Annotated in this window: 412 protein-coding genes, 1 tRNA gene, 3 rRNA genes and 1 other RNA gene (2 of these 417 cut by a window edge); 261 read left to right on the forward strand and 156 right to left on the reverse strand. The window is 73.9% G+C overall.

What is annotated here, in order from left to right:
- From GXP71_RS01015 to GXP71_RS01025, 3 genes are all read left to right on the forward strand, one after another.
- Positions 1-47, forward strand: partial view of a cystathionine beta-synthase gene (locus GXP71_RS01015; RefSeq protein WP_162351134.1) — the 3' portion only. The gene continues 1,360 nt to the left of window position 1, outside the view; 47 of the gene's 1,407 nt are visible here — the last part of the coding sequence; its start codon lies off the left edge, out of view; it ends in the stop codon at positions 45-47.
- A gap of 206 nt (positions 48-253) precedes the next feature.
- Positions 254-1,288: an acetylxylan esterase gene (locus GXP71_RS01020; protein ID WP_162351135.1), complete on the forward strand. Its 1,035-nt coding sequence runs from the start codon at positions 254-256 to the stop codon at positions 1,286-1,288.
- A gap of 146 nt (positions 1,289-1,434) precedes the next feature.
- On the forward strand, positions 1,435-3,126 hold the full coding sequence (locus GXP71_RS01025) for an AMP-binding protein (protein ID WP_162351136.1): 1,692 nt from the start codon (positions 1,435-1,437) through the stop codon (positions 3,124-3,126).
- A gap of 124 nt (positions 3,127-3,250) precedes the next feature.
- Here GXP71_RS01025 and GXP71_RS01030 read toward each other — a convergent pair whose 3' ends face one another.
- Positions 3,251-3,847, reverse strand: a complete 597-nt coding sequence (locus GXP71_RS01030; protein WP_162351137.1) for a TetR/AcrR family transcriptional regulator — start codon at positions 3,845-3,847, stop codon at positions 3,251-3,253.
- Positions 3,840-4,682, reverse strand: a complete 843-nt coding sequence (locus GXP71_RS01035; protein WP_238402544.1) for an alpha/beta fold hydrolase — start codon at positions 4,680-4,682, stop codon at positions 3,840-3,842. The genes GXP71_RS01030 and GXP71_RS01035 overlap by 8 nt, the downstream gene beginning before the upstream one ends.
- Before the next feature lie 114 nt (positions 4,683-4,796).
- Here GXP71_RS01035 and GXP71_RS01040 point away from each other — a divergent pair, with 114 nt between their 5' ends.
- Positions 4,797-5,204 (forward strand): FKBP-type peptidyl-prolyl cis-trans isomerase, encoded by a 408-nt coding sequence (locus GXP71_RS01040; RefSeq protein ID WP_124341877.1) that lies wholly within the window; start codon positions 4,797-4,799, stop codon positions 5,202-5,204.
- Between the two features lie 127 nt (positions 5,205-5,331).
- On the opposite strand, the gene GXP71_RS01045 is transcribed toward GXP71_RS01040, so the two are convergent.
- Both GXP71_RS01045 and GXP71_RS01050 read right to left on the reverse strand, forming a co-directional pair.
- The gene (locus GXP71_RS01045) at positions 5,332-6,585 is read right to left on the reverse strand and encodes a D-arabinono-1,4-lactone oxidase (RefSeq protein WP_162351139.1); all 1,254 of its coding nucleotides are present in this window, start codon (positions 6,583-6,585) and stop codon (positions 5,332-5,334) included.
- A gap of 49 nt (positions 6,586-6,634) precedes the next feature.
- On the reverse strand, positions 6,635-7,507 hold the full coding sequence (locus tag GXP71_RS01050) for a type II CAAX prenyl endopeptidase Rce1 family protein (RefSeq protein WP_370520962.1): 873 nt from the start codon (positions 7,505-7,507) through the stop codon (positions 6,635-6,637).
- Positions 7,508-7,570: 63 nt separating this feature from the next.
- Between GXP71_RS01050 and GXP71_RS01055 the strand changes: the two genes are divergently transcribed.
- Together GXP71_RS01055 and GXP71_RS01060 are read left to right on the forward strand one after the other, a co-directional pair.
- On the forward strand, positions 7,571-8,008 hold the full coding sequence (locus GXP71_RS01055) for a SelT/SelW/SelH family protein (protein ID WP_162351140.1): 438 nt from the start codon (positions 7,571-7,573) through the stop codon (positions 8,006-8,008).
- Positions 8,009-8,334: 326 nt separating this feature from the next.
- Positions 8,335-8,982 (forward strand): hypothetical protein, encoded by a 648-nt coding sequence (locus GXP71_RS01060; RefSeq protein WP_162351141.1) that lies wholly within the window; start codon positions 8,335-8,337, stop codon positions 8,980-8,982.
- Between the two features lie 12 nt (positions 8,983-8,994).
- On the opposite strand, the gene msrA is transcribed toward GXP71_RS01060, so the two are convergent.
- The gene (gene msrA, locus GXP71_RS01065) at positions 8,995-9,663 is read right to left on the reverse strand and encodes a peptide-methionine (S)-S-oxide reductase MsrA (protein WP_162351142.1); all 669 of its coding nucleotides are present in this window, start codon (positions 9,661-9,663) and stop codon (positions 8,995-8,997) included.
- A 184-nt stretch (positions 9,664-9,847) separates the two neighbouring features.
- Here msrA and GXP71_RS01070 point away from each other — a divergent pair, with 184 nt between their 5' ends.
- The 3 genes from GXP71_RS01070 to ilvA are packed head-to-tail and all read left to right on the forward strand — an operon-like array spanning position 9,848 to position 13,658.
- Positions 9,848-11,080, forward strand: coding sequence for a cystathionine gamma-synthase (locus tag GXP71_RS01070; protein WP_162351143.1), 1,233 nt, complete (start codon positions 9,848-9,850; stop codon positions 11,078-11,080).
- Positions 11,077-12,465 carry an AI-2E family transporter gene (locus tag GXP71_RS01075; protein ID WP_370520963.1) on the forward strand — a complete coding sequence of 463 codons (1,389 nt, stop codon included), beginning with the start codon at positions 11,077-11,079 and terminating at the stop codon, positions 12,463-12,465. Before GXP71_RS01070 ends, GXP71_RS01075 begins: the two co-directional genes overlap by 4 nt.
- Positions 12,462-13,658 (forward strand): threonine ammonia-lyase, encoded by a 1,197-nt coding sequence (gene ilvA / locus GXP71_RS01080; protein WP_162351144.1) that lies wholly within the window; start codon positions 12,462-12,464, stop codon positions 13,656-13,658. Before GXP71_RS01075 ends, ilvA begins: the two co-directional genes overlap by 4 nt.
- 137 nt (positions 13,659-13,795) lie before the next feature.
- Here ilvA and greA read toward each other — a convergent pair whose 3' ends face one another.
- Positions 13,796-14,281 carry a transcription elongation factor GreA gene (greA, locus tag GXP71_RS01085; protein ID WP_162351145.1) on the reverse strand — a complete coding sequence of 162 codons (486 nt, stop codon included), beginning with the start codon at positions 14,279-14,281 and terminating at the stop codon, positions 13,796-13,798.
- 258 nt (positions 14,282-14,539) lie between these two features.
- Positions 14,540-14,947: a DUF4307 domain-containing protein gene (locus tag GXP71_RS01090; RefSeq protein WP_162351146.1), complete on the reverse strand. Its 408-nt coding sequence runs from the start codon at positions 14,945-14,947 to the stop codon at positions 14,540-14,542.
- A 95-nt stretch (positions 14,948-15,042) separates the two neighbouring features.
- On the opposite strand from GXP71_RS01090, the gene mca reads away from it, so the two are divergent.
- From mca to GXP71_RS01105, 3 genes are read left to right on the forward strand one after another with little or no spacing between them, the layout of a single operon-like run.
- Complete coding sequence (gene mca / locus GXP71_RS01095; RefSeq protein ID WP_162351147.1) at positions 15,043-15,927, forward strand: mycothiol conjugate amidase Mca; 885 nt, start codon at positions 15,043-15,045, stop codon at positions 15,925-15,927.
- Positions 15,924-16,238, forward strand: a complete 315-nt coding sequence (locus tag GXP71_RS01100) for a hypothetical protein (protein ID WP_162351148.1) — start codon at positions 15,924-15,926, stop codon at positions 16,236-16,238. Before mca ends, GXP71_RS01100 begins: the two co-directional genes overlap by 4 nt.
- Positions 16,235-17,062 carry a nitrilase-related carbon-nitrogen hydrolase gene (locus tag GXP71_RS01105; protein WP_162351149.1) on the forward strand — a complete coding sequence of 276 codons (828 nt, stop codon included), beginning with the start codon at positions 16,235-16,237 and terminating at the stop codon, positions 17,060-17,062. The genes GXP71_RS01100 and GXP71_RS01105 overlap by 4 nt, the downstream gene beginning before the upstream one ends.
- A gap of 62 nt (positions 17,063-17,124) precedes the next feature.
- Here GXP71_RS01105 and GXP71_RS01110 read toward each other — a convergent pair whose 3' ends face one another.
- Entirely contained in the window at positions 17,125-17,820 is a 696-nt protein-coding gene (locus tag GXP71_RS01110) for a hemolysin III family protein (protein WP_162351150.1), read from the reverse strand.
- 176 nt (positions 17,821-17,996) lie between these two features.
- Between GXP71_RS01110 and GXP71_RS01115 the strand changes: the two genes are divergently transcribed.
- From GXP71_RS01115 to GXP71_RS01130, 4 genes are all read left to right on the forward strand, one after another.
- Entirely contained in the window at positions 17,997-18,758 is a 762-nt protein-coding gene (locus tag GXP71_RS01115) for an isoprenyl transferase (RefSeq protein WP_162351151.1), read from the forward strand.
- A 127-nt stretch (positions 18,759-18,885) separates the two neighbouring features.
- Complete coding sequence (locus GXP71_RS01120; RefSeq protein WP_162351152.1) at positions 18,886-19,848, forward strand: AraC family transcriptional regulator; 963 nt, start codon at positions 18,886-18,888, stop codon at positions 19,846-19,848.
- Positions 19,849-20,246: 398 nt separating this feature from the next.
- Complete coding sequence (locus GXP71_RS01125; RefSeq protein ID WP_162351153.1) at positions 20,247-21,635, forward strand: PhoH family protein; 1,389 nt, start codon at positions 20,247-20,249, stop codon at positions 21,633-21,635.
- A 224-nt stretch (positions 21,636-21,859) separates the two neighbouring features.
- Positions 21,860-22,096, forward strand: coding sequence for a TM2 domain-containing protein (locus GXP71_RS01130; RefSeq protein ID WP_124343078.1), 237 nt, complete (start codon positions 21,860-21,862; stop codon positions 22,094-22,096).
- A gap of 92 nt (positions 22,097-22,188) precedes the next feature.
- On the opposite strand, the gene GXP71_RS01135 is transcribed toward GXP71_RS01130, so the two are convergent.
- The 4 genes from GXP71_RS01135 to GXP71_RS01150 form a co-directional block, all read right to left on the reverse strand.
- On the reverse strand, positions 22,189-22,911 hold the full coding sequence (locus tag GXP71_RS01135) for an ABC transporter ATP-binding protein (RefSeq protein ID WP_162351154.1): 723 nt from the start codon (positions 22,909-22,911) through the stop codon (positions 22,189-22,191).
- On the reverse strand, positions 22,908-23,897 hold the full coding sequence (locus tag GXP71_RS01140; RefSeq protein WP_238402777.1) for an ABC transporter ATP-binding protein: 990 nt from the start codon (positions 23,895-23,897) through the stop codon (positions 22,908-22,910). Before GXP71_RS01140 ends, GXP71_RS01135 begins: the two co-directional genes overlap by 4 nt.
- Before the next feature lie 100 nt (positions 23,898-23,997).
- Positions 23,998-26,856, reverse strand: a complete 2,859-nt coding sequence (locus GXP71_RS01145; RefSeq protein ID WP_162351155.1) for an FtsX-like permease family protein — start codon at positions 26,854-26,856, stop codon at positions 23,998-24,000.
- Positions 26,853-30,194 carry an FtsX-like permease family protein gene (locus GXP71_RS01150; protein WP_162351156.1) on the reverse strand — a complete coding sequence of 1,114 codons (3,342 nt, stop codon included), beginning with the start codon at positions 30,192-30,194 and terminating at the stop codon, positions 26,853-26,855. The genes GXP71_RS01145 and GXP71_RS01150 overlap by 4 nt, the downstream gene beginning before the upstream one ends.
- 207 nt (positions 30,195-30,401) lie before the next feature.
- Here GXP71_RS01150 and GXP71_RS01155 point away from each other — a divergent pair, with 207 nt between their 5' ends.
- Together GXP71_RS01155 and GXP71_RS01160 are read left to right on the forward strand one after the other, a co-directional pair.
- The gene (locus GXP71_RS01155) at positions 30,402-31,025 is read left to right on the forward strand and encodes a PadR family transcriptional regulator (protein ID WP_162351157.1); all 624 of its coding nucleotides are present in this window, start codon (positions 30,402-30,404) and stop codon (positions 31,023-31,025) included.
- An 81-nt stretch (positions 31,026-31,106) separates the two neighbouring features.
- On the forward strand, positions 31,107-32,759 hold the full coding sequence (locus GXP71_RS01160) for a DHA2 family efflux MFS transporter permease subunit (protein ID WP_162351158.1): 1,653 nt from the start codon (positions 31,107-31,109) through the stop codon (positions 32,757-32,759).
- Positions 32,760-32,882: 123 nt separating this feature from the next.
- Here GXP71_RS01160 and GXP71_RS01165 read toward each other — a convergent pair whose 3' ends face one another.
- Both GXP71_RS01165 and GXP71_RS01170 read right to left on the reverse strand, forming a co-directional pair.
- Positions 32,883-33,383: a hypothetical protein gene (locus tag GXP71_RS01165; RefSeq protein ID WP_162351159.1), complete on the reverse strand. Its 501-nt coding sequence runs from the start codon at positions 33,381-33,383 to the stop codon at positions 32,883-32,885.
- Between the two features lie 155 nt (positions 33,384-33,538).
- Entirely contained in the window at positions 33,539-34,966 is a 1,428-nt protein-coding gene (locus tag GXP71_RS01170) for a class II fumarate hydratase (RefSeq protein WP_162351160.1), read from the reverse strand.
- A gap of 53 nt (positions 34,967-35,019) precedes the next feature.
- Here GXP71_RS01170 and GXP71_RS01175 point away from each other — a divergent pair, with 53 nt between their 5' ends.
- Complete coding sequence (locus tag GXP71_RS01175) at positions 35,020-35,346, forward strand: DUF2087 domain-containing protein (protein ID WP_162351161.1); 327 nt, start codon at positions 35,020-35,022, stop codon at positions 35,344-35,346.
- A gap of 31 nt (positions 35,347-35,377) precedes the next feature.
- Here the strand turns inward: GXP71_RS01175 and GXP71_RS01180 are convergent, their stop codons facing one another.
- Positions 35,378-36,010, reverse strand: coding sequence for a carbonic anhydrase (locus tag GXP71_RS01180; protein WP_124341480.1), 633 nt, complete (start codon positions 36,008-36,010; stop codon positions 35,378-35,380).
- Positions 36,011-36,183: 173 nt separating this feature from the next.
- Between GXP71_RS01180 and GXP71_RS01185 the strand changes: the two genes are divergently transcribed.
- From GXP71_RS01185 to GXP71_RS01200, 4 genes are read left to right on the forward strand one after another with little or no spacing between them, the layout of a single operon-like run.
- Positions 36,184-37,449 (forward strand): extracellular solute-binding protein, encoded by a 1,266-nt coding sequence (locus tag GXP71_RS01185; RefSeq protein ID WP_162354137.1) that lies wholly within the window; start codon positions 36,184-36,186, stop codon positions 37,447-37,449.
- A 13-nt stretch (positions 37,450-37,462) separates the two neighbouring features.
- Entirely contained in the window at positions 37,463-38,434 is a 972-nt protein-coding gene (locus GXP71_RS01190) for a carbohydrate ABC transporter permease (RefSeq protein ID WP_162351163.1), read from the forward strand.
- A complete protein-coding gene (locus tag GXP71_RS01195) occupies positions 38,434-39,282 on the forward strand; it encodes a carbohydrate ABC transporter permease (protein WP_162351164.1) in 849 nt (282 codons plus the stop codon). The genes GXP71_RS01190 and GXP71_RS01195 overlap by 1 nt, the downstream gene beginning before the upstream one ends.
- 16 nt (positions 39,283-39,298) lie before the next feature.
- Positions 39,299-40,573, forward strand: coding sequence for an ABC transporter ATP-binding protein (locus GXP71_RS01200; protein WP_162351165.1), 1,275 nt, complete (start codon positions 39,299-39,301; stop codon positions 40,571-40,573).
- A 130-nt stretch (positions 40,574-40,703) separates the two neighbouring features.
- Here the strand turns inward: GXP71_RS01200 and GXP71_RS01205 are convergent, their stop codons facing one another.
- The 3 genes from GXP71_RS01205 to xseA all read right to left on the reverse strand — a co-directional run bounded on the left by GXP71_RS01205 (position 40,704) and on the right by xseA (position 43,244).
- Positions 40,704-41,627 (reverse strand): carbohydrate kinase, encoded by a 924-nt coding sequence (locus GXP71_RS01205; RefSeq protein ID WP_162351166.1) that lies wholly within the window; start codon positions 41,625-41,627, stop codon positions 40,704-40,706.
- Positions 41,624-41,923: an exodeoxyribonuclease VII small subunit gene (locus tag GXP71_RS01210; protein WP_162351167.1), complete on the reverse strand. Its 300-nt coding sequence runs from the start codon at positions 41,921-41,923 to the stop codon at positions 41,624-41,626. The genes GXP71_RS01205 and GXP71_RS01210 overlap by 4 nt, the downstream gene beginning before the upstream one ends.
- 67 nt (positions 41,924-41,990) lie before the next feature.
- The gene (gene xseA / locus GXP71_RS01215; protein ID WP_162351168.1) at positions 41,991-43,244 is read right to left on the reverse strand and encodes an exodeoxyribonuclease VII large subunit; all 1,254 of its coding nucleotides are present in this window, start codon (positions 43,242-43,244) and stop codon (positions 41,991-41,993) included.
- Positions 43,245-43,465: 221 nt separating this feature from the next.
- On the opposite strand from xseA, the gene GXP71_RS01220 reads away from it, so the two are divergent.
- Entirely contained in the window at positions 43,466-44,509 is a 1,044-nt protein-coding gene (locus GXP71_RS01220) for a 4-hydroxy-3-methylbut-2-enyl diphosphate reductase (protein ID WP_162351169.1), read from the forward strand.
- A gap of 160 nt (positions 44,510-44,669) precedes the next feature.
- On the opposite strand, the gene GXP71_RS01225 is transcribed toward GXP71_RS01220, so the two are convergent.
- Positions 44,670-46,088, reverse strand: a complete 1,419-nt coding sequence (locus GXP71_RS01225; RefSeq protein ID WP_162351170.1) for a DNA recombination protein RmuC — start codon at positions 46,086-46,088, stop codon at positions 44,670-44,672.
- A 99-nt stretch (positions 46,089-46,187) separates the two neighbouring features.
- Here GXP71_RS01225 and GXP71_RS01230 point away from each other — a divergent pair, with 99 nt between their 5' ends.
- The 8 genes from GXP71_RS01230 (at position 46,188) to GXP71_RS01265 (ending at position 52,805) form a co-directional block, all read left to right on the forward strand.
- On the forward strand, positions 46,188-47,051 hold the full coding sequence (locus GXP71_RS01230; protein WP_202924306.1) for an ABC transporter ATP-binding protein: 864 nt from the start codon (positions 46,188-46,190) through the stop codon (positions 47,049-47,051).
- Entirely contained in the window at positions 47,027-48,580 is a 1,554-nt protein-coding gene (locus tag GXP71_RS01235) for a hypothetical protein (protein ID WP_162351171.1), read from the forward strand. Before GXP71_RS01230 ends, GXP71_RS01235 begins: the two co-directional genes overlap by 25 nt.
- 145 nt (positions 48,581-48,725) lie before the next feature.
- Positions 48,726-49,370, forward strand: a complete 645-nt coding sequence (locus GXP71_RS01240) for a hypothetical protein (protein ID WP_162351172.1) — start codon at positions 48,726-48,728, stop codon at positions 49,368-49,370.
- Between the two features lie 104 nt (positions 49,371-49,474).
- A complete protein-coding gene (gene ychF / locus GXP71_RS01245) occupies positions 49,475-50,551 on the forward strand; it encodes a redox-regulated ATPase YchF (protein WP_162351173.1) in 1,077 nt (358 codons plus the stop codon).
- A gap of 15 nt (positions 50,552-50,566) precedes the next feature.
- Entirely contained in the window at positions 50,567-50,791 is a 225-nt protein-coding gene (locus GXP71_RS01250; protein ID WP_162351174.1) for a hypothetical protein, read from the forward strand.
- A gap of 93 nt (positions 50,792-50,884) precedes the next feature.
- Entirely contained in the window at positions 50,885-51,208 is a 324-nt protein-coding gene (locus GXP71_RS01255) for a CPCC family cysteine-rich protein (protein WP_238402778.1), read from the forward strand.
- Between the two features lie 95 nt (positions 51,209-51,303).
- The gene (locus tag GXP71_RS01260; RefSeq protein WP_162351176.1) at positions 51,304-51,846 is read left to right on the forward strand and encodes a hypothetical protein; all 543 of its coding nucleotides are present in this window, start codon (positions 51,304-51,306) and stop codon (positions 51,844-51,846) included.
- 104 nt (positions 51,847-51,950) lie between these two features.
- A complete protein-coding gene (locus GXP71_RS01265) occupies positions 51,951-52,805 on the forward strand; it encodes an ATP-grasp domain-containing protein (protein WP_202924307.1) in 855 nt (284 codons plus the stop codon).
- 30 nt (positions 52,806-52,835) lie between these two features.
- Here the strand turns inward: GXP71_RS01265 and GXP71_RS01270 are convergent, their stop codons facing one another.
- A complete protein-coding gene (locus GXP71_RS01270) occupies positions 52,836-53,174 on the reverse strand; it encodes a hypothetical protein (RefSeq protein ID WP_162351178.1) in 339 nt (112 codons plus the stop codon).
- Positions 53,175-53,205: 31 nt separating this feature from the next.
- Complete coding sequence (locus tag GXP71_RS01275) at positions 53,206-54,150, reverse strand: SDR family oxidoreductase (RefSeq protein WP_162351179.1); 945 nt, start codon at positions 54,148-54,150, stop codon at positions 53,206-53,208.
- A gap of 151 nt (positions 54,151-54,301) precedes the next feature.
- On the opposite strand from GXP71_RS01275, the gene GXP71_RS01280 reads away from it, so the two are divergent.
- The gene (locus tag GXP71_RS01280) at positions 54,302-55,123 is read left to right on the forward strand and encodes a helix-turn-helix transcriptional regulator (RefSeq protein ID WP_162354139.1); all 822 of its coding nucleotides are present in this window, start codon (positions 54,302-54,304) and stop codon (positions 55,121-55,123) included.
- A 13-nt stretch (positions 55,124-55,136) separates the two neighbouring features.
- Here the strand turns inward: GXP71_RS01280 and GXP71_RS01285 are convergent, their stop codons facing one another.
- The gene (locus GXP71_RS01285; protein WP_162351180.1) at positions 55,137-55,535 is read right to left on the reverse strand and encodes a hypothetical protein; all 399 of its coding nucleotides are present in this window, start codon (positions 55,533-55,535) and stop codon (positions 55,137-55,139) included.
- A gap of 166 nt (positions 55,536-55,701) precedes the next feature.
- Here GXP71_RS01285 and GXP71_RS01290 point away from each other — a divergent pair, with 166 nt between their 5' ends.
- The gene (locus tag GXP71_RS01290) at positions 55,702-56,166 is read left to right on the forward strand and encodes a phage tail protein (protein WP_162351181.1); all 465 of its coding nucleotides are present in this window, start codon (positions 55,702-55,704) and stop codon (positions 56,164-56,166) included.
- 25 nt (positions 56,167-56,191) lie between these two features.
- On the opposite strand, the gene GXP71_RS01295 is transcribed toward GXP71_RS01290, so the two are convergent.
- Complete coding sequence (locus GXP71_RS01295) at positions 56,192-56,572, reverse strand: iron chaperone (RefSeq protein ID WP_162354140.1); 381 nt, start codon at positions 56,570-56,572, stop codon at positions 56,192-56,194.
- A gap of 190 nt (positions 56,573-56,762) precedes the next feature.
- Between GXP71_RS01295 and GXP71_RS01300 the strand changes: the two genes are divergently transcribed.
- A complete protein-coding gene (locus tag GXP71_RS01300; RefSeq protein ID WP_162351182.1) occupies positions 56,763-57,557 on the forward strand; it encodes an SDR family oxidoreductase in 795 nt (264 codons plus the stop codon).
- Between the two features lie 37 nt (positions 57,558-57,594).
- Here the strand turns inward: GXP71_RS01300 and GXP71_RS01305 are convergent, their stop codons facing one another.
- Complete coding sequence (locus tag GXP71_RS01305; RefSeq protein ID WP_238402545.1) at positions 57,595-58,059, reverse strand: nitroreductase/quinone reductase family protein; 465 nt, start codon at positions 58,057-58,059, stop codon at positions 57,595-57,597.
- 378 nt (positions 58,060-58,437) lie between these two features.
- Between GXP71_RS01305 and GXP71_RS01310 the strand changes: the two genes are divergently transcribed.
- From GXP71_RS01310 to GXP71_RS01320, 3 genes are all read left to right on the forward strand, one after another.
- Positions 58,438-60,279 (forward strand): ABC transporter family substrate-binding protein, encoded by a 1,842-nt coding sequence (locus GXP71_RS01310; RefSeq protein WP_238402546.1) that lies wholly within the window; start codon positions 58,438-58,440, stop codon positions 60,277-60,279.
- 200 nt (positions 60,280-60,479) lie between these two features.
- On the forward strand, positions 60,480-62,123 hold the full coding sequence (locus GXP71_RS01315; protein ID WP_202924308.1) for an ABC transporter permease: 1,644 nt from the start codon (positions 60,480-60,482) through the stop codon (positions 62,121-62,123).
- The gene (locus GXP71_RS01320) at positions 62,120-63,184 is read left to right on the forward strand and encodes an ABC transporter permease (RefSeq protein ID WP_162351186.1); all 1,065 of its coding nucleotides are present in this window, start codon (positions 62,120-62,122) and stop codon (positions 63,182-63,184) included. Before GXP71_RS01315 ends, GXP71_RS01320 begins: the two co-directional genes overlap by 4 nt.
- A 16-nt stretch (positions 63,185-63,200) precedes the next feature.
- Here GXP71_RS01320 and GXP71_RS01325 read toward each other — a convergent pair whose 3' ends face one another.
- Positions 63,201-63,812: a PH domain-containing protein gene (locus GXP71_RS01325; protein WP_162351187.1), complete on the reverse strand. Its 612-nt coding sequence runs from the start codon at positions 63,810-63,812 to the stop codon at positions 63,201-63,203.
- Positions 63,813-63,898: 86 nt separating this feature from the next.
- Here GXP71_RS01325 and GXP71_RS01330 point away from each other — a divergent pair, with 86 nt between their 5' ends.
- The 7 genes from GXP71_RS01330 (at position 63,899) to GXP71_RS20530 (ending at position 76,081) form a co-directional block, all read left to right on the forward strand.
- Complete coding sequence (locus GXP71_RS01330; protein WP_238402547.1) at positions 63,899-65,797, forward strand: ABC transporter ATP-binding protein; 1,899 nt, start codon at positions 63,899-63,901, stop codon at positions 65,795-65,797.
- 232 nt (positions 65,798-66,029) lie between these two features.
- On the forward strand, positions 66,030-67,835 hold the full coding sequence (locus GXP71_RS01335; protein ID WP_162351188.1) for an ABC transporter substrate-binding protein: 1,806 nt from the start codon (positions 66,030-66,032) through the stop codon (positions 67,833-67,835).
- 105 nt (positions 67,836-67,940) lie between these two features.
- Positions 67,941-69,872: a translational GTPase TypA gene (typA, locus tag GXP71_RS01340; protein WP_162351189.1), complete on the forward strand. Its 1,932-nt coding sequence runs from the start codon at positions 67,941-67,943 to the stop codon at positions 69,870-69,872.
- Between the two features lie 5 nt (positions 69,873-69,877).
- Entirely contained in the window at positions 69,878-70,801 is a 924-nt protein-coding gene (locus GXP71_RS01345; RefSeq protein ID WP_162351190.1) for a PIG-L family deacetylase, read from the forward strand.
- 5 nt (positions 70,802-70,806) lie between these two features.
- Entirely contained in the window at positions 70,807-71,388 is a 582-nt protein-coding gene (locus GXP71_RS01350; RefSeq protein WP_162351191.1) for a hypothetical protein, read from the forward strand.
- Positions 71,385-71,885, forward strand: a complete 501-nt coding sequence (locus GXP71_RS01355) for a flavin reductase family protein (protein ID WP_162351192.1) — start codon at positions 71,385-71,387, stop codon at positions 71,883-71,885. The genes GXP71_RS01350 and GXP71_RS01355 overlap by 4 nt, the downstream gene beginning before the upstream one ends.
- Positions 71,886-72,082: 197 nt before the next feature.
- Positions 72,083-76,081 carry a VanW family protein gene (locus GXP71_RS20530; RefSeq protein ID WP_202924309.1) on the forward strand — a complete coding sequence of 1,333 codons (3,999 nt, stop codon included), beginning with the start codon at positions 72,083-72,085 and terminating at the stop codon, positions 76,079-76,081.
- A 144-nt stretch (positions 76,082-76,225) separates the two neighbouring features.
- On the opposite strand, the gene GXP71_RS01365 is transcribed toward GXP71_RS20530, so the two are convergent.
- Positions 76,226-76,459 (reverse strand): hypothetical protein, encoded by a 234-nt coding sequence (locus GXP71_RS01365; RefSeq protein WP_162351194.1) that lies wholly within the window; start codon positions 76,457-76,459, stop codon positions 76,226-76,228.
- A 151-nt stretch (positions 76,460-76,610) separates the two neighbouring features.
- On the opposite strand from GXP71_RS01365, the gene fdxA reads away from it, so the two are divergent.
- From fdxA to GXP71_RS01380, 3 genes are all read left to right on the forward strand, one after another.
- Complete coding sequence (fdxA, locus tag GXP71_RS01370; RefSeq protein WP_013772042.1) at positions 76,611-76,937, forward strand: ferredoxin; 327 nt, start codon at positions 76,611-76,613, stop codon at positions 76,935-76,937.
- A gap of 10 nt (positions 76,938-76,947) precedes the next feature.
- On the forward strand, positions 76,948-78,105 hold the full coding sequence (gene dapC / locus GXP71_RS01375; RefSeq protein ID WP_162351195.1) for a succinyldiaminopimelate transaminase: 1,158 nt from the start codon (positions 76,948-76,950) through the stop codon (positions 78,103-78,105).
- A 197-nt stretch (positions 78,106-78,302) separates the two neighbouring features.
- On the forward strand, positions 78,303-79,601 hold the full coding sequence (locus GXP71_RS01380; RefSeq protein ID WP_162351196.1) for a citrate synthase: 1,299 nt from the start codon (positions 78,303-78,305) through the stop codon (positions 79,599-79,601).
- 139 nt (positions 79,602-79,740) lie between these two features.
- On the opposite strand, the gene GXP71_RS01385 is transcribed toward GXP71_RS01380, so the two are convergent.
- Positions 79,741-80,652, reverse strand: coding sequence for a hypothetical protein (locus GXP71_RS01385; protein ID WP_162351197.1), 912 nt, complete (start codon positions 80,650-80,652; stop codon positions 79,741-79,743).
- 4 nt (positions 80,653-80,656) lie between these two features.
- Positions 80,657-81,625, reverse strand: a complete 969-nt coding sequence (gene dapD / locus GXP71_RS01390; RefSeq protein ID WP_162351198.1) for a 2,3,4,5-tetrahydropyridine-2,6-dicarboxylate N-succinyltransferase — start codon at positions 81,623-81,625, stop codon at positions 80,657-80,659.
- A gap of 101 nt (positions 81,626-81,726) precedes the next feature.
- Here dapD and dapE point away from each other — a divergent pair, with 101 nt between their 5' ends.
- The 6 genes from dapE to GXP71_RS01420 all read left to right on the forward strand — a co-directional run bounded on the left by dapE (position 81,727) and on the right by GXP71_RS01420 (position 87,979).
- Complete coding sequence (gene dapE / locus GXP71_RS01395; protein ID WP_162351199.1) at positions 81,727-82,827, forward strand: succinyl-diaminopimelate desuccinylase; 1,101 nt, start codon at positions 81,727-81,729, stop codon at positions 82,825-82,827.
- A 124-nt stretch (positions 82,828-82,951) separates the two neighbouring features.
- Positions 82,952-83,770, forward strand: coding sequence for a TIGR00730 family Rossman fold protein (locus GXP71_RS01400; protein ID WP_162351200.1), 819 nt, complete (start codon positions 82,952-82,954; stop codon positions 83,768-83,770).
- Between the two features lie 41 nt (positions 83,771-83,811).
- On the forward strand, positions 83,812-84,720 hold the full coding sequence (gene folP / locus GXP71_RS01405) for a dihydropteroate synthase (protein WP_202924310.1): 909 nt from the start codon (positions 83,812-83,814) through the stop codon (positions 84,718-84,720).
- Complete coding sequence (locus GXP71_RS01410; protein WP_162351201.1) at positions 84,717-86,009, forward strand: hypothetical protein; 1,293 nt, start codon at positions 84,717-84,719, stop codon at positions 86,007-86,009. The genes folP and GXP71_RS01410 overlap by 4 nt, the downstream gene beginning before the upstream one ends.
- Positions 86,010-86,193: 184 nt before the next feature.
- Positions 86,194-86,361: a DUF3117 domain-containing protein gene (locus tag GXP71_RS01415; protein ID WP_013772033.1), complete on the forward strand. Its 168-nt coding sequence runs from the start codon at positions 86,194-86,196 to the stop codon at positions 86,359-86,361.
- 16 nt (positions 86,362-86,377) lie between these two features.
- The gene (locus GXP71_RS01420; RefSeq protein WP_162351202.1) at positions 86,378-87,979 is read left to right on the forward strand and encodes a M17 family metallopeptidase; all 1,602 of its coding nucleotides are present in this window, start codon (positions 86,378-86,380) and stop codon (positions 87,977-87,979) included.
- 4 nt (positions 87,980-87,983) lie between these two features.
- On the opposite strand, the gene GXP71_RS01425 is transcribed toward GXP71_RS01420, so the two are convergent.
- On the reverse strand, positions 87,984-88,616 hold the full coding sequence (locus tag GXP71_RS01425) for an O-methyltransferase (RefSeq protein ID WP_124344264.1): 633 nt from the start codon (positions 88,614-88,616) through the stop codon (positions 87,984-87,986).
- A 206-nt stretch (positions 88,617-88,822) separates the two neighbouring features.
- Between GXP71_RS01425 and sigE the strand changes: the two genes are divergently transcribed.
- The 7 genes from sigE (at position 88,823) to GXP71_RS01460 (ending at position 95,716) form a co-directional block, all read left to right on the forward strand.
- Positions 88,823-89,452 carry an RNA polymerase sigma factor SigE gene (sigE, locus tag GXP71_RS01430; protein WP_238402549.1) on the forward strand — a complete coding sequence of 210 codons (630 nt, stop codon included), beginning with the start codon at positions 88,823-88,825 and terminating at the stop codon, positions 89,450-89,452.
- Entirely contained in the window at positions 89,449-90,435 is a 987-nt protein-coding gene (locus tag GXP71_RS01435) for a zf-HC2 domain-containing protein (RefSeq protein WP_162351203.1), read from the forward strand. Before sigE ends, GXP71_RS01435 begins: the two co-directional genes overlap by 4 nt.
- A complete protein-coding gene (locus GXP71_RS20225; RefSeq protein WP_238402551.1) occupies positions 90,432-92,396 on the forward strand; it encodes a trypsin-like peptidase domain-containing protein in 1,965 nt (654 codons plus the stop codon). Before GXP71_RS01435 ends, GXP71_RS20225 begins: the two co-directional genes overlap by 4 nt.
- A 63-nt stretch (positions 92,397-92,459) precedes the next feature.
- Positions 92,460-92,885, forward strand: a complete 426-nt coding sequence (locus tag GXP71_RS01445; protein WP_162351204.1) for a Sec-independent protein translocase TatB — start codon at positions 92,460-92,462, stop codon at positions 92,883-92,885.
- A gap of 150 nt (positions 92,886-93,035) precedes the next feature.
- Entirely contained in the window at positions 93,036-94,103 is a 1,068-nt protein-coding gene (trpS, locus tag GXP71_RS01450) for a tryptophan--tRNA ligase (protein ID WP_124343718.1), read from the forward strand.
- Positions 94,100-94,711, forward strand: coding sequence for a 2'-5' RNA ligase family protein (locus GXP71_RS01455; protein WP_162351205.1), 612 nt, complete (start codon positions 94,100-94,102; stop codon positions 94,709-94,711). Before trpS ends, GXP71_RS01455 begins: the two co-directional genes overlap by 4 nt.
- A 9-nt stretch (positions 94,712-94,720) precedes the next feature.
- Entirely contained in the window at positions 94,721-95,716 is a 996-nt protein-coding gene (locus GXP71_RS01460; RefSeq protein ID WP_162351206.1) for a YihY/virulence factor BrkB family protein, read from the forward strand.
- A gap of 122 nt (positions 95,717-95,838) precedes the next feature.
- On the opposite strand, the gene GXP71_RS01465 is transcribed toward GXP71_RS01460, so the two are convergent.
- The 6 genes from GXP71_RS01465 to sdhC all read right to left on the reverse strand — a co-directional run bounded on the left by GXP71_RS01465 (position 95,839) and on the right by sdhC (position 100,529).
- Positions 95,839-96,621 carry a phosphotransferase gene (locus GXP71_RS01465; protein WP_238402553.1) on the reverse strand — a complete coding sequence of 261 codons (783 nt, stop codon included), beginning with the start codon at positions 96,619-96,621 and terminating at the stop codon, positions 95,839-95,841.
- 26 nt (positions 96,622-96,647) lie between these two features.
- Positions 96,648-96,821, reverse strand: a complete 174-nt coding sequence (locus GXP71_RS20075; protein ID WP_202924311.1) for a hypothetical protein — start codon at positions 96,819-96,821, stop codon at positions 96,648-96,650.
- Positions 96,822-97,067: 246 nt separating this feature from the next.
- Positions 97,068-97,829, reverse strand: coding sequence for a succinate dehydrogenase iron-sulfur subunit (locus GXP71_RS01470; RefSeq protein ID WP_124343722.1), 762 nt, complete (start codon positions 97,827-97,829; stop codon positions 97,068-97,070).
- On the reverse strand, positions 97,829-99,679 hold the full coding sequence (sdhA, locus tag GXP71_RS01475; RefSeq protein ID WP_124343723.1) for a succinate dehydrogenase flavoprotein subunit: 1,851 nt from the start codon (positions 99,677-99,679) through the stop codon (positions 97,829-97,831). The genes GXP71_RS01470 and sdhA overlap by 1 nt, the downstream gene beginning before the upstream one ends.
- Positions 99,680-99,735: 56 nt before the next feature.
- Positions 99,736-100,194, reverse strand: coding sequence for a succinate dehydrogenase, hydrophobic membrane anchor protein (gene sdhD, locus GXP71_RS01480; protein ID WP_124343724.1), 459 nt, complete (start codon positions 100,192-100,194; stop codon positions 99,736-99,738).
- Positions 100,194-100,529 carry a succinate dehydrogenase, cytochrome b556 subunit gene (gene sdhC / locus GXP71_RS01485; protein ID WP_225916297.1) on the reverse strand — a complete coding sequence of 112 codons (336 nt, stop codon included), beginning with the start codon at positions 100,527-100,529 and terminating at the stop codon, positions 100,194-100,196. The genes sdhD and sdhC overlap by 1 nt, the downstream gene beginning before the upstream one ends.
- A 252-nt stretch (positions 100,530-100,781) precedes the next feature.
- On the opposite strand from sdhC, the gene GXP71_RS01490 reads away from it, so the two are divergent.
- The 8 genes from GXP71_RS01490 to GXP71_RS01525 all read left to right on the forward strand — a co-directional run bounded on the left by GXP71_RS01490 (position 100,782) and on the right by GXP71_RS01525 (position 110,630).
- Complete coding sequence (locus tag GXP71_RS01490) at positions 100,782-101,927, forward strand: mannose-1-phosphate guanylyltransferase (protein ID WP_162351207.1); 1,146 nt, start codon at positions 100,782-100,784, stop codon at positions 101,925-101,927.
- Positions 101,928-101,992: 65 nt separating this feature from the next.
- Positions 101,993-103,249: an amidohydrolase gene (locus tag GXP71_RS01495; protein ID WP_162351208.1), complete on the forward strand. Its 1,257-nt coding sequence runs from the start codon at positions 101,993-101,995 to the stop codon at positions 103,247-103,249.
- 239 nt (positions 103,250-103,488) lie between these two features.
- Positions 103,489-104,574 (forward strand): BMP family protein, encoded by a 1,086-nt coding sequence (locus GXP71_RS01500; RefSeq protein WP_124343728.1) that lies wholly within the window; start codon positions 103,489-103,491, stop codon positions 104,572-104,574.
- A gap of 134 nt (positions 104,575-104,708) precedes the next feature.
- Positions 104,709-106,292, forward strand: a complete 1,584-nt coding sequence (locus GXP71_RS01505; protein WP_124341287.1) for an ABC transporter ATP-binding protein — start codon at positions 104,709-104,711, stop codon at positions 106,290-106,292.
- Positions 106,292-107,536: an ABC transporter permease gene (locus tag GXP71_RS01510; protein ID WP_124341286.1), complete on the forward strand. Its 1,245-nt coding sequence runs from the start codon at positions 106,292-106,294 to the stop codon at positions 107,534-107,536. Before GXP71_RS01505 ends, GXP71_RS01510 begins: the two co-directional genes overlap by 1 nt.
- Before the next feature lie 98 nt (positions 107,537-107,634).
- A complete protein-coding gene (locus GXP71_RS01515) occupies positions 107,635-108,831 on the forward strand; it encodes an ABC transporter permease (RefSeq protein ID WP_162351209.1) in 1,197 nt (398 codons plus the stop codon).
- 112 nt (positions 108,832-108,943) lie between these two features.
- A complete protein-coding gene (locus GXP71_RS01520) occupies positions 108,944-109,294 on the forward strand; it encodes a cytidine deaminase (RefSeq protein WP_235843120.1) in 351 nt (116 codons plus the stop codon).
- Between the two features lie 34 nt (positions 109,295-109,328).
- A complete protein-coding gene (locus GXP71_RS01525) occupies positions 109,329-110,630 on the forward strand; it encodes a thymidine phosphorylase (RefSeq protein ID WP_162351211.1) in 1,302 nt (433 codons plus the stop codon).
- A gap of 74 nt (positions 110,631-110,704) precedes the next feature.
- Here the strand turns inward: GXP71_RS01525 and GXP71_RS01530 are convergent, their stop codons facing one another.
- The gene (locus tag GXP71_RS01530) at positions 110,705-111,409 is read right to left on the reverse strand and encodes a hypothetical protein (RefSeq protein ID WP_124341282.1); all 705 of its coding nucleotides are present in this window, start codon (positions 111,407-111,409) and stop codon (positions 110,705-110,707) included.
- The gene (locus tag GXP71_RS01535; RefSeq protein WP_124341281.1) at positions 111,406-112,098 is read right to left on the reverse strand and encodes a DUF5626 family protein; all 693 of its coding nucleotides are present in this window, start codon (positions 112,096-112,098) and stop codon (positions 111,406-111,408) included. The genes GXP71_RS01530 and GXP71_RS01535 overlap by 4 nt, the downstream gene beginning before the upstream one ends.
- 156 nt (positions 112,099-112,254) lie before the next feature.
- On the opposite strand from GXP71_RS01535, the gene GXP71_RS01540 reads away from it, so the two are divergent.
- The 5 genes from GXP71_RS01540 (at position 112,255) to GXP71_RS01560 (ending at position 117,504) form a co-directional block, all read left to right on the forward strand.
- Positions 112,255-112,740: a hypothetical protein gene (locus GXP71_RS01540; RefSeq protein ID WP_162351212.1), complete on the forward strand. Its 486-nt coding sequence runs from the start codon at positions 112,255-112,257 to the stop codon at positions 112,738-112,740.
- Between the two features lie 78 nt (positions 112,741-112,818).
- Complete coding sequence (locus tag GXP71_RS01545; RefSeq protein ID WP_124341279.1) at positions 112,819-113,049, forward strand: hypothetical protein; 231 nt, start codon at positions 112,819-112,821, stop codon at positions 113,047-113,049.
- Positions 113,050-113,104: 55 nt separating this feature from the next.
- Complete coding sequence (locus GXP71_RS01550) at positions 113,105-114,283, forward strand: adenosine deaminase (protein WP_162351213.1); 1,179 nt, start codon at positions 113,105-113,107, stop codon at positions 114,281-114,283.
- Positions 114,280-114,963 (forward strand): deoxyribose-phosphate aldolase, encoded by a 684-nt coding sequence (deoC, locus tag GXP71_RS01555; protein ID WP_162351214.1) that lies wholly within the window; start codon positions 114,280-114,282, stop codon positions 114,961-114,963. The genes GXP71_RS01550 and deoC overlap by 4 nt, the downstream gene beginning before the upstream one ends.
- Before the next feature lie 228 nt (positions 114,964-115,191).
- Positions 115,192-117,504, forward strand: a complete 2,313-nt coding sequence (locus GXP71_RS01560) for a DUF6055 domain-containing protein (protein WP_162351215.1) — start codon at positions 115,192-115,194, stop codon at positions 117,502-117,504.
- 118 nt (positions 117,505-117,622) lie between these two features.
- On the opposite strand, the gene GXP71_RS01565 is transcribed toward GXP71_RS01560, so the two are convergent.
- Positions 117,623-119,473, reverse strand: coding sequence for a phospho-sugar mutase (locus GXP71_RS01565; RefSeq protein WP_162351216.1), 1,851 nt, complete (start codon positions 119,471-119,473; stop codon positions 117,623-117,625).
- 146 nt (positions 119,474-119,619) lie between these two features.
- Positions 119,620-120,471: a purine-nucleoside phosphorylase gene (locus tag GXP71_RS01570; RefSeq protein WP_162351217.1), complete on the reverse strand. Its 852-nt coding sequence runs from the start codon at positions 120,469-120,471 to the stop codon at positions 119,620-119,622.
- Between the two features lie 131 nt (positions 120,472-120,602).
- On the opposite strand from GXP71_RS01570, the gene GXP71_RS01575 reads away from it, so the two are divergent.
- A complete protein-coding gene (locus GXP71_RS01575) occupies positions 120,603-122,063 on the forward strand; it encodes an NAD(P)H-quinone dehydrogenase (RefSeq protein ID WP_162351218.1) in 1,461 nt (486 codons plus the stop codon).
- Positions 122,064-122,127: 64 nt separating this feature from the next.
- Here the strand turns inward: GXP71_RS01575 and GXP71_RS01580 are convergent, their stop codons facing one another.
- The 7 genes from GXP71_RS01580 to GXP71_RS01610 form a co-directional block, all read right to left on the reverse strand.
- Positions 122,128-124,131 (reverse strand): endonuclease/exonuclease/phosphatase family protein, encoded by a 2,004-nt coding sequence (locus GXP71_RS01580; RefSeq protein ID WP_238402554.1) that lies wholly within the window; start codon positions 124,129-124,131, stop codon positions 122,128-122,130.
- Between the two features lie 193 nt (positions 124,132-124,324).
- Complete coding sequence (efeB, locus tag GXP71_RS01585; RefSeq protein ID WP_162351219.1) at positions 124,325-125,731, reverse strand: iron uptake transporter deferrochelatase/peroxidase subunit; 1,407 nt, start codon at positions 125,729-125,731, stop codon at positions 124,325-124,327.
- A 7-nt stretch (positions 125,732-125,738) separates the two neighbouring features.
- Positions 125,739-126,938, reverse strand: a complete 1,200-nt coding sequence (gene efeO / locus GXP71_RS01590) for an iron uptake system protein EfeO (RefSeq protein ID WP_162351220.1) — start codon at positions 126,936-126,938, stop codon at positions 125,739-125,741.
- 66 nt (positions 126,939-127,004) lie between these two features.
- Entirely contained in the window at positions 127,005-127,907 is a 903-nt protein-coding gene (gene efeU / locus GXP71_RS01595; protein WP_162351221.1) for an iron uptake transporter permease EfeU, read from the reverse strand.
- A 113-nt stretch (positions 127,908-128,020) separates the two neighbouring features.
- Positions 128,021-128,641, reverse strand: coding sequence for an NUDIX hydrolase (locus tag GXP71_RS01600; protein WP_162351222.1), 621 nt, complete (start codon positions 128,639-128,641; stop codon positions 128,021-128,023).
- 3 nt (positions 128,642-128,644) lie between these two features.
- Positions 128,645-130,459 (reverse strand): biotin carboxylase N-terminal domain-containing protein, encoded by a 1,815-nt coding sequence (locus GXP71_RS01605; RefSeq protein ID WP_162351223.1) that lies wholly within the window; start codon positions 130,457-130,459, stop codon positions 128,645-128,647.
- Between the two features lie 189 nt (positions 130,460-130,648).
- Positions 130,649-131,326: a nucleoside triphosphate pyrophosphatase gene (locus tag GXP71_RS01610; protein WP_162351224.1), complete on the reverse strand. Its 678-nt coding sequence runs from the start codon at positions 131,324-131,326 to the stop codon at positions 130,649-130,651.
- 220 nt (positions 131,327-131,546) lie between these two features.
- Between GXP71_RS01610 and GXP71_RS01615 the strand changes: the two genes are divergently transcribed.
- Entirely contained in the window at positions 131,547-132,245 is a 699-nt protein-coding gene (locus tag GXP71_RS01615) for a vitamin K epoxide reductase family protein (RefSeq protein WP_200829832.1), read from the forward strand.
- 98 nt (positions 132,246-132,343) lie between these two features.
- Here GXP71_RS01615 and GXP71_RS01620 read toward each other — a convergent pair whose 3' ends face one another.
- From GXP71_RS01620 to GXP71_RS01635, 4 genes are all read right to left on the reverse strand, one after another.
- Positions 132,344-134,068 carry a DUF885 domain-containing protein gene (locus GXP71_RS01620; protein WP_162351225.1) on the reverse strand — a complete coding sequence of 575 codons (1,725 nt, stop codon included), beginning with the start codon at positions 134,066-134,068 and terminating at the stop codon, positions 132,344-132,346.
- A 73-nt stretch (positions 134,069-134,141) separates the two neighbouring features.
- Positions 134,142-134,369, reverse strand: coding sequence for an acyl-CoA carboxylase epsilon subunit (locus tag GXP71_RS01625; protein WP_162351226.1), 228 nt, complete (start codon positions 134,367-134,369; stop codon positions 134,142-134,144).
- Positions 134,366-134,902, reverse strand: a complete 537-nt coding sequence (locus tag GXP71_RS01630; RefSeq protein ID WP_162351227.1) for a hypothetical protein — start codon at positions 134,900-134,902, stop codon at positions 134,366-134,368. Before GXP71_RS01630 ends, GXP71_RS01625 begins: the two co-directional genes overlap by 4 nt.
- Positions 134,903-134,915: 13 nt before the next feature.
- A complete protein-coding gene (locus GXP71_RS01635) occupies positions 134,916-136,529 on the reverse strand; it encodes an acyl-CoA carboxylase subunit beta (protein WP_162351228.1) in 1,614 nt (537 codons plus the stop codon).
- A 178-nt stretch (positions 136,530-136,707) separates the two neighbouring features.
- Between GXP71_RS01635 and GXP71_RS01640 the strand changes: the two genes are divergently transcribed.
- Together GXP71_RS01640 and GXP71_RS01645 are read left to right on the forward strand one after the other, a co-directional pair.
- Complete coding sequence (locus GXP71_RS01640) at positions 136,708-137,583, forward strand: biotin--[acetyl-CoA-carboxylase] ligase (protein WP_202924312.1); 876 nt, start codon at positions 136,708-136,710, stop codon at positions 137,581-137,583.
- A 14-nt stretch (positions 137,584-137,597) separates the two neighbouring features.
- On the forward strand, positions 137,598-138,704 hold the full coding sequence (locus GXP71_RS01645; RefSeq protein WP_238402555.1) for an adenylate/guanylate cyclase domain-containing protein: 1,107 nt from the start codon (positions 137,598-137,600) through the stop codon (positions 138,702-138,704).
- A gap of 31 nt (positions 138,705-138,735) precedes the next feature.
- On the opposite strand, the gene GXP71_RS01650 is transcribed toward GXP71_RS01645, so the two are convergent.
- Positions 138,736-139,476 (reverse strand): SOS response-associated peptidase, encoded by a 741-nt coding sequence (locus GXP71_RS01650; protein ID WP_162351230.1) that lies wholly within the window; start codon positions 139,474-139,476, stop codon positions 138,736-138,738.
- Between the two features lie 145 nt (positions 139,477-139,621).
- Here GXP71_RS01650 and GXP71_RS01655 point away from each other — a divergent pair, with 145 nt between their 5' ends.
- Positions 139,622-141,031 (forward strand): multidrug effflux MFS transporter, encoded by a 1,410-nt coding sequence (locus tag GXP71_RS01655; protein WP_162351231.1) that lies wholly within the window; start codon positions 139,622-139,624, stop codon positions 141,029-141,031.
- A 52-nt stretch (positions 141,032-141,083) separates the two neighbouring features.
- On the opposite strand, the gene GXP71_RS01660 is transcribed toward GXP71_RS01655, so the two are convergent.
- From GXP71_RS01660 to aceA, 7 genes are all read right to left on the reverse strand, one after another.
- Positions 141,084-142,334 carry a pyridoxal phosphate-dependent aminotransferase gene (locus GXP71_RS01660; protein WP_162351232.1) on the reverse strand — a complete coding sequence of 417 codons (1,251 nt, stop codon included), beginning with the start codon at positions 142,332-142,334 and terminating at the stop codon, positions 141,084-141,086.
- A gap of 74 nt (positions 142,335-142,408) precedes the next feature.
- Positions 142,409-142,531 carry a molybdopterin oxidoreductase gene (locus GXP71_RS01665; protein ID WP_124343805.1) on the reverse strand — a complete coding sequence of 41 codons (123 nt, stop codon included), beginning with the start codon at positions 142,529-142,531 and terminating at the stop codon, positions 142,409-142,411.
- Positions 142,532-142,642: 111 nt separating this feature from the next.
- Entirely contained in the window at positions 142,643-143,167 is a 525-nt protein-coding gene (locus GXP71_RS01670; RefSeq protein WP_238402556.1) for a hypothetical protein, read from the reverse strand.
- Positions 143,168-143,474: 307 nt separating this feature from the next.
- A complete protein-coding gene (gene adhE, locus GXP71_RS01675; RefSeq protein ID WP_202924313.1) occupies positions 143,475-146,225 on the reverse strand; it encodes a bifunctional acetaldehyde-CoA/alcohol dehydrogenase in 2,751 nt (916 codons plus the stop codon).
- A 213-nt stretch (positions 146,226-146,438) separates the two neighbouring features.
- Positions 146,439-147,827 carry a chromate efflux transporter gene (gene chrA, locus GXP71_RS01680; RefSeq protein WP_162351233.1) on the reverse strand — a complete coding sequence of 463 codons (1,389 nt, stop codon included), beginning with the start codon at positions 147,825-147,827 and terminating at the stop codon, positions 146,439-146,441.
- Between the two features lie 99 nt (positions 147,828-147,926).
- Positions 147,927-149,588 (reverse strand): malate synthase A, encoded by a 1,662-nt coding sequence (gene aceB / locus GXP71_RS01685; protein ID WP_162351234.1) that lies wholly within the window; start codon positions 149,586-149,588, stop codon positions 147,927-147,929.
- Between the two features lie 61 nt (positions 149,589-149,649).
- The gene (gene aceA / locus GXP71_RS01690) at positions 149,650-150,975 is read right to left on the reverse strand and encodes an isocitrate lyase (RefSeq protein ID WP_162351235.1); all 1,326 of its coding nucleotides are present in this window, start codon (positions 150,973-150,975) and stop codon (positions 149,650-149,652) included.
- 337 nt (positions 150,976-151,312) lie between these two features.
- On the opposite strand from aceA, the gene GXP71_RS01695 reads away from it, so the two are divergent.
- Entirely contained in the window at positions 151,313-152,791 is a 1,479-nt protein-coding gene (locus GXP71_RS01695) for a helix-turn-helix transcriptional regulator (protein ID WP_162351236.1), read from the forward strand.
- Positions 152,792-152,819: 28 nt separating this feature from the next.
- Here GXP71_RS01695 and GXP71_RS01700 read toward each other — a convergent pair whose 3' ends face one another.
- Together GXP71_RS01700 and GXP71_RS01705 are read right to left on the reverse strand one after the other, a co-directional pair.
- Complete coding sequence (locus GXP71_RS01700) at positions 152,820-153,635, reverse strand: hypothetical protein (RefSeq protein ID WP_162351237.1); 816 nt, start codon at positions 153,633-153,635, stop codon at positions 152,820-152,822.
- A gap of 64 nt (positions 153,636-153,699) precedes the next feature.
- Complete coding sequence (locus GXP71_RS01705; RefSeq protein WP_162351238.1) at positions 153,700-155,412, reverse strand: sodium:proton antiporter; 1,713 nt, start codon at positions 155,410-155,412, stop codon at positions 153,700-153,702.
- A 208-nt stretch (positions 155,413-155,620) separates the two neighbouring features.
- Between GXP71_RS01705 and GXP71_RS01710 the strand changes: the two genes are divergently transcribed.
- Positions 155,621-156,898 carry a pectate lyase gene (locus GXP71_RS01710; protein WP_238402557.1) on the forward strand — a complete coding sequence of 426 codons (1,278 nt, stop codon included), beginning with the start codon at positions 155,621-155,623 and terminating at the stop codon, positions 156,896-156,898.
- Between the two features lie 126 nt (positions 156,899-157,024).
- On the opposite strand, the gene GXP71_RS01715 is transcribed toward GXP71_RS01710, so the two are convergent.
- The 4 genes from GXP71_RS01715 to GXP71_RS01730 all read right to left on the reverse strand — a co-directional run bounded on the left by GXP71_RS01715 (position 157,025) and on the right by GXP71_RS01730 (position 159,918).
- Positions 157,025-158,143 carry a hypothetical protein gene (locus GXP71_RS01715; protein WP_162351239.1) on the reverse strand — a complete coding sequence of 373 codons (1,119 nt, stop codon included), beginning with the start codon at positions 158,141-158,143 and terminating at the stop codon, positions 157,025-157,027.
- The gene (locus tag GXP71_RS01720; protein WP_162351240.1) at positions 158,140-158,673 is read right to left on the reverse strand and encodes a SigE family RNA polymerase sigma factor; all 534 of its coding nucleotides are present in this window, start codon (positions 158,671-158,673) and stop codon (positions 158,140-158,142) included. The genes GXP71_RS01715 and GXP71_RS01720 overlap by 4 nt, the downstream gene beginning before the upstream one ends.
- Positions 158,674-158,806: 133 nt before the next feature.
- Positions 158,807-159,250, reverse strand: a complete 444-nt coding sequence (locus GXP71_RS01725; RefSeq protein WP_238402559.1) for a hypothetical protein — start codon at positions 159,248-159,250, stop codon at positions 158,807-158,809.
- Positions 159,251-159,297: 47 nt separating this feature from the next.
- The gene (locus tag GXP71_RS01730) at positions 159,298-159,918 is read right to left on the reverse strand and encodes a DUF305 domain-containing protein (protein ID WP_162351241.1); all 621 of its coding nucleotides are present in this window, start codon (positions 159,916-159,918) and stop codon (positions 159,298-159,300) included.
- 152 nt (positions 159,919-160,070) lie between these two features.
- Here GXP71_RS01730 and GXP71_RS01735 point away from each other — a divergent pair, with 152 nt between their 5' ends.
- Complete coding sequence (locus tag GXP71_RS01735) at positions 160,071-160,802, forward strand: response regulator transcription factor (RefSeq protein ID WP_162351242.1); 732 nt, start codon at positions 160,071-160,073, stop codon at positions 160,800-160,802.
- Positions 160,799-161,920 (forward strand): HAMP domain-containing sensor histidine kinase, encoded by a 1,122-nt coding sequence (locus tag GXP71_RS01740; protein ID WP_162351243.1) that lies wholly within the window; start codon positions 160,799-160,801, stop codon positions 161,918-161,920. The genes GXP71_RS01735 and GXP71_RS01740 overlap by 4 nt, the downstream gene beginning before the upstream one ends.
- Positions 161,921-161,949: 29 nt before the next feature.
- Here GXP71_RS01740 and GXP71_RS01745 read toward each other — a convergent pair whose 3' ends face one another.
- Entirely contained in the window at positions 161,950-162,621 is a 672-nt protein-coding gene (locus tag GXP71_RS01745; protein ID WP_202924314.1) for a DUF6803 family protein, read from the reverse strand.
- 264 nt (positions 162,622-162,885) lie between these two features.
- On the opposite strand from GXP71_RS01745, the gene GXP71_RS01750 reads away from it, so the two are divergent.
- Both GXP71_RS01750 and GXP71_RS01755 read left to right on the forward strand, forming a co-directional pair.
- Positions 162,886-163,890 carry a LacI family DNA-binding transcriptional regulator gene (locus GXP71_RS01750; RefSeq protein ID WP_202924315.1) on the forward strand — a complete coding sequence of 335 codons (1,005 nt, stop codon included), beginning with the start codon at positions 162,886-162,888 and terminating at the stop codon, positions 163,888-163,890.
- 477 nt (positions 163,891-164,367) lie between these two features.
- Complete coding sequence (locus tag GXP71_RS01755) at positions 164,368-165,009, forward strand: NADPH-dependent F420 reductase (RefSeq protein WP_162351244.1); 642 nt, start codon at positions 164,368-164,370, stop codon at positions 165,007-165,009.
- Positions 165,010-165,080: 71 nt separating this feature from the next.
- Here GXP71_RS01755 and GXP71_RS01760 read toward each other — a convergent pair whose 3' ends face one another.
- The 3 genes from GXP71_RS01760 to GXP71_RS01770 form a co-directional block, all read right to left on the reverse strand.
- Positions 165,081-169,730 carry a multicopper oxidase domain-containing protein gene (locus tag GXP71_RS01760; protein ID WP_162351245.1) on the reverse strand — a complete coding sequence of 1,550 codons (4,650 nt, stop codon included), beginning with the start codon at positions 169,728-169,730 and terminating at the stop codon, positions 165,081-165,083.
- A gap of 275 nt (positions 169,731-170,005) precedes the next feature.
- Positions 170,006-170,078: transfer RNA gene (locus GXP71_RS01765), tRNA-Arg, on the reverse strand.
- A 53-nt stretch (positions 170,079-170,131) separates the two neighbouring features.
- Positions 170,132-170,785 (reverse strand): FadR/GntR family transcriptional regulator, encoded by a 654-nt coding sequence (locus GXP71_RS01770; RefSeq protein WP_162351246.1) that lies wholly within the window; start codon positions 170,783-170,785, stop codon positions 170,132-170,134.
- 173 nt (positions 170,786-170,958) lie between these two features.
- Between GXP71_RS01770 and argS the strand changes: the two genes are divergently transcribed.
- From argS to GXP71_RS01810, 8 genes are all read left to right on the forward strand, one after another.
- A complete protein-coding gene (gene argS, locus GXP71_RS01775; RefSeq protein ID WP_162351247.1) occupies positions 170,959-172,638 on the forward strand; it encodes an arginine--tRNA ligase in 1,680 nt (559 codons plus the stop codon).
- Entirely contained in the window at positions 172,635-174,071 is a 1,437-nt protein-coding gene (lysA, locus tag GXP71_RS01780; RefSeq protein WP_238402561.1) for a diaminopimelate decarboxylase, read from the forward strand. Before argS ends, lysA begins: the two co-directional genes overlap by 4 nt.
- A 286-nt stretch (positions 174,072-174,357) precedes the next feature.
- Complete coding sequence (locus GXP71_RS01785; protein ID WP_162351248.1) at positions 174,358-175,686, forward strand: homoserine dehydrogenase; 1,329 nt, start codon at positions 174,358-174,360, stop codon at positions 175,684-175,686.
- Positions 175,686-176,777, forward strand: a complete 1,092-nt coding sequence (gene thrC, locus GXP71_RS01790; protein WP_162351249.1) for a threonine synthase — start codon at positions 175,686-175,688, stop codon at positions 176,775-176,777. The genes GXP71_RS01785 and thrC overlap by 1 nt, the downstream gene beginning before the upstream one ends.
- A gap of 7 nt (positions 176,778-176,784) precedes the next feature.
- On the forward strand, positions 176,785-177,768 hold the full coding sequence (gene thrB / locus GXP71_RS01795; RefSeq protein WP_162351250.1) for a homoserine kinase: 984 nt from the start codon (positions 176,785-176,787) through the stop codon (positions 177,766-177,768).
- A gap of 276 nt (positions 177,769-178,044) precedes the next feature.
- Positions 178,045-180,105, forward strand: a complete 2,061-nt coding sequence (gene rho / locus GXP71_RS01800) for a transcription termination factor Rho (RefSeq protein ID WP_162351251.1) — start codon at positions 178,045-178,047, stop codon at positions 180,103-180,105.
- A 196-nt stretch (positions 180,106-180,301) separates the two neighbouring features.
- Positions 180,302-180,805 carry a DUF6325 family protein gene (locus GXP71_RS01805; RefSeq protein WP_202924316.1) on the forward strand — a complete coding sequence of 168 codons (504 nt, stop codon included), beginning with the start codon at positions 180,302-180,304 and terminating at the stop codon, positions 180,803-180,805.
- A 159-nt stretch (positions 180,806-180,964) separates the two neighbouring features.
- Positions 180,965-181,312, forward strand: a complete 348-nt coding sequence (locus GXP71_RS01810) for a TfoX/Sxy family protein (protein ID WP_162351252.1) — start codon at positions 180,965-180,967, stop codon at positions 181,310-181,312.
- Positions 181,313-181,390: 78 nt separating this feature from the next.
- On the opposite strand, the gene GXP71_RS01815 is transcribed toward GXP71_RS01810, so the two are convergent.
- On the reverse strand, positions 181,391-181,573 hold the full coding sequence (locus GXP71_RS01815) for a hypothetical protein (RefSeq protein ID WP_124342289.1): 183 nt from the start codon (positions 181,571-181,573) through the stop codon (positions 181,391-181,393).
- 219 nt (positions 181,574-181,792) lie between these two features.
- Between GXP71_RS01815 and GXP71_RS01820 the strand changes: the two genes are divergently transcribed.
- From GXP71_RS01820 to GXP71_RS01925, 22 genes are all read left to right on the forward strand, one after another.
- Positions 181,793-182,176: an META domain-containing protein gene (locus GXP71_RS01820; RefSeq protein WP_162351253.1), complete on the forward strand. Its 384-nt coding sequence runs from the start codon at positions 181,793-181,795 to the stop codon at positions 182,174-182,176.
- A gap of 151 nt (positions 182,177-182,327) precedes the next feature.
- On the forward strand, positions 182,328-182,543 hold the full coding sequence (rpmE, locus tag GXP71_RS01825; protein WP_124342288.1) for a 50S ribosomal protein L31: 216 nt from the start codon (positions 182,328-182,330) through the stop codon (positions 182,541-182,543).
- 132 nt (positions 182,544-182,675) lie between these two features.
- Positions 182,676-183,773 (forward strand): peptide chain release factor 1, encoded by a 1,098-nt coding sequence (gene prfA / locus GXP71_RS01830; RefSeq protein ID WP_162351254.1) that lies wholly within the window; start codon positions 182,676-182,678, stop codon positions 183,771-183,773.
- Entirely contained in the window at positions 183,770-184,735 is a 966-nt protein-coding gene (gene prmC, locus GXP71_RS01835) for a peptide chain release factor N(5)-glutamine methyltransferase (protein WP_238402562.1), read from the forward strand. The genes prfA and prmC overlap by 4 nt, the downstream gene beginning before the upstream one ends.
- Positions 184,732-185,400: an L-threonylcarbamoyladenylate synthase gene (locus GXP71_RS01840; RefSeq protein ID WP_124342286.1), complete on the forward strand. Its 669-nt coding sequence runs from the start codon at positions 184,732-184,734 to the stop codon at positions 185,398-185,400. Before prmC ends, GXP71_RS01840 begins: the two co-directional genes overlap by 4 nt.
- Positions 185,397-186,509, forward strand: coding sequence for an MraY family glycosyltransferase (locus GXP71_RS01845; RefSeq protein WP_124342285.1), 1,113 nt, complete (start codon positions 185,397-185,399; stop codon positions 186,507-186,509). Before GXP71_RS01840 ends, GXP71_RS01845 begins: the two co-directional genes overlap by 4 nt.
- Positions 186,506-186,991, forward strand: coding sequence for a hypothetical protein (locus tag GXP71_RS01850; protein ID WP_370520966.1), 486 nt, complete (start codon positions 186,506-186,508; stop codon positions 186,989-186,991). Before GXP71_RS01845 ends, GXP71_RS01850 begins: the two co-directional genes overlap by 4 nt.
- A gap of 260 nt (positions 186,992-187,251) precedes the next feature.
- Positions 187,252-188,055 (forward strand): F0F1 ATP synthase subunit A, encoded by an 804-nt coding sequence (atpB, locus tag GXP71_RS01855; RefSeq protein WP_124342296.1) that lies wholly within the window; start codon positions 187,252-187,254, stop codon positions 188,053-188,055.
- Between the two features lie 95 nt (positions 188,056-188,150).
- A complete protein-coding gene (atpE, locus tag GXP71_RS01860) occupies positions 188,151-188,402 on the forward strand; it encodes an ATP synthase F0 subunit C (protein ID WP_013771954.1) in 252 nt (83 codons plus the stop codon).
- Positions 188,399-188,992, forward strand: coding sequence for a F0F1 ATP synthase subunit B (locus GXP71_RS01865; RefSeq protein WP_162351255.1), 594 nt, complete (start codon positions 188,399-188,401; stop codon positions 188,990-188,992). Before atpE ends, GXP71_RS01865 begins: the two co-directional genes overlap by 4 nt.
- Complete coding sequence (locus GXP71_RS01870; protein WP_162351256.1) at positions 188,992-189,804, forward strand: F0F1 ATP synthase subunit delta; 813 nt, start codon at positions 188,992-188,994, stop codon at positions 189,802-189,804. Before GXP71_RS01865 ends, GXP71_RS01870 begins: the two co-directional genes overlap by 1 nt.
- Positions 189,805-189,882: 78 nt before the next feature.
- Positions 189,883-191,511 (forward strand): F0F1 ATP synthase subunit alpha, encoded by a 1,629-nt coding sequence (gene atpA, locus GXP71_RS01875; RefSeq protein WP_162351257.1) that lies wholly within the window; start codon positions 189,883-189,885, stop codon positions 191,509-191,511.
- A gap of 1 nt (position 191,512) precedes the next feature.
- Positions 191,513-192,412, forward strand: coding sequence for a F0F1 ATP synthase subunit gamma (locus tag GXP71_RS01880; RefSeq protein ID WP_162351258.1), 900 nt, complete (start codon positions 191,513-191,515; stop codon positions 192,410-192,412).
- A 64-nt stretch (positions 192,413-192,476) separates the two neighbouring features.
- Positions 192,477-193,958 carry a F0F1 ATP synthase subunit beta gene (gene atpD, locus GXP71_RS01885; RefSeq protein WP_162351259.1) on the forward strand — a complete coding sequence of 494 codons (1,482 nt, stop codon included), beginning with the start codon at positions 192,477-192,479 and terminating at the stop codon, positions 193,956-193,958.
- 111 nt (positions 193,959-194,069) lie between these two features.
- Entirely contained in the window at positions 194,070-194,363 is a 294-nt protein-coding gene (locus GXP71_RS01890) for a F0F1 ATP synthase subunit epsilon (RefSeq protein WP_162351260.1), read from the forward strand.
- Positions 194,364-194,376: 13 nt separating this feature from the next.
- A complete protein-coding gene (locus GXP71_RS01895; RefSeq protein ID WP_162351261.1) occupies positions 194,377-194,790 on the forward strand; it encodes a DUF2550 domain-containing protein in 414 nt (137 codons plus the stop codon).
- A 51-nt stretch (positions 194,791-194,841) separates the two neighbouring features.
- Positions 194,842-195,537, forward strand: a complete 696-nt coding sequence (nucS, locus tag GXP71_RS01900; protein ID WP_162351262.1) for an endonuclease NucS — start codon at positions 194,842-194,844, stop codon at positions 195,535-195,537.
- A gap of 135 nt (positions 195,538-195,672) precedes the next feature.
- Complete coding sequence (locus tag GXP71_RS01905) at positions 195,673-196,482, forward strand: TetR/AcrR family transcriptional regulator (protein WP_162351263.1); 810 nt, start codon at positions 195,673-195,675, stop codon at positions 196,480-196,482.
- On the forward strand, positions 196,479-198,146 hold the full coding sequence (locus GXP71_RS20080) for a YndJ family transporter (protein ID WP_202924317.1): 1,668 nt from the start codon (positions 196,479-196,481) through the stop codon (positions 198,144-198,146). Before GXP71_RS01905 ends, GXP71_RS20080 begins: the two co-directional genes overlap by 4 nt.
- The gene (locus GXP71_RS01915; protein WP_162351264.1) at positions 198,143-198,757 is read left to right on the forward strand and encodes a hypothetical protein; all 615 of its coding nucleotides are present in this window, start codon (positions 198,143-198,145) and stop codon (positions 198,755-198,757) included. The genes GXP71_RS20080 and GXP71_RS01915 overlap by 4 nt, the downstream gene beginning before the upstream one ends.
- Before the next feature lie 62 nt (positions 198,758-198,819).
- Positions 198,820-200,100, forward strand: a complete 1,281-nt coding sequence (locus tag GXP71_RS01920) for an N-acetylglucosamine-6-phosphate deacetylase (protein WP_202924318.1) — start codon at positions 198,820-198,822, stop codon at positions 200,098-200,100.
- Between the two features lie 25 nt (positions 200,101-200,125).
- On the forward strand, positions 200,126-200,467 hold the full coding sequence (locus GXP71_RS01925) for a VOC family protein (protein ID WP_162351265.1): 342 nt from the start codon (positions 200,126-200,128) through the stop codon (positions 200,465-200,467).
- A gap of 90 nt (positions 200,468-200,557) precedes the next feature.
- Here the strand turns inward: GXP71_RS01925 and GXP71_RS01930 are convergent, their stop codons facing one another.
- The gene (locus GXP71_RS01930; RefSeq protein WP_238402563.1) at positions 200,558-203,416 is read right to left on the reverse strand and encodes a glycoside hydrolase family 3 protein; all 2,859 of its coding nucleotides are present in this window, start codon (positions 203,414-203,416) and stop codon (positions 200,558-200,560) included.
- Between the two features lie 301 nt (positions 203,417-203,717).
- Here GXP71_RS01930 and GXP71_RS01935 point away from each other — a divergent pair, with 301 nt between their 5' ends.
- From GXP71_RS01935 to GXP71_RS01950, 4 genes are read left to right on the forward strand one after another with little or no spacing between them, the layout of a single operon-like run.
- The gene (locus GXP71_RS01935) at positions 203,718-205,376 is read left to right on the forward strand and encodes a twin-arginine translocation signal domain-containing protein (protein ID WP_162351267.1); all 1,659 of its coding nucleotides are present in this window, start codon (positions 203,718-203,720) and stop codon (positions 205,374-205,376) included.
- Between the two features lie 7 nt (positions 205,377-205,383).
- Positions 205,384-206,400 (forward strand): sugar ABC transporter permease, encoded by a 1,017-nt coding sequence (locus tag GXP71_RS01940; RefSeq protein WP_162351268.1) that lies wholly within the window; start codon positions 205,384-205,386, stop codon positions 206,398-206,400.
- Complete coding sequence (locus GXP71_RS01945; protein ID WP_162351269.1) at positions 206,397-207,404, forward strand: carbohydrate ABC transporter permease; 1,008 nt, start codon at positions 206,397-206,399, stop codon at positions 207,402-207,404. Before GXP71_RS01940 ends, GXP71_RS01945 begins: the two co-directional genes overlap by 4 nt.
- 1 nt (position 207,405) lies before the next feature.
- Complete coding sequence (locus tag GXP71_RS01950; RefSeq protein ID WP_162351270.1) at positions 207,406-209,892, forward strand: glycoside hydrolase N-terminal domain-containing protein; 2,487 nt, start codon at positions 207,406-207,408, stop codon at positions 209,890-209,892.
- A 50-nt stretch (positions 209,893-209,942) separates the two neighbouring features.
- Here the strand turns inward: GXP71_RS01950 and GXP71_RS01955 are convergent, their stop codons facing one another.
- Complete coding sequence (locus tag GXP71_RS01955) at positions 209,943-210,947, reverse strand: LacI family DNA-binding transcriptional regulator (protein ID WP_162351271.1); 1,005 nt, start codon at positions 210,945-210,947, stop codon at positions 209,943-209,945.
- 230 nt (positions 210,948-211,177) lie between these two features.
- On the opposite strand from GXP71_RS01955, the gene GXP71_RS01960 reads away from it, so the two are divergent.
- The 7 genes from GXP71_RS01960 (at position 211,178) to GXP71_RS01990 (ending at position 220,193) form a co-directional block, all read left to right on the forward strand.
- Positions 211,178-213,199, forward strand: coding sequence for a beta-galactosidase (locus GXP71_RS01960; RefSeq protein WP_162351272.1), 2,022 nt, complete (start codon positions 211,178-211,180; stop codon positions 213,197-213,199).
- Positions 213,196-215,478 (forward strand): alpha-xylosidase, encoded by a 2,283-nt coding sequence (gene yicI / locus GXP71_RS01965; protein ID WP_162351273.1) that lies wholly within the window; start codon positions 213,196-213,198, stop codon positions 215,476-215,478. Before GXP71_RS01960 ends, yicI begins: the two co-directional genes overlap by 4 nt.
- 225 nt (positions 215,479-215,703) lie before the next feature.
- Entirely contained in the window at positions 215,704-217,158 is a 1,455-nt protein-coding gene (locus GXP71_RS01970) for a glycoside hydrolase family 1 protein (protein WP_162351274.1), read from the forward strand.
- Positions 217,159-217,320: 162 nt separating this feature from the next.
- On the forward strand, positions 217,321-217,626 hold the full coding sequence (locus GXP71_RS01975; RefSeq protein ID WP_162351275.1) for a hypothetical protein: 306 nt from the start codon (positions 217,321-217,323) through the stop codon (positions 217,624-217,626).
- A gap of 10 nt (positions 217,627-217,636) precedes the next feature.
- Complete coding sequence (locus tag GXP71_RS01980; RefSeq protein WP_162351276.1) at positions 217,637-218,584, forward strand: HAD family hydrolase; 948 nt, start codon at positions 217,637-217,639, stop codon at positions 218,582-218,584.
- 11 nt (positions 218,585-218,595) lie between these two features.
- Positions 218,596-219,399, forward strand: coding sequence for an alpha/beta hydrolase (locus tag GXP71_RS01985; RefSeq protein ID WP_162351277.1), 804 nt, complete (start codon positions 218,596-218,598; stop codon positions 219,397-219,399).
- The gene (locus tag GXP71_RS01990) at positions 219,396-220,193 is read left to right on the forward strand and encodes an alpha/beta fold hydrolase (RefSeq protein ID WP_162351278.1); all 798 of its coding nucleotides are present in this window, start codon (positions 219,396-219,398) and stop codon (positions 220,191-220,193) included. Before GXP71_RS01985 ends, GXP71_RS01990 begins: the two co-directional genes overlap by 4 nt.
- Before the next feature lie 304 nt (positions 220,194-220,497).
- On the opposite strand, the gene GXP71_RS01995 is transcribed toward GXP71_RS01990, so the two are convergent.
- A complete protein-coding gene (locus GXP71_RS01995; protein ID WP_162351279.1) occupies positions 220,498-220,920 on the reverse strand; it encodes a hypothetical protein in 423 nt (140 codons plus the stop codon).
- Between the two features lie 85 nt (positions 220,921-221,005).
- Positions 221,006-223,675: a hypothetical protein gene (locus GXP71_RS02000; protein ID WP_238402565.1), complete on the reverse strand. Its 2,670-nt coding sequence runs from the start codon at positions 223,673-223,675 to the stop codon at positions 221,006-221,008.
- A gap of 263 nt (positions 223,676-223,938) precedes the next feature.
- On the opposite strand from GXP71_RS02000, the gene GXP71_RS02005 reads away from it, so the two are divergent.
- The 7 genes from GXP71_RS02005 to GXP71_RS02035 all read left to right on the forward strand — a co-directional run bounded on the left by GXP71_RS02005 (position 223,939) and on the right by GXP71_RS02035 (position 235,463).
- On the forward strand, positions 223,939-226,500 hold the full coding sequence (locus tag GXP71_RS02005; RefSeq protein WP_162351280.1) for a hypothetical protein: 2,562 nt from the start codon (positions 223,939-223,941) through the stop codon (positions 226,498-226,500).
- The gene (locus GXP71_RS02010; RefSeq protein ID WP_238402566.1) at positions 226,497-227,993 is read left to right on the forward strand and encodes a hypothetical protein; all 1,497 of its coding nucleotides are present in this window, start codon (positions 226,497-226,499) and stop codon (positions 227,991-227,993) included. The genes GXP71_RS02005 and GXP71_RS02010 overlap by 4 nt, the downstream gene beginning before the upstream one ends.
- Before the next feature lie 71 nt (positions 227,994-228,064).
- A complete protein-coding gene (locus GXP71_RS02015; protein ID WP_162351281.1) occupies positions 228,065-228,994 on the forward strand; it encodes a tetratricopeptide repeat protein in 930 nt (309 codons plus the stop codon).
- A 602-nt stretch (positions 228,995-229,596) separates the two neighbouring features.
- Positions 229,597-231,116, forward strand: a 16S ribosomal RNA gene (locus tag GXP71_RS02020).
- Between the two features lie 423 nt (positions 231,117-231,539).
- Positions 231,540-234,644: ribosomal RNA gene (locus GXP71_RS02025) — 23S ribosomal RNA — on the forward strand.
- 74 nt (positions 234,645-234,718) lie between these two features.
- A 5S ribosomal RNA gene (gene rrf / locus GXP71_RS02030) occupies positions 234,719-234,835 on the forward strand.
- The 16S, 23S and 5S rRNA genes sit together here, the layout of an rRNA operon.
- 307 nt (positions 234,836-235,142) lie before the next feature.
- Positions 235,143-235,463, forward strand: coding sequence for an HIT family protein (locus GXP71_RS02035; RefSeq protein ID WP_202924319.1), 321 nt, complete (start codon positions 235,143-235,145; stop codon positions 235,461-235,463).
- Positions 235,464-235,641: 178 nt separating this feature from the next.
- Here GXP71_RS02035 and glgB read toward each other — a convergent pair whose 3' ends face one another.
- The 3 genes from glgB to GXP71_RS02050 form a co-directional block, all read right to left on the reverse strand.
- Positions 235,642-237,834, reverse strand: a complete 2,193-nt coding sequence (glgB, locus tag GXP71_RS02040; protein WP_162351282.1) for a 1,4-alpha-glucan branching protein GlgB — start codon at positions 237,832-237,834, stop codon at positions 235,642-235,644.
- Between the two features lie 69 nt (positions 237,835-237,903).
- Positions 237,904-238,755 carry a LacI family DNA-binding transcriptional regulator gene (locus tag GXP71_RS02045; RefSeq protein WP_235843346.1) on the reverse strand — a complete coding sequence of 284 codons (852 nt, stop codon included), beginning with the start codon at positions 238,753-238,755 and terminating at the stop codon, positions 237,904-237,906.
- A gap of 31 nt (positions 238,756-238,786) precedes the next feature.
- Positions 238,787-241,318: a glycoside hydrolase family 2 protein gene (locus tag GXP71_RS02050; protein WP_162351283.1), complete on the reverse strand. Its 2,532-nt coding sequence runs from the start codon at positions 241,316-241,318 to the stop codon at positions 238,787-238,789.
- A gap of 156 nt (positions 241,319-241,474) precedes the next feature.
- Between GXP71_RS02050 and GXP71_RS02055 the strand changes: the two genes are divergently transcribed.
- Complete coding sequence (locus GXP71_RS02055) at positions 241,475-243,658, forward strand: alpha-galactosidase (protein WP_162351284.1); 2,184 nt, start codon at positions 241,475-241,477, stop codon at positions 243,656-243,658.
- Positions 243,659-243,670: 12 nt separating this feature from the next.
- Here the strand turns inward: GXP71_RS02055 and GXP71_RS02060 are convergent, their stop codons facing one another.
- The 4 genes from GXP71_RS02060 to GXP71_RS02075 form a co-directional block, all read right to left on the reverse strand.
- Positions 243,671-244,279: a hypothetical protein gene (locus GXP71_RS02060; protein ID WP_162351285.1), complete on the reverse strand. Its 609-nt coding sequence runs from the start codon at positions 244,277-244,279 to the stop codon at positions 243,671-243,673.
- Positions 244,280-244,368: 89 nt separating this feature from the next.
- Positions 244,369-245,193 (reverse strand): carbohydrate ABC transporter permease, encoded by an 825-nt coding sequence (locus GXP71_RS02065; protein WP_162351286.1) that lies wholly within the window; start codon positions 245,191-245,193, stop codon positions 244,369-244,371.
- On the reverse strand, positions 245,190-246,164 hold the full coding sequence (locus tag GXP71_RS02070; RefSeq protein ID WP_162351287.1) for a carbohydrate ABC transporter permease: 975 nt from the start codon (positions 246,162-246,164) through the stop codon (positions 245,190-245,192). The genes GXP71_RS02065 and GXP71_RS02070 overlap by 4 nt, the downstream gene beginning before the upstream one ends.
- 11 nt (positions 246,165-246,175) lie before the next feature.
- Positions 246,176-247,501, reverse strand: a complete 1,326-nt coding sequence (locus GXP71_RS02075; RefSeq protein WP_162351288.1) for an ABC transporter substrate-binding protein — start codon at positions 247,499-247,501, stop codon at positions 246,176-246,178.
- A 207-nt stretch (positions 247,502-247,708) separates the two neighbouring features.
- Between GXP71_RS02075 and GXP71_RS02080 the strand changes: the two genes are divergently transcribed.
- Positions 247,709-248,947, forward strand: a complete 1,239-nt coding sequence (locus GXP71_RS02080) for an ROK family transcriptional regulator (RefSeq protein WP_162351289.1) — start codon at positions 247,709-247,711, stop codon at positions 248,945-248,947.
- Between the two features lie 46 nt (positions 248,948-248,993).
- Here the strand turns inward: GXP71_RS02080 and GXP71_RS02085 are convergent, their stop codons facing one another.
- From GXP71_RS02085 to glgX, 5 genes are all read right to left on the reverse strand, one after another.
- Positions 248,994-250,346 carry an aminoglycoside phosphotransferase gene (locus GXP71_RS02085; protein ID WP_162351290.1) on the reverse strand — a complete coding sequence of 451 codons (1,353 nt, stop codon included), beginning with the start codon at positions 250,344-250,346 and terminating at the stop codon, positions 248,994-248,996.
- Positions 250,343-252,109, reverse strand: a complete 1,767-nt coding sequence (gene treS, locus GXP71_RS02090; RefSeq protein WP_202924365.1) for a maltose alpha-D-glucosyltransferase — start codon at positions 252,107-252,109, stop codon at positions 250,343-250,345. The genes GXP71_RS02085 and treS overlap by 4 nt, the downstream gene beginning before the upstream one ends.
- A 62-nt stretch (positions 252,110-252,171) precedes the next feature.
- On the reverse strand, positions 252,172-254,157 hold the full coding sequence (locus GXP71_RS02095; protein WP_162354155.1) for an alpha-1,4-glucan--maltose-1-phosphate maltosyltransferase: 1,986 nt from the start codon (positions 254,155-254,157) through the stop codon (positions 252,172-252,174).
- A 572-nt stretch (positions 254,158-254,729) separates the two neighbouring features.
- Positions 254,730-256,388: an FAD-binding dehydrogenase gene (locus GXP71_RS02100; RefSeq protein WP_162351292.1), complete on the reverse strand. Its 1,659-nt coding sequence runs from the start codon at positions 256,386-256,388 to the stop codon at positions 254,730-254,732.
- Positions 256,389-256,428: 40 nt separating this feature from the next.
- Positions 256,429-258,645: a glycogen debranching protein GlgX gene (glgX, locus tag GXP71_RS02105; protein ID WP_162351293.1), complete on the reverse strand. Its 2,217-nt coding sequence runs from the start codon at positions 258,643-258,645 to the stop codon at positions 256,429-256,431.
- Between the two features lie 141 nt (positions 258,646-258,786).
- Here glgX and GXP71_RS02110 point away from each other — a divergent pair, with 141 nt between their 5' ends.
- Both GXP71_RS02110 and GXP71_RS02115 read left to right on the forward strand, forming a co-directional pair.
- Entirely contained in the window at positions 258,787-259,584 is a 798-nt protein-coding gene (locus tag GXP71_RS02110; RefSeq protein ID WP_162351294.1) for an electron transfer flavoprotein subunit beta/FixA family protein, read from the forward strand.
- A 61-nt stretch (positions 259,585-259,645) separates the two neighbouring features.
- A complete protein-coding gene (locus GXP71_RS02115; RefSeq protein WP_162351295.1) occupies positions 259,646-260,641 on the forward strand; it encodes an electron transfer flavoprotein subunit alpha/FixB family protein in 996 nt (331 codons plus the stop codon).
- A 117-nt stretch (positions 260,642-260,758) separates the two neighbouring features.
- On the opposite strand, the gene GXP71_RS02120 is transcribed toward GXP71_RS02115, so the two are convergent.
- Positions 260,759-261,745, reverse strand: coding sequence for a phosphotransferase family protein (locus GXP71_RS02120; protein WP_162351296.1), 987 nt, complete (start codon positions 261,743-261,745; stop codon positions 260,759-260,761).
- A 119-nt stretch (positions 261,746-261,864) separates the two neighbouring features.
- Between GXP71_RS02120 and GXP71_RS02125 the strand changes: the two genes are divergently transcribed.
- Genes GXP71_RS02125 through GXP71_RS02150 form a run of 6 tightly spaced genes read left to right on the forward strand, consistent with a single transcriptional unit; the run spans position 261,865 to position 269,499 of the window.
- Positions 261,865-263,067 (forward strand): cysteine desulfurase family protein, encoded by a 1,203-nt coding sequence (locus GXP71_RS02125; protein ID WP_162351297.1) that lies wholly within the window; start codon positions 261,865-261,867, stop codon positions 263,065-263,067.
- Positions 263,067-264,233: a tRNA 2-thiouridine(34) synthase MnmA gene (gene mnmA, locus GXP71_RS02130; protein ID WP_162351298.1), complete on the forward strand. Its 1,167-nt coding sequence runs from the start codon at positions 263,067-263,069 to the stop codon at positions 264,231-264,233. Before GXP71_RS02125 ends, mnmA begins: the two co-directional genes overlap by 1 nt.
- Positions 264,230-265,258, forward strand: coding sequence for a hypothetical protein (locus GXP71_RS02135; protein ID WP_162351299.1), 1,029 nt, complete (start codon positions 264,230-264,232; stop codon positions 265,256-265,258). Before mnmA ends, GXP71_RS02135 begins: the two co-directional genes overlap by 4 nt.
- The gene (locus GXP71_RS02140; RefSeq protein WP_162351300.1) at positions 265,255-265,680 is read left to right on the forward strand and encodes a hypothetical protein; all 426 of its coding nucleotides are present in this window, start codon (positions 265,255-265,257) and stop codon (positions 265,678-265,680) included. Before GXP71_RS02135 ends, GXP71_RS02140 begins: the two co-directional genes overlap by 4 nt.
- Positions 265,681-265,726: 46 nt before the next feature.
- Complete coding sequence (gene ligA / locus GXP71_RS02145) at positions 265,727-268,153, forward strand: NAD-dependent DNA ligase LigA (RefSeq protein WP_202924321.1); 2,427 nt, start codon at positions 265,727-265,729, stop codon at positions 268,151-268,153.
- A complete protein-coding gene (locus GXP71_RS02150; protein ID WP_162351301.1) occupies positions 268,150-269,499 on the forward strand; it encodes a GNAT family N-acetyltransferase in 1,350 nt (449 codons plus the stop codon). The genes ligA and GXP71_RS02150 overlap by 4 nt, the downstream gene beginning before the upstream one ends.
- A 151-nt stretch (positions 269,500-269,650) precedes the next feature.
- Here GXP71_RS02150 and GXP71_RS02155 read toward each other — a convergent pair whose 3' ends face one another.
- Positions 269,651-270,832, reverse strand: a complete 1,182-nt coding sequence (locus GXP71_RS02155) for an ROK family protein (RefSeq protein ID WP_162351302.1) — start codon at positions 270,830-270,832, stop codon at positions 269,651-269,653.
- 106 nt (positions 270,833-270,938) lie between these two features.
- Between GXP71_RS02155 and GXP71_RS02160 the strand changes: the two genes are divergently transcribed.
- The 11 genes from GXP71_RS02160 (at position 270,939) to GXP71_RS02210 (ending at position 283,277) form a co-directional block, all read left to right on the forward strand.
- The gene (locus GXP71_RS02160) at positions 270,939-272,489 is read left to right on the forward strand and encodes a sugar ABC transporter ATP-binding protein (protein WP_238402568.1); all 1,551 of its coding nucleotides are present in this window, start codon (positions 270,939-270,941) and stop codon (positions 272,487-272,489) included.
- On the forward strand, positions 272,486-273,553 hold the full coding sequence (locus GXP71_RS02165) for an ABC transporter permease (protein WP_162351303.1): 1,068 nt from the start codon (positions 272,486-272,488) through the stop codon (positions 273,551-273,553). Before GXP71_RS02160 ends, GXP71_RS02165 begins: the two co-directional genes overlap by 4 nt.
- 66 nt (positions 273,554-273,619) lie before the next feature.
- A complete protein-coding gene (locus GXP71_RS02170) occupies positions 273,620-274,669 on the forward strand; it encodes a substrate-binding domain-containing protein (protein ID WP_162351304.1) in 1,050 nt (349 codons plus the stop codon).
- A 104-nt stretch (positions 274,670-274,773) separates the two neighbouring features.
- Positions 274,774-275,955: a Gfo/Idh/MocA family protein gene (locus GXP71_RS02175; protein WP_162354157.1), complete on the forward strand. Its 1,182-nt coding sequence runs from the start codon at positions 274,774-274,776 to the stop codon at positions 275,953-275,955.
- Positions 275,956-275,957: 2 nt separating this feature from the next.
- A complete protein-coding gene (locus GXP71_RS02180; protein WP_162351305.1) occupies positions 275,958-276,959 on the forward strand; it encodes a sugar phosphate isomerase/epimerase in 1,002 nt (333 codons plus the stop codon).
- A gap of 131 nt (positions 276,960-277,090) precedes the next feature.
- Positions 277,091-278,623 (forward strand): hypothetical protein, encoded by a 1,533-nt coding sequence (locus GXP71_RS02185; RefSeq protein ID WP_162351306.1) that lies wholly within the window; start codon positions 277,091-277,093, stop codon positions 278,621-278,623.
- A gap of 61 nt (positions 278,624-278,684) precedes the next feature.
- Positions 278,685-279,107 (forward strand): pilus assembly protein CpaE, encoded by a 423-nt coding sequence (locus tag GXP71_RS02190; RefSeq protein WP_162351307.1) that lies wholly within the window; start codon positions 278,685-278,687, stop codon positions 279,105-279,107.
- A gap of 116 nt (positions 279,108-279,223) precedes the next feature.
- On the forward strand, positions 279,224-279,523 hold the full coding sequence (gatC, locus tag GXP71_RS02195) for an Asp-tRNA(Asn)/Glu-tRNA(Gln) amidotransferase subunit GatC (protein WP_124343015.1): 300 nt from the start codon (positions 279,224-279,226) through the stop codon (positions 279,521-279,523).
- The gene (gene gatA, locus GXP71_RS02200; protein ID WP_162351308.1) at positions 279,520-281,028 is read left to right on the forward strand and encodes an Asp-tRNA(Asn)/Glu-tRNA(Gln) amidotransferase subunit GatA; all 1,509 of its coding nucleotides are present in this window, start codon (positions 279,520-279,522) and stop codon (positions 281,026-281,028) included. The genes gatC and gatA overlap by 4 nt, the downstream gene beginning before the upstream one ends.
- Positions 281,025-282,521 (forward strand): Asp-tRNA(Asn)/Glu-tRNA(Gln) amidotransferase subunit GatB, encoded by a 1,497-nt coding sequence (gene gatB / locus GXP71_RS02205; RefSeq protein WP_162351309.1) that lies wholly within the window; start codon positions 281,025-281,027, stop codon positions 282,519-282,521. The genes gatA and gatB overlap by 4 nt, the downstream gene beginning before the upstream one ends.
- A gap of 207 nt (positions 282,522-282,728) precedes the next feature.
- On the forward strand, positions 282,729-283,277 hold the full coding sequence (locus tag GXP71_RS02210; protein WP_162351310.1) for a GNAT family N-acetyltransferase: 549 nt from the start codon (positions 282,729-282,731) through the stop codon (positions 283,275-283,277).
- Positions 283,278-283,329: 52 nt separating this feature from the next.
- Here GXP71_RS02210 and GXP71_RS02215 read toward each other — a convergent pair whose 3' ends face one another.
- Complete coding sequence (locus GXP71_RS02215) at positions 283,330-283,923, reverse strand: TetR/AcrR family transcriptional regulator (protein WP_162351311.1); 594 nt, start codon at positions 283,921-283,923, stop codon at positions 283,330-283,332.
- Between the two features lie 95 nt (positions 283,924-284,018).
- Here GXP71_RS02215 and GXP71_RS02220 point away from each other — a divergent pair, with 95 nt between their 5' ends.
- The 3 genes from GXP71_RS02220 (at position 284,019) to GXP71_RS02230 (ending at position 286,942) form a co-directional block, all read left to right on the forward strand.
- Positions 284,019-285,083, forward strand: a complete 1,065-nt coding sequence (locus GXP71_RS02220) for a hypothetical protein (RefSeq protein ID WP_162351312.1) — start codon at positions 284,019-284,021, stop codon at positions 285,081-285,083.
- Positions 285,084-285,151: 68 nt separating this feature from the next.
- Complete coding sequence (locus GXP71_RS02225) at positions 285,152-286,024, forward strand: aminoglycoside phosphotransferase family protein (protein WP_162351313.1); 873 nt, start codon at positions 285,152-285,154, stop codon at positions 286,022-286,024.
- 75 nt (positions 286,025-286,099) lie between these two features.
- Positions 286,100-286,942, forward strand: coding sequence for an endonuclease/exonuclease/phosphatase family protein (locus GXP71_RS02230; protein ID WP_162351314.1), 843 nt, complete (start codon positions 286,100-286,102; stop codon positions 286,940-286,942).
- Positions 286,943-286,991: 49 nt separating this feature from the next.
- Here the strand turns inward: GXP71_RS02230 and GXP71_RS02235 are convergent, their stop codons facing one another.
- Positions 286,992-288,341 carry a deoxyribodipyrimidine photo-lyase gene (locus tag GXP71_RS02235; RefSeq protein ID WP_202924322.1) on the reverse strand — a complete coding sequence of 450 codons (1,350 nt, stop codon included), beginning with the start codon at positions 288,339-288,341 and terminating at the stop codon, positions 286,992-286,994.
- Between the two features lie 73 nt (positions 288,342-288,414).
- Here GXP71_RS02235 and GXP71_RS02240 point away from each other — a divergent pair, with 73 nt between their 5' ends.
- Together GXP71_RS02240 and GXP71_RS02245 are read left to right on the forward strand one after the other, a co-directional pair.
- Positions 288,415-289,968 carry a peptide MFS transporter gene (locus GXP71_RS02240; RefSeq protein WP_162351316.1) on the forward strand — a complete coding sequence of 518 codons (1,554 nt, stop codon included), beginning with the start codon at positions 288,415-288,417 and terminating at the stop codon, positions 289,966-289,968.
- 97 nt (positions 289,969-290,065) lie between these two features.
- Positions 290,066-290,737: a VOC family protein gene (locus tag GXP71_RS02245; protein WP_162351317.1), complete on the forward strand. Its 672-nt coding sequence runs from the start codon at positions 290,066-290,068 to the stop codon at positions 290,735-290,737.
- Between the two features lie 88 nt (positions 290,738-290,825).
- On the opposite strand, the gene GXP71_RS02250 is transcribed toward GXP71_RS02245, so the two are convergent.
- Positions 290,826-291,332, reverse strand: coding sequence for a sel1 repeat family protein (locus GXP71_RS02250; protein WP_162351318.1), 507 nt, complete (start codon positions 291,330-291,332; stop codon positions 290,826-290,828).
- Between the two features lie 303 nt (positions 291,333-291,635).
- On the opposite strand from GXP71_RS02250, the gene GXP71_RS02255 reads away from it, so the two are divergent.
- Positions 291,636-292,361 carry a copper homeostasis protein CutC gene (locus tag GXP71_RS02255; protein ID WP_162351319.1) on the forward strand — a complete coding sequence of 242 codons (726 nt, stop codon included), beginning with the start codon at positions 291,636-291,638 and terminating at the stop codon, positions 292,359-292,361.
- Positions 292,362-292,484: 123 nt separating this feature from the next.
- Here GXP71_RS02255 and GXP71_RS02260 read toward each other — a convergent pair whose 3' ends face one another.
- The gene (locus GXP71_RS02260; protein ID WP_370520968.1) at positions 292,485-293,492 is read right to left on the reverse strand and encodes a LacI family DNA-binding transcriptional regulator; all 1,008 of its coding nucleotides are present in this window, start codon (positions 293,490-293,492) and stop codon (positions 292,485-292,487) included.
- Between the two features lie 119 nt (positions 293,493-293,611).
- On the opposite strand from GXP71_RS02260, the gene GXP71_RS02265 reads away from it, so the two are divergent.
- From GXP71_RS02265 to ilvD (GXP71_RS02285), 5 genes are all read left to right on the forward strand, one after another.
- On the forward strand, positions 293,612-294,910 hold the full coding sequence (locus GXP71_RS02265) for an extracellular solute-binding protein (protein ID WP_162351320.1): 1,299 nt from the start codon (positions 293,612-293,614) through the stop codon (positions 294,908-294,910).
- A gap of 5 nt (positions 294,911-294,915) precedes the next feature.
- A complete protein-coding gene (locus tag GXP71_RS02270) occupies positions 294,916-295,953 on the forward strand; it encodes a carbohydrate ABC transporter permease (protein ID WP_370520969.1) in 1,038 nt (345 codons plus the stop codon).
- Positions 295,950-296,846 carry a carbohydrate ABC transporter permease gene (locus GXP71_RS02275; RefSeq protein ID WP_162351321.1) on the forward strand — a complete coding sequence of 299 codons (897 nt, stop codon included), beginning with the start codon at positions 295,950-295,952 and terminating at the stop codon, positions 296,844-296,846. The genes GXP71_RS02270 and GXP71_RS02275 overlap by 4 nt, the downstream gene beginning before the upstream one ends.
- Before the next feature lie 138 nt (positions 296,847-296,984).
- Positions 296,985-299,201: a glycoside hydrolase family 3 N-terminal domain-containing protein gene (locus GXP71_RS02280; RefSeq protein ID WP_162354160.1), complete on the forward strand. Its 2,217-nt coding sequence runs from the start codon at positions 296,985-296,987 to the stop codon at positions 299,199-299,201.
- Positions 299,202-299,409: 208 nt separating this feature from the next.
- Positions 299,410-301,272, forward strand: a complete 1,863-nt coding sequence (ilvD, locus tag GXP71_RS02285) for a dihydroxy-acid dehydratase (protein ID WP_162351322.1) — start codon at positions 299,410-299,412, stop codon at positions 301,270-301,272.
- Between the two features lie 50 nt (positions 301,273-301,322).
- Here the strand turns inward: ilvD (GXP71_RS02285) and GXP71_RS02290 are convergent, their stop codons facing one another.
- From GXP71_RS02290 to GXP71_RS02300, 3 genes are all read right to left on the reverse strand, one after another.
- Positions 301,323-302,033: a GNAT family N-acetyltransferase gene (locus GXP71_RS02290; protein WP_162351323.1), complete on the reverse strand. Its 711-nt coding sequence runs from the start codon at positions 302,031-302,033 to the stop codon at positions 301,323-301,325.
- A 1-nt stretch (position 302,034) separates the two neighbouring features.
- Positions 302,035-302,583: a hypothetical protein gene (locus tag GXP71_RS02295; protein WP_162351324.1), complete on the reverse strand. Its 549-nt coding sequence runs from the start codon at positions 302,581-302,583 to the stop codon at positions 302,035-302,037.
- 117 nt (positions 302,584-302,700) lie between these two features.
- Positions 302,701-305,136, reverse strand: coding sequence for a bifunctional diguanylate cyclase/phosphodiesterase (locus GXP71_RS02300; protein WP_162351325.1), 2,436 nt, complete (start codon positions 305,134-305,136; stop codon positions 302,701-302,703).
- A gap of 245 nt (positions 305,137-305,381) precedes the next feature.
- Between GXP71_RS02300 and GXP71_RS02305 the strand changes: the two genes are divergently transcribed.
- The 3 genes from GXP71_RS02305 to ilvD (GXP71_RS02315) all read left to right on the forward strand — a co-directional run bounded on the left by GXP71_RS02305 (position 305,382) and on the right by ilvD (GXP71_RS02315) (position 307,818).
- The gene (locus tag GXP71_RS02305) at positions 305,382-305,630 is read left to right on the forward strand and encodes a type II toxin-antitoxin system prevent-host-death family antitoxin (protein WP_124341996.1); all 249 of its coding nucleotides are present in this window, start codon (positions 305,382-305,384) and stop codon (positions 305,628-305,630) included.
- Positions 305,627-306,046 carry a type II toxin-antitoxin system VapC family toxin gene (locus GXP71_RS02310; RefSeq protein WP_162351326.1) on the forward strand — a complete coding sequence of 140 codons (420 nt, stop codon included), beginning with the start codon at positions 305,627-305,629 and terminating at the stop codon, positions 306,044-306,046. Before GXP71_RS02305 ends, GXP71_RS02310 begins: the two co-directional genes overlap by 4 nt.
- Positions 306,047-306,108: 62 nt before the next feature.
- Positions 306,109-307,818 (forward strand): dihydroxy-acid dehydratase, encoded by a 1,710-nt coding sequence (ilvD, locus tag GXP71_RS02315; protein WP_162351327.1) that lies wholly within the window; start codon positions 306,109-306,111, stop codon positions 307,816-307,818.
- A gap of 40 nt (positions 307,819-307,858) precedes the next feature.
- On the opposite strand, the gene GXP71_RS02320 is transcribed toward ilvD (GXP71_RS02315), so the two are convergent.
- The 3 genes from GXP71_RS02320 to GXP71_RS02330 all read right to left on the reverse strand — a co-directional run bounded on the left by GXP71_RS02320 (position 307,859) and on the right by GXP71_RS02330 (position 309,934).
- Positions 307,859-308,185 carry a transcriptional regulator gene (locus GXP71_RS02320; RefSeq protein ID WP_162351328.1) on the reverse strand — a complete coding sequence of 109 codons (327 nt, stop codon included), beginning with the start codon at positions 308,183-308,185 and terminating at the stop codon, positions 307,859-307,861.
- Positions 308,182-308,625, reverse strand: coding sequence for a hypothetical protein (locus GXP71_RS02325; RefSeq protein WP_162351329.1), 444 nt, complete (start codon positions 308,623-308,625; stop codon positions 308,182-308,184). Before GXP71_RS02325 ends, GXP71_RS02320 begins: the two co-directional genes overlap by 4 nt.
- A gap of 148 nt (positions 308,626-308,773) precedes the next feature.
- A complete protein-coding gene (locus GXP71_RS02330) occupies positions 308,774-309,934 on the reverse strand; it encodes an ROK family transcriptional regulator (protein ID WP_162351330.1) in 1,161 nt (386 codons plus the stop codon).
- A 163-nt stretch (positions 309,935-310,097) separates the two neighbouring features.
- Between GXP71_RS02330 and GXP71_RS02335 the strand changes: the two genes are divergently transcribed.
- The 5 genes from GXP71_RS02335 to GXP71_RS02355 all read left to right on the forward strand — a co-directional run bounded on the left by GXP71_RS02335 (position 310,098) and on the right by GXP71_RS02355 (position 317,238).
- Positions 310,098-312,320, forward strand: a complete 2,223-nt coding sequence (locus tag GXP71_RS02335) for an alpha-galactosidase (protein WP_162351331.1) — start codon at positions 310,098-310,100, stop codon at positions 312,318-312,320.
- Positions 312,317-313,585 carry an ABC transporter substrate-binding protein gene (locus tag GXP71_RS02340; protein WP_162351332.1) on the forward strand — a complete coding sequence of 423 codons (1,269 nt, stop codon included), beginning with the start codon at positions 312,317-312,319 and terminating at the stop codon, positions 313,583-313,585. The genes GXP71_RS02335 and GXP71_RS02340 overlap by 4 nt, the downstream gene beginning before the upstream one ends.
- Positions 313,582-314,517 carry a carbohydrate ABC transporter permease gene (locus tag GXP71_RS02345; RefSeq protein WP_124342004.1) on the forward strand — a complete coding sequence of 312 codons (936 nt, stop codon included), beginning with the start codon at positions 313,582-313,584 and terminating at the stop codon, positions 314,515-314,517. The genes GXP71_RS02340 and GXP71_RS02345 overlap by 4 nt, the downstream gene beginning before the upstream one ends.
- Complete coding sequence (locus tag GXP71_RS02350; RefSeq protein ID WP_124342005.1) at positions 314,514-315,455, forward strand: carbohydrate ABC transporter permease; 942 nt, start codon at positions 314,514-314,516, stop codon at positions 315,453-315,455. Before GXP71_RS02345 ends, GXP71_RS02350 begins: the two co-directional genes overlap by 4 nt.
- Before the next feature lie 64 nt (positions 315,456-315,519).
- On the forward strand, positions 315,520-317,238 hold the full coding sequence (locus tag GXP71_RS02355; protein ID WP_162351333.1) for an alpha-glucosidase: 1,719 nt from the start codon (positions 315,520-315,522) through the stop codon (positions 317,236-317,238).
- Between the two features lie 60 nt (positions 317,239-317,298).
- On the opposite strand, the gene GXP71_RS02360 is transcribed toward GXP71_RS02355, so the two are convergent.
- On the reverse strand, positions 317,299-317,943 hold the full coding sequence (locus tag GXP71_RS02360; RefSeq protein WP_162351334.1) for a hypothetical protein: 645 nt from the start codon (positions 317,941-317,943) through the stop codon (positions 317,299-317,301).
- A gap of 167 nt (positions 317,944-318,110) precedes the next feature.
- Between GXP71_RS02360 and GXP71_RS02365 the strand changes: the two genes are divergently transcribed.
- From GXP71_RS02365 to GXP71_RS02380, 4 genes are all read left to right on the forward strand, one after another.
- Complete coding sequence (locus GXP71_RS02365) at positions 318,111-319,025, forward strand: ABC transporter ATP-binding protein (protein ID WP_162351335.1); 915 nt, start codon at positions 318,111-318,113, stop codon at positions 319,023-319,025.
- Positions 319,022-320,011, forward strand: a complete 990-nt coding sequence (locus tag GXP71_RS02370) for a hypothetical protein (protein ID WP_162351336.1) — start codon at positions 319,022-319,024, stop codon at positions 320,009-320,011. The genes GXP71_RS02365 and GXP71_RS02370 overlap by 4 nt, the downstream gene beginning before the upstream one ends.
- A 231-nt stretch (positions 320,012-320,242) precedes the next feature.
- The gene (locus tag GXP71_RS02375; RefSeq protein ID WP_162351337.1) at positions 320,243-321,130 is read left to right on the forward strand and encodes an ABC transporter ATP-binding protein; all 888 of its coding nucleotides are present in this window, start codon (positions 320,243-320,245) and stop codon (positions 321,128-321,130) included.
- Positions 321,127-321,963 (forward strand): ABC transporter permease, encoded by an 837-nt coding sequence (locus GXP71_RS02380; protein ID WP_162351338.1) that lies wholly within the window; start codon positions 321,127-321,129, stop codon positions 321,961-321,963. The genes GXP71_RS02375 and GXP71_RS02380 overlap by 4 nt, the downstream gene beginning before the upstream one ends.
- A gap of 9 nt (positions 321,964-321,972) precedes the next feature.
- Here the strand turns inward: GXP71_RS02380 and GXP71_RS02385 are convergent, their stop codons facing one another.
- The gene (locus GXP71_RS02385) at positions 321,973-322,422 is read right to left on the reverse strand and encodes a nitroreductase family deazaflavin-dependent oxidoreductase (protein WP_162351339.1); all 450 of its coding nucleotides are present in this window, start codon (positions 322,420-322,422) and stop codon (positions 321,973-321,975) included.
- Between the two features lie 63 nt (positions 322,423-322,485).
- On the opposite strand from GXP71_RS02385, the gene GXP71_RS02390 reads away from it, so the two are divergent.
- From GXP71_RS02390 to GXP71_RS02440, 11 genes are all read left to right on the forward strand, one after another.
- Positions 322,486-323,766 carry a sensor histidine kinase gene (locus GXP71_RS02390; RefSeq protein WP_162351340.1) on the forward strand — a complete coding sequence of 427 codons (1,281 nt, stop codon included), beginning with the start codon at positions 322,486-322,488 and terminating at the stop codon, positions 323,764-323,766.
- A gap of 56 nt (positions 323,767-323,822) precedes the next feature.
- Positions 323,823-324,389, forward strand: coding sequence for a response regulator transcription factor (locus tag GXP71_RS02395; protein WP_238402710.1), 567 nt, complete (start codon positions 323,823-323,825; stop codon positions 324,387-324,389).
- A gap of 124 nt (positions 324,390-324,513) precedes the next feature.
- Positions 324,514-325,080 carry a pyridoxamine 5'-phosphate oxidase family protein gene (locus tag GXP71_RS02400; protein ID WP_162351342.1) on the forward strand — a complete coding sequence of 189 codons (567 nt, stop codon included), beginning with the start codon at positions 324,514-324,516 and terminating at the stop codon, positions 325,078-325,080.
- A 178-nt stretch (positions 325,081-325,258) separates the two neighbouring features.
- Complete coding sequence (locus tag GXP71_RS02405) at positions 325,259-325,813, forward strand: hypothetical protein (RefSeq protein ID WP_162351343.1); 555 nt, start codon at positions 325,259-325,261, stop codon at positions 325,811-325,813.
- A gap of 253 nt (positions 325,814-326,066) precedes the next feature.
- Positions 326,067-326,648, forward strand: a complete 582-nt coding sequence (locus tag GXP71_RS02410; protein ID WP_162351344.1) for a hypothetical protein — start codon at positions 326,067-326,069, stop codon at positions 326,646-326,648.
- A 295-nt stretch (positions 326,649-326,943) separates the two neighbouring features.
- A complete protein-coding gene (locus GXP71_RS02415) occupies positions 326,944-328,818 on the forward strand; it encodes an acetolactate synthase large subunit (RefSeq protein WP_162351345.1) in 1,875 nt (624 codons plus the stop codon).
- 3 nt (positions 328,819-328,821) lie between these two features.
- The gene (ilvN, locus tag GXP71_RS02420) at positions 328,822-329,346 is read left to right on the forward strand and encodes an acetolactate synthase small subunit (protein ID WP_124342018.1); all 525 of its coding nucleotides are present in this window, start codon (positions 328,822-328,824) and stop codon (positions 329,344-329,346) included.
- A gap of 45 nt (positions 329,347-329,391) precedes the next feature.
- A complete protein-coding gene (gene ilvC / locus GXP71_RS02425) occupies positions 329,392-330,420 on the forward strand; it encodes a ketol-acid reductoisomerase (RefSeq protein WP_162351346.1) in 1,029 nt (342 codons plus the stop codon).
- Between the two features lie 103 nt (positions 330,421-330,523).
- Positions 330,524-331,066 (forward strand): ASCH domain-containing protein, encoded by a 543-nt coding sequence (locus GXP71_RS02430; RefSeq protein ID WP_162351347.1) that lies wholly within the window; start codon positions 330,524-330,526, stop codon positions 331,064-331,066.
- Between the two features lie 151 nt (positions 331,067-331,217).
- On the forward strand, positions 331,218-332,282 hold the full coding sequence (locus tag GXP71_RS02435; RefSeq protein ID WP_162351348.1) for a 3-isopropylmalate dehydrogenase: 1,065 nt from the start codon (positions 331,218-331,220) through the stop codon (positions 332,280-332,282).
- A gap of 126 nt (positions 332,283-332,408) precedes the next feature.
- A complete protein-coding gene (locus GXP71_RS02440) occupies positions 332,409-333,518 on the forward strand; it encodes a branched-chain amino acid aminotransferase (RefSeq protein WP_162351349.1) in 1,110 nt (369 codons plus the stop codon).
- Positions 333,519-333,591: 73 nt separating this feature from the next.
- Here the strand turns inward: GXP71_RS02440 and GXP71_RS02445 are convergent, their stop codons facing one another.
- Positions 333,592-334,278, reverse strand: coding sequence for a DUF6069 family protein (locus tag GXP71_RS02445; RefSeq protein ID WP_202924323.1), 687 nt, complete (start codon positions 334,276-334,278; stop codon positions 333,592-333,594).
- Positions 334,279-334,775: 497 nt separating this feature from the next.
- Between GXP71_RS02445 and cimA the strand changes: the two genes are divergently transcribed.
- The 3 genes from cimA to GXP71_RS02460 all read left to right on the forward strand — a co-directional run bounded on the left by cimA (position 334,776) and on the right by GXP71_RS02460 (position 338,392).
- Positions 334,776-336,326, forward strand: a complete 1,551-nt coding sequence (gene cimA / locus GXP71_RS02450; protein WP_238402711.1) for a citramalate synthase — start codon at positions 334,776-334,778, stop codon at positions 336,324-336,326.
- 90 nt (positions 336,327-336,416) lie between these two features.
- Complete coding sequence (locus GXP71_RS02455) at positions 336,417-337,289, forward strand: sensor domain-containing protein (protein ID WP_162351350.1); 873 nt, start codon at positions 336,417-336,419, stop codon at positions 337,287-337,289.
- 26 nt (positions 337,290-337,315) lie between these two features.
- Complete coding sequence (locus tag GXP71_RS02460; protein ID WP_162351351.1) at positions 337,316-338,392, forward strand: biotin/lipoate A/B protein ligase family protein; 1,077 nt, start codon at positions 337,316-337,318, stop codon at positions 338,390-338,392.
- 80 nt (positions 338,393-338,472) lie between these two features.
- Here the strand turns inward: GXP71_RS02460 and GXP71_RS02465 are convergent, their stop codons facing one another.
- Genes GXP71_RS02465 through GXP71_RS02480 form a run of 4 tightly spaced genes read right to left on the reverse strand, consistent with a single transcriptional unit; the run spans position 338,473 to position 339,807 of the window.
- Positions 338,473-338,793 (reverse strand): DUF202 domain-containing protein, encoded by a 321-nt coding sequence (locus tag GXP71_RS02465; RefSeq protein WP_162351352.1) that lies wholly within the window; start codon positions 338,791-338,793, stop codon positions 338,473-338,475.
- Entirely contained in the window at positions 338,790-339,155 is a 366-nt protein-coding gene (locus GXP71_RS02470) for a YidH family protein (protein ID WP_162351353.1), read from the reverse strand. Before GXP71_RS02470 ends, GXP71_RS02465 begins: the two co-directional genes overlap by 4 nt.
- Positions 339,156-339,170: 15 nt before the next feature.
- Positions 339,171-339,626 carry a hypothetical protein gene (locus tag GXP71_RS02475; protein ID WP_162351354.1) on the reverse strand — a complete coding sequence of 152 codons (456 nt, stop codon included), beginning with the start codon at positions 339,624-339,626 and terminating at the stop codon, positions 339,171-339,173.
- Positions 339,613-339,807 carry a helix-turn-helix transcriptional regulator gene (locus GXP71_RS02480; protein WP_162351355.1) on the reverse strand — a complete coding sequence of 65 codons (195 nt, stop codon included), beginning with the start codon at positions 339,805-339,807 and terminating at the stop codon, positions 339,613-339,615. The genes GXP71_RS02475 and GXP71_RS02480 overlap by 14 nt, the downstream gene beginning before the upstream one ends.
- A gap of 187 nt (positions 339,808-339,994) precedes the next feature.
- On the opposite strand from GXP71_RS02480, the gene GXP71_RS02485 reads away from it, so the two are divergent.
- A complete protein-coding gene (locus GXP71_RS02485; RefSeq protein ID WP_162351356.1) occupies positions 339,995-340,180 on the forward strand; it encodes a hypothetical protein in 186 nt (61 codons plus the stop codon).
- A gap of 80 nt (positions 340,181-340,260) precedes the next feature.
- On the opposite strand, the gene GXP71_RS02490 is transcribed toward GXP71_RS02485, so the two are convergent.
- Complete coding sequence (locus GXP71_RS02490; RefSeq protein WP_162351357.1) at positions 340,261-341,022, reverse strand: YggS family pyridoxal phosphate-dependent enzyme; 762 nt, start codon at positions 341,020-341,022, stop codon at positions 340,261-340,263.
- A 29-nt stretch (positions 341,023-341,051) separates the two neighbouring features.
- Positions 341,052-341,555 (reverse strand): Cys-tRNA(Pro) deacylase, encoded by a 504-nt coding sequence (gene ybaK, locus GXP71_RS02495; protein ID WP_162351358.1) that lies wholly within the window; start codon positions 341,553-341,555, stop codon positions 341,052-341,054.
- A gap of 85 nt (positions 341,556-341,640) precedes the next feature.
- On the opposite strand from ybaK, the gene GXP71_RS02500 reads away from it, so the two are divergent.
- A complete protein-coding gene (locus GXP71_RS02500; protein ID WP_162351359.1) occupies positions 341,641-342,039 on the forward strand; it encodes a YccF domain-containing protein in 399 nt (132 codons plus the stop codon).
- Positions 342,040-342,067: 28 nt separating this feature from the next.
- On the opposite strand, the gene GXP71_RS02505 is transcribed toward GXP71_RS02500, so the two are convergent.
- The 4 genes from GXP71_RS02505 to GXP71_RS02520 all read right to left on the reverse strand — a co-directional run bounded on the left by GXP71_RS02505 (position 342,068) and on the right by GXP71_RS02520 (position 347,682).
- Complete coding sequence (locus tag GXP71_RS02505; RefSeq protein ID WP_162351360.1) at positions 342,068-342,682, reverse strand: VIT1/CCC1 transporter family protein; 615 nt, start codon at positions 342,680-342,682, stop codon at positions 342,068-342,070.
- A gap of 141 nt (positions 342,683-342,823) precedes the next feature.
- Entirely contained in the window at positions 342,824-345,376 is a 2,553-nt protein-coding gene (locus GXP71_RS02510; RefSeq protein WP_162351361.1) for an RNA helicase, read from the reverse strand.
- Positions 345,377-345,442: 66 nt separating this feature from the next.
- The gene (locus GXP71_RS02515) at positions 345,443-346,555 is read right to left on the reverse strand and encodes a right-handed parallel beta-helix repeat-containing protein (protein WP_162351362.1); all 1,113 of its coding nucleotides are present in this window, start codon (positions 346,553-346,555) and stop codon (positions 345,443-345,445) included.
- A gap of 32 nt (positions 346,556-346,587) precedes the next feature.
- Complete coding sequence (locus GXP71_RS02520; protein WP_162351363.1) at positions 346,588-347,682, reverse strand: right-handed parallel beta-helix repeat-containing protein; 1,095 nt, start codon at positions 347,680-347,682, stop codon at positions 346,588-346,590.
- 156 nt (positions 347,683-347,838) lie between these two features.
- Between GXP71_RS02520 and GXP71_RS02525 the strand changes: the two genes are divergently transcribed.
- The gene (locus GXP71_RS02525) at positions 347,839-348,573 is read left to right on the forward strand and encodes a glutamine amidotransferase (RefSeq protein WP_162351364.1); all 735 of its coding nucleotides are present in this window, start codon (positions 347,839-347,841) and stop codon (positions 348,571-348,573) included.
- Positions 348,574-348,664: 91 nt separating this feature from the next.
- Here GXP71_RS02525 and GXP71_RS02530 read toward each other — a convergent pair whose 3' ends face one another.
- A complete protein-coding gene (locus tag GXP71_RS02530) occupies positions 348,665-349,774 on the reverse strand; it encodes a right-handed parallel beta-helix repeat-containing protein (protein ID WP_162351365.1) in 1,110 nt (369 codons plus the stop codon).
- Between the two features lie 155 nt (positions 349,775-349,929).
- Here GXP71_RS02530 and GXP71_RS02535 point away from each other — a divergent pair, with 155 nt between their 5' ends.
- Together GXP71_RS02535 and GXP71_RS02540 are read left to right on the forward strand one after the other, a co-directional pair.
- Positions 349,930-350,892 (forward strand): oxygenase MpaB family protein, encoded by a 963-nt coding sequence (locus GXP71_RS02535; protein WP_162351366.1) that lies wholly within the window; start codon positions 349,930-349,932, stop codon positions 350,890-350,892.
- Between the two features lie 236 nt (positions 350,893-351,128).
- Positions 351,129-351,827 (forward strand): hypothetical protein, encoded by a 699-nt coding sequence (locus GXP71_RS02540; RefSeq protein WP_162351367.1) that lies wholly within the window; start codon positions 351,129-351,131, stop codon positions 351,825-351,827.
- Between the two features lies 1 nt (position 351,828).
- On the opposite strand, the gene GXP71_RS02545 is transcribed toward GXP71_RS02540, so the two are convergent.
- Positions 351,829-353,061 (reverse strand): acyltransferase, encoded by a 1,233-nt coding sequence (locus GXP71_RS02545; RefSeq protein WP_162351368.1) that lies wholly within the window; start codon positions 353,059-353,061, stop codon positions 351,829-351,831.
- Between the two features lie 52 nt (positions 353,062-353,113).
- On the reverse strand, positions 353,114-354,016 hold the full coding sequence (locus GXP71_RS02550; protein WP_162351369.1) for a 3-methyladenine DNA glycosylase: 903 nt from the start codon (positions 354,014-354,016) through the stop codon (positions 353,114-353,116).
- 116 nt (positions 354,017-354,132) lie between these two features.
- Between GXP71_RS02550 and GXP71_RS02555 the strand changes: the two genes are divergently transcribed.
- On the forward strand, positions 354,133-354,519 hold the full coding sequence (locus GXP71_RS02555) for a DUF1304 domain-containing protein (protein ID WP_162351370.1): 387 nt from the start codon (positions 354,133-354,135) through the stop codon (positions 354,517-354,519).
- Between the two features lie 20 nt (positions 354,520-354,539).
- Here the strand turns inward: GXP71_RS02555 and GXP71_RS02560 are convergent, their stop codons facing one another.
- On the reverse strand, positions 354,540-355,262 hold the full coding sequence (locus GXP71_RS02560; protein ID WP_162351371.1) for a bifunctional 2-polyprenyl-6-hydroxyphenol methylase/3-demethylubiquinol 3-O-methyltransferase UbiG: 723 nt from the start codon (positions 355,260-355,262) through the stop codon (positions 354,540-354,542).
- Between the two features lie 172 nt (positions 355,263-355,434).
- On the opposite strand from GXP71_RS02560, the gene GXP71_RS02565 reads away from it, so the two are divergent.
- Positions 355,435-356,919, forward strand: coding sequence for a glycosyltransferase family 2 protein (locus GXP71_RS02565; protein ID WP_162351372.1), 1,485 nt, complete (start codon positions 355,435-355,437; stop codon positions 356,917-356,919).
- The gene (locus GXP71_RS02570) at positions 356,916-357,098 is read left to right on the forward strand and encodes a hypothetical protein (protein WP_162351373.1); all 183 of its coding nucleotides are present in this window, start codon (positions 356,916-356,918) and stop codon (positions 357,096-357,098) included. Before GXP71_RS02565 ends, GXP71_RS02570 begins: the two co-directional genes overlap by 4 nt.
- Here GXP71_RS02570 and GXP71_RS02575 read toward each other — a convergent pair.
- Positions 357,078-358,166 carry a heparan-alpha-glucosaminide N-acetyltransferase domain-containing protein gene (locus GXP71_RS02575; RefSeq protein ID WP_162351374.1) on the reverse strand — a complete coding sequence of 363 codons (1,089 nt, stop codon included), beginning with the start codon at positions 358,164-358,166 and terminating at the stop codon, positions 357,078-357,080. The genes GXP71_RS02570 and GXP71_RS02575 overlap by 21 nt on opposite strands.
- Before the next feature lie 159 nt (positions 358,167-358,325).
- Here GXP71_RS02575 and GXP71_RS02580 point away from each other — a divergent pair, with 159 nt between their 5' ends.
- The 7 genes from GXP71_RS02580 to GXP71_RS02610 all read left to right on the forward strand — a co-directional run bounded on the left by GXP71_RS02580 (position 358,326) and on the right by GXP71_RS02610 (position 364,425).
- Complete coding sequence (locus GXP71_RS02580; protein WP_124342610.1) at positions 358,326-359,144, forward strand: methyltransferase domain-containing protein; 819 nt, start codon at positions 358,326-358,328, stop codon at positions 359,142-359,144.
- A gap of 16 nt (positions 359,145-359,160) precedes the next feature.
- Entirely contained in the window at positions 359,161-359,946 is a 786-nt protein-coding gene (locus tag GXP71_RS02585) for a fumarylacetoacetate hydrolase family protein (RefSeq protein WP_162351375.1), read from the forward strand.
- Between the two features lie 135 nt (positions 359,947-360,081).
- Positions 360,082-360,666 (forward strand): type IV toxin-antitoxin system AbiEi family antitoxin domain-containing protein, encoded by a 585-nt coding sequence (locus GXP71_RS02590; protein ID WP_162351376.1) that lies wholly within the window; start codon positions 360,082-360,084, stop codon positions 360,664-360,666.
- A 103-nt stretch (positions 360,667-360,769) separates the two neighbouring features.
- Positions 360,770-361,168, forward strand: a complete 399-nt coding sequence (locus GXP71_RS02595; protein ID WP_162354162.1) for a nucleotidyl transferase AbiEii/AbiGii toxin family protein — start codon at positions 360,770-360,772, stop codon at positions 361,166-361,168.
- Positions 361,165-362,679 carry a glutamate--tRNA ligase gene (gltX, locus tag GXP71_RS02600; RefSeq protein ID WP_162351377.1) on the forward strand — a complete coding sequence of 505 codons (1,515 nt, stop codon included), beginning with the start codon at positions 361,165-361,167 and terminating at the stop codon, positions 362,677-362,679. The genes GXP71_RS02595 and gltX overlap by 4 nt, the downstream gene beginning before the upstream one ends.
- Complete coding sequence (locus GXP71_RS02605) at positions 362,676-363,422, forward strand: HAD family hydrolase (protein WP_162351378.1); 747 nt, start codon at positions 362,676-362,678, stop codon at positions 363,420-363,422. Before gltX ends, GXP71_RS02605 begins: the two co-directional genes overlap by 4 nt.
- Positions 363,423-363,498: 76 nt before the next feature.
- Complete coding sequence (locus GXP71_RS02610; RefSeq protein ID WP_162351379.1) at positions 363,499-364,425, forward strand: hypothetical protein; 927 nt, start codon at positions 363,499-363,501, stop codon at positions 364,423-364,425.
- A gap of 16 nt (positions 364,426-364,441) precedes the next feature.
- Here the strand turns inward: GXP71_RS02610 and GXP71_RS02615 are convergent, their stop codons facing one another.
- The 6 genes from GXP71_RS02615 to GXP71_RS02640 all read right to left on the reverse strand — a co-directional run bounded on the left by GXP71_RS02615 (position 364,442) and on the right by GXP71_RS02640 (position 369,680).
- Positions 364,442-365,176: a class I SAM-dependent methyltransferase gene (locus tag GXP71_RS02615; protein WP_162351380.1), complete on the reverse strand. Its 735-nt coding sequence runs from the start codon at positions 365,174-365,176 to the stop codon at positions 364,442-364,444.
- A gap of 127 nt (positions 365,177-365,303) precedes the next feature.
- A complete protein-coding gene (locus tag GXP71_RS02620) occupies positions 365,304-366,101 on the reverse strand; it encodes an inositol monophosphatase family protein (RefSeq protein ID WP_162351381.1) in 798 nt (265 codons plus the stop codon).
- A gap of 28 nt (positions 366,102-366,129) precedes the next feature.
- Positions 366,130-367,215 carry a ribosome small subunit-dependent GTPase A gene (gene rsgA / locus GXP71_RS02625; RefSeq protein ID WP_162351382.1) on the reverse strand — a complete coding sequence of 362 codons (1,086 nt, stop codon included), beginning with the start codon at positions 367,213-367,215 and terminating at the stop codon, positions 366,130-366,132.
- On the reverse strand, positions 367,215-368,537 hold the full coding sequence (gene aroA, locus GXP71_RS02630; RefSeq protein WP_162351383.1) for a 3-phosphoshikimate 1-carboxyvinyltransferase: 1,323 nt from the start codon (positions 368,535-368,537) through the stop codon (positions 367,215-367,217). The genes rsgA and aroA overlap by 1 nt, the downstream gene beginning before the upstream one ends.
- A gap of 81 nt (positions 368,538-368,618) precedes the next feature.
- Positions 368,619-369,122, reverse strand: coding sequence for a DoxX family protein (locus tag GXP71_RS02635; RefSeq protein WP_162351384.1), 504 nt, complete (start codon positions 369,120-369,122; stop codon positions 368,619-368,621).
- Between the two features lie 12 nt (positions 369,123-369,134).
- On the reverse strand, positions 369,135-369,680 hold the full coding sequence (locus tag GXP71_RS02640) for a ferritin (RefSeq protein ID WP_162351385.1): 546 nt from the start codon (positions 369,678-369,680) through the stop codon (positions 369,135-369,137).
- Positions 369,681-369,782: 102 nt separating this feature from the next.
- Between GXP71_RS02640 and GXP71_RS02645 the strand changes: the two genes are divergently transcribed.
- Both GXP71_RS02645 and rsrA read left to right on the forward strand, forming a co-directional pair.
- Entirely contained in the window at positions 369,783-370,547 is a 765-nt protein-coding gene (locus tag GXP71_RS02645) for a sigma-70 family RNA polymerase sigma factor (protein WP_162351386.1), read from the forward strand.
- Positions 370,544-370,831 (forward strand): mycothiol system anti-sigma-R factor, encoded by a 288-nt coding sequence (rsrA, locus tag GXP71_RS02650; protein ID WP_162351387.1) that lies wholly within the window; start codon positions 370,544-370,546, stop codon positions 370,829-370,831. Before GXP71_RS02645 ends, rsrA begins: the two co-directional genes overlap by 4 nt.
- A 69-nt stretch (positions 370,832-370,900) precedes the next feature.
- On the opposite strand, the gene GXP71_RS20620 is transcribed toward rsrA, so the two are convergent.
- Complete coding sequence (locus GXP71_RS20620; RefSeq protein ID WP_370521008.1) at positions 370,901-370,975, reverse strand: 50S ribosomal protein bL37; 75 nt, start codon at positions 370,973-370,975, stop codon at positions 370,901-370,903.
- Positions 370,976-371,082: 107 nt separating this feature from the next.
- On the opposite strand from GXP71_RS20620, the gene GXP71_RS02655 reads away from it, so the two are divergent.
- From GXP71_RS02655 to GXP71_RS02665, 3 genes are all read left to right on the forward strand, one after another.
- A complete protein-coding gene (locus tag GXP71_RS02655; protein ID WP_162351388.1) occupies positions 371,083-372,171 on the forward strand; it encodes a type IV pilus twitching motility protein PilT in 1,089 nt (362 codons plus the stop codon).
- 149 nt (positions 372,172-372,320) lie between these two features.
- Positions 372,321-373,127, forward strand: coding sequence for a DUF4097 family beta strand repeat-containing protein (locus GXP71_RS02660; RefSeq protein WP_162351389.1), 807 nt, complete (start codon positions 372,321-372,323; stop codon positions 373,125-373,127).
- Positions 373,127-373,735: a PadR family transcriptional regulator gene (locus GXP71_RS02665; protein ID WP_162354163.1), complete on the forward strand. Its 609-nt coding sequence runs from the start codon at positions 373,127-373,129 to the stop codon at positions 373,733-373,735. Before GXP71_RS02660 ends, GXP71_RS02665 begins: the two co-directional genes overlap by 1 nt.
- A gap of 85 nt (positions 373,736-373,820) precedes the next feature.
- Here GXP71_RS02665 and GXP71_RS02670 read toward each other — a convergent pair whose 3' ends face one another.
- Entirely contained in the window at positions 373,821-374,414 is a 594-nt protein-coding gene (locus tag GXP71_RS02670) for a GDSL-type esterase/lipase family protein (RefSeq protein ID WP_162351390.1), read from the reverse strand.
- Between the two features lie 195 nt (positions 374,415-374,609).
- Entirely contained in the window at positions 374,610-374,783 is a 174-nt protein-coding gene (locus tag GXP71_RS02675) for a hypothetical protein (RefSeq protein ID WP_162351391.1), read from the reverse strand.
- 94 nt (positions 374,784-374,877) lie between these two features.
- On the opposite strand from GXP71_RS02675, the gene GXP71_RS02680 reads away from it, so the two are divergent.
- Positions 374,878-375,834, forward strand: coding sequence for a GlxA family transcriptional regulator (locus tag GXP71_RS02680; RefSeq protein WP_162351392.1), 957 nt, complete (start codon positions 374,878-374,880; stop codon positions 375,832-375,834).
- 162 nt (positions 375,835-375,996) lie between these two features.
- Here the strand turns inward: GXP71_RS02680 and GXP71_RS02685 are convergent, their stop codons facing one another.
- From GXP71_RS02685 to GXP71_RS02705, 5 genes are all read right to left on the reverse strand, one after another.
- Positions 375,997-379,767, reverse strand: a complete 3,771-nt coding sequence (locus tag GXP71_RS02685) for a multifunctional oxoglutarate decarboxylase/oxoglutarate dehydrogenase thiamine pyrophosphate-binding subunit/dihydrolipoyllysine-residue succinyltransferase subunit (RefSeq protein WP_162351393.1) — start codon at positions 379,765-379,767, stop codon at positions 375,997-375,999.
- Positions 379,768-380,030: 263 nt separating this feature from the next.
- Positions 380,031-380,843: an ABC transporter permease gene (locus GXP71_RS02690; protein ID WP_162351394.1), complete on the reverse strand. Its 813-nt coding sequence runs from the start codon at positions 380,841-380,843 to the stop codon at positions 380,031-380,033.
- Positions 380,843-381,799 carry an ABC transporter ATP-binding protein gene (locus GXP71_RS02695; protein WP_162351395.1) on the reverse strand — a complete coding sequence of 319 codons (957 nt, stop codon included), beginning with the start codon at positions 381,797-381,799 and terminating at the stop codon, positions 380,843-380,845. Before GXP71_RS02695 ends, GXP71_RS02690 begins: the two co-directional genes overlap by 1 nt.
- 40 nt (positions 381,800-381,839) lie before the next feature.
- Entirely contained in the window at positions 381,840-382,886 is a 1,047-nt protein-coding gene (locus GXP71_RS02700) for a HAMP domain-containing sensor histidine kinase (RefSeq protein WP_238402572.1), read from the reverse strand.
- Between the two features lie 38 nt (positions 382,887-382,924).
- Positions 382,925-383,695, reverse strand: coding sequence for a response regulator transcription factor (locus GXP71_RS02705; protein WP_162354164.1), 771 nt, complete (start codon positions 383,693-383,695; stop codon positions 382,925-382,927).
- A gap of 272 nt (positions 383,696-383,967) precedes the next feature.
- Between GXP71_RS02705 and GXP71_RS02710 the strand changes: the two genes are divergently transcribed.
- Both GXP71_RS02710 and GXP71_RS02715 read left to right on the forward strand, forming a co-directional pair.
- Positions 383,968-385,293, forward strand: a complete 1,326-nt coding sequence (locus GXP71_RS02710; RefSeq protein WP_162351397.1) for a hemolysin family protein — start codon at positions 383,968-383,970, stop codon at positions 385,291-385,293.
- A complete protein-coding gene (locus GXP71_RS02715) occupies positions 385,290-386,333 on the forward strand; it encodes a hemolysin family protein (protein ID WP_124343711.1) in 1,044 nt (347 codons plus the stop codon). The genes GXP71_RS02710 and GXP71_RS02715 overlap by 4 nt, the downstream gene beginning before the upstream one ends.
- Before the next feature lie 459 nt (positions 386,334-386,792).
- On the opposite strand, the gene GXP71_RS02720 is transcribed toward GXP71_RS02715, so the two are convergent.
- Entirely contained in the window at positions 386,793-387,338 is a 546-nt protein-coding gene (locus GXP71_RS02720; RefSeq protein WP_162351398.1) for a hypothetical protein, read from the reverse strand.
- Between GXP71_RS02720 and GXP71_RS02725 the strand changes: the two genes are divergently transcribed.
- A complete protein-coding gene (locus GXP71_RS02725) occupies positions 387,337-388,212 on the forward strand; it encodes a M15 family metallopeptidase (protein ID WP_162351399.1) in 876 nt (291 codons plus the stop codon). The two genes, GXP71_RS02720 and GXP71_RS02725, sit on opposite strands and share 2 nt — an antisense overlap.
- 175 nt (positions 388,213-388,387) lie before the next feature.
- Here the strand turns inward: GXP71_RS02725 and GXP71_RS02730 are convergent, their stop codons facing one another.
- Positions 388,388-389,323: an aldose 1-epimerase family protein gene (locus GXP71_RS02730; protein ID WP_162351400.1), complete on the reverse strand. Its 936-nt coding sequence runs from the start codon at positions 389,321-389,323 to the stop codon at positions 388,388-388,390.
- 182 nt (positions 389,324-389,505) lie between these two features.
- Between GXP71_RS02730 and GXP71_RS02735 the strand changes: the two genes are divergently transcribed.
- From GXP71_RS02735 to GXP71_RS02775, 9 genes are all read left to right on the forward strand, one after another.
- Positions 389,506-390,264 carry an SDR family oxidoreductase gene (locus GXP71_RS02735; protein ID WP_162351401.1) on the forward strand — a complete coding sequence of 253 codons (759 nt, stop codon included), beginning with the start codon at positions 389,506-389,508 and terminating at the stop codon, positions 390,262-390,264.
- A 4-nt stretch (positions 390,265-390,268) separates the two neighbouring features.
- The gene (locus tag GXP71_RS02740) at positions 390,269-390,856 is read left to right on the forward strand and encodes a TetR/AcrR family transcriptional regulator (RefSeq protein WP_162351402.1); all 588 of its coding nucleotides are present in this window, start codon (positions 390,269-390,271) and stop codon (positions 390,854-390,856) included.
- A 3-nt stretch (positions 390,857-390,859) separates the two neighbouring features.
- Positions 390,860-391,837 carry an NADPH:quinone oxidoreductase family protein gene (locus GXP71_RS02745; protein ID WP_162351403.1) on the forward strand — a complete coding sequence of 326 codons (978 nt, stop codon included), beginning with the start codon at positions 390,860-390,862 and terminating at the stop codon, positions 391,835-391,837.
- Positions 391,838-391,908: 71 nt separating this feature from the next.
- Positions 391,909-392,640, forward strand: a complete 732-nt coding sequence (locus tag GXP71_RS02750; RefSeq protein ID WP_162351404.1) for an SDR family NAD(P)-dependent oxidoreductase — start codon at positions 391,909-391,911, stop codon at positions 392,638-392,640.
- Between the two features lie 115 nt (positions 392,641-392,755).
- Positions 392,756-393,625 carry an ABC transporter ATP-binding protein gene (locus GXP71_RS02755; RefSeq protein ID WP_238402573.1) on the forward strand — a complete coding sequence of 290 codons (870 nt, stop codon included), beginning with the start codon at positions 392,756-392,758 and terminating at the stop codon, positions 393,623-393,625.
- The gene (locus tag GXP71_RS02760; protein WP_162351405.1) at positions 393,622-394,338 is read left to right on the forward strand and encodes an ABC transporter ATP-binding protein; all 717 of its coding nucleotides are present in this window, start codon (positions 393,622-393,624) and stop codon (positions 394,336-394,338) included. Before GXP71_RS02755 ends, GXP71_RS02760 begins: the two co-directional genes overlap by 4 nt.
- Positions 394,339-395,211: a branched-chain amino acid ABC transporter permease gene (locus GXP71_RS02765; protein ID WP_162351406.1), complete on the forward strand. Its 873-nt coding sequence runs from the start codon at positions 394,339-394,341 to the stop codon at positions 395,209-395,211.
- Entirely contained in the window at positions 395,208-396,353 is a 1,146-nt protein-coding gene (locus GXP71_RS02770) for a branched-chain amino acid ABC transporter permease (RefSeq protein WP_162351407.1), read from the forward strand. The genes GXP71_RS02765 and GXP71_RS02770 overlap by 4 nt, the downstream gene beginning before the upstream one ends.
- A 1-nt stretch (position 396,354) precedes the next feature.
- Complete coding sequence (locus GXP71_RS02775; protein ID WP_162351408.1) at positions 396,355-397,623, forward strand: ABC transporter substrate-binding protein; 1,269 nt, start codon at positions 396,355-396,357, stop codon at positions 397,621-397,623.
- Positions 397,624-397,630: 7 nt separating this feature from the next.
- Here the strand turns inward: GXP71_RS02775 and GXP71_RS02780 are convergent, their stop codons facing one another.
- The 3 genes from GXP71_RS02780 to GXP71_RS02790 are packed head-to-tail and all read right to left on the reverse strand — an operon-like array spanning position 397,631 to position 401,609.
- Positions 397,631-399,217, reverse strand: coding sequence for a long-chain fatty acid--CoA ligase (locus GXP71_RS02780; protein ID WP_162351409.1), 1,587 nt, complete (start codon positions 399,215-399,217; stop codon positions 397,631-397,633).
- Positions 399,214-400,479 carry an acyl-CoA dehydrogenase family protein gene (locus tag GXP71_RS02785; protein ID WP_162351410.1) on the reverse strand — a complete coding sequence of 422 codons (1,266 nt, stop codon included), beginning with the start codon at positions 400,477-400,479 and terminating at the stop codon, positions 399,214-399,216. Before GXP71_RS02785 ends, GXP71_RS02780 begins: the two co-directional genes overlap by 4 nt.
- The gene (locus GXP71_RS02790) at positions 400,479-401,609 is read right to left on the reverse strand and encodes a phosphotransferase family protein (RefSeq protein WP_238402575.1); all 1,131 of its coding nucleotides are present in this window, start codon (positions 401,607-401,609) and stop codon (positions 400,479-400,481) included. The genes GXP71_RS02785 and GXP71_RS02790 overlap by 1 nt, the downstream gene beginning before the upstream one ends.
- A 114-nt stretch (positions 401,610-401,723) precedes the next feature.
- Here GXP71_RS02790 and GXP71_RS02795 point away from each other — a divergent pair, with 114 nt between their 5' ends.
- The gene (locus GXP71_RS02795; protein ID WP_162351412.1) at positions 401,724-402,323 is read left to right on the forward strand and encodes a YdeI family protein; all 600 of its coding nucleotides are present in this window, start codon (positions 401,724-401,726) and stop codon (positions 402,321-402,323) included.
- Here GXP71_RS02795 and GXP71_RS02800 read toward each other — a convergent pair.
- Together GXP71_RS02800 and GXP71_RS02805 are read right to left on the reverse strand one after the other, a co-directional pair.
- Positions 402,320-402,748 carry a thioesterase family protein gene (locus GXP71_RS02800; RefSeq protein WP_162351413.1) on the reverse strand — a complete coding sequence of 143 codons (429 nt, stop codon included), beginning with the start codon at positions 402,746-402,748 and terminating at the stop codon, positions 402,320-402,322. The two genes, GXP71_RS02795 and GXP71_RS02800, sit on opposite strands and share 4 nt — an antisense overlap.
- Positions 402,745-403,449, reverse strand: a complete 705-nt coding sequence (locus tag GXP71_RS02805; RefSeq protein ID WP_124343387.1) for a QsdR family transcriptional regulator — start codon at positions 403,447-403,449, stop codon at positions 402,745-402,747. The genes GXP71_RS02800 and GXP71_RS02805 overlap by 4 nt, the downstream gene beginning before the upstream one ends.
- 89 nt (positions 403,450-403,538) lie before the next feature.
- Here GXP71_RS02805 and GXP71_RS02810 point away from each other — a divergent pair, with 89 nt between their 5' ends.
- Together GXP71_RS02810 and GXP71_RS02815 are read left to right on the forward strand one after the other, a co-directional pair.
- Positions 403,539-404,735 (forward strand): acyl-CoA dehydrogenase family protein, encoded by a 1,197-nt coding sequence (locus GXP71_RS02810; RefSeq protein ID WP_162351414.1) that lies wholly within the window; start codon positions 403,539-403,541, stop codon positions 404,733-404,735.
- 81 nt (positions 404,736-404,816) lie between these two features.
- Positions 404,817-406,040 carry an acetyl-CoA C-acetyltransferase gene (locus tag GXP71_RS02815; protein ID WP_162351415.1) on the forward strand — a complete coding sequence of 408 codons (1,224 nt, stop codon included), beginning with the start codon at positions 404,817-404,819 and terminating at the stop codon, positions 406,038-406,040.
- 127 nt (positions 406,041-406,167) lie between these two features.
- On the opposite strand, the gene GXP71_RS02820 is transcribed toward GXP71_RS02815, so the two are convergent.
- From GXP71_RS02820 to GXP71_RS02830, 3 genes are read right to left on the reverse strand one after another with little or no spacing between them, the layout of a single operon-like run.
- On the reverse strand, positions 406,168-406,623 hold the full coding sequence (locus tag GXP71_RS02820; RefSeq protein WP_162351416.1) for a MaoC family dehydratase: 456 nt from the start codon (positions 406,621-406,623) through the stop codon (positions 406,168-406,170).
- Positions 406,620-407,375: a 3-oxoacyl-ACP reductase FabG gene (gene fabG / locus GXP71_RS02825; RefSeq protein WP_162351417.1), complete on the reverse strand. Its 756-nt coding sequence runs from the start codon at positions 407,373-407,375 to the stop codon at positions 406,620-406,622. The genes GXP71_RS02820 and fabG overlap by 4 nt, the downstream gene beginning before the upstream one ends.
- Positions 407,372-408,490 carry an alcohol dehydrogenase catalytic domain-containing protein gene (locus tag GXP71_RS02830; RefSeq protein ID WP_162351418.1) on the reverse strand — a complete coding sequence of 373 codons (1,119 nt, stop codon included), beginning with the start codon at positions 408,488-408,490 and terminating at the stop codon, positions 407,372-407,374. The genes fabG and GXP71_RS02830 overlap by 4 nt, the downstream gene beginning before the upstream one ends.
- Before the next feature lie 186 nt (positions 408,491-408,676).
- On the opposite strand from GXP71_RS02830, the gene GXP71_RS02835 reads away from it, so the two are divergent.
- Positions 408,677-409,501, forward strand: a complete 825-nt coding sequence (locus tag GXP71_RS02835) for an alpha/beta fold hydrolase (RefSeq protein WP_162351419.1) — start codon at positions 408,677-408,679, stop codon at positions 409,499-409,501.
- A gap of 24 nt (positions 409,502-409,525) precedes the next feature.
- On the opposite strand, the gene GXP71_RS02840 is transcribed toward GXP71_RS02835, so the two are convergent.
- Positions 409,526-410,293, reverse strand: a complete 768-nt coding sequence (locus GXP71_RS02840) for a glycoside hydrolase family 16 protein (protein WP_162351420.1) — start codon at positions 410,291-410,293, stop codon at positions 409,526-409,528.
- A gap of 119 nt (positions 410,294-410,412) precedes the next feature.
- On the opposite strand from GXP71_RS02840, the gene GXP71_RS02845 reads away from it, so the two are divergent.
- The 8 genes from GXP71_RS02845 (at position 410,413) to GXP71_RS02880 (ending at position 416,218) form a co-directional block, all read left to right on the forward strand.
- Positions 410,413-411,639 carry a CpaF family protein gene (locus GXP71_RS02845; RefSeq protein ID WP_162351421.1) on the forward strand — a complete coding sequence of 409 codons (1,227 nt, stop codon included), beginning with the start codon at positions 410,413-410,415 and terminating at the stop codon, positions 411,637-411,639.
- 168 nt (positions 411,640-411,807) lie between these two features.
- Positions 411,808-412,668, forward strand: a complete 861-nt coding sequence (locus GXP71_RS02850; protein ID WP_162351422.1) for a type II secretion system F family protein — start codon at positions 411,808-411,810, stop codon at positions 412,666-412,668.
- On the forward strand, positions 412,665-413,600 hold the full coding sequence (locus GXP71_RS02855) for a type II secretion system F family protein (RefSeq protein WP_162351423.1): 936 nt from the start codon (positions 412,665-412,667) through the stop codon (positions 413,598-413,600). Before GXP71_RS02850 ends, GXP71_RS02855 begins: the two co-directional genes overlap by 4 nt.
- Before the next feature lie 75 nt (positions 413,601-413,675).
- Positions 413,676-413,936 carry a hypothetical protein gene (locus GXP71_RS02860; RefSeq protein WP_202924425.1) on the forward strand — a complete coding sequence of 87 codons (261 nt, stop codon included), beginning with the start codon at positions 413,676-413,678 and terminating at the stop codon, positions 413,934-413,936.
- A gap of 83 nt (positions 413,937-414,019) precedes the next feature.
- The gene (locus tag GXP71_RS02865) at positions 414,020-414,358 is read left to right on the forward strand and encodes a TadE/TadG family type IV pilus assembly protein (RefSeq protein ID WP_238402577.1); all 339 of its coding nucleotides are present in this window, start codon (positions 414,020-414,022) and stop codon (positions 414,356-414,358) included.
- 290 nt (positions 414,359-414,648) lie between these two features.
- Positions 414,649-415,056 (forward strand): pilus assembly protein, encoded by a 408-nt coding sequence (locus GXP71_RS02870; RefSeq protein WP_370520972.1) that lies wholly within the window; start codon positions 414,649-414,651, stop codon positions 415,054-415,056.
- A 107-nt stretch (positions 415,057-415,163) separates the two neighbouring features.
- Positions 415,164-415,643 carry a hypothetical protein gene (locus GXP71_RS02875; protein WP_238402578.1) on the forward strand — a complete coding sequence of 160 codons (480 nt, stop codon included), beginning with the start codon at positions 415,164-415,166 and terminating at the stop codon, positions 415,641-415,643.
- Positions 415,644-415,723: 80 nt separating this feature from the next.
- The gene (locus GXP71_RS02880) at positions 415,724-416,218 is read left to right on the forward strand and encodes a hypothetical protein (protein ID WP_162351425.1); all 495 of its coding nucleotides are present in this window, start codon (positions 415,724-415,726) and stop codon (positions 416,216-416,218) included.
- Positions 416,219-416,435: 217 nt separating this feature from the next.
- Here GXP71_RS02880 and dinB read toward each other — a convergent pair whose 3' ends face one another.
- Together dinB and GXP71_RS02890 are read right to left on the reverse strand one after the other, a co-directional pair.
- Positions 416,436-417,638: a DNA polymerase IV gene (gene dinB, locus GXP71_RS02885; RefSeq protein WP_238402579.1), complete on the reverse strand. Its 1,203-nt coding sequence runs from the start codon at positions 417,636-417,638 to the stop codon at positions 416,436-416,438.
- A gap of 309 nt (positions 417,639-417,947) precedes the next feature.
- Positions 417,948-418,385 carry an NUDIX hydrolase gene (locus GXP71_RS02890; RefSeq protein ID WP_162351427.1) on the reverse strand — a complete coding sequence of 146 codons (438 nt, stop codon included), beginning with the start codon at positions 418,383-418,385 and terminating at the stop codon, positions 417,948-417,950.
- 41 nt (positions 418,386-418,426) lie between these two features.
- Between GXP71_RS02890 and prfB the strand changes: the two genes are divergently transcribed.
- From prfB to GXP71_RS02955, 13 genes are all read left to right on the forward strand, one after another.
- The gene (gene prfB, locus GXP71_RS02895; protein WP_162351428.1) at positions 418,427-419,539 is read left to right on the forward strand and encodes a peptide chain release factor 2; all 1,113 of its coding nucleotides are present in this window, start codon (positions 418,427-418,429) and stop codon (positions 419,537-419,539) included.
- 386 nt (positions 419,540-419,925) lie between these two features.
- Positions 419,926-421,053, forward strand: coding sequence for a multiple monosaccharide ABC transporter substrate-binding protein (gene chvE, locus GXP71_RS02900; RefSeq protein WP_124344511.1), 1,128 nt, complete (start codon positions 419,926-419,928; stop codon positions 421,051-421,053).
- Positions 421,054-421,131: 78 nt separating this feature from the next.
- A complete protein-coding gene (mmsA, locus tag GXP71_RS02905; RefSeq protein WP_162351429.1) occupies positions 421,132-422,679 on the forward strand; it encodes a multiple monosaccharide ABC transporter ATP-binding protein in 1,548 nt (515 codons plus the stop codon).
- A complete protein-coding gene (mmsB, locus tag GXP71_RS02910; protein WP_162351430.1) occupies positions 422,676-423,908 on the forward strand; it encodes a multiple monosaccharide ABC transporter permease in 1,233 nt (410 codons plus the stop codon). The genes mmsA and mmsB overlap by 4 nt, the downstream gene beginning before the upstream one ends.
- Before the next feature lie 39 nt (positions 423,909-423,947).
- The gene (locus GXP71_RS02915) at positions 423,948-425,192 is read left to right on the forward strand and encodes an ROK family protein (RefSeq protein WP_162351431.1); all 1,245 of its coding nucleotides are present in this window, start codon (positions 423,948-423,950) and stop codon (positions 425,190-425,192) included.
- A gap of 77 nt (positions 425,193-425,269) precedes the next feature.
- Positions 425,270-426,049 carry an ATP-binding cassette domain-containing protein gene (locus tag GXP71_RS02920; RefSeq protein WP_162351432.1) on the forward strand — a complete coding sequence of 260 codons (780 nt, stop codon included), beginning with the start codon at positions 425,270-425,272 and terminating at the stop codon, positions 426,047-426,049.
- A gap of 178 nt (positions 426,050-426,227) precedes the next feature.
- Positions 426,228-426,917: a cell division ATP-binding protein FtsE gene (gene ftsE, locus GXP71_RS02925; protein WP_124342256.1), complete on the forward strand. Its 690-nt coding sequence runs from the start codon at positions 426,228-426,230 to the stop codon at positions 426,915-426,917.
- Between the two features lie 9 nt (positions 426,918-426,926).
- Positions 426,927-427,841 (forward strand): permease-like cell division protein FtsX, encoded by a 915-nt coding sequence (ftsX, locus tag GXP71_RS02930; RefSeq protein WP_162351433.1) that lies wholly within the window; start codon positions 426,927-426,929, stop codon positions 427,839-427,841.
- Between the two features lie 2 nt (positions 427,842-427,843).
- Positions 427,844-429,139 carry a M23 family metallopeptidase gene (locus GXP71_RS02935; protein WP_162351434.1) on the forward strand — a complete coding sequence of 432 codons (1,296 nt, stop codon included), beginning with the start codon at positions 427,844-427,846 and terminating at the stop codon, positions 429,137-429,139.
- A gap of 142 nt (positions 429,140-429,281) precedes the next feature.
- Positions 429,282-429,752 carry an SsrA-binding protein SmpB gene (gene smpB / locus GXP71_RS02940; RefSeq protein WP_124342253.1) on the forward strand — a complete coding sequence of 157 codons (471 nt, stop codon included), beginning with the start codon at positions 429,282-429,284 and terminating at the stop codon, positions 429,750-429,752.
- A gap of 74 nt (positions 429,753-429,826) precedes the next feature.
- Positions 429,827-430,588, forward strand: a complete 762-nt coding sequence (locus tag GXP71_RS02945; RefSeq protein ID WP_162351435.1) for an alpha/beta fold hydrolase — start codon at positions 429,827-429,829, stop codon at positions 430,586-430,588.
- Positions 430,585-431,334, forward strand: coding sequence for a triacylglycerol lipase (locus GXP71_RS02950; protein ID WP_238402580.1), 750 nt, complete (start codon positions 430,585-430,587; stop codon positions 431,332-431,334). Before GXP71_RS02945 ends, GXP71_RS02950 begins: the two co-directional genes overlap by 4 nt.
- A 117-nt stretch (positions 431,335-431,451) precedes the next feature.
- On the forward strand, positions 431,452-431,775 hold the full coding sequence (locus tag GXP71_RS02955) for a contact-dependent growth inhibition system immunity protein (RefSeq protein ID WP_162351436.1): 324 nt from the start codon (positions 431,452-431,454) through the stop codon (positions 431,773-431,775).
- Positions 431,776-431,815: 40 nt separating this feature from the next.
- Here GXP71_RS02955 and GXP71_RS02960 read toward each other — a convergent pair whose 3' ends face one another.
- Positions 431,816-432,877 carry an ATP-dependent DNA ligase gene (locus tag GXP71_RS02960; RefSeq protein WP_162351437.1) on the reverse strand — a complete coding sequence of 354 codons (1,062 nt, stop codon included), beginning with the start codon at positions 432,875-432,877 and terminating at the stop codon, positions 431,816-431,818.
- Positions 432,878-433,288: 411 nt separating this feature from the next.
- Between GXP71_RS02960 and GXP71_RS02965 the strand changes: the two genes are divergently transcribed.
- The 5 genes from GXP71_RS02965 (at position 433,289) to GXP71_RS20230 (ending at position 440,990) form a co-directional block, all read left to right on the forward strand.
- Positions 433,289-436,984, forward strand: a complete 3,696-nt coding sequence (locus GXP71_RS02965) for an ALF repeat-containing protein (protein WP_162351438.1) — start codon at positions 433,289-433,291, stop codon at positions 436,982-436,984.
- 3 nt (positions 436,985-436,987) lie between these two features.
- The gene (locus tag GXP71_RS02970; protein ID WP_124342825.1) at positions 436,988-437,392 is read left to right on the forward strand and encodes a hypothetical protein; all 405 of its coding nucleotides are present in this window, start codon (positions 436,988-436,990) and stop codon (positions 437,390-437,392) included.
- A 78-nt stretch (positions 437,393-437,470) separates the two neighbouring features.
- Positions 437,471-437,986, forward strand: coding sequence for a hypothetical protein (locus tag GXP71_RS02975; protein ID WP_124342826.1), 516 nt, complete (start codon positions 437,471-437,473; stop codon positions 437,984-437,986).
- Between the two features lie 53 nt (positions 437,987-438,039).
- Positions 438,040-439,506, forward strand: a complete 1,467-nt coding sequence (locus GXP71_RS02980) for a trypsin-like serine protease (protein WP_162351439.1) — start codon at positions 438,040-438,042, stop codon at positions 439,504-439,506.
- Positions 439,503-440,990 carry an FG-GAP-like repeat-containing protein gene (locus tag GXP71_RS20230; RefSeq protein WP_238402582.1) on the forward strand — a complete coding sequence of 496 codons (1,488 nt, stop codon included), beginning with the start codon at positions 439,503-439,505 and terminating at the stop codon, positions 440,988-440,990. Before GXP71_RS02980 ends, GXP71_RS20230 begins: the two co-directional genes overlap by 4 nt.
- Positions 440,991-441,052: 62 nt before the next feature.
- Here GXP71_RS20230 and GXP71_RS02990 read toward each other — a convergent pair whose 3' ends face one another.
- From GXP71_RS02990 to GXP71_RS03005, 4 genes are all read right to left on the reverse strand, one after another.
- Positions 441,053-441,841, reverse strand: a complete 789-nt coding sequence (locus tag GXP71_RS02990; RefSeq protein ID WP_162351440.1) for a hypothetical protein — start codon at positions 441,839-441,841, stop codon at positions 441,053-441,055.
- Positions 441,842-442,110: 269 nt separating this feature from the next.
- Positions 442,111-442,383, reverse strand: a complete 273-nt coding sequence (locus GXP71_RS02995) for a hypothetical protein (RefSeq protein WP_202924325.1) — start codon at positions 442,381-442,383, stop codon at positions 442,111-442,113.
- Positions 442,380-443,867, reverse strand: coding sequence for a hypothetical protein (locus GXP71_RS03000; RefSeq protein ID WP_162351441.1), 1,488 nt, complete (start codon positions 443,865-443,867; stop codon positions 442,380-442,382). The genes GXP71_RS02995 and GXP71_RS03000 overlap by 4 nt, the downstream gene beginning before the upstream one ends.
- Positions 443,849-444,172 carry a DUF6507 family protein gene (locus tag GXP71_RS03005; RefSeq protein ID WP_162351442.1) on the reverse strand — a complete coding sequence of 108 codons (324 nt, stop codon included), beginning with the start codon at positions 444,170-444,172 and terminating at the stop codon, positions 443,849-443,851. Before GXP71_RS03005 ends, GXP71_RS03000 begins: the two co-directional genes overlap by 19 nt.
- Before the next feature lie 492 nt (positions 444,173-444,664).
- Between GXP71_RS03005 and GXP71_RS03010 the strand changes: the two genes are divergently transcribed.
- Together GXP71_RS03010 and GXP71_RS03015 are read left to right on the forward strand one after the other, a co-directional pair.
- Positions 444,665-446,068, forward strand: coding sequence for a S1C family serine protease (locus tag GXP71_RS03010; RefSeq protein WP_238402584.1), 1,404 nt, complete (start codon positions 444,665-444,667; stop codon positions 446,066-446,068).
- Between the two features lie 109 nt (positions 446,069-446,177).
- Entirely contained in the window at positions 446,178-446,738 is a 561-nt protein-coding gene (locus GXP71_RS03015) for a GNAT family N-acetyltransferase (RefSeq protein ID WP_162351443.1), read from the forward strand.
- A gap of 11 nt (positions 446,739-446,749) precedes the next feature.
- On the opposite strand, the gene GXP71_RS03020 is transcribed toward GXP71_RS03015, so the two are convergent.
- Positions 446,750-449,476, reverse strand: a complete 2,727-nt coding sequence (locus GXP71_RS03020; RefSeq protein ID WP_162351444.1) for a LuxR family transcriptional regulator — start codon at positions 449,474-449,476, stop codon at positions 446,750-446,752.
- A gap of 113 nt (positions 449,477-449,589) precedes the next feature.
- Between GXP71_RS03020 and GXP71_RS03025 the strand changes: the two genes are divergently transcribed.
- Both GXP71_RS03025 and GXP71_RS20235 read left to right on the forward strand, forming a co-directional pair.
- Positions 449,590-450,678 carry a class I SAM-dependent methyltransferase gene (locus GXP71_RS03025; protein WP_238402586.1) on the forward strand — a complete coding sequence of 363 codons (1,089 nt, stop codon included), beginning with the start codon at positions 449,590-449,592 and terminating at the stop codon, positions 450,676-450,678.
- Between the two features lie 104 nt (positions 450,679-450,782).
- Positions 450,783-453,104, forward strand: coding sequence for an alpha/beta fold hydrolase (locus GXP71_RS20235; RefSeq protein WP_238402588.1), 2,322 nt, complete (start codon positions 450,783-450,785; stop codon positions 453,102-453,104).
- Positions 453,105-453,144: 40 nt separating this feature from the next.
- Here the strand turns inward: GXP71_RS20235 and GXP71_RS03035 are convergent, their stop codons facing one another.
- Positions 453,145-454,062 (reverse strand): hypothetical protein, encoded by a 918-nt coding sequence (locus GXP71_RS03035; protein WP_162351446.1) that lies wholly within the window; start codon positions 454,060-454,062, stop codon positions 453,145-453,147.
- The gene (locus GXP71_RS20240; RefSeq protein ID WP_370521009.1) at positions 454,059-454,766 is read right to left on the reverse strand and encodes a DUF6318 family protein; all 708 of its coding nucleotides are present in this window, start codon (positions 454,764-454,766) and stop codon (positions 454,059-454,061) included. The genes GXP71_RS03035 and GXP71_RS20240 overlap by 4 nt, the downstream gene beginning before the upstream one ends.
- A 160-nt stretch (positions 454,767-454,926) precedes the next feature.
- Here GXP71_RS20240 and ssrA point away from each other — a divergent pair.
- Positions 454,927-455,295: a transfer-messenger RNA gene (gene ssrA / locus GXP71_RS03045) on the forward strand.
- Positions 455,296-455,358: 63 nt separating this feature from the next.
- On the opposite strand, the gene GXP71_RS03050 is transcribed toward ssrA, so the two are convergent.
- From GXP71_RS03050 to GXP71_RS03065, 4 genes are all read right to left on the reverse strand, one after another.
- Positions 455,359-456,156 carry a nucleotidyl transferase AbiEii/AbiGii toxin family protein gene (locus tag GXP71_RS03050; protein WP_162351448.1) on the reverse strand — a complete coding sequence of 266 codons (798 nt, stop codon included), beginning with the start codon at positions 456,154-456,156 and terminating at the stop codon, positions 455,359-455,361.
- Positions 456,125-457,132 carry a type IV toxin-antitoxin system AbiEi family antitoxin gene (locus GXP71_RS03055; RefSeq protein ID WP_162351449.1) on the reverse strand — a complete coding sequence of 336 codons (1,008 nt, stop codon included), beginning with the start codon at positions 457,130-457,132 and terminating at the stop codon, positions 456,125-456,127. The genes GXP71_RS03050 and GXP71_RS03055 overlap by 32 nt, the downstream gene beginning before the upstream one ends.
- Before the next feature lie 110 nt (positions 457,133-457,242).
- Positions 457,243-458,961, reverse strand: a complete 1,719-nt coding sequence (poxB, locus tag GXP71_RS03060; RefSeq protein WP_162351450.1) for a ubiquinone-dependent pyruvate dehydrogenase — start codon at positions 458,959-458,961, stop codon at positions 457,243-457,245.
- Between the two features lie 34 nt (positions 458,962-458,995).
- On the reverse strand, positions 458,996-459,613 hold the full coding sequence (locus GXP71_RS03065) for a TetR/AcrR family transcriptional regulator (RefSeq protein ID WP_238402590.1): 618 nt from the start codon (positions 459,611-459,613) through the stop codon (positions 458,996-458,998).
- A 172-nt stretch (positions 459,614-459,785) separates the two neighbouring features.
- On the opposite strand from GXP71_RS03065, the gene arr reads away from it, so the two are divergent.
- Together arr and GXP71_RS03075 are read left to right on the forward strand one after the other, a co-directional pair.
- Positions 459,786-460,214, forward strand: a complete 429-nt coding sequence (arr, locus tag GXP71_RS03070; protein WP_124343467.1) for an NAD(+)--rifampin ADP-ribosyltransferase — start codon at positions 459,786-459,788, stop codon at positions 460,212-460,214.
- A gap of 119 nt (positions 460,215-460,333) precedes the next feature.
- Entirely contained in the window at positions 460,334-460,810 is a 477-nt protein-coding gene (locus GXP71_RS03075) for a CoA-binding protein (protein WP_162351451.1), read from the forward strand.
- A 7-nt stretch (positions 460,811-460,817) separates the two neighbouring features.
- On the opposite strand, the gene GXP71_RS03080 is transcribed toward GXP71_RS03075, so the two are convergent.
- Complete coding sequence (locus GXP71_RS03080) at positions 460,818-461,228, reverse strand: hypothetical protein (RefSeq protein ID WP_162351452.1); 411 nt, start codon at positions 461,226-461,228, stop codon at positions 460,818-460,820.
- A protein-coding gene (locus GXP71_RS03085; RefSeq protein WP_162351453.1) for a GDSL-type esterase/lipase family protein crosses the window boundary here: on the reverse strand, positions 461,229-461,373 show its final stretch. The gene runs 2,624 nt beyond the window's last position; 145 of the gene's 2,769 nt are visible here — the last part of the coding sequence; its start codon lies off the right edge, out of view; it ends in the stop codon at positions 461,229-461,231.

Here is a 461,373-nt window from a genome sequence, read left to right on the forward strand (position 1 = left end):
TCGGCGTCCTCACGCGGCACGACCTCCTGGGCTTCCTGGCCCGCTGACGCGCCACCCGGCCCCCGCCCTCCCCCGACGACGGGGCGACCCGGGTCTGGGTACCGCTCAGGGGCGTGTCCCGGTCGCCAGGCCCGGGTCGGCGGCCGGTCTCGGCGGGAGGCGGTTTCCTGAGGCCGGCGCGGGCGGGGTAGCGTCCCGACGTGCGCCGTCCGCGGCGCGCCGCGCGTCCGCACGTCATCGCCGAAGGAGCACGATGGCCCTGTTCGACCTGCCCCTGCCCGAGCTCGAGCGGTACCTCCCGGAGCTCGACGAGCCCGCGGACCTCGACGACTTCTGGACCACCACGCTCGCCGAGGCGCGCCGCCACGAGGTGCTGGTCGACGTGACGCGGACCGACGCGGGCCTGCGCCTGGTCGACGTCGACGACCTGACGTTCGCGGGCTTCGACGGCCAGCCGGTGCGCGCCTGGGTGACCCGCCCGGCGGGCAGCGCGGACTCCGGCGAGCTGCTGCCCGCGGTGGTCGAGTACATCGGCTACGGAGGCGGTCGCGGGCTCGCGCACGAGCGGCTCGCGTGGGCGACGGCGGGCTTCGTGCACGTCGTCATGGACACGCGCGGCCAGGGCTCGACGTGGGGCAACGGCGGTCACACGCCCGACCCGGCGGGCTCCGGACCGGCGTCGCCGGGCGTCATGACCCGCGGCATCCACGACCCCGAGCAGCACTACTACCGCCGGCTCATGACGGACGCGGTGCGGGCGGTCGACGCGGTGCGCGCACTGCCGGGCGTCGACCCGCGGCGCGTCACAGTGGCGGGCATCAGCCAGGGCGGCGGCGTCGCGCTCGCGGCGGCAGGGCTGTCCGACGGGCTCGCGGCGGCCATGCCGGACGTGCCGTTCCTGTGCCACTACCGCCGGGCGGTCGACATCACCGACGCGTTCCCGTACGGCGAGCTCGTCCAGTACCTGGCGGTGCACCGCGGCGCCGAGGAGCGCGTGTTCCGCACCATGGCGTACTTCGACGGCGTGCACCTGGCCCGACGGGCGACCGCCCCGGCGCTGTTCTCGGTCGCGCTGCGGGACATGACGTGCCCGCCGTCGACGGTGTTCGCGGCGTACAACCACTACGCGGGACTGACGGGCGGGCGGCCGCGCACGGACATCGAGGTCTACACGTTCAACCAGCACGAGGGCGGCCAGGCGCACCAGCTCGAGCGCCAGCTCCGCTGGCTGCCGTCGGTGCTCGCCCCGGTGGCGGACGAGGTCGACGCGAGCCCCGCGGCGCGCTGATCCCGACATCCGGGCGGCGGCTCCGGGGTGCTCGACGTGCGGCGGCGCCCGCGCGGCGGGGCCCGGCGGTCGTCGCGGGACGACTCCGGGGGTGAGGTCGAAGTTACGGACTAGTAACTTACGGTTCCGTAGGTTACGGTCGTGCGATGGACAGCGCGCTGCCTCTCTCGTTCGACCTCCCGCCCGGGGTCCCGCGGGACGTCGACGTCCCGGACGAGCCGCTCACCGCCGCCCTCGACCGCGCGGCAGCGACGTGGCCCGACCGCGTCGCGCTCGACTTCCTCGGCGCCACCACGACGTACCGCGAGCTCGCGGACCGTGTCGCGCGGGCCGCCCAGGTCCTCCTCGACCTCGGTGTCCGGCCCGGCGACCGCGTCGCGCTCGCGCTGCCCAACTGCCCCGCGCACGTCGTGGCGTTCCAGGCCGTGCTGCGGGTCGGGGCGGTCGTCGTCGAGCACAACCCGACCTACACGGCCGACGAGCTCGCGCACCAGCTCGCCGACTCCGGCGCGGTCGTCGCGGTCGTCTGGCAGAAGGCGGTCCCGGCGGTGCTCAACGCGCGCGACCGCACCGACGTGCGCACCGTCGTCGCCGTCGACCTCGCGGCCGACCTGCCGTGGCGCTCGCGCCTGGCCCTGCGGCTGCCCGTCGCGAAGGCTCGCCGCACGCGCGCCGCCATGCAGGGCCCCGTCCCCGCCGACGTCCCCACCTGGCACCGCCTCGTCGCCGACGCGCGACCGCTCGACCCCGCGACCCCGCAGCCCGAGGCGCACGACGTCGCGCTCCTGCAGTACACCGGCGGCACCACGGGGACGCCCAAGGCCGCGGTGCTCAGCCACCGCAACCTCGTCGCCAACGCGCTCCAGGGTCACGCCTGGACGGGCGTCGAGCCGGGCACCGAGGTCGTCTACGGTGTCCTGCCGTTCTTCCACGCGTTCGGCCTCACGCTGTGCCTCACCTACGCCGTGCGCGTGGGCGCCACGCTGGTCGTCTTCCCGTCGTTCGACCCCGCCCTGGTGATCGCGGCGCAGCGCCGGCGCCCCGGCACGTTCCTCCCCGCCGTCCCGCCGATGCTCGACCGGCTCGTCACGGCCGCCGAGTCCGCGGGTGCGGACCTCACGTCGTTCACGCACGCGATCTCCGGCGCCATGGCGCTCCCGGCCGAGACCGCGCGTCGCTGGGAGGCCGCGACCGGCGGGCTCGTCGTCGAGGGGTACGGCATGACGGAGACGTCGCCCGTCGCGCTCGGCAACCCGCTCACGCCCGAGCGTCGCCCCGGCACGCTCGGCCTGCCGTTCCCCAGCACCGAGGTGCGGATCGTCGACCAGGAGGACCCGACACGCGACGTCGACCCGGCCGGCGGCGGCGAGCTGCTGATCCGCGGGCCGCAGGTGTTCCAGGGCTACTGGCAGCGCCCCGACGAGACCGCCGCGCAGCTGCTGCCCGGCGGCTGGCTGCGCACCGGCGACGTCGTGCAGGTCGTCGACGGCAGCGTCGTCCTCGTCGACCGGATGAAGGAGATGATCGTCACCGGCGGCTTCAAGGTGTACCCGTCGCAGGTCGAGGACCACCTGCGCGGCATGCCGGGGATCGCCGACGTCGCCGTGGTCGGCGTGCCGGGCGGTGCGATGGGCGAGTCCGTCGTGGCCGCGGTCGTCCTGGCCGACGACGCCTCCGGGGTGGACCTCGCGGCCGTCCGCGCGTGGTGCGAGCAGCGGCTCGCCCGGTACGCGCTGCCGCGCCGGCTCGTCGTGCTCACCGAGCTCCCGCGCTCGCAGGTCGGCAAGGTCCTGCGCCGGGTCGTGCGCGAGCAGGTGCTCGCGGGCGGGGCCGCCTGACCCCTCGCACCGCGACGGACGGTCGTCCGCGGGTCGTGCGGCCGCGCCGACGACCACCACGGCGACCGCGTCGAGTGCCGGCGACGTCCGGCCGCCGTGACGTGCGCCGGACCTCGCGAGCGCGTCAGGCGACGGGCGTGCCCGCCGTCGCGTGCAGGCCGCGGACCAGGCCGTCGACGAGGTAGCGGTAGCTGACGTCGACGTCGTCGGGCATCCCGAACCCGCCGTCGAGCTCGAGCACGACGAACCCGTGCAGCGCGGCGCGCACCGCCCGGACGGCGTCGACGTGCCGCGCGGCCGGGACGCCGAGCCCGGCCACCGTCTCCGCCATGAGCGCCACCGTCCGGGCCGCGGCGACCTGCACGCCGGTCGCGTCGGCGTCCTGCGGCCAGCCGCCCACCTGCACGGCCCGGTACCGGCCGGGGTGACGACGCGCGTAGTCGCGCAGGGCGTCGGCCATCGCGCGCAGGCGCTGCTCCGGCTCGGCATCCGCCGGAGCCGCCTCGTCGAGGGTCTCCGTGAAGTCCTCGACGCACGCGCGCGCGACGTCGCGCCGCAGGCCGGGCAGGCCGTCCACGTGCTTGTAGAGGCTCGGCACGGCGACGCCGGCGCGCGCGGCGACGGCGGCGAGCGTGAGGTCGGCGAGCCCGCCGGGGGACTCGTCGAGGACCGCGAGCGCGAGCCCGACGACCGCCGACCGGTCGAGGCCGGCCCTAGGCACGCCGGTCCGCCCCACCCGCGACGCGGTCGACGAGCGCGACGAGGTGCTCGGCGACGGCGGCGGGTGCCTCGTGCTGCGGGTAGTGCCCGACACCGTCGAGCAGGACGGGGGTCACGTGGGGTGCGGTCTGGGCCACGCCGCGCAGCGTAGCCGCGGGGTCGGGCGACTCGGGGTCCGCGCTCCCGGTGATCGCGACGACCGGCACGGTGACGTCGGCGAGCCGCGTGTCCTCGGCGCCCTCGACGAGCCGCAGCGCGAGCGCACGGAGCTGCTCGAGGTGACCGGGACGTGCGAGGTCGCGACGCAGGTCCGCGAGGTGCGCGCGCACGTCGACCGGTGCCTTGACGAGCGTCCCGTAGAACCACGCCCACGCCCGCGGGCCCCAGGGGCGGCGGAGGAGCAGGTTGATCTGCGCACGCACGGCGCCCGAGGCCCGTCCGTCGTTGGCGGCGTAGGCGAGCAGCGCGACGCCGGCGACGAGGTCGGGGCGGTCGGCGGCGGCGCGGGCCACGCCCCCCGCGCCGACGGAGCTGCCGACCAGGACCGCCGGCCGCTGCGGCGTGGCGCCGAGGTGCTCGGCGAGCGCGAGGGCGTCGGCGGCGATCCCCTCCACGCCGTGGCCGCGCGGGCCGACGGGGTCGGTCTCGCCGTGGCCGCGCAGGTCGAGCGCCGCGGTGCGGTAGCCGTGCGCGTGGAGCTCCGGGAGGACGGGGGCCCACGTGGTGCGCAGGTCGCCCATGCCCGGGACGAGCACCACGAGGGGGCCGTCGGCGGGGCCGTCGACGGTGAAGGCGAGCCGTCCGAACGGGCGCTGGAGGTGCTGTGTCGTCGTCATGGCAGCAAAGCTAATGCCATTAGCCAACGCGCCGCAAGGGTGTGCGCGCACGGCGTGACCCCGCGAGGTGCGGCACGATGGACCGGCACTGTCACCCACCGAAGGAGTTCCGTCATGTCCGCAGCGCTGCCCGAGGTCTCGGGGTCGTTCGGCGACAAGCCCACGCTGACGTTCCCCGACGCGCAGCCGTCCGGCGAGCTCGAGGTGGTCGTGCTGTCGCGCGGCGACGGCGAGCTGGTCGAGGCCGGCGACGACATCGAGGTGCACTACCTCGGCCAGTCGTGGCAGGGAGGCGTCTTCGACAACTCGTACGACCGACGCTCGACGATCTCGTTCGGGATCGGCGTCGGCCAGGTCATCGCCGGCTGGGACGAGGGCCTCGTCGGCCAGCAGGTCGGCTCGCGCGTGCTGCTGTCGATCCCGTCGCACCTCGGCTACGGCGACCGTGGCGTGCCGCAGGCCGGCATCAAGGGCGGCGACACGCTCGTCTTCGTCGTCGACATCGTCGGCACCAGCCGCTGACGCGCATCTGCTGACGCGCATCCGCTGACGCGCCCGGCCCGGCCGCGTCCGGGGCGTGTCCCGCGCTCAGCACGCACCGGCCCCCGTCGCGCGAGAGCGACGGGGGCCGTGTCGTGCCCGGAGCGTGTCAGCCGCGCAGCACGTGCCGCTCGACGAAGTCGTTGCGGAACTTGCCGTCGGGGTCGGTCCGCTCGACGAGGGCCGTGAAGTCGCCCCACCGCGGGTACAGGCGCGCCAGGTCCCGGCCGGGGTCGGCGAACAGCTTTCCCCAGTGCGGGCGCGCGTCGAACGGCAGCAGCGCCTCCTCCAGCGTCGGCAGGACCGCCTCGACCTGCGGCTGGAGCGGCTTCCACGTGAAGTGCAGCCCGACCCGGTCGTCGCCGTAGGCCGTGGACAACCACAGGTCGTCGGCGGCGATCGTGCGGACCTCGCTCACCTGGAGCAACGGCGACACGACGTCGGCGAGGCCGCGCACGGCTGCGAGCGCGTCGACCGCGTGCGCGCGCGGCACGAGGTACTCGGACTGCAGCTCGTCACCGTTGCTCGGCGTGAACTCGAGGCGGAAGTGCGGCAGCCGCTCGTGCCACGGGCCGGGGACGCCGAGCTGCTGCGTGCAGTTCACGGGGTCGATGCCCGGCAGGGGGTGGCGCGGACCGTCGGCGGGCGTCGCGCCGAACAGCTCGGTCGGGCGCTCGTACCCGTCCGCACCGACGCGCGTCTTGCGCCACACCTGCTGCACGGCGTCGCCGGTCCAGTCGGTGAAGAGGCTCACGGAGTCGGCGCTCGACGTGATCGCGTCGAGGTCGGTCAGCACCGCGTCCCACGGCAGGTCGACGTGCACCTCCTGCGCGACGAGGAACGTCGGCTCGACGTCGAGCGTCACGCGGGCCGCCACCCCGAGGGCACCGAGCGCGACGACGGACCCGGCGAAGTCGTCGTCGCCACGGGCGACGTGCCGCAGCGACCCGTCGGGCCCGACGAGGTCGAGCGCCGCGACCGCGGTCGACAGGTTGCGCGACCGGTCGCCCGATCCGTGCGTCGCGGTCGCGACCGCGCCGGCCACCGAGATGTGGGGGAGCGACGCCAGGTTGTGCACCGCCCAGCCCGCGTCGTGCAGGAACCGCGCGAGCGTCCCGTACCGGGTCCCGCCCGTCACCGTGACCGTGCGCGCGCCCTCGTCGAGCGTGATCTCCGGGTCGAGGCCCTCGAGCGACACGAGCGCGGCCGGTCCGTCGGCGAGGTCGTTGAAGCAGTGCCGGGTGCCGAGAGCGCGGACCCGCGACTCCGTGGCCACCCGCTCCTGCAGCTCCTCGACCGTGGTCGGTGCGAGCACCCGCGGCGCGCGGTAGGTGTAGTTGCCGGCCCAGTTCGTCAGGCTCACGGGGCGGGGTCCTCTCGTCGTGCGGCTGGGGGATCACCCCAACCTACGGTCACCAGGACGAGGGCGCCGTGACGAAGACGTCGAACAGCGCCGGCTCGTGCGCGTGCACGAGCACCATGAACACGACGAGGTCGAACAGCAGGTGCACGGAGACCACGTAGGTCAGCGACGCGGTCTTCCGGAAGATCCAGCCCTGCACCAGCGCGAACGGGATCGTCAGCAGCGGACCCCACTCGCGGTACCCGAGCTCCCACAGGAACGACACGAACACCGCGGCCTGCAGGACGTTCGCGACCGGGAAGGGGAAGTGCACGCGCAGCAGCGCGAGGACCGTGCAGACGAAGAACAGCTCGTCCCAGATGCCCACCGCGTTGACGCCGACGAACAGCCGCGCGACCTCCTGCCCCGTGTCCACCACGGGCCAGTTGAGGTACGCGCCCGAGCCCAGGAAGTACCAGGGCAGGAGCAGGTACGCGAGCAGCACGACGACCAGCAGGTAGACGACCTGCGTCCGGCTCCAGCGGCGGCCCGTGCGCACCGGGAAGCGGATCGCGTCCTGCTTCAGGAGGTAGCGGTGCACGACGTAGGGGACCAGCACCGCCGCCGACAGCACGACCCCGAAGCGGGCGATGCCCGCGTCGGACAGGTCGGCCTCGAGCGAGATCGTCGTGATGATCGCCATGCCCAGCCCGACGACGGCCAGGTCGCGCCCGAGCGCACGGTCGACGAGGAACGCCAGCGCGATACCGGCGACCAGGGGCACGTAGCCCAGCGGCCGCACGTGCACCGCGAACAGCAGGACGGCGGACCCGCAGACGAGCGCGGCGGCGAGCACGCGCAGCACGTCGCGCGGCGCCCACGTCAGGCGCGGAGCGGTCGGCGTCGTCGGGGCGGCAGGGGCGTCGGTCGGGGCGGCGTCCACCCGTGCAGTGTGCGGGGCCGGACGTGGTCCCCGCGACCGCTCACATGGTGTAACGCTGTGCGGATGCCCGACGACCAGCCCTCCGGCGCACCCGCCGACCAGCCCACCGACCGCGCCGCCGACCAGCCCGCGGCCGCGCGCGCCGACCGTCCGACCGTGGAGCCCGGCGCGACGACCGTCGCGCGCGGCGCGGACGCCGCCGTCCCGGCCGGGGCGTCGCCCGAGGCGTGCCCGCGCGTCGTCATCACCTACTGCACGCAGTGCCGCTGGCTGCTGCGCGCCGCCTGGTACACCCAGGAGCTGCTCACGACGTTCCACCGCGAGCTCGGCGAGGTCGCGCTGCGCCCCGGCAACGGCGGCGTCTTCACGGTCGAGGCCGACGGGCAGGTCGTCTGGGACCGCAAGGTCGAGGGCGGCTTCCCGGAGATCACGGTGCTCAAGCGCCGGGTCCGCGACGTCGTCGCCCCGGACAAGCCGCTGGGGCACTCGGACGGCCTCTGACGGGTCGCCGACGCCCCCGGGGCGAGGTTGCTGACCGCCCTGTCAGCCCGTCCGACCTGCGCAGACGTCCTGGACCCCGGTCCGGTCCCACGTGGACAGGCGTGGACCGGCGTCACCCGCCCGGACTACCTTCGCGGCGAACGCAGGCCTTCACCGGAGGCGGCGGGTCAAGCGGTCACGGGGGCCCGCGACCCGCCGCAGGGTGGGCGGACGGCAACGGGAGAGGGGCGCTCCTCGCCGTCCGCCCACCCGAGACGTCCCCCGACGTCGGACCGCCGAGGACGAATGAGGTTCGCGGCCGGGCTCGAGCGGTCGACAATCCCCGCATGAGTGCGCACCCCACCACCCCCGACGACGAGCTGGTGATCGCGGGGTACGTCGTCGCCGTCCCGGCAGCGGCGCCGCCTGGCGTCGAGACGTCCGCCCCGGACCGCATCCTCACGATCAGCAGCTGCCTGAGGGACGCGCCCACGCCCGAGTTCTGGGACTGGTTCACGGACGTGGAGGAGGCCGAGCAGCGGCGCCGGTCGGAGGCACCCGAGGCCACCACGGTGACGGTGGCACTGCCTCGCCTCGAGGCTGTCCGCCTCATGAGCGAGTGCGGCGGCCCGACGCAGCCGTACTTCGGGCTGCTGCGCGAGATGGTCCCCTGGTCGGGGAGCGCGCTGCTCGGCTTCGAGGTGGTGGGCGTCGAGGCCACGCTGTCGTTCCACTCGTGGCACTGCCACGGCTACGCGCGGGACGTCCGCGACGCCCTGGGCATCCCGCTCAACGACCTGGGGCTCGTGCACCGCCAGGAGGACGCCGTCCGCGTGCGGGACTGGATGCTCGACCGGCCACCCGCGGAGCAGCCCGCGCCTGTCCCGTGGGTCGTCGTCGCCCTCGCGGACGACGACGCCGCCGCGGGCGCGCGCGAGGCACGCACCGCGACGGCGGGTCATGACGTGCGGCTCAGCGACCGGAGGGTCCGCTGAGCCGCCGCGTGGTCAGGCGCCCGTCGGGCGGGGGCAGGATACGCCCGTGCCGCCCAGACCGCAGTAGCCGTTCGGGTTCTTGTCGAGGTACTGCTGGTGGTAGCCCTCGGCGTAGAAGAACGGCCCGGCCTCGTCGGCCGTGCGGATCTCCGTCGTGATGTCGCCGAAGCCCGACCGCGTGAGGCGCGGCTGGTACTCGTCGCGCGTGCGGACCGCCGCCTCCGCCTGCTCGGGCGTCGTCGTGTAGATCGCGGACCGGTACTGGGTGCCGACGTCGTTGCCCTGGCGGTAGCCCTGGGTCGGGTCGTGCGACTCCCAGAAGGTGCGCAGCACGTCGTCGTCGGACAGCACGGTCGGGTCGTACGCGACGAGGACCATCTCGGTGTGCCCGGTCATCCCGGTGCACGTCTCCTCGTAGGTCGGGAAGGGCGTGTAGCCACCCTGGTAGCCGACGGCGGTCGTGACGACCCCGGGCAGCTGCCAGAAGGCGCGCTCGGCGCCCCAGAAGCAGCCCATCGCGACGTACAGCACGCGCGTGCCCTCGGGCCACGGGCCCGCGAGCGGGGTGCCCAGCACGGTGTGCGTCTCCGGGACCGTGTACGCGTAGCCGTCGCGGCCCGCGAGGGCCCGGTCCGGGGCCACCATCGTCGAGCGGAGCGCTGAGCCGAAAAGCCAGTTCATGGTCGCTGGTCCTCTCCGGGAGACCGGCGGTTCGCCTGGTCCATCCCGGCCAGCACAACCGTGCGCGCACGTCCGGTGTTCCCGGTGCCCGTGGACCGCGGGGGAGGCGCTGCGGACCGACGCGGCGACCGCCTGGGCGCGCGTCCGGGGGCAGTCCCGGGGCGCCACGGCCTAGCCTGGGGCGGTGACCACCCCACACAGCACCGACGGCGACGACCGACCCACCGCCGGCTTCGCGACCCGCGCCATCCACGCAGGTCAGGACCCCGATCCGACGACGGGTGCCGTCGTCCCGCCGATCTACCAGGTGTCGACGTACAAGCAGGACGGCGTCGGCGGCCTGCGCGGCGGCTACGAGTACTCGCGCTCGGCCAACCCGACGCGGGCGGCGCTCGAGGCCGCGCTCGCCGACCTCGAGCTCGGCGCCGCCGGGTTCGCCTTCGCGTCCGGCCTGGCCGCCGAGGACACGCTGCTGCGCGCCGCGCTGCGACCGGGTGACCACGTGGTCGTCCCCGACGACGCGTACGGCGGCACGTACCGCCTGATCGCGCGCGTGTTCGGGCCCTGGGGGATCGAGCACACACCCGTCGACCTCACCGACGCGGGCGCGGTGTCGGCGGCGATCCAGCCGGGCCGCACCAAGCTCGTGTGGGTCGAGACGCCGACGAACCCGCTGCTCAACGTCGCCGACATCGCCGCGATCTCGGCGCTGGCGCGCGGCGTCGGCGCGCTCCTCGCGGTCGACAACACGTTCGCGACGCCGTACCTGCAGCAGCCGCTCGCGCTCGGTGCCGACGTCGTCGTGCACTCGACGACCAAGTACATCGGCGGGCACTCCGACGTCGTGGGCGGCGCGCTCGTCGTCGCGGACGGTGCACAGCTCCCGGTCGGGCTCGATGGCCCGACCGGCACGACGCACCTCGCCGACGCCGTGGGCTTCCACCAGAACGCGTCCGGCGCGATCGCCGGTCCGTTCGACGCGTGGCTCACGCTGCGCGGCCTGCGCACGCTCGCGGTCCGGATGGACCGGCACGTCGCCAACGCGCAGCGCGTCGCCGAGTTCCTCGCCGCGCACGACGCGGTCACGTCCGTCATCTACCCGGGGCTCGAGTCGCACCCGGGCCACGAGCTCGCCGCGCGCCAGATGCGCGGCGCGGGCGGCATGGTCTCGTTCCGCACCGGCAGCGAGGCGTCGGCGCTCGCGGTGTGCGCGGCGACCGAGGTGTTCACGCTCGCCGAGTCGCTCGGCGGTGTCGAGTCGCTCGTCGAGCACCCCGGGCGCATGACCCACGGGTCCGTCGCGGGCACCGCCCTGGAGGTCCCCGACGACCTCGTCCGGCTGTCCGTGGGCATCGAGGACGCCGACGACCTGATCGCCGACCTCGACCGCGCCCTCGCCGCGGGGCGTGGCGCGTGACGCTCGACAAGCCGGCCGCCGCGCAGGAGCCCTCGGTGCTCGGTGCGGCGCCCGCCGCGCTCGCGGCCACCTCCGCGACGCGCCCCGACGCGGACCGCCGTGCGCGCGCCGGCAACGAGTCGGTGCCGCCGTCCGTGCGGGCCGCCGCGTCGTGGTCGTGGCGCCTCCTGCTGATCGGCGCGGCGCTCGCCGTGCTGCTGTGGCTGATCGCGCAGCTCAAGGTCGTCGTCGTCCCCGTCGCGATCGCGCTGCTGCTGACCGTCCTGCTGACGCCGCTCGTCGGCTGGCTGCACCGCCGCCTGCGGCTGCCGCGCGGGGCGGCCGCGGGGCTCGCCGTCGTCGCGCTCGTCGCGGTCGTCGGGACGCTGCTCGGGCTCGCCGGGCGGTCCGTCGTGCGGGGCATCGGCGACCTGTGGTCGCAGGCGTCGCAGGGCGTCGACAAGATCCTCGACTGGCTCGCGACCGGCCCGCTCGAGCTGTCGACGCAGGACATGCAGACGTGGGTCGACCGCATCCAGGAGTCCGCGTCGGGTGCGTCGTCGAGCGTGCTGTCCGGCGTGGTGACCGGTGCGACGACCGTCGGGCACGTCCTCGCCGGCGCGATCATCGCGCTGTTCTGCACCTTCTTCTTCCTGCTCGACGGTCGCACGATCTGGGCGTGGGTCGTCGGGCTCCTGCCGCGCGGCTCGCGCGAGCACGTGCACCAGGCCGCCCGACGCGGCGTCGTCACGCTCGGCGCCTACACGCGCACCCAGATCCTCGTGGCCGCGGTCGACGCGATCGGCATCGGCGTCGGCGCGGCGATCCTCGGCGTCCCGCTCGCGCTGCCGCTCGCGATCCTCGTGTTCCTCGGGTCGTTCGTGCCGATCGTCGGCGCCGTCGTCACCGGGTCCATCGCGGTGCTCGTCGCGCTCGTCGCGCAGGGGCCCGGGGCCGCGCTGATCATGCTCGCGATCGTCCTCGGCGTGCAGCAGCTCGAGGGGCACGTGCTGCAGCCGTTCCTCATGGGTCACGCCGTGTCGCTGCACCCCGTCGCGGTGCTGCTGTCGGTCGCGGCCGGCTCGTTCGTCGCGGGCATCATCGGCGCGCTGTTCGCGGTGCCGATCGCGGCCGTCCTCAACACCGTCGTGCTCTACCTGCACGGGCACGACAAGTTCCCGCAGCTCGGCACGCACGACCACGTCCCGGTCCGCGGACGCGGGCACCCCGTGCTCGACCGGGCCGTCGCGCAGGTCGCCGAGCGCGAGTCGGAGCGCGACGCGACCGCGCGGACCGACGAGGAGCTCGGTGCGGGCGAGGCGACCGGCGAGGACGAGGCCGCGACCGTCCAGGGAGCCGACGACCGGCCCGGCCGTGGTGCGACCGCCGACGGCGGGACGCGGTGAGCCTCGACGTCGCCGCGGCCGCACGCCTGCTCGACGGCGTCGCCGAGCGCACGCCCGTGCAGCGCAGCCGCGCCGTCAGCCAGGTCGCCGGTGCCGAGGTCTGGCTCAAGTGCGAGAACCTCCAGCGCGCCGGGTCGTTCAAGATCCGCGGCGCCTACACGCGCATGGCGCGCCTGACCGACGAGGAGCGCGCACGGGGCGTCGTCGCGGCCTCGGCCGGCAACCACGCGCAGGGCGTCGCGCTCGCGGCCCGCATCCTCGGCATCGAGGCGTACGTCTACATGCCCGTCGACGCGGCGCTGCCGAAGATCGCGGCGACGCGCGACTACGGCGCGCACGTCGAGCTCTGCGGGACGTCCGTCGACGAGGCCCTCGTGCACGCGCGCGAGCACGCCGAGCGCACCGGCGCCGTCCTGGTGCACCCGTTCGACCACCCCGACGTCGTCGCCGGGCAGGGGACCATCGCGCTCGAGATCGCGGAGCAGGTGCCCGACGTCGCGACCGTCGTCGTGCCCGTCGGGGGCGGCGGGCTCGCGGCGGGCGTCGTCGAGGCCCTCGCGCAGGTCCGCCCCGACGTGCGGGTCGTCGGCGTGCAGGCCGCCCGCGCCGCCGCGTACCCCGCGTCGCTCGCGGTGCACCACCCGGTGCCGGCCCCCGAGCTGCGGACCATGGCGGACGGCATCGCGGTCGGGCTTCCGGGCAGCGTGCCGTTCGAGGTGCTCGACCGGCACCACCTCGAGGTCCGCACGGTCTCCGAGGAGGACATCTCCCGGGCCGTGCTGCTCGTCGCGGAGCGCGCCAAGCTGCTCGTCGAGCCGTCGGGGGCCGTCGCCGTGGCGGCGCTCATGGCGGCACCCGGCACGTTCGAGGGGCCCGTCGTCGCGATCCTGTCGGGCGGCAACATCGACCCGCAGGTGCTCCTGCACGTCGTGCGGCACGGCCTCGCGTCGGCGGGGCGGTTCCTCGCGCTGCGCGTCCGGATCGACGACCGGCCGGGTGCGCTCGCCTCCCTGCTCCAGGACATCGCGGAGGCCGGCGGGAACGTCATGCACCTCACGCACGCACGCACGGGGTCCGACCTCGCGTTCGACCAGGTCACGGTCTCGGCGCAGGTCGAGACGAAGGGTCCCGAGCACTGCGCGCAGGTCATGGCGCACCTGCGCGCGACGGGCTACCAGGTCCAGGGGGACTGAGCCGCCGCGCACGGACCGAGCCGCCGCGCACGGACCGAGCCGCCGAGCGTCGCCGGCCCGTGTCGGCCGGCGCCGCTCCCCGAACGCCGACGCGGCGCCCCCTCAGCAGGGGAGCGCCGCGTCGAGGACCGTCGAGGTCAGGCGTCGAAGGGCTTCGCGCCGAGGATCTTGACCGGGATCTCGTTCCCGTTCGGGGCGGCGTACGACGTCTTGTCGCCCACCTTCGTGCCGTTGATCGCGGCGCCCAGCGGCGACGTCGGCGAGAACACGTCGATGTCCGCGGTCCCGGCGATCTCGCGCGAGCCCAGCAGGAACACCATCTCGTCGCCCGCGACCTCGGCGGTCACGACCATGCCGGGCTCGACGACTCCGTCGTCGGGCGGCGTGCCGATCTGGACGTTGCGGAGCTTGGCCTCGAGCTCGCGGATGCGGGCCTCCTGCTTCGCCTGCTCCTCGCGTGCGGCGTGGTAGCCGCCGTTCTCCTTGAGGTCGCCCTCGTCGCGGGCCGCGGCGATGCGCGCGGTGATCTCGTTCCGACCCTCGCCCTTGAGGCGGTCGAGCTCGGCCGAGAGCCGGTCGTAGGCCTCCTGCGTCAGCCACGTGGCCGCAGTCGTGTCGGTCACGATCGCTCCTTCCATGCATGCGTGCCGGTCGGTCACCGGCGGTTCGCCCCGGGGTGCCGCGCCGAGGTCGGCACGCACGTGGTGAGGCACGGTGATGAGGTGCACGCCGTTCCCACTCGGTCGCGTCGACCAGCGGTCACGCCGGACCGGGGCGGCGTGTGAAACGACCAGGATAGCGCACGGGGTGGGGCGGACCCGTGCGGACCAGCGCCGCGACGCTCGGCCGAGCCGCTCGGTCGGCCCGCGCGGGCGACCGGCTCAGTCGACCGGCGTGCAGCCCGCGACGACGCCCGACACAGCCAGCTCGGCGGTCTGCACCGTGACCGTGACGCGCTGCGTCGCGGTGTCCGCGGGCCCGACCTCGACCGACCGGACGCCGACCTGCGCGTACGACTCCGACAGCGCCTGGACCTGGCACGTGGCCGTCGCGTCCGGGTCCTTCGTGACGTCGAACGTGACCTGCGTGGACGTCGGCCCGTCGACGCGGAACCCGACGTCCTTCCACTGCACCGGCTCGCGCACCACGCCGATGCCCACCCATGCGAGCACCACGACCGCGACCAGCACGAGCGCACCGAGCCCGACGCGCCGGAGCGTGGTCGACCGGGACGTAGGCTCGGGTCCGTAGCGCCCGGCGGGCGGGCGCACGGCGGGGGACTGGCTCACTGGGCTCCTCGGCGACGGGACGGGCGGGGGCAGCGCGCGTCGTGTGCGCGATCATTGTCCCTCGTCCCCCCGCACGTCCCGAACGGAGGCCTCGCGTGACCGGAGAGCGGCTGCGCCTGATGGCGGTGCACGCCCACCCCGACGACGAGTCGAGCAAGGGTGCTGCCACGACCGCGATGTACGCCGCGCACGGCGTCGACGTGCTCGTCGTGACGTGCACGGGCGGGGAGCGCGGCGACGTGCTCAACCCGTCGTACGGCGAGGTCGAGGGCGGCATCGAGGGCATGCGGGCGGTGCGGACGGCCGAGATGGCCGCGGCCGCGCAGGCGCTCGGCGTCCGGCAGCACTGGCTGGGCTTCGTCGACTCGGGGCTGCCCGAGGGCGACCCGCTGCCGCCGCTCCCGGAGGGCTGCTTCGCGCTGCAGCCGCTCGAGGTCGCGTCCGCGCCGCTCGTCGAGCTGGTCCGCGAGTTCCGGCCGCACGTCATCACGACGTACGACCCGTCGGGCGGCTACCCGCACCCCGACCACATCATGTGCCACCGCGTCGCGTACGAGGCGTACCACGCGGCCGGCGACCCCGAGCGCTACCGCGACCGGGGGGAGCCCTGGACGCCGCTCAAGCTGTACTACAACCACGGCTTCTCGCTGCGGCGCATGCGCGCGATGCACGACGCGCTCGTCGCCGCCGGACGGGAGTCGCCGTTCGGCGACTGGATCGACTCACGGCAGGCGCGCGAGATCCCCGAGCGCACCGCGACGACGTTCGTGCCGGTCGCGGACTTCTTCCCGCAGCGCGACGCGGCGCTGCGCGCGCACGCCACGCAGATCGACCCCGACGGCTTCTTCTTCGCGATCCCGCGCGAGATCGAGCTCGCGCAGTGGCCGACCGAGGAGTACGAGCTCGCGCACTCGCACGTGCCGACGACGACGCCCGAGAACGACCTGTTCGCGGGCATCCAGCGGGTGGTGGGCGCGTGAGCGCGGTCGTGGCCCTGCTCGCGGCGGCGCCGAGCCCGTCGCCGAGCGACGTCGAGCTCACCGCACCCGGCGGCGGGTCGCCGGGGTTCATCGGCTTCGTCGTGACGTTCCTGCTCGCCGTGGCGGCGATCGGCCTGTTCCTGTCGCTCACCAAGCAGCTGCGCGTCGTCGACCGGCGCGCCAAGCAGCTCGGGCTCGACGACGACGGCACCGGCGGCGACCCGGCAGGCGGAGGTGCCGGCGACGCGGCCGACGCGCCGGACGCGTCCGACCGCCCGGACGGGCCGGGCGCCGCGGGCGGCGGCCGGTGAGCAACCGGCCCGACCCGCCGGTCCGGCCGGCGGTGCGGGTGACCGTCGCGCAGGTCGCCGTCAGCGACGACCACGCGGCGAACCGCGAGATGGTCCGCGACGCCTTCACGACGGCGGAGCGGGCGCGCGCCGACCTGCTGGTGCTGCCCGAGTACGCGTCGGGCTTCCAGCGGCACGGCGTCGGGCCGGAGCACGCCGAACCGCTCGACGGGCCCTTCGTGCGGCTGCTGCGCGAGCGGGCCGCGGCGTCGGGCGTGGCCGTGGTCGCGGGCACGACGCTGCCCGGGACGGACGCGCGCGCGGTCAACGCGGTCGTGGCCGTCGACGGCACGGGCGGGCTCGTCGGCGTCTACCGCAAGGTGCACCTGTACGACGCCTTCGGCCACCGCGAGTCCGAGCGGCTCGAGGCAGGGCCGGCCGGCGCGCCGCCGCTCGTGCTCGACGTGGCGGGCCTCCGGTTCGGGGTGCTGACCTGCTACGACCTGCGGTTCCCCGAGTCGTCGCGGCGTCTGGTCGACGCGGGCGCGCAGGTGCTGGTCTACCCGGCCGCGTGGGCGGCGGGCGAGCTCAAGGCCTGGCACTGGCGGTCGCTCGCGGTCGCGCGCGCGATCGAGAACACCGCGGCCGTGGTCGCGGTCGGGCAGGCGGGCAAGGGCGTCACGGGGCGGTCGCTCGTGGTGGGTCCCGACGGCGTCGTCGGGCTCGAGCTGGACGAGGCACCGGACGTGCGCACGGTCGACGTCGACGGCGCTCTGCTCGCGCAGGTGCGGGAGACGAACCCGTCGCTGGCCAACCGTCGCTACACGGTGGTCCCGCGCGACTGACCCGACGGCCGGTGCCGTCGGCGGCCGCGTCGGCGGTCAGGCCGCGCGCGCGGCGTCAGGGGTCAGACGGACCCGTACGACGCGATCGACACCGCGACGTAGTGGCACGTGTACCCGACGACGGTCAGCGTGTGGAACACCTCGTGGAACCCGAACCAGCGCGGGCTCGGGTTCGGGCGCTTGAGGCCGTAGACGACGGCGCCCGCGGTGTACGCGAGCCCGCCCGCGGCCACGAGCCAGACGATCGCCGGGCCGCCGGACCGCCAGAACTGCGGCAGGAACGCGACCGCGACCCAGCCGAGCGCGACGTAGACGGGCACGTAGACCCAGCGCGGCGCGTTGAGCCACAGGACGCGCGCGAGCAGCCCGAGGAGCGCGCCGGACCACACGATGATCAGCAGGGCGCGCGCGGTGGACTCGGGCAGCAGGAGCACCGCGAGGGGCGTGTAGGTGCCCGCGATGATGAGGAAGATGTTCGTGTGGTCGAGGCGGCGGAGGACGCCCTGCACGCGCGGCGACCAGCGTCCGCGGTGGTAGACGGCGCTGGTGCCGAAGAGCATGACCGCGGTGAGCCCGAAGACGGCCGTCGACCACTTCGCGGCGGGCGTGGGGGACAGGACGACGAGGACGATCGACGCCACGAGGACGAGCGGTGCGACGCCCGCGTGGATCCACCCGCGCAGCCGGGGCTTGATCGCGGCGGCCACCTGGTCGACCGCGTCCGGCAGCCCGGACCCGTGCGCGGAGGTGGAGCTCATCGGCGGTCTCGCTTCCGTCGTCGTACACAACCTACGAGCCCGTAGGTTACGACACCGTAGGTAGCGCTGTCGACGCGCGTGGCATCGAGGCCGATCAACGGTGATCCGGCCCCTGCGGACACGACGGACGGGTACCGTGAGCGGGTTCCCGCCGTCGCCGCCAAGGAGAGGTCCGCGTGCGCCTGCCCCACCCGGTGTACTCGCTGTACGAGAAGCGACTCGCCGCCTCGCTGCCGCGCGACCGGGCTCCCCGCCACGTCGGTGTCATCCTCGACGGCAACCGCCGCTGGGCGCGCAGCATGGGCGAGTCCACGCGGCACGGCCACCAGGCGGGCGCCGCCAAGATCGCCGACCTGCTGGGGTGGAGCGAGGACGTCGGCGTCGAGGTCGTCACGCTCTGGATGCTGTCGACCGACAACCTCAACCGCCCGGCCGACGAGCTCGAGCCGCTGCTCGACATCATCGAGCACGCCGTCCGGGACCTCGCCGCCGCCGGACGCTGGCGCCTTCAGGCCGTCGGGTCGCTGGACCTGCTGCCCCCCAGCACCGCCGCCGCGCTGCGCGAGGCCGAGGCTGCGACCGCGCACGTCGCCGGCCTGCACGTCAACGTCGCCGTCGGCTACGGCGGCCGGCACGAGATCGCCGACGCCGTCCGCTCGTTCCTGCGGGAGCACGCGGAGGCCGGCACGAGCGTCGACGAGCTCGCCGAGCAGTTCGACGTCGAGCACATCGCCGAGCGCCTCTACACCAAGGGCCAGCCCGACCCCGACCTCGTGATCCGCACGTCGGGCGAGCAGCGGCTCGGCGGCTTCCTGCTGTGGCAGTCGGTGCACTCGGAGTTCTACTTCTGCGAGGCGTACTGGCCGGACTTCCGACGCGTCGACTTCCTGCGCGCGGTCCGGTCCTACGCCGCCCGGGAGCGCCGGCTCGGCCGCTGAGCCGATCCGCGCAGGCTGATGCCCCGGACAACTGTCCGGATGCAGGTTCCGGGCGCCTCGACGAGGATGAGGGGAGGTCCGGAGCAGGGGGCTGCGGGCCGCGGGCACGCAGCGGGGGGTGCCGTCCATGTCGGTCCATGTCTTGTCCGTCTCCACTCGTCAGCCGGACGTCGCGTACTCGGTCCTCAAGGACCTGTACTGCCCCCACCAGCGTCTGACGCTCGCCACGGCCTCGCCGACCTTCCTGTGCGACCTCCGGGCGACGAACGCCGGTGACCTCGGCGCGGACACCGTGCGCCTGTCGACCGGGGTGCAGTGCACGGTCGCGCCCGTCGACTACCTGCTCGTCACGACCGGCGTCGTGGGCACCGGGCGCTACGACGTGGGCGGCGACGAGGTCCGCATCGGCGCAGGGTCCGTGTTCCGGTTCCCCGACGACGCCCCGCTGACTGCCACGTGGGACGGCGTCGAGCTGCTGGTGATGCGGCTGTCGCGGTCGACGGTGGAGCGCGTCGCATCGGAGCGGCTGCCTCTCGACGCGCGCCCCGTGCGCTTCGGCGGTCTCGAACCCGTGTCCGGGCCCGCGGGCCGGGCGTGGGTCCGGCTCGCGCACTTCGTCGCCGCCCAGCTCGCCGACGACGCACCGAGCGCCGCGCACCCGATCGCCGCTGCCGCGCTCGCGGACCTGGTCGCCGCGGGCGCCCTCGCCACCTTCCCGAACACCACCCTCGACAGCGCTCTCGTGCGCGGGCCCGGGTACGCCGCGCCGTCGACCGTGCGCCGTGCGGTCGCGTTCATCGACGACCACGCCTCGCTGCCGATCACCGTCACGGACGTCGCGCACGCCGCCGGCGTCAGCGCACGCGCGATCCAGAGCGCGTTCCAGCGGCACCTCGGTGTGACGCCCATGGCGTACCTCCGTCGCGCGCGCCTCGAGGGCGCGCACCGCGACCTCCAGGCGGCCGACCCGACGGCCGGCGACACCGTCGCCGACGTGGCGCTGCGGTGGGGGTTCGTCAAGACCGACCGGTTCGCGGCGGCGTACCGGCAGGCCTTCGGCGTCCCGCCCAGCCGCACGCTGCGCGGCTGAGCGGCGTGCGGTTCGCGGGGGAGCGACTTCGTTATGCGGGTGGACGCGTGCGCCCGCCGGGGGCATCCGGACGTCGTGACGACACGCACGGCGGAGGCCACGCGCGGCACCGACCCGACCGCGCGGTGGCGCCCCGGTGAACGATGCGTGACACCGTCGCGTGTCGTGCGTCGCATGTCGGTGGGCGGGGTTAGTTTCCGCGTAGAGGACGGCGCCCGCCGTCCCCGGGAGGCCAGCCCATGGAGCATCCGCTCCGGGAGGAGGGTCGGTCCCGGCCCTCACGCACCGGGCCGGCCGCCCCCGTCCCGCCGCCGATCGTCGGCCCCCTCCGCCCGCGCGAGCGGGCTGCCGTCGTGAAGCGTCCGTCTCGGCGCACCTAGCGCCGGAGGGAGCCTGCCGTGGTCAGCAACGCACAGCACACCCCGGGCACGTCGCACGGAACCGAGGCCCCGGACACGTCCGGCCGCATCACCTACGTGCTCGACACCTCGGTGCTCCTGTCCGACCCGCGGGCGATCCTGCGCTTCGCCGAGCACGACGTCGTCCTCCCGGTGGTCGTCATCACCGAGCTCGAGGCCAAGCGGCACCACGCCGAGCTCGGCTACTTCGCCCGCAGCGCGCTGCGCATGCTCGACGACCTGCGCGTCAAGCACGGCCGGCTCGACCGCCCGCTGCCCATGACCGACCAGGGCGGCACGCTCTGCGTCGAGCTCAACCACACCGACCCGAGCGCCCTGCCCGCGGGCTTCCGGCTCGGCGACAACGACACCCGCATCCTGGCCGTCGCGGCGAACCTGGCGGCCGAGGGGCGCGACGTCACCGTCGTCTCGAAGGACCTGCCCATGCGGGTCAAGGCGTCCGCGGTCGGCCTGCGCGCCGAGGAGTACCGGGCCGAGCTCGCGGTCGACTCCGGCTGGACCGGGATGGACGCGCTCGACCTCACCGAGCAGCAGATGGCCGACCTCTGGGAGCACGAGTCGCTCGCGCTCGCGGACGTCGCCGACTACGACTCGTCGGGCCTCGTCACGGCGCCCCGCGACCTGCCCTGCCACACCGGGCTCGTCCTGCACAGCCCGCGCGGGTCGGCGCTCGGACGCGTCACCGCCGACAAGCACGTGCAGCTGGTCCGGGGCGACCAGGACGTCTTCGGGGTGCACGGCCGCAGCGCCGAGCAGCGCGTCGCGATCGACCTGCTGCTCGACGAGGAGGTCGGCATCGTCTCGCTCGGCGGCCGCGCCGGCACGGGCAAGTCTGCGCTCGCGCTGTGCGCCGGCCTGGAGGCCGTGCTCGAGCGACGCCAGCACCGCAAGGTCATGGTGTTCCGCCCTCTGTACGCCGTCGGCGGCCAGGAGCTCGGCTACCTGCCCGGCAGCGAGGCCGAGAAGATGAGCCCCTGGGCGCAGGCGGTCTTCGACACGCTCGGCGCGCTCGTGTCGAAGGAGGTCGTCGAGGAGGTCCTGGACCGCGACATCCTCGAGGTGCTGCCGCTCACGCACATCCGCGGGCGCTCGCTGCACGACGCGTTCGTCATCGTCGACGAGGCCCAGTCCCTCGAGCGCAACGTGCTGCTCACCGTGCTGTCGCGCATCGGCCAGTCGTCGCGCGTCGTCCTCACCCACGACGTCGCGCAGCGCGACAACCTGCGCGTCGGCCGGCACGACGGCATCGCCGCCGTGATCGAGGCGCTCAAGGGGCACCCGCTGTTCGCGCACGTCACGCTGACCCGGTCCGAGCGCTCGCCCGTCGCCGCGCTCGTCACGGAGCTGCTGGAGGGCATCGAGGTCTGAGCGAGATCCGAGCGAGGTCCGAGCGAGGTCCGCACGGGACGACGGCCGGCCGCAGCGGGTCCGCGGCCGGCCGTCGCGTGCACGCCGCTCCGCCGGACGGGCGACCTCGCGCGAAGTCACCTGGCGAAACGGCCACGCGTGGTGTCGGGACTCACTACTGTGCGCTCGACCGATGCGGCGCCGACAGCGTCGCCGGCGCCGTCCACCCCTCCAGGAGGCCCTCCATGACCGCTCCCGTCGCGACCGGCACCAGCCCGAAGCTGCTGCTCCCCACGGTCCTGCTCTGCTTCTTCCTCGGCACGCTCGGTGTGCACCGCTTCTTCGTCGGGAAGATCGGCACCGGCGTCCTCATGCTCGTGACCCTCGGCGGCCTCGGCATCTGGACGCTCATCGACCTCGTGATCCTCATCATCGGCAAGTTCACCGACAAGGAGGGCCGCGTCCTCACGCAGTGGACGTGACCCCCTGACGACGGACGACGGCCCCCGACCGCGCTGGTCGGGGGCCGTCGTGCTGCCCGGGCCTGCCGCGGGCCGGGTGCAGGCTGGCGGGGTCAGCCCTCGACGAGGCGCCCGTCGGCGATCCGCAGCACGCGGTCGGCCAGCGACATCATGAGCGGGTCGTGGGTCGAGACGATCGCCGTCATGCCCTCGGCCTCGACGACGGCCCGCAGCAGCGCCATCACGGCCGTGCCGGTCTCGGTGTCGAGCTGTCCCGTCGGCTCGTCGGCGACCAGCAGACGCGGCGAGTTCGCGAGCGCGCGTGCGATCGCGACGCGCTGCTGCTGACCGCCCGACATCTCGCCGGGCCGCTGCTGCGCGTGCGAGCCCAGCCCGACGAGGTCGAGCAGCAGCTCGACGCGCGCCTCGCGGTCCGCGGTCGGCAGCTTGCGCAGCCGCAGCGGCACGCCGACGTTCTCCGCCGCCGACAGCACGGGTACGAGCCCGAACGTCTGGAAGACGAACGACACGACGTCGCGCCGCAGCTCGACGAGGCCCCGCTCGTCGAGCGACGACACCTCGCGCCCGTCGACGACCACGCGGCCCTCGTCGGGCTTGTCGAGGCCGCCGATGATGTTGAGCAGCGTGGTCTTGCCCGAGCCGGAGCGTCCGACGAGCGCGACGAGCTCGCCCGGCGCGATCGTGAACGACACGTCCTGGAGCGCGTGCACCGCGGCGCTCCCCGTGCCGTACGTGCGGCCGACGTGCTCGACGCTGACGAGCGGGACACCGGCCGGCGCGGCCCCGCCCCGGAGGGCCTCGGTCGTGGTGGTCACTGCTGCTCCTCGTGGGCGGGGACGGCGCGGTGGCGACCGGTGCGCGTCGGGGGCTCCTGCGGGCGGTCCTGCGGCAGGCGGTCGGGCCACACGCTCACGTGCGACGACTCCAGCGCGAGCCGGACCTTGCCGACCAGGTCGAGCGCCTCGCGGTACTCGCGCGGGAGCTGGACGCGGCCCGCGCGGTCGAGGACCGCGAACTCCTCGGCGACGACGTGCTCGGTGCCGTCGTCGGCGGTGTGCGTACGCCGCACGACCTCGGAGCTGGTCCGGCCGTCGCGGATCGCGACCGTGCGCTGCACGTGCTCGCTGACGCTCGAGTCGTGCGTGACGACGACGACCGTCGTGCCGAGCTCGCGGTTCACGGTCCGCAGCCCTTCGAGGACGTCGTGCGACGTGGCCGTGTCGAGCTCGCCGGTCGGCTCGTCGGCGAACAGCACCTGAGGGCTGTTGGCGAGCGCGACCGCGATCGCGACGCGCTGCTGCTCGCCGCCCGACATCTGCGACGGGCGGCGGTCGGCGCAGTAGCCGACGCCGAGCACGTCGAGGAGCTCCGCCGCCCGCGCGCGCCGCACCCGGCGCGCCGCACCCGCCAGGGCGAGGGGGAACTCGACGTTCTCCGCCGCGGTGAGGTACGGGACGATGTTGCGTGCCGTCTGCTGCCAGACGAACCCGACCATCGACCGCCGGTACGCGACGCGCTGCTTCGTCGACATCGACATGAGGTCCCACGGGCCGACGCGTACCCGGCCGGCCGTCGGGACGTCGAGGCCCGACAGGACGGACAGCAGCGTCGACTTGCCCGAGCCCGAGGCGCCGACGATCGCGACGAGCTCACCCTGCTCGACGAGCAGGTCGAGCCCTTGGAGCGCCTGCACCTCGACACCCTCGGACTGGTAGATGCGGACCAGGGAGTCGCACACGATGAGCGCGTCCTCCCCGAACGCGCCGGTCCGCTGCCGGGCGCGCTCCTCCAGCGTGCCCAGCGTCGGCGCGAGTGCCGTCGGCGTGGCGTTCACGAGGACCTCCGAGGGGGACGGGGCAGGAGCGGGACGGGCGGGGCGGCCGGGGGCCGCGGTGGGGCGGTCATCGTTCACCGACCCGCAGCACCTCGCCGAGCCGGTCGCGACGGCGCACGGCCGACTCGACGAGCACGGCGGCGACCAGGCTCACGCCGATGACGGCGGCGGCACCCGCGACGGGCACCCACGTGAGCCGGAGCTCGGCGGTGCCGGGCGCGCCGGTCAGCAGGTCGAGCCCGAGCGCGTCGGTCAGCGCCCACGGCACGACGACACCGATCGCGGTGCCGGCGACGACCGCGACCACGGCCAGCGGGGCGAGCTCGCCGAGCGTGAGGGCGCGGGCCGTGCGGGCGTCGAGACCCTGCGTGCGCAGCGCCGAGAGCGTGCGACCCCGCTCGCGGGACGTCGCGACGACGGTGAGCGCGAGGGCCACCGCGGCGTACATCGCGAGGACGGCCGCGGACCCGAGCAGCAGGATCGTGAGTCCGGCACCGACCGGCGACGAGCGGGCCGACTCCAGCCACTCCTCGCGCACGGTCACCTTGACGCCGGCCTTGTCCTCCAGCCCGGCGTCCCGGACGGCGGCGGCCGCTCCTGGTCCCTGCACCCACACGGTCTGGAGCGGGACGGCGGAGCCGACGACCTGCTGGTAGCGCGCGCGGTCGACCACGAACGCGGGGTCCGTGCCACCTGCCTGCAGCTCCGCGAGGGCCTCGTCGTCGAGCGGCATGACACGCGGCACGTCGTCGACGGTGCCCTGGACGTCGATCGGCACGAAGCCGTCGGCCGCCATGAACTCGGGCTCGAGGATCTGCGCGGTCCGGAGCAGGTCCGGCGTCAGCAGCGCCGGGAGGCCCGCGGTGGAGGGGTCGGCGAGCCGCGCCCATCCGTCGGACGGCTCACCGCGCGCCTCGAGCACGCGGGCCATGTCGACCGCGTCGACCATGAGCACGCGCGCCTTGACGCCGCTCGACTGCCCGAAGGACCGTCCGATCCGCTCGGACGCCGACGCGACGGCATCGACGCCGGGGGCCGTGCGCAGCAGGTCGACCTCCTCGGTCGAGACGGAGCCGTCGAGCCGGACGGTCGCGCCGACGACGACGTCGGCGGCGGTCAGCTGTCCCGCACGGACCGTGACGGCGGTCGTCCCGCTGAACACGACGAGGGCGACGGCCGTCGTGAGCGTGAGGATCGGCACGAGCGTGCCGGTCGCGCGCGCGGCGCGGGCGGTCGCGACGACGCCGACCAGCCCGCGCCGCCGGGTCGCGGCGCGCGACAGCCCGCGGAGCACGGGCGGCAGGACGCGTGCGGCCAGCACGGTCGCGGCGGCTGCGAGCAGGGCCGGGGCCGCGGCGAGCAGCAGGTCGACGTCACCCGTGCTGGACGGGACGAGCCCGCGACCGCGCACCGAGACGACCGCGGCGGCGGCGATCGCCGCGAGCGCGAGCTCCGCGGTCACGCGCCGGGCGCCCCGCCGGCGGGCGATCCGCTCGCGGTCGCTGCGGTTGGCGGGCTGGCGTGCGCCGGTCCACGCACGCCGGACGACGAGCGCCGACGCCACGGCCGGGGCCACCATCGCGACGACCGCGACCAAGCCGGCCACGAGCCAGCCGCCCTCGGTGCCCGGCACCAGGAGCACGGCCACGAGGGCGCCGGTCGCGGCGGCGACCAGGCCGACCGGGACGCTCTCGGCGAGCGCGCGCACGACGACCGACGCGACGGACGCACCGCGGGCGCGCTCGGCGAGCAGCAGACCCTCGCGCCGCCCGACGAGGAGCCGCGCGGCGAGCACGAGCGCGAGCGCGCCGACGGTCGCGAGACCCACGAGCAGCACCGAGGCCTGCGCGCGGGCGGCGGTGAGCCGGTCGACGGCGTCGTCGAGCACGGCCGGCAGGTCGGTCTCGATGCCGGGCTGCCCGTCGGGCGTCGCATACGTGCCGGGCGTGGCGAGCAGGACCGAGAGGTCGCGCGCGACGGTCGCGGCGCCCCGCTCGGAGAACGCCTCGGGCTCGGCGGGCAGCCGCACGAGCCGCGAGATCGCGGTGACCTGCAGCGCCGCCATCGCGTCGGCCAGCGACTCGTCGGACAGGAGGTAGGCGACGCGGTTCTCGGCCTTGCTGCCCGTCGCGGCCGGGAACGGTGCGAGCAGGTCGTCGTAGGTCTGCCACTGCGCCGCCGTCGGGTCGATCGGCTCGAAGAACCCGGTGACGTGCGCGACGACGCGGCCCGGGGCAGGCAGCGTCAGGGGGAAGCGGGTGCCGACGTCGATGCCGAGCTCCTCGGCCGTCCGCGCGGCGAGGCCGACCTGGATCTCGCGCTCGGGCGCCGGCTTGTCGGTGATCGCGGGTCCCGCGGTGCCGGTGTCCTCGGCCGGAGCGGCCCAGACCGACGCCGCCGGCGCGGCGCCCTCGACCCAGCGGACGAGCGGGGCACCCACCTCGTTGCTGCCGACGTGCACGAGCCGCATGACCTGGCCGACGCCCGCGACGCGCGCCGTCCGCGTGATCGTCTCGACGCCGGTGACGGGCGCCGCCGTGACCGCGCGGATCGTCCGGGGCGTCTCCCCCCAGACCACCGACGCGGAGTTGGCGAGGAGCGTCGCCTCGTCCGGGTCGGGTTCGCGCGCGCCGATGTCGTCCCGGTTCGGCAGCCGGATCGCGACGTCGGCATCCGCGCCGGCCTCGGCGACGACGCCCCGCACGGTCGCGTCGGCGGTGCGCGCCTGCAGGCGGGGGAGCGCGACGGACAGCAGCACGGTGACGGCGAGCAGCACCGCCGCGAGCGTGAGCAGCCCGGCGTCGTCCCGGCTGCGCCGCCGGCTGACGAGCGGTGCGAGCGCGGTCGCGGCGCGCAGGGCACCGCCCCGCTGCTCGGGAGCGGGTGCCGCGGCGGGCGTGCCGGGCCGCGTGGTGGTGGTCGTCATCGTTCGTCCCCCAGCCGGAGCAGCGTGCCGGAGGCCCGGCGCACCAGGGCGTTCGTCGTGGTGGCGACCGCGAGCGCGACCAGCGCGACGAGGACCGCCACGAGCACGGCCTGCGCGGGCCACTCCCACTGGACGAGCGGGCGCGGCACCGGCCGGCGGCCCTGGCCGGACACGGTGAGCAGCGGCCCGACGACGCCCGCGAGCAGCCCGCCGATCGCGAGCCCGGCGGTCACGCCGAGGACGCCGATGATCCCGTGCTCGACGAGCACGGCGCGGACGATGCCGCCGCGCGGCGCGCCCAGCGCCTGCAGCCGCGCGAGCTCGAGCCGTCGGGTGCGGACGGACACGGTGGCGCTCATCGCGAACCCGGCGAACGCGAGCGCGAGCGCCGCGACCGTCACGACCCACAGCGCCGCCTGGACGCCCACCCGCAGCGGGCCGCCGGTCGCGACCGCGCGTGCCTCGACGCGCGTGGTGGGCTCGCCGAGCTCGGTCCGCACGATCTCGCCGGCGACGCCGGCGACGCGGTCGTCCGGGACGCCGAGCCACCACTCGTCGAGCATCGGGTCGGCCCACCCCCACAGGAGCGTGGCCCGCGAGAGGACGTCACGGTCGACCAGCAGCGCGGACCCGCGCGGGTGCCCGGGGAGGTACGGCACGATCCGTTCGACCTCGACCGCCAGTGCGCGGCCGTCCCCGAGGTCGAGCGCGACCTCGTCGCCGACCTCGGCCGTCGTGGCGGTCGCGAGCGTGTCCGTGATGACCGCCGGCACGGCCTCGGGCGCCTCGAAGGTCGCGCCCGCGAAGGTCAGACCGCCCGCGCGCAGGAGCTCGGGGATCATGCTGACGCCGAGGCGCAGACTCCCGTCGACGACCGCGACGCCGGGCGGCTCCGGGAAGCCGAGCACGGGGGGCCGGGCGCTCCACGCGGCGCCGTCGAGCGCGACGGCCGTGACGGCGCCGGTCGCGCTGCCGTCCGCGCCGGGCGCGACGACGCGGAGGTCGGAGAGCGAGACCGACATCGCGGACGCCTCGCCGCGGACCCGGCTCGCGCGGTCCTCGGGTGCGTCCTCGTCCTGCCCGGACTCGAGGTCGACGACGAGACCGACGAGCGACAGCCCGTCGACGGCCTCGGGCAGCTCGACACGGAGGTCGTCGACGTCCTCGCCGAGGTGCGGTGCGACGGGCACGACGAGCGGGGTGCGGACCCCGAGGGCGTCCTGCACGACGAGCGTGACGGAGGCGACGACGTCGGCCGACGGCTTGGCGTCGGTGCCGAGGTCGACGAGGATCGCGCGGACCTGGCCGGGCAGCTCGACCCCGGTGGCCGGCTCGTCGGGGACCAGCCGCGCGGTGACCTCCGCCCAGCCGCCGTCGATGCGACCGTGCAGGAGCGCGTCCGCGTGCGTCGTGTCGACCGCGAGCAGCTGAGCCCAGGGCCGGCGCGCGTCGCTGAGCGTGTCGATCGAACCGCCGACGGCGACCTGGCGGTCGGTGACGGCGCTGACGGCGGTCGTGCCCTCGAGCGCGGAGACCCGCGTCGTCTGCTCGAGCGGAGCACCGGGCAGCCGGTCGAGGCGCAGGTCGGTCCCGGTCGCGAGGTCCGCCTGCTCCTGCTGCGAGGTCCGCCACGTGCCGAGGAAGGCCTGCGCGAACGAGGCGACCGCGACGGCGAGCGTGAGCAGCAGCACGGCACCGGACGCGCGTGCGGGACGCCGGCCGACCTCCCACGCGCCGAGCGGTACGACCAGCGAGCGGCTGCGCGACGCGACGCGCTCGCCGAGACCGGCGACGAGCGGCAGCAGCCGCAGCGTGAGCACGGCGCCGGCGAGCAGCAGCAGCGCGGGCGCGGTGACGAGCACGGGGTCGATCCGGGCGGGGCCGGTGCCGGCGAGCACCGGGGACCGGTAGCCCTGGAGCTGCCAGATCCCGAGGCCGGCCAGCACGAGGATCGCGAGGTCCGCGCCCGAGCGCGCGAGGGCACCGCGACGGTCCTGCCGGACGAGCTGCTGCTCGGCCTCGACGACGCTGCCGCGCCGCCGCAGCAGCGGCAGGAGGAGCACGCCGGCGAGCAGGAGCGCGGCGACCGCGCAGGTCAGCCACAGGGAGACGGGCGTTCCGGGGTCCTGGTGCAGGCCGGCGGCGCGCAGCACGTCGAGGCGCGTGATCGCGTCGTACGTGAGGCGCGCGAGCCACGGCGCGGCGAGCGCGGTGACGGCGGCGACGCCCGCGGCCTCGATCGTGGCGAGGCGCAGGATCTGGCCGGCGGTGGCGCCGCGCGAGGCCATGAGCGTCTGCTCGGCCGCCCGACGCTCGGCGAGCAGGCGTGCCGCGAGCAGCAGGACGGTCACCGCGAGGACGACGAGGAGCAGGCCGACGACGACGAGCGTGATCCGTGTGACCGCGAGCCCGGCGACGGCCTCGTCGATCGTCATGGGCAGGAAGGTCGCGAGCCGTGCACCGGTGGAGACGGGCGAGGCGGCCGCGCTGAGGGTGGCCTGCCCGTCGGTGAGCGCGGTGCGCAGCGCGTCGACGTCGGCCGTCGGGGCGTCGGCGAGGTGCGGCGCGGCGACGACGCGCACGCTCGCGACCTGCACCGGCCCGGCGGCGAGCGCCTCGGGGACCGTGACGAGCGGCCCGTAGAGCGGGGCCGTGTTGAAGCCGAAGGTGCCCGGGATCGGCCACGCCGGGTGGAACTGCGCGCCGTCGAGCAGGTCGCGCGTCCACAGCGCACCGGGTCCGTCGAGCTCGTGCACGCCGACGACGACCATCGGCAGGTCCTGACGCGTCTCGGAGCTGCGCCCCGGCAGGACCGTGCCGACGGTCCAGCCGAGCGCGTCGGCCGCGGTGCGCGGGACGGCGACGGGCACGCGTCCTTCGGCGTCGACGGCGACGTCGGGCCACGTGCCGGCGAGCAGCGTCGCGTGCTCGGGGATCGTCGGCTCGGAGGCGAGGTACGCCATCGGCAGGCCGATCCGGTTGCCCGTGCCGACGTGGTAGAGCGCGGACGTGAGCCACCGCTCCCGGTCGGCGTCGACGCCGCCCAGCAGGTCGTCGAGGTAGTCCTCGGCGACGGGGAGCGCCTCGGCCGGGGTCTCGCGGCCGAGCGTGAGCACGACGTCGACGTCGGTGTCCGTCGTCGACGCCCTGCCGAGCGCCTCGCCGAGCGCCCGCGTCTCGCTCGTGTGCAGCAGCAGCGCGAACGTGCCGAGCAGCGTCGCACCCACGAGCGCGACGGCGAGCACGGCGGCGAGCAGCGTGCTCTGCGCGGCGGCGCGGTGCCGCAGCACGCGCAGCGTCCAGCCCAATCGAGCCTCCGGGGACCTCGTCGTCAGCACGCGCCGACGGGGCGACGGGCGCGGGATGCGTCGATGCTAGGCAGGCGGTCGAACGGTGTGGGAGCGATTCCGCAAGTCCGAGACCGACCTGTGACCTTGCGCAACCGAGCGGGTGAAGAGTCGGCCGTCCCTGTCGGGGGATCGCGACGAGGGGTCGTCGCTTGTATATTCCGCCTGGAATAGTTCGACCGGAGGAAGGAGAGGCGCGTGCCCGAGCTGTCCGCCGTCGCCGTCCTCGTCCTCGGCCTCCTGCGCGAGCATCCGCGTCACCCCTACGACGTGTTCCAGACGCTCGTCGAGCGCCGCGACACCCGGCACGTGCGCGTCAACCCCGGCGCCGTCTACCACGCGGTCGAGCGGCTGGCCCGCGACGGCCTGGTCGAGGCGCTCGGCACCGAGCGCAGCGGCAACCGTCCCGAGCGCACCACCTACCGGCTCACCGACGCCGGCCGCACCGCGTACGAGCGGCGGCTCGCGAGCTTCCTCGGGGACGACCACCCGGTCCACCCCGTCTTCTCCGTCGGCCTCGCCGAGGCCGTCGACCTGCCGCGCGACGTCGTCCGCGACGCGCTCGTCCGGCGCCGCGAGCGCGAGGCCGAGCGCCTCGCCGAGCTCGAGTCCGCCTACACCCGCGTGCGTGCGCAGGGCCTGCCGCGCCGCCACCTGCTCGACGTCGAGCACGACGTCGCGCACCTGCGCCACGAGGTCGAGTGGCTCGACCGCACCGTCGCCGAGCTCGACGACGACACCCTGGGCTGGGACGACCCGTTCCCCGCCGCCTTCCTCGAGGCCCGGCACGGCCGCCCCGCGGCGACCGCCACCAGCCACTGATCCCGCGGGTCGCACCCGGCACGCCACGCCCGCGACCCGCGCCGCACCCGCACCCCGCACCGACCGTCCCCCGGAGGACCCATGACCACCGAGCAGCCCCGCGCGCTCGTCGACCTGCACGGGCGCAGCCCGTGGAGCGTGCTCCCGCCGCTGTGCCTCGGCTTCTTCATGATCATGATCGACACCACGATCGTGAACATCGCCGTCCCCACCCTCGTCACCGAGCTCGACGCGTCGTTCACCGAGGTCGGCTGGGTCAACAGCGCGTACCTGCTGACGTTCGCGGTCCTGCTGCTCGTCACGGGACGCCTGGGTGACCGGTTCGGCCCCAAGCCCGTCTTCGTCGTCGGTCTCGTCGTGTTCACGCTCGCGTCGCTGTGGTGCGGCCTGTCCGGCTCGATCGGGATGCTCATCGCCGCCCGGGCCGTGCAGGGCGTCGGCGGTGCGCTCATGACCCCGCAGACGATGTCGATGATCACGCGCGTCTTCCCGCCCGCGCGTCGCGGTGCCGCGATGGGTGTCTGGGGCGCCGTCGCGGGTGTCGCGACGATCACCGGCCCGGTGCTCGGCGGCCTGCTCGTCGAGACCGTCGGCTGGGAGTGGATCTTCTACGTCAACGTGCCCGTCGGTGTCGTCGCGCTGTGGCTTGCGCTGCGGCGCCTGCCCGCGCTGCCCACGCACGCGCGCACGTTCGACGGGCTCGGCGTCGTGCTGTCCGTGCTCGGCATGTTCCTCGTCGTCTTCGGCCTGCAGGAGGGCGACACCTACGACTGGGGGACCGTCGTCGGGCCCGTCACGATCTGGGAGATCGTCGGCCTGGGCGTGATCGTCCTCGTCGCGTTCGTGCTGTGGCAGCGGCACCTGGGCGACGACGCGCTCATGCCGCTGCGCCTGTTCCACGTGCGCAACTTCTCGCTGTCCAACGTCGCCGGGTTCGCCGTGACGTTCGCGATGACCGGCATCTTCTTCCCGTTCACGATCTTCGCCCAGCTGGTCCTCGGCCTGTCGCCGCTCCACGCGGCGCTCATCGGCCTCGGCGGTTCGTTGCTGTCGGGCGTCGTCGCGCCCGTCGCCGGCCGGATGTCGGACCGCGTCCCGGCGAAGTGGATCGTCGCGACGGGCTTCGCGATCCTCGTGGTCGTCGTCGCGTGGCTCGCGGCCGTCATCCGCCCCGAGGTGCCCGTCTGGCAGCTCGTCCTGCCCATGACGGTGTTCGGCATCGGCACCGGCATGCTCTTCTCGCCGCTGGCCGCGACCGCGACGGCGGGCCTCGACCAGCGCAACGCGGGCGCCGGCGCGGGCGCGTTCAACACGAACCGCCAGATCGGCGGCGTCATCGGGTCGGCGGCCGTCGTCGCGATGCTGTCGTCGCGGCTCGGCATCGCGATCCCCGCGGCCGCGCAGGACGAGGCTGCGGCGCTGCCCGAGCAGGCGCGGCAGGCGTTCCTCGACGGCTTCTCGCGCGTCGACCCGGACCAGTTCTCGACGGGCGCGGGCGCCGCAGCCGCTCCGCAGCTGCCGGACTCGGTCCCGGCGGACCTCGCGCGGCAGATCACCGACGCGGCGACGCAGGCCGTGCACGCAGGCTTCTCGACGGCCGTCGCGCAGACGCTCCTGCTCACGGTCGGCGTCCTCGCGCTCGGCCTCGTCGCGTGCCTCGCGATGCACGCCGTCCGCCCCGCGCAGCACGGCGCGCCGCAGCCCGCCGCCGAGCCGGCGCGCGCAGAGGCCTGACGGACCGGCGCCCCGGCGCGCCGACGGCTGACGGGTCGGCGCACCGGCGCGCCGACGGCCGACGGGTCGGCGCACCGGCGCGACACCCGCTGACGGGTCGCCGCCCCGCGCGACGACGGCGGTTCAGCGGTCCGCGGTGGACCACCGGTGGCACGGCATGCCGCCGTGCCCGCCGCCGCGGACCGCGACCGTCCGCTCGTCCTGGGCGTACGTCGTGAGCGTGTCCTCGTCCTGCAGCACCGCCGTCACCGTGGCGTGCCCGCGCGTGAACGCCGCCGTCCCCTCGGGCGCGCTCACCGGGAGGACGGCGCTCTCGACGTGAGGGCGTCCGTCGCACCGCACCGGCAGGCCGGCCCACGCGAACGCGTCGCCCTGCGTGGCGCTGACGAACCCCTCCCACCGGACGGCGTCCCCGCTCGCGGGGCTGCACACGACGCGCACGCGCACGGCGAGGCTGGCCCCGCCGTCGACGAGGTGCGCCATCGGCATGACCTGGACGTCGGCGACCGGGCCGGGCGGGCCGGGTGGGGCGGTGGGTGCGGCGGCGCTCGCCGCGGGTGCCGCGAGGCCGCCGGCGGCGGCGAGGAGCAGGATCGTGATCGGGGCCTTCGCGGTGCGGAGCATCGTCGTCTCCTCTCGTGCCCTTCTCGTCACGGTAGGACCGTGGGGAGGGCGTGCACGAGGGACGTTCGACCCCACCACCACCGCCGCGTCGCCGCGGTGGACGCCGGCCGCCGGACGTCGGCGCGGCCGGCTGCGTGGACCGGCCGCGCGCGGGGTCAGGCCTGCGGCGGGCGCGTCATGCTCAGGACGTCGAGGGCCGCGTCGAGCTGCTCCTCGGTGACCTCGCCGCGCTCGACGTAGCCGAGGTCGACGACGGCCTGCCGGACGGTGATGCCCTGCTTCACGGCGTGCTTCGCGATCTTCGCGGCGGCCTCGTACCCGATGACGCGGTTGAGGGGCGTGACGATCGACGGCGACGACTCGGCGAACGCGCGGGCGCGCTCCTCGTTCGCCTCGAGGCCGGCGATCGTCTTGTCGGCCAGCACGCGGCTCGCGTTGGCGAGCAGGCGGATCGACTCGAGCACCGCGGACGCGATGACGGGGATCTGCACGTTGAGCTCGAACGAGCCGGACGCGCCGGCCCACGCGACGGTCGCGTCGTTGCCGACGACGCGCGCGGCGACCATGAGCACGGCCTCCGGGACCACCGGGTTGACCTTGCCGGGCATGATCGACGACCCGGGCTGCAGGTCGGGGACGAACAGCTCGCCCAGGCCCGTGTTCGGGCCCGAGCCCATCCAGCGCAGGTCGTTGCAGATCTTGGTGAGGCTCACGGCGATCGTGCGCAGCGCGCCCGACAGCTCGACGAGGCCGTCGCGCGACGACTGCGCCTCGAAGTGGTCGCGCGCCTCGGTCAGCGGCAGCCCGGTGTCCTCGCGCAGCAGCGCGATGACGCGCTGCGGGAAGCCGGCCGGGGTGTTGATGCCCGTGCCGACGGCCGTGCCGCCGAGCGGGACCTCCGCGGCGCGGGGGAGGGCGGCCTGCAGCCGCTCGACGCCGTACCGGACGGCGGCGGCATACCCGCCGAACTCCTGGCCCAGCGTCACCGGGGTCGCGTCCATGAGGTGCGTGCGCCCCGACTTCACGACGGTGGCCCACGCGTCGGCCTTGTCCTGCAGCGCCGAGGCGAGGTGCTCCAGCGCGGGGACCAGGTCGCGCACGACGCCCGCGGTCGCCGCGACGTGGACCGACGTCGGGAAGACGTCGTTCGACGACTGCGACGCGTTGACGTGGTCGTTCGGGTGCACGTCCGCGCCGAGGCCGCGCGTGGCGAGGGTCGCGAGGACCTCGTTCGTGTTCATGTTCGACGAGGTGCCGGAGCCCGTCTGGTAGACGTCCACCGGGAAGTGCGCGTCGTGCGCACCCGACGCGACCTCGTCGGCGGCGGCGACGATCGCGTCGGCCACGTCCTGGGGCAGCACGCCGAGCTCGGCGTTCGCCCGCGCGGCGGCCTTCTTGATCCGGGCGAGCGCCTCGATGTGGCCGCGCTCCAGGGTGCTGCCGGAGATCGGGAAGTTCTCCACGGCCCGCTGCGTCTGCGCGCGGTAGAGCGCGGCCGCGGGGACCCGGACCTCGCCCATCGTGTCGTGCTCGATCCGGAACTCGGGCGACGACGTCGTGCCCGTGACAGGTGCGGAAGTCATGCGGTCCATCCTGCCGCACGGCGCCGGGGCGTCGGACGCGTGACGATGGCCACATGACGTCGCCGACACCCGCCTGCGGGGCGGAGAGGTTCCTCGAGCACGGCCGTCTGGTGCGCACGCCGCGGCGCCTCGACGACCGCATGCTCGTCCTCGAGCACCTGGCCGCATCGCTGCTGGCACCGGGCGAGGCCGCCCCCGAGGCGGCCCTGACCGCGCGGCTCGCCGAGGTGTCCGACGATCCCGTCCGCCTGCGTCGCGACCTCGTCGAGGCCGGTCTGGTGGGTCAGCGGGAGGACGGCGGGCTCTACTGGCGCGAACGCCTCACGGTCCACGACGAGGAGCCGGGCGCGCGCCCCGGCCCGGAGGACTCCTGGCTCTGACGGGCGGCTCCGCGGCGCGGCCGCGCGCCGGTCAGCCGATATCGCCGACGGACTCCGTCAGGTGCACCTGGCCGTCGGCGAGCGTGTACTCGAGGCCCACGATCGCGCAGCGCCCCTCGGCGATGGCCTCCGCGAGCGACACCGAGTAGCCCTGCAGCATCTGCACGGTGTGCCGGACGTGCTCGTGGCCGAGCGTCGCGGCGTCGACGTTCCCGATGCCGCCCTCGCCCGCGAGGTTGACGATCGACGGGATGACGCGGTCGACGACCGCACGCACGAAGCCGCGGGGGAGCGACCCGTCCTGCAGCGCGGCGGTCGCGGCGGCGACGGCCCCGCACGAGTCGTGACCGAGGACGACGACGAGCGACGCGCCCAGCACCTCGACGCCGTACTCGATCGACCCGATGACGGTCGTGTCGAGCACGTGCCCCGCGGTACGGACCACGAACACGTCACCCAGTCCCTGGTCGAAGATGATCTCCGCCGCGACCCGCGAGTCCGAGCAGCCGAAGATCACGGCGAACGGGTGCTGGGCGGTGGAGAGCTCGGCGCGGCGGTCGATGCCCTGCGACGGGTGCTCCATCTCGCCGCGCACGAAGCGGGCGTTCCCCTCACGCAGTGCGGACCAGGCTTCGGCGGGAGTCACGTTCGGCACGACCGACATCGTGGCAGCAACACGACGGGGCGGCAGCGGATGACCGCCAGGCGGTCGCAGGACACGCACGCGAGGCGGCGTTCCCGTGGCGGACCTGCGACGACAGGAGTAGGCAAGGTCATGGCGCGGGGGAGCGCCGACGGGGGAGGTGGCTCGTGCGACGCCGGACGAGAGCGCTCGTGATGGTGGCGACGGTCGGTCTGCTCGCGCCGCTCGCGGCGTGCGCGGCCGAGTCGGGTCCGCCCGTGCTCACGTGGTACATCAACCCGGACGACGGCGGCCAGGCGGAGATCGCCCGCCGCTGCACCGACCAGGCGGGCGGTGAGTACCGCCTCGAGGTGTCGGTCCTGCCCCGCGACGCCGCCTCGCAGCGCGAGCAGCTCGCCCGACGGCTCGCCGCGAAGGACACGTCGATCGACCTCATGAGCCTCGACCCGCCGTTCATCCCGGAGCTCGCCGAGCCCGGGTTCCTCGCGCCGATCCCCGACGACGTCGCGCAGCGCGTCTCGCAGGACGTCGTGCAGGGCGCGCTCGACGGCGCGACCTGGGGCGACAAGCTCGTCACGGTCCCGTTCTGGGCGAACACGCAGCTGCTCTGGTACCGCAAGTCGGTCGCGCAGGCCGCAGGGCTCGACCCGGCGACGGCACCCGTGACGTGGCAGCAGGTCATGGAGGCCTCCAAGTCCCAGGACAAGTACCTCAGCGTGCAGGGCGCCAAGGCCGAGTCGCTCACCGTCTGGATCAACGCGCTGGTCGAGTCGGCCGGCGGGCAGATCCTCGAGAACCCCGAGGCCCCGGCCGACGAGCTCACGCTCGGCCTCGACTCCGACGCGGGGCGCGCGGCGGCCGAGATCATCGGCACCATCGGCAAGGACGACCTCGCCGGTCCGGCGCTGCCGACCGAGGACGAGAACGCGTCGATGTCGATCTTCCAGGGGGACCGCGGCTCGTTCATGGTCAACTGGCCGTTCGTCTGGCCCGCGACGAAGGCGGGCGTCGAGGACGGCGCGATCGAGCAGTCCGTGCTCGACGACATCGGCTGGGCCCTGTACCCGCAGGTCGACGAGGCGCAGGAGTCCCGGCCGCCGTACGGCGGGATCAACCTCGGCGTCGGGGCGTTCAGCCGGTACGTCGACCAGGCGTTCGCCGCGGCCGAGTGCATCGTGCAGCCCGAGAACCAGGTCTACTACTTCGTCGAGAACGGCAACCCGCCGTCGAACACGACCGCCTTCGACGACCCGCAGGTGATCGAGGCGTTCCCGATGGCCCCCGTCATCCGCCAGTCGCTCGAGCAGGCCGCGCCGCGACCGCAGACGCCCTACTACAACGAGGTGTCCTCCGGTCTGCAGGAGACGTGGCACCCGCCGTCGTCGGTGAACCCCGACACGACGCCGCAGAAGTCCACCGACTTCATCACCGCGGTCCTCCGCGGCGACCAGCTGCTGTGAGAGGGGAGGGGTCATGACGAGCCAGGCGACAGCCCCCGCAGCGGCGGAGATCCGCGGCACGGCCGGGCGATCCGCGAAGGCGCTGCGGTCCGACCGTGCACGAGCCGAGGCGCGGCTCGGCTGGTACCTCGCAGGTCCGGCGTTCGTCGTCATGCTGGCGGTCACGCTGTACCCGATCCTGCAGGCGATGTACGACTCGCTGTTCCGGTACCGGCTCACCGCACCGGACGACCGCTCGTTCGTCGGTCTCGCGAACTACGGCGTCGTGCTCTCCGACGCGGTCTGGTGGCAGGCGTTCGGCGTGACCGTGCTCATCACCGTGATCACGGTGGCGGTCGAGCTCGTCCTCGGGTTCGCGCTCGCGCTCGTCATGCACCGGGCGATCAAGCGGCTGCGCGGGCTGCTGCGCACGGCGATCCTCGTGCCCTACGGGATCATCACCGTCGTCTCCGCGTTCGCGTGGTTCTACGCGTTCGACATCAACTCCGGCTACGTGAACACCTGGTTCGACTGGGTGCCGGGGATCGACGAGAACCTCAACTGGTTCGCCGAGTTCGGCACCGCGATCTTCGTCATCATCGCCTCGGAGATCTGGAAGACCACGCCGTTCATCTCACTGCTGCTCCTGGCCGGTCTGGCACAGGTGCCCGGCGAGCTCGACGAGGCCGCCGAGGTCGACGGCGCCACGTGGTGGCAGCGCCTGCGACGCGTGACGCTGCCGAACATGAAGGCCGCGATCATGGTGGCCGTCCTCTTCCGGGCGCTCGACGCGTTCCGCATCTTCGACAACGTCTTCATCATGACGAACGGCTCCGCGGGCACGACCGTGCTGTCGCTGCTGGCCTACCGGACGTCCATCGGGAGACTCGAGATCGGCCTCGGTTCCGCGATCTCGGTGCTGCTGTTCCTCGCCGTCATCGGGATCTGCTGGGTCGCGATCAAGCTGTTCAAGGTCGACCTCGCCGGCGCGAGGGGGGAGGGGTGATGAGCGCGCTGACCACCCGCATGAAGGTCGTGTGGGCCGTCATCACGGTCCTGGTGCTGACCTACGCGCTGTTCCCCGTGCTGTCGATCATGGCGACGTCGTTCAAGCTGCCCAGCGAGCTGAACACGGGGACGTTCCTCCCGTCGCAGTGGACGTGGACGAACTACAACGAGATCCTCGGGCCCGACGGGTCCGCGCGGGACCTGTTCCTGCCGGCGCTGCGCAACTCGATCGGCATCTCGCTCATCGCCACGGCGATCGCCGTCGTGCTGGCCACGCTCGCCGCCTACGCGATCGCGCGGCTCGACTTCCCCGGCAAGCGGCTCATCCTCACGACCGCGCTGGGCGTCTCGATCTTCCCCGTCATCTCGATCGTGACTCCGCTGTTCAACCTGTGGCGCAACATCGGCCTGTACGACACGTGGGCGGGCCTCATCATCCCGTACCTGTCCCTCACGCTCCCGATCTCCATCTGGACGCTCGCCGCGTTCTTCCGGCAGATCCCGTGGGAGCTCGAGCAGGCGGCGCAGGTCGACGGTGCGACCAGCTGGCAGGCGTTCCGCAAGGCGATCGTGCCGCTCGCCGCACCCGGCGTGTTCACGACCGCGCTCATCGCGTTCTTCATCGCGTGGAACGACTTCGTCTACGGCATCTCGCTCACCTCGACGAGCCGCGCCCGCCCCGTGCCCGCGGCCCTCGCGTTCTTCACCGGCGCCTCCCAGTTCGAGGAGCCGACCGGTGCCATCTCCGCCGCGGCGGTGATCGTCACGATCCCCGTCGTCATCCTCGTGCTGCTGTTCCAGCGCCAGATCGTCGCGGGCCTGACCCAGGGCGCGGTCAAGGGCTGACCCGAAGGAGACCTCCATGGCTGCGATCACGCTCACCGACATCCAGAAGCGCTACCCCGACGGCTTCCACGCCGTGAAGGGGGTCAGCCTCGACATCGCCGACGGCGAGTTCGTCATCCTCGTCGGCCCGTCCGGCTGCGGGAAGTCGACGCTGCTGCGGATGATCGTCGGGCTCGAGGACATCACCGACGGCGAGCTGAAGATCGGTGGTGAGCGCGTCAACGAGAAGGCGCCGCGCGACCGCCAGCTCGCGATGGTGTTCCAGAACTACGCGCTCTACCCGCACCTCACGGTGGCCGAGAACATCGCGTTCCCGCTGCGGCTCACCAAGGGCCAGTTCACCGAGGCGCAGATCCGCGAGAAGGTCAGGTTCGCCGCCGAGACCCTCGAGCTGCAGGACCACCTCGAGCGCAAGCCCGCGAACCTGTCCGGCGGGCAGCGGCAGCGCGTCGCGATGGGCCGTGCGATCGTCCGCGACGCGCGCGCGTTCCTGTTCGACGAGCCGCTGTCCAACCTCGACGCCAAGCTCCGCGGCCAGATGCGCACCGAGATCGCCCGCATGCAGCGCCGCATGGGCACGACCACCGTGTACGTCACGCACGACCAGACCGAGGCCATGACCCTCGGCGACCGCGTCGCCGTCCTCCGCAAGGGCGAGCTGCAGCAGGTCGCGTCGCCGCGCGCCCTCTACGAGCACCCCGTCAACCTGTTCGTCGCCGGGTTCATCGGCTCGCCGCCCATGAACTTCGTGCCCGGTGAGCTCTCCGGCGACACGCTGAGCCTGCCGTTCGCCGAGGTCCCGCTCACCGACGACCTGCGGCGCCGGATCGGGTCGCGGCAGCTGGTGATCGTCGGCATCCGGCCCGAGCACTTCGAGGACGGCACGGTCGCGCAGCGGCAGGGCCGCACCGGCGGTGTCACCTTCGAGGCGGACGTCGACGTCACCGAGTGGCTCGGCTCCGACCTGTTCGCCTACATCCCCTTCGAGACGCACGAGTCGGTGCGCGGCAAGCTCGAGGAGCTCGACCGGGACCTCGACGGCGAGGGGCTGCGCACCCAGCTCGTCGTGGCGCTCGCGTCGGACTCCCGCGTCCGCGACGGCGACCGGGCCACGCTCTGGTTCGACGCGTCGAAGATCCTCGTCTTCGACCCCGAGACGGGCGAGAACCTCACCTTCGACGAGCGTGAGGCGAGGGCGATCGACGAGCAGAACGAGCAGGACCGCAAGGCGTCGCTCGAGCGTGCGCACGCGCGCGAGCAGCGCGACCGGGAGCGGACCAAGACGGCCTGAGCGTCAGGCGCGACGGCGACACCTCGGCGTCACGCGTCACCGCGTCAGCGGTACGCGCGGTGGCGCCGGCGCGGCGCGCGGCCCGTCGACCGCCATCGAGGCCGCCGTCGAGGGGGGGGCCGGACATCCGTCAGGCGTCGAGCTCGGCCGACGTCGGGGGGTTCGCGCCCGGGCGGGACACGGTGATCGCGGCGATGCGCGCGCAGCGCTCGAGCACGCGCTCGACCGTTGCCGCGTCGACGTCACGCAGGGCCTCCCGACGGTCCGCCCCCAGCAGGCCCGCGGACCACAGCCCGTCGATGAGCCCGCCCATGAACGAGTCGCCCGCACCGACCGTGTCCGCGACCTGCACCGACGGCGCCGGCACCGTGATCCGGGCACCCGCCGCCGTGCTCGCGAACGCACCCTCACCGCCGTGCGTCACGACGACCAGCGCGGGTCCCGACCGGCTCCACTCCTCGGCGATCTCCGCGGGCGCGACACCCGGGTGCAGCCACCCGAGGTCCTCGTCGCTGACCTTGACCACGTCGGCCAGCCGCACGAGCGCGTCGACGAACGGCTGCGCGTGCGCGGGCGACCCCATGAGCGCGGGCCGCAGGTTCGGGTCGTAGGTGATGGTCGACGTCCCCTGACGCCGCGACACCTCGTGCGCGACGCGCGTGCCGCCGGGCTGCAGCACCGCCGCGATCGACCCGGTGTGCACGACGACCGGGTCGCCGGCGGGCTCGTCCCAGGACGTCGGCAGGTCCCACTCGAGGTCGAACTCGTACGTCGCGACGCCCTGCGCGTCCAGGTGCGCCGTCGCGACGGGGGTCCGCGCGGGCGACCGGTCGCCCCGCAGCACGCGCACGTGCGACGCCTCCAGGTGGCGACGCACCGCGTCACCCTCGGCGTCCAGCCCGAGCCAGGTGAGCAGGTCGACCTCGCGGCCCAGCCGACCGAGGCCCAGCGCCACGTTCGCCGGGCTGCCGCCGGGGTGCTCCGCGCGCGAGCCGTCCGGTCGACGCACCGCGTCGATGAGCGCCTCGCCGATCACCAGGGCCCGCTCGCTCACCGGTCGTCCTCCTGCTCGTTCGTGGGGTCGGTGGCCGACCCGGCTGGGGGTTCGTCGGCCGCGCGCACCGCGGCCAGGCGCTCGCGGGCGCCGTCGAGCCACTGCTGGCAGCGCGCGGCGAGCGCCTCGCCGCGCTCCCAGAGCCGCAGCGACTCCTCGAGCGACGCCCCGCCGGCCTCGAGCCGGGCGACCACCGCGACGAGCTCGTCGCGCGCCTCCTCGTAGGTCAGCGCCGACACGTCGGCGTCCTGCTCGGGAGGGCTGTCGGGGGTGCTGCGGGAGGGCGTCGTCGGCACGACGCACAGTCAACCACCCGCGGCCGACGGCGCCCTGCGCCCACCACCGACCGGACGCCCGACGTCGTCAGGGGGCGACGACCTCCGCGGCGATCTCGCCCTGCGCGACGCGGACGCGGAGCCGGTCGCCGGGGTCGACGTCGACCGGGTCACGAACGACCCGACCGTCGGCGCGCTGCACCACGGCGTACCCGCGCTCGAGCGTCGCCGCGGGGGAGAGCGCCCGGACCTGCGCCGCGAGTCCCGCGACCTCCGCCCGACCGTGCACGAGCTCGGTGTGCAGCGCACGCCGGGCCGCGTCGCGCAGCACGTGCACGCGCGCCTCGTGGCCGTCGACGAGCGCGGTCGGGTTCGCGAGCACCGGACGGCTGCGCCAGTGGTCGAGGCCCGCCTGCTCGCGCGTCAGCCGGTGCACGAGCGCACCGCGCGACCGGTGCCGCAGCTGCAGCACGCGCGCGCGTTCCTCGCTCACGTCGGGCACGACGCGCTTGGCCGCGTCGGTCGGCGTCGACGCGCGGAAGTCCGCGACCAGGTCCAGGAGCGGCGAGTCCATGTGGTGCCCGATCGCCGAGACGAGCGGTGTACGGCACGCGGCCGCCGCGCGGACCAGGGTCTCGTTGCTGAACGGCAGCAGGTCCTCGAACGACCCGCCGCCACGCGCCACGACGACCACCTCGACGCGCGGGTCCGCGTCGAGGTCCGCGATCGCGGCCGACACCTCGGGCACCGCGCGCGGCCCCTGGACGGTGACGCGCCGGATCTCGAACCGGACCCCGGGCCAGCGCGCCCGCGCGTTCGACACGACGTCGTGCTCCGCGTCGCCCTGCTGCGCGCACACCAGCCCGACGACGGCCGGCAGGAACGGCAGCGGCCGCTTGCGGGCCGCGTCGAACAGCCCCTCGGCGGCCAGCACGCCCTTGAGGTGCTCGATGCGCGCGAGCAGCTCACCGAGCCCGACCAGGCGCACGTCGTCTGCCTGGAACGTCAGGTCGCCCTTCTTGGCGTGGAAACGCGGGCTCGCGTGCACCACGACGTGCGCGCCGTCGGCCGCAGCGTCGCCCAGCCGCCGGATCGCGCCGGCGGGCGCGGTGACGGACAGCGACATGTCGAGGTCCGTGTCCCGCAGCGTGAGGAAGTACATCGTGTTCCACCGCTTGAGGTTGAGCACCTGCCCCTCGACCCACACGGGCGGCATCCGCGCGATGTAGTCCGCGATCTTCGGCGCGAGGTGCCGGACGGGCCACGGGCGCTCCGGCGTCGTCTCCGCGGCACGCAGCGGCAGCGGCAGCCGCGCGGCCGGCTCCTGGGGTTCGGTGCTCACCCGCACAGCCTGCCCCACACCGCGGACAACCCCAGTCGTCGGCCGAGACCTGCCCCGCGCCGTCGACCCCGTCATGACGCCCGCTCACGTCCCCGACGCGGGCGTCATGACGGGGTCGCGGTCCGGTCGACGCGTGCGAGGCCCGTGGACGTCGCGTGGAGGTGCGCGAACGCACACCCGCGCGGGGTCGTCCGCGCGCGGTGCGAACGTAGACTCGCGACGTGACCTCTGCGACCGACCAGGCCCCCGGCGTGCCCCCGACCAAGCGCGTGCTGCTCGCCGCGCCCCGCGGGTACTGCGCCGGCGTCGACCGGGCCGTCGTCGCCGTCGAGAAGGCCCTCGAGCACTACGGCGCCCCCGTGTACGTCCGCAAGGAGATCGTGCACAACAAGTACGTCGTCGAGACGCTCGCCGCCCGCGGCGCCGTGTTCGTCGACGAGACCGACGAGGTGCCCGAGGGCGCGCGCGTCGTGTTCTCCGCGCACGGCGTCTCCCCGGCCGTCCACGCCGCCGCCGCGGCCCGCTCGCTCCAGACGATCGACGCGACGTGCCCCCTGGTGACGAAGGTCCACAAGGAGGCGGTCCGGTTCGCGGCCGAGGACTACGACATCCTGCTCATCGGCCACGAGGGCCACGAGGAGGTCGAGGGCACGCAGGGCGAGGCGCCCGAGCACATCCAGGTCGTCAACTCCCCGGAGGCCGTGGACGACGTCGTCGTGCGCGACCCCGAGCGCCTCGTGTGGATCTCCCAGACCACGCTCTCGGTCGACGAGACGATGGAGACGGTCCGCCGCCTGCGCGAGAGGTTCCCGCACCTGCAGGACCCGCCGAGCGACGACATCTGCTACGCCACGCAGAACCGTCAGGTCGCCGTCAAGAAGCTGGCGCCGCACTGCGACGTCGTCATCACCGTGGGCTCGGCGAACTCGTCGAACTCGGTCCGCCTCGTCGAGGTCGCGCTCGACGCCGGGGCGCGCTCGTCCTACCGCGTCGACAAGGCGTCCGAGATCGACCCGGCCTGGTTCGACGGTGCGACGACCGTCGGCGTCACGTCCGGCGCGTCCGTGCCGGAGATCCTGGTGCGCGACGTCCTCGAGCTGCTGGCCGGCCTCGGCTACGGCGAGGTCGAGGAGGTCCGCACGGCGACCGAGGACCTCATGTTCTCGCTCCCGCGCGAGCTCCGCGCCGACCTCAAGGCCTCCGGGGTGACCCCGGAGCGGCCGCGCCGCGAGGGTCGCCGCTCGCTCGACGTCCAGCCTGCCTGACACCAGCGACGGTCAGGACGTCGGCGTCGAGCGGGCCGTCCTGAGACGGGCCCCGACCGGAGCCGGCCTGACGACCGAGCCCACGACGAGCCTGACGTCCACGATGGGCCACGCCATGGGCTGACGCACCGTCCCGAGGAACCAGCCGGTGGCGCGACCGTCAGGCGGTCGTCGCCCCCTCGCCCCCGGCCCGGCGGCCCTCCGGACGCGGGAGCTCGGCGTCGAGGGCCCGGGCGTCGCGCCGCTCGACGCCGTCCCCGAGCACGCGGTCGTCGAGGGCCACGAACTGCTCCTCGGCCGACGCGACCAGCTCGGGTGCGCTGACGACGGAGAGCTGCGGGTTGACGGGCGTCGGCGTCGGCAGGTCCCCGTCGACGACGTGCAGGTCGGCGAACCTGCGCGCGCTCACGAGCACGCGCGTCTCGAGCGAGCCGACCGCCTGGTTGTAGGCGCCCGCGGCGGAGTCGATGGCCCGCCCGAGGCGGGTCAGGTGGGCGCCCATCGTGGCCAGGCGGCCATGCAGCTCCTTGCCGAGCGACAGGACGGCCTGCGCGTTGCTGGCGAGCGCGTCCTGCCGCCACGCGTACGCGACCGTCCGCAGCAGCGTGAGCAGCGTGACGGGGGTCGCGAGCACGACGTTCCGCTCGAACGCGTACTCGACGAGCGTCGGGTCCTGGTCGGCGGCGGCGTGCAGGAACGACTCGGCGGGGACGAACATGACGACGAACTCGGGTGCCGGCGCGAACTGGTCCCAGTACCGCTTCGAGGCGAGGTCGTCGACGTGCTTGCGGACGTGCCGGGCGTGCGCGGCGAGCCGGTCGGCCCGCACCGCCGGGTCGTCCGTCTGGGACGCCTCGAGGAAGCCGAGGAACGCGACCTTCGCGTCGACGACGACGTGCTTGCCGCCCGCGAGCCGCACGACCATGTCGGGGCGCAGCAGCCCGTCGTCGGTGCGCACCTGCTCCTGCTCGACGAAGTCGACGTGCGCGAGCATCCCGGCGGCCTCGACGACCCGGCGCAGCTGCACCTCGCCCCAACGGCCACGGACCTGCGACGACCGCAGCGCGGTGACGAGCTGAGCCGTCTCCCCGCGGAGCTGCTCGGAGGCCACCCGCATGGCGCGGACCTGCTCGCCGAGCGCCGCGTGACCCTCGACGCGCGCCTTCTCGGCCTCGGCGAGCTCGGCGCGGACCTGGTCGAGCGTGCGGGACAGCGGCTCGACGAGCGCGCGCACGGCCTGCTCCCGCTGGGCGAGCTCGCCGACCTGCGTCTGGTGGTCGGCCGCGAACCGCTGGTGCGCGAGCGCGAGGAACTGGTCGGAGCTCGTCGCGAGCGCGTCGGCGGCGAGCGCACGGAACTGGTCGGCGACGCGCTCGGAGTCGGCCTGCGCGGCGGCGAGCCGGTCGGCGGTCGCGGCGCGCTCCGCGTCGAGCACCGCACGGACGCGCGCGGCGTCGACCTCGGCGGCGTGCAGGCGTGCGGCCGTGCGACGACCCGACGACGACGCGAGCAGCCACGCGACGGCCGCACCCGCGACGAGGCCGACGAGGAGGCCGACGAGCAGCGCGGTCGTGTCCATGCCCGCACCCTCTCAGCCGCCACCGACACACGTCCCGGTGCGCGCCGGTGTGGCGCCGACGGGCGCCGCACGGCCCGACATGCTGCCTATGCTGGGCCGATGCCGCCCGAGGACGTCGCCCCGACCCCGTCCCCTGCGTCGGTCCCGGCCCCCGGCTCCGTGCCGGTGCCCGCGCCCGACGCCGTCCACCCCGCCCCGTCCGCCGCGCCCGCGCTCGCGCTGCGCGGTCTGTGGCGACGCTTCGGCGAGAAGATCGCCGTCGCCGGCGTGGACCTCGACGTCCCGGCGGGCTCGTTCTACGGGCTCGTCGGCCCGAACGGCGCGGGAAAGACGACGACGCTGTCGATGGCGACCGGCCTGCTGCAGCCCGACGCGGGCACGGTGCTCGTCCACGGGCAGGACCTGTGGGCGTCGCCGCTGCAGGTCAAGGCCATGCTCGGCGTGCTGCCCGACGGCGTGAAGCTCTTCGACCGTCTGACGGGCGAGCAGCTCATCACCTACGCGGGCCTGCTGCACGGCCTCGACCGGGACACCACCGCGGAGCGCACGCGCGACCTGCTCGCCGCGATGGACCTCACGAAGGACGCGGGCACGCTCGTCGTCGACTACTCGGCGGGCATGACGAAGAAGGTCGCGCTGGCCTGCGCGCTCGTGCACGTGCCGCGCCTCCTGGTGCTCGACGAGCCGTTCGAGGCCGTCGACCCGGTGTCCGCGGCGAACATCCGCGACATCCTCGCGTCGTACGTCCGCTCGGGCGGCACCGTCATCGTGTCGTCGCACGTCATGGACCTGGTCCAGCGCATGTGCGACCACGTCGCGATCATCGCCGGTGGGCACGTGCTCGCCGCGGGCACCGTCGACGACGTGCGCGGCGACGCCAGCCTGGAGGACCGGTTCGTCGACCTCGTCGGCGGGCGCGTCAGCGGGGAGGGGCTCGCGTGGTTGCGCACCTCGTCCGACTGAAGCTCACGCTGCTGCGCAACGGGCTGAAGCGCAGCGTCTGGCAGGTGGTCGGCCTGGCCCTCGGCCTGCTCTACGGGCTGTTCGTCACCGTGATCGCGGTCGCGGGCGTCGTCACGGTGTCGGTCGCGTCGCCCGACCTGCTGCCCACCGTCGTCGTCCTCGCCGGCTCGGCCGTGATGCTCGGCTGGTGGGTCGTCCCGCTCGTCGCGTTCGGGGTCGACTCGACCGTCGACCCGGCGCGTTTCGTGACGTTCGCCATCCCGCGCCGCCAGCTCGTCGCGGGGCTCGCGATCGGCGGGCTCATCGGCGTCCCCGGCGCGATGACGACGCTCGTCTCGCTGGGCACCGTCGCCGCGTGGTGGCGCGACCCCGCCGCGCTCGTCGCCGCCATCCCGGCGGCGGTGCTGTTCCTCGTCACGGCCGTGGTCGGCAGCCGCGCGACGACGACCCTCGTCGCGCCGCTGGTCGCCCGTCGGCGCGTCCGCGAGGTGCTCGCGATCATCGCCATCCTGCCGATCTTCCTCATCGGGCCGATCCTGTCGAGCCTCGACGGCGCGTTCGACGGTGCCCAGCTCGACGGCCTGGTGAACGGTCTGGCGTGGTCGCCGCTGGGCGCCACGTGGGGTGTGCCCGCGGCCGTCGTCGACGGTGACTGGCTCGTCGCGCTCGGCCGGCTCGCGGTCGCCGTCGTCACGCTCCTGGTGCTCGCCGTCGCGTGGGACCGCAGCCTCGCGCACAGCCTGGTCAACCCGATCCAGGAGCGCGTCGGCGGCAAGGGGCGCGACCTCGGCTGGTTCACGCGGCTGCCCGCGACGCCGCTCGGCGCCGTGACGGCGCGCTGCCTCACCTACTGGGTGCGCGACCCGCGGTACGCGGCGTCGCTCGTGTTCATCCCGATCGTGCCGATCTTCCTGTGGTTCTCCTCGCCCGGCGGTGAGCTGCTGCTCATCCTCGGTCCGGTCGCGGCCTACTTCATGGGGTGGGGGATCTCCGCCGACGTCGCCTACGACGGGTCCGCGTTCTGGACGCACGTCGCCGCGCCCCTGCGCGGCTCGGTCGACCGGCTCGGCCGCGTGCTGTCCGCCGCGCTGCTCGGCGTGCCGCTCGTGCTGGTCTGCGTCGTCGCGCCCGCACTCGTCGTCGGCCGTGCCGACGCGCTGCCCGCGCTGCTCGGCGTCTCGTTCGGCGTGCTCCTCACGGCGTGGGGCGCGTCGAGCATCGCGTCGGCCCTCGTCGTCTACCCGGTCCAGAAGGCGGGGGAGAACCCGTTCCAGACGAAGTCGAACGGCGGGACGACGGCCGTGGTGTCGCAGTTCGTCGGGTCGCTCGCCGTCGCCGCCGCATCCCTGCCCGAGGGCGTGCTCGCGCTGATCGCCGTGCGGCAGGGGATCGCGTGGCTCGGCGTGGTCACGCTCGTCGTCGGCCTCGTGCTCGGCACGGTCGCGCTCGTCGTGGGCGTTCGCGTCGGCGGGCGGATCCTCGAGCGACGCCAGACCGACCTCCTCAAGCAGCTCGTCGCGTTCGCCTGACGGAGCCACGCTCGGCCCCCCGCGAAGCCGCCTGGCAGGCAACCGCATGGGGACGAATCGGGACCAAGGGGCCTGGCGCCTTCGTCCCCGGCTGAGTTGCGTGGGGCGTAGGCGCATCGCCGCGCCGCTGTGAAAGGGGGATCTGATGACCATCGCACTGGCTCCCACCGACCTGTTGACCACCGGCGTCGCTCCGCCTCACGGGGTCGTCGCGGCGGTCGCCCGACCGCGCGGGACGCCTCGCCTCGTCGTGCTCGTGCTCGCGCTCGCCGGTCTGGCCCTCACCTGCTGGCTGAGCGTCTCCGTCCTCTCCGACCCCGACTTCGTGGTCGGGTCGACCACGCCCGTCGTGGACGGGCTGACGATCTTCGCCGTCTTCTTCGTCGCCGCACTGATGATCGAGCGTCTGCTCGAGCCGTTCACGTCGTGGCTGGTCCCCGCGGACGACGCCAAGGCCGCGGCGGCGTCGGACAGGGACGCTGCGACCACCGCCCTCGTGTCCGGCGGCTCGAGTGCCACGGTCAACACCGCCGTCGAGAAGGCCGCGCAGAGCGCGGCTAACCTGGCCGAGAAGAAGTGGCAGCGGTCCGTCACGATGTGGGCCATCGCGTCCGCGGTCGGGATGTGGGTGGCGTCGTCGATGCACCTCTACTTCCTCTCCACGGTCGGGATCGCGTCGGCGGCGCGTTGGCAGGAGGTGCTGGCGACGGGGCTGATCATCGGAGCCGGCACGAAGCCCCTCCATGACCTGACCGAGCTCATCGCGGCCAAGAAGGACGCGGCGGCATAGGTGCCGCACGACTCGCTCAGCCGCCCGGCGCCGGCCGCGCGGTTGGGCGGGTGCGCGCGTGACGGCGACGCCGCGTTCCGCCGTCGCCCGTAGACTTGCCGCCCGTGGCACTCACCATCGGCATCGTCGGCCTGCCCAACGTCGGCAAGTCCACCCTCTTCAACGCGCTGACCCGGGCGCAGGTCCTCGCGGCGAACTACCCGTTCGCGACGATCGAGCCGAACGTCGGCGTCGTGCCGCTGCCCGACCCGCGTCTCCAGGTGCTCGCCGACCTGTTCGGCTCCGAGCGCATCCTGCCCGCGACGGTGTCGTTCGTGGACATCGCCGGGATCGTCAAGGGCGCGAGCGAGGGCGAGGGCCTGGGCAACAAGTTCCTCGCCAACATCCGCGAGGCCGACGCGATCTGCCAGGTCACGCGGGCGTTCGCCGACCCCGACGTCGTGCACGTGTCCGGCGCGGTGAACCCGAAGGACGACATCGAGATCATCAGCACCGAGCTGATCCTCGCCGACCTCCAGACCCTCGAGAAGGCGATCCCGCGCCTCGAGAAGGAGGTCAAGGGCAAGAAGGCCGACCCCGCGCTCCTGGCGGCGGCCGTCGCCGCGAACGAGGTCCTCGAGAAGGGCCAGACGCTGTTCGCCGCGGGCCTCGCCGACGACGAGCACGTCGCGCAGCTCCAGCTCATGACGGCCAAGCCGTTCATCTACGTCTTCAACACCGACGACGAGGGCCTCGCCGACACCGCGATGCAGGACGAGCTGCGCGCGCTCGTCGCCCCCGCCGACGCGATCTTCCTCGACGCGAAGTTCGAGTCCGAGCTCGTCGAGCTCGAGCCCGACGAGGCCGCCGAGATGCTGTCCGAGAACGGCCAGGACGAGGCCGGCCTCGACCAGCTCGCCCGCGTCGGCTTCCACACCCTCGGCCTGCAGACGTACCTCACCGCCGGCCCGAAGGAGGCCCGCGCCTGGACGATCCGGCAGGGCTGGACCGCGCCGCAGGCCGCCGGTGTCATCCACACGGACTTCCAGAAGGGCTTCATCAAGGCCGAGGTCATCTCGTTCGACGACCTCGTCGCCGCCGGCTCCGTCGCCGCCGCACGCGCCGCCGGCAAGGCCCGCGTCGAGGGCAAGGACTACGTCATGGCCGACGGCGACGTGGTGGAGTTCCGCTTCAACGTCTGACTCCCAGGAGAAGCGATGGACGAAGCCGCGCTCCCCGAGCGGCTCACGCTCGACCAGGCGTTCCGTGCGGCGTACTTCATGGTCGATCAGTACGTCGCACTCGAGAAGAATCCCGACGACGGTCTCGTCCTGCTGTGGGCGTACATGAAGACGGACCCCGCCAGGTGGGACGACTGGATCGACTCGGTCAGGCGAGCGCTCTCTGACGAGGACGCGGATCAGGCATGGCTGCATGACTGAGCGTGAGCAGGGCCTTGAGCGCGTCATGGCGGTCCGTCACAGGTGAGCACGAGTGGCGACGAGGAGTATCCGTGCCCGTGCTGCGGCCACCTCGTGTTCGGAGAGGCGCCGGGGTCGTACGAGATCTGCCCGATCTGCTTCTGGGAGGACGACGCTGTCCAGCTGCGTTGGCCGGACCTCGACGGGGGCGCGAACTCCGTCTCGTTGCGCAGGGCACAGCGCAACTTCGAGGCGCTCGGGGCGTGCGACGAGTCCTCACGTGCGCACGTCCGGCCTCCGCGAGTCGACGAGGTCGTCGACGCGGGTTGGCGCGTACTGACAGACGCCGATCCGGTCGAGCAACCGCCGGGGCTCTTCAGGCGCTCGGCGGCCTGGCCATCCGACCTCACGACGCTCTACTGGTGGCGTGCCCGTTGACGAGCAGCCGCTGACCGACGGCATCGCGGCGTGAACGCTGTCCGAGCGGGTGACCCGGAGTGACCCCGGTGCTGCGCGCGGCTAGGGTCCCCGCCATGTCGAAGCGCGGCCGCCGCGAGCTCGAGTCGGCGCTCGTGGAGCGCGCCCTCGTCCGAATCCACCGACGGCCGAAGCACTCGTACCGGGTCGACGGATTCGTCGTCGGGGTGGGGTCCAAGTGGGTTCTTGTGGCCCGGACGATGGACGGCGGGTACTTCGACGGCCACGTGACGTTCCGCCTGCGCGATGTCACGAGTGTCACTCGTGACCGCTCGTTTGAGAGCAGGTTCGCAGCCACGCAACCGGAGTGGCCGCCGTCGCCGCCTGGCGTGGTCGACCTGACATCGACGAAACGGATGCTCCGAACCCTCGCGCCGACCGGGCCGTTGATCGGCATCGAGAAGGAGAACGAGCGATCCGCGGTCTGGATCGGTCAGGTCGTCGACGTACGACGAGGTTGGGTGGCGCTGCACGAGGTGCGCCCGGACGCGCGGTGGCGCAAGAAGCCGCTCTGGTATCGAGTCCGAGCGGTGACGAGCGCATCGGTCGGAACCCACTACCTGCGAGGTCTGGCTCAGATCGCCGGCACCAGAGAGTGATGCCTCGACAGTCGGCGGGGCTCCGGAGGTGGCACGTGCGCATCCGGGTGAGCCGGTCGGCAATCCTGTGCCGGGTGCAGCGCAGGGGCGGCCATCATGACCGCGTGCCTCCGCAGATCCTGACGGTCGCGCCCGGTGAGTCGTCGCGAGCCGGGTGGGTCGTCGACGCCGCCCGTCGCCGTGGCCTCGTCCTGGGTGGCCTCGAGGTCGTGGGCGACCGGCACTACTGGGGTGGTCCGCTCTGGGCCGCTGCGCATGCGTACGAGCTGCGCGTCGGGCTCCTCGAACCGCACGACGACTGGCTGAGCGGTCTTCCGGGTCGCCGGCTGGGCCGGTCGGTGCGGCTCATGACGCTCGACGCGGCGCGTCATGCGGGTCGCCGGTTCGTGAAGCCTCCGAGCAGCAAGGACTTCCCCGCACGCGTCTACAGCGATGGGGCGGATCTCGCGTCGGCCACCGCCGGGCTGGCCCTCGACATGCCTGTGCTCGTGTCCGACGTCGTCGAGTTCGCCGCCGAGTACCGGCTGTTCGTGCTGGACGGCCGCGTGCACACCGGGTCCCGGTACGCGACGTGGGGCCACCTGGACCTGGGAACGCTGCTCACCGCGGAGGGTTCCCGGGTCGTCGCGTATGCCGAGGAGCTGCTGGGGGAGATGGGCGACACCCTGCCGAGCGCGGTGGTGCTCGATGTCGGACTCGTGGGGCCGCCCGGCGAACCCCGCCGCGACGCGGTCGTCGTCGAGGCGAACATGGCGTGGTTCGCGCAGCCCTACCGGGCGGACACGGATCGGGTGCTCGACGTCGTGATGCGGGCAGCCGGGCCTCTCGACCGGGTGAGCGACAGCGATCGGCCGTTCGTGCGTCGGCACCCGCACGTGCTCGACGCGGCCGGCGTCATCGCCCCGGCGGCGGCTGACAGCCTGCAGAGAGCTGACGTGCGGGAGGGCGCGCGTGAGTGACGGCGGTCTCGGACGGCCTGCGGCCCGCCGTCACACCGTCGTCGGATCGTCGCGATCCGGCAGCAGGTAGGGACCCGACTCGTAGAAGACGATGAGGGGACCCTCGTCGGGGCTCTCCCATCGCTCGGCCATCACGACCGTCGACGTACGGCCCTTGCGCTGGGCCTTCCTGAACAGACGTTCCCGCTCGGCCGGCTCGACGAGGTGGCCTCGCACGTACGAGACGCCCGCATGGTCGGGCGGGTCGTCGGTCGACCGCGACAGCCCGCCTTCGCACCACAGGATCACCCAGGGCATTCCTCGGTCGACGGCGCCGAGCGCGTCGCGGGCACCGAAGGCCTCGTGCGTCCGAACCCATCGCGCCGACATGCGACCGAGGGTACGGCGAGCGGGGCGCCGATCAGGCGACCGGGAACGTCTCGCGGACCAGCTCCTGCGACGTCTGCCAGACGCGGCGGGCCTCGCCCTCGTCGCGCAGCGACGGGTAGAGCGCCTGCTCGCCGGGACCGCCACCGACGTTGCCCGGGCCCTGGGGGCCGTACAGCCGCCCGGGCTGCGCGTCGGGTGACGTCGCGGCGTAGAGGGCGGGGAGTGCGGCGGTCTCAGGGGTGCCGACGAGGATGCCGCGCGCGGACAGCCATCGGATGACGCGGACGGCACGCGTGTCGTCGCCGCGTCCGAGCTCCGCGCGGGCGGACAGCAGGCTGGTGGGTGCGACGCCCGGGTGGGACAGGTTGCTCGTGATGCCCCAGCCGGCGGCGGCGCTGCGGCGCTGCAGCTCGAGCGCGAACAGCCCCAACGCGATCTTCGACTGCCGGTACGCGGCCATCCCGTCGTACGACCGCTCCCAGTTGAGGTCGTCCCAGTGGATGCCGCCGCGTCGTGCGGCGATGCTGACCTGCGACGTCACGTGCGCACGACCGGCGCGCAGCAGGGGCAGGAGGTGCGAGACGAGCGCGACGTGCCCGAGGTGGTTGACGCCGAGCTGGAGCTCGAACCCGTCGGCGGTGGTCTGCCGGTCGGGCGGGGTCATGACGCCGGCGTTGTTGACGAGCAGGTGGACGGGGTCGCCCTCGCTGCGCATCGCGTCGCCGAACGCGGCGACGGACTCCAGGCTGTCGAGGTCCATCGCATGCAGCGACACCGTCGCGTCCGGCACCGTCGCGCGGATCGTCACGACCGCGGCCTCGCCCTTGCGGACGTTGCGGACCGGCAGCACGAGGTGCGCGCCGGCGGCGGCGAGGCGGGTCGCGATGCGCAGGCCGATGCCGTCGCTCCCGCCGGTGAGGACCGCGCGGGTGCCGGTGAGGTCGGGGACGGTGACGTCGTGGGGTGCGCGTGCCATGGGTGGGCTCCTTCGTGGATGGGGATGTCACGACCTTCGCCCGGACCGCGGCCGCTATCCAGGACCTGCCAGTCAGTGGTTCCGCAGATCACCGCCGGGTAGAACGGTCACGACGACCAGAGGAGGACGCGTGGCGATCGACCGGTCCGGCATGGCGCAGTTCCTGCGGCACCGACGCGAGGTGCTGCAGCCCGAGGACGTGGGCATGCCACGCGGCCAGCGCCGACGGACGGACGGCCTGCGCCGCGAGGAGGTCGCCACGTTGTGCCACATGTCGACGGACTACTACGCGCGGCTCGAACGGGGGACGGGCCCGCAGCCGTCGGAGCAGATGATCGCGTCGATCGCGCAGGGCCTGCACCTGACGGTCGCCGAGCGCGACCACCTCTACCGCCTCGCGGGCCACCGCCCGCCGCCCAGCGGGACCCCGAGCGAGCACGTCAGCCCCGGACTGCTGCGCATCTTCGACCGGCTCGAGGACACCCCGGCCGAGATCGTCACGGAGCTCGGCGAGACGCTGCGCCAGACGCCGCTGGGCGTCGCGCTCACCGGCGACCTCATGCGCTACACCGGGCCCGCGCGCAGCATCGGCTACCGCTGGTTCACCGACCCGACGAGCCGCCTCCTCTACGCGCCCGAGGACCACGCGCACCTGTCGCGGCTGTGGGTGTCCGGGCTCCGGGAGGTCTCGGCCGTGCGCGGGCGTGGCTCGCGTGCCGCGGCGCTCGCCGACGACCTGCTCGCGCGCAGCGACGAGTTCCGCACCCTCTGGGACCGGCAGGAGGTCGGCGTCCGCCCACCGGAGGTGAAGCACTTCGTGCACCCCGAGCTCGGGACCCTCGAGCTCACGTGCCAGACGCTGATCGACCCTGGCCAGTCGCACTCGCTGCTCGTCTACACGGCCGTCCCGGGCTCGGAGACGTACGAGAAGCTCCAGCTCCTGTCCGTCATCGGCGCGACGGCGCTGCGCTGACGGCGGCGCGCGCTCAGCCGAGGAGGTCCGTCGGGTCCGCGAGCGGGACCAGGCCGTCCGCGGCGGCGCGCAGGTCGGGGTCGCTCGCGACGAGGGCGTCGGCCTGGAGCTGCGCGACGGCGACGTACTCGCCGGTGCGGACGCCGGACCAGCCGTGCTGCAGCGCGAGGTCCCACGCGCGCCGACGGGAGACGCGGTCGCCGAGGAGCCGGATCTTGGTCTCCGTCATGCGCGTGTGGGCGTCCAGGGCGTCGCTCCGCTCGCGCCGCCCGGCGCGCACGGCCGCGAGCAGCATGTCGAGGCCGTCGACGAGCACCGACTTGGGTGCGACGAGCTGGACGTCGCGTGCGAGAGGGCGGTGCTCGTCGACGAGCCACAGCAGGGTGGGGGCGTCGATCGCGTAGCGCGGCATAGGGAGATCGTGGCGCGGGACGGGAGCGCCGACCAGGGGACGCGCAGCCACCGGACGGTCGGCGGGCGCCCGGCGACAGCGACGGGCGCGTCCGCTTCAATGGCGGGAGCACGCCTCGACGGGCGACGGACGCCCGCCGGGACAGGGACGAGACGAGGGAGCGCACGTGTCGTACGTCGTCGATTTCCAGGACGTCTCGACGGTCGGGCTGGAGTCGTCGCCCGTCGCGGACGCGCTCGCCGGCCTGCGCGCCAACGAGGCCCGGTACTTCCGGACGAAGTACGACCACGTGTTCACGACCGAGCCGGCGTCGGACGCCGCCGGAACGGTCGCGTACGTGCATCGCATCCTGAAGGAGGAGCGCGACCTCGTCATCGGCTCGCGGCCGCTCGAGGCGACGTCCTTCGAGGTCGACGGCGTCCGGTGGACGTACGTCTTCTACGAGTCGGGCCTCTCGGTCAACGTCCTGTACACGCTCGCCGAGGGCGGCAAGCGTGCGGTCGGCTTCAAGCTGTCCGACGGCATGGACGTGCCGGACGAGCTCGCCGACCGCTTCAAGTTCGCGCGGCAGCGGTCCAAGCTCGCCGGCACGATCCGCGGCTCGTTCTTCGTCCTCAAGAACGCGTACTGAGCCGGGACCGCACCCGCGCGCCCGGTCAGCCCGCCGCGCGCGCCACGAGGTCGCGGATCGTCGACTCGACCGCCGACGTGACGGCGGTGATCGCGAACGCCGTCGGCCACAGCTCGCCGTCGTCGAGCGCGGCGTCCTCGTTGAACCCGAGCGTCGCGTAGCGGGTCTTGAACTTCGACGACGCCTGGAAGAACAGCACGACCTTGCCGTTCTTGGCGTAGGCCGGCTGGCCGTACCAGGTCTTCGGCTGCAGGTCCGGCGCGACCTCCGCGACGATCGCGTGGATCCTCTCGGCGATCTCGCGGTCGGCATCGGGCATCTCGGCGATCTTCTCGAGCACGTCCGCGAGCCCGGCGTCCGAGCCCGTGCGCTTGGCGGTCCGCACCTCCTTGGCGCGCTCCTTCATCGCGGCGCGCTCCTCGGCGGTGAAGTTCTGGCCCTGCTCGTCGGTGCTGGCGGCGTTCACGTCGTCCTCCGGGTCGTGGTGCGTCGTTCCGTGAGACCGATGCTAGGAACGCCCTGGTGGCGACCGCTTCTTCGATCCTGACCGGTGCACGGCCACGTGGACCTGCGCGCCCGCTCCTAGGCTGGCGCGCGTGAGCAGCAGCCTCCAGGGTCGGGTCGCCGTCGTGACGGGCGTCAGCAGACGACGCGGCATCGGGTTCGCGGTCGCGTCGCGGCTGGCGCGGATGGGCGCGAGCCTCTTCGTCCACCACTGGTCCCCGCACGACGCCGCGCAGCCCTGGGGTGCGGACAGCACCGCCGACGTCCTCGACGCGCTGCGCGCCGACCTCGTCCCCGGCGCCTCGCTCGCGGACGCGAGCATCGACCTCGGCTCCGACGACGGCCCCGACGCGCTGGTCGCCCAGGCGTGCGCCGCCTTCGGCCACCTCGACGTGCTGGTCTGCAACCAGGCCCGCAGCGGGGGAGACGGCGCGCTCGCCGACGTGGACGCCGCGATGCTGGACGCGCACTGGCGGGTCAACGCCCGCGCGACGCTGCTGGCGACGCGGGCGTTCGCGGAGCAGCACGACGGGCGGGTCGGCGGGCGCGTCGTCTGGATGACCTCCGGCCAGCAGCTCGGGCCGATGCGCACCGAGATCGCGTACGCGGCGTCGAAGGCCGCCCTCGCGGGTGTGACGGCGTCCGTGGCGGCGGACCTGGCCGACCGCGGCATCCTGCTCAACACGGTGAACCCGGGCCCGGTGAACACGGGCTACCTCGACGACCTGGTCGCGTCGGACCCGGCGGCGGCGGGCTCGGCGTTCCCCGGCGGACGCTTCGGCGAGCCGGACGACCCGGCGCGGCTCATCGCGTGGCTCGTCAGCGACGAGGGCCGCTGGATGGTGGGGCAGGTCCTCAGCACCGAGGGCGGCTTCCGCCGCGGATGACGCGCGGCGGGGTCGCGCGTGGCCGCCCTGCTCCTCGTCAGCCGGCGACGGGGGCGAGGACGAAGACGCGCAGGTCGCGGCCCGAGCGGGCGGCGTACTCGTCGTAGCCGGGCCAGACGGCGCGCAGCGCGTCGAGCAGGCGCTCCCGCTCGGCGTCCGACGCGAGGTGCGCGACCACGTCGACGGTCCGCCCGTCGACGGCGACGCGCGCGCGGGGGTCGGCGAGGAGGTTGAGCGACCAGGCGGGGTGGTGCTGCTGGCCCCAGTTGGACCCGATGACGACGAACCGCTCGCCGTCGCGCGCGTAGAGGAGGACGGCGTCGCGCGGCTCACCGCTGCGCCGGCCCGTCGTGGTGAGGACGAGCTGGGGGAGGGTGGGCCGGCCGAGGACGCTCCAGCGCCCGTCGGTGGCCTGCTGGATGCGGCGGTCGAGGCCGGAGACGGTGCGCCCGACGCGGGCGAACGCGCGCGTGCGGCCGAGGCGTCGCAGGAGGGAGGTCACGGGTGAATCTTGGGGCATGCCGGTCAGACGTCTGACCTGGCGACGTGAGACACCTCGCCGTAGCACACTTCCGGAGCCCGCGGGAACGAATTGCCCGTTCAGGGGCCTGGGATCACCGGATCGGACATGTTTCCCCGATGTTTCCCCAGGCCACGTGTCTCGTATCGTGGACGGTACCAGCCAGTATCAATCAGGTAACGATCGGGCCGCGAGTCACAACGTGCCCGATATGTCCGACGCTGCTTGACTAGCGTGTGCCCAACTCACGGCGGACGTGTACCCATCCGTCGTCCGGCGCACGGTCACCCCGGGCGCACGGCGGCGCCGCACGTCCTCCCCTTCCCAGGAGGAACATTGAAGATCAGGCGAATCAGCGCCATGGCGGCCCCGGTCGCCGTCGGCGCCCTGGTGCTCGGAGCGTGCTCCGGACCTGAGACGGGCTCGGAGATCGAGGAGGACACCTCGGTCAGCGTCGGTTGGAACCAGCCGTTCTACTCGCAGAACAACCTCACGTCGGTCGGCAACGCGACCACCAACGCGAACGTTCTGTACCTCACGAACGCGCAGTTCAACTACTACGACGGCGACCTCAACCTCGTGAAGAACGAGGACGTCGGCACGTACGAGAAGGTCTCCGACGACCCGCTGACGATCAAGTACACGATCAACGAGGGCGTGAAGTGGTCCGACGGCACCCCCGTCGACGCGGCCGACCTCCTCCTGTACTGGGGCCCGCAGGACGACGACTTCGACAACGTCCAGCCGGAGTACGACGAAGAGGGCAACGTCACCAACCAGGACGCCATCGACGCGGGCGTCTACTTCGACGGTTCCTCCGTCGCCATGACCCTGATCAACGACGCGCCCGAGATCTCGGACGACGGCCGCTCGGTCACGCTCGTCTACTCGGAGCCCCGCTCCGACTGGGAGGTCTCCTTCCAGCCCTCGCCCGTCGCCGCGCACGCCGTCGCCAAGCTCGCGCTCGGCATCGACGACGCCGAGGAGGGCAAGCAGGCCATCATCGACGCGTTCACGGAGAACAAGACCGAGGACCTGTCGAAGATCGCCAAGGTCTGGAACTCCTCGTTCGACTTCACCTCGCTGCCCGACGACAAGTCGCTGTACCTGTCGTCCGGCGCGTACGTCATGTCGGAGTACGTCGAGAACCAGTACATGACGCTCCAGGCGCGTGACGACTACGAGTGGGGCCCCAAGCCCAAGGTCTCGTCGATCACGATCCGCTACACCGAGGACCCGCTGGCGTCCGTCACGGCCCTGCAGAACGGTGAGGTCGACCTCATCCAGCCGCAGTCGTCCGTCGACGTCATCAAGACCCTCGAGGGCCTCGACAACATCGACTACACGACCGCGCCCGAGGGCACGTTCGAGCACGTCGACACGATCATGAACAACGGTGGTCCGTTCGACCCGGCGACCTACGGCGGCGACGCCGAGAAGGCCCGCAAGGTCCGCGAGGCGTTCCTCAAGACGATCCCGCGCCAGGAGATCATCGAGAAGCTCATCAAGCCGCTGCAGGAGGACGCCGAGACGCGTGACTCCTTCACGGTGGTCCCGGGCTCGCCGACCTACGACGACGTCATCGCCAACAACGGCTCCGACGCCTTCGCCGAGGTCGACATCGCCGGCGCCCAGGCGCTGCTCGCCGAGGCCGGCGTGGCCACCCCGGTCAGCGTCCGCTTCCTCTACGGCAAGTCGAACGTCCGCCGCGCGAACGAGTACCAGCTGATCGCTGCCTCCGCCGCCCAGGCCGGCTTCACCGTCGTGGACGAGGGTGACGACCAGTGGGGCTCGCGCCTGTCCGACACGGCGTCCTACGACGCGTCGCTGTTCGGCTGGCAGTCGACGAACACGTTCGCGCTCAACTCCGAGGGCAACTACGTCACCGGCGGTCTGAACAACTTCGGTGGCTACTCCAACGCCGACGTCGACCAGTGGTACGTCGACATGGCCACGGCCTCGGGCGACGAGGAGAAGGAGCTGACGACCAACATCGAGAAGCAGCTCTTCGCCGACGCGTTCGGTGTCCCGATCTTCCAGTTCCCCGGCGTGGTGGCGAACCGCTCCGTGCTGAAGGGCGTCTCGACGATCCCGCTGTCGCCGACGATCTTCTGGAACTACTGGGAGTGGGAGATCAGCGCCGACGACTCGCTCGACGCGCCGACGGCGACGCCGGCCGCGACCGAGGAGACCGAGGGCTGACCCTCAGCTCGCTGTGACACGCACGACAGGGGGTGCCGCGGCCACCAGGCCGCGGCACCCTCGTCGTTCGCCCGGGCACCGACCGCATGGTCGCTGACCTGGGCAGACACAGACGTGGGACCTGCGGCACCACCGAGACCGCCGAGCCCTCGTAGAATCGTCCTTCGCCACCATCCCCACGCGAACGAGGTCAGGACCCCATGGTCACCTCTGAGAAGAGCCTCGCGCCGGCTCCGGCAGCGGCCACAGCCGCACCGGCCGCGCAGGCCCCCCGGCGCCGAAGCCTCAGCGCCTCCGCGCCGACGTTGACCTTCATCGGTCGCCGTCTGCTGTCCTCGGCGATCGTCCTTCTCGGGGCGACGTTCATCGTCTACATGCTCCTCGCGTACGCGCTGGACCCCCTCGAGGACCTGTACGCCAGCAGCGCTCCCAACAAGGAGCAGCTGATCGAGGCCCGCATCCGGGCGCTCGACCTCGACACCCCGCCGGTCATCCGCTACTTCAAGTGGCTCGCCGGCGTGCTCGGCTACCTGATCGGGCGCGGGACGCTCGGCCAGAGCTGGGTCACCAACCAGGAGGTCACGGACCTCCTCGCGAGCGCGATCCCCTCGACGGTCCAGCTCGTCGGCGGCGCCACGGTGCTCGCCGTCGTCCTCGGCATCACCGTCGGCATCGCCTCGGCGCTGCGGCAGTACACCGGGTTCGACTACTCGGTGACGTTCATGTCGTTCGTGCTGTACTCGCTGCCGTCCTTCTGGGTCGCGGTGCTCCTCAAGCTGTGGGGCGCCATCGGCTTCAACGACTTCCTCGCGGACCCGACGCTGAGCACCGCGATGATCGTGTTCCTCTCCGTGGTCGCGGGGCTGCTCTGGCAGGTGCTGATCGGCGGGGACTTGCGACGGCGGCTCGTCACGTTCGTCACGTCCGCACTGTCGACCGGCCTCGTGATCTTCGCGGTGCTCGAGAGCGGCTGGCTGCTCGACCCGAGCCTCGGCATGGTCGGCATCGCCGTGCTCGGCGCGGGTGCGGCCGTCGGCCTCACCGCGATGACCACCGGCCTGCACAACCGGCGGGCGCTGCTGTCGTCGCTGACGGTCGTCGCGATCGGTGTCGCGCTGTGGTTCCCGCTGCAGTACCTGTTCGTCGTCCCGGGCTTCAACGGCCTGTGGGTCCTCGGCCTCGGCGTGCTGTCGGTCGTCGTCGGCCTCGTCGTCGGTCGCCTGTACGGCGGCCCGGACTACGGCCAGTCGATGCGCAACGCCGCGATCACCGCGTTCGTGGTCGCCGGCCTGATCTTCGTCGACCGGATCATGCAGGTCTGGAAGCCCTACAGCGACTCGAGCTACATCAACGGCCGCCCGATCGCGACCATCGGCTCGCAGACGCCCGGCCTCAACGGCGACTACTGGGTCGAGTCGCTCGACCGGTTCACGCACCTGATCCTGCCGACCATCGCGCTGATCCTCATCTCGTTCGCGTCGTACACCCGGTACTCGCGCGCGAGCCTGCTCGAGGTCATGAACCAGGACTACATCCGCACCGCGCGGGCCAAGGGCCTGCCGGAGCGGGTCGTCACCGTGCGGCACGCGTTCCGCAACGCGCTGATCCCGCTCGCGACGATCATCCCGCTCGACATCGCGGCCCTGTTCGGCGGCGCGATCATCACCGAGCGGATCTTCTCGTGGAGCGGCATGGGCTCGCTCTTCATCCACTCGCTGGGGGCGAGAGACGCCGACCCGATCATGGGGTACTTCCTCGTCGTCGGGACGCTGCTCGTCCTCGCCAACATCGTCGTGGACTTCGTCTACGCCGCCCTCGACCCCAGGATCCGGGTGAACGCATGACCACCCCCACCCCCATCACGCCCCAGCAGCTGGACGGCCCGGAGCACCACGACGTGGTCGAGAACGCGATCGAGCTCAAGGAGGTCGAGGGGCTCTCGCAGGGCCGCATCGTCCTGCGCCGGTTCCTCCGCCACCGCGGCGCCATGGCGTCGGCGTTCGTCCTGCTGTGCGTCGTCGTGCTGGCGACGACGTCGATCGGCTGGGGACCCATCCCCGGCTGGTGGAAGTACACGCCGACGGACCTGTCGCCGATCGTCAACTCGGGCGGCGCCCCGACGCTGTCGTTCTCGGGCGGCATCACGATCGGCGAGCACCCGTTCGGTCAGGACAACATCGGCAAGGACGTGTTCGCGCTCGTCATGCGCGGCACGCAGCAGTCGCTGACCGTCATGGTGATCATCGGTCTGCTCGCGTCGGCGATCGGCATCGCGATCGGCGCCTCGGCAGGCTTCTTCCGCGGCCGCCTGGACAACCTGCTCATGCGGTTCACGGACATGGTCATCACGATCCCCGTGATCATGGTCGGCGCGATCCTCGGTGCGTGGGTCGGCGGCGCCAACCCGGTCACCCTGGCGCTCGCCCTCGCGGCGGTCAGCTGGACGTCCATGGCCCGTCTGGTCCGCGGCGAGTTCCTGTCGCTGCGCGAGCGGGAGTTCGTCGACGCGGCGCGCGTGGCCGGTGCGAGCAACGGCCGGATCATGTTCAAGCACATCCTGCCGAACGCGGTCGGCGTCATCATCGTCAACGCGACGCTGCTCATGGCCGCCGCGATCCTGCTCGAGACGGCGCTCAGCTACCTCGGCTTCGGCATCGCGTTCCCCGACGTCTCGCTGGGCAACCTCATCAACGAGTACCAGACGGCGTTCGCGACGCGGCCGTGGCTGTTCTGGTGGCCCGGTCTGTTCATCGTGACGATCGCGCTCTGCATCAACTTCATCGGTGACGGCCTGCGCGACGCGTTCGACCCGCGTCAGCGGCGCATCCCGACGCGTCGGGCGCTCGCGCGTGCGACGCGTCGCGCCGAGCGCAAGTCCGGCGTCCCGGCGACCGCCGGAGCCTGATCCCGTGACCCGCCGTTCAGAGCGCGAGCGCCAGCACGCTGGCCACCAGCAGGATCGCCAGCGCGGCGATCGTGCCGGTGTGCCAGCGCACGCGCGGGCGCTCGCGCTCGAACCGCGGGTCGTCCAGGAGCCCGGCGTCACGGGCCTCCTCCCAGCGCTGCCGCACGATGGCGGCGGCGTCGCCGGAGTCGGTGCCGGCCAGGTCGCCGGGGCGGACGCCGCCGCCGGGACCGTAGGTGCTGCTCGGCAGGTTCTTGTCGGCGCCGGCCTGCGTGCGGCCGGTCCGCACGGCGCTCGGTGCGGGCGCGGCCCAGGCGGAGTAGGAGCCGTACACGGTGCGCAGCGTCAGCGCGTACTGGGTGCCGATCTCCTGGACCGCCGGCCACGGGATCTCGACGGTCCGCAGCACGTTGCGGATCTCGACGCCCGCGGGCGTCACGAGCACCGCGGGGCGCCAGTAGGCGGCCCAGGCGCCGACGGCGACGAGCGCCAGCAGCGGCAGGTAGGGGAGCGTCGTCGACGCGTCGTCCACCAGGCCCGTCACCGCGCCCACGAGGCACAGCACCACGACACCACCGGCAACCCATCGGCCGAACCCCGGCCGGAACTCCACGACGTCCGCCACCATGCGGTCATCGTCCCAGACGGCTCCGGGCCGGCTGCGCGCCACCGCGCGACCGCCCCGGCCCCCGCACGGAAGGAACTGCTCGACCAGTGAGCACCGAGACCCTCGCGAACGCCCCGGCCCCGACGCCGGACGGCAAGGCGCCCATCCTCGAGGTCCGTGACCTGACCGTCGAGTTCTTCGTCGACGGCGAGTGGTACCCCGCCGCCACGGAGGTCACCTACGACGTCCGGCCCGGCGAGGTCCTCGCCATCGTCGGCGAGTCCGGGTCGGGCAAGACGCAGTCGTCGATGTCCCTCATCGGGCTGCTGCCGCCGAACGGCCGCGCGACCGGCTCCGCGAAGCTCGCGGGCCGCGAGCTCCTCGGCCTCACGCACAAGCAGCTGAGCAACGTGCGCGGCAGGGAGGTCGCGGTCATCTTCCAGGAGCCGATGACCGCCCTGAACCCCGTCTACACCGTCGGGTTCCAGATCATCGAGACCCTGCGCGTGCACTTCGACCTGGGCCCGAAGGCCGCACGGCAGCGCGCGATCGAGCTGCTCAAGCTCGTCGACATCCCGGACCCCGAGCGCGCGGTCGACAAGTACCCGCACCAGCTGTCGGGCGGCCAGCGCCAGCGCGGCATGATCGCGCAGGCCCTCGCGTGCGACCCCAAGCTGCTCATCGCGGACGAGCCGACGACGGCGCTCGACGTCACCGTCCAGGCCGAGATCCTCAAGCTCATGCGCGACCTGCGCAGCCGCATCGACTCCGGCATCGTGCTCATCACGCACGACATGGGTGTCGTGGCCGACCTGTCGGACCGCGTGCTCGTCATGAAGAACGGCCGCATCGTCGAGTCGGGCCTGTCGGACACGATCTTCAACCAGCCGACCCACCCGTACACGATCCAGCTGCTCGAGTCGGTGCCGCACCTGGGCTCGGCGACGTTCCAGGCGCCGGGCGCCGAGCACGACGTGACCTCGACCTCCGCCACGACCGCGACGCCCGTCCAGGCGCCCGCACCGGCGGCGACGCCCACGGGCTACGCGCTCGAGGCGAAGGACCTCATCATCGAGTACCCGTCGCGCGGCCGGATCCCCGCGTTCCGGGCGATCAACGGCGTCGACCTGTCGATCGCGCGCGGCGAGGTCCTCGGCCTCGTCGGCGAGTCCGGCTCGGGCAAGACGACCGTCGGCCGTGCCGCCGTCGGCCTGCTCCCCGTCGCGGGCGGGTCGCTCAAGGTCAACGGCGTCGAGCTCGCGGGCGTGAAGCCGAAGACGCTGCGCGAGGTGCGCCAGGACGTCTCGATCGTCTTCCAGGACCCGGGCTCGTCGCTCAACCCGCGTCTGCCGATCGGCGAGTCCATCGGCGAGCCGCTCAAGCTGCACGGCATCGCCAAGGGCGCCGAGCTCGGCAAGCGGGTCGAGGACCTCCTGGACCGCGTGCACCTGCAGCGCTCGATGCGCAACCGGTACCCGCACGAGCTCTCCGGCGGTCAGCGCCAGCGCGTCGGCATCGCCCGCGCCCTCGCCCTGAGCCCCAAGCTGCTCATCGCCGACGAGCCGACGTCGGCGCTCGACGTGTCCGTCCAGGCCCGCGTCCTCGAGCTCTTCCAGGAGCTGCAGCGCGAGTACGGCTTCGCGTGCCTGTTCATCAGCCACGACCTCGCGGTCGTCGAGATCCTGTCGCGCCGCATCGCGGTCATGAACAAGGGCCTGCTCGTCGAGGTCGGCGACCGCGACGCGATCCTGCGCAACCCGCAGCAGGACTACACCAAGCGCCTGCTCGCCGCTGTGCCCGTGCCCAACCCCGCCGAGCAGAAGGTGCGCCGTGAGGAGCGCGACCGGCTCATCGAGGAGGCGGAGGCGGCGCTGCGCCAGGCCGACGCCGAGGCCGAGGCGTACGCGCACGGCACGGGTGCGGACGCCGCCGAGCTGCGCAAGCAGCAGTCGAAGGGCCAGGGCCAGGCGTCCGACCCGCGCGGTGGTGCCGACGGCGGCTTCTGACGCTCCTGCTCCGACAGAAGGCCGTGCCCGGGTGCTCCTCGGGCACGGCCTTCGTCGTGTCAGCGACGCCGCGGCGCCGCGTGGCGGAAGTCCTCCGTACCCGACTTGTCCGGCAGAGTTCAGTTCCGGGTGGTGACGACCGATATCCGCAGGTGGCGGCGGTGTGAGACCGTCCAGGCGAGACGTCCGGCGGGGGAGTCCCGTGCGGCACACGATCCGGGAGGTCGCAGGCGTGCGCAGGTCGACGGTGGGGGGTGCCGCGCTCGTCGTGGTCCTCGGGCTGGTGCTCGGCGGCTGCACGCAGCCGGAGCCCGACCCGGAGCGGGCGGGGACGGTCGTCGTCGCGGTCGGCAGCACGTTCGGGTCGCTCAACGCGGGGACCACGCTCGGCCGGACGCCCGGCAGCACGCTCGTCCGCTCGCTCGCGCAGTCGGGCTTCGTCTCGGTCGACGAGGACGGCGCGGCGGTGTTCGACGAGTCCTTCGGCACGGTCGAGAAGGTCGCGGACTCGCCGCTCACGGTCCGCTACACGATCTCCCCGACGGCCCTGTGGTCGGACGGCGTCCCCGTGACCCCCGACGACCTGGTCCTCGAGTGGGCGGCCCGCAGCGGCCTCTACGACGACGTGACGCCCGAGATCGACGCGTCGGGCGAGGTGACGAACGGCGACGCGCTCGACGCGGGTGTCGCGTTCGCCGCGACGTCGCCCGCGCTGGTGCACGTGCCCGCGGTGCCGATCGTCGAGGGCACGAGCGTCACGCTCGTGTACGACGTCCCGGTCGCGGACTGGCAGGTCGCGCTCGACGTCAACGTCCCGGCGCACGTGCTCGGCGCCACGGTGCTGGGGATCGACGACCCCGCGGAGGCCGCGGCGGCGGTCAGCGCCGCGATCCTGGGCGAGGACAAGGGCGCCCTGCGGTCGCTGTCGCTCGCGTGGCGGACCGGTCTCACCGCGGAGCTGCTGGCGGAGGACGCGACCGCGGCCGTCACGACGGGGCCGTACGTCGTCGACCGTGTCGTCGGCGAGGAGCGCGTGGACCTGGTCCGGAACGAGTCGTACGAGGGTGCGCGGCCGGCTGCGTTCGACCGCGTCGTGCTCCGCACCGCGCTGCACCCGCTCGACCAGGTGACCGCGCTGCGCGACGACGAGGTCGACGTGATCGCGCCGACGGACACCGCCGACGTGCTGGACGCGCTCGAGGACGTCGAGGACGTGACGACGCGCTCGGGCGGCGACGCGACGCTCCAGCTGCAGCTCCAGGTGGCCGGCGGCGGCCCGTTCGACCCCGCGACCTACGACGGGGACGCCGCGAAGGCGGCCGCGGTCCGGAAGGCGTTCCTCGCGACGGTGCCGCGCGACGCGGTGGTGTCGTCGGTCGCGGAGCCGCTGTGGGCGGACGCCGCACCGGCCGACGCACTCCTGCCCGCGGCGGGCGCGAGCGTCGGGGAGGTCGAGGTCGCGGAGGCCGACGTCGCGGACGCCGAGCGTGCGCTCGCCGACGCGGGGGTCCCGACACCCGTGGTGGTGCGCGTCCTCACCGACACCGCCGACCCGGTGCGGCTCGGTGTGCTCGACCTCGTGACCGAGCAGGCCGCCGAGGCCGGGTTCGCGGTGCGCCGCTACGAGCAGGCCGACGGCATGGTCGCCGACCTGCGCGGCGCCCCGTCCGCGTGGGACGTCGCGCTGCTGCCCGTGCCGCAGTCGGACCTGGGCGCGGCGGCGACCGCGGCCCGCTGGCGCACCCAGGGGTCGACGAACGTCACGGGGTGGACGTCGCCCGAGACGGACGCGGCGGTCGACGCGCTGACCGCGATGGTCGACCCCGAGGCCCGGACGGACGCGTTCGACGCCGTGGCCGCCACGCTCGCGGGCGGGGCCGCCGTGCTGTCGCTCGTGCGCCAGCCCGTCGTCGTCGCGACGCGCGACGCGGACCCGGACGACGAGGGCCGGCTCCCGCAGCTCGAGCCCGTGCCGCCGCTGGCGCTGAGCCGCGCGGACCTCACGTCGTGGTGGGACTGGGCGCGCACGGACGCCTGAGCGGACGGGGTGACGGGCGCCACGGCGGACTCGGGGGTCGGGCGGGTAGAATCGTCCGGCGCCACGTCCCGGCGCGCTCCCCACCTGCGAAAGCCGAGTACACCCATGCCTGAGTCCACGACCGTCACCGGCGTGCGCGCCGACCTGCGCAACGTCGCGATCGTGGCCCACGTCGACCACGGGAAGACCACCCTGGTCGACGCGATGCTGTGGCAGTCCGGCGCGTTCGGCGAGCACGCCCACGTCGACGAGCGCGCGATGGACTCCGGCGACCTGGAGCGCGAGAAGGGCATCACGATCCTCGCGAAGAACACCGCGGTCCGGTACGCCGGCCCCGCGGCGGCCGCGGTGGGTCAGCCCGACGGCATCACGATCAACGTCATCGACACCCCCGGCCACGCCGACTTCGGTGGTGAGGTCGAGCGCGGCCTGTCGATGGTCGACGGCGTCGTCCTGCTCGTCGACGCGTCCGAGGGCCCGCTGCCGCAGACCCGCTTCGTGCTCCGCAAGGCGCTCGCCGCGAAGCTGCCCGTCATCCTCGTGGTCAACAAGGTCGACCGCCCGGACGCCCGCATCGAGGAGGTCGTGCACGAGGCGACCGACCTGCTGCTGGGCCTCGCGTCCGACCTGCACGAGGAGGTCCCCGACCTCGACCTCGACGCGATCCTCGACGTGCCCGTCGTGTACGCCGCCGCGAAGGCCGGCCGCGCGTCGCTGAACCAGCCCGCCGACGGCGGCCTGCCGGACTCGGAGAACCTCGAGCCGCTGTTCGCGACGATCCTCGAGAAGATCCCCGCCCCGACGTTCGACGAGGGCGCACCGCTGCAGGCGCACGTGACCAACCTCGACGCCTCGCCTTTCCTCGGCCGGCTCGCGCTGCTCCGCATCTTCAACGGCACGCTGCGCAAGGGCCAGACGGTCGCGTGGGCGCGGTCCGACGGCTCGCTCCAGAACGTGCGCATCACCGAGCTCCTGGAGACCAAGGCCCTCGAGCGCGTCCCCACGGACTCCGCGGGTCCGGGCGACATCGTCGCCGTCGCCGGCATCGAGGACATCACGATCGGCGAGACGCTGACGGACCCGGACGACCCGCGCCCGCTGCCGCTGATCACGGTCGACGACCCGGCCATCTCGATGACCATCGGCATCAACACGAGCCCGCTCGCGGGCAAGGGCGGCAAGGGCCACAAGGTCACGGCCCGCCAGGTCAAGGACCGCCTCGACAAGGAGCTCATCGGCAACGTGTCGCTCCGGGTCGTCCCGACGGACCGGCCCGACGCGTGGGAGGTCCAGGGCCGTGGCGAGCTCGCGCTCGCGATCCTCGTCGAGCAGATGCGCCGCGAGGGCTTCGAGCTCACCGTCGGCAAGCCGCAGGTCGTCACGAAGAAGGTCGACGGCCAGGTGCACGAGCCCGTCGAGCGCATGACGATCGACGTCCCCGAGGAGTACCTCGGTGCGGTCACGCAGCTCCTCGCGCAGCGCAAGGGCCGCATGGAGACCATGTCGAACCACGGCACGGGCTGGGTCCGCATGGAGTTCCTGGTGCCCGCGCGCGGCCTCATCGGCTTCCGCACGCGGTTCCTCACCGACACGCGCGGCACCGGCATCGCGTCGTCCATCTCCGAGGGGTACGAGCCGTGGGCCGGGCCGATCGAGACGCGCCAGTCGGGCTCGCTCGTCGCCGACCGCGCGGGCGCCGTGACGCCGTTCGCGATGATCAACCTGCAGGAGCGCGGCTCGTTCTTCGTCGAGCCGACGTCCGAGGTCTACGAGGGCCAGATCGTCGGCGAGAACTCCCGCAACGAGGACATGGACGTCAACATCACGAAGGAGAAGAAGCTCACCAACATGCGCTCCTCGACGGCGGACAACTTCGAGAACCTCGTGCCGCCGCGCAAGCTCACGCTCGAGGAGTCGCTGGAGTTCGCGCGCGAGGACGAGTGCGTCGAGGTGACGCCGGAGATCGTGCGCATCCGCAAGGTGGTGCTCGACCAGACGGAGCGCGCCCGCATCACCGCGCGCAACAAGAAGTCCTGACGCCGGTGGCGCCGGTCGGCGGGCTCGTCGCGGTGCACGCGCACCCCGACGACGAGACGCTGTCGACCGGCGCCCTGCTCGCCACCTGTGCACGCGCCGGGCGGCCCGTCACGGTCGTCACGTGCACGCGCGGTGAGCGCGGCGAGGTGATCGGTGACGCGCTCGCGCACCTCGAGGGCGACGGGCCCGCGCTCGCCGCGCACCGCGAGACCGAGCTCGCCGCCGCGCTGTCGTCGCTCGGCGTCGCCGACCACGTCTTCCTCGACGCTGGCGGTCCCGCGGGGGAGCGCTTCGAGGACTCCGGCATGGCGTGGCTCGGCACCGGACGCGCCGGCGCGGCCGCCGACCTGCCCGGCCGCGCCTTCGTCGGCGTGCCCGTCGACGAGGCCGCCGCGCGGCTGGCCGACGTCCTGCGCGCGCGGCAGCCCGACGTCGTCGTCACCTACGAGCCCGGCGGCGGCTACGGGCACCCCGACCACGTCCACGCGCACCGCGTGACCATGCGCGCCGTCGAGCTCGTCGCGGCCGAGGACCAGCGCCCGACGGTGCTGTGGGCGGCGCAGCGACGCGCCCACCTGCGGGCCGCGTACCGCGCGCTGGCCGGCGGTTCCGTCACGCTCGCGCTGGGGGCCGAGCGGGCGTGCCTCTCGCTGCCGGACCCCGAGGGCCCGCTTCCGTCCGTCGCGGCCGATGCGCTCGACCTCGAGGTCGACGTCCTGCCCGTCCGGACGGCCGTGCTCGGCGCGATGCGCGCCCACGCGACGCAGGTCCGCGCCGTGCGCGCGCTCGACGGGACGCCGGGGCTCGTCGGCTGCTACGCCCTCAGCAACGACGTCCTCGCACCCGTCCTCCCCGTCGAGGGCTACCGGGTCGCCGCGGGCCGCGTCGACGTGCTCGCCGGGGTGCCCGGCGTCCGGCCGGTAGCCTGACCGCCGTGCAGCCACTGAGCACCGACGTCCTCACGAAGGCCGCGTCCACGTTCGTCCTCGGCCTCGTCGTCGGCGCCGTCGGCACCGCGATGCACCGCAGCGTGCCGCCGTGGGGCGTCGTCCTGTGCCTCCTGCTCGTCGCGTGCGCCGGGCTCCTCTCCCGCTCGTGGAGCGGGGGCGTCGCCCTGGCGGGCCTCGCGGGTGGCATGTTCCTCAGCGTCACGACCCTGGCCCGCTCCGGACCGGGCGGTGACGTGCTCGTGCCCGCCCGGCAGGGCATCGGGTGGGTGTGGGTCGTCGGAGCCGCCGGGGTCCTGGTCCTGGTCGCACTGGCGCCGCGTGCGCTCTTCCGCGACGAGCCGCGCGGCGAACGTCCCCGGACGGTCGCGCCCGCCGCGGGCGTCGAGCCCGTCGACGGCGGTGCGGTCGGGGGCGAGCTCCGGCCGGTCGACGGCCGCCTCGTGGGCGGCGAGCCCCGGCCCTTCGACGGCGGTCCGTCCGAGGGTGCCCCGACGCCTGCGGACGGCGACCGAGTCAGTGGTGAGCCCGACGACGGGTCGGGCGCACGGCGCGGCACCGCGCGATGACCGACACCCCGACCGTCGCGCCCGACGACTTCCGAGCAGCGGTCGGCCGGCTGCCCGCGGGCGTCGCCGTCGTGACCCTGCGCTGGCGCGGCACCGACCACGCCGCGACCGTCGGCTCGGTCGTCTCCGTGTCGCTCGAGCCCTCGCTGCTGCTGTTCTGCGTGCACGTCGACGCCCGGCTGCGCGACGCGCTCGACGAGGTCGACACGTGGGCGGTCTCCGTCCTCGCCGACGACCAGGCCCCCACCGCCGACTGGCTCGCGTCGGCCGGCCGGCCCGCGTTCGACCAGCTCGCACGGGTGCCGCACCGGGCCGCCCCCGTGTCCGGAGCCGCGTGGCTCGACGGAGCGGCCGCATGGTTCGACTGCCGCACCACGGACGTGCACCGCGCCGGTGACCACGACGTCGTCGTGGGCACCGTGCTCGCCGCCGAGCAGGGACACGCAGGTGCGGGGGGCCTCGTCCACCTGCGCGGACGCGTCCGACCCGTCCGCTGACGCCGCGCCGCGACGACCGACCCGCGGGCCTCGGCCGCCGATCCGTGGGGGAGGTGCGCGAGAGTCGTGCGCGCCGGGTGAGAACCCCCGACGCGCGGCGCCGAACACGTCGTCGCCTCAGGCGCGCACCGTAGAATCGCGGGCGCGCGTCAGCGCGCAGCCACGCGCCGAACCGTGCGCACCAGCAGGGGAGCAGGATGACCGAGCGGACCGACCGCGACCACTCCGAGCGGCCGGGGACCCCCGCCGCCGACGCCGACGCGACCACCGCGGACGACGCCACGCGTCGTGCCGGCGAGGACGCGGTCGAGGCTCCGACGGAGGCTGACGCCGACGCCGTCGCCGACGCCGACGCCGAGGGCGAGCAGGCCGCGGAGCCCGGGTCCGCCGAGCCCGACGGGTCCGCGTCCGAGGTGACCGCCGCCGGCGACGAGGGTGCTGCGGACGCATCGGCGGACACCGCGCCGGACGAGGACGACGTCGTCGTCCCGGCTGACGCTCCCGCAGACGGCGCGACCGGCACGGTGGCCGACGCCGAGACCGGCACTCCCGCCGCCGAGACCGGCACCCCCGCCGCCGAGGACGGCCCTGCTGCCGACACGGTGAGCGGCGCTCCCGCCGACGCCCAGGCTGGCGCGCCTGCCGACACCGAGCCCGGTGCTCCGCTCGACACCGAGCCTGGTGCTCCGCTCGACACCGAGCCTGGTGCTCCGGTCGGCACGGAGTCTGGTGCTCCGGTCGGCACCGAGCCTGGTGCTCCCGCCGACATCGAGCCTCGCGTTGCGGCCGACGTCGTGCCCGTCGAGTCCGCCTCGCCCCCCTCGCCGACGGGCGGCGCGACCCCGACCGCTCCTGCCGACGACGTCTCGTCGGACGACGTGCCGGGGGAGGCGGCCTCGGCCGCCGCGCCGACGGCCGGCGGTACCGGCGACGCCCCCCTCGACTCCGCCACGTCGACGGACGCTCCCGTCGAGGTGACCTCGACGTCCGAGCCGCCGGCCGACGCCGACGCGCCGTCCGCCGGTGCCCGGACGCTGCCCGACGCCGACGCGAGCGCGTCAGGGCCCTCCGACGAGGTGTCAGCTCCGGCGTCGGAGGACGCCGACGCGAGCGTGTCCGTGCCCTCCGACGATGTGTCGGCGCCGCGATCGGACGAGGCGTCGGCGACGGGCGAGACCCCGGCGTCCGAGGACCCGTCGACGGCTGATGCGGCGGACACGGCGCCCACCGTCTGGCCCGTGTGGGGTGCCCAGGCGGCCACGGCGCGCGCCACGTCGCCCGCCGAGCCTCTCCGGCCGAGCGAGGCCCTCGCCGCGGCCAGGACCCCGGCGGCCGGTGGCGCCGCTCCCGGCGACGCGACCGCACCCGCGCAGCCGACGCCCGAGGCGATGCCCGGTTCGGCAGGCGACGCGACGACGAGCGAGGCCGCCGCGGGCGTCGACGTCTCGACCCGTGCCGTGCCGCGCGTGACGGGTTCCGACGACACGGCGGTCCTCCCGGCAGCCGGAGACGCGAGCGTCGAGGCGCAGGTCGCGGCGACCACCCCCGCCGGGCCCGTGACCGCGGACGAGACGTCCGGTCCGACCGCGACGCAGCCGACGGCTTCCGCCGCGACGCAGCCGACGGCTTCCGCCGCGACGTCGTCGACGGGTTCCGCCGAGACGCAGCCGACGGGTCCCGCCGCGACGCCGCCGACGGGTCCCGCCGCGACGCAGCCGACGGGTCCCGCCGAGACGCAGCCGCCGGGTCCCGCCGCGACGCAGCCGACGGGTCCCGCCGAGACGCAGCCGACGGGTCCCGCCGCGACGCAGCCGACGGGTCCCGCCGCGACGCAGCCGACGGGTCCCGCCGCGACGGAGCCGACACGTCCGTCGACGACGCAGCCGTCCGGCTCGACCGAGACCCCGGCGTCCGGTGACGCTGCAGCACAGCCGCCCGTCCCGCCCGCGCGCGACACGGCCACCGCGCCGTCAGCCACCCCGACGGCGCCGTCGGCCGCCGAGGGTTCGGCGGCGCCGACCCCGACGCGGGTGCCGGTCGCGGACGCGGCCGCAGGGCCGACCACCCCGGCGGGGGCCGGCCAGCAGGCTCCGACGCGTGTCTCCGCGGCAGGTGCCGCCGCGGCACCGTCCGACGCGACGACGCCGACGCAGGCGCGGCCGTCCGCGGACGGTACGCCGACGGCACGGCTCGCCCCGACGGACGCGGCGCCGACCGCGGTGCGCCCCGCCGCGGCGTCCCCGACGTCCCCGCCGGTGCCGACGGACCGGACGCGTGAGGCGCCGGCAGGAGCGGGCGCCTCAGCTCCTGCGGCTGCGGCCGCCGGTGCGGCGACGGTCGGTTCCGGTCCCGCGGCTGCCGCCGCGCCCGGCGGGGCGTTCGCCCCGATCGGTTCGCGTGGTCCGGACCCGCTCGCACCGCGCATCGCGTCGGGGCCCGTCCCGCACGACGGGGACGACCGGGCGGAGTCGCCGCTCGACGTGTTCCAGCCGGACGACGGGCGTCGCCGCTGGGTGCGGCCCGTGCTGGTGATCGCCGGCATCCTGGTCGTGCTGGGCGGGCTGTACGTGGGTGCGTCGTTCGCGCTCGCGGACCGCGTGCCGCGTGGCGCGACGGTCGCGGGCGTCGACGTGGGCGGTCTGTCGTCGCAGGAGGCGGTGGACCGGCTGCAGGAGTCCCTCGCGGACGCGGCCACGCAGCCGGTCCCGGTGGAGGCGCAGGACGTCCAGGCGACGGTGGACCCGGCGACCGCCGGGCTCGTGTTCGACCCGCAGGCGACCGTGGACCGCATGACCGGCGTGGACCTGGCGGACCCCCTGCGGCTGTGGGACCAGATCGTCGGCGTGGGCGCCCGGCAGCCGGTGACGCAGGTCGACGACGCGGCGCTGGGCGCGGCGCTCGAGAACCTGGGCTCGTCGCTCGTGCTCGCACCGGTCGACGGGACGATCGTGTTCGCGGACGGCACGGCGAACGCGACGCAGGCGGCGGACGGCTGGGAGCTGGACGTCGAGGGTGCGACGACGGTGCTGCACGAGGGCTGGCTCGACGCGGCCCGCCCGCTCGCGCTGCCGACCACGACGGTCGAGCCGGCGATCACGCAGGAGAAGACGGACGCGGCGCTGGCGGTCGCGAAGAAGGTCGCGTCGGGACCGGTGTCGGTCACCGTGGGTGACCGCTCGACGACGCTCGAGCCGGCGGTCGTGACGGCGAACGCGTCGTTCGTGCCGGTGGACGGCGAGCTGGTCCTGCAGATGAACGGCGAGGCGCTGAGCGCCGCGGTCCTCGAGGGCCTGCCGGACCTGCTGACGGCGTCGGAGGACGCGCACTTCGACCTGTCGTCGGGCGCGCCGGTGATCGTGCCGGGCACGCCGGGCACGACGCTGGACCCGGCGGCGCTCGCGACGGCGGTGGCGGACGCGGCCGTGGCGAGCACGCGCTCGGCGACGGTGGAGCTGGTGCAGGCCGACCCGGCCGAGTCGACGGCGGAGCTCGAGGCGCTCGGCATCAAGGAGATCGTCTCGGAGTTCTCGACGCCGCTGACGTCGGAGCCGCGCCGGACGCAGAACATCGCGAACGGCGCGTCGAAGATCAGCGGCACGCTGATCCGCCCGGACGAGACGTTCAGCCTGACGGACGCGCTCGGCCCGGTGGACGCGGCGCACGGGTTCGTGCAGGCGGGCGCGATCGTCAGCGGCGAGCACGTCGACGCGTGGGGTGGCGGTCTGTCGCAGATCTCGACGACGACGTACAACGCGGCGCACTTCGCGGGGTTCGAGGACATCGAGCACAAGCCGCACAGCGAGTGGTTCGCGCGCTACCCGGAGGGCCGCGAGGCGACGATCTTCACGGGCACGCTGGACATGCGCTGGAAGAACAACACGCCGTACGGCGCGCTGGTGCAGTCGTGGGTCGAGGGCGGCCGGGTGTACGTGCGGATCTGGGGCACGAAGTACTGGACGGTCGAGTCGACGACGAGCCCGCGCTCGGGCGTCGTCTCGCCGACGACGGTCTACTCGCAGTCCGCGACGTGCGAGCCGCAGTCGGCGGGCAACCCGGGCTTCTCGGTGACGGTGACCCGCAAGCTGTACCTGAACGGCGAGCTCAAGGACACGGACACGAACTCGTGGCGGTACAAGCCGCAGAACAAGATCGTGTGCGGTCCGCCGCCGTCGGCGACCCCGCCGGCCAGCCCGTGACCTGACCGGAACGCGCGCGCGGAACCCGTCGAGGCCCCGGCCCGGCGGGTTCCGCGCGTCTGCGGCTGCGCGAACATCCGGGTCGAGGCGGAGGACGCGGTCCTGCGCCGTGCTCGCGAGCGGCGTCCGGCGTGGCGTCCGACGTCAGCGCGGGCGTCGCGGCGGCGGGGGAGGGACGCGCTTGGCGAGCACGACGTCGGCGCCGGGCACGTCGACGTCGCCGCCGCGCGTGCGGACGGTGAGGCCGTCGTCGTCGCAGCGCACGACGTCGCCGAGGACGTCGGTGAGCCGCGGCTCGCCGGGCGCCGGGTCGTCGTCGCGCCGACGCCGGACGACGACGCGTTCCCCGGGGTGCAGCGCGCGCCAGTCGACGCTCACGCGCCGTCCTCCCGCGTGCGCCACGCGGGCGTCACGACGTCCCGCGAGGTCGGCGACGGCGACCGCTCGTCTCGCTGCCGTGGACACGACCTCACGCGTGCTCGCATGTGGGGGATACTAGGCAGACCCCCTGCGCGTTGGAGGACGCACCGTGACCTATGTCATCGCCGAGCCTTGTGTGGACGTCAAGGACAAGGCGTGCATCGAGGAATGTCCCGTGGACTGCATCTACGAGGGCAAGCGGTCGCTGTACATCCATCCCGACGAGTGCGTGGACTGCGGGGCCTGCGAGCCCGTCTGCCCGGTCGAGGCCATCTACTACGAGGACGACGTGCCCGAGCAGTGGAGCGAGTACTACAAGGCGAACGTCGAGTTCTTCGACGACCTGGGCTCGCCGGGCGGTGCCGCGAAGATGGGTGAGATCGACAAGGACCACCCGATCATCGCGACGCTCCCGCTGCGCGTGCACGGCGACTGACGCCACCTGCGTGGGCTTCCTCACCGGCGCGCTGCCGGACTTCCCCTGGGACACGCTCACCCCGTTCGCCGAGCGCGCGCGCGCGTACCCGGGCGGCATCGTCGACCTGTCGGTCGGCACCCCGGTGGACCCGACGCCCGCGGTGGTGCGTGACGCGCTCGCCGCGGCCGCGGACTCGCCGGGCTACCCGCTGACGCACGGCACGCCCGAGCTGCGCGACGCGGTGGTGCGCTGGTTCGCGCGGCGCCGCGGCGTCCCCGGCCTGGACCCGGCGGCGGTGCTCCCGACGGTCGGCTCGAAGGAGCTCGTCGCGCTGCTGCCGTCGCTGCTGGGCCTGGGCGAGGGTGACGTGGTGCTGCACCCCGCGACGGCGTACCCGACGTACGACGTGGGTGCGCGGCTCGCGGGCGCGACGCCGGTGCCGACGGACGACCCGGCGGCCGTGCTCGCGGACGCGTCGAGCGGTGGTGCGGTGCGGCTCGTCTGGCTGAACTCGCCCGGCAACCCGGACGGCTCGGTGCTCGGTGTCGAGGAACTGCGTCGCGTGGTGGACGCCGCGCGTGCGGCGGCGGAGCGCGACGGCCGGCCGGTCGTGGTGGCGTCGGACGAGTGCTACGCCGAGCTCGCGTGGGAGGAGCCGTGGGCGTCGTCGGGCGTCCCGAGCGTGCTCGACCCGCGTGTGACGGGCGGCGACCTCACAGGGCTGCTCGCGGTCTACTCGTTGTCGAAGCAGTCGAACCTGGCGGGCTACCGGGCGGCGTTCGTCGCGGGTGACCCGGCGCTGGTGGCCCGCCTGCTCGAGCTCCGCAAGCACGCGGGCGTGATCGTCCCGGGTCCCGTGCAGGCGGCGACCACGGCAGCCCTGGCGGACGACGGGCACGTCGCGGAGCAGCGCGAGCGGTACCGGCGGCGACGCCGGCTGCTGCGCGGCGCGTTCGAGGAGGCCGGCTACGTCGTCGACCGGTCCTTCGCCGGCCTGTACCTGTGGGTGCGTCCCGACGGTGGCGGCCAGGACTGCTGGTCGACCGTGGGCGACCTCGCCGCACAGGGGATCCTCGTCGCGCCGGGCGCGTTCTACGGCGCGGCGGCGGCCGGCCACGTGCGGGTCGCGCTGACCGCGTCGGACGAGAAGATCGCGGAGGCGGCCGCCCGGCTCACCGGTGCGTGACGGCGCCGTGCGAGACGTTGTGAGGACCGTCACACCGGGACCCTGGTCCCGTCACGGATTGGTCACGGCAGGCTAGCCGCAGGTACCGTCAAGGCTGGCCAACGAGGGCCGGAGCAGCTGGCCGAGCAGGCCGCACGAACCGACCGCCGGACGCCCAGCGCATCCCCTGGGCCAGGGTCGTCGCAGGAAGGAACCACATGTCGGACGTCGTCACCGCGCCGGTCCAGCTGATCGTCGACGGCCAGTCCCGCGACCTGCCCGTCGTGACCGCGTCCGAGGGGAACGACGGGATCGTCGTCTCCTCGCTCCTGCGCGACACCGGCCTGGTCACGGTGGACCCGGGCTTCATGAACACCGCCTCGTGCGAGTCGAAGATCACGTACATCGACGGCGACGAGGGCATCCTGCGCTACCGCGGCTACCCGATCGAGCAGCTCGCGGAGCAGTCGTCGTTCCTCGAGGTCGCCTACCTGCTCATCCACGGCGAGCTGCCGACGCCGTCGGAGCTCGAGGCGTTCGAGGAGCGCGTCAACCGGCACACGCTGGTGCACGAGGACTTCCGCACGTTCATGGGGACGTTCCCGCGCAACGCGCACCCCATGGCCGTCATGTCGTCGGCGCTCAACGCGCTGTCGACGTTCTACCCGGAGTCGCTCGACCCGCACGACCCCGAGGCCGTCGAGCTCGCGACCGTCCTCATCCTCGCCAAGACGCGCACCATCACGTCGTACGTGCACCGCACGTCGAAGGGCGAGCCGCTGCTGTACCCCGACTACTCGCGCGGGTACGTCGAGGACTTCCTCCGCATGACGTTCGCGGTGCCGTACCAGCAGTACGAGCCGGACCCGGTGGTCGTGCAGGCGCTCGACAAGCTCCTCATCCTGCACGCCGACCACGAGCAGAACTGCTCGACGTCGACGGTGCGCATCGTCGGCTCGTCGAACGCGAACCTGTACGCGTCGGTCGCCGCGGGCATCAACGCGCTGTCGGGCCCGCTGCACGGCGGCGCGAACGAGGCCGTGCTCAAGATGCTCGACGAGATCAAGGCGAACGGCGGCGACGCGACCGCGTTCATGAAGCGCGTGAAGGACAAGGAGCCCGGCGTCCGCCTCATGGGCTTCGGCCACCGCGTCTACAAGAACTACGACCCGCGCGCCGCGATCGTGAAGGAGAGCGCCGACGCGGTCCTCTCGGCGCTCGGCAAGAACGACGAGCTGCTCGACCTGGCCCGCGGCCTCGAGGAGATCGCGCTCAACGACGACTACTTCGTGTCGCGCAAGCTCTACCCGAACGTCGACTTCTACACGGGCCTGATCTACAAGGCGATGGGCTTCTCGGAGTCGATGTTCACGCCGCTGTTCGCGCTGGGCCGCATGCCCGGCTGGATCGCCCAGTGGCGCGAGATGATCAACGACCCGCAGACGAAGATCGGCCGCCCGCGGCAGGTCTACACCGGCGCGACCGAGCGCGACTACACGCCCGTCGCGGACCGCTGACACCTCGCCTCGACGCGACGGCCCGGCACGCACGACGTGCCGGGCCGTCGGCGTCCCCACCGGGCACCGGTCGCGGCCGGCCGTCGCGGCACGGTCGGCGGGTCGCCGCACGGGTCGCCGCGTCCGGCGGCGTCGTGCCTCAGGGCGCGAGCGTCAGCCTGACCTGACCCGTGGTCGGCGCGTCGGCGGCCGTCGCGGCGGTCCAGGACGCCTCCGTGCGGTCCCACACCTGTCCCGCAGTCGCCACCTGCGTCAGCCCGAGCGGCTCGGCGACGGCGACGGCCCACTGGGCGACGGACCACCCGCGCCGTTCGACGGCCGCCTCGTCGGGTGCGGAGAGCGGGACGAGGTCGATCACGACGTCGACACCGCCGTCCTCCCGCGGGGCCGACGTCACGGGCAGCTCGCCGAGGTCGCGATGCAGCCGGGCGGTGACGGCCTCGACCGTCCCCATCCCGGGGGCGGGGTCCCGCAGCGTGCACGAGAGCGCCGCCGGCGACCAGCCGGTCAGCGCGGAGGCGTAGGCGCGGGCGCGGACCTCGTGCTGCGCGTACGCGTCGGGGTAGCCGGACCGCTGCACGGCCTGGGCGGCCTCGGTGATCGGCAGCTCCTCGTAGCCGGGCACCTGCACGAGCCGGTCGTAGAAGATCCCGGTCGCGTAGACGGGGTCCTGCACCTGCTCGGGCGTGCCCCAGCCCTGCGACGGCCGCTGCTGGAACAGGCCGAGCGAGTCGCGGTCGCCGTAGTCGACGTTGACGAGCTTCGACTCCTGCAGCGCGGTGGCGAGCCCGATCGTCACCGCGCGTGCAGGCAGGCCGCGCCGGACCGCGGTCGCGGCGATGAGCGCGGCGTTGTCCGCCTGCTCGGGCGAGAGGAACCACGTGGTGCCGTCGACGGTCGCGGCGCACCGCTGCACGACGGGCGGGGCCTCGTCCTGCAGGCGCAGCACGGTGACGACCGCGGCGACGCCGCCGCCGAGGGCGACGACGAGCGCGACGGCCAGGCAGCCGGCACGTCGTCCGCGGTGCCGCCGGGGGCGTCGGCGGGCCACGGCGTCAGTTCGCGTGCAGGGCGGCGTTGAGCTCGACGCCTGCGCCTGCGCGTGCGACCGCCTCGACCCCGCCCGTGAGCGAGTTGCGGCGGAACAGCACGCCGTGCGCACCCGCGAGCTCGCGGGCCTTGACCACGCGCGGCTCGGCGCCCGGGTCGGGGGCGCCGTCGGCGCTCCAGCCCAGCAGCGTGACCTTGGTGCCCGCGGTGACGTACAGCCCGGCCTCGACCACGCAGTCGTCGCCGAGCGGGATGCCGAGACCGGAGTTGGCGCCGAGCAGGCTGCGCCGGCCCAGCGACACCACGACGCGGCCGCCGCCCGACAGCGTGCCCATGATCGACGCGCCACCGCCGACGTCGGAGCCGTCGCCCACGACGACGCCCGCGGAGATGCGGCCCTCGACCATCGACGTGCCGAGCGTCCCGGCGTTGTAGTTGACGAACCCCTCGTGCATGACGGTCGTGCCGCTCGCGAGGTGCGCGCCGAGGCGCACGCGGTCGGCGTCGGCGATGCGTACGCCGGACGGCACGACGTAGTCGACCATGCGCGGGAACTTGTCGACGCCCAGCACCGTCACGGGCACGCCGGTCGCGGCGCGCAGCCGCGCGCGCGTCGTCTCGAAGCCGTCGACGGCGCACGGGCCGCGGTCCGTCCACACGACGTTCGGCAGGACGCCGAAGATGCCGTCGAGGTTCTGACCGTGCGGCGCGACGATCCGGTGCGACAGCAGGTGCAGGCGCAGGTAGGCGTCGGCGGTGTCGGCGGGCGGGGCGTCGAGGTCGACGACGGTCCTGACGACCTGCACGCGCACGCCGCGCGCGTCGTCGACGCGCTCGCCCGCGACGAGCTCTGCGGGGGCCGTCGCGTCGGCCGGCGGCTCGCCGAGCGCGGGCGCGGGGTACCAGGTGTCGAGCGTCGTGCCGTCGCCGGCGACCGTGGCCAGGCCGAAGCCCCAGGCCGTGCGTGCTGTCATGCGGACAACCCTAGACAACGTGCAGGCGCTTACCGTCCGGTAGCCCGCGCGACGGGCCGGGACGGACCGAGCGCGCCGCGCCCGGCGGCTAGGGTCGCGGTGTGACCGCCACGACGCCTCCCGCCCTCGACCTGCGCGCCGACCTGCTGACGCTGACGCGCGCTGTGTGCGACGTCCCGTCCGTGAGCGGCGACGAAGGTCCGCTGGCGGACGCGGTCGAGGCGGCGCTGCGTGCCTGCCCGCACCTCGAGGTGCTGCGCGACGGGGACGCGATCGTGGCGCGGACCGACCTCGGACGGCCGACGCGCGTCGTCGTCGCGGGCCACATCGACACCGTCCCGATCGTCGACAACGTGCCGACGCGCGTCGAGGGGGAGGGCGCCGAGCGGGTCGTGTGGGGCCGCGGGACCGTCGACATGAAGGCGGGTGTCGCGGTGCAGCTCGCGCTCGCGGCCGAGCTCGACGCTCCGACGCACGACGTCACGTGGGTGTTCTACGACCACGAGGAGGTCGACGCCGACCTCAACGGCCTCGGGCGGCTCGTCCGGACCCACCCGGAGTGGCTCGCGTGCGACTTCGCGGTGCTGTGCGAGCCGACCGCGGGCGGTCTCGAGGGTGGTTGCAACGGCACGCTGCGCGCCGAGGTCCGGCTGACCGGCGTCGCCGCGCACTCGGCGCGCTCGTGGACGGGCCGCAACGCGATCCACGCCGCGGGCGAGGTGCTGCGGCGGCTCGAGGCGTACGAGGCCGCGTCGGTCGAGGTCGACGGGCTCGTGTACCGCGAGGGCCTCAACGCGGTGCTCGTCACGGGTGGCACGGCGGCCAACGTCATCCCCGACGCGTGCGTCGTCACCGTGAACTACCGGTTCGCGCCGTCGCGCACCGTGGAGGAGGCCGCGCAGCACGTGCGCGACCTGTTCGACGGCTACGACGTGGTCGTCACGGACGCCGCGCCCGGTGCGCGTCCCGGCCTCGACCACCCGGCCGCCGCCGCCTTCGCCGAGGTCGTGCTGGCGGTGACGGGGGGCGCGCCCGCGGCGAAGCTCGGCTGGACGGACGTCGCGCGCTTCTCCGCGCTCGGCGTGCCGGCCGTCAACTTCGGCCCTGGCGACCCGCTGCTCGCGCACAAGGTCGACGAGCACTGCCCCGTGGACCAGATCGAGGTCTCGCACGCCGCGCTGCGGGCCTGGCTCACCGCCTGACGGTGGCGTCGTCGGCCGGCCCGGCCGAGGACCGAGCGACGGACCGGCAGCGTTCCGACGACGGACCGCCTGCGGTGGTCCGTCCGGGCCGCGAACCCCCAGGGCCCACGCCTAGAGTCACCCCATGAGCGACGACGGTCAGCCCGCACCCGGCCAGGGATACCGCAAGGGACCGGTGATCCTGCGCGGCCGGCAGATCCCCTCCAGCACGTCCGACCAGCGCCTGCTGAGCCGCGGCGACAGCGCGTCCTGGCTGCACGGCGACCCGTGGCGCGTCATGCGCATCCAGAGCGAGTTCGTCGAGGGGTTCGGCGCGCTCGCCGAGGTCGGGCCCGCGGTGAGCGTGTTCGGGTCGGCCCGGACTCCCGTCGGCAGCGCCGAGTACCGGCTGGGCGTGGAGGTGGGGCGCCTGCTCGCGGCCGCCGGGTACGCGGTCATCACCGGCGGCGGCCCGGGGATCATGGAGGCCGCGAACCGCGGCGCGTTCGAGGAGGGCGGCCTGTCCGTCGGGCTCGGCATCGAGCTGCCGTTCGAGCAGGGCATGAACCCCTACGTCGACCTCGGCGTGAACTTCCGCTACTTCTTCGCCCGCAAGACGATGTTCGTCAAGTACTCCGAGGGCTTCGTCGTGCTGCCCGGAGGCTTCGGCACGTTCGACGAGCTGTTCGAGGCGCTCACGCTCGTGCAGACGCACAAGGTCACGAGCTTCCCGATCGTCCTCGTCGGCCGCTCCTACTGGCAGGGCCTCCTGGACTGGGTGAGCGGGCCGGTCCTCGAACGCGGCATGATCTCCGCCGTGGACCTCGAGCTGCTCAAGGTCGTCGACGACGCCGAGGAGGCCGTCGACATCGTCCGGGAACGCGGTGCGGAGCTGCGCGCGCAGGAGGAGGCCGCCGCGCGGGCGACCGCGGAGGCGGAGTCGTCGCCCGAGGCCGCGGGGTGACCGGCGGGACGGCGCCACCCACGGGGCAGACCGCCCGACCGGTGCCCGCGGCCGGGGCCGTACCGCCGGCGGGAGCGCCGCTGCGGCTGCGGGGTCGTGTCGTCGGCGCGGACCGGCCCGTCGTCATGGCCGTCGTCAACCGCACGCCCGACTCGTTCTACGCCGCCGCGCGCCACGACGACGCGACCGCGGACGCCGCCGTCGCGCGCGCGGCCGAAGAAGGCGCCGACATCGTCGACCTGGGCGGTGTCCGCGCCGGGCGCGGGCCGTACGTCGACGCGGACGAGGAGGTCGCCCGCGTCGTGCCGCTCGTCGCACGCGTGCGCGCCCGCCACCCCGACCTGCTCGTGAGCATCGACACCTGGCGCGCGGACGTCGCGCGCGCCGCAGCCGACGAGGGCGTCGACCTCGTGAACGACACGTGGGCGGGCCACGACCCGCACCTCGTCGAGGTCGCCGCCGAGCGCGGGCTGGGCGTCGTCTGCTCGCACACGGGCGGCGCGCGACCGCGGACCGACCCGTTCCGCGTCGCGTACCCCGGCGACGGGCTCGACGGTGTGCTCGACGACGTGCTGGCGACCGTGACCGCCGGCGCCCGCCGGGCGGTGGCCCTCGGCGTCGACCCGGCGTCGGTGCTCGTCGACCCGACGCACGACTTCGGCAAGAACACCTGGCACTCGGTGCACCTGCTGCGCCGCACGGCCGCGCTCGTCGCGACCGGGTTCCCCGTCCTGATGGCGCTCTCCCGCAAGGACTTCGTCGGCGAGAGCCTGGACCTGCCCGTCGACGACCGGCTCGAGGGCACGCTCGCGGCGACGTCGGTCGCGGCGTGGCTCGGGGCACGCGTCTTCCGGGCGCACGACGTGGCCGCGACGCGGCGGACCGTGGACATGGTGGCCGTCCTGCGCGGCGACGCGGCGCCCGCGCGGGCCGTGCGAGGGCTCGCATGAGCGGTGACCGCACGGCCCCGGGGTCGACGGACGCGCCGGTCGCCACGGACGCCGCCGACGTGCGCGCGTCCACGGCCCCGCGCGCGTGGACCGACCCGCGCGGCTGGCCGTGGTGGGTGCAGGCGCTCGCCGTGTACCTCGCCGGGCGGGCGTTCAGCGCGGTCGCGCTCGTCGTCACCGCGCAGGCGCAGGTCGAGAACTACTGGACGCCCGCGCAGCCGTCGTACCTGCAGTTCACGGGCCTGATGTGGGACGCGAGCTGGTACCGGCAGGCCGCCGAGCAGGGTTACCCGGACACGCTTCCCGTGGGCGAGGACGGGCTGGTCCAGCAGAACGTCTGGGCGTTCTTCCCGCTCTTCCCGATGCTCGTCCGCGGGCTCATGGTGCTGACCACGGGTCCCTGGTACGTGGTCGCCCCGCTCACGGCGCTCGTCCTCGGTGCCGCTGCCGCCGTCGTGATCCACCGGCTCGTCGAGCGCGGGGCGCCGCGCGCCGTCGCCGCACGTCCCGGCCTGCCGCTGGCGACGGTCGCGCTCGTCACGGCGTTCCCGACGGCGGTCGTGCTCCAGGTCGCGTACACCGAGTCGCTCGCGCTGCTGCTCATCGCCGCCGCGCTGCTGCTGCTCGTCGAGCGGCGCTACCTCGCGATGTCCGTCGTCGTGCTCGCGCTCGGCTTCACGCGCGCGGTCGCGCTGCCGATGGCCGCGGTGATCGTGGTGCACGCGGCGGTGCGCTGGTGGCACAGCCGCCGTGGCGAGGACCACCTCGGAGGCCGGGACCTCGGCGGGCTCGCGGCGCTCGCGGTCGCGGCCGGTGTCTCGGGCGTCGCCTGGCCGCTCATCTGCGGCTGGGTCACGGGCGTGCCCGACGGCTACCTGCAGACGCAGGAGTCGTGGCGCGGGCTGCGCGAGGTCCAGCCCTTCGGTGCGTGGGGCTACGTGTCGCAGTTCTGGTTCCAGGAACGTGCGCCGTGGGTGCTCGCCGCGGGGTTCGCGCTCGTGATCGCCGTGCTCGTGGTCCCTGCCGCGTGGCGGCTCGGCAACGAGCTGCACGCCTGGCCCGCCGCGTACCTGCTCTACATCGCGGCGGTGATCGAGCCCGGCAGCAGCCTCGCACGGTTCCTCGTCCTCGCCTTCCCGCTGGGCGCCGTGACGGCCGGCGTCGTGACCCGGCCGGCCGCTGCGCGCCGGCTCTGGTTCACCGGCGTGCTCGTGCTCATGCTCGCGCTCCAGCTCGTCTGGGTCTGGAACATGTGGCGGCTGACCCCGCCGCAGGGCTGGCCGCCGTGACCGGTGCACCTGGACCGGCGTCCGACGTGGAGCCGATCGGGCGGTCCGGGTCGCATCGGTCGAGGTGGGGGACCCTCGGGTGAACTAAGATGGTCGGCGGACCACCGGCCAAGCGGGCCTCTCGTCGCGCGCTCCGCGCACGAGCACCCGGCCGGGACGCACGAGCGAAGGAGAGGCCCCCCGTATGGCCGCGATGAAGCCGAGGACCGGCGACGGACCGCTCGAGGTGACGAAGGAGGGGCGCGGCATCGTGATGCGCGTCCCGCTCGAGGGCGGTGGACGGCTGGTGGTCGAGCTCAACGCGACCGAGGCCGCCGAGCTGGGCGAGGCCCTCACGTCCGTCGTCTCCTGACGACGGACCGCACGACATGGCGAGGTCGACGACAGGTTTCACCGCTTCCATCGGCCGGACGCCGCCCGAGGTGACGTCGGTCGGTGGCGGGCTCGCGACGAGCCCGCTGCTGACCGACGGCTCGGTCGACGCCGTCGCCGTCCCGGTCGCCCCACCGGGACCCGGCGACGAGGGCGTCGAGGCCCGCGAGGGGACCGCCGACGCCGCGGCACGCTACGGCGTCGACCTCGCGGAGATCGCCGAGCGTGTGCGCCTCACGGGCGCCGCCGGCGAGGCGTACGTCCTGCAGCTGCCGCGACCCGTCGGGTCCGCGGTCACGCTGCCCTGGGCCGGGCTGCCCCCGCGCCTGGTCGTCGTGGGAGTCGGCGACGGCTCGCCGCGCGACGTCCGTCGGGCCGGGGCCGCTCTCGCGCGGGCCACCCGCGGCCTGCGCCGCGTCGTCACGACGGTCGGCGCCTACGCCGGTCAGTCGTCGTCCGACGAGGCCGCCGCGGCCCGCGCGCTCACCGAGGGCTACCTGCTCGCCGCGTACCGCACGCCGACGCTCGCGACCGGCAAGCCCGACCCCGCCCCGGCGCCGCTCGTGCTGCTCGGCCGGGACGGCACGCGCGTCGCCGCGGCGATCGACGCGGGTCGGACCTCAGCGCGTGCGACGTGGCTCGTGCGCGACCTGGCCGCGACCCCGTCGAGCATCAAGAACCCCGCGTGGTTCGCCGACCAGGCGCGCCGGCTCGCCCGCGCCGCCGGGCTCGAGGCCACCGTGCGGACGCCGCGCGAGCTCGCCGCCGACGGCTTCGGCGGGATCCTCGCGGTGGGCGCCGGCTCGGCCTCGCCACCGCGGCTGGTCACCGTGTCCTACCGGCCCGCCACCGCGGGTCCCGACGCGCAGCACGTCGTGGTCGTCGGCAAGGGCATCACCTACGACACGGGTGGCCTGTCGATCAAGCCGCGCGAGGCCATGGTCCCGATGAAGACCGACATGACGGGCGCCGCCGTCGCGCTGGCGACCGTGCTCGGCGCTGCCGAGGCCGGCGTCGCGCACCGTGTCACCGCGGTGCTGCCGCTCGCGGAGAACCACGTCGGCGCCGCGTCCTACCGGCCCGGTGACGTCCTCACGCTGTTCGGCGGCACGACCGTCGAGATCGCGAACACCGACGCGGAAGGGCGGCTGGTCCTCGCGGACGCCCTCGCCTGGGCGGACGCGCGCCTCGACCCCGACGTGCTCGTCGACGTCGCCACCCTCACGGGCGCCGCGACGCTCGGTCTCGGCAAGCAGCACGCCGCGCTCTACGGCACCGACGACGCGCTCGTCGCGGCCCTGGCCGCTGCGGGGGAGACCTCGGGCGAGCTCGCGTGGCCCATGCCCCTGGTCGCGGAGTACGAGGAGGCGGTCGCGTCCGACGTGGCCGACCTGCGGCACGTGCCGGTCGACCGCCGGATCGGCGGCGGGTCCATCACGGCCGCGCTGTTCCTGCAGCACTTCGTCGGCGAGCGACGCTGGGCACACCTCGACATCGCCGGGCCGGCCCGCGCGACGGCGGACAAGCACGAGGTCACCGAGGGTGCGACCGGCTACGGCGCGCGCCTGCTGCTGGAGTTCCTCGCCGAGCTGCGCTGACTCCTCAGCGGCGGACGGCTACCAGGAGGCCGTCGCCCGTCGGCAGGAGCGCGGGCAGCAGCCGGTCGTCGGCGCGCACGACGCGGCCGACCTCGCGGATGGTCGTCGTGGTCTCGTCGCGCCGGGCAGGGTCCGCCACGCGGTCGTGCCACAGCGCGTTGTCGACGGCGAGCACGCCACCGGGCCGGAGCAGGCGCACGGCCTGCTCGACGTAGCCCGGGTAGGACTCCTTGTCGGCGTCGACGAACACCAGGTCGTAGCCGCCGTCGGTGAGGCGCGGCAGCACGTCGAGCGCCCGGCCGGAGATCGTGCGCGTCCGCGTGCCCCGCACACCCTCCTCCGCGAAGGCCTCCTTGGCGGCCCGCTGGTGCTCGACCTCGAGGTCGATCGTCGTGAGCACGCCGTCCGCAGGCATGCCGCGCAGCAGGTACAGCGACCCCACACCGGCCCCCGTGCCCACCTCGACGACCGCGCGGGCCTGAGCCGCCGCCGCGAGCACCGACAGCGCGGCCCCCGACCCCGGCAGCACGGGCGTGCAGCCGAGCTGCGCCGCTCGCTCGCGGGCGCGCAGGAGCACGTCGTCCTCGGGGAGGAACTCCTCGCAGTAGACCCAGCTCTGGGCCTTGTCGGTGGAGATGGCAGCCTCCCGGGGCGGTGCAGTGGGGCGTGGGATGCGGCCAGCCTATCGGTGCACCCGTGGCGCCCGAGGGAGGCGGGCGGGGCCGTGGCGGAACTTTCCGCGCGGTCGACGCGTTCCACCAGGACGCACGTCACGATTCGAAGACCGCCGCGCGACCTGGGAGACTGGTGCCCCGTCCGCAGACCCCGAAGGAGCCCGACCCGATGACCACGCCCCCGACCGTCTGGCAGCCGCCGACGTGGGAGCAGATCGTCCGGGACCACTCGGCGCGCGTCTACCGCCTCGCGTACCGCCTCACCGGCAACCGGCACGACGCGGAGGACCTCACGCAGGAGACCTTCGTGCGGGTCTTCCGGTCGCTCAACACCTACACGCCCGGCACGTTCGAGGGCTGGCTGCACCGCATCACGACGAACCTGTTCCTCGACCAGGCGCGTCGCAAGCAGCGGGTCCGCATGGACGCGATGGGCGACGACTCCGACCGCTACGCGTCCGTCGACAGCCTCGGCAGCCCCGAGCGCGCGTACGAGCACGGCAACCTCGACCACGACGTGCAGCGCGCGCTCGACGAGCTCCCGCCCGAGTACCGCGCCGCCGTCGTGCTGTGCGACATCGAGGGCCTGTCGTACGAGGAGATCGCGGTCACGCTCGGGATCAAGCTGGGCACGGTCCGTTCACGCATCCACCGCGCCCGCGCGCGCCTGCGCGACTCGCTGGGCCACCGTGCGCCGGAGGTGCAGGGCACGCACGCCGCCGCGCCCGTCACCGCGTCGGACGCGGCCGCGGATCCCACGCTGCACGTGGTCGGCACCGGCCGGGGGAGCGTGGGGTGAGCCACCTCGGGTCCCGGATCAGCGCGCTCGTCGACGGCCAGCTCTCGGTCGCCCAGACGGAGCGGGCGCTCGCGCACGTCGCGCTGTGCGCGCAGTGCGCGACCGAGCTCGCCGCGGCCCGCGCCGCGCGCCGGGCCCTCGCGTCCGCGGCGGACGACGTCGCGCCCGCCCCTGACCTGACCGCCCGCCTCCTGTCGCTCGCGCCCGAGCCCGACGCCGCGGACGCGCGCCGGCCCCAGCCGCCGCGGGACCCGTTCGCCGCGCCGCCCGACCGGTTCGCGCTCGCGTCGGCCGGCCTCGTGCCGCGCTCGTGGACGGGCCGCTCGACCGCGGGCCTGCGCCCCGACCTCACGTCCCGCCGCCACCCGACCCGCCTCGCGGTCGGGTCCGTCGCCGGGCTCGGTGCCGTCGCCGCGATGCTGTTCGTGCTCGGCGAGCGCCCCGAGATCGTGCCCGTGAGCCACCCCGGAGCCGACCTCGCGCTGCTCGCGCAGCCCGCCTCCGGGCCGGGCACGGCTGACGGGCGTCCCGTGCTCGACGACGCCGTCCGCGCCGGTCAGGTCGACCCCGCGACGACGTCGTGGCTGCGCGCGCACGCCTGGTCGTTCCCGACCGACCTGCCCGACGGCTGGTCCGTCACGGGCCTGCGCTGGGCGCAGGGCGGGTCCGTGCTCGAGGTCGACGTGACCGGTCCGGCCGGGACGCTCGTCGTGACCGAGCAGCAGGGCCGGCTCGACACCGACGCGATCGCCGGTGCGCGCGTGCACGACCTCGGTGGGCGTGCCGTGTACGTGCTCGCGTCCGAGCCGTCGCACCTCGCGTGGCAGGCCGACGCGACCGTCGTGCAGGTCGTCGGCGCCGACGGGCACGACGTCCTGGCGCCGCTCGTGGCAGCCTTTCCCGGAGGCGCCTACGACGACGGGGTGCCCGCGCGCATCACGCGCGGCTGGCAGACGGTGACGGGAGCCCTGCAGACCCCATGACGACCCCCGACGAGGCGAGCCGACCGACCGAGCCGGCAGCCGCCCCGGGTGCGACGCCTCGACCCGCCGACGCCACGGCCGAGCCGCAGGCGTCCGCGCAGACTCCCGCGCCCTCGGCCGCACCTGAGACGTTCGAGAACCCGTTCGCGAGCCCGTCGGGGCGGCGCGTCCTGCCGCCCGACCCTGCGCCGCGCGTGGCGCCGACCGCGGCGCCGGCACCGCCCGCCTCGTCGACGGGGACGCCCGACGGCGCGGCGGCCGGGACGTCGCACGCCGGCCAGGGCGTCGACCCGCGCCACAGCCAGCCCGGCGTCGACCCGCGCCCCGGCCAGCCAGGCGCCGACCCGCGCTACGGCCAGCCGGGCCCCACCTCGCGCTACGGGCAGGCCGGTGCCGACCCGCGCTACGGCCAGGCCGGTGCTGACCCGCGCTACGGGCAGGCCGGTGCTGACCCGCGCTACGGGCAGGCCGGGGCTGACCCGCGCTACGGCCAGGCCGGTGCTGACCCGCGCCTCGGGCAGGCAGCCGCCGGCGGCGACCCGCGTGTCGCGCCGGCGGGTCACGGCGGGGGGCCGAGCGGCGCCGCGACCGGGTTCCCGGACCGCGCACCCTTCCCGCAGCCCGACCCCCGCACCGACCCGCGGTTCGTGCGCGTCAGCCGCCGCGCGGCCCGCAAGGCCGCGGGGGCGACGGGTGTCGACCTCGGGACGGCAGGCGCGGCGCACGTGAGCGCCGCCCCCGCCCTTGCCTTCCGTCCCGACGCGCCGGGCTACGGCACCGAGGGCCGCGTCCCGCTCAGCGCGCCGGGCGACGGCGCGGGGCACGCGGGGACGCCGCACGTCCTGGCCGGCCCGCGGCGTCGTCGGCGGACGCTCTCGGTCGTGTGGGTGGTGCCGCTCGTGGTGCTCGCGCTCGTGGCGGGCGTCCTGGGCGGCCTGCTCGGTGCGCGGTTCGGCGAGGACGACCACCTCGCGGACGCGGGCCTGCCGACGACCGTCCCGGGTGCGGCGGACGTCGCGCGCGCACCCGAGTCGGTCGCGGGCATCGCGGCGACGGTCCTGCCCAGCGTCGTGTCGATCGAGGTCGACGGGCCGCAGGGCACCGCGACGGGCTCGGGCTTCGTGCTGCGCGCGGACGGCTACCTCGTGACCAACAACCACGTGGTCGCCGAGGCCGCGGACGCGGCGACCTCGATGACGGTGACGTTCGCGGACGGCAGCGAGGAGAGCGCGACGGTCGTCGGGCGGACGTCGGAGTACGACCTCGCGGTGCTCAAGGTCGCCGTGACCGGGCTGACGCCGCTGCTCCTGGGCGACTCGGACGCGGTCGTCGTGGGCGACCCGGTGGTCGCGATCGGCGCGCCCCTGGGCCTGGCCGGCACGGTCACGACGGGCATCGTCAGCGCGCTCAACCGGCCGGTGTCGGCGGGTGACGAGGAGGACACCGCGTTCATCAACGCGATCCAGACCGACGCGGCGATCAACCCGGGGAACTCGGGAGGCCCGCTCGTCAACGCCAAGGGCGAGGTGATCGGCGTCAACTCGGCGATCGCGCAGCCGCCGGGCACGCCGTCGACGTCGGGCGGCAGCATCGGCCTGGGCTTCGCGATCCCGTCGAAGCAGGTGCGCCGCACGGCCGAGCAGCTCATCGAGACGGGCCGCGCGACATACCCGATCATCGGCGTGCTGCTGGACCAGCGGTACGTGGGCGAGGGCGTGCAGGTGTCGACCGAGGACCGCGACGGGACGCCCGCCGTCTCGCCGGACGGCCCCGCGGAGCGCTCGGGCATCCGTCGCGGCGACGTGATCCTCGCGATCGACGGCCGTCCCGTGACGGACCCCGACGAGCTGATCGTCGCGATCCGCGCGCGGACCCCGGGGGAGACGGTCGTCCTGCGCGTGCGCACGGGCTCCGACGAGCGCGACGTGCGGGTCCGGCTCGACGAGGCCGACGCCCGCTGAGACGCCTCCGGGCGGGCCGCCGACCGGGGCCTGCCGGCGGTCCGCGCGGGGTACCCTGACCCGGTGTTCGGAATCAACGGCGGGGAGCTGCTCGTGCTCTTCCTCGTCGCGGCCTTCGTGATCGGCCCCGAGCGCCTGCCGAGGTACGCGGAGCAGCTGGGCCACTGGGTCCGGCGCGCACGCCAGTTCGCCGCCGACGCCAAGGCGCGCGTCGACGAGGAGCTCGGCGAGGAGGCCCGCGACGTCGACTGGGCGGCGCTCGACCCGCGCAAGTACGACCCGCGCCGGATCGTGCGCGAGGCCCTGCTCGACGACCTGCCGCCGACCTCCGGACGCGCCCCCGCGCGACCCTCGCCGTCCGCCCGTGCCGCCGCCGCGACGGGCGGCGCTGCCGCTGCCGCGGCTGCCACGAAGGGCGGAGGGGTCGGGGTCGCGGGTGACCCGGGCGACCGATGGCGGAGCGCACCGTTCGACGACGAAGCCACCTGACGTAGCGCGTCGGCGCGCGGTCGCCGACGTGGCCGGTCGAGGTCCCGCCTCACCGGTCCCGCCGCCCGCGCAGACGCACCCCCCGCACGCACCCCGTCGTCCCGCTCCTGGGCGGGCACGGCGCACCGACAGAATGGACTGAGGGTCCGCATGGCCACGCACCGCTCGCGCATCTTCTCCGGGATGCAGCCGACGTCCGACTCGCTCCAGCTCGGCAACTACCTGGGCGCGCTCACGCAGTGGGTCGCGCTGCAGGACGACCACGACGCGATCTACTGCGTCGTCGACCTGCACGCGCTGACCGTCAACCCGGACCCGGCGGTCCTGCGGGACCGGACGCGGCGCACGGCGGCGCAGTTCCTCGCCGCGGGCGTCGACCCGGCCCGGTCGATCCTCTTCGTGCAGTCGCACGTCCCCGAGCACGCGGAGCTCGCCTGGCTGCTGTCGTGCCAGACGGGCTTCGGCGAGGCCGGGCGGATGACGCAGTTCAAGGACAAGTCGAGCAAGCAGGGGACCGAGGGCACGACGGTCGGGCTCTTCACGTACCCGGTGCTCATGGCGGCGGACATCCTGCTGTACGACACCAACCTCGTGCCTGTCGGCGAGGACCAGCGCCAGCACCTCGAGCTGTCCCGCGACCTCGCGCAGCGCCTCAACCACCGGTTCGGCAAGGACACGGTCGTCGTGCCGGAGCCCCACATCGTCAAGGCGACCGCGAAGATCTACGACCTGCAGGACCCGACGTCGAAGATGAGCAAGTCGGCCGAGAGCCCGAACGGCCTCATCGAGCTGCTCGACGACCCGAAGGTCATCGCGAAGCGCATCAAGTCGGCGGTGACGGACACCGAGCGCGAGATCCGCTTCGACCCGGCGGCCAAGCCCGGCATCTCCAACCTCCTGACGATCTACTCGGCGCTCGCGGGCCGGCCCGTGGACGCGCTCGTCGCGGAGTACGAGGGCAAGGGCTACGGCGACCTGAAGAAGGACGTCGCCGAGGTCGTGCTGGCCTTCCTCACGCCGTTCCAGGAGCGCGTGCACGGCTACCTCGCAGACCCCGCGTCGCTCGACGCGGTGCTCGCCGACGGTGCCGACCGGGCGCAGGAGATCGCGGCGCCGACGCTCGAGCGCCTCTACGACCGGTTCGGCCTGCTGCGCCGTCGCGGGTCGCGCCGGGTGGTCCGCGACGAGGTCGACGCCGGGGTGGGGATCGGGGCATGAGGCTGCCGGAACGCACCGGCGACCAGCTCCGCATCGGGGTCGCCGTCACGGTCCCCGAGCCGTGGGGCAGCGAGCTGCGCGCCGCGCGGTCCCGCTACGGCGACCCGCTCGCCGACTTCATCCCGCCCCACATCACGCTGCTGGGTCCGACGGTCGTCGAGCCCGAGGAGATGGCGGAGGTCGACGCGCACCTGTCGAAGGCCGCGGCCCGGCACACGCCGTTCGTCGTGCGGCTGCGGGGGACGGCGACGTTCCGGCCGGTGTCGCCGGTGGTGTTCGTCGAGCTCGCCGACGGCGCCGAGGGCTGCGCGGCGCTCGAGCGCTCGGTCCGGACCGGCGTGCTCGACCAGGAGCTCCGGTTCGACTACCACCCGCACGTCACCGTCGCGCACGAGGTGCCCGACGACCGGCTCGACGCGGCCGCGGCCGGGCTGGCGGACTTCGAGGCCGCGTTCGTGGTCACGGAGTTCCACAGCTACCTGCACGGCGACGACGGCGTCTGGCGTCCCGTGCGGGACTTCGCCCTCGACCTCGGGTCCGCACCCGTGGGCCTGCTGACGTCGGACGACGCGTCCGACGCGGATGCCGGAGCGGTGCGCCCGACCTAGGGTCGAGGCATGACGAGCGAGCCGACGGACGTGACCAGCCCGGCGGCCGGCTCGGGGGCCGCCCAGGCGCGTGCGCAGCGGACCGAGGACGCGTCGCTGCCGCGCAAGCGCCCGTCGCTCGTCGAGCGTGCCAAGGCCGTCCTCGCGTGGTGGCAGCAGACGCGTCCCGCGCGCGCGAACGCCCGCTTCGGCGCTGCCGGGGGCGGGCTGCTCACCGGCGGGATCGCGTACGCCGCGCTGTTCTCGGTGTTCGCCGGGCTCACCATCGGCTACACGATCTTCATGGCGGTGCTCGGCGACAACGCCGACCTGCGTCAGCAGGTGCTCGCGGCGATCGACGACACGCTGCCGGGTCTCATCGACACCGGGGAGAACACAGGGCTCATCGACCCCGACTCGCTCGTGCTGAACCCCGCGCTCACCGTCGCGGGTGTCGTCGCCCTCGTCGTCCTCGTCCTGAGCGCCATCTCCGCGACCGCTGCGCTGCGCACCGGCGTGCGCGCGATGTTCGGGCGGGTGACCGGCGACAACGCCGTGTTCTCGAAGCTGCGCGAGCTCGGCGGGTTCGTCGGGATCGCGCTGGCGGTGCTCGTGTCCGCCGTCCTCACGACGGCGGCGACCGCGGCGTCCGACTGGTTGACGACGCTCGTCGGCTGGCCCGACACGTCGGGCACCGTGGCGGCGGCGCTCGTGTCGTTCGTCGTCGACGCCGCGATGTTCATGCTGATCGTGTGGTTCTTGGCGGGGCAGCGACCGGCCTTCAAGGACCTCTGGTGGGGAGCCGTCATCGCGGCTGTGGGCATCGGCGTGCTCCGGCTGCTCGGGACGTCCGTCGTCGCCGGCAGCGCGACGCGCAACCCGGTGCTCGCGTCGTTCGCGGTCATCGTCACGCTGCTGATCTGGATCAACCTGCTGGCGCGCATCGTCCTGCTGGCCGCCGCGTGGACCGCGGACCCGCCGCAGGAGAAGCCCGAGGACGTCGAGAGCCCCGTCGGCGCCGACTGACGCCTCGGGCACGACGACAGGCGACCGGGAGCCGCAGGCCTGCCCCGACGGTGCCGGCCCCCTCGGGTGCTGCCGAACCCCCGAGCCTCCGGTGTGCTGACCCCTCCCGCGTCTCCGGCCGCTCAGAGCAGCGCGCGGATCGCCGGTGCGTGCGCGCGCAGGGTGGCGATCCGGGCGCGGGTCGAGGCAGGCTCGCCGATCTCCCCGAGGCGCAGCATCCCGGGGTCGCCGCGGCGCTGCCCCTCCTCGATCCGGTCCGACGCGTCGGTCATGCGGACGGTCACGTGGTCGAGGATCACGGCGGGGTCGACGTCGCCGTACGCCTCGGCCATGACGCGCAGGCCGTGCGCGGCGGTGGCGTGGTCACCGTCCGGGAACAGGAGCGGCGCGTTCCACGCGAAGATCGCGAGGTCGTCGATCGGGCGCCCGGGGCCGGCGACGTCCCAGTCGAAGACGCCCGCGAGCTCGTCGCCGTCGAAGGCCATGTTGTACATCGCGGTGTCGTGGTGGCAGACGATCTCGTCCGGCTCCAGCGCGCGCTCGAGGAACCGCCAGCGACGGCTGTCCCGCGGGAAGCCCGCCACGACGTCGTGGAAGTGCCGCAGCCACCGCATCGCCGCCCGCACCTGGCCGTCGGTGAGCGTCTCGACGCCGATCGGCACGACCCGGCCGGGCAGGTACGTGAGGACCTCGCGGCCCTGGTCGTCGGTGCCGAGGACGCGCGGGACGTGCGGCAGGTCCGTCGTCGCGAGGAAGTCGAGCAGCTCGTGCACGGCGGGGGTCCACGGGCCGGTCGGGCGGCGGACGGTGTCGCCGACGCGCACCGCGCCGCCCACGTTGCCGCCCTCGAGCGGGATCTCGACCTCGTCGGAGGCGGGCGAGTCGACGGCGTCAGGTGGCAGCACGACCGACACCGTACGGGACGGGCCTGTCAGCGCGCCGCCCGTTCCGGCACCGCGACGCCGCGCCGCTCGAGCTCCTCGCGCACCGTGCGCGGGATGTCGCGGCAGCCGCACTCCTGCGCGTGCGCGAGGTGCCACGCGACGCGGTCGTCCATCGGTGCACCCTGACCCAGCACGTGCGCGTCGTGCCACTCGGCGTTCATCCGCCCAGCCAAGCACCGCGGCCCGACCCGGTCGAGTGGCCGGAGGTCCCGAGAACGCCGCGAGGCCGCCCCGACGACGGGACGGCCTCGCGAGCGAGCAGGTGTGGTGCGCCGGGTCAGAAGGCGCGCGTGATCATCGCGCGCTTCACTCGCCTCCCCGCGGCCTCGGTGGTGCGCCGGGTCAGAAGGGGCGCGTGATCATTGCGCGCTTCTCTCGCCTCCCCGCGGCCTCGGTGGTGCGCCGGGTCAGAAGGCGCGCGTGATCATCGCGCGCTTCACTTCCTGGATCGCCTTCGTGATCTCGATCCCGCGCGGGCACGCCTCGGTGCAGTTGAAGGTCGTGCGGCAGCGCCACACGCCCTCCTTGTCGTTGAGGATCTCGAGGCGCTGCGCCCCGCCCTCGTCACGGCTGTCGAAGATGAAGCGGTGCGCGTTGACGATCGCGGCGGGGCCGAAGTACTGGCCGTCGGTCCAGAACACCGGGCAGGACGACGTGCACGCGGCGCAGAGGATGCACTTGGTGGTGTCGTCGAACCGCTCGCGCTGCTCGGCGGACTGGCGACGCTCCTTGGTGGGCTCGGTGCCGGTCGTGATGAGGAACGGCATGATCTCGCGGTAGGACGCGAAGAACGGCTCCATGTCGACGACGAGGTCCTTGACGACCGGCAGGCCCTTGATGGGCTCGACGGTGATCGGCTTGGACGGGTCGAGGTCCTTCAGCAGCGTCTTGCAGGCGAGGCGGTTGCGGCCGTTGATGCGCATCGCGTCGGAGCCGCACACGCCGTGCGCGCACGAGCGGCGGAACGTGAGCGAGCCGTCCTGCTCCCACTTGACCTTGTGCAGGGCGTCGAGCACGCGGTCGGTGCCGTGCGCCTGCACGCGGAACTCGTCCCAGTGGGGGACCGGCGTGGCGCCGTCGTCGGACGGCAGGTAGCGCATGACCTTGAGCGTGACCTCGAACGAGGGCACGGCCCCGACCTCGGGGGTGGCGTCGAGCGTGGCAGTCATCAGTACTTGCGCTCCATCGGCTGGTAGCGGGTGACGGTGACGGGCTTGGACCCGAGCACCACCTGGTAGTCGTCGAAGACCGTCGTGTGCGCGAACGACCCCTTGTGGTCGCCGTCCGAGTCGCTGCCCCACAGGCGGTGTCCCTTGGCGGCCAGCGGCCGGCGGTAGGCCATCGTGTGCTGCATGTAGCCCTTGTCGTCGCGGTCCGGGTAGTCCTCCCGGAAGTGCCCGCCCCGCGACTCCTTGCGGTTGAGCGCGCCGACGACGACGGTCTCGGCGATGTCGAGGAGGAAGCCGAGCTCGACGGCCTCGAGGAGGTCGGTGTTGAACGTGCGGCTCTTGTCCTGGACGCTCACGGACGCGAACCGCTTGCGCAGCGCCCGGAGGTCGGACAGCGCCTGCTCGAGCGACTCCTCGGTGCGGAACACCTGCGCGTTGGCGTCCATCGTCTCCTGCAGCGCGCGGCGGATGTCGGCCACCCGCTCGCCGTCGCCGCGGGTGCGGATGGTCTCGAGCTCGGCCTCGACGGTGGCCGCCGGGTCCTCGGGGATCTCGACCCACTGCGCGCCGACGGCGTACTGCGCCGCGCTGATGCCGGCACGCTTGCCGAAGACGTTGATGTCGAGCAGGGAGTTGGTGCCGAGACGGTTCGACCCGTGCACCGAGACGCACGCGACCTCGCCCGCGGCGTACAGGCCCCGGATGACGTCGGTCGCGTTGCGCAGGACCTCGCCCTCGATGTTCGTCGGGACGCCGCCCATCGCGTAGTGCGCGGTCGGGTAGACGGGCACGGGCTCGGTGTACGGCTCGACGCCCAGGTAGGTCCGCGCGAACTCGGTGATGTCGGGGAGCTTCGCGTCGATGTGCGCGGGCTCGAGGTGCGTGAGGTCGAGCAGCACGTAGTCCTTGTTCGGACCGGCGCCGCGGCCCTCGCGGACCTCGTTCGCCATGGACCGGGCGACGATGTCGCGCGGCGCGAGGTCCTTGATGGTGGGCGCGTAGCGCTCCATGAACCGCTCGCCCTGCGCGTTGCGCAGGATGCCGCCCTCGCCGCGCGCGGCCTCCGACAGCAGGATGCCGAGGCCCGCGAGGCCCGTCGGGTGGAACTGGAAGAACTCCATGTCCTCGAGCGGGATGCCGCGGCGGTACGCGAGCGCCATGCCGTCGCCGGTCAGCGTGTGCGCGTTCGACGTGGTCTTGAAGATCTTGCCGGCGCCGCCGGTCGCCAGGACGACGGACTTGGCGCGGAACACGTGGATCTCGCCGGTCGCGAGCTCGTACGCGACGACGCCCGAGACGTTGACCTCCTCGCCGTCGGGCACGTGGCCCGCCGCGAGGTCGTGGTCGACGAGCAGGTCGAGCACGTAGAACTCGTTGAAGAACTCGACGTCGTTCTTCACGCACTGCTGGTAGAGCGTCTGCAGGATCATGTGCCCGGTGCGGTCCGCGGCGTAGCAGGACCGGCGGACGGCCGCCTCGCCGTGGTTGCGGGTGTGACCGCCGAACCGGCGCTGGTCGATCTTGCCCTCGGGCGTCCGGTTGAACGGCAGGCCCATCTTCTCCAGGTCGAGGACCGCGTCGATGGCCTCCTTGGCCATGACCTCGGCGGCGTCCTGGTCGACGAGGTAGTCACCGCCCTTGACGGTGTCGAACGTGTGCCACTCCCAGTTGTCCTCCTCGACGTTCGCGAGCGCGGCGCACATGCCGCCCTGCGCGGCACCCGTGTGGGAGCGCGTCGGGTAGAGCTTGGAGATGACGGCGGTCCGCACGCGCGTCGACGACTCGAGGGCCGCGCGCATGCCCGCGCCGCCCGCGCCGACGATGACGACGTCGTACTGGTGGGTCTGCATCGGTGGCGATGCCTTCCTGCTGGCGAGCTGGGGGTGGGGGTGGTCCGACGTCGGCGTCAGGCCGTGCAGAACGAGGGGAGCAGGTCCGCCGGGCTGCCCGTCGGGCAGGGGTCGAACGTGAAGATGACCAGCGTCCCGAGCACGACGACGAGGACGAACGCGAAGTACAGGAGGCCCTTGAGGACCAGGCGCGTCGTGTCCTTCTCGGCGTAGTCGTTGACGATCGTCCGCATGCCGTTGGTGCCGTGGATCATCGCGAGCCACAGCATGAGCAGGTCCCAGACCTGCCAGAACGGCGACGCCCACTTGCCGGCGACGAACCCGAAGTCGATCGCCGTGACGCCCTCACCGGCGACCAGGTTGACGAACAGGTGCCCGAAGATCAGCACGACGAGCAGGACGCCCGACGCGCGCATGAAGACCCAGCCGTAGAGCTCGGTGTTGCCGCGCGTGGTGCGACGGCCGGGGCCCGCCTTGGGCGGACGCGGGGCCTTGGGGTCGGCGACGAGGCTCATCACTCACCTCCGAAGACGTGCATGAGGTGACGCGGCAGGAAGCCGGCCATCGTCACGACGAACAGGCCGAGCACGACCCAGAGCATCACGCGCTGGTACTTCGTGCCCTTGGACCAGAAGTCGACCAGGATGATCCGGATGCCGTTGAAGGCGTGGAACACGATCGCGGCGACGAGCCCCGCCTCACCCAGACCCATGATCGGGTTCTTGTAGGTGGCGATGACCTCGTTGTACGCCTCGGGCGACACCCGCACGAGCGACGTGTCGAGCACGTGCACGAGCAGGAAGAAGAAGATGGCGACGCCGGTCACGCGGTGCGCGACCCACGACCACATGCCTTCGCGCCCTCGGTAGAGCGTTCCAGCCGGCGCTTTGGCAGGCGCTGCGGGCACTGGGGGGCCTCCTGGCGAGTCAGGGGTGAGCCACGGCGGGAACGTCCCTGACCCCGCCGTGCCTGTCGGTCTCACTGTATAGACACGTCCCCCTCGCTCCCCGCCGGGCTGGGCCCTTGGTCCCGCGCGGACGGCCGTTTGTGAGCAACTCCACACGCGGCGGGCCCGGTGACCGGCGCCGCTAGCCTGGGCGCCATGTCGACCGCGTCCACGTCCTCGCCCGTGCCCGCGCAGGGTCCGATCCCGGGCTTCCACGCGGTCGTCCCCGCCGGCGGCGCCGGCACGCGGCTGTGGCCGCTCTCGCGCGCCGGGCACCCCAAGTTCCTGCACGACCTCACGGGGTCGGGCCGCACGCTGCTGCAGGCGACGGTCGACCGTCTCGTCCCGCTCGTCGGCGACGACGGCGTGCTGGTCGTGACCGGCCACCGGCACGCGGACGCCGTGGCCGCCCAGGTGCCGACGCTCGTCGGCGGCGTCGACGGCGACCGGCTGCTCGCCGAGCCGTCGCCGCGCGACTCGATGGCCGCGATCGGGCTCGCGGCGGCCGTCCTGCTCGAGCGGCACGGCGAGGACGTCGTGCTCGGGTCGTTCGCGGCCGACCACGTCATCAGCGGCACCGAGGCGTTCGAGCGCGCGGTGCGCGAGGGCGTCGTCGCGGCGCGCGCGGGCTACGTCGTGACGGTCGGCATCCGCGCGACCGGGCCGTCGACGGCGTTCGGGTACGTCCGGTCGGGCGACCCGCTGGGCCTCGCCGGCGCGCCGACCGTGCACCACGTGCGCGGCTTCACCGAGAAGCCCGACGAGGAGACCGCGACGGCCTACCTGGCGACGGGGGAGTACCGCTGGAACGCGGGCATGTTCGTCGTGCGGGCGCGCGTGCTGCTCGACCACCTCGCGACGCAGCTGCCCGCGCTGGCCGACGGGCTCGTCGAGATCGCCCGCGCCTGGGACGGGCCGAACCGTGACGAGGTGCTCGGTCGCGTGTGGCCGACCCTGACGAAGATCGCGATCGACCACGCGATCGCCGAGCCCGTGGCCGCCGCGGGCGGCGTCGCCGTCGTGCCGGGCGACTTCACGTGGGACGACATCGGCGACTTCGCGTCCCTCGGCGGCCTCCTCGCGGACCCCACGCTCGGTGACGCCGCGGCCGTGCTGCGCGTCGACGCCGCCGACGCGCTCGTCGTCGCGGCCGGGGGGCGCACCGTGACGGTCGTCGGCGTGCCGGACGCGGTCGTCGTCGACACCCCCGACGCGGTGCTCGTCACCACGCGCGCGCACGCGCAGTCCGTGAAGTCGGCCGTCGACGGCTGGCGCGAGCGCGGCCGGGACGACCTGCTCTGACGCCCGCCCCGGCCGGGCCGTGGACGTCGGGGCCGGGCCGGGCCCTGCGGGCTAAGGTCGAGAGCGTGCCCGACACGTCCACCTCCGTCCCCACGCTCGTCCCGGCGCTCGACGTCCCCACGCGGTCGACCGACCCGCAGGTGGTGCGGCTCGCGGCCCTGCTCGACACGCTGCGTGACGAGCTCGTCGAGGTCCGCCGCGATCTGCACGCGCACCCCGAGCTCGGGCGCACGGAGGAGCGGACGACGCGCGTGGTCGCGGAGCGCCTGCGCCTGGCGGGGCTGTCCCCGCACCTGCTGCCGGGGTCCGGCCTCGTGTGCGACATCGGTCCGTCGCCCGCCGTCTCGGGGCGTCGGCGGATCGCGCTGCGTGCCGACCTGGACGCGCTGCCCGTCGCCGACGCGTGCGGCCTGCCCTGGGCGTCGACGAACCGCGGGGTCGCGCACGCGTGCGGCCACGACGTGCACACCGCCGCGGTGCTGGGCGCGGGGCTCGCGCTCGCGGAGCTCGCGGCGTCGGGCGAGCTCGCCACCGGGGTGCGGCTGGTGTTCCAGCCCGCCGAGGAGGTGCAGCCGGGCGGCGCGATCGACGTGATCAACGCGGGCGGGCTCGACGGCGTGGCGCAGATCTTCGGGATCCACTGCGACCCGAAGGTCGACGTCGGCCAGGTCGGGACGCGCATCGGGCCGATCACGTCGGCGAGCGACGAGGTGCAGGTCGTGCTGACGGGCTCGGGCGGGCACACGTCGCGCCCGCACCTGACGGGTGACCTGGTCTTCGGGCTGGGGCAGGTCATCACGCAGGTGCCCGCGATCCTGGGCCGTCGGCTGGACCCGCGCTCGGGCGTCAACCTCACGTGGGGCGAGGTGCACTCGGGCACGGCGCACAACGCGATCCCGGCGTCCGGGACGGTGCGCGGCACGCTGCGCTGCCTCGACGTCCGCGCGTGGGAGAAGGCGTCGGACGTGTTCCACCAGGCGGTCGAGCAGGTCGTCGCGCCGCTCGGGCTCGAGGCGGAGGTCCGTCACCACCGCGGCGTGCCGCCGGTCGAGAACGAGGAGCGCTCGACGGGCGTGCTCGAGGCCGCGGCGCGCGACGTGCTGGGCCCGGACGCGGTGCTCCTCACGGAGCAGTCGCTCGGCGGCGAGGACTTCGCGTGGTACCTGACGAAGGTGCCGGGCGCGATGGCGCGGCTCGGCACGCGCACGCCGGGCGGCCGGACGCACGACATCCACCAGGGCGACCTCCGCGTCGACGAGCGCGCGGTCGAGGCTGGCGCGCTGCTGCTGGCCAGGGCGGCGCTGCTCGCGGGACGGCACTGACGCCGCAGGTCGCCGGACAGGCGTCCGATGTCCGGGTCGTCCGTCTCTCCTGACGAGATGGCGCGTCCGTCACCTGGTCGGACATTCCAACTAGGTAACGGATCCTCGGCGGATACCGCCTGGTAACAAGCGCGACACGCGACGCTCACTACTGTCCGAAGCATCGACGCCGGGCGCGACCGTCCCGGCGACGGCCCACCTGCCGTCCGGCGGTCGGCTGACGAGACCAGGAGAATCGCGTGAAGAAGATCATCCGTGTGGCTGCGCTCGGCGGCGCCGTCGCCCTCGCCCTCGCGGCCTGTGGCAGCGCACCCGAGGACACGAACGAGACCGCCGGCGGAGGTGACACCGCCGCGGCGACCGACTTCAAGGGCTGCATGGTCTCCGACTTCGGTGGGTTCGACGACAACTCCTTCAACCAGTCCGGCATCGAGGGCCTCGAGCGGGCCGTCGACGAGCTCGGCATCGAGCAGGCGACGGCCGAGTCGACGGACGCCGGCCAGTACAAGACGAACGTCGACTCGATGATCCAGGCCTCCTGCGACCTGATCATCACCGTGGGGTTCAACCTGGCCGACACCACAGCCGAGGCCGCGGACGCGAACCCCGACCAGCACTTCGCGCTGATCGACTCCGGTGTCGACCCGGCGCGCGACAACGTCAAGCCCCTCCTGTTCAACACCCAGGAGGCGGCCTACCTCGCCGGGTACGTCGCGGCCGCGATGTCCAAGACCGGTGCCGTCGGCACGTTCGGCGGCGAGCCGTACCCGTCCGTCACGATCTTCATGGACGGCTTCTACGACGGCGTCCAGAAGTACAACGAGGACAACGGCACGGCGGTGAAGGTCCTCGGGTGGGACAAGACCGCGCAGAACGGCACGTTCACGAACACGTTCGAGATCACCGCGAAGGGCGAGGAGGCAACCAATGCCCTCATCGCGCAGGGCGCTGACGTGATCCTTCCCGTGGCCGGCCCCGTCGGGGAGGGCGCGCTGACCGCTGCCCGTGCCGCGGGGGGCGTCCTGGTCATCGGGGTCGACTCCGACTTCTGGGAGCAGCCCAAGTACGCGCAGTACAAGGACATCATCCTGACGTCGGTCCTCAAGCAGATCGGCCAGTCGGTCTTTGACACCATCTCGGCCACGGCCGAGGGCGAGTTCGACGCCGAGCCCTACGTGGGCACCCTCGCCAACGAGGGGGTGGGTCTCGCCCCGTTCCACGACCTGGAGAGCAGCGTCCCGGCGGACGTGGTCACGAAGATCGACGAGCTGAAGCAGCAGATCGTCGACGGTGACCTCACAGTCGAGTCTCCCTCGCAGAACTGATCCACCGCTGTCCGGCCCAGGCGCGTCGTCGAGCGCCTGGGCCGGACAGCGCCGCGCCGTCTCATCGGTCCGTGCGCGACGGATGTCGCGGTGCCACAGTGAGGCCAGGACGGCCCGTCGAAGGAGGACCACGCATGAAGCTCGAGCTCCGGGGCATCACCAAGAGGTTCGGGTCGCTCGTCGCGAACGACAGCATCGACCTGACCGTCAACCCTGGTGAGATCCACGCGCTCCTCGGCGAGAACGGTGCCGGGAAGAGCACTCTCATGAACGTGCTCTACGGCCTCTACGAGCCCGACGGCGGGCAGATCCTGCTCGACGACCAGCCGGTGGCCTTCACGGGACCAGGTGACGCGATGGCCGCGGGCATCGGCATGGTCCACCAGCACTTCATGCTCGTCGACGTGTTCACGGTGGCGGAGAACGTCGTCCTCGGCCACGAGCCGATGCGTGGCGGCCGGCTGATCGACGCTGGACGTGCACGCGAGCTGGTGCGTGAGATCTCCGACCGCTTCGGCTTCCAGGTCGACCCCGATGCTCTCGTCGAGGACCTGCCGGTCGGCGTCCAGCAGCGCGTCGAGATCATCAAGGCGCTCTCCCGCGACGCGCGCGTCCTCATCCTCGACGAGCCGACGGCGGTCCTCACACCGCAGGAGACCGACGAGCTGATCGCAATCATGCGTCAGCTCAAGGAAGCGGGAACCTCCATCGTCTTCATCACGCACAAGCTGCGTGAGGTGCGGGCGATCGCCGACCGCATCACGGTGATCCGTCGGGGCGCGGTCGTCGGGGCGGCCAGCCCGACGTCGACCGAGCAGGAGCTCGCGTCGATGATGGTGGGTCGGTCTGTCACCCTGGGCGTCCACAAGGAGCCGGCGCAGACCTCGGGTCGCCGTCTGGTCGTCCGGGAGCTCACTGTGCTCGACCCGAACGACGTGCCGGTCCTCGACCGGGTCGACCTGACGGTGGACGGCGGTGAGATCCTCGCGGTCGCCGGTGTGCAGGGGAACGGTCAGACGGAGCTCGCCGAGGTGCTGCTCGGGATGCTGAAGCCCACGGGCGGCACGGTCGAGCTCGACGGCAGGCCGCTCGCCGGGCGCAGCATCAAGGAGGTCCTCGACCTGGGCGTGGGGTTCGTCCCCGAGGACCGCACCACCGACGGCGTCGTCGGCGACTTCTCGATCGCGGAGAACCTGATCCTCGACCTGCACGACAGGTCGCCCTTCGCCCGACGTGGCGCCGTCGACGCGAAGGTGGTCCGCGACAACGCCGAGCGGCAGGTGCGCGAGTTCGACGTGCGCACGTCGTCCGTCGAGGCGCCCGTCCGGACCTTGTCGGGCGGCAACCAGCAGAAGGTCGTCCTGGCGCGTGAGCTGTCCCGCCCGCTACGGCTTCTCGTCGCCTCGCAGCCGACCCGTGGTCTCGACGTCGGGTCAATCGAGTTCGTGCACAAGCGCATCGTCGCGGAGCGGGACGTCGGCACCGCAGTCGTCATCGTGTCGTCCGAGCTCGACGAGGTGCTGGCGCTCGCCGACCGCATCGCTGTCATGTACCGCGGACGGGTCGTCGGCGTCGTCGACGGGAAGACCGACCGGGACGTGCTCGGCCTCATGATGGCCGGCGTCCCGCTGGAAGAAGCGCGTGAGCAGGTGACCGAGCACCACACGGCGCTCGGAGGTGCCGACCTCGAGGCCGGCGGCGAAGGAGTGGTGTCCTGATGACCGAGGCCTCCGTGGGCACCGACCGTGCCGAGCACGTCGAGGAGTCCCGGGCGACGAGGATCACTCGCGACATCCTCTCGAGCGATGCGACGGTCGTCGTCCTCGCCATCGTCGTTGCGCTCGTGCTCGCCGCGGTGCTCATCGCGGCGGCTGACCCCGACGTGCAGAAGGCTGCCGGCTACTTCTTCGCCCGGCCCGCCGACTTCTTCACGGCGGTGTGGGACGCCGTCTACGGCGCGTACTCCTCGCTCTTCCGCGGCGCGGTCTTCGACCCGCAGGCCAGCACGCCGGAGCGGCAGGTGCGCCCGTTCACGGAGACGCTGACCGCATCGGTGCCCCTCATCTTCGCCGGCCTCGGCCTCGGGATCGGCTTCCGGGCCGGGCTGTTCAACATCGGTGCTCAAGGGCAGGTCATCCTCGGTGCGACCTTCGCTGCGTTCGCCGGGTTCACCTTCCACCTGCCCGCAGGCCTGCACCTGGTGGTGGCGATCGCGTTCGGTGTCGCCGCCGGCGCCGCCTGGGCCGGCATCGCGGGCGTCCTGAAGGCGCGCACGGGTGCGAACGAGGTCATCGTCACGATCATGCTCAACTCGATCGCGGTCTTCCTCATGGCGTACCTGCTCACCACGGACGCCTTCAAGCGACCGGGCACCAACCCGATCAGCCCCAAGATCGAGCCCACCGCGATGTTCCCGTCGATCTTCGGGCCTCCGTTCCGGCTCCACTGGGGCTTCGTGCTCGCACTGGTCACCGCGGTCGGCGTCTGGTGGTTCATGGAGCGCTCGACGGCGGGGTTCCGGTACCGCGCGGTAGGCCTCAACCCGCATGCCGCCCGGACCGCGGGCATCAGGATCAACTCCGTGTACGTCTCGGTGATGCTGATCGCCGGGGCCCTCGCCGGGATGGGCGGCGTCACGCAGGTTCTCGGTACTGAGGGCGTGCTGCAGGACGGCGTCGCGGGGACGATCGGGTTCGACGCCATCACGGTCGCCCTGCTCGGTCGCTCCAAGCCGGTGGGTACCGTGCTCGCGGCACTCCTGTTCGGGGCGCTGCGGGCGGGGTCGCCGCTGATGCAGACGGTCAGCGGGACGCCCATCGACATCGTGATGGTCGTCCAGGCGGTGATCGTGCTGCTCATCGCGGCCCCGCCGCTCGTACGGGCGATCTTCCGGCTGCCCAGCCCTGACGAACGGCGCGCCCGTCGGACCGCCGTCCTCGCTCCGAAGGAGGTGGCCGCGTGAGCGTCCTGACCGCTCCGGAACCCGGCGGACTCGTCGGCGACGTCGCTCCGGCAGTCCGTTCGCGGGTCAGCTGGAAGGCACCGATCACCTATGCCGTGATGGGGCTCGCTTCCCTGCTCGCGTTCGGGGTCTTCACGTCGGGCAGCGCCGAGTCGACGTTCGTGATCTCCACGCCGTCCGACGCCTGGCAGATCGCTCCGGTCACGGTGCCGTCGCGTCTCACGGCGGTCGTCCTCTCGCTGGTGGCGCTCGGCCTGGCGGCGTTCGTGGCCGTCCGCACGCGTGCGCGCCGTCGCGTCGGCGTGTGGGTCCCGGTCGTGTTCGGCCTGTGCGTCGTCCTCTCGTTCCTCACCTGGGCGGACGCCGGCAAGGTCGCGCCGATCACCTTGACGAGCCTGCTCGTCGGCGGGCTCGTCCTGTCGATCCCGCTCGTGTTCGGGTCGCTCGCCGGGCTCCTGTGCGAACGATCGGGCATCATCAACATCGCGATCGAGGGTCAGCTCCTCGCGGGCGCGTTCCTCGCTGCGGTCGTGGCGTCGATGACGTCCAACGCGTACGCGGGACTGGTCGCGGCACCCGTCGCCGGGGCGCTGGTCTCCGTCCTGCTCGCGTTCTTCTCGATCCGCTACCGCGTCAACCAGATCATCGTCGGGGTGGTCCTCAACGGCCTGGTGATCGGACTGACGGGCTTCCTGTTCTCCGCCGTGCTGTCGGACAACATCCCGTTGCTCAACTCGCCGCCGCGCCTTCCCGTGCTCCCGATACCGCTCCTCAGCGAGATCCCTGTGGTGGGCCCGGTCCTCTTCCGCCAGAGCGCCCTCGTCTACCTGATGTTCGTCATCGTCGTCCTGCTGCAGGTCATGCTCTTCCGCAGCCGTTGGGGTCTGCGCATGCGATCAGTAGGCGAGCACCCGAAGGCGGCCGACACGGTCGGCATCGACGTGAACCGGACGCGCTGGCGCAACACCGTGCTGGGCGGCGCCGTCGCCGGACTCGGCGGTGCGGCGTTCACCGTCGCGCTCGGCCTCGCCTTCACCAAGGAGATGACCGGCGGGAAGGGATACATCGCGCTTGCCGCGATGATCCTCGGCCGGTGGAACCCGCGCGGAGCGCTCGTCGCAGCTCTCCTCTTCGGCTTCGCAGACGCGCTCGGCACCAACCTCTCGCTCGTCGGGACTCCGGTGCCGCCGCAGCTCCTGGCGATGCTGCCCTACGTCGCGACGATCTTCGCGGTCGCTGGACTCGTCGGCCGGGTACGTGCCCCGGCCGCCGAGGGCATCCCTTACGGCAAGTGACGATCGAGGGCCCTGCCGCGGTGCAGCCCTGCTGGACGGAGGAACCGACGTGACGGAGCAGCCTGCGGGGGGAGTCGACTGGGCGGCACTGCGCGGGGCCGCGACCGAGGCGATGGGGCGCGCCTACGTCCCTTACTCGGCGTTTCCCGTGGGCGCTGCCGCGCTCGTCGAGGACGGCCGGGTCGTCGTCGGCTGCAACGTGGAGAATGCGTCGTACGGCCTGACGCTCTGTGCCGAGTGCGCCCTCGTGTCCAGCCTGCACCTGTCCGGCGGCGGGCGGCTCGTCGCCTTCACCTGCGTCGACGGGCACGGGAACGTGCTCATGCCGTGCGGGCGCTGCCGGCAACTGCTGTGGGAGCACGGCGGGGCGCGGCTGCTGGTCGAGACGGTGTCGGGCATCAAGCCGATGACCGAGGTCCTGCCGGACGCGTTCGGTCCGGAGGACCTGGAGGAGCGGGCGTGACGCGCGCCGCGCGAGACGCAGGAAAGGCCTACGCATGAGCAGCACCACCGAGGCGTTCGACGCCGTCGACGTCATCGTCGCCAAGCGCGACGGGCGTCGGCTGACCGGCGCGCAGATCGACTGGGTCGTGGACGCATACACACGCGGCGTCGTGGCGGACGAGCAGATGTCGTCGCTCGCCATGGCGATCCTGCTCAACGGCATGGACCGGGTGGAGATCGCGCGCTGGACGGCCGCGATGATCGCGAGCGGCGAGCGGCTCGACTTCTCGTCGCTGTCCCGTCCGACGTCCGACAAGCACTCGACGGGCGGCGTGGGCGACAAGATCACGCTGCCCCTCGCCCCGCTGGTCGCGGTGTTCGACGTCGCCGTCCCGCAACTGTCGGGCCGTGGCCTCGGCCACACGGGCGGCACGCTCGACAAGCTCGAGTCGATCCCCGGGTGGCGCGCGGCGCTGTCCAACGACGAGATGATGCGACAGCTCGAGGAGGTCGGCGCGGTCATCTGCCAGGCTGGTTCCGGCCTCGCGCCCGCCGACCGCAAGCTCTACGCGCTGCGCGACGTGACGGGCACGGTCGAGGCGATCCCGCTCATCGCGTCGTCGATCATGAGCAAGAAGATCGCCGAGGGCACGGGTTCGCTGGTACTCGACGTCAAGGTCGGGTCGGGCGCGTTCATGAAGGACGAGACCCGGGCGCGCGAGCTTGCGCAGACGATGGTCGAGCTCGGCTCGGACGCCGGTGTCACGACGGTGGCGCTGCTCACCGACATGTCGACGCCCTTGGGGCTGACCGCGGGCAACGCTCTCGAGGTCCGCGAGTCGCTCGAGGTGCTGGCGGGTGGGGGCCCGGCCGACGTCGTCGAGCTGACGCTCTCCCTCGCGCGAGAGATGCTCGATGCCGCGGGACGTCGCGACGCCGACCCTGCGGCGGCCCTGGCCGACGGGCGCGCGATGGACGTGTGGCGCCGCATGATCCGCGCGCAGGGGGGCGACGCGGACGCGCCGCTGCCGGTCGCGCGCGAGACCGAGCAGGTCGTCGCGGCGACCGACGGGATAGTCACGACCGTGGACGCGTACGCGGTCGGGATCGCGGCGTGGCGGCTCGGCGCGGGGCGCGCCCGTAAGGAGGACCCGGTGCAGGCGGGCGCGGGCGTCGAGCTGCACGTCCGGCAGGGGGACGCGGTGCGAGCGGGCCAGCCGCTCGTCACCATGCACACCGACACGCCCGATCGGTTCGACCGGGCGCGCGCTGCACTCGACACCGCCCTCGTCGTCGAGCCGGAAGGTCGGCGGGCTCCCGATCGGAGGATCGTCCTCGGCCGCATCACCGGTTGACGATCTGCCACCTGCACGGACACGACGGTGCCCCGGAGGCTCGCGCCACGGGGCACCGTCGTGCGCGGCGACGGTCAGGACGTACCGACGGACGCCTGGCCGGACTTCGTGAGCCACAGGGACGTGTAGCACGTCTCGGACGAGGCACCGTTGTAGCTCGTCCACTCGGACACGTACTTCGCCACGGCGTCCTGCGTCGCCGTCGAGTTGGGGCGGTACAGCGACCGCGTCGGATATGTCATCGTGCCGTAATTGGACGACGTACTCGGCGATCCCGTCGAAAGAATCTTTGCGTAGGCGCCGGAGTATTTCTCGTACGTGGCTCGGAACGACATGTAGCGGAACCCGTCGCCCGACGACACGAGGCAGTTCTTGTAGGTCACGAAGCCGGATCCGCTCGTCACGGAGCAACCGCTGAGATTCGTCGCGGCGAGCGGCTTGACACCGGTCGTCCGTCCGAGCGAGCTCGGCTTCTCGAAGGAAGAGACGCGGATGGAGCCGTCGTTGAACGTCTCGACCCGCTCGGTCGCGCCCGACCGCGTGATCGTCGACGTCGCCACCGGCGCGGCAGCCCCGTCCAGAGCGTCGACCTTCCCCGTGCGGACGAACTTCTCGATCAGCTCGTCCTGCACCTCCTGCGTGACGCCGTACGTGCTCCAGTACGCCCGGACGTCGGTGAAGTCGCCCGTCGTGCCCTCGGCCGCCTGCGCGGGCGAGATCACTCCGAGCCCGATCGCGACGAGCAGCGCGACGCGGGCGGCCCTGCGCCGCGCGGTCACGGCTTCGCCTCCCACCGGGTCCACGCCGTGTCGTTGCCGACGAGCGCTCGGAAGTCCACCGACTTGGACCCGCCGGAGCCGTAGCCCGTGAACTGCGTGGTGGCGTTCGCCCACGCCGAGCCGGACGAGTTCTGCAGCTTCTTGCGGATGGCCAGGGTCGGCGGGTTCGGGGAGGCGGTGCCTCCCGTGGTCGCGAGGTACGGGCTGTGCACCTCGATGATCTGGTCGGGCCCGCCCTGCGCGAGGGTGTAGGAGATGTAGAAGCCCATCGCGATGACGCCCGTGTCGGCGTGCGCCTGGCAGTCGTAGTAGTTGCGGTAGCCCGAACCGCCGACGGTCGTCCGGCAACCGTCGACGGCGACGGTCCGGATCGACGCTGCTGGTGTGCGGTCGGGCTTCTGCACCTCGGTGACCGTGATCGAGCCGTCCGCGAAGGTCAGCACCGTCGTCGTCGACCGCTTGCCCTGGAGGACCTCGCGGGAGGTCGGTGCGGCACCCGCGAGCGAGTCCCACGTCTCCCCGGCGCTCAGCGCCGCGAGCAGGTGGCCCTGCACGTCGGCCGGCACGTCATAGGTCGTCCACCACGCGCGCAGGTGGGCGTCGACTTCCTCGGGGACCGCGGCCGCCGCGCCGGCGGGTGTCGAGATCGTGGCAAGTCCTACGGTCGCGGCGCACGCGGCAGCGAGCACGCCTCGTCGGAATCTAGATTGTGGCACTTTTCACCCCAAGTCCGTGTCAATACCAATGACCAATGTCATTGTGCGTGCCGACCGTAGCGACGTGAAACGCCGGGCGCAATACCCTGGAAGTTGCGTGACGGGGAGATCGACGGGCAGGATCCGAGCATGCCCACCCAGCAGCGGGACGGTGCGGTGACGGCCGCACGGTTGGCCGCCACCGGAGCACTTCTCGGCGTCGCCCTCGTCCAGGCACTGCCGCTCGACGACCGTCTCCTGCCGCTTCTCCTCCTCGCGCCCGTGACGTCGGCCCTCCTCTGGGTCGCCACCTGGCGGTCGGACCGACCCGTCGCCGTGCTCGGCGCGGCGGCCGTGGTCGTCTCGCTCGTCACCGTCTTCCTCGCTCCGGTGGCGTGGGCGCTCGGGCCCCTGGCGCTCGTGGGCGCCGTCGTCGCGGTCGTCGGCGCGCGGTCCCGCGACGTTCTCACGACTCTCGTCGGGGCGGCGCTCGGCGTGTCCCCGGCTGTGACGGGCGGCGTGGTCGACCTCCGCCACCTGGGGCTCCTGGGTGGGCTCACTCTCGTCACCGCCGGCCTCGCGGTCGCCGTCTCCGCGGTCGCACCGCGTCGGCAGGCGCAGACGGGCACCGCCTGACGCGTGATGGCGCGTGCGCCGGGAGCATCGGCGGAGGACGATGACCGAGAGCACTTCCGACCGCCGAGGAGGAACGCGATGAGTGCCGTCCCAGGACAAGACGCGTGGCGCGACGCCGGTCTGGAGCCAGTGACCGGGGACGGCCCGCGACGCCTGACCGATGACGTGGCCGAGGCCGACGACGGCCCGGAGGAGTACAGGCCCGGCTTCGCACGGGCGGACCGAGAGGGACGCGCCGACGAGGCCGACGTCGTCGAACAGGACACCGAGGTCGCGCTCGACGACGACCAGGACCCGGAAGCAGGGTGACGGGCTGTACCGAGCGACGCGGTCCGGCACCGGGTGGCGCCGGTACGGTGGAACCATGACGTCCCCCGCCGCACCCCCTCCTGACGGGGGCGTCGTCCCGGCACCGCCCGTCGTCGACGATCGGCCCGCTGGTCCTGACGCCGCGGACCCGGCCGTCGCCCTGATCGCCGCGCTCCCCAAGGTCCTGCTGCACGACCACCTCGACGGCGGCCTGCGGCCGGCGACGATCGTCGAGCTTGCGGCGGAGGTGGGCCACGAGCTGCCGACGACCGACCCCGAGGCGCTCGGGCGGTGGTTCGTCGAGTCGGCCGACTCGGGCAGCCTCGAGCGGTACCTCGAGACGTTCGAGCACACCGTCGCCGTCATGCAGACCGTCGACGGGCTGCGGCGCGTCGCGCGCGAGGCCGCGCTCGACCTGGCCGCCGACGGCGTCGTGTACGCCGAGTCGCGGTACGCGCCCGAGCAGCACCAGCGCGCCGGGCTGACGCTCGAGCAGGTCGTCGACGCGGTCCAGCAGGGCTTCGCGGAGGGTGTCGCCGAGGCCGCCGCGCAGGGCCGGACCATCCGCGTCGGCACGATCCTGTCCGCGATGCGCCAGGCGGACCGCGCGGACGAGATCGCCGCGCTCGCGATCGCCCGTCGCGGCGACGGCGTCGTCGGCTTCGACATCGCCGGGCCCGAGGAGGGCTTCCCTCCGTCGCAGCACGCGTCCGCGTTCCGCGCGCTCGCCGAGGCGCACGTCCCCACGACCGTGCACGCGGGGGAGGGGTCCGGCCTCGAGTCGGTGGCGCAGGCGCTGCACGTCGCGCAGGCCTGCCGCCTCGGGCACGGCGCGCGCCTCGTCGAGGACATCGCGACCGACGACCTCGGCGACCGCCTCGGGCCGCTCGCGCAGTGGGTGCGCGACCGTCGCGTACCGCTCGAGCTGTGCCCGTCGTCGAACCTCCAGACCGGCATCGCCGCGACGGTCGCCGAGCACCCCGTGACGCGCCTCAAGCGCCTCGGCTTCAAGGTCACCGTCAACACCGACAACCGTCTGCAGTCCGGCACCACCCTCTCCCGCGAGCTCACGCTGCTCGTGCAGCAGGCCGGCTGGACCCTCGACGACCTCCAGGACGTGGCCGTGACCGCGGCCGCCTACGCGTTCGCCCACCACGACGACCGCGACGCACTCATCGACACCGTGATCCGGCCGGCCTACGCGGCTGCCCGGGGAGGAAGGCACCGCGCATGACCACCACGCACGACGCCGCCGGGCTGGCCCGGCTCGTCGACCACACGCTCCTCAAGCCGGAGGCGACCGTCGCCGACGTGGACGCCCTGGTCGAGGAGGCCGCCCGGCTGGGCGTCTACTCGATCTGCATCTCGCCGTCGTTCCTGCCGGTCGACACCTCCGCGGCGCCCGGGCTGCACGTCGCGACCGTCTGCGGGTTCCCGTCGGGCAAGCACCACAGCGACGTCAAGGCCGCCGAGGCGGCGCGCTCGGTGCGCGACGGCGCCGACGAGGTCGACATGGTCATCGACGTCGGCGCGGCCCGCGAGGGCCGCTACGACGCCGTCGAGGCCGACATCGCGGCGGTCCGTGCCGCGACGCCCGGCGACGTCGTGCTCAAGGTCATCATCGAGTCCGCCGCGCTGACCGACGACCAGATCGTCGCCGTCTGCCAGGCCGCCGAGCGCGCGGGCGCCGACTTCGTGAAGACGTCGACGGGCTTCCACCCGGCGGGCGGCGCGACCGTGCACGCGGTCACCCTCATGGCGCAGACCGTCGGCGGGCGCCTCGGCGTCAAGGCGTCGGGAGGCATCCGCACGGCCGCCGACGCCGTCGCGATGGTCGACGCGGGTGCGACGCGCCTCGGCCTGTCGGGTACGGCCGCGGTGCTCGCCGGTCTCGAGGCCGACGCCGGCTACTGACGTCGTCCCGGACCGTCCGGCTGACCCCTGACCTGCCCGGACGGTCCGGGCCCTTCCCCTGCTGCACGGTCCGGACGGTGTCCGGAGCGGCCGATTCACCCGGATGCGGGACGTCGGTCGATTGACTCCTGCCGCGCCGCCCCGGGACAGTGGGGCGGGCCGCGCGATCCGGCGCGGTCTTGTCGCGCTGCCCGCGCGGCGGGGCGACGGACGGGAGGACGCGCCGGGATGGCACGGATCCGACGCGCCGCGGTCGTCGCCGCCCTCGTCGTGCCGGTCCTCGCGGCAGGGGGAGTCGTCGCCGTCGCGCTCTCGCACGCCGACGACGCACCGCCGGTCGTCGTCCCGGACGGCTGGGACCAGGCCTGGGAGGACGGCCACGTCCGGCAGGGCGAGTCCGTCGTCCTGGCGTGGGGCGACCTGCCCGGCGCCGACCCCACGCACGCCACGCTCGACCTGCGCTTCGACCCCGCACGGACCGTCGCGGCGCTCGACGCGCTCTACGACACGACCGTCGACGAGCTCGCGGTCGCCGCGCCCGACGGGGCGATCGCGGAGTCGAAGGTCGTGGTCGTCGTCGACGGCACCTGGACCCAGGGGCCGGGGTCAGGCCGCGAGCAGCCCGTGCCCGCCGCGCACGGCGGGCTGTCGGCGCAGACCCGGACCGTGAGCGGTGCGGTCGAGAGCGGCGTCGGCCTGGTCCGGGCGAGCGTGCCCGCGCTCGCGGGCGGCGGCGGGTCGGACGCGCCCGCCCCCTCGTGGGACCTGGCGCGCGGCTTCGCCGAGATGGTCCTCGACTTCGCGCGCAGCGAGTCGCCCGACGGCGGCGTCGCGGGCGACTCCGCGGGGACGTTCGCGGCCGCGAGCGCCGCCTACCTCGCGACCGTGAGCGCGGCCGACGGGATCGGCGACCCCGCCGACCTGGTCCGCAGCCCGTCGCTGCCGTGGTCGAGCGCGCGGCTCGGCGACGGCGGGTGGCTGCTGCTGCAGTACCTCGCGGAGCGCGACGACGACCGGGTCGTGTCCCGCATCTGGCGGGGCGGCGACGGCACGCGGACGGCGCTCGAGGCGTACCGCGGGGTCGCCGGGCTCACCCAGTCGGCGCTCAACCGCCGCGTCGCCGAGTACGCGATGCGGACGGTCGCGTGGGACCTCGGGCCGTCCCGTGAGCTCGCCGACGCGGTCGCGGCGCTCGACCCCGTGCTGCTCGCGGGTCGCACCACGCCCGTCGAGCCGGTCGCGGACGACCCGGGCCACTACCGCGTGCCCGACGCGTTCGCGCCCTCCGACTACGGGTACAACGTCGTCCGCCTGCAGCCCGAGCCGGGAGCACGCACCGTCCACGTGCGCCTGCGGGGCAACAGTGCCGCCCCCGACGCCGGCTGGTCGGTCGGGTTCGTCGCGCTCGGCGGCGAGTCGCCGCGCTACAGCCCCGTCACCGAGGGCGACGACGCCGAGCTCCAGTTCTCGCTGCGTGACGGCGAGGGCGAGGTGTACCTGGTCGTGACGGGCACGCCCGCGCAGCCGCACGTGGTGGACTCCGCGAGCGGGTTCGGCGACGTCCCGCGGTACCCGTACGAGCTCCGGCTCGCCGGTGCGACGGTCGTCGACGAGGCCGCGCAGCCCGCGGCTGCCGGCGGGCACCGGCACCCCAACGGCGGCGGCTGGGTCGACGACGCCGCACGCGTCGACGCGACCGCGTGGGTCGGTCCGCACGCCGTGGTCCGCGGTGACGCGCGTGTCACGGGTGCCGCGCGCATCGAGGGGCGCGCCTGGGTCGAGAGCGGGGCCGTCGTCGGCGGGGACGCCGTCGTGAAGGACATGGCCGTCGTGCGCTCGTCCGCACGGCTCAGCGGGTCGGTCGTCGTCGGCGGGGACGCCGTCGTGGGCTTCACGTGCGACGCGGGCGGCTACGTGGCGTACGAGCCCGCGCGCGTGTGCGACGGGCAGCAGCCGCGCGCCGACGTCAACGCGGTGCCGGCGCCCCTGCCGGCGGACGCGCTCAGGTTCTCCGACCCGCAGCTCGCTCCCGCGCAGCCGCCGGTCACGGCGTCGCCCGAGCCCGGGACGTCACCGTCGCCGCAGCCGACGCCGCAGGCGACGCGGCCGCCGACCGCACCGCCGGCCGGCGCGGGTGGTGCGGGGACCCCGTCGACACCGCCCGCGAACGGCGGGGGCACGAACGGCGGCGTCGCCCCGCCCGAGCCGGTCACGGCCGGCGGGTGCACCGCGACCTACCGTGTGACGACGACGTGGGAGAGCGAAGGGCGCGCCTGGTACCAGGCCGAGCTCGTCGTGACCGCCGGGTCGGCGGGCGTGAGCGGCTGGGCCGTGTCGTGGACCCTGCCGGCGGGCAAGAACGTGACCGCCGTCTGGAACGCGCAGCTCGGCACGTCCGGCTCGAGCGTGACCGCCGAGAACATGTCGTACAACGGCACGCTGCGCGCGGGGGAGACCGCGACGTTCGGGCTGCAGGGGACCGCACCGACGCCCGACGTGGCGCGCGCGGTGCACGACGTCGGGTGCGCGCAGACCCGCTGACCGGCTCGCGACCGGCTGAGCCCTGACCGGACGGCGGCGACGCACGGACGTGCCGACCCCCGCGCCACCGGCCCGGCCCGGCCGGATGGCGGCCGCCCGACGCCCCGGGGCCGGGGCGCTACAGCCCGAGCGCCGAGCGCACGTCGGCCGCGACCGCGTCGAGCCGCGTGCGCGCCGCGCGCCGCGCGTGGCCCACGGCCTCGTGGTCGGCGTCCGCCGGGACGGGCTCGACCACCTCGAGGTAGCACTTCACCTTGGGCTCGGTGCCGCTGGGGCGCACCACGACACGCGTCCCGTCGGCCGTGAAGAGCCGCAGGCCCTCGGTGGGGGGCAGACCGTCGCGGTCGTCGTCGGTGCCGGCGGCGAGATCGACGACCGACGTGACGTGCACCCCGGCGATGCGCTGCGGCGGTGCCTCGCGCAGCCGCTGCACGGTCGCGGCGATGTCCGCGAGGTCGGCGAACCGCGCCGACACCTGGTCGGTGAGGTGCAGGCCGTGCGTGCGCGCGAGGTCGTCGAGCGCGTCGACGAGCGTGCGGCCCTGCGCCTTGAGCGACGCCGCGAGCCCGGCGACGGTGAGCGCGGCGGAGATGCCGTCCTTGTCGCGCACGTGCGCCGGGTCGACGCAGTAGCCCAGCGCCTCCTCGTAGCCGAACACGAGCCCGTCGACGCGGGAGATCCACTTGAACCCCGTGAGCGTCTGCGCGTGCCGGAGCCCGGCGCTCGTGGCGATCTCGCCGAGCAGGCGCGACGAGACGATCGAGCTCGCGAGGACGGCGTGGTCGGTGCCCGCGGCGGCGGCGCGACGTGCGGCGAGGTCGCCCAGCAGCGCGCCGGTCTCGTCGCCGTGCAGCATGCGCCAGCCCTCGGCGCCCGCGGTGTCGGGGCCGCGGTAGGAGCGGGTGCGCAGGTCCTGGACGGCCACGGCGCACCGGTCGGCGTCGGGGTCGAGCGCGAGCACCAGGTCCGCGTTCTCGTCGCCCGCCATGCCGATCGCGAGGTCGATCGCGCCGGGCTCCTCGGGGTTCGGGAACGCGACGGACGGGAAGTCCGGGTCGGGGAACTCCTGCTCGGGCACGAGCAGCACGTCGGTGAAGCCGGCCGCGGCGAGCACGCGCTGCGCGACCTTCCCCCCGACGCCGTGCAGCGGCGTGAGGACGACGCGCAGCTTCTTGGCGGCGGCGCGCGCCTCGGGGGACCGGTCGGCGAGCCCCACGACCGCGCCGACGTAGGCGTCGAGCACCTCGGGCCCGAGCACGGTCCAGCCGTGGTCGGCCCGCGGCACCGACGCGACGGACGGGACGCGCGCGATCTCGGCGGCGATCGCGGTGTCCGTGGGCGGGACGATCTGCGCGCCCTGGCCACCGTCGATGACGACGCGACCGCCCAGGTAGACCTTGTAGCCGTTGTCCTGCGGCGGGTTGTGCGACGCGGTGACCATGATCCCGGCGTCGGCGTCGAGGTGGCGCACCGCGAACGCGAGCACGGGGGTCGGGAGCTCCTCGGGCAGCAGCAGCACCTCGATGCCCACCGCGGTGAGCACGCCCGCGGTGTCGAGCGCGAACTGCCGCGAGTTGTGGCGCGCGTCGTAGCCGACGACCACGCGCGGCGGCGGGGTCACGCCGTCGAGCTCGCCCAGCAGGAAGTCCGCGATGCCCGACGCGGCGCGGATGACGACCGCGCGGTTCATCCGGTGCGGACCGCCCGCAAGGCGTCCGCGGAGCCCGGCCGTGCCGAACTGCAGCAGGCCCTGGAAGCGGTCGGCGAGCTCGTTGCGCGCCACGCGTCGGGCATCGAGCGCCTGCCGCTGCGTCGGGTCGGGCTCCTGCCCCGGGGCGAGCCCGACGGGCCCGGTGCGGGCCGTCGTCAGCAGGTCGCGCAGCTCCTGCGCCGTCCGCGGGTCAGGGTCGTCGTCGATCCACGCCTGCACCTGCGCCTCGAGGTCCGCCCACACCACGTCGCCGGTCATGGGGCCAACGTACTGAAAGCGCCGCGGAAGGTCCCGCCGAAGGTCCCGGTGGCGTGGCGCGCCCGCGTGCCGACGCCCCTGACGTGCGCGGACGCCCACGGCCGGGATCCGGTGGCCGCGGGCGTCCGTCGTCGTCGGGGCCGGCGTCAGACGCGCCGGACGACCTCCGCGAGCAGCGCGCTGATCCGCGGGCCCGCGGCCGCGCCGGCCTCGAGGACCTCGGCGTGCGACAGCGGCTGGTCGCTGATGCCGGCGCCGAAGTTCGTCACGAGGGACACGCCCAGGATCTCGAGCCCGGCCTGCCGGGCGGCGATCGCCTCGAGCGTCGTCGACATGCCGACCAGGTCGCCGCCGATCCGGCCCGCCATCGCGACCTCGGCGGGCGTCTCGTAGTGCGGGCCGCGGAACTGCACGTACACGCCCTCGTCGAGCGAGGGGTCGACCGTGCGAGCCACGTCGCGCAGCCGTGCCGAGTACAGGTCGGTGAGGTCGACGAACGTCGCGCCCTCGAGCGGCGACGTCGCCGTGAGGTTGATGTGGTCCTTGATGAGGACCGGCGTGCCGGGCGCCCACGCGGTGTTGAGCCCGCCGCACCCGTTCGTCAGCACCAGCACCGACGCGCCCGCGGCCGCGGCGGTGCGCACGCCGTGCACGACCCGTCGCACGCCCCGGCCCTCGTACAGGTGCGTGCGCGAGCCGAGCACGAGCGCGTGCTTCGGGGCGTCGTCGGGGGTGCCCGCGATGCGGATCGAGCGGATCGTCCCCACGTGACCGACGACCGCCGCCGCGCTGAACCCCGGGACCTCGGTGCTCGGCAGCTCGGCGACCGTCTCGCCCAGCAGGTCCGCCGCGCCGCCCCAGCCGGAGCCGAGGACCAGCGCCACGTCGTGCTTCGCGACGCCGGTCGCGCTGGCCAGGTGCGCGGCGGCCGCGCGGGCCACCTCGAACGGGTCGGTCGCCGGGTCGTCGAGGTCGGGCACGTCGGTGAGGTCGCTCATGCTCGAAGGCTAGCCCGCACCGACGGGTCCGACGCAGGACGCCTCGGCCGCGCGCTCCGACGGCGTGCGCGGTGCCCGGGCGGCGGCGTGCGGACGGCCGCGGACCGGCCGGGCAGGCAGAATGGGCACCCGTGAGCACACCGACGCAGGACACCGACCGTTCCCGAGCGCCCCGCGTCGTCGTCGTCGGCGGCGGGCCCGGCGGCTACGAGGCCGCGCTCGTCGCGCGCCGTCTGGGCGCCGACGTCACCGTGGTCGAGCGGGCGGGGCTCGGTGGTGCCGCGGTGCTGACCGACGTCGTGCCGTCGAAGACCCTCATCGCCACCGCCGAGTGGATGACGATCGCCGACCGCGCGCCCGAGCTCGGCATCCGCCTCGACGGGATCACCGCGCCGGGGTCGATCGCCGAGTCCGGCGTCGGCTCGCTCGTGCGGCACAGCATCGACCTCGCCGCGGTCAACGCCCGCGTCAAGGCGCTCGCCGCCGCGCAGTCCGCCGACATCCGCGCCCGCCTCGACCGCGAGGGCGTGCGCACGGTCCTCGGCCACGGCCGGCTCGACGGCCCGTCGCGCGTCGTCGTGACCACGGCCGACGGCGACGAGCAGGTGCTCGACGCCGACGTCGTGCTGGTCTCCACGGGTGCCACGCCGCGCGTCCTGCCCGAGGCCGTCCCCGACGGTGAGCGCATCCTCACGTGGACGCAGCTCTACGACCTGCAGGAGCTGCCCGAGAAGCTCGTCGTCGTCGGGTCGGGCGTGACCGGCGCCGAGTTCGCGGGCGCCTACACGTCGCTCGGCGCGGACGTCACGCTCGTGTCGTCGCGCGACCGCGTCCTGCCGGGTGAGGACGCCGACGCCGCCCAGCTGCTCGAGGACGTCTTCAAGGCGCGCGGCATGACCGTGCTGTCGCGCTCGCGCGCCGCGGGTGCGCGCCGCGTCGGCGACCGGGTCGAGGTGTCGCTCGCCGACGGGCGCGTCATCGAGGCGTCGCACGTGCTGTTCGCCGTCGGCTCGATCCCGACCACCGCGGGCCTCGGGCTCGAGGAGGCGGGCGTGCGTCTCACGCCGTCGGGCCACGTCGAGGTCGACAAGGTCTCCCGGACGTCCGTGCGCGGCGTCTACGCGGCGGGCGACGTGACCGGCGTCTTCCCGCTCGCGTCCGTCGCCGCGACGCAGGGGCGCATCGCCATGTCGCACGCGCTCGGCGACGCCGTGAAGCCGCTGTCGGTGCGCGGGGTGTCGGCGAACATCTTCACCGCGCCCGAGATCGCGACCGTCGGTTCCACCGAGGCGCGGCTCACCGAGCTCGGCGTGCACTACACCGTCAGCACGCTGCCGCTGGCCCGCAACCCGCGCGCGAAGATGCTCGGCGTGCGCGACGGGTTCGTGAAGATCTTCGCCGCCGAGGGGACGGGCACGATCCTGGGTGCCGTCGTGGTCGGGCCGCGCGCGAGCGAGTCGATCTTCCCCCTCACGCTCGCGGTGACGCACCGCCTCACGGCCGACCAGGTCGCCGACGCCTCGACGGTCTACCCGTCCATGTCGGGCACGATCGGCGAGGTCGCGCGCATGCTCCACCGTTCCGCGGACTGAGCGCAGTGCTCGGGCCGAGGTGGGTACGGACTGAGCGCGGAGCGGGCGGTGGGCGGCCGGGCCGTCAGGGCGTGAACGTCGCGGTCACCGGCAGGTGGTCGGAGAGCGGCGACGTGCCCACGGTCGCGGCGGTGAACGCGACGCCCTGACCGAGCACCCAGTCGATGCGGTGCGTGGGGTCGGTGCTCGGCTCGGTGAGCGTGTCCGGGTCGCCTGCCTCGTCGACGGCGCTGACCCACCCGGCGTCCGTGAGGAGGTCGAGCTCGGGCGAGCCGGGCTCGGCGTTGAGGTCGCCCGCGAGGATCGCGGCCCCGGTCACGGGCTCGGCGGCGAGCAGGGCGTCGAGCTGGTCGAGCCGTGTCGGGGTGTTGGACGCGCGGTGCTGCAGGTGGACCGACGTGACGCGGACCGGGGTCCCGGACGCGGTCGTGAGGGTCGCGGCGAGCGCCGACCGCTGCTGCGGCCCGTCGCCGTACGGCAGCGGGTGCACCACGACGTCGGTCAGGCCGGAACGCGCCAGGACGGCGTTGCCGAACTGCCGGTCGGCCGCCGGGGCGAACCGGATCGTCATGTCGAGGCGGTGCGCGAGCCACGTCGCCATGTCGGCGCCGCCGCCGAAGATCCAGCCGCGCTCGACCTCCTGGAGCGTGACGACGTCGGGGTCGGCGGCCTCGATCGTGCGCGCGACGCCCTCGAGGTCGACCGCGGTCAGCGGGGACACCCCGTAGTGCAGGTTCCAGTCGACGACGGTCAGCGGACCGTCGGCGGCGTGCACCGGGACCGTCGCGCCGGTCGTGCTCCAGCCGCGATGGCCGGCGAGGACGCCGACGAGGGCCAGGACGACGCCGGGGATGAGGAGCAGGCGCGCGGCGTTGACGCGGGCGGGGACCTTCTCGTCGTCGAGCGGCGGGTCGTCGACCCGGGCGGCGACCTCGGGGGTGCGGCGGCGCAGCCCGGCGAGCCCGACGACCGCGGCCGCGAGGACCACGACCCAGGCGTTGTCGACCGGCAGCGGCACGTCGTAGTCGAGCATGTAGAGCAGGAGCGGCAGCACGACGCCCAGCCCCGCGGCGCCCGTGCTGATCGCGGTGCGCGGGATCCCGGGCGGGGCCGGGCGGCGCGTGCTCAGGACGGTCGCGACCACGAGCCCGGCCACGACCTGGGTGACCGCGAGCGCGACGAGCGCGACGGGTCCCGACGTCCACAGGCTCACGCCCGTGCCGACCGCGAGCAGCACGGCGGCGCTCACCCGCACGACCGCGGGCCACACGTCGGGCCGCAGGAGCGGCCACGCGCCGAGTGCCGAGGCGCCGAGCAGCACGAGCCCTGCCACGTCGAGCGGCACGTCGGCCTGCGACGCCGCGAACGCCGGGTTGGCCAGCAGCATCACGGTGACGGCGAGGAACGGCCCGAGCGCCCACAGGCGGCGGGGTCGGCCGGTCGGCTCGGGGGACGCGTCCGGGCCGACGAGCCCGCGCGTGACGAGGAACGGCGCGACCGCGACGGCCGCGGCGACCGCCCAGCCGACGGCGCCGGACCGCCAGACGGCGTCCCACGTGCCGAGCATCAGCTGGAGGCCCACGGACAGCCCGGACCCGACGAGGAGGCCGGTCGCGGCCTGGCGGGCACCCCCGCTGCGACCCGCGACGTGCGCGACGCCGAGCGTCAGCACCGCGACCGCGACGGCCACCCAGACGAGCCCGGTGACGTCGAGCGCGAGGCCGTCGAGCCCCTGCACGACGAGCCGCAGGACGGCCAGGACACCCGCACCGGCCAGGACCGTGCGCGCGTCCGGGGTGCCCGAGGGGCGGCGGCGGGCGAGCAGCAGCACGGCTGCCACGAGTCCCGCTCCCGCGTACGTCGCGACGGCCGCGCCACCCGCCGCGGCCGTGCCGACCGCGAACCACCGGTCGAGCATCGGCCCGCTGGCCCTCACGGCCTCGAGCGTGGCGACCGTGAGCGCGGCGACGAGCCACACGCGCGTGGGCGTGCCGGCGTCCGGCGGGGTCGCGCTCGGGCCGCCTCCGGCCGGGGTCGAGGTGCGGGTGCCGGCGGGAGGGGTGGTCACGCGCCGCACGGTACCGCTCCGCGGCGCCGGAGGCCGTCGACGGGTGACGTGGCGAGCCCGTGCCGTCCACGCACGACGGTGCGCGGGACGGTGCGAGGCGGCCGCGTGGTCGGGCGGTCGGCGCCGTGCGGGGCCGCGCGTCGCGCCGCGAGGACCCGCGTCGGGTCGCCGCGCGAGGGCGCGCGGGAGGTCGTCAGGCGAAGAGCGCCGAGCCGACGAACGGGCTGTCGTCCGTCGTCACGGGCGTGCCGTCGGCCCCGAGCACCAGCGAGCCGTCCGGGACGCCCGGCGGCACGGCGAACAGGCCCGACCCGGTGTGCTGGAGGTACTCCATGAGCCTGTCCTGCGCGGACAGCCGGTTCTGCATCGGCACGTAGTGCGTGCGGGGGTCGCGGACGAACGCGAGGAAGAACAGCCCGGCGTCGAGGCGGCCGAGCGCGTCGTTCCCGTCGGTGAAGTTGTAGCCGCGGCGCAGCATGCGCACGCCGTCGTTCTGGTCGGGGTGCGCGAGGCGGACGTGGCTGTGCGTGGCGATGAGCGGCGCGTCACCGCGGCCCGTCGCCGCGAAGTCCGGCTCGGTGAACTCGGTGCCGCCGGACAGCGGCGCACCCTCGCCCTTGGTGCGGCCGACGAGCGTCTCCTGCTCGCGCAGCGACGTGCGGTCCCACGTCTCGATGACCATGCGGATGCGCCGCGCGACGAGGTACGTGCCGCCCGTCAGCCACGCCGAGTCGACGCCGTCGCCCGCGTCGTCCTGCGCGGCGGACGCGGGCACCCAGACGTGCGCGTCGAGCGCGTCGTGCTCCTCGGCCTTGACGTTCGCGGTGCCGTCCTTGAAGCCGAACAGGTTGCGCGGGGTGCGCTGCGCGGTGCTCGTCGACGACGTGCGCCCGTAGCCGAGCTGCGTCCACCGGATCGCGGCCGCCCCGAACGCGGCACGGGACAGGTTGCGGATCGCGTGCACCGCGACCTGCGGGTCGTCGGCGCAGGCCTGCACGACCAGGTCACCGTCGCTGCGGGCCGGGTCGAGCGCGTCGCCCGGGAAGTGGGGGAGCTCCAGGAGGCCGCCGGGCAGCCGGTCGGCGAGCCCGAACCGGTCGGTGCCGGGCGTGCCGTCGGGCGCCGGGGTGCCGACGAACAGCGACCGGCCGAAGCCGAACGTGAGCGTGAGCCCCGCGGGCGGCAGGTCGGCGGCTTCGCCCGTGTCGTCGGGCGGCGCGTCGTACGGGCCGGAGGCCGGGCCGAACGGTCCCGCCGACAGGCCCTGGGTGAGCCGGGCGGCGATCGTCGTCCAGCGGCGCAGCAGCGCGACGAGCTCCTCGCGCGAGTCCGTCGTGACGTCGAAGGCCGCGAGGTACAACCGGTCCTGCGCGGGCGTGGCGATGCCCGCCTGACGCGCGCCCGTGAAGGGGAACGTGCCCGGTGCGGCGCTCGCGGTCGGGGCCGACGCGGTCGCCGTCGTCGCGCGCGCCGCGCCGAACCCCGCGGCCGCGGCGACTGCCGCGACACCCCCGCCGAGGCCCAGCAGCGCGCGCCGGGACAGCCCGGCGGCGGGCGGCTGCGCGTCGTCCGGGGTGGTGGGCGAGTCGACGTCGGTCATCGCGGCGTCAGGCGCCCGTGACGGTGGTGGTGAGGCGCGACAACGGCTCCGACAGCGCGTCCACGGCCGCGGCGAGGTCCTTGACCTGGTCCTCGGTCAGCTGGTCGTACGACGTGAAGCCCGACTCGACGCTGCCCTGCGCGGTCAGCAGGTCCTGGAGCTCGGCGAACCGCTCGTCGAGCGCGTCCGCCAGGTCGGCGTCTCGCTCCTGCACGACGTCCGAGAGCACCTCGTAGGCGACGCGCGCGCCGTCGACGTTGGCCTGGAAGTCCCACAGGTCGGTGTGCGACCAGATCTCCTCCTCGCCCGTGACCTTGCCGGTCGCGACCTCGTCGAGCAGCTCCTTCGCACCGTTGGCGATCTGGAACGCCTCGAACGTGAACGCCGGGTCGGTGACCTGCTCCTGGAGCTTCGCGGTGTTCGCGACGATGTCGTCGGCCGCGGCCTGCCGCTGCTCGGGCGTGAGCGGCGTGTACGCGACCCCGCCGTTCGCCTCGGGGGTCGGCTGCCACAGGTCCTTCTCGACGAGGTGCCAGCCGGTCCACGTCGCGCCGTCCTCGAGGTCGGCCTCGCGCAGGTCGAGCAGCGGGTCCAGGTCGCCGAACGACTCGGCCACGGGCTCGACGCGCTCCCAGTGCACACGCGTCGCGGCGTACAGGTCTTGGGCGGTCGCGTCGTCGCCCGCGGCGTACGCGTCGGCGAACTCCTGCGTCCCGGCGACGAGCGCCCCGACCTGGTCCTTGACGTACGCGACGTACGACGCCTCGGCCGCGGCGAGCTGCTCGGCGGTGTCACCCGTCGGGCCCGTGTCGGCCCCCGAGTCCGTCACGGTGAACTTCGCGCGGATGCCGTCGCCGACCATGCCCGGCTTGCAGGCCGTCCAGTAGGTGCCCGGGCGGGCCTGCACGACGAGGTCGCGGCTCAGGCCGGGTCCGATGTTCTCGACCTCGGACACGACGCGCAGCCCGTCCTCGCCGAGCAGGTAGAACTCGGTCACGTCCTGACCGTCGTTCGTCACCGTGAACGTCAGCGCGCCCGACGCGGCCTCCGTGGTGGACACGTCGCACGCGTCGGCCGTCGACGAGACCGTGATCACGCCCGCGGCGGTGGCGTCGTCGGCGGGGGCGTCGTTCGGGACGCACGCGGCCGCGAGCGGCAGCACGAGCGCCGCGGCCAGGGTGAGCGCGGCGGTGGGCCGGTGGGACATCGGGCTCCTCGAGCAGGCGGGGACCGCGCGGGGCGCGGACCGGGGAGGTGGCGGGTGCGCGGGCCGTCAGCCCGCGGCGGGCGACGCGACGGGTGCGGGGGACGCGGCGGACGGGACCGGCGCGGACGCGGCCGGCGCGGACGGGGCCGGCCGCGCCGGGCCGCCCCACGTCGTGCGGACGAAGAACCACATCGTCGGGACGACGAAAGCGACCCACGCGATCGCCTCGATCTTGGTGGTCGCGGGGGAGAAGTTGAGGACGCCCTTGAGGAGCGTGCCGTACCAGCTGGTCGGCGGGATCGTCGCGGAGACGTCGAACGCGAGGTCGTGGAGGCCGGGCAGGATGCCGGCCTCCTGGAGGTCGTGGACGCCGTAGGACAGCACGCCGGCGGCGACGAGCACGAGGAACGCTCCCGTCCAGGCGAAGAACCGACGGAGGTCGACGCGCACCGCACCGCGGTACAGCAGCCACCCGACCAGCACGGCGGTCGCGAGGCCGAGCGCCGCGCCGAGCAGCGGCGTGACGTCGCCGTCGGAGCCGCTGGTGGCCTGCGCGCCGGCCCAGAGGAACAGCGCGGTCTCGAGGCCCTCGCGGCCCACGGCGAGCAGCGCCATGACGACGACCGCACGCTTCCCGGCCTCGACCGCGTCGTCGAGCTTGTGCTGCAGGTCCGCCTTGAGGTGACGCGCGGTGCGCGCCATCCAGAAGATCATCCAGGTGATGAGCCCGACGGCGACGATCGACAGGGTGCCGCCGATGGCCTCCTGCGCCTCGAACGACAGTCCCGACGGGCCGAACGTGAGGAGCGCACCGAACCCGAGCGACACGGCGACGGCGACGCCGACCCCGGTCCACAGCGCGGGCAGCAGGTGCCGGCGGTCGGTGCGGACGAGGTAGGCGACGAGGATGCTGACGACGAGGGCGGCCTCGAGGCCCTCGCGCAGGCCGATCAGGTAGTTCGCGACCATGACGCTTCCCGGGAGAGGGGCAGTGAGGCGAGGCTTACCTCACCGGGGCGCGACGATACTCCCGTCCGGATCGTCCCCGCGACGTCTGTCCGCGACGCGTGCTGTGACCCCGCTCACGCGGTCGGGGCGCCGCCCGCCACCTCGTCGGCCGCGTCGGGGCCGGCCTCCAGACGTCGCCGCAGGTCGGGCCAGGCGTCGCCGAACGCGGCCAGCAGCGGCAGGTCGGCGACCTCGTCCACGGGGACCCAGCGGACCTCGACGCTCTCCGCGTCGGTCGCGGTCGGCTCCGCCGGGTGGATCTCGTCGGCGAGCACCGTCGTGTAGGACCAGTCCGGGTGCCGGAGCATCGACGAGCCGGTCGGGCGCACGTGCGACGGGTCGATCCCGGCCTCCTCGGCGGCCTCCCGCAGCGCCCCCGTGACCGCGTCCTCGTCGGGCGCGAGCGCACCGCCCGGCAGGCCCCACGTGCCGCCCTGGTCGCTCCACGGCGCGCGGTGCTGCAGCACGACCGCGGTGGGCGACCCCGACGCGTCGCGGCGCACGAGCAGCAGCCCGGCCGCGCCGAACCGGCCCCAGTGCCGTCGTCCGCACGCGCACTCGACCCAGCCGTCGCCGGCGGTGCGATGGTGCGGGACGTCGGACGGGACGACGGGCGACGACGCCCCCGGCGGCCCGCCCGTGCTGTCACCGGGCGCGCGCGGGGCGGACGTCGCCCCGGGTGCCGCGTCGGTCACGCGTCAGCCGACGATCTCGCAGATGGCGGTGCCCGCGCTCACGCTCGAGCCGACGTCGGCGGACAGGCCGGTCACGGTGCCGGCGCGGTGGGCGACGAGCGGCTGCTCCATCTTCATGGCCTCGAGCACGACGACCAGGTCACCCTCGGCGACCTCCGCGCCCTCCGCGACGGCGACCTTGACGATGGTGCCCTGCATCGGGGACGCGAGCGTCGTGCCGTTGCTGCCGGCCTTCGCGGCGGCGCGTCGCACGGGGCGACGAGGGCCCGACGGTCCGGCCGCACCGACCCGCCCACCGGGGCGCGACGCCCCCGGACCGCGGCCGAGCGCGAGCGCGGCGGGCAGGACGACCTCGAGGCGCTTGCCGCCGACCTCGACGACGACGCGCTCGAGCGCGGGCGCCTCCTCCTCGTCCTCGGCGGCAGGCGCGGCGGCACCGGTGCCGAGCGCGGTGAGCCGCTCGGCGAACTCGGTCTCGATCCAGCGCGTGTGGACGGTGAAGGCCTCGTCCGGGTCCGCGGGAGCGAACTCGGGGGCGTCGAGCACGGCGCGGTGGAACGGGACGACCGTCGGGATGCCGACGACGTCGAGCTCGGCCAGCGCCCGGCGTGCGCGCGCGATCGCCTGCGGGCGGTCGGCACCCGTCACGACGAGCTTGGCGATCATCGAGTCGTACAGGCCCGAGACGCTGTCGCCCTCGACGACGCCGGAGTCGACGCGCACGCCCGGGCCCGCGGGGAAGCGCAGCGTCGCGATGCGGCCGGGCGCGGGCAGGAAGCCGCGCGCGGGGTCCTCGCCGTTGATGCGGAACTCGATCGAGTGGCCGCGCGTCTCGACGTGGTGGTAGCCGAGCGGCTCGCCCGCGGCGACGCGCAGCTGCTCGCGCACGAGGTCGATCCCGCTGATCTCCTCCGTGACCGGGTGCTCGACCTGCAGGCGCGTGTTGACCTCGAGGAACGACACCGTGCCGTCGGCGCCGACGAGGAACTCGCACGTTCCGGCGCCGACGTACCCGGCCTCGCGCAGGATCGCCTGGCTCGACTGGACCAGCTGCGCGCGCTGCGCGTCGGTGAGGAACGGCGCGGGTGCCTCCTCGACGAGCTTCTGGTGGCGGCGCTGCAGCGAGCAGTCGCGCGTCGACACGACGACGACCGTGCCGTGCTGGTCGGCGAGGCACTGCGTCTCCACGTGCCGGGGCTTGTCGAGGTAGCGCTCGACGAAGCACTCGCCGCGACCGAACGCGGCGACGGCCTCGCGGACCGCCGACTCGTACAGCTCGTCGATCTCGTCCGCCGACCGCACGACCTTGAGGCCGCGGCCGCCGCCGCCGAAGGCCGCCTTGATGGCGACAGGCAGCCCGTGCTCCGCGACGAACGCGTGGATCTCGTCGACCCCCGAGACGGGGTCGGGCGTGCCCGCGACGAGCGGGGCACCGGCGCGCTGCGCGATGTGCCGCGCGCTGACCTTGTCGCCGAGCGCCTCGATCGCGGCCGGCGGCGGGCCGATCCACGTGAGGCCGGCGTCGATGACGGCCTGCGCGAACTCGGCGTTCTCGGACAGGAAGCCGTAGCCGGGGTGCACCGCGTCGGCGCCGGACCGGCGTGCGACGTCGAGCAGCTTGTCGACGACCAGGTACGTCTCGGCCGCGCGGGCGCCGTTCAGCGCGTACGCCTCGTCGGCGACCCGGACGTGCAGGGCCTCGCGGTCGGGGTCGGAGTAGACGGCGACGGAGGCGATCCGGGCGTCACGGCAGGCGCGGGCGATGCGGACGGCGATCTCACCGCGGTTCGCGATGAGGACCTTGGAGATCACGGGCACGGTCCACCGTAACGTGCGGGACCCGGCGCTCCGCGGCTCCCTCGGGGTCGACCGTCCAAGATTGGGGATCCGCCCAAGCCGTGCGGGCGTGCTTGTGTAGGGATCCGACAAGGACAGGCGCCCGTCGTCCTCCGTGCCCGGTGTGCGTTGTCCGGTGGGCACAACACGCGCGCGTGCGCGGGTGGTGGGTCAGACCGTGCGCCACAGGCTCGGGACGGTCACGCCGATCTCCCCGAGCAGGCCGCGCAGCAGCGGGAGCGACACCCCGACGACACCGTGGTGGTCGCCCTCGATGCGGTCCACGAACGGGCCACCGAGGCCGTCGACCGTGAACGCGCCCGCGACGGCGAGCGGCTCGCCCGTCGCGACGTACGCGGCGACCTCGTCGTCCGACAGGTCCGCGAAGTGCACGACCGTCGACGACGTCGCGCCGAGCGTGCCGCGCGTGCCCTCGCCGCCCTCGTCGGGCGTCGCGCGCTCGTCGATCACCCAGTGCCCCGTGTGCAGCACGCCCGTCCGGCCCCGCATCGCCCGCCAGCGGCGCACCGCGTCGTCGGCGTCGTCCGGCTTGCCCAGGATCTCGCCGTCGAGCTCGAGCATCGAGTCGCAGCCCAGCAGGACCAGGTCGTCCGCGTCGGCCAGCTCGGCCGGCGTGCCGTCCGCGACCGCGCGCGCCACGTCCTCGACCTTCGCCTGCGCGAGCACCAGCACCGCGTCGGCCGGGTCGAGCGTCCCGAACCGCTCGGCGGCGGCCGCGAGGACCGCGGGCTCGTCGACCGAGGACACGACCACGAGCGGGTCGATGCCCGCCGACTGGAGCGTGGCGCGGCGGGCGGGGGACGCGGAGGCGAGCAGCAGGCGGGTCACGTCGCGCGAGCCTAGTTCGTCGGGCCGTCGCGGGCCCGTGCGCGTCGCGGGGCGCGTGCGGGCCGTGTGCGGGCCGGTGCCGACCGAGCGCCGCAGCCGGGGGAGGGAGACGCCGCAGACCGGGACCCAGGTCGGGCCGATCGCACAGGTCGGGCGGGCACAATGGGCCCCGAGCGGGTGCGGCGGGTCGACCGTGCGCACCGACACCCGAGGAGGCCCGGTGAACGACGCGACCAGCGCGGCCGCACACGACGCGGCGGTGGACGAGCACGACGAGGACTGGGACGACGACGAGCTCGTCGACGACGACCCGGACCTGCTGAAGCCGGCTCCCGTCGCCTGGCGGCGGCGCACCGCGATCGAGATGGCGATCTCCGGTGCGATCGGCCTCTACACGTCGTTCGTGCTGTCGATCGAGGCGATCGTCCTGGCGCGTGAACCGGACGCGGTGTTCGGGTGCAGCATCAACAGCGTCATCAACTGCGTGCGGGTCGCGGAGAGCTGGCAGGCGTCCCTGTTCGGCTTCCCGAACGCGTTCCTCGGCATCGCCGCCGAGGCCGTGGTCCTCACGATGGCCGTCGCGATGATCGGCGGGGTGCTGTTCCCGCGCTGGTTCATGCTCGCCGCCGAGGTCGTCTACACCGCGGGCCTCGTGTTCGCGTGGTGGCTGTTCTACGAGGCGTACACCGACATCAAGGCGCTGTGCCCGTGGTGCCTGCTCATCACCGTGACGACCACGTTGGTCTGGGCCGGGTTGACGCGCATCAACATCAGGGACGGGCATCTGAACCTGCCCGGCCGGTTCGGTCCGGGCGCCCGACGCTTCGTCGCGGCCGGCAACGACTGGTTCGTGACGATCGCGGTGCTCGTCGTCCTCGCCGCGCTCGTGTTCTTCGGCTACGGCTGGTCGCTGCTCTGACGGGTCCCCACCACGCCTGACGCGCCCGCGGCGGACGCACGCGAGGGGCGGCACCCGGTTCCCCCGGGTGCCGCCCCTCGCGTCGTGCGCCGACGCCGTCAGGACGTCGCGAAGACCTGCTTGAGCACGTCGAGCGGCAGCGCGCCCTGCTCGAGCGCCGTCGCGTGGAACGACCGCAGGTCGAACGCGTCGCCACGCGTGCGCGCCGCACCCGCCGCCGCGTCACGCGTCTGCTCCCAGAGGCGCTGGCCGATCTTGTAGGACGGCGCCTGCCCGGGCCAGCCCAGGTAGCGGGTCCACTCGAACCGCACGAACGACTCGGGCATGTTGACGTTGGCCCGCAGGAACGTCCAGCCCTTGTCGGCGTCCCACGTGCCGCCGCCCCACTCGGCGGGAGCCGGGAGGCCGAGGTGCACGCCGATGTCGAACACGACGCGCGCGGCGCGCAGGCGCTGGCTGTCGAGCATGCCGAGCCGGTCGCCCGGGTCGTCGAGGAAGCCGAGGTCGGCCATGAGCCGCTCGGCGTACAGCGCCCAGCCCTCGCCGAAGCCGGACGTCCAGCACGCGAGGCGGCGCCAGCGGTTGAGGGTGTCGCGCGCGTGCACAGCCTGGCCGATCTGGAGGTGATGGCCGGGGACGCCCTCGTGGTAGACGGTCGTCTTCTCGCGCCACGTGCTGAACGTCGTGACGTCGGCGGGGACCGACCACCACATGCGGCCGGGGCGCGTGAAGTCGTCGCTCGGGCCGGTGTAGTAGATGCCGCCGGTCTGCGTGGGGGCGATGCGGCACTCGAGCGTCCTGAGCGCGTCGGGGATGGCGAAGTGCACGCCGTCGAGCGCGTCGATCGCGGCGTCGGACGTCTCCTGCATCCACGCACGCAGCGCGTCGGTGCCGTGCAGCGTGCGCGACGGGTCGGCGTCGAGGACCGCGACGGCCTGCTCGATCGTCGCGCCCGGGCCGGCGACCTGCGCGGCGACGGCCTCCTGCTCGGCGACGACGCGAGCGAGCTCCTCGAGGCCCCACCGGTACGTCTCCTCGAGGTCGACGGTCGCGCCGAGGAACGCGCGCGAGAACAGCGCGTACCGGTCGCGGCCGACCGCGTCCTGCTGCGGCGCCTGCGGCGCGAGCTCGTCGCGCAGGAACGTCGCGAGCGTGCCGTAGGCCTGCCGGGCCGCGGCCGCGCCGCGCTCGAGCTCGCCGCGCACGAGCGCGCACGCCGCGGACTCGTCGAGCGCGGCGTCGACGTCCGCGCCCGTCACGAACGTCGTGAAGAACGACGACGCCGGGTCCGCGAGCTCGGTCGCCTGGCGCGCGGCCTCCTCGACCTGCCGGACCGCCGCGACGCCGCCGCGCGACGCCGCGAGGCGCAGCGACTCGACGTACCCGTCGACCGCGCCGGGCAGCGCGTTCAGGCGGGCCGCGACGTTCTCCCAGTCCTCGATCGAGCCGGTCGCCATGATGTCGAAGACGTCGCGCAGCTCCTGGACCGGCGACGCGATGTTGTTGAGGTCGCGCAGCGGCTCGCCGGCCTCGTGCAGCTCGAGCTCGAGGCCGAGGCGCTCGCGCATCGCCGCGAGGGTCAGCTCGTCGACCGCGTCGACCGGCGCGAGGCCGTCGAGGGCCGTGAGCGTGGAACGGGTCTGGTCCGCCCGGGCGTCGTGGCCCGCGGGCGAGAAGTCGGTCATCTCGTGCTCGTGGCCCGGCAGGCCGATCGCCGTCGCGGCGAGCGGGTGCAGGGCGGCGGCGGCCGTGATGTGGGCCTCGGCGACCGCGTCGATCGGGGTGGGCTGGCGGGCTCCGCTGGGGGTGGGCGTCGTCGTCACCCGGACGACCCTACTCGCGGGTACGACGGCGTCGGCGTCAGCCGCGCACGCTCCGGCGACCCGCGGGGTGACGTCAGCCGCGCAGGCTCCAGCGCCACGCGTCGGGGCCCGGCTGCGGCGCCGACGCACCGCGCAGGACGCGCCGCCGGTCGGACCAGGCTGAGGTGGCCGCGGCCTGCTCGTCGGCGCCGTGCGCCTCCTGCGACGACGCCGCCACGAGGCCCGCGACCAGCGCCGCGAGCTCGACCTCGTCGGGTGCGCCGCGCACGACGTGCACGTGCGCGCCGGACTGCTCGCTCACCCGTCGACCTCCCCGTCCTCGTCCTCGTCGAACGCCACCGGCGCGCCGCGGGAGGCACCCCACTCGGTGACCTCGAAGCCCGCGTCGACCAGGCGCTGCGCGACGTCCGCCCCGCCCGCGTCGACCAGGTCGAGCACCGAGTCGAGCGACAGGTCGGAGGTCGCCAGGGGCTGCCCGACGACGAACCCGAGGTGGAACGTGTCGACGTCCGTGCGCTCGGGCGCCGCGTCCGCGTCGCCGTGGTCGTCGTCGGACCACGACATGCCCGTGAGGTCGGCGTGCAGGCCGAGCCGGCTGTGCAGCAGGTCGTAGAGCTGCGCGTTGAGCCCGCCGATCTCCGACTCCAGCGACAGCACCCGCGGGTCCTCGTCGGCCTCGTGCGCACCGAACTCCGCGCGCACCCCCACGGCCGTCTCGACGTACGCGTGCAGCGCCGTCGCCAGCCGGTCGACGGCCGCGTGCAGCTCCAGGGCGTCGACGCCCGTCAGCGGCTCCAGGCCGTGGGTGTGCTCGTCGTGGTCGTGCTCGCTCACGCGTCCTCCGTGCTCACAGGGGGATGTTCCCGTGCTTCTTGGGCGGCAGGCTCGCGCGCTTGGTGCGCAGCAGGCGCAGCGCCCGGGTGATCTCCGACCGGGTCTGCGAGGGGGCGATGACGGCGTCCACGTAGCCGCGGTCCGCCGCGTCCCACGGGTTGACGATCGCCTCCTCGTACTCCGCCGTGAGGCGTCGGCGCTCGGCCTCGACGTCCCCGCCGGCCTCCGCGACGCCCTTGAGCGCACCGCGCTGCAGGATGTTCACGGCGCCGCCGGCACCCATGACCGCGATCTGCGCGGTCGGCCAGGCGAGGTTGACGTCGGCGCCCAGCTGCTTGGACCCCATGACGATGTACGCGCCACCGTACGCCTTGCGGGTGATGACCGTGACCAGGGGGACCGTCGCCTCCGCGTACGCGTAGATGAGCTTCGCGCCGCGCCGGATGATGCCGTTCCACTCCTGGTCCGTGCCGGGCAGGAAGCCCGGCACGTCGACGAAGGTCAGCACCGGGATGTTGAACGCGTCGCACGTCCGCACGAACCGCGCGGCCTTCTCGGCCGCGTTGATGTCGAGCGTGCCCGCCATCGCCATCGGCTGGTTCGCGACGATCCCGACGGGCTGGCCCTCGACGTGCCCGAAGCCGATGAGCACGTTCTGCGCGTACAGCGGCTGGATCTCGAGCAGCACGCCGTCGTCCAGCACGTGCTCGACCACCGCGCGCATGTCGTACGGCTGGTTGTCCGAGTCGGGGACGATCGCGTCGAGCTCCTCGTCCTCCTCGGTCACCTCGAGCGGCGCCTCGTGCGGGAACGACGGCGCGTCCGTGAGGTTGTTCTGCGGAAGGTACGACAGCAGCGAGCGCACGTAGTCGATCGCGTCGTCCTCGTCGGACGCCATGTAGTGCGCGACGCCCGAGCGCGTGCTGTGCGTCGTCGCGCCGCCGAGCTCCTCGAAGCCGACGTCCTCGCCCGTGACCGCGCGGATCACGTCCGGCCCCGTGATGAACATGTTCGACGTGCCGTCGGCCATGACGATGAAGTCCGTGAGCGCGGGGGAGTACACCGCACCGCCCGCCGACGGGCCGAGGATGAGGCTGATCTGCGGGATCACGCCCGACGCCGCGACGTTGCGGCGGAAGATCTCCGCGAACTGCGTGAGGCCCGCGACGCCCTCCTGGATGCGCGCGCCACCGCCGTCGCTGATGCCCACGAGCGGCACGCCCGTGCGCAGCGCGAGGTCCATGACCTTGGTGATCTTCTGGCCGTGCACCTCGCCGAGGCTGCCGCCGAAGACCGTGAAGTCCTGCGAGTACACGCACACCGGCCGGCCGTCGACCGTGCCGTACCCGGTGACGACGCCGTCGCCCGGGATGCGCTTCTTGTCGAGCCCGAAGTTCGTCGAGCGGTGCCGCACGAGCGCGTCCAGCTCGGTGAACGAGCCCGGGTCGAGCAGCGCCTCGACGCGCTCGCGCGCCGTCTTCTTGCCGCGTGCGTGCTGCTTGTCCGCCGCACCCTGCTCGGCGACCTCGGCCGCCCGGGTCCGCTCGGCGAGGTCGGCGAGGCGGGCCGCGGTGCCGCGCGGGGCGGTGCCGGGGGCGGGGACGCCTGTCTGGTCCGTCTGGGTCACCCGACCGAGGCTAGTTGTGGAACCCCACCAGGCACCTGCAGGGCGATGACCGTGTTCGGGGCGTCGCGTCGTCGGAACCCCACAACCGGGCACCCTCGGCGTTGTGCGCGCCCGCCCTCGTCCGCCTCGGCGGCGGACCACCTGACGCGCCGCACGTCGCGGGGTCATCATGGGCGGCATGACGTCGTCCTCGTCGCCCGACCGTCCCGCGCTCGACGCGGACGCGCTCCGCTCGCTCCTCCTGCTGCCGGCGGGGCCGCTCGCGCGGATCGACGTCGTCGCGCGCACGGGCTCGACCAACGCGGACCTCGTCGCCGCCGTCGCGGCCGACCCCGACGCCTGGCCGCACGCGAGCGTGCTCGTCGCCGACCAGCAGGACGCGGGCCGCGGCCGCGCCGGTCGCGGCTGGGAGACCGCACCGGGGACGTCGCTGACCTGCTCGTTCGTGGCGCGACCGGCTCTCCCGCCCCGGACGTTCGGGTGGCTGCCCCTGCTCGCCGGGCTCGGCGCGGTCAACGCCGTGCGAGCGACCGCGGGCGTGCCGGCGATCCTCAAGTGGCCCAACGACCTCCTGGTCCCCGCGGAGACCGAGGTCGCCGGCTGGGGCGCCGCGCGCAAGGTCGGCGGAATCCTCGCCGAGGTCGTCCCGACGCCCGCGGGCGTCACGCCGGCCGTCGTCATCGGCATCGGCATCAACGTCGCGCAGGGCCCTGACGAGCTGCCCGTCGAGCACGCGACGTCCCTCGCGCTCGCGGGCGCGCAGCACGTCACGCGCGAGGCGCTGCTCGTCGCGCTCGTCACCGCGCTCGACGACGTCGCCACCCGCTGGCGCGACGCCGGCGGTGACGCCGTCGCCTCCGGGCTCGCCGACGAGGTCGCCGCGGTGTGCGCGACGCTCGGCACGCCCGTGCGCGTCGAGCTGCCCGGCGGTGCCGAGCTCGCGGGCGTCGCGGAGCGGCTCGACGACGACGGGGGGCTCGTGGTCGTCGACGCCACCGGGGTCGCGCACCACGTCCTCGCGGGTGACGTCCGTCACGTGCGGTCCGGGGCGTGAACTAGGCTCGGCACGTGCCCGACGACGGTTCCCCGCCCGCCAGCGGTGCCGGGCGACCCGTCGACGAGACCGCGGTCGCCGAGTCGACGGTCGGCGAGCTCGAGACCCAGCTCCTGGGCGGCGTGCGCCTCTACAGCGCCCACGACCTGGCCCGACGCGCACAGATCGACGTCGACCTCGTCCGTGGGTTCTGGACCACCGTCGGCCTGCCGCACGCCGACCCCGACGACACCGTCTACACCGAGCGCGACGCCGAGGCCGTCGACCGGGCCGTCGCCCTGGTCCGCGAGCACGGGCTCGACCTCCGCACCGTCCTCACCGTCACGCGCGCGCTCGGCCACACCGCCGACCGCCTCGCGCTGTGGCAGGTCGAGGCGCTCGTCGAGGACATGCAGACGCGCTACGAGCTCGACGACACCACCGCGCGCCTCCTGACCCTCGACCGGCTCGCGGACCTCGCGCCCCTGCTCGAGGCGCAGCTCGTGCACGCCTACCGCCGGCAGCTCGCCGCGATCGCCGGCCGGTACGCCGCCGAGTTCGGCGCGCAGCGCTCGCCCGGGGTCGACGCGTCCGCGCTGCCGCTCGCCCGCGCCGTCGGGTTCGCCGACATGGTGTCCTTCACGCGCCGCACCGCCGGGCTCGGGTCGACCGACCTGTCGCAGTTCGTGCAGCGCTTCGAGGCGGCCGCGCGCGACGTCGTCACCGGCGCCGGTGGTCGCGTCGTCAAGACGATCGGCGACGCCGTGCTCTTCGTCGCCGACACCCCCGCGACCGGTGCGCGCGTCGCGCTCGGGCTCGCCGAGGCCCTCGGGGGTGCGCTCGACGTCGACCGCGAGCAGGCCGTCGGCGGGCTCGCCGAGGGTGCCCGCGGCGTCACGCCCGTGCGCGTCGGGTTCGTCTGGGGGCGCGTGCTGTCCCGGTTCGGCGACGTGTTCGGCCCTGACGTGAACCTTGCCGCGCGGCTCACCGACATCGCCGAGCCGAGCACCGTCCTCACCGACCCCGAGACCGCCCAGGTGCTCGGCGGCGACCCGCGCTTCGTCCTCGACGAGCGCCCCGCCCTCGACCTCCAGGGCATCGGCACGGTCACCCCCTACCGCCTCACCGCCGCGACGACCTGACGGCCGGCTGCGTGCGACGGCTGGGCCGCCGTCAGAGCAGGGCCTCCTCCGGGTCGACCGGCTCGAGCAGCTGGGGGCCGTTGTTGCGGACCGAGCTGACGAGCGTCGAGACGGGCGTGGCGATGAGGCGCGGGGACGGGGCCTCGAGCAGGCGGCGGGCCTCCTCGGCGCCCGCCGACGGGTCGAGCCAGGCGTCCCAGACGTCGCGGCGCAGCATGAGCGGCTGCCGGTCGTGGATGTGGGCGTGCTCCTGCGACGCCGGGCGCGTGATGACGGTCGCGCTGACGAGCCAGCGGTCGGGGTCGTCGTCGGACTTCGTCGGGTCCTTCCAGAACTCGTACAGCCCGGCGAGCGCGACGAGGTCGTCGTCGGCCGGGTGCAGGTAGAACGGCTGCTTCGTCCGGGTCAGCGCGCCCGGGTCGGGCTTCTTCCACTCGTAGTAGCCGTCGGCGGGCAGGAGGGCGCGGCGGGCCGCGAACGGCCGCGAGAACGCAGACTTCTCGGCGACGGACTCGACGCGCGCGTTGATCATGCGGGCGCCGACGGACGGGTCCTTGGCCCACGACGGCACGAGGCCCCAGCGGGCGACGCGGAGCTGGCGCGTGATCTCGCCCGTCTCCTTGTCGGCGCGCTCGACGACCATCCGCACGCCGTCGGTCGGGGCGACGTTCCACGACGGGGGGAGCAGCCGGACGTCGTCGGCGACGGTCGCGATCGCGAACTCGTCGGCCAGGGCCTGGTCCTCGCGGAAGGAGGCGTAGCGACCGCACATGCGGGCCAGCCTGCCAGGTCCCACCGACATGCGTGGGCGCTCTGCCCGGTGCCCTCGGAGCGACGCGGGCGGGTCCGGCGGACGTGACGGGACACATATCGAATCGATTCGCGTCGGCACGGATCGGGTGCGACCATGGAACGCGATGACCGCGCGCCCCGCCCCCAGCACCCCTGCGGCGCCGCCCACCCCACGGACCGCCGCACACGTCACCGCCCCCACCGCGTCCGCACCCACGGACGTCACCGCCCCCACCGCGTCCGCACCCACGGACGTCACCGCCCCCATCGCGTCCGCACCCACGGACGTCACCGCCCCGACCCCGCCGTCGGGCGCCGTCGACACCGCCGCACCCGCCTACCGGCCGAACGCGAAGTACGTCCTGCTGCTCGGCCTCATGTGCGCGCTGCCGGCGATCTCGACCGACATCTACCTGCCGTCGCTGCCCGACGTCGCCCGCGACCTCAACACGTCCGCGACCGCCGCGCAGCTCACCATGACGGCGATGCTGATCGGCGGCGCCGTCGGCCAGCTCGTCATCGGGCCCCTGTCCGACCGGTTCGGCCGCCGCAAGCCCGTGATGGTCGGCGTCGCGCTGCACGTCGTGACGTCGCTGCTGTGCGCGGTCGCCCCGGCGATCATCCCGCTCATCGCGCTGCGCTCGATGCAGGGCTTCTTCAACGCGTCGGCGACGGTCGTCGCCATGGCCGTCATCCGCGACCGCTTCGTCGGCTCGGACGCGTCGCGCCTGATGTCCCGGCTCATGCTCGTCATCGGCGTCGCGCCGCTGTTCGCGCCGTCGATCGGCGGCGTCATCGCCGGTCAGGCGGGCTGGCGCGCGGTGTTCGTCGCGCTCGCGGTGTTCGGCGTGGTGCTGTGGCTGGTCGTGTGGCGTCGCCTGCCCGAGACGCTGCCGCCCGCGCGGCGCCGCGACGGCGGTCTGCGCACCGCGCTGTCCGGCTATCGCGCCCTGCTGCGCGACCGGCACTTCGTCGCGCTCGCCGTGATGCCGGGCCTCGGCGTCGCCGTCCTCATGAGCTACGTCGTCGCGTCGCCGTTCGTCCTGCGCGAGGGCTTCGGGCTGTCCGAGCACGAGTTCTCGCTGCTGTTCGCGATCAACGGCATCGGGCTGGTCGCGGGTGCGCAGGTCAACGCGGCGCTCGTGCGCCGGGTCGCGCCGATCCGCATCGTCCGCGTCGTGCTGCCGCTGTCGCTCGCGCTCACGACGGTCCTGCTCGGCCTCGCCCTCACCGGCCTCGGCGGGCTGTGGGCGCTGCTCGTCGTCCAGTGGCTTGTGCTCGCGATGGTCAACTTCGTGCCGCCCAACGCCTCCGCGCTCGCGCTCAGCCGGCACGGCGAGGTCGCGGGGACCGCGGCCGCGTTCATCGGCGCGTGCCAGGCCGGGGTCTCCGGCGTCGTCAGCCCGCTGTCCGGTCTGCTCGGCGGTGACGCGGTCGCGATGGCGGTCGTCATGGTCGGCGCATCGGTCGCCGCACTGCTCGTGCTCGCGCTCGCGACGCCCGCCTACCGCCGCGGCGGCGCCTGGACGGGCTGATCACCCGACCGTCCGGCCGCCCGCCGATCACGCACCGGGCCGCCACGACGGGTCACGGCGTGCGCAGCCGTGACAGTCGCGCGACGGCCTCGTCGAGGACCTCGTCGCGCTTGACGAACGTGAACCGCACCCACGACCGCAGCGCACGGTCGACGTCGGACCCGTCGTGCGTGAACGCGGTGACGGGGACGCCCACGACGCCGGCCAGCCCGGGGAGCGCGCGGCACAGCGCGGCGCCGTCGTCGAAGCCCAGCGGTGCCGAGTCGGCGAGCACGAAGTAGGTGCCCTGCGGGCGGACGACGGTGAACCCCGCGGCCTCGAGCCCCGCGCACAGCCGGTCGCGCCGCGACGCGAGCGACGCCGCGAGGTCCCGCACCCACGCGGCGACGTCGGGGTCGCGGAGCGCGAACGCGACGGCCGGCTGGAAGGGTGCGCCGGACACGTAGGTGAGGAACTGCTTGACGGTCCGCACCGCCGTCACGAGGTGCTCGGGGCCCGTGACCCAGCCGACCTTCCACCCGGTGAACGAGAACGTCTTGCCCGCGGACGAGATCGTCAGGGTGCGCTCGGCCATGCCGGGCAGCGTCGCGATCGGCACGTGGCGCAGACCGGGGTCGAGCACGAGGTGCTCGTACACCTCGTCGGTGACGACGAGCGCGTCGTGCGCGGTCGCGAGCCGCGCGACGGCGGCGAGCTCGTCGGGCGTGAGCACGGTGCCGGTCGGGTTGTGCGGGGTGTTGAGCAGGACGAGCCGCGTGCGGTCGGTGAAGGCGGCGGCGAGCGCGTCCAGGTCGATGCGGAACCCGTCGGGTGTCGCGCGCAGGGGTGCGGTCGTGTGCGTCGCGCCGGACAGGGCGATCACGGCGGCGTACGCGTCGTAGAAGGGCTCGAGCGTCAGGACCTCGTCGCCGGGGCCGGCGAGCGCGAGGACCGCGGCGGCGAGCGCCTCGGTCGCGCCGGTCGTGACGAGGACCTCGCGGTCCGGGTCCGGGTCGAGGCCGTAGTGCGCCTTCTGGTGCTCGGCGACCGCGTGCCGCAGCGCGGGGATCCCCGGCCCGGGCGGGTACTGGTTGCGCCCGTCGGCGATGGCCTGCGCGGCGGCCCGGGCGACCGACTCGGGGCCGTCGACGTCGGGGAAGCCCTGGCCGAGGTTGACCGACCCGGTCGACTCGGCGAGCGCGGACATCTCCGCGAAGATCGTCGCCCGCACGTGACCGTCGGGGGCGAGCAGCCCCGACGCGCGGGCGACCTCACGCCACCGTCCGTGCCCGATGCCGTGCTGTGCGTCGTCGCGCTCGCCCATCCGGCGAGGATAGGTCCCGTGGGCGCGTGACGAGGAGCCGCCCGCGTCCCGCGTCCCGGGGTGCGGCGTGCCGGTCAGAGACCGACCGCGCCGACCAGCCCGACGACGAGCAGGACCGCGAGCGACGCCCATGCGCACACCACCCACCACTCCACGTGGTGCTGGCGTCCCACTCGGGACGGCTGCCGGTCGCTCATACCTCCACCATCGGCAGGTGTGGCGCAGGTCTCAACGTGCCGCGCGGGCGAACCCGGAAATCACCCCAACGGCCGTGCAGGGCGCGGGACCGCCACGACAAGGGCGACGGGTCAGCTGCCCGTGGCCGCACGGAGGTCGTCACCGAGGCTGCCGAGCTCGGCGGCCAGGGAGTCGAGGGCGTCGGCCGCCTCGCCGCCCGCGTCGGCCTTGGCGGCCTCGAGGTCGGCGCGCGCGTCCGCGACCTGCTGCTCCGCGTCCGCGACGCGCTGCTGCGCCTCCGCCGACGCGTCCTGCTGCGCGGCCTCGAGCGCGGACTGGGCCTCGGTCACGGCGGCCTCGGCCTGGTCGACGGCGGACTCCGCCTGCGTGCGCGCCTGCTCGTCGAGGCCGTCGAGCTTCGTGCGCGTCTCCTCGACCTGGGCGCCCACCTCCTCGGCGTGGGCGCGCGCCTCGTCGACCGCGGCGCGCAGGTCGCCGACCGCGTTCTCGGCCGCGGTCCGGGCGTCCTTCGCGGACTGCGCGGCCTGGTCGATGTCGGCGTCGGAGCACCCGGCGAGGCCGAGCGCGAGGCCCACGGCGAGGGCCGGGGCGGCGGCACGGGCGAGCAGCGGGCGGGCGTGCGGGCGTGCGGTCACGGGGTCCTCCTACAGGACGGGCGGGGGCGGGTCCGGCGGATCGGTGCCACAGTCTGCCCGCGTCGGCGCCGCGCGGCACCCCGAGCGGCGGCGGCACCGGCGTGGCGGGGCCGGCGCGCCGTGGCCCGGACCTGCGCCGACGTCGGCGCGCCCGGTGTCCCCACCGGCTCGACCGTGATGCCGACGCCGGGCGGGACGGGCGACGCCCCGTCCGGCTGAGCAGCGGCCGGACGGGGCGTCGGGGTCGAGCAGGGCGGCGGTCCGCCCACCAGGGGGAGGAGGGCTGGACGGACCGCCGCGCTGGAGGTCAGGCCTCCTGCTGCTCGGTGCGGCGGGAACGGACGTCCTCCAGCGACGTGCCGTAGTAGGCCGCGGTCATGAGGTCCTTCATGTCGTCGATCATCGGCATCCGCGGGTTGGCGGGAGCGCACTGGTCCTCGTAGGCGCCCATGGCGACCTCGTCGAGGCGCGACATGAACTCCTGCTCGGCGACGCCCTGCGCCTGGAAGGACGACGGGATGCCGACCTTGGAGCGCAGCGCCTCGACGGCCAGCGCGTAGGACTCGACGCCCTCGGCCGGGGTGGCCGCCGGCAGGCCGAGCATCTGCGCGATCTGCTGGAACCGCTCCGGGGCGACGTAGTGCTCGTACTTCGGCCAGCTCGTGAGCTTGGTCGGGACGGTGCCGTTGTAGCGGATGACGTGCGGCAGGAGCGTGGCGTTCGTGCGGCCGTGCACCAGGTGGTACGTGGAGCCGACGACGTGCGCCATGGCGTGCACGATCCCGAGGAACGCGTTGCCGAAGCTCATGCCGGCGATCGTGCCCGCGTTGTGCATCTTCTCCCGCGCGTCCCGCGTGGCCGGGTCGGCCGGGTCGCCGTTCACCGACATCGCGAGGTTGTCGAAGATGAGGCGGATCGCCTGCAGCGCCATGCCGTCCGTGAAGTCGTTCGCGTAGACGGACACGTACGCCTCGGTCGCGTGGGTCAGGGCGTCGAAGCCCGAGTCCGCCGCGAGCGACGGGGGCATCTTGGCCGTGAGCACGGGGTCGATGATCGCGACCGAGGGGGTCAGCGCGTAGTCGGCCAGCGGGTACTTCTTGCCCGCGTCGGGGTCCGAGATGACGGCGAACGGCGTGACCTCGGCGCCCGTGCCCGACGTCGTCGGGATGCAGACGAGCTGCGCGAGCTCGCCGAGCGTCGGGAACTTGAAGGCGCGCTTGCGGACGTCGAAGAACTTCTGCTTGAGGTCGGAGAAGTTGATCTCGGGGTGCTCGTACAGCAGCCACATGACCTTCGCCGCGTCCATGGGCGAGCCGCCGCCGAGCGCGATGATCGTGTCCGGGCGGAAGTGGCGCATCTGCGCCGCGCCGTTCTGCACGGTGCGGACCGACGGCTCGGGCTCGACCTGGTCGATGATCTGCAGCGCGACCTTGCTGTGCCGGCGGTTGAGGACGTCGATGATCTTGTCGACGAAGCCGAGGGTGGTCATGGTCGCGTCGGTGACGATCGTGACGCGCTCGACGTCGGGCATGTCCTGCAGGTAGCGGATCGCGTTCGGCTCGAAGTACGTCTTCGCCGGGACCTTGAACCACTGCAGGTTGTTGTTGCGCCGGCCGACGCGCTTGACGTTGATGAGGTTCACCGCCGAGACGTTGTTCGAGACCGAGTTGTGGCCGTAGGAGCCGCAGCCCAGCGTGAGCGAGGGGATGAACGCGTTGTAGATGTCGCCGATGCCGCCGAGCGACGAGGGCGCGTTGGCGATGACGCGGACGGCCTTGACGCGGCTGCCGAACTCCTCGGTGAGCGCGTCGTCGCGGGTGTGGATCGCGGCGGAGTGGCCGAGCCCGTCGAACTCGACCATCTGCTCGGCGAGCGCGATGCCCTGCTCGGTCGTGGTCGCGCGCAGCACCGCGAGGACGGGCGCGAGCTTCTCGCGCGTCAGCGGCTCCTGCGGGCCGACCGACCCCACCTCGGCCAGGATGATCGAGGTGTCCGCGGGGACGGTGAACCCGGCCTGCTCGGCGATCCACTGCGGGCTCTTGCCGACGACCGTCGGGTTGAGCTTCGCGTCGCCGCAGTTCGTGCCCTGCGCGTCGACCCCGAAGATGAACTGCTCGAGCTTCGTCTTCTCCGCGGGCGTCGCCAGGTACGCGTGCAGGACGGCGAACTCCGCCATCGCGGCGTCGTAGATCTCGTCGTCCAGGATGACGGCCTGCTCGGACGCGCAGATCATGCCGTTGTCGAACGCCTTGGAGAGCACGACGTCGTTCACGGCGCGCTTCAGCTTGGCGGTCTTCTCGATGTAGGCGGGGACGTTGCCCGCGCCGACGCCGAGGGCCGGCTTGCCGCACGAGTACGCGGCGCGGACCATCGCGTTGCCGCCGGTCGCGAGGATCAGGCTCACGCCCGGGTGGTTCATGAGCATGTTCGTGGCCGCGATCGACGGCGTCTCGACCCACTGGATGCAGTGCTCGGGGGCACCGGCCGCCACGGCCGCGTCGCGGACGATCCTGGCCGCCTCGACCGAGGAGCGCTGCGCGCCCGGGTGGAACGCGAAGATGATCGGGTTGCGGGTCTTGAGCGAGATCAGCGACTTGAAGATCGCCGTCGACGTCGGGTTGGTCACGGGCGTGACGCCGCAGACGACGCCGACCGGCTCCGCGATCTCGGTGATGCCGCGCAGCTCGTCACGGGCGATGACGCCGACCGTCTTGAGGTCCGCCATGGAGTTCGTGACGTGCTCGCACGCGAAGATGTTCTTCACGGCCTTGTCCTCGAACACGCCGCGCCCGGTCTCCTCGACCGCGAGCTTCGCGAGCTGCCCGTGCTGGTCGAGCGCCGCGACGGAGCCCTTCTTGACGAAGCGGTCCACGTCCTCCTGCGTGAAGCGGGCGTACTCGGCGAGCGCCTTCGTCGCGTTGGCGACGAGCGCGTCGATCGCGGTCGCGACCTGGTCCTCGGAGAGCGCAGGTGCGGCGGGGGCGGCCGCGGCGGGTGCGGTCGCGACGGCCTTCTTGGCCTTGGTCGTGCGGGTCGTGCCGGACTCGGTGACAGTCACCGTGTGCTCCCCTGGTCGGTGCCCGGGGATGTGTCTCCGGGCGGTTGCTGGAGTCGTCGCCGTTGACGTCTTCGACGCTAGGGGGACCAGTCATCGGATGACTGAGCCGAAGGTCCTGAGGTGGCGGGACGAGTCGGGAGGGTGTGAAACCGCAGGTGAGGGACCTGGGACCTGGGTCCCGGGTCACGGGGCGTCGCAGGGCCCGCGGGCTGGTCAGAGCAGGCCGGCGAGCCCCAGCGCGAGCCCCAGGGCGGCGCACACGGCGAGCGTGCGCAGCACCGACCACCGCAGGGCGAAGACGAGCACCCCGCCGACGACGGCGATCGCGAGCGACCACGGCTGGAGCGTGCCGACGTCGGGGACGTCGAGCCGCAGCGGCCCCCAGGTGGTCGGCGTCGACTCGGCGAACAGCGTGTGCGTCGTGAAGTACAGCGCGAGGTTCGCGATGACGCCGACGACGGCGGCGGTCACGGCCGTGAGGGCGGCGCTGAGCGACCGGTTGCTCCGCAGCCGCTCGACGTAGGGCGCGCCGAGGAAGATGAAGAGGAACGACGGCACGAACGTCACCCACGTCACGAGCAACGCACCGACGACTGCCGCGGCCCACGGGTCGAGCCCGCCCGGGGCCTGGTACGCGGCGAGGAACGCGACGAACTGCACGACCATGATGAGCGGGCCCGGCGTCGTCTCGGCGAGCGCGAGGCCGCGGGTCATCTCACCCGGCGTGACCCAGCCGTACGTCTCGACCGCGCGCTGCGCGACGTACGCGAGCACCGCGTACGCCCCTCCGAAGGTGACGACCGCGGTGCCGGAGAAGAACGTGCCGAGGTGCGTGAGCGTGCTGTCCCGGCCGGTGAGGGCGAGCACGGCCAGCACCGGCAGCGCCCATACGGCGAGGCCGATCCCCAGGACGCGTGCGGTGCGCCGCCCGGACGGGCGCTCGGCGTGCAGGGCGTCGTCGGGGATGAGCGGGGTGCGGCTCTCGGGGTCGGCCTCGGCCCGGGGCGTCGATGGGTCGACCTGGTGCGGCGCGACGCGGTGGAGCAGCCAACCGGTCAGCCCAGCGGCCAGCACGACCAGCGGGAACGGCACGGCGAACAGCGCGAGCGCGACGAACGAGCCGACCGCGAGCGCGACGAGCGCGGGGCTCGTGAGCGCGCGCCGCCCGACGCGGACCACCGCCTGCGCGACGATCGCGAGCACGGCGGGGGCGAGGCCCGCGAACACCGCGCTGACGACCGTGGTGTCGCCGAACGCGACGTAGATCGCGGCGAGCGCGAGGAGCGCGAGCATCCCGGGCAGCACGAACAGCCCGCCCGCGACGATCCCGCCGCGCGTCCCGTTGAGCAGCCACCCCGTGTACACGGCGAGCTGCTGCGCCTCGGGACCGGGCAGGAGCATGCAGTAGTTGAGGGCGTGCAGGAACCGCCGCTGCCCGATCCAGCCCGTCTCGTCGACGAGCGTGCGCTGCATGACGGCGATCTGACCCGCGGGACCGCCGAACGTCTGCCACGAGATCGCGAACCAGGCGCACACGGCGGTCCGGAACGGGATGACGTCCCGGGGTGTCGCGACCGGCGTCGGGGTCGTGGCGTCGTCCACCCGACGAGTATCGCCGCCCCGCAGGGCGCGCCGGGACGCGTCTCGGCGTGGCACCACCGGGGTGGGGTGGTGCCACGCCGAGCGGGCGTCCGTCGCAGGTCAGCGACGCACGACGAGGTGCTGCGCGTACGCCGGGACCGTGAGGAACGTCGGGAAGTCGTCGCCCAGCGCGACCTCCTCGACGAGGGCCGCGGCGTCGTCGTAGCGGTCGTCCGCGGTGCGGGGGAGCCCGGCCAGGACGTCGGCGAGGACGGAGCGCACGTGGTCCGCGGTGATCGTCGTCCCGGAGTCGGTGACGACGCCGTGGTGCACCCACTGCCACACCTGCGAGCGGGAGATCTCGGCGGTGGCCGCGTCCTCCATGAGCCCGTCGATCGCGACCGCGCCCGTCCCGCGCAGCCACGCCTCGAGGTAGCGGACGGCGACGGACAGGTTGGTCCGCAGGCCCGCGTCGGTGACCGCGCCCGGCTCGGTGCCGCCCGCCGAGGCCACGTCCAGCAGTGCGGCGGCGTCGGGGGTGACGTCGGGGCGCTGCACGTCGCGCTGGTCCGGGCGGTCGCCGAGCGTCGCGTCGAAGACCTCCTGCGCGACGGGCACGAGGTCGGGGTGCGCGACCCAGGTGCCGTCGAACCCTTGCCCGGCCTCGCGCTGCTTGTCGGCGCGGACCTGCGCGAACGCGCGCTCGTTGGCCTCGGGGTCGCGCCGGTTCGGGACGAACGCGCTCATGCCGCCGATCGCCTGCGCCCCGCGCCGGTGGCACGTCGCGACGAGCAGGTCCGCGTACGCCTGCATGAACGGCACCGTCATCGTCACGCGCGACCGGTCCGGCAGCACCCAGCGGCGGCCGCGCGACCGGAACGTCTTGACGATGCTGAAGATGTAGTCCCAGCGGCCCGCGTTCAGCCCCGCGCAGTGGTCGCGCAGCTCGTAGAGGATCTCCTCCATCTCGAACGCGGCCGTGATCGTCTCGATGAGGACGGTCGCGCGGATCGTGCCGTGCCGCAGACTGAGGTACGCCTCGGTGAAGCGGAACACGTCGTCCCACAGCCGCGCCTCGAGGTGGCTCTCGATCTTCGGCAGGTACAGGTACGGACCGCGGCCGGAGTCGATGAGCGCGTGCGCGTTGTGGAACAGGTACAGCCCGGCGTCGACCAGCGACGCGGACGCCCCGTACCGCTGACCCGCGCGGTCGACGTGCTCGACGTGCTTCTCGGCGAGGTGCCACCCGCGCGGGCGGAACACGATCGTCGGTGTCTGCTCGCCGACCCGGTACTCCTTGCCCTCCGGCGACGTGAAGTCGGCGTCCCCGCGGATCGCGTCGAACAGGCTGTGCTGCGCGCCCACGACGTTCTCCCACGTCGGGCTCGTCGCGTCCTCCAGGTCGGCCAGCCAGACGCGCGCGCCCGAGTTGAGCGCGTTGACGGTCGTCTTGCGGTCGCACGGGCCGGTGATCTCGACGCGCCGGTCCTCCAGGCCCGGGCCGGGACCGGCGACGCGCCACGACCGGTCGGCGCGGATGCCCGCGGTCAGCGGCAGGAAGCCCGGGTCGGCGCCGTTCGCGATGCGGTCGCGGCGGAGCTGGCGCTCGCGGAGCAGCAGCGTGCGGCGGGTGCCGAACACGGTGTGCAGGTCGGCGACGAAGTCGAGCGCCTCGGGCGTGAGGATCTCGGCCGAGCCGGGCACCGTGGGCCCGACGACGTCGAGGTGCGGCTGGATCACGGGGCCCGTCAGCGGCGCGCGGGCGGGGGTCAGGACGGTCATGGTGCACCTCCGGGTGCAGGCTCGACGCGGCGTGAGCGGCGGCGTCGAGCGGGTCGTGCGGTCAGTGGGTGAACTGGGCCGTCTCGGTGGAGCCGGCGAGCGCGAGCGTCGAGGCGTCGGGCGAGATCGCGGTGGCGACCCGGTCGAAGTACCCCGTGCCGACCTCGCGCTGGTGGCGGGTCGCGGTGTAGCCGTCGGCCTCGGCGGCGATCTCGGCCTGCTGCAGGTCGACGTAGGCGGACATGCCCCGCTGCGCGTAGCCGCGAGCCAGGTCGAACATCGAGTGGTTGAGCGCGTGGAAGCCGGCCAGCGTGACGAACTGGAAGGCGTACCCGTACCCGGCGAGCTCGCGCTGGAACCGCGCGATCTGCGCGTCGTCGAGGTGGCGGCGCCAGTGGAACGACGGCGAGCAGTTGTACGCGAGGAGCTTGCCGGGGTGCCGCTCGTGGATGCGCTCGGCGAACTCGATCGCGAGCGCCAGGTCGGGCGTCGACGTCTCGACCCAGAGCAGGTCCGCGAACGGCGCGTAGGCGTCGGCCCGCGCGACCACCGCGTCGAGACCCGGCTCGACCCGGTGGTAGCCCTCGGCGGTGCGCTCGCCCGTGAGGAACGCGTGGTCGCGCTCGTCGGCGTCGCTGGTCAGCAGGTCCGCGCCGAGCGCGTCGGTGCGGGCGACGATCACGGTCGGGACGTCGGCGACGTCCGCGGCGAGCCGGGCCGCCGACAGCGTCCGCACGTGCTGCGCGGTCGGCACGAGCACCTTGCCGCCCAGGTGGCCGCACTTCTTCTCCGCGGCGAGCTGGTCCTCCCAGTGCACGCCCGCGGCACCGGCCGCGATCATCGCGTGCATGAGCTCGTAGGCGTTGAGCGGCCCGCCGAAACCGGCCTCCGCGTCCGCGACGACGGGCACGAGCCAGTCCCGCGACGCCCGCCCGTGCTCGGCGACCTCGACCTGGTCGGCCCGCAGCAGCGCGTTGTTGATGCGCCGCACGACGGCCGGCACCGAGTTCGCGGGGTAGAGGCTCTGGTCGGGGTACGTCTGGCCGGAGAGGTTCGCGTCGGCCGCCACCTGCCAGCCCGACAGGTAGATCGCCTCGAGGCCAGCGCGGACCTGCTGCACCGCCTGGTTGCCCGTGAGCGCGCCGAGCGCGGGCACGTGCGTGCGCTGGTGCAGGAGCTGCCACAGCCGCTGCGCGCCGCGTCGGGCGAGCGTGTGCTCCTCACCGACCGACCCGCGCAGCGCGACGACGTCCTGCGCCGAGTGGGTCCGGCGGACCCCCGCCCAGCGCGGGTCGGTCGCCCAGACGTGCGCGAGCTCGGCCGCGTCCTGGGTGCGGTCGCCCGGCAGCGTCGTGGTGGTGGGGGCGGGGTCGGTGGCGGTGCTCATCGGGTGACCTCCCGGTCCGATCGTGACGGCCGCGCCGGTGCGGGCCGTCTGGTGCGGGCGGTCGACCGGAGGGGTCCGGTTCCGCCCGCACCTCCACCGTGGTCGTCCGGAGGCCGCACAGGCCTGTCCGTCGACGGTGAAGTTCCGGCGTTCTTCCCGACGACGGAAGGACCGGCAGCCGGGTCCGTCCGCGCGGGTCGCGCGCTGCGGGGACGGAAGAAGCGCGCTCCACCTGCGAAGGTGCCGTCATGGTTGCCCCATGAGACCGCTTCCAGGCGCGGAAGGATCGCACTCCTTCTCATGGACGGAATGCCTGACGGGCTGGCACCGTGGGGTCATGACGACGACGTCGCCCCGTCCCGCGGCACCCCCGCCCCCGTCGTCCGGCGCGCTCGACACGCTCGTCCTGGGCCGCCGGATCCGGCACCTGCGCACCGCGCGCGGCATGACCCTCGACGACCTGGGCCGCGCGATCGGCCGCGCGCCGTCGCAGGTGTCGATGCTCGAGAACGGCCACCGCGAGCCGCGCGTCGGCGTCCTGTCGGCCGTCGCCGACGCCCTGGGCGTCCCGGTCGCGGAGCTGCTGCGGCCCGAGCCGCCCACGCGCCGCGCCGCCCTGGAGGTCGAGCTCGAGCGCACGCAGCGCGGCCCGCTGTTCGCGTCGCTGCAGATCCCCGAGGTCAAGGTCGGCAAGTCGCTGCCGACCGACGCGCTCGACGCCCTGGTCCGGCTGGCCGGCGAGGTGCAGCGCCTGCTCACCGAGAACGCCGCCACCCCCGAGGAGGCGCGTCGCGCGAACGCCGAGCTGCGCGCCCGGATGCGCGCGCAGGACAACTACTTCGCCGAGCTCGAGGCCCACGCGCGCGAGCTGCTCACAGCAGTCGGGCACGCGGGTGGCCCGCTGTCGCAGCGCGCGACGGCCGACATCGCCGCCCACCTCGGCTTCTCGCTGCACCACGTGCCCGACCTGCCGCACTCGACCCGCACCGTGACCGACCTCGCGCACGGCCGGATCTACCTGCCGCAGGGCGGGGCCGGCGTGAGCGACAGCCGGTCCCCGCTGCTGCAGGCGCTCGCGTCGCACGTGCTCGGCCACGCCGAGCCGACGAGCTACGGCGACTTCCTGCGCCAGCGCGTCGAGGCCAACTACATGGCGGCCGCCCTCATGCTCCCCGAGGACGGTGCCGTCGCGTACCTGCAGGCCGCCAAGGCGGAGCGACGGCTGTCGGTCGAGGACCTGCGCGACCAGTTCGCCGTGCCCTACGAGACCGCCGCGCACCGGTTCACCAACCTCGCGACGCGCCACCTCGGCATCCCGGTGCACTTCATGAAGGTCCACGAGGGCGGCACGCTGCACAAGGCGTACGAGAACGACGGCGTCGTCTTCCCGTCCGACCCGCTCGGCGCGATCGAGGGGCAGCCCGTCTGCCGGCACTGGACCGCTCGGGTCGTGTTCACGCTCGCCGACCGGTTCACGCCGTACTACCAGTACACCGACACGTCGTCGGGCACGTACTGGTGCACCTCGCGGGTCCAGACGTCGTCGCAGGGCGCGTTCTCGGTGAGCGTCGGCGTGCCGTTCGCGCACGTCCGCTGGTTCCAGGGGCGCGAGACGACCGAGCGCGCGACGAGCCGCTGCCCCGACCCCACCTGCTGCCGGCGGCCCCCGTCGACGCTCGCCGAGCGGTGGGGCGACCAGGCCCGCCCCTCGGCCCGCCCGCACGCCTCGCTGCTGGCCGCGCTGCCCGTCGGCGCCTACCCGGGCGTCGACACGACCGAGGTGTACGAGTTCCTCGACCGGCACGCGCCGGACTGAGCAGGCCGGAGGCCGCACCGGCCTGCTGTCAGTGCGGCGCGTCGAGACCGGCGAGCGCCGTCCACGCCGTGCACCCCGCCTCGCCCGGCTGGAGCTGCACCGGGGCGACGTGGACGTCCGCGACGGTGCCGTCGACGCGGGCGACGAGCACGCAGTCGTCGGGGCCGCCCGTCGCGACGCCGACGTCGGTGCCGTCCACGACGGCGGTGACCTCCGCGAGCGGTCGGCCGTCGGAGGGCGGGGTCAGCCGCGCGGTGACCTGCCGGGCGACGTCGTCGGGGTCCGGCGTGCCCGTCGGGTCGAGGTCCTCCAGGACCTGCCACGCGGCGTCGCGGGCGTCGACGGCCACCACCGGGTCGTCGGACGGGGGAGGCGTCATCGGGGTCGTGTCGTCGGGGCAGCCGGTCGGCCGGACGCCCTCGGGCGTGCCCCACTCGCCGGCCTTGCCGTACGGGGTGAACGTCACGCGGAAGCAGTGCGGCCCGGGGTCGACCTCGCGCTGGTCGAACGAGAACATGGGCGGGTCTGCGAGCTCGGGCAGGGTGACGGCGAAGGTCAGGGTGCCGATCAGGTCGCCGCCCTCCACGGCCGGGGTGGACGCGACCAGCACCGCGCTCGACGGCGCGCCCGTCGCGGCGCGGACGAACCCGTCGATGTCCGGGTGGTACGACGACATGCGCGTCGTCTTCAGGAGGTCGAGCAGGGTCTCGCGTGCCGCGAGCTGGTCCGGCGTCAGCGGTCTGGTCGCCCGGAGCGTCGCGACCGCCAGCGCCCCGAGGGCGGCGATGCCCACGAGGACGGCCGTGACGGTGATCGCGCCGCGTCGCCGCCCCCTGGTCTGCACGCGGAGCACCGTAGCGGCCGAGATCCGCGCCGGGCCAGGTCCGTCGGGGCGATCGGCGTGGTCGTCAGTCGCGCACGCGTTCCAGCCAGGACGACGACAGGCTCTCGTCCTCGAGGTCCAGCTCGCGCATCATCCGCCGCATGACGGTCTCGTCGAGCTCGCCGGAGTCGCGCCGCCGCATGAGCACCTCGCGCTGCGCGGCGATGATCTCGCGGCGGAACTGCTGGGTGCGGCGGCCCTCGGCGGCGCCGGGGAGCCGGCCGTCGCGCGCCTTGCCGACGGGTCCGAGCCCGCGGGTGCTCTCGCGTGCGTCGACGTCGTCGGGCAGCAGGTCGGGCGCGTTCTCGGGGTCGAGCATGACGGCCGCGGCGGCGGCGCGCCCCCGCCAGCGCGCGGACAGCGCGTCGATCGCCTCGTCCGCCGCCGGCTGCCCGACCACCTTCGCGAGGTCGCCGCGCTTCGACTCGAGCACCTGCTGCACCGCGTCGGCGGTCGCGATCCGCGTCGCGGCCTCCTGCGTCGCGTCCGCCGCCGCCTCGTCGTCGGACCCGACCCCGAGCCGACGGATCACCCACGGGAGCGTGAGGCTCTGCCCGAGCAGCGTGCCGATCGCGACCGTGTAGGCGGCGAGCTGGATCGTCGCGCGGTCGGGGAAGGGTCCGCCGTCGATCGTCGCGGGGATGCCCGCGGCGGCGGCGAGCGTGACGACGCCGCGCATCCCGGCCCAGGACACGACGGCGGACTCGCGGACGGTGAGCGCGTCGCGTTCCGGGCGGTGGCTGCCGCGCAGGCGCAGGTTGTCGAACCACGCGGTGCCGAACACGTAGAGCGGCCGAACGAGCACCGCGACGGCGAGCACCGCCAGCGAGACGGTGACCGCGTGGCCGAGGCCCTGGTCGGACGCGACGAGGTCGCGGATGATCCACGGGAGCTGGATGCCGATGAGGGCGAACGTGAACGACTCGAGCAGGATGTCGAGCGTCGACCAGATCGGCTCCTCGTACAGCCGCGTCGCATAGCCGGCCCGCGGTGAGGTGTGCCCGAGGTACAGACCTGCGGCGACGACGGCGAGGACCCCCGACCCGTGCACCGCCTCCGACGCCCAGTACGCGCCGAACGGCGTGAGCAGCCCGATCGCCGACGCGACGACGGGGTCGTCGAGGCGCACGCGGATCGCGTGCACGAGCCAGCCGATCGCGAGTCCGACGCCCACGCCGGCGACGACCGCCACGGCGAACGTGCCGAGCGCGCCGCCGAAGGCCCACGCGCCCGTGGCTGCGCCGATGAGGGCGACCTTGTACAGCGTCAGCGACGTCGCGTCGTTGATGAGGCTCTCGCCGGACAGCACCGTCATGACGCGCCGCGGGAGGCCGAGCCGGCGGCCGACCGCGGCGGCGGCCACCGCGTCGGGTGGTGCGACGACCGCGCCGAGGACCAACGCGACCGCGAACGACACCGCGGGTTCGAGCGCCCAGAAGACGAGCGCGACCGCGAGCGCGCTGAGCAGCACGAGCCCGACGCCGAGCCGCGTGATCGAGTTGAGCTGCGCGCGGAAGTCGCGGTACGAGCTCGCGAGCGCGGCCGAGTAGAGCAGCGGGGGGAGCACGAACTCGAGCAGGATCTCCGAGTTGATCTCGTACCGCGGTACACCGGGGACCAGCGACACGACGAGCGAGATCGCGACGATGACGAGCGGGGACGGGAGGCCGCGTCGGCGGCACGCGGCGGCGACGAGGACAGCGCCCGCGACCAGCAGGAACACCTCGACGTGGTGCATCCGCCGTCCTCCCCGTGACCGACCTTTGCGCCCGACGCTAACGAAGCGCCGCGGCCGGCGCGCCCGGTCGCGGGCGCGGTCCTGACCGGGGCGGTGGTGCGCGGTCGTGGCCGGCGGGGGCGGAGACGTAAACGCTTCGACGGTTTACGCGGACGCGCGCGCGTGGGTCACTGGCTTGGAAAGCCCTTACCAGAAGGAGGGATCAGCAGTGAGTCGTACAACGATCCAGGGGCGACGGCGCCCCTGGCGGACGTTCCTCGCGGGACTCGCCGCGACGGCCGTCGCCGCGACCGTCGGCCTCACCGCCGCGACGACGGCGTCGGCCGCGAGCGTCGACACCGGCGCGTACTACGTGCTGCTCAACCGGCAGAGCGGCAAGGCGATGGAGGTCGCCAACTGGTCCACGGCCGACGGCGGCGTCGTGCAGCAGTGGACGCGCAACGACGGGAACTGGCAGCAGTGGAGGTTCGTCGACGCCGGGTCCGGCTGGTACAAGCTCCAGAACCGGCACTCCGGCAAGGTCCTCGACCTGTGGGGCTGGAGCACCGCCGACGGCGGCGAGTTCCGGCAGTACAGCGACCTCAACGGCACCAACCAGCAGTTCAAGCTCGGCGACTCCGAGGGCAGCCGCATCCGGCTGATCAACCGGCACAGCGGCAAGGCCGTCACCGTCACCGACCGGTCCACGGCTGACGGCGCGACGATCACGCAGCTGACCGACAACAACCAGTACAACCAGCAGTTCGACCTCGTGAAGGTCGGCTTGGGCGGCGGCACCACCACCCCGCCCCCGTCGAACGGCGGGTCGTTCCCGGCCTGGCCGTCGGCCACCAGCGCCACGAAGGTCTCGTCGACCATCAACGTCTCCGGCACGTTCGACGGCGGGTACGTGCGGTACTACGGCATCTCCTCCGGCGACCAGGACGAGTCGCAGCCGCCGATCTTCCAGCTCTCCGACGGCGCCGTCCTCAAGAACGTCATCATCGGCACCGGAGCCGGCGACGGCGTGCACTGCACCGGCACCTGCACGCTGCAGAACGTGTGGTGGGAGGACGTCGGCGAGGACGCCGCGACGCTCAAGGGCTCGTCGTCGTCGCAGGTCATGACGGTCGACGGCGGCGGTGCGCGGTCGGCGTCGGACAAGGTGTTCCAGCACAACGGCCCCGGGAAGTTCGTCATCAAGAACTTCCAGGTCTCGGACTTCGGCAAGCTCTACCGCTCGTGCGGCAACTGCTCCAAGCAGTACGCGCGGACCGTCGTCGTCGACAACGTCAAGGTGACCGCGCCGGGCAAGTCGCTGGTCGGCATCAACTCGAACCTCGGCGACAAGGCCACGATCACGAACGTGCAGATCCACGGCGACTCCTCGAAGAAGATCGCGATCTGCGAGGAGTACAAGGGCGTGACCTCCGGCGAGCCGTCGAAGATCGGCTCCGGACCGTCCGCGGCCTGCGGCTACTCGACGTCGTCGATCACCTACCGGTGACGCCGCACGTCTGAGCACCCGCTCCCGGCCGACGGCCCTCGTCCCGCGCTCGCGGACGGGGCCGTCGGTCGCGGGCGGCGTCGCCGCGCCGGTCACCGCCAGCGGCTCGCGCCGGACGGCCCCGGGTCAGGGGACGACGACCTCGCCGCCGAGGCGGCCGACGCCGAGCACGTTCGACGTGACGCCCTCGGCACCCGTCGGCGCCAGCGTGACGAGCGCATACGCGGTGTAGGAGCCGGCGGGCAGGGCGTCCCCGGAGCAGGACGCCGTCGTCCACTGCACCGAGATCGAGGTCGTCCGGCCGGCGGCGAGCGTCCCGGCCACCGACGACGTCTCCTCGGACCAGGTGCGCGAGTCCCCGACGATGCGCCCGGCCGCGTCGACGAGGACGACGCGCTCGTCGAGCAGCAGCGCCTCCTCGTCGCCCTCCCACCCGCGCTCGCCGGCCCCCCAGGTCAGGGTCAGGTCGGCGGAGCGCCCGTCGGCGCCGACCGTGCCGCCGACCTCGAGCGTGCCGTCCCCTTCCGGGACCACGCCGACGCCCGCCCCGCACCAGGGCGCGCGCGCGTTCCCGGCCACGACGAGCGGCTCGCCCGGGCTGAGGGCCAGCACCTCACCGGTGCTCGGGTCGGCGAGGACCGCGTGCAGCGTGTACGAGCCGTCGGGCAGCGCGAGGTGGTCGTCCGGGCCGCCGCACGTGACGAGCGCGAGGTGATGGCCGCCGCTGGTCGTGCCCGGCACCATCGACGAGCCGGTGTCGAAGGCGTCGCTCGACGCGGCGACGACGACGCCGTCCCGCTCCGCGACGACGCGCACGGGAGCGGGCATCCGCTGCGAGGTCGTGCTCTCGACCGTCACCCCGACCGGGAGGGACGAGCGCGGGTGCTGCGGGTAGTGGCCGAGGTTCACGCCGAGGTGCCACGGGGACGCGTGCTCGGGCGCGCGCACCTGCCAGCCGCACGTGCCCGGTTCGGCCGCGTCGTCCGCGGCCGGCAGCGTCGACGCGACCTCGTCGGCGGGGAGCGGCGCGGGAGCGGCCGGGTAGGTGGGGCCGCCGAGCAGGTCGACGCCGTGGGTCGCCGTGACGGCGATCGCCCCCGCGAGGCCCAGCCCGGCGGTGCCCTGAGCCGCGGCCCGGGCGGCGCGGCGTCGCCGGACCCGCCGGTGCAGAGCCGCCGCCTCGAGCGTGCCGAGCGGCGCGCGCGCCGCGACGTCGTGCAGGGCGGTGCGGAGGTCGGTGCTCATCGGGCGCTCCTCGGGGTCACGAGCTGGATCTCGGTCGGGTCGGTCGCGACGGGTCCGAGCACGTGCTCGAGCGCACGCACGCCGTCGCTGAGGTACCGCTTGACGGTGCCGGTCGCGAGGTCGAGCCGGTCGGCGATCTCCGGCACGGTGAGGTCCTCGAAGTAGCGGAGCACGACGCACGCGCGGACCCGCGGCGCGAGCCCTGCCAGGGCCGCGACGACGTCCTGCCGGGCGTCGACGCCGTCGGCAGGACCGGCGGACGTGTCGGGTGTCGCGACGAGGTGCCGCACCCTCAGCCACTGGCGCCGCCGGCGGTACCCGTCGACGTAGGTCCGCAGCACCGTCTGGCGCACGTACCCCTCGACCGCCGCGGGCTCGCGCAGCCGGGCGCGGCGGGACAGCACGGAGACGAGCGCGTCCTGCACGAGCTCCTGCGCGTCGGCCGCGTCGCCCGTCAGCAGGTAGGCGTACCGCAGGAGCGCCGGACCGCGCTCGCGGACCAGCTCGTCCAGCACCTCGTCCCAGTGCACGTCGCTCCTCGCCTCGGCCGTCCCGGCGTCCCCCGGCACCCCGTCATGACGGATGGCGAGCCGGTTCCGTTGGGGTCGACGTCGGCGCGACCGCCGACGCGAGCGTGACAGCCGCCGCGCGCCGTCCGCGCCGCTACGCGGTGTGCACGTGCGCCGGCGTGTCGCCGTCGTGCGCCGGGGCGTCGTCGTCGGCCGTCCCGCGGTCGATCACGAGGTCGCGGAGCGCTGCCGGGGGAGGGCCCCCGCCAGGACCCCCCTGGCGCAACCACTCGGCGAGGGCCGCGGTCGGCCCGTCGCCGGCCAGTCGTTCGAACCACACGGGTGCCACCCCGGCCCGCCGGCAGTGCGCGGTCGGGCGTGCCACGACGACGTCACCGCGCTCGCACTCGTCGAGGCAGTCGACGAAGGTCAGCCGCGCGACGCCGCCCTCCGCGAGCCGCCGCAGACGCTCCGCCTGGCCGCCGGGCAGGTCGTCGACGCCGTCGAGCGTCTCCCCGGCGCACAGCGCGCACGCGGTCAGCCCGGGCAGGCCGGCCTCCGCGGGGCTGCGGTCGGCGGGGAAGTCGTCGTGCGGCACCGGAAGACGGTACGTGATCGCGCCGGTCGCCTCCTCGTCACCGCTGCTCACAGCGTGGCGAGCAGGTTCTGCATCTCGGTGATCTCGGCCGTCTGGTCGTCGACGATCGTGCGCGCGAGTCGCATCGCGTCGGGGTGCGTCCCCTCGGCGAGCTCGGTCTCCGCCATCGCCACGGCACCGCGGTGGTGGGCGATCATGAGGTCGAGGAACGCGCGGTCGAACGCGACCCCGTCGAGCCCGTCGAGCGACCCCATGGCCTCGTCCTGGCCCATGCCGTGCATGTCCATCCCGCCGTGGTCCATCCCGCCATGGTCCGTCCCGCCGGGCGCGTCCTCGCCCCAGGCCGCCAGCCACCCGCTCATCAGCGCGATCTCCGGCCCCTGCGCGTCGGCGATGCGCTGCGCGAGGTCGCGCACCTCCGGCGTGGCGGCGCGGTCGACGGCCAGCCCGGCCATCTCGATCGCCCCCTCGTGGTGGACGACCATCATCTGCGCGAACCACGTGTCGGTCTCGTCGTGCCGGGCGTCGAGGGGCTGCGTGGTGCTCGTCGTCGCGCGGTCGGGTCGGGGGGCGGTCCCCGCCGGGGCGCCGCCGCCGCACGCGGCGAGGGTGGCGGCGAGGGTCAGGGCGGCTGTCGCGCAGGCGGCGCGACGGACGGTGGTGCTCACGGGACGGGTCCTTCCGGGTGCGGTGCGTGCCTCCGAGGGCCTCGGTCGACCGCCCGGAGACGGCCACTGTCGCTCGCGCGCCCCGCAGGGCGGCTCGTCGTCGGATCAAGGTTCGATGAAGGTCGCGGGTCCGGCGGGTCGCGCCGGACAAGATGGTGACCGTGACCACCGCGCCGCCCGCCCCCGCCCGCCGGGCCGTCGTCGTCGACGACGAGGAGCCGCTCGCGCGCCTCGTCGCGGGCTACCTCGAGCGCGACGGCTACGCGACGACGGTCTGCCACGACGGTGCGCTCGCGGTCGACGTGCTCCGTGAGGTCGACCCCGACCTCGTCGTGCTCGACCTCGGCCTGCCGGGGCTCGACGGCGTCGAGGTGTGCCGTCGGCTGCGCACGTTCTCCGACTGCTACGTCGTCATGCTGACCGCGCGCGCCGAGGAGGTCGACACCGTCGTCGGCCTGTCCGTCGGCGCCGACGACTACATGACCAAGCCGTTCAGCCCGCGCGAGCTCATGGCGCGCGTCGCCGCGCTGATGCGCCGCCCGCGGCGAGCCGCACCGGTGGCGGCCGTCCCGGCCGGGCGGGTGCTCGTGGTCGGGGACCTGCGGGTCGACGTCGACGCGCGCGAGGTCGACCGCGGTGGCGAGCCGGTGCCGCTGACCCGCACCGAGTTCGACGTGCTCGCGGCGCTCGCGGAGCGCCCGGGACGGGTCCTCAGCCGGCGCGCGCTCATCGACCTCGTGTGGGGTCCGGGCTGGGTCGGCGACGAGCACCTCGTGGACGTCCACGTCCTGCACGTGCGGCAGAAGCTCGGCGACACCGCGGAGGCGCAGCGCTACGTCCGGACGGTCCGCGGCGTCGGGTACCGGATCGGGGCGGGCGCGTGACGGGCGACGCGCGGCGCGGCGCGGCGGCGTGGGGGCTGGGCGCGCTGCTCGTGGGTGCGCTCGTCGTGGTGCTCGCGACCGCCGCCGTGACGGCGTGGCTGGTGGCGGCCGCCGTCGGGCCGGGCCTCTTCCACGAGCACATGACGAGCGCGGGCATGGCCGACCACGACGCGGCCGTCGTGCACGCCGAGCAGGCCTTCCAGGACGCCGGCACGGTCTCGCTCGCGCTCGCTCTCGGCGCCGCGGCGCTGGTCTCCGCGGTCGTGGGCGTGGTCCTCAACCGCCGCATCGGCCGGTCGCTGGCCACGGTCTCGACCGCCGCCGCGCGCGTCGGTGCGGGCGCCTACGACTCGCGCGTCCCCGAGCCGGGTCTCGGCACGGAGTTCGACGACCTCGCCCGGTCGTTCAACGCGATGGCGGCCCGCCTGCACGAGTCCGACCGGCTGCGCGCCCGGTTGCTCGCGGACGTCGCGCACGAGGTGCGCACGCCCGTCGCGACGATCGCCGGCTACCTCGAGGCGATCGAGGACGGCGTGCAGCCGCTCGACGAGGACACCCTGGCCGTGCTGCGCGAGCAGAGCGCGCGCCTGACGCGCCTCGCGGACGACCTCGCCGCCGTGACGCGCGCCGAGTCGGGCGACCTCACGCTGCACCGCGAGCCCGTCGCCCCCGCCGACCTCCTGCACGCGGCCGCCGGCGCGGTCCGCGAGCGCGCCGCCGTCGCGGACGTCGAGGTCGGGCTCGACGTGACCGACGGCCTGCCGCCGGTCGCCGTCGACCGGACGCGCCTCGCACAGGTCTTCGACAACCTGCTGGACAACGCCCTCCGGCACACCCCGCCCGGCGGCCGCGTCGTGCTCGCCGCCACCCACGAGCCCGACGGGCAGGTCGCGCTGCGCGTCGCCGACACCGGCGAGGGCATCGCGCCCGAGCACCTGCCGCACGTGCTCGAGCGCTTCTACCGCGTCGACACCGCACGCGACCGCGGCCACGGCGGGTCGGGCATCGGGCTCGCGATCAGCAGGGCGCTGGTCCAGGCGCACGGCGGGACGCTGACGGCCGCGAGCGACGGGCCCGGCGCGGGCGCGACGTTCACCGTGACCCTGCCGCCCGCCTGACGCCGAGCCCGCCGCCCGGGCGCGGGCGCTCAGTGCGTCATCCCGGCCATGCTCGAGCCGTCGTCCATGACGTGGGTCGGCTGCCAGCCGAGCACGCCGGGGTCGAGCATCCCCGCGATCATCGCGACGTGCGCGACGACGAGGAACAGCCCGACCAGCGTCGCGTGGACCTTGAGGCGGTGCTCGTCGTCCCAGCCCGCGCCGACGGCCCGCGTCTCGAGCAGCGTCATGCCGGCCAGCGGCACGATCCCGAGCAGGTAGAAGCCGACGGCGATCACGTCCGCCGGCCCGCGCCAGCCACCGGACGCGGTGAGCGGGACGACGGCGTGCTTGGTGAGGTAGACGACGACGCCGAGGAAGTAGAACCCGGCGACCAGGCCCGCGTACCGGTTGAGCGCGGCGACGACGGGCGAGACCGGCCGGCGGAACAGGATGGCGATCTCGGAGACCGCGATGGTCTCGGCGAGGATCACGGGGACCGCCATGAACAGCAGCAGGTTCCACGGCTGGTTCGCCGCGAGCAGCCCCATGTAGTGCGTCGACCCCATGTCCTCGCCCGCGGGCCACGGCGGCAGGGTGAGCGCCACGGCGGCGACGGCCAGGCTGACGAGCGCGACGACGCCGGTGCGGAGTGCACGTCCGCGCGCGACGTCGGGTGCCGGACGCGTCGGCCCGGCGGTGGTGGGTGCGGTGGCGACCATCGAGGTGTCCTCCCGTGCGAGCGCCGGGCTCTCCGGCGCGGGACCACCGTCTCGGCCCTCCCCGCACGTCCCGCTCACGATCGGTCAAGAACCGATGAAGGCCGCGCCCGCCGCCCTGGCCGCCGGACGGCGCCGGGACCTCGGACCCACGCCCCGACGTCGTGGCGCGCGCCGCGCCGACGTTGCCGGACGTGGCCGCGACCGCCCGCTAGCGTGGAGGTAGCCGCCGGGAGGAAGCCCGGGCGCCGTCGACGAGGAGGGGTCGTGGGCCGCCGTCCGACTCTCGACGACCTGGCGCGGCGCGCCGGCGTCTCCCGCACAGTGGCGTCGCGGGCGGTCAACGGCGAGCCGAACGTCTCGCCCGCGAAGCGGGCCGCGGTCGCGCGCGCGGTCGAGGAGCTCGGGTTCGTACCGAACGCGACGGCCCGCGCGCTCGCGACCAACCGCGCCGGTGCCGTCGTCCTCGCGGTGTCGGGGGACGACCCGGCGCTCGTCGCCGACCCGTTCTACGTCGAGGTCATCGTGGGCGTCGCGGGCGTGCTGGAGGAGGCGGACCTCGACCTCACGCTCCTGCTCGCGGCCTCCGACCGCGGGCGGGCCCGGCTCGAGCGTGCGCTGCGGTCGCGGCGCACCGACGGCCTGATGCTCATGGCGACGCGCGGCGACGACCCGCTGCTCGCGGTCGCGCGCGCGACCGACAGCCCCGTGGTGCTCGGCGGCCGGCCGCTGCACGGGGACCCCGGCCTGTGGGTCGACGTGGACAACGAGGACGGCGGCCGCCGCGCGGCCGAGCACCTGCTGGCGACGGGTCGCCGGCGGGTCGGCATCATCACGGGCGGCGACCAGCTGCGCGCACCCGTCGACCGCCGCCGCGGTGCGGAGGCCGCGCTCCGGGCGGCGGGTGCCGACGTCTGGGTCGAGGACGGCGACTTCAGCGCCGACTCCGGTGAGCGGGCGACCGAGCGGCTCCTCGAGCGGCACCCCGACCTCGACGGCGTGGTCGCCGGCTCGGACAACATGGCGGCGGGCGCGCTGCGCACCCTGCGGGCGCGCGGCCGGTCGGTGCCGGACGACGTGGCCGTCGTCGGGTACGACGACCTCCCCGTCGCGCAGCAGACGGACCCGCCCCTGACGACGGTGCGCCAGCCGATCCGACGCTTCGGCGCCGAGCTCGCGGCTGCGCTCGTGCAGGCGACCGAGGGGCACCCGGTGGAGCCCGTCCTGCTCCCGACGACGCTCGTCGTGCGGGGATCCGCTCCTGCGTCGTGAGGGCTTGACGGCTCTGACATGCGCGCAGCACCATGAGGACGCGCCGCACTGGAACCGCTTCCAGTCCGGCCGCTCAGCACCGGCCCGACCGCGCCCTCCGTCCGGTCCTGCGCCCTCGTCCGTCGTGGGCGCGCTCCGGTGCCGAGTCCGACGGGCGCGTGCCGGCGCCCGAGGGGAGGAAGGGTCGGGCGGCGGGGGCACCCGTCGCCCGACCGCCCCGCGACGACCGTCAGTAGCGCGTGTACCGCACCCAGTCGTAGGTCGCCGTGCGCTGACCCTTGTACCGGAACGGGCCGAGCCAGTCGTCGACCCCGACGCCGGGCCCGCCTCGGGTCCATCGACCGGTCGCGGCGGGAGCCCGTCAACGGTCCGACCGGCCGGGCGACCGTGAGTCCCGGCGCGGCGCCCCCCGAGTCCGACGGGTGGACGCCTCCGCGGCCCGGGAATGGCGACCCCCGCGGTCGGATTGCACCGGACATGACCACCTACGGAATCATCGGCGCCGGTCACATCGGCAGCCAGGTCGCCCGCGCCGTCATCGGGCTGGGCCACGACGTCGTCATCGCCAACTCCCGCGGGCCCGAGACGCTCGACGCGCTCGTCGCGGACCTCGGCCCGCAGGCGCGCGCCGCCACCGCCGCGGAGGCGGCCGCAGCCGCAGAGGTCGCCGTCGTGACCGTGCCGCTGCGCGCGATCGCCGACATCCCCGTCGAGCCGCTGGCCGGCAAGGTCGTGCTCGACACCAACAACTACTACTGGGAGCGCGACGGCCACGTCGAGGCCCTCGACCGTGGCGAGAAGACCACGTCCGGCCTCCTGCAGGAGCACCTGCCGACGTCCAAGGTCGTCAAGGCGTTCAACCACATCGGCGCCCCGGACATCACGACGGACGGGCACCCCGCGGGCAGCGCCCGGCGCCGCGCCCTCGCCACGTCGAGCGACCACCCCGAGGCCGTGGAGCACGTGACGGCCCTCTACGACGCGCTCGGGTTCGACACGGTCGACGTCTCGCCGCTCAGCGAGTCGTGGCGCGTCGAGCGCGACCGCCCGGCCTACGTCGTCCGCCAGAACCGCGCGGAGCTGGTCGAGAACCTCGCCCGGGCGCCGCGCACGATCTGACGCCGTACGCGCCACGACGGGCCGGGAGCATGCCCCCGGCCCGTCGTGCGTCGCGCGGGCCTACGCCGGCGTCACGGGGCCGCCGGGACTGGCTGCCACGCCGACCACGACGTGCCGAGCGCGTTGGTCGCGCCCACGCGGACGTGCCACACCTGCCGGGCGAGGTTGCCCGTCGTGTAGGTGGTGCTGCCCGCGGGCCGTGCCGACGAGCCCGTGACCGTCGTGCCGTCCGCGCTCCACTGGACGGTGTAGCCGGTCTCGCCGGCGACGTCGGCCCAGGTCACGGTGATCCGTTCGTTCCCTCCCTGCCGGGCGGCGGTCGCCGCCGGTGCAGGGGCGGGCGGCGCCGCGACGGTCACGGCGACGGGGTTGCCGAACGCCGTGCCGGCGACGTTCGTCGAGGCCACCCGGTACGAGTACGTGCTGCCGAGCGCGGCGGTGGTGTCCGTGGACGTGCGCACGTTCGCCGCGGTCGTGCCGGCCTGCGTCCACGTCGTGCCGTCGGTGGACCGCTGGACGACGAACCCGGACTCGTTGCCCGAGGTGTCGGTCCAGGCGAGCCGCACGCCCGGTCCGGCCTGGAGCGACGCGGTGAGGCCGGTCGGTGCGGTGGGCGCGTTGACGCCGACCGCGGCCGACACCGACTGCACGGTGCGGGACGGGAACGCCCCGCCGTAGCCGACGGTGTTGCGGGCGACGACCCGGTAGAGCGCGGCGGCCGACGCGCTCGACGTCGGGTCCGTGAACGTCCGGGTGCCGTGCGTGTTGCCGGTGAGCGGCTGGGCGACCGTCCCGACGGCGGCCCACGTCGTCCCGTCCGTGGAGCGCTGGACCTGGAAGTCCGTCTCGGTGATCGAGGCGTCGGGCCACGTCACGACGATGCGCGCCCGGTTCCCCTGCCCGGTCCTCGTCAGCGTGGGCGCCCCTGGTGCGGACGGCGGCAGGGCGAGGCTGACCGGCCGCATCATGTCCATCTCCTCGTGGGACAGGATGTGGCAGTGGTAGACGTACTCCCACCCGAAGTTCACGAGCCTGTTCGTGACGGCCGCGGTGGGGTTGCCCTGCACGTCGACGTTGTTGAACATCGCCGTCGAGCCCGTCGGCATCATCGGGTTGAGGTTCCGGACCGAGTTCGGCACCTCGAACGGCACCTTCGGCACGACCGGCCGCAGCGCGACGATCGTGTCCTCCAGGGGCGCGATGCGCACCGTGTCCTTCCACCCCAGCTCGTTGGCGTCGGCCGGGATGACGATGTTGTCCCACGTCACGCGGTTGACCAGCTGCACGTCGTACAGGTGGAAGTGGATCGGGTGCGTGTCGACGCCGTTGTGGGTGACGCGCCACACCTGCGTGCCGTCCGCGGTGCTGGAGATCGGGGTGACCTTGACGTCCCCCGTCGGCAGGCTGGTGCCGTCGATGATCTCCGTGGCCGGGTTGACGTACGGGTAGAGCGTGACGTTCTGCGCACCCGGTGACGGCGGCTGCGCCTCGACGCCGAGGTTGGCCTGCATGCGGCCGAACTCGTCGAACGTCGTCGCGTTCATCTCGTCGTGGATCGCCTTGGGCTCGAGCCCGATGGTCGACTTCGTCGACTGCGCCCGCAACGTGTTGAAGCCGAACGTCGTGGTGTCGTTGACGCGGACCAGGCCGTCGCAGCGCTGCAGCGCCGACCCCTTGGCGTTGCAGTTGCTGGCCGTCGGGAAGCCGCTGCCGTACGCGGTGTTGTAGGCGGCCTGCCCGACGATGATCGGGTGCTGGCCGGACTCGAACACCCCGGTGCCCTGCGCGTTGTGCTTGAACGCGTTCTGCAGGCGGGTCAGGTTGAGCGCGGGTGCCGGAGCCGTGGCCGAGACGGTCACCTGCATGACCGTGCGGGTGTTCGGGCCGTACCCGGGCAGGATCGTCGGCGCCCCGATCGGGCTGAGGTCCGGGCCACCCGTGTAGTAGTCGTACGACGGCACGCGTGCCGGGAACGCCGCGGGTGCGTCGTTGTAGAGGATCAGCGTCCGGCCGGCGAACGCCGAGAAGTCGACGAGGACGTCGGCCCGCTCGGCGGGCGCGAGCAGCAGCGAGTGCTGGTCGACGTTGCCCACGTCGAACCGGGTCGGGTCGGTGATCCACGTCGTGGGCTGCTGGCCGTCGATCACGGCGGGTGCGGGCAGGAACCCGCCCTCGCTGGCGATCTGCACCCAGTCGGGGCCGTACGTGCTGTTCTTCGCCCCGACCGGGGTGGGGAACACGGTCGGGTCGGTCTGCGCGGCCTCGAGCTCGGCGGGCTTGAGCGCGACCTCGGTCGTGCCGTCGCCCTGCGACGGGTCGGCCACGCACCACTGGAAGTTGAAGAACCGGTCGTTCGCGGCGTTGAGCACCCGCAGCCGGTACGTCTTCGGGTCCAGCGTGACCTTCGGGTAGGCGACGCCGTTGACGATCGGGGTGTCGTTGAACTGCTCCATCCCGACCGACACGTTCGGCGTACCGGGGATCTCCCGGGGCTCGCAGAACGGGTCCGTGTCGTACTGCCAGGTGGCCGGGTCGTCGAGGTCGCACGTCGCGTCGTAGTACGGGTTGTCGATCGGGCCGTACGTGGTCGCGGTGGCCGGTGGCCAGAACCACGGACCGTACATCCAGCGCCCGAACGCGCTCATGCCGGACGGGTCGCCCGGGTTCTGGGCGGGCATGTAGACGTGGTGGTACCAGAAGCTGCCCTTGGTGCCCCACCGCGCGGTGTCCCAGGTCGGGTCCTGCGCGGCGAGCTGCGCGGCGCCCGGCACGAACGTGCGGTCCTGGACGATGAGCGGCAGCGTGTCGCCCGCCCCGGGGATCGTGCCGCTGTCGACCAGCGCCTGCTCGGTCGGGTCGGTGATCGCGTAGCCCGCGGCCTCGCCCGCGTACACGTTGAGGCGCGTGATGCCCCACGAGTGGTCGTGGTAGAACATCAGCCGCGCGCTCTGCTGGTTGGTGTAGTAGAAGGTCTGGCACCCGTCGTCCGCCGCGGCGCAGACGTCCCCCATGTCGGGTACCTCGCTCACCGAGACGCCCTGCGGCCACCCGGTCGACTCGCCGGCCGGGGTGATCCACTGGTGCGGCGTGCCGTCGCTGATCCACGGCGTGATGCCACCGTGCAGGTGCAGCGTCGCCCGGTTGTCGGCGAAGCAGCCGTCGGGCTTGGGGTACTGGGTGCAGTCGGGGTTGCGCACCTCGTCCGTCACGGTGCCGAGGTCGGCCGGCGCGGCCGTCTCCATCGGTCCCGTGCCGGAGCCCATGAGGCTGGAGTCGGTCGGCAGGAACAGGTCGCCGTCCGCCCCGGTGGGCAGGAGGTTGCGGAAGACGATCCGCACGGGGCGGTCCTTCGTGGCGCCGATGATCGGGCCCAGGAACTGCGGCCGGGTCACCGCCAGGTACGGGTTCCCGGCGGGGTCGACGACCGGAGCGGCCGTGCCGTCGAGCAGCTCGTTGACCAGCGGGACGTGCTGGGACACGTCGGCGTTGTCGGCCGTCTCGAGCTGGACGTACCCGCGTGTGAGCGTGGGCGGCAGGTCGGACGAGAAGGTCGTGCGGTACTGGACGAGACCGAAGACGTACTCGTCGGCCTCGACGCCGGCATAGGTCTTCGCCTCCGGGACGGCGAGAGGCAGGAACTTCGCGGCGGGGTCGGTCGGGCAGCCCGCGCCGGCGGGGTCGCAGGGCAGCGGCAGCGCGTCCTGGAACTTGCGCATCCCGACGGTCAGGTAGCCGGTCCCGGGGTCCGTGACGTCGATGCCGGTGACCGCGCCGACGTCGGTGCGGGCCGTGGCCGTCGCGCCGTCGCCGGTCCCGACGGGGTCGGTCACCGTCACCGTGGGCGTCCCCGTGTAGCCCGCGCCGAGGTCCTGCGCGGTCACGCCGGAGAGCTGCAGCGTCGTCGTCGCGACCGCGGGGGTGGCGCCGGCGATGGGGTCGAACAGGGTGCCGTCGTGGATCGCGACGCCCGGTGCCTCGGTGTAGCCGGCCCCCGGGTCGTCAACCACGATCGCGGTGATCGTGCCGTTCGAGTCCATGCCGTCGACCGCGTCACCCGCGGCGACGGACGGCACGTGCGCCTTCGCCTGCCGCCCGTCGGGCAGCGCGGGCAGGTCGAAGTCGACGGTCGGCATGGTGTACCCGGCGCCGCCCTCGGTGATCGTCACGGCGTCGACGCCGCCGGACGCGAGCGCGGTCGCACCCGTCCCGCCGCCGCCGGCCACCGCCACGGCGAAGCCGGAGTAGCCGGCGCCGGCCGCGGTCACGGTGTAGCCGGTGACGACGCCGCTGGTCGAGACCGTGGCTGTCGCGACCGCGTTGCCGTCGCCACCGGCGATCGTGACGGTCGCCCCGGTGTAGCCGGAGCCCGCGTCGGTGACCGTGATCGCGGCGATCCCGCCCGTGGTCGGGTCGACCGTGGCGGAGGCTGTCGCGCCCTCGCCGTCGCCCGTGACGGTGACGGCGGCGTCGGGCAGCGTGAACGGGCTGTTGGCCCAGTTCGGGTACGGGCCGAAGTAGTGCGGGACGACCGACTCGTCCGTCGGGCCGGCGGGAAGGGCGGTGACCGGGGAGCCGGCGCCCGCGGCCGCGTCGGCGGCCGGCCCGAGACCTCCGAGGGCGACGACCAGCGCGGCCGGCGCCGTGAGTGCCGCGACGCGTCTCCATCGACGGCTGCCGACGGTGGTCCTGGCGCGGGCCGACGGGGCGCGGTGCGGTGACATGGGGCCCTCCTGTCGAGCGGGCACCCGGGGCCGGGTCGCGACCCAGGGGCGGCCGGCCGCCCGTCGGGGTCGCGGCATCCAGGTCGACGACGCACCCGTCGTCGGTGACGGGTGCCCCTTTCGGGACGGTTCCACCACGTTTGCACCGACGACTCACAGGCTTCAGGGACTTACGTCCCTGTCCTGGTCGCGCGTCCTGCTCGGACGGCCGGCGGTCCGCGACGCGGCGGGACGACGAAGGCCGCCCCGCGCGATGCGGAGCGGCCCTCAAGGGGTGCGCCCGATAGGATTCGAACCTACGACCTTCTGCTCCGGAGGCAGACGCTCTATCCACTGAGCTACGGGCGCATGGCTCGCACGCAGACGTGCGGGCCGGAAGCGAGCGCCAGCGTATCAGCCCGTCAGGCCTCGCCGAGAAACGCGGACAGGTACCCCGACGTCTCCGCGACGGCCCGGCTGTCGTCCCCGGCGACGATCGCCTCGACCAGCCCGTCGTGCGCGTCGCCCCCGTGCGTGTCGCTCACGAAGTTGAACCGGATGTTCTCGCCGATCGCGTCGAGCAGGTTCTCGTACAGCGAGACCAGGACCGGGTTCGCGGCGGTCCGCACGATCGTGCGGTGCAGGTCGAGGTCGGTCACGACCATCTTGTCGAGGTCGCCGGCCTGGTAGGCGGCGGCGCGGGCGTCGCGTGCGTCGAGCAGCGCGGACGCGTCGGTCGCGGTGCGGCGACGTGCGGCGAGCCGGGCGGCCTCGACCTCGAGCGCGCGGCGCACCTCGACGACGTCGCGCTGCCGGGCGTCGGCGATGTGCCGGCCCATCGTGACCGCGAGCTCCGAGCTGGACAGCACGTACGTGCCGGATCCCTGCCGGCGCTCCAGCAGCCCGGCGTGCACGAGCGACTGCACGGCTTCCCGGACCGTGTTGCGGCCGACGCCGAGCAGGTCGACGAGGGCGGGTTCGGGAGGGATGCGCGAGCCGACGGGCCACTCGCCCGAGGTGATGCGGCTGCGGAGCGCGTCGACGGCGGTGTCGATGAGTCCGGGACGTCGCGCCATGCGTCAGGTCGCCTGTCCGTGCATGGGCGAAGTCAACACCGACGGGTGCCCCCACGCCACCGTTTCGGCTGGTCGGCGCGCCGCGTCGTGCGGCCCACGAGCGGCGCGCGCCGGACGGGTGCAGGACCCGGACGCGCGTCCGGCCGTCGGCGGCGTTCCCCTACCCTTGACGGGTGACTCCCGCCCAGCTCTCCGAGGCCCTCCGGGCCGCTCTCGTGCACGCCGTCGACGACGGCACGTTCGCCCTCGACGCGGCCGCGATCCCCGCGACCGTGCACCTGGAGCGACCGCGGCAGCGCGAGCACGGCGACTGGGCGACGAACGTCGCGATGCAGCTCGCGAAGAAGGCGGGCACGAACCCGCGCGCGTTCGCGGAGGAGCTCGCGCGCCGGCTCGGTGACACCCCGGGTGTCGCGTCCGTCGACGTCGCGGGGCCCGGCTTCCTCAACATCCGTCTCGACGCGGCCGCGGCGGGCGAGCTCGCGCGCTCGATCGTCGAGCAGGGCGTGGACTACGGGCACGGCGACGCGCTCGCGGGCGTGCGCCTCAACCTGGAGTTCGTGTCGGCCAACCCGACGGGTCCGCTGCACATCGGCGGCGTCCGCTGGGCGGCCGTCGGCGACAGCCTCGCGCGCGTGCTCGAGGCGGCGGGTGCGGACGTGACCCGCGAGTACTACTTCAACGACCACGGCGCGCAGATCGACCGGTTCGCGCGCTCGCTCGTCGCCCGCGCGCTCGGCCAGGCCGCGCCGGAGGACGGGTACGGCGGCTCGTACATCACCGACATCGCCGAGCAGGTCGTCGCGGACGCGCTCGCCGCGGGCGAGCCGGACCCGCGCTCGCTGCCGCTCGACGAGGCGACGGAGGCGTTCCGTGCACGCGGCGTCGACCTGATGTTCGCCGAGATCAAGCAGTCGCTGCACGACTTCGGGGTCGACTTCGACGTGTACTTCCACGAGGACACGCTGCACGAGTCCGGCGCCGTGGAGCGGGCCGTCGAGCGGCTCCGCCAGGGCGGGCACGTCTTCGAGCAGGACGGCGCCGTGTGGCTGCGCACGACCGACTTCGGCGACGACAAGGACCGCGTCGTCATCAAGTCCGACGGCGAGGGCGCCTACATCTCGGGCGACATCGCCTACTACCTGGACAAGCGCGAGCGCGGCTTCGACCGCGTCGTCATCATGCTCGGCGCCGACCACCACGGGTACATCGGCCGGATGATGGCGGTGTGCGCGGCGTTCGGCGACACCCCGCACGTCAACCTCGAGATCCTCATCGGGCAGCTCGTCAACCTGGTCAAGGACGGCGAGCCGGTCCGCATGTCGAAGCGTGCGGGCACCGTCCTCACGATCGAGGACCTCGTCGACGCGGTCGGCGTGGACGCCGCGCGGTACTCGCTCGCGCGGTCGTCGGCGGACTCGTCGATCGACCTCGACCTCGACCTGCTGGCGTCGGCGAAGAACGAGAACCCCGTCTACTACGTGCAGTACGCGCACGCGCGGACGGTCAACGTGGGCCGGAACGCCGCCGACGCGGGCGTCCGCAAGGAGGACGGCTTCGACGCGTCGCTGCTCGACCACGAGTCGGAGTCGGTGCTGCTCGGGCGCCTCGCCGAGCTGCCGCGCGTGATCAACCAGGCCGCCGAGCTGCGCGAGCCGCACCGCGTCGCGCGCTACCTGGAGGAGCTCGCGGGGTCGTACCACAAGTGGTACGACCAGCGCCGGGTCACGCCGTGGGGCGACGAGGAGGTCACGGACGTGCACCGCACGCGCCTGTGGCTCAACGACGCGACGCGTCAGGTGCTCGCCAACGGGCTGGGTCTGCTCGGCGTGAGCGCGCCGGAGCGGATGTGACCGGCGCGGCCCCGCAGCCGTCCGCGCACCTGCACGACGCCGCGACGGTCGTCCCCGGCGAGCCGTGGTCGACGGGTGTCGCGCGCGGCGACGACGGTGCCGTGCGCGTCGCCGGCGTCGACCTCCGGGACCTCGCGGCGGAGCACGGGACCCCGGCCTACGTCCTCGACGAGCAGGACCTGCGCACGCGGGCCCGCTCGTACCGGCGTGCCTTCGCCGAGGCGTTCGCGCAGGTCGGCGCGGAGGTCGACGTCTACTACGCCGGCAAGGCGTTCCTGTCGGTCGCGGTGGCCCGCTGGGTGCACGAGGAAGGCCTGCGCGTCGACACCGCGTCGGGCGGCGAGCTCGCGGTCGCGCTGCGGGCGGGCGTACCGGGCGCGGACATCGGGCTGCACGGCAACAACAAGTCCGACGACGAGCTCACGGCGGCGCTCGACGCGGGCGTCGGCCGCATCATCGTCGACTCGCTCGTCGAGATCGAGCGGCTGGCCGACCTGGTCGCGACCCGCGGCGGTGAGCCCGCACCCGTGATGGTGCGCGTGACCACGGGTGTGCACGCGGGCGGCCACGAGTACATCTCGACCGCGCACGAGGACCAGAAGTTCGGGCTGTCGCTCGCGCCGACGCGGGGGACATCGGACACGGTCGCGGACGCCGACGACGACAGCCCGGCGATGACCGCGCTGCTCGCGGTGCTGGCGCGTCCCGAGCTGCGCCTGCTGGGCATCCACTCGCACATCGGCTCGCAGATCCTCGACCCGTCCGGCTTCGCCGTGGCCGCGAGGTCGGTGCTCGCACTGCGGGCGCGGCTCGCGCGGCGGACGGGCGTGCTCGTCGAGGAGGTCGACCTCGGCGGCGGGTACGGCATCGCCTACCTGCCGGGCGAGGTCGCGCTCGACCCCGACCGCATCGCCAAGGAGATCGCCGCGTCGGTCGCCGACAGCGCCGCCGAGGTCGGCACGGACGTGCCGCGGTTCTCGATCGAGCCGGGCCGCGCGATCGTCGGACCGGCAGGGCTCACGCTCTACACGGTCGGCACTGTCAAGCCCGTGCGCGTCGACGAGGGCCTGACCCGGCTGTACGTGTCCGTCGACGGGGGCATGAGCGACAACATCCGCCCCGCGCTGTACGGCGCGCGGTACCACGCGGAGGTCGTCGGGCGGCTGTCGACGGCGGACCGCGTGCTGGCCCGCGTCGTGGGGAAGCACTGCGAGAGCGGCGACATCGTCGTGCACGAGGTGCTGCTCCCGGGCGACGTCCGCGCGGGCGACCTCCTCGCGGTCGCGGCGACGGGGGCCTACGGGCGCTCGATGGCCTCGAACTACAACCTGCTGACCCGCCCGCCGGTCGTGGCGGTGTCCGACGGTGCGTCGCGCGTCCTGGTCCGCCGCGAGACGGTCACGGACCTCCTCGCGCTCGACGCCGACGCCTGACAGGCGCTCCGCCGCGCTCCCGCCAGGCCGGGCCGGCCCGCGCCCGACCCGGGGCTGGTGACCGCAAGGACGCTGTCACCGGTACTCAGGACCGGGTGGATTGCTCGCGCGCGGTGAGCCGATGCGCGCGCCACCCGAGCAGACGGCCCGCAGGTCGGCCGCTGGACGGCGTCCCGCCCGGTGCGCGCCCGGCTCTATCCTGGGCCGCGTCACCGCCCGACCCCGGTGCCGGTCACGGCCCGCGGACGCGGCGTGGGGTGACACCCACCGACCGAGAGGCCGTCCCGTGGTCCTGCCGTCCGACCCCCGTCCGTCTCTGCGCGTCGCCGTCCTCGGCTGCGGCGTCGTCGGCACGGAGGTCGTCCGGCTCCTCACGACGCAGGCCGACGACCTCGCGGCGCGCGTCGGCGCCCGCCTGGAGCTCGTCGGCGTCGCGGTGCGGGACGTCGACGCCGAGCGCGACCCGGTCGTCGACCGCGCGCTCCTCACCGCCGACGGCACGGCGCTCGTCGAGAAGGCCGACGTCGTCGTCGAGGTCATGGGCGGCATCGAGCCCGCGCGCGGTCTGCTGCTGCACGCGATCGAGCACGGCGCGTCCGTCGTGACCGCCAACAAGGCGCTCCTCGCGCAGGACGGCCCCACGCTCTACGCGGCGGCCGACGCCGCAGGCACCGACCTGTACTTCGAGGCCGCCGTCGCGGGCGCGATCCCGATCGTCCGCCCGGTGCGCGAGTCGCTCGCGGGCGACCACGTGCGCCGCGTGCTCGGCATCGTCAACGGCACGACCAACTACGTGCTCGACCGCATGACGACCGAGGGCCTCGACCTCGACCAGGCGGTCAAGGAGGCACAGGCGCTCGGCTACGCGGAGGCCGACCCGACGGCCGACGTCGAGGGCTACGACGCCGCCGCCAAGGCCGCGATCCTCGCGTCGCTCGCGTTCCACACGCGCGTCGCGCTCGACGACGTGCACCGTGAGGGCATCACCGCGGTGACCGCGCAGGACGTCGAGTGGGCGGCCCGCACGGGCCACGTCATCAAGCTCCTCGCGATCGCCGAGCGGGGCGAGACCGCCGACGGGACGGCGGGCGTCCAGGTCCGCGTCCACCCCGCGCTGCTGCCCGCCGACCACCCGCTCGCGGGCGTGCGGGGCGCGTTCAACGCGGTGTTCGTCGAGGCCGAGGCCGCGGGCGAGCTCATGTTCTACGGCCGCGGCGCGGGCGGCGTCCCCACCGCGTCGGCCGTGCTCGGCGACGTCGTGTCGGTCGCGCGGCACCGCGTGCTCGGCGGCAAGGGCCCGGTCGAGTCGTCGTACGCGGCGTTCCCGGTGCTGCCCGCGGCCGCGGCGCGCACGCGCTACCAGGTGCGGCTCGAGGTCGCCGACCGGCCCGGCGTGCTCGCGCAGGTCGCCGCGGTCCTCGCGTCGCACGACGTGTCGATCGAGGCGGTCCGCCAGACCCCGGCCCGCGACGGCGACCCGACGAGCGCGGTCGCGCACCTCGTCATCACGACGCACACCGCCCCCGACGCTGCCCTGCAGGCCACCGTCGACGCCGTCGCCGGCCTCGACGTGGTCCGCAGCATCGTGTCCGTCCTGCGAGTCGAAGGAGCCTGATGGCCCACCAGTGGCGCGGCGTGATCGCCGAGTACGCCGACCGCCTGCCCGCGCACGTCCAGGAGACCGTCGTCACGCTGGGGGAGGGCGGCACGCCGCTGATCCCGGCGCCCGCGCTGTCGGAGCGCTCGGGCGCGGACGTGTACGTGAAGTTCGAGGGCATGAACCCGACGGGCTCGTTCAAGGACCGCGGCATGACGACCGCGATCTCCGCGTCGGCGGCCCGCGGCGCCAAGGCGGTCGTGTGCGCGTCGACGGGCAACACGTCCGCGTCCGCCGCGGCGTACGCGACGCGTGCGGGCATGGTCTGCGCGGTGCTCGTGCCGGACGGCAAGATCGCGATGGGCAAGCTGTCGCAGGCGATCGCGCACGGTGCGCGGCTGCTCCAGGTCGACGGCAACTTCGACGACTGCCTGGTCGCGGCCCGCAAGCTCGCCGAGGCGTACCCGGTGGACCTGGTCAACTCGGTCAACCCGGACCGCATCGAGGGCCAGAAGACGGGTGCGTTCGAGATCGTCGACGCGCTGGGCGACGCCCCGGACATCCACGTCCTGCCCGTCGGCAACGCGGGCAACATCACCGCGTACTGGAAGGGCTACCGCGAGTACGCGGGCCTCGACGCCGGTGAGCGGCACGGCGCGGTCGCGACGCGGACGCCCGTCATGTGGGGCTTCCAGGCCGCGGGCGCCGCGCCGATCGTCAAGGGCTTCCCGATCGACCAGCCCGAGACCATCGCGACCGCGATCCGCATCGGCAACCCCGCGTCGTGGCAGCAGGCCGAGGACGCGCGCGACGTGTCGGGCGGCCTCATCGAGTCCGTCACGGACCAGCAGATCCTCGCCGCGCACCGCGTGCTCTCGGCCGAGGTCGGCGTGTTCGTCGAACCCGCGTCGGCCGCCGGGGTCGCCGGGCTGCTCATGCTCGCGGAGCAGGGCCGCGTCCCCGCGGGCGCGCGCATCGCGATCACGGTGACGGGGCACGGGCTCAAGGACCCGCAGTGGGCGCTCAAGACCCCCGAGGGTCACGACGTCGAGCCCGTGCGCGTCTCCGCGGACGTGGTGTCGATCGCCGCCGCGCTCGGCCTGGACTGAGGCCGCGATGCGCCTGGGTGCGGACCACGTCCGCGTCCGCGTCCCCGCGACGAGCGCCAACCTCGGTCCGGGGTTCGACGCGCTCGGCGTCGCGCTCACGCTGCACGACGAGCTCGAGGTCCGCGCGCTCGGCACGCCGGGCGTCACGGTCGAGGTGACCGGCGAGGGTGCGGGCGAGGTGCCCGACGACGAGCGGCACCTCGTCGTGCGTGCGCTGCGCACCGCGCTCGACCACGTCGGCGCCCCGCTGACCGGCCTGCACCTGACGTGCCGCAACGCGATCCCGCACGGGCGCGGCCTGGGGTCGTCCGCCGCGGCGGTCGTCGCCGGGATCGTCGCGGCGCGTGCGCTCGTCGCGGACCCCGACGCGCTCGACGACGACACCGCGCTCGCGCTGGCCACCGCGATGGAGGGCCACCCGGACAACGCGGCGCCCGCCCTGCTCGGCGGCGCGACCGTCGCGTGGAGCGACACCGGGACGGGGGCCGTGCGCGCGGCCCGGATCGCGGTGCACGACGACGTCGTGCCGGTGGCCGTCGTCCCCGGGACCCACCTGTCGACCAAGGCGGCCCGCGGTGTCCTGCCCGCGACCGTGCCGCACGCCGACGCCGCGTTCCAGGCCGGCCGTGCGGCGCTGCTCGTCGAGGCCCTCGGACGCCGCCCCGACCTGCTGCTCCCCGCGACCGAGGACCGTCTCCACCAGGAGCAGCGGCGCGCGGTCATGCGCGACTCGCTCGCGCTGGTCGACGTCCTGCGGGCCGCGGGCGTCGCGGCCGTCGTCTCGGGCGCCGGACCCACGGTCCTGGCCCTCGCGCGTCGCACCGGGAAGACGACGGGCCCCGACGGCGTTGAGACAGTCAGCACGGACGCCGACGACGCCCTGGCCGCCGCGTTCGGCGGTGTCATGGGCGGCTGGCGGATCCTCCCGCTCGCGGTCGACGCCGAGGGGGGCCGCGCCGAGCGGGTGCCCTCGAGCCGCCCGATCGGGTGAACCGCGACGCCAGCGGTGCGGCGGGCTCCGGGCCGGACCGACAGTGATAACATCGACGCGTTCCCCGGACCTCGTCCTCCGGGCCGCCCGCGCCGTTCGTCGCCCGGGCGATTCCCTCGAGTCGACCCCCCGGGAGCGCTCCAGCCCACGCGCGCAGATGTCGCAGACGTCGTCGTACGCGCCGTGCCGCTCCATCACCGTCCCCGGTCGTCTGACCGGGGCCCGGCCGCACCCCGTCCCCGTGGGGTGGGCCACCGACGAGGGGAAGGGTCCTTCGTGACAGACACCATCGATCCCGCCGTGACGACCTCCGGCGGGTCCGCCCGCGCCGGCTCGATCACCGCGCTGCGCCTGCCTGAGCTGCAGGCGCTCGCGTCCGAGCTCGGCGTCAAGGGCACCTCGAAGATGCGCAAGGGCGACCTGGTCGACGCGATCAACGCCGCCCGCGGGGGCAACCGCTCCCGTGCGCTCGACGAGCCGCGCCGCACCGAGTCGGTCGCCGTGGCCGACGCCCCGCCCGCGCGGGAGCGTCGCCGCCGTGCGCCGCAGGCCGCCGCGGCGGAGGAGACCGCCGCCGCACCTGCCGCCGAGCGCGAGCAGCCCCGCGAGCAGGGCGACGACCAGCCGCGCGCCGAGCGCGCACCGCGTGCCGAGCGCGAGCCCCGCACGGAGCGCGAGCCCCGCGCCGAGCGCGAGCCGCGTGCCGAGCGGGAGCCCCGTGGCGACCGCGAGCAGCAGGAGCGTCCGCGCCAGGACGCGCTCGCGGGCCTGGAGGCCGCGCTCGACGCGCGCCTCGCCCCGGCCGAGTCGCGTGACGACCGGGCCGCTCGCGGGACCGACGCCGTGCAGGGCGACCGCCGCTCGCGCCGCTCCGGCCGGGGCCAGGGCGCCCCGGAGGACCAGCGCCGCGACGACGAGAACCGTCAGCAGGGCGGCCAGCAGCAGGCCCCGCAGGGTCAGGGCCAGCAGGGCGGCAACCGCCAGGTCAACCAGAACCAGAACCAGAACCAGAACCAGTTCGGTCCGGACGACGACGAGCGCGGCGGTCGCCGGCGTCGCTCGCGCGACCGCTACCGCGACCGGGACCGCAAGGGCCGCCGCGGCCGCGGCGGCCAGCCCGACGTGTCGGGTCTCGACGACATCGAGGTCACCGAGGACGACGTGCTGCTTCCCGTCGCGGGGATCCTCGACGTGCTGGACTCGTACGCGTTCGTGCGCACGACCGGCTACCTGCCCGGCGCGAGCGACGTGTACGTGTCGCTCAACCAGGTGAAGAAGTCCGGCCTGCGCCGCGGCGACGCGATCACCGGCGCGGTCCGTCAGCCCCGTGAAGGCGAGCAGCCGCCGCAGGGCAACCGGCCGAGCAAGTTCAACGCGCTCGTGCGTCTGGACACCGTCAACGGCATGGCGCCCGAGGAGGCGCGCGACCGGCCCGAGTTCACGAAGCTCACGCCCCTGTACCCGCAGGAGCGCCTGCGGCTCGAGACCGAGCCGACGCGCCTCACGCCCCGCGTCATCGACATCGTCGCGCCCATCGGCAAGGGCCAGCGCGGCCTCATCGTCGCGCCGCCCAAGGCGGGCAAGACGATCGTCATGCAGCAGATCGCGAACGCGATCACCGCGAACAACCCCGAGGTCCACCTCATGGTCGTGCTCGTCGACGAGCGCCCCGAGGAGGTCACGGACATGGAGCGGACGGTCAAGGGCGAGGTCATCGCCTCGACGTTCGACCGCCCCGCGTCGGACCACACGATCGTCGCGGAGCTCGCCATCGAGCGTGCGAAGCGTCTGGTCGAGCTCGGCCAGGACGTCGTGGTGCTGCTCGACTCGCTGACCCGTCTGTCGCGCGCGTACAACCTGGCCGCGCCGGCGTCTGGCCGCATCCTGTCGGGTGGTGTCGACGCGTCGGCGCTCTACCCGCCGAAGCGCTTCTTCGGTGCCGCGCGCAACATCGAGAACGGCGGCTCGCTCACGATCCTCGCGTCCGCGCTGGTCGAGACCGGCTCCAAGATGGACGAGGTCATCTTCGAGGAGTTCAAGGGCACCGGGAACATGGAGCTGCGGCTCTCCCGGTCGCTCGCGGACAAGCGGATCTTCCCGGCCGTCGACGTCAACGCGTCGGGCACGCGCCGCGAGGAGATCCTCATGTCGCAGGACGAGCTGAAGATCATCTACAAGCTCCGCCGTGTCATGGGTGCGCTCGACCAGCAGCAGGCGATCGAGCTGCTCATCGGCAAGCTGCGCGACACCAAGTCGAACGTCGAGTTCCTGCTCCAGGTGCAGAAGACGACGCCGGGCGGTCCGATCGGCGACGGCGAGGTCGGCCGCACGGTCTGACGCCGGCACCGGTCACGACGGCCCCGCGCTCCCCACGAGGGAGGTGGGGCCGTCGTCGTCCGCGCGCCCGGACCGGCGCCGCGCGCCGTGCCGGACGGTCGAGGCGGACGATTGTCCTGGACGCGGCACGCTCCTACGATCGATCGCGGAAGGCCCGCCGCCCGCTCGGGGCGACGCGGATCGAGGTGCGAGACCCATGGTTGACCTCGAGCAGTCCGGACCGATCGACTACGTCGTCGTCGAGTTCCCGCCCGGTGGTCTGCGGGGTGACGCCTTCCCCCTCCTCACGGACCTCGTCGACCGCGGCATCATCCGTGCTCTCGACTTCACGGTGGTCGGCCGCGACGCGGACGGCGCGTTCGCGGTGGTCGACTTCGACGAGGTCACGGCGAACAGCGTCGACATGACGCTGTTCCACGGGGTCACGCACGACGTGCTCGACGACGACGACCTGCGGGACGTCGCGCGTCGCGTCCGGCCGGGGTACTCGGTGGCGATCCTGCTGTACGAGAACCTGTGGGCGGCGCCGCTCGCGACGGCGCTGCGGCACAGCGGGGCCCAGCTGCTGGAGAGCCGCCGGTTCCCGGTGCAGGCGATCCTCGCGAAGCTCGACTCGATGGCCGGCGCGGCTCCGGGCACGCTGGGTGACGCACCGGCCCGACGCGCCGACCTGACGCGCCGGCCTGACGCGCCGGCCTGACGCGCCGGCCTGACGAGCCGACCTGACGCGCCGGACGACGCGACGGCTCCGGGCACGGGACTGCGAGGTGCTCGTCGCGGCAGACTGAGCCGTCGGGGGCAGCAGGGCGCCGTCGTCGGTCCGCCCGTGCGCGCGACGCCTCACCGGAAGGGGAGTGCGATGGTCGACGAGGTGCTGGCCGGGCGCGTGCGCGCGCTCGTCGGGGCGCGGGTGCCCGTGCTGGAGCGACGGATGTTCGGCGGGGTCGCGTTCCTCGTCGGCGGTCACCTGGCCGTCGGCGTGAGCGGCCGCCAGGGCGCGGTCATGGTCCGCGTCCCGGCCGAGGAGACCGCTCGCCTGCTCACCGAGCCCGGGACCAGGCCGTTCGTGATGAACGGTCGGCACGCCGCCGGCTGGCTGCTCGTCGAGCCCTCCGCCGTCGAGGACGACGACGACCTCGCGCAGTGGGTCGACGCGGGCGTCGACCACGCGCGCTCGCTCCCCCCGAAGCCGGGTGCGGAGGGCTGACGGGCATCCCCGCCCCGTCGGCACGGCGCTGCCGGCACCGCCGCGACGGGCCGCCCAGGAGAGGGCGGCGCGACGGCGTCAGGTCCGCGGCGTGAACGCGTCGGGCGCGGCGTTCGGGACGCGGTCGCGCCCCGGCCAGCGCTGCTGGTAGGTACGGCGTCGACCGCAGCGGACGCACGTCGCCGTGCGCAGCGTGGACGTACCGGGGACAGGGGTCTTGCCGTCGGGGTCGCCGCGGAAGACGTGCAGGCACACCGTCATTGGTGCTCAGCTCCTCGTGAGAGTGCTCGTGCGGTCCATCGTCCTCGGGCCGCCAGGGCTCCGCGCGCGTCCCACGACGCACGACCGGGTCAAATCCACGATGTGAGACTGGTGTGTCGAAACGTCGCTGACCTGCGACGACGCCATTGCTCCGAACGGGTCTCCGGCGGCGTACCGGCCGTCGGGCGTACCCCGCGCGCCGCTGCTAGCGTGCCCGGTATGAACCGGTACGCGTGGGGACGTCCGGCAGCGGGCGTGATCGGGCTGGTGGTGGCGGCGACAGCGCTCGTCGCGTGCGCGGCGGGCGAGGAGCCCGCCGACGCGGTCGGCACGTGGGGCGAGGACGCCGAGGGCGAGCCGCAGCTGGTCCTCGACGAAGACGGCACGGTCTCCGGGACCGACGGGTGCAACCGCATGACGGGCACCTGGTCCGAGGGCGAGGACCAGGACGTGACGTTCAACGACATGGCGGTCACGCAGATGGCGTGCGACGGCGTCGACGACTGGTTGCGGTCGGCGGCGACCGGTGAGGTCGAGGGGGACGAGCTGGTCGTCTACGACGAGTCGGGCGAGCAGATCGGCACCCTCGCACGCGCGACCTGACGCCCGCCGCGAGGACCTCGCCGGCCCGGGCTGGCCGGGCGGGAAGATTTCGACGCCCGTCCGCGTTCTGGCACAATCGTCTGTTGGTCTGCGGTTCACCCGTGCGCGCAGCGCGCCGGGACCCGGGGACACCCCAACAAGGAGAAGCCCTGTGAAGTCTGACATCCACCCGGAGTACGTGGTCACCGAGGTCACCTGCACCTGCGGCAACACGTTCACCACGCGCTCGACCGTGACGAGCGGCAAGATCCACGCCGACGTCTGCAGCGCCTGCCACCCGTTCTACACGGGCAAGCAGAAGATCCTCGACACCGGTGGCCGCGTGGCCCGGTTCGAGGCGCGCTACGGCAAGAAGTCGGCCAACTAGCACCTCCGCAGCGCCGGTGCCCGGCCGCGGACGACTGCCCTCCATGGCAGTGTCCGCCCGGGTACCGGCGCTGCTGCGTTGTGCGCCCGGCCCGACGCCGGGACCCCTGACCGGCCGCCGGAGGAGCCACCCATGAGCGAGGCGTACGCCGCCGCCCAGCCCCTGCTCGACGAGCACGCCCAGATCGAGGCGCAGCTCGCCGACCCGGCCGTGCACGCGGACGCCGCGCTCGCGCGCCGCCTCGGCCGGCGGTACGCCGAGCTCGGCCGCGTCGCGCAGGCCTACCGCGCGTGGCGGACCGCGGCCGACGACGCCGAGGCCGCCGCCGAGCTCGCCGAGGTCGACGAGGCGTTCGCCGCCGAGCTGCCCGGGCTGCAGGAGGCCGCCCGCAGCGCCGAGACCCGGCTGCGCGACGTGCTCGTCCCGCGCGACCCCGACGACGCGCGCGACGTCATCCTCGAGATCAAGGCCGGGGAGGGCGGCGAGGAGTCGGCGCTGTTCGCGGGCGACCTGCTGCGCATGTACACGCGGTACGCCGAGCGCATGGGCTGGCAGACGCAGGTGCTGGAGTCCACCGAGTCCGACCTCGGCGGGTTCAAGGACGTGCACCTGTCCGTCAAGGCGCGCGGCGCCGTCGCCCCCGAGGACGGCGTCTGGGCGCACCTGAAGTACGAGGGCGGTGTGCACCGCGTGCAGCGCGTCCCGGTCACCGAGTCGCAGGGCCGCATCCACACCTCGGCGGCGGGCGTCCTCGTGCTGCCCGAGGCGGAGGACGAGGGCGAGGTCGAGATCGACCCGAACGACCTGCGCATCGACGTCTACCGCTCGTCCGGCCCGGGCGGGCAGTCGGTCAACACGACCGACTCCGCGGTCCGCATCACGCACCTGCCCAGCGGCATCGTCGTCTCGATGCAGAACGAGAAGTCGCAGCTGCAGAACCGCGAGCAGGCGATGCGCGTGCTGCGCGCCCGGCTCCTCGCCGCGCGGCAGGAGGAGGCCGCGGCCGCCGCGTCGCAGGCCCGCCGCTCGCAGGTGCGCACCGTCGACCGCTCCGAGCGCATCCGGACCTACAACTTCCCGGAGAACCGGATCGCCGACCACCGCACCGGTTACAAGGCGTACAACCTCGACGCCGTGCTCGGCGGCGACCTCGGCGCGGTCGTGCAGTCCGCGGTCGACGCCGACGAGGCCGCGCGGCTCGCGTCCGCCGGCGACGCGGGGGAGTCGTGACGACCGCACCGCCCACGCCGGGGCTGCGCGCGCTCGTCGACGGCGCCACGCGTGTGCTCGCCGAGGCGGGCGTCGGGTCGCCGCGCGTCGACGCGACCGCGCTCGCCGCGCACGCGCTCGGCCTGGACCGCCTCGACCTGGTCCTCGCGCCCCCGGTCCCCGACGGCTTCGCCGAGCGGTACGCGGTGCTCGTCGACCGGCGGCGGCGGCGCGAGCCGCTCCAGCACATCGTCGGCAGCACGACGTTCCGCTGGCTCACGCTGCACGTCGAGCCCGGCGTGTTCGTGCCGCGGCCCGAGACCGAGGTCGTCGGGCAGGTCGCCGTCGACGAGGCCGCGCGCCTCGTCGCGACCGGTGCCGCTCCCGTCGTCGTCGACCTGTGCTGCGGCGCGGGCGGTCTCGGGCTCGCCGTGGCGACCGAGGTGCCGGGCAGCCGCGTCGCTGCCGTCGACGCGTCACCTGCGGCCGTCGCGCTGACCCGGCGGAACGCGACCGATGCCGGTGCCGACGTGCGCGTCGAGCTCGGGGACGTCCGTGACCCCGCGCTGCTCGCCGACCTCGCCGGGAGCGTCGACGTGCTCGTGTCGAACCCGCCCTACATCCCGCCTGACGCCGAGCCGGTCGACCCCGAGGTGCGCGACCACGACCCCGACCTCGCGCTCTACGGGGGCGGCGCCGACGGCCTCGACGTGCCCCGCGCGGTCGTCGCCGCCGCGCTGCGGCTGCTGCGCCCGGGCGGCCTGCTCGTGATGGAGCACGCCGAGGTCCAGGACGCCGCGGCCCGCGACGTCGCGCACGCGACCGGCGGCTTCGTCGACGTGTCGAGCCGCCCGGACCTGACCGGCCGTCCCCGCATGCTCGTGGCGCGCCGAGGCGTCGCCGGGGGAGCCGCGGACGTCCCCACGTGCACGTCCGGGACCGTCCTGGACGGACAGCCGGACGTGGGAGACTCCCCCTCGTGAGCGAGCGCATCCTGCCGGCGTCCGATCCGTCCACCTGGGGTCCCGCGATCGACGAGGCGGTCGCTGCGGTCTCCCGCGGCGCCCTCGTCGTCCTGCCGACGGACACCGTCTACGGCATCGGCGCCGATGCCTTCACCCCGCCCGCGGTGCAGGCCCTGCTCGACGCGAAGGGCCGCGGTCGGCAGATGCCGCCGCCCGTGCTCATGCCCGACGTCCGCACGCTCGACGGCCTCGCCACCGAGGTCTCCGCGGAGGCGCGCGCCCTCGCGGAGGCGTTCTGGCCCGGCGGGCTCACGCTCATCGTGCGCGCGCAGCCGTCGCTCGCGTGGGACCTCGGCGAGACGCACGGCACGGTCGCGCTGCGCGTGCCCGACCACCCGAGCGCGCTCGCGCTGCTGCGCCGCACCGGCCCGATGGCCGTGTCGAGCGCCAACCGGACCGGCTCGCCGGCCGCCGTCACCGCGCAGGACGCGTTCGACCAGCTCGGCGACGCCGTCGCCGTCTACCTCGACGCGGGTGACGCGCCCGGTCAGGTGGCCTCCACGATCGTCGACGCGACCGGCCCGACCCTGCGGCTCGTGCGCGCCGGGGCACTCACGCTCGAGCAGCTCGCGGAGGTCGCCGCCGTCGAGCCGCCTGCCCCGCCCGCGGAGCCCGGCCCGTGAGGGTCTACCTCCTGGCGCTGTTCGTCGCGGCCTCGGTCACGTTCCTCATGACGCCGCTCGCACGCTGGTGCGCGCTGCGGTGGGGCGCGATCACCGCGGTCCGCACGCGTGACGTGCACGCGATCCCGACGCCGCGCCTCGGCGGGATGGCGATGTTCGCCGGCATCCTCGTCGCGCTGCTCGTCTCGAGCCGGATGCCGTTCCTCGCGGGCGTGTACGACAACCCCCACCCGATCGTGGGCATCGTCGGGGGAGCGGCGCTCGTGGTCGCGCTCGGCGTCGCCGACGACATCTGGGACCTCGACTGGCTCACGAAGCTCATCGGCCAGGTGCTCGCCGCCGGGTTCCTGACCTGGCAGGGCGTGATCCTCTACCAGCTGCCCATCGCCGGCACGACGCTGCTGTCGAACCGCACCTGGGTCGTCATCACGATCCTCACCGTCGTCGTCGCGATGAACGCCGTGAACTTCGTCGACGGGCTCGACGGCCTCGCCGCGGGCGTGCTCGCGATCGGCGGCGCCGCCTTCTTCCTCTACTCGTACCAGCTCATCGTCGACGTCCGCCGCGACGACTACGCGAGCCTCGCGACGCTCGTGCTCGCCGTCCTCGTCGGCGCGTGTCTGGGCTTCCTGCCGCACAACCTGTACCCCGCGCGCATCTTCATGGGCGACTCCGGGTCGATGCTGCTGGGCTTCGTGATGTCCGCCGCCGCGATCGTCATCACGGGCCAGATCGAGCTCGAGAGCGTCATGGACCGGCAGAAGTTCCCCGCGTACCTGCCGATGCTGCTGCCGTTCGCCGTGCTCGTGCTGCCGCTGCTCGACATGGCCCTCGCCGTCCTGCGACGCGTGGGTCAGGGGAAGTCGCCGTTCCACCCCGACCGCATGCACCTGCACCACCGACTCCTCGCGCTGGGCCACTCGCACCGGCGCTCGGTCGCGATCATGTACGTCTGGACGGGCGTCTTCGCGTTCGGCGTCGCCGCGCTCGTCGTGTGGTCGACGACGGCCGTGCTCGTCGCGTTCGGCGTCGGCGTGCTGGCCGCGACCCTGCTCACCCTCGGTCCCCTGCGGGACCGGTCCACCGCCCCACCCCTGGAGACACCGTGACGACCGACCCGGCCGACCGCCCCGACGTCCCCGAGCCCGCCACGACCGCCCCCGCGCGGCAGCCCGGCACCACGGGAGCCGCGGCGGACGCCGTCTTCCGCACCGCGCTGCGCGACACGCTCCTGCTCCTCGGTGCGCTCACCGTCCTCGGCGTCGGCATCGGCTGGCTCTTCGCGGGTCTGCCCGGGGTGTGGGGCGCGCTCATCGGTGTCGGGCTCGCGCTCGTGTTCTCGGGCACGACCGTCGTGTCGATGCTCGCCACGTCGCACTCGTCGCCGCAGAAGATGGCGGCCGTCGTCATGGGTGCGTGGCTCGGCAAGGTGATCGTCGTGATCGTCGTCCTCGCGCTCCTCCGCGACCTCGACTTCTACTCCAAGCCGGTCCTCGCCGCGGTGCTCGCGGCGGGCGTCCTCGGGTCGGCGTACCTGGACTACCGCGCGGTGTCGCGCGGGCGCGTCCCGTACGTCGAGCCCTCCGCCTGACACCCCGCCCTCGGCCCCGCCCGCGCCCCGTGCGCTGTGGTGGTCGCCCGCCGCCGCCGCCCGTCCGGACCTGCCACCCGGGCGGGCTCCGCCGGATGGGTCGAAGGTCCCCGCAGGAGGGCGGACGGCGGTGCAGGAGCGGCGGATTCATAGGTTAGGCTTCCTGCCATCCATGACGGCCAGGTGCCGCTCGCATGCCCACGACGACGCGGGCCGCGGTGCATCACGACCACCAGGAGCTCGCTCTGTCCAGCCTCGCGATGATCGCGCCGTTCGCCACGCACGAGGGCGAGAGCGGTGGATTCCATGCGCCGTCGATCACGGACTTCTTCCCGCCGCCGATCCTGTTCGAAGGCACGATCTTCGAGTTCAACCGGATCCAGATGGTGCGGGTCATCGCGGCCGTCGCGCTCGTCGTGATCATGGTCATCGCGGCGAAGCGCGCGAAGCTTGTCCCGGACCGGTTCCAGAACGGCATCGAGCTCCTGCTCGACTTCGTCCGCGTCAACGTCGCGGAGGAGATCCTCGGCAAGGACCGTGCGCGCAAGTATGTGCCGCTGCTGACGACGCTGTTCTTCGCGATCCTCGCGTTCAACATCACGGGCATCATCCCGGGCCTCAACATCGCCGGGACGTCGCTGATCGGCCTGCCGGTCGTGCTCGCGCTGTGGGTCTACGTCATGTACCTCGGTGCCGGCGTCAAGGCGCACGGCGTGGGCGGCTTCCTCAAGGCCAGCCTGTTCCCCCCGGGCGTCCCGTGGTTCATGTACGTGCTGCTGACGCCGATCGAGTTCCTCACGGTCTTCATCATCCGGCCCGCCACGCTGGCGATCCGACTCATGGCCAACATGGTCGCCGGGCACCTCATGCTCGTGCTCTGCTTCTCGGCCACCCAGTACTTCATCTTCGAGGCCGCGCCCGCCATGAAGGCGTTCGGCGCCCTGACCTTCGTCTCGGGCTTCGCGATGACGCTGTTCGAGGCGTTCGTCGCAGCGCTCCAGGCGTACATCTTCGTCGTCCTGACGGCCGTCTACATCAGCCTGTCGGTCGAAGAGGAACACTGACCGTCGTCCCCACCCTCGAGGGCCCCCGCGGTCCTCACCCCACGATCGAGTAGCCGGCCGACCGGTCGGGTACCCAACGGAAGGAACGAGCAACCGTGGCTCTTGCGGACACCAGCACCATCCTCGCGGCGGCGGACGCCGTCTCGGGCAACATCGCGACCGTCGGCTACGGCCTCGCCGTCATCGGCCCCGGTATCGGTCTGGGCATCCTCATCGGCAAGACGATCGAGGGCATCGCCCGCCAGCCCGAGGTCGCCGGCCAGCTGCGCACGACGATGTTCATCGGTATCGGCTTCGTCGAGGTCCTCGGCCTCCTCGGCCTGATCACGGGCTTCCTCTTCCCGTGAGCCTCGCCGCGCTCCCCGCGGCCTTCGTGACGGCCGCGGAAGGGAGCGAGGAAGTCCAGGGCATCGACCTGATCATCCCCGCTCCGTACGACATCTTCTGGTCGTCGGTCGTCCTGCTGATCATCGCGATCGCGTTCTACAAGTACGCGCTCCCGAAGTTCCAGGCGATCCTCGACGAGCGCACCGCCAAGATCGAGGGCGGTCTGGCCAAGGCCGAGCTGGCCCAGGCCGAGGCCGCTGCCGCTCGCGACGAGTACCAGGCACAGCTCCAGGAGGCCCGCACCGAGGCCGCGCGCATCCGCGAGGAGGCACGCGGCGAGGGCAGCCAGATCGTCGCCGAGGCGCGGACGAAGGCCTCCGAGGAGGCCGCGCGCCTCACGGAGACCGCGCACCGTCAGATCGAGGCCGAGCGTCAGCAGGCCGCCGTCCAGCTCAAGCAGGACGTCGGGACCCTCGCGACCGAGCTCGCGTCGAAGATCGTCGGCGAGGCCCTGGAGGACGAGGTGCGCCAGTCGCGCGTCGTCGACCGGTTCCTCGACGAGCTCGCCGCCAACACCGCCAGCACGGCGGACGCAGGTAAGGGGAACTGATGCGCGGGACGAGTCGGGCGTCGCTGGCGGCGGCGGAGGAGCGGTGGGAGCCGGTCCTCGGTGCTGCCGGTGCGCAGTCGTCGGAGCTCGGCGAGCAGCTGTTCGCCCTGGTCGACGCGCTGGACTCCTCCGGCTCGCTGCGCCGGACGCTGGCCGACCCGTCGATCGACGGTGACGCCAAGGCCGGGCTCGTCGGGCGCCTGCTCGCCGCCGCCGACCCCCGGGTCGTCGAGGCGGCCCAGGGGCTCGTGCGGTCGCGCTGGTCGGCCGACGAGGACCTCACCGAGGCGACCGAGCACCTCGCGTTCCACGCGGTGCTCGCCACGGCCGAGGCCGACGGCTCCCTGGCGCGCGTCGAGGAGGAGCTCTTCCGCTTCTCCCGCGCGCTCGCCGGGCAGCGCGAGGTGCGTCGGACGCTGTTCGACACGACCGTCCCGGCCGCGGCTCGCGCGAAGCTCGTCGAGGACATCCTCGCCGGGCGCACGTCGCCGGTGACCGCGACGCTCGCGGAGCGGCTCGCCGCCGCACCGCGCGGCCGGCGCTACGTGCCGGCGCTCGGCCACCTCTCGGACCTCATCGCGGCCCGCCGGAAGCGGCAGGTCGCGACGGTCTCGACCGCGACGCCGCTGAGCGACGCGCAGCGTGACCGGCTCGTCGAGATCCTCGAGCGTGCCTACGGGCGCATCGTGCAGCTCAACGTGGTGCTCGACCCGCACGTGCTCGGTGGCCTGCGCGTGCAGGTCGGCCCTCAGGTCGTGGACGCGACCGTGCTGGCGCGTCTCGCCGACGCCCGACGACGACTTGCCAGCTGACCGGTGCCCGCCCCCGCGAGTGCACCCATGACCTGTGAGACCGCACGCACCGCGTGCGTCCGATGAGGAGAAGGAACAATGGCTGAGCTGACGATCCGGCCGGAGGAGATCCGGGCCGCGCTGGACAGCTTCGTGAAGAGCTACGAGCCGAGCGGTGCGGTGTCCGAAGAGGTCGGCCGCGTCACGCTCGCCGGTGACGGCATCGCGCAGGTCGAGGGCCTGCCGGGCGCCATGGCGAACGAGCTGCTGCGCTTCGAGGACGGGACGCTCGGCCTCGCGCTGAACCTCGACGTCCGCGAGATCGGTGTCGTCGTCCTCGGCGAGTTCACCGGCATCGAGGAGGGCCAGGAGGTCCGCCGGACCGGCGAGGTGCTCTCGGTGCCCGTCGGCGACGGCTACCTCGGCCGCGTCGTGGACCCGCTCGGCCAGCCGATCGACGGTCTCGGCGAGATCGCCACCGAGGGCCGCCGCGCGCTCGAGCTGCAGGCCCCCGGCGTCATGGCCCGCAAGTCGGTCCACGAGCCGCTGCAGACCGGTATCAAGGCCATCGACTCGATGATCCCGATCGGCCGCGGCCAGCGTCAGCTGATCATCGGCGACCGCCAGACCGGCAAGACGGCGATCGCGATCGACACGATCATCAACCAGAAGGCGAACTGGGAGTCGGGCGACCCGACCAAGCAGGTCCGCTGCATCTACGTCGCCATCGGCCAGAAGGGCTCGACCATCGCGTCCGTGCGTGGTGCCCTCGAGGAGGCCGGCGCGCTCGAGTACACGACGATCGTCGCGGCTCCCGCGTCCGACCCGGCCGGCTTCAAGTACCTCGCGCCCTACACCGGCTCGGCCATCGGCCAGCACTGGATGTACGGCGGCAAGCACGTCCTCATCGTGTTCGACGACCTGTCGAAGCAGGCCGAGGCGTACCGCGCCGTGTCGCTCCTGCTGCGCCGCCCGCCGGGCCGCGAGGCGTACCCCGGTGACGTGTTCTACCTGCACTCCCGCCTGCTGGAGCGTTGCGCGAAGCTCTCGGACGAGCTCGGTGCGGGCTCGATGACCGGCCTGCCGATCATCGAGACCAAGGCGAACGACGTGTCGGCGTACATCCCGACCAACGTCATCTCGATCACCGACGGCCAGATCTTCCTCCAGTCCGACCTGTTCAACGCCGACCAGCGCCCCGCGGTCGACGTCGGCATCTCGGTCTCCCGCGTCGGCGGTGCCGCGCAGGTCAAGGCGATGAAGTCGGTCTCCGGCACGCTCAAGCTCGACCTGGCGCAGTTCCGCTCGCTCGAGGCGTTCGCGATGTTCGCGTCCGACCTCGACGCGACGTCGCGTGCCCAGCTCGCCCGTGGCGCCCGCCTGACCGAGCTGCTCAAGCAGGGTCAGTACTCGCCGTTCGCGGTCGAGGACCAGGTCGCGTCGATCTGGGCCGGCACCAAGGGCAAGCTGGACGACGTCCCGGTCGAGGACGTGCGTCGCTTCGAGTCCGAGCTGCTCGACCACCTGCGCCGCAACACCGAGGTGCTCACCACGATCGCGTCGACGGGCAAGCTCGACGACGAGACGACGGACGCCCTCGCGAAGGCGGTCGACGACTTCCGCAACGGCTTCCTCAAGGCAGACGGGACCCCGCTCGTCGGCCAGGGGGACGAGGCGTCGGACGTCGAGGTCGAGCAGGAGCAGATCGTCCGGCAGAAGAAGGCCTGACGTGGCCGGATCGCAGCGCGTCTACAAGCAGCGGATCAAGTCCACCCAGTCGCTCAAGAAGATGTTCCGGGCGCAGGAGCTGATCGCTGCGTCCCGCATCGGCAAGGCGCGGGACCGCGTGAGCATGGCGTCGCCGTACTCGCGGGCGATCACGCGCGCCGTCTCGGCGGTCGCGACGCACTCCAACGTCTCGCACCCGTTCCTCGTGGAGCGGTCCGACACGAAGCGCGTCGCGGTCCTGCTCGTCGCGTCCGACCGCGGCATGGCGGGCGCCTACTCGGCGTCCGTCATCCGCGAGACGGAGCGGCTCATCGCGCGGCTCGAGGGCGAGGGCAAGCAGGTCGCCCTCTACGTCTCGGGTCGTCGTGCGGTGACCTACTACACGTTCCGCGGGCGCGAGCTCGTGGGGCAGTGGTCGGGTCACTCGGACGCGCCGTCCCCCGAGGTCGCCCGGGAGATCGCGGACACGCTGCTCGACGCGTTCCGCGCCCCGGCCGAGGAGGGCGGCATCGCCGAGGTGCACGTCGTCTACACGCAGTTCGTCAACATGGTGACGCAGCGGCCGCGCGTCGTCCGGATGCTGCCGCTCGAGGTCGTCGAGGGCGTCGCGCCCGCCGACGACAAGGGCGCGCTGCCGCTGTACGACTTCGAGCCGAACCCCGAGGTCGTGCTCGACGCGCTGCTGCCGCGCTACGTGCGGTCGCGGATCTTCGCGGCGCTGCTCCAGGCGGCGGCCTCGGAGCTCGCGGCCCGTCAGCGCGCGATGCACACCGCGACGGACAACGCCGAGGACCTCATCCGCACGTACACCCGCCTGGCGAACCAGGCCCGCCAGGGCGAGATCACCCAGGAGATCAGCGAGATCGTGTCGGGCGCCGACGCGCTCGCCTCAGCCTCCTGACCCCGACCGCACGACCCCAGACCATGCCGGAGCGCCGCTCCGGACGAGCGAAGCGAGGCCAGACATGACCGCCACCACCGTCGACGAGACGGCCGCCACCGCCGGCACGCCCGGCGTGGGTCGGGTCGCCCGCGTCATCGGTCCGATCGTGGACATCGAGTTCCCCGCGGACCAGATCCCCGAGCTCTACAACGCGCTGCAGGTCGACATCGACCTCTCCAGCCAGGGCGAGGGCGAGGGCGCGTTCACGATGACCCTCGAGGTCGCCCAGCACCTCGGCGACTCGCTCGTCCGTGCCATCGCGCTCAAGCCGACCGACGGCCTCGTCCGCGGTGCGCAGGTGCGCGACACCGGCGCGCCGATCTCGGTGCCCGTCGGCGACGTCACCAAGGGCAAGGTCTTCAACGTCACGGGCGACGTGCTCAACCTCGCCGAGGGCGAGACGCTCGAGATCACGGAGCGCTGGCCGATCCACCGCAAGCCTCCGGCCTTCGACCAGCTCGAGTCGAAGACCACGATGTTCGAGACCGGCATCAAGGTCATCGACCTGCTCACGCCGTACGTGCAGGGCGGGAAGATCGGTCTGTTCGGTGGTGCGGGCGTCGGCAAGACGGTCCTCATCCAGGAGATGATCCAGCGCGTCGCCCAGAACCACGGTGGTGTGTCGGTGTTCGCCGGTGTCGGCGAGCGCACCCGTGAGGGCAACGACCTCATCGTCGAGATGGAGGAGGCGGGCGTCTTCGACAAGACGGCCCTCGTCTTCGGCCAGATGGACGAGCCGCCGGGCACGCGTCTGCGTGTCGCCCTGTCCGCGCTGACGATGGCGGAGTACTTCCGCGACGTGCAGAAGCAGGACGTGCTGCTCTTCATCGACAACATCTTCCGGTTCACGCAGGCCGGCTCCGAGGTGTCGACGCTGCTCGGCCGCATGCCGTCCGCGGTGGGCTACCAGCCGAACCTCGCCGACGAGATGGGTCTGCTGCAGGAGCGCATCACCTCGACGCGTGGTCACTCGATCACGTCGCTCCAGGCGATCTACGTCCCCGCGGACGACTACACCGACCCGGCCCCGGCGACGACGTTCGCGCACCTCGACGCGACGACGGAGCTCTCGCGTGAGATCGCGTCGCGCGGTCTGTACCCCGCCGTGGACCCGCTGGCCTCGACGTCGCGCATCCTCGACCCGCGCTACGTGGGCCAGGACCACTACGACGTGGCGACGCGCGTGAAGTCGATCCTCCAGCGCAACAAGGAGCTGCAGGACATCATCGCGATCCTCGGTGTCGACGAGCTGTCCGAGGAGGACAAGACCGTCGTCGCGCGGGCGCGCCGCATCCAGCAGTTCCTCTCGCAGAACACCTACATGGCCGAGAAGTTCACCGGCGTCGAGGGCTCGACGGTCCCGGTGTCCGAGACGGTGGAGGCGTTCAAGAAGATCGCGGACGGCGAGTTCGACCACATCGCCGAGCAGGCGTTCTTCAACATCGGCGGGCTCGAGGACCTCGAGCGCAACTGGGCCCGCATCCAGAAGGAGTACGGCGTCTGAGACCCTTCCGTCCCGCGCCCGGCCGCAATGCCGGGCGCGGGACGGCGGTTCTCCGCCGACGGCGCGTCGCAGGGCGCGCCGCCACCGCATCGAACGTGAAGGAGGAGGTCCGTGGCTGACCTCGAGGTCGACCTCGTCGCGACCGACGGCAAGGTCTGGTCGGGCACCGCTCGTCAGGTGTCGGCGCCGGCTGCCGACGGTGAGATCGGCATCCTCGCCGGCCACACCCCGATCCTGTCGGTGCTCCGCCCCGGCGAGGTCCGGGTCCAGCCGGTCGGCGGCGGCGAGCCGCTGCGCTGGCACGTGGACGGCGGCTTCCTGTCCGTCGACTCCGACACCGTGACCGTCGTCGTCGACACGGTCGCGTCCGGCACCCGACCGGCCTCCGCCGGCGACGCGCGCTGAGGTCGATGCGACGGTGAGCCCCGTGGTCGTCGGCCTGCTGATCGGCGCTGCTGCGCTGCTCCTGGCCGTCGTGCTCATGTGGGTCTCGCGCGTGCACACGCTCGAGCGGCGGGTCGGCTCGTTCCGGTGCGCCGTGGGCCGGACGGAGTCCGGACCGTGGTCGCTGGGTATCGCCCAGTACGGCTCGCAGCGGCTCTACTGGTGGCGGCGCTGGTCGCTGTCGCCCCGTCCGTCGATGCGGTGGGACCGCTCCGGTCTGGCCGTCGTCGCACGCGTCCCGGGGACGCACCCGAGCGGCGCGGACGTCGTCGTGGTCACGTGCCGGGTGAGCGGTCGCACGGTCCACCTCATGATGGCGCCCGACGCGTACGCGGGGCTCACGTCCTGGATCGAGGCCACGCCGTCCCACGTCGGCTCGGTGATCTGAGGGGCACCGTCCCCGTCGCCGCACGCCCGTCCTCACAGAAGGTCGTCGTCCATGCGTCTCGTCGTCGCCTCGTGCGCCGCCCGGTACAGCGGCCGGCTCAACGCCCACCTGCCGCGGGCGACGCGTCTGCTCGTCGTCAAGGCTGACGGCAGCGTGCTGCTGCACTCCGACGGTGGCTCGTACAAGCCGCTCAACTGGATGAGCCCGCCGTGCACGATGGTGGTGGGCGAGCCCGACGACGAGTCCCGCGCGGCGGGCGTCACGGCGGTGTGGACCGTGCAGCACACGAAGTCCGACGACCGCCTCGAGATCGACCTGTACGACGTGCTGCACGACTCGGCGCACGACCTGGGCGTGGATCCCGGTCTCGTGAAGGACGGAGTCGAGGCGCACCTGCAGGAGCTGCTGGCGGCGCAGATCCTGCTGCTCGGCGACGGGCACACGCTCGTGCGCCGCGAGTACCCGACGGCGATCGGCCCGGTCGACATCCTCGCGAAGGACCCGCTGGGCGGCACCGTCGCCGTCGAGATCAAGCGCCGCGGCGACATCGACGGCGTCGAGCAGCTCACCCGCTACCTCGAGCTGCTCAACCGCGACCCGCTGCTCGCGCCCGTGCGCGGCGTGTTCGCGGCGCAGGAGATCAAGCCGCAGGCCCGTGTCCTCGCGACGGACCGCGGCATCTCGTGCCTGGTGCTCGACTACGACGCCATGCGTGGCGTCGACGACGTCGACTCGCGCCTCTTCTAGCCCGGCCCGCGCGTCCGTGAGGACGCTCACCGCGTGGGTCGCGCGTCACACCACCTCCCGTTCCGTGCCCGTGCTGCCTGCGCTACGGTGTTGAACACGTTCAGTTGAACACGTTCAACCGCGAGGAGCAGGGGTATGGACGAGGCGGAGACGCGCCGCGGGGGAGCAGGGGAGGTGCCGGTGGCGGGCGAGGTGCGGGAGGTCCGCGAGGTGCGTGACACGCGAGCGCTCGTGCGGGCCACGGCGCTGCGGCTGTTCCGGGAGCGCGGCTACGCGGCGACGACGATGCGGCTCGTCGCGCAGGAGGCCGGTGTCGCGACCGGGAACGCGTACTACCACTTCGCCTCGAAGGACCACCTCGTCCAGGAGCTCTACCTCGACGTGACGCAGGACCACGCACGGCGGTCGGCGGCGGTGCTCGCCGCAGGGGGCGACCTGCCGACGCTGCTGCGCGGCGTGCTGCACGCCGGGCTGGACGCGTTCGCCGGGTACCACGCGTTCGGCACGGAGTTCGTCACCGTGGCGATCCGGCCCACGTCGGCCGCGAGCCCTTTCTCCACGGCGTCCCGCGGAGCGCGCGCGACCAGCGAGGAGGTGTTCCGCCAGGTCGTCGACCGCGCGGCGCCCGCGGTGCCGCGCCACCTGCGGGCCGACCTGCCCGAGCTCCTGTGGCTCGCGCAGCTCGGCGTCACGCTGTTCTGGGTGCACGACGGGTCGCCCGGTCAGCGGCGCACGCGCGCGCTCGTCGACGGTGCCGCACCCCTCGTCGGCCGGCTCGTGAGCCTCGCGCGGCTCCCCGTCGCCCGGCGCGTCACGGACGACCTGCTGCGACTCGTGCGCGAGGCGATGCGCGTGGACGACGACGTCGAGCGTCGGCACGACACGAGCGGACCGGTCGCCCCCGAGGTGCGGTCGGCGGTCGGCGACGCGGGGGAGGGCGCGTGAGCGCGGACGGGCTGGGGGCGCCTGCCCTGGCCGCCGTCCACGTCGTCGTCGGGATCGGTGCGACAGTCGTGGTCCCGCTCGGTCTGCGACTGCTCGGCCCGCAGGTGGTCCCGCGCCCGGCGTCGCGGGCATGGCCGCTCGCGGGTCTCGCCGCGGCGGTGGCCGTCTGGCTCCCCGTCGGACCGGTCGCCGCGGCCCTCGCGCTGCCCTTCGCGGTGGCGGGCGTGGTGCTCGCGGTGGCGGGCCTCGGGGTCTTCGTGCGCCCACCCGAGACGCCGGCCGTGCGGGGGCGTCGCTGGGCGGTCGCCGTCGCGCTCGTCACGCCCGCGATCGGCGCCGCGGCGCTGGTCGCGGAGCGCGCGGGGTGGGGGCTGCTGGGCTTCGGCGGCACGTACCTGACGCTGACGGTCCCGCACATGCTGTTCGCGGGGTTCGGCGCGTGCCTGGTGGCGGGCCTCGTGACGGGGGTCGCGCCGGGCCGTGCCGCCGACGTCGCCGCTGCGGCGGTTCCCGTGGGCGTCCTGCTGGTGCTCGGCGGCTACTTCGTGTCGGACCCGGCGGAGCTCGTCGGAGCCGTCGTGCTCACGGTGGCCCTCTGGTGCGGCGCGGCCGCGGTGCTGCGCGGGTCGTCGCGCGGGTCGTCGCGCGGACCGGGGACGGGTGGCGCGACGGGCGTCGACGTGCGGCGCGCACGGGTGCTGCTCCGCGTGGGCGCCGTGGTCGTCGTCGTGGCGATGCTGCCGGCGCTGTGGTGGGCCGCGGGCGAGGCGTTCGGGCTGCCGCACCCGGGGCTCGGCCTGATGGTCGCGACGCACGGCGTCGCCCACGCGCTCGGGTTCGTCGGGTGCACGCTCGTCGGGCTCACCGTGCTCGGCCGCCGCCCGTCGCCGAACGTGAGCACGGCGGACCGTCGTGGTCTCGACGCCCGTGCGGACGCCGACGTGCCGCGCGACGCGGGCGGTCCCGACGCCGTCGTCCCGCCCGGTGCCGGTGGTGCCGACGCGGGCCCCTCGCACGGCGAGCGGGGTCGTGGCCCGGACGTCCCGCACGGCGTCGCCAGTCGCGACGACGGAGTCACGTACGCGGAGGTCGGGGCCACGCTGCGCGGCGACCGCCCCGCGGGCTACCGCTGCACGGCGAGACGGTGGCGCGTCGCCGCGCACGCCACGGCCGAGGAGGCGGTCGCGCTCGGTGACGACCTCCTGGCGTGGCGGGTCCAGGCGGCGGCGGGCGTCCGTGTCGACGCCGACGGTCCGGCCCGACCGGGAGTGCGCGTCGTGAGCCGTCCGGGCGTGGGGCGGCTGCGTCTGACCGCGCCCTGCGTCGTGGTGGCCGTCGACGAGGCCGCGTGCCACACCGCGTTCGCGTACGGCACCGTCCCGGGCCACCCGTTCCGCGGGGAGGAGCTGTTCGCGGTCGAGCGGGACGCCGACGGGAGCGTGTGGTTCGTCGTCGAGGCGTTCTCCCTGCCGGCGGTGTGGTGGGCGCGCGTGGCCTGGCCGGCGGTCGGTCTGGGGCAGCACGCGTACGCCCGGATGCTCGCGGGCGCGGCGCGACGTCTGCACCGCGCGCGGATGGCGTCGCGCGCCTCCGCACCCGAGCCGCGCGCCGCAGGCCCCGCGCCGCGCGGAGCCGCACCCGAGCCGCGCGGGGTCGACCGGTGACGGGCACAGGGCCGTCGGAGTCGCCGTGGGGCGCGGCGCCGGTGGGGCACGGGGCGTCCCGGACGGACGCGCACCGGCCCCCGTGGGCCCCCGAGGACTGGCACGCGGGGCTGGTGCGGGGACCCGCGCGGGTGGCGCTGCTGTGCGCGCTGTGCTGGACGGTCCTGCTGGGGGTGACCCTCGTCTCCGGCGTCGTCGCGACCGCGCTGACCGCGTGGCGCACCGCGGCGGGAGGCGGCGGCGCGGACGTCGCGTCCGCCTCCGCGTCGCTCGTCCTCGTGCCGTTCGTCGCGCTCACCGCGATCGTGCCGGTCGCGGTCGTGGGGTGGCCCGTGGGGCTCCTGACGGCGTGGCTGCTCCGTCGTCGGCCGCGCGAGGCCGAGCACGTGCTCGCCTTCGCCGCCGTGGGTGCGGTGCTGGCGGTCGGGCTGCTGCCGTCGTGGGCGAGCGGCGCGTGGCCCGCGGCAGGTGCGGCGGGCGCGCTGGTGGCGCTCGTGGGCGCGGGTGGGGCGGGCGGTGGGCGGTGGTGGGCCGGTGCGGTCCTCCGTCGCCGGGCCGCTCGCGGCGAGCTCGCCGCCCGTCCGGGCATCGCCCCGCCGACTTCGTGGTGACCACCGCGACGGGCGACGTGGCACCGGCCACGAGCGAGCGGACGGTGCGGCAGGATGCTCGCGTGAGCGTCGACGCCTCCCTCGACCCCGCCGGCACGACCGGCCCCGCACCGCACGTCCTGCGCGGACGCGTCGTCACCCCGGCGCGGGTGCTGGACGACGGCGTCGTCGTCGTGGTGGGTGCCACGCTCGCGTGGGTCGGACCCGCGGACCGGGTCCCGGCGCCGTGGACCGTCCCGGCGGAGAGCGCCGGCACGCTCCTGCCGGGCCTCGTGGACGTGCACTGCCACGGGGGCGGCGGGGCGAGCTTCCCCGACGCGGTCGACGTCGGGACGGCGCGCACGGCGGCGCACGAGCACCTGCGGCACGGCACGACGAGCCTCGTCGCGTCGCTCGTGACGGCGCCACGCGACGTCCTGCTCGCGCGGACCGCGGTCCTCGCCGATCTCGCCGACGCGGGTGACGTCGTGGGCATCCATCTCGAGGGGCCGTTCCTGTCGGCGGACCGCTGCGGGGCGCAGAACCCCGACGACATGCGGCCGGGCGACGCGGCGCTCGTCGCGGAGGTCGCCGCGGCGGCGCGCGGTCACCTCGTGACGATGACGGTCGCGCCGGAGGTGCCGGGTGTCGCGGACGGGACCGGGACGGCGGACGCGCGCGCGGACGTGCTCGCGGCGCTCGTCGACGCGGGGGCGCTGCCGTCGGTCGGCCACACGGACGCGTCGGCGGCGCAGGTCGACGTGGCCGTCGACCGGGCGTTCGACCTCCTGGCGTCGGCGCCGGCGGCGCGGTCCGGGCGCCTGACGGCGACGCACCTGTTCAACGGCATGCGCCCGCTGCACCATCGCGACCCCGGCCCTGTCGCCGCGTGCCTGGCGGCGGCGGCGCGGGGCGAGCTCGTCGTCGAGCTCGTGGCCGACGGCACGCACCTCGCCGACGACACGGTGCGGGCGGTCCTCGACCTCGTCGGTCCGGGGTCGGTCGCGCTCGTGACGGACGCGATGGCGGCGGCCGGCATGCCCGACGGCGACTACCGCCTGGGTCCGATGGCCGTGCGCGTCGCCGACGGTGTCGCCCGGATCGTCGAGGCCGACGGGTCCACGCCGCCGGGCGGCGGCGCCATCGCGGGCGGCGTCGCCCACCTGCTCGACGTCGTGCGCAACGTCGTCGCGGCGGGCGTGCCGCTCGAGGACGCGGTGCTCGCGGCGGCGACCACGCCCGCCGACGTGCTGGGTCGGCGCGACCTGGGCGCGCTGGTCGCGGGCCGGCGTGCCGACGTCGTGGTCGTCGACGACGCGCTCGCCCCGGTCCGCGTGATGCGCGCGGGTGCCTGGGTGGCCTGAGGGGCGCGACGGTAGCGTCGTCCGGGTGGCGACCTTCATCAAGAGCGTGACGTTCGACGCGGCCGACGCGCTCGCGCTGGCCGGCTTCTGGGCGGCGGCGCTCGGGAGCGATGTCGACGAGGACTCGACGCGCGACAAGGCGTTCGTCGAGCCCGCGGGCTGGGGCGGCCCGACGCTGTGGTTCCAGCGCGTGCCGGAGCCGAAGACCGCGAAGAACCGCCTGCACTTCGACCTGCGGGCGCCCGAGGGCGACGTGCCTGCCGAGGTCGAGCGCCTGCGGGCGCTGGGGGCGACGGTCGTCGTGGTGCGGGGCGACGGCCTGACGGTGATGCGCGACCCGGAGGGCAACGAGTTCTGCGTCGAGTGACGCCCCGCCACCGGCCGGACCCGGCCGACGGACGTCGGACGGCACCGAGGCACCCGCTGACGCCGCGTCGTCCGCCCGGGGAGCGGGCGGTCAGCCCGCGCGCGTCCCCCGCACCTCGCCGAGCCGGACGGTGCCGTCGAGCACGAGCCGCACGTCGGTCTCGCCCCAGGTCGGCAGCGTGGTGCGCGGCGTCGCGCGCACGGTGCGCCAGTCCCACCGGTCCGTGCCCTCGGGGACGGCAGCGGTCGCGACCCGCTCCCAGCGCCGTCCCTCGCGCACCTCGACGTGGACCGCGGCGGGGCCCGCGTCGGTGCGGGCGACGGTGAGCTCGAGCCCGCCGACGCCGTGCAGGTCGACGTCGCGCAGCAGCACCCACCCGGTCCGGGCGTCCGGGGCGACCTCGACGGCGGTGCCCGCGTCCCGGTCCCGGGGGACCAGCCGGACGTCGGCGCGCTCGTCGTGGTCGACGGCGCGAACCCAGCCCTCGAGCAGGGTGCGCGGCGGGACGGGCGTCCCGGCGACCTTGAGGTCGGCGACGAGCGGCAGGTCCTCGGCGGACGACCCGGCGTGCAGCTCGTACCCGCCGGGCTCGACGACGAACGACCCGCTCGTGACGTCCCACACGGCGAGGCCCGCGACGGCCACGGCGAGCGCGACCTCGCGCGTCTCGCCCGGCTCGAGGCGCACGCGCTCGAAGCTCACGAGGCTGCGCCGCGGGTACGGCAGCCGGTGCGCGGGCGCGGCCGCGTAGACCTGGACGAGCTCCTCGGCGACGCGGTCGCCGGTGTTCTGCACGATGACGCGCGCGGTGGCGACGGAGAGCTCGTCGAGGTCGTCCTCGGCGTCGACGGTCAGGCCGAGGTACTCGACGGCGCTGTAGGTGAGCCCGTGCCCGAAGGCCCAGCGCGCCGGGTGCGGGGCGTACCAGTACGTGTGGCCGCCGCCGATCGGGTCGTGGTCGAACAGGTCGCCGACGTGCGCCTCGTCGGCGGGCCACTGCTGCGTGAGGCGCCCGGTGGGCTCGACGTCGCCGGTGAGCACGTCGACGAGCCCGTGCCCGAGCTCCTGCCCGGCGTGCGCGCTCCAGACGACGGCGGAGGCGGCGTCGCCGAGGTCGCCGAGCACGTAGGGGTACGACGAGACGACGGTGAGCACGGTCGTCGGGTTCGCGTCGAGCACGGTGCGCGCGAGCTCGGCCTGGGCGTGGGGGAGCCGCAGGTGGGGTCGGTCCTCGGTCTCGCGCCCGAGCAGGTGCGGGTCGTTGCCGACGGCGAGGACGACGACGTCCGCGTCGCGGGCAGCCGCGGCCGCCCGGGCGTGCCCGGAGTGCACGGTGCGGGCGGTGAAACGCTCGGCGTGCTGCGGGTCGGCGGCGTCGGCGACGAGCACGCCGCCGTCGCGCTGCACGACGACCCACCGTCCCGACCCGACGTGCTGGACGGACACCGTGTCGTCGCCGTGGGCGTGCACGCGGAACGACTCCTGCACGACCCAGCCGCCCACGCGGTCGGCGTCGGCGTGCAGGATCCACCGCGCACCGGTCCACAGCCGGCCGGTGCGCAGCGACCGCAGCGTGTGCAGGCCTTCGCCCCACGACGTGAGGTCGACGTGCGTGTCCTCGTCGGCGCGCGGGGCGTCGGCGACGAGGACGCCGTCGTCGCCCGGCCGCACGTAGCGGCCGGTCGTGACGGAGCGCAGCGCGACGCGGTCGGCGCCGTCGACGAGCGTCACGCGGTCCGCGCCGAGCCGCGCGGCCAGGGCGTCCGCGAGCGTGACCGTGTACGGCGGCGTGCCGGAGTACCAGTCGGTGCAGACCTGGTCGGCGTGCGGCCCGACGACGGCGACGCGCACGCCGTCGCGCAGCGGCAGCACCCCGTCGTTCTCGAGGACGACGACGCCGGCGGCGGCGGCCCGGCGCGCGAGCGCGCGGTGCTCGGGCAGGTCGATCGCGTCCGCGCCGGTCCCGGCCCACGGGTCGAGGTCGGGGTCGAGCTCGCCGGTCGCGAGCCGCAGCTCGAGCTGGCGCAGCACGGCCCGGTCGACGTCGGCCGCGTCGAGCAGCCCGGCGTCGAGGGCGGCTCGGACCCGCCCGACGGTGATCGACGAGTCCGCGTCGTGGTCGGTGAACGAGTCGACGCCGGCCCGGAGCGCGGCGGCCGCGGCGGTGGTGTGGTCCGGGTGGTACCGCTCGCCCGTGACGAGGTTGCTCGGCGCACCGGCGTCGGAGACGACGAGCAGGAACCCGTCGCGGTCGTCGCGCAGCGCGTCGATGAGGTCCTTCGAGACGTGCGTCGGCCGCCCGTTGACGAGGTTGTAGGACGGCATCACGGCGCCGACGACGCCCGCGCGCAGGGGCCCGAGGAACGCGGGCAGCTCGTACTCGTGCAGCGCGCGCGGCGGGAGCTGGGCGCTGAGGACGGCGCGGTCCGTCTCGACGCCGTACGCGAGCAGGTGCTTGAGGGTGGGGACGGTCCGCCAGTAGACGGGGTGGTCGCCGCGCAGCCCGCGCGCGTAGGCGGTCGCGAGCGTGGCGGTGAGGTGCGGGTCCTCGGAGAAGCCCTCCTCGTTGCGCCCCCACCGCGGGTGCCGCAGCGGGTTGACGACGGGTGCCCAGACGTTGAGCGACACGGTCGGGTCGGCCGCGTGCTTGGCGCGGACCTCGGTGCCGACGACCGCGCCGACCTGCGTGATCAGGTCGAGGTCCCACGTCGCGGCGAGCCCGACGGGCTGCGGGAAGGTCGTCGCGGTGCCGAGCCACGCGACGCCGTGGAGGGCCTCGGTCCCGGTCCGGAACTCCGCGAGACCGAGCCGGGGGACGGCGGGCACACGTTGGTGCAGGAACGCGATCCGCTCGTCGAGCGTGAGCCGCCCGAGCAGGTCGCGGGCCCGGTCGGGCAGGGGGAGCGCGGGGTCGCGGAACGGCGGGGTGGGCGGGGCGTCGTCGGCCACGGGGTCCTCACGGTGGGTCGGGTCGAGCGGGCGGGCGGCCTCGGCAGGCCGTGCTCCGTCGCCCGGCCTGACGAAGCCGCTGGTTGAACCGTTTCGACGATCGCCACGGCCCTCACGGGCTGTCACCATCGCCGGAGTTCGACGGACTCGCGCGGTTCATGGTGGTCCACGACGCCGGATCAGGCAAGGCGGTCGCCGGCGCGCACCAACCCTTGCCCGACGATTCGTTCATGCCGTACATTTCCCGCGATCGAACCGCTTCGATGCGCGATCCCGCCTCACGAGGAAGTGAAGGACGAAGATGACCCCTCCCCTCCAGCTCGGCCGCGTCGGCGACGTGGCTGTCGACCGGCGCTCGTTCCTGGGGATGCTGGCCGCCGGCGCCGCGGTCGTCGGCGTCCCGTCCCTGCTCAGCGCGTGCAGCCCCGGAACCCCCACCGGCGCGGCGACCAGCGCGGCACCGATCGGCGACGTCATCCCGAGCTACATCCCGGTCACCTACGCCGAGCCCGACTACCCGAGCGTCTCCGGCTCGGTCCCGGGCTACGAGAAGATCCCCGCCGAGCTCGTGCGGTCCGTGCCCACGGCCCCCGGCACGGGCCTGGTCTTCACCGCGATGACGCCCCTGTGGGGCACGATCCCGCCGACCAAGGGCAACCAGTACTACGCGGCGGTCAACGAGCTCATGGGCTCGGACCTCAACTTCCAGATCGCCGACGGCAACACCTACGGCGACAAGCTCGCCGCCGTGCTCGCGTCGGCCAAGGACGTCCCGGACTGGGTCTCGATCCCGACGTGGAACCTCCCGCCGCGGTTCGGCTCGGAGATCGTCGGCAACGTGTTCCAGGACCTCACGCCGTACCTCGCGGGCGACCTCGTCGAGGAGTACCCGAACCTCGCCAACATCCCGTCCGACGCGTGGAAGTTCTGCGTCTTCAACGGCCGCCTCTACGGTCTGCCGTTCCCGGGCGAGACGATCACCGACGCGACCTTCTACCGCCGCGACCTGCTCGAGGCCATGGGCATCACGCCGGCCGTGACGAACGGGCAGGACCTGCTCGACCTCGCCAAGGAGCTCACGGGCGGCAACCAGTGGGGCGCCGACGACCTGTGGAACACGGCCGCGATCATCCACGGCGTCGTGCCGAAGTGGAAGCTCGAGGGCGACAAGCTCGTGCACCGCGTCGAGACCGACGAGTACCGGCAGGCGCTCGAGTGGAACGCGGCGCTGTTCGCGTCGGGCGCGGTGCACCCCGACGCGGTCGCGGGCCAGACCGGCGACGCGAAGCTGCGGTTCCAGAGCGGCCAGACGCTCATCGCCTCGGACGGCGTCGGCGGCTGGCACGAGGCCATGCGCGACAACCTCGCGGCCAACCCGTCGTACTGGCAGCAGCCGTTCGACCCGTTCGCGGCCGACGGCGGGGAGCCCGTGCTGTGGAAGGGCAACCCGGCGAACATCTTCTCGTTCCTCAAGAAGTCCGACGACGAGGCCCGGATCAAGGAGCTGCTCGCGCTGGCCAACGTCATCGCGGCACCGTTCGGCACGACCGAGTACGACGTCATCAACAACGGCGTCGAGGGCGTGCACTACACGAAGGGTGCGGACGGCCTGCCCGTCCCGACGGAGCTCGCCGCGACCGAGCTGCAGCCGACGTACATCTTCCTCGTCGACCCGCCGCTGTCCGAGACGCACGTGCAGTACCCCGGGTACGTCAAGGCCGCGTCGGAGTGGAAGGCCAAGGCGTCGGGCTACGCGCAGGACCCGCTGTTCTACGCGCAGCAGATCGTCGAGCCCGCGCAGTACGCGTCGATCGGCCAGCCGTTCGTCGACCTCGAGAAGGACATCTCGCGCGGTCGCAAGTCCATGGCGGACCTCGACGCGGCCATCGAGACCTGGCGGTCGTCGGGCGGCGAGGAGCTGCGCGCGTTCTACCAGGACATCCTGGACAGCCAGTCCTGAGGCGCTCATGGCACTCGACGCACTGACCCGTCGGCGCGGCACGTCCGCGCCGGCGCCGGACCCGGTGACCGGCGCGGGGCACACCCCCGCGCCGGCCCGGCCGCCGGTCCGGAAGATCCCGCTCCGCACGCGCCTCAAGCGCGACCGCTCGCTCCTGATCATGGTGCTGCCGGCCGTCGTGCTGCTGGTCGTGTTCGCGTACGTCCCCATGCTGGGCAACGTCATCGCGTGGCAGCAGTACTCGCCCTACACGGGGTTCCTGCACTCCACGTACGTCGGCTGGGCCAACTTCGAGCGGGTGTTCACGAACCCGCTGTTCCTCGACGCGGTCGGCAACACGCTGGTCATCACCGCGTTCCAGCTGCTGTTCTTCTTCCCGATCCCGATCCTGCTGGCGCTGCTGCTCAACAGCGTGCTGTCGCCGCGGGTGCGCACCACGATCCAGTCGATCGTCTACCTGCCGCACTTCTTCTCGTGGGTGCTGGTCGTGACGATCTTCCAGCAGATCTTCGGCGGTGCCGGGCTCGTCAACCAGACGCTGCGCGACCACGGGCTGTCGGGCTTCGACATGATGACGAACCCCGACACGTTCCTCGTGCTCATCACGATGCAGTCCGTCTGGAAGGACGCCGGCTGGGGGATCATCATCTTCCTCGCCGCGCTGTCGACCGTGTCGCCCGAGCACTACGAGGCCGCGGCCGTCGACGGTGCGAACCGCTGGCGACGCATGTGGCACGTGACGCTGCCGGCCATGCGGCCCGTCATCATCCTGCTGCTCATCCTGCGCCTCGGTGACTCGCTCACCGTCGGCTTCGAGCAGCTCATCCTGCAGCGCGCCGCCGTCGGCGTGGACGTCGCCGAGGTCATCGACACGTACGTCTACTACCAGGGCGTCGTGTACGCGGACTGGAGCTTCGCGGCCGCCGCAGGGCTCGTCAAGGGAGTCGTCAGCCTGGTCCTCGTGCTGGGCGCCAACAAGCTCGCCCACGTGTTCGGCGAGGCGGGGGTGTACAAGCGCGCATGAGCGGACAGTCACCGGAGATCACCGCAGCACCCCCGGTGCTGCCCGCCGCGGCCGTCGGCACGACGCCCGACCGCCCGACCCCCGCACCGCGCCGTCGGCGGGGGTCCAAGCACCGACCGGTCTGGGAGGAGCGCCCGACCCCCGTCGGCCTCGCGCTCAAGGGGCTCGTGCTGACGCTCGTCGCGCTCGCGGTCCTGTTCCCGCTGTGGACCGTGCTCCTCACGAGCTTCTCGACGCAGGCGGAGACGCTGCGCGTCGGCGGCCTCGTGACCGTGCCGGGCGAGCTCACGCTCAACGCCTACCGGCAGATCCTGTCGGGCGGCGTGGTGTCGCGCGCCGCGCTCGTGAGCGTCGGGATCACCGCGGTCGGCACGGTCATCTCGACGATCGTGTCGGTCCTCGCGGCCTACGGGCTGTCGCGGCCGGGATCCGTGCTGCACCGGCCGATCCTGTTCGTCTTCCTCGTCACGATGTTCTTCGGCGCCGGGCTCATCCCGACGTACCTGCTGGTCAGCAGCCTGGGGCTCATCAACAGCTACTGGTCGCTGATCCTGCCCGGGGCGGTGTCGGCGTTCAACGTGCTGATCCTGCGCAGCTTCTTCATGGGCATCGACCAGTCGATCCTCGACGCCGCCCGCATCGACGGCGCGGGCGACTGGCGGGTGCTCGGCCGGATCGTCCTGCCGATGTCGAAGGCGGCGGTCGCGGTCGTCGCGCTCTTCTACGGCGTGGGCTACTGGAACGCGTTCTTCAACGCGATGCTCTACATCAACGACAACGCGAAGTGGCCGCTCCAGCTTGTCCTGCGGTCCTACGTCCTGCAGGGCGTGAGCCTGCCGGGCGGTGGCACGACCGGCCAGGTCGACGCGGCGACCGGTGTCGTGAGCGGCCTGCCCGTCCAGATGGCCGTCATGGTCCTCGCGATCGTGCCGATCCTGCTCGTCTACCCGTTCGTGCAGCGCCACTTCACCAAGGGCGTGATCTTCGGCGCCATCAAGGGCTGACGTGGCGGGCCGTCGCACCCTGCTGTCCTTCGCCGGACCGGCGCGGACGTGGGTCGAGGCGTTCCCGGTGGGGAACGGCCGGCTCGGCGCGATGGTCCACGGCGGTGCCGACCGCGCGCGCGTGCAGGTCAACGACGCGACCGCGTGGTCGGGTCGGCCGGACGGCCCGGACCGCGCGCTCGCGGCCGTGCGTGCCGCGGGCGCCGGGCCGGAGCGTCTCGCGTCGGCGCGCGCGGCGCTCGCGGAAGGGCGGCACGACGACGCGGCCGACCTCCTCGCGGTGTTCCAGGGCCCGTGGACGCAGGCGTTCCAGCCGTTCGTCGACCTGCACGTCACGGTGTGCGCGCCCGAGCGCACGACCGACCGTCGTCCGCCCGCGGCGGAGGCGGCGACCGGAGCACCCGCGACCTCCGCCGCGCCCGCCGCGCTCGCCTCACCCGCCGCGCCCGCGACCGCGGCCCCCGGGACCGCGCAGGTCCGGCGTCCCGACGACTCCCCGCGGACGCTGGACCTGCGCGACGGCACGGTCGTCGAGCACGTCCCGGTCGGAGCCGGGTCGGTCGAGGTCGAGTGGTACGCGAGCGCGGTCGACGGTGCGCTGCACGGCCGGTGGGCGTCGGACGCGCCGTTCGCGCTGCGCGTCGAGCTGTCGACCGGGCACGACGTGCGCGCCGACCACCACGCGCCGGGCGGCCGCGTGCTCGTCCTCGAGCTGCCCGACGACGTCCCGCCGGGCCACGAGCCGCAGGCGGCGACCCTGCGCACGGGCGAGGGAAAGTCGCTCACGGGGGTCGCCGCGCTGCTCGCGTGCAGCGACGGCGAGGTCGCGGGCTCGTCGTCGGCGCTGCGGGTGTCGGGTGCGACGTGGGTCGAGGTCGTGCTCGCGACGGGCACGACGTCGCCGTGGCCGTCCGACGGCGCGCTCCGCCCGCGGGAGGACGTGGTCGCGGACGTCCTCGCGTGCGCGCGCCAGGCGCTGCCCGGCAGCCGGGCCGACGGCGACGCGTCGCGCGGCCGGCACGTCGCGGACCACCGTCGGCTGCTCGACGCGTGCACGCTCGACCTGACGGGCGCGGACGTCCACCTGCGTCTGCCCGACGCGATCGCGTCGGCGCCGCACGCCGCGCTCGCGCAGGCGGTGTTCGACCACGGCCGCTACCTGCTGGTCGCCTCGTCGCGCCCGGGCTCGCCGCCCGCGAACCTGCAGGGCGTCTGGAACGCCGAGGCGACGCCGCCGTGGTCGAGCGGGTACACGCTCAACGTCAACCTCGAGATGGCGTACTGGGGCGCGGAGGCCGTCGGGCTGGGGGAGTGCCACGAGCCGCTGCTGGACCACGTGGGCCTGGTCGCCCGGCGGGGCACGGCGGTCGCACGGGACGTGTACGGCTGCGGCGGCTGGGTCGCGCACCACAACAGCGACGTGTGGGGCTGGGCGCTGCCCGTCGGTGCCGGTCACGGCGACGCGTCGTGGGCGCACTGGTCGATGGGCGGCGTCTGGCTGTGCCGGCACCTGTGGGACCACGCCGACGCGACGGGCGACCTCGGCTTCCTGCGCGAGCGGGCCTGGCCGCTGCTGCACGGCGCCGCGGAGTTCTGCCTCGACTGGCTCGTCGAGGCGCCCGACGGCCGGCTCACGACGTCGCCGTCGACGTCGCCCGAGAACACGTTCGTGCGGCCGGACGGGGGCACGGGCGCGCTGACGACGGGCGCGACCATGGACCTCGTCCTGGTCCGCGACCTGCTGGAGCGCTGCCTGGACACCGTCGCGCTGCTCGACCTGGACGACCCGATCGAGCCCCGGCTGCGCTCCGCGCTGCACCGGCTGGCCGACCCGGGCGTCGGCCCGGACGGTCTGCTGCGTGAGTGGTCGCACGACGCCCCTGCCGTCGACCCGCACCACCGTCACCTGTCGCACCTCGTGGGCCTCTTCCCCCTCGCGCAGGTCGACGTCGTCGACACCCCGGACCTCGCGAAGGCCGCGCGCGCGTCGCTCGACGCCCGCGGTCCCGGGTCGACCGGGTGGTCGCTCGCGTGGAAGACGGCGCTGCGCGCCCGCCTCGGGGACGGCGACGCGGTCGGTGCGCTGCTCACGGAGGCGATGCAGCCCGCGGACCCGTCGTCGGCGGAGCGGGAGCGCGGTGGCCTGCTGCCGAACCTGTTCTCGACGCACCCGCCGTTCCAGGTGGACGGCAACCTGGGTCTGGTCGCCGCGGTCGCCGAGGCGCTGGTCCAGTCGACGCCGGGCCGCGTGCGCCTGCTCCCGGCGCTGCCGCCGCAGTGGCCCGACGGGTCGGTGCGCGGTGTGCGCGGGCGCGGCGGGCTGGTGGTCGACGTGACGTGGTCGGGGGGTGCGCTGCGTGGTGTCGTGCTGCGCGCGGGCCGTGGGGGCACCCTGGAGGTGGTGCACGCCGACCGGACGCGGACCTTGTCGCTGCGCGCGGGTGCGACGGTCCGCCTCGACGGGGACCTGACGGAGGTGCCGGTGTGAGCGGCGGGACGCGACCGACGCCGGGCGTGCCCGGCGTCGGGCCGCAGCGGTCAGGCGGGTGCGGCGCAGCTCCCGCGCTCGATGAAGGCCGGGGACAGCAGACGCGTCTCGGCGGCCTTCTTCTGGTCGAGCCGCTCGATCGTCATCTCGACGGCGGTGCGGCCGATCTCCTCGGCGGGGACGTCGATCGCGGACAGGGGGAGGGCGAGGTGCTCGGCGAGGCTGGACGGCGCGACGGCGAGCACGGACACGTCGCCGGGCACGGAACGGTTGCTCCGCGCGAGCGCGGCGAGCACGCCGGGCAGCGCGGCCTCGTTGTGCACGACGAGCGCGGTGAGGTCGTCCAGCTCGGCGAACGCGCGCTCGACCGCGGCCTCCGCGCCGGGGTAGGTGGCCTCGGTCGGGACGACGGTGTGCCGGACGCCGGCTGGCCCGGCCTGGGAGCGGAAGCCGTCGACGATGCGCACCGCGTAGTTGGCGCTGCGGGCGAGCGCGGCGGAGGGCGCACCGAGCAGCGCGATGCTGCGGTGGCCGTGGTCGACGAGGTGCCGGACGGCGAGCCGGCCCGCTGCGGCGAAGTCGAGGTCGACGCACGACAGGCCGTGCGGGTCGCTGGGCACGCCGATGAGGACGGACGGCTGGCGGAGCCCCGCGAGCACGGGCAGGCGGGGGTCCAGCGTCTCGATGTCCATGAGGATGAGCGCGTCGACCATGCTGCCGTTCGCGAGCCGTTGGACGCCGTTGACGTCGTCCTGGGTGAGGACGAGGACGTCGTGGTCGAAGTCGCGCGCACGCGTGATGACGCCGGAGACGACCTCCATGACGATCGCGACGTTGGCCTCGAGCGCGCGCAGCGGGACGACGAGCCCGAGGACGTTGGTGCGGCTCGACGCGAGCGCGCGGGCGCCGGCGTGGGGGCTGAACCCGAGGTCGCGGATCGCCTTCTCGACGCGGTGCCGGGTCGCGAGCGAGATCGGGCGCTTGCCGGAGAGCACGTAGCTCACGGTCGAGGACGAGACGCCCGCTGCCTTCGCGACGTCGGCGATCGTGGCCATGCGGGGAGTGTAGCGGTACAGGCGTGTCGCCTGACCCGTTCGACGACGCGTCCTCGACTAAACGCTTCGACAGCGGTTATCGCAACTACCAGGGCGTCAACGCGGGGGAATGGACACGTAGCGTCGGCAGCGGCTAGCGTCCGGTGCGGCTTCGTTGTTGAAGCGCTTCGACGATCGACGCACGGACCGGCGGGTCACGTCGCCCGGACGGCGGCACGGGGGAGGGTGGCATGAGGAGTCTGGACGCGCTCACCGCCGCCCACGGCGTCCTCTACGGCGGCGACTGGAACCCCGAGCAGTGGACGCCCGACGTGTGGCGCGAGGACGTCGCGCTCATGCGCGCGGCCGGTGTCAACCTCGTGTCCGTCGGGATCTTCTCGTGGGCGACGCTCGAGCCCGAGCCCGGCCGCTTCGAGACCGCGTGGCTCGACGAGGTCCTCGACCTCCTGCACGACGCCGGCATCGCCGTCGACCTCGCGACCCCCACCGCGTCACCGCCGCCGTGGCTCGCGCACCGGCACCCGGAGACCTCGGCCGTCGACGCCCAGGGCGTGCGGATGAGCGTCGGCTCGCGCAACCACTTCTGCCCGGGCTCGCAGGTGTTCCGCGACCACGTGGCCGCGGTCGTGCGGCACCTCGTCGACCGATACGCCGACCACCCGGCCGTCGCGATGTGGCACGTCGGCAACGAGCTCGGCCAGACGTGCTGGTGCGACCTGTGCGCCGAGCGCCTGCGCACCTGGCTGCGCGCGCGGTACGGCGACGTCGACGCGCTCAACGCCGCGTGGGCGACCGCGTTCTGGAGCCAGCGGTACTCCTCGTTCGACGAGGTCGTCCCGCCGCGCGCCGCGCCGTACCTGCACAACCCCGCCGCCGAGCTCGACTTCCGGCGCTTCACGTCGGACCAGCTCCGCGAGCTCTACCGGCTGCAGGCCGCGATCATCCGCGGGCGTTCCGACGCGCCCGTCACGACGAACGTCATGAACTTCTTCCCGGGCGTCGACCAGCACACGTGGGCCGACGACGTCGACGTCGTCGCCGACGACTGCTACACCGACCCCGCCGACGCGTCGTCGCCCGCGCGCGCGGCCCTGGCCCACGACCTCGTCCGCGGCGTGCGACGAGGGCAGCCGTGGCTCCTCATGGAGCAGGCCGCGGGCGCCGTGAGCTGGCGTGCGCACAACGTGCCGAAGAGCCCGGGTGCGATGGTCCTGGACTCGCTGCGCGCGGTCGCGCACGGCGCGGACGGTGTCTGCTACTTCCAGTGGCGCGCGTCGACGGGCGGCGCCGAGCGCTTCCACTCGGCGATGGTGCCGCACGCCGGCCCGGACACCGACCTGCACCGGGCGGTCCGCGCGCAGGGCGCGCTGCTGCAGCGGCTGCGTCCCGTCGTCGGCACCCGCGTCGACGCACGCGTCGCGCTCGTCTTCGACTGGCCGTCGTGGTGGGCGGGCGAGCTCCTGCCCGCGCGGCCGTCGATGCGCCTCGACGTGCTGGGCCAGCTCGCGGCGTACCACGAGCCGCTCTGGCGGGCGGGGATCGCGACCGACGTCGTGCCGCCGTCGGCGGACCTCGACGGCTACGACCTCGTCGTCGTCCCGTCGCTGCACGCGGTCACCGACGAGGACGCGGCGAACGTCGCGCGCGTCCCGGAGCGCGGCGGCGTGCTGCTCGTCGGCCCGTTCAGCGCGGTCGCCGACGAGCACGCGCGCGTCCGCCGGGGCCGGTTCCCCGTCCCGTGGGCCGGGGTCCTCGGTGCGTCGGGGGAGGACTGGCGACCGCTCGACGACGCGGGAGTCGCGGTCGCGTCGGACGCGTACGGGCACTTCACCGCGACGACGTGGTCCGAGCACGTCCGCAGCGACGGCGCCGAGGTCCTCGCGACCTACGCCGACGGCGACCTCGCCGGCCGCCCCGCGCTGACCCGGCGCACGCACGGCGCCGACGCCGACGCCGGTCAGGCCTGGTACGTCACGACGGTGCCGCCGCGCGACGTGCTCGCGGCCGTCGTCGCCGACTGCGTGGCGGCCGCCGGTGTGACAGCCCCGCTCGCGGACCTGCCCGACGGCGTCGAGGTCGCGCGCCGCGGCGACGTGCTGTTCGTGCTCAACCGGACGCGCGTGAAGCAGACGGTCCGTCTGCCGGACGCCGCGACCGACCTGCTCACGGGCGACGCCGTCGCCGACGAGCTCCTCCTGCCCGCCGAGGGCGCCGCAGCCCTGCACCTCGCACCGACCGAGAGGACACGATGAAGTTCACCGACGGGTACTGGCTCCCGCAGCCCGGGACGACGATCCTGCGGCCGCGCGACGTCGCCGACGTCCAGCTCGGCGACGACACCCTCACCGTGTGGTCCTCCACGGCGCCGCTGACGTCGCGGGGTGACACGCTCAACCGCCCGCTCGTGACGGTGACGTTCTCGTCGCCCATGGACGACGTGGTGGGCGTGCGCATCGAGCACTTCCAGGGCGGTGTCGACCGCGGCCCGCACTTCGACCTCACGACGCAGCCCGCGGGCGTCAAGGTCGAGCCCGCCGACGAGGACGGCGTCGCGACGTTCACCGCGGGCGCCCTCACGGCCCGCGTCCGCACGCGCGGCGAGTGGAGCGTGCAGTTCGAGGGCGACGGCCGCCACCTCACCGCGTCGACCCCGCGCAGCATCGGCGTCGTCACGGACGCGAAGGGCGACCACTACGTGCACGAGCAGCTCACGCTCGGCGTGGGCGAGCACGTCTACGGCCTGGGGGAGCGGTTCGGCGCGTTCGTGAAGAACGGCCAGAGCGTCGACATCTGGAACGCCGACGGCGGCACGGCGAGCGAGCAGGCGTACAAGAACGTGCCGTTCTACCTGTCGGACCAGGGCTACGGCGTCTTCGTCGACCACCCGGGTCTCGTGTCCTACGAGGTCGGCACCGAGGTCGTGTCGCGCACGCAGTTCTCCGTCGCGGGGGAGTCGCTGCAGTACTACGTGATCTACGGGCCGACGCCCAAGGACGTGCTGCGTCGCTACACGGCGCTGACCGGCCGTCCCGCGCGCGTGCCCGACTGGTCGTACGGCCTGTGGCTCTCGACGTCCTTCACGACGTCCTACGACGAGGCCACCGTGACGAGCTTCGTGGACGGCATGGCCGAGCGCGGCATCCCGCTGTCGGTCTTCCACTTCGACTGCTTCTGGATGCGCGAGTTCCACTGGAGCGACTTCACGTGGGACCCGGCGACGTTCCCGGACCCCGAGGGCATGCTCGCGCGGCTCAAGGCCAAGGGCCTGCGGATCTGCGTCTGGATCAACCCGTACATCGCGCAGCGCTCGCGGCTGTTCGCCGAGGGGCGCGAGCGCGGCTACCTGGTGAAGCGCGCCGACGGGTCCGTCTGGCAGACGGACCTGTGGCAGGCGGGCATGGGGCTCGTCGACTTCACCAACCCCGACGCGGTGCGCTGGTACACCGAGGAGCTGCGCACGCTGCTCGGGCAGGGAGTCGACTGCTTCAAGACGGACTTCGGGGAGCGGATCCCGACGGACGTCGTGTGGCACGACGGCACCGACCCGGAGCGGATGCACAACTACTACACGTACCTCTACAACAAGGCGGTCTGGGACCTGCTGGTCGAGGAGCGCGGCGAGGGCGAGGCGGTGCTGTTCGCGCGCTCGGCGACGGTCGGCGGCCAGCAGTTCCCCGTGCACTGGGGCGGCGACTCGGAGTCGACGTTCGCGTCGATGGCGGAGTCGCTGCGCGGCGGCCTGTCGCTCGCGCTGTCGGGCTTCGGCTACTGGAGCCACGACATCGGCGGGTTCGAGGGCACACCCGACCCCGCGGTGTTCAAGCGGTGGCTCGCGTTCGGCCTGCTGTCGTCGCACAGCCGCCTGCACGGCTCGGACTCCTACCGGGTGCCGTGGGCGTTCGACGACGAGGCCGTCGACGTGGCCCGCGACTTCACCCGACTCAAGCTGCGCCTCATGCCGTACCTCGCGCAGGCGGGCGTCGAGGCGCACGAGCAGGGCGTGCCGGTGATGCGCCCGATGGTGCTCGAGTTCCCCGACGACCGGGGCGCGCGGACCGTCGACACGCAGTACATGCTCGGCGAGCAGCTGCTCGTCGCCCCCGTGTTCTCGGCGGACGGCGAGGTCGACGTGTACGTCCCGGACGGCACGTGGACCTCGTTGCTGTCGGGCGAGCAGGTCACCGGTCCGCGGTGGGTGCGCGAGCGGCACGGGTTCGACTCGCTGCCGCTGTACGTCCGGCCGGGCGCGGTGGTGCCGTTCGCGGCGCGCGAGGAGCGCCCCGACGACGACTGGCTGGACGGCCTGACCCTGCGCGTCTTCGGGCTGCCGGACGGCCATCGGTCGGTCACGCGCGTCCCGTCGGCGGGCGGCGACGCCGAGTTCGAGGTCAGCCGGCAGGGCGGCACGGTGCGCGTCGAGGCGCGCGGCACGTCGTCGCCCTGGTCGGTGCAGGTCGCGCCGTCGGCGGACGGTCCGGGCGGGGCGGCGCACGCCGTCGCCGGCCAGGCCGTCGTCGAGCTGGCGGTCTGAGCCCGGCGTGGGCGACCGGTTCCAGCAGGCCGGTCGCCCACGTCGTCGCAGGTCGTGCGCGCTCAGGGCCTTACCGGTCAAGTAGAGTGCCGCCGAGGGGTCGCGGGAGCGGTCCCAGGCTGTGTATCGTATCGTTTCGACACCTCCGGACGGCCCGAGGCGTCGCACCCCGGGACACTGTCCGTCCCCGCACCCGCCGTCCGAACCCGAGCTCGAAGGACTCCCATGACGACCACGCGCCCCTCCGGCCGCCAGTTCTCCGACGACTTCCTCTGGGGGTCGGCGACCGCCTCGTACCAGATCGAGGGCGCGTACGACGAGGACGGGCGCGGCCCGTCCATCTGGGACACCTTCTCCCGCACCCCGGGCAAGGTGCTCAACGGCGACACCGGCGACGTCGCGGTCGACCACTACCACCGGGTCGCCGAGGACGTCGCGATCATGCAGGGCCTCGGCCTGCAGGCCTACCGCTTCTCGATCGCGTGGCCGCGCATCCAGCCGACCGGCTCGGGCGAGTTCAACCAGGCCGGCCTCGACTTCTACTCCGACCTCGTCGACCGCCTCGTCGCCGCCGGGATCAAGCCCGTGGCGACGCTCTACCACTGGGACCTCCCGCAGCCCCTCGAGGACGAGGGCGGCTGGGCGAACCGCGAGACCGCGTACCGGTTCGCCGACTACGCCCGCAAGCTCGCCGAGGTCCTGGGCGACCGCGTCCACCTGTGGACCACGCTCAACGAGCCGTGGTGCTCCGCGTTCCTCGGCTACGCGTCCGGCGTCCACGCCCCTGGCGTGACCGACGAGGTCAAGGCGCTCCAGGCCGTCCACCACCTCAACCTGGGCCACGGCCTCGCCGGCCGCGCGATCCGCGAGGTCCTCGGCGAGGACGCGCCGGTGTCGATCACGCTCAACCTGCACGTCACGCGCGCCGCGACCGACTCGGCCGACGACGTCGAGGCCAAGCGCCGCATCGACACCATCGCCAACGAGGTGTTCCTCGGCCCGCTGCTCGACGGCGAGTACCCCAAGGAGGTGTTCGCGGACACCGCGCACCTCACGGACTGGTCCTTCGTGCACGAGGGCGACCTCGAGCTCATCCGCATCCCGCTGACCGTCCTCGGCGTGAACTACTACTCGACGGGTCGCGTCCAGAAGGGCGCCGGCGTGCGGCTCGCCCCCGGCACCCCCGGCCCCGACGGGCACCGCGTGTCCGAGCACTCGCCGTGGGTCGCTGCCGAGTCGGTCGAGTGGCTCCCGCAGCCCGGCCCGCACACCGCGATGGGCTGGAACCAGGAGCCCCAGGGCCTCGTCGACCTGCTCCTCGAGCTCCGCGACCGCTACCCGAGCCAGCCGCTCGCCATCACGGAGAACGGTGCTGCGTTCTACGACACCGTCACCGAGGACGGCCGCGTGCACGACGCCGAGCGCGTCGCCTACCTGCACGACCACATCGACGCCGTCGGCGAGGCGATCGAGAAGGGCGCCGACGTCCGCGGCTACTTCGTGTGGTCGCTGCTCGACAACTTCGAGTGGGCGTACGGCTACGACCGCCGCTTCGGCGTCGTCCGCGTCGACTACGACACGCAGGAGCGGATCGTGAAGGACTCGGGCCTCTGGTACCGCGAGCTCCTGCGTACCCGCACGATCGCGCCCGTCGAGTCGGCCGCCGCGATCCAGCCCTGACACCCGTGCACCGGACGGCCCGCCCCTCGCTCGGGGCGGGCCGTCCGTCGTCCGGGGGATCGGCGCAGTCCGCGACGTGCACGGCGTGGGCGCGGCGGGCCACGGACAAGGCCCGTCGCGGCACGGTCCGCGCGACCCACGGACGCGGGAGAGGATGGACGCATGCCCCGCAGCCGACGCTCGACGAAGCGCCCCTACGGCGCCGAGCACGTCAGCCTCGACCTCGACCGCGCCACCGGCGGGCGCCGGTCCGAGAGCGCGGCCGACGGCGAGTGGGTCGTCCAGCAGGTCCGCGGCTCCGACCGCGAGTACCGCTGCCCCGGGTGCGACCAGGTCGTCGGGCCCGGAACCGCGCACGTCGTCGCATGGCGGTCGGACGGTCTGTTCGGCGAGGCCGTCGACGACCGGCGGCACTGGCACGCGTCGTGCTGGCAGGCCCGCGGGCGGCGTCGCCCGACGCGCCGCTAGGGTGCGGCCGATGAGCACCACCGCCGACGGCAGCCCGCGGGACGCCACCGAGCCCGACCCGGTCCCCGACGCCGACGATCTCCCGCTGCCGGCCGAGCCGCCGCGCCTCGTCGCCACCGACCTCGACGGCACCCTCCTGCGTCCCGACGGCACCGTGTCCGCGCGTACCGCCGCGGCTCTCGCCGCTGCCGAGGAGGCGGGGATCGCGGTCGTCTTCGTCACCGCGCGCCCGCACCGCTGGCTCGCCGACCTCCAGGCGCACGTCGCCGGGCACGGCGTCGCGCTGTGCGCCAACGGTGCGTCGGTCGTCGACGTCGGCACGCTCCAGGTGCTCGAGCAGCACGGCATGCCCGCGGACGTCGTCGGGGCGGTCGTCGAGCGGCTGCGCGCGCGCTGGGGCGCCGACCGCGTGCACCTCGCCGTCGAGGGGGCCGACGGCTTCGCGCACGAGCGCGGCTACGCGAGCGACCACCCGGTCCCGCCCGACGCGCGGTCCGCCGACCGCATCGAGGACCTGCTCACGGGGCCCACGCTCAAGCTCCTCGTCCGGACGTCCGCCGAGCCGACCGACGGCGCCGCGTTCGTCGACGCGCTCGTCGACGTCGTCGGGGACCTCGCGGTGGTCGCCGACTCCGGCGCGCACGGCCTGGGCGAGATCAGCGGACCCGGCGTCACCAAGGCCGCAGGGCTCGCGCGGTGGGCCGCGACCCAGGGGATCGACCAGCGCGCCGTGTGGGCCGTCGGCGACGCCCCCAACGACCTGCCGATGCTCGCGTGGGCGGGCACCTCCTTCGCGGTCGCCAACGCCTACCCGGCGGTGCTCGAGGCCGCCGACCACCGGCTGCCGTCCAACGCCGACGACGGCGTCGCCGTCCTGCTCGAGCACGCCGTCGCCGCGGTGCCCGCAGCGCAGCGCGAGGGCGCCCCCCGGACCGCGAGGTCGTCGGCGCCGTCCTAGGCTCGTGCCCGATGAGCACGCACACGTCGCCCGCGACCCCGATCCGCTCCCTCACGGTCCTGCCCGCGCACCGCGAGGACGTCGAGCTCCACACCGCCGACGGCCTCACGCTCGTCGGCGAGCTCGCCCGCCCGCTCGGCCCCGACGGCGGACCGGCCACCCCCACGGCGACGCTCGTGACGCTCCACCCCCTGCCCACGCACGGCGGCTACATGGACTCGCACGTCTACCGCAAGGCCGCGTGGCGCCTGCCCGCGCTCGCCGACCTCGCCGTGCTCCGCTTCAACACGCGCGGCACGTCCAGCCCGCGCGGCACCAGCGGCGGCGCGTTCGACGGCGGCGTGGGCGAGCAGTTCGACGTGCACGCCGCGATCGAGTTCGCCGAGTTCCACGACCTGCCGCGCCGCTGGCTCGTCGGCTGGTCGTTCGGCACCGAGCTCGCCCTCATGCACGGCCGCGACCCGTCGATCGAGGGCGCGATCCTCCTGTCGCCGCCCCTGCACCGCGCGACCGACGCCGACCTCGACGCGTGGGCCGCCTTCGGCAAGCCGCTCGTCGTCCTCGTCCCCGAGCACGACGACTACCTGCGGCCCGACGAGGCCCGCCGCCGCTTCGCGCGCGTCCCGCAGGCCGAGGTCATCGGCGTCGACGGCGCCAAGCACCTCTGGGTGGGGGAGGCCGCCGTCCGGCGCGTGCTCGACGAGGTCGTCGCGCACGTCCTGCCCGGCCACGCGCCGCTGCCGACCACGTGGGACGGCCCGAGCACCACCGCCGAGAACCCGGCCGCGCTCGCGGTCGGCGAGGAGGACGCATGACGCTGCACACGTTCCGCACCGCCGGTCCCGACGGGTCCGGCGCGCTCCCCGTCGTGCTGCTGCACGGCTTCCCCCTCGACCACCGCATGTGGGACGCCGTCGCCGAGGCGCTCCCCGGCGACCGGACCGTCCTGGCCGTCGACCTCCCCGGCACCCCCGGTTCCGCCGACGCGCTCCCCGAGCCGTCGCTCGACGCGTCCGCGGACCTCGTGGCCACCGACCTGCGGGCCGCCGGCCACGACCGGGCCGTCGTCGTCGGCCTGTCGATGGGCGGGTACGTCGCGCTCGCGCTCCTCGAGCGGCACCCCGACCTCGTCGCCGGCCTGGGGCTCGTCGACACGAAGTCCACGGCCGACACCGACGAGGCCCGCGCGAACCGGCTGCGGATCGCCGCCGCCGCGGAGGACGGCGACACCGTCGAGCCCGTCCGACCGATGTCGACCGGCCTGCTCGGGGAGTCCAGCCGCGCTGCCCGCCCCGAGCTCGTCGACCAGCTCGCCGCCTGGATCGAGGACCAGCCGCCCGCCGGCGTCGCCTGGTCGCAGCGGGCGATGGCCGCGCGCCCCGACCGCACCGAGGTCCTGCGCGCCTTCCCCGGCCCGGTCGTCGCCGTGGTCGGCGACGAGGACACCGTGACCCCCGTGTCCGCCGCCGAGCACCTCGTCGCCGCGGCCCCGGACGCCCAGCTCGTCGTCGTCGCCCGCGCCGGCCACATGTCCGCCGTCGAGGACCCGTCCGCGGTCGCCGCGGCCCTCGCGGACCTCCTCCAGCGCGCCGACACCGCGACCGCGTAGCAGCCCGCCGTCGGCCTCCACCGTCGACCACGCGCACGACCCGACCGCGCCGTGCCGGGCGAGAGGCCCCACGCCTCGAGCGGGCGCGTCCCGCACCCGCGGATGTCGGGAGCGGAGCCCGTCCCGTCGTGCGCGGGCGGCCCGGTCCGGCCGGGTGGGGAGCACCGCCCTTCGTGCACGCACGCGCGGCGTCAGGCCAGCGCGGAGCCCGACCCCCGGGTCCTGCGCGGACGCCCGTGCCGGACCAGTGAGGAGCGCCACCCGTCGTGCACGCGCAGGGCCGCGTGAGGGCGAGGGTGGATCGTCAGCCCTCGAGCACCCGCGCGAGCGCCTGCGTCAGGTCGAGGGACTCGCCGTCCTTGCCCCCGGCCCCCAGCACGAGCGGCGGGTCCGTCGGCTCGGGCGTCACCCCGCGGAGCCGCGCCGCGAGGCTCGACGGCGTGCTGAGCACGTAGAACTCGCCCGACGTGTCGACGGCGACCGACTCGTCGCGCCGCAGGTACCAGCCGCGCAGCGGCGTCCGGTAGCGCGCCCGCCCGTCGTAGCTCCGGGCCCGGAGCTCGACGGGTTCCGGACCGCTCGCCAGCGCCTGGTCGACGAAGGCGGCGATCAGCTCGCGCGCCCGCTGCGACTCGGCCTGCTGGCGACGTGCGAGCGCGTCGGCGTGGGCCGCAGCGGCGGCGCGCCGCTCGTCGCGCCAGCGTGCCGCGTCGTCGGGGCTGCTCATCGTCGTCCTGCCTGCCGTGTGCTCGTCGGGGTCACGTGACGCCGCGACGCCCCCGGCATCGTGCACCGGGGGCGTCGCGGAGGGGTCAGCGCGTGGGCGCCGGTGCGTCGTCGGACGCGGCGTCCTCGGCACCGGACGCGCCGGCGGCCGGCTTGGCCTCGTCGGTGTCCCGCGACGTCTCGGCGACGACGGGGATCGCGGCGGAGACGGGTGCGGGTCGCGCCTTGGTCGGGCGGCCCGACGGCCGGGCCGGCTTGGCGGGCCGAGCCGGGGCGACGGGAGCCGTCGCGGCGTCCTCGACCGACTTCTGCGCGGCAGGCTTCTCCGTGTCCCGGACGGCGGCGCCCGACGTCCCGCTCGCGTCCGCACGCGACCCGGCTCCGGCGTCCGCGTCCTCCGCGGCCTGGCGGGCGTCGACGTCGTCGGCAGCCGCCGCGTCCTGCCCGCGGTCCGCGTCCTCGCCCGTCCCGGCGTCCGTGCCCGCCGCGTCCTCGTCCGCCGCCGGGTCCTCGTCCGCCACGGCGTCCTGGGCCGCCGCGTGCTCGTCCACCACGGCGTCCGAGGACGCGTCCGTGCCCGTGTCCGCCTGCGGGTCGCGCCCCGCGTCGGCGTCGTCGCCCGTCACGGCGTCCGGTCCGGTCCCGGCGCTGCCGTCCGCTGCGTCGACCCGCCCGGCCTGGGCGTCCGTGCGCGCCTCGGCGTCCCCGTCCGCTCCGGCGGCCGTGCGTGCCGGAGCGGTGCCGGACGCACCGGTCGCCGCCGTGCGCTCGTCCCTGCCGCCCGACGAGCCCGGCGCCGCGGCCGCGGCAGCGCTCGTGCGCTCGGCCAGCACGGGCGCCGTGGCGGCCACCGGAGCCGACTGCGTCTTGGTCGTCGACGCCGACTGCTCCTTCTCGAACGCGGCCTCGGCCCGCGCGGCACGGTCGAGCATCGCGCGGTCGGGGTTGTGTCCGAGCAGGTTCCGCAGCTCGTCGAGGTACGTGGTGATCGACTCGCGCTGACGGTGCAGGTCCTCGACCTGACGCATCGCGGTCGTCCGCTCGCGCTCGGACTCGGTCATGGCGTCCGAGATCTGCTTCTCGGCGTGCTCACGCGCTTCGGCGACGACGCGGTCGGCGTTGCGCCGTGCGTTGGCGACGAGGTCGCGGGCGTGGTCCTCGGAGTCCTTGCGCACCTTCTCGGCCTGCGCGAGCGCCTTGGCGACGCGCTCCTCGGCCTCGGACGCGTGCGCCTCGGCGTCGGCCACGAGCCGCTCGGTCTCGACGCGCGCCTGGTCGTGCCGCGCCGCGTCCTCCCGCTCGCTCGCCTCGCGCTTCGAGGCGATCTCGAGCTCGGCGTCGGCGAGGCGCTGCTCGGCGGTCCGGACGAGCTCGTCGGCCTGCGCGCGTGCGGAGGAGACGATCTCGCCCGCGGTCCGGCGGGCCTCGGTGAGCGCGCGGTCGACCTCGAGGCGGGTCCGCTCGCGGAGCTCGGCGGTCTCGCGCTCCGCCGCGGCGCGCGCCTCGGACGTCTCGCGGTCGGTGATCTCGCGCAGCTCGTCGGTCTCCCGCTCGGTCGTGATGCGCAGGTGCGTGGCCTCGTGCTCGGTGCGCTCGCGCAGCTCGCTCGTCTCGCGCTCCGCCTGGGCGCGGGTCTCCGCGGCGTACTGCTCGGCGTCGGTGCGCAGCGCGACGACGGCCTGCTCCGCGTCGGTGCGGGCCGCGGCGAGCTCGTCGGCGGTCGCGGCACGCAGCTCGCCGACCTCGCGCTCGGCGCTCGCGCGGACGAACGCGGCGTACTGCTCGGCCTCGGCGCGCAGCGCGGCGACCTCTCCGGAGACGCGCTGCTGGAGCGCGGTGGCCTCGCGCTCGGCGCTCGCGCGCACGCCGTCGGCGTACTCCTGCGTCTGGACGCGCAGCGACGTGACCTCGGCGGCGGCGGCCTGGCGGACGGCGGCGATCTCCGCGGACGCGTCGGACCGCAGCTGGGCCACGTACCGGTCGACCTCGGCGCGTGCCGCGGCCAGCTCGGCCTCGGTGCGCGAGCGCAGCTCGGAGGTGTCGGCGTCGGCGGCCTGGCGCAGGTCCTGCGCGTAGCGCTCGGCGTCCTCGCGCTGGGCGGTGGTCTCGGCCTCGGTGCGGGCCCGCAGCTCGCTCGCGGTGCGCTCGGTCGCGACGCGCAGCTGCGTCGCCTCGTGCTCGACGGTGGCGCGCAGCGTCCCGAGCTCGCGCTCGAGGGACGTCCGGCGCTCCGCCTCCTCGGTCGTGATCGCGCTCTGGATGCGTGCGGCCTCGCGCTCGGCGGACCCGACGAGCTCCTCGGCGCGGCGCTGCGCGGCGAGCAGCGTGCTCTCGGCCTCGGCAGCAGCGGTGGTGCGGAGCTCCTCGGCCTCGCGTCGCGACGTCGCGAGCAGCTCGGCGACCTCGTTCTCCGCGCGGGCGCGCAGCTGACCGGCGGCGAGCTTGGCGCGCGCGAGGGCGTCGGCGGCCTGCGCGTTCGCCTGCGTGACGACGTCGGACGACTGCTCCTCGGCGGACCGCAGCAGCTGCTCGATGCGGGAGCCGAGGCCGGAGTAGGTCGGCCGCTCGGCCTCGCGCAGCTGGCGGTGCGCCTCGGACAGCTCGCCCGCGACCTGCAGCGCCTTCGCGTCGGCGGCCTCGACCTGCGCGCGCGCGTCCGCGACGGACTTCTCCAGCGCGGAGATCCTGGCGTCGACGGCCTCACGTTCGTAACCACGGAAGTTCACGACCGGGAAGGGGGTGCGAGCATCGGGCACGAGCGGTCCTCCTGGGCTCGTGGGCGCCGGCGCGGCCCCTCCGACGAGGTGCTCGACGGCAGCCGGTGCCCCGCCGGCCAGGATACGCGTGTCGTCCGACCGGACGACGCGGACCCTCGTCCCCGTGGCCGGGGGCCGACGGTGCCGACTCGCGGACCGGACCTGCGACGACGTGCCCGGTACGACCCGTTCCGTCCGCTCTCGTTCGGTCGTGCGCGGCCCCTCTGCCTATCCTGGTTCTTCTCGTCCCGAGAGGATCCTGCGTGCTCAAGCGACTGACCATCGCCCTGCTCGGCGTCGTCGGACTGGTCGTCATCGGCCTCGGCATCGCGTCCGCGACGGTGTGGAGGGCCGACGACGTCCTCGTCGCCACGACGTCCGGCGACGCCCGGACGCTCGTCACCGACCCGGGCGTCCTGGAGCTCGGCGGCGACCCCGTGACCGTGACCGTCGAGGCCGCCGACGACGCCCCCGTCGTCCTCGCGGTCGGCCGCGACACGGACGTCGACGGCTGGGTCGGCACCGACGCGCACGACCGCGTGACGGGCCTCGACGGCTGGCACAAGCTCGCGATCGACGCGGTCGCCGCCCCGGCGCCCACCGCGTCCGCGTCGGCGGCTCCCGACGCGGCGGCGACGGAGGGCGCGGAGCCCGCAGCCCCCGCCGACGGTGCCGCGACGACCGCCCCCGACGACGCGACGGCCGACGAGGCCCCTGCCGTGGCGGACCCGACCGGCTCGGACCTCTGGGTCGCCGAGGCGACGGGTGAGGGCTCGGCCGAGCTCGTCTGGCACGCGGAGCCCGGTCGCTGGAGCCTGCTCGCGGTGAGCACGGGGGACGCGCCGCCCACGCTCTCGCTCGCGTGGCCGCGGACGGTGACGACGCCGTGGCTGTGGCCGTGCGTCGTCGTCGGTGCCCTGATGGTCCTCGCGTCGCTCCTGCTGCTCGCCCGCGAGCTGCTGCGCCGCCGCCGGGGCCTCGACCAGCCCGAGTGGCACGCGGTGCACACGGGCCCGATCGCCGTGGGTGCGGGCGTCGGGGCGGACGACCCCACCGCCACCACCCTCACGCGCCGCCAGCTCCGCGAGGCCGCCGCGGCACGCGCCGCCGGTGTGCCGCGCGCCGCCGCGAGCCCTGCCGACGCACCCGACCTCAGCGCGGCCGCGACCGCGGCGGGCGCGGCCCGTCCGGCCAGCCCCACCGGCGCCCCGGCCCGACCCGGCGCCGCCACCGACCCGGCTCACCCGGGTGGCTCGACCGGTACTGCCCGCCCGGGCGCCCCCGCGCGCCCCGGCGGCACTGCTGTCGACGCCGCCCGCTCGGGCGGCCTCGCGGGAACGGCCCGCCCGGGCGCGTTCTCCGACGCCGCTCGTCCGGACGCGGCCCCGGCTCCCGGGAGCCGTCCGGGCGCGTTCGCCGAGGCCGACCGGCCCGGCGCGCCCTCCGGCACCGCCCGCCCGGACGCCCCGGCGTCGCCGGGCCGTCCCGGTTCCTTCGCCGACGCGGGTCGTCCGGACTCGCCGGCCTCGTCGGGCCGTCCGGGTTCCTTCGCGGAGGCGGGCCGTCCCGGGACGTCGTCCGACGCCGCTCGTCCCGGCGCCGCGTCCGAAGGCCTGGGCGCGGCGGGCGTCGCGCCCGGCGCACCGGCCGCCGGAGACGCCCCGCCGCCGCGCGGCCTCGCGGCGCTCTGGTCCCGCCGTGGCGACTCCTCGGCACGCCGTGGCGGCGCGACCGCCGGGTCGACGCAGGCGGGCGCGGACAGCGCGTCGACGGCGCGGCCGTCGACCGACGGTCCGGCGCGCGAGTCGACGTCCGCCCCGACGTCCGCCGGCACGGAGAAGTGGTCCGCGGACGCCCCGGTCCCGACGCGACGTGCGCTGCGCACCGGTCAGATCCCGGTCGTGGGCGGCCCCGACGCCGGCGCGACAGGAGCGCCCGCCGCCGGCCGGCCCGGTGAGCACGCCTCGACGTCGACCGTGCCGGGCAGCGGCCGGCCGCCCGTCCCGACGGGGTCGGCCGGCCCGGCGTCGACGCTTCCCGGTGGCCACCGCCACCCCGTGCCGGCCGGCGCGTCCGGCGGTTCCTCGTCGGCGGGCCCGCGCCCGCCGGTCCCCGGCGCGCCCGGCGCGGTCCCGACAGGCCCCGCTCGTCACGGCGCGCACGCCGCGGGCGGCACGGCGGCGTCCGGTGCCGCTGCGGGCGGCTCGGCCCCCGGCGCACCGGGCTCGTGGCTGACCGGCCCACCGGCAGACCGACCCGACGACCGCCCGACCCCGGGTCTCGGCGCCGGTCGTGCGCCGGACCGTCCCGGGGGACCGTCGTCCGTCTCCGGCTCCGCGCAGCCGACCTACGCCGGCCAGGGCGGGGCGGGTCGACCCGACCAGGCGACCACGTCGCGCCCGCGGTGGCCGGGCCACGGCGCTGCCTCCCAGCCGCCGGCCGACCGCCCGGCCGGGGTGCCCGTCGCGTCTGCGCCCGGAACCCCGACGACCGGGGGACCGGCAGGTCACGCCGACGCCCCGGTGCCGTCGGGTCCCGCCGTCCACGGCTCCGGCCGCCCGTCGTGGGCGAGCGGAGCGCCGAGCGGCGCAGCCCGCCCGGCCGGCTGGTCCGCGGTGCCGCCCGCGCCCGGCCAGCCGTCACGTGCCGGCTCGCCCACGTCACCCGACGCGCCGTCGGCGCACGTGCGACCGGCGTGGCTGCCCGGCGCGGACGAGCAGTCGGCTCCGCCCGCTCCGCCCGCGGGCTCGCGCGGCGACGCGTGGCGACGCGCGTGGGGGCTGCCGCCCATCGAGACGACCGACGACCAGGAGGAGGGCCGATGAGCACCCGCCCGACGACCCGCCCCGACCACGCCGCGACCTCCGTCCGCGCCCACGGCACGCCCGCGACCCTCGGCATCCCCGCGACGCCCGGCATCCCCGCGACGCCCGGCATCCCCGCGACGCCGGGCATCCCCGCGATGCCCGGCATCCCCGCGACGCCGGGCATCGCCGCGACGCCCGGCATCCGCGCGATGCCCGGCATCCGCGCGACGCCCGGCATCCGCGCGACGCCCGGCATCCGCGCGACGCCCGGCATCCCCGCGACGCCCGGCATCGCCGCGACGCCCGGCATCGCCGGGACGCCCGGCGGTGACCTCCCCGGCGACGGCACCCCCGCCGCCGGCTCGCGCGGGACGACCCACGCCAGGCTGGCCGCCGCTCCCGCCTCGGTCGGCGACGTCCGCCCGGCCCAGGGCGGCGACGCACCCGGCGACCACGCTCGGAGACATGACGTCTCGGCCCTGACGGACGGCCACCGGCGCTCGAGCGTGGGTGGCCGCAGCGCCCTCCTGCGGCGAACCGTCCCGGCTGTCGTCGCACTCGCCGTGCTGGCCGGGTGCGCCACGCCGCCCCCGGAGCCCGCGCCGGACCCGGCACCCGCGGTCGCCCCGGCGGCGACCACCGTCGCGCAGTCGACGGACGTCCTCGGCGATCTCGGCGAGGTGCTGAGCACGGCGGACGCGGCCCTCGACCCGGCGGCGCTCGCGCCCAGGGTGACGGGCCCGGCCCTCGCGACGCGGACCGCGGAGTACGTCCGCTCGGGCGTGACGGGCGGCGCGAAGCCGCCGACGATCCTGCCGACCGACGAGCAGGTCCTCATCGTCCCGCAGACCACGCAGTGGCCGCGGACGCAGCTCGTGGTGACCGAGCAGCCGGACGACCTGCAGGCTCCCCGCATCCTCGTGCTCCAGCAGGCGGCCCCGCGCGAGCAGTACAAGCTCTGGGGGTGGGCGCGGATGGCCCCCGGCGTCAGCATGCCGGCGACGGCCGAGCCCTCGACGGGCAGCGCGGTGCTCGCGCCGGACGCCCAGGGGCTCGTCGTCACGCCGGCGGACGCGTTGGCGCAGTACGCGGACGTCCTCGCGAACGGTGCGGGCTCGGCGTACGCGGCGACGTTCGCACCGGACCCGTTCCGTGCGGCGATCGAGGCCGCTCGCGCGGCGATGGTCGCGGGCGTGGAGTCGGCGGCGTCCGCGACGGAGACGTACACGCCGGACGCCGCACCGGTGGTCGCGCTCGCGACCGCCGACGGTGGCGCGATCGTCGTCGGGCAGATGACGACGGTCTCGACGGTGACGCTCACGGTCGCAGGCGGGACGATCCCGATCCAGGACCCGTTCTACGCTGCGCTCACGGGGACGCAGAGCGCCGCCACGGCGTTCGCCCGGACCTACACCGACGTGCTCGTGATGTACGTGCCGCCCGCCGACAGCGGAGCACCGGTGCAGGTCCTCGCGGCCGAGCACGCCGTGACCGCCGCCAGCGCCTCCTGACTCGACCGACCCGACCCACCCAGCGACACGACCAGCCCGGGACGCGATGCCCGGGACGAAGGATGACGCGCATGTCCCAGCCCTCCGGGCCCCGTCCCCGTCTCGACGTCCGTGGCGCCGTCGACCTGTCCGGCCTCGCCCGCTCGACGCCGCCCCCCGGGACTCCGGGCGGGCTCGACAAGCCGAGCGCCTACGCCCTCGACGTCGACGAGTCCACGTTCAACGACGTCCTCCAGCGCTCGACGCAGCACCCCGTCGTGGTCGTGCTCTGGGCGCCGTGGAGCGAGGTGAGCACGGGCGTGGCTGCCGACCTCGCCGCGCTGGCCGACGAGGACGCGGGTCGCTGGCTGCTGGCACGGATCGACGCCGACGCCAACCCGCGGGTCGCCCAGGCGTTCCAGGCGCAGTCGGTCCCGACGGTCGTCGCGGTGCTCGCGGGGCAGCCGCTCCCGCTGTTCCAGGGCGCGTACCCGCGGGACCAGGTGCGCGCGGTGCTCGACCAGGTGCTCGCGGCCGCGGAGGCGAACGGCATCACGGGACGTGTGGCCCCCGCGGGGGAGGAGCCCGAGGCCGAGCCGGAGCCGGAGCTGCCCCCGCTGCACCAGGCGGCCTACGACGCGATCGAGGCGGACGACCTCCCCGCGGCGCGCGCCGCCTACGAGCGGGCGCTGACCGAGAACCCGCGCGACTCCCTCGCCCGCGCCGGCCTCGCCCAGGTCGGGCTCCTCGAGCGGACGCACGACATCGACCTGCGTGCGGTGCGGACCGCGGCGGCGGACCGGCCCGACGACGTCGACGCCCAGCTCGCCGTCGCGGACCTCGACGTCCTGGGTGGCCAGGTCGAGGACGCGTTCGCCCGGCTCGTGGACGTCCTGCGCCGGACCTTCGGCGCCGACAAGGAGCGGGTGCGCCTGCGGCTCGTCGACCTGTTCGAAGTCGTGGGCGGCGACGACCCCCGCGTGGTGGCGGCCCGCCGCGCGATGGCGAGCGCCCTGTACTGAGCCCCTGCACCGACCGGACGGCCGGTCGACGTCGATGTCCGCGCAGGTCAGCGCGCATCGCGTCGGCCGGCCGTCGGCGTCTCCGGGGTGGCGTGACGGGCGTCACCGGAAGCCGACTTGATCTTCCGCGCCACGGCTGCGTAATGTTCTCGACGTCGCCCGGCAGGGAGGAACGGACACCGAGGAACGATCCCGGTGGCTGGTCCCGCGAGCGACATCCCCCGGATCTCCGACCGACGAGTCCTCTCGCCGGTCGACACGAGCGTCCGGATGTGGAGCGAGCATGACCCGCCGAACCAGCCCGAGAGGGCAGGTTGACGAGGAAGAGCCGGTCCGCTAAGTTTGAACGGTTGCCTCCGGCCGGATCGAAAGATTCGAAGGGATGCGCGTCTGTTCCTTGAGAACTCAACAGTGTGCCAAGTAGTCGATGCCAAGATGGTTCATCGCACGGTTTCGTGTGGTGGGTCTTGGTTGAGATTGAGAGGGCTTGTCCCACCCCGTGGGTCGGGTCTTCTCGTGAACAGCCGAATCTGATTGGTCCTTCGGGACTGTTTCGTGTGTCGGTTGCTGGCCTGCTTCGGTGGGTCGGTGCCATGTAGACATTTACGGAGAGTTTGATTCTGGCTCAGGACGAACGCTGGTGGCGTGCTTAACACATGCAAGTCGAACGGTGACGACCAGCTTGCTGGTCTGATCAGTGGCGAACGGGTGAGTAACACGTGAGCAACCTGCCCCTGACTCTGGGATAACGACCGGAAACGGTCGCTAATACCGGATATGAGAGGCCCGGGCATCCGGGTTTCTGGAAAGTTTTTCGGTCAGGGATGGGCTCGCGGCCTATCAGCTTGTTGGTGGGGTAATGGCCTACCAAGGCGACGACGGGTAGCCGGCCTGAGAGGGCGACCGGCCACACTGGGACTGAGACACGGCCCAGACTCCTACGGGAGGCAGCAGTGGGGAATATTGCACAATGGGCGAAAGCCTGATGCAGCGACGCCACGTGAGGGATGACGGCCTTCGGGTTGTAAACCTCTTTCAGCAGGGAAGAAGCGCAAGTGACGGTACCTGCAGAAGAAGCGCCGGCTAACTACGTGCCAGCAGCCGCGGTAATACGTAGGGCGCAAGCGTTGTCCGGAATTATTGGGCGTAAAGAGCTCGTAGGCGGTTTGTCGCGTCTGCTGTGAAAACCTCAGGCTCAACCTGGGGCTTGCAGTGGGTACGGGCAGACTAGAGTGCGGTAGGGGTGACTGGAATTCCTGGTGTAGCGGTGGAATGCGCAGATATCAGGAGGAACACCGATGGCGAAGGCAGGTCACTGGGCCGCAACTGACGCTGAGGAGCGAAAGCATGGGGAGCGAACAGGATTAGATACCCTGGTAGTCCATGCCGTAAACGTTGGGCACTAGGTGTGGGGCTCATTCCACGAGCTCTGTGCCGCAGCAAACGCATTAAGTGCCCCGCCTGGGGAGTACGGCCGCAAGGCTAAAACTCAAAGAAATTGACGGGGGCCCGCACAAGCGGCGGAGCATGCGGATTAATTCGATGCAACGCGAAGAACCTTACCAAGGCTTGACATACACCGGAAAAGTGCAGAGATGTGCTCCCCGTAAGGTCGGTGTACAGGTGGTGCATGGTTGTCGTCAGCTCGTGTCGTGAGATGTTGGGTTAAGTCCCGCAACGAGCGCAACCCTCGTCCCATGTTGCCAGCGGGTTATGCCGGGGACTCATGGGAGACTGCCGGGGTCAACTCGGAGGAAGGTGGGGATGACGTCAAATCATCATGCCCCTTATGTCTTGGGCTTCACGCATGCTACAATGGCCGGTACAAAGGGCTGCGATACCGCGAGGTGGAGCGAATCCCAAAAAGCCGGTCTCAGTTCGGATTGGGGTCTGCAACTCGACCCCATGAAGTCGGAGTCGCTAGTAATCGCAGATCAGCAACGCTGCGGTGAATACGTTCCCGGGCCTTGTACACACCGCCCGTCAAGTCACGAAAGTCGGTAACACCCGAAGCCAGTGGCCCAACTCGCAAGAGAGGGAGCTGTCGAAGGTGGGACTGGCGATTGGGACTAAGTCGTAACAAGGTAGCCGTACCGGAAGGTGCGGCTGGATCACCTCCTTTCTAAGGAGCATCTGGCACCGGGTTCGCCTGTCATGGGTGAGCTTGTGGTGTCCAGGCCCACGCCCTGGCCGGATGTGCTGGGGGTGGTGCTCGAGGGTGGAACATCGACTACGGCCGGCTCGGTTCCGGTGGCTCCTAGTACGCCTGCAGCTTGTCTGTGGGGAGGGAACGGAGATCCACACCGGGTGATCGGGTCGGCCTGGCACGCTGTTGGGTCCTGAGGGAACAGCCGGAAGGTTGTTGACCTTGGGGTCGGTGCGCGCACTTGATCTGCCTGCGGGTGGGTGGGTGCGCGTCGGCCTGCGGGCCGCCTGGTCCAGCGAACCGCCCTTCGGGGGTAGGCGCTCGGACGTCACAGGTGAGTCACCCGGTCGTAGCTTGAGAACTGCACAGTGGACGCGAGCATCTTTGAATGATCTTTGTGGTCAAGTTTATAAGGGCACAGGGTGGATGCCTTGGCACTAGGAGCCGAAGAAGGACGTGGTAGCCTGCGATAAGCCTCGGGGAGTTGGCAAACGAACCGTGATCCGAGGATGTCCGAATGGGGAAACCCCGCACGAGTCATGTCGTGTGACCCGCACCTGAATATATAGGGTGTGTGGAGGGAACGCCGGGAAGTGAAACATCTCAGTACCGGCAGGAAGAGATATTCCGTGAGTAGTGGCGAGCGAAAGCGGATCAGGCCAAACCGTATGCGTGTTCAAGCCGGCAGGCGTTGCGCATGCGGGGTTGTGGGACCTTTCAGCTGGTTCTGCCGAACCAGCAGGGAGTCAGAAAGTCGCGTCATAGTCGAAGGGCATTGAAAGGCCCGGCACAGAGGGTGGTACCCCCGTAGACGAAATGGCGTGGCCTCCCGAGAGGGATCCCAAGTAGCTCCGGGCCCGAGAAACCTGGAGTGAATCTGCACAGACCACTGTGTAAGCCTAAATACTACCTAGTGACCGATAGCGGACAAGTACCGTGAGGGAAAGGTGAAAAGTACCCCGGGAGGGGAGTGAAATAGTACCTGAAACCGTGTGCCTACAAACCGTCGGAGCCTCCCTAGCAGGGGTGACGGCGTGCCTTTTGAAGAATGAGCCTGCGAGTTAGTGGTACGTGGCGAGGTTAACCCGTGTGGGGAAGCCGTAGCGAAAGCGAGTCCGAATAGGGCGATTCAGTCGCGTGCTCTAGACCCGAAGCGGAGTGATCTAGCCATGGGCAGGGTGAAGCGCGGGTAAGACCGCGTGGAGGCCCGAACCCACCAGGGTTGAAAACCTGGGGGATGACCTGTGGTTAGGGGTGAAAGGCCAATCAAACTCCGTGATAGCTGGTTCTCCCCGAAATGCATTTAGGTGCAGCGTCACGCGTTTCTTGCCGGAGGTAGAGCTACTGGATAGCCGATGGGCCCCACCAGGTTACTGACGTTAGCCAAACTCCGAATGCCGGTAAGCCAGAGCGTGGCAGTGAGACTGCGGGGGATAAGCTCCGTAGTCGAGAGGGAAACAGCCCAGACCACCAGCTAAGGCCCCTAAGCGTATGCTAAGTGGGAAAGGATGTGGAGTTGCACAGACAACCAGGAGGTTGGCTTAGAAGCAGCCACCCTTGAAAGAGTGCGTAATAGCTCACTGGTCAAGTGATTCCGCGCCGACAATGTAGCGGGGCTCAAGCATACCGCCGAAGCTGTGGCATTCACACGTTCGACAAGCCTTCGTGGTTCAGTCGTGTGGATGGGTAGGGGAGCGTCGTGTGGCGGGCGAAGTCGCGGGGTAACCCAGCGGTGGACGCCACACGAGTGAGAATGCAGGCATGAGTAGCGAATGACGGGTGAGAAACCCGTCCGCCGAATGACCAAGGGTTCCAGGGCCAGGCTAATCCGCCCTGGGTAAGTCGGGACCTAAGGCGAGGCCGACAGGCGTAGTCGATGGACAACGGGTTGATATTCCCGTACCGGCGAAGAACCGCCCATACCGAGCCCGGTGATGCTAACCGTCCGAGCCGGCCCACCGCACCTTCGGGTGCACCGGGCCGGGGAGCACGGGACCCGAACCGGTAGTAGGTAAGCGTATTAACAGGGGTGACGCAGGAAGGTAGCCAAGCGTGGCGATGGTAGTCCACGTCCAAGGTCGTAGGGCGAGGTGTAGGCAAATCCGCACCTCACGAGCCTGAGAGCTGACGGTGACCGCGAATGCGGGAATCTGGTGATCCTATGCTGCCAAGAAAAGCCTCGACGCGAGGTTCTAGCCGCCCGTACCCCAAACCGACTCAGGTGGTCAGGTAGAGAATACCAAGGCGATCGAGAGAATCGTGGTTAAGGAACTCGGCAAAATGCCCCCGTAACTTCGGGAGAAGGGGGGCCTGAAGCGTGAACCGACTTGCTCGGGGAGCGTGAAGGGCCGCAGAGACCAGGGAGAAGCGACTGTTTACTAAAAACACAGGTCCGTGCGAAGTCGCAAGACGATGTATACGGACTGACGCCTGCCCGGTGCTGGAAGGTTAAGAGGACGGGTCAGCCGCAAGGCGAAGCTCAGAATTTAAGCCCCAGTAAACGGCGGTGGTAACTATAACCATCCTAAGGTAGCGAAATTCCTTGTCGGGTAAGTTCCGACCTGCACGAATGGCGTAACGACTTCTCCGCTGTCTCAACCGCGAACTCGGCGAAATTGCACTACGAGTAAAGATGCTCGTTACGCGCAGCAGGACGGAAAGACCCCGGGACCTTTACTATAGCTTGGTATTGGTGTTCGGTGCGGCTTGTGTAGGATAGGTGGGAGACTGTGAAGCCGGCACGCCAGTGTCGGTGGAGTCAACGTTGAAATACCACTCTGGTCGCTCTGGACATCTAACCTCGGTCCGTGATCCGGACTAGGGACAGTGCCTGGTGGGTAGTTTAACTGGGGCGGTTGCCTCCTAAAATGTAACGGAGGCGCTCAAAGGTTCCCTCAGCCTGGTTGGCAATCAGGTGGCGAGTGCAAGTGCACAAGGGAGCTTGACTGTGAGACTGACAGGTCGAGCAGGGACGAAAGTCGGAACTAGTGATCCGGCGGTGGCTTGTGGAAGCGCCGTCGCTCAACGGATAAAAGGTACCCCGGGGATAACAGGCTGATCTTGCCCAAGAGTCCATATCGACGGCATGGTTTGGCACCTCGATGTCGGCTCGTCGCATCCTGGGGCTGGAGTAGGTCCCAAGGGTTGGGCTGTTCGCCCATTAAAGCGGTACGCGAGCTGGGTTTAGAACGTCGTGAGACAGTTCGGTCCCTATCCGCTGCGCGCGCAGGAAACTTGAGAAGGGCTGTCCCTAGTACGAGAGGACCGGGACGGACGAACCTCTGGTGTGCCAGTTGTTCCGCCAGGAGCACGGCTGGTTGGCTACGTTCGGAAGGGATAACCGCTGAAAGCATCTAAGCGGGAAGCCTGCTTCAAGATGAGGTTTCCACGGGACTCGTCCCGAGAGGCACCCCGCTAGACCACGGGGTTGATAGGCCGGATGTGGAAGAGGGGACCAACGACCCTCGCAGCTGACCGGTACTAATAAGCCGACAACTTCACCACCTCATTCATTGCTACGCGTCCACTGTGCGGTTCCCGAGAGACGAACGGGAACCCGTTTGACAACTCGACAACGTTACGGCGGTCATAGCGAAGGGGAAACGCCCGGTCCCATTCCGAACCCGGAAGCTAAGCCCTTCAGCGCCGATGGTACTGCACTCGCCAGGGTGTGGGAGAGTAGGACGCCGCCGGACACCATTCAGAAAGAGCCACCCCAGCAACGGGGTGGCTCTTTCTGTTTCCCCGAACGATTCCACGGAACACCAGCCCAGCGGGGATCGTCGTGACCGCCGTGCGTTCGTGGCTGCGTGCCGGCGCCGTCCCTGGCAATCGTTCCGGTGTCCTCCCTGACAATCGGCATGCGCGACGCTGGAGCGGTGCGGGAGGGTGCAGGCATGACGAGCGAGGAGTGCCTGTTCTTGTGCGATCGTGTCGGGGTCAGTTGAGAGCAGCCCCGTGTACGAGGACGACCGGGTGCTCGCGTTCATGGATCTGTAACCGGTGACCACGGGCCATCTGCTCGTCATCCCCAAGGTGCACGTCCCGTTTCTCGCCGGGCTCGACGATGAGCTCGGCCAGGAGGTGTTCCGCGTGGGGCGGAGGATGGCCGCGGCGCTGAGAGCGTCGGACGTGCCGTGCGACGGGCTGAACGTGTTCCTCGCGGACGGGGAGGCGGCGTTCCAGGAGGTGTTCCACCTGCACCTGCACGTGTTCCCCAGGACGCCCGGCGACGGGTTCGGGCTCGTCGCCGACTGGCGTGTCAGGCCCCGCGACGAGCTCGACGGCGTTGCGGCGCGCGTGCGAGCAGGCCTCATCGGCTAGACACGGCGCCCGGCGTGCGGCCCCGAGTGCCGGCGCGTCCATGTCCCAACCGGTCGAGGTCCAGCGCCCGGGGATGGCCTGGCGGTTGGGGGTCGCGGACGTCTTGGGGCTGACGGGAGCCTCTGGGGGCGGCCCGGCGTGAGGGTCCCGTGCGGGCGGTGGTCTCTGGTGCGGTGGGTCAGGCGGTCGGGGAGTCGTCGGCGACGAAGATGACGGCGCCGAACGGGGGGATGCGGACGGACGCCGAGTAGGGGCGGCCGTAGTGGGGGACGGGTTCGGCGTCGACGGCGCCGAGGTTGCCGACGCCCGAGCCGCCGTAGCTCTCCGAGTCGGAGTTGAAGGCCTCACGCCAGCGGCCGCCCGAGGGTAGGGCCAGGCGGTAGTCCTCGTGAGGGACGCCGGCGAAGTTGATCACGACCGCGGCGGGCGGTCCGTCGACGGCCTTGCGGAGGTACGCGAGGGTGTTGCGGTCGGCGTCGTTCGAGTCGATCCACTCGAAGCCCTCGGGGGAGTGGTCCAGCTCCCACAGGGCCGGGTTCTCGCGGTAGACGCGGTTGAGGTCGCGCAGGCTGTCGCGGACGCCGGCGTGCAGGGAGTCGTCGAGGGCGTGCCAGTCGAGCGAGCGCGACTCGGCCCACTCGGTCTGCTGCGCGAACTCGCTGCCCATGAAGAGCAGCTGCTTGCCGGGGTGGGTCCACTGGTAGGCGAGGAGTCCGCGGACACCGGCGAGCTTCTGCCAGTGGTCGCCGGGCATGCGCTCGTACAGGGAGCCCTTGCCGTGGACGACCTCGTCGTGCGAGATGGGCAGCACGAAGCGCTCGGAGTAGGCGTACACCATCGAGAACGTGACCTCGTGGTGGTGGTACCGCTTGTGGACGGGCTGCTCCGAGGCGTAGCGGAGCGTGTCGTTCATCCAGCCCATGTTCCACTTCAGGCCGTACCCGAGGCCGTTGCTGTCGGTGGGTGCGGTGACGCCGGGCCAGGCGGTGGACTCCTCGGCGATCATGAGGATGCCGGGCGCGCGCTTGTACGCGGTCGCATTGGCCTCCTGCATGAAGGAGATCGCGTCGAGGTTCTCGCGGCCGCCGTACTTGTTCGGGCGCCACTGGCCCGGGCGGCGCGAGTAGTCGAGGTAGAGCATCGAGGCGACGGCGTCGACGCGCAGGCCGTCGACGTGGAACTCCTCGAGCCAGTAGACGGCGTTCGCGACGAGGAAGTTGCGGACCTCGGACCGGCCGAAGTTGAAGACGTACGTGCCCCAGTCGGGGTGCTCGCCGAGGAGCGGGTCGGGGTGCTCGTAGAGCGGCGTGCCGTCGAACTGGGCGAGGGCCCACTCGTCCTTGGGGAAGTGCGCCGGGACCCAGTCGATGATGACGCCGATGCCGGCGCGGTGGAGGGTGTCGACCAGGAACTTGAAGTCGTCGGGGTGGCCGAACCGGGACGTCGGTGCGAAGTACGACGACACCTGGTAGCCCCACGAGCCGCCGAACGGGTGCTCGGACACGGGCAGGAACTCGACGTGCGTGAAGCCGAGATCGAGGACGTACTCGGTGAGCTGGTGCGCGAGCTCGCGGTAGGACAGGCCCTGGCGCCACGAACCGAGGTGCACCTCGTAGATGCTCAGCGGGCCGGTGTGCGGGTCGCGCTGGGTGCGAGCGGTCATCCACTCGTCGTCGGACCACGTGTGGCTCGTCTCGACGACGACCGAGGCCGTGGCGGGCGGGACCTCGGTGCCGCGGGCCATCGGGTCGGCCTTCTGACGCCAGGAGCCGTCGCGGCCGAGGATCTCGAACTTGTAGCGCGAGCCGGCGCCGACGCCCGGCGCGAAGATCTCCCACACGCCGCTGTCGCCGAGCGAGCGCATCGCGTGCGTCGCGCCCTGCCAGTAGTTGAAGTCTCCGATGACGCGCACGGCCTGCGCGTTGGGGGCCCACACGGCGAACGACGTGCCCTGGACCTCGCCCAGGACGCCGGGGTAGGTGCGGACGCGGGCGCCGAGGACGGTCCACAGCTGCTCGTGGCGGCCCTCGCGGATGAGGTGGCGGTCGAGCTCCTGGACCGTGGGCAGGAAGCGGTACGGGTCGTCGGCCAGGTGCACGTCGTCGCCGTACGTCACCTCGATGCGGTAGTCGGGCACGTCGGTGCCGGGGAGGACCGCGACCCAGATGCCGTCCTGCTCGTGCTGCGCGGGCACGCGGGTGTCCGCGGTGATCACGACGACCTTGTCGGCGAGCGGGCGCAGGGAGCGGACCGTGACGCCGCCGTCGCCGACGTGCGGACCCAGGACCCCGTGAGGGTCGTAGTAGCTGCCGTGCGCCACCGCGCTCAGCGTTCCGGAGTCGACAGGGACCGGGGCGGGCGCCGTGCTCATCCTCCTACCCAACCACCCGTCACGTGTCTGCGCAGGTGGACGCCTTGCGGCGCAGGTCACGAAGCGGTGTCAGGGCGTCCGGGCAGGTGGGGCGGTGGTGCCGCGGGTGACGAGCCGGGGCTGCGGCGCGGTGTACGACGTGACGGGGCCGTCGGCGAGGAGGTTGAGCACGCAGTCCGCGACCTGGACGCCCATGGCGTGCACGTCGAGGCTCATCGCGGACAGGGCAGGGCTCGCGAGGCGGCAGAGGGCCGAGTCGTCCCAGGCGAGCAGCGACAGGCGCTCGGGCACGGGCACGCCCATCTCGGCGGCGACGCGCAGGCCGGCGATGGCCATGACGTCGTTGTCGAAGATGATCGCGGACGGCGGGGAGCCGCGGCCCAGCAGCGCACGCGTCGCGCGGGTCGCGGACTCCTCGCCGTAGTCGCCCTCGACGACGCTGCCCTGGGCGCCCAGGCGTGCGCACTCGGCGACGAACGCCTCGGTCCGCGCCTGGGTGTGCGCGAGCGTGCGGGGGCCCGACACGCGCGCGAGGCGCAGGTGGCCGAGGCCGACGAGGTGGCCGACGGCGTCGCGCATCGCCTGGCCGTTGTCGATCCACACGTTCGCGAACGGCAGGTCGGGCGTCGGTCCGCCGACGACGACCGTCGGGATCCCGAGCTCGCCCAGCACCGCCAGGCGGTGGTCCTCGAGCGCGAGGTTCACGACGACGACCGCGTCGACCAGCCTGCCCTCGCCCCAGCGCCGGTAGGCGGCGATCTCGGCGTCGTGGTCGGGGACGACGTGCAGCAGCAACGAGCGCCCCTCGACCGCGAGCGACTCCTCGATGCCGGCGATGAGCTCCATGAAGAAGGGCTCGAGGCCGAGCATCCGGGCAGGCCGGGCGAGGACCAGTCCGACCGCATCCATGCCGTGCGTCACGCCCGCCAGCGTACTGGCGGGCGTGCGCAGGTCAGCGGGACGACTCGAGGTCACGCGCGGCGCCGGCCGCCGTCCGCGGCGCACGGGGGACGACGACGTCGTTGGCCGTGCGCAGGACGGGCGAGCGGGTGAGTGCCTCGGGGTCGGTGCGGACGGTGGTGCGGACGTGGAAGGACGCGGTCTCGCCGCCGGGGACGTCGACGAGCGCGGTGTCGACGACGGCGTCGGGGTCGAACCGGTCGACGTGCAGCGTCACCGAGCGCGCGAGCGACCGCGCGGTCACGTCGACGCGGTAGCCGTCCTGCACGGGCGTCACCGTCGCGCCGAGGGGCGACGGGTCGAGGGCGAGGTCGACGTCCTCGACCCACGTGTGGACGGTCTGCACGTCGCCGAGCCTGGCGACGAGGACCTCGCCGGTGGGGTCGTCGGGGGTCGCGACCTCGGACGGCAGGCCGAACAGGCCCACGGACCAGGCACCGACGGCGAGCGCGAGCTCGACCTCGGCGAGCGTCGTGCCGTCGAGCCGGCGCCGCGAGAGGTGGACGACGCCCTGCCAGATGCCGGCCGTGTCGTTGACGACCGCGAGCATGTCCCGGCCGTCGCGCGGCTGGACCGTGAGGAGGCGTGGCGCGTACGCACGGCGCAGCGCGTGCCACAGCGGCTTGGGGCGCTCGTCGCCGTCGACGGCCGCCCAGGACGTCACCGGCCAGCAGTCGTTGAGCTGCCAGACGATCGCCCCGGCCGTGCGCGGCCACCACGAGCGGTAGTGCTCGATCGCGAACGCGACCGCGCGCGCCTGGTTGAGCTGCGTCGCCCAGTGCCAGTCGGCGAAGTCGTCGGGCACGCCGAGGTGGGGCGCGAGGCCGCGGTCGAGCTTGCCGTTGCCGTCCTCGGCCTTCTGGTGCAGGAGGAACGTCGGGTCGTCCTTGGTGAGCGGACCGCCGTCGTCGGTGCGGACCGCGCGCGTGAGCGTCGTCCACGTCGGCGGGCCCTGGAAGCCGAACTCCGAGCAGAAGCGCGGGACGTCGTCGCGGTAGACCGTGTAGTCGACGCGGTTCCAGACCTCCCACTCGTGGTGGGTGCCGTGGTCGGGGTGGTTGGGGTGGACCTCGTCGAGCGCGAAGCCGGGGGAGTAGGGCGACCCGTCGGCGTAGGGGCGCGTCGGGTCGACCTCGGCGACGACGCGCTTGAGCAGGTCGGTCGCGATGCGGAAGCCCCACGTGCGGCCCTGCAGGTCCTCCTGCCAGCCCCAGTCCACGAAGCCCCAGAGGTTCTCGTTGCCGCCGTTCCAGAGCACGAGCGACGGGTGCGGGGTGAGGCGCGCGACGTTCTCGCGCGCCTCGGCCTCGAGCTCGTCCCAGATCGGCTGCTCCTCGGGGTACGCGGCGCACGCGAGCAGGAAGTCCTGCCACACGAGCAGGCCGCGCTCGTCGGCGAGCTCGTAGAAGTCGTCGGACTCGTAGATGCCCCCGCCCCAGACGCGCAGCAGGTTGAGGTTCGCCTCGACCGCCTGGTCGAGCCGGCGGGCCAGGCGCTCGCGGGTGATCCGCGTGAGCAGGTGGTCGTCCGGGATCCAGTTGGCGCCCTTGACGAAGATCGGGCGGCCGTTGACGCGGAACGTGAAGGGCGTGCCGTCGTCGTCGGGGACGGTGTCGACCTCGACCGTGCGGAAGCCGATGCGGCGCGTCCACGTGTCGAGCGGCTCGTCGGCGCTCGTGGTGCCGAGCGTGACGGTGAGCTCGGGCAGCGGCTGCGAGCCGTGGCCGACGGGCCACCACAGCGGTGCGTGCGGGACCTCGAGCTCGACGACCGCCGCAGACCGGTCGCTCGGGACGACGACCGTGACGTCGGCGCCGAGCACGCGGGCGCGGACGGTGACGGGGAGGTCGCCGCCGGGCAGGCCCGAGCGTTCGAGGTCCGCGTGCACCCGCACGCGTCCGGTGCCGTCGGCGTCGACGGTCACGAGCGGGCGGACCTGCGCGAGGCGCGCGGTGCGCCAGCGCTCGACGCGCACGGGCTTCCACAGCCCGGCCGTCTGCAGGTCCGGTCCCCAGTCCCAGCCGAACGAGCAGGCCATCTTGCGGACCATGTTGAAGGGCTGCGGGTAGGCGAGCGGGCGCGCGCCGAGGCGCTCGGCCTCCGACTCGGCGTGCACGATCGCGGAGTGCAGGAGCACGCGCAGGCGCTGCGTGTCCGGGCGCAGCAGGTCGCGCACGTCGAAGCGGTAGGAGCGGTGCTGGTTGGCGGTGCGGCCGAGCTCGTGGCCGTCGAGCGTCAGGGTCGCGACGGTGTCGATCCCGCCGAAGACGAGGTCGACGCGCTCGTCGTCGGCGGGCGGGTCGAGGTCGAGCTGGCGCTCGTACGCCCAGTCGGTGCGTCGCATCCAGGCGAGCACGTCCTCGTTGCGGTCGAGGTACGGGTCGGGGATCAGGCCCTCGTCGAGCAGCGCGGTGTGGCTCGTGCCCGGGACGCGCGCCCGGACGCGCACGCCGACGAGCTCGGCGGGGACGGGGCCGGCGACGGCGGTCAGCGTCCAGCCGTCGGGGAGGTCCTGGGTGATCATCGACGCGCGCTCCTGGGTCCGCGGGCCCGGCGTGCCCGCCCGCGTCGTCGCGAGCGGCCCGGCGACCTCCGAGCGAGGTCGAGGGGGCGGCCTGGTACCCGGGATCATTGTTAGACAACTGAATAAAGTAAGTCAATCGCGTGACAGACTGGTCCGGTGAGCACCGCGCAGCGGGACGCCGACGTCCCGGTCACCCGCCCGACCACCGACCTCCTCCACCTGCGAGCCGACGAGGTGAGCGTCGTCGTCGACCTTGCCGGCGGCGCGCTGCCGCGCGTCCTGCACTGGGGCGCCGACCTCGGCGACCTCGACGCGTCCGTGCTGGCGGACCTGCGGTTCGCGTCGCGCCCGCTGCCCATCGGCTTCCCCGTCGACGGTGAGGTGGCCGCCGCGGTCCTGCCCGAGCAGTCGGCCGGCCACCTCGGCACCCCCGGACTGACGGGGTCGCGCGACGGGCGCGACTTCTCGACGGCGTTCACCCTCGTCGGGCACCGCGTGGACCGCACCGCCGACGGGACGCAGCGCCTCGTCGTCGAGGCCGCCGACGACGCCGCCGGGCTCGCGCTCGAGCTCGTCCTCGAGCTCACCGCGCAGGGACTCGTGCGGCAGCGCGGCACGCTGACCAACGCCGCCGACGACCCGTACGCGCTCGACGGGCTGCTGCTCACGCTGCCCGTGCCCGCCGCCGCGACCGAGCTGCTCGACTTCACCGGACGCTGGGCGCGTGAGCGCAGCCCCCAGCGGACCGCGTTCACCCACGGCACGCGGCTGCGCGACAACCGCCGTGGGCGGACCGGGTACGACACCGCGTTCGTGCTCGTCGCCGGGACGCCGTCGTTCGGGCACCGCAGCGGGCAGGTCTGGGGCGTGCACACCGCGTGGTCCGGCAACCACCGCACGCTCGCCGAGCGCAGCCACTACCACGCCGGCCTGCTCGGCGGCGGCGAGCTGCTGAGCCCGGGGGAGGTGCGACTCGCCCCCGGGGAGTCGTACACGAGCCCGTGGGTCTACGGGTCCTGGGGCGTCGGGCTCGACGCGCTCGCGGGCCGGTTCCACCGCTGGCTGCGGGCACGCCCCCAGCACCCGCGCACACCCCGGCCCGTCACCCTCAACACGTGGGAGGCGGTGTACTTCCAGCACGACCTCGCGCGGCTCACCGAGCTCGCCGACGCCGCTGCCGCGATCGGAGCGGAGCGCTACGTCCTCGACGACGGGTGGTTCGGGTCGCGGCGCGACGACACGCGCGGGCTGGGGGACTGGTACGTCTCCGCCGACGTCTGGCCGGACGGGCTGCACCCCCTCGTCGACCACGTGACCGGGCTGGGCCTGCAGTTCGGGCTGTGGGTCGAGCCGGAGATGGTCAACCCCGACTCGGACCTGGCCCGGGCGCACCCGGACTGGATCCTGCGCGTCCCGTCGCGCCTCCCGCGCCCGGCCCGGCACCAGCAGGTGCTCGACCTGGCGCACCCCGAGGCGTACGCCCACATCCTCGAACGGCTCGACGCGCTGCTCACCGAGTACGCGATCGGGTACCTCAAGTGGGACCACAACCGCGACCTCGTCGACGCGGGCCACGCCGGCGTCGCGGGCGTGCACGGGCAGACGCTCGCCGTCTACCGCCTGCTCGACGAGCTGCGCGCGCGGCACCCCGGCGTGGAGATCGAGTCGTGCTCGTCGGGCGGCGGGCGCGTCGACCTGGAGATCCTGGAGCGCACCGACCGGATCTGGGGGAGCGACTGCATCGACGCGCTCGAGCGGCAGCAGATCCAGCGCTGGACGAACCTGCTGGTCCCGCTCGAGCTGATCGGCGCGCACGTCGGGTCCGGCACCGCGCACAGCACCGGACGACGGCACGCGCTGTCCTTCCGCGCGGGCACGGCGCTGTTCGGGCACCTGGGGATCGAGTGGGACCTGCGCGAGGCCGACGACGCGCAGCGGGCCGAGCTCGCGGCGTGGGTCGCCGCCTACAAGGACCTGCGTGGGCTGCTGCACACCGGCACGAGCGTGCACGCGGACGTCGCCGACCCGTCGCACCACGTGCACGGCGTCGTGGCGCCCGACGGCTCCGACGCGCTGTTCGCCGTCGTCGCGACCGCGACCTCCGACGCGCTGCCCACGGGGCGGCTCACGTTCCCCGGGCTGGACCCCGACGCGAGGTACCACGTGCGGCCGCAGCCGCCCGGGGACGTCGTCGAGGGCCTCGGGAGCCACTGGCTGTCGCTGCCGTGGTGGACGCCCGACGGCGTGCGGCTCACGGGCCGCGTGCTGGCCGAGGTCGGGCTGCAGGTGCCCGTGCTGTTCCCGGAGCACCTCGTGCTCGTGCGCGCGACACGCGCCTGACGGGCGCGCCGCTCAGGGAACCGTCGAGCAGTCGCGCAGGTACTCCGGGCGCTGGTGCGGGTAGACCTCCGTGACGTACCGGTCGACCAGCGCGTTCGCCTGCGCGGGCGTCGCGCCCATCCGCTGCGCGACCACCGCGTCGAGCTGGACCGCGCGGCACTCGGCGATCCCCTCGTCGAACTCGCCCGCCACGTGCTGCGCCTCGTGCGACACGACGTGGACCGCGACCACCTGCGCGAGCGACGGCGCGTGCTTGAGGCTCCACAGCCACCCGCCGAGCTGCGCGCACGTCTCCGCCCGCAGCAGCGACGTGTGCGGGTCGTCGTAGCGGACCATGCCGAGCGTCCCCGAGAGGTCCAGCCAGTCGGCACCGACGCGGCGGCACACGACCTGGGCGTCCGCGACGCCGGACGCGGCACGGGTGGCGTCCGTCGCGACGGCCTGCGCGTGGTGGTGGCGGACCTCGTGGAAGCCCGCGACGCAGGTGATCGCGATCCACAGCACCAGCGCGGTCACGCCGAGCGCGGGGAACGACGCGCGCCCGCGGGCGAGACGGACGACGGCGCGCACCGTCATGGCCGCCGCGCCGACGGTCACGACGGTGAGGGTGCCGACGTCCATGCAGGTGGTGTCGGCACGTGCGGCGCCGGACTGGAGGTGACGCGGGACCCGACCGTGGAGCCGGTCGGGTCCCGCGTCGTCGCCGGGCGCTACTTCGTGGCGCCCGAGGTGAAGCCGTTGTAGATCCAGCGCTGCAGGAACAGGAACAGCACGAGGATCGGGATGATCGTGATGACGACGCCCGCGGAGATGACCTCCCACTGCGCGCCGAACGGCCCCTTGAAGTCGAACAGCGTGGTGGAGATGGGGCGCAGCGACTTGGTGGGCAGGTAGAGGAACGGCAGGAAGAACTCGTTGTAGATGCCGATGCCCTTGATGATGACGACGGTCGCGATGGCCGGCTTGAGGTTGGGCAGGATGATCTGGAAGAAGATCCGCAGGTGCCCGGCACCCTCGATCATCGCGGCCTCGTCGAGCGAGCGGGGAATGGCGCGCACGAACTGCAGGAAGATGTAGATCGAGATGATGTCCGTGCCCATGAAGAGCAGGATCAGCGCGAACTGCGAGTCGTAGAGGCCCAGGCCGTTGATGATCTGGAACGTCGCGACCTGCGTCGTGACGCCCGGGACGAGCGTCGCGAGCAGGAAGAGCTTCAGGACCGACGACCGGCCCGTGAACCGGAAGCGGTCGAGCGCGTAGGCCGTCGCGGCGCCGATGAGGATCGTGCCGACGATCGCCACCGCGAAGATGAAGACGGTGTTGCCGAACGCGCCGAGCATGTTGCCACGCGTGAACGCGGTGACGTAGTTGTCGACGTTGAACCAGTCGGCCGGCGGGGTCATCGGGCCCGTCGACAGGAACTCCTGGTCGGTCTTGAACGACCCGAAGACGATGAGCCCCAGCGGCAGGAGCATCGCGATCGACGCCACGACGAGCGAGACGTACTTGGCGGTGCCGGTGACGGCGCGGATCATGCGAGATCCACCTCCTCGTCGGGGACGACCTTGCGCTGGACCCACGTGATGACCAGGACGATCAGCAGGAGCACCACGGCCATCGCGGACGCCAGGCCGACCATGCTGCGCTCGAAGCCGGTCCAGATCGTGCGGATGACGAACGTCTCCGTGCCGTTCGCGCCGCCCGTCATGACGTAGGGGATCTCGAAGACGGACAGCGCGCCCGAGATCGCGAGGATGAACGACAGCCCGACGATGGGTCGGATGGACGGCAGGATGATGTGCCAGAACTGCTGCCAGCGGCTCGCGCCGTCGATCTCCGCGGCCTCGTAGATCTCCGCGTTGATCGACTGGATCGCGCCCAGGAACATCACGAAGTTCAGGCCCATGTAGCGCCAGACCGACACCGCGGCGAGCGAGTAGTTGGCGACGTCGGGGTCGCCCGTCCACTGCTGGATCAGGCTCTCCAGGCCCGCGGCCATGAGCACGGTGTCGAGGCCGCCGCCCGGCTTGAGGAAGTTGAGGAAGATCAGGCCGATCGCGACGCCGTTGATGAGGTACGGGAAGAACAGGATGCCCTTCCACAGGTTCTTGAACCGCACCCTGAACGACAGGATCGTCGCGAAGTACAGCGCGAGCGCCATCTGCACGAACGACCCGACGAAGTAGTACAGCGAGACGATGAACACCCGCACGTTCGCGGGCTCCGTGAACACGTCCACGAAGTTCTCGAGGCCGACGAAGTTCTTCGTCTTGTCGAGGCCGTCCCAGTCCGTCACCGAGTACCAGAACATGTTGAGCACGGGGACGTACGTGAGGAGAAGCAGGAGCCCGACGGGGACCAGCAGGAAGTAGTACGGCGTGAGCCGGCGGTACCACGCGGTGCCGCGGCCCGCACCGCCCCGGGGCTTCCGGGGGGTGCGGGCCGCGTCGGACTGCTGCGCGGCCGCCGTCACCGGGCCCGTCAGGCCCGAGGGAGCGGTCGTCATGGCAGGACCTCTCAGGCGACCGACGCCCGACCCTCGGCCCACTTGGCGTTGAGGTCGTCGAAGATCTGCTCGATCGTGCGGGCGCCCGAGCGGGCGTCGTCGATGGTCTGCTGACGGAACTTCGGGTCCGTGGTGACGATGCCGGACGCCTTGTCGATGTCGCCGAACAGCGCCTCCTTGCCCTCGGGCGCCGGGTTCAGCGTGATGAGCTCGACCTCGGCGACGAAGCCCTCGAGCGCGGCCGGCACGGGCCCGTCGATGATCGGCGAGAGGCCTGCCTGCGACTCCGAGAAGCCCGACTCGTGGTTGAACCAGTCGATCCACGCACGCGCGGTCGCCTTGTTCTTCGAGTGCACGTTGATGCCGAGGTTGTAGTCACCGCCGGCGACCGAGTGGAACTTGCCGTCGACCTTGACGGGCGTCGGCGCGTACGCGATGTCGGCCGGGTCCTCGCCCGCGGCCTCCGCGGCGGCCTGCATCTGCGGGATGGCCCACGAGCCGAGGACCATCGTCGCGACCTGGCCGGTGCCGAGCAGACGCTTCGACTCCTCCCAGTTGGTCGTGGTCGGGTCGGCCTCGGTCAGGCCGTCCGCCACCGCCTGGTAGATGAGGCCGTCCACCACGCCGTAGTCGCTGTCCGCGGTCCACGGGGTGTCGGACTCGACGATCTTGTTCTTCCAGTCGGGGTCCGCCGTGACGGCGCCGAGCCAGCCGTCCCACTGGGACAGCGGCCAGCCGTCCTTGTAGTTCGTGTACAGCGGTGCGATCTCGACGCCGTTGTCCTTGATCTTCTGCAGCGCGTCGAGGAAGGCCTCGGGCGTGTCGGGGAACTCGGTGACGCCGGCCTCCTCCCACACGCGCTTGTTGTAGACGTAGCCCTGCACGTTGCCGACGACCGGGATGCCGTACGACTGGCCCTCGAAGGACTTGTCGTTGATCCACTGGTACTCGGCGCCGATCTCCTCCTGCGTGCCGAGCGGCTCGAAGAAGTCGGCGTACTGGTCCGGGGTCACCGAGCCGGGGATGGCGAGCACGTCCCCGTAGTTGTCGGTGCTCATGCGCGTCTTCACCTCGCCCTCGTAGTCGGTGATGCCCTCGACCTTGACCTCGGTCACGTCGGGGTACTTGGCCTTGAACTTCTCGACGTAGTCGTCGAAGGTGCCGTCCTCGACGAGGTCGGTGCGCCACGTCAGGACCGTGATGGCACCGGCGGGATCGCCGTCGTCGTTGGCCTCCTCGTTGCCGCCCCCGCCGCCCGAGCACGCGGCCGTGAGGGCGAGGACCGTGGTGGCGGCCGCGACCGCCAGGACGCGGGTGCGTCGCTTCTGAGGGAACATCCTTGATCCTCTCGTCGGGCCGGCACCTCCGCGTGCCGGCCGGTGTGGAGGGGCTTCGTCACCGTCGGGGTCATTCGCGAACCCTGCTCCGCGTGGCATTCTTAGGCAAGTGAACAAAGTTAGTCAACGTGCGTGTCGCCGCTGGGGCGCCTCGTGCCCGGATCGTTATGGTGAGCGCGCAGGGGAGACGCGAGAGAGGGCGGTGCCGTGAGCAGCCTCCAGTCAGGCCTGGGCGCCGCGCACGCGAGCAGTCGCGCCGCGATCCTGGACCTCATCCGCGCGGCCGGGACCATCAGTCGCGTCGAGCTCACGCGCGCCACCGGGTTCACCGCCGCCACGATCTCGACCGTCGTGCGCCGGCTCATCGACGACGGGCTCGTCGTCGAGGTCGGGCGCGCCGAGTCCACGGGCGGCAAGCCGCGCATGCTGCTCGAGCTCGACCCGTACGCGCGCTTCGCCGTCGGCGTGCACCTCGACCACGCGGGCATCACCTACGTCATCGCCAACCTCGGCGGTGCGATCGTCGCGCGGTGGCGGCGGCCCGGAGCCGGGTCCGACGACCCGCGCGAGGTCGTCGCCCGCATCGCCGCCGAGATCCGCGCGACCGTCGCGCGCGTCGGCGTCGACCCCGAGCGCGTGCTCGGCCTCGGCGTCGTCTCGCCCGGCCCCATCACCGCGTCGACCGGCATGACCCTCACGCCGCCCGTCATGCAGGCCTGGACCGAGTTCCCGCTCGCGGCCGCGCTCGAGGACGCCGTCGGGCTGCCCGTGCTGCTCGACAACGACGCGACCGCTGCCGCGATCGGCGAGTACTGGTCCGGCGGGATCACCGCGTCCGCGTTCGCCGCGCTCTACATGGGCACCGGCATCGGCTCCGGGATCATCGTCGACGGCACCGTCTTCCGCGGGGCCAGCTCCAACGCGGGCGAGGTCGGGCACATCTGCGTCGACCTCGACGGACCCGAGTGCTGGTGCGGCAGCCGCGGCTGCGTCGAGGCGCTCGCCGGGCCGGCCGCCGTCGTCGCCGCCGCACGCGCGGCCGGGATCGAGCTGTCCGGACGCACCGTCGCCGAGGACTTCGCGACGCTCGCCCGCGCCGCCAGCCGCGGGGAGGAGGAGCCGCTGCGGGTCATCGAGCGGTCCGCGCGCTACCTCGGCGTCGCCGCGCAGACCCTCGCGAACGTGCTAGACCTCGAGCTCGTCGTCCTCACCGGCCCCGCGTTCGCCATGGCCGGGTCGCTCTACGTGCCCGAGGTCGAGGCCCGGCTCGCGCAGTCGTTCTTCGCGCGCGGGAACCACACCGTGCGCGTCGCCATCTCGTCGAACGCCCCCGAGGCCGCCGCCGTCGGGGCCGCCGCGCTCGTGCTGCAGAGCGAGCTCACGCCACGGCAGGCGGGCATGCGCATGACCGTCGACCGGTCGCTCGAGGTGCCCACGAGCGCCTGACGGGACGCACCGGTCGTCGGGCCGACGCGCGTGCGGCGGGCCTCGCTCAGCCGGCCAGGCGCTCCAGGCCCGCGAGCGGGATCGGCAGCCACGTCGGGCGGTTGCGCGACTCGTAGACGGCCTCGTAGAGCGTCTTGTCGAGCTCGAGCGCGCGCAGCAGCACCGCGCGACCGTCCGCGTCGACGTCGACCGGCTGCGCGACCGCCGCACCCGCGTACCCGTCGAGCAGCGCCGCACGCGCGGCGTCCGTCCACGACTGCGCCGCGTCACCGGTCAGCCCGGCGACCGCGGCCGCGTAGTCGAGCGACCGCAGCATGCCCGCGACGTCGCGCAGCGCGAGGTCCGGCCGCGTGCGTGCGGCGAGCGGGGCCAGCGGCTCACCCTCGAAGTCGGTGACGAACCAGCGCGAGCCCGACCGCAGGACCTGCCCCAGGTGCAGGTCGCCGTGGACGCGCTGCCGTGGCGGGGCGACGGCCAGCCCGCGGACCTGCGCGACCACCGCCTCGACCCCCGGCGCGAAGCGCGTGAGCTGCGGGACCGCGGACACGGCCCACGCGAAGCGGTTGGCGACCGCGGAGGCGACCTGCTCGGGGCCGTCCTCCGGGGCGGTCGCGGCGTCGGTCCCGAACGCGCGGACGAGGTCCGCGTGCACGCCCGCGACGACCGCCCCCAGCTCGCGCGCGAGGTCGTCGAACGGCTCGCCGCGCCGCGCGACGTCGCACGCGAGCTCGAACCCGTCCTGGGCCTGCGGCACGAACGCGCTCATCGCGCCGAGGTAGCCCTCGACCTGCTCGCCCGACGGACCCGGCCAGCGCGCCTGCAGCCAGGCGAGCGGGGGCGGCACGTCGGCCGATCCGACGTCGACCAGGTGACGCGGCACGTCGACGTCCGGGTTCTCGCCCGCGGCGACCGCGCGCAGCACCTTGAGGATCGCCGCCGGGGCAGGCGCGTCGGGGGCCGCGCGCAGGATCACCGAGGTGTTCGACTGCTCGCCCGAGACCGCGCGGGCGGTCGACGGGTCGACCGGGGCCCCCGGGCCGTCGGCGGCGGCCAGCCACGCGGCGACGAACGCGGGGTGGGCGGCTCCGTCGAGGACCGCGCGGCCGCCGACGTGGCCGACGACGTCCGTCGGTGAGGTCGTCGCCCCCGCGTGTCCGCCGTCGTGCTCGCCGGTCGCGGGCGTGAGGACGAGCGGGACCTGGAGGACCGCGTCGATCGATCCCGCCTTCGCACGGACGAGCAGCACCCGCACGTCGTCGGCGAGCGCCAGACCGCCGACCAGCGCGAGCTCCGCCTGCGTGCCCTTCGCGGGGAACCACCGACGCCCGGGCAGCCAGTCGCGGACCGCGTCGAGCAGCGCGACGTCGAGGTCGTCGGGCGGGGTGACGACGAGCGTCATCGGGCCCCCGCACGGCCGTGCGCGTGCGCGTCGCCGGGAGCTCCCGGGCTGTCGGACGGCGGGTCGAGCTCGAGCCAGTAGAAGTCGCGCGACCCGAGCGTGAACAGCGCGGTCCCGTCGTCGCGCACGGCCGGGAACGCCGCACCGCCGAAGACGTCGCGCATCGTCCAGCCGACGCGGTCCGGCAGCGTCACCGTCGCCGACCGCGCGGTCGACGCCATGTTCGCGACGACGAGGATCGTCTGGTCCTCGGTCTCGCGCAGGAACGTCAGGACGGACTCGTTGTCCGACGGGACGACCGTGAAGTCGCCCTTGCCGAGGGCCGGGTAGCGGCGGCGGACCGTGAGCATGCCGCGCACCCAGTGCAGCAGCGACGTCGGCTGCGCGAGCTGCGCCTCGACGTTCGTGTGGCTGTAGTGGTGCACGAGCGACTGCACCAGCGGCAGGTAGAGCTTGCCGGGGTCGGCCGTCGAGAAGCCCGCGTTGCGGTCGGGGGTCCACTGCATCGGCGTGCGCACCGCGTCACGGTCCGGCAGCCAGATGTTGTCGCCCATGCCGATCTCGTCGCCGTAGTACAGGCACGGGCTGCCCGGCAGCGACAGCAGGAGCGCGTGCGCGAGCTCGATCTCCTTGCGCGAGTTGTCCAGCAGGGGAGCGAGCCGGCGGCGGATGCCGACGTTGGCGCGCATGCGCGAGTCCGGCGCGTACCAGCCGTACATCGACGCGCGCTCCTCGGTCGACACCATCTCGAGCGTGAGCTCGTCGTGGTTGCGCAGGAACGTCGACCACTGCGCGCCCTTCGGGATGGGCGGGGTGTCCGCGAGGATGTCGACGATCGGCGTCGCCCGCTGGTCGCGCAGCGAGTAGTAGATGCGCGGCATCACGGGGAAGTGGAAGCACATGTGGCACTCCGGCTCGTCCTCGGTGCCGAAGTAGTGCACGACGTCCTCGGGCCACTGGTTCGCCTCGGCCAGCATGATCCGGCCGGGGAACTCCTCGTCGATCATGCGCCGCACGTCGCGCAGGAACGCATGCGTCTCGGGGAGGTTCTCGCAGTTCGTGCCCTCGGCCTCGAACAGGTAGGGCACCGCGTCGAGGCGGAACCCGTCGACGCCGATCCGCAGCCAGAACCGGGCGACGTCCATCATCGCCTCGACGACGCGCGGGTTCTCGAAGTTGAGGTCCGGCTGGTGGCTGAAGAACCGGTGCCAGAAGTACTGCCGGCGCACCGGGTCGAAGGTCCAGTTCGACGTCTCGGTGTCGACGAAGATGATGCGCGCGTCCTGGTAGCGGGTGTTGTCGTCGCTCCACACGTAGAAGTCGCCGTACGGGCCCTCGGGGTCCGAGCGGGACGCCTGGAACCACGGGTGCTGGTCGCTCGTGTGGTTCATCACCAGGTCGATGACGAGCCGCATCCCGCGCGCGTGCGCCTCGGAGATCAGCTCCTGGAAGTCCGCGACCGTGCCGTACTGCGCGGCGATCGCCGTGTAGTCGGCCACGTCGTACCCGCCGTCGCGCAGCGGCGAGGGGTAGAAGGGCGGCAGCCACAGGCAGTCGATGCCGAGCCACTGCAGGTAGTCCAGACGGTCGATCAGGCCGCGCAGGTCGCCGCTGCCCTGGCCCGTCGCGTCCGAGAAGCAGCGCAGCATGACCTCGTAGAAGACCGCCGTCCGGTACCAGTCCGGGTCGTCGGACAGGCCCGGGCGCGCCTCGGACGCCGCGGGGACGGCCGGCTGCCGCTTCTGCGGGAGCGCGGTGAGCATGATTTGCCCCGTCGTGGGCGCAGGCTCGCGCAGGCGCACGTCGGGGACCGGCGGCAGCGTCGTCACGCCTCCTCCAGGTGGATCACGTGCGCGGGCCGGACGGCCGGGTCGAGGCGCACCCAGGGTTCGGCGCCCCACTCCCACGTCTCGTCGGTCAGCAGGTCGTGCGCACGCAGCGGGCGGTCCGTCGGCAGGCCGAGAGCCGCGAGGTCGAGGTGCACGACCCCCTCGCGCGCGTTCCACGTGTCGAGGTTGACGATCGTCACGACCGTGTCCGGGCGGCCCGTCGGGGAGTGCTCCGCGTCGAGGTGGCGCGAGTACGCGACGAGCGCGTCGTCCGTCGTCGGGTGCACGACGAGGTTGCGCAGCTGCTGCAGCGCCGGGTGCGCACGGCGGACCGCGTTGAGGTTGCCGAGCAGCAGCGCGATGCCGAGCTCGTCCGCCGCCGCCCAGTCGCGCGGCTTGAGCTCGTACTTCTCGTTGTCGATCTGCTCGTCCACGCCCGGACGCGGCACGTCCTCGACGAGCTCGTAGCCCGAGTAGATGCCCCACGTCGGCGAGCCCGTCGCTGCGAGCACCGCGCGCACCGCGAACCCGCGGCCGCCCGTCGCCTGCAGGTACGGCGGGAGGATGTCGTGCGTCGTCGGCCAGAAGCTCGGCCGCATCCACGCACCCTGCTCGCCCGAGACCTCCGCGAGGTACGTCTCGAGCTCCTCCTTCGTGTTCCGCCACGTGAAGTACGTGTACGACTGGTGGAACCCGATCTTCGCGAGCGTCTGCATCATCGCGGGACGCGTGAACGCCTCCGACAGGAAGATGACCTCGGGGTGGTCCCGGCGCACGTCCGCGAGCAGCCACGCCCAGAAGTCGAGCGGCTTGGTGTGCGGGTTGTCGACGCGGAACAGCGTCACGCCGTGGTCGATCCACACCTGCAGCACCCGGCGGACCTCGCGGTAGATCCCCGCGGGGTCGTTGTCGAAGTTCAGCGGGTAGATGTCCTGGTACTTCTTCGGCGGGTTCTCCGCGTACGCGATCGACCCGTCGGCGCGCGTCGTGAACCACTCCGGGTGGTCCTTGACCCAGGGGTGGTCCGGCGAGCACTGCAGCGCGACGTCGAGCGCGACCTCCAGGCCCAGCTCGCGCGCGCTCGCGACGAACGCGTCGAAGTCGTCGAACGTGCCGAGGCTCGGCTCGATCGCGTCGTGGCCGCCGTCCGGCGAGCCGATCGCGTACGGCGAGCCCGGGTCGCCCGGCTGCGCGTCGAGCGAGTTGTTGCGGCCCTTGCGGTACGTCGTGCCGATGGGGTGGATCGGCGTCAGGTAGACGACGTCGAAGCCCATGCCCGCGATGCGCGGCAGGTCCTGGGCCGCCGTCCGCAGCGTGCCGGAGCGCCACTCGCCCGTCTCCGGGTCCTGCGTCGCGCCGTGCGAGCGCGGGAAGATCTCGTACCACGCGCCCGCCAGCGCGAGCGGGCGCTCGACGCGCAGCGGGTAGGCGCGCGACGACGTCACGAGCTCGCGGAAGGGGTGCGCCGCGAGCGTGCTGCGCACGGCGTGCGACAGGCCCGCCGCGAGCCGGTCGGCCGGCGTCCGGGTCGTGTCGTGCAGCCCCGCGACCGCGTCGCGCAGCACCTGCGCCGACTCCTCGGGCAGCTCGGTCGACGGACGTGCCGCGGCACGCTCCAGCAGGCGCGCGCCCTCGGTCAGCATGAGCTCGACGTCGATGCCCGCCGCGACCTTGATGGTCGCGTCGTGCGCCCACGTCGCGAACGGGTCGGACCAGCCCTCGACGCGGAACGACCACTCACCCGTGCGGTCCGGGACGAGGCGCGCCTCGAAGCGGTCGAGGCCGGGGGCGATGTCGACCATCGGCGCGCGTGCGTGCTCGGCGCCGTCGGGGTCGATCAGGATCGCCGTCGCGGCGACCGCGTCGTGGCCCTCGCGGAACACCGTCGCGCGGATCGGCACGGCCTCGCCCACGGTCGCCTTCGCCGGGAAGCGGCCCTCCTCGGCGACGGGGGAGACGTCGACGACCGGGATGCGGCCGATCGGGCCCTCGGGGGCGAGCCACGGCTCCGCCGCGGGCGCGCCGCCGGTAGGGGCTGTGCCGGGCGTGCCGGTGAGGGCTGCGCCAGGAGCGCCGGCGGGTGCCGCGCCGGTCGGCGGGGTGGTCGACGCGTCCGGTGCCGCGGTGGTCGGGGTGCCGGCCGTCGCGCCCGCGACCGGTGCCGCGGGGCGGACCGGCGCGGTGGTCGCCGGGTGCGCCGGCTCCGTGGCGGCCGCCGTGCGGGTGCGGGTGCGGGTGCGGACCGGCTTCGCGGGCGCCGGGGTGCCGACCTGCTCGGCCGCGGACGCGGCACGCCGCCCGCGCTTCGGCGGCTCGACGGGGGTGCCGGACGCGGCCGGACCGGGTTCGGTGGCGGGCGTGGGGCGGGGCGCGGTGGTGCGCGAACGGCTGCCGGACTTCGGGGGAGTCGTCACGCTCCCGAACCTATCCGCAGGCGGTGGGGGTGGGCATCCGGTGCGGGAGCCGTGTGCGCCACACCGGGGTCGCGCGCGCCCGACCTGGGCGGATGTGCCCGGTGTGCGACGTGCCGTCGCGACGCCGGCGACCGGGTCCGTCAGTCGAGCGTCGACGCCAGCGCGCGCCCCGTCGTCCGTCCGGTGAAGAGGCAGCCGCCCAGGAACGTGCCCTCGAGCGCGCGGTGCCCGTGCACGCCGCCGCCGCCGAACCCCGACGCCTCGCCGACGGCCCACAGCCCTGGCAGCACCTCGCCGTCGGGTCGCAGCACGCGTCCTTCGAGGTCGGTGTGCAGCCCGCCGAGGGTCTTGCGCGTGAGCACCGACAGGCGGACCGCGAGGAGCGGGCCGTGCGCGGGGTCGAGCAGGCGGTGCGGCTTGGCGACGCGGATGACCTTGTCGACGACGTACCGGCGGGCCATCGCGGTCGCGACGACCTGGAGGTCCTTGCCGAGGCCCGACTCGACCTGGCGGTCACGCTCGACGATCGTGCGCTCGAGCCGCTCGGCGTCGATCCGGTCGGTGCCGGTGAGCGCGTTCATGCGGCGCGCGAGCTCGGCGGGGGTGTTCGCCCAGAGGAACTCCTCCGACTCGTGCGCGAACGTCTCGACCGGGCCGACCGCGCCCGGCAGCACGCGCTGGAGCAGCTGCGGGACGCTCCTCCCCGTGAGGTCGGGGTTCTGCTCCGACCCGGACAGCGCGAACTCGGACCCGAGGATCGTCTTGTCGAGCACGAACCACGAGTGGTCGTCGCCGCGCGACGTGATGTGCTGCAGCGCGCCGAGCGAGTCGAAGCCGGGGAACAGGGGCACGGGCAGACGGTGGCCGTCGGCGTCGAGCCACAGCGACGACGGGCCGGGCAGGATGCGGATGCCGTGCCGGCTCCACACGGGCGAGTGGTTGGTGATGCCCTCGGGGTAGTGCCAGGCGCGGTCGGGATGCACGACGGCGCCGCCCGCGTCCCGTGCAGCCGCGACGCCCGAGCCGTCGACGTGGTCGGGGACGCCCGACAGCATCCGGTCGGGCAGCCGGCCGGCGTGCTCGGGCCAGGTCGCACGCACGAGGCCGTGGTTCGCGCCGATGCCGCCCGTCGCGACGACGACCGCGGCCGCGTCGAGCTCGAACGGCCGCGCGACCTCGCGCGAGCTCGGCACGGCCCGGGCGACGCCGTCGTCGACGAGCACGTCGCCGCGCACGCCCGTGACCCGGCCTTGGGTCGTGACGAAGGACGTCACGCGGTGCCGGAAGCGCACGTCGACGCGCCCGTCCTTGCGCGCGTCGAGCAGCGTCCGGACGAACGGCTCGAGGATGCCGGGGCCTGTGCCCCACGTGACGTGGAAGCGGGGGACGGTGTTGCCGTGGCCGCCCGCGGTGTAGCCGCCGCGCTCGGCCCACTGCACGAGCGGGAACCAGCGCACGCCCTGCGCGTGCAGCCAGGGCCGCAGGTCGCCCGCCGCGAAGTCGACGAACCCCTCCGCCCACGCGCGTCCCCACCGGTCGGAGCCGTCGTCGGCGAAGTCCGCCGATCCGAGCCAGTCGGCGAGCGCGAGCTCGGCCGAGTCCTTGATGCCGAGACGACGCTGCTCAGGGGAGTCGACGAGGAAGAGCCCGCCGAACGACCAGAACGCCTGCCCGCCGAGGCTCGCGGCGTTCTCGGCGTCGAGCAGGACGACGCGGCGGCCGGCCGCGAGGAGCTCGGCGGTGGCGACCAGGCCCGCGAGGCCCGCGCCGACGACCACGACGTCGTGGGAGTGCGTCATGTCGCGACGGTACACGTCTGGACGGTCGTCCAGAAGGACGTCACTCCGCGCGGTCGAGGACGTACACGCGCATGCTCAACGGCTCCATGACCGTCGACTCGCCGGGCTCCGCGTGCAGGCTCCCGGCGATCGCCTCGGCCCGCTCGTCGCCCGGACGCTCCCACACGGAGTCCCACGCGAGCCGCCAGCGGCCCCCGTGCTCGTCCGCGAGCACCACCGTCACCGAGTCCAGCGCGCCGTTCACGACCAGCATCACGGTGTCGTCGTCGGGCGGGGGCGCCGTGCGCACCATCTGCAGCGTGCGCACCGACGGGTCGTGCCAGCGCGCGTGGTCGAACGGCGTGCCGAGCGCGTCGTACCAGGCGAGGTCCGGGCGGCGGCCCGGCAGCAGCGGCCGGCCCGAGTAGAACCGCTCCGCGCGCAGCGCCGGGTGCTCGCGGCGCAGCAGGAGCAGCCAGCGGGCCGTCGTCAGCAGGTCCTTGCGCCAGGGCGCGAGGTCCCAGCTCACCCACGACGTCTCGTTGTCCTGGCAGTACGCGTTGTTGTTGCCGTGCTGCGTGCGGCCCAGCTCGTCGCCCGCCGTGATCATCGGGGTGCCCGCGGACAGCACGAGCGTCGCGAGCAGGTTGCGGATCGAGCGGCGGCGCAGCGGCACGATGTCGGCGCCCGGCCCCTCGAGGTGCACCGGGCCCTCGAGCCCGTGGTTCCACGACCGGTTGTCGTCCGTGCCGTCGCGGTTCTGCTCGCCGTTCGCGGCGTTGTGCTTGTGGTCGTACGCGACGAGGTCGGCGAGCGTGAACCCGTCGTGCGCCGTCACGTAGTTCACCGACGCGGCAGGGCCGCGCATGAGCGGCGGGTCGGTGTGGCCGAACAGGTCGACCGAGCCCGCGAGCCGCGTCGCCAGGTCCCGCACACGGTGACCGGGCAGGCCGTGCGCCGCCCGTGCCGGGTCCGCGAGCCAGAACGAGCGCGTCGCGTTGCGGAACCGGTCGTTCCACTCCGCGAACGGCGGCGGGAACTGCCCCGTGCGCCACCCGCCCGGGCCGACGTCCCACGGCTCCGCGACGAGCTTGAGGCCGTGCAGGCTCGGGTCGACCTGCGCCGCGACCAGCAGCGGGTGGTCGGGCGTGAAGCCGTCCGCGTCGCGTCCCAGCGTCACCGCGAGATCGAACCGGAACCCGTCGACCCCGACCACGTCCGCCCAGTAGCGCAGCGAGTCGAGCGTCATGCCGACGACCGCCGAGCGGCGGAAGTCGAGCGTGTTGCCGGTGCCCGTCACGTCCGCCAGGCGGGCCGGGACGCCGCCGTCGTGCGCGTAGTACAGCGTCGAGTCGAGCCCGCGCCACGACAGGTGCTGCCCCGGCAGGCCGCCCTCGCACGTGTGGTTGTAGACGACGTCGAGCAGGACCTCGAGGCCGGCCTCGTGCAGGTCGTGGACGGCGCGGCGGACCTCCTCCAGCACCGCGTCGGCCCCGAGCGCGCGCGCCTCCTTCGTCGCGTACGCGGCGTGCGGCGCGAAGTAGCCGAGCGTCGAGTAGCCCCAGTAGTTGGTGAGGCCCTTCTCGACGAGGTGCGGCTCCGACGAGAACGCGTGGATCGGCAGCAGCTCGACCGCGGTCACGCCCAGGCCCAGCAGGTGGTCGACGACCGCCGGGTGCGCCAGACCGGCGTACGTGCCGCGCAGCTCCGGGGGCAGCGCGTCGTGCAGTGCCGTGAGCCCCTTGACGTGCGCCTCGTACACGACCGTGTGCGACCACGGCGTCCACGGGCGGTTCGCCGTCGGGTCCGGTCCGGGCAGGGTCCGCGTGTCCACGACCACCGAGAACGGCACGTGCCCCGCCGAGTCGCGGTGGTCCGCCGCGCCGTACGGGTCGCCGTGCAGGTCGTCGTCCACGACGTGGCCGTACGTCTGGGGGACGTGCTCGACGTCGCCCACCAGCCCGCGCGCGTACGGGTCGACCAGCAGCTTGCGCGGGTTGTACCGGAGGCCCGCCGACGGGTTCCACGGGCCGTGCGCCCGGAACCCGTAGCGCTGCCCCGGGCGGATCCCCGGGACCGACGCCGAGAACACGCCCTGCACCGGGCCGGACAGCGTGATCCGGCGCTCGGTCAGCGTCCCCTCGACACCGTCGAACAGGCACAGCTCGACCGCGGTCGCGTGCGACGCGAGCACCGCGACGTCCACCCCCTCGTCGGTCACGTGGACACCGAGCCGGGGCGGCCGTCGGGACGGGGCGGTCGCACTCACACCCGCCATTGTGCTGGACGGACGTGACACCCGTGGGTCGGGTGTGCGTCGGGGCGACGTCACGCGCGGCGCACCCGCCGCCCTTCCACACCCTTCCGCCCCTCGACACGGCGGACCGGGGCGGCCGTCGCGGGCGGTAACGTCTCCGCCGTGAGGATCGTCGTCTGCGTCAAGCACGTCCCGGACATCCAGTCGGAGCGGGCCCTCGGCCCCGACGGTCGCGCGGTGCGCGACGGCGGGGACGGCACGCTCAACGAGCTGGACGAGAACGCCCTCGAGGCCGCGCTCGCGCTCGTCGAGTCCCTCGGCGAGGGATCCGTCGTGGCCCTGACCGTCGGCCCGGACGACGCCGCCGACGCGGTCCGCAAGGGCCTGCAGATGGGCGCCGACGAGGCCGTGCACGTCGTCGACGACGCGATCGCCGGCTCCGACGCGATCGGCACCGCGCGCGTGCTCGCCGCCGCCGTGCAGCACCTCGCCGCGCAGGAGCCCGTCGACCTCGTCGTCACCGGCATGGCAGGCCTCGACGGCCTCACCTCGCTGCTCCCGACGGCTCTCGCGACGCTGCTCGACCTGCCCGCGCTGCCGCTCGGCGCCGAGCTCACGGTCGACACCGCCGCCCGCACCGTCCGCGTGCGCCGCAACCTCGACCACGCGACCGAGGTCCTCGAGGCCCCGCTGCCCGCCGTCGTGTCCGTGACGGACCAGGCCAACGAGCCGCGGTACCCGAACTTCAAGGGCATCATGGCCGCCCGCAAGAAGCCCGTCACGACGCTCGCGCTCGCCGACCTCGGCCTCGACGCGTCGGCCGTCGGTGCCGCGGGTGCGCGCACCGAGGTCGTCGCCGCGGCGGCCCGGCCGGCCCGCGACAACCGCGTGCTCGTCACCGACGACGGCGAGGCCGGCGTGAAGCTCGCGCGCTACCTCGTCGAGAACAAGCTCGTCTGAGCCCCCGTCCGCACCGCCCGGACGCCCGGGCTCCTCGCACCACCCGAGAATCGAGAACGCCGTGACCGGAACGACAGCGCCCGTCCTCGTCCTGCTCGACCACACGCCCGAGGGCGCGCTGCGCAGCCCCGTCCGCGAGATCGCGACGCTCGCCGCGTCCCTCGCCGGTGGTGCCGGCGTGCACGGCGTGTGGCCCGCGGACACCGAGCCCTCGGCGGACGTCCTCGCCGAGCTCGGCGCGCTCGGCGTCACGCAGGTGCACCGCGTCGTCGCGGACGCCGACCTGCACCTCACGGCCGTCCTCGCCGAGGCGCTCGGCTCGGTCGTCACGACGACCGGGGCCGGGCTCGTGCTGCTCGTGTCGTCGTTCGAGAACAAGGAGGCCGCGGCGCGCCTCGCCGTCGCCACCGGCGCCGGGGTCGTGACCGACGCCGACGGGCTCGTCGTCGAGGACGGGCGCTACGTCGCCTCCAAGACCGTCTTCGCCGGCACCTGGAACACGCGCTGCGCCGTGACCGCGCCGCTCGCCGTCGTGACGGTCAAGGCCAACTCCGTCGTCGTCGACGCGTCGGCGACCGGCGGGGCGCCCGAGGTCGTGCCGCACGCGGTGGCGGCGTCCGAGGGTGCGCGCCGCGTGACGCTCGTCGAGCGGACCGAGCGCCCCACCAGCGGCCGTCCTGACCTCGGCAGCGCGCACGTCGTCGTCGTCGGCGGGCGCGGCACCGAGGGCGACTTCTCGGCCGTCGAGGAGCTCGCCGACGTCCTCGGCGGTGCCGTCGGCGCGACGCGCGTCGCGACCGACGAGGGTTGGATCGGCCACGACGCGCAGATCGGCCAGACCGGCGTCACCGTCTCGCCGCGCCTCTACATCGGCGCCGGCGTGTCCGGCGCCGTGCACCACCGCGGCGGCATGCAGGCGTCCGGCACGATCGTCGCGGTCAACGCCGACGCCGACGCCCCCATCTTCGAGATCGCCGACTTCGGCGTCGTGGGCGACCTGTTCACGGTCCTCCCGCAGGCGGCGGCCGAGCTCCGCCGCCTCACGTCCGAGGGCTGACCGGCACCGCAGCGCAGGAGCCGCCGGGCCTTCGGCACCGACGGCTGCGCCACACCGACACCGACAGGGGTGCCGTCCCGCACCTGCGGACGGCACCCCTGTCGGTGTCGAGTCGGGTCAGGAGAGGTCGCGGAGCCAGCGGAGGGCGGCGACGCCCTGGGCGGCCTGGAAGCGGCGCAGGTTCGGGATGCCCGGGGGCGGCGGCTGCAGCGACGAGGAGATGAAGTACCCGGACAGGCCCGCGAGGACGGCGCGCAGGTCGTCGTCCGTCACACCCTCGCTGACGGCGGACGCGCGGAAGACGGTGTGCGGGTCGCCGCCGCCCTGGAGCGACACGCTCGGCAGCATGAACGCCCAGTCGAGCCACGGGGCGCCGATCGCGGCGTGCGGCCAGTCGATGAGCCAGACGCGGTGCTGGTCGTCGATCATCACGTTGTCCGCGCGCAGGTCGCCGTGCACGAGCGCGTCGCCCGCGCAGACCCGCAGGGCCTCCTGCTCCCGCAGGACGAGCTTCTCGTGGTGGTCCCGCGCCCACTGGCCCAGGTCGCCGGCGCGGGCGACGACGCCCTCGCGGGTCGCCTCGTCGAGGTCGACCATGCGGCGCCAGCCGGTGAAGTCCTCGCTGAGCACGTCGTCGATGCGCGGCAGGCCGTGACCGGGAAGGGGCTCGACGTCCGCAAGCGCTCCCACGGCGTCCGCGACGGCGGCGAGGTCGGCGGGACGCCACGGGAGCTCGGGGGAGCGGCCGTGCACGACCTCGAAGCCGAGGATCACCCAGTCGCCGTCGTCGTCGGACCACAGCATGCGCGGCGCGGGCACCTGCGGGGGCAGGGCGGCGGCGACGCGCGTCTCGGCACGCGCGAGGTGCGGCGAGACGGGGTTCTGCTCGGCGGACACGGCCTTGACGAAGACGCCCCGGCCGTCGGCGAACTCGAGGACGGCGGCGAACCCGGGGCTGAACCCGCTGGTCGCGCTGATCTCGGCGGTCACCTGCGACCCGGCGAGCGCGCTGATGCGCTCGCGGACGTGCCGGGGCAGGTCACGCCAGTCCAGCCGCTGGCCGCTGAACGCGGGCGGCAGGGCGATGACCTCGTCGGCACTCACGGCGCACATCCTGCCAGGCCGCGTCGACGTCTTTCGAGGGTGAGACCACGCTGCGGCCGGGCAGCCGCACGGGCGGCCGCGGTCCGGGGTCCCGCGCGCACGTTCGTAGACTGGTGCGGATGACTGCGTACCTCGACCATGCGGCGACCACGCCCATGCTCCCGGGGGCTGCGCGCGTGCTCACCGAGCACCTGGCGCACCCGGGCAACCCGTCGTCGCTGCACGGCTCGGGCCGGGCGGCGCGACGCGTCGTCGAGGAAGCGCGCGAGACGGCCGCGGCAGCGCTCGGTGCGCGGCCGAGCGAGGTCGTGTGGACGTCGGGCGGTACCGAGGCCGACAACCTCGCGGTCAAGGGCCTGTTCTGGGCGCGCCGCACGCAGGACCCGTCGCGGCGCCGCATCCTCGTGTCGGCGGTCGAGCACCACGCAGTCCTCGACCCGGCGTTCTGGATGGCGGAGCACGCGGGCGCGGAGCTGGTGCTGCTGCCGGTCGACGCCGACGGCGTGGTGGACGTCGCCGCGCTCCGCGACGAGCTCGAGCAGAACGGTGCGCAGGCGGCGCTGCTGTCGGTGATGTGGGCGAACAACGAGGTCGGTGCGCTGCAGCCGCTCGACGAGGTGGTCGCGCTCGCGCGGCGGCACGGGGTCCCGGTGCACGCGGACGCGGTGCAGGCCGTGGGGCAGGTGCCGGTGGACTTCGCGGCGTCGGGGCTGGACGCCATGACCGTGTCCGGGCACAAGATCGGCGGGCCCGGCGGGGTCGGCGCGCTGCTCGCGCGGCGCGGGCTCGACCTCACGCCCGTGCTGCACGGCGGCGGGCAGGAGCGAGGCGTCCGCTCGGGCACGCTCGCGGCACCGCTCGTCGCGTCGTTCGCGGCCGCCCTCGACGAGGCCGTGCGCGAGCGGCCGGCGTACGCGGCTCGGGTCGGTGCGCTGCGCGACCGGCTGGTCGCGGGAGTGCGCGCCGCGGTGCCGGACGCCGTGCTGCGCGGTCCCGCCGACGCCGACCGGCGGCTGCCCGCCAACGCGCACTTCACGTTCCCCGGCTGCGAGGGCGACTCGCTGCTCTACCTGCTCGACTCCGCGGGCGTCGAGGCGTCGACGGGGTCCGCGTGCCAGGCGGGCGTACCGCGCCCGAGCCACGTGCTGCTCGCGATGGGCGTCGACGAGGACGACGCGCGCGGTGCGCTGCGGTTCACCCTCGGGCACACGTCGACCGAGGCGGACGTCGCGGCGCTGCACGCGGCCCTGCCCGCGGTCGTCGAGCGCGCGCGGGCTGCCGGACTCGCGGGCCGGGGGAGCACGCCGGCGGTGATGGCCTGATGCGCGTCCTGGCCGCCCTGTCCGGCGGCGTCGACTCCGCGGTCGCGGCCGCGCGCGCGGTCGACGCGGGGCACGACGTCGTCGGCGTGCACATGGCGCTGTCCCGCACGCGCGACCAGTTCCGCACCGGCTCGCGCGGCTGCTGCTCGATCGAGGACGCGGGCGACGCGCGCCGAGCCGCCGACGTCCTCGGCATCCCGTACTACGTGTGGGACCTGTCCGAGCGGTTCGAGGACACCGTCGTCGCCGACTTCCTCAGCGAGTACGAGGCGGGTCGGACGCCCAACCCGTGCGTGCGGTGCAACGAGCACATCAAGTTCGCCGCGCTGCTCGACAAGGCCGTCGCGCTCGGGTTCGACGCGGTCTGCACGGGTCACTACGCGCGCGTCGAGGTGCGCGACGACGGCACGCGCGAGCTGCACCGCGCACGGGACGCCGCCAAGGACCAGTCCTACGTGCTCGCCGTCATGGGCCCCGAGCGCCTCGCGCGGTCGCTCTTCCCGCTCGGTGACGTCGCGTCGAAGGACGAGACCCGGGCCGAGGCCGCCGCACGCGGCCTGTCGGTGTCGGCCAAGCCGGACTCGTACGACATCTGCTTCGTCGCCGACGGCGACACCCAGGGGTTCCTGCGGGACCGGCTCGGGTCGCGCGAGGGCGAGATCGTCGACACGTCCGGCGAGGTCGTCGGGCGGCACGACGGCGCGTACGCGTACACCGTCGGGCAGCGCAAGGGCCTCGCGCTCGGGCGGCCCGCACCCGACGGGAGGCCGCGGTACGTCCTGTCGGTCGAGCCCGTGCGGAACCGGGTCGTCGTCGGGTCGGCCGAGGAGCTCGCCGTGGGCGCGGTCGAGGCCGACCGCGGCGTGTGGTTCGCCGCGCCCGGGTCCGCACCCTTCGCGTGCGAGGTGCAGGTGCGCGCGCACGGCGCGCCGGTGCCCGCGGTCGCGACCGCGCGACCGGACGGGACGCTGCGCGTCGAGGTCGACGCGGCCGCGGGACTGCGCGGGGTCGCGCCGGGCCAGTCGCTCGTCGTCTACGCCGGCACACGCGTGCTCGGGCAGGCGACCGTGACGGGCACGCGGCGCCCCGCGTCGTCGTCCGCGCCGCCCGGTCGCGCGGACTCCGCCGCTGCGCTCGGCACGGCCGCCGCGGGCGTGCACCGGTGAGCGCCCGCCCTGGCATCAGCGGCACCGGGCCCTGGCCCGGCACGGACGCGCTCGAGGCGCAGTCGTCGGTCGTCGGCGACCTCGTCGGCGTCCCGTCGGAGCTGCAGGGCCTGCCGTTCGCGGTGCTGCTGCCCGCGCGCGGACCGTGGGGCGACCGCGTCGGCCACGCGGCGGCGCTGCTCGAGGAGCTGCCCACCGAGCTCGGGCCGCACGGCTGGAAGCTCGCCGACCGGCCCGGCGGCGACCTCGCCCGCGCGCGGGCGTTCGTCCGGGAGGACCTCGACGCGCTCGCGGTCGCGGCGCACGGGTACACCGGGCCGCTCGTCGTGCCCGTCGCCGGACCGCTGACCCTCGCGGCGAGCCTCTACCTGGCGCGCGGCGACCGAGTGCTGTCCGACGCGGGCGCGGTGCGCGAGCTCGCCGAGTCGCTCGCGCAGGGCGCCGGCGCGCACGTCGCCGCGGTCCGGCGCGTCGTGCCCGGTGCCGAGGTCACCGTGCTCCTGCACGAGCCGCTGCTCGCGCAGGTCGTCGCGGGCGTGCTGCCGACGTTCTCGGGGTACGCGGCGCTCCGTGCCGTGCGCGGGCCGGTCGCGGCCGAGCGGATCGCGACCGTCGCCGCGGGCGTGCGCTCGGGCGGCGCGTCCGCCGTCGCGGTGCACGGCGGGACGGCGTGGGCGGCCGTGCCCGCGATCCGGGCCGCCGGGGTCGACGGGCTCGCGCTCGCGGTCGGCGGCATCGGCGAGCAGGGCTGGGAGCGCGTCGCCGAGGCCGTCGAGGGCGGGCTGCGGCTGTGGGCCGAGCTGCCGCCGCAGGCGTCGTCGCAGTGCGCGGGACCCGACGTCGTCGGGCAGGCCGACGCGCTGACGCGGCCGTGGCGGTCGGTCGGTCTGACGCAGTCGGGGTTGAAGGACGTGGTGCTGCTGGCCGGCGAGGCGCCCGGGCGGTCGTCGCCCGACGACGCGCGCGCGGCCCTGGCCGGGCTCGTGCGGGCCGGCCGGATCGTGGCGGAACGAGCGGAGGCATGAGCGAGGCGATGACCGAGCCGACGAACGAACCCCTGAGCACGGGACCGACCCCGCGGCAGCCGGTGCTGCGCTCCCGACGACAGGCGCTCGGGGTCCTGCTGGCCAGCGGCGCGGCGATCGTGGGCATCGTCGTCCTCGTCGTGCTGTGGCTGTCCGTCGGGGCACGGACGCTCGAGGCGTCGGCCGCCGGCGGCGATCCGTGCCTCGAGGCGTACGCCGCCGACCAGGCCGGCGCCGAGGTGTCGTACGGCGCGCTGCCCCCGCAGGCGGTGTGCTCGTGGGAGGTCGACGGCGAGCGGCAGGAGGTCGTCGTCACGTCGGCGCCCACGGCGCTCGCGGCGACGGCGACCGTGCTGGCCGTCGGCGGCGTGATCGGCGCCGTCGCCCTGCTCGTGGTGCCGCGGCTGCGCGACTCGCGCTGACGGGCGCCTGGCGGCGCGTGTCGGCGGTGGGCGCGATGATGTGCGGGTGACCGACGCCGCCGACGACGCCCTCGCGACCGCGCCCGACCAGGAGGTCCCCGCCGACGCCCGGCACCGGTGGACCGAGCTGGCGGAGCGCATCGCCGCCGACCAGTTCGCCTACTACGTGCTCGACGCGCCGCCCGCGTCGGACGCCGACTACGACGCCCGCATGCGTGAGCTCGAGGCGCTCGAGGAGCAGTACCCGGGGCTGCTGACGCCGGACTCCCCGACGCAGCGCGTGGGCGGGACGTTCTCGACGGACTTCGCGACGGTCGACCACGTCGAGCGCATGCTGTCGCTCGACAACGCGTTCTCGGACGAGGACGTCGCCACGTGGGCGGACCGCGCGCTGCGGGACCTCAACGGTGCGCAGCCGCACTACCTGTGCGAGCTCAAGATCGACGGTCTCGCGATCGCGCTGCTGTACGAGAAGGGCCGGCTCGTGCGGGCCGCGACGCGCGGCGACGGGCGGACGGGCGAGGTCGTGACGCTCAACGTCCGCACGATCTCCTCGATCCCCGACGTGCTCGCGGGCGACCCGTCGACCCACCCGGAGCTCATCGAGATCCGCGGCGAGGTCTTCCTGCCGGTCGAGGCGTTCGAGCGGCTCAACGAGGCGCAGGTCGCCGCCGGCAAGCCGCCGTTCGCCAACCCGCGCAACGCGGCCGCGGGCTCGCTGCGGCAGAAGGACCCGCGCGTCACCGCGACGCGCCCGCTCGGGATGTACGCGCACGGGATCGGCGCGCTGCGCTGGGGCCCCGACGGCGGTCCCGGGATCACGCGGCAGTCGCAGGTGTACGACCTGCTGGCGTCGTGGGGCGTGCCGACGTCGGGCCACACGCGCGTGGTCGACGACCTCGACGGCGTGCGGGAGATGATCGCGTACTACGGCGAGCACCGGCACGACGTCGAGCACGAGATCGACGGCATCGTCGTCAAGGTCGACGAGATCGACCTCCAGCGCCGCCTGGGCTCGACGAGCCGCGCGCCGCGCTGGGCGATCGCCTACAAGTACCCGCCCGAGGAGGTCGTGACGCGGCTGCTCGCGATCGAGGTCGGCATCGGCCGGACCGGGCGCGCGACGCCGTTCGCCGTCATGGAGCCCGTGTTCGTGTCCGGCAGCACCGTGCGGCAGGCGACGCTGCACAACCAGGACGTCGTGAAGGTCAAGGGCGTCAAGGTCGGCGACATGGTCGTGCTGCGCAAGGCGGGCGACGTCATCCCCGAGATCGTCGGCCCCGCGCCCGCGGCCACCGACGACACCGTCGAGCGCGTCGAGTGGCAGATGCCCACCGACTGCCCGGTGTGCGGCACGCCGCTGCGCCCGATGCGCGAGGGCGACGTGGACCTGCGCTGCCCGAACGCCGAGTCGTGCCCCGCCCAGGTGCTGGGCCGTGTCGAGCACATCGGCTCGCGCGGCGCGTTCGACATCGAGGCGCTCGGCGAGGTCACCGCCGCGGCGCTCACGCAGCCCGTCGTGCCCGAGGTGCCGCCGCTGCGCACGGAGGCCGACCTGTTCGCGCTGGTCGGGTACGCGCCCGACGCGCCGGAGGACGAGCGCGCCCGGGTCCGCGAGGCGAGCCTGCGGATGCTCGGCGGGATCGAGGTCGTCGTCCGCGACCCGGAGACCGGCCTGCCGCGCGAGGACGGGGACGGCAACGTGCGTCGCCGCGCGCCGTTCCGCCGGCAGCTCACCTGGTCGAAGGCCGAGCGGGCGCGCGCCGAGGCCGAGGGACGGACGCTGCCGGACTGGGAGCCGTCGGCCGCGGCCCGCACGCTGCTCGACCAGCTCGACCTCGCGAAGGAGAAGGAGCTCTGGCGCGTGCTCGTCGCGCTGAGCATCCGCAACGTGGGCCCGACCGCGGCGCGGGCGCTGGCCCAGGAGTTCCGGTCGATGGCGCGCCTGCGGGAGGTCGTCGAGGGCGACCCCGCCGTCGCCGCCGAGCGGCTGTCGGGCGTCGAGGGCGTCGGGCCGACCATCGTGCAGTCGCTCGTCGACTGGTTCGCGACGCCGTGGCACGCCGCGATCGTCGACGCGTGGGCGGCCGCAGGCGTGCGCATGGAGGACGCGGCCGTCGAGGGCGTGACGCGGACGCTCGAGGTCACCGACGAGGGCGGCACGGTGCGCGGGCTGACGGTCGTCGTCACCGGCGGGCTCGAGCGGTTCAGCCGCGACGAGGCGAAGGAGGCGATCCTGTCCCGCGGCGGCAAGGCCGCGGGCAGCGTCTCGAAGAAGACCGACTTCGTCGTCGTCGGGGAGAACGCGGGGACCAAGGAGACCAAGGCGCGCGAGCTCGGGCTGCGGATCCTCGACGAGGCCGGCTTCGAGGCGTTGCTGGCCGGCGGCCCGGACGCGGTCCCCGCGCCCGTCGAGGCGCAGGCCGACGGCGGCGCCGCGACGGACGACGGTGCGGACGGGGGCGCCGCGTGAAGGTCGCCGTCGACACCGGGCCGGTCGTCCGCCGGGCGACACCCGCGGACGTCGACGACGCGGGTGCGCTGACCGCCGAGGCGTACGTGGCCGACGGACTGCTGCGCGACGAGGACGACTACACGGCTGAGCTGCGGGACGCGCGGCGGCGCGCTCGCGAGGCGATCCTGCTGGTGGCGACGGTGCCGCGCGAGCCCGACGGTGGCCGCGGGCACGCCGGAGCAGGGGGCGACGGCGGGGCCGGGCCCGGTGGCGGCGACGGCGGGCACACCGACGGCGACGCGCGGCCGGACGACGTCGTCGTGGGCACCGTGACGCTCGCGCCGTACGGCACGTCGTACGCGGAGGTCGCGGAGCCCGGCGAGCTCGAGATCCGGATGCTCGCGGTCGCGCCCGAGGCGCGCGGGCGGGGGATCGCCGAGGCGCTCATGACGCACGCGCTGCGGCACGCGGTCGCGGAGGGTGCCCGCCGTGTCGTGCTGTCGACGAGCGACGCGATGCGCGCCGCGCAGCGGCTGTACGACCGGCTCGGGTTCGTGCACGACGAGCCGCGCGACTGGAGCCACCACGGCTTGTGCGTCCGCGTGCGGACGTGGACACCGCCGGACGCGCCGGGCGCGGTCGTCGAGGCCGCCACGTGGCCGGCGCTGCGCACGACCGTGACGTCGGACGGGTGGCGCGTGGGCGAGTCGGGCGGGCTCACGCGTCGCGCGAACAGCACGCTGCCGCTGACCCGGGCCGCCGACCTCGGCGCGGCGGTCGACGAGGTCGAGGCGGTGTACCGCGCGGCCGGGCTGCCGTCGACGTTCCGGGTCGGCCCGACGACGGGCGGCCCGTCGCTGCACGACGCGCTCCTGGCGCGCGGGTACGCGGCGGTCTCCGGTGCCGACGTGCTGGTGCGGGACGTCGACGGTCCCTCGGCCCACACGGGTGGCGGCGTCGACGTGCGGGTCGCGGCGCACCCGGACGACGCATGGCTCGCGGCGTGGATCGGCGTGAAGAGCGCCGGTGCCGACCTGGGGACGGCGCGCGCGATCCTCGACGGCTCGCCGGGCGTCTACCTGACCGCGCTCGACGGGGGCCGCCCGATGGGCGTGATCCGCGCGGCGTTCGCGGAGGACTGGGTGGGACTGTCGTGCCTGGTCGTCGTGCCCGAGGCGCGGCGGCGCGGGCTCGCGCGGACGCTCACGCTGCGGGCGCTGGACGCCGCGCGCACCCGCGGTGCCCGTCGCGCGTTCCTGCAGGTCGAGCCGCACAACACGGCGGCCGCCCGGCTGTACACGGGCCTCGGGTTCGCGCCCGCGGACCGGTACCTCTACCTCGAGCGGGCGCTCACGACGTCCTGAGTCGAACGCTCGACGTCGTCGCGTGCCACCGGGGTCGCCCTCGGCTCGTCCGCTGGTGAGCTCGTCACCTCGTGCCGAGTGCGTCAGCTCCGGCTCACGAACGCGGCGCGGACTGACGGACTGACGGGCGACGGGTGTTCCCGGCGGCGCGTCAGCCGACGAGCGCGTCGATCGCGGTGGGGGACAGCACGTGCTCGGCGGCCATGGCGGCCGCGCCGAGCACGCCGGCCCGCACGCCGGTGCGGGTGGTGACGATGCGCAGGTGCTGGGTGGCCAGCGGCAGCGACCGGCGGTAGACGACCTCGCGGATCCCGGCGAGCAGGTGCTCGCCGGCCTCGGCGACGATGCCGCCGACCACGATCATCGACGGGTTGAGCAGGCTGACGCACGCGGCGAGCACCTCGCCGATGTGCCGTCCGGCCTCGCGGACCTCACGCCCGGCGGCGAGGTCACCCGCGCGGACGAGCGCGACGACGTCGGCGCTGCTGCCCGCGGCGAGCCCTTGCTCGCGCAGCGCGGTGGCGATCGCGGGTCCGGCGGCGACGGCCTCGAGGCAGCCGGTGTTGCCGCACCGGCAGGGCAGGTCGAGACCGCCGGGGACGGCGATGTGGCCGAGGTCGCCCGCAGCGCCCTGGGCGCCGCGCCGGATCGCGCCGTCGGAGATGATCCCCGCGCCGATGCCGGTCGCGACCTTGACGAACAGCAGGTGGTCGACGGACCGCCACGCGGTGGCGTGCTCGCCGAGCGCCATGATGTTGACGTCGTTGTCGACGAGGACGGGCACCCCGAGCTGCCGCGTGAGGTGGCCCGGGACGTCGGCGTCGTCCCAGCCCGGCATGATCGGCGGGTTGATGGGCCGGCCGGTCGAGTGCTCGACGGGTCCGGGGAGCCCGACGCCGACGCTCACGAGGTCGTCCGGGTCGCGCCGGGCGGTCGCGAGCAGTCCCAGGCCCAGCTCGGCGACGCGGTCGAGCACGGGGGCGGGCCCGTCGGCGATCGCGATGGCCTCCCCGTGCTCGGCGAGGACGGTCCCGGCGAGGTCGGTGACGGCGAGCCGGGCGTGCGTGGCGCCGAGGTCGACGGCGAGGACGACGCGTGCGGCGGGGTTGAACGCGAAGGTCGCGGGCGGGCGGCCGCCGGTGGACGTGGCCTCGCCGGCGGGGGAGACGAGCCCGGAGCCGAGCAGCGCGTCGACGCGCGCGGCGATCGTCGAGCGGGCCTGCCCGGTGAGAGTGGCCAGGTCGGAGCGGGTGCGGGGCTGGCCGTCGCGCAGGAGCTGGAACATCTCGCCGACCCCCGTCGGCCGTGGTGCGGTGCGGGCCAGCTCGTCCATGCGCACAGTGAACCACCCGTCTTTCGTCGATCACGTTCGCATAACTCTGCCACGTCTACGGCAACTTTTGCTTGACCGCCGTCAAAAGTGCCCCTAGGTTCGCCGCATGGTCACCGACGACCGACAGACCGACCCACCGGGTGCCACCTCGCCCGACCGTCCGATCCTCCAGATGCGCGGCATCGTCAAGCAGTTCCCCGGTGCGCGCGCCCTCGACGGCGTCGACCTCGACGTCCGTGCGGGCGAGGTCCACTGCCTGCTCGGCCAGAACGGCGCCGGGAAGTCGACGCTCATCAAGGTCCTCGCGGGCGCGCACCAGCCCGACGAGGGGGAGATCCTCGTCGACGGCACGCCCGTCACCATCGCGAACCCCGTCGCGGGCCTGCGCCTCGGCGTCGCGACCATGTACCAGGAGCTCGACGTCGTCGACGGCCTCTCCGTCGCCGAGAACGTCTACCTGGGCCACGAGCTCGCGAGCGGCGGCTTCACCCAGCGCCGCGCGGCCACGCAGCGGACCCGCGAGGTCCTGCGTCGCCTCGGCCACGGCGACGTGTCCCCGCACCGCGAGGTCGGGTCGCTGCCCGCCGCGGGCAAGCAGATCGTCAGCATGGCGCGCGCGCTCTCCCACGACGCACGCGTCATCGTCATGGACGAGCCGTCCGCCGTGCTCGACAGCGAGGAGGTCGCCAACCTCTTCCGCGTCGTGCGCGAGCTCACCGCGCAGGGCGTGGCCATCGTCTACATCTCTCACCGCCTCGAGGAGATCCGCCAGATCGGCGACCGGATCACCGTCCTCAAGGACGGCCGCACGGTCGCCACCGGCCTGCCCGTCGCGAGCACGCCCACCGACGAGCTCATCCGGCTCATGACCGGGCGCACCGTCGAGTACGCGATCCCGCGCCGCCCCGCGGTGCCCGCCGACGCGCCCGTCGTGCTCTCCGTCGACGGCCTCTCCGTGCGCGGCGAGTTCCACGACGTGTCCTTCGACGTCCGTGCGGGCGAGGTCGTGGGTCTGGCCGGGCTGGTCGGGTCGGGACGCTCCGAGGTGCTCGAGACCGTGTTCGGCGCGCGCCGGCCCACGACCGGCACCGTGAGAGTCGACGGCACGCGCCTGCCCCCCGGCTCGGTCGGTGCGGCCGTGCGCGCCGGCATCGGCCTGTGCCCCGAGGAGCGCAAGAGCCAGGGGCTGCTGCTCGACGAGCCCGTCTACCGGAACATCACGCTCTCCACGTTCACCCGCACGGCCCGCGGCAGCTTCCTCGACGAGCCCACCGAGAAGCGCGCGGCGCGCGAGCAGATCGAGGCGCTCGACCTGCGGCCCGCCGACCCCGACCGCACGGCCCGCACCCTGTCCGGCGGCAACCAGCAGAAGGTGCTGCTCGCCCGCTGGCTCGTGCACGGCTGCCGCGTGCTGCTGCTCGACGAGCCCACGCGCGGTGTCGACGTCGGCGCGCGCGCCGAGATCTACGGCATCGTCGCCGACCTCACCGCCCAGGGCGTCGCCGTCGTCGTCGTGTCCAGCGAGATCGAGGAGGTGCTCGGCCTGTCCGACCGCGTCCTCGTCCTGTCCGAAGGTCGGGTCGTGCACACCGGCCCCGCGTCCGAGATCGACGAGCACCGCGTGCTCGACCTCGTCATGGAAGGAAGTGCCGCGTGAGCGAGCAGGGAACCTCCGCCTCCGCGCGGGTGCCCGCGGCGGACGAGTCCGCCCGCATCGAGAAGACCGGGGGCGCGACCGCGGTCGACCGGCGCTTCCGCAACCCGCTCCGGGGGGCCGCCGGCCGCAACCTCGGCCTCGTCATCGCCCTCGTGCTGGTCTGCCTCGTCGGCGTCCTCACCGCGGGCGAGCGCTTCGCCAGCATCGACAACCTCCTGACGATCCTGCGGCTCGCCGCGGTGCTCGGGGTCATCTCGATCGGCATGACCTTCGTCATCACGGGCGGCGGCATCGACCTGTCGGTCGGCTCCGTCATCGGCCTGTCGTCCGTGTGGGCGTCGACGCTCGCGACGCAGGCGATGGCGAACTACTTCCACTGGTCGGTCATGGTGTTCACCGCGCTCGCGGTGGGCCTCGGCGCGGGGCTCGTCAACGGCGTCCTCATCGCGTACGGCAGGGTCGTGGCGTTCATCGCGACGCTCGCCATGATGGTGGCCGCCCGCGGTCTCGCGGAGATGATCGCCAACCGGCAGACCTGGGTCGTGCGCGTACCGGCGTTCTCCGACGTGTTCCGGCTGCAGCCGCTCGGCATCCCGATGCTCGTGTGGATCTTCGCGGTCGTCGCCGTCGTCGGCTGGGTCCTGCTCAACCGGACGACGTTCGGCCGTCGCACCGTCGCCGTCGGCGGCAACCCGGAGGCCGCGCGTCTGGCCGGCATCAACGTCAAGCGCCACACGATGTACCTGTACGCGCTCGCGGGTCTCACCGCGGGCATCGGCGGCGTCATGATGCTCGGCCGCACCACGGCCGGCTCGTCGACGAACGGCCTGTACTACGAGCTCGACGCGATCGCGGCGGTCGTCGTCGGCGGCACGCTCCTCGCGGGCGGCCGCGGCACCATCGTCGGCACCGTCCTGGGCGTCCTCATCTTCACGACGCTCACCAACGTGTTCACGCAGAACAACCTGTCCATCTCCGCGCAGGCGGTCGCGAAGGGCGTGATCATCGTCGCCGCGGTCATGCTGCAGCAGCGCATCGCCGAGCGGTCCCGCACGGTCACCTAGAGCCGCTGTCCGAAGTCCCCTCGCACCCCTGACACCCCCGCAGCATCCCGATCAAGGAGGATCGTCATGTCCGCACCCCTGCGCCGCCGTGCTCTCGCCCTCGCCGGCACGGCCGCCGCCCTCGCCCTCGTGGTGGGCTGCACGTCCAACACGCCCCAGGACACGTCCGACGACAGCACGGGCGCCGCCGTCGTCCCCGGCACCGAGAACGACGAGCCGGGCGACAAGGTCACCATCGGCTTCTCGGCCCCGGCGGCCGACCACGGCTGGATGGGTGCCATCACCAAGTCGGCCGTCGCGGAGGCCGGCAAGTACTCCGACGTCGAGCTCGTCCAGGCCGAGGCCACGAACGACGTCAACCTGCAGATCAGCCAGATCGAGCAGTTCATCAACGACGGCGTCGACGCGATCGTGCTGCTGCCGTTCGACGGTGCCGCGCTCACCGAGGTCGCGACGCAGGCCATGGAGGCCGGCATCGTCGTCGTCAACGTCGACCGCGAGTTCGACGACCCGAACGCCGCCCGCACGACCGTGCTCGGCGACAACTACGGCATGGGCGTCTCGGCCGGGCACTACATCTGCGAGCAGCTCGGCGGCACGGCCGGTGCGAAGGTCGCGGAGATCGCCGGCATCGACTCGCTGCCGCTCACGCAGGACCGCAGCCGTGGGTTCTCCGACGCGCTGGCCGACTGCGGGCTCGAGGTGAGCAACCGCGTCGCCGCCGACTTCACCGTCCAGGGCGGCGAGGCCGCCGCGGCGAACCTGCTCCAGGCCGCGCCGAAGCTCGACGCGATCTGGAACCACGACGACGACCAGGGCGTCGGCGTCATGGCGGCGATCGAGAACGCGGGCCGCGACGAGTTCTTCATGGTCGGCGGCGCCGGCTCGAAGAACGTCATGGACGCGATCAAGGCCGACAACTCGGTGCTCAAGGCGACGGTCGTCTACCCGTCGACGCAGGCCGCCGACGGCATCAAGCTCGCGCGTCTGCTCGTGCAGCAGAAGGCGATGAGCGACCTCGTCGAGGTCGAGGTGCCGCGCACTGTGCAGCTGTTCGCGCCGGTCGTCACGAAGGACAACGTCGACCAGTACCTGCCGACGGCCTTCGAGTCCTGACCGACCCCGCGCCGGGCGGGCGATCCGCAGGCCCGCCCGGCGCACCCTCGACCCAAGGAGGACACGTGTCCGCACCCGGCACGCTCCCGCGGCTCGGCATCGGCATGGTGGGCTACGCCTTCATGGGCGTCGCGCACTCGCAGGCCTGGCGCAACGCCCCGCGCTTCTTCGAGCTCCCCTTGCACCTGGACCTCGCCGCCGTGGCGGGCCGGAACGCGGACGCCGTGCGCGCCGCGGCCGACCGGCTCGGCTGGCGCGACACCGAGACCGACTGGAAGGCGCTCGTCGCCCGCGACGACGTCGACCTGGTCGACGTGTGCACGCCCGGCGACACGCACGCCGAGATCGCGGTGACCGCCCTCGAGGCGGGCAAGCACGTCCTGTGCGAGAAGCCGCTCGCGAACACCGTCGCCGAGGCCGAGGCGATGGTCCGGGCCGCGGACGCCGCGCGCTCGTCCGGGGCGCTGGCCATGGTCGGCTTCACCTACCGGCGGGTCCCGGCGATCCAGCTCGCGCAGCGGCTCGTCGCCGAGGGGCGCATCGGGACCGTCCGGCACGTGCGCGCGCAGTACCTGCAGGACTGGATCGCCGACCCGCAGGCGCCGCTGTCGTGGCGCCTCGACAAGCAGAAGGCCGGGTCCGGGGCGCTCGGGGACATCGGCGCGCACGTCGTCGACCTCGCGCAGTTCATCACCGGCGAGCACCTCACCGGGGTGTCCGCGCTGCTCGAGACGTTCGTCAAGGAGCGCCCGCTCGCGGGCGAGTTCAGCGGGCTGTCGGGCAGCGGTGACGCGAGCGGCGCGACCGGCCCGGTCACCGTCGACGACGCCGCCGTCTTCCTCGCGCGGCTGTCCGGCGGCGGCCTCGCGACGTTCGAGGCGACCCGGTTCGCGTACGGCCGCAAGAACGCGATCCGTGTCGAGGTCAACGGCTCCGCCGGCTCGCTCGCGTTCGACTTCGAGGACATGAACGTCCTGCACTACTTCGACGCGCGCCAGGACGCCTGGGAGGCCGGTTTCCGGCGCATCGTCGTGACCGAGCCCGAGCACGCCTACGTCGGCGCGTGGTGGCCCGCGGGCCACGGGCTCGGGTACGAGCACGCGTTCACGCACCAGGCCGTCGACCTCGTCAACGACGTGGCCGCGCACCGCCAGCCCCGGCCGTCGTTCGCCGACGGCCTGCAGGTGCAGCGCGTGCTCGACGCCGTCGAGCGCTCCGCCGCCGACCGCAGCACCTGGACCGACATCCCCGCACCGACGCCCGCGCCGGCTGAGACGGAGGCCTGACGATGACCCGACCCATCACGCTGTTCACCGGCCAGTGGGCCGACCTGCCGTTCGAGGAGGTCGCGCGCCTCGCCGCCGGCTGGGGCTACGACGGCCTCGAGATCGCCTGCTGGGGCGACCACCTGGACCCGTGGCGGTGGGACGACGACGCGTACGTCGACTCGCGCCGCGAGATCCTCGACCGGCACGGCCTCAAGGTGTGGGCCATCTCGAACCACCTCAAGGGCCAGGCCGTCTGCGACGACCCGATCGACCAGCGGCACCGCGACATGCTGTCCGACCGCGTGTGGGGCGACGGCGACCCCGAGGGCGTGCGGCAGCGCGCGGCCGAGGAGATGCAGCACACCGCGCGGTTCGCCGCGAAGCTCGGCGTCGACACCGTCGTCGGCTTCACGGGCTCGTCGATCTGGAAGTACGTCGCGATGTTCCCGCCGGTCTCGCAGGAGGCCGTCGACGCGGGCTACCAGGACTTCGCCGACCGCTGGAACCCGATCCTCGACGTGTTCGACGAGGTCGGCGTGCGGTTCGCGCACGAGGTGCACCCCAGCGAGATCGCGTACGACTACTGGACGACCGTGCGCACCCTCGAGGCCATCGGCCACCGCGAGGCGTTCGGCCTCAACTGGGACCCCAGCCACTTCGTCTGGCAGCAGCTCGACCCGGTCGACTTCATCCTCGAGTTCCGCGACCGGATCTACCACGTCGACTGCAAGGACGTGAAGCTCCGCCTCGGCAACGGCCGCAACGGCCGCCTGTCGTCGCACCTCGCGTGGGCCGACCCGCGGCGCGGCTGGGACTTCGTGTCGACCGGGCGCGGGGACGTGCCGTGGGAGGCGTCGTTCCGGGCGCTCAACCACATCGGGTACGACGGGCCGATCTCGGTCGAGTGGGAGGACGCGGGCATGGACCGGCTGCTTGGCGCGCCCGAGGCGCTCGAGTTCGTCCGCCGCAATGCGTTCGACCCGCCCGCCGCCGCGTTCGACGCGGCCTTCAGCACGCGCTGACGCCGCCGCGCGCGGTCGCCGCGTCGCCGGTCGGGTCCTCCAGGGAGGGGGACGACCCGACCGGCGACGGGTGCGTCGCGGGGCCGGTCGAACCGCCCTCGCGGACGGACGCCGTCCTCTAGCGTGCGCGTATGGCCGGGGGCATGCAGGAGGTCACGTTCGACGAGGGTGAGCCGCGCACCGACGCCGTGCCGCCCGCGCCGGTGCGGTCAGCGTCGGCCCGGCGACGGGTCGTGGTCGCCGTGGGGGTCGTCGTGGTCGCGGCCCTTGTCGCCGTCGGAACCCAGCGTGTGCTCGACGAGCGCCGCGCGGAGGCCGACGCGACGCTCGCCGCGCGTCACGCGGACGCCGCCGGCGTCGTCGCACCCTTCGACGCCGGTGTGCGCGCCCACCCCGGACCGGCGCCCGACGTCCGGACCGAGTCGCTCGCCACCGTCGACGGCACGATGGTCGGGCTGCGCCAGCGTGACGGCTGGAGCCTCGTCGGTCTGCACCCGGACGACTGGTCGTCGCGGTGGGAGACCCCCGTCCCCCGCGTGCTGCCCCGGGAACGGCCGTACTGGATCGAGGACGAGGACCTCGACGCGCTCGCGGGCCCACGCGACATCGACCCCCTGGCCGTGGCGGGGGCGCTCGGCGGCGACCCGTGGTGCGTCCGCGCAGGCGGTGACCGGCCGCTCGCCGTCTGCGGGCTCCAGTACGGCGCTCTCGTCCTGGGTGCCCCGCTGTCCTCGACGTGGTGGGTCGTCGACGCCACGAGCGGCGAGGTCGTCCGCACGGGAACGGCCGGGCCGGCCGAGTGGGTCGGCATGACCGGCGACGCCCTCGTCCGCGTGCACGGGATCGACACCGCGGCCCACGACGCCGGCTCCGAGAGGCCGGCGGGCTGGGCGGTCGAGGCGACCGACCCGGTCACCGGCGACACGCGGTGGACGTGGGACGCGCCCCCGACCGACGCCCCGTCGGACTCCCCGTCCGCTGCCGGCACACCGGGTGACCCGGAGGCGATGCCCTCGGTCGTGCTCGGCACGGCCCGCCTGGGCCGTGTGCTGGTCTGGCTCGGGGAGACGGCCTGGGTGCTCGACCACCACGGTCGGGTCGTCGAGGAGGTGAGCGTCCCCCAGGGTGAGGGCGTCGCGCTCGGGCGGAACGGCCGCGCCGGGCTGGTCGGCGGCCGCGTCACGGGTGACGACGGATTCGTCCGGCAGGAGACCCTCGCGCAGGTAGCGATCGACGACGGCACGCTCCCCGACGACGTGCTCGTCATGCGCAGCGGGCTCGCCGGCGCGGACATGATCGTCCGGTCGTCGGACGGGCGCGACCGGTGGATCAGCCCGCTCCCGCGCCTCCCGCTCGCCGTGCTCGACAGCGACGTCCTCGTCCGCACCCACACCGGCCTCGCGCGGCTCGACGGCCTCGACGGCACGGTGGTGTGGTCGGTCGAGAGCGGTGTCGACGCCGACGTCGTCGTCACCGACGGCCGGACGCTCCTCGTCCGCGTGGGCGACACGCTGCGGGCGCTGGCATGGTCCACCGGCGAGGTCGAGTGGGAGCGGACGCTCGCCGACGTGGGCCTCGCCGGGGAGATCCGGTCCGTGCGCCTCGACCCCGCCCTGCGCCGGCTCGTCGCGTCGTTCGACGACGAGCTGCGTGTCCTGCCCTGACCCGTCCCCTCCGTCGTGCCGGCCGGGTGCCGTCGCAGGCAGCCCGGACGATACTGGACGCATGATCTCCGTCGACCTCGCGCTCCTCCTGCGGGGGGCCGGTCTGCGCTGGCACCCCGCGTCCGGCGACCGCTTCGCCGTCATCCAGCCCGACATGGCGGGGGAGGTGTTCACGATCTCCGAGATGACGATCGAGGCGCACCACTACCCGACGGGCACGATCCTCGGCTTCAACGGGACGACGGAGTGGGCGCTCGACTCCGTCGCGCAGGAGGACGCCGTCTGGCTGCCGCGCGAGGACCAGATGCGTGAGCTCCTGGGCGGCACGTTCCGCAGCCTCGCCCGGTCGACGGACGGCACGTACCAGGTGCTCGTCGAGCGACCCGGCCACCCCGAGCAGGTGTTCACCGCCGACTCGGCCGAGGAGGCGTACGCCGACGCGCTGCTCTCCCTGGTCACCGCCGCGGTCGAGCGGGTCGGCTAGCGCAGCAGCCGACGACGCGCACCGGCGCAGGCGGTGCGCTCGGGCACCGACGTCACGCCCTGACGGACGCGTGCCCGCGGGTCTGCCGCGATGCCCCAACGTCTAGACTCTCGGGCATGTCCACCCTCTCTCGCGACGAGGTCGCGCGCGTGGCGGGGCTGGCCCGGATCGACCTGACGCCGGCGGAGATCGACCGCCTCGCCGGCGAGCTCGACGTCATCGTCGAGTCGGTCGCCCGCGTGAGCGAGATCGCCACGCCCGACGTGCCGGCCACCAGCCACCCCCTGCCGCTGACCAACGTGTTCCGCCCCGACGTGCCGGTCGCCCCGGTGGACCGCGACGCGGTGCTCGCCGCCGCGCCGGCGTCCGAGGACGGCAAGTTCCTGGTCCCGCAGATCCTGGGGGAGGACGCGTGAGCGCGGACCTGACCCGGCTCTCGGCCGCGGCGCTCGCGGACGCGCTCGCCACCGGGGAGACGTCGAGCGTCGAGGCCACGCAGGCGCACCTCGACCGCATCGCGGCCGTCGACGGCGCGGTGCACGCGTTCCTGCACGTCAGCGCGGACGAGGCGCTCGCGACGGCCGCCGACGTGGACGCGCGCCGCGCCGCGGGCGAGGACCTGCACGCGCTCGCGGGCGTGCCGATCGCGGTCAAGGACGTCGTGGTGACGAAGGGCCTGCCGACGACGGCCGGCTCGAGGATCCTCGAGGGCTGGGTGCCGCCGTACGACGCGACGCTCGTCGAGCGCATCAAGGCCGCGGGCCTGCCGATCCTCGGCAAGACGAACATGGACGAGTTCGCGATGGGCTCGTCGACCGAGCACTCGGCGTTCGGGAACACGCACAACCCGTGGGACCTCGACCGCATCCCCGGCGGCTCGGGCGGCGGGTCCGCCGCGGCCGTCGCGGCCTTCGAGGCGCCGCTCGCCATCGGCACGGACACGGGCGGCTCGATCCGCCAGCCGGGCGCCGTGACGGGCACGGTCGGCGTGAAGCCGACGTACGGGTCGGTGTCACGGTACGGGCTCATCGCGATGGCGTCGTCGCTCGACCAGGCGGGCCCGGTGACGCGCACGGTGCTCGACTCGGCGCTGCTGCACGAGCTCATCGGCGGGCACGACCCGCTCGACTCGACGTCGATCCCGGAGCCGCTGCCGCCGCTCGTCGAGGCCGCCCGCCAGGGCGCGACCGGCGACCTGACGGGCGTGCGCGTCGGCGTGATCCGCGAGCTGCAGGGCGAGGGCTACCAGCCGGGCGTGCTCGCGCGGTTCCACGAGTCGCTCGACCTGCTGCGCGCCGCGGGTGCGGAGATCGTCGAGGTCTCCTGCCCGCACTTCGAGTACGCGCTCGGCGCGTACTACCTGATCATGCCGAGCGAGGCGTCGAGCAACCTGGCGAAGTTCGACGGCATGCGCTTCGGCCTCCGGGTCGTGCCGGAGGACAACCCCACGGCGGAGCGCGTCATGGCCGCGACGCGTGGCCAGGGCTTCGGTGACGAGGTCAAGCGCCGCATCATCCTCGGCACGTACGCGCTGTCGGCGGGCTACTACGACGCGTACTACGGCTCGGCGCAGAAGGTCCGCACGCTCATCCAGCGGGACTTCGACGCGGCGTTCGCGCAGGCGGACGTGCTGGTGTCGCCGACGGCCCCGACGACGGCCTTCAGGCTGGGCGAGAAGCTCGACGACCCGCTCGCGATGTACCTCAACGACGTCGCGACCATCCCCGCGAACCTCGCGGGCGTGCCCGGCCTGTCGCTGCCGAACGGCCTCGACGACGGCCTGCCCGTCGGCTTCCAGGTGCTCGCGCCCGCGAAGGCGGACGACCGGCTGTACCGCGTCGGCGCCGCGCTCGAGACGCTGCTCGAGAAGGAGTGGGGCGGCCCGCTGCTGGCCCAGGCCCCGGAACTGGAGACCCGATGACCACGCTCGTGGACTACGACGAGGCCGTCACGCAGTTCGATCCCGTCATCGGCATCGAGGTGCACGTCGAGCTCGGCACGCGCACGAAGATGTTCGACGGAGCCCCCGCGGGCTTCGGCGAGGAGCCGAACACGTCCGTCACGCCCGTGTCGCTGGGCCTGCCGGGCTCGCTGCCCGTCGTGAACGGCACCGCGGTCGAGTACGCGATCCGCATCGGCCTGGCGCTGAACTGCCAGATCGCCGAGACCTGCCGGTTCGCGCGGAAGAACTACTTCTACCCGGACGTCCCGAAGAACTTCCAGACGTCGCAGTACGACGAGCCCATCGCGTTCGAGGGCTGGGTCGACGTCGAGCTCGAGGACGGGTCGACGTTCCGCGTCGAGATCGAGCGCGCGCACATGGAGGAGGACGCGGGCAAGAACACCCACGTCGGCGGCGCGACGGGCCGCATCCACGGCGCCGAGTACTCGCTCGTCGACTACAACCGCGCGGGCATCCCGCTCGTCGAGATCGTCACCAAGCCGATCACGGGCGCGGGCGAGCGGGCGCCCGAGGTGGCGCGCGCGTACGTGCAGACGCTGCGGGACCTGTTCCGTGCGCTGGGCGTGTCCGAGGCCCGCATGGAGCGCGGCAACGTGCGCGCCGACGTCAACGTGTCGCTGCGGCCGACGCCCGAGTCGGCGCTCGGCACCCGCACCGAGACGAAGAACGTCAACTCGTTCCGCTCGATCGAGCGCGCGGTGCGGTACGAGATCTCGCGGCAGGCGGGGGTCCTGAACGACGGCGGCGCGATCGTCCAGGAGACGCGCCACTGGCACGAGGACACGGGCACGACGACGTCCGGCCGCGTGAAGTCGGACGCCGAGGACTACCGCTACTTCCCGGAGCCGGACCTCGTGCCGATCGCCCCGGACCGCGCGTGGGTCGAGGAGATCCGCGCGACGCTGCCCGAGCTGCCCGCGGCGCGTCGCCGTCGCCTGCAGACCGAGTGGGGCTACGCCGACGCCGAGATGCGTGACGTCGTCAACGCCGGCGCCGTCGAGCTCATCGAGGCGACGGTCGCGGCCGGCGCGTCGCCCGCCGCTGCGCGCAAGTGGTGGATGGGCGAGCTGGCCCGGACCGCGAAGCAGCAGGAGGTCGAGCTCGAGGCGCTCCCGATCACGCCCGCGCAGATCGGCGCGCTGCAGAGGCTCGTCGACGACGGGCGGATCAACGACAAGCTCGCGCGCCAGGTGCTCGAGGGCGTCCTGGCGGGCGAGGGCGAGCCCGAGGCCGTCGTCGTCGCGCGCGGGCTCGAGGTCGTCTCCGACGACGGTCCGCTGCTCGCCGCGATCGACGAGGCACTGGCCGCCCAGCCTGACATCGCCGAGAAGATCCGGTCCGGCAACCTCGGCCCGGTCGGCGCGATCATCGGCGCCGTCATGAAGGCGACGCGCGGCCAGGCCGACGCGGGCCGCGTGCGCGAGCTGGTGCTGGAGCGCGTGCAGGGCTGACCAGGACGGCGCCGCGGGGCCGGTCCGGTGCACACCGGGTCCGGCCCTGCGGCGTGCGGGCGGCGTCCGCCCGGGGCGGTGCGGTCGGCGCGGGGTGACGTCGTCCGGCGCGGCGCGGCGGCGCGCTGCAACACGGGGGTCACACGGCCTCCCTACGATGCGAGGGACGCGCCGGGACGACCGGCGCAGACGGGAGACGACCGGGCGATGGAGAAGCCGACGCTGCAGGGCGAGATGATCGTGCTCCGGCCGATCCGCGCGGACGACTCCGACGCGATGTGGGACATGCTGGCCGACCCCGAGGGCAACCGGCTGACGGGCACCACCGCGACGTTCACGCGCGAGCAGGTCGACGCCTGGGCCGCGAGCCGCGCGACCGCCGAGGGGCGCTACGACTTCGCCGTCACGGCCAACGGCAGCGACGAGTTCCTCGGCGAGATCGTGCTCAACGACGTCGACGAGGTGGTGCGCAGCGCGAACCTGCGGCTGTCGATGCGCCCGGCCTACCGCGGCCGCGGGTACGGGACCGAGGGCATCCAGCTCGTGCTGGGCTTCGCGTTCGACGGGCTCGGGCTGCACCGCGTCGAGCTCGACGTGCTGAGCATCAACGCCCGCGCCAAGTCCCTGTACGAGAACATCGGCTTCCGCGTCGAGGGGCGCCGTCGGGACGCGTACCGCGACGGCGACGGCTGGTGCGACGCGATCGTCATGTCGATCCTCGAGGACGAGTACCGCGCGACGCAGATCGCGCCCTGACCGCCGGCACGGTCGGTCGGGGCGGCTCCGGCTCCTCCGCGGGTGGCCGCGGTCAGCGCGGCAGGTAGCGCTCGACGGCCGCGAGGTACGCCTCGCCGTCGAAGTCGCGCGCGACGGTCGACTGGATGACGTACCCCTGGACGGCGGCGAGCAGCAGCGGGACCTGCTCGGTGCCGAGCGCGTCGGCGTCCTCGGCCGGCACGCCGTGCGTCCGCTGGTGCCACAGCGACACGTACCCGCGCAGCGCCGCGGCGAGCCGGTCGACGGTGCCCACCGCGAGGTCCGCGATGTCGGGGTCGGTGACGGCCTCGCCCCAGAGCTGCAGGAGCACGGCGGGGTCGCCGACCTCGCGCCGGATCGCCTCGACGAGGACGCGGACGACGCCGGGCGGGGGAGTCATGGGCGTCGTGCGCGCGAGGGCCTCGATGTCGCCGAGCCGGGCGCCGACGATGCGCGACGCGACGCCGACGACGAGCGCGCTCTTGCTGGGGTAGTGGCCGTAGATGGCACCGGCGGACAGGCCCGACTCGGCGATGATGTCGGCCATCGACGTCGCCTGGAAGCCGGTGCGGCGGAACGCGCGGAGGGCGGCGTCCGCGATCTCGTCGCGGCGGGCGGCGCGGTACTCCTCGGTCACCTTGGGCACGCCCGAGCATAAAAACGAATGAACGTTCTTGACAAGCGCGGTCGACGAGGTTCAGGCTCTACAGCGAACGAACATTCGTTTTTGAGGAGCCCATCATGTCCCGCACCGGCACCACCCCGCACACCCCGTGGGGGCACGTCGCCGCCGTCGGCGCCGCGCTCGCCGCCGTCCTCACCGTCGTCGCGCTCGCGTTCCTGTGGCCGTCGGTCACCGCGGAACCGCACGACCTCCCCGTCGCGGTCGCCGGCCCACCGGCCGCGGCCGAGCCGTTCGTGCAGGGGATCGAGGCCCAGGCGCCCGGCGTCTTCGACGTCGTCCCGGCCGCCGACCGGGCCGCCGCCGCCCGGCTGGTCGACACGCGCGAGGCCTACGGTGCGGTCGTCCTCGGGCCCGAGCCGGAGGTGCTCACCGCGTCGGCGGCCAGCCCGATGGTCGCGCAGCAGCTCGCGACCCTCGCGTCGACGCTCCAGGCTCAGCTCGCCGCCGCGACCGGGGAGCCCGTCACGGTGACCGTCACCGACGTCGTCCCGCTCGGCGCGGGCGACCCGCGCGGCGTCGTCCTCGGCGCCGCCGCGTTCCCGCTGGTCCTCGGCGGCATGGTCGGCGGGATCGGCATCGCGCTCACGGTCGTCGGCGTCCGCCGCCGCGTCGCGGCCGTGCTCGGGTACGCCGCGCTCGGCGGCCTCGCGATCACCGCGGTCCTCCAGTCCTGGTGGGGCGTGCTCGGCGGCTCGTTCTGGGTGACCAGCGGCGTCGTCGCGCTCACGATCCTCGCGGTCGCGTCGGTGATCGTCGGGTTCACCTCGCTCGTCGGCCGTCGCGGGCTCGCGATCGGACCGGTGCTGTTCCTGCTCGTCGCGAACCCGATCTCTGCCGCGGCGATGCCGTGGCAGATGCTCCCCGCGCCGTGGGGTGCGATCGGCCAGTGGCTGCCGCCCGGCGCCGGCGCGACGCTCCTGCGCGACACGTCGTACTTCCCGGCCGCGGACACGACCACCCTGTGGCTCACGCTGACCGCGTGGGCGGTGCTCGGCCTGACCCTGGCGCTGTGCGGCCACCTCCGCGACGCGGGTGCCGCGACCCGTGCGGCCGTCGCCGAGGCCGAGGTGGAGGCTGCCGCCGCGGACGGCGACCGCACGCCGCAGGTCGTGCCCGCCTAGCGGGGTCGCGCAGTCCCGGCACCGAAAAGTCGCTGCTCCGCCGTCGTGCACCGTCCTACCGTCGGGCGGTGCACGACGACGAGCTGACCATCACCGCCGACCAGGTCCGTGCGCTGATCGCGGAGCAGCACCCGCACTGGCGCGACCGTCCCGTCCGTCCCCTGCCGCACCGCGGCACCGACCACGCGCTGTTCCGGCTCGGCGAGGACCTCGCGGTCCGGATGCCCCGCATCGCGTGGGCGCGTGAGGCCGTCGACCGCGAGCACGCGTCGACCGAGCGGCTCGCAGGCCTCGTCGCGGTCGAGGCGCCGGTGCCTGTCGCGGCCGGCGAGCCCGGGCACGGCTACCCGTGGCGGTGGTCGGTGGTCCGGTGGGTCGCCGGGGAGACGCCGGTACGGCCCACCCCTGACCTCGCGCTCGACCTGGCCCGCGTCGTCCGGCGTCTGCGGGCGCTCGACCTGCCGGGCCGACGCAACGAGCGTCGCGGGCACCCGCTCGGCGACCTCACCGACCAGGTCGCCTCCGACGCGGAGGCCGTCCGCGACGAGGTCCCCGTCGACCTCGTCCTGCGCGCATGGCACGAGTCGTGCGCCGCCGACCCGTGGGACGGGCACGGCGTCTGGCTGCACGGCGACCTCGCGCCCGGCAACCTCGTCGTGCGGGACGGGCGGCTGGTCGGGCTGCTCGACTGGGGCGGCGCCGGGCTCGGCGACCCGTCGGGCGACCTCGGACCCGCGTGGAACTTCTTCGACGCCCCGTCCCGTGCGGCGTTCCGCACCGCGCTCGGCGACGACGACGCGACCTGGCTGCGCGGACGTGGGTGGGCGTTGCGCCAGGCGCTGCTGCAGCTCCCGTACTACCGGACCCGGTACGTGCCGCTCGCGGACCACGCCCGTGCGACGATCCGCGGCGTCCTGGAGGACGCCGGCCTCGCGACGTGAGGACGGCGCCGCCCCCGGCGTTCGGCGCGACGGCTGCGCAGGACCGCGCCGGGTGTCGTCGGGCAGCATGAGGGGATGCCGCCCGTGCCTGACGTACCGCCGGACTTCTACGGTGCGCTCGTCGAGTCGACCGTCCGCGTCGTGACGTGGAACGTCTGGGGCCGGTACGACGACTGGGAGGCGCGCGAGGCGGCCGTCGTCGCGGCGCTCGCCGAGGTGCGACCCGACGTGGTGGTCCTCGCGGAGTCGTGGGCCACCGCGACCGACAGCCAGTGCGCGCGGCTGGCCGGCCCGCTCGGACTGCCGCACCACACGTTCAGCGGGGTGCCAGCGCAGGAGGACGAGAGCGCGCTGTCCGGCGTCGCCGTGCTGTCCCGGTGGCCGACGACGCGGACCGCGAGCCACACCTTCGGCGCCGCACGCGTCGAGGAGGTCGAGATCGCGGGCCCGCGTGGCGCGCTGCAGGTCTACGGCGTCGTCCTGGACGCCTGGTGGTTCGACGAGAGCGAGGCGCGGCAGGGCGCTGTCCGCGACCTGCTCGAGCACGTGCGGCACGCAGCCGACGAGCGGGTGCCGCTGATCGTGTGCGGCGACTTCAACTGCGACCCCGAGAGCGACGAGATCCGCATGCTCACCGGCAGGACGGCCGTGCCCGTCCCCGGGCTGTCCTTCTACGACGCCTGGGAGGTCGCAGGTGCGCGCGACGCGCCGGACCCCTCGGGCGCCACGTGGTCCCGCACCAACCCGCACGCGGCGACGCTCCTGTGGCCGGACCGTCGGATCGACTACGTGTTCTCGGCGACCCGTCGGCGCGGCGGCGTGGGGCACCCGGTCGCCACGCGCCTGCTCGGGAGCGAGCCCGTCGACGGGACGTGGGCGTCCGACCATCGGGCCGTGCTCGCGGACCTCCGCTACTGAGGTCGCCGACGAGGCGGGGCCGCGTGTCACCGCCCTGCCCGGCGCGGTGTCAGCGCAGCCGGCCGAACGCCTCCAGGGCGACCTCGCGCTCGGTGGCGTGGTCGACGACCCGCTGCGGGTAGTCCGGCGCGGCGCCGGAGGGCAGGCGCCACGGCTCGTGCACCGCGGCGCCCGGCACGTCGCGGAGCTCGGGCACCCACCGCCGCACGTAGCGGCCGTCGGGGTCGAACTTCTTGCCCTGCAGCACGGGGTTGAACACGCGGAAGTACGGCGCCGCGTCCCGGCCGGTGCCCGCGACCCACTGCCAGTTGAGCTGGTTCTGGGGGACGTCGCCGTCGACGAGCCACGCGAGGAAGTGCGCCGCGCCGCGCTGCCACGGCAGGTGCAGGTCCTTGACCAGGAACGACGCGGTCACCATGCGCACGCGGTTGTGCATCCAGCCGATCGCACGCAGCTGGCGCATCCCGGCGTCGACCAGCGGGTAGCCCGTGCGTCCGTCGCGCCACGCGTCGAAGAGCGCGTCGGCCGACGGGCCGCTCGCCCACGCGTCGTCCGGCACGACGTCGCGCAGCGACGTGCGCGCCGCGTCGGGGCGGTGCCACAGCACGTCGGCGTGGAACTCGCGCCACGCGAGCTCCGAGCGGTACGACGCGACCGCCGCCGACCCGCCCGTCAGGTCGGCCAGCAGGGTGCGCGGGTGCACCTCGCCGTACTTGAGCGGGACGGACATCGTCGACGTGCCGTCGAGGTCGGGGCGGTCGCGGTCCGTCGGGTAGGCCGCGAGGCCGTCCGCGACGAACTCGGCCCACCGGTGCCGGGCCGCCGCCTCGCCCGCCCGGGGCAGGTCGACGTCGGTGTCGGGGCCGGCGGGCGGTCCCTCGGACGGCAGCGACGCCCACGGCACGGACCGCGGCCGTGGGGCGGGTGCGGACCAGCCGTGGTCGAGCCAGGCCCGGCGGAACGGCGTGAAGACCTCGAAGGGGGTGCCCTTGCCCGTGCGCAGGCGACCGGGCGCGACCGCGTACGGCGAGCCCGTCGGGACGAGCGGGACGTCGCCGAGCGCGCGCTCGACCGCGTCGTCGCGGCGACGGCCGAACGGCTCGGTCGCCGCGGTCACGTGCACCGCGGACGCGTCGACCTCGCGGGCCACCGCCGGCACGACGTCCGCAGGCCGGCCGCGCCGGACCACCAGCCGCCCGTCGGTCGCCTCGTCGAGCGCGCGCAGCGACCGGGCCAGGTACGCGAGCCGTGGGGCGCCGGCCGCCGACCACAGGGCCGGGTCGACCACGAACAGGGCCACGACCTCGTCGTCCGCCCGCCGCGCGGCCTCGACCGCCGCGACCAGCGACGGGTTGTCCGCGAGCCGCAGGTCGCGGCGGAACCAGTGGATCGTGGGCACCCGGCGACGGTAACGGCGGCCGACCCGGGCGGCGACCGCTGGTGCGCGCGGTCCGAGGGCGGTTCCATGAACCATGAGCGAGCAGACGGAGCCGTCCGGCGCGAGCGCGCTGCGCAAGCCGTCCGAGGAGCCGCACCGCCGGGAGGTGCCGCGGGACCGCGCGTTCTTCGGCCACCCGATGGGCCTGTTCACGCTCTTCAACACCGAGCTGTGGGAGCGGTTCAGCTACTACGGCATGCGCGCGATCCTGCTGTTCTACCTGACCGACTCGGTCGCGAACGGCGGGCTCGGGCTCGACGACACGCTCGGTGCCGCGATGGTCGCGGCGTACGGGACGGGCGTCTACCTCCTGTCGGTCGTCGGCGGCTGGCTCGCCGACCGCGTGATCGGTGCCCGCCGGTCCGTGCTGTACGGCGGCATCGTCATCGCGGCGGGGCACGTCGCGCTCACGATCCCGTCGCCCGGGTTCTCCTACCTGGGCATCGGGCTCGTCGCCCTCGGCACCGGGCTGCTCAAGCCCAACGTGTCGAGCATGGTCGGCGAGCTGTACAGCCGTGAGGACCCGCGGCGCGACTCGGCGTTCTCGATCTTCTACATGGGCATCAACATCGGGTCGCTCGCGGCGCCGCTGGTCGTCGGACTGGCCCGGTCGATCGGCGGCTACCACGCCGGGTTCGCCGTCGCGGCGGTCGGCATGGGCATCGCGCTCGTGTTCTTCGTGCTCGGCCGTCGGCTGCTCGGCGGTGCGGGCGACGTCGCCCCGAACCCCCTCACCGCGGCCGACCGCCCGGCCGTCACCCGCATGGTCCTCGTCGTCGTCCTGGGCGTCCTGGTCGCGGTCGCGGTCGCCTGGGTCGTCAGCGGCGGCTTCGGCCCCGCGACGTTCGTCGACGCGCTGTCCTACCTGGCGCTCGTGGCGCCGGTCGCGACGCTCTGGATCATGTTCCGCTCGCCCAAGGTCACCGACCACGAACGGTCACGGCTGCGCGCCTACGTCCCGCTGTTCGTCGCCGCGACGCTGTTCTGGATGATCTTCGAGCAGGCCGCGAGCACGCTCGCGCAGTACGCGGAGAGCCGCACCGACCTCGAGGTCCTGGGCAGGACGCTGTCGCCCGAGCTGTTCCAGTCGATCAACCCGGCGCTCATCATCATCCTCGCGCCCGTCTTCGCGTGGCTGTGGGTCAAGCTCGACGACCGGCCGCCGACCGCCGTGAAGTTCGCGATCGGCCTCACCTTCGCCGCGCTGAGCTTCGTGTTCCTCGCCGGCATGTCCGCGGTGTTCGCGGACGCGTTGTCGCCGCCGTGGGTGCTCGGCGGCGTCTACCTGCTGCAGACGATCGGCGAGCTGTGCCTGTCGCCCGTCGGCCTCGCCGCGACGACCCTGCTCGCCCCGAAGGCGTTCCGCGGGCAGGCCATGGCCCTGTGGTTCCTCGCGCCCGCCGCGGGCAACGCGATCACCGCGCAGCTCGTGCAGGCGACCGAGGGGGCGAGCGACACCGCCTACTTCGGCGGCATCGGCCTGGTCGCGCTCGTCTTCGCCGGGGCGATGTTCGCGATCGCGCCGTGGGTGACCCGCCACATCCGCGCGGGCGCCGAGTCGGAGGCGGAGGCGGCACTCCAACGCTGACGTCCCGGTCGAGCCCGTCCCGACCCCCGCGGTGAGCCGCCGCGGCGGGCACGAGGACGAGTCGTGCGTGTCGCCCCCCAATGGGAGGGTGGGCCGCATGGGTGGATCCGAGAAGCTCCCGCACTCCGTCGTCACGGACGCCGTCGACGCACGGCACTGGCGCGTCCTGCTCGGGCGGCTGCGCGCGACGTTCCGCGCGGACGACTTCGCGCAGGGCGCGGCGTTCGTCGCGCGCGTGGCCGAGGCCGCCGACGCGGCGAACCACCACCCGGACGTGCTGCTGCGCTGGGGGCAGGTCACGGTCACGACGTCGAGCCACGACGTCAACGGCCTCACGCAGCGCGACGTCGACCTCGCCGCCACGGTCACCGCGCTCGCGGACGAGGTCGGCCTGACCGCGGACGTGCCGCGCAGCGAGCTGCTCGAGGTCGCGGTCGACGCGCTCGACATCCCCGCGGTGCGGCCGTTCTGGAAGGCCGTGCTGGCCTACGAGGACCAGCCCGGGGACGACGAGAACGGCCTCGTCGACCCCGCCGGGGAGGGGCCCGCGTTCTGGTTCCAGCAGATGGACGAGCCCCGGCCGCAGCGCAACCGCATCCACCTCGACGTCACGGTGCCGCACGACCAGGCGCAGGCGCGGGTCGACGCGGCGGTCGCCGCCGGCGGCCGGCTGCTCTCGGACACGCGCGCGCCCGCGTTCTGGGTGCTCGCCGACCCCGAGGGCAACGAGGCGTGCGTCTGCACGTGGCAGGCGCGCTCGTCCTCCTGACGACGACCACGCCCGGACGGACGGAGGTGCCCCGGGCCGGCGCCTCGCCCGTCGAGCCGGCGGACCGGTGCCGCCCGCGCGTGCCGGGCTACAGCGGGTTCGACCCGTCGAGGTTGAGCGCGTGCCCGCGGCGGAAGAACTGGCGAGCGGCCAGGTGCCCGTGCTCGGCCGCCATCCGGAACCACGGCTCGGACGCCGCGAGCCCGTCGCGCTCCTCGACGAGCCGGCCGAGCTCCCACATCGCCTCGCGGTCGCCCTTCTCGGCCGCCGCGCGGATGAGCCCCTCGGCGCCGTCGAGGTCGCCCTCGATCTTGAGCATGAGCCCGCGCACGCGCATCGCCCGCGGCACGCCCGCGTCGGACGCGGCGACGAGGTCGTCCAGCGAGCGGTACTGACCGGCCCGGTGCAGGGCGCGGAGCCCGAGCCCCGCGAGGCCCAGGCCCCAGAGCCACCACACGAGCGGCCCGGGCCCGCTGCGGTCGCCGACGAACGCGAGGACGCTGAGGACGGCGGACAGGACGAGCAGCAACGGTGCCGCCCATCGCCACAGCGTGACGACGGCCGACACGACGAGCACGAGGTACAGCACGGGCACGTCCCCCCTGGTCAGCGCGCACGGACTGCGCGCGAGACGCATCCTGGCACTCTGCGGCGCTGTCCGGAAAGTCCGGTCGGCGACGGCGTCGCAGGACGGCGCCCGGGGTGCGAGGGGACGGTGAGCCGCTCGTCGGGGACGTCGTGCAGGCGTGCGTGTGGTGGCGCCCGCGGGGACCCTAGGATCGCCGTGCGGCCGCGAGTGCGGCCGCGCACGCCGGTCGACGGCGACCGCGTCCCGGTGCGGCCGAGGGCGACGCGTCGTCGGCGCGACCGACACCGACGACGACGTGGGAGCGGGCCGATGCGGCTGGAGATCGCGGTGCAGGACGTGGCCGGTGCGACGACCGCCGCCCGGCTCGGGGCCGACCGGCTCGAGCTGTGCGCGGCGCTCGCCGCGACGGGCGGCCTCACACCGAGCCACGGGCTTCTCGACGCGACGCTCGCCGCCGTGCCGACGGAGGTCGGCGTCCACGTCCTCGTGCGCCCGCGCGCGGGCGGGTTCGTCTACGACGCCGACGAGCTCGACGTGCAGGTGCGGGACGTCCGGGCGGCCGTGGCGGCGGGTGCCGCGGGCGTGGTCGTCGGCGCGCTGACGCCGGACGGTGCGATCGACCTCGACGCGCTCCGCGCCCTCGTCGACGCCGCCGACGGGCGCGAGACGACCTTCCACCGGGCGCTCGACACCGTCCCGGACCTCGCGCGCGCGATCGACGACCTCGCGCGGGCCGGCGTCACGCGCGTCCTCACGTCCGGCGGTGCGGCCCGGTCGGTCGACGGCACGGTGCGGCTGTCGGAGACGGTCGCCTGGTCGGCGGGCCGGGTCGAGGTCATGGCAGGCGGGGGAGTCCGGCCGGAGGACGTCTCGGCGCTCGTCGCGACGGGGGTGGACGCCGTGCACCTGTCCGCGAGCCGGGTGGTCGCGAGCACGGGCGGCCCCGGCGGCGGCGCGGACGGGTACACGACGACGGACCCCGGGGTGGTCGCGGCCGCAGCGGCCGCGCTGGGCCGCGGCGCGCGCGTGGGGTGAGCGCAGCCGTCCTCCCGACGACGACCACGGACGGTCGCGTCGCGGCGGCTGGTACCCGACCCTCCCGACGGTCACGCCGGCGGTTCACCCGGCCGGGCGCAGCCGGACGGGGGGAGCGGGAGGTCAGCGACCGCGCGGGGGAGCGGTCGACGCGCGCTCGACGAGCTCGGTGGACAGCCGCACGTGCACGCCGCGCTCGCGGCCGTCGATGAGGTCGACGAGCAGCCGGAGCGCCTCGGCGCCCATCTGCTGCAGCGGCTGGCTGATGGTCGTGAGCGGGGGCGTCGCGAGCGCGGACTCGGGGACGTTGTCGAACCCGATGACCGACAGGTCCTCGGGCACGCGCAGGCCGAGCGAGCGCGCGACCTCGACGACGCGGATCGCGGAGAGGTCGTTCGCGGCGAACACGGCGGTCGGCGGCTCGGGGCGCGCGAGCAGCTCGTTCGCGGGCTGGTCGGCGGTCTCGGGCCGGTAGCCGCCGACCCGGACCAGGTCCTCGTCGACGGCGACGCCCGCCGCGGCCATCGCGTGGCGGAAGCCGTCCTCGCGCAGCCGGGCCGACTCGAGGTCGGGGCGCCCGCCGAGGAAGGCGACACGTGTGTGCCCGAGCCCGAGCAGGTGCTCGGTCGCGAGGACCGCGCCCGCGAACGAGTCGGCGTCGACGGTCGGCAGGCCGGACGGTCCCGTGTGGGGGTCGACCGCGACGACGGGGACGCCCGGGTGCGCCTCGACGACCGTCGGGGTGACGATCACGGCGCCGTCGATGAGCGTGCCGGCCAGGCGCGACAGGTAGCGCCGCTCCCACCCGACGCTGCCGCCCGCGCCGCCGCCGGAGTAGGCGAGCAGCTCGTAGCCCGTGGCCCCGACGGCGGCCGACGCGCCCTTGAGCAGCTCGGTGGAGTAGGGCTCGAACTCGGCGACGAGGATGCCCAGGACGTTGGTGCGGTGGCTGCGCAGCGAGCGCGCGCCGAGCGACGCCTCGTACCCGAGCTCCTCGATGACCTCCTGCACGCGGGAGAGCGTCGCGGCGGCGACGCCGTAGCGGCCGTTGACGACCTTGGAGACGGTGGCGACGGAGACGCCGGCGGTACGGGCGACGTCGGCCATCTTCACGCGAGGTGCGGGGTCCACGTGGGTGATCGTAGAGCATCGATTCGATAACGTTATCGACATCGATTGACATGACCGGTGGCGGGCTGCATATGCTCCTCGCCGTCCCTCCCCTTCAGTGACGACGAGGAGCTTCAACGATGAACCGGACCCGCGTCCTCCGCGGCGTCGCCGTTGCCGCAGGTCTCGCCCTGCTCGGTGCCTGTGGCACCGGTGGCGGCGGCGACGACGACAGCACCAACGCCGACGGCTCGACCGAGATCACCTGGTGGCACAACTCCAACACCGGTGACGGCAAGGACTACTACGACCAGGTCGCCAAGGACTTCGAGGCGGCCAACCCCGGCGTGACCGTCAAGGTCAGCGCCATGCAGCACGAGGACATGCTCACCAAGCTGGACGCCGCCTTCCAGGCCGGCGACGCCCCCGACATCTACATGGAGCGTGGTGGCGGCGAGCTCGCCGACCACGTCGAGGCGGGCCTCACCAAGGACATCTCCGAGGCCGCGTCCGCGGAGATCGACAAGATCGGCGGCTCCGTCGCCGGCTGGCAGGTCGACGGCAAGACCTACGCCCTCCCGTTCTCGGTCGGCGTCGTCGGCTTCTGGTACAACAAGGCGCTCTTCGAGCAGGCCGGCATCACCGAGGCCCCTGTCACGCAGGAGGACTTCAACGCGGCCGTCGACAAGCTGAAGGCCGCGGGCATCGAGCCCGTCTCCGTCGGCGCCGGCGACAAGTGGCCCGCCGCGCACTACTGGTACTACTACGCCCTGCGCGAGTGCTCGCAGGACGTCCTGTCCGACGCGGTGACCAGCCTCGACTTCTCCGACGCGTGCTTCCTCAACGCGGGCGCGGACCTCGAGGACCTCATCAAGACCGAGCCGTTCAACGCGGGCTTCCTCTCCACCCCGGCCCAGTCGGGCCCGACCTCTGCCTCCGGCCTGCTGGCGACGGGCAAGGTCGCGATGGAGCTGGCCGGCCACTGGGAGCCCGGCGTCATGCAGGGCCTCACCGAGGACGGCAACGGCCTCGGCGAGAACACCGGCTGGTTCGCGTTCCCCGAGGTCCAGGGTGGCCAGGGCGAGCCGACCGCCGCGCTCGGTGGCGGTGACGCGTGGGCCGTGTCGCAGGACGCGCCCGACGCCGCCGTCGACTTCGTCAAGTACCTGCTGTCCGACGAGGTCCAGAAGGGCTTCGCCGAGCTCGACATGGGTCTGCCGACCAACCCGACCGCCTCGCAGTACGTGTCGGACCCGGCGCTCGCCGGACTCCTGCAGGTCCGTGACGCGGCCCCGTACGTGCAGCTCTACTTCGACACCGCGTTCGGCGCCTCCGTCGGCGGTGCGATGAACGACGCCATCGCCCTCATGTTCGCCGGGCAGGCGACCCCGCAGGACATCGTCGACGCCACGCAGGCGGCGGCTGACGCGGAGAAGTGATCCACGTGGCAGACGGAGCGACCGCCCGCATGGGCGCCCCCGCCTCGCCTGCGACGTCTCCCGCGGTGACCTCGGTCGCCGGTCGTGCCTCGGCACGGCCGGCGGCCGGCGGCCCCGGGGACGGTCGCGGCGGTGGCAAGACCCTTCGCCGGAACCTGGAGATCGCGTTCTTCGTGACGCCGGCCCTGCTGCTGTTCCTGGGCTTCGTGGTGTGGCCGATCATCAAGGCCGCCCAGATGTCGGTGTACCGCTGGAAGGGCTTCGGCCCCATGGTCGACTTCGTCGGCCTGAAGAACTACGTCAGCGTGCTCCAGAACGAGGTGTTCACCGACGCGCTGGTGCACAACCTGATCATCGTCGTGGCGTCGATCGCCATCCAGCTCCCGCTGGGTCTCGGCATCGCGCTGCTGCTCAACCGCAAGATGCGGGGCCAGGGCACCCTGCGCACCATCATCTTCGTCCCGTACGTGCTGGCCGAGGTCATCGCCGCGGTCGTGTGGTTCCAGCTCCTGCAGCCGAAGTACGGCGTCATCGACACCATGCTCGCGGCGGTCGGCCTGTCCGGTCCCGCACAGGGCTTCCTGGGTGACCCGGACGTCGCGCTCTTCACCGTGATCGTCGTGCTGACCTGGAAGTACCTGGGCCTCGCGATCATCCTGTTCCTCGCCGGTCTGCAGGGCGTGCCGGACGAGCTCTACGAGGCGGCGCAGCTCGACGGCGCCGGCTGGTGGGACATCCAGCGCCGGATCACGATCCCGCTGCTGGGTCCGACGCTGCGCACCTGGGCGTTCCTGTCGATGATCGGCTCGCTGCAGCTGTTCGACATGGTGTGGATCCTCACCGGCGGCGGCCCCGCCAACTCCACGACCACCATGGCGACGTTCCTCGTCACCGAGGGCACCAAGCGCCAGAACTACGGCATCGCCGCCGCGGCGTCCGTGATCCTCTTCGTGGTCGCCCTCGTCGCCGCCCTCCTCTACCAGTACTTCATCCTCCGGCGTGACACGCTCGGGGACGCCCCGCGGAAGAAGGCGAAGGCATGAGCGTCGCACCGATGGTCCGGCCGCAGGCCGCCGTCTACCAGCCCGAGGGCAAGCAGCGGGCCAGGACCGGCAACGCCCTCCAGGGCGGCAACCCGCTGGTGTGGGCGATCGCGCTCGTCGTCATCGGCCTCACGCTGGGACCCGTGCTCTACGGGGTTCTCGGCGGCTTCCGCACCAACGCGCAGCTCGCCGAGAACCCGGCCGCGCTGCCCGACCCGTGGGTGTTCAGCAACTACGCCAAGGTGCTGACCAACTCGAGCTTCTGGACCTACGCGTTCAACTCGACCGTCATCGCCGTCCTCACCACCGCGATCGTCGTCGTGTTCGGGATCATGGCCGCGTACCCGCTGGCCCGGTACCAGTTCAAGGGCCGCGAGGCGCTGTTCACGGTGTTCGTGCTGGGGCTGCTGTTCCCGACGACCGTCGCGATCATCCCGCTGTTCATCATGATCACCCGTGACCTGCAGCTCGGGAACACCTGGTGGGGCGTCGCCCTCCCGCAGGCCGCGTTCGCGCTGCCGGTGACGATCGTCATCCTGCGGCCGTTCCTCATGGCGCTGCCCAAGGAGCTCGAGGAGGCCGCCCTCATCGACGGCGCGTCCCGGCTGGGCGTGTTCTGGCGGATCCTGCTGCCGCTGTCGGCCCCCGGGATGGTCACGGTCGGCGTGCTCGCGTTCGTCGGCTCGTGGAACGCCTACCTGCTGCCGCTGCTGCTGCTGCAGGGCGACATGCGGACCCTGCCGCTGGGCGTCGCGGACTACTCCTCGGAGTACTCGTCCGACACCGCCGGCGTGTTCGCGTTCACCTCGCTGGCCATGATCCCCGCGCTCGTGTTCTTCCTCGCGATGCAGAAGCGGATCGTCAACGGGCTGCAGGGCGCGGTCAAGGGCTGAGGCCCGCGCGCGACGCGCCGGCGGGTCGTGCCCGCCTCCCGAACACACAGCACGTCCAGAAGGAGTGGATCCGTGACGGATCTCCAGGTGTCGCGCCCCGCGGGCGTCGACGAGCGCGTGCAGGACCTGCTCGCGCGCATGACCCTCGAGGAGAAGCTCGCCCAGATCGTCGGCTTCTGGGAGAAGTCCGACGGCGAGGCCGTCGCTCCTCTGCAGGGCGAGTTCACGCGCGAGCAGACCCTCGACGACGCGTCCCGGCACGGGCTCGGGCACCTCACCCGCGTCTACGGCACGCGGCCGGTCGACCCGGCTGCGCGGGCGCGGTGGCTCTGGTCGTTCCAGCGCCGCCTCGTCCGCGAGACCCGGCTCGGGATCCCCGCGCTCGTGCACGAGGAGTGCCTCACGGGGCTCTCCGCGTGGCGGGCCGCGACGTTCCCGACGCCGCTCGCGTGGGGTGCGTCGTTCGACCCGGAGCTCGTGACCCGCATGGGCGAGGTCATCGGCGCGTCGATGCGGCAGCTCGGCGTGCACCAGGGCCTCGCGCCGGTGCTCGACGTCATCCGCGACCCGCGCTGGGGCCGCGTCGACGAGTGCATCTCGGAGGATCCGTACCTCGTCGGCACGCTCGGCACGTCGTACGTGCGCGGCCTGCAGTCGACGGGCGTGCACGCGACGCTCAAGCACTTCGTCGGCTACTCGGCGTCGCAGTCGGGACGCAACTTCGGGCCCGTCCACGCAGGCCCGCGGGAGATCGCGGACGTGCTGCTGCCGCCGTTCGAGATGGCGATCCGTGACGGCGGGGTGCGCTCGGTCATGAGCGCGTACGTCGAGATCGACGGCGTCCCGGTCGCGGCCGACCCGACGATCCTCACCGACCTGCTGCGCGGGACCTACGGCTTCGACGGCACGGTCGTCGCGGACTACTTCGGCGTCGCGTTCCTGCACCTGCTGCACGACGTCGCGCCGGACCTGGGCGACGCGGCGGGCCAGGCGCTCGCCGCAGGCGTCGACATCGAGCTCCCCACGGGCGACGCGTACCTCGAGCCGCTCGCGGCCGCGATCCGCGCCGGCAAGGTCGACGAGGCGCTCGTCGACCGCGCGGTGGCACGGGCGCTGCGGCAGAAGGCCGAGCTCGGCCTCCTCGACGCGACGTTCGACGACGAGCCCCCGACGGACGTCGAGCTCGACAGCAGCGAGCACCGGCAGGTCGCGGCGCGACTCGCGGAGGAGTCGGTCGTCCTGCTGACGAACGACGGCACCCTGCCCCTGCGGCCGGGCCTGCGCGTCGCGGTGATCGGCCCGAACGCGGACCGTCCCGAGGCGATGTTCGGCTGCTACTCGTTCGTCAACCACGTCCTGCCGCACCACCCCGAGGTCGGTGTCGGCATCGACGTGCCGACGCTGCGACAGGCGCTCGCCGCCGAGCTCACCGGCTCGACGGTCGTGTCAGCGCGCGGGTGCGCGGTCGACGACGACGACCGCAGCGGCTTCCCCGACGCCGTGCGCGTCGCGTCCGAGGCGGACGTCGCGGTGCTCGTCGTGGGCGACCACGCGGGGCTGTTCGGCCGCGGCACGGTCGGCGAGGGCTGCGACCGCGACGACCTCGAGCTGCCGGGCGTGCAGCGCGCACTCGTCGAGGCCGTCCTGGAGACGGGCACGCCCGTCGTCCTGGTCATGCTCACGGGGCGTCCCTACGCGGTCGGCTGGGCCGTCGAGCGCTGCGCCGCGGTGGTGCAGTCGTTCTTCCCGGGCGAGGAGGGCGGTCCCGCGCTGGCCGGCATCCTGTCCGGTCGCGTCAACCCGTCGGGCCGGCTGCCGGTCAGCCTGCCGCGGTCCGCGGGCGCGCAGCCGTTCACCTACCTGCACCCGACGCTGGGCGGCGACGGCGACGTCACCAACCTCTCGACGAAGCCGGTCCTGCCGTTCGGGCACGGCCTGTCGTACACGACGTTCACGCACTCCGACCTCACGGTCGAGCCGACGGCGACCACGGGCGGCCCGCTCGTCGTGACCGTGCGCGTGACCAACACGGGCGAGCGGGGCGGCGACGACGTCGTGCAGCTCTACGGGCGGGACGTCGTCGCGAGCGTGACGCGTCCGGTCGCGCAGCTGCTCGGCTACCAGCGCGTCCACCTCGAGCGCGGCCAGACGGCCGTCGTCGAGCTGGTCGTGCCCGCCGCGCGGCTCGCGTTCACCGACCGGTCGGGGGAGCGCGTCGTCGAGCCCGGCGATCTCGACCTGTGGGTCGGTCCGTCGTGCGCCGAGCGTGAGACGCAGGCGCGCGTGACGCTCACGGGCGACGTGCACCGGGTCACGCCCGCGGACGGCCGCTGGACGGGGACCGTCGTCCGCTGACCGTTCCGACGGACGGAGGGCCGGGGCTCGCTGCTGGTGAGCCCCGGCCCTCCGTCGTCCGTGGACCACGGTGCGGACGTCGACCGGCCCCTGGCCTGCGGCGGCGTACTGTGACGAGGCGCTACCGCCGGGTAGCCGTCCGACACGCCGCCGCCTTGCCGCCTGCCCCGCCGCACCGACGAGGTCCCCTCGAAGGAGAACTGCCGCGATGAGCCGTCCCCTGCGCTCTCGTACCTCGACCCACGGCCGCAACATGGCCGGCGCCCGCGCGCTGTGGCGTGCGACGGGCATGACGTCGGAGGACTTCGGCAAGCCGATCGTCGCGATCGCGAACTCGTACACGCAGTTCGTCCCGGGGCACGTGCACCTCAAGGACATGGGCGACCTGGTCGCCTCCGCGGTGCGCGAGGCCGGTGGCGTCGCCAAGGAGTTCAACACCATCGCGGTCGACGACGGCATCGCGATGGGCCACGGCGGCATGCTCTACTCGCTGCCGAGCCGCGACCTCATCGCCGACTCGGTCGAGTACATGGTCAACGCGCACTGCGCCGACGCCCTGGTCTGCATCTCCAACTGCGACAAGATCACGCCCGGCATGCTCAACGCGGCGCTGCGGCTCAACATCCCGGTGATCTTCGTGTCCGGCGGGCCGATGGAGGCCGGCAAGGCGGTCGTCGCGGACGGCGTCGCGAAGACACACCTCAACCTCATCAACGCGATCAACTACTCGGCGGACGACAACGTCTCCGACGAGGCGCTGGGCCGCGTCGAGGAGAACGCGTGCCCCACGTGCGGCTCGTGCTCGGGCATGTTCACGGCCAACTCGATGAACTGCCTCACCGAGGCGCTCGGCCTGTCGCTGCCGGGCAACGGCTCGACGCTCGCCACGCACTCCGCGCGCCGCGAGCTGTTCCTCGAGGCCGGGCGCACGATCGTCGACCTGGCCCGTCGCTACTACGACGACGAGGACGACAGCGTCGCGCCGCGCTCGATCGCGAACCGCGCCGCGTTCGCCAACGCGATGGCGCTCGACGTCGCGATGGGCGGCTCGACCAACACGGTGCTGCACGTGCTGGCCGCCGCGCAGGAGGCCGAGCTCGACTTCACCCTCGCCGACATCGACGCGATCAGCCGCCGCGTGCCGTGCCTCTCGAAGGTCGCGCCGAACCACCCGGACTTCCACATGGAGGACGTGCACCGCGCGGGCGGCATCCCCGCCCTGCTCGGCGAGCTCGACCGCGGCGGGCTGCTCGACCACGACGTGACGTCCGTGCACACCCCGACGCTGCGCGCATGGCTCGACGACTGGGACATCCGCGGTGGCCGCGCGACCGACCGGGCGCTCGCGCTCTTCCACGCCGCACCCGGCGGCGTCCGGACGACGCAGGCCTTCTCGACGTCGAACGTCTGGGAGTCGCTCGACACCGACGCCGTGAACGGCTGCATCCGCGACGTCGCGCACGCCTACACCGTCGAGGGCGGGCTGGCCGTCCTGCGCGGCAACCTCGCCGAGGACGGCGCGATCATCAAGACCGCGGGCATCGACCCCGAGCTCTTCCACTTCGTCGGCACCGCGCTCGTGTGCGAGTCGCAGGACGAGGCCGTCGACAAGATCCTCCGCAAGGAGGTCCAGCCGGGCCACGTCGTCGTCGTGCGGTACGAGGGCCCCTCGGGCGGCCCCGGCATGCAGGAGATGCTCTACCCGACGTCGTTCATCAAGGGCCGCGGGCTCGGCAAGGTGTGCGCGCTCATCACCGACGGCCGGTTCTCCGGCGGCTCGTCGGGCATCTCCGTGGGGCATGTCTCCCCGGAGGCGTCGGCGGGCGGTGCCATCGCGCTGATCGAGGACGGCGACGAGATCGAGATCGACGTCGAGACGCGGCTCATCCGCATCAACGTCCCCGACGAGGTCCTCGCCGAGCGGCGCGCCAAGATGGAGGCGTCGGAGAACCCGTGGCAGCCGGTGAACCGCGACCGGTACGTGTCGCCGGCGCTCCAGGCGTACGCCGCGATGGCGACGTCGGCCGACCGTGGTGCCGTCCGCGACGTGAGCCGCATCCGCCGCGCCTGACCGCGGGGCGCGCACCGCGCGGCGCGGACGGGCGCTCGACGCCGTCCCGCTCACCCGACCACGTCGAGCCGGTCCAGCGGCCACAGCGGGAGCCGCTCGACGTCGCACGCCGCGAGGAGCCGCGCGAGGTCGGGGTCGGCCAGGTCGGCCCGGCCCTCGGACGCGGCGAAGTACTCGCGCAGGAACGCCGCGACGAGAGGACCCGGCACCGTCTCCGCCGTGTCCTCCCCGCGCGACGGCAGGGCGATGAGCAGCAGGTCGCGCACGCGGCGGAGCCCGGGCCGCAGCGCGGGCTGCACGTAGGGGAGCGGCAGCAGGCGGAAGCCGTTCCGGTCCCAGAAGCGCAGCCGCGCGGGCGGGTCGTTCGTCGGCGTGACGGGCCAGGACCGCGGGTCCTCGATCTCGCCGAGCACGAGCGTGGCCGTCGACGCCGTGACCGCCTCCCGCACCAGGCGCGAGCCCAGGCCGTGCGCCCTGCCCGCCGGGTCGACCGCGAGGTAGGCGAGCAGCTGGACGGCGCCGTCGACGTAGTGCTCGTGCACGAGGCCGCCGACGACGCCACCGTCGGCGCCCAGGGCCAGCAGCCCGTCGCCGGTCTTCCCGAGCGACTCCCGCAGCGACTCCAGCGGCTCGAGCTCGTCCGGCGGGAACGTCGCCTCGAGGATGCGGACGTAGAAGTCCTCGACGACCGGTGCGGGCACCTCGCTCAGCCGGACGAGCGCGGGCCCGGGCGGTCGGACCTGCTCGGCGGACGTGCCCACCTCACGGCTCCGTCGACGCGACCGGGAGCGGCTCCGACGGGGCCTCCGTGGCCGTGCCGCCGCGGGAGGCCCAGGGACGCGTCCAGCGCGGTCGCAGCCGGCCCTCGTCGGCGACGCGGTGCAGGTCGTCGAGTGCGGGGTACCAGTCCTGCGGGCGGCGTTCCGCGAACATGCGCTGCATCGCGGGCGACGTGCCGAGCATGTCGAGGATGTAGTGCCCCCAGGAGATCCGGTCGGCCGCCGAGTACGTCTTGCGGATGTCCCAGATGCACTCGAAGCAGTCGAGCATCAGCTCCGCCATGGCGTCGACGCGCGCGGAGAGCGTCGCGTCGACGTCGGACGGCTCGCGGCCCTGGTAGAAGTACGGGCGCAGCTCGGGGTGCTCCACGAACTGGTGGTCGATGTCGAGCGTGAGGTCGGTCGCGCTGCGGTACGTGGTGATCTTGGTGCTGCGGTGCGCGCTCCGCCACGAGATGAGCAGCGAGATGATCGACGCCGTCAGCGCGAGGCCCGCGATGACCTCCGACGTGCCCATGCTGAAGTCGCCCATCCGACCCACCTGCCCGCGGTCGCCGTCGCCCGTCGCGGCGTCTGGACCGAGCATCCCGCAGGGCGCCCTCGCACGCCAGGGCCGCGTGGACGCCGCGGTCAGGCGGTCCGTTGAGGGTCAGACGGGCCGGCGGGCGTCCTGCGCGGACCGCGGGCTCGGCACCGACCTGAGCCGAGCAGGACCGTCGAGCAGGGCACCGATCTCCTCTCGCGGGGCCGGGCGGCCGAACAGGTAGCCCTGGCCCTCGGGGCAGCCGAGCGCCCGCAGCGCGTCGGCCTCGTCGTCCGTCTCGATCTGCTCGGCGACCGCGGGCAGGTCGAGGCTGCGGCACAGGTCGACGATCGCGCTCGCGAGCGCGCGCCGGCGGCGCCCCTCTTCGCCCGGCTCGGCCGCGAAACGCGTGAAGGCACCGTCGATCTTCACGATGTCGACCGGCAGGCGCTGCAGGTAGGCGAGCGACGAGTAGCCCGTGCCGAAGTCGTCGATCGCGACGCGCACGCCGTGCTCGCGCAGGCGGGACAGGTGCGACTCGACGAGGGTGGCCTCCGGCTCCTCGGCGGCGAGCAGCGCGGTCTCGGTGATCTCGAGGACGAGCGCGCGCCCGGGCAGGCTCGCGTCGCGCAGCGCGTGCAGCACCTGCTCGACGACGTCGGGCTCGCGGAGCTGACGTGCGGAGACGTTCACGTGCACGCGCACGCCGTGCCGCTCGAACCACGGCCGCACGTCGGCGCACGCCCGGCGCAGGACGTGCTCGCCGATCGGGACGATCAGCCCGGTGTCCTCGGCGACCGGGATGAAGCCGTCCGGCATCACGAGACCGTCGGGCGACTGCCAGCGCAGCAGCGCCTCGACCGACTGCACCCGGCCGGTGCCGAGCGACACGACGGGCTGGTAGTGGACGACGAGCTCGTCGCGCTCGACCGCGTGCCGAAGCCCCTCCGCGAGGTGCGAGCGCCGGTCCTGGGCCACGCGCAGGCTCGGGTCGAACAGGCGGACCTGGTTCTTGCCGGCGGCCTTCGCGGCGTACAGGGCCAGGTCGGCGTCGCGCAGCGTGGCCTGCGGCTCGACGGACGCGTCGACCAGCCGCACGCCGACGCTCGACGTGATCCGGACCGTCCGCCCGTCGACGACGAACGGCTCGCCGAGCGCGCGGACCACACGCGTCGCGACGTCGCGCGCGTCGGACTCGTGGGTGTCCTCCAGCACGACGGCGAACTCGTCGCCGCCCAGCCGGGCGAGCGTGTCGTCACCGCCGACGACGCGGCGCAGCCGCCGCGCGACCTGCACGAGGAGGTCGTCGCCCGCGTGGTGGCCGTGGTCGTCGTTCACGGTCTTGAACCCGTCGAGGTCGACCATGAGGACGGCGCGCTCGCCGTTGCCCCGGCGGTCCGGCGCGGACAGCCGCTCGGTGAACCGCGTGCGGTTGCCGAGGCCGGTCAGCGGGTCGTGCTGGGCCTGGTGGCTGAGGAGCTTCTGGAGCGCGCTCTGCTCGTCGAGCGCGCGCGCGAGCTCCGCGGCCTGCCGGTCGAGCGCGATCGCCCGGCGCTGCGCGGTGCTCGTGCCGACCACGAGGCGCGTGACGAGGAACGCGGACAGCGCGGTCACCGCGAGCACCGGGACCGCGAGGTCGGACCAGGGCATGGTCACCGTCGACCCGACGCGGAACGTCAGCAGCAGCGCGGCGGGCCCGAGCGACGCGAGGAGGAAGAAGACGACGCCGCGCGCGAGCGTGAGGCCGCGGCTCGGCTCGGCGTCGGGGGAGCCCGCGACGCCCGGGTGCAGCGCGGCCGCGCCGAACAGCACGAACCACACGAGCCACGCGGCGCTGCCGACGCCCTCGGCGAGCGACGTGTCGAGCACCGAGATGCCCGGGTTGCCGTCGCCGATGAGGGTGAGCGTGTACAGGACGTCGCCGGCCGTCGACGCGGCGACGCCGCAGCCCAGCAGCGCGTACGCGCCGTTGCGCCCGCCGTAGCGGAACAGCAGCCGCGACGCCATGAGGACCACACCCAGGCCCGCCCCGAGCGACACCACCGAGACCAGGTGCGCCGCGTCCTGGAGCGCGTCGGGCCCGAGGAAGCTGCGGAAGACGAGCGCCCAGTACAGGAGGCCGGTGCCGACGACCACGACGACGGCGTCCATCGTCGCGCTCTCGTGGCGGGACCGCAGCGAGTTGCGGGGGAGCCGGGTCAGCCCGACGACGAGCAGGGGGTAGGTCGCCATGTAGACGATGTCGAACCACCACGGGACGAGGTCCGCGTCGCCCCCGACGGCCGCGTACCAGGCGGTCCAGCCGAGGTCGGCGAGCGCCCACCACGCCGTGCCGGCGGCGAGCCACCACCACGCCCGGGCGTGCGGGCCGGGATGCCGGCGGATCCCGACGACCATCGCGGCGCACGCCAGCAGGGGCACGACGTCCCACAGCACCTCGCCGGTCCAGCCCGGCACGACCATGACGGCCGCGGTCAGCGCGAGTCCGGCGACGAGGAAGCGCCGCCAGGTGAGGACGCCCGGAACGGGGGCGCGACCGGGCGTCACGTCCGACGCGGTCATCGAGCCTCCGGGTCCTCGGTCCTGTGCGCACGCGGCGCGGTGCGGCGGGGCTGCTGACCGCACGCGACGAGGACCGCACGGTCCCGTCGCCCTCGGATCGGCAGGGCAGGCGCGCGCATGAGCCTCACGGCCGCACAGCACCCGCCCGGCGCAGGGTGGTCTGCGTCACCCGCTGACGCCGGGAGGTCTGGAGCCGCCGGCGCGACCCCGGTATCGTAGGTACGTACCTACAAGGGGAGCGCGCGATGACCACCACCATGACGTCACGTCAGTTCAACCACGACGTCTCGGCGGCGAAGAGAGCCGCGTCGGACGGGCCTGTCGTCATCACCGACCGCGGCGTCCCGTCGCACGTGCTCCTGACGATCGAGCAGTTCGACCGGTTGAGCGCGCCCACCCCGCGGCCGTCGTTGGCCGACGCGCTGCGCGGCGACGACGCCATCGAGTTCGAGCCGGGCCGTGTCGAGCTCTCGCCGCGACCGGTCGACCTGTGACCTACCTCCTCGACACGAACGTCGTCTCGGAGCTGCGCCGACGTGAGCCCGACCCGTCGGTCGTCGCGTGGGTCCGACGGCACGAGGCGGCAGGGCTGCTCATCTCCGTCATGACGGTGTACGAGATCGAGGTCGGCATCCTCTCGGTCGCCCGGCGTGACCCCGCGCAGGCCGCCCGGCTGCGCGAGTGGCTCTCGACGCAGGTGCTCGTGCAGTTCGACGGCCGGATCGTCCCGGTCGACGTCGGTGTGGCGACGCGCGCGGCGTCCCTGTCGGTGCCGGACCGTCGCCCGTACAGCGACTGCCTCATCGCGGCGACGGCCCTGGAGCGCGGCCTCGCAGTGGTGACGCGGAACGTCGGCGACTTCGCGGGCGTCGACGGGCTGGCAGTCGTCGACCCCTGGCGCACCGTCTGATCTCGAAGGGCGTTCCCGGCGAGGCGGATGCCGGGCGGGCGCGTGCTGCCTAGTCTCGGCTCATGACGACGACGCAGGACGGAACGGTCGACATCAAGCCGCGGTCGCGGCAGGTCACGGACGGTCTGGAGGCGACGGCGGCGCGCGGCATGCTGCGGGCGGTCGGCCTCGGCGACGAGGACTTCGCGAAGCCGCAGGTCGGCGTCGCGTCGTCGTGGAACGAGATCACGCCGTGCAACCTGTCGCTGGACCGGCTGGCGAAGGCGGTCAAGGACGGCGTGCACGCGGGCGGCGGGTACCCGCTGGAGTTCGGCACGATCTCGGTGTCCGACGGCATCTCGATGGGCCACGAGGGCATGCACTACTCGCTCGTGAGCCGCGACGTCATCGCGGACTCGGTCGAGACCGTGATGATGGCCGAGCGGCTCGACGGGTCGGTGCTCCTCGCGGGCTGCGACAAGTCGCTGCCGGGGATGCTCATGGCGGCCGCACGCCTCGACCTGTCGAGCGTCTTCCTCTACGCGGGCTCGATCATGCCGGGCTGGGTCAAGCTGTCCGACGGCACGGAGAAGGACGTGACGATCATCGACGCGTTCGAGGCCGTCGGGGCCTGCGCGCGCGGGTTGATGAGCAAGGAGGACGTCGACCGGATCGAGCGTGCGATCTGCCCGGGCGAGGGTGCGTGCGGCGGGATGTACACGGCGAACACGATGGCGTCGGTCGCCGAGGCGATGGGCATGTCGCTGCCGGGTTCCGCTGCGCCGCCGTCGGCGGACAGACGGCGCGACCAGTTCGCGCGCCGCTCGGGCGAGGCCGTCGTCGAGCTGCTGCGCCGCGGCATCACGGCGCGCCAGATCATGACGAAGGAGGCGTTCGAGAACGCCATCGCGGTCGTCATGGCGTTCGGCGGGTCGACGAACGCGGTGCTGCACCTGCTCGCGATCGCGCACGAGGCCGAGGTCGACCTCACGCTCGACGACTTCAGCCGCGTCGCGGCGCGCGTGCCGCACCTGGGCGACCTCAAGCCGTTCGGCCGGTACGTGATGAACGACGTCGACCGCATCGGCGGCGTGCCCGTGCTGATGAAGGCGCTGCTCGACGCAGGCCTGCTGCACGGCGACTGCCTGACCGTCACCGGCAAGACCGTCGCGGAGAACCTCGCCGACATCGCGCCGCCTGACCCGGACGGCAAGATCCTGCGCGCGCTCGACGACCCCATCCACCGCACGGGCGGCATCACGATCCTGCACGGCTCGCTCGCGCCCGAGGGCGCGGTCGTGAAGTCCGCCGGTTTCGACTCCGACGTCTTCGAGGGCACCGCGCGCGTGTTCGAGCGCGAGCGTGCGGCGCTCGACGCCCTCGAGGACGGCACGATCCAGGCCGGCGACGTCGTCGTCATCCGCTACGAGGGCCCGAAGGGCGGGCCGGGGATGCGCGAGATGCTCGCGATCACCGGGGCCATCAAGGGTGCCGGGCTCGGCAAGGACGTCCTGCTCATCACCGACGGCCGCTTCTCCGGCGGCACGACGGGGCTGTGCGTCGGGCACATCGCGCCCGAGGCCGTCGACGCCGGGCCGATCGCGTTCGTCCGCGACGGCGACCGGATCCGGCTCGACGTCGCGCACGCGACGCTCGACCTGCTGGTCGACGACGCGGAGCTCGCCGCGCGCCGCGAGGGCTGGGCGCCGATCGAGCCGCGCTACACGCGCGGCGTCCTGGGCAAGTACCAGAAGCTCGTCCAGTCGGCGTCGAGGGGTGCGGTCCTCAGCTGAACGTCCGACGCCTGGCACGTGCCTCGCGGGACGGCGCCCCTCAGTCGCCGGCGATCGCCCGGAGGGCCGCGAGGTGGTCGCGGAGCGCTGTGCGGCCGTCGGGGGTGAGGGCGAGCCACGTGCGCGGACGCTTGCCGACGTACCCCTTGCGGACGGTCACGTACCCGGCCTGCTCCAGCACGGTGACGGCCTTGGAGAGCGCGGAGTCGCTGATCTCGACGGCGTCGCGCACCGCACCGAACTCGGCCTCGTCGGTCGCGGCGAGCGCGGCGACGACGGACAGCCGCACGGGGGAGTGGATGACCTCGTCGAGGCGGGCGCGCGCCGGTGCGCCGACGGCGTCGGGGCCCGGCAGCGGCGGTGTCACGCCTGCGCCTCGCGCCAGGCCCCGCGCGCCAGCGGGAACGTCGCGAGGACCGCGGCAGCGAGCCACCAGAGCACCGACTCGCGCAGCCAGGTGAGCCCGACGACCAGCGCGATCGCGTAGACGACGCCCCACGTCGTCACCGCGGCGACCCACCGCAGGCCCATGCCCTGCTTGGTGACGGGTGCGCCGCGGAGCCACGCCAGGGAGAGCGCCAGGAGCGTCAGCCCGTACGCGCCGGCGAGCGTGAGGGCGCCCGCGTCGTCGGGGATCGTGGAGAGACCCACGAAGAACATGAACGTCGAGGCCGCGTGTCCCGTGAGCCACAGGGCGTGCCGGTTCTGGCCGCTCGCGCGCAGGGTGCCGGCGGCGGCGGCGGAGCGGGCGAGGAGCGCACGGGCCTCGTCGGGCGTGGGGGCGGAGGTCGTCTCGTGTTCCGTCATGCGAGTAGTTTCCACAATGGAAAGTAGATTCGCAAGAGGGAGTTGTTGCCTCCGTGCCGCGAGCCGGTGCCGGCAGGGGTGCCGGCCGGGGTGCCGGCCGGGGCGCGTGGACGGGACCCGTGCCGGCGTCGACCGGCCCGTGCGCGGGTCAGCGGCTGCGCAGCACGAAGTCCTGGATCGCCACGACGGCGGCCCCGCGCGCCCACTGCGAGAAGTCGCCGGGCTCGACGACCAGGTCGACCGGTGCGGCCTGGGGGTGCCGGTCGGCGGCGACCGCCGCGCGCACCGCGTCGTCGGCGACCACGGCCAGCCCCACGCCCTCGCCGGTGAGGACGACGAGCTCGGGCATCGTGAGGTTCGCGACCGCGGCCACCAGCCGGCCGAGCGCGCGGCCCGCGTCGTCGACGATCCGCCGCGCGGCGGGGTCGCGGTCGTGCGCGAGGTCGAGCAGCTCGGCCACGGCGACCGGACGCCGCAGCGCGACGGCGGCCTCGGCCTCGAGGGCCTCGGTGGTGAGCATCGCGCCGGCGCACCCGCGGTGGCCCTCGGGGCAGAGCGGTCCGTTCGGGTCGAGCGGGAAGTGGCCGACGAGGCCGAGCCCCATGTCGGCGTGCCGCACGAGGCGGTCGTGCACGACGAGCCCGTAGCCGACGCCCGCACCGACCGTCACGACCGCGAACGTCCGCACGTCGCGCCCGGCGCCGAACCAGTGCTCCGCGGACGTGAGCGCCGCGACGTCGTTCTCGACGACCGTCGGCACCCTCGTTCGCGCGCGCACGAGGGTGCCGAGCGGCACGTCGTGCCAGCCGAGGAAGGGGGCCAGGTGGACGGTCGTGCCGTCAGGGGAGTGGCCGCCGAGGCTGACGCCGATGCCCGTGGGGCCGCTCGGGACCGCGCCCGACGGCGCCGCGGCGACGACCGCGTCGACCAGCGACCCGACCACCGCGACGACTGCGTCCGGGTCGTCCTCCGGCAGGTCCGCGGAGCGCGTCGCGACGACGGTGCCGCGCAGGTCGACCAGCACGGCGTGCGCCGTGCCGACCGCGAGGTTGACGCCGACGAAGTGGTGCGACGTCACGTCGACGTCGAGCGGCTGGCTGGGGCGGCCGACGGCCGGCCCGGGGCGCGCGTCGGACTCGACGAGCAGGCCGCGCCGGACGAGGTCCTTGGTGAGCCGCGTCAGGGTCGGCTGCGACAGGTCGAGCCGGCGCGCGAGCTCGGCACGGGACAGGGGTCCGCGCAGCAGCACCTCGAGGGCGACCTGGAGCTCGCTGCCGCCCTCGGCCCACTCCGGTCCGTCTGCGACCACCGCTCCTCCGCTCCCTGGCATGGCGGTCGTGGCGATCGTGGCACGACGCGTCCTGCCGCCGACCTTACCTTCCGCCACGGAAGCAAGAGGCGTCAACGGATCCGGAAAAATGGGATCGCGACCACAGTTGACAGACAAGTTAGTTCCGCCATGAAATGAATCTGTGCTCACGCCCACCCGACCCACCGCACCGCTCCACCTCCGCGCCGGAGGCACGAGCGTCGTCCTCGACACCACCGACAGCGGCCTGCCGCGCCTCGTCCACTGGGGGCCGGACCTCGGCGCGCTCGACGACGACGCGCTGCGCGGCGTGCTGGCCGCCGCGTGCGCGACCCCCGTCTCGGGCGGTCTCGACGTGGCCGTGCCCGTCACCCCGCTGCCCGAGGCGTCGACCGGCTGGGCCGGCACCCCGGGGCTCACCGGCCACCGCGCCGGCACCGGGTTCAGCCCGCGCCTGCGGACCACCGCGGTCGACGGGCCCAGGCAGGGCGACGACGGCGTCCTGCGCCTCACCGTCCACGCCGCCGACGCGCAGGCCGGGCTCGCGGTCCGCGTCGACCTCGAGCTGCACCCGAGCGGCGTCGTCCGTCTGCGGGCCGCGGTCCGCAACGCCGCGGACACCCCGTTCGACCTGCACGGCGTCCTGCCCGCCCTGCCCGTCCCCGACGTCGCGACCGAGCTGCTCGGCACGACCGGCCGGCACCTGCGCGAACGCAGCCCGCAGCGCCTCCCGTTCGTCACGGGCAGCCACGTCCGCGAGGCTCGCGGCGGTCGTCCGGGCGCCGACTCCACGCTGGTCCTCGTCGCGGGCGAGCAGGGCTTCGACGCGCGCCGCGGCGCCGTGTGGGGCGTGCACGTCGGCTGGAGCGGCAACCACCGGTTCGCCGCCGAGCGCACGCCGCGGGGTGACGCGGTGCTCAGCGGCGGCGAGCTGCTGCTGCCCGGCGAGGTCGTCCTCGAGCCCGGCGAGGAGTACGTCTCGCCCTGGCTCTACGGCAGCCACGGCACGGGCCTCGACGAGCTCGCCGGCCGCTTCCACACGTACGTGCGGTCGCGCCCCCAGCACCCGCGCACGCCGCGGCCCGTCACGCTCAACACCTGGGAGGCCGTGTACTTCGACCACGACCTCGACCGGCTCCGCGCCCTCGCGCACACCGCCGCGGAGCTCGGCATCGAGCGGTTCGTGCTCGACGACGGCTGGTTCGGCTCGCGCCGCGACGACACCCGCGGGCTCGGCGACTGGGTGGTCTCCGACGAGGCGTGGCCCGACGGGCTGCACCCGCTGATCGAGACCGTCACCGGGCTGGGCATGCAGTTCGGCCTCTGGGTCGAGCCCGAGATGGTCAACCCCGACTCCGACCTCGCGCGCGCGCACCCCGACTGGCTGCTCGCCGTCCCCGGTCGTCTCCCCGTGCCCGCGCGCACGCAGCAGGTGCTCGACCTCGGGCGCCCGGAGGCGTTCGCGCACATCCTCGAGCGCCTCGACGCGATCCTCACCGAGCACGAGATCGCGTACCTCAAGTGGGACCACAACCGCGACCTCGTCGACGCCGGCCACGGGCACCTCGGTGTCCCGGGTGTGCACCGGCAGACGCACGCCGTGTACCGCCTGCTCGACGAGCTCCGCGCCCGCCACCCCGGGGTCGAGATCGAGTCGTGCGCGTCCGGCGGAGCGCGCGTCGACCTCGGCATCCTCGAGCGCACCGACCGCGTGTGGGTGTCCGACACCATCGACCCCGTCGAGCGCGAGCAGATCCAGCGGTGGACCGGCCTTCTGCTGCCCCCGGAGCTCATGGGCCAGCACGTCGGCGGCCCCGAGTCGCACACCACGGGCCGCCGGCACGCGCTCTCGTTCCGTGCCGCGACCGCGTTCTTCGGCCACTTCGGCGTCGAGTGGGACGTCACGCAGGCCACGGACGACGAGCGCGCCGAGCTCGCCACCTGGATCACGGCGCACAAGGCGCAGCGTGACCTGCTCCACACCGGCACCCGCGTGCACGACGAGCCCGCCGACCGCGCGCTGCGCGTCGACGGCGTCGTCGCGCCCGACCGGTCCGCCGCGATCTTCGCCGTCACCCAGCTGACGACGAGCGTGACGAGCCCGCCCGGAGCCGTCCGGCTCCCCGGGCTCGACCCGGACGCGCGCTACGACGTGCGCCCGCTCCCGCCCGGGAAGACCATCGAGGGACACGGTCGCGGTCCCCTGGCCTGGTGGGACGAGGGGGTCCGGACCACCGGACGCGTCCTGCAGCAGGTCGGGCTCCGCGCCCCCACCCTCTTCCCCGAGCGGACCGTCCTCGTGCAGGTCCGGCGCACCGACGCGCCGACCGCACCCGGCACCGGGGGCGCCGACGCCGCCCGGCCGACGTCAGGAGACAGCGCATGACCAGGAGACGCGCGAGGAGGCGCACGACCGCGACGCTCGCGGCCGCGGCCCTCCTGCTGCCGCTCGCCGCGTGCGCGCGCGGCGACGACCGCACCGAGATCACGTTCTTCCAGTTCAAGCCCGAGGCCGTGCAGTACTTCGAGGACCTCGCGGCGCAGTTCGAGGAGCAGAACCCCGACGTCCGCGTCGTCGTGCAGAACGTGCCCGACCCGGAGACGGCGCTGCGCACGCGCCTCGTCAAGGACGACGTGCCCGACGTGCTCACGCTCAACGGCAACGGCACGTTCGGGGAGTTCGCGTCGGCGGGTATCTTCACGGACTTCGCGGACGACCCGGTCCTCGACGACATCAACCCCGGGTTCGTCGAGGTCGTGCAGGCGCTCGGGCAGAGCGAGCCCGGCGCGGTCAACGGCATCCCGTTCGCCGCGAACGCGAGCGGTGTCCTCTACAACGAGGAGCTGTTCGCGCAGCACGGCGTCGAGGTCCCGACGACCTGGGACGAGCTCATCGCGGCCGCCCAGACCTTCCAGGACGCGGGCGTCACGCCGTTCTACGGCATGCTCGCGGATGCGTGGACGGCGCAGTCGCCGCTCGCGCCGCTCACCGCGCAGACCGCCCCGGACGACTTCTTCGAGGAGCGGTTCGCGGGCGAGACGACGTTCGCGGAGGGGTGGCGCGAGGCCCTCGAGAAGGAGGGCGAGCTCTACGAGTACACCCAGCCCGACCCGGCGGCCGTCGGCTACCAGGAGGGCACGCGCGCGTTCGCGGCGGGGGAGTCGGCGATGCTGCTGCTCGGCTCGTACGCGGTGCCGCAGATCCGCACGTTCGAGCCGCAGTTCACCGTCGGCTCGTTCGCGCTGCCGGCCACCGACGACCCCGAGCGCACGACGCTCGTCTCGGGCGTCGACGTGCTGGTCACGACGGGCGCGGACAGTGCCCACCCGGAGGAGGCGCAGCGCTTCGTCGAGTTCCTCATGCAGCCGGAGGTCGTGCAGGAGTACGCCGAGGCGCAGGTCGCGATTCCCGCGATCGAGGGCGCCGCCAACACGGACCCCGCGCTCGCGGGCGTCCAGCCGTACATCGACGACCAGCGGCTGGTCGGCTTCACCGACCACCAGTTCATCCCCGCGATCCCGCTGGCGCCGCTGCTCCAGGAGTACCTGCTCGGGGGCGACGCCCAGACCATGCTCACGCAGCTCGACGAGTCCTGGGACAAGGTCGCGGCCCGCCGCACCTGGGGCCTGGGGAAGGTGGAGGAAGGATGACCGCCACGACGGCCCCCGCACGGACGGGGGCGGACCGTCCGCAGCGCGTGCGCCGCGGCGGCATCGCCTCGCGGACCGCGCGCGCCTTCTACTGGATGGTGCTGCCCGCGTTCGCGCTGTTCTTCCTGCTGCACACGCTGCCGGTCCTGCAGGGCGTGTACTACAGCTTCACGGACTCGCCCGGGTACGGCCCGTACGAGTTCGTCGGGCTCGCGAACTACGTCGCGCTGTTCTCGGACGACCGCGTCCTGCACGCGTACCTGTTCACGTTCCAGTTCGCGATCGTCTCGACGATCCTCGTCAACGTCATCGCGCTGGCCGTGGCGATGGCGCTGAACAGCCGCATCAAGTTCCGCACGACGCTGCGGGCCGTGTACTTCGTGCCGTACGTGCTGGCGATCCTCGTCGTCGGGTACGTGTTCCAGTACCTGTTCGCGATCTCGATCCCTGCGATCGCCCAGTCCCTCGGCAACGAGCGGTTCTCGACGTCGATCCTCGGCGACGAGAACCTCGCCTGGATCGCGATCGTCGTCCTGGCCGTCTGGCAGGCGGCCGCGTTCAACATCGTGCTCTACCTGGCCGGCCTCCAGACCGTCCCGCACGAGCTCTACGAGGCCGCGTCGCTCGACGGCGCCGGGTCGTGGCGCAAGTTCACCAGCATCACGTTCCCGATGATCTGGAGCTTCTTCATCATCAACATGGTCCTGGCGCTCAAGGGCTTCCTGCAGGTGTTCGACCACGTCATCGCCATGACCGGCGGTGGTCCCGGCACGGCGACCGAGTCGGTCGGCGTGCTCATCTACAAGGGCGGCTTCCAGGGCGGCGAGTTCGGCTACCAGCTCGCGAACGCCGTGGTCTTCATGGTCGTCATCATCGTGTTCGCCCTCGTCCAGTTCCGTGTCCTGCAGCGTGGAGAGGGGAACGTCGCATGACCGCCACCGCAGCACCACCCGTCGGGGGCCTCGTCGGCGACGACGCCGACGCCGTCGACACCACCGGACCGCGCCGCCCGTCGTGGCGCAACCGTCGCCGCGCGGCCGAGCCGGGGGAGCCGGGCGGTCGCACCAACTGGTGGCTCACGGGCCTGATGATCTTCCTGTCGCTGAGCATCCTCGTGCCCATGTACCTCGTGGTCGTCACGGCGCTGAAGACGCCCGACCAGCTCTCGGGGGCCGGGTTCGACCTGCCGAGCCCGGCGACGTTCGGGAACTTCGGCGAGGCCTGGCGGCTCACGGACTTCCCGCGCTCGGCGCTCAACAGCGCGATCATCACGGTCGGCGCGGTCACCCTCACGCTGCTGACGAACTCGATGGTCGCGTACGCGATCGCCCGGAACATGCACCGCAGGCTGTTCAAGGGGCTGTTCTTCTACTTCATCGCGGCGCTGTTCGTGCCGTTCCCGATCCTCATGCTGACGGTCGCGAAGCTCACCGCCCAGCTGCACCTCGACAACCAGGCGGGTCTGATCCTGCTGTACACGGTGTTCGGCCTGTCGTTCAACGTGTTCGTCTACGTCGCCTACATCCACTCCATCCCGAAGGAGCTGGAGGAGGCGGCGATCGTCGACGGCGCGAACGCGTGGACGGTCTTCTGGAAGGTGATCTTCCCGCTGCTGAGGCCGATGAACGCGACGGTCGGCATCATCACGTGCGTGTGGGCCTGGAACGACTTCATGCTGCCGCTCGTCATCCTGTCCGACCCGGAGGCCGCGACGCTGCCCCTGCAGCAGTACGTCTTCCAGGCGCAGTTCTCGACGAACTACACGGTCGCCTTCGCCTCCTACCTGCTGGCGATGGTCCCGCTGCTCGTCGTCTACGTGCTCGCGCAGCGCTGGGTGATCTCCGGCGTGACGCGCGGCGCGATCAAGTGACCCGGCGGTCGCCGCACCGCCGTACTCCGCACCGACCGACCGCTCCGGAAGGGACCCCGATCGCATGACGTGGACCGTCGAGGACGCCCCGTGGTGGACCCGCGCCGTCGTCTACCAGGTGTACCCGCGCTCGTTCGCCGACTCCGACGGCGACGGCGTGGGGGACCTGCGGGGCGTCCTCGACCACGTCGACCACCTCGCCGCACTCGGCGTCGACGTCGTGTGGCTGTCGCCGATCTACCCGTCGCCGCAGGACGACAACGGGTACGACATCAGCGACTACCAGGACGTCGACCCGTCGTTCGGGACGCTCGCCGACCTCGACGCGCTGCTCGCGGCGCTGCACGAGCGCGGCATGCGCCTCGTCATGGACCTCGTCGTCAACCACACGTCCGACGAGCACCCGTGGTTCGTCGAGTCGCGGTCGTCCGCGGACAGCCCGAAGCGCGACTGGTACTGGTGGCGCCCGCCGCGGCACGGCATGGCACCGGGCCACCCCGGCGCCGAGCCGACCAACTGGCGCTCGTTCTTCTCGGGACCCGCGTGGGAGCTCGACGAGGCCACCGGCGAGTACTACCTGCACCTGTTCAGCCGCAAGCAGCCCGACCTCAACTGGGAGAACCCGGAGGTCCGGCACGCCGTCTACGCGATGATGCGCTGGTGGCTCGACCGTGGGGTCGACGGCTTCCGGATGGACGTCATCAACCTCGTCTCGAAGGACCCCGCGCTGCCCGACGGGCCCGTGCGCGACGGCGTGCTCGGCGACGGCAGCGCGGCGTACACGAACGGCCCGCGCATCCACGAGTTCCTCGCCGAGATGCACCGCGAGGTGTTCGCCGGCCGTCCCGACCGGCTGCTGACGGTGGGGGAGATGCCCGGCGTCACGGTCGAGCACGCGCGGCAGTTCACCGACCCGGCACGCGCCGAGGTCGACATGGTGTTCCAGTTCGAGCACGTCGGCCTCGACCACGGGCCCGGCGGCAAGTTCGACGTGCGGCCGCTGCGGCTGCGCGACCTCAAGGCGTCCTTCGGGCGGTGGCAGGCCGAGCTCGCCGACGTCGGGTGGAACAGCCTCTACTGGAACAACCACGACCAGCCCCGCATCGTGTCCCGGTTCGGCGACGACGGCGCCTACCGGCGCGAGTCCGCGACGATGCTCGGGACGGTGCTGCACCTGCACCGCGGGACGCCGTACGTCTACCAGGGCGAGGAGCTCGGGATGACGAACGCACGGTTCGACTCGTTCGACGACTACCGCGACATCGAGTCGCTGCGGCACGTCGCCGAGGCCCGCGAGCACGGGTACGCGACCGACGACGAGCTGCTCGACGGGCTCGCCGCGATGAGCCGCGACAACGCGCGCACACCCATGCAGTGGGACGCGACCGAGCACGCCGGCTTCACGACCGGCACCCCGTGGCTCCCGGTGAACCCGAACCACGTCGAGGTCAACGCGGCCGCGGCGCGCGGCGACGACCGCTCGGTGTTCCACCACTACCGCCGGCTGATCGAGCTGCGGCACACCGACCCGGTGGTCGCGCTCGGCGACTTCACGATGCTGCTGCCCGACCACGAGCACGTCTACGCGTTCACGCGGTCCCTCGACGGCGACACCCTGCTCGTCCTCGGGAACTTCTCGGGCGACGAGCAGGACGTCGCGGTCGACGTCGCCGCGGCCTCGACGCTCGTCCTCGGGAACTACGACACCGACGCCGCGCCGGACGCCGACGGGCGGGTCCGGCTGCGGCCGTGGGAGGCGCAGGTCCGCCGCGTCGCGCGCTGAGCCGGGGTGCCGCGACGCACACCGGCGCACCGGGCGCCCACGGCCCCGGCGCTGACGGCGTCAGGACGACTGCACGTCCACCACGACGCGCACGGGGTCCTGCAGCACGAACACGCGGAACGGCCGCCGCTCGCCGGCGACGCCCACGACGGACTGCGTCATGCCCTCGAACGTCAGCGGGCGCGTGACCTGGACGACCGTGCCCTCGCGCGGGCCGACGTCCTGCGCGAACTCGTCGTGACCCGTGTCGTGCGGGTAGCCCGTGCCCGTCAGCCAGACGTCGAGCACCGCCTCGCCCGCGACGTCGACCGCCTCGCCGCTGCCGTCCTGCACGGCCTGGTCGACGTACCCGACGCGGTAGCCGGGGACGCCGCCGCCCGCGACCTCGTAGACGACCCGGTCGTAGCCGTCGTGCGAGCCGACGCGGACGTCGACCACCGTGACGCGCGCGCCGGACGGCTCGGCCTCCGCGGTCGCGGTCGCGGGCGCGAAGCCCTCGGCAGGCTCGCCCTCGGGCGCTGCCGACCCCGGCGGCGTCGGGGAGGCGCTGGGCGTCGCCGAGGCGGTCGCGGTCGCGCTCCCGGCCGTCGTGGGCGTGGGGTCCCCCGGGTCGGGACCGCCCGACCCGCCCGCGCCGCACGCCGCCGTCGCGCCCAGCACCAGCGCTGCGAGCGCGCCGGCGGACGCCCTCCGGATCCTCGTCATCGGTCCCTCCTCGTCCGCGTCCTCCGAGGCTAGGCTCCGCGGCCCCGGCCGCGCCGGAGGTTGGGCCGGGCGGGTGAAGACCGCCGCACGCGGGGTCGCGCGGAGCCGGCGGTGCCGATGGGACCGGGGAGGGGAGGTCCGACATCGACGCAGGCAGCGAGCCCGCGGTGCGCGTGCGCGGGCTGCGCAAGACGTACCGGACGTTCACGCTCCGTGAGGTGGTCGCGGTCGACCACCTCGACCTCACCGTGCCCGCGGGCGGTGTGCACGCGTTCCTCGGTCCCAACGGCTCCGGGAAGACGACGACGATCCGCATGCTGCTCGGGCTCGCGCGGCCCGACGCCGGGTCGGTGCACCTCTTCGGCACGCCCGTGCCGGAGCGGCTCCCGGACGTGATCGGCCGCGTCGGCGCGATCGTCGAGAACCCCAAGTTCGTGCCCGGCTTCTCGGGACGCCGGAACCTGCGTCTGCTCGCGACCGCGGTCGGCGTCCCGCACACGCGCGTCGAGGAGGTGCTCGAGCGGGTCGGGCTGCGCGACCGCGGCGTCGACCAGTTCCGCCGCTACTCGCTCGGCATGAAGCAGCGGCTCGCGATCGCCGCGACGCTCCTCAAGGACCCCGACCTGCTGGTCTTCGACGAGCCGACGAACGGCCTCGACCCCGCGGGGATCCGCGACATCCGCGCGACCATGCGCGGCCTCGCCGACGAGGGCCGCACGGTCCTCGTGTCGAGCCACATCCTCGCCGAGGTCGAGCAGGTGGCCGACACGGTCTCGGTGGTGGCGCGCGGGCGGCTCGTGGCCGAGGGGACCGTCGCGTCGCTGCTCGCGGCCGACGGCACCGCGCGCGTGCGCGTCACGGTCGCCGACCCGGTGCGTGCGCAGGGGCTGCTCGCCGCGCGGGGCTGGGACGTCCGCGTCGACGGTCGGACCGTCGAGGTCGCCGGCGCGCCCGGCCCGGCGCAGGTCAACGAGGCCCTCGCTCGCGGCGACGTGTTCGCGGACGAGGTCGTCGTCCTGCGCCGCGACCTGGAGTCGGCGTTCCTCGAGCTCACGGGTGCCGCGCCGGGGCGCGCGTCGTGACCCACCTGCTGCGCGCCGAGCTCGCGCGCGTCCGTGCCCGCCCGCTCGTGTGGCTGGTGTCCGCCGGCGTCGTGCTGGGCGTGCTCGGGCTCGTGCTGAGCGGGTGGTGGGAGTCGCGACCGCCGAGCCCCGCCCAGGTCGCCGCGGCGGGCGAGGCGTACCGCGCGGACCTCGCCGCGTGGCAGGCCCTGGTCGCGCCGTGCGACGAGGACGACCCGTCCGTCCACCCCGACCTGCCGCCGGCCGAGGCCGTGGCCGCGTGCACGTCCCGGCCGCCCACGCCCGAGCAGTACGTCGCCGTGCGGCCCGACGTCTCGTCGCTCGTGACCGAGCGGCTGCCGTCCGTCGGGGTCATGATCACGCTGGGGTGCCTCATGCTCGGCGTCGGGCTCGTGACCTCGGAGTTCGCGTCGGGAGCCATGGGCACGTGGCTAACGTTCGCCCCACGGCGCGGCCGGGTCTTCGTGAGCAGGCTCGCGTCCGCCGTCGTGGCCGCGGTCCCGTGCGTCGCGGCGCCGCTCGTGACGCTCGTGGTCGCGCTGCTCGCCGTCGGGGTGGTCAACGGGCTCCCCGTGGGTGAGCCCGCGGGCGGGTGGGGCGACCTGCTGGGCGTGACCGGACGCTGGCTCGCGGTCGGTCCCGCGTTCGCGGCCGTCGGCGTCGGCCTCGCGTTCGCCCTGCGGCACGCCGCGGCCGTGACGGGCGTCGCGGTCTGGTGGGTCGCGGCGACGGAGAGCGCCCTGCCGCTCGTCCTGCCGGAGTCGCGGTGGCTGCCCCTGTCGACCAACGTCACGGCGTGGACCACGGGCAGCGCGCACTACGTGGTCCCGTCGTGCGTGCCCGACCCGGCGCGCGCGGGCGAGGAGCTCTGCGAGCCCGTGCTGCACACGGTCGCGGCGGGGCAGGGGGCGCTCGTCGTGCTGGTCGTGGTCGCGCTCGCGCTCGTCGGCGGCTGGCTGTCGTTCCGGCTGCGCGACGTCGCCTGACTCAGCGTCCTGCTGGCCCCGGGACGGGCCGGTCGGTCGGGGGACCGCGACGCCTGGTGGGCCGTGCGTCAGCGCCGCGGATCGCGCGGGGAGGCCCGCCAGGCGGTCCGGGCGGCCGCGGGCGCCGACCCCCGGGACCGTCGGCACGTCGCGAGGTCAACCGATCGGTGGACGGCCGGGACAACGCCTCGGTCGTCGCGGCGCACCCGCGTCCGGGGCCACGCTGAGGGCATGACGACACCGGCAGGCGCCCCCGCGATCGAGGTTGCGGGCCTGCGCAAGCGATACGGGCCCAAGCAGGCAGTCGACGGCCTGGACCTGCGCGTGGACCGCGGGGAGATCGTCGCGATCCTCGGGCCGAACGGCGCGGGCAAGACGACGACCGTCGAGATCCTCGAGGGCTACCGGCACCGCGACGAGGGCCACGTCCGCGTCCTCGGCGAGGACCCGCAGACGGCCGGACGCGTGTGGCGCTCGCGCCTCGGCATCGTCCTGCAGGGCACGAACGACCTCGCGGAGGCGACCGTCGGGGAGCTCGTCCGGCACTTCTCCCGCTTCTACCCGGACCCGCGCGACCCCGACGAGGTGATCGACGCCGTCGGTCTGCGCGAGAAGGCCCGCACGCGCGCCCGTCAGCTGTCGGGCGGCCAGCGACGCCGGCTCGACGTGGCGCTCGGCATCGTGGGACGGCCCGAGCTCGTGTTCCTCGACGAGCCGACGACCGGCTTCGACCCGCAGGCGCGCCGCGCGTTCTGGGACCTCGTCGAGGGCCTGCGCGCCGACGGCACGACGATCCTGCTGACGACGCACTACCTCGAGGAGGCGGAGCGGCTGGCCGACCGGGTCGTGGTCGTCGCGTCGGGTCACGTCGTCGCGGAGGGCACCCCCGCCGACCTGGGCGGTCGCGACGCGCGCCGGGCGCTCGTGAGGTGGGTCGAGGACGGGCGACGGCACGAGCTCAGGACCGACGACGCGTCCCGCACGGTCGCCGACCTGCTCGCGCGCCTCGGCGACGTGCCGGGTCTCGAGGTGCTGCGGCCGACGCTCGAGGACGTCTACCTCGGCCTGCTCCAGGGCGCCGGCGCGCCCGCCGACACCCCTGTGGAGGTCCTGCGATGAGCACCGTCGCCCTGCCGGCCGCGCGCCGCACCGCCGTCCCCGGCGTCCTGCGCCTCGGGCTTGTCCGCGCCGCCTACGAGCTGCGCGTCTTCTTCCGCGAGCGCGACGCGGTCGTGTTCATCTTCGCCTACCCCGTCATCATGATGGCGATCTTCGCGACGGTCTTCGGGCAGGACGGCGCGACCGTCCAGGCGGGCGACGTCGAGATCCCGTTCGCGCAGTACTTCCTGCCGGGCATGCTCGCGACGGGCGTCATGCTGTCGAGCTTCCAGTCGCTCGCGATCTCGATCTCGGTCGAGCGTGACGAGGGCGGCCTCAAGCGGCTGCGCGGCACGCCGATGCCGGCGTCGGCGTACTTCCTCGGCAAGATCGGCCAGGTCCTCGGCAGCGGGCTCGTGCAGACCGCGATCCTGCTGACCGTCGCCGCGACGCTGTTCGACGTGACGCTGCCGTCGACCGTGGGGGACTGGGCGACGTTCGCGTGGGTGTACCTGCTCGGGACGGCCGCGGGCTCGGTGTGCGGCGTGGCTTTCTCGTCGGTCCCGCGCTCGGGGCGGTCGGCGAGCGCGGTGGTGACGCCGATCGTGCTGGTCCTGCAGTTCGTCTCGGGCGTGTTCTTCCAGTGGGACTCGCTGCCGACGTGGATGCAGCAGGTCGCGTCGGTGTTCCCGCTGCGTTGGCTGGTCGAGGGCATGCAGGCGGCGTTCCTCCCGGACGCGGTCGCGGGCGACGTCGACCTCGTGACCACCGCGCTCGTGCTGGGCGTGTGGTTCGTCGCCGGGCTCGTCGTCGGGGCGCGCTGGTTCCGCTGGCGCCGGCGTGACGACGGCTGACGTGAGCGCTCAGGCGGGGCGCAGGCAGAAGACGGGGTGCGTCGCGACGAGCGGCACGAACGCCTCGACCGGGTCGCCGGGGGAGACGTCGAAGACGCGCCGCACGACCGCGACCTGCTGGAGGTACCGCCGCAGCACGGGCGCACCGGTCGCCGCGTCGACCTCGTCGGCGGCGAGGCGCTCGACGTGCCCGCCCCGACGCAGCTCGACGACGCGCGACGCCCGCACGTTGCGCACCCAGCCGACGGGACCGTACGGCGCGACGAGCCACCGCGAGCCGTCGTGCTCGACCAGCGTGACGGGCGTCGTGCGCGGCTCGCCCGAGGTCCGGCCCGCGACGGTCAGCAGCACGGTGCCCCGCGGTCCGCTCCCGCGGCGGACCATCGTCGTCACCGCGCTGTCCACGGCCCGTCGCACCCAGCCCCGCCGCCGTCGGCCCGTCCGCCCGTCCGTGCTCATGTGCGCATCCTGCCGGGCGCGGGGCGGGCCGTCGACGGACCTGCACGTGGCAGGCTCGACGCCATGACCAGGCGCACGCCCCGACCGGTCGCGCGGCACGAGTTCTGGGTCCGCGCGCTGCGCGGGTGGGACGTCGGCTTCTACGCGATCACCGCGGTCGCGGGGGTGTCGATCGCGATCGAGGTCCGGTCGCTGCGCGAGGCCGCCGTCGCGGTCCTCGGGCTCGCCGCGCTCGTCCTCGCCTACCTCGCGCTGGGCCGCCGGGGTGCGCAGCGCGGGGACGTCCTGCTGACCCGCACGTACCTCGCGGTGCTCGTCACCGTCGTGGTGCTGGAGGTCGGGCTGTCGGAGCTCGGGTCGGTGCTGCTGTTCGTCGCGTACTCGCAGATCTGGTTCTTCGCGACGCGCCGCCTCGAGGGCGTGCTGTGGAGCGTGCTGCTGACGGTCGCGTTCGCCGCCGCGATCGTCGTGCGCGAGCCGGGTGCGGTCGCGACGGTCGCCGACGCCGCCGAGCTGGTCGGCCAGGTCGGCACGGGCCTCGTCTTCGCGATCGCCCTGGGCCTGTGGATCACGTGGGTGTCGGAGCAGAGCGAGGAGCGCGCCGCGCTGGTCGAGGAGCTGGGCGCCGCGCAGGCCGAGCTCGCGTCGACCCACCACGCGAGCGGGGTCCTCGCCGAGCGGGCGCGTCTGGCGCAGGAGATCCACGACACCCTCGCGCAGGGGTTCACGAGCGTCGTGATGCTCGCGCAGGCCGCGTCGGCGGAGCTCGCCCGGGACCGCGTCGGTCCGGCGACGGAGCGCGTCGGCCAGATCGAGCAGGTCGCGCGCGACAACCTCGCGCAGGCGCGGGCCCTGGTGGCGGCGTTCGGGCCGCCCGAGCTCGAGCGCGGCACGCTCGGCGACGCGCTCGACCGGCTCGCGGCCCGGTTCGAGGCGGAGACGCACGTCCGCGTCGAGGTCGACGGCCTGCGCGAGCTGGGCGCGGTCGGGCCGGAGCACGCCGTGGTCCTGCTGCGCGCCGCGCAGGAGGCCCTCGCCAACGTCCGCAAGCACGCCGACGCGACCGTCGTCCGGCTCACCGTGGGCCGGGACGGGGACGACGTCCGGCTCGAGGTCGTCGACGACGGGCGGGGGCTGCCCGCGGGCGCGGTCGAGGGTGTGGGCCTGCGCGGCATGCGCGAGCGCGTCGACGCGGGGGGCGGGACGCTCGAGGTGGGCAGCGGTCCCGGCGGCGGCACGCGCGTGGCCGTGACGCTGCCCCGCGACACGGTGCCCGCCACGTCGCCGCTCGGCGACGGGGGAGCCGCCGCGCCGCGCCCGGGGACCACGAGGGAGGACGCGTGACGATCCGGGTGCTGCTGGCGGACGACCATCCCGTCGTCCGCTCGGGCCTGGCCGGGATGCTGGCCGTCGAGCCGGACCTCGAGGTCGTCGGGGAGGCGGGCGACGGCGCGCAGGCCGTGGCGCTCGCGGAGAGCCTGCGGCCCGACATCGTCCTCATGGACCTGCGGATGCCGGTGCTCGACGGCGCGAGCGCGACGGCGACCATCACGGGCACGCTGCCGGGCGTGCGCGTCCTGGTGCTCACGACGTACGAGACCGACACCGACATCCTGCGGGCCGTCGAGGCCGGCGCGACGGGGTACCTGCTCAAGGACACGCCCCGCGACCAGCTCGTCGCGGGCGTCCGCGCGGCCGCACGCGGCGAGTCGGCGCTGTCGCCGTCGGTCGCGCGCCGGCTCGTGCAGCAGGTGCGCGGCGACGCGGAGCGGCTCACGGCGCGCGAGCAGGAGGTCCTCGCGAGCGTCGCCCGCGGGCTGTCCAACGCCGCGATCGGCCGCGAGCTGTTCATCACCGAGGCGACCGTCAAGACGCACCTGCTGCGCGCGTTCGCGAAGCTCGGCGTCGACGACCGGACGCGCGCGGTGACCGTCGCGATCGAGCGGGGGATCCTGCCGGGTGCCTGACCGCCCCGGTCGCGGGGGACCGGGACGCGGGGGACCGGGACGCGGACGGTGGCGTCGCGTCGCAGGTCGGACGGCTAGCGTGGCGCTGCGACGGCACGGCGGCTCGACGACGGGAGGCGGCACGATGGGCAAGGTCCACGAGCGGATCGACGAGCGCATGCGGCGCTTCCTCCTCGCGCAGCACGTGTTCTTCGTCGCGACCGCCCCGAGCGGACCGGACGGGCGCGTCAACGTGTCGCCCAAGGGTGTCGACGGCTCGTTCGTGGTCCTCGACGACCACACCGTCGCCTACCTGGACCTCACCGCGAGCGGCGCCGAGACCATCGCGCACCTGCGGGAGAACGGCCGGATCACGGTGATGTTCTGCGCCTTCGACGGCCCGCCGAACATCGTGCGGCTGCACGGCCGCGGCCGGTTCGTGACGCTGTACGACGACGGCTTCGCCGAGCTCCTCGCGCTGTTCCCCGAGACCCGCGGTGCGCGGGCCGTCGTCGTCGTCGACGTCGAGCGCGTCTCCGACTCGTGCGGCTACGGCGTGCCGCTCATGGACCACGTGGGCGAGCGGGACCTGCTGCCGCCGTACATGGAGCGCAAGGGGGCCGACGGGCAGGCGGCGTACCGGCGGCAGAAGAACCGCACGAGCATCGACGGCCTGCCGGCGTTCGACTTCGACCCGGAGCCCGCGGTCTGACCCCGGCGTATCTGGCGGGGGTCCGGCGGGCTCCTTCCGGTGTGGGCCTCGCGCCGCGCCCGCCCGACAGCGCCCACCGGCGGACGTGTCCCGGTGCCGGTCCGACGACGCCGTCGCCGCCGGACCGTCCACCGCACCCTGGGGAAGCACCCTGCCCGACGTCCCGAGGTGGTGCCTCGTGCGCAAGTCGATCGTCTCCCTGCTCGCTCTCGCTCTCGTCGCAGGCCTGAACCTGCTCTCCGCCCCCGCCGCGTCCGCGGCCGCCTACTGCGGCCAGGTGTGGGGCTCCCTCGCGAAGTCCGCCGACGGATTCTCCGCGGGTTACGTCACGAACGTCCGCGCCGGACAGCACACGTGCTACGACCGGCTCGTCCTCGACGTGTCCGCGCCCGTGGCGGGCTGGTCGGTGCAGTACGTCGACGTCGTCACGCAGGACGGCTCCGGCTTCCCCGTGCACGTCGACGGCGGGGCACGCCTCGCGGTCGTCGCGCACGCGGGCGTCGACACCGACAACGTGCCCTTCGTGAGCGGTCAGCGGCTCGTCAACACCTCGTCGTACCGGACGTTCCGGGACGTCGTGTGGGCCGGCAGCTTCGAGGGGTACACGACGGTCGGGCTCGGCGTGCGTGCCCGGCTCCCGTTCCGCGTGTTCGCGCTGGCGGGTCCGGGTGGCGGCTCGCGGCTCGTCGTCGACGTCGGCCACCAGTGGTGCGCGACCGGCACGACCTGCTGACGCGTCCGTCGACGGCTTCCGCAACGACACCCTCCGCGCTCCCGCGGACGACGTGCCCTCACCTCACCCGTGGCGGGTGGGGCGAGGGCACCGGTCCGTGCGGTAGGGCGGTGGTGTGGGCGACGCAGGTCCGTCGGTCCGCCCTCCGCCCTCCGCCCACGGGGTGGGCGCCTCGCGGCGTCCTGCCGACGGCGACAGCGCCGGGCGCAGGGTGTCGCACCTCGAGTCCGAGCTCTGTCCCGGAGGTGTGGTCATGCGTACGCGCCCGTCGCTCGTCGGCGGCCTCTGCTTGCTCCTCGCGGTGGGCCTCAGCCTGCTCACCGCCCCGCCGGCCTCGGCCGGCGCGTTCTGCGGCCAGGTCTGGGGGTCGCAGCCCGACCAGGCGTCCTACGCGGCGTGGTCTCCCCGTGTGCAGGGGGTCCGCACGGGTCGGCACGCCTGCTTCGACCGGCTCGTGATCGACATGGGCGGGTGGCCGGGCGTCTGGACCGTCCAGTACGTCGGCGTCGTCACGACCGGTGGTGGCGCACCCGTGGACGTGCGCGGCGGCGCGAGGCTGGCCGTCGTCGTCGAGACGCCGGTCGACACGTCGGTGTACACGCCGCCCGCCGTGGGGGGCCGGCTGGCCGACGTGACGCGCTACTCGACGTTCCGCGACGTCGTGTGGGCGGGGAGCACCGCCGCCACGGCGAGCTCGCCGAGCGTCACGACGATCGGCCTGGGGGTCCGGGCACGTCTGCCCTTCCGGGTCTTCACGCTGATCGGGCCGCACCACAACTCGCGGCTCGTCATCGACGTCGGGCACAGGTGGTGTACTGCAGGGACCACCTGCTGAGCGCCGTGGGACCGGACCGGGTGGTCGGCGCCCGGGCCGGGCACGGTGGGAATCGGCTCACTTGCTGGACACGTGAACCAACATGTGAGACGGCGTGACACCGCACCGACGGAGGCGTAGGGTCGCTCGCGTGCAGACGATCCTCGTAGTACTTCCTGAGCGCGCCGGCTGAGGCCACCGCACCCAGGTCCCGTCCGCGCGCGCACCCCTCGTCCCGCCTCACGTCGGGGCCCGAGGGGTTTTTCTGTGTTCCGGCACGACGCACACCCCACCCGCACCACCCAGGGAGACACCGATGGTCCAGGGTCCTCACCCGGCACCGCCGCGAACGCCCGCGCCGCCCGTCCCGCAGGCCAGCCCCGCCGCCGTCGCGCACACGCGCGCCGAGCGCGAGCGCGTGCCGGCCGCGCCCGCGACGGTCGAGAAGGTCACGGGCGCGCAGTCGATCGTCCGCTCGCTCGAGGAGCAGGGTGTCGAGGCCGTCTTCGGCATCCCGGGCGGCGCGATCCTCCCGCTCTACGACCCGCTCATGGACTCGGCGAAGGTGCGCCACATCCTCGTGCGCCACGAGCAGGGCGGGGGCCACGCCGCCGCCGGGTACGCCGCCGCGACCGGCAAGGTCGGCGTGTGCATGGCGACGTCCGGCCCCGGCGCCACGAACCTCGTGACCCCCATCGCGGACGCGCACATGGACTCGGTGCCGCTCGTCGCGATCACGGGCCAGGTCGTCGCGTCGCTCATCGGCACCGACGGGTTCCAGGAGGCCGACATCGTCGGCATCACCCTCCCGGTGACCAAGCACAACTACCTCGTGACCGACGCCGACGACATCCCGCGCGTGATCGCCGAGGCGTTCCACATCGCCGCGAGCGGCCGGCCCGGCCCCGTGCTCGTCGACATCTCCAAGTCCGCCATGCAGGCGCAGACGACGTTCTCGTGGCCGCAGGAGGTGTCGCTGCCCGGCTACCACCCGGTGACCAAGCCGCACGCCAAGCAGATCCGCGAGGCCGCGCGCCTGCTCGCCACGTCCCGCCGACCCGTGCTGTACGTCGGTGGCGGCGTGATCCGCGCCGGTGCGGCCGCCGAGCTGCGCGCGCTCGTCGACGCGTCCGGCGCGCCCGCCGTCACGACCCTGATGGCGCGCGGTGCGCTGCCCGACACGCACCCGCAGCACCTGGGCATGCCCGGCATGCACGGCACGGTCGCCGCCGTCGCGGCGCTGCAGAAGGCCGACCTCGTGGTCGCCCTCGGAGCGCGCTTCGACGACCGCGTGACCGGCCAGCTGTCGTCGTTCGCGCCGAACGCCACGGTCGTGCACGCCGACATCGACCCCGCGGAGATCGGCAAGAACAAGGCCGTCGACGTCCCGATCGTCGGCGACCTGCGCGAGGTGCTGTCCGACCTGCTGCCCGAGCTCGCCCGCGAGCACGGTCAGCACGGCAAGCCCGACCTCGAGGCGTGGTGGAAGCAGCTCGACGCGTGGCGCGAGACGTTCCCCCTGGGCTACGACGAGCCGTCGGACGGCCACCTGGCCCCGCAGCACGTCATCCAGCGCATCGGCGAGCTCTCGGGCCCCGAGGCGATCTACGCGGCAGGCGTGGGCCAGCACCAGATGTGGGCGGCGCAGTTCATCAAGTACCAGCGCCCCAACTCGTGGCTGAACTCGGGCGGCCTCGGCACCATGGGCTACTCGGTGCCCGCGGCGATGGGTGCGAAGGTCGGCCAGCCGGACCGCACGGTGTGGGCGATCGACGGCGACGGCTGCTTCCAGATGACCAACCAGGAGCTCGCCACCTGCACGATCAACGACATCCCGATCAAGGTCGCGGTCATCAACAACTCGTCGCTCGGGATGGTCCGCCAGTGGCAGACGCTGTTCTACGAGTCGCGGTACTCGAACACCGACCTGCACACCGGTCACGGCACCGTGCGCGTGCCCGACTTCGTCAAGCTCGCCGACGCCTACGGCTGCGTGGGCCTGCGCTGCGAGTCGAAGGCCGACGTCGACGCGACCATCAAGCGCGCGCTCGAGATCGACGACCGCCCCGTGGTCGTGGACTTCACGGTGTCGCGCGACGCCATGGTGTGGCCGATGGTCGCCGCGGGCGTGAGCAACGACGACATCCAGTACGCGCGGGGCATCTCCCCGGCGTGGGACCGGGAGGACTGACCCATGAGCCGCCACACCCTCTCCGTCCTCGTGGAGAACAAGCCCGGCGTGCTCACGCGCGTCGCGGGCCTGTTCGCCCGTCGCTCCTTCAACATCCACTCGCTCGCCGTGGGCCCGACGGAGCACGAGGAGATCTCGCGCATCACCGTCGTCGTCGACGTCGACGAGCTGCCCCTGGAGCAGGTGACGAAGCAGCTCAACAAGCTGATCAACGTCATCAAGATCGTCGAGCTCGAGGACGCGTCCTCGGTGCAGCGCGAGCTGCTGCTCGTCAAGGTCAAGGCCGACACCGCGCAGCGGACGTCGGTCCTCGAGGTCGTCCAGCTGTTCCGGGCGCACGTCGTCGACGTCGTCCCGGACACCGTCGTCGTCGAGGCGACGGGCAGCCCCGGCAAGCTCGACGCCCTCCTGACCGCCCTGGAGCCGTTCGGCATCCGTGAGATCGTGCAGTCCGGCACGGTCGCCATCGGCCGCGGCTCGCGCTCGATCACGGACCGGGCGCTCGAGCGCGTCTCGCGCTCCGCCTGACACCCTTCCTGACTGCACCACCGAACACGAACGAGGAGATCCACCGTGGCTGAGCTGTTCTACGACGACGACGCCGACCTGTCGGTCATCCAGTCCAAGAAGGTCGCCGTCATCGGCTACGGCAGCCAGGGGCACGCGCACTCCCTGAACCTGCGCGACTCGGGCGTCGACGTCACCGTCGGCCTCCGTGAGGGCTCGGCGTCCCGCGCCAAGGCCGAGAACGAGGGCCTCAAGGTCGCGACCGTCGCCGACGCGGTGCGCGACGCCGACGTCGTCGTGATCCTCGCGCCCGACCAGGTGCAGCGGATCGTCTACCGCGACGAGATCGAGCCGAACCTCAAGGACGGCGCCGCGCTCGTCTTCGGCCACGGCTTCAACATCCGCTTCGGCTACATCAAGCCGGCCGCGGGTCACGACGTCCTCATGGTCGCCCCCAAGGGCCCGGGCCACCTGGTGCGCCGCGAGTACGCCGACGGCCGTGGCGTGCCGGTCATCGTCGCCGTCGAGCAGGACGCCTCGGGCGAGGCGTGGAAGCTCGCGCTGTCCTACGCCAAGGGCATCGGCGGCCTGCGCGCGGCGGGCATCAAGACGACCTTCACCGAGGAGACGGAGACCGACCTCTTCGGCGAGCAGGCCGTCCTGTGCGGTGGCGTGTCGCAGCTCATCCAGTACGGCTTCGAGACGCTGACCGAGGCGGGTTACCAGCCCGAGGTCGCGTACTTCGAGGTGCTGCACGAGCTCAAGCTCATCGTCGACCTCATCTTCGAGGGCGGCATCACCAAGCAGCGCTGGTCGGTGTCCGACACGGCCGAGTACGGCGACTACGTCTCCGGCCCGCGTGTCATCACGCCGGACGTCAAGGCGAACATGCAGGCCGTCCTCGCGGACATCCAGAACGGTGCCTTCGCGAAGCGCTTCATCGACGACCAGGACGCCGGCGCGCCGGAGTTCAAGGAGCTCCGCGAGAAGGGCCAGAACCACCCGATCGAGCCCGTGGGCCGCGAGCTCCGCAAGCTGTTCGCGTGGGTCAAGCCGTCGGACTCCGACTACGTCGAGGGTTCGGCCGCTCGCTGACGGACCGCATGCCTCGACGGGCGTGCGACCAGGGTTCCCGCCCAGGTCGCACGCCCGTCGTGCTTCACGCCAAGATGGGCGCACCACCGACGGAGGGACGACGATGACCGACCAGTCGACGATCGGCGCGCAGGGCGAGGACCAGCGGATCACCGCGTTCTGGCAGGCGGCCCGCGGGCACCTCGGGCTGGGCAAGCTCGACGCCGTGATGGGGGAGCAGCCGAAGGACGTCGTCCCGCCGCCGTCGTGGTCGTTCGGCGACAGCCCCGCGCTCGCCGACCAGCTGCTCGCCCTCGTGCTCGACGGCCGGAAGACGGGCACGTCGACCGCGCTCGCGGAGCTCGAGGACGAGGGGCTCGCCCTGCCGGTCGTGGGCGACCTGTCGATCGTCCTCGACGGGACGGGCGAGCCGCGCGCGCTGCTGCGCACGACCGAGGTCGAGGTCGTGCCGTTCGACCAGGTCGGCGACGAGCACGCGCGCGCCGAGGGGGAGGACGACCTGTCGCTCGCGTCGTGGCGCACCGAGCACGAGCGGTACTGGCGGCGCGTGCTGGGCGACGACCGGTTCACGCCGGACCTGGCCGTGGTGACCGAGCGGTTCGAGCTCGTCTACCCGACGAGCGGGCCGACGCCGCCGGTCGACTGAGGACGTGCGCGCCGCGCTGGCGCCTTGCAGGTCCGGCGCGCACGTCGACCGAGGACGTGCGCGCCGCGCCGGCGCCTTGCAGGTTGGGCGCGCACATTCCACTTGTCGAGATGGCCGTTCCGGCCACTGGGACGAGGGTTAGGGTGCTCTCATGGCACCGAACGCTCCTGCCCCGGACCTCCGCCTCGCCGTCGTCGCCGGTGACGGCATCGGGACCGAGGTCGTCGAGCAGGGCCTGCTGGTCCTCGAGGCCGCGCTGCACGGCTCGGGCACCACGGTGTCCACCACCGACTTCGACCTGGGCGCGCGCCGCTGGCACGCGACGGGCGAGACGCTGACGGACACCGACCTCGACGCGATCCGCGGCCACGACGCGATCCTCCTGGGCGCGATCGGCGACCCGTCCGTCCCGTCGGGCGTCCTGGAGCGCGGTCTGCTGCTCAAGCTCCGCTTCGCGCTGGACCACTACGTCAACCTGCGCCCGGGCCGCCTGTACCCGGGCGTGACGAGCCCGCTCGCGAACCCCGGCGAGGTCGACTTCGTCGTCGTCCGCGAGGGCACCGAGGGCCCGTACGTCGGCAACGGCGGCGCGATCCGCGTCGGCACCCCGGCCGAGGTCGCCAACGAGGTGAGCGTCAACACCGCGTTCGGCGTCGAGCGCGTCGTGCGCGACGCGTTCGCCCGGGCCGCCGCCCGCCCGCGCAAGAAGCTCACGCTCGTGCACAAGCACAACGTCCTCGTGCACGCGGGGCACCTGTGGCGCCGCACGGTCGAGGCCGTCAACGCCGAGTTCCCCGACGTGACCGTCGACTACCTGCACGTCGACGCGGCGACGATCTTCCTCGTGACCAACCCGTCGCGGTTCGACGTGATCGTCACGGACAACCTCTTCGGCGACATCCTCACGGACCTCGCCGCGGCGATCACGGGCGGCATCGGCCTGGCCGCGTCCGCGAACATCAACCCGGACCGCACCGCGCCGAGCATGTTCGAGCCCGTGCACGGCTCCGCTCCCGACATCGCCGGCCAGGGCAAGGCCGACCCGACCGCCACGGTGCTGTCGGTCGCGCTCCTGCTCGACCACCTGGGCCAGACGGACGCCGCGCGCCGCGTCGAGGCAGCCGTCGCCGCCGACCTGGTCGAGCGCGGCTCGGCGGAGCGAGTACGGTCGACGGCCGAGGTGGGCAAGGACCTCGCCGCGCGCGTCGCCGGCTAACCGTCCGCTCCCCGCGCCCCCGCCCCGCCGTCGACCTGTCGTCGGCTGGTGGTCCTGGCGCGACCTGTCCACCCGGCCGTCCTCACCGGTACCGTCATCAACGACCCTGGTGAAAGGCCCCCCGACATGAGCACCCTCGCAGCACCCACGTCCGCCGACCAGTTCGAGATCCGGCTGACGGACACCCCGGTCGACCCCGCGACCCGCGCCGCGGCGCTGGACTCGCCCAAGTTCGGCACCGTGTTCACCGAGCACATGGCCCGCATCTCCTACCGGGACGGCGAGGGCTGGCACGACCGCCGCGTCGAGAAGTACGGCCCGCTGCAGCTCGACCCCGCGACCGCGGTCCTGCACTACGCGCAGGAGATCTTCGAGGGCCTCAAGGCGTACCAGCACGCCGACGGCTCCGTCTGGACGTTCCGCCCGCAGGCCAACGCCGCGCGGTTCGCCCGTTCCGCGCAGCGTCTCGCGCTGCCGCCGCTCTCGGAGGCCGACTTCCTCGGCTCGATCACGGCCCTCGTCCAGACGGACCGCGACTGGGTGCCGTCGGGCGAGGAGACGAGCCTCTACCTGCGGCCCTTCATGTACGCCTCCGAGAGCTTCCTCGGCGTGCGCCCGTCGCTCGAGGCCGAGTACCTCGTCATCGCCTCCCCGGTCGGCCCGTACTTCTCGGGCGGCCTGAAGCCCGTGTCGATCTGGGTCGACACCGAGTACCACCGCGCGGGCGCGGGCGGCACGGGGGCGGCCAAGTGCGGCGGCAACTACGCCGCGAGCCTCCTGCCGCAGCAGAACGCGTACGCCAAGGGCTGCGAGCAGGTCTGCTTCCTCGACGCGACGACGAACACGCTGCTCGAGGAGCTCGGCGGCATGAACATCGTCGTGATCGGCGCCGACGGCAGCGCGTCGACCCCGCCGGTCTCGGGCTCGATCCTCGAGGGTGTGACGCGCGGCTCGATCCTGCAGCTCCTGTCCGACGCGGGCCACGAGGTCAACGAGCGCCCCATCCCGCTCGCGGAGCTCCGCGCCGGCATCGAGGACGGCTCGGTCGCCGAGGTGTTCGCGTGCGGCACCGCCGCAGTCGTGACGCCCATCGGACGCCTCGCGAGCGACGACTTCGACCTCACGGTCGGCGACGGCGGCACGGGCCCGGTCACGGGCCGCATCCGCGCGGAGCTCACCGACATCCAGTACGGCCGGGCGACCGACCGCCACGGCTGGCTGCACCGCCTGGTCTGAGCGCGTCCCCGGACAGCCGACCGCGACGAGGGCGGGACCTGACGAACGATCAGGTCCTGCCCTCGTGGGTCCGCTAGACCCGCGGCACGGGCCGACGCGTCCAGGTGAGGACGCCGGACAGCAGCGACCAGATCGCGATGCCGATGACGAGGTGCACGATGCCGGTCGCGACCGCCGAGGTCGCGTCGTCCGTCCACGTCAGCGGCAGCAGCGCGGCGACGAGCGTGACGAGGCCGATGATCCAGCCGAAGAACGACCGGGGTCGCGGCGTGGTGAGCACCAGGACGTGCAGGAGCGCACCGGCCAGGAGAGCGGCGACCACGGCGCCGACGACGAGCGACGTCATGGGTGAGTCCGTGCCGAAGACGTCCTGCACCACCAGGTCGATGCCGAGGATCTCCTGCAGGACGAGGACGCCGGCGACCGCCACGAGCGCGGCGACGAGGGCCGTCGCGCCGACGCCCGCCCAGTACCGGCCCGCGTCGAGCCCGGGACGGGCCGGGGTGACGGGTACGGCGGCGACGGGGGTGCCCGCGGGGTAGAGCGGCTGCGCGGCAGGCGCGGCCACGGCGGGCTGCACGACCGCGGGCTGGACGACGGGCGGCTGGGCGGCGGGCTGCGCGACCGGCTGGGCCACGGGTTGCACCGTCGGCTGCGCGACGGGCTGGGCGTACGGCTGCGTGGGCGCCGACGGCTGTGCGGCGGGCCGGGTCGACTGCCGCTCGGGCGGCTGGGGCGCGGGTGCGTTCGGGTCGGACATGGGTCTCCTCGCAGCTCGTCGCGCGCGGGCCGTGCCCCCCACCTGCGGTGCACCGCCCGGCTGTCCATTGGGTGGAACGAGTGACCACTCACCGTGACGTGTGCCACGATGAGGCCGTGACCATCTTCACGCTCATTATCGAGTAGCGCGTCAGCAGACACCGCTGACGCGCAGACCTCCCGTTCTCGGGGGGTCTTTTTGTTGGTCGGGCACCACCCCCGCCCGGCCGCACGCCGACCACGTCACCGCCCACCACCGCGGGGCCGGGGTCGACGGGACGCCGCCTCCCGCGCGGGTCCGCGGGCCGTCGCACGGCCGAGGCGGACCCGCGCGGGCGACGGCACCGGACGCCGCCACCCGCAGGTAGCGTCAGGACGCCGCCGGGACGCCCGTCCCCGCACCGAGGAGAGCCGACCGTGACCGCAGCACCCCAGCCCACGGCCCTGTCGTTCGAGGTCTACGACACGACGTTGCGCGACGGCGCCCAGCAGGAGGGCATGAACCTCTCGGTCGCGGACAAGCTCGCGATCGCGCCGCTGCTCGACGAGCTGGGCGTGGGCTTCATCGAGGGCGGCTGGCCGGGTGCGGTGCCGAAGGACACGGAGTTCTTCAAGCGTGCGGCGAAGGAGCTCGACCTCAAGAACGCCGAGCTCGCGGCGTTCGGGTCGACGCGCAAGGCGGGGACGCGGGCCGTCGACGACCCGCAGGTGCGCGCGCTGCTCGACTCGGAGGCGCCGGTCGTGACCCTCGTCGCGAAGAGCGACCTGCGGCACGCGGAGCGCGCGCTGCGCACGACGGGCGAGGAGAACCTCGCGATGATCGCCGACACGGTGCAGCTCCTCGTCCGGGAGGGGCGGCGCGCCGTCGTCGACGCGGAGCACTTCTTCGACGGCTACCGGTTCGACCCGGCGTACTCGCGGGCCGCGGTGCTGACGGCGTTCGAGGCGGGTGCCGAGGTCGTCGCGCTGTGCGACACCAACGGCGGCATGATCCCGGCCTGGGTGACGCAGATCGTGCAGGAGATCCGCGAGGCCGTCGGCCCGGACGCGGTGCTCGGGATGCACGCGCACAACGACTCGGGCTGCGCGGTCGCGAACACGCTCGCGGCCGTCGAGGCCGGGTGCGCGCACGTGCAGGGCTGCGTCAACGGGTACGGCGAGCGCACGGGCAACGCGGACCTGCTCTCGGTCGTCGCGAACCTCGAGCTGAAGTACGGGCTGCCGGTGCTGCGGCGCGCCGACGACGCCCCGGGCGGCCTGCCCGAGCTCACGCGCATCGCCCACGCGATCGCCGAGATCACGAACATCTCGCCGTTCGCGCGCCAGCCGTACGTCGGGGCGAGCGCGTTCGCGCACAAGGCCGGGCTGCACGCCTCGGCGATCCGGGTCGACCCCGACCTGTACCAGCACATCGACCCGATGCAGGTCGGCAACGACATGCGCATGCTCGTCTCCGACATGGCCGGTCGCGCGTCCATCGAGCTCAAGGGCCGTGAGCTCGGCTTCGACCTGTCCGGGCAGCCCGAGGTGCTCGGCCGCATCACGGACCGCGTCAAGGACGCCGAGGCCCGCGGGTACACCTACGAGGCCGCGGACGCGTCGTTCGAGCTGCTCCTCGTCGAGGAGGTGCACGGCGCGCGCCCGCAGTACTTCCGCGTCGAGTCGTGGCGCACGATCGTCGAGCGGGTCGGCGGCCGCGGGACGCTCGCGACGGCCGAGGCGACCGTCAAGCTGCACGCCGGCGGTGAGCGGATCGTCAGCACCGGCGAGGGCAACGGCCCGGTCAACGCGCTCGACCACGCGCTGCGGCAGGCGCTCGTGCGCGTCTACCCGGAGGTCGAGACGTTCGAGCTCATCGACTTCAAGGTGCGCATCCTCGACTCGATGCACGGGACCGACGCGGTGACACGCGTCCTCATCGAGACGAGCGACGGCCAGCGGTCGTGGAGCACCGTCGGCGTGGGGCCGAACCTGCTCGAGGCGTCGTGGGAGGCGCTCACCGACTCCACCATCTGGGGTCTGCACGCACGCGGCGTCGCGCCTCGCTGAGATTTCGCCCTCCGAGCGCGGTGCGCGGGTCCTAGGGTCGGTGCTGACGGGCTGCTGACCTCGACCGGACCCGTCGGGAGGAGCGCGCACGTGGCCGGCTCGGAGCCGTACGCCGACGGGAACGTGCCGGGCGGTGAGCCGACGGCGCCCGCCGGCTCTCCGGGGGCGAGGCGCCGTCGTCGCGGCTGGTGGTGGCTGCTGGTCGGGGCCGTCGCCCTCGTGGTGGTCCTCCTCGTGGTCAGGCCCTGGTCGACCGACGACGCGACCTCGCCCACGCCGACCACCTCGACGAGCGCGGCCTCGACGTCGACCCCCACGCCGACGGTGAGCGTCGTCCCGCCGGCCGACGACGCGATGTTCGACGCGACGACGCTCGACGGCCTGTTCCTCACCGTCGGTGACCTCGAGGCCGGCCTCCCGCTCGCCGCGGACGGCATCGAGCGCACCGACGACGGCACGATCACCTGGGGGCTCCCCGACGGCCTCGCGGTCAGCCCACCCGGCTGCGCCCTGACCGAGACGGTGGTCGCGCAGCCGCCGGCGGCGTTCGGGGCTCGACGCTGGGCGAACGACGCGGTGGAGGTGACGCAGGAGGTCACGGTGCTGCCCGATCCCGCGACCGCTCGTCAGGCGTTCGCGGAGCTCGTCACCACGGTCGACGCGTGCCCCGAGTACTCGGTGGGCGCACCGGACACGGACGGTGCGGGCGTCGGCGCGGACGCGGCGATCGAGGGTCAGGGCGTGTACCCGTCGATCGTGCAGCCGCTGACGATGGTCGTGGAGGGGGACGGTCGCGCGATGTACCGCGGCTACGTGCTCGTCGGCAACACGATCGTCTCCTGGTCGGTGGCCACGCAGTCCGACGACGACCCCCAGCAGGAGCTCGACACCCTGGGTGAGCCCGAGTCCCTCGACACGATGGTCCAGCAGCGCGCGCAGAAGGCGGTGCTCGGGCTCGGCTGACGCCCCCACCCGCCTAGGGTGGGGGCGTGCACGGCGAGTACAAGGTTCCGGGCGGCAAGCTCGTGGTGGTCGACGTCGACGTGGTCGACGGCGTGCTGAGCGGCACGAGCGTGAGCGGCGACTTCTTCCTCGAGCCCGACGAGGCGCTCGACGTCGTGCGGTCCGCGCTCGACGGTCAGCCCGCGGACGCCCCGACGTCGCGGCTGGCCGCCGCGGTGGACGACGCGCTCGCGACGGCGCACGCGGACGGTCGTCTCTCGCAGCCGCCGGTCATGGTCGGCTTCGACGCGCGCGCCGTGGCGGTCGCGGTGCGCCGCGCGCTCGGGCTGTCGACGGCCTGGGCGGACCACACGTTCGAGGTCCTGCACCCCGGCCCGCTGCCGCCCGCGGTCCACACGGCGCTCGACCAGGTGCTGACGGAGGAGCTCGCGGCGGGACGGCGCGGCCCGACGCTGCGGTTCTGGGAGTGGGTCGAGCCGGCGGTGATCATCGGGTCGTTCCAGTCGCTGCGCAACGAGGTCGACCTCGAGGCGGTCGAGCGGTACGGGATCACGGTGGTGCGCCGCGTCTCCGGTGGCGGCGCGATGTTCATGGAGGCCGGGAACTGCATCACGTTCTCGCTGGTCGTCCCCGCGTCGCTCGTGGACGGCATGAGCTTCGAGGAGTCGTACGCGTTCCTCAACCAGTGGGTGCTCGGTGCGCTCGCCGACGTGGGCGTGCGCGCGGAGCTCAGCGGGCTCAACGACATCTCGTCGCCTGCGGGGAAGATCGCGGGCTCCGCGCAGAAGCGCGTCGTCGGCGGCGCGGTGCTGCACCACGTGACGATGTCGTACGACATCGACGCGACGAAGATGCTCGAGGTCCTGCGGATCGGGCGCGAGAAGCTGTCCGACAAGGGCACGCGGAGCGCGAACAAGCGCGTCGACCCGGTGCGCTCGCAGACGCACCTGGCGCGCGAGGCGGTGATCGCGGCGTTCCGGGCGCACTTCGAGGCGCACTACGCCACGCGCGAGGGGGAGCTGCGGCCGGACGAGCTCGCGCGGGCGCAGGAGCTCGCGCGCACCAAGTTCGCCGACCCCGCGTGGACCGCGCGCGTGCCCTGAGCCGGGCGCGTCCGGGGTCGCAGGTGGTCGCGTCGCGCGCGCGCCGCGCGGGCGGGCGGGCCCGCGACAGCCGACCGACGTCAGGCGGTCCCGTGCGCGACCACGACCATCAGCGCGGCGACGCCGAGCAGCGCGACCCCGACGGCGCACACGCCCACGAGCTGACCTCCGGGTCGCTCACCGCGGCTGGTCGCGAGCAGCCAGCCCCGGCGCCGGCCGGCGGCCAGGAGCACCAGGCCGGCACCCACCAGGCCCGCGAGCCCGAGCACCCAGGCGACGGGCCCGACGACGTCCTGCAGCAGCCGCCCAGCGGCGACCCCGCCGGCGGCGAGGCCGAGCGCGGTGCGGCGCCATGCGAGCCGCGTCCGCTCGGCAGCCAGGCCCAGGTCCTCGACGGTCACGACAGCAGCAGCCCGAGCAGGACGAGCAGGCCGGCGACCAGCACCCCGACGACGAGCGCCAGGAACCCGACGGGCGGCGGCAGGGGGTCGCCGCGGCGCATCGCGCGCTCGGCACGCGCCCACCCCAGCCACGCGAGCAGGGGAGCGGCCGCACCGAGGACGACGAGCAGGGTCGCGGCCGTGAGCCGCAGGCGCGGCTCGACGGGCAGGTCGAGGGCCTCGAGCGCGACACCTCCGGCGAGGAGGGCGAGCGAGGTGCGGACCCAGGCGAGGAAGGTCCGCTCGTTGGCGAGGGAGAACCGGGCGTCGGGCTCGTCGCCGGTGCCGTAGACCCAGCGGGGGCGGCGGGTGTCGGGGGACATGGCCCCATCCTCGCGTCAGCCGCGGCGGTCCAGCGTCACGAACGACACGACGAGGACGAGCAGCAGGAGCCACTCGATGACGCCGAGCACGGCGGCGGGGTCGGCGCCGGCGGCGATCGCCACGAGCCCGCCCGCGATCGACAGGAACGCCGCGAGCCCCACGAACGCGAGCGCGCCGGACAGGATGCCGCGGTCCCGCTCGTCGCCGAGCCCTGCGCCGACGCGTGCCGCTGTGCCGGCCCGGGCGGCACGGCGGGTGGAGCGCCAGCGGGCGGCGACGAGCAGGGTCACCGCGGACGCACCTCCGACGAGGACGCCGTGCGCGGTGTCGGGCTGGTCGAGCGCCAGGAAGACGACGTAGAGCGCGGTGACGGCGACCCCGGACGCGACCAGGGCGGCGACGAACGGGACGCGCGTGCTGCGGGCCGGCGCGGTGGGCGGGGTCGCGGCGGGCTGGTCAGTCGTCGACATGGAAGATCTCCTCGATGGTCGTGCCGAAGTAGCGGGCGATCGTGAAGGCGAGCGGGAGCGACGGGTCGTAGCGGCCGGTCTCGAGCGAGTTGACGGTCTGCCGGGACACGCCGAGGGCCTCGCCGAGGGCCGCCTGGGAGAGGCCCCGCTCGTCGCGCAGACGGCGGATCTCGTTCCTCATCGCGGTGCTCCCTCGGTCCGGATCGGGCGGGTGTCAAGCGACCTTGACGTGACAAGGATGCTTGTCACCCGCGACGGTGTCAAGCGACCTTGTCACCTGGACGTGCGACCTGCCTCACACGCCGGTCACGTATCTGCCGACCGGCGCACGTCTCCTGAGCCACCGACCGGACGAGGAGGGGACCACCATGACGCTGCTCGAGCGCGACCTGCGCCGCATGCACCTGCTGCACCAGCGCGAGCTCCACGCCCGCCTGCACCGGAGCGCCCGTGCGGAGCTGCGCACCGCGCAGGAGGTGCTGCTGCGTGGCGGCCACCCCGGTCGACCCGACGGTGCCGCGCACCGTCGCACCGCCCCGCGCCTCGCCCGCTGACGTCCCCGTCGCCTCCGTGGACGCGCGGTTCGCCGCGGTCGGCACGGCGGGCGGCGGCGGTCGGCGTCGCGGTGGCGGCCTCAGAGCGGCGGACGCGCCCCGAAGACCGCCGACCCCACGCGCACGAGCGTCGCGCCGTGCCGCACCGCGACCTCGAGGTCGCCGCTCATCCCCATCGACAGCGTGCGCGCGCCCGACGTCCCCGGCTCGCCGGACCCGACCACGGCGTCGCGCAGCGCCGCCAGCGCCGCGTACCCGGCACCGACCGCTGCCGGGTCCGGCGAGCGCAGGCCCACCGTCATGAAACCCGCGAGCCGCAGCGCGGGCAGCGCGGCCACCGCCACGGCGAGGTCCGCGGCCTCCTCGAGCGCGATCCCGTGCTTCGTCGGCTCGCCCGACACGTTCACCTGCACCAGGACGTCGAGGGGGGCGGGCCGGTCCGCGCAGCGCTCGGACAGCCGTCGCGCGAGCGCGAGCGACTCGACGGACTCGACGCACGACACCCAGCGCAGCGCCGCGTTGACCTTGTTGGACTGCAGCGGGCCGATGAGGTGCGTCACGGGCGCGAGGTCCGCGAGCGACGGGCCCTTGGCGACGAGCTCCTGGACGCGGTTCTCGCCGATCAGCACCGGCGCGAGCGCAGGGTCGGCGGCGACGGCGGCGGCGTCCGCGGCCAGCGCGGCGCGGACGCGGGCCGCGTCGACCGTCTTGGTCGCGAGCAGGACGCGCACCGAGCGCGGGTCGCGGCGCGCCGCCGCGCTGGCCGTCGCGACCCGGGCGCGCACGGCCGCCAGCCGGTCGGCCAGCACGGTGCGCTCGTCGTCGGACGCGGTCTCGGTCACGGCGTCAGACGGTACCGCGCGGCCCGCCGTCAGCCGCGCGCGATGTCGGCGACGATCGCGGACGTGAGCCGGACGAGGTCGTCGGGCGCGAGCTCGACGTCGAGGCCGCGGCGCCCGCCCGACACGAACACGGTGTCGAACAGCCACACCGTCTCGTCGACGACGGTCGGGTGCGGGGTCTTCTGGCCCAGGGGTGAGATGCCGCCGGCGACGTACCCCGTCGCGCGCTCGGCGTCGGGCCGGGCGGCCATCGCCGCCTTCTTGCCCCCGGCGGCGTGCGCCAGCGCCTTGAGGTCGAGCTTCCCCGTCACGGGCACGACCGCGACCGTGAGCCGGCCGTCGACGCTCGTCATGAGCGTCTTGAAGACCTGCTCCGCGGGGACCCCGAGCACCTGCGCGGCCTCGAGCCCGTACCCGACGTCGCTCGCCGGGTCGTGCTCGTAGGGATGCGCGGTGTGCGGCACCCCGGCCGCGGCGAGCGCGACGAGCGCAGGGGTGCCGGTCGGGGCGTGCTTCGCGTCCTTCTTGGCCACGGCCGCCAGCCTAGGACGCGCGCGCACGCGCCGGGCGGGCCGTCCGGCTCGTCGCGCAGGTCCCGCGAGGTGCGAGGCTGGGGGAGTGAACACCCTGCTCAACGTCATCTGGCTCGTCTTCGCAGGCTTCTGGCTCGCGCTCGGGTACGTCGCGGCGGGCGTGCTGTGCTGCCTGCTGATCGTCACGATCCCGTTCGGCATCGCGTCGTTCCGGATCGCCGGGTACGCGCTGTGGCCGTTCGGCCGCACGGTCGTCGACAAGCGGACCGCGGGCGCGTGGTCGACGATCGGCAACGTCATCTGGGTCGTCGTCGCGGGGATCTGGCTCGCGATCGGCCACGTCGTCACGGCGATCCCGCTGTTCGTGTCGATCATCGGCATCCCGATGGGCATCGCGAACCTCAAGCTCATCCCAGTGTCGCTGCTGCCGCTCGGCAAGGAGATCGTGCCGACGGACCGCCCGTTCGCGGCCTACGGCGCCTGACGCCGACGACGCCCCGCGGGCGTCCCGCTCAGAGCGCGAGCCCGACGACGCTGCCGACGCCGTAGGTGACGGCCATCGCGAGCCCGCCCCCGATCACGTTGCGCAGCACGGCCCGCCGGACGGGGGCGCTGCCGGCCCGCGCGCTCAGCGCACCGGTCACGACGAGCGCGACGATCACGGCGGCGGCGACGACCGGCACGCGCGCGCCCGCGGTAGGGACCAGCAGCACCGCGAGGACGGGGACGAGCCCGCCGACGAGGAACGCGACGAGCGACGCACCGGCGGCGTGCCACGGGTCGGTGAGCTCGGTGTCGTCGTCGAGGGCCCCCGTCGCGATGCCGGCGCGCTCGGCGTCGCGCTGCGACGAGACCGACACGTACTCGCCCGCGGCCATCGACAGCGCCCCGGCGACCAGACCCGCGATGCCCGCGGTGACGACCGCGGACCGCGCGGGTGCGGCGCCGGCGACGCCGACGACCATCGCGGCGACGGACACGATGCCGTCGTTGGCGCCCAGGACGGCGGCGCGCAACCGGTTGAGGCGGCCGGCGCTCAGGGGCTCGGGGGCCGGTGCGGACGGCTCGACAGGGCTCCCGGCGGGGGCGCGACGCGGTCCGACGAGGTGGGTCGACAGGACGCTCATGAGTCCACCGTAGGCACGCCGTCGCGCCCTGTCATCGCAGGAAAGGCTGGCCTGACCTGCGCAAACACAGTCGAGCCTTACCTCACTGAGCCTCGCATCACCGCCGCCGGGGCGCCCGCGCGAGCCGCCGGCGCGAGCCCGTCAGAGCGGCCCGACGGCCGTCACGCGCAGCTGGACCTCGCCCGTCTCGTCGGAGCCCGCCAGGTCGACGACGGCGTCGATCCGCCAGTCGTGGTCGCCCTCGGGGTCGTCGAGCAGCTGCCGGACCTGCCAGGCCGCCGGCGTCGACGTCACCTGGAACAGCGCCGGCCCGCGTGCCGCAGGCCCGGTGAGCACCTCGTCGTGGTCGTCGTAGTACGGGTCGAGCGCCTCGGCCCACCGGTCCGACGTCCACGGCGTGCCGTCGTCGTCGCGGTCTCCGAGCGCGGCGAGCGCGTCGTACGCCTCCCGGGCGACCAGCTCGACGCGGCGGAACAGGGCGCCGCGGACGAGCGCGCGGAAGACGCGGGGGTTGGCGGTGATCGGCTCGGGGGTGTCGTCGTCGGTGCCGCCGGGCGCGTCGGCGCCGGGCTCGTCGAGCGGGTTCGACAGCCGCTCCCACTCGTCGAGCAGGCTCGAGTCGGTCCGGCGGACCAGGTCGCCGAGCCACTCGACGATCTCCCACAGCTCCTCGGTGCGGGCGTCCTCGGGCACCGTCTGGCGCAGCGCCCGGTAGGCGTCGGCGAGGTAGCGCAGCAGCACGCCCTCGGTGCGGTCGAGCTGGTAGTGCGACACGTACTCGGCGAACGTCATCGCCTTCTCGTGCATCTCGCGGACGACGGACTTGGGCGACAGCGCCAGGTCGGCGACCCACGGGTTGGTCTGCCGGTACGTCGTGAACGCGGCCTCCAGCAGCTCCGCGAGGGGCTTCGGGTACGTGACGTCCTCGAGCAGCGCCATGCGCTCGTCGTAGTCGAGACCGTCGGCCTTCATCGCGGCGACGGCCTCGCCGCGGGCGCGGTTCTCCTGCGCCGCGAGCACCTGCCGCGGGTCGTCGAGCGTCGCCTCCAGGACCGAGACGACGTCGTGCGCGTACGCGGGGTCGTCGCGGTCGAGCAGGTCGAGCGCGGCGTACGCGAACGGCGACAGCGCCTGGTTGAGCGCGAAGTTGGCGGGCAGGTCCTGCGTCAGACGGACCGCCCGGCGACGGCCGTGCGGGGCCGACGGGTCCTCGACCCAGGGCCGCTCGACGACGCCCGACGCACGCAGCGACCGGTAGACGGCGATCGCGCGGCGCACGTGCCGACCGCGCGCGGACTCCGGCTCGTGGTTGTCGGTGAGCAGACGCGTCATGTGCGCGACCGGGTCGCCCTGACGGGCCAGCACGTGCAGGACCATCGCGTGCGAGACGGCGAACGACGAGGTCAGCGGCTCGGGCGGCGCGTCGCGCAGACGCTCGAACGTCTTGTCGGTCCAGTTCACGTGCCCCGCGGGCGCCTGCTTGCGGACGATCTTCTTGAGCTTGCGCGGGTCGTCGCCCGCCTTCTCCAGCGCCCGGCGGTTCTCGATCACGTGCTCGGGCGCGAGGACGATGACCTCACCGACGGTGTCGAACCCGGCACGGCCCGCGCGCCCGGCGATCTGGTGGAACTCGCGCGCCGAGAGGTGCCGCATGCGCACGCCGTCGTACTTCACGAGGCTCGTGAGCAGGACGGTCCGGATGGGCACGTTGATGCCGACGCCGAGCGTGTCCGTGCCGCACACCACGGGCAGCAGGCCCTTCTGCGTGAGCCGCTCCACGACCCGGCGGTACTTCGGCAGCATGCCCGCGTGGTGCACGCCGACGCCGTGCCGGAGCAGGCGCGACAGCGTCCGGCCGAACCCGGGCCCGAACCGGAACGCTCCGAGCTCCGCGGCGATCGCGTCGCGCTGGTCGCGGCTCGCCAGCGTCGTCGACAGCAGCGACTGCGCGCGCTCGACGGCCTCCTTCTGCGTGAAGTGCACGACGTAGACGGGGGAGCGGCGTGTCTGCACGAGCTCGTCGAGCAGCTCGTGGAGCGGCTCGACGGCGTAGGTGAACGTGAGCGGGACCGGGCGCTGCGCGTTCGCGACGACGGCCACGTCGAGCCCGGTCCGGCGGTGCAGGTCGTCGCGGAAGAACGTGACGTCGCCGAGCGTCGCCGACATCAGCAGGAACTGCGTGCGCGGCAGCTCCAGGAGCGGCACCTGCCACGCCCAGCCGCGCTGCGGGTCGGCGTAGAAGTGGAACTCGTCCATGACGACCTGACCGACGTCGGCGTCCTCGCCGTCGCGCAGCGCCAGGTTCGCGAGGATCTCCGCGGTGCAGCAGACGATCGGCGCGGTCGGGTTGACCGCGGAGTCACCCGTCATCATGCCGACGTTCTGCGAGCCGAACGCCTCGACCAGCGCGAAGAACTTCTCGCTGACCAGCGCCTTGAGCGGTGCCGTGTAGTAGGTGCGCCGGCCCTGGGCCAGCGCGACGAAGTGCGCGGCGGTCGCGACCAGGGACTTCCCGGAGCCCGTCGGCGTCGACAGGATCACGTGCGCGCCCGTCACGAGCTCGAGCAGCGCCTCCTCCTGGTGCGGGTACAGGGTGAGCCCGCGGTCGGCGGCCCACCCCGTGAACGCCTCGTAGAGCGCGTCGGCGTCGGTCGGGTCCGCCGGGATGCGGTCGGCGAGGGTCGCGGTGCTCATCGCGGTCGATGCTCCCACGTGCGCGGCCGGCCGCGTGCCGTCGGGTGTGCTGGCCGGGGCTCGGGCTCACGAGCGCGGCTTGGAGCCCGGGCAGACGACACCCACGCACTGCGGCTCGTTGCCGTTGCGCTTCGCCTTGTTGCCGCCGCCGTCGACCACACCCGGCGCGTGGATGCCCCACCCACGGTTGTAGTTCGCGGTGTTCTTCTCCAGGCGTGTGTTCGGACCACCCTCGATCTCGTCGAAGAAGATCGCGTCGTCGTTCCGCTCGAACAGGTTGCCGCGCACGAGCGTCTCGGCGAACCACGTCGGGTCGGACCCGTCGGTCGTGAAGCCGAGGCCGTTGCCGCGGAACACGTTGTCGAGGATCCGCCCGGAGCTGGACCGCAGGTCGATCGCGGTGCCGTTGTCGAGGAACTCCGACCCGCTCACGACGTTCGCGCCCCACGCACCGAACGAGCCCAGCGCGACCTCGTTGCGCGTGAGCACCGAGTCGACGACCTCGGCGCCGAAGGTCCGGACGTCGAGCGCCGTGCCGTTGTCCGCGAGCGTCGAGCGGTGGACGCGGCACCCGGACTCGTCGCAGTAGAGCCCGCGCGTGTTGTGCTCGATGCGCGAGTCCTCGACGAAGACGCCCGCCGTGATGAGGCTGACGGCGGAGTCGTTGCCGGTGAACAGCGACCGCACGACGTGCGCGTAGCCGTAGAACGCCCCGATGCCCTCGTGGTTGCCCGTGAACGAGGAGTCGCTCACCTCGTACGTCTTGCCCGAGGCGCCCCAGCGTCCGGACGGGTCCACGCCCGTGCCGTTCTCGGTGAAGGTCACGTCGTCGATCGTGACGACGCCGTCGATCTCGAACTCGGGCTCGTCGTTGCGGATGCCGGTGCTCCAGCCGGCGACGGTCCCGTTGCGGACCCCGGCGTCGCCGAGCACCTGGACCTTGACCCCGACGCCGGCGCCCGGGCCGCGCAGGGTGTGCCCGCCGAGGTCGAGCGTGACGCCTTCGGCGAGCTCGAGCCCGTCCGTACCGGCGGGACACGTGAGGTCGGCGCTGAGCACGGTGTCGGTCGTGAGCACCGCGCCGCAGGCCGGTGCATCGGCGAGCGCCTGAGCGGGCGCGGTGACGAGGATGCCGCCGACCGCGAGCGCGGCGCCGGAGAGCACGGACGTGAGACGCATGTCGTTTCCCCCTGCAGTCGAGTCGGAGACGGTCAGGACCGGGGCCCGCCGGCGGGGCAGACGACGCCGACGCACTGCGGCTCGTAGCCGTTGCCGCGTGCGCGGTTGCCGCCCAGGTCGGTCGCGTTGGGCGCGTAGATGCCCCAGCGCTCGTTGTCGTTCGCGACGTTGTCCTGCAGCGAGGTGCCGGGCGCCTCGAAGACGATCGCGTCGACGTTGCGCACGAAACGGTTGCCCACGAGCGTCGCGGTGAAGTCGGGCATGCCGCCGTCCGTCGTGAAGCCGAGCTCGTTGCCGCGGAACAGGTTGTCGCGCAGCGTCGCGTTGCTGGTCGAGAGCGTGACGGCAGTGCCGTTGTCGATGAGCTTGTTGCCCTGGACGGTGCTGTGGCCCCACACGCCGAACGACGTGAAGGCGGTGTCGTTGCCCCGCAGCGTGCTGTCGTAGACGTCCGCGCCGAACGTGCGCGCGCTCACCCCGACACCGTTGTCGGCAAGCGTCGAGCGGCGGACCTCGCACCCCGACTCGTCGCAGCTCAGCGCCGTCCCGTTGCCCTCGACGCGCGAGTCCTCGAGCAGGACACCGCCCGTGATGAAGTCGAGCGCGGTGCCGTTGCCCGTGAACGTCGAGCGCACCACGTGCGCGCCCCCGTACACCGCGCCGACCCCGGACCCGTTGTCGGTGAACGTCGAGCGGCTGATCTCGTGCGCCTTGCCCGTCCCGCCCAGGCGGCCGGACGTGTCGACCCCGCGGCCGTTGTCGCGGAACGTCAGTCGGGTGATCGTCGCCGTCCCGCCGACCTCGTCCCACACGTCGTGCGTCTGCACCCCCGTGCCCCACCCGGCGACCGTGCCGTTGCGGATCGTGACGTCGCCGACGTTCGGCAGGACGATCCCGGTCGCCGTCGCTGACCCGCGGAGCGTGTGACCGCGCAGGTCGAGCGTGATCCCGGGGGTGAGCGTCAGCCCGTCACCGCTGGGGCACGTGAGGTCGTCGGTCAGGCGGGAGTCGCTCGTGAGCACCGCGCCGCAGCCCGGCACGGGCGCGGCCGCGGCGTGCGACGGTGCCGCGACGAGCACGCCCCCGGCCGCGAGCACGAGACAGGACAGCACGGACGTCATGCGCATGGTGGATCCCCCTGTGAGCGTGGCGCCCCGTGGTCGCGGGGCGGTCGGCGCCAGTCTGGCGGCGGACGCGGCGCGTCGTGCCCGATATGCCCGTTCTTCGCCCGGGTGAAAGGCGCCCGCCGAGAACGGTCGGGCAGCCGGTGGCACGCTCGAGGCATGAAGCCGTTCGTCCTGCTCGCGTCCCGGGCGCAGGACGTCGCCGCCGACGCGGAGTACGCGGCGATGCTCGCCTACGGCGGCCTGCGACCCGAGGAGCTCGTCCGGGTCCGCATGGAGGCGGGCCCGCTGCCGGACCTCGACCTCGACGCGGTGTCCGGCATCCTCGTCGGCGGCAGCCCTTTCGACGCGAGCACGCCGCAGGCCGAGAAGTCCGCGGTCCAGGTGCGTGTCGAGAAGGAGGTCTCGGCCCTGCTCGACGAGGTCGTCGACCGCGACCTGCCGTTCCTGGGCGCCTGCTACGGCGTCGGGACGCTCGGCGTGCACCAGGGCGGAGTGATCGACCGCGTGCACGCCGAGCCGATCTCGGCGGTGCGCGTCACGCTCACGCCCGACGGGCGCGCCGACCCGCTGCTCGCCGACGTGCCGGACACGTTCCACGCGTTCGTCGGGCACAAGGAGGCGTGCCGCGTGCTGCCGCCCACCGCGACGCTGCTCGCGTCGTCCCCGGCGTGCCCCGTGCAGATGTTCCGCGTCCGCACGAACCTCTACGCGACGCAGTTCCACCCCGAGCTCGACGTCGACGGCATCTCGACCCGCATCCGCGTCTACCGGGAGTACGGCTACTTCCGGCCCGACGAGGCCGACGCCGTGCTCGCGGGGGTCCGCGGCGCCGACGTGTGGGCGCCGCCCCGGATTCTCGCGGCGTTCGTCCGGCGGTACGCGCGCGACTGACCCGGACGGCGACGGTGGCCGCCGGCGGGGTCGGCGGGCCGGTGCGCGGCGCCCGTGAGCCCGCCGCCGCACCGGCTCCCCGTCGTCGCCGTCAGGACGTCGTGCAGACCACCCCGACGCACTGCGGCTCGGTGCCGTTGCCGCGCGCGACGTTCCCACCGAGGTCCGTGACGCCGGGCGTCCAGATCCCCTTGCCGGTGCTGCGCCGGACGTCGTTCCCGCCCACCTGCACCGACTCGTCGCCGTTCTCGATCACGATGCCGTCCCCGTTGAGGCGCAGCGTGTTGTTCAGGATCGTCGCGTCGTAGACCTCCAGGTCGGCGGGTCGCGTCCCGATCCCGACGCCGTTGCCCCGCAGGACGTTGCCCTCGACGTGCACGTCGAGCCGACCCACGCCCACGCCGAGGCCGTTCGACGTGAAGTGCGAGCCCTGCACCACTCCGCCGAGCGCGTTCGCCGTGTCCACACCGACGTCGTTGCCGACGAACCGGCTGGACCCGACCGTCGCGAAGCCGTTGTACATCGGGCCGACGCCCGTCCCGTTGTCGACGAACGTCGAGCGGGTGACCGTCAGCGACGCCTCGGACGCTCGGACGGCCGCACCGTTCCGCGTGAACGTGCTGTCGGACACCGTCGCGTCGCCGCCGCTCCAGATGCCGGACCCGTTGTCGCTGAAGGTCGACGCACGCACGTCCACCTCCGCGAACCAGCCGCCCTCGACCGCGATGTCGAGCGAGCGGAACGTCGACCGCTCGATCCCTGTCGCCTTGCGGTACCGGCCCGTGCCCGACTCGCCGGACGCGTCGACGCCCACGCGGGCGTCCTGGAACGTGACGCGCGTGACGGTGAGCGGGCCCGACTCCACGCCGGGGTCGTCCGGGTCGGCGTCCGCCCACGTGTCGATCCCGCTGCCCCAGCCGGCGACCGTGCCGTTGCGCACGACCACGGGCCCGCTCCACGCGACCTCGACCCCGTTCCCGCTCCCGGGACCGCGCAGCGCGTGGCCGCCGAGGTTGAGCGTGACCCCGGGGGCCAGGCGGAGGCCCGGTCCGGTCGTGCACACGAGGTCCGCGAGCAGGGTCGTGCTCCTGGTCAGGGTTTCCCCGCACGACGGCTGCGGCGGGCGTGCGGACGCCGGTGTCGCGACGAGCGCGGCGCCGAGCGCGAGGACGGTGGACAGGACGAGCGGACGGTGACGCATGCGGACCCCCTGGCGCGACGGCCCGGCGGCGTCGGTGCCCCGGGCGCTGCGTCGAGCGTGCCCGCCCGAGATGCCCCGGTACAACCCGTTCGTCCTGGTCCGGCGGGTGAAACGTGCGCTCGCGGTCCGGGGGGCTTGGAGGGACGATCGGCCGCATGACGACGACGGACGACCGCACCACCGACCGGTCTGCGCCGCGCGCACCGCGGATCCGGCCCGCCGCGTGGGTCGCCTCCGGCCGGCGCGAGGTCGGCACGCGCCTCTTCCTGCGCGTGGCCGGGCCCGACGGGGTCGAGCAGCGCGACCGGATCCACGGGACGCCCGGGCCGCGGTGGTTCCCGCCGGGCAGCGCGATCCGGACGGTGCACGGCGACGCGTCGATGTTCGTCGGCGGGATCCGCGCGCTGCTGCTGCAGTCGCTGCACCCCGCGGCGATGGCGGCGGTCGGTGCGCACTCGGGCTACCGCGGCGACCCGTGGGGGCGGCTCGCGCGCACGAGCACCTTCCTCGCCGAGACGGTCTTCGGCACGGCCGACGACGCGCAGGCTGCGGTCGAGCGCGTCCGCGCGGTGCACCGGCGGATCCGCGGGACGACGCCCGACGGCCTGCCGTACGCCGCCGACGACCCGCAGCTGCTGCGCTGGGTGCACGTCGCCGAGATCGACAGCTTCCTGCGCGCTCACCGCCGGTACGGCAGCCACCCGCTCGACGCGCGGGGCGCCGACGCGTACGTCGCGCAGGCCGCCGTCGTGGGCCGGGCGCTGGGTGCCGCGGACGTGCCGACGACGGTCGCGGACCTGGCTGCCGCGATCGAGGACTTCCGTCCCGTCCTCGGTCCGAGCGACGCCGCGCGTGACGCCGCCCACTTCCTCCTGCACGAGCCGCCCGTCCCGTTCTCGATGCGCGCGGGGTACGTCGGGCTCGCGCGGGCCGCCGTCGCGTCGCTGCCCGGCTGGGCGCTGGACGACCTCGGGGTGGCACGCCCGGGCCGGGTGCGGCGACGCGTGGACGCGGCCGCGGGTGCGGGCGCGACGCGCGCGATCCGGTGGCTGCTGGCCGCCGACTCCGCGGGCCGGGTCACGTACGGCGACGACGTGCCGGCCGCGCCGGGGCGCTGACCGCCCGATGCCGCGCGTGCCCGCCGACGACACGCCGCCCGACGCCCGCGCCGTGGGCACGGGGCCGGGCCACGTGGCGTGGGCCGCGTCCGCTCGCTCTGCCGGGTGAATTCGCCCCCGCGCAGGGCCGGTCGGGTGGTCGTTCCGCCGGAACCGTCCCCTTCGTCCTGCCCCGGGACCATGATGAGGCTGGCGGTCCGGCAGCGCGGCCGCCGCGGGCCGGAGGACGGTGGTCCATGGCGTCGACCGAGGAACGGGCGACCCGCGCGCGGGCCGTGTGCAGGGAGTGCCGCCACGCGTGGGTGGAGCACCCGGGAGCGCTGCACGCCGCCTCCGTCGTGGGCGCGTGCGCGCGGTGCGTCCTCGACGTGGAGCACGGCGACCGGCCGGTGGCGTGCGAGGTGCACGCGCCGTCCGCGGTGGCCGCAGCCGCCCCGCGCGTCGACTTCGCCGTGACCCTCGGCCCCGCCTCGCGCGCGGCCGGCCTCGGGACCCTGCTCGACGCGGTGCGGCCCGACGCGGTCGCGGTCGCGTTCGACCTGCCCGAGGACGAGGCGAGGAGCTGGACGGCCGAGGCGAGCGCCGCGTCGGCGGTGCTCCGAGCGGCTGCGGGCCTGCCCGCCGACACCCGGTACCGCACGGTGGACTGGCTGCCGGTGGACGACGCCGTGTGGGCCGCGTTCCGTGCGGTCGTGCCGCACGTCTACACGGCCGACGTGTGGGGTGCCCGCGGCGTCGGCGACTCGCTGCTGGAGGCGAACGACGAGGGCACGTCGGTCGTGGCGCGGCTCGGCCCGGACCAGTACGCGGCGGCGCTGCACCGCCTGCCGGCGGACGCGCTGACGGTCCTGCCGCGACGCGCCACGCTCCTGCGGCGCGTCGCCACGTGGCGGCCCGGGCGGCGTGACCCGCGACCGGCACGCGACGCGGGCTGAGTCAGCGGGTCGTGCCCAGGCGCTCTCCGGTCGGTGCGGGCTCCGGGGCGGTCGGTGCGGGCTCCGGCGCAGGGACTCGGGCCCGCCGCCGTCCGACCGCTCGCCCGGCGCGCTGCGACAGCCGGTGGGACGGGCGCTCCACGACGACGTAGAACAGCGCCGCGCACGCGAGCGACACGGGGATCGCGACGGCGACCGTCAGCCCGGGACCGACGGTCGCGGTCCACGCGATCGCGACGGCCGTCACGACGGGCTCCTGCACGAGGTAGAGGCTGAACGAGCGCGTCCCGAGCCACTGCACGGGCGGGGACTCGAGGAGGCGGCGGAGGGCGGGTCCGTGCCACGCGCAGAACACCGCGAGTGCCGCCCCGGCGACCCCGGTCGTGTGCCCGAACGCGGCGACGAGCTCGCTCGGCGTCGTGACGAGGAAGATCAGCCAGTAGGCGCTCACGGCGACCACGACGCCCGCGTACGCGAGCGTCCACCCGCGTCGGCGCGCGTCGAGCGCGGCCGCGAGCCGGTGCAGGCGGTCCCGCTCGAACGCCATGACGACGCCGAGCCCGAAGACGGGCAGGTACCGCAGCGGGCCGAGCGAGTTCACGACCCAGCCCACCCCGACGAGGGCCAGCAGGCCGACCGCGACCACCGGCAGCCACCGGCGCAGCAGGCGTGCGACCAGCAGGTAGAACGGCAGCAGCAGGGAGAACCAGACCTCCCACTGGAGCGTCCAGAGCGACCCGTTGAGCGCGTCGACGCCGCCCAGCAGGAGCGCGTCGCGCGGCAGCCCGGACGGCGACCACGCCTCGCGGTGCTGCAGCCACGTCGACCCGACGCCCTGGTGCCGGTCGACGAGCACGGCCGTCACCCACGCGAACGCGAGCGAGCCCCACACGGGGAGGTAGAGGCGCAGGAGCCGGCGCACGTAGTAGACGTCCCAGCGGGCGGGGGCGCCCGACGCGGCGGGGAGGGCGAGCACGAGCCCGGACAGCACGAAGAACACGAAGACGGCGCTGGTGCCGTCCCACAGCAGGTGCAGCGGCGTCGCCGTGAGGAACCACTGCCACGTCCACGGGTCGAACCGCACGGGGTCCTTGAGGTACGGGCCGAGGAGGACGGCGGACGTCAGGAAGCTGTGGTGGACGACGACGACGAGGGCCGCGACGCCGCGCAGCCCGTCGAGGGACGCGAGGCGCCGCGAGTCCGGCCGTGGAGGTCCGACGGGCGTGTGCGTCACGCCAGACGACGCTAGACGAATGTCCGGGTCCCGTGTCCGGATCGTCCGGATATCACCCGGTCGGCACGAGCGCGCGGCACACGTCGAGCAGCCGCGCGCGCAACGCGTTCCCCTCCGCGGCGTGCTCGCGCTGGCGCCGCACGTACTCGGCCTTGCCGTCGACCGTCTCGATCGCGACGGGCGGCAGCCCGTAGGGCGTCACGTCGTAGGGCGAGGCCTGCATGTCGAGCGTGCGGATGCGCCGCGCCAGGGCGAAGCAGTCGAGCAGCAGCGACCCGGGCACGGCAGGCCCGAGCTTGAGCGCCCACTTGTAGACGTCCATGCCCGCGTGCAGGCAGCCGGGCTGCTCGAGCGCGACCTGCTGCTCACGCGTGGGCTGCAGGACGTTGCGTGCGACCGCGTCGGGTGTGAAGAAGCGGAACGCGTCGAAGTGCGAGCAGCGGATCCGGTGCGACTCGACGACCGCGTCGGTCCCCGCGCCGCCGAGCCGCAGCGGCAGCGGGTGGCGGTGCGCGTCGTCGCCCTCGCGGTAGACCATCGCCCACTCGTGCAGCCCGAAGCAGCCGGTGAACGCAGGCCGGTCGAGCGTGGCGGCCAGGAGCCCGGTGACGAACCGCACCGTGTCGCCGCGGTCGGCGAGGAACGCGTCGACGTCGAGCGCGACCGTGCCGTCGTCGGCGACCGCGTACCAGCGCCACCGCGCGTGCGGTGCCGGTGCGCCGTCGGCCGCGGGCGCGAGCCCGACACCGGCTCCCGGGTGCCACCGGCGCAGCGTCGCGGGCTTCGTCGGGTAGTACTCGAACAGGAAGTCCTCGATCGCGTGCCGCTCGCCGCGCGCCCGCCGCTCGCGGTGGCCGGCCGTGCACGCGTCCGCCCGCTCGGCGTGCGCGGCCGCGAGCGCCTGCCACCGGGCGGCGGGCAGCGCGCGCGGCGGCGCGTCGGCGGTCGTGGTCACGTCCCCAGGGTAGGTCGGCTCGTCGGAGGCTCTCGACCCCGACCGTGCGGGGGCCGGCGCGCGTCCGTCGGGGCCTGCCTGGCGCACGGCGCGACCGGACCGACAGACTGTCTTCCGTGCTCCCCGTCGCCCTGGTCCTCGCCGCCCTCGCGGGCCTCCTGCACGTCTACATCTTCGTGCTCGAGTCGCTGCGGTTCGACCGTCCCGAGGTCCACCAGCGGTTCCGCACGCGGACCGAGGACGTGCCCGCGGTGCGCGCGTGGGCGTACAACCAGGGCTTCTACAACCTGTTCCTCGCCGTCGGGGCCTTCGCGGGCGTCCTGGTCGCGGCCACCGGACCGGACGACGTGGGCCTCGCGCTCGTGCTCCTCGCGTGCGGCTCGATGCTCGCGGCGGCGCTGGTCCTCGTCGCCACCGACCGCCGGATGGTGCGCGCGGCCGCGTCCCAGGGCACGATCCCGCTGCTCGCCGTCGTGGCGGCCGTCGTCGCGCTCGCGGCCTGAGCCGCCGCGTCCCGACCGGGTCAGTCGCGACGCGCGACGAACACCCACTCGCGTCCCGGACGGTCGGGCGCGTCGCGCACCTCGACGACCGTGAGTCCCGCGTCCGCGAGCGAGCCCGCCACCTCGTCGTGCTCGCGGAAGCGCAGCGTCGAGTCCGACGCGAGCACCGTCCCGTCGGCGAACGCGTACGTGGAGCGGAACGTCACGAGGCCGGGGGACACGTCGAGCAGGTCGGTCCACGTCTCGACGACCCCCACGCCGGGCACGTCGTCGCGTGACCACGTCCGCTCCCGCACCCAGTCGCGCCACGCCTCGCGGGCTGGCACCCGGGTCTCCAGGACCAGGTGCCCGCCCGGGCGGACCGCGGCGTGCAGGCCGCGCAGCGTCGCGGCCCAGTCGTCGTCGGCGACCAGCACCTGCGCGACGTTCCCCGTCATGACCGCGAGGTCGACGGCGAGCGGCGGAAGCGTCGTCGCGTCGCCGTGGACCCAGCGCACGCGGTCCGCGTCCGGCTTCGCGCGCGCGACGTCGAGGGACGCGGCCGCGGGGTCGACGCCGACGACGTCCACGCCCCGGCGGGCGAGCAGGACCGCGAACGTGCCGGTGCCGCAGCCCACGTCGAGCACCGTCCGCGCGCCGAGCTCGTCGACCAGCGCGGCGTACACGTCGAGGTCCGACCGGTCGGGGTCGAGCGGGTCGTAGAGCGCGGCGAGACGGGGGTCGGTGAACGCGGCGTCGGGCACGTCCCGAGGCTACGGGTGCCCTGCACCCGCCGGGCGACGCGCCGCCGCTGCGCACGCGAGGTGGTGCAGGCGTGGATAGCGTGGCCGCAGGGGGCGTGCCTCAGGGGCGTCGCGGTCGGCAGCACAGACGTCCGGGACGCGGCGGGCCGCCCCGAGACGGACCGGAGGACCGATGGTCGACATCTTGCGCGACGTGCTCGTCGCGCTGCTCGTGGCGTGCGTCGCCACGGCGCTCATCCCCGTCGTCGGGGGCATCGTGCTGTACGGCATCGTGCCGTTCCACGCGGTGCGGTCGCACCTGCGCCGGGCGGGGGCCTACCTGCCGCGCGTCGTGGTGCTGATCCCCGCGTGGAACGAGGCCCCCGTGCTCACGGCGTCGCTCGAGCGGCTCATGTCCCTCGAGTACCCGCCCGACCGCTTGCGGGTCTTCGTCATCGACGACGCGAGCACCGACGACACGCCCGCGGTCGTCGGTGCGGTCGCCGAGCGGTTCCCCGGGCAGATCGTCCACCTGCGGCGCGAGCAGGGCGGCCAGGGCAAGGCGCACACCCTCAACCACGGGATCCGGCGCGCGCTCGCGGACGACTGGATGGAGGCGCTCCTCATCATGGACGCCGACGTCGTCTACCGGCCCGACTCGCTGCGCCGCATGACGCGGCACCTCGCGGACCCGCGGGTGGGCGCGGTGTCGGCGTACATCCGGGAAGGCTCGCGCCGGCCCAGCGCCGTCACGCGCTTCATCGGCTACGAGTACGTGACGGGCCAGGCGGCCGCGCGTCGTGCGGAGAACGTCGTGGGGGCGATGGACTGCCTCGCGGGCGGTGCGCAGCTGCACTCGCGCGTCAACATCGAGGCGATCGGCGGGCAGGTCGACACCTCGACGCTGGCCGAGGACACGATGACGACGTTCATGACGCAGCTCGACGGGCGGCTGGTCGTGTTCGACCCGTCGGCGGTCGTGCTCGCGGAGGAGCCGGACTCGGTCACGGGGCTGTGGAAGCAGCGGCTGCGGTGGGGCCGCGGCAACGTGCAGATCTCCAGCCGGTTCCGGCGCATGTGGTTCCGGCCGACCCGGCAGCACCGGCTCGGCTCGTTCCTCTTCGGCTTCATGTGGTTCGCGATCTACCTGCTGCCGTTCTTCATGACCGCCGCGAGCGTGGGCCTCATCGGGCTCTTCCTGCTCGACGAGCTGCTCGCGACCTGGATGTTCCAGGCGCTGTGGTGGGCCGCGATCACCGCGTACGTCTTCATCACGGCGACCACGCTCATGCTCGACCGGGAGACGGCGCGCCGGTCGTGGCTCGAGGCGCTGATGTTCCCGGGGCTGGGCTTCCTCGTCATCATGGCCGCGGTGTTCGTGCCCGGGCTCTGGGACGAGCGCATCCCCGCGGCGCTGGACCTCCAGCTGGGGCCTGTCGCGGTCACCGCGTGGACGCTGCTGCTGTACGCCTGGCCGGTGCTGTCGATGGTGTGCGCGTGGGGGCTCAAGCAGCTCGAACGCGCACCGGGCGGCCGTCGGGCGGTGCGCTTCCTCATCTACCTCGTGGGGTACGGGCCGGTGCTCTGCGCGGTGTCCGCGGACGCGTACCTCAAGGAGTGGCAGGGCGCGGCGCAGGTGTGGGACAAGACCGAGAAGAAGGGCACGGTGGCGGCATGAGCACCCCGACGTCACGCACCGAGGAGGAGCGCGCGGCCTGGTGGGCGACGCTCGCGCCGGACGCGCTCGAGGACGAGATCCGCGTCAACCTGCGGGCCGAGCGACGCCTCGTGCCGATCGCGCTGGTGGCGGGCGCGCTGACGGTCGTCATCCTGGTGCTACGGGCGTTCCTGGCCTGACGGGGAGCCGACCGGCACGCCCGCTGCGGACGCCGCGGGCGCGTCGGGCAGCGTGTCGGGCCGGACGTCGGCGGCACGCGTCGAGACACCGTGCAGGACCCGCTCGAACGGCCCGCGCCCGAGGGTGGCCCGCCACGACCAGCACAGCACCGTCGTGGTCACGAGGAACGCGAGCCACGACGCGACGGCCGGGGTGTAGACGACGCCGTCGCCGAGCAGCGCGATCACCACGACGTGCACGGTGTACGCGGAGAGGGCGAGCTCGCCGACCGCCGCGAGAGGGCTGACGACGTGCGGCGCGGCCTCGGCGACGACGAGGCACGCGACGAGCACCAGCAGCGCCACGCCGGTGTTGCCGAGCACCTCGAAGGTCGTCGAGGAGTGCGGCTCCGTCGTCGCGACGGTCGCGGGCCAGCCGAGCACGTCCCGTGCGACCCAGGCGCCCCCGTGGCCGAGCACGACGAGCCCCGCGCCGGTCGCGGCGGCGACCAGGCGCACGCGTGCGGAGCGCAGGTCGCACCGCCCCACCGCGAGGCCGGCGAGCAGGTAGGCGAGCCACACGACCGCCGGGTAGAAGTGGCCGACGGCGATCTCGGCGAGGAGCGTCGGCCGCGGCTGCCACGCCTGCTGCCCGGCCTCGAGCAGCGTGCGCACCACCGGACCGACGACCGCGACCGCGGCCGCGACGACCAGCAGCGTCCGCACGGACCACCGCAGCGCGAGGCAGCCGACGGCGAACAGCACCGCGTACGTCGGCAGGATCACCGCGACGGGCGTGCCGAGCATGACGAGCAGCTCGCCGAGCGCGAACAGCAGCACCGCGCGCACCAGCACGCGCAGCCGTGCCTGGACGAGCCGCGTCCCCGCGACGGGCGACGCGCCGCCGGACAGCAGCGCGAGGCCGATGCCGGCCAGGACGACGAACAGCGCGGACGGCCGGCCGTCGGCGAGCTGCGCGAACCCGCCCGGGACCACGCGCGAGCCCGGGTCGTCCGGCCCGACGTGGGCGGTCATCATGCCGAGCACGGCGAGGCCGCGCGCGACGTCCACTCCGGCGATGCGGCGCATGGGTCGATCATGCCGGTCCGTCGGGTGCGGCGGCCGGTGCGCCTCGCGTGCCTGCCGCCCGCGCCGCGTGCCCGTGCTGCGGACCGTCCGGGTCTCAACGCTCGGAACGATTCGTCCCGTGCCTTGAAACCGACTCCGCTCAGGTGATTAGAGTCTGGTGTGAACACCCCCGTCCACGCCGACGTCTACACGCACGGGCACCACGAGTCGGTGCTCCGGTCGCACCGCTGGCGTACCGCCCAGAACTCCGCGGCCTACCTGCTGCCGCACCTGACGCCGGGGCAGAGCCTGCTCGACGTCGGCTGCGGACCGGGCTCCGTGACCATCGACCTCGCGGCCCGCGTCGCGCCCGGCCGGGTCGTCGGCGTCGACGTCTCCGCCACGGTCGTCGACGTCGCGCGCACCGCCGCGGCCGACGCCGGGACCGACGTCACGTTCGACGTCGCCGACGCGTACGAGCTCCCGTTCCCCGACGACTCGTTCGACGTCGTGCACGCCCACCAGGTCCTCCAGCACCTGTCCGACCCCGTCGCCGCCCTGCGCGAGATGCGCCGCGTCGCGAAGCCCGGTGGCGTCGTCGCCGTCCGCGACGCCGACTACTCCGGCATGACGTGGTACCCGCCGTCGCCCGGGCTCGACGAGTGGCAGGCGCTGTACCAGGAGGTCACGGAGGCCAACCGCGCCGAGGCCGACGCCGGCCGCCGCCTCCTGTCGTGGGTGCGCGCCGCCGGCTTCGACCCCGCCGGCATCGCGCCCTCCGCGGGTGTCTGGTGCTACGCGACGCCCGAGGACCGCACCTGGTGGGCCGACCTGTGGGCCGACCGCTGCACGAAGTCGAACTTCGCCGCGCAGGCCATCGACCACCACCTCGCCGACGAGGTCGGCCTCGAGCTGCTCGCCGACGCGTGGCACGAGTGGGGTGCCCAGCCCGACGGCTGGTTCGCCGTGCTGCACGGCGAGGTCGTCGCGCGCGCCTGACCCGTAGGCTGGTCACGTGCGCATCGCCCGCTTCACCACAGGTCAGGACCCGCGCTACGCCGTCGTCGAGGGCGACCCCGGCGCGGAGGAGCTGGTCGTCCTCACCGGCGACCCGATCTACACGCCGATCCAGCCGACGGGGGAGCGGCGCCGCCTCGACGACGACGGCGTCCGCCTGCTCGCGCCCGTGATCCCGCGGTCCAAGATCATCGGCGTCGGTCGCAACTACGCCGACCACGCGGCCGAGCACGGCAACGAGGTCCCGACCTCGCCGCTGCTCTTCCTCAAGCCGAACACCTCGGTGATCGGCCCCGACGACCCGATCGTCCTGCCGGACTGGACCGAGCACGTCGAGCACGAGGCCGAGCTCGCCGTCGTGATCGGCAAGGTCACCAAGGACGTCAGCCCGGAGCGCGCGCTCGACCACGTGTTCGGCTACACCGTCGCCAACGACGTGACGGCGCGCGACATCCAGCGCAGCGACCTGCAGTGGACCCGCGCCAAGGGCTTCGACGGCTCGTGCCCCATCGGCCCGTGGATCGTCCCCGGCCTCGACGTCGAGGACCTCGCGGTCACCGCGCGCGTCAACGGCGTCACGAAGCAGGACGGGCGCACGTCGCAGATGGTCTTCGACACCGCGTACCTGGTGTCGTACGTCTCCGAGGTGTTCACGCTGCTGCCCGGCGACGTCATCCTCACCGGCACGCCTGCGGGCGTCAGCCCGATCGTCGACCGCGACGTCGTCGAGGTCGAGGTCGAGTCCATCGGCGTCCTGCGCAACCCGGTCCTGCGCCGCGGCTAGGGCCCGTCTCGCACCCGGCGGTGACCGTCGGTTCGGCGCCCGCGGCCCCTCGGTGGACGAGAAACCCCCTCTTGTGTCGCAATCTGATAACACGTAAGAATACGTGTGCACGGATAGCGACAGGTCAGGGGGCTCATGGACCGCATCGACGCCCTCCCGCGGACCGCCTTCACGCTGGACGACGCCGCAGCAGCAGGTCTCAGCGCGCGGACCATCCAGCGCCTCGCCGCTGACGGTCTCCTCGAGCGCGTCGCGCAGGGGCTGTACCAACGTCCCGACTCCGCCACGTACGACGTCGACCTGTACGCGGCGGTGTCCCGGGCGCCCGAGGCTACCCTCTGCCTCACATCCGCACTCGTGCACCACGAGCTGATCGACGCGATCCCCGCGTGGACCGACCTCGCGCTGCCCCGCGGCTCTCGTCGCCCCGCTTCGGCGAGCACGGTCCGGTGGCACCTGTTCGACGCCGAGACCTTCTCGGTCGGGCGCACGACGACCCACATCGAGGGCACGGGCTCGACCGTCGGGCTGTACACGGCCGAGCGGTCCATCGTCGACGCGTTCCGACTGCGCCACGAGATCGGCTACGAGACCGGCATCGAGGCTCTCCGAACATGGCTGCGTCGGCGCGGCAACACGCCGGCTGCCCTGTTGAGCGTCGCTAGGACGCTTCCACGCGCGCAGGGACCGCTTCGAGTGGCGCTGAACTACCTCACATGAGACCAGGACAGACGTACGCCGCTCTGAAGCGCGAGGCCACGGCACGAGGTCGGGCGTTCGGCGAGATCGTCCGCTCTACGCGCTCGAACGGTTCCTCGCGCGTCTGACGCAGACGCCGTACCGCGACGACTTCGTCCTCAAGGGTGGCGTCCTTCTCGCTGCCCACGGACTGCGCCGGCCGACTCGCGACATCGACGCCCAGCTCGTCGACCAGACGCTCGACGAGGTGCACCTGCGTGCCGTCGTCCGAGCAGTCGCCGAGCTGCCGGTCGACGACGCGCTCGTGGGCGGCGTGGCGGCGCACGTGGCAGCTGGAGGACCGCACCGAGGTCCAGCTCGACGACCAGGTCGCGCTCGTCGTCGCGTTCATCGACCCGGTCTACACGGGCGACGTCGGAGACGGCGCGACATGGGACAGAGGAGCGTTCGAGAGGCGCGGCTCGACGACTGCACCGGCAGCGGACTGACCGTGGCCACAGCCGCAACTAACCTGTACCCGTGACCACCCCCGCTCCCGCCGGCTCCGCCGTGCGCGTCCGCTTCTGCCCGTCGCCGACCGGCACCCCGCACGTCGGTCTCATCCGCACCGCGCTGTTCAACTGGGCGTACGCCCGGAAGACGGGCGGGACGTTCGTGTTCCGGATCGAGGACACGGACGCGGAGCGGGACTCGGAGGAGAGCTACCTGCAGCTGCTCGACGCGCTGCGCTGGCTCGGGCTGGACTGGGACGAGGGCGTCGAGGTCGGCGGGCCGCACGCGCCGTACCGGCAGTCGCAGCGCTACGACCTCTACACGGACGTCGTGCGCCGGCTCGTCGAGGGCGGGTACGCGTACGAGTCGTTCTCGACGCCCGAGGAGATCGAGGCCCGGCACCGCGCCGCGGGCCGCGACCCCAAGCTCGGGTACGACGGGTTCGACCGCGACCTGACCGACGAGCAGAAGGCGGCGTACCGGGCCGAGGGTCGCTCGCCCGTGCTGCGCGTGCGGATGCCCGACGAGGACGTCACGTTCACCGACCTGGTCCGCGGCGAGATCACGTTCAAGGCCGGCTCGGTGCCGGACTACGTCATCGTGCGCGCGAACGGCCACCCGCTGTACACGCTGGTCAACCCCGTCGACGACGCGTTCATGGGCATCACGCACGTGCTGCGCGGCGAGGACCTGCTGTCGTCGACGCCGCGTCAGGTCGTGCTGTACCGCGCGCTCGTCGAGCTCGGCGTCGCGTCCGTCGTGCCGCAGTTCGGCCACCTCCCGTACGTCATGGGGGAGGGCAACCGGAAGCTCTCGAAGCGCGACCCGGAGTCGAACCTCTTCCTGCACCGTGAGCGCGGCTTCACGCCCGAGGGCCTGCTCAACTACCTCGCGCTGCTCGGCTGGGGCATCGCACCCGACCGCGACGTGTTCACGCTCGACGAGCTCGCGCACGCGTTCGACGTCGCCGACGTCAACCCGAACCCGGCGCGCTTCGACCTCAAGAAGGCCGAGGCGATCAACGCCGAGCACGTGCGCCTGCTCGCGCCCGACGACTTCCGCGACCGGCTCGTGCCGTACCTGCACGCGGGCGGGCTCGTCCCGGCCGACTCGTACGCCGACCTGTCGGCCGCGCACCGCGCGCTGCTCGACGCGGGCGCCCCGCTGATCCAGACGCGCGTCACGCTGCTCGGTGAGGCCGTCGGGATGCTCGGCTTCCTGTTCGTCGCCGACGACGCGCTCGAGGTCGCGGACGACGCGCGCGCGGCCCTGCGCGACGACGCCGCGACCGTGCTCGACGCGTCGCGTGCGGCCCTCGCGGCCCTCCCCGCGGACGGCTTCACGACGGCCGCGACGCAGGAGGTCCTGCAGGCCGCGCTGGTCGACGAGGGCGGCCTCGGCATCAAGCCGCGGTTCGCGTTCACGCCGCTGCGCGTCGCGCTGTCGGGCCGTCGCGTGTCGCCGCCGCTGTTCGAGTCGATGGAGATCCTGGGCCGCGACGCCACGCTGGCCCGGATCGACCGGCTCCGCGCGACGCTGTGACGGGCGCTCCCGGGGCGCTCGTCGACGGCGTGCTCTTCGACATCGACGACACGCTCGTCGACACCCGCGGCGCGTTCGGGTCGGCGCTCGCGGCGATCGCCCGGCGCTACCTGCCGGACGTGCCGCCCGAGCGCGACCACGAGCTCCTCACGGTGTGGCGTGCCGACGTCAACGGGCACTACTCCCGGTACACGCGCGGCGAGGCCGGGTACGAGGAGCAGAGGATGGCGCGCGCCAACGAGCTGCACGCCCGGTTCGGCGGGCGGACGCTCGACGAGGACGGCTTCGCGCGCTGGGACGAGGTGTTCCAGGACGGCTTCAGCAGCGCGTGGACGGCGCACGACGACGCCGAGGCGGTCGTCGACGCGCTGCTCGCGGCGGGGATCGCGGTCGGCGCGCTGTCGAACGCCTCCGTCGCGTACCAGACCGCCAAGCTCGAGCGCGTCGGGCTCGTCGACCGCGTGCCGATGCTCGTGGGCGTCGACACGCTCGGCTTCGGCAAGCCCGACCCGCGCGTGTTCGCCGAGGCGTGCCGGCTGCTCGGCACCGACCCGGCGCGCACCGCGTACGTGGGCGACGAGCTCGACGTCGACGCGGCCGCCGCCCGGGAGGCGGGGCTCGTGGGCGTCTGGCTCGACCGGCCCGACGGCCGTCGGTACCCGATCTCGGACGAGCAGATCGCCGCCGCGGACGTCCGGACCATCCGCTCCCTGACCGAGCTGCCCGCCCTGCTCGGCGTCTGAGCCGCCGGCAGGATCACCCGGCTGCCGCGACGTCGCCGGCCCGGGCGTCCCGGCGACGTCTCTACACTCGCGCGGCATGGGCCTCTTCTCCCGCGGGCGTGACCGTGCCGCCGACACTCCCGACCCCGACCTGCCGTCGCTGAGCGCCGCGCAGGCGGACTGGCTCCGCGCGCGGGTCGTCGCCGAGCTCGCCGCCGCCGGTGTGGCGGTCGAGGCACGCGGGGACCACCTGGTCGCCACCGACGGGCAGGTGTTCGGGCTCGGGAACCTCGCGGCGATGGTCGCGACGGCGCCGCGCCGCGAGCGCGACGCGGTGGTCGCGACGCACGTGGGCGGCCTCCTGACGATGCGCGACTTCCGCGAGCCCGAGACGCTCGAGGAGATCACCGGGATCGTCGTCGCCCGGGTGCTGCCCGACGACCCGGCGCACGCGCCGCGCGACCCCGACGGGGACGCGGGGCCGGACCTCGGCCCTGGTCTCGTGGTGCGTGCGTGCCTCGACTTCCCGACGCACGTCTCGACGGTGACCGACCTCGCGAAGTTCGGCGGCTGGGCGGCCGTCGAGCCGTACGCCACCGCGAACCTGCGGGCCCTCCCGGCGCCCGACCACCAGGTGCTCCGGCCCGCACGCGGGGCTGAGGTGCACGTCTTCGCGTCCGACGACCTGTTCGGCGCGAGCCGGCTGCTGCTCCTCGACGACCTGCTGGCGTCGCACCTGCACCTGGAGCGGCCCGCCCACGGCGTCCTCGTCGCCGTCCCGAACCGCCACCTGCTGGCTCTGCACGTGCTGGCCGGGCCGGAGGTGACGCACGCGATGTCGACCCTGATCCCGCTCGCGCGCGGCGAGTTCGAGGGCCCGGGGCCGGTCAGCCCGGAGGTGTTCTACCGGGCGCCCGACGGGACGCTCCAGCAGGTCACCGGTCCGGCCGAGGACGGTGGGGTCGCGGTGCTCGTCACCGGGGCGTTCGCCGAGGCGATGGCGGGGCTCGGCCTGGTCGGCTGACCACCGGCCAGGACGGTCACCGCAGCGTCGCCCGCCAGGCGCGCGTCACGTACGGCACGTCGACCTCGTCCCGTCCGCGCAGGTCCGGGTGGTGCGCGACGAGGTCGTCGACGCGGTCCAGCAGCGCGTCGCGCTCGTCGGCGGGCAGCGTCAGCAGGTGGCTGCGGCTGGCGGCGAGGACCCGCAGGTCGCCCGTGCGCATGCGTGAGGACCAGGACGTCTCGCGGTGCTCGGGCGGCGTGAACGCGGGTCCCAGGTCGGGCTCGTGCGCGCTCGTGTCGAGCGGGTCGCCTGTGTGCACGATCTCCGTCCACCGCGCGACCCAGTCGGTGCGCGAGTCGCGCACGTTCCACACGACGGCGACCCGGCCGCCGGGCCGCAGCACGCGCGCGACCTCGGCGGACGCGGCGCGTGCGTCGAACCAGTGCCAGGCCTGCGCGACGGCGACGGCGTCGACGCACGCGTCGGGCAGGCCGGTCGCCTCCGCCGTGCCGGGGCGGGCGTCGGCGTCCGGGACCGTGCGCTCGAGCTCGGCGCGCATCGCGTCGGACGGCTCCACGGCGACGACGTCGTAGCCGAACGCGACGAGCCGGCTCGTGAGCTTGCCCGTCCCGGCGGCGAGGTCCAGCACGTCGCGCGCGTCGTGCGGGACGCACCAGCGCACGACGTCGTCGGGATAGGTCGGTCGCGCCGCCTGGTACGCCGCGACGCCGTGCTCGAAGGACGCCGCCCGCACCGCCCGCTGGTCCATCCGGCACCCCTCTCGCCCTGGGACCGACGGTACGACGCGCCGACGCGCCTCACCTGTCCGGGCGACCTCGGGGGCGGGGCTGGCCGCGAGCCTGCTCGACGGCGGTCGTCGCCGGGCTCCACCTCGCTCAGGGCATCGGGTCGAGCAGCTCCAGGGCCTGGTCGTGCAGCAGCCCGTTGCTCACCAGCGCGGACCCGCCGAACGGCCCCGGCACGCCACGCACCGACGTGAAGCGACCGCCCGCCTCGGTGACGATCGGGACGAGCGCGGCCATGTCGTGCAGCGCGAGCTCCGGCTCGGTCGACAGGTCGACCGCGCCCTCGGCGACGAGCACGTGGCTCCAGAAGTCGCCGTACGCGCGGGTGCGCCACACCCGCCGGGTGAGGTCGAGGAAGCCGTCGAGCCGGCCCTCCTCCTCCCAGCCGCTCAGGCTCGAGTACGACAGCGACGCGTCCTCGAGCCGGTCGACGGCCGAGACCTGCATGCGCGACGCGGAGGCCAGCGACCGGCCCGTCCACGCGCCCGAGCCCTGCGCGGCCCACCAGCGTCGGCCGAGCGCGGGCGCGCTCACGAGTCCGACGACGACCTCGTCGCCGTCGATGAGCGCGATGAGCGTCGCCCACACGGGCACGCCGCGCACGAAGTTCTTGGTGCCGTCGATCGGGTCGACCACCCACCGCCGCGGGCCGTGCCCGGTGTCGGGCATCTCCTCGCCCTGCACCGCGTCGCGCGAGCGCGCCCGGGCGAGCTGGCCGCGGATCAGCTCCTCCGCGGCACGGTCCGCGTCGGACACCGGCGTGAGGTCCGGCTTGGTCTCGACGCGCAGGTCCTGGGCCTTGAACCGCGACATCGTGAGGGAGTCGACCTGGTCGGCCATGACGTGGGCGAGGCGCAGGTCGTCGTCGTACCCGGGGCGCAGGCTCATGGCGGACACCGTAGCGCCGCCCTCCAGGTCAGGGCCGCGCGGTCTCGCGCGACTCGCGCGGGTCGTTGTCCCCGGAGCCGAGCCGGCTGGCCAGGAGGCGTCGGAACGACTCGACGCGGGCCGCCCGTGCGTCGCGGGTCTCGTCGTCGGGCGCGTCCGTGACCCAGTCGTCCAGCGCGCAGTCCGGGGCGTCGGCGGCGTGCGTGCAGCCGCGCGGGCACTCCTCGGCGACCTCCGAGAGGTCGGCGAAGGCGCGGAGCAGGTGCGTCGGGTCCACGTGCGCGAGCCCGAAGGACCGGACGCCGGGCGTGTCGATGACCCACGTGGGCGCGTCCGTGCCGGGCACCCGCAGCGCGACCGCTGACGTCGACGTGTGCCGCCCCCGGCCCGTGACGTCGTTGACCGCGCCGGTGGCGCGGTAGGCGTCGGGGACGAGCGCGTTCACGAGGGTCGACTTGCCCACCCCGGAGTGCCCGACGAGGACCGACGTGCGGCCGTCGAGCGCCGCGCGCAGGTCGTCGAAGCCGTGGATGACGCGCTCGTCGCGCGGGCCCTCCGTGCGGGTCACCACGACGCGGACGCCGATGGGCGCGTACATCGCGACGAGCTCCGACGGGTCCGCGAGGTCGGCCTTCGTGAGCGCGAGCAGCACGTCCATGCGCGCGTCGTACGCCGCGGCGACGCACCGGTCGATCATGCGCGTGCGCGGCTCGGGGTCGGCGAGCGCCGTGACGATGACGAGCTGGTCGGCGTTCGCGACGATGACCCGCTCGACGGGGTCGGTGTCGTCGGCCGTGCGCCGCAGGACCGTGCGCCGCTCGGTGATCCGCACGATGCGCGAGAGCGAGCCCTCGTCGCCCGAGGTGTCGCCGACGACGTCGACCCGGTCGCCCGGCACGACCCGCTCGCGTCCGAGCTCGCGCGCCTTCATGGCCGTCGCGCGTCGCTCGGCGGGGCCGTCCGGGTCGACGAGCACCGCGTACCGGCCGCGGTCGACGCCGGTGACGAGCGCGGTCTCGGCGTCCGCGTGCTCGGGTCGGATCTTGGTGCGGGGCCGCGTCCCTCGTCCGGGACGGATGCGCACGTCCCGTTCGTCGTAGCGGCGGGTCGGCATCAGGACGCCCGGGTCCCCGCGTCGGACGGCCCGAGCATCCGCTGCCACATGCCGACGAAGTCGGGGAGCGTCTTGCCGGTCGTCGCGACGTCCTCGACCTGCACGCCGGGCACGCGCAGCCCGACGAGCGCGCCCGCGGTCGCCATGCGGTGGTCCGCGTACGTCCGCCACACCCCGCCGGTCAGCGGGCGCGGCGTGATGACGAGGCCGTCGGCGGTCTGCTCGGCCTGACCGCCGAGCCGCGTGATCTCGTTGGCGAGCGCGGCGAGCCGGTCGGTCTCGTGACCGCGCAGGTGCGCGATGCCGCGCAGCCGGGTGGGGGAGTCGCCGAACACCGCGAGGGCCGCGATGGTCGGGGCGAGCTCGCCCGCCGGCTTGAGGTCGAGGTCGACGCCGCGCACCGTCCCGGTGCCGGTCACGGACAGGACGTCGCCGTCGAGGTGCGTCGTCGCGCCCATGCGCTCGAGGATGCCGGGCAGCAGGCCCCCGGGCTGCGTCGTCGCCGACGGCCAGCCCGGCACGCGCACGGTGCCCCCGACCGCGAGCGCCGCGACCAGGAAGGCGCCGGCGTTCGACAGGTCCGGCTCGACGCGCACGTCCCGCCCGGCGACCCGACCGGGGGCGACGTGCCAGATGTCCGGCCGGGAGTCGTCGACCTCGACGCCCGCCGCGCGCAGGACGTCGACGGTCATCTCGATGTGAGGCAGGCTCGGCAGCGTGCGGCCCGTGTGCCGGACCGTCAGGCCCTGGTCGAACCGGGCGCCCGCGAGCAGCAGGCCCGACACGAACTGGCTGGACCCGGACGCGTCGACGTCGACGTGACCACCGCGCACCGCGCTACGGCCGTGCACCGTGATCGGCAGGTGACCGGGCTCGCCGTCCTCGTCGACCCGCACGCCGAGCGCGCGCAGCGCCTGGATCACCGGACCCATCGGGCGGACGAGGGCCTCCGGGTCGCCCGTGAAGTGGACCGGGCCGTCCGCGAGCGCTGCGACCGCGGGCAGGAACCGCATGACCGTCCCGGCGAGCCCGCAGTCGATCGTCACGTGCCCGCGCAGGGGTGCGGGCGCGACGAGCCAGTCCGTCCCCGTCTCGACGCCCACGCCGAGGGTCTCGAGCGCCTGACCCATCAACCGCGTGTCGCGCGAGGACAGGACCGCGCGCAGCCGGCTCGGACCGTCGGCGATCGCGGCCAGCACGAGGTAGCGGTTGCTGAGCGACTTCGACCCGGGCACCTCGACGAGCGCGTCGAGCGGTCCGGCGACCTGCGGGGCGGCCCAGAGCGCGGCGGTCGGCTGCGGGTGGGAGTCGAGGGCGGTCATGGCGCCAGGCTACCGACGACGGTCAGCGCGCCGACCGGAGCGACCACGCCACGGGCACGTCGTGACGGGCGCCCGGCCGCCTCAGTCGTCGGACGCGTGGTGCGCGCGGTGCTGCTGGACGCGCCACGTGAGACCGGGACGGCCCTCGTAGTCGGCTGCGGCGAGCAGCGCGCCCCCGAGGGCGGACACCGCGCGCACGAGCCGCGTGCGGCGCTCGGCCTTGACCACGGGGTCCCGGTCGAGCCCCTTGTCGGGGAGGTTGACGACGACGAGCGGCGCGGTGAGCGCCGCGAGCGCGAGCGCCGCGGTGCGCGGCGCCTTCCCGATCGCGAGCAGCCCGCCGGCGACCGCGAGCGCGGCACCGTGCGCCTGCACGGCGGACCGCAGCTGGCGCTCGGTGAGCTCGAGGCCGAGGACCCCGCGCGTGGCGCCGGCCCCGCGCACGGCCGCGGGCACGCGGGCGTCGACCGTGTCGAGCGCGGCGCGCGCGTGGGCCGCGTGCACGGCGGGGTGGCGCACGACGTCGAGGCCCTCGACGACGAACCAGGTGGCGAACAGGGGTCGGGCGATGCGGCGCAGCAGCACGGGCGCTCCTCCTTACAGGGCACCGCCGGCCGCAGCCGGGGCGTCGGGTGACTCGCCGGAGTCGCCGATGGTCTCCCGGGCGACGAAGTTCTCGAGGTCGAACAGGTTGTCGCCGGCGCGTGTCGCGACGGTGAGCAGCGTGCGGGCGGAGGCGACCTCCTCCACCTGCTCCTTGAGGAACCACTGCAGGAACTGCTCGCCGAGCGCGTCGCTCTCGGCGCGGGCCGCGCGGAAGATCGCCTCGATCTGCTCGGTGACCTGCTGCTCCTGCGTGAGCGCGAGCGCGACCGGCTCCACGACGGACGAGAAGTGGTTGCGGACCGCGCCACCGGGCGGGATCTCCACGTCGAGGTCCCGGTCCAGGAGGTACTGGACGAACATGAGCGCGTGGTTGCGCTCCTCGAGGGCCTGCCGGTAGAAGTGCCGGGCCAGCTGCGGCAGGTCCTGGCCGTCGCACCACACCGCGATCGCGACGTACTGCTGGTGGGCGTCGAACTCGTGCCCGATCTGCTCGCGCAGCAGCCGGAGGAACTCCGAGCCGGTCGACGGTGTCGTCATGTCGGCCACGCTAGTGCGCGAGGGGGCGTCGCGCCGCGAGGGCGGGAGGCGACGCGCCCTGTCGGCGGGAATGCGTCGCGCGTACGTGTCGTTGTGGAGCGCATGAGCCCGACAGTCCAGGCGTCGACCCGTGCGCCCGCCCCCGTCGTGCCCGGCGTCCTCATCGGCTGGGCGGGCGTGCCGTCCACGGACGGTGCCCCCACCGGTGCGACCCCGTCCGCGGGGCTAGGCTCGTGGGCGATGAGCGAGGACACCCACCGCGCACCCGACGCCGAGGACGAGGGCGCCCGGACCGAGCGGTTCGAGGCCGAGGCGCTGGTCTACCTGGACCAGCTGTACGGCGCTGCCCTGCGGATGACGCGCAACCCGGCCGACGCCGAGGACCTGGTGCAGGAGACCTTCACCAAGGCGTTCGCGGCGTTCCACCAGTACCGGCCGGGCACGAACCTCAAGGCGTGGCTCTACCGGATCCTGACGAACACGTACATCAACTCCTACCGCAAGAAGCAGCGCGAGCCGCAGCAGTCGCGGTCGGAGGAGATCGAGGACTGGCAGCTCGCTCGTGCGGAGTCGCACACGTCGAGCGGCCTGCGTTCCGCCGAGGCGGAGGCGCTGGACCACCTCCCGGACTCCGACGTCAAGGACGCGCTCCAGCGCATCCCTGAGGAGTTCCGGATCGCGGTGTACCTCGCCGACGTCGAGGGGTTCGCGTACAAGGAGATCGCCGAGATCATGGGGACGCCGATCGGGACGGTGATGTCCCGGCTCCACCGGGGGCGTGCGCAGCTGCGGGAGCTGCTCACGGACTACGCGCGCGAGCGCGGCCTGGTGGCGACGGCACCCAGCGCGCCGGAGGGTGCTCGATGAGCGAGATGGACGAGTCGGTCACGCAGGTGACCGGCGGGTGCGGCAACAACTGCGAGGACGCGCTGGACCGGCTCTGGGAGTACCTGGACGCCGAGCTGGCCGACGTCGACGCCCAGACGGTGCGGACGCACCTGGCCGAGTGCCAGGGGTGCCTGCACGAGTACGACGTCGACGTCGTCATGAAGCACCTGGTGCGACGCGGCTGCCAGGAGGTGGCACCCGACACGCTGCGGGTCCGCATCCACGAGCAGCTGACGCTGCACCTGCGCTCGCCGCAGCCCTGACGTGCCGAAGGCCCGGTCCCCGCGAGGGGGTCCGGGCCTTCGTGCGTACGGGAGTGTCCCGGCCTGTGCTCAGGCGTTGGGACGCTTGCCGTGGTTCGCGCCGTTGCCCGCTCGGGAACGACGCTTGCGGCCGCGCTTGCTCATGGATCGTCTCCTCGACGTCTGTGCTGGTTGCCCTCCATCGTCCCACATCGCACGAGGACCCCCGACGTCCGCTCAAGTCGACGGGCAATCCGGCCGATAAGGGCTGCGTGACCCAGAGCACGCAGTCCGTCATCCCGTTCCTGCACGCCCTCGCCAGCACGGGCGGCTCCGACCTGCACTGCAAGGTCGGGTCGGCCCCGCGCGTGCGCGTCGACGGGCGGCTGCGCAAGCTGCAGGTGCCGGACCTGCGCCCGTCGGACACCGAGCGGATGCTCGAGGAGGTCCTGCCCGACGACCTGGTGGAGAAGTTCCGCACGACGCACGAGGCCGACTTCGCGTACTCGCTCTCGGGGGTGGGGCGTTTCCGTGTGAACGCGTACCAGGCGCGCGGCACGTACGGCCTCGTGTTCCGGCGGGTCGCCGTGGGCGCCGAGTCCCTCGGGACGCTGGGGCTGCCGGAGGTCGTGGGGGAGCTCGCGCTCGAGCCGCGCGGCCTCGTGCTGGTGACGGGCCCGACGGGGTCCGGCAAGACGACGACGCTCGCGTCGATGGTCGACCTCATCAACACGTACCGCGAGGTCAACATCGTCACGATCGAGGACCCGATCGAGATCCTGCACCACGACAAGAAGGCGATCGTGTCGCAGCGCGAGGTCCGTCAGGACACCGCCGACTTCACGGTCGCGCTGCGCGCCGCGATGCGGCAGGACCCGGACGTGATCCTGGTCGGCGAGATGCGTGACGTGGAGACGGTCCGCGCGGCGCTGTCCGCGGCGGAGACCGGCCACCTGGTGCTGTCGACGCTGCACACGATCGACGCGGCGGAGTCGATCAACCGCGTCGTGGACTTCTTCCCGCCGCACGAGCAGAAGCAGGTGCGCGTGGCACTCGCGCAGGCCCTGCGCGGCATCGTGTCGCAGCGCCTGGTCCGGCGGGCCGACGGGACGGGCCGGCGTGCCGCGGTCGAGGTCATGGTCAACACGGGCCGCACGGCCGAGGTGATCCTCGACCCGATGAGCGGCCCGCCGCTGATCGACCTCATCAAGGACGGCGACTTCTACAAGATGCAGACGTTCGACCAGCACCTGTTCCAGCTGGTCCGGGACGACGTCATCACGTACGAGGAGGCCATGGCGACCTCGACGAACCCGCACGACCTCACCGTGGAGCTGCGGCAGGCGGGCCTCGTGTCCTGACCGCTCCACGACCTGCGTGCCCCCGGCGAGGCGCGCACCCGGCCGACCGGCGGGGTGCGCGCCTTCGTCGTCCCGGGGGTTGCGTGTCGCGACAGACGCGATATAACGTGTTCGACGGAACGAGATATATCGCGAAGAGGAGCAGCAGCATGGCCACCGAGACGTGGGTCGTCGCCCACCCCCAGATCATCGAGGTCGAGCAGGTCGCGGCCCTGCGCGTCCAGCTCGTCGGAGGACGGGTCGACGTCGTCGCCCGCGACGAACCCGGCGCGCGCATCGAGGTGCACGACGTCGAGGGGCGCCCGCTCGAGATCACGCTCGTCGACGGCGAGCTCCGCGTCGGCTACTCGTTCACCCTCAGCGGCTGGGAGGGGTGGCTGGAGAAGGTCCGCAACTTCCGCGACAAGGACCGTGCCGACGTGCACATCGCGGTCCCGCGCGACGTCTACGCCAAGGTCGGCACGGTGAGCGCCGAGGGCCTGCTCGCCGGCACGGTGTCGGACTCGTCGGTGTCGACGGTGTCCGGCTCCCTGGTCGTCGACGGCACCCGCGGCCGGCTGTCGGCCAACACCGTCTCGGGCGAGGTCGTCGTCCGCGACCACGCGGGCGACCTCAAGCTGAACTCGGTGTCGGGTGAGCTCGCGGCGTCCGGCGAGCTGACCCTCGTGCAGGCCAACACCGTGTCGGGCGCGCTCACGCTCGACGTCACCTCCGGGACCTCGTCGCTCACCGCGTCGAGCGTCTCGGGCGACGTGACCGTCCGCCTGCCGTACGGCAAGGGCGTCCAGGTCCGCGCGCAGTCGGTGTCCGGCCGTCTCGTCGTCGACGACGAGGAGTACAAGGGCTCGATGCCCGGCCAGCGCAAGGTCGACCTGCGCACCGGCGACGGCGCGTGCTTCGTGCAGGCGAGCTCGGTCTCCGGCCACATCACGGTGCTGCGCGGGGCCGCGCGATGATGGCTCCGGTGTTCGCGCACGGGCAGCTGCGGCTCTACCTGCTGTCCCTGCTGGAGTCCGGGCCCAAGCACGGGTACGAGCTCATCACCGCGCTGTCGGACCGGTTCGGCGGCACGTACCGCCCGAGCGCCGGCACGATCTACCCGCGCCTCGCCCGGCTCGAGGAGGAGGGCCTTGTCGTCCGCGTCGACCAGGAGCGCAAGAGCACCTACTCGCTGACCGACGCCGGCAGGGCCGAGCTCGCCGCGCGCGAGGCCGACCTCGCCGACCTCGAGGAGGGCATCGCGGACACCGTCCGCGACCGTGCCGCGTCGGTGCGCGCCGACGTCCGGGGCGAGATGCGCGGGCTGCGCGCCGACCTGGCCGCCGCCGCGCAGCAGGCCCGCGCCACGGCCGTGCAGCACCAGCCGCCCGCGCCGACCGACGCGCACGCGGCCTCGCACGTCCGGCGCACCGACGCCGAGGCGATGCTCGGCCGTTTCCGGGACGAGCTGCGCGCCGACCTGCGTCGCGCGGACGCGCAGGGGAAGGTCGAGCAGCTCACGGTCGACACCCTGCGGACCGTCCTCGACACCGCGCTCGCCGCCGTCCGCCAGACGCTGCGCTGAGCAGCGACGACGCCCGCACCCGTCGAGGGGTGCGGGCGTCGTCGCGCGCGGAGCCGGCCCGCGCGTGAGGTGCGCCGGAGGGGCGTCAGGCCGCGTCGTCCGGCAGCCCGAGCCAGGCGTGCCAGCCCGTGTGCAGGACGAGCCAGGCGATGAGGCCGTAGCCGGCCTGACCGGGGAGCACGCCGTTGCCCGTGGCGAGGTCGCCCAGCCACTGGTCGTGGGCCGCGAGCGGCGTGAACGTGTCGACGTACGGCACTCGGCGGCGGGTCGCGACGTCGGCGAACGCGGCCGACAGGTCGGCCAGCTTCTCCGAGTCGGCCGTCGAGCCCGGGGGAGGGCCGACGACGAACGCGGGGATCCGGCGCTGCTCGGCGACGTCGAGGATGTTGGCGAGGTTGAGCCGGGAGCGCGCGAGCGACAGGCCCGCGTCGACGTCGGCGCGGCCGAGCGCCACGACGAGGCGGTTGTCGGCGTCGGCGGAGAGCCGGCGGCCCACCTCGTCCTCCCAGCGGGCGCCGAGCCCGGACGTCGTCTCGCCCGGGACGGCGAGTGTGAGGGCGGTCAACGGCTCCGGGCTGGGGGTGCGGGCGACGACGCGGCCGACCCAGCCGAGCCCCTTCGGGTCGCCGACGCCGGCGGCCAGCTCGTCACCGACCACCGCCAGCCGCAGCTCGCCCACCGTGCCCTCGCCTTCGCCGTCGTGCGGCGCCCGCGGCACCGTCCCGCGGACATTCTCTCAGGGCGGGGGCGCCGGACGCGGCTCATCGGTGGGCCTGTCGCCCGACGGGGTGCGGGTGGGGGTCGACGGCGACGGGGCGGCGACGCCGGCGGTGGACCCGTGTCGCCGCCCCTGCGGGTGGTGAGCGCCGCGGCGTCAGCCGGCGACGCGGAACGGCTCGGAGGGGAGGTCCGACGTCGCGTCGGACCAGTCGGCGTGCGACGACGGCGGCGGCGTGGTGCCGAGACCGTCCCCGCGGACGGCCAGGACGAGGCGGGTGACCCACCACGCCGCGGCGGCGAGTGCGACGAGGATCCAGAGAGTGGTCATGGCAGAAATTCTCCGACCATCGAAGTCGCGCCACGAGTGGCAGGACCGACGATGACCGTTGAGTTTCCGCCACGCCTGTGGGGATACTGGCGGCATGCTCCGTTCCGTCGCCGCGATCGTCCTGCCGAACACGGCCCCCTTCGAGCTCGGCGTCACCTGCGAGGTGTTCGGGATCGACCGCACCGACACCGGCGGCCCGCGCTTCGACTTCACGGTGTGCGCCCCGGAGCCCGGGCTCGTCACCACCAAGGCGGGGTTCTCGCTGCTCGTCGAGCACGGGCTCGACGCCGCCGACGACGTCGACCTCGTCGTGATGACGGCCTACGGCGAGCCCACGCAGGTCCCGGACGCGGTCCTCGACACGCTGCGCCGCGCCCACGACCGGGGTGCCTGGGTCATGAGCATCTGCAGCGGCGCGTTCGCGCTCGGCGAGGCCGGGCTGCTCGACGGCCGCCGTTGCACGACGCACTGGATGTACACCACCGAGCTCGCGCGCCGGTTCCCCGCCGCCGTCATCGACCCCGCCGTGCTGTACGTCGACGACGACCGCGTCATCACGAGCGCCGGGACCGCCGCGGGGATCGACGCCGCGCTGCACCTCGTGCGCCGTGAGCTCGGCGCCGCGATGGCCGCCGCCGTCGCGCGGCGCATGGTCGTGCCGCCGCACCGCGACGGGGGCCAGGCGCAGTACGTCGACACGCCGCTGCCGTGCGACGCCGACACGCTCGCCCCGCTGCTCGCGTGGATGGTCGAGAACCTCGACCAGGAACTCACCGTCCCCGACCTCGCCGCCCGCGCGTTCGTCTCCGAGCGGACCTTCGCGCGCCGCTTCAAGTCGGAGACCGGCACGACGCCCGCCGCGTGGATCACCCGCCAGCGGCTCGTGCGCGCACAGGAGATGCTCGAGCGCTCCGACGCGACCGTCGAGGAGATCGCCCGGCTGTGCGGCTTCGGCACCGCCGCCGTCCTGCGCCACCACTTCGCACGCACCCTCGGCACGAGCCCGCAGGCCTACCGCCGGACGTTCGGCGTCGACGTCCCGGTCGGCTGACGCCCGGCCCACCGACGCCCGGCCCACCGACGCCCGACCTGCCGACGCCCGGCGTGCCCACGCCCGGCCTGCCGACGCCCGGCCCGCCGGCGCTCCGCGCACGACGAACCCCCCGGCACCTTCCGAGGAAGGGCCGGGGGGTTCGTGTCGTCCTCAGGGACGTCAGCGCGCGAACGCCTGCTCGAGGAGCCGCGCCTGCTGCGCCTGGTGCTGCTTGGCGGACCCGGCGGCCGGCGACGCCGACTCCGGGCGGGACACGACCCGCAGCTCGCGGCCGATGAGCTGCGGCAGGTGCGTCGACAGGTAGGTCCACGGGCCCTGGTTGCGCGGTTCGTCCTGCACCCACACGAGCTCGGCGTCGCCGTACGGCGCGAGCGCCTCGCGGACCGCGTCCTCGTCGAGCGGGTAGAGCTGCTCGAACCGCACGATCGCGGTGTGCTCGTCGCCGGTCTTGACGCGCTCGGCCAGGAGGTCCCAGTAGACCTTGCCCGAGCACAGGACCACGCGGGTCACCTGGCCGGCCTTGGCCGCGGCGAGGTCGTCGCCGATCACCGGGCGGAACGTGCCGGTCGTGAAGTCCTCGACCGCCGACGACGCGGCCTTGAGGCGCAGCATCGACTTGGGCGTGAAGACCACGAGCGGCTTGCGCGGGCGGTGGTACGCCTGACGACGCAGCAGGTGGAAGTGCGACGCGGGCGTCGACGGCTGCGCGATGACCATGTTGTCCTCGGCGGCCATCTGGAGGAACCGCTCGATGCGCGCCGACGAGTGGTCGGGCCCCTGGCCCTCGTAGCCGTGGGGGAGCAGCAGCACGACGGACGACCGCTGGCCCCACTTCTGCTCGGCGGAGGAGATGAACTCGTCGATGACGGTCTGCGCGCCGTTCACGAAGTCGCCGAACTGCGCCTCCCACAGCACGAGCGCGTCCGGGCGCTCGACGGAGTAGCCGTACTCGAACCCGAGGGCCGCGTACTCCGACAGCGAGGAGTCGTAGACCCAGAACTTCGCCTGGTCCGCGGAGAGGTAGAGCAGCGGCGTCCACTCGGCGCCGGTCTCGCGGTCGTGGAACACGGCGTGCCGCTGCACGAACGTGCCGCGCCGCGAGTCCTGGCCCGCGAGGCGCACGGGCGTGCCCTCGACGAGCAGCGAGCCGAACGCGAGCAGCTCGCCGAAGCCCCAGTCGATGCCGCCGTCGCGCGACATCTGCTCGCGCTTGTTGAGCAGCTGCTGCAGCTTGGGGTGGACGGTGAAGCCCTCCGGCGGGCGCACGTGCGCCTTGCCGATGCGCTCGAGCGTGCCGCGGTCGACCGCGGTCTTCCAGCCGACCATGATCCCGGCGTCCTCGAGCTGCGACTCCGGGCGCTCGAGGCCGGCGACGGCCTCGGCCTCGGCGGGCGGCGGCGTCCAGCCGTCCTCGCGCGTCTCCGCGAACACGCGCTCGAGCTGCTGCTGGTAGTCCTGCAGCGCCTGCTCGGCCTCGGTCAGGGAGATGTCGCCGCGTGCGACCAGCGCCTCGGTGTAGATCTTGCGGACCGAGCGCTTGGCCTCGATGAGGTTGTACATGAGCGGCTGCGTCATCGACGGGTCGTCGCCCTCGTTGTGACCGCGGCGGCGGTAGCACAGCATGTCGATGACGACGTCGCGGTCGAACTGCTCGCGGTACTCGAACGCGAGCTCGGCGACGCGGACGCACGCCTCGGGGTCGTCGCCGTTCACGTGGAACACCGGGACCTGGAGGCCCTTGACCACGTCGGTCGCGTACTGCGACGAGCGCGACGACGACGGGCCCGTCGTGAAGCCGACCTGGTTGTTGATGATGACGTGGATCGTGCCGCCCGTGCGGTACCCGCGCAGCTGCGCCAGGTTGAGCGTCTCGAAGACCACGCCCTGGCCCGCGAAGGCCGCGTCGCCGTGCACGAGGATCGGCAGGACGGAGAAGCCGTCGCCGCCGAGGTCGATGCGGTCCTGCTTGGCGCGCACGATGCCCTCGAGGACCGGGTCGACGGCCTCCAGGTGCGATGGGTTCGCGGCGAGGTAGACCTGCGTGGTCGCACCCGACTCGGCCGTGAAGGTGCCCTCGGTGCCGAGGTGGTACTTCACGTCGCCCGAGCCCTGGACCGACTTCGGGTCCTGGTTGCCCTCGAACTCGCTGAAGATCTGCGCGTACGACTTGCCCGCGATGTTCGCGAGCACGTTGAGCCGGCCGCGGTGCGCCATGCCGATGCCGACCTCGTCGAGGCCCGCGTTGGCGGCCTTCGACAGGATCGCGTCGAGCAGCGCGATGACGGACTCGCCGCCCTCGAGCGAGAAGCGCTTCTGGCCGACGTACTTGGTCTGCAGGAACGTCTCGAACGCCTCGGCGGCGTTGAGGCGACGCAGGATGCGCAGCTGGTCCTCGCGCGGCGTCCGGGCGTAGCCGGACTCCAGGCGCTCCTGGAGCCAGCGGCGCTGGCGCGGGTCCTGCAGGTGCATGTACTCCACACCGATGCTGCGGCAGTAGGAGTCGCGCAGCAGGCCGAGCACGTCGCGCAGGCGCGCACGCGGCTTGCCGGTGAACCCGCCCGTCGGGAACGTGCGGTCGAGGTCCCACAGCGTGAGGCCGTGGTTCTGCACGTCGAGGTCGGGGTGCTTGCGCTGGCGGTAGGCGAGCGGGTCGGTGTCCGCCATGAGGTGCCCGCGCGAGCGGTACGCGTGGACGAGCTCACCGATGCGGGCGGGCTTCATGGCCTCGTCGTCGGGGTCGTTCGACGTGTCGCGGACCCACCGGACGGGCTCGTAGGGGACGCGCAGCGCCGCGAAGACGCGGTCGTAGAACCCGTCCTCGCCGAGCAGCTTGCGGCCGAGGATGCGCAGGAAGTCGCCGGACTGCGCGCCCTGGATGATGCGGTGGTCGTAGGTGCTCGTGAGCGTGAGGACCTTCGAGACGCCCATCGCGTTGAGGCGGTCCTCGGACATGCCCGCGAACTCCGCGGGGTACTCCATCGCGCCGACGCCGACGATCGTGCCCTGGCCCTGCATGAGGCGCGGGACCGAGTGGACCGTGCCGATCGTGCCCGGGTTGGTGAGCGAGATCGTCGTGCCCGCGAAGTCGTCGACCGCGAGCTTGTTGCCGCGCGCCCGGCGCACGACGTCCTCGTACGCGTTCCAGAACTGCGCGAAGTCGAGCGTGTCCGCCTTCTTGATCGACGGCACGAGGAGCTGGCGGGTGCCGTCGGGCTTCGCGAGGTCGATCGCGATGCCGAGCGCGACGTGCGCGGGCTGCAGGACGCCGGGCTTGCCGTCGACGAGCGTGTACGCCGCGTTCATGGCCGGCATGTCGGCGAGCGCCTCGACGAGCGCGTAGCCGATGAGGTGCGTGAACGACACCTTGCCGCCGCGGCCGCGGGCCAGGTGGTTGTTGATGACGATGCGGTTGTCGACCATGAGCTTGGCCGGCACGGCGCGCACCGACGTCGCGGTCGGGACCTCGAGCGAGGCCTCCATGTTGGTCACGACGCGCGCCGCCGGGCCGCGGAGCTTCTGCACGTCGTCGCCGGACTCGGCGGCCTCGATGCGGGTCGGGCGCTGCGCGACCTGCGCGTACGGCGCGGTCGCCGGCTGCGCGGTCGCGATCGGCGACGTGATGGCGGGCGGCTCGGTTGTCCCGGTCGGTGCGGGCGCCGCGGGGGCGCTCACCGCCGGCGGGGCTGCGGGGGCCGGGGACGGCAGGGGCGTCTGCGGGGCGGGGGCCGGCGGGGCGGCCTCCGGGGCCGGCGACCCGTTGGACCCGCTCGGGGTCTCGGTCTCGCCGGGCTTGTAGCCCTCGAAGAAGTCCCACCACGCGGGGTCCACCGCGTTCCGGTCCTGCTTGAACTGCTCGTACAGCTCGTCCACGAGCCACTCGTTCGCGCCGAAGTCGGCACGGGTCGAGTCAGGCTCCGCCTTCTGGGTCACGCTGGGATCGCCCACTTCCGCTGCGGTTCGTGACCGCGTCGTCGCCGGATCTGTTGATGACAACATTACGGCCTGTCGGCGCCGCGGCCCGGTCGGGGGACGGGGTGGCGGACGATCTGCCGACCGTCTTCACCTGGTCGGCACACGAGGGTCAACGGCGGGCAACGCCGCCGTCGGTGCGGGCTCAAGCCGAGGTCGCCGCGAGACCTGCGGAGGTCATGGCTTGGCCCGCTCCCGACAGCATGCGAGACGGGCGGATCCCGTCAGGTGATATCGCGGCGGAACGTCGTGAACCGGCCGATCGCCGCGAAGAGCAGCGCGTACCCGATCAGCACGGCGGCACCCTGCGCCGGGCCGAGCAGCTGGGTCGCCCCCATCTCCGCGTACAGGCTCCCGCCGGACAGCGCCTCGGCCGCGGCGCCGGGGAAGAACCGCGCGATGCCGTCACCCCACGACGTGGCGGCGAGCCCGAACCGCAGCAGCGGCTCGAGGAACTGCGTGAAGGCGAGGATCACGACGATGGCCGCGACCTGGTTGGTGAGGATGCTGCCGAACCCGACGCCGACGACGGCCCACAGTGCCAGCGCCACCGCGGACAGCGCCAGCACCCGCCACGTCGACGCGAGGTCGAGGTACGTCGGCTGGCCCGCGAGGGACACGACGAGCGCACCGGCGCCCGCCACGGTCGCCGTGCCCACGACACCGAAGACGAGGCCGAGCGCCGCGCCGGCCAGCAGCTTGGCGCCGAGCACGACGCTGCGTCGCGGCTCGGCGAGCAGGGTCGGCGTGATCGTCTGGTGGCGGAACTCCGTGGTGACGGCGAGGGTGCCCACGACGAGCGGGAAGGTGTAGCCGAGCGTGACGGCGATCGTGTAGACGGTGCGGACGATCGCGTCGGGCGGCAGGGGGCCGCCGCCCTCGCCGCCCGGGACGGTGCCCATGTCGCCGCCCTGCGTGACGACGAACGCCATGACGGGGGCGATGAACGCCATGTAGCCGACCATCGCGAGCAGCAGGACCCACCACAGGCGGGTCGTGACGAGCTTGCGGTACTCGGTCCTCAGCGCCGCGCCCATCAGGCCGCCACCTCCGGGTGCGTCGTGGCGGCCGGCGTCGCGACCATGTCGAGGAACAGCCCTTCCAGGCCGGCGTTCCGCGTGCTCAGCTCGTGCAGCTCGAGCCCTGCCGCGAACGCCGCGGCGCCGACCGTCGCGGCGTCGACGTCGACGAGGTCCACCTCGTGCCCGCCGGTCGTCGCGTGGTCGGTGCGCGTCCAGCCGGCACCGGTGACGAGCGCGGTGAGGCCGGCGGCGTCGGGTGAGGTCACGTGGACCTGCGGGCGGGCGAGGCGGACCAGGTCGGTGAGCGGGGAGGCGTGCACCAGGCGGCCGCGGGCGATGATCACGACGTCGTCGACGGTCTGCTCGACCTCCGACAGGACGTGGCTCGAGACGAGGACGGTGCGCCCCTCGGCGGCCAGGGCCCGCAGGAACACGCGCAGCCAGCGGATGCCCTCGGGGTCGAGGCCGTTCGCGGGCTCGTCGAGCAGCAGGACGGGCGGGTCGCCGAGCAGCGTCGTGGCGAGCGCGAGCCGCTGGCGCATGCCGAGCGAGAAGCCGCCGACGCGGCGGTCCGCGGCACCGCCGAGCCCCACGAGGTCGAGGACCTCGCTCGCGCGCACGTCGGGCACGCCGACCTGCGGCGCGTAGGTGCGCAGGTGGTCGAGCGCGGTGCGGCCGGGGTGGAAGCTCGACGCCTCCAGGGCGGCGCCGACGGTGCGCAGCGGGCGCGGGAGGCGGTGGTACGGGCGGCCGCCGATCGTGGCGGTCCCGGCAGTCGGGCGCACGAGCCCGAGCAGCATGCGCAGCGTCGTCGTCTTGCCGGCGCCGTTCGGGCCGAGGAACCCGGTCACGCGGCCGGGGTGCACCTCGAAGGTCAGGTCGTCGACCGCCCGGACGGGTCCGAAGGTCTTCGACAGGTGGGAGACCGCGATCACGCGGTCGTGGCTCGGCAGAGGGGTCGTCGTGGCCATGACGCGACCCTACTGTTCTAACGCGACTAGAACAATGGATTCAGGCGGGGCGTGTCCGCGGCGTCGCCGCACGGCCCGGGAGCGTCACGCGCATCGTGCAGCCCGGACCCTCGTCCGCGACCTCGATCCGGCCGCCGTGCAGGTCGACCGCCCAGCGCACGATCGCCAGCCCGAGCCCGGTGCCGCCCGTCGAGCCCTGCCCGGTGATCGCCGGGGTGTTGCCGCGCACGAACCGCTCGAACACGTGCGCCCGCTGCTCGGGCGCGATGCCGGGACCGTGGTCCACGACGTCGATGCGGACGTCCGTGCCGACGCGCGACGCGACCAGCAGCACCTCGTCGTCGGGCGGCGAGTGCCGGACCGCGTTGTGCAGCAGGTTCGCGACGACCTGGTGCAGCCGTTCGGGGTCCGCCTGGACCGCGAGGTCCTCGGGCTCGACGCGCACCGGGAAGCGCAGCCGCTTCGTCGATCCCACGAGCGCCGCGCCGTCCGCGGCCTCGTGCAGGAAGTCGTCGAGCCGGACCTCCTCGATCTGCAGCGGCACGTCGCCGGCCTCCAGGCGGGACAGGTCGAGCAGGTACGTGACGAGCCGCCCCAGGCGCTCGGTCTGCGCGAGCGCCGCCTGCATCGTCACCGGGTCGGGCTCGCTCACGCCGTCGACGATGTTCTCCAGCTGCGCCTGCAGCGCCGTCACCGGGGTGCGCAGCTCGTGCGCGACGTTCGCGACCAGCTCGCGCCGGAACGTGTCCGCCTGCTCGAGGTCGTCCGACATCGTGTTGAACGCCTCGGCGAGCTGCCCGACCTCGTCGTTGCTCGTCGCCTGCACCCGCTGGCTGTAGTCGCCGTCCGCCATCCGGCCCGCCGCGTGCGTCATCTCCCGCAGCGGTGACGTCATGCCGCGCGCGAGCAGCTGCGTCACGACGAGCGACAGCGCGATCGCGATCGGCAGCGTGCGGCTCGGACCCAGGTGGAACTGCGACAGGCCGACCCAGGTGATGAACGAGGCCAGCGCGACCGACGCCGCCACGAGCACGCCGAGCTTGATCTTGATCGAGCGGAACCGGTCCAGCGGGCGGACGTCCGGCAACCGAGACCTCCCCTCGCCGCGCACGTGACGCGGCGCGCTCACGACCCCTCGGACCTCGCCGTCGAGCCCTCGTCCGCGGGCTCGAACGCGTAGCCGACGCCGTGCACCGTGCGGATCAGGTCGGCGCCGAGCTTGCGGCGCAGCGCCTTCACGTGCGAGTCGACCGTGCGCGTGCCGCTCGCGTCGACCCAGTCCCACACCTCCGCGAGCAGCCGCTCGCGCGTGAGCACCGTGCGCGACGAGTTCGCGAGCGCGACCAGCAGGTCGAACTCGGTAGGCGTGAGGTGGACCTCCTGGTCACCACGCTGCACGCGGCGCTGCGCGCGGTCGATCGAGACGTCGCCGATCACGAGCGGCGGGTCGGGCGTCGTCGCGACCGCGATCTCGGCGGCACGTGCGGCGCGCTCCTGACGGCGCAGCAGCGCCTTCGTGCGGGCGACGAGCTCGCGCATCGAGAACGGCTTCGTCATGTAGTCGTCCGCGCCGACGCCCAGGCCGACGAGCATGTCCGTCTCGTCGTCGCGCGCGGTCAGCATGAGGACGGGCACCGGGCGCTCGGCCTGGATCTGACGGCACACCTCGAGGCCGTCGATGCCCGGCAGCATGATGTCGAGGACCACGACGTCGGGGCGCACGCGCGTCGCGGCGGCGACGCCCGACGGGCCGTCGGCGGCGGCCTCGACGCGCCACCCCTCGGCGGAGAAGCGGTGCGCGATCGCCTGCGCGATGGCCGGCTCGTCCTCGACCACGAGGACGGTCGTCGCGGCACCTCCGGACGGCGCGGGCGGCTGCGCACCGCTGCTGTTCATCATGAGGTCAGCGTGGCACAGCCACCCTTCCCGCACCCGGAACCTCGGCGGGGGAGCCGGGGGGAAGACGTGTCGGAGCGGTGCAGGAAGAGTCGCCGGGCGCACCCGGCGCACCCGCGGGACGGACCGTAGGATGTCGCCACCATGAGCGGCTCAAGTAGCTGCCGGCGACCCCCGCGGGCCGACCAGCCCGGTGGTGACGGCGCCGGCCTCCCCGTCCCGTCCGTCCCGCCCGTCGACCCGCCGCCCCTCGCACCCCCGGGCGGTGACCCGTGCTGACCGAGTGGCTCCTCGTGGGCCTCGGCGTGCTCCTCACGCTCGGCACCGCGGTGTTCGTCGCCGCCGAGTTCTCGCTCGTCACGCTCGACCCCGGCGTCGTCGACAAGCAGACCGCACCCGACGACCGGCGCGGGCAGTCCGTCGTCAAGGCGCTGCGACGGCTGTCGACCGAGCTGTCCGGCGCGCAGGTCGGCATCACGATCACCACCATCCTGCTCGGCTACACGACGCAGCCCGCGGTCGTGCGCCTGCTCGGCGGGCCGCTCGAGTCGTCGCCGCTCGGCCGGGTGATCGGCGGCGCGCTCGCAGGACTGCTCGCGATCGTGCTGGTCAACGGCTTCTCGATGGTGGTCGGCGAGCTCATCCCGAAGAACTTCGCGATCAGCCGCCCGCTCGGGACCGCGCGCGCCGTCGCCCCGCTCCAGCGCGGGTTCACCACGACGCTGCGACCGCTCATCTCGCTGTTCAACGGCAGCGCGAACGCGATCCTGCGGCGCGTGGGCGTCGAACCGCGCGAGGAGCTCGCCGGCGGACGCTCGCCGCAGGAGCTCGCCGCGCTCGTCCGGCGGTCCGCCGAGGTCGGGACGCTCGACGAGTCGACCGCGACGCTGCTCATCAACTCCGTCGAGTTCTCCGAGCTCACCGCCGTCGACGTCATGACCGACCGCGGGCGGCTCGTGCTCGTGCGCCGCGACGAGGACTCCGCCGCCGACGTGATCGCGCTCGCCCGCACGAGCGGGCACTCCCGGTTCCTCGTCATCGGCGACTCCGCCGACGACGTCGTCGGGCTCGTGCACCTGCGTCGCGCCGTCGCCGTGCCCTACGAGAAGCGCGCCGAGGTCCCGGCCGCGGCGCTCATGGTCGACGTGCCGCGCGTCCCCGAGACCGTGCACCTCGGACCCCTGCTCGTCGAGCTGCGGCAGGGCGGGCAGCTCGCGGTCGTCGTCGACGAGTACGGCGGCACCTCGGGCGTCGTCACGCTCGAGGACGTCGTCGAGGAGCTCGTCGGGGACGTCGCCGACGAGCACGACCGACGACGGCAGTCCGCCGCGCAGTCCGCGGACGGCTCCTGGCTGCTCGCGGGTGTCCTGCGGCCCGACGAGCTCGCCGAGGTCACCGGCCTGCGGGTGCCCGAGGACGGCCCGTACGAGACCCTCGGCGGCCTGCTCATGTACGTGCTCGGCCGGATCCCCGAGCAGGGCGACGAGATCGTCGTCGACCGCGTCCGCCTCGCCGTCGACCGCATGGCCGGCCGGCGCGTCGAGCGCGTCCGGGTCCAGGCCGTCGCGACGGGCGAGGACGAGGAGGCCGACGCGTGAGCAGCAACCTCGCCCTCCTGGTCGGCGCGCTCCTGCTCGCCGGCAACGCGTTCTTCGTCGGCGCGGAGTTCGCGATCATCTCCGCGCGGCGCAGCCAGGTCGAGCCGCTCGCCGAGGCCGGCGACCGCCGCGCGCGCACCGTGCTGTGGGCGATGGAGCACGTCTCCCTGATGCTCGCGTGCGCGCAGCTCGGCATCACGGTGTGCTCGACGAGCCTCGGCGTCGTCGCCGAGCCGGCGCTCGCGCACCTCATCGAGGACCCGCTGCACGCGCTCGGCGTGAGCGAGGACCTCACGCACCCCATCGCGTTCGTGCTGGCCCTCGCGATCGTCGTGTACCTGCACGTCGTGCTCGGCGAGATGGTGCCCAAGAACCTCGCGGTCGCCGGACCCGAGCGCGCCGTCCTGATGTTCGGCCCGCCGCTCGTCTGGATCGCGCGCATGGTCCGGCCTGTCATCGCCGCGCTCAACTGGCTCGCCAACCACGCGCTGCGGCTGGCCGGGGTCGAGCCGAAGGACGAGGTGTCGTCGGCGTTCACCGCGCAGGAGGTGCACTCGATCGTCGAGCGGTCGCAGGCCGAGGGGCTGCTCGAGGACGAGCAGGGCCTGCTCGCGGGCGCGCTCGAGTTCTCGGACCGGACGGCGGGCGACGTCATGGTGCCCGTCGACTCCCTCGTCACCGTGGGGCCGGGCGGGACCCCCGAGGAGGTCGAGCGGCTCGTCGCACGTACCGGGTACAGCCGGTTCCCCGTGCTCGACGACGACGGCCACCCCGCGGGCTACCTGCACCTCAAGGACGTGCTCTACGCCGACGCGGACGCCCGCCAGGTGCCGGTGCCGACGTGGCGCGTGCGCGCGCTCGCGGTCGTCGCGCCGGGGGACGAGGTCGAGGACGCGCTCGCCGCGATGCAGCGGTCCGGGGCGCACCTCGCGCGCGTCGACGACGACGGTCGGACGGTCGGCGTCGTCTTCCTCGAGGACATCCTCGAGGAGCTCGTCGGCGAGGTCCGTGACGCCATGCAGCGCGGCCAGGCGTTCTGATCCGACCCGGACGCCGGTCCGGGCCGGATGCGGCGCTGACCTGTGGGTCTGGTCACCCGGTGGCGCAGATCCGCCCGATGTGCACCGCGTGTCGCCGTGCGCAGGCCCTGGACGGCTGTCCAGGGGGCTTGGAAGCGCGACCGCGACCCGTTATGGTTTCGTGACCGCGGTCGCCGGAGCCGCCCCGAGAGGGACGCCTCCCCGGCCGCGGACGTCCGCCAGCGTGGACCGAGCGAGTGGAGGTGTCGTGGGGCCCGAGCACAACGAGGCGACCCCCCGGCCGACCCGTCGCAGCCTCCGTGAGGCCGAGCGTCGCGCCGCCGAGCAGACGTCCACCGCCGTGCTCACGCCCCCGGGCGTCCCCGTGACCTCCGCCCCGCAGCCCGCCGGACCTGCGCTCCCGTCGTGGAGCCAGCCGCGGCCCGACGGCGGGTCCGCCCAGCCGGCCCCGCGCTCGACCTACGGGGTCGCCGCGACCGCACGGACCTCTCCCGCGTCCAGCGCCCCCCGCGCGACGCTGCCCGCGCCGGGCTCGCGCACGACGCTCCCCGCGCCCGGTCCGCGCACGACGGTGCCCGCGCCCGGCTCGCGTACGACGATGCCCGCGCCCGGTACGCGCACGACGATGCCCGCATCTGGCTCGCGCACCACGCCGCCCGCACCCGGTTCCCGCCTGACGGCGCCCGCGCCACGGACGGCCACGCCGGCGACCGGTGCCGGAGCGCGCGCCGCGTCGCCGCGGGTCCCCGCGAACCCCGGCCCGTCCTGGACCGCGTCCGCGCCCACGACGTCGGCACCCTCCTCGCGGCCCTTCTCGCCCGCCGCCGCGCCGCAGGCGCCCGTCGCCCGGCCGGACGTCGTGGCCGAGAAGCGCGCGCCGCACGCGACCGAGCCCGGCGCGACGGCCGCCCACCCGCGCCCCGCGCCCGCACCGGCGTGGTCGGCGCTCGCCTCCACCGCGTCGTCCGCTCCCGCCGCCCGGTCCGCCGTCGAGACGACCGTCATGGCACCGCTGCCGCTCGACGACGAGCCCGAGCCCGCCGCCCCCTGGGCCTCGGCGCGCGCGGCCGCCGTCGCCACGGAGACCGAGGCCGACGTCGAGCGACCGATCCGCTCGCGCACCGCGACGGTCCGCCCGACCGACCGCCACCCGGCCCGGATGCCGCGCCTCGCGGTCCGCCTCGGGGTCCTCGGTGCGCTCGCCGGCGTCACCGTCGTCATCCCGACCGTCAGCCAGGGTGCGCTCGAGGGGGTCGGCGTGCCGGGCTCCGACTCGCGCGCGGCCGAGGAGTCCCTGCCCGACACCGTCTCGGCGCTCACCGCGTCGTCGCTGTCGATCCTCCCGCCGTCGTCCCTCGTCTCGGCCGACGGCGCGCTCGCCGCCCGTGAGGCCGCGGGCACGAGCCGCACCGAGATCCGCTCCGCGCTCCCCGGCTGCGACGGCACCGACCGGCCCGCGGGGGAGAACGGCCTGCTCCGGACGGCCGACCTGTGCACCCTGTGGGACGGGCACACGCAGCTCCGGGCGGACGCAGCCGTCTCGCTCGCGGAGTTCAACCAGGCGTTCGTCGCGCGGTTCGGCGGCGACCTGTGCCTCAGCTCCGGCTACCGGTCGCTCGCGCAGCAGCGTGTGGTGAAGGCGCAGAAGGGTGGCCTCGCCGCTGCCCCCGGCAAGAGCAACCACGGCTGGGGGCTGGCCGTCGACCTCTGCCAGACGCAGACGTCGGGTGCCAAGTGGGCGTGGATCCTCGACAACGGGCCGGCGTTCGGCTGGGAGAACCCGGCGTGGGCCAAGCGCGGCGGCAGCGGACCGTTCGAGCCGTGGCACTGGGAGTACGCGAAGGGTGTCCAGGAGGACGGCGAGTACTACGGCCGCTGACCCGGCCGTCCGTGGTGCGCTGCTGACCTGCCCGCTCCACCGCTGACCTGCCCGCTCCACCGCTGATTCCCGCTCCACCGCTGGCCCGCTCCACCGCTGACCTGCCCGCTCCGCCGTCCCGACGCGACGAGGGCGCCCGGGCAGGGAGCCCGGGCGCCCTCGACGGCGGCTGCTGTCAGAGCAGGCGCAGACCCCACGCGACGCGGTGGCTCGCACCCGGCTCGAGCCGGACCAGGTCCGTGCCCGTGCGGAACGCGTCGGCGACGCACGTCATCGGCTCGGCGGCGACGCCGCGGCGGTCGAGGCGCGGGATCCCGTCACCCGTGCAGACCTGCCACGCGACGAAGCTGTCGTCGGCCCACATCGCGACCGTCCGGCCGTCGGGGCGGCCCAGGCGGATCCACGACAGGCCCGCGTCGTCGCGCGTCACGCCGACCCACGCGTCGTCGAGCTCCACTCCGCGCAGCGGGACGGGGGTGCGCAGGTCGAACGTGCCGCTCACCGGCTCGGTGCCGGTCGGGAGCAGCCGGTCGTCCACGGTGACGTGCACGTCGGCGTCGACCTGCAGGGTGCACTCGTCGACGGTCGCGTCCCCAGGGGACAGCCAGGGGTGGAAGCCGATGCCGTAGGGGGCGTCCGTCGCGTCGACGTTGGTCGCGGTCACCTCGATGCGCAGGCCCTCGTCGTCGAGGGTGTAGGCGACCGCGAGGTGCACGGACCACGGGTAGCCGGGCGTCGGGACGACCGTGTGCTCGAGGACGAGCCGGTCGTCGGTGTGCTCGCTCGCGGTGAACGCGACGTAGGCGACCAGGCCGTGCAGGGCGGTCCGGCGGGCGTGCTCGGTCACGGGCACCTCGTAGGCGGTGCCGTCGAACACGTACTCGCCGTCCGTGAGCCGGTTGGGCCAGGGCGCGAGGACCGCGCCGGAGAACGCGGGGGCCGACTCGGTCTCGGCGAACGGCAGGACGACGTCGACGCCACCGATGGTGTACTCGCGCAGGCTGGCGCCGACGGCGGCGACCACCACGCGGGCGTCGCCGCGGGTGAGGGTGTGCTGGGTGCCCGTGGGCAGCGCGCGCGCGGGCCGGTGGGGAGCGGTGCTCGTGTTCACGCTCACACGGTAGTGGTCGGCGGGCCGGGTCCTGCGCGTCGTGGCCGGAAGCGCCTCGCCGTGGGGTGGTGTCGTGTACTGTCGCGACATACCGAACGGTCGGTTTCACGCGGGCCCCGCATGTCGACAGCCCGCGTGGCGGTCGGACCGGGCGTTCCGGCGGGCCGCGGCGAGAGGACGTGATGAACAGGTTCGAGGGCAGGGTCGCCCTGGTGACCGGTGCGAGCCGGGGCATCGGCCTCGCGGTCGCGCAGCGGCTCGCGGACGAGGGCGCGCGCGTCGTCCTGACCGGCCGGCGTGCGGAGACGCTCGACGAGGCGGTCGCCGCGATCGGGCCCGAGCGTGCCGTCGGCGTCGCCGGGAAGGTCGACGACCCGGAGCACCGGGCCGTCGCGGTCGCCACGGCCGTCGACCGGTTCGGCCGGCTCGACCACCTCGTCAACAACGCCGGCATCAACCCCGTCTACGGCCCGCTGCTCGACATCGAGCGCTCCGCGGTCGACAAGATCCTCGCCGTCAACGTCGTCGCCGCCCTCGAGTGGACGCGGGACGCGGTCGCCGCCGGGCTCGGCGCGCACGACGGCGCGTCGGTCGTGTGCACGGGCTCGGCCGCAGGGCTGACGTCGAGCCCCGGCATCGCGCTGTACGGCGTGTCCAAGGCCGCGCTGCTCAACCTCACCGCGCAGCTCGCTGTCGAGCTCGCGCCACGCGTGCGGGTCAACGCCGTCGCTCCCGCGGTCGTCCGCACGCAGCTGGCGCGCCGCCTGTACGAGGACGACGAGGCGGCCGTCGCGGCGCGGTACCCGCTCGCGCGGATCGGGGAGCCGGAGGACGTCGCCGGGCCGGTCGCGTTCCTGCTGTCCGGTGACGCCGCCTGGGTGACGGGGCAGACGCTCGTGCTCGACGGTGGCGTCAGCGTGCGCCCGTGGGGGGAAGGATGACCGCATGAAGCAGACCAGCGTGGCCGACGACGTCCTGCGGGCCGCACTCGGGCTGTTCGCGGCCCAGGGGTACGCGAACACCTCCGTGCAGCAGGTCGTCGACGCGGCGGGCGTCACCAAGGGCGCCATGTACCACTACTTCCAGTCGAAGGACGACCTGCTCTTCGCCGTCTACGACCGCATGCTCACGCTCCAGACCGACCACCTGGAGGCCATCGCGGCGCGCGACGAGCCGGTCGACGTCCTCCTGCGGGCGGCGTGCGTCGACGTCATCGAGACGTCGATCGACTTCCTGCTGGAGGGCACCGTCTTCTTCCGCAGCGTGCACATGCTGTCCCAGCCGCGTCAGCAGGAGGTCACGCGACGGCGCCGCGCGTACCACGACACGTTCGCGGCGCTGCTGGAGAAGGGCCAGGCCGACGGTCACTACCGGACGGACGTGCCGCGCGGGGTGATCGTCGCGCACTTCTTCGCCGACGTGCACTACCTGCCGACGTGGTTCTCGCCCGACGGGCCCGAGACCAAGGAGCAGGTCGCCGCTCAGCTCACCGAGCTGTTCCTCGCGGGCATCGCCGCCCGTCCGGAGGGCTGAACCGTGCGGGCGTGGCACGTGGAGCGGTACGGCGAGCCCGTCGACGTGCTGCGCCTCGCGGAGGTGCCCGCCCCCGCGCCGGGTCCCGGGCAGGTGCTCGTGGGCGTGCGCGCGGTCGCGGTGAACTTCCCCGACGTGCTGCTCGCGCGCGGGCAGTACCAGGAGCGCCCGCCGCTGCCGTTCGTGCCCGGCATCGAGCTGTGCGGTGACGTGCTCGCCGTCGGCGACGGCGTCGAGCACGTGGCCGTCGGCGACCGCGTCGTCGGGTCGCGGATCGGGGTGCTCGCCGAGCGTGCGGTGCTCGACGCGCACGAGGTCTGGCCCGCCCCCGCCGGGCTGTCGGACGAGCAGGCCGCCGGGTTCGTCATCGCCTACCAGACTGCGTGGTTCGCGCTGCACCGGCGGGCCGGGCTGCGGCGCGGCGAGACCGTGCTCGTGACCGCCGCCGCGGGCGGCGTCGGGACCGCCACCGTGCAGCTCGCCGCGGCCGCGGGGGCACGGGTCGTCGGCGTCGTCGGGTCCGAGGCGAAGGCCGCGGTCGCGCGGGACGCCGGCGCGCACGTCGTGGTGGACCGGTCCGCGCAGGACGTCGTGGCGGCGGTGCGGGAGGCGACCGGCGGCGCGGGGGTCGACGTGGTCGTCGACCCCGTCGGCGGTGACGCGTACGAGGCGGCGACGCGGTGCGTGGCGTTCGAGGGCCGGATCGTGGTCGTCGGCTTCGCGAGCGGCACGATCCAGGACGCGCGTGCGAGCCACGCGCTCGTGAAGAACTACGGCGTGCTCGGCCTGCACTGGGCGCTCTACGCGCGGCGCCGGCCCGACCTGGTCCGGCTCGCCCACCGGGCGCTCACGGGCCTCGTCGAGCAGGGCGCGGTGCGCCCCGTGGTGAGCGAGGTCGTGCCGTTCGAACGGGCCCCGGAGGCGGTCGCCCGGCTCGCGGGCGGCGGGACGACCGGGCGGCTCGTCGTGCGCGTCGCCTGACCCGCCCAGCCGGGCCGACGCGGCCGCCGCGTCCCGGGCCGACACCGCACCGACGACCTTCGGAGGACCGCATGGCCAGGCTCGACGGATCGGTGGCGCTGGTGAGCGGGGGTGCCCGCGGGCTCGGCGCGGCGTACGTGCGCGCGCTGCACGCGGCGGGGGCTGCTGTCGTCGTCGGCGACGTGCTGGTCGACGAGGCGGAGCGCCTCGCGGCCGACCTGGGCCCGGGGGCGCTCGCGGTGCCGCTCGACGTGACGTCGGAGGACTCGTGGGCCGCGGCGGTCGAGGCGGCGGCGGCGTTCGGTGTCGTCGACGTGCTCGTCAACAACGCGGGGATCGCGAACGCCGGGCGGCTCGAGCGGTACGGCAAGGACCAGTGGGACGCGGTGATCGCGGTCAACCTCACGGGCACGTTCCTCGGTGCGCGGGCGGTGGTGCCGGGCATGCGCGCCGCCGGGCGGGGCTCGATCGTCAACATCTCGTCGGTCGAGGGCATGCGGGGCGACGCCGGGCTGCACGGGTACGTGGCGTCGAAGTTCGGGGTGCGCGGCCTGACGAAGTCGCTCGCGGTCGAGCTGGGCCCCGCGGGGATCCGCGTCAACTCCGTGCACCCGGGCTTCGTGGTGACGCCCATGACCGAGCGCCTCGACGCGTCCCGCCAGCGCATCCCGCTCGGGCGCACGGCGACACCGGACGACGTCGTGGGGGCGGTGCTGTTCCTCGTGTCGACGGACTCCGCGTACGTGACCGGCACCGAGCTCGTGGTGGACGGCGGCATGATCGCCGGCGTGCCGCACGCCTGAGCCCCGTGGGCACCACGTCCGCAGGTCACACGTCGGTCACAGCCCATACCGGCTGGTCGGTTTCTGTTGTACCGTCGGCGCATCGCGTCACGACGAGGTGCACGGGAGGTCGACCGTGAGTCTGCGCAGCCCGACAGCCGGACCGCCCGCCGCGAGGGCGGCCACGACCGGTCCGCGCCTCGTCGTGCGGGGCCTCACCGTCCGCTTCGGAGGCCTCACCGCCGTCGAGGACGTCGACCTCGACGTGGCCGGCGGCGAGGTCGTCGCGCTCATCGGCCCCAACGGCGCGGGCAAGACCACGGTCTTCAACGCCGTCTGCGGTCTCGTGCGACCGGCCCGCGGCACCGTGACCTTCGAGGGCCGCCCGCTCGGCCCCACCGCACGCCTCGCGGGCCGCGGCGTCGCCCGCACCCTCCAGGGTCTCGGGCTGTTCCCGGGCCTGAGCGTGCGGGAGAACGTCGCCGTCGGCGTGCCGGGTGGTGCGGTCGACGCCGACGCGCGCGCCGACGCGCAGCTCGCGGACCTCGGGCTCGCCGCGCGGGCGTCGCTGCCCGTCGGCTCGTTGCCGTACGCCCAGCGCGCCGCCGTCGCGCTCGCCCGCGCGCTCGTCGCGCGCCCCCGCCTGCTGCTGCTCGACGAGCCGGCCGGCGGGCTCGGCCCCGAGGACATCGCCGGTCTCGCCGACGTCGTCCGGCGCGTCGCCGCCGCGGGCACCGGCGTCCTGCTCGTCGAGCACCACGTCGACTTCGTCATGGGCGTGAGCGACCGGGTCGTCGTGCTCGACTTCGGGCACGTCATCGCGACCGGCGCGCCCGAGGACGTCCGGCGGGACCCGCGCGTCGAGGAGGCGTACCTCGGCATCCCCGCGGACGCCGCCGCGTCGGCGGGCCACGACGGGCGCGCACCCGGCGGGACGGGTCACGAAGGGCGCGCACCCGGCGGGACGGGCCACGACGGGCGCGCACCCGGCGGAGGCGCCCGATGACGCCCGCGCTCACCGTCCGCGGCCTCACGACCGGGTACGGCGGCGCGCCCGTGCTGCACGACGTCACGCTCGAGGTCGAGCCCGGTGCGCTCGTCGCGCTCGTGGGCGCCAACGGCGCCGGCAAGACCACGCTGCTCCGGGCCGCGTCGGGGCTCCTGCCGCTCGCGGGCGGCACGGTCGCGCTCGCCGGCGACGACCTGCACGGCGTCGCCGTGGAGGACCGCGCCCGACGCGGGCTCGCGCACGTCCCCGAGGGCCGGGGCGTCGTCGTCGAGCTCACGGTCGACGAGAACCTCCAGCTCGGCGGGCTCACCGCGCACCGCGCCGCGGCGGCCCGGCGTGCCGCGGTCGAGAAGGTGTACGCGCTCTTCCCGTCGCTCGACCGGCGACGCGCCGCGCTCGGGCACCAGCTCTCGGGCGGCGAGCGGCAGATGCTCGCGATCGGCCGCGCGCTCGTCGCGGGACCGCGCGTGCTGCTGCTCGACGAGCCGTCGCTCGGCCTCGCACCGCAGGTCGTCGCGCAGATCATGGCGCTCCTGCGGGCCCGCTGCGACGACGGCCTCGCCGTGCTGCTGGCCGAGCAGAACGTCGCCGCCGCGCTGTCCGTCGCCGACCGTGGCGTCGTGCTCGACCTGGGGCGCGTCGTCGCGTCCCGGCCCGCCCGGGACCTCGCGCACGACGAGGCCCTCCGACATGCCTACCTGGGGTTCTGAGTGGACCGGTTCGTCTTCCTCGTCGGCGGCGGCGTCGCACGCGGCACGGTGCTCGCCCTCTTCGCGCTGTCGCTCGTGCTCATCTGGCGCGCCGCGCGCATCGTCAACTTCGCGGCCGGGGCGATGGCCGTCGTCGCCGCGTACGTCGCGGTCGGGGTCGCGCAGACCACGGGCGGGTGGTGGTGGGGCGCGCTCGCCGGAGTCGTGGCGGGCGGGCTGCTCGGTGCCGCGGTCGAGCGCGGGCTCATGCGGTACGCGACGACGCCGCTGGGCGGCGTGATCCTCGCGATCGGGCTCGTCATGGTCCTGCAGTCCGCGCTCGGGATCGTCGCCGGCCCGCAGCACGTCCCCGTGGCGCCGCCCGTGAGCGACCAGCCGTGGTCCGTCGGCGGGGTGCCTCTCGGGTCGCCGTACGACGTGCTCGTCGTCGCCGTGGCGCTCGGTCTCATGCTCGGCCTGCGGCTGCTGTTCACCCGCACCACGCTCGGGCTGCAGCTGCGCGCGTCCGCCTTCGCGCCCGAGGTCTCCCGGCTGCTCGGCGTGCGGGTCGCCCGCATGCGGACGGTCGCCTGGGCGCTCGCGTCGGCCGTCGCCGCGCTCGCCGCGCTGCTGCTGCTGCCCACCGAGCTCGGTCTGCACCCGCACGCGACCGACGTGCTGTTCGTCCTCGCCTTCACCGTCGCCGTCGTCGGCGGGCTCGACTCCCCGGGCGGGGCGCTCGTCGGCGGGATCGGCGTCGGCGTCCTCATGAGCCTCGTCACCGGGTACCTCGGGGCGGGCGTCACGCCGATCGCGGTGCTCGCGCTGCTCGTCGTCGTCCTGCTGGTCCGGCCGCAGGGCCTCGTCGCCGGGGTCGAGGCGAGGCGCGCATGAGGCTGCTGCCCACCGCCGGCCCGGCGCGCGTCGTCGTCGTCGCGCTGCTCGGCGCGCTCGCGGGCGTCGCCGGGACGTTCCTGCTCGACCCGTACCGCAACTACCAGCTCGCGCTCGTCGCCGCCTACCTGTGCGCGACCGCCGGGCTCACCGTGCTCGTCGGGCTGTCCGGGCAGCTCTCGCTCGGCCACTCCGCCCTCATGGCCGCGGGCGGGTACGGGTACGCGCTCACCGCGTCCGCGCTGGCCGACGCACCGGGCGTCGTGCGCGTCCTCGCCGGTCTTGCCGGGGCCGTCGCGCTGTCCGGGGCGGTCGGGCTGCTCCTGGGGCTCGCCGGTGCACGCCTGCGTGGCCCGTACCTCGCAGGGCTCACGCTCACGCTCGTCGTCGCGCTCCCCGCCGTCGCGTCCACCGTGCCGGGGCTCGGCGGCGACCAGGGGGTGCGCGCCCCGCTCGAACGCGTGCCGGACGCGCTCACGCGGGTCATCGCCCTCGAGCAGTGGCACGCCTGGCTCGCGATCGCCGTCGCCGCCGGCGTCCTCGGCGCGCTCCACGTCCTCGCGCGCGGCCGGACCGGGCTGCGGATGCGCGCCGTCCGCGACGACGCGACCGCCGCGGCCCTCGCCGGGATCGCCCCCGGCCGCACCACGGTGCTCGCGTTCGTCGTCGCGTCCACCGCCGCGGGGCTCGGCGGTGCCGTCCTGGTCCTCGTCACGCAGTCGGTCACGCCTGGCGCGTACGGGCTCGCGACGTCGCTCCTGCTGCTGGTCGCGGTCGTCGTCGGCGGGCTCGGCTCGCTCGCCGGTGCCGCGGTCGGCGCGGTGCTCGTCGTCCTCCTGCCGTGGCTCGTCGCGACCCTCGTCGACGCGCTGCCCGTCCCCGACGACCTCGCGCAGCGGCTCGACGGCAACCTCGCGCTGCTCGTGTTCGGCCTCGCGCTCGTCGTCCTCATGGCCGCCGCCCCGACCGGCGTCGTGGGGTCGTGGCGCACCGCGCGCGCCCGCCGCGTCGCCGCCCGCCGCGCCGCCGGCACCGACGCCGCCCGAGCCGCCGTCGCCCCCGAAGCCCCCGGCCCGACCTCGCCGCCGCGCGAGGACGTCACCGCCGGGTCACCCCTGTCCGGATCCGAAAGCGAGGCCTGACATGCCGCTCCGCACGCGCCCGCGCCCCCTCGCCGTCCTGAGCGCCGGTGCGCTCGCGGCGACGCTCGCGGGGTGCAGCACCCCCGAGCCCAGCCCCGGCGTCACCGACGACACCGTGACCGTCGGCACCCACACGCCGCTGACCGGCCCGGCCGCCGCCGGGTACTCCTCCATCTCGAAGGCCGTCTCGGCGTACTTCGACCACGTCAACGCCCAGGGCGGCATCCACGGGCGGACGATCGAGTACGTCGTCAAGGACGACGGCTACAACCCCGCGACCACCCAGACCGTCGTGCGCGAGCTCGTCCAGGAGGACGGGGTGCTCGCGATCCTCAACGGCCTCGGCACCCCGACGCACGCGTCCGTGCTCGACTACCTCAACGAGAACGAGGTGCCCGACCTGTTCGTCGCGTCGGGCGCGCTGCTGTGGGACGACCCCGAGCAGCACCCGTGGACGTTCGCGTTCAACGTCGACTACACGACCGAGGCCAAGGCGCTCGCGCAGTACGCGCTCGACGAGGGCGGCGAGGACGCCGTGTTCTGCGTGCTCGGGCAGGACGACGACTACGGCGAGGACTTCGTCGCCGGGCTGGAGGCGGTGCTCGGCGCGGACGCGCTCGCCGTGAGCGAGACCTACGCGGTGTCCGACCAGGACGTCACCGCGCAGGTCGGCGCCATGCAGGCGGCGGGCTGCACGCACAACTTCCTCGCGACCGTGAACGGCTTCACCGCCCGGACCGTCGGGACCGCCGCCAAGATGCGCTACCCGGCGCAGTGGCTCGCGTCGTCGTCGGGCGGCGACTACCCGACGCTCGCCGGCTACCTCGGCGAGGACGTCGCCCCCGCGGTGCTCGAGGGGTTCGTCAGCGCCAACTACCTGCCGTTCAGCCCCGACAGCGAGTGGGTCGCGCTGTTCCGGGAGATCAACGAGACGTACAACGCGGGCGAGCCGTTCACCGGCAACACCGTCTACGGCATGTCCGTCGCCTACACGTTCGCGCAGGCCCTCGCCGCGGCGGGGGAGGACCCCACCCGCGAGAGCCTCGTCGAGGCGCTCGAGAGCGGTGACGTCACCGGGAACGGGATCATGCCGCTCGCGTACTCCGCGGACAGCCACCGGTCGTTCGGCGGCGTCGGCATCACCGTCGTGACCGGCGGGGTGCAGGACTACGTCGGGACCGCCTTCACGACCGACGCCGGCGACGGGCCCGTCGAGCCGTACGACGGCGACGCCCCCGCGCCGGAGAACCAGGGCGTGCCGACCACCTGACGCGCCGTCAGGACAGGTCGGCCGGCGCCGGCGCGTACTCGGCCACGAGCTCGCGCTTGAGGATCTTGCCGCTGCCGCCCATGGGGAGCGCCTCGCGCACGTGCACGACGCGCGGGTACTTGTACGCCGCGATGCGGTCCCGCACGTACGCGACGAGCTCGTCGGACGTCGCGGTCGCGCCCGGCTCCAGGACGACGGCGGCGTGCACCTCCTGCCCGCGCACCTCGTCGGGCACGCCGAACACCGCGGCGAGGGCGACCGCGGGGTGCCGCACGAGGGTCGCCTCGACCTCGCTGGGGTACACGTTGTAGCCCGACCGCACGATCATGTCCTTCGTCCGGTCGACGATCGTGAGGACGCCGTCCTCGTCGAGCGTGCCGAGGTCGCCCGTGCGGAACCACCCGTCGACCACGGCCTCGGCCGAGGCCTCCGGGTTGCCGAGGTAGCCCTTGAACAGGTTGTGGCCGCGCACGACGACCTCGCCGAGCTGACCGGTGCCGAGCAGCTCGATCCGGTCGGCCACCCACGGGTCCGCGATCTCCACGTCGACGCCCCACAGCGGACGGCCGACCGTGCCGGGTCGCGGCCGCTCGCCGACCTCGTTGAACGACACGGTGGGCGCGGTCTCCGTCAGGCCGTAGCCCTCGTGCACCGGCGCGCCGAACGTCGCCTCGAACGCTTCCAGCAGCGCGACCGGCAGCGCGGCGCCGCCCGAGACGGCGAACCGCAGGGGCGGCCGGTCGGTCGTGCGCGCCGCCGCCTGGATGAGCCCGACGTACATCGTCGGGACGGCCGTGAAGACCGTCGCGCCGTGCCGCGTCATCGCGGCGAGTGCCTCGTCGGGATCGAACCGGGGGAGCAGCACGACGGCCGCACCGCGACGGAACGCGGTGTTGAGCACCGACGACTGGCCGAACGTGTGGAAGAAGGGCAGGCCGCCGAAGATCACGTCGTCGGCGCGGATGTCGCACGTGTCGAGGAGCGTGACGTGCACCTGCTCGATCAGCGCGAGGTGGCTCGACACCGCGCCCTTCGGCCGCCCCGTCGTCCCGCTCGTGTAGAGGATCGTCGCCGGGTGCAGCGGGTTGACCGACGCGTACGTGCGCAGGGGCGTCGCGGCGGCGGCCTCGTCCTCGAGACGCGGTGCGGGGACGTCGGCACCGTCGGGCACGAGCACGGTGACCGTCGGCACCCGCGCCGCGGCGGCCGCGGGCAGCGACTCGCCCAGCAGCGGCGCCGCGGCGACCAGCAGGCGCGCGCCGCTGTCGCGCAGCACGAACTCGATCTCGCCCGCCTTGAACAGCAGGTGGACCGGCACGACCACCGCCCCGAGCGACAGCACCGCGTAGTAGACGCGCGCGAAGTCGGGGACGTTCGGCACGTGCACCGCGACCCGGTCGCCCGGTCCGACGCCCCGGTCCCGCAGCGCGCCCGCGTACGCGAGCGTCTGCTGCCAGAGCGGCCCGTAGGCGACGGTGCGGTCGCCGACGTGGAACGCGGTGCGGTCGGGGTGGCGGCGGGCGGTCTCGGCGAGGATCGCCGCGACGGACATGGTCCCGTAGCCCTCTCCGTCGAGGGCGGGGTCGGTCGTCATCGGTGGCTCCCTTCGTGCGGTGCGCGGATGCTGGGGTCGGTGGCGGGTTCCGGGGCGGTGCGGGGTCGGAGCTCGGCACGGCCGAGCGCCGCGAGGTGCACCTCGTCGGGGCCGTCGGCCAGGCGCAGGGCGCGCGCGGCGGCGAACATCCCGGCGAGCGGGGTGTCGGCCGACAGCCCCGCGGCGCCGAACAGCTGGATCGCGCGGTCGAGGATCCGCTCGACGGTCGACGGCACGGCGATCTTGATCGCCTGGATCTCCCGCATCGCCGCGCGGTTGCCCACCGTGTCCATGAGCCAGGCCGTCTTGAGCACGAGCAGCCGCAGCGCCTCGACCTCGACCCGGGAGCGCGCGACCCACTCGCGCACGACGCCGCGCTCGGCCAGCGGACCGGCCGACGTGCGGCGCGTCGTGGCCCGGTCGCGCACGAGGTCGAGCGCACGCTCCGCCATGCCGAGGGCGCGCATGCAGTGGTGCACGCGGCCCGGGCCGAGCCGGGCCTGGGCGATCGCGAACCCGTCGCCGGGTCCGCCCAGCAGGGCGTCGGCGGGGACGCGCACGTCGTCCAGCTCGACCTCGGCGTGCCCGCCGTGGTCGCGGTCGTCGTAGCCGAGCACGGTCAGCGGCCGCACGACGCGCACGCCCGGGGCGTCCCGGGGGACCAGGACCATGCTCTGCTGCCGGTGCCGCGGACCGTCGGGGTCCGTGCGACCCATGACGACGAGCAGCGCGGCCTCGGGGTTCATCGCGCCCGTCGACCACCACTTGCGGCCGCTCACGACCCAGTCGGGGCCGTCGCGCCGGATGCTCGTGCGGATCGTCGTCGCGTCCGACGACGCGACGTCGGGCTCGGTCATGCAGAACGCCGACCGGATCCGGGCATCGAGCAGCGGCCGCAGCCAGCGGTCGCGCTGCGCGTCCGTGCCGAACGCGGCGAGCAGCTCCATGTTGCCCGTGTCGGGCGCGGCGCAGTTCATCGAGACGGGGGCGAGCCGCGGGCTGCGGCCGGTGAGCTCGGCGATGGGCGCGTACTGGAGCGTCGTGAGGCCGCCGCCGTGCGGGCCGGGCAGGAAGAGGTTCCACAGGCCCTGCGCGCGGGCCTCGGCCTGGAGGTCGCGCACGACCGGGCGCGTGCCCCAGTCGTCGGGCGTCGCGGCGACCTGCGCGTCGAGCACCGGCTCCGCGGGCAGCACGTGGTCGTCGAGGAACACCTGCGCACGGGCCGTCACGTCCCGCGTGCGGGCGTCGAGGGCGAAGTCCATCAGGCCTCCCCGGCTCGGGTGCGGACCGTGGAGCTGCGTGCCGTGCCCGTGCGGTCGGTGAGCCGGGCGAGGCCCTCGCGGGCGAGCGGCGCCACGAGGTCGCCGACGCGCTCGAACCCCGCACCGACCGTCCCGCCGGCGCGGAACCGCAGGTGCACCCCCTCGAGGATCACGGCGAGCTTGTAGGCCGCGAACGCGCGGTACCAGGCGAGGTCGGGAGGCGGCGCGCCGAGCCGGTCCGCGTAGGCGTCGACGAGCTCGGCGAAGTCCGGGTACCCGGCGGCCGGGTCGACCGCGGTGACGGTGTGGTCGTCGTCCGCGACGCGCGCCAGCTCCCAGTAGAGACCGAGCATGCCGAGGTCGACGGCCGCGTCGCCGAGGGTGGCCATCTCCCAGTCGAGGATGGCGGCGACGTGCGGCGGCCCGGACATCCCGTCCGCGCCCGCGCTCGCCTCGGCCGGCGACCGGGCGACGAGCGCGTTGTCGAGCCGGTAGTCGCCGTGCACGAGCGCGGGCCGCCACGTCGCCGGCACGTCGGCGCGCAGCCGCTCCTGCAGCTCGTCGAGCGCGGGGACGTCGCGCGAGCGTGAGCCGTCGAGCTGCACGCCCCACCGGCGCACCTGCCGGTCGAGGAACCCGTCGGGCCGCCCGAGGTCGGCGAGGCCCACGTCGTGCGGGTCGACGGCGTGCAGCTCCGCGAGCAGCGCGGCGAGCTCCAGGCTCAGGGTGCGCAGGTCGTCGGCGGACCAGCGGGCGTTCTGCTCGGGCGTCGCGAGCGCCTCGCCGTCGACGCGGGCCATGAGGAAGAACGGGGTCCCGGTCCCCGCGGTGCCGTCGGTGTCGTCGACGAGCGCGTACGTCGTCGGGACGGGGACGGGTGTGGGCCCGAGCGCGGACAGGACGCGGTGCTCGCGCGCCATGTCGTGCGCGGTGGCCTGCACGTGGCGCAGGGGCGGTCGGCGCAGCACGAGCGGCACGCGCGCGCCGTCGAGCCGGTAGGTGAGGTTGCTGCGGCCGCCCGCGAGCAGCTCGGCCTGCAGCGGGGTGTCGTCGACGAGGTCGGGGCGGTGCGTGTGCAGCCACGCGTCGAGGCGGGCGACGTCCAGCCCGGGCAGTGTGCGGTCGTGCACGGGCGGCCTCCGCGCGTCGGGCCGGGCGTCGGTGCCCGGCTTCGCCGACAGCATACCGCGCGGTCGGTATGTCGCGCCGAACCCGTCGTCGGTGGGCGGCTCTACGCTGCCGTCATGTCGATGGACCACACCGACGCGGTGCACTTCGAGAGCGGCGCAGCCTTCGAGGCCTGGCTCGTCGAGAACGCCTCGACCGCGACCCACGTCTGGGTGCGGATGGCCAAGAAGGGCAGCGGCGTCGCGTCGGTCGACTGGAACGCGGCCGTCGACGTCGCGCTCTGCTTCGGCTGGATCGACGGCATCGCGCGGCGGCTCGACGACGACTGGTACGTGCAGCGGTTCACCCCGCGCCGTGCGAGGAGCGTCTGGTCGAAGATCAACCGCGACCGCGTCGAGCGGCTCACCGCCGAGGGCCGCATGCGCCCCGCCGGCGTGGCGGAGGTCGACCGGGCCAAGGCGGACGGCCGCTGGGACGCCGCGTACGACGGGCCGGCCACCGCCGTCGTCCCCGACGACCTGGCCGCCGCCCTGGCCGCGCGCGGGCTGACCGACGTGTTCGCCGCCCTGGACGGCCGCAACCGGTTCGCCTTCCTCAACCGCGTGCAGACCGCGGTGCGACCCGAGACCCGCGCCCGGCGGATCGAGCGGCTCACCGACGACCTCGCCCAGGGCAGGACGCCCTACCCGGCCTCGACGACGACGCCGCGCACCTAGTCGGCCGCGTCCCCGGCGGCGGCGACGAGGTCGCGCTCGATCGCCGCGCGGAGGTCGTCCGGCACGGGCGCCGGTCGACGCGTCACGCGGTCGACCCACACGTGCACGAACCGCCCGGTCGCGAGCGGCTCGTCGGTCCCGGGGCGCAGGATGCCGAGCTCCCACGTCACGCTCGTCGTGCCGAGCCGTCCCGCCCGCAGGCCGACCTCCCACGGCTCGGGGAACGACGACGACGCCCGGAACTCGCACGACGACGACACGCACACGGCGATGCGCTCGCCCGCGAGCGGGTCGAGCCCGGCGCCGAGCAGCCAGACGTTGATCGTCGTGTCCATCGCCTCGTAGTAGACGGCGTTGTTGACGTGCCCGTACTGGTCGTTGTCGTTCCAGCGGGTCGCGAACGGCGCGCGGTGCGGGTACGTCATGACGACGCCCCGGGTCGCAGCACGACGTCGAACGCGGCGCGGGCGCGCGCGGCGCTCGGGGTGTCGCCCGAGATGAGGTCGGCGTAGGTGAACGACTCGCTCACGCGCACGAGCACGAACGCGAGGTCGTTCGCGTCGATGGCCCGGTCGAACGGGTGCTCGCCGAGCTCGGCGAGCACGAGCACGCGCACCGTGGCGACGTAGCGCCGGTGGATCTCGCTCTCGTTGGTCGTGAGCAGCCGCAGGGCGCGGGCGGGCTCGCGGCGCAGGAACGCCCGGAAGTAGGGCGCGCGGATGAGGTCGGACGCGAAGCTGGTGAGCACCGCGGCGACGCGGTCGGGGCCGGTGCGACCCGCGGCGGCGTCCTCGGCCTGCTGGAGCGTCGGGACGGCGAGCGACCACAGCACCTCCGACAGGAGCGCGTCGCGGTTGCCGACCCAGCGGAACAGCGAGGTCCGGTCGATGCCGAGGCGGCCGGCGAGGCGGCCCATGTCGATGCGCTCGCCGTCGATGAACTGCTCGCGGGCCATCCGGAACGCACGCACGGCGTCGGGGTGCTCGCCCGACTCGAGGCGCTCCGAGAGCCACGACGGCGCGGCGGTGGTGCCGACCGCGGCGAGCGATCCGGGTCGCGGCGCGCGGTGCGCCGCCGCGGCGGCGCCCGCACCGGGGGCGGAGGGCGGGTCGGTCGGATCCGGCATGCGCCGACTCTAGACCCGGGTGCTCCTCGTGGTGCAACATTCTCGAAGATGTTGCACGCGCCGGTCGACGACGATCAGGGAGACGCACCATGACGACCACCGACACCCCCGTCCACGCCCCGCTCGCCGCCGACTTCTACGGCTTCCAGGAGGCGCTCACCCCCGCCGAGCACGACGCGTCCGCGCGCCTGCGCGACTTCATGGAGCGCGAGGTCCGGCCCATCGCCCTCGACTACTGGGACCGCGCCGAGTTCCCGCACCAGATCGTCCCCGGCCTCGCCGAGTGCGGGATGTTCGGCGCGATGTGGCCCGAGACCTCGCGGTTCGAGAACTCCGCCGTGTGGCGTGGCTGGGCCGCGCTCGAGCTCGCCCGCGTCGACCCGTCGACCGCGACCTTCGTCGGCGTGCAGAGCGGCCTGACGATGAGCTCGATCGCGCTCGGCGGGTCGCCCGAGCAGCGCGCGCAGTGGCTCCCGCCGATGGGCCGCGGCGAGCTCCTGGGCGCGTTCGGCCTGACCGAGCCGCTGTCCGGGTCCGACGCGTCCAAGGGCCTGCGCACGACCGCCGAGCGCCGCGGCGACACCTGGGTGCTCAACGGCGCCAAGCGGTGGATCGGCAACGCCACGTTCGCCGACGTCGTCGTGATCTGGGCCCGCGACACCGCCGACGGCCAGGTCAAGGGCTTCCTCGTCCGCCGCGGCACGCCCGGCTTCACGACGAGCAAGATCGAGCGCAAGCAGGCGCTGCGCATCGTGCAGAACGCGGACATCACGCTCGACGGCGTGGTCGTCGACGAGGCGGACCGGCTGCCGAACATCCACTCGTTCCGCGACGTCGCCGTCGTGCTGCGGCTCACCCGCGCCGAGGTCGCCTGGCAGGCGGTCGGCGTCGCCGTCGGCGCGTTCGAGGCCACGGTCGCCTACGTCGGTCAGCGCGAGCAGTTCGGCCGGCCGCTCGCGTCGTTCCAGCTCGTCCAGGACCGGCTCGCGCAGTGCCTGGGCAACATCACCGCGTCGATCGCGCTGTGCCTGCAGGCGTCACGGATGCAGGACGCGGACCGGCTCGGCGACGAGCACGCCGCGCTCGCCAAGGGCTTCGCGACCTCCCGGATGCGCGAGACCGTCGCGTGGTGCCGCGAGCTGCTCGGCGGCAACGGCATCCAGCTCGACCACGGCGTCGCCAAGTTCTTCGCCGACGCCGAGGCCGTCTACTCGTTCGAGGGCACGCGCGACATGAACAACCTCATCGTCGGCCGCGCCATCACCGGCATCTCGGCGTTCGTCTGAGCCGCCCGCGGCCCCCGCCGCGTCCCGTCCGGCGTCCGCGCCGGGCGACGTCCCGATCCGCACCGCACCAGGAGGTCCGCCGTGCCCGAGGCATTCGTCGTCGCCGCCGCCCGCTCGCCGATCGGCCGCGCGTTCAAGGGGTCGCTCACCGGGCTGCGCGCCGACGACCTCGCCGCTCAGGCCGTCCGCGCCGCGCTCGCGCAGGTGCCCACGCTCGACCCCGGCCTCGTGGAGGACCTCCTCCTGGGCTGCGGGCTGCCGGGCGGCGAGCAGGGGATGAACATGGCCCGCGTCGTCGCCGTGCTGTCCGGGCTCGACGAGACCGCGGGCACGACCGTCAACCGCTACTGCGCCTCGTCCCTGCAGACCACCCGGGCCGCGTTCCACGCGATCAAGGCGGGCGAGGGTGACGTCTTCGTGTCCGCCGGGGTCGAGGTCGTCAGCCGCACCGCGCGCGGCTCGTCCGACCACATCCCCGGCGAGGACGTCACCAACCCGCGGTTCGCCGACGCGGTCGCGCGCACCGCCCGGGCCGCCGCGGGCGGCACGACGTGGCACGACCCGCGCGACGACGGCGGTCTCCCCGACGTCTACGTCGCGATGGGCCAGACCGCCGAGAACGTCGCGCAGCTCACCGGCACCGGGCGCCGCGAGCAGGACGAGTACGCCGCGCTCTCGCAGAACCGCGCCGAGGCCGCGATCGCGTCGGGCTTCTGGGCGCGCGACATCACACCGGTCACGCTGCCCGACGGGACCGTGGTGTCCGCCGACGACGGCCCGCGTCCGGGCGTCACGGTCGAGGCGCTCGCGGGCCTGGCGCCCGTGTTCCGCCCCGACGGGACCGTCACGGCGGGCAACTGCTGCCCGCTCAACGACGGCGCCGCGGCGCTCGTGGTCGTGAGCGACCGGGTCGTGGAACGCCTCGGCCTCACGCCCCTCGGACGCATCGTCTCGACCGGGGTCAGCGCGCTGTCGCCCGAGATCATGGGCCTCGGACCCGTCGAGGCGAGCCGGCGCGCGCTCGACCACGCCGGGCTCACCATCGACCAGATGGACCTCGTCGAGCTCAACGAGGCGTTCGCCGCGCAGGTCCTTCCGTCCGCGAAGGCGATCGGCGTCGACCTCGAGCGGCTCAACGTGCACGGCGGGGCGATCGCCGTCGGCCACCCGTTCGGCATGACGGGCGCGCGGATCACCACGACGCTCCTGCACGGGCTCGCCGCGACCGACGGTCGCTACGGGCTGGAGACCATGTGCGTCGGCGGTGGCCAGGGCATGGCGATGGTCGTGGAGCGCACGTCCTGACGCTCGTGCTCCGGGATGACGTTGGCGCACGTCGCCCGGCGGCCGATCCCCCTGCCCGACGACGACGCCCGCCGCGCGGTCCGCGAGGACCGGCGACGGGCGTCGAGCCGCCGTCGTGCGCGGCGCGTCAGGACGGGACGTAGAGCGCGATCGTCGCCGCGACGAGCGCGGGCCGGTCGGCCCCGTCGACCTCGACGACGACCTCGCTGCCCACCCGGACGCCCTGCGGCGTGACCTCGGCGGACCGGATGGTCGTCGTCGCGCGGACGCTCGACCCCGCGGTGACCGGCGTCAGGAAGCGGACGCGGTCGAGCCCGTAGTTCACGACCGCGGACGTGCCGCCCACGTCGAGCAGTCCCTCGGTCAGCGCGGGGAGGAGCGCGAGCGTGAGGAAGCCGTGCGCGACGGTCGCCCCGAACGGCCCCTGCGCCGCGCGCTGCGGGTCCACGTGGATCCACTGGTGGTCGTCGGTCGCGTCGGCGAACAGGTCGATGCGCCGCTGGTCGACCGTCCGCCAGGGGCCGGTCGCGGTCGTGCCGACGACGGACGCGAGGTCGGCGGGGGAGTCCACGGTGATGGTCATCCGCGCGGCCCTCCGGCGACGTAGAGCACCTGCCCGGACACGAACCCGGCCTCCTCGGACGCGAAGAACGACACCGCGGCGGCGATGTCGTCGGGCTGCCCGACGCGTCGGACGGGGACGGCCTTCGCCTCCGCGGCGAGCAGCTCCTCGAACGGGACGCCGACCCGCTCCGCCACGGCCCGCGTCATCTCGGTCTCGACGAACCCCGGGGCGACCGCGTTCACCGTGACGCCGAACGGTCCGAGCTCGATCGCGAGCGTCTTGGTGAACCCCTGCATGCCGGCCTTCGCGGCCGCGTAGTTCGCCTGTCCGCGGTTGCCGAGCGCCGACGTGCTCGACAGATTGACGACACGACCCCACCGGGCCTGGACCTGGTGCGCCTGCACGGCGCGGCTGACGAGGAACGCACCACGCAGGTGCACGCGCAGCACGTCGTCGAAGTCGGCGGTCGACATCTTGAACAGCAGGTTGTCCCGCAGGATCCCCGCGTTGTTCACGAGCACCGTGGGAGGACCGAGGGTCCGGGCGACGTGCGCGACGGCCTGCGCGACCGCGTCCTCGTCGCCCACGTCGGCGCCGACGGCCAGCGCGTCGCCCCCGTCGGCGCGGATCGCGGCGGCCGTCGTCTCGGCGTCCTCCTCGCGCAGGTCGAGCACGGCGACCCGGTGGCCGTCGCGGGCGAGCCGTCGGGCGGTCGCGGCGCCGATGCCGCGGGCGGCGCCGGTGACGAGGGCGGTTCTGGCGTCGGTCACGTGGGTGTCCTCTCGTCGAACGTGATGAGCTGGCGGAGCTCGCTGCCGGCGGCGAGCCGGTCCATCGCGAGGTCGAGGTCGGTGAGGGCGATGCGCGAGGACACGAGCTCCTCGAGCGGGAGCCGTCCGGCGCGCCACAGGTCGACGTACACCGGGACGTCGCGTGCGGGCACGGAGGAGCCGAGGTAGGAGCCGACGACGGTGCGCGCCTCGGCGGTGAGTGTGAGCGGGCTGACGGACGCGCGGGCGCTCGGGGCGGGCAGCCCGACGGTGACCGTCGTGCCGCCGGGGGCCGTGGCGGCGAGGGCGGTCTCGAACGCGCGTGCCGAGCCCGCGGCCTCCACGACGACGGGCGCCCGGACCTCCGTCGCTGCCAGCTCGCCGGGCTCGACCGCGAGCGTGGCACCGAGGCGACGTGCGGTGGCGAGCTTCTCCGGGCGCGTGTCGACCGCCACGACGTCGTGCCCGAGCGCGAGCGCGACGAGCAGCGCGGCCGTGCCGACACCGCCCAGCCCGACGACCGCGACGGCCTCGCCCGGGCCTGGACGGCCGGCGTTCACGACCGCACCGCCGCCGGTGAGCACCGCGCACCCGAGCAGCGCCGCGACGTCGGGCGGCACGTCGGGGTCGACGCGGACGACCGAGGTCCGGTCCACGACCGCGTGCGTCGCGAACGCCGACACGCCGAGGTGGTGGTGCACGTCCTGCGTGCCGCGGTGCAGGCGGGTCCCGCCGCCCACGAGCGCGCCGGCGACGTTGGCCGCCGTCCCGACGCGGCACGGCAGGCGGCCGTCCGTCGCGCACTCGGGGCACGTGCCGCACCGGGGGAGGAACGTGAGCACCACGCGATCACCCTCCCGCAGGTCGTCCACGCCGTCGCCCCGGGCCTCGACGACGCCCGCCGCCTCGTGGCCCAGGAGCATCGGGGTGGGCCGCACGCGGCTGCCGTCGACCACGGACAGGTCGGAGTGGCACAGGCCGGCCGCCTCGATGCGGACGAGGACCTCGCCGGGGCCGGGCGGGTCCAGGTCGACGGGCCCGACGCTGAAGGGGCGTGACGACGCGAACGGCGCGGGCGCACCCGACCGCTCCAGGACGGCACCGACGACCTGCACGGGCACACCTCCGTCGTCCGGGCCGCGGCGATGCGGGAAACCGACTGGACGGTATGTACCGTAGCGGATCGTGGCGAGGGGGTGGTGCCGGACCGACGACCGGATTTCACGTCCGACCCCTATCGCGGGGGCGTCACCTGCGGCGATGCTGGCCAGGTCATTCCGGACGAATCGGGGGAGGCACGGATGGGCACCATCACCACGACCGACGGCGTCGAGATCTTCTACAAGGACTGGGGTTCGGGACAGCCGATCGTGTTCAGCCACGGCTGGCCGCTGTCGGCCGACGACTGGGACGCGCAGCTCCTGTTCTTCCTCCACGAGGGCTACCGCGTCATCGCGCACGACCGCCGCGGCCACGGCCGCTCGTCGCAGGTCGCCGACGGGCACGACATGGACCACTACGCCGACGACCTCGCGGCGCTCACCGCGCACCTCGACCTGCACGACGCGGTGCACATCGGCCACTCGACCGGTGGCGGCGAGGTCGTCCGCTACCTCGGCCGGCACGGCGAGAGCCGCGTCGCCAAGGCGGTGCTGATCGCGGCCGTGCCGCCGCTCATGGTCCAGACCGACACGAACCCCGGCGGGCTGCCGAAGGCCGTCTTCGACGGGCTCCAGGCCGAGGTCGCCGCGCACCGCTCCGACTTCTACCGCGCCCTGCCGACCGGGCCGTTCTACGGGTACAACCGGCCGGGCGCCGAGCCGTCCGAGGCGGTCATCGCGAACTGGTGGCGGCAGGGCATGCAGGGCAGCGCCAAGGCGCACTACGACGGGATCGTCGCGTTCTCGCAGACGGACTTCACCGACGACCTCAAGACGATCACCGTGCCCGTCCTGGTCCAGCACGGCGACGACGACCAGATCGTGCCCTACGCGAACTCCGGGCCGCTCAGCGCGGAGCTCCTGCAGAACGGCACGCTCAAGACGTACGAGGGCTTCCCGCACGGCATGCCGACGACGCACGCCGACGTCATCAACGCCGACATCCTGGAGTTCATCCGGTCCTGAGCGGGCGCCGTGCGCGGGTGGGCCTCATGCGGTCCACCCGCGCACGTGGTCGACGACCAGCTCCGGCACGGTGTCGTCGCCGGGCGCCGCGCGGTCGGGGAAGTCGAACACGCCGATCATGAGCTGCAGCGGGTAGGTCGGCGGGCCGTCGCACCGGCGCACGACCGTGCCGTCGACGCTGAACGTCGCGTGCTCGTCCGTCCACCGGACCGCGTAGGTGTGCGGCTGCGCCACGTCGATCGCCAGCCGCGGTGCGGCGAAGTCCTCGCGGACGCCGGGGTCGCGGAACGCGTGCAGCCCCATGCCCACCGCCGCGGACTCGGCGGGGACGACGGCGTCGCCGAACACCTCCATCACGCAGATCTCGGCGCACCGCTCCGGGACGTCCTCGAGCCCGACCATCCACAGCGACACCATCGACCGCGGCGACAGGACCGCCCGCGCGCGCATCTCGACGTACCCCGGACCGGGCGTCCACCCGAGCAGGTCGTCCTGCTGCTCACGCACGACGAGGCCCTCGCGGTACGGCTGCTGCCCGTCGGTGCTCCCGACCGGGCCCGAGCGGTTCGCGGACTGCACGGCGGAGACGCGCAGCGGCGGCTCGTGGTCGCCCGCGCACCACAGACCCTGCCCCGGTGGGATGCTCAGCCGCAGGCACGAGTCGCGCACCTCGTACGTCGCGGCGCTCTGCGCGCGCGAGCTCCACGCGGGCAGGTAGTACGGCGACCAGACCGTGCGGTCGAGGGCGTCGCCGTCGAAGTCGTCGTCGAACGTGGTCCGTGCGGCCGGCATGGCGTGATTGTCGCGTCGTCCTGCGCGGTCGTCACCTGTGGACGACGCGCCCGCGGCGGCGCCACGGTGCCCTACCGTCTGACCCGGCCGAGAACGGACGAATCGGGCAGGGGTGCGGCGTGGACGGTGTGATGATCCTCGAGCGCGAGGTCCGCGAGCTCGTGCGCCGACGCGGGATCGACCCCGTGCGCGACCCGAGCGGGGTCGCGACCCTCGTCGCGGACGCCATCGCGGACTACGACGAGCGGTCGCTGCGCGGGGCCGTCCCGCCGCTCGCCGACGCCGCCGCGGCGCACAAGGCGGTCGTCGACGCGGTCGCCGGGCTCGGGCCCCTGCAGAAGTACCTCGACGACCCGGAGGTCGAGGAGATCTGGGTCAACTCGCCCACGCAGGTGTTCGTCGCGCGGCGCGGCGAGCCCGAGCTGACCACGACGATCCTCACCGACAGCCAGGTCCGGGACCTCGTCGAGCAGATGCTCAAGGTGTCCGGCCGTCGCCTCGACCTGTCCAGCCCGTTCGTCGACGCGTCGCTGCCCGGCGGGGAGCGCCTGCACGCCGTGATCCCCGACGTCACGCGGCGGCACTGGGCGGTCAACATCCGCAAGCACGTCGTCCGGGCGGGCACGCTCGACGACCTCGTCGGGCTCGGGTCGCTGACGCCGCACGCCGCCGCGTTCCTGCACGCGTCGGTGCGCGCGGGCCTCAACGTGCTCGTGTCGGGCGCGACGCAGGCCGGCAAGACGACGATGCTGAACGCCCTCGCCGGCGCCATCCCCGCGCGCGAGCGCGTCGTGACGTGCGAGGAGGTCTTCGAGCTGCGGCTCGCCGCGCGCGACTGGGTGGCCATGCAGTGCCGCCAGCCCAGCCTCGAGGGGACCGGCGAGATCCCGCTGCGGCGCCTCGTCAAGGAGGCGCTGCGCATGCGGCCGAGCCGTCTGATCGTGGGCGAGGTGCGCGAGGCGGAGGCGCTCGACCTGCTCATCGCGCTCAACGCGGGCGTGCCGGCGATGTGCACGATCCACGCCAACTCGGCGCGGGAGGCGCTCGTGAAGCTGTGCACGCTGCCGCTGCTCGCGGGGGAGAACGTGTCCGACCGGTTCGTCGTGCCGACCGTCGCGTCGGCCGTCGACCTGGTCGTGCACCTCGACCTCGACGGCGCCGGCCGTCGCGGGGTGCGTGAGGTCGTCGCCGTCCCGGGGCGCGTCGAGCAGGGCGTCGTCGAGACCGCCGACGTCTTCACGTCCCGCGGTGGGCACCTCGTGCGTGCCGACGGCTTCCCTCCGCACCCCGAGCGGTTCGCGCGGCTCGGCGTCGACCTGGCCGCGCTGCTGCGCGCCCGCGGCTGAGGCGTCTGCCCTGTGGACGCGCTCGGCGGTGCGAGAGGACGGTGCCCTAGGTTCGCCGCGAATCGGACCAATCGGGCAGGAGGCCGTGTGGCGAGGGGACGTGAGACGCCGTCGTCCGCGGCTCTCGCCCAGGTCCGGACGTCGGACCCCGGGGTCGGGTGACGCGCGATGGGTGTGGTGGTCGGGCTCCTGCTGGGGGCGGGCCTGGCGTGCATCTGGTGGTCGTGCTGGGCGCCCACCCCGGGTGCCGCGTCCCGCCTCGACGGGTGGAGCGTCCGCACGCAGGACGCGCTGGTCCAGGCGGGCATGCCGGGCGTGACCCCGACGGGGCTCGTCCTCACGAGCGGCGGAGTCGGCGTCGTCGGGCTCCTGCTCGGCTTCGCGCTCACCCGCGTGCCGTCGATGGCACTGTGCCTCGGGGTGTTCCTCGCGCTCGCGCCGTCGGCCGTGGTCCGCGGCCGGGCGCGACGTCGTCGTGCGCGGCTGCGGGCGCTGTGGCCCGAGGTCGTCGACCACCTCGCGTCGGGCATCCGTGCAGGCCTCGCGCTGCCCGAGGCCGTCGCACAGCTCGGCGAGCGCGGGCCGGTCGAGCTGCGCGCCCCGTTCACCGCGTTCGCCGAGGACTACCGCGCGACCGGACGGTTCGGCGAGAGCCTCGACGCGCTCAAGGCGCGCCTCGCGGACCCCGTCGCGGACCGGATCGTCGAGGCGCTGCGGATGACGCGCGACGTCGGCGGGACCGACCTCGGACGGCTGCTGCGGACCCTGTCCACGTTCCTGCGGGAGGATGTCCGCACACGTGGCGAGCTCGAGGCGCGCCAGAGCTGGACCGTCAACGCGGCCCGGCTCGCGGCGGCCGCACCGTGGCTCGTGCTCGGCCTCCTCGCCACGCGCACCGAGGCCGCGCGGGCCTACGACTCGACCGCGGGACTGCTCGTGCTGGGCGCCGGTGCGGCGAGCACCGTCGTCGCGTACACGCTCATGCTGCGCATCGCGCGCCTGCCCGACGACCCGCGGGTGCTGCGATGAACCCGGTGACCGCCGGCGGGGTCGCCGGGCTGCTCGCGAGCGTCGGGGTCCTGCTCGTCGTCGCACGGCTGCGCGCCCGGCGGATCCGGCTCGACCAGCGCCTCGCCCCGTACCTGCGACCGCAGCGGTCGTCCTCCGCGCTGCTGCTGCGCGCACCCGCGTCCGGCGGCGCCGTCGCGACCGTCGAGCGGATCGCCGCACCGCTCATGCAGGACGCCGTCCGCGTGGTGGCACGCGTCGGCTCGCCCGCCGCGGACCTGCGACGACGCCTCGCGCGCGCCGGCAGCGACGAGACCGTCGAGCAGTTCCGCGCCGGACAGGTCGTCTGGGGCGTCCTCGGCGTCGCCTGCGGGCTCGGTCTCGCGCTCGTCCTGGCCGCGACGCGCGGTACGTCGGTCGTGGCCCTCGTCGTGCTCGTGGCCCTGTGCGGCGCGACGGGGGTGCTCGGCCGGGACTGGCTGCTCAGCCGGCAGGTCGCGCAGCGCGAGAGCCGCATGCTGCAGGAGATGCCGACGATCGCGGAGCTGCTCGCGCTCGCGGTCGGCGCGGGGGAGGGCGCGACCGGTGCGCTCGAGCGCGTCGTGCGGAGCACCCGTGGCGAGCTCAGCGTCGAGCTCGAGCGCACGCTCGCGGACGCCCGCGCGGGCGCCCCGCTCACCACGGCGCTCGACGGGCTCGCGGACCGGACCGGGCTGCCGGCGCTCGCGCGGTTCGCCGAGGGTGTCGCGGTCGCGGTTGAGCGCGGCACGCCGCTCGCGGAGGTGCTCCGTGCCCAGGCGCAGGACGTCCGCGAGGAGGTCCGCCGCGACCTCATGGAGACGGGCGGCCGCAAGGAGGTCGCGATGATGGTGCCCGTCGTCTTCCTCATCCTGCCCGTGACCGTCGCGTTCGCCGTGTTCCCGTCCCTGCTCGTCCTGCGGGTCGGCCTGTGACGCCACGACGCCCCGACAACTCCCACGGGTGGTCCGCGCGACCGCCCGCCGACCAGCACCGAGGAGACGCATCCGATGCTCACCGACCCGACGACGACCGGGCCGCTGCGGCGGCACGTCCGCACGGCGCGCCGCCTCCCGGGGGCGGCCCTCGCGGCCGGCCTGACCCGACGCTGGCTCACGGCCGCCGCGAGCGGGCGCGACCGCGGGGACGTGCCCGGCTGGGTGCTGGTCACGCTGATGACCGCGGGACTCGTCACGGCGCTGTGGCTCGTCGCGGAGCCCGCGCTGAGCCAGGTGTTCGACGACGCGATCACGAGCGTCACGGGCGACTGACGGCCGTCACCGCGCCGGAACGACGCGCACCGCTGGGGCGCCCGCTCGACAGCGCCGACGGAGGGTCAGCGGTCGTCGACTTCGTGCTCGTGGGAGCCCTCGTCACGGTGCTGTTCGTCGCGGTCGTCCAGCTCGCGCTCGTGCAGCACGTGCGGAACACGCTCGTCGACTGCGCCGCGGAAGGCGCGCGGTACGGCGCGCTCGACGGCCACGGACCCGCCGACGCGGTCACCCGGGCACGCGACCTCGTCACGCAGTCGCTGTCCGCGACCTACGCGGGTGACGTCCGGGCGGCCCGCACGACGCTCGACGGCGTGGACGTCGTCGAGGTGACCGTGACCGCACCCCTCCCGGTCGTCGGGCTCCTCGGGCCGCGGGACGCGCTGACGGTGCGCGGTCACGCGTACGCGGAGGACCAGTGACGGGCGTGCGGACGGTCGCGAGGCCCGAGCGCGCAGCGGTGCGCGTTCGCACGTCCGGCCGGCGCCGGCGTCCGAGCCGACCTCGTGCACGGCCTGGGGTCGCTGGTGCGCGCGCCGCGGCGGCCCGCGACGGCTCGGTCATGGCCCTGCCTCACCGACGATCCAGCGCGCGTGCGGACGTCGCCCCGACGCGTGACCTTGCAGCGCCGCGTGCGCAGGGCCAGGCCCGTGCCGCCTGCGGGGTGGGCGCCCGGCTGCGCGGCAGCGGTGGGTGGGACGACGGGAACGCCGTGCTCGAGTTCCTCGGGGTCGCGCTCGTGCTGCTCGTGCCGACCGTCTACCTCGTGCTGGTGCTCGGGCGGCTCCAGGCGGCGACGTTCGCGGTCGAGGGCGCGGCACGCGAGGCGGCGCGGACCGCCGTGGCCGCCGAGGATCCGCAGCAGGCGGCGGCACGTGCGGCGGCGGCGACAGGGGTGGCGCTGCGGGACCAGGGATTCGACGACGACCCGGCCGACGCGCTCCGACTGACGTGCACGTCGACCCCCTGCCTGGCCCCGGGCTCCCGCGTGACCGCGCGCGTCCAGGTGGTGGTGCCGCTGCCGTTCGTCCCGGACATGGTGCGCGACGTCGTCCCGCTCGAGGTCCCGGTGAGCGCCGAGCGGGTCGCGCCGGTCGACACCTACCGGGCACGCGGATGAGCCCGCGGGCCGGCGTGGCGGTGGGTCGGTGCGACCCACGGGCGACTCTCGGGGAAGAGGCGCGTCCGACGGCATCGTCGGACAGACGGTCGGGCCAGGTGGACGCCGTGATCCGGCGCCGGGTCGCCGCGGCCGGCGGCGGCGACGAGGGGCAGGTGCTGCTGCTGACGCTGGGGTTCGTCGTCGTGGCGCTGCTGCTCGTGCTCGTCGTCGCCGCGGCGACCGCCGTGCACCTGGACCGCAAGCGCCTCGTGGCCCTGGCCGACGTCGTGGCGCTCGACGCGGCGGACGCGCTCGCCGACCCCGGCTACTTCGCCCCCGGCGCCGGTCAGGGGGATCCGGCCCGAGGTGGGATCGACCTGTCGGACACCAGCGTCCGCACCGCTACCGAGCGCTACCTGCGCGAGAACCCGGCCGCGACGCAGCCGTTCGTGACCGTGCGCGTCCTGGAGGCGACCAGCCCGGACGGGCGGTCCGCGCACGTGCGGCTGGGGGCTGTCGTCCGGGTCCCGGTGGTCGGCGGCGTCCTGTCGGCATGGTCGGACGGCGTCACGGTCGAGGCCGAGTCGTCGGCGCGTGCCGAGTGACCTACCGCCGGCCAGCCCGATCGCCGTGTCCCCCCTTCGGGCCGGTGTCCGTCATTCCCTCATCCGACTCGGGAGGCGACATGCCCAAGACCGCCGACGCGTCCGTGGACTGGCACATGTTCATCGTCGGGCACGACATCGGAGAGCCCTACCTGGACGACCCCGTGGACGAGCACGGGGTGATCGGACGCGTGAAGCGCACCTACTGCACCGTCGTGACCGGCATCGCCACCGGATGCGTCCGGGTGACAACCGAGGCCCTTGACGGGCCCCCGGAGTCGGTCGACGACACGTGGGAGGACGTGGGCGAAGTCTCCCTGGAGACCTCCACGGAACTTCCCATGCGGGCTGCAGGCGTCGATCCCACCCCGGGCCAAGAGCCTCTCGACCCTCTCGATGCGCACGGGCCCGGCTGGTACCGGTTGCGCGTGCACGCACGGGGTCGTGACTCCTACTGGGACGGCTCGACGCTCGAGGTCCTCGAGCACTACCTGATCCTGAGCTGGCCCGCGCCCTACGCGCCGCCGGCAACGCTGCGCGCCACCTCGGAGGTGGGTCTCGGTCGACCAGCGTGAGCGAGCAGCACGACTGGTCTCCACTCCCCGCTCGACACCCGTCGTGCGGCGTGCAGGCTGACTCCGGACGCCCTGACGCACTCCGCGACGTGGGACGACGTAGCGAGCGCGGACATCGATCAGAACCCGGTGGTCGGCGGCGTCTTCTCGACGTGCCGGACGGCGCGAGCGGCGTCGTCGGTCGCCGTGCGGGCGCGGCGTGCGCAGCACGCAGGCGCTAGTCGGGGAGGAGGGGCACGGCGATGCCGTCGCCCGTGCGCAGCAGGCTCGCGCGGGTGACGGACTGCTTGCCGAACCGGTCGGCGACCGAGTCGAGGGTCGTGTCGAGCGCACCGAGGTCCGGGCCGTCGAGCGCGAGCTGCGGCTGCACGACGTCGTCGGACTCGAGGTTCGTCAGGGCGACGCCGACGAGGGTGAGCCCGCGCTCGCGGACGAGCGGGGCGACGGAGTCGAGGAGCGCGACGGCGGCGGCCGCGAGGTCGGTGCCCGACGAGGTCGCGTGCCGGAACGACCGCGACCGGGTGGCGCGGGTGTAGTCCTCGAAGCGCAGCCGCAGCACCACGGTCCGGGCGGTGCGGTGCGCGGTGCGCATGCGGCGCGCGACGCGGTCGACGAGCCCGAGCAGGGCGGCGTGGACGAACGCGGGGTCGTGCGGGCCGCGTCCCAGCGCGCGCTGGGCGCCGATCGAGCCGCGTCGTCGTCCCGTCTCGACACGTGACGGCGTCCGGCCGTGCACGACCGCGTGCAGGTGCCGCCCGGCGGCGGGGCCCAGGGCGCCGACCAGCACGGACTCGGGGAGCATCGCGATGTCCCCGGCGGTCCGCAGGCCGTAGCCGTGCAGCTTCGCGGCGGTGACCTCGCCGACGCCCCACAGCAGCTCGAGGGGGAGGGGGTGGAGGAAAGCGTCCTCGCGGTCGGGCGGGACGTGCACGAGGCCGTCGGGCTTGCCGACGCGTGAGGCGACCTTGGCGAGGAACGGGGTGCGTGCGACGCCGACGGTGATCGGCAGGCCGACCTCGTCGCGGACCTGGCGGCGCAGCCGCGCCGCGATCTCGACGGGCGGCACGTCGATGCGGTGCAGGCCCGCGACGTCGAGGAACGCCTCGTCGATCGACACGCCCTGGACCTGCGGCGTCGTCGCGTGGAAGAGCTCGAACACGGCACGGCTGGCCTCGACGTAGGCGTCGAAGCGGGGCCGCACCTCGACGAGGTCGGGGCACAGCGCGCGCGCCTGACGTCGGCTCATCGCGGTCTTCACGCCGCGTCGCTTGGCCTCGTACGAGCAGGCGAGGACGACGCCGCCCCCGACGGCGACCGGGTGCCCGCGCAGGCGGGGGTCGTCGCGCTGCTCGACCGACGCGTAGAACGCGTCGAGGTCGGCGTGCAGGATCGCCGCGCGACGGACTGGGGACTCGCTCACGAACACATGTTCGAACCGACCACCCACACGCCGCCACGGCTCGCGTGGAAACCATGTCGCGCCCGGCGCGACACACCTTCCACAGCGGATGTCGTAGCGCCGGGCGGGCGGCCGGCGCTACAGGGCGGGGGACCGGCGCGCGACGGGGTGGGGACCGGCGCGCGACGGGGTGGGACCGGCGCGCGACAGGGCGGGAGACCGGCGCGCGACAGGGTGGGACCGGCGCGCGACAGGGCGGGGGACCGGCGCGCGACGGGGGTGGGGACCGGCGCGCGGGGTGGGGGACCGGCGCGCGCGGGGGTGGGTCGGTCAGGCGGGGTCGAGCAGGAGGCCCGCCCAGCGGCGCGCCTCGTCGACGAGCTCGACGCGGTAGAGGTCGTCGAGCGCGTCGAGCGGCTGCCACGCGGCGAGGTCGGTGGACCCGTCGACCTCGTGCCGCAGGTCCCCGCCGACGACGTGCGCGCGGTAGACGATGCGCAGCAGCTGGGTCTTCTCGGTCATGGCCGTCGGGCCGAGCGCGGGGTCGACGACGAGCGAGGACACCCCGAGCAGCTCGTCGAGCGCGATGTCGTAGCCCGTCTCCTCGCGCACCTCGCGGACGGCGGCGTCGGCGGGGTCCTCGTAGGGGTCGATCCCGCCGCCGGGCATCGTCCACTTGGGGCCGACGCCGACCATGGGCGCGAGACGGGACAGGAGCATCCCGCGCTGGTCGACGACGACGGCGTACGCGCTCACCCGGATGGCCACGGTCCGAGGCTAGGGGACGACTGCGGGTAGCCTGGACGGTCGTGGCCACCACCGACTTCCCCGCCGAGATCCGCGAGCTGCGCACCACCCTGGAGTCCATCCAGGCGGTGAGCGACCCGACCGCGCTCAAGGCGAAGATCGCGGACCTGTCGGAGCAGGCGAGCGCCCCCAACCTGTGGGACGACCCCGACGCGGCGCAGAAGGTCACGAGCGCGCTGTCGGCGACGCAGGCGGAGCTGGACCGGGTGGCGAAGCTCGGGGGCCGCATCGACGACCTCGAGACGCTCGTCGAGCTGGGCGTCGAGATGGAGGACGAGGACAGCCTCGCCGAGGCCGAGGTCGAGCTGGTGGGCATCCGCAAGGACCTGGGCGAGCTCGAGGTCCGCACGCTGCTCAACGGCGAGTACGACCAGCGCGAGGCGGTCGTGACGATCCGCTCGGGTGCGGGCGGTGTCGACGCGGCGGACTTCGCGGAGATGCTGCTGCGGATGTACCTGCGCTGGGCGGAGCGGCACGGCTACCCGACGACGGTCCTCGACACGAGCTACGCCGAGGAGGCGGGCCTGAAGTCGGCGACGTTCGAGGTCAAGGCGCCGTACGCGTTCGGGCACCTGTCGGTCGAGGCGGGCACGCACCGGCTGGTGCGCATCTCGCCGTTCGACAACCAGGGCCGCCGGCAGACGTCGTTCGCGGCGGTCGAGGTGATCCCGCTGATCGAGGGCACGGACTCGGTCGAGATCCCGGAGTCGGAGATCAAGGTCGACGTGTTCCGGTCGTCGGGCCCGGGTGGGCAGTCGGTCAACACGACGGACTCCGCGGTCCGCATGACGCACATCCCGACGGGCATCGTCGTGTCGATGCAGAACGAGAAGTCGCAGATCCAGAACCGCGCGGCCGCGCTGCGCGTGCTCCAGTCCCGCCTGCTGCTGGTCCGCAAGGCGGAGGAGGACGCGAAGAAGAAGGAGCTCGCGGGCGACATCAAGGCGTCGTGGGGCGACCAGATGCGCTCGTACGTCCTGCAGCCGTACCAGATGGTCAAGGACCTGCGGACGGAGCACGAGGTCGGCAACCCGGCCGCGGTGTTCGACGGCGACATCGACGACTTCATCGAGGCCGGCATCCGCTGGCGTCGTTCGCAGACCGTCGAGGCCTGACGCCCCGCCGAGTCCTGAGGCCGCGCGGGGCGCTCGTCCCGCCCGTCCGCACGCGCTCGTCGCGACACCCCTCCGTCCGGGGACGTCGCGGCGAGCGCTTGCCGTTACCGCCTCCGGGACCAACGTCCCGGGGTCGTCGCCCAGGTCACCCAATGCCTTCGCATCGCGAAGTTAACCCTCACGGAGTACGTGGGAGCGCATCCACGCGCCCGGAAGACACAGGTTGGTAACGGAACTTGCACCGGGCTTGGCTTCGGGTCTTGAATTCAAACGACATGACCGGACGCGCGGACAGCGCGGACCAGGCAGTGGTCCGCACGGGTGTCGACGGGCAGTGACGCCCCGGACGACGCGACCGGACGGTGCACAACAGGGAGCGGACAACGATGTCTTTTGCATGGAGGAAGGTTGCCGTCGGCGTCGCCACGGCCGGCCTGATCGTCGGACTCTCGGCCTGCAGCCAGGAGCGTGAGCCGAGCGGCGACGAGACCGGCGGCGGCGCTGCCGAGGACACCCTCATCGGCATCGCGATGCCGACGAAGAGCCTCGAGCGCTGGAACCGTGACGGCTCGCACCTCGAGGAGCTGCTGCAGGACAACGGCTACGAGACGACGCTGCAGTACGCCGACAACAAGGTCGACCAGCAGATCACCCAGATCCAGAACATGATCAACCAGGGCGCCGACGTCCTGGTCATCGCGTCGATCGACGGCACGGCCCTCGCGCCGGTCCTCGAGGACGCCGCGGCGGCCGACATCACGGTCATCGCGTACGACCGCCTCATCAACGACACGCCGAACGTCGACTACTACGCGACGTTCGACAACGAGAAGGTCGGCACGCTCCAGGGCCAGTTCATCGAGGAGGCCCTCGACCTCAAGAACGCCGCGGGGCCGTTCAACCTCGAGCCGTTCGCCGGCTCGCCGGACGACAACAACGCCAAGTTCTTCTTCTCCGGCGCGTGGGACGTCCTGCTGCCCTACGTCGAGGCGGGCAAGCTCGTCGTCCCGTCCGGCAAGGCGCCCGCGTCGAACGACGACTGGGCCTCCATCGGCATCCAGGGCTGGGGCTCCGACACCGCCCAGGCCGAGATGGAGAACCGCCTCAACTCGTTCTACGGCGGCGGCCAGAAGGTCAACGTCGTCCTGTCGCCCAACGACTCGCTGGCCCTCGGCATCGCCCAGGCCCTCGAGGGCGCCGGCTACGCGCCGGGCGAGGGCTACCCGGTCCTCACCGGCCAGGACGCCGACCAGGCGAACGTGCTCAACATGCTCGCCGGCAAGCAGTCGATGACGGTCTGGAAGGACACCCGCGCGCTGGGTGACCAGGTCGCCAAGATGGTCGACCAGATCGTCAAGGGCGAGACGGTCGACGTCAACGACGAGGAGACGTACGACAACGGCAACAAGGTCGTCCCGACCTACCTGCTCGACCCGGAGGTCGTGACCCCCGACACGGTCGAGTCGGTGCTGGTGGAGTCCGGCTTCTACAAGGCCGAGGACCTCGGTCTCTGATCCCGACCCGGGCCGCCGGCGCGCACACCACGCGCCGGCGGCCCGCACGGCCGTGACGGACCATCGAGCGAGGGGCACATGACCACCGACCACATCCTCGAGATGCGGAGCATCACCAAGAAGTTCCCCGGCGTGATCGCGCTGGCGGACGTGAACCTCTCGGTGAGCCGCGGCGAGGTGCACGCGATCTGCGGAGAGAACGGCGCCGGCAAGTCGACGCTGATGAAGGTGCTCTCGGGCGTCTACCCGCACGGCACCTACGAGGGCGACATCGTCTTCGACGGCCAGGTCGTGGAGTTCAAGGGCATCCGGGACTCCGAGCACCACGGCATCGTCATCATCCACCAGGAGCTCGCGCTCAGCCCGTACCTGTCGATCGCCGAGAACATCTTCCTCGGCAACGAGCAGGCCGAGCGGGGCGTCGTCGACTGGAACAGGACCAACTCCGAGGCCGCGAAGCTGCTCGCACGCGTGGGCCTCGACGAGCGTCCTGACACCAAGATCGTCGACATCGGCGTCGGCAAGCAGCAGCTCGTGGAGATCGCCAAGGCGCTCTCCAAGGAGGTCAAGCTGCTGATCCTCGACGAGCCGACGGCAGCGCTCAACGACGAGGACTCCGCGCACCTGCTCGGCCTCATCGACGGGCTGCGCGAGCACGGCATCACCTCGATCATCATCAGCCACAAGCTGAACGAGATCGAGGCCATCGCCGACACCACGACGATCATCCGCGACGGCAAGACCATCGAGACGCTCGACATGCGCGGCGCCGACAGGGTCAGCGAGGAGCGGATCATCCGCGGCATGGTCGGGCGCTCGCTCGACAACCGGTTCCCGGACCACACGCCGAACATCGGCGAGGAGGTCCTGCGCATCGAGGACTGGACGGTCCACCACCCCATCGACCAGACCCGCAAGGTCGTCGACAGCGCGTCGCTCAGCGTCCGCCGCGGGGAGATCGTCGGCGTCGCGGGCCTGATGGGCGCAGGGCGCACCGAGCTCGCGATGAGCCTCTTCGGCCGCTCCTACGGCGCACGCGTCAGCGGGCGCGTCTTCAAGGACGGCAAGGAGATCGACCTGCGGAACGTCGGGGCGGCCATCCGGCACGGCATCGCCTACGCGACCGAGGACCGCAAGCGGTTCGGGCTCAACCTCATCGACACGATCCAGCACAACGTGTCCGCGTCCGCGCTCGGCAAGCTCGCGCGGCTCGGCGTGGTGGACCGCCGGCAGGAGGAGAAGGTCGCCGAGCGGTACCGCAAGGAGCTCAACATCAAGACGCCGACCGTGTCGGCGCTCGTCGGCAAGCTGTCCGGCGGCAACCAGCAGAAGGTCGTGCTGAGCAAGTGGATCTACGCGGATCCGGACGTGCTCATCCTCGACGAGCCCACGCGCGGCATCGACGTGGGAGCCAAGTACGAGATCTACGGGATCATCAACCGGCTCGCGGACGCGGGGAAGGGCGTCATCGTCATCTCCTCCGAGCTGCCGGAGCTGATCGGGATCTGCGACCGCATCTACGCGCTCAGCCAGGGCCGGGTGACGGGTGAGGTCGCCCGTGACGACGCCACGCAGGAGCGCCTCATGCAGTACATGACCATGGAGAAGGACGTGACGGCCCGATGACCACGGACACCAACCTCGCACCGGCGGCCCCTCCGGGGTCGAAGCCGCGCGTGCCGCTGTCGCAGCGCATGCAGGGCCTCGGTGGGAACGCTCGCCAGTACGGCATCTTCGGCGCGCTCGTCGTGATCGTCCTGCTGTTCCAGGTGCTCACCGACGGCAAGCTGCTGCTCGCCAACAACGTCGCGGCGCTGTTCCAGCAGAACGCGTACGTGATGATCCTCGCCATCGGCATGGTCATGGTGATCGTCGCCGGGCACATCGACCTCTCCGTCGGGTCGGTGGTCGCGTTCGTCGGCGGCATCGTGGCGGTCTCGATGCGCGACTTCGACATGCCGTGGGTCGTCGCGATCCTCATCGGCCTGGCGGTCGGCGGCGTCGTGGGCGCCTGGCAGGGCTACTGGGTGGCGTACGTCGGGATCCCCGCGTTCATCGTCACGCTCGCCGGCATGCTCGTGTTCCGCGGGCTCGCGCTCGTCATCGTCGGCGAGACCGTCGCCGGCCTGCCGTCGCAGTTCATCGCGATCTCGAAGGGCTCGCTGCCGAACTTCCTCGGGTTCGCCAGCAACATGGACGTCGTGACGCTCCTCATCGGGGCGCTCGCGATCGTCGCGATCGTGGTCTCGCAGCTGCGGGCGCGCACGTCGCTGCGCAAGCACGAGCTGTACGTCGAGCCGCTCGGCGCGTTCGTGGCGAAGCTCGCGCTGATCGCGGTCGGCATCGGCATCCTCACGGTGATCCTGTCGTTCTCCGCGGGCGGCACCCCGATCGTGCTCGTCATCGTCGGCGTGCTCGTCGTCGCCTACACGTTCCTCATGGGGCGCACGGTGTTCGGCCGGCACATCTACGCGATCGGCGGCAACCGGCTCGCGGCCGGCCTGTCGGGCGTCAACACGCGTCGCGTGGACTTCTGGATCTTCGTGAACATGGGCGTGCTCGCGGGTGCGGCGGCCATCGTGACGACCGCCCGTGCCGGTGCGGCCATCGCGGCGGCGGGCCAGAACTTCGAGCTCGACGCGATCGCCGCGTGCTTCATCGGCGGTGCGGCGGTCACCGGGGGCATCGGCCGGATCTCCGGCGCGATCGTCGGTGCGCTCATCATGGGCGTGCTCAACATGGGTCTGTCGATCATGTCGGTCGACCCGTCCTGGCAGATGGCGATCAAGGGCCTCGTGCTGCTCCTCGCCGTCGCGTTCGACCTGATCAACAAGCGGCGTGCCGGGACGCAGTAGCGTCCTGACGGTCCCGACGGCGCGGTAGGTTCTGGCCCCGTGAGCAGGCGAGCAGCGGCAGCCGGCTCGCAGTCGTCCCTGCGCGAGGCGAACCGCGTCCTCGTCGTCGAGACCGTCAAGCGGTACGGCGGGCTCACCCAGGTCGAGCTCGCCACCGCCACCGGCCTGTCGCAGGCCACGGTGTCGACGATCGTCCGCGAGCTCCTCGCCGCGGGCGTCGTCGACACCGCGAGCACCACCCGCAGCGGGCGGCGTGCCCAGATGGTCACGCTCGCCCGCCGCGTGGGTCTGGCGGTCGGTGTCCACATCGGGCACCGGCACCTGCGCGTCGTCCTCGGGGACTTCACGCACGAGGTCATCGCCGAGCAGACGCTCCCGCTGCCGGCGGAGCACCGGGTCGACACGAGCCTCGACCGGGTCGCGCTGCTCGTCGTCGACCTGCTGGAGCGGGTCGGCGCGACGCTCGACGACGTCGTCGGCCTCGGCGTCGGGGTGCCCGTGCCCGTGGACTCGTCCACGGGCCTGCTGTCGGTCCGCGGCCTGATGCCCGGCTGGGACGACGTGCACGTCGGGCAGGTGCTGTCCAAGCGGCTCGGGCTGCCCGTGTACGTGGACAACGACGCGAACCTCGGCGCGATCGCCGAGTCCACCCTCGGGGCGTCCCGCCAGCACAGCGACTCGGTGTACGTGCGCGTGTCGCACGGCGTCGGTGCGGGCATCGTCATCGGCGGGCACCTGCACCGCGGCGCCGGGGGCGCGGCGGGCACCATCGGGCACGTCCCCGTCCAGTTCCCGGGTGACCCGTGCCGGTGCGGGAACGCGGGCTGCCTCGACACCGTCGTCGGCGCCCCCGCGCTCTTCGAACGCCTGCGCACCAGCCACGGCACGCTCGCCCTGCGGGACGTCGTCCAGCGCACGCGCGACGGCGACGAGCGGTGCGCGCAGGTCGTCGCCGAGGCGGGCGTCGCGATCGGCCGGGTCGTCGCGGGTCTCGGCGCGACCGTCGATCCCCAGGTCGTCGTCGTCGGCGGCGAGCTCGCCGACACGGGGGAGGTGCTGCTGGGGCCGCTCCGCGCCGCCGCGCGCCGCACCGTGGTCCTCAACCGGTTCGTGCCGCTCGAGGTCGTGCCGGCCGCGCTCGGCTCACGGGCCGAGGTGGTGGGTGCGCTCGCGCTCGCGCTGCGGTCCACGGACGTACCGTTACGTGTCGACGTCGACCTCGACACCGACGTCGACTCCGGCACCGACGACGACGTCGGGCCCGCGACCGCGGGGCTCGCATGAAGCCGGAGGCTTGACGTGGTGCGGTGCGCGCCATTCACTGCACGCAGGGCGTGCCCGACGGGGAGCAGGTGAACGAGATGAGCAGCGACGTCCCCCTGCTCTCGATGCGAGGCATCACCAAGCGCTTCAGCGCCGTCGAGGCGCTGGTGGACGTCGACCTCGACGTGCACGCGCACGAGATCGTGGCGCTCGTCGGCGACAACGGCGCGGGCAAGTCGACCCTCGCGAAGATGATCTCCGGTGTCCTCGCGCCCGACTCGGGACTCATCGAGATCGACGGCGAGCAGCGGACGATCCCGTCCGCCATCGCGGCGCGCGAGCTCGGCATCGCCACGGTCTTCCAGGACCTCGCGCTGTGCGAGAACCTCGACGTCACGTCCAACCTCTTCCTGGGCCGGGAGCTGCGCAGCGGTGCCGCGCGGGACGACGGGCAGATGGAGCTCATCGCGCGCCAGGTGCTGCGCGACCTCAACAGCCGCATCCCGTCGGTCCGGTCGCCGCTGTCGTCGCTGTCGAAGGGGCAGCGGCAGTCCGTCGCGATCGCGCGCACGCTCATCGGCAGCCCCCGGATCGTCGTGCTCGACGAGCCGACCGCGTCGCTGTCCGTCGGGCACACGGCCGAGGTGCTGGTGCACATCGAGCGGTTGCGCGACCTCGGCCTCGGGGTCCTGCTCATCTCGCACAACATGAACGACGTCCGGGCGGTCGCCGACCGCATCGTCGTCCTGAGGCACGGCCGGAACAACGGCGTGTTCGACGCCGCGCACGTCAGCCACGAGGTGATCCTCGCGGCGATCACGGGCGCGACGGAGTCGGAGATGGTGACCGGGCCGCTGTCGACGCTGCTGCGCCGCTGACCGGGAGACCGGCCCGGTTCGGGCTGTTCGTCCGAGTCGTCCCGCGCGTCGTCGTCCCGGGCGACGAACTCACAGGTCGCGTGCGGCGTGTCACACGGGGGGTGTCCCCACGCCGCTGCCTACGCTCGACGAGGCCAGCAGCAGCACCCCGTTCCCCGACCCTGGCCGCACCGGTGCAGTGATCCGATTCGAGAACGTCACCAAGGTCTACGCGCGCGGCGCCCGCCCCGCGCTGGACCGCGTGTCCCTGGACGTCGAGCGCGGCGAGTTCGTCTTCCTCGTCGGCGCGTCCGGCTCCGGCAAGTCCACGTTCCTGCGCCTCGTGCTGCGCGAGGAGCGGGCGTCGGCCGGTCGGGTCTTCGTCGCCGGCAAGGAGCTCGGCACGCTGTCGTCGTGGCGCGTGCCGCACCTGCGCCGCCAGATCGGCGCCGTCTTCCAGGACTTCCGCCTGCTGCCCAACAAGTCGGTGTTCGAGAACGTGGCGTTCGCGCTGCAGGTCATCGGCAAGCCCCGGCACCACATCCTCACGACCGTCCCCGACGTGCTCGAGATGGTCGGGCTGTCCGGCAAGGAGAAGCGTCGGCCGCACGAGCTCTCGGGCGGTGAGCAGCAGCGCGTCGCGATCGCGCGCGCGTTCGTCAACCGGCCGAGCATCCTGCTGTGCGACGAGCCCACGGGGAACCTCGACCCGACGACCTCCCTGGGGATCATGCGCCTGCTGGACCGCATCAACCGCACCGGCACGACGGTCGTCATGGCCACGCACGACGACGAGATCGTCGACCAGATGCGCAAGCGCGTGATCGAGCTCTCGACCGGCCAGATGGTGCGCGACCAGTCGCGCGGCGTCTACGGCTCGGACCGCTGAGGGGGAGCCGTGCGCGTCCAGTTCATCCTCTCGGAGATCGCCCAGGGCCTCCGCCGCAACCTGTCGATGACGGTGTCCGTCATCCTCGTCACCTTCGTGTCGCTCACGTTCGTCGGTTCGGCCGCGCTGCTGCAGCTGCAGATCGGCAAGATGAAGGACGACTGGTACGACAAGGTCGAGGTCTCCGTCTTCCTCTGCCCGCAGAACTCGTCGGAGCCGACGTGCGCGTCGGGCGAGGTCACCGACGAGCAGCGCGCCGACATCCGGACGGCGCTCGACGCCCCCGAGATCGCTCCCTTCGTCGAGCACGTGTACGAGGAGACGAAGGAGCAGGCGTTCGCCGCGTTCCAGGAGCAGTTCGCCGACCAGTTCTGGGCGTCCGCCGCGACGGCCGACGACATGAACTCGTCGTACCGGATCAAGCTGACCGACCCGCAGAAGTACCAGGTCGTCGCCGACGTCGTCTCGGGGCGACCGGGCGTCGAGGAGGTGCAGGACCAGCGACGGCTGTTCGACAAGCTGTTCCTCGTCCTCAACCGCGCGACGCTGCTCGCCGGTGGGCTCGCGGCCGTCATGCTGCTCGCGGCGGTCCTGCTCATCACGACCACGATCCGCCTGTCCGCGCTGAGCCGCCGCCGCGAGACCGGGATCATGAAGCTCGTCGGCGCGTCCACGATCTTCATCCAGCTGCCGTTCATGCTCGAGGGTGCGCTCGCCGCGACCGTCGGGGCGCTCCTCGCGGTGGGCGGGCTCTGGCTGGGCGTCGAGTACCTCGTGACCGACTGGCTCGGTGCGTCCGTCGGCTGGATCCCGTACGTGAGCACCGCCGACGTGCTCGCCGTCGCACCCGCGCTCGTCGCCGTCGCGATCCTGCTCGCGGCGATCTCGTCGCTCGTGACCCTCAGCCGCTACACGAAGGTGTGACCGTGGCCCGTCGTCGTCTGCCTGCCGTGCTCGCCGCGTTCGCGCTCGTGGCGGGGATCGCCGTCGCGTCGCCCGCGCTCGCCGACCCGATCGACGACCGCCGCAAGGCCGCCGAGCAGAGGGCCGCCGCGAACGCGAAGGCGCAGGCCGACGCCGAGGCCGCGATGGAGGGCCTCGACGCGAACCTGCAGGCCACCGCGAGCAGGCTGCTCGACCTGCAGGCGCAGATCCCCGCGGCCCAGGCGAAGCTCGACGAGGCGAAGGCCGCGCTCGAGAAGGCGCAGCGCGAGGCGGCGCTCATCGCCGCACGGCTCGTCGACGCCCAGGAGCAGCAGGTCACGCTCTCCGCCAAGATCCAGACGGACACGGACGAGGCCGCCAAGATGCGCGCGGCGATCGGGCAGATGGCGCGCGAGGCGTACCGCGGCGGGGGAGAGGTGTCCGGCGTCAGCGTGATCCTCGACGCGCAGAGCACCGAGGACTTCGTCCAGAAGTACGGCCTCGTCTCGACCGCGCTGCGCACGCAGGCGCAGGTGCTCGACGCGCTCAAGGCCGCCGAGGCCAGCAACCGCAACGCGCAGGCGCGGCTCGACGCGGTCGAGGAGCGGATCGCCGAGCTCAAGGCCGAGGCCGACCAGAAGGTCGTCGAGGCCGACCAGGCGCGCGAGTCCGCCGCGGACGCGAAGGCGAGCCTCGACGCGCTCGTCGCCGAGCAGCAGGCGCAGCAGGCGTCGCTCGAGTCGCAGAAGTCCGCGCTGGCGGCCGCGCTCGCCCAGATGGACGCCGAGGCCAAGGCCATCGAGAACGAGCTGCGCGCCGCGATCGACGCGCAGCGCGCCCGCGACGCGGCCGCCGGCAAGCCGCAGCCCGCACCCGGGCCCGTCGGCGGCGGCCTGTTCGGCAACCCCACGAGCATCAGCCCGATGTACGTGACCTCGGAGTACGGCATGCGCCTGCACCCGACGCTCGGGTACGTGCGCCTGCACGCCGGGATCGACCTGCGCACCTACTGCAACACCAAGGTCTACGCGGGCCGCGCGGGGACCGTGACCTGGGCCAAGACCCGCTTCGGGTTCGGCAACCAGGTGATGATCGACAGCGGGTTCGTCAACGGCAACGCCGTGTCCGCGTCCTACAACCACCTCACGTCGTTCGCGGTGGCGACCGGCCAGCGCGTCGAGCGTGGGCAGCTCATCGGCTACTCGGGCAACACCGGGACGTCGGCTGCCTGCCACCTGCACTTCGAGGTGTACGTCAACGGGGCGACGACGAACCCTCGGCCGCTGCTCGGCCTCTGACGGCCCCTGGTCTCCCGTCCGCTGCGCCGGTGGCGTAAAGCGGTGGTGGGCGCCGGGGCGGCAGGTAGGCTGCTGCGGCACCGCTGAGCGGCGGGCGGCTTTCCGTCGCCCCGCTCGACGAACGACGGACGGAGGCCGGGACGTGGCCAAGGAGACAGGGCGCAAGCTCGTGGCCGCGAACCGCAAGGCCCGGCACGACTACACCATCGAGGACGTGTTCGAGGCCGGCGTCGTCCTCACCGGCACCGAGGTCAAGGCGCTCCGCGCCGGGCGCGCGTCCCTCGTCGACGGCTGGTGCGAGATCGAGGGGTCCGAGGCGTACCTGCACGGCGTGCACATCCCCGAGTACTCGCAGGGCACCTGGACCAACCACGCCCCGCGGCGCAAGCGCAAGCTGCTGCTGCACCGCGAGGAGATCGACCGGCTCGAGTCCCGCACGCGCGAGAAGGGCCACACGATCGTGCCTCTCGCGCTGTACTTCCTCGACGGCCGCGCGAAGGTCGAGATCGCGCTCGCCCGCGGCAAGAAGGACTGGGACAAGCGCCAGGCCCTGCGCGAGCGGCAGGACAACATGGAGGCGCAGCGCGCCATGCGGGAGCTCCGCGACCGCTGAGACGTGGTCCTTCTCACCCGTCCGGACGCGTCCCCCGCCGTGCGTCCACCCGTGCCTGCGACGACGATCGGGGCATGACCACGAGCCCTGCCCGCACGACCCCGGCCCTCCCGTGGGTCGTCGAGGAGCACGGCAGCCCCCGCGGGACCACGACGCAGGTGCTCGTGCACGGCATCGGCGTCTCCGCGCGGTACTTCCGCCCTCTCGCGCGCGCTCTCTCCGCCGACGCGCACGTCCTCGTGCCCGAGCTGCCCGGGTTCGGCCGCTCGCCCCGGCCCGACGAGGCACCCAGCATCACCGAGCTCGCGGACGGGCTCGTCGACCAGCTCGCCGCGCGCGGCGTCCGGCGCGCCGTCCTCACCGGTCACTCGATGGGGGCGCAGGTGGTGGCCGAGGCCGCGCGCCGGCACCCGGACGTCGCGGAGCGCGTCGTGCTGCTCGGGCCGGTCGTCGACCCCAGCGCCCCCACCGCCGTCGCGCAGGCCCTGCGGCTCGCGAGGGACTCCGTGCACGAGCCGCTCCGGGCGAACGCCATCGTCTTCAGCGACTACCTCCGGGCGGGCGTCCGGTGGTACGCCCGGCAGCTGCCTCACATGCTCGACTTCGCGACCGACGCGGCGGTCGCCGAGATCCGTTGCCCGGTCGTCGTCGTGCGCGGCGCGCGCGACCCGATCGCGACCGACGGGTGGGTCCGCCGGCTCGCCGACACCGCCCCGGACGGTCGCGCGCTCGTCGTGCCGGACGCCGCGCACGTCGTCCAGTACGCGCGGGCCGCCGTCGTCGCGGAGGTCTGTCGCGGCGGGACCTCGAGCGGCGCGCACGTGGTCCGGTCGTGACCACCTCACCGCCGCCGACGGACCGGCCCGGGAGCGACGCCCTCGGCCGCGCCCTGCCGGGTGACGTCGTGCGGCGCACGTGGTGGCGCGTCGCCGACTACGCGTACGCGGGGTGGTACCAGGTGCTCGGCGTGCTGCATCCCGGCGAGCCCGACCGCTACCTGCAGCCCGACCGGCCGACCACGCCCGAGGTCGTCCTCGTCCCCGGCGTCATGGAGCCGTGGCCGTTCCTCCAGCCGCTCGCGCACCGGCTCTTCCAGGCCGGGCACCCGGTGCACGTCGTGCCGGGCCTCGGCTACCACGTGCAGGACCTCGCCGAGGCCGCCCGGGTCGTCGCCGAGCTGATCCACGACCGCGACCTGCGCGACGTCGTCGTCGTCGCCCACTCCAAGGGCGGGCTCGTCGGCAAGCGGCTGCTTAGCGAGCCCGCCGTCGCCGACCGGGTGTGCGGCGTCGTCGCCGTCGCCACGCCGTTCGCCGGGTCCCGGCTCGCCCGGCTCCTCCCGCTGCGGTCCCTCCGGATCTTCCGACCCGACCACCCCGACATCGTCGGGCTCGCGCGCGTCGTCGACGTCGACGAGCGCATCGTGTCCGTCTTCTCGCGCTGGGACCCGCACGTGCCCGAGGGGTCGATGCTCGCCGGTGCGCAGAACGTCGAGCTGCGGACCCCCGGTCACTTCCGCGTCCTCGCCGACCCGGACCTGCCCGACGTGGTCCTCGACGCGGTCCGCCGCCTCGCCCGCTGACGATCGCGGGCGCCGCTCGCGGGCCGGGGTGCGGTCGCCGCGCCGATGACGAGCGCTAGGGTGCGGCGACGAGCCGCCGAACAGCGGCGACGGGGTGTGCTGAGCCGAGGGGGCCGGGTGGGGCAGAGTCACGGGCGGCGCCGTCCACGTCCGCGGGACGACATCCGCTCTCTCGCCGAGGCCTACTTCCACCAGGACCACGACCTGGACGCGGACGACCCCCTCGACGTCGTCCGCGCGTTCGTGCGGGCCGAGGGGGAGGAGGTCGTCGGTGGCCTGCGACGCGAGATCGTCCGGCTGCTCGACCACGCCGGCGACGGTGAGGTGCCGGCGTCGGCCTGGATCGTCTCGACCACCGTCTCCTACGACCCGCGGCGTGACGGCGTCTCGATCAGGGAGTGGTTCGACGCGATCGTCGCGGTCGTGGACGGCCGTCGCTAGACCCGCTCTCCGTGCGGCCGCCGGGTACCGCCTCGGCACGTCAGCGGCCGAGGATCTCCGCGAGGTCGAACGTCACGGGGGTCTCGAGCTGCGCGTACGTGCACGACTCGGGGTCACGGTCCGGGCGCCAGCGGCGGAACTGCGCGGTGTGCCGGAACCGGTCGCCCTCCATGTGGTCGTACGCGACCTCGACCACGAGCTCGGGGGACAGTGGGACGAACGACAGGTCCTTCGTCGCGTTCCACCGGCTCACCGCGCCCGGCAGCCGGTTGCCCGCGTGCGCCTCGGCGTCCGCCCAGCGACCCCACGGGTGCTCCGCGAGGGACACGTCCCGGTACGGCGCGAGGTCGTCGAGCAGCGTCTTGCGGCGCGCCATCGGGAACGACGCGCTGACGCCCACGTGCTGCAGGTCGCCCGCCTCGTTGTACAGCCCGAGCAGCAGCGACCCCACGACGTCGCCGGACTTGTGCCAGCGGAACCCCGCCACCACGCAGTCCGCGGTCCGCTCGTGCTTGATCTTGAACATGGCCCGCTTGTCCGGCTGGTACGTGCCGTCGAGCGGCTTCGCGACGACCCCGTCGAGTCCCGCACCCTCGAACCGGGTGAACCAGTCCTGCGCCTCCGCCAGGTCGCCCGTCGCGGGCGTCACGAACACCGGGTCGTGCGCGTCCTTCAACGCGTCGACGAGCGCCGCACGCCGCTCGCCGAACGGTCGCTGGGTCCAGTCGTCGTCGCCGAGCGCCAGCAGGTCGAACGCCACGAAGCTCGCGGGCGTCGTCCCGCTCAGGAGCTTCACGCGGCTCGCCGCCGGGTGGATGCGCTGCTGCAGCGCGTCGAAGTCCAGCCGGTCGCCGGTCACGACGACGATCTCCCCGTCGAGCACGCAGCGCTCCGGGGTGTTCGCCTTGATCGCCTCGACGAGCTCCGGGAAGTAGCGCGTCATGGGCTTCTCGTTGCGGCTGCCCAGCTCGACCTCGTCGCCGTCGCGGAACACGATCGTCCGGAACCCGTCCCACTTCGGCTCGACGTGCCCCACGTCGGGGATCGTCGGGACGGACTTCGCGAGCATCGGAGCGACGGGCGGCATCACGGGCAGGCGCATGGCCCCATCGTGCCCGCCCCCGCCCACACCGGCCGGGCGAACGGGTCCGGCGTCGCGGTCCTCCTGCGGGCGGCACCGGCTGCCGCGATCGTGCGGCAGCGGCGAAGTTGTTCACCGCCACGACGTCCGAATGCCGCCGAACGTGGTCATGGAGTGGTTAACATCCGTCGCCGAGGGGTATGTCTCGCTCGCCGCAGGACGCTCGTCCCGCGGCCGGGATGCCCCCTCCGTCACGTCCCGGTGCTGCCGACAGCGATGTCGCCCTGCCTCTGGCCGTGCTGGTCCGAGCGGGTCCTGGTCGATGTCGTCGGTGCTGGGTGATCGCGGTCGTGGTGGCGGGGAGCCACGACGGCCGCGCCGGAGGGGGAGTTCGTGGCACGCATCGGGTGGCGAGCGCTGTGCGCTGGTGTGGTGGCGGTGGTCCTGGGCGTCACGCTCGGCACGACCCCGGCCCTGGCGGCCGAGCCTGACGAGGTGCTGGAGGCGCGCCCCTGGGTGGTCTCCCTGCTCTCGACGGGGACACCGTCGGTCCGGCGGGCCGCCGAGGTCGCGCTGGTCGGCTCGGACGCCGACCTGCGCACGTTCGTGGAGTCCGGCTTCGGCACCGCCGTCGCCGCGGACTACCGGGCGTCGGCGCAGGTGCTCGCCGGCACCGACGGTCCCGCGCTCCGGTCGGCCGCGACCGCGGCGCTCGCCGGGCCCGCCGAGTCGCTGCGCGCGTTCGTCGACGGCGGGTACAAGGCCGCCTGGACCGCGGACGAGCGTCTGCGTGTCGCCCGGGCGCTCGACGCCGGAGGCCCGGCGACCCGGGCCGCGGCGCAGAAGGCGCTCGCGGGAGACGCGGAGGCGTGGTCCGACTTCCTGTCGACGGGGCTCCCGCTCGCCCAGGCCGCCGACGAGCGGCTCATGGTCGCGACGATGCTCGCGGGAGCGCCCAACAGCGCGGGCGCCGCGCTCGACGCGGCGGCGCAGTCCGCCCTCGCCGGCACCCCCGAGGAGCTGCACGAGTTCCTGGTGCACGGGCAGGACGTCGCGCGGGCCCGTGACCAGGAGATGGCGACCGTCCGTGGCCTGACCGAGAAGGCCAAGCAGGCCGGTCAGGTGACCGCGACCGAGGCGGCCGCGGCGTCGGAGGCGTCCGCCCGCGCCGTCAGCGCGGCGGAGCAGGCGAAGGCGGCCGCGCAACGTGCGCTGGACGAGGCCCGCGCGGCAGGCGGCGCGGCGCAGGGAGCGTCCGCGGCGGCCGGTCGCGCGGCCGACGCCGCGGCCGGGGCACGCGCTGCGGCCTCCGACGCGGTCGCGGCGTCGAGCGCAGCGCTGCGGGCCGCGCAGACCGCCGCCGACGGCGCCCGGCAGGCGACGGCCGCAGCGTCCCTGACGGCGCGTGCCGCGGCCGAGGCCCAGTCCGCCGCCGCAGCGGCCCGCACCGACGCGGGCAAGGCCGCCGCCGCACGCACCGCGGCGCAGGCCGCACGCGACGCGGCCGCCCAGACCGCCGTCCTCAACCAGGTCAAGGCGCAGCGCGACGCGGCGCTCGCGCAGGCACGCGCCGCGTCGTCGGCCGCCGCGAGCGCGAGCACGAACGCCGACCTCGCGGCCCGGGCGGCCGACGAGGCGTCGCGGCAGGCGGGCGTGTCGTCGTCGCAGGCGCAGCGCACCCAGCAGGCGGCCGCGGCGGCCAAGGCGCAGGCGGCACGCGCCGCCTCGGCCGCCCGACGTAGCCTGAGCCTCGCCGAGGCCGCCGCGGCGGCGTCGGACCAGGCGTTCGACTTCGCACGCCAGGCGGGGGAGCACGCGACGCGCGCCGCCGCAGCCGCCGACGAGGCAGCGGCACACGCCGGCGAGGCGGCGCAGGCTGCCACGCAGTCCGCCGCGCACGCCGCGGAGGCCACGGCGGCGTCGCAGCTCGCGGTGTCCGCCGCGACGCAGGCCGCCGAGGTCGAGAAGCTGGCCCGCGACGCCGACGCGGCCCGTCTCGCGGAGGCGACCGAGCAGGGCGTGGCCGACGCGCAGGAGGCGGTCGCCGCGGACGCGGCGGCGCGGGCGGCGGGTGGTGAGACCCCCGGGTGGGACCGCAACGTGCGGTGGGACACCGCCGAGGACGCGCGCGTCCCCACCGCGACCCGCACGCTCCTCCAGGAGGCGACCGCCCCGGGCGCGTCGACGCAGGTCGTGCTCGCCAAGGGCCGGCAGGCCGCGCTGGCGCTCGCGACGACCGGCGGGGAGTGGACGAAGGCGGCCGCGGCGGAGGCCCTGGCGGGCGACGAGGTCGCGCTCCGGTCCTGGCTCACCGTGGGGCGCACCCAGGCGGCTGGTCAGGACGACCGGGCCCGGGTGTGGCACCTCGTCGACACCCTGCCCGACGGGCAGGAGCGGACGGCCGCGCGTGCGTCGCTCGACGGCGACGACGCCGCGGTGGCGACGTTCCTCAAGACGCGCGCCTACCCGCGCAAGATCGTCGACGACCGCCTGGCGCTGTCCCGGATCCTCAACTCGAACCCGGGGCCGGCGCTGTACGCCGCGACGCAGAAGGCGCTGGCCGGGACCGCGCAGCAGGCGCACGAGTTCCTGCGGGACGGCCAGCACGTCGCACGGGCCGCCGACCAGCGGGTCGAGATCACGCGGGTCATGGACGCCGGGGGCGCCGAGGTCAAGGCCGCAGCGCAGGTCGCTCTCGCGGGCCCGCCGTCGTACGGCACCGACTTCCTCGCGGTCGGCCAGTTCCAGGCCGCGCAGCGGGACAAGGAGCAGGCCGCCCACGTCCAGGCGGTCCGGGCGCTCGTGCAGCAGGCGCAGGAGTACGCCCAGAAGGCGCTCGCGGACGCGGCCGAGGCCAGGCGCGTCGCCGCCGTCGCCAAGGGTGCGGCCGCGGAGGCGGCCGCCGCCGCGAACCAGGCCGCGGCCGCCGCGAACCAGGCCGCGACCTACGCGGCCCAGGCGACTCATTCGGCGGCTGCGGCGAAGGCGTCGGCCGACCAGGCCGCGCAGTCGGCGCAGACGGCGAAGGACGCCGCCGCGAAGGCGCAGGTCAGCGCGAACAACGCGGCACGCTCCGCCCTGACCGCCAGCGCCGCGAGCGAGCGGGCCGAGGTCAGCGCAGCAGCCGCGCAGGCGGCGAAGAGCTCCGCACGCGCCTCGGCGGTCGCGGCGGGCCGCGACGCGGTGGCCGCCAACCAGGCCGCCCTCGAGGCCGCGACGACGTACAGCGTCCGGCTGAGGCAGCAGGAGGTCGCCGACCGGAACGCCGCGCCGGGCAGCGGGCCCGACGGCACGACCAGCGCCGACTGGGCGCACCGGTACGAGAACTGCCTGAACCCGCTCGACAAGCCCGCGCAGCGACCGGAGTGCCAGGAGGCCTACCGCGAGATCGTCGGGCTGATCACCGACCCCGAGAAGTGCAGCCGGCCGCTCAGCCGTGACGCCCTGGGCTGCCAGATGGCGTCCGCGTTCTGGAAGGACCTCACCGAGCTCGCCGAGGAGGACCCCGAGCTCCTCGCCTCGATGGGGCTCGACGCCTTCCAGCTGCTGCTCGGCCTCTGCGGGCTCGCCCCGGGCTTCGGGGAGGCGTGCGACGGGGTCGACGCGATCATCTCCGGCTTCCGCGGCGACTGGCTGGGAGCCGGCCTGTCGATCGCCGCGATGATCCCCGTCTTCGGCTGGCTGCCCGGCGGCGCCCGCATCGGCGCCGACGCGACGCAGCTCGTGCGCGCGCTGGACAAGGTCGAGGACGTCCTCGCCGCTCGGCGCGCCGCGAACGCCGGGGCGCACCTGTCGGACGAGTACCTCGACCTCGCGCTGAAGCACGTGACCGACAGCGGCGACACCGTGCTGGGGCGGTTCCCGCAGTACATCGACAAGGCGCAGGCGCGCGGCGCGAGCTACTTCGACATCGGCAGCGCGTGGGACGACGTCATCGCGCGTGGCGACGACCCCTGGAGCCTCAACGTCGCGTTCCTCGACGACCGGATCGCCGCCGGCGACCGGATGCTGCTCTCGGTGCCGAAGCAGGACGTCCTGCCTGGCACCTACCTGAGCAAGGAGATCCAGTACCTCCTCGACCACGGGTACGTGTGGGTCAACCAGTGGTCGCTCGTGCCGAGGGGATGAGCCGTGAACCCGATCCTCGCGTTCATCGACGCGCACATGGACTACCTGTGGGAGGGCGACCGCTACTCGGTCGTCGGCTCGCAGTCGCGCAGCAGCAACGGCGGCGACGCCCTGCTCGTCGTCGAGTCGCCGACCCTGCGCCTCCGCTTCGTGCGGGACCGCGGGCAGCTGCTGCTGGACTTCCAGCCCGCGGCGGAGCACCGGGACGAGTGGTGGTCCGTGGACCTCGTCCGTCGCCTGCTCCTCGGACGGCCCGAGCCGTCCGCGGTCCTGGACGAGTCCTACGCCGCGTTCCTCGGCGAGCACCTCACGGAGGTCGAGGCGCGCTTCGGCGCGGAGCGGTGGCCGGCGACGAGGGACGAGCTGAAGAAGCTCAAGGTCCGACGCTCGAAGGAGATGTGGGGATGAGGGCGCCGACGTGCGCCCGCCGTGGTCGCACCGTCGGGGCGTCCAGGTCGAGAACTGCAGGCGAGAGGAACGAGTGACGTGAAGAAGGTCGTGGGGTGGGTGGTCGCGCCCGTCGTCGTGGCGGGAGTGGCGGTCGCGTGGGCGAGCAGCGCCGGTGCTGCGGACTCGCCCGTGGAGGTGCAGTCCTCGTTGGTGGAGGACTACGCCTACCCGGGGGCGGACGCGATCCTGGCGGAGCACGGGCTCAAGGTGTTCACCGGTGACGGGCACGTCGAGCCGGTGTCGTCAGGGGAGTTCGGGTCGGGCTCCTGCGCGCCGGGCCTGATCCAGGTCGAGACGATGGTCGAGGAGGAGCCGTACGGCGCGTACTACTGCTTCCGCACGTCGGGCACGCGCGGCTTCCTGACCCTGGAGGTCCCGCACACGTTCCTGCTGCGCGGTGGCGACAAGCCCGTCGAGGCGACCGCCGAGCTGGCGAGCGGCACCGAGGAGACGTACGCCGTGGCGCCGAACACGTCGGTCGCGGTGGACCCGGGCGAGGGTGCCGAGATGCCGCAGGCGATCCTCGTCGAGCTCCGGTTCGGTAGCTGGTGAGCGCGCCTGACCGTCCCCGCCGACTGCGGACGCGAGCGCTCCGGACGGGTGTCGTGGCCGCGGTGCTCGCCGGCGTGGGCGTGCCCGCCGCGGTCGCCGTCCAGGGCAGCGCGCCCACGGGCTCCGTCGCGCAGGCGACCGTCAAGGTCGACGTCGGCACCGACCGCTCCTGCTCCGGAGCGCTCGTCGCGCCCGCGTGGGTCGTGACGGCGAAGTCCTGCTTCACGACGGGCGGCGTCGCCGTCGTGCAGGGCGCCCCGAAGGTCAGCACCAAGGCCACGGTCGGGCGGGTCGACCTGACCAGCACGGCCGGCCGCGTCGTCACCGTCGACCTCCTCGTGCCGCACGCGGACCGCGACGTCGTGCTCGCACGGCTGTCGACACCGGTCACCGACGTCACACCTGTGAAGATCGCGTCCGCGGCGCCGGTCGTGGGCCAGGAGCTGACCGTGACCGGCTACGGCCGGACCGCGACGCAGCTGGTGCCGGACACCGCGCACGCCGCGACGTACACCGTCGCCGCCGTCGCCACCGGCACGGTGGACCTCCGGGCGCAGGGCGCCGGTGCGACGATCTGCAAGGGCGACGCCGGCGGTCCGACGCTGCGCGCCACCACCGGCGGTGTCGAGCTCGTCGCCATCCACCACACCGCCTACCAGGGCGGCTGCCTCGGGGCGACCACGACCCGGCAGGACGCGACCGACACCCGTCTGGACGTCCTGCGCACCTGGATCACCGGCATCACGGACCCGGCGCCGGTCGTCACGCACGTCAAGCACGTCTACACCGTCAACGGCGGACAGGTGTGGGAGGCGGCGTCCGACAACGGGTGGCGCAGCCTGAACTCGGCGATCACCACGTCCGGGCCTGTCGCGGTCCTCGCCGTCGGGGGCGTGAAGTACGTGTACACCGTCAACGGCGGCCGGGTGTACGAGGCCGCGTCGAACAACGGCTGGAAGAACCTCGACACCGGCATCACCACGTCGGGCGCCCTCGCCGTCACCGCGATGAACGGCGTCAAGTACGTCTACACCGTCAACGGCGGACAGGTCTGGGAAGCGGCGTCCAACAACGGGTGGCGCAACCTGAACTCCGGGATCACCACGTCCGGTCCGCTCGCGGTCATGGCGACCGGCGGCGTGAAGTACGTCTACACCGTCAACGGCGGCCAGGTCTGGGAGGCCGCGTCGAACAACGGCTGGCGCAGCGCGAGCTCGGGCATCCCCACGTCGGGACCCGTCGCCGTCGCCGCGATGGACGGCGTCAAGTACGTCTACACCGTCATCGGCGGGCAGGTGCACGAGGCCGCGTCGAACAACGGGTGGAAGGTCCAGAACTCGACCGTCACCACGTCCGGCCCTGTGGCGGCGATGGCGTTCGACGGCGTCAAGTACGTCTACACCGTGAACGGTGGTCAGGTGTGGGAGGCCGCGTCGAACAACGGCTGGAAGAACCTGAGCTCCGGGGTGTCGACGTCCGGGCCGCTCGCGGTGCTCGACCTCGAGACGGTGACCCGGTGAGCGGCGTGGGTCTGCTCGACCGCCGCGTGCGTCGCGGTGCCGTCCGCACCCTCGTGGCGACGCTCGCGCTCGCGTGCGTCGGCGTGCCCGCGGCGTTCGCCGTGCAGGGTGCGACGCCCACCGGGACGACGGCTGCGGCCACGGTCCGGCTCGAGATCGGCGCCGAGCGGGCGTGCTCGGGAGCCCTGATCGCCCCGACCTGGGTCGTGACCGCGAAGTCGTGCTTCGCCGACGCGACCGGTGCCGTGGCCCAGGGTGCCCCGAAGGTGGCGACGAAGGTCACGGTCGGTCGGGTCGACCTCACCGGGACCGCCGGGCGGGTCGTCAACGCCGACCTGCTGGTCCCGCACGCCGAGCGGGACGCGGTGCTGGTGCGGCTCGCGTCCGCCGTGAACGACGTGGCACCGGTGAAGGTCGCCACGACGGCACCGGTCGCCGGGGAGTCGCTCACCGTCACCGGGTACGGGCGCACGACGACGCAGCTCGTCCCCGACACCGCGCACGCCGCGACCTACACCGTCGGCGCGGTGGGGACGGCGACCTTCGCCATCCAGGCGCAGGGGACCGGATCGACGATCTGCAAGGGCGACGCCGGCGGCCCTGCGCTGCGGAGCACGACGAGCGGCATCGAGCTCGTCGCGATCCACAGCACCGCCTACCAGGGCGGGTGCCTCGGGGCGACCACCACGCGACAGGACGCCACGGAGACGCGGCTCGACAACCTCGGCGCCTGGATCGACCAGCAGATCCCGCCGCTGCTGACGACCCTCGCGGCCGCCGACTGGAGCGGCGACGCGCACGCCGACGTGCTCGGCGTCGACGTCCGCGGCGACGTCTGGTACTACCCGCACAACGGAAACGGGCTGACCGCGCGCGCCAAGATCGGCAGCGGCCTCGCGACCTTCACGCACGTGATGGCGGCCGACTACAGCGGCGACGGCAAGGCCGACGTCGTGGGCGTCGACAGCGCCGGGCGGCTCTGGTACTACCCGCACAACGGCAACAGCCTGTCGACCCCGGTGCAGATCGGGTCCGGCTGGGCGACGTTCACGCACGTCACCGCCGGCGACTGGAACAGGGACGGCCGGGCGGACATCCTCGGCGTCGACGCCGACGGGCTGCTGTGGGTGTACACGAACGTCGGGCTGGCGCTGCCCTCGCGTGTCCAGATCGGGAGCGGCTGGGGCTCCTTCACGTACGTCCTCGCTGCCGACTACAGCGGTGACGGGCACGCCGACGTCGTCGGCGTCGACTCCTCGGGGAGGCTCTGGTACTACCCGCACAACGGTCCCGGCCTGTCCGCTCCCGTGCAGATCGGCGTCGGCTGGGGCACCTTCAAGGAGGTCATGGCCGCCGACTGGAGCGGCGACGGACGCGCCGACATCATCGGCGTCGACTCCGCCGGCAGCACGTGGGTCTACGAGAACAAGGGCCTCTCGCTGCCGGGTCGCGTCGCGATCCCCGGCGCGCCGCAGATGCGCTGACCGGACGGCCGCACTGCCGGGACCTCTCGCAGGACGTCCCGGCAGTGCGGCCTCGGCGCGCTCTAGGTGGTCGAGGCCCAGCCGAGTCGGGCCGCCACCACGTCTGCCGTCGCCGACGGGAACTCCTCCCAGCCCGGCTCCAGCACGTCCCGCGCCAGCGCGTGCAGCGCCCGCGCGGCCTCCTCGACGGGGGCCGCCAGTGCCGCCGCGAGCCGAGGCGCGATCTGCGGGTAGGCCGCCTCGAAGCGACGCGACGGGTCGATCGCTTCGCGGTCCCGCACCTCCGTCGGGATGCGCGCGCGGATCGCCAGCACCAGATGCTTCACGGCCCATTGGCGCACAATCTCGCCGCCGCTCAGCACCTCCCCGCGCCGGGCACGACCCACGCCGACCATCAGCTTGACCAGGACGAGCGCCGCGTCGTTCGCGGGATCCGGCTGCGGCTCGTCCGCGGCACGTCGACCGGACGACTCGACCAGCGCCGCGAGCGTCCCGTCCTCGTCGATCACGACGTCGTGGTGCACGAGCGTCGCACCGCCGAGCTCCGCACCCGTGGCCGCCGCGAACTCCATCAGGTGCCCGTCGTCGTAGAGCACCGCGAACCCGATCGCACCCTCGCGCGCGACGGTGACGACCCGCTCCGGGTCCGGGAGCCACGAGCGCACGTCGCGCACCTCCTCGCCCTTCCCGTCCGCCGCGATTACGAAGAAGTCGTGGTCGGACCACTCGTCGCGCCTGCCGGCCTCCGACCGCGCAGCCGAGCCGAGCAGCACCAGGCCGACCGCGGACGGATGAGCCCGGACCGCCGCGACGAGGGCCGCGGTGTGGTCGTCGAAGCTGCGGACGGGCATCAAGATCCTCCGGGGACGTGCACAGGACGGGGAAGTCCGGACGGTAGTGGACCGTGGCGGTCCGCTGGGAGGCGCAGTGCCGCGACACGCGGTCTGTGGTTGCACGAGTGCGCCGAGCGCGCACCGGTCGGACGTCACGACGCTCGACCGGCCTGGGTTCACTCCAGGTTCTTCAGCCAGCAGAACAGCCCGCTCCTCCTGTTCCACGAGGTGTCGTTGCTGCCGTCGATGGATGCCCAGCCCAGGACCGTCTCGCCTGTTCTCGCGGCTCAGGCCTCATGCCACGTGTACGAGCGCCACAAGTCGGGCAGGTCGCGCGCGTCGGCCCATCTGGTCGTCCCGGGAGTGACCGAGATGCCGTCCGTCACTCGCCAGTCTGGCTGCCACGGGTAGATCGCTGACTCCTCGGAGACCTCGGAGGGGTCGAGCCAGGCCTCGCCGCCGCTGTCGCAGAACAGGATGACGCGGCCGCTCTCCGTGACAAGAGGACACACGAGGCCCTGGTCGTCGTTGGGACACTCGGCGAGCCAGATCATCTTCACCGTCCCATCGGGATGCCGGCGACCGGGTAGGCCGAGATCACGTGGTCCCCCACCGTGACGAGCTTGATGTAGGAGACAGACGGGTTGCCCGACGCGACACCGCTCTGGCCGCCGACGAACCCCACGTCACGGTGCATGTTCACGTAGAAAACCCTACGGCGACCCTGCACCTGGACCACAGCGTCACCTCGCAGAACAGCACCCCAGGCCTCATCCGTGGTCCGAAGAGGGTCTGCGGTGAAGACCCCGTGCGCGCCCGGCCTCGTCGGCGCGTCGGCCGCATGGTTCAGGACATGGTCGACCCGTGAGTCGAAGCGTGTGTCCGGATCCGGGCCGAAGATCAACCCTGCCGGCGAGCGGTACGTCCCGTCCGACAGGAGGGCGAGCGTGAAATCGCCAGGGAAAGGAGCGTCGGCCTCGGTCACGGTTCTTGACGCCGACGCCACGTCGTCCATCGCGAGGCTGGTTCGAGCGGCCGGCAGGATGCGAGCGGGCATCGCCGCGTCGTGGAGAACGGCACTGGTGCGGCTCATCGCGGCCGTCGCGCGAGCTCCCTTCAACAAGGCGCCAGCGGGGCCGAGGCCTGGGAGGAGGAACATCGCGACGGTTCCTGCAGCGCGTGCGGGGTCGTCCTTCCAAAGGTCCCAGGCGACTGTCGACTTTGCGGTCTCGTAGCGGGCGTCCGAGCCGATGGAGTCCGTCCGGAAGAGGCCGCCCATCGCTGTGAACGAGGCCGCTGCGTACGACCAGTCGTGGTGCCACGACTCGTCGAAGCCGACCAGACCGGCGGCGCCGACCACGCCGCCCCACACGTTGTCGACGGCGATGCCGTCCCAGAGGAAGTGCTTGACCTGGACGGCGGCGGACTTGGGGCACGGGTCGTGGCGGCGGACGACGTGGCCCCACGGCTGGTCGTCGGCGGGGAGGGTCGTCGCGCGCGAGAGGTGCAGGCCGTCCGGGGTGCACTCCCGTAGGGCGCTGTCGCCACGCGTGGCGGCGCGGATGCGGAGGGCGCACTGACGGGCCGCTTCGTCGAGCAGCGACTGCTGGACGCCGACGGCGTGCACGAGCCGGGTGTTCTCGTCGACGAGGCCCTGGTCGCCGTCCCAGCGTTCCCTCGCCGCGGCGCGGGTGCGGAAGGAGCGGGCGTCGTCGCGCAGGCCGGAGAGGGTGCGCTGGAGGGGGCGAATCGTCTCGGCGTACTCGCGGACGGCGGACGCCACCTGCGCGAGCGCGTCGGCGTAGCGCGCAGCCGCCGGCTCGACGGGGAGGATGCCGTCGAGCAGGGCGGGCGCCTCGGGGGCCTCGTAGACGGCCGACAGCCCGCGCCAGCGGTCGACGAGTTCGGCGCCGCCCGCGCGCAACGCGCGCGACGAGCCGACGAGGTCGGTGGCGAGCCGGTCGAGGTCGTCGGGCTGGAGGTCGCGGCCGGGGATCGCGTCCGGGTCGATGCCGGCGTACGTCGTCACGACGTCCAGCCCCACGCCGTCTGCGCGGCACGCAGGGTCTCGTCGGCCATCTGCTCGTCGCCCGCCTGGTAGAGCGCGGACGCGTCGGAGGCGGCGGTCGCGAGGGCCGCGACGCGTGCGAGGTTCGCGGCCGTCAGGGCGGTGTACGTCTCGACGAACGCCACGAGCTCGGTCGCGACGAGGGCGTCGTGCGCGGCGGCCATGACCTCGACGCACGTGTCTGTCGCTCGCCCGACGACGGCGGCGAGGTCCGTCGACGCCGTGTCGACGCGCTCGAGGACGCCGACCACGCCCGCGGGATCGATCCGCCACCCCGTCACCGGACCTGTCCTCGCGAAGTCGTGGCCGGGAGGTCGGTCGTGGTGCCTCGCGTCGTGCGCATCGCGTCCCCCTGCATGGTCCCGTCGGGCCGGTCGTCGTCCCCCGTCGAGCGCAGAGCGTGCCCGACCCGAGCCGACGCACGTCGAAGTTGTGCACAGGTCTGCGTCTCACAGGTGGCGCACGGGTCCGCTCCAGTGCCCGTCCGGGTTCGGGGCGTTGTGTGGTCCTCGACGACGGACGACGCGTGAGCCGAGGAGGACACGATGGACGACACGACCCGCACCGGCGGCACGCCCGGGGACGAGACGCCCCGATCGACGCGGGGCACGAGCCCGGAGCCGGCGACGGAGGGCACGGCGCCCGACAGGACCGGCACCACGGCCGGGCCCGCGGTGCCCGACGCGAGCACCACGGCAGACCGGCCGACGACGGCGGCAGCGTCGCAGCACGCCGCTCCAACGGGCGCACCTGCGCCGGTGGCAGCCGCTCCGGTGAGTGCACCCCCGCAGGTGCCGGCCGCACCGGCGAGCGGACTCGCGCCCGTGCCCGTCGCGCCCGCGGGTGCACCTACCGCCGTGCCGGTCGCTCCGGGCTACCCGGCCGCGGCAGAGGCCGCGCCGACCGGTCCGTACCCGCCGGGGGCCAGCTTCGGGCCGTTCCGCGCACCGACCGCCGCCGCGCCCGGCGGGCCCCGGATGCCCAAGCCGCCGCTGAGCGTGCGCCGCGGCGCCGCCGCCGGTGTGGTCGCCGGCGCGCTCGCGCTCGGCCTGGTGGTCGGTGGGGGCGCGGCGTGGGGGATCACGAGCGTGCTCGACGGGCACGACCGGCCCCAGGTGTCGGACGCCGAGTGGCCGTCGCGGCCGTGGTCCGACGGCGAGCGACCGACGATGCCCGACCTGCCCGACGGCCAGGCGCCGGGTGGCCGCACGGGTCCGGGTTCGAGCGACGACAGCAGCGGCACGGGCACGACGAGCGCGCAGACCGCGACCCCGGCGAGCGACGCGCAGCAGGTCGGCGTCGTGACGATCGCCAGCACGCTGGGCTACCAGGGCGGCGAGTCGGCCGGCACCGGCATGGTGCTGACGACCGACGGGCTGGTCCTGACGAACCACCACGTCGTCGAGGGTGCGACCTCGATCAGCGTCACCGTCGAGTCGACGGGACAGACCTACGCGGCGACGGTCGTCGGCTACGACGCGTCCGCCGACGTCGCGCTGCTGCAGCTCACGGACGCGTCGGGGCTCGCGACGGTCACGCTCGACGACGACGGCGGGGCGCAGGTCGGCGACGAGGTCACGGCCGTGGGCAACGCCGAGGGCACGGGCGACCTGGTGGCGGCGTCGGGTGCGGTCAGTGGGACGGACGAGACGATGACGGCGTCGACGTCCTCGTCGGGCAGCTCCGAGACGCTGAGCGGGCTGCTGGAGTTCTCCGCGGCCGTCGTCGGAGGCGACTCTGGTGGGCCGGTCCTCGACGACGAGGGCGAGGTCGTGGGCATGACGACGGCCGCGTCGGTCGGTGGCACCGCGACGGTCGCGTACGCGGTCGACATCGTCGACGCGGTCGCGGTCGTGCAGCAGATCGAGGCCGGGCACGCGGGCGACGGCGTCGTCCTCGGCTACCCGGCGTTCCTCGGCATCGGGCTCGGCGCCGACGACGGCACGGGCGCACGCGTCGCGGGCGTCCTCGACGGGACCCCCGCGGCCACGGCCGGACTCGCTGCGGGCGACGTCATCACGGCGGTCGACGGGACCGCGGTGACCAGCGCGGACGCGCTCGCCGCGGCGCTCGAGGGCCACGCGCCGGGCGACACGGTCACGCTCACGTGGAAGTCCGTCGCGGCGGGCACCTCGACCGAGGCCGCGGTCACGCTGGCGCAGGGCCCGGTCGGCTGACCGGGGACGGCCGACGCCGGTCGGCCGGCGCAGAGGACGGGCGGTGCCGCGGGAGGGGACGGCACCGCCCGTCGGCGCGTGCGTCGGACGTCGTCCCTACCCTGGGGCGATGACGACCGACGTCCGCCCCGCGCACGGGCGCTTCGAGGACTTCCGCCTGGTCGTCGGCACGAAGAGCCCGACCGCCGGCGGTTGCTGGTGCACCGCGTACCGCGACTCGTCGGTGCCGAACGACCAGCGTGCGGACTACATGCGGCAGCAGTGCGCGACGGATCCCGGGCCGGGCGTCCTCGCGTACGTCGACGACGAGCCCGCGGGCTGGTGCTCGGTGGCTCCGCGCTCGACGTACAGGCGGCTCATGCGCTCGCGGACGATCCCGTTCGTCGACGACCGCGACCCGTGGAGCGTCGTCTGCTTCGTCGTCCGGCCGCCGTTCCGCAAGCGCGGCCTGATGCACGTCCTGCTCGCCGGTGCGGTGGACCACGCGCGGGCGCACGGCGCGGAGGTCGTCGAGGGCTACCCGATCGAGGCCGGGGGCAGCCGCGTCGACCTGATCTCCGGGTACGTGGGCAGCGTCGAGCTGTTCGAGGCGGGCGGCTTCGTCGTCGTCGCGCCCACCTCGGGGCGGTCAGGGGGCCGTCCGCGCGTGGTCGTCCGTCGCGAGCTCTGAATGGGGCGCCGTCAGGACCGGTCGGCGAGCGCCGTCGCCAGGTCCGCACGGGTCCGCACACCGAGCTTCGTGTAGACGTTGCGCAGGTGGTACTCGATCGTCTTCGGGCTGAGGAACAGCGCCGCCGCCGCCTCGCGCGTCGTGCGGCCCGCGGCGAGCGTGCGGGCGACCTGCAGCTCCTGCGGCGTCAGGTGGTCGAGGCCCGTGACGTCCCGGCGGTGGGCGGTCGCTCCCGTCGCGCGGAGCTCGGCGACGGCCTGGTCGGCCCAGGGAGCGGCACCGAGCGCGTCGAACGTGCTGAGCGCCTCGCGCAGGTGGGTGCGGGCCTCGGTCCGACGACGTGCCCGACGCAGCCGCGACCCGTACGCGAGCCGGGTGCGCGCGGTCTCGAAGACGTCGGGGGTGCGCGCGTTCGCGGCCAGAGCGGCGCCGAACCACGTGTCGATCTCGGCGTCGGCGGCGACGAGCCCGCGGGCACGCGCGGCACGCGCGACCGACCACGGCTGGCCCTTCTCCTGCGCGCGCCGGGTGAGGTCGTCGACGAGCGGCAGGGCGTCGTCGACACGGTCGAGCCGCACGAGCGCGTCGACCATGTCGGCCGCGGGAGACACGTCGACGTCGCCGAAGCCGAGGTCGACGAGGAGCGCGACGAGCCGCAGGTAGGCGTCGAGCGCCTCCTGCGCGTCCCCGGCCCCGAGGGCGAGATCGCCGAGCGCCGCCATCGCCCACGCGCGGAAGAACCCGAGGTGCAGCGACGTCGCGAGGTCGAGCGCCTCGGCCGCGTGCGCGCGGCACGCGTCGACCGCGCCCTGCCGTGCCTCGAGCCACGCGAGTCCCGCGAGACCGGCGGCGAGGTCGGACGCCTGCCCGGCCTCGCGCGCCAGCCCGACCCCCTCCGTGTAGGTCGCCGCCGCGTCGTTCCAGCGGTCCGTCGTGGCCTGGTCCCGCGCGACGTAGAACAGCAGCATCGGCAGCGCGCCCAGGTCGGCGCGGCGGCGCAGGTGCGCGACGACGGTCGGGATGACGGCGCGCGCAGTGCCCGCCTCACGCAGGTAGAGCGGGCCGATGACGAGCCAGGGTGCGAGCGCCGGGTCCTCGAGCAGGGCGGGGTCGTCCGCGACGTGCGCCGTCGCGTCGTGCAGCCGATCCGGTCCGCCGGTGCCCGTGAGGATGTCGGCGACGCCGACGGCCATCGACCCGAGCCAGCGCGAGCGGTCGGTACGCAGGTCGGGCAGCAGGCCCTCGATACGACGTCCGACGTCCGCCGCGGTCGCGATGTCGCCCGCGTACTGCGCTGCCAGCACGCCCTCGGCCAGCAACGGGACGGCCGTGTCGGGGTCGTCGGCGCTCGACCCGGCCGCGACGAGCACGTCACGTGCCCGCTCGACGGACCCGGTCCGCGCGGTGACGGCACCCTCCAGCGCGGCGGCGCGCAGGGCGACGTCCGGCGTGCGGGGAAGCGCCGACGACGCGGCGAGCAGGTCGAGCGCCGTCTCGGGCTGACCCGCGCGCCACGCGGACTCCGCGGCGGTGACCCGTCGACGTGCCCGCACGGCAGGGTCCGGTGTGAGCGCCGCCGCGCGCTCGAACCCCGCAGCGGCGACCGCGTGCGCGCCCCGGTCGCGCGCGGCGGCCGCGGCGGCGTCGAGCGTCGCGGCGACGTCCTCGTCGGGGGCCGTGGTCGCCTCGCCGAGGTGCCACGCCCGTCGGTCGAGCGCCCCGGACGGGACGACGGCCGCGAGCGCACGGTGCACCGCGCGACGTTCGGCGGAGGTCGCCTCCGTCCAGACCGCCGACCGCACGAGGTCGTGCCGGAAGGCCACGCGTCCGGCGTCGACGGTGACGAGCCCGGCCGCCGCCGCCTCGTCGAGGTCGGAGGCGTCGGCGCCCAGCATCGTGCAGGCGGCCGCCGCGGCCGCCGGGTCGCCGACCGCGGCCGACGCCACCAGCAGTGCCGTCCGTGCCGCGGGGGACAGCGCGTCGGCCCTGGCCGCGAACGCGCGGGCGAGCGACGCCGGGACAGGGATGGGGGCGCCGTCGGGCAGCGCGCCGAGCGTGCCGTCGTCGGGCAGCTCGAGCAGCGCCAGCGGGTTGCCGCCCGTCGCCGCGAGCAGGCGCGACCGGTCCGGGGCGGACAGGCGGCGCCCCGCGCTCCGCAGGAGCACGTCGGCGTCGTCCTCGGGGAGACCGGTCAGGGTCATCGTCGGGAGACCTGCCTCGACGACGGTCGACGGCTGCCCCGCGCGGACCGCGAGCAGCACGACCACGGGGTCCGCCGTCAGGCGTCGCGCGGCAAACGTCAGCGCGTGCGCGGTCGGCGGGTCGAGCAGGTGCGCGTCGTCGACGACGAGCGCGAGGGGTGCGTCCTCCGCGGCGCGGCTCAGCAGCCCGAGGACACCCGCGCCGACGGCGAACCGCTCGCCCGCCGACCCGGGCCGTAGCGCGAGCGCCGCCCCGAGCGCGTCCGCCTGCGGTGCGGGCAACCCGTCGAGGTGGTCGAGCACCGGGCGCAGCAGCTGCAGCAGGCCGCCGAACGGGACGTCGCGCTCACCGACCACGCCCTGCGCGCGCAACGTCGTCATGCCGTGCGCGGCCGCGTCGTCGGCGGCGTCGTGCAGCAGTGCCGACTTGCCGATCCCCGCCTCGCCGACGACGACGAGCGTGCCGCCCTGCCCGACGCGCGCGCCGGCCGCCAGGGAGCGGATCACCTGGCGCTCGCGCTCGCGGCCGACCAGCACCGTCCCACTCTAGGGAGACCCCAGGGGGACCCCCTGATGCGACGCCGTAGCGCGGGCCGGGAGAGTCGAACCCGGACATTCCGTCCATGACATCCCGCTCAAGGAGAACCACCGTGACCCTCCAGGCCGACGCGCCGCAGCGCACCATCGATCCCGACAAGCTCATGTCCTTCGTCTTCCGTGCCGTCGATGAGGTCGGCGCCACGCTCAACACCGCGCTCGTCGTCATGGGCGACAAGCTCGGCTACTACCGCACGATGGCCGACGGCGAGCCGATCACCCCGGCGTCGCTCGCCGAGCGCACCGCGACCGCCGAGCCGTACGCGCGGGAGTGGCTGTCGGCGCAGGCCGCCGGCGGCTACGTCGAGTACGACCCGTCGACGCGCCGCTACACCCTGCCCGCCGAGCACGCGGCCGCGCTCGCCGACCCGACCAGCCCCGCGTACCTGCCCGGGTTCTTCCAGCTCGCCGCAGGCACCGTCCGTGACGCGCCGGAGATCCTCACCGCCGCGACCGACGGCGACGGGCTCGGGTGGCACGCGCACAACGGCGACGTGCACCACGGGTGCGAGCGGTTCTTCCGCACGATGTACAACGGGCACCTGCTGAACGAGTGGCTCCCGGCCCTGTCCGGCGTCGTGGAGAAGCTGACCGCCGGGGCGCGCGTGGCCGACGTCGGCTGCGGGCACGGTGCGTCGACGATCCTCATGGCGCAGGCGTTCCCGAACTCGACGTTCGTCGGGTCCGACTACCACGCGGCGTCCATCGCCGTCGCGCGGGCCCGGGCCGAGGAGGCCGGCGTCGCGGACCGCGTGACGTTCGAGGTCGCGTCGGCCACCGAGTTCACCGGACAGGGGTTCGACCTCGTGGCGATGTTCGACTGCCTGCACGACATGGGCGACCCCGTCGGCGCCGCGCGCTACGTCCGCCAGGCGCTCGCCGACGACGGCACCTGGATGGTCGTCGAGCCCAAGGCCGGCGACCGCGTCGAGGACAACCTCAACCCCGTCGGCCGCACGTACTACGGCTTCTCGACGCTCCTGTGCACGCCCGCGTCGCTGTCGCAGGACGTCGGCCTCGCGCTCGGCACGCAGGCCGGACCCGCGCGCATCCGCGACGTCGCGACCGCCGGCGGGTTCGATGGTTCGTTCCGCACCGCGGCCGCGACGCCTTTCAACAACGTGTTCGAGATCCGGCCGTGAGCAGTCCGCGAGCCCCGCGCCCGTCGCGAGCGCCCCAGGCCGCCGGTGCGGTCGGGCCGGGGCGAGGGGGTGACCTGGGGGCCGCGGCGGCGCAGACTGCGTCTGTGAGCCACGGCCCCCGGGCCACGCCCGGGCACCACCCCAGCCGCGCCGCCGATCCCGACGTCGAGGGCGTCGCGACGCGCGGCGACGTGCGGATCGCCTGGGCCGTCTACGGGGACCACCACGACGCGTTCGTCCCGACCGTGGTGCTCGTGCCGACGTGGTCGATCGTGCCGTCGCGGTTCTGGAAGCTGCAGGTCGGCTATCTCGCCCGGCACTTCCGCGTCGTCACCTTCGACGGGCGGGGGAGCGGCGCGTCCTCGCGACCCGTCGGTGCCGCCGCCTACACCGACACCGAGTACGCGGCCGACCTGCTCGCCGTCCTCGACGCCACGTCGACGGACGCGCCCGTGCTGGTGACCTTGTCGTGCGGTGCTGCCTGGGCCGTCCACCACGCCGCCCGGCACCCGTCCCGCGTGCGCGGGATCGTCGCGATCGCCCCGTCGTGCGGGCTCGACGTGCGCACCCCCGACCGCGACCACGTCCCCTGGCACGAGCCGCTCGACTCCACCGACGGCTGGGCGAAGTACAACAAGCACTACTGGCTCGGCGGCGGGTACGACGACTTCGTCGACTTCTTCTTCCGGCGCATGTTCCCCGAACCGCACTCGACGAAGCAGATCGAGGACTGCGTCGGGTGGGCGCACCAGATCACGCCATCGGTGCTGGCCGACACGACGGCCGGTCGGCTCGGGTGCGACGGCGCCGTGTGCGAGTCGATCGTGCCGCTCACGCGCGCCGTGACCTGCCCCGTGCTCGTCGTCCACGGCTCGGACGACCGCATCCGTCCTCTCGCGTTCGGCGAGCGCCTCGCCGAGCTCACCCGCGGGTCGCTCGTCGTCCTCGACGGCGCCGGCCACGGCCCGCCCGCGCGTGACCCCGTGAAGACGAACCACCTCATCCGCTCGTTCGTCGAACGCGTCGCCGGTCCTTCCGGCGCACCGCGCGTCGAGGGACCCGTGGTGATCCCGTCCGCGTCGTCCGTCGGGTCGGCATTCGACGCCGACAGGTCCCGGACAGGCCCCGCCGACGACGGACGCGCCGCGCCGACCCGCGTCGCCGGAGCCGGAGCCGCGGACGCCCTCGTCCGGCGCACCTGGACCCGTGCCCGCAACCGTCGACGTCGCGTGCTCTACCTGTCGTCCCCGATCGGCCTCGGGCACGCCCAGCGTGACGTCGCGATCGCCGCCGCGCTCCGCGAGCGTCGGCCCGACCTGGAGATCGACTGGCTCGCGCAGCACCCCGTGACCCGCGTCCTCGCCCAGCACGGCGAGCGCGTCCACCCCGCGTCCGCCTGGCTGCGCAACGAGTCCGGGCACGTCGAGCACGAGGCCGGCGAGCACGACCTGCACGCGTTCCAGGCGATCCGGCGCATGGACGAGATCCTCGTGAACAACTTCATGGTGTTCTCCGACGTCGTCGAGGGCGGCGACTACGACCTGGTCGTCGGGGACGAGGCGTGGGACGTCGACTACTTCCTCCACGAGAATCCCGAGCTCAAGCGGTTCGCGTTCGCGTGGATGACGGACTTCGTCGGCTGGCTGCCGATGCCCGACGGTGGCCCGCACGAGGCCGCGCTGACCGCCGACTACAACGCCGAGATGATCGAGCAACGTGCTCGCTTCGCGCGGGTGCGCGACCGGTCGGTGTTCGTCGGCTCGCTCGACGACGTCGTGGACCAGCCCTTCGGCCCGGACCTGCCGTCGATCCGTTCCTGGACCGCGGACAACTTCTCGTTCGCGGGCTACGTGACGGGCTTCGACCCGGTCGCGGCCGCCGCCGAGGCGCTTGCCGTGCGTGCCTCGCTCGGTGTCGGAACCGACGAGCGCCTGTGCGTCGTGACCGTCGGCGGCTCCGGCGTCGGCGGCCCGATGCTGCAGCGCGTGCTCGACGCCGTCCCCGCAGCCCGGTCGTTGGCCCCCGACCTCCGGTTCGTCGTCGTCGCCGGACCCCGCATCGACCCCGCATCGTTCTCCGCGCCGGACGGCGCGACCGTGCTCGGCTACGTCCCCGACCTCTACCGCCTGTCCGCCGCGTGCGACGTCGCCGTCGTGCAGGGCGGGCTCACCACCTGCATGGAGCTCACCGCCCTGCGCAAGCCGTTCGTGTACGTCCCGCTCCGCCACCACTTCGAGCAGTCGTTCCACGTCCGCGCCCGCCTCGACCGCTACGAGGCCGGCCGCCACCTGCCCTACGAGGAGGCGGTCGACCCCGACGGCCTGGCGGAAGCCATCGCCAAGGAGGCCGGCCGCGAGGTCGCCTACCGCCCCGTCGAGACCGACGGCGCAGCCCGCGCCGCCGACCTCCTCGCGGACCTCGTCTGACGGATGCGACGCCCGGGCGGGCGGTGAGCCGGGGACGGCATCAGCAGTCGTCGGGTTTCGGGATGTCGGTGCAGAGGTCGTCGACCAGCCGTGACCGCCGCTCCTCGACGGTGAAGGGCGCGCTCGTCGTCGCGGTCGTCGCCGTGCCGTTGACGTCGCGCCACACCGTCGTGCCGTCAACCCGGTAGCGGCCCTGCCAGGTCGTCGTCAGCGTGACCTGCACCGTGCCGAGCCGCTCGTAGAAGTGGAACGTGTCGTGGTTCGGCCAGGCATGCCCGGGGCTGGTCGTGACCAGGTCCGCGGACCCGTCGCCGAAGTCGTACCGGTAGCTCGCGGGCGTCGCCACCACGTCGACCCCGTACCCGAGCAGGTCCGTCCGCAACGTCTGCTCGGCGGGATCGGTCATGACGACCGTCTCCTTGTTGACCAGCACCCACCCCCGGTCCGGCTGCAACCGCAGCACAGGCGCCGCCAACGGCAACCGCCGGAAGTCCGCCGCCGTCATCGTCGGCACGGCGTCCTCCGGGCACGAGTACCCCAGCGCCAGCGTCCATTCGGCCGGCCACGGGTCGGTGAACTCAGCCCGCGTCTGCCGCCAGAGCGGGAGAACGGGCGGCCCGTCGACGCAGACGGGGACGGGAACCGTCGTGTTCGAGGGTCCGCACGCGATGCGTCCGTCGCCGTCGCTGTCGCCCTCACCGAAGGCGTCGTCCGCGTCGCCCATCTCCGTGCCGCCGCCGGTCGACATGTTGCACATCGGCGCTCGTGCGTAACGCGTCGTCGCGAGCCGCGGGTCGATGCTCCGTTGCCTTCTGAGCTCCCGCTCCGCCTCGAACGCATTCACCATGACTGCGTCACCCTCGGCGTCGGCCTCGTGAGTGACAGCGCCAGCGGCAGTCGCGACGGTCAACACGGCGCCCGTGACGACGACGATGGACAGTGTCCTCCACCGGATCACGGTGCACTCGCGGGCGTTGTCTCCCGAGCGACGACGTCGTAACTCACTTCCCGGATCTTCCACTCGCCGTTCTCGTGGACGACGGCGGCGTCGATCGCGTAGGTCTTGCGCTCGTCGTACCGCTTCGTCACCATCCCCGACGCCGTGACTTCGCGGGAGGGTTCTTCGACGAGCGTGAGCCTGATGGCAAACCATGCTCCCGGCGTGACTTCTGAGCCAGAGACGTCCGAGACCGCAACGCCTCCTCCTTCGGAGTGCCCCGCGCGAGAGATCAACTCGTCGATGGCGCCGTTCATGCTGCTGCAATACACGCAGTCCGGATGACTGAGCTGCTTCGTCTCGGTCGTGTCTCCGACCTGTTGGGCATAGGTGAGCAGCTGGAGCCAGTACCCGAGAACGGCTTCGGCTCCCGCGAGCGTTGCAGGACCGTCGAGGGCCGCCGGTCGCGTTGGCTTCACCCCGTCGGGCAGGCCCGCGACTTCGTCCGACCCGGATGCCAGCGATGGTGAGGGCGTGACACTCGGGGTGGGAGACGGCGCGCTCGTCGGTCGCGCAGAGTCTGCGACGACAGGTCGAGCGTCGGGCGAGCATCCGACGGCAGCGGCGACCATGAGACCAGCGATCAGTGCCGCGACGGCTGTACGGGTTCGGCCGTGCCCCCTTGCGCGGTTCGACATGGGGGCGAAGGTAGTCGAATCGGACATCTCGGCGGGAGCGTCATCCACAGCCCGGTCGCCCCGGCCGTCGAGTGCCGCTGCGGCCGTCCGCCCGGGAATCAGTGCGACGGGGGCGGCGTTGGGGCAGTAGGCTGGACCGTGCCGCTCCGCAGGTGAGCCTCGGGCCGGCAGCTTGAAAACTGAACATGGGGGTGATCGGTTTCGACGGTGATCGTCGAGCCAGGAGAAGCGGGTCGAGGACGCACGGTTATCTCGTCAACGCTCCGTGCAAATCATAGGTGCCGATAACAAGCGCACCGACTTCGCCCTCGCCGCCTGAGCGAGCTTCGAAGTCCGTCGGCCTAAGTACGCTCTCGACTTAGTTCCCGGCGTCATCTAGAGAGCCACTGCTGGTCCTCATCGTCAGTGTGAGGATCGGGACTTCTAGCTGACTGGGCCTGTCCACCTTCTCGTCCGTGGGAGTGGTGGAGGCCGAGAAAATCCATCACGGACTGCACCCGGAGAATCCCTGGTTCCACGTCATCGGACGCGGGTTCGATTCCCGCCACCTCCACGTACCGACGAAGGCCCGCCCTGCTCTGCAGGGCGGGCCTTCGTCGTGCGGCCGGGCGACCCCGTGTCAGGCGGGCGTACCGTCGGACAGCCCGCGGCGGAGGGCAAGGACTCTGTGCCGCTGGTTCGCAACGGTCGACGGCATGTCGGCGACGAGCCTGGCGACCGCCTCGTCATCCAGGAGCGCGGCGATCGATCCGGCCTCCTGGTCGAGGAGCTCGGCCATGCAGCGCCCGAGCCGGTGGATCGACGCGAGCTCGGGGTCGAAGTCGTACGACTCCAGGACCGCCACGTCGTCGTACGCGGCGTCGAGGATTGGGCCGCTCGTCTGCCAGTCGAGGATCGTCTGCAGATCGACGGCGTCGCGTCGGGTCTCCAGCCGTCGTTCGGACCACGCGCACAGCTTCAGGACGGTCAGCCCGGCGACGGTGGGGACCAGCACCTCGAGCCCACCGGGGAGCAGCACGGTCTCAGCCTTGGCGTGCGCCTCACGGAGCCCGAGCGCGCTCATGCGCGTCCCGTCACCCCAGTCGAGCACGCGCCCGCGCGTCTCGACCCCGCCGAAGGGGACGACGTCGAGCGGGACACCGGACACGCGGAACCTGTGCCGTGCGCGACCGTCGGGGGTCAGATGCGAGGCCATCGTCCGGAATGCGGCCCAGGACGCGACGGCGACCGCGACGTCGACGTCACGGGTCGCACGTGCGGGCTGCGTGCCGACCGTCGCCGCGGCCAGGATGTCGCGTGCGGTGGCGCCGACGACCATCAGCGGGACGCTGTGGCGGTCAGCGAGCGGCTGGATCTCGGCCAGCACCAGCGCGGCGATCCCGAGGCTAGGTTCGGTCGAGCTCGACAAGTCGATCATCGACAGCCCTGATCCTCTCTGCGTGCTCGCGCTGCCGCGGATCGCCCGACGACACCAGGTCGGCGTAGACGAGCGGTGACGAGACCATGCCCGCGGAGTCGTCCGGCACGCGCCAGAAGCGTCGCCTGAGGCGAACCGGTCCGTCGTCGTCGGGCCGCAGCCGGAAGGCGGCGACGAGTGAAGCAGGTACGGCGTCGACGTAGAAGGTGGCAGTCGCCGGTCGCAGGTGGTCGTCGATGCGGGAGGCCGCCAGCTCGCCGCCGAGCTGTGCGCCGTGGCTGAGGAGGGCGTGCTCGAGCTCGTCGGCCCGGCCGGTGTCAGGCAGGGCGAACGAGCCGAGCTCCAACTTGCGTGCCAGGTTCACGGTGTAGGACTCGGCCCAACGGTCGAGGAGCTCACCGGCGCGGTTCAGGGCGGTGTCCTGTCCGGAACCGACGACGTACCCGGCGTCGGACAGTGCGCCGATCACCGAGTGCACGGTGCCGATCGACGTCCCGCTGGCGGCCGCGATCTCACGCACGGGCCGACCGACGAGGTCCTTCCGCGCCAGGAGGGCGAAGACCACCTGTGCTCCTGAGCGGGTGAACGCCCTGGATGCCGTGGGGTCCTTGCGCGGCGGAGCGGGCGTCGCGGGCCGTTGCCCGAGCACGTCGAGCGACATCCCGTCCCACGCGAGGCTCACGTTCCCCGCCGCGTCAACGAACGCCACACCGCGCTTGCGCAGCACCTCGGCGGCGGCTGTAGGCACGTAGGGGGCGACGACCAGGACGGGTAAACCCCCGGGGAGCGGCAGGGCGGTGGCGCGCTGACGGTCGACCTGGCCGAGCTTGACGAGGGTCGGGAAGCGCGCGGAGCCGCGTGTGCCGGCGTCGAGCGTGAGGACCGCGTCGAACCGGGCGGGGACGTCGCCCTCGCGCAGCGCGCGAATCTCCCACCGCGCGAGGACGTCGATCGCCGCGTCCAGCAGGCTGTTCACATTGTGATCGTGTTCATTCCCGGTGAACATGCGTCAAGTTTGAACGACTTCGAACGCCCGTGCAAGGTGCGACCGAGGCCGCTGCCGATCGTCCGGGACGACCCCCCGCGTCAGAAGACCTGGCGGAGGTTGGCGCGGGTGAGGTCGAGGAGCTCGTCGCCGCGGCCCGAGAGCAGGGTGCGGAGGGCGTAGAGGGCGAAGCCCTTGGCCTGGTCGAGCTTGACCGACGGCGGGATCGTGAGCTCCTGACGCTCGGTGACGACGTCGATGAGCGCGGGACCGTCGTAGGCGAACGCCTCCTTCAGCGCCCCGTGCAGGTCGGCGGACGCGTCGACGCGGAACGCCTTGAGCCCGGCGGCCTCGGCGATCGCGGCGAAGCTCGGGTTCTCGAGATCGGTGGCGTTGGTGACGAAGCCGGCGGCCTTCATCTCGAGCTCGACGAAGTTGAGGGACGCGTTGTTGAAGACGACGACCTTCACGGGCAGGCGGTTCTGCGTGAGGGTCAGGAGCTCGCCGAGGAGCATCGCGACGCCGCCGTCGCCGGACATCGCGACGACCTGGCGGCCTGTGGCGGCCGCCGCGCCGACGGCCTGGGGCAGCGCGTTGGCCATCGATCCGTGGATGAACGACCCGATGAGCGAGCGCCGGCCGTTCATGCGCAGGTAGCGGGCGGCCCAGATGACGGGGGAGCCGACGTCGGGGATGAAGACGGCGTCGTCGGCGGCGAGCTCGTCGATGACGCGCGCGACGTACTGCGGGTGCAGCGGCTGCGTGCCCTTGCGCGGGGTGGCGAGGTCGTCGAGCTTCGTGCGCGTCTTGGCGTAGTGCGCGAGGGCCTCGTCGAGGTGCTCGCGGTCGGTCTGCTGCGGGAGCAGGGGGAGGAGCGCGTCGACGGTCTCGGCGACGTCGCCGACGAGGCCGAGGGCGAGCGGTGTGCGGCGACCGAGGTGCTCGCCGCGCAGGTCGATCTGGACGACCTTCGCCTTCTCGGGGATGAAGGCCCGGTACGGGAAGTCGGTGCCGAGCATGATCAGCGTGTCGGCGGCCTCCATCGCCTTGTACCCGGAGGCGAAGCCCAGCAGGCCGGTCATGCCGACGTCGTAGGGGTTGTCGTGCTCGACGAACTGCTTGGAGCGCAGGGTGTGCACGACGGGCGCGGCGAGCTTGCCCGCCAGTGCGACGACCTGGTCGTGGGCGTGCTCGGCGCCGGCTCCCGCGAGGATCGTCACGCGCTTGGCGTCGTTCAGGAGCGCGGCCGCCTCGTCGAGCTCGGACGACGACGGCAGCACGCGCGGGCGCGTCGCGCGGACCGGGGTCGCGGTGGTGTCGAGCGCCTCGGACAGGGCGACGTCGCCGGGGATCACGACGACGGCCACGCCGCGCCTCTCGAGCGCGGTCTGGATCGCGGTGCGCAGGATGCGCGGCATCTGGGTGGGCGACGAGACGTACTCGGAGTAGACCGACGCCTCGCGGAACAGCTCCTGCGGGTGCGTCTCCTGGAAGTAGCCGCTGCCGATCTCCTCGGTGGGGATGTGCGCGGCGATCGCCAGGACGGGGACGCGCGAGCGCTGCGCGTCGTAGAGGCCGTTGATGAGGTGCAGGTTGCCCGGGCCGGCGCTGCCGACCGCGACGGCGAGCTCGCCCGTGAGGGCGGCCTCGGCCCCGGCGGCGAACGCGGCGGCTTCCTCGTGGCGCACGTGCACCCAGTCGATGCCGGAGCCGCGCAGCGCGTCCGTGAAGCCGTTGAGCGAGTCCCCGGGGATGCCGTACACGCGCTTCACGCCCGAGGCGACGAGGGTGTCGACGATGTTCTTGGCGACGGTGGTCATGGTCCTTCTCTCGGTGGTGGTGTCGTCGCGAAGGTCAGGACGCGGCGGTGGTTGCGGTGGTCGGCGCGGCGACGGCGGGCCAGACGAGGTCGCAGACCTGCCGGGCGAGGTCGTCGTCGAGGGGGGCGTGACCCCAGACGAGCCGGTGGTAGACGGGGGCGAACAGCACGTCGACGACGAGTGTGGTGTCGACGTCGGCGCGGACGCCGCCCTGCTGGACGCCGCGCTCCAGGTGGTGCGCCGCGGTCGCGCGCCGTGGTTCGAGCCAGCGCTCGAGCATCGCGACGCCGACCGCACGGTCGCTCGCGGCCGCCGCGAGGAGCTGGCGGACGAGCTGCCCGGCGGGGGTGTCGCGCAGCAGCGTGACGAGGGCGTCGACCTGGAGCGTCAGCGCCTCACGGACGGGGAGCGCGTCGTCGAACTCGATGCTCTCGTGGAACCGGTCGAGCAGCCCTTCGGCGAGCACCGCGGCCGACGACGGCCACCACTTGTAGATCGTCGTCCGGGAGACGCCGGCGCGCGACGCGACCGCGTCGATCGTCGGGACCCGGCCGCCCTCGAGCGCGAGGTCGGTCGCGGCGTCGAGGATCGCGTGCCGGGTCCGCTCGGAGCGGGGGCGTCCGGCGCGCGGTGACGACGAATTACTGGACACGTTGTCCACAATAAGCCTGCCTCGCGCGGACGGCACGCCGACGTGGTCGACGTCACGACGCCCGACGGCGACGCCCGGCGACGACCTGCCGACGCGTGCACGCGGCAGGAACGCGCGACCGTGCCGGACGTGCCAAGGTGCACTCGAGAGCGACGACGACGAGGAGGCTGTGATGCCCGACGCACCGGTCCCGTTCGAGGTCCACGAGTCCGGCGCCTACCTGCACGGCACCAAGGCCGACCTGGCCGTGGGGTCGCTGATCGAGGCCGGTCGACGGTCGAACTACGGCGCAGGCCGCGCCGCCGGGTTCGTCTACGTCACGCAGACGCTCGACGCCGCGACGTGGGGTGCCGAGCTCGCCGCGGGCGACGGACGCGGACGGATCTACGTGGTCGAGCCGACCGGCGACCTCGAGGACGACCCGAACGTCACCGACCAGCGCTTCCCGGGGAACCCCACGCGGTCGTACCGCACGCGCGAGCCGGTGCGCGTCGTCGGGGAGATCGCCGACTGGGTCGGTCACCCGCCCGAGCAGCTCGCGACGATGCGCGCGCACCTCGACGAGCTCGACCGGCAGGGCGTCGAGGCGATCGAGGACTGACGGCCGGCGCGCCTCGACACGTCCCCGCGCAGGGGAGTCCGAGGTCGGGCCGATGGTCCCGGGCCACGGCACCGTCGCCCTCGCTAGCGTCGAGGGGACGACTCGGTGCGGAGCGGACCATGACCAGCATCAAAGACGCAGCGGACACGTTCCTGGAGTCCCGGCGGATCGCCGTCACGGGCGTCTCACGGACACCGGAGAGCCACGGCGCGAATGTCGTGTACCGACGCCTGCGGGAGGTGGGGTACGAGGTGTTCGCGGTCAACCCCCACGCCGCCACGGTGGAGGGTGACCGGGCGTACGAGACGCTGGGCGCGATCCCGGGCGGCGTCGACGCGGTCGTCGTCGCGACCCGGCCCGAGCACGCGCGGGCGACCGTGCAGGAGGCGATCGACCTCGGCGTCGGGCAGGTGTGGATGCACCGCTCGGTGGACCGCGGCAGCGTCGACGACGACGCCGCGCGGCTCGGTCGCGAGCACGGTCTCACCGTCATCGACGGCGGCTGCCCGCTCATGTACGGGCGGGCCGCGGACCGCGGTCACCGCGTGATGTGCCGCCTCATGACCCTCACGCGACGGGTCCCGCGCGAGGTCTGACCAGGGGTCAGCTGGCGTCGAGGGACAGCCGGACGCCGTCGTCCTGCTCGCCGACGTACAGCGACCAGGTCACGCCGTCGACGACCTTGGTCCAGGTCACGGAGCCGTCCGTCGCGGTCGGATCGGTCCAGCCGGAGTCCTCGGCGCTCGCCGTCAGCGCCGCGACGACGTCGGTCGTCGTGGTGCCGTCCCCGGGCACGAGCGTCTTCGCCGCCTTCGCGACGACGCGCTGGCCCAGCGACGAGCCGCCGTCGCGCGTCACGACGTCCTGCACGGTCGTGCCGGGCACCTCGAGCGTCCACACCGGCTCCGACCGGAGCCGCGCGAGCGTCCCGTCGCCCGACGAGCAGGCCACGAGCGCCGCGAGCGCGAGGACGGCGACGAACGTCGCGGTCACGCGGCGCCACGTGGCGTGCACTCAGTCCTCCTGACGACGTGTCCGTCGGGCCGCCGTGGCCGCCCCGAGGACGGTCAGGGCGCCGACGGCCACCGCCAGCATGGCCCAGCGGAGGACCTCGCCGGCATCGGAACCCGTCGTGGCGAGCGGAGACGACCCGGACGGC

Source organism: Cellulomonas sp. H30R-01, assembly GCF_010119915.1.
In the GTDB taxonomy this organism is placed as follows: domain Bacteria; phylum Actinomycetota; class Actinomycetes; order Actinomycetales; family Cellulomonadaceae; genus Cellulomonas; species Cellulomonas algicola.

Bases quoted from the DNA above. Each gene is read 5' to 3' on its own strand.
- GXP71_RS01020 (WP_162351135.1), top strand. From the start codon at position 254: ATGGCCCTGTTCGACCTGCCCCTGCCCGAGCTCGAGCGGTACCTCCCG.
- GXP71_RS01025 (WP_162351136.1), top strand. From the start codon at position 1,435: ATGGACAGCGCGCTGCCTCTCTCGTTCGACCTCCCGCCCGGGGTCCCG.
- GXP71_RS01035 (WP_238402544.1), bottom strand. From the start codon at position 4,682: ATGACGACGACACAGCACCTCCAGCGCCCGTTCGGACGGCTCGCCTTC.
- GXP71_RS01040 (WP_124341877.1), top strand. From the start codon at position 4,797: ATGTCCGCAGCGCTGCCCGAGGTCTCGGGGTCGTTCGGCGACAAGCCC.
- GXP71_RS01055 (WP_162351140.1), top strand. From the start codon at position 7,571: ATGCCCGACGACCAGCCCTCCGGCGCACCCGCCGACCAGCCCACCGAC.
- GXP71_RS01060 (WP_162351141.1), top strand. From the start codon at position 8,335: ATGAGTGCGCACCCCACCACCCCCGACGACGAGCTGGTGATCGCGGGG.
- msrA (WP_162351142.1), bottom strand. From the start codon at position 9,663: ATGAACTGGCTTTTCGGCTCAGCGCTCCGCTCGACGATGGTGGCCCCG.
- GXP71_RS01110 (WP_162351150.1), bottom strand. From the start codon at position 17,820: ATGAGCTCCACCTCCGCGCACGGGTCCGGGCTGCCGGACGCGGTCGAC.
- GXP71_RS01120 (WP_162351152.1), top strand. From the start codon at position 18,886: ATGTCGGTCCATGTCTTGTCCGTCTCCACTCGTCAGCCGGACGTCGCG.
- GXP71_RS01130 (WP_124343078.1), top strand. From the start codon at position 21,860: ATGACCGCTCCCGTCGCGACCGGCACCAGCCCGAAGCTGCTGCTCCCC.
- GXP71_RS01145 (WP_162351155.1), bottom strand. From the start codon at position 26,856: ATGACGACCACCACCACGCGGCCCGGCACGCCCGCCGCGGCACCCGCT.
- GXP71_RS01160 (WP_162351158.1), top strand. From the start codon at position 31,107: ATGACCACCGAGCAGCCCCGCGCGCTCGTCGACCTGCACGGGCGCAGC.
- GXP71_RS01165 (WP_162351159.1), bottom strand. From the start codon at position 33,383: ATGCTCCGCACCGCGAAGGCCCCGATCACGATCCTGCTCCTCGCCGCC.
- GXP71_RS01170 (WP_162351160.1), bottom strand. From the start codon at position 34,966: ATGACTTCCGCACCTGTCACGGGCACGACGTCGTCGCCCGAGTTCCGG.
- GXP71_RS01175 (WP_162351161.1), top strand. From the start codon at position 35,020: ATGACGTCGCCGACACCCGCCTGCGGGGCGGAGAGGTTCCTCGAGCAC.
- GXP71_RS01180 (WP_124341480.1), bottom strand. From the start codon at position 36,010: ATGTCGGTCGTGCCGAACGTGACTCCCGCCGAAGCCTGGTCCGCACTG.
- GXP71_RS01185 (WP_162354137.1), top strand. From the start codon at position 36,184: ATGGTGGCGACGGTCGGTCTGCTCGCGCCGCTCGCGGCGTGCGCGGCC.
- GXP71_RS01190 (WP_162351163.1), top strand. From the start codon at position 37,463: ATGACGAGCCAGGCGACAGCCCCCGCAGCGGCGGAGATCCGCGGCACG.
- GXP71_RS01195 (WP_162351164.1), top strand. From the start codon at position 38,434: ATGAGCGCGCTGACCACCCGCATGAAGGTCGTGTGGGCCGTCATCACG.
- GXP71_RS01200 (WP_162351165.1), top strand. From the start codon at position 39,299: ATGGCTGCGATCACGCTCACCGACATCCAGAAGCGCTACCCCGACGGC.
- GXP71_RS01225 (WP_162351170.1), bottom strand. From the start codon at position 46,088: ATGGACACGACCGCGCTGCTCGTCGGCCTCCTCGTCGGCCTCGTCGCG.
- GXP71_RS01230 (WP_202924306.1), top strand. From the start codon at position 46,188: ATGCCGCCCGAGGACGTCGCCCCGACCCCGTCCCCTGCGTCGGTCCCG.
- GXP71_RS01240 (WP_162351172.1), top strand. From the start codon at position 48,726: ATGACCATCGCACTGGCTCCCACCGACCTGTTGACCACCGGCGTCGCT.
- GXP71_RS01250 (WP_162351174.1), top strand. From the start codon at position 50,567: ATGGACGAAGCCGCGCTCCCCGAGCGGCTCACGCTCGACCAGGCGTTC.
- GXP71_RS01260 (WP_162351176.1), top strand. From the start codon at position 51,304: ATGTCGAAGCGCGGCCGCCGCGAGCTCGAGTCGGCGCTCGTGGAGCGC.
- GXP71_RS01270 (WP_162351178.1), bottom strand. From the start codon at position 53,174: ATGTCGGCGCGATGGGTTCGGACGCACGAGGCCTTCGGTGCCCGCGAC.
- GXP71_RS01275 (WP_162351179.1), bottom strand. From the start codon at position 54,150: ATGGCACGCGCACCCCACGACGTCACCGTCCCCGACCTCACCGGCACC.
- GXP71_RS01280 (WP_162354139.1), top strand. From the start codon at position 54,302: ATGGCGCAGTTCCTGCGGCACCGACGCGAGGTGCTGCAGCCCGAGGAC.
- GXP71_RS01285 (WP_162351180.1), bottom strand. From the start codon at position 55,535: ATGCCGCGCTACGCGATCGACGCCCCCACCCTGCTGTGGCTCGTCGAC.
- GXP71_RS01295 (WP_162354140.1), bottom strand. From the start codon at position 56,572: ATGAAGGAGCGCGCCAAGGAGGTGCGGACCGCCAAGCGCACGGGCTCG.
- GXP71_RS01310 (WP_238402546.1), top strand. From the start codon at position 58,438: ATGGCGGCCCCGGTCGCCGTCGGCGCCCTGGTGCTCGGAGCGTGCTCC.
- GXP71_RS01315 (WP_202924308.1), top strand. From the start codon at position 60,480: ATGGTCACCTCTGAGAAGAGCCTCGCGCCGGCTCCGGCAGCGGCCACA.
- GXP71_RS01320 (WP_162351186.1), top strand. From the start codon at position 62,120: ATGACCACCCCCACCCCCATCACGCCCCAGCAGCTGGACGGCCCGGAG.
- GXP71_RS01325 (WP_162351187.1), bottom strand. From the start codon at position 63,812: ATGGTGGCGGACGTCGTGGAGTTCCGGCCGGGGTTCGGCCGATGGGTT.
- typA (WP_162351189.1), top strand. From the start codon at position 67,941: ATGCCTGAGTCCACGACCGTCACCGGCGTGCGCGCCGACCTGCGCAAC.
- GXP71_RS01355 (WP_162351192.1), top strand. From the start codon at position 71,385: ATGACCGACACCCCGACCGTCGCGCCCGACGACTTCCGAGCAGCGGTC.
- GXP71_RS20530 (WP_202924309.1), top strand. From the start codon at position 72,083: ATGACCGAGCGGACCGACCGCGACCACTCCGAGCGGCCGGGGACCCCC.
- GXP71_RS01380 (WP_162351196.1), top strand. From the start codon at position 78,303: ATGTCGGACGTCGTCACCGCGCCGGTCCAGCTGATCGTCGACGGCCAG.
- dapD (WP_162351198.1), bottom strand. From the start codon at position 81,625: ATGACAGCACGCACGGCCTGGGGCTTCGGCCTGGCCACGGTCGCCGGC.
- GXP71_RS01400 (WP_162351200.1), top strand. From the start codon at position 82,952: ATGAGCGACGACGGTCAGCCCGCACCCGGCCAGGGATACCGCAAGGGA.
- GXP71_RS01410 (WP_162351201.1), top strand. From the start codon at position 84,717: ATGAGCGGTGACCGCACGGCCCCGGGGTCGACGGACGCGCCGGTCGCC.
- GXP71_RS01415 (WP_013772033.1), top strand. From the start codon at position 86,194: ATGGCCGCGATGAAGCCGAGGACCGGCGACGGACCGCTCGAGGTGACG.
- GXP71_RS01420 (WP_162351202.1), top strand. From the start codon at position 86,378: ATGGCGAGGTCGACGACAGGTTTCACCGCTTCCATCGGCCGGACGCCG.
- sigE (WP_238402549.1), top strand. From the start codon at position 88,823: ATGACCACGCCCCCGACCGTCTGGCAGCCGCCGACGTGGGAGCAGATC.
- GXP71_RS20225 (WP_238402551.1), top strand. From the start codon at position 90,432: ATGACGACCCCCGACGAGGCGAGCCGACCGACCGAGCCGGCAGCCGCC.
- trpS (WP_124343718.1), top strand. From the start codon at position 93,036: ATGGCCACGCACCGCTCGCGCATCTTCTCCGGGATGCAGCCGACGTCC.
- GXP71_RS01455 (WP_162351205.1), top strand. From the start codon at position 94,100: ATGAGGCTGCCGGAACGCACCGGCGACCAGCTCCGCATCGGGGTCGCC.
- GXP71_RS01460 (WP_162351206.1), top strand. From the start codon at position 94,721: ATGACGAGCGAGCCGACGGACGTGACCAGCCCGGCGGCCGGCTCGGGG.
- GXP71_RS20075 (WP_202924311.1), bottom strand. From the start codon at position 96,821: ATGAACGCCGAGTGGCACGACGCGCACGTGCTGGGTCAGGGTGCACCG.
- GXP71_RS01470 (WP_124343722.1), bottom strand. From the start codon at position 97,829: ATGACTGCCACGCTCGACGCCACCCCCGAGGTCGGGGCCGTGCCCTCG.
- sdhA (WP_124343723.1), bottom strand. From the start codon at position 99,679: ATGCAGACCCACCAGTACGACGTCGTCATCGTCGGCGCGGGCGGCGCG.
- sdhD (WP_124343724.1), bottom strand. From the start codon at position 100,194: ATGAGCCTCGTCGCCGACCCCAAGGCCCCGCGTCCGCCCAAGGCGGGC.
- sdhC (WP_225916297.1), bottom strand. From the start codon at position 100,529: ATGTGGTCGTGGGTCGCGCACCGCGTGACCGGCGTCGCCATCTTCTTC.
- GXP71_RS01490 (WP_162351207.1), top strand. From the start codon at position 100,782: ATGTCGACCGCGTCCACGTCCTCGCCCGTGCCCGCGCAGGGTCCGATC.
- GXP71_RS01505 (WP_124341287.1), top strand. From the start codon at position 104,709: ATGAAGCTCGAGCTCCGGGGCATCACCAAGAGGTTCGGGTCGCTCGTC.
- GXP71_RS01510 (WP_124341286.1), top strand. From the start codon at position 106,292: ATGACCGAGGCCTCCGTGGGCACCGACCGTGCCGAGCACGTCGAGGAG.
- GXP71_RS01515 (WP_162351209.1), top strand. From the start codon at position 107,635: ATGGGGCTCGCTTCCCTGCTCGCGTTCGGGGTCTTCACGTCGGGCAGC.
- GXP71_RS01520 (WP_235843120.1), top strand. From the start codon at position 108,944: ATGGGGCGCGCCTACGTCCCTTACTCGGCGTTTCCCGTGGGCGCTGCC.
- GXP71_RS01525 (WP_162351211.1), top strand. From the start codon at position 109,329: ATGAGCAGCACCACCGAGGCGTTCGACGCCGTCGACGTCATCGTCGCC.
- GXP71_RS01540 (WP_162351212.1), top strand. From the start codon at position 112,255: ATGCCCACCCAGCAGCGGGACGGTGCGGTGACGGCCGCACGGTTGGCC.
- GXP71_RS01545 (WP_124341279.1), top strand. From the start codon at position 112,819: ATGAGTGCCGTCCCAGGACAAGACGCGTGGCGCGACGCCGGTCTGGAG.
- GXP71_RS01550 (WP_162351213.1), top strand. From the start codon at position 113,105: ATGACGTCCCCCGCCGCACCCCCTCCTGACGGGGGCGTCGTCCCGGCA.
- deoC (WP_162351214.1), top strand. From the start codon at position 114,280: ATGACCACCACGCACGACGCCGCCGGGCTGGCCCGGCTCGTCGACCAC.
- GXP71_RS01560 (WP_162351215.1), top strand. From the start codon at position 115,192: ATGGCACGGATCCGACGCGCCGCGGTCGTCGCCGCCCTCGTCGTGCCG.
- GXP71_RS01565 (WP_162351216.1), bottom strand. From the start codon at position 119,473: ATGACCGGCGACGTGGTGTGGGCGGACCTCGAGGCGCAGGTGCAGGCG.
- GXP71_RS01570 (WP_162351217.1), bottom strand. From the start codon at position 120,471: ATGAGCGACCTCACCGACGTGCCCGACCTCGACGACCCGGCGACCGAC.
- efeB (WP_162351219.1), bottom strand. From the start codon at position 125,731: ATGACCGACGTCGACTCGCCCACCACCCCGGACGACGCGCAGCCGCCC.
- efeO (WP_162351220.1), bottom strand. From the start codon at position 126,938: ATGTCCCACCGGCCCACCGCCGCGCTCACCCTGGCCGCGGCGCTCGTG.
- efeU (WP_162351221.1), bottom strand. From the start codon at position 127,907: ATGGTCGCGAACTACCTGATCGGCCTGCGCGAGGGCCTCGAGGCCGCC.
- GXP71_RS01640 (WP_202924312.1), top strand. From the start codon at position 136,708: ATGACGTCGTCCTCGTCGCCCGACCGTCCCGCGCTCGACGCGGACGCG.
- GXP71_RS01650 (WP_162351230.1), bottom strand. From the start codon at position 139,476: ATGTGCGGTCGCTACGCCTCCTTCCGCGAGGACCAGGCCCTGGCCGAC.
- GXP71_RS01655 (WP_162351231.1), top strand. From the start codon at position 139,622: ATGACCGCGCGCCCCGCCCCCAGCACCCCTGCGGCGCCGCCCACCCCA.
- GXP71_RS01660 (WP_162351232.1), bottom strand. From the start codon at position 142,334: ATGGGCGAGCGCGACGACGCACAGCACGGCATCGGGCACGGACGGTGG.
- GXP71_RS01665 (WP_124343805.1), bottom strand. From the start codon at position 142,531: ATGAGCGACCGGCAGCCGTCCCGAGTGGGACGCCAGCACCACGTGGAG.
- aceB (WP_162351234.1), bottom strand. From the start codon at position 149,588: ATGACCGTCCTGACCCCCGCCCGCGCGCCGCTGACGGGCCCCGTGATC.
- aceA (WP_162351235.1), bottom strand. From the start codon at position 150,975: ATGAGCACCGCCACCGACCCCGCCCCCACCACCACGACGCTGCCGGGC.
- GXP71_RS01695 (WP_162351236.1), top strand. From the start codon at position 151,313: ATGACGACGACGTCGCCCCGTCCCGCGGCACCCCCGCCCCCGTCGTCC.
- GXP71_RS01705 (WP_162351238.1), bottom strand. From the start codon at position 155,412: ATGCACCACGTCGAGGTGTTCCTGCTGGTCGCGGGCGCTGTCCTCGTC.
- GXP71_RS01715 (WP_162351239.1), bottom strand. From the start codon at position 158,143: ATGAGCACCGACCTCCGCACCGCCCTGCACGACGTCGCGGCGCGCGCG.
- GXP71_RS01735 (WP_162351242.1), top strand. From the start codon at position 160,071: ATGGTGACCGTGACCACCGCGCCGCCCGCCCCCGCCCGCCGGGCCGTC.
- GXP71_RS01745 (WP_202924314.1), bottom strand. From the start codon at position 162,621: ATGGTCGCCACCGCACCCACCACCGCCGGGCCGACGCGTCCGGCACCC.
- GXP71_RS01755 (WP_162351244.1), top strand. From the start codon at position 164,368: ATGACCACCTACGGAATCATCGGCGCCGGTCACATCGGCAGCCAGGTC.
- GXP71_RS01760 (WP_162351245.1), bottom strand. From the start codon at position 169,730: ATGTCACCGCACCGCGCCCCGTCGGCCCGCGCCAGGACCACCGTCGGC.
- GXP71_RS01770 (WP_162351246.1), bottom strand. From the start codon at position 170,785: ATGGCGCGACGTCCCGGACTCATCGACACCGCCGTCGACGCGCTCCGC.
- thrC (WP_162351249.1), top strand. From the start codon at position 175,686: ATGGCCCACCAGTGGCGCGGCGTGATCGCCGAGTACGCCGACCGCCTG.
- thrB (WP_162351250.1), top strand. From the start codon at position 176,785: ATGCGCCTGGGTGCGGACCACGTCCGCGTCCGCGTCCCCGCGACGAGC.
- GXP71_RS01805 (WP_202924316.1), top strand. From the start codon at position 180,302: ATGGTTGACCTCGAGCAGTCCGGACCGATCGACTACGTCGTCGTCGAG.
- GXP71_RS01810 (WP_162351252.1), top strand. From the start codon at position 180,965: ATGGTCGACGAGGTGCTGGCCGGGCGCGTGCGCGCGCTCGTCGGGGCG.
- GXP71_RS01815 (WP_124342289.1), bottom strand. From the start codon at position 181,573: ATGACGGTGTGCCTGCACGTCTTCCGCGGCGACCCCGACGGCAAGACC.
- GXP71_RS01820 (WP_162351253.1), top strand. From the start codon at position 181,793: ATGAACCGGTACGCGTGGGGACGTCCGGCAGCGGGCGTGATCGGGCTG.
- prfA (WP_162351254.1), top strand. From the start codon at position 182,676: ATGAGCGAGGCGTACGCCGCCGCCCAGCCCCTGCTCGACGAGCACGCC.
- atpB (WP_124342296.1), top strand. From the start codon at position 187,252: ATGATCGCGCCGTTCGCCACGCACGAGGGCGAGAGCGGTGGATTCCAT.
- GXP71_RS01870 (WP_162351256.1), top strand. From the start codon at position 188,992: ATGCGCGGGACGAGTCGGGCGTCGCTGGCGGCGGCGGAGGAGCGGTGG.
- atpA (WP_162351257.1), top strand. From the start codon at position 189,883: ATGGCTGAGCTGACGATCCGGCCGGAGGAGATCCGGGCCGCGCTGGAC.
- atpD (WP_162351259.1), top strand. From the start codon at position 192,477: ATGACCGCCACCACCGTCGACGAGACGGCCGCCACCGCCGGCACGCCC.
- nucS (WP_162351262.1), top strand. From the start codon at position 194,842: ATGCGTCTCGTCGTCGCCTCGTGCGCCGCCCGGTACAGCGGCCGGCTC.
- GXP71_RS01905 (WP_162351263.1), top strand. From the start codon at position 195,673: ATGGACGAGGCGGAGACGCGCCGCGGGGGAGCAGGGGAGGTGCCGGTG.
- GXP71_RS01935 (WP_162351267.1), top strand. From the start codon at position 203,718: ATGACCCCTCCCCTCCAGCTCGGCCGCGTCGGCGACGTGGCTGTCGAC.
- GXP71_RS01940 (WP_162351268.1), top strand. From the start codon at position 205,384: ATGGCACTCGACGCACTGACCCGTCGGCGCGGCACGTCCGCGCCGGCG.
- GXP71_RS01945 (WP_162351269.1), top strand. From the start codon at position 206,397: ATGAGCGGACAGTCACCGGAGATCACCGCAGCACCCCCGGTGCTGCCC.
- GXP71_RS01955 (WP_162351271.1), bottom strand. From the start codon at position 210,947: ATGGCCACGATCGCCGACGTCGCGAAGGCAGCGGGCGTCTCGTCCTCG.
- GXP71_RS01960 (WP_162351272.1), top strand. From the start codon at position 211,178: ATGAGGAGTCTGGACGCGCTCACCGCCGCCCACGGCGTCCTCTACGGC.
- yicI (WP_162351273.1), top strand. From the start codon at position 213,196: ATGAAGTTCACCGACGGGTACTGGCTCCCGCAGCCCGGGACGACGATC.
- GXP71_RS01970 (WP_162351274.1), top strand. From the start codon at position 215,704: ATGACGACCACGCGCCCCTCCGGCCGCCAGTTCTCCGACGACTTCCTC.
- GXP71_RS01975 (WP_162351275.1), top strand. From the start codon at position 217,321: ATGCCCCGCAGCCGACGCTCGACGAAGCGCCCCTACGGCGCCGAGCAC.
- GXP71_RS01980 (WP_162351276.1), top strand. From the start codon at position 217,637: ATGAGCACCACCGCCGACGGCAGCCCGCGGGACGCCACCGAGCCCGAC.
- GXP71_RS01985 (WP_162351277.1), top strand. From the start codon at position 218,596: ATGAGCACGCACACGTCGCCCGCGACCCCGATCCGCTCCCTCACGGTC.
- GXP71_RS01990 (WP_162351278.1), top strand. From the start codon at position 219,396: ATGACGCTGCACACGTTCCGCACCGCCGGTCCCGACGGGTCCGGCGCG.
- GXP71_RS01995 (WP_162351279.1), bottom strand. From the start codon at position 220,920: ATGAGCAGCCCCGACGACGCGGCACGCTGGCGCGACGAGCGGCGCGCC.
- GXP71_RS02010 (WP_238402566.1), top strand. From the start codon at position 226,497: ATGAGCACCCGCCCGACGACCCGCCCCGACCACGCCGCGACCTCCGTC.
- GXP71_RS02015 (WP_162351281.1), top strand. From the start codon at position 228,065: ATGTCCCAGCCCTCCGGGCCCCGTCCCCGTCTCGACGTCCGTGGCGCC.
- glgB (WP_162351282.1), bottom strand. From the start codon at position 237,834: ATGAGCACGGCGCCCGCCCCGGTCCCTGTCGACTCCGGAACGCTGAGC.
- GXP71_RS02050 (WP_162351283.1), bottom strand. From the start codon at position 241,318: ATGATCACCCAGGACCTCCCCGACGGCTGGACGCTGACCGCCGTCGCC.
- GXP71_RS02060 (WP_162351285.1), bottom strand. From the start codon at position 244,279: ATGGACGTCGGCACCCTCACCGTCGTGACCGTCGGCGCGGCGGCCATG.
- GXP71_RS02065 (WP_162351286.1), bottom strand. From the start codon at position 245,193: ATGATCCGCGCCGTCACCGGCACCGCCAAGTACGTCTCGCTCGTCGTG.
- GXP71_RS02070 (WP_162351287.1), bottom strand. From the start codon at position 246,164: ATGACGACCGCTCCCTCGGGCCTGACGGGCCCGGTGACGGCGGCCGCG.
- GXP71_RS02075 (WP_162351288.1), bottom strand. From the start codon at position 247,501: ATGTTCCCTCAGAAGCGACGCACCCGCGTCCTGGCGGTCGCGGCCGCC.
- GXP71_RS02085 (WP_162351290.1), bottom strand. From the start codon at position 250,346: ATGACGCTCGTCGTCACCCCGCCCGACGACCTCGACGTCGCGCTGCTC.
- treS (WP_202924365.1), bottom strand. From the start codon at position 252,109: ATGCTCACCGCGCTCCCGCAGAAGCGGCAGCCGGCCGTCCCCGCGGCG.
- GXP71_RS02100 (WP_162351292.1), bottom strand. From the start codon at position 256,388: ATGACGCACTCCCACGACGTCGTGGTCGTCGGCGCGGGCCTCGCGGGC.
- glgX (WP_162351293.1), bottom strand. From the start codon at position 258,645: ATGGCGGGTGTGAGTGCGACCGCCCCGTCCCGACGGCCGCCCCGGCTC.
- GXP71_RS02125 (WP_162351297.1), top strand. From the start codon at position 261,865: ATGACTGCGTACCTCGACCATGCGGCGACCACGCCCATGCTCCCGGGG.
- mnmA (WP_162351298.1), top strand. From the start codon at position 263,067: ATGCGCGTCCTGGCCGCCCTGTCCGGCGGCGTCGACTCCGCGGTCGCG.
- GXP71_RS02140 (WP_162351300.1), top strand. From the start codon at position 265,255: ATGAGCGAGGCGATGACCGAGCCGACGAACGAACCCCTGAGCACGGGA.
- GXP71_RS02155 (WP_162351302.1), bottom strand. From the start codon at position 270,832: ATGGACGAGCTGGCCCGCACCGCACCACGGCCGACGGGGGTCGGCGAG.
- GXP71_RS02160 (WP_238402568.1), top strand. From the start codon at position 270,939: ATGGTCACCGACGACCGACAGACCGACCCACCGGGTGCCACCTCGCCC.
- GXP71_RS02170 (WP_162351304.1), top strand. From the start codon at position 273,620: ATGTCCGCACCCCTGCGCCGCCGTGCTCTCGCCCTCGCCGGCACGGCC.
- GXP71_RS02175 (WP_162354157.1), top strand. From the start codon at position 274,774: ATGGTGGGCTACGCCTTCATGGGCGTCGCGCACTCGCAGGCCTGGCGC.
- GXP71_RS02180 (WP_162351305.1), top strand. From the start codon at position 275,958: ATGACCCGACCCATCACGCTGTTCACCGGCCAGTGGGCCGACCTGCCG.
- GXP71_RS02185 (WP_162351306.1), top strand. From the start codon at position 277,091: ATGGCCGGGGGCATGCAGGAGGTCACGTTCGACGAGGGTGAGCCGCGC.
- GXP71_RS02190 (WP_162351307.1), top strand. From the start codon at position 278,685: ATGATCTCCGTCGACCTCGCGCTCCTCCTGCGGGGGGCCGGTCTGCGC.
- gatC (WP_124343015.1), top strand. From the start codon at position 279,224: ATGTCCACCCTCTCTCGCGACGAGGTCGCGCGCGTGGCGGGGCTGGCC.
- gatB (WP_162351309.1), top strand. From the start codon at position 281,025: ATGACCACGCTCGTGGACTACGACGAGGCCGTCACGCAGTTCGATCCC.
- GXP71_RS02210 (WP_162351310.1), top strand. From the start codon at position 282,729: ATGGAGAAGCCGACGCTGCAGGGCGAGATGATCGTGCTCCGGCCGATC.
- GXP71_RS02220 (WP_162351312.1), top strand. From the start codon at position 284,019: ATGTCCCGCACCGGCACCACCCCGCACACCCCGTGGGGGCACGTCGCC.
- GXP71_RS02230 (WP_162351314.1), top strand. From the start codon at position 286,100: ATGCCGCCCGTGCCTGACGTACCGCCGGACTTCTACGGTGCGCTCGTC.
- GXP71_RS02240 (WP_162351316.1), top strand. From the start codon at position 288,415: ATGAGCGAGCAGACGGAGCCGTCCGGCGCGAGCGCGCTGCGCAAGCCG.
- GXP71_RS02245 (WP_162351317.1), top strand. From the start codon at position 290,066: ATGGGTGGATCCGAGAAGCTCCCGCACTCCGTCGTCACGGACGCCGTC.
- GXP71_RS02255 (WP_162351319.1), top strand. From the start codon at position 291,636: ATGCGGCTGGAGATCGCGGTGCAGGACGTGGCCGGTGCGACGACCGCC.
- GXP71_RS02265 (WP_162351320.1), top strand. From the start codon at position 293,612: ATGAACCGGACCCGCGTCCTCCGCGGCGTCGCCGTTGCCGCAGGTCTC.
- GXP71_RS02275 (WP_162351321.1), top strand. From the start codon at position 295,950: ATGAGCGTCGCACCGATGGTCCGGCCGCAGGCCGCCGTCTACCAGCCC.
- GXP71_RS02280 (WP_162354160.1), top strand. From the start codon at position 296,985: ATGACCCTCGAGGAGAAGCTCGCCCAGATCGTCGGCTTCTGGGAGAAG.
- ilvD (WP_162351322.1), top strand. From the start codon at position 299,410: ATGAGCCGTCCCCTGCGCTCTCGTACCTCGACCCACGGCCGCAACATG.
- GXP71_RS02295 (WP_162351324.1), bottom strand. From the start codon at position 302,583: ATGGGCGACTTCAGCATGGGCACGTCGGAGGTCATCGCGGGCCTCGCG.
- GXP71_RS02300 (WP_162351325.1), bottom strand. From the start codon at position 305,136: ATGACCGCGTCGGACGTGACGCCCGGTCGCGCCCCCGTTCCGGGCGTC.
- GXP71_RS02305 (WP_124341996.1), top strand. From the start codon at position 305,382: ATGACCACCACCATGACGTCACGTCAGTTCAACCACGACGTCTCGGCG.
- ilvD (WP_162351327.1), top strand. From the start codon at position 306,109: ATGACGACGACGCAGGACGGAACGGTCGACATCAAGCCGCGGTCGCGG.
- GXP71_RS02325 (WP_162351329.1), bottom strand. From the start codon at position 308,625: ATGACGGAACACGAGACGACCTCCGCCCCCACGCCCGACGAGGCCCGT.
- GXP71_RS02340 (WP_162351332.1), top strand. From the start codon at position 312,317: ATGACCAGGAGACGCGCGAGGAGGCGCACGACCGCGACGCTCGCGGCC.
- GXP71_RS02345 (WP_124342004.1), top strand. From the start codon at position 313,582: ATGACCGCCACGACGGCCCCCGCACGGACGGGGGCGGACCGTCCGCAG.
- GXP71_RS02350 (WP_124342005.1), top strand. From the start codon at position 314,514: ATGACCGCCACCGCAGCACCACCCGTCGGGGGCCTCGTCGGCGACGAC.
- GXP71_RS02355 (WP_162351333.1), top strand. From the start codon at position 315,520: ATGACGTGGACCGTCGAGGACGCCCCGTGGTGGACCCGCGCCGTCGTC.
- GXP71_RS02360 (WP_162351334.1), bottom strand. From the start codon at position 317,943: ATGACGAGGATCCGGAGGGCGTCCGCCGGCGCGCTCGCAGCGCTGGTG.
- GXP71_RS02375 (WP_162351337.1), top strand. From the start codon at position 320,243: ATGACGACACCGGCAGGCGCCCCCGCGATCGAGGTTGCGGGCCTGCGC.
- GXP71_RS02380 (WP_162351338.1), top strand. From the start codon at position 321,127: ATGAGCACCGTCGCCCTGCCGGCCGCGCGCCGCACCGCCGTCCCCGGC.
- GXP71_RS02385 (WP_162351339.1), bottom strand. From the start codon at position 322,422: ATGAGCACGGACGGGCGGACGGGCCGACGGCGGCGGGGCTGGGTGCGA.
- GXP71_RS02390 (WP_162351340.1), top strand. From the start codon at position 322,486: ATGACCAGGCGCACGCCCCGACCGGTCGCGCGGCACGAGTTCTGGGTC.
- GXP71_RS02395 (WP_238402710.1), top strand. From the start codon at position 323,823: ATGCTGGCCGTCGAGCCGGACCTCGAGGTCGTCGGGGAGGCGGGCGAC.
- GXP71_RS02400 (WP_162351342.1), top strand. From the start codon at position 324,514: ATGGGCAAGGTCCACGAGCGGATCGACGAGCGCATGCGGCGCTTCCTC.
- GXP71_RS02410 (WP_162351344.1), top strand. From the start codon at position 326,067: ATGCGTACGCGCCCGTCGCTCGTCGGCGGCCTCTGCTTGCTCCTCGCG.
- GXP71_RS02415 (WP_162351345.1), top strand. From the start codon at position 326,944: ATGGTCCAGGGTCCTCACCCGGCACCGCCGCGAACGCCCGCGCCGCCC.
- ilvN (WP_124342018.1), top strand. From the start codon at position 328,822: ATGAGCCGCCACACCCTCTCCGTCCTCGTGGAGAACAAGCCCGGCGTG.
- GXP71_RS02430 (WP_162351347.1), top strand. From the start codon at position 330,524: ATGACCGACCAGTCGACGATCGGCGCGCAGGGCGAGGACCAGCGGATC.
- GXP71_RS02435 (WP_162351348.1), top strand. From the start codon at position 331,218: ATGGCACCGAACGCTCCTGCCCCGGACCTCCGCCTCGCCGTCGTCGCC.
- GXP71_RS02440 (WP_162351349.1), top strand. From the start codon at position 332,409: ATGAGCACCCTCGCAGCACCCACGTCCGCCGACCAGTTCGAGATCCGG.
- GXP71_RS02445 (WP_202924323.1), bottom strand. From the start codon at position 334,278: ATGTCCGACCCGAACGCACCCGCGCCCCAGCCGCCCGAGCGGCAGTCG.
- cimA (WP_238402711.1), top strand. From the start codon at position 334,776: ATGAACCTCTCGGTCGCGGACAAGCTCGCGATCGCGCCGCTGCTCGAC.
- GXP71_RS02470 (WP_162351353.1), bottom strand. From the start codon at position 339,155: ATGTCCCCCGACACCCGCCGCCCCCGCTGGGTCTACGGCACCGGCGAC.
- GXP71_RS02475 (WP_162351354.1), bottom strand. From the start codon at position 339,626: ATGTCGACGACTGACCAGCCCGCCGCGACCCCGCCCACCGCGCCGGCC.
- GXP71_RS02480 (WP_162351355.1), bottom strand. From the start codon at position 339,807: ATGAGGAACGAGATCCGCCGTCTGCGCGACGAGCGGGGCCTCTCCCAG.
- GXP71_RS02485 (WP_162351356.1), top strand. From the start codon at position 339,995: ATGACGCTGCTCGAGCGCGACCTGCGCCGCATGCACCTGCTGCACCAG.
- GXP71_RS02505 (WP_162351360.1), bottom strand. From the start codon at position 342,682: ATGAGCGTCCTGTCGACCCACCTCGTCGGACCGCGTCGCGCCCCCGCC.
- GXP71_RS02510 (WP_162351361.1), bottom strand. From the start codon at position 345,376: ATGAGCACCGCGACCCTCGCCGACCGCATCCCGGCGGACCCGACCGAC.
- GXP71_RS02515 (WP_162351362.1), bottom strand. From the start codon at position 346,555: ATGCGTCTCACGTCCGTGCTCTCCGGCGCCGCGCTCGCGGTCGGCGGC.
- GXP71_RS02520 (WP_162351363.1), bottom strand. From the start codon at position 347,682: ATGCGCATGACGTCCGTGCTGTCCTGTCTCGTGCTCGCGGCCGGGGGC.
- GXP71_RS02525 (WP_162351364.1), top strand. From the start codon at position 347,839: ATGAAGCCGTTCGTCCTGCTCGCGTCCCGGGCGCAGGACGTCGCCGCC.
- GXP71_RS02530 (WP_162351365.1), bottom strand. From the start codon at position 349,774: ATGCGTCACCGTCCGCTCGTCCTGTCCACCGTCCTCGCGCTCGGCGCC.
- GXP71_RS02535 (WP_162351366.1), top strand. From the start codon at position 349,930: ATGACGACGACGGACGACCGCACCACCGACCGGTCTGCGCCGCGCGCA.
- GXP71_RS02540 (WP_162351367.1), top strand. From the start codon at position 351,129: ATGGCGTCGACCGAGGAACGGGCGACCCGCGCGCGGGCCGTGTGCAGG.
- GXP71_RS02565 (WP_162351372.1), top strand. From the start codon at position 355,435: ATGGTCGACATCTTGCGCGACGTGCTCGTCGCGCTGCTCGTGGCGTGC.
- GXP71_RS02570 (WP_162351373.1), top strand. From the start codon at position 356,916: ATGAGCACCCCGACGTCACGCACCGAGGAGGAGCGCGCGGCCTGGTGG.
- GXP71_RS02575 (WP_162351374.1), bottom strand. From the start codon at position 358,166: ATGCGCCGCATCGCCGGAGTGGACGTCGCGCGCGGCCTCGCCGTGCTC.
- GXP71_RS02590 (WP_162351376.1), top strand. From the start codon at position 360,082: ATGGACCGCATCGACGCCCTCCCGCGGACCGCCTTCACGCTGGACGAC.
- GXP71_RS02610 (WP_162351379.1), top strand. From the start codon at position 363,499: ATGGGCCTCTTCTCCCGCGGGCGTGACCGTGCCGCCGACACTCCCGAC.
- GXP71_RS02615 (WP_162351380.1), bottom strand. From the start codon at position 365,176: ATGGACCAGCGGGCGGTGCGGGCGGCGTCCTTCGAGCACGGCGTCGCG.
- GXP71_RS02620 (WP_162351381.1), bottom strand. From the start codon at position 366,101: ATGAGCCTGCGCCCCGGGTACGACGACGACCTGCGCCTCGCCCACGTC.
- rsgA (WP_162351382.1), bottom strand. From the start codon at position 367,215: ATGCCGACCCGCCGCTACGACGAACGGGACGTGCGCATCCGTCCCGGA.
- aroA (WP_162351383.1), bottom strand. From the start codon at position 368,537: ATGACCGCCCTCGACTCCCACCCGCAGCCGACCGCCGCGCTCTGGGCC.
- GXP71_RS02640 (WP_162351385.1), bottom strand. From the start codon at position 369,680: ATGACGACACCGTCGACCGGCTCGGAGTTCCTCCGGCTGCTGCGCGAG.
- GXP71_RS02645 (WP_162351386.1), top strand. From the start codon at position 369,783: ATGAGCCCGACAGTCCAGGCGTCGACCCGTGCGCCCGCCCCCGTCGTG.
- rsrA (WP_162351387.1), top strand. From the start codon at position 370,544: ATGAGCGAGATGGACGAGTCGGTCACGCAGGTGACCGGCGGGTGCGGC.
- GXP71_RS02660 (WP_162351389.1), top strand. From the start codon at position 372,321: ATGGCCACCGAGACGTGGGTCGTCGCCCACCCCCAGATCATCGAGGTC.
- GXP71_RS02665 (WP_162354163.1), top strand. From the start codon at position 373,127: ATGGCTCCGGTGTTCGCGCACGGGCAGCTGCGGCTCTACCTGCTGTCC.
- GXP71_RS02675 (WP_162351391.1), bottom strand. From the start codon at position 374,783: ATGACCACTCTCTGGATCCTCGTCGCACTCGCCGCCGCGGCGTGGTGG.
- GXP71_RS02680 (WP_162351392.1), top strand. From the start codon at position 374,878: ATGCTCCGTTCCGTCGCCGCGATCGTCCTGCCGAACACGGCCCCCTTC.
- GXP71_RS02690 (WP_162351394.1), bottom strand. From the start codon at position 380,843: ATGGGCGCGGCGCTGAGGACCGAGTACCGCAAGCTCGTCACGACCCGC.
- GXP71_RS02695 (WP_162351395.1), bottom strand. From the start codon at position 381,799: ATGGCCACGACGACCCCTCTGCCGAGCCACGACCGCGTGATCGCGGTC.
- GXP71_RS02705 (WP_162354164.1), bottom strand. From the start codon at position 383,695: ATGAACAGCAGCGGTGCGCAGCCGCCCGCGCCGTCCGGAGGTGCCGCG.
- GXP71_RS02725 (WP_162351399.1), top strand. From the start codon at position 387,337: ATGGCACCGCTGCCGCTCGACGACGAGCCCGAGCCCGCCGCCCCCTGG.
- GXP71_RS02720 (WP_162351398.1), bottom strand. From the start codon at position 387,338: ATGACGGTCGTCTCGACGGCGGACCGGGCGGCGGGAGCGGACGACGCG.
- GXP71_RS02735 (WP_162351401.1), top strand. From the start codon at position 389,506: ATGAACAGGTTCGAGGGCAGGGTCGCCCTGGTGACCGGTGCGAGCCGG.
- GXP71_RS02740 (WP_162351402.1), top strand. From the start codon at position 390,269: ATGAAGCAGACCAGCGTGGCCGACGACGTCCTGCGGGCCGCACTCGGG.
- GXP71_RS02750 (WP_162351404.1), top strand. From the start codon at position 391,909: ATGGCCAGGCTCGACGGATCGGTGGCGCTGGTGAGCGGGGGTGCCCGC.
- GXP71_RS02760 (WP_162351405.1), top strand. From the start codon at position 393,622: ATGACGCCCGCGCTCACCGTCCGCGGCCTCACGACCGGGTACGGCGGC.
- GXP71_RS02770 (WP_162351407.1), top strand. From the start codon at position 395,208: ATGAGGCTGCTGCCCACCGCCGGCCCGGCGCGCGTCGTCGTCGTCGCG.
- GXP71_RS02775 (WP_162351408.1), top strand. From the start codon at position 396,355: ATGCCGCTCCGCACGCGCCCGCGCCCCCTCGCCGTCCTGAGCGCCGGT.
- GXP71_RS02780 (WP_162351409.1), bottom strand. From the start codon at position 399,217: ATGACGACCGACCCCGCCCTCGACGGAGAGGGCTACGGGACCATGTCC.
- GXP71_RS02785 (WP_162351410.1), bottom strand. From the start codon at position 400,479: ATGGACTTCGCCCTCGACGCCCGCACGCGGGACGTGACGGCCCGTGCG.
- GXP71_RS02795 (WP_162351412.1), top strand. From the start codon at position 401,724: ATGTCGATGGACCACACCGACGCGGTGCACTTCGAGAGCGGCGCAGCC.
- GXP71_RS02800 (WP_162351413.1), bottom strand. From the start codon at position 402,748: ATGACGTACCCGCACCGCGCGCCGTTCGCGACCCGCTGGAACGACAAC.
- GXP71_RS02805 (WP_124343387.1), bottom strand. From the start codon at position 403,449: ATGCCGGATCCGACCGACCCGCCCTCCGCCCCCGGTGCGGGCGCCGCC.
- GXP71_RS02810 (WP_162351414.1), top strand. From the start codon at position 403,539: ATGACGACCACCGACACCCCCGTCCACGCCCCGCTCGCCGCCGACTTC.
- GXP71_RS02820 (WP_162351416.1), bottom strand. From the start codon at position 406,623: ATGACCATCACCGTGGACTCCCCCGCCGACCTCGCGTCCGTCGTCGGC.
- GXP71_RS02835 (WP_162351419.1), top strand. From the start codon at position 408,677: ATGGGCACCATCACCACGACCGACGGCGTCGAGATCTTCTACAAGGAC.
- GXP71_RS02840 (WP_162351420.1), bottom strand. From the start codon at position 410,293: ATGCCGGCCGCACGGACCACGTTCGACGACGACTTCGACGGCGACGCC.
- GXP71_RS02850 (WP_162351422.1), top strand. From the start codon at position 411,808: ATGGGTGTGGTGGTCGGGCTCCTGCTGGGGGCGGGCCTGGCGTGCATC.
- GXP71_RS02855 (WP_162351423.1), top strand. From the start codon at position 412,665: ATGAACCCGGTGACCGCCGGCGGGGTCGCCGGGCTGCTCGCGAGCGTC.
- GXP71_RS02860 (WP_202924425.1), top strand. From the start codon at position 413,676: ATGCTCACCGACCCGACGACGACCGGGCCGCTGCGGCGGCACGTCCGC.
- GXP71_RS02880 (WP_162351425.1), top strand. From the start codon at position 415,724: ATGCCCAAGACCGCCGACGCGTCCGTGGACTGGCACATGTTCATCGTC.
- chvE (WP_124344511.1), top strand. From the start codon at position 419,926: ATGTCTTTTGCATGGAGGAAGGTTGCCGTCGGCGTCGCCACGGCCGGC.
- mmsA (WP_162351429.1), top strand. From the start codon at position 421,132: ATGACCACCGACCACATCCTCGAGATGCGGAGCATCACCAAGAAGTTC.
- mmsB (WP_162351430.1), top strand. From the start codon at position 422,676: ATGACCACGGACACCAACCTCGCACCGGCGGCCCCTCCGGGGTCGAAG.
- GXP71_RS02920 (WP_162351432.1), top strand. From the start codon at position 425,270: ATGAGCAGCGACGTCCCCCTGCTCTCGATGCGAGGCATCACCAAGCGC.
- GXP71_RS02945 (WP_162351435.1), top strand. From the start codon at position 429,827: ATGACCACGAGCCCTGCCCGCACGACCCCGGCCCTCCCGTGGGTCGTC.
- GXP71_RS02960 (WP_162351437.1), bottom strand. From the start codon at position 432,877: ATGCGCCTGCCCGTGATGCCGCCCGTCGCTCCGATGCTCGCGAAGTCC.
- GXP71_RS02990 (WP_162351440.1), bottom strand. From the start codon at position 441,841: ATGCCCGTCCGCAGCTTCGACGACCACACCGCGGCCCTCGTCGCGGCG.
- GXP71_RS03015 (WP_162351443.1), top strand. From the start codon at position 446,178: ATGACGACCGACGTCCGCCCCGCGCACGGGCGCTTCGAGGACTTCCGC.
- GXP71_RS20240 (WP_370521009.1), bottom strand. From the start codon at position 454,766: ATGTCCGATTCGACTACCTTCGCCCCCATGTCGAACCGCGCAAGGGGG.
- GXP71_RS03050 (WP_162351448.1), bottom strand. From the start codon at position 456,156: ATGATCGACTTGTCGAGCTCGACCGAACCTAGCCTCGGGATCGCCGCG.
- poxB (WP_162351450.1), bottom strand. From the start codon at position 458,961: ATGACCACCGTCGCCAAGAACATCGTCGACACCCTCGTCGCCTCGGGC.
- arr (WP_124343467.1), top strand. From the start codon at position 459,786: ATGCCCGACGCACCGGTCCCGTTCGAGGTCCACGAGTCCGGCGCCTAC.
- GXP71_RS03075 (WP_162351451.1), top strand. From the start codon at position 460,334: ATGACCAGCATCAAAGACGCAGCGGACACGTTCCTGGAGTCCCGGCGG.